Here is a 338795-nt window from a genome sequence, read left to right on the forward strand (position 1 = left end):
TCAGAATACCTTGGGTAGCAGAAGCCCAACTGGCGACACCTAAACAGAGAGCCATTCCGGGGATATAGCCGAGAACAGCCATCCAAAAAGCCTGTTCTAAAATCACAGAATAAAGCAGGCGATCGGGAGCGCCCATAGCCTTGAGAGTACCAAATTCTTTGATATGGTCAGCGACGGAAGCATAAAGAATTTGAGCTACCACAATCATACCGACCAAAATTCCGACCACAGCCCCTAAACTCAAAACGAAACCCACTCCGGTGCGTTTTTGCCAGTATTCTTGGATTTTTTCGGCGATTTCTTCTCTGGTATAAGCGCGTGTATTGGGGAGAGTAGCTTCTAATGCGGCTTGTAGTTCCTGTAAGTCTTGATTGGGTTTGGCTTTCACTAAAATATAAGTAATCGGGTCGGTTAATGTTAGGGGTCTAGGTTCAGGAGAAATATCGGTTTGGGTTTGGCGATCGCCAGAATCATCAAAAACATTAACACAGTTAAGATTGCCATTCTCCAAAGTGCATCGGGTCTGAGTTTGTAGAGGTACACTAACATAGGCGTTAGCATTTTTCAGGGAAGTAAAGACGAAAATACTATTAACAATGGGTTGAGTCCCTTGAGTTAATCCGACAATCTTGGCTTCTAAGCCAGAAATAGTAACCGTATCTCCCACGCCACTAACCCGTAGGGAGTTTAAATTACTCTCATCTACCATTACCCTATATGGTTGTTTGAGAGATGCCAAATCTCCTTCAATAATATTCCAGGGAGCAAACAGTTTCCCGTCAGGGTTAGAACCGACTAAATTAATCGCTTGAATTTGACCAGTCGGATCGCGCCAACGCGCACTTTGAAAAATTAGAGGTTCTGCTAGTTCTACACCGGGAACGTTTTGGGCTTTGGTGAGTTGTTCTAGGGCTAGTGGCATGGTCAGATTGAGATGCACCATGTCTTCGGAGGTAATCCAAATATCGGCGCTAGATCTATCAATCAGCATGGATGAGGATTGCACAAATCCGTTGAGAATGCCATTTTGAATGGTAACTAAACTCACCGCAAACATAATCCCAGCCTGAGCCGCTAGGAAGCGGGGAATATCTTCGATGAGGTTTTTGCGAGCAATGGAAGCCATAATTATTCAGTAACTACTATAACTGGTATTTTAGCTTGACAGAGATATCAACGACAATTCCGTTGAATATGGGTTAAATATCGGTTTTCTGAGTTAGCTGATGTACCAGTCTTGAGTGGGGACGAGAAAGTTATGAGGTCTATGGTGAGCGGCGACTCGTGTAACTGACTCACTTCCTTGGGGGGAGACAGAGACAGAAGCTACAGAAGCTAATTGAATTATAGTGCATCCCGGAGATTGGTTTTAACTAAAGTAGTTTTACTCCAATCAACATCTTCAATATGAGCGCGATTTATGGTGACTGAAAATAGAACGGAATTAGAGAAGTTTGCGCCGCGTAAATCTGCTTCGGTTAAGTCAGCGTATGCTAGTTTAGCGTAGCTTAAATTGGCACCGCGTAAATCTGCCCCTTTGAGATTGGTTTTGAACAATTTAGCTCTGGTCAAGTTGGCTTCTCTCAGGTCAGAATAAAGTAGTTTAGCATTGCTTAAATCGGTGTCGGACAAATTAGCTTTACAGAGGTTAGCAAATAGATGGGTGTTGCTAAGATTAGCGCGACGGAGATTAATGGATTTGAGGTTAGCCTGCCAGAGGAGTAATTCTTTTAAATTGGCTCCTTCGAGGTTTACCTCTTGTAGGTCTACGCCGATGAACCCTCGTTTACCACTAGCATAAAGCTGGAGTAGTTCGGCGGGGGTTAGGATTTTATGGGGTAATGGTTTGTCCCAGTAAGTCATGCCTGTAGTTCTTTTGCTCCCAATTATAAGGTCAATCAACCCCAATTGTGGTTAATTTTTGGGCGAATTTTTTAAAGGCGTGGTTGAGGGTCATCAATGGAGTTATCCCATCTAATTGGTTTGTTTAGATCGGGTGGCTGCTCAAATTCAATATTGGGAGATACTGACCTAGGCGGAGTAGGCTGTTGATTGGGAACCGGAGTCGGTGGGTTTAACCAAGATTGCCAATCGGAAATTTGAGCTTGAGCGGAATTATAAACGGTACTACCTGGGGGAATCATTTTTAGGGTTTCTATAGCCCCAGGTATATCATAAATCGCCTGATCTAATCCGCGAGTAAATAAGGTTTGACTCCAATCATTAATGAGCTGATCTGCACGCCAACGCCACGAACCAGAAGGAGAAACTCGGTCGGCTAATTGAATGCCACGAATTAACCCATCTATAGTGCCAGGAATGGCAGAAGTTTCGGCATTTTCTAAATTTTGGATATCCTGTAATTGCGATCGCCATTGGTTAATATCAGCCCTGGCTTTTTCGTACATCAATAAACCGGGTCTAATTTGTTCAGCCACAGCAATAGCATTAGCAAAATCACCCTGGGCGGCTAATTCTTGAGCGCGGTCGAGAACCGGTTGAAACTCTAGGCGCTCACTTCTGACACGCCACTCTTTAATCTGTTCTTGAGCCTCATCATATAATGCCCGACCACGACCAATTTGAGAAGCCCTTTCTACCGCCGCCTTGAGAGAATCAACATCCCCAAAACTCGCCAACTGTTCCGCGATATCCAATAATGGTCTATCTTCGATTTCCTCAATTTTCCGATTCCATTGGCTAATATTTTTCCGGGCTTCACTACCACGGGAATGAGAAACCGGGATTAGTTGCAATTTAGCGATCGCCGCCCTTAAATCCGGTATAGTTTGGCTACGGGCTAATCTTTCCGCCTCATTGAGAATTGTCAGATCAGCAATTTCCTGCTGCCAGCCCCGAATATATTGTTGTGCCTTCCAGTATAACGGCCGATTACGTTCAATAGCACCCGCTTGAGCGATCGCATCTGTCAGTCCTTCTGGGGTATCCAGCAGCGCCGGAACATGGGCGCGGGCTAAAACGATAAAATCCTTAACCTCCTCGGTCAGGTTAGCACTGGTGGGAATTTTATTCACCGTAGCGATCGCTTCTTGCCATTGACCCTGATTCAGGATATCTTCCGCTATAGTCATAATCGACTTACTCAAAGCCGAAACTTCTTTTTTCGCCTGATCTTGCAAATAGCTCTGATCAGAAATTTCCTCTAGCTTTTTAATTGCCAGTAATAGGTTATTAACCCCCCCTTGATTCCCCAAACTTCGGGCTTCTGCCAATTTCCGACTATCTTCCCTGGCTATCTGTAGCAAATCCGTTAATTTCTGATATCGCACCGTTTCCCAGTAATTATTCCCCACATTCAATAACTGGGTAGCTTCCCTAAATGCCAAATTCAACTCTTCTCGGCGCATCAAATCTTCAACCTTGCGGTAAATACCCTCAGCCTTTTTCCAAATTTCTTGCCACTGTTTAATCCGCTGTTCTACACTAGCTGATGCGGAAGTTTGCGGGGGAATCTTTTTCGCTATCCGAATTGCCTCAGATAATTCTCCGGCTTGAAACTGAGACTCTGCCAAATTCATAATACCGATCGACCATTTGTCAATGTGGCGGTTAATTTCCGGGCGGAGGGGATGGTCTTCTGGCAGGACACTCACCAACTCAAAGGCTAGGAGGAAATCATCTAAAGTGTTTTTACTGGCAGCCATTTCAGCGCAGTACAGACGCAGAGATGCCGAAGCCAGTGGCCAAAAAATCTTAGGACAGTTAGGTAAAGCAGGCGATCGCAACAGTAACGTACTAGCCACATAAGCCACCCCTGGGGGAGTCGCCAACACCAACAGCAACCCCAACAACGGCAGAGATGCCATAATGGGGTTATTTCTCTTTGGTGAAGGCGTTTCCGGTTCAACAGTTGGGGGAACCACTGTCACCAAAGCTGATGATACAGTAGGCTCTGGCTGCACGACTTCCGGTTCTGGCGGTGGTGAGGGTGGCTGATTCATGCTTTGCGACTCTAGCAGCATCCGCAGTTCTTTTAACCGTTCTTTACGGCTTTTACGTTGTGGCTGTATTTGTTCAGAACTTCCCCGCACCAATTTTGGTGGCGACCCTACTCTGTCAGATATCGCTGGTGGTGTCGCCACTTTTGGGGAACGCAATTCCAGCCAACGGTTTTGTTTCGGTTTCCTGTCAATCATAGGTTAAGCCATCCTCACGCTGCATTCACCCCCTACCAACTATCCACGGGGAAAAAGTAAGGTGCTGCTTGATTTTTATAGCACTGTTAGGAAAGCGATCGCAATCACCCCACCTAGGGAATTACAGCTTGTTCACCAGTCGCTTAATACATTACCCTCACCCTAAATCTGGATCCCAGAGACGGAGAGGGACTTTGAGAGGTGATCAGATGATTTCTGAACAGGTTGTATTTTAGCCTTGGCTTCTAATCCCCTAGGGAAGTTTCCTATAAAACCCTGCCAATCTTTTCGGACAACTGATCGTGATCCTGGTTCAAGTCTCGGATCAACTTATGGAGATCTTCCGTAGTGGCGTGATAAGTCTGGCCACAAAATTCACATTTAGCCTCTGCGCCGCTATCCTTTTCAATCATATCTTGTAGTTCAGCTTGTCCAAACATCTTGAGACCACCTAAAACTCGTTCAAAAGAACAGCCACAATGAAACTGTAGCAATTGGGTTTCCGGTAGAATATTTAACCCCAAATCTCCTAGCAATTGCTCAAAAATATGGGGGAGAGTTTGACAGGCGCGCAACAGAGGCGTAAAACCAGATAAGGCACCAATTCTCGATTCTAATAACTCTATCAGTGCTAAATCAGTGGCAGCTTTGGGGAGGATCTGTAATAACAGCCCCCCAGCCGCCTGTACGCCTTCTTTATCCACAAATACCCCTAACACTAAGGCTGATGGGGTTTGTTCTGATGATACCAGATAATGGGTCAGGTCGTCGCCGATTTCTCCTGACACCAGTTCAACTGTACTGGAGTAAGGATAACCATAGCCAACATCCCGCACTACATAAACATAACCATTTTTACCCACTGCCCTGCCAACGTCTAGTTTGTCATAAGCATTGGGCGCTAACTCGATTTCTGGGTTCCCAACATAACCCCGCACAGTGCCATCGAGTCCCGCATCGACTACAATACCTCCTAAGGGTCCGTCCCCTTGAATTTGAAGATTTATCCGTGACTCGGGACGCTTCATATTAGAAACCAGCAACAGACCCCCTGCCATTGTCCGTCCTAGGGCTGCTGTGGCTACATAGGATAGTTTATGCCGTTTTCTCGCTTCCTCCGTTAGACGAGTGGTAATTACCCCCACAGCGCGAATACCGCCGTCAGCCGCTGTAGCACGTATAAGTTGATCAGCCATAGTTTTTGGAAAGTTGATGATTGACAATTTACAATTTACAACTTACAATTATCCATAATCCATTATCCATTTAGTTCCCGCCTGCGCCCTATTCCTTGATAGCCGGAGGGGTGAAGCGGGTTTACTCATCATCACAAACAAATAATTAATTTCCCCTAACCCTAGATATCCCTTGTCTTGGGGTCATGGTGCTGGTTTTCCGGTTATGATGCACCGGATAGGCTACCATGGGTGAGGTGCGTCAGTTGGCGAGATGGGCGGTGATGATTGCCATTTTCTGGTTATGACGCACCCTACTAGAACTGCTATAATGGGGAGTGGTTTGTGATCCGACAAGTGCGATCGCTAACTGGTTTGATCATGGTGACTTATGCTGGGTAGTTTTCAAAAAAGCAGTCTAAGGATTGAGGTAGATGCCTCCGAGGCGACTATTCGCGAAAGTCTGTTGTATCCCCACCACGTTCAACAGTGGTTGTGGCCTGTGCAATTTTCATCAGGACTCCCCCAACAGTTTAATGTGGGTCTAAAGTTCACCAGTTCACTGGGTCCGGTGACCATTAAACATTATGTTGATGTGGCTGAGTCTAACTGTTTGCGGTTTCTCCTCAGTGGGGGGATTGATGGCTTTCATGAATGGTATTGGGGAGAGGGTTGGGTACAGTCCCGCTTAGAAGGTGTTTCTGTGTTACCTCTCAATTTAGGACAAACGGTTAATCTCACTCAGTTACGGGGATTTCTGTTAACTAAAAAGCCACAATCAGCCGATTAATTTTTAAGCACAGGGTAGCTATTTATGATCGCAGTTGAACCAGCTTTTAAACCTTTACTGGGGACATCTTTACCTGAACTGACTGATTGGGTTCAGCAACAGGGACAACCAGCTTATCGGGGAAAGCAATTATATCAGTGGATTTATCAGAAAGGGGCTAAATCCCTTGAGGAAATAACTGTGTTTCCCAAACAGTGGCGATCGCAATTAGCCACCATACCCGTTGGTCGTTCAACTATTCATTATCGCGCGGTTGCTAGTGATGGCACGATTAAGTATTTGCTGAAATTATCCGATGGTCAAATTATTGAAACTGTCGGCATTCCTACCCATGACCGCTTAACGGTTTGTGTTTCTTCTCAGGTGGGGTGTCCCATGGCTTGCGATTTTTGCGCGACCGGAAAGGGGGGGTTTTTCCGTAACTTGGAAACCCATGAAATTGTAGATCAAGTTCTCACGGTTCAGGAAGATTTCCAACGCCGTGTCAGCCATATTGTCTTTATGGGTATGGGGGAACCTTTACTTAATACTCAAAATGCGATCGCTGCTATTACCTGCTTAAATAGAGATATTGGTATCGGACAGCGAATGATTACTCTTTCCACCGTAGGCATTCCCAACCGCATCCGCCAATTAGCCGAATATCAGCTACAAATTACCCTGGCTGTTAGTTTACACGCTTCTAATCAAACTCTCCGAGAACAACTGATTCCCAGCGCCAAAACCTATCCCCTAGAATCCCTCATCTCTGAATGTCGAGATTATGTGAAATTGACCGGGCGGCGGGTAAGTTTTGAGTATGTGATGTTATCTGGAGTTAATGATTTACCTAGCCACGCCACCGAATTAGCCAGCCTTATGCGGGGCTTTCAAAGTCATGTTAATCTGATTCCCTATAACCCCATTAATGAGGTGGATTATCAGCGCCCTAGTCCCTCACAAATACAGGATTTTGTCAAGGAATTGGAACAGCGACGGGTAGCAGTCAGCGTTCGCTATTCTCGCGGTTTAGATGCTGATGCCGCCTGCGGTCAACTGCGGGCTTCTCAGACAATTAATAATTAATAATTAATAATTAATAATTAATAATTATCAGTTACCCCTTGGGTTCAAATATCCAGGGGAGTGGCTGACAATTCCAAGGCATAAATAGTTTCCCCCTGAAACTGAGAAACTCGCACAAAGTAGGTTCCCCGTTAATAATTAATAATTAATAATTAATAATTAACAGTTACCCCTTGGGTTCAAATATCCAGGGGAATGGCTGACAATTCCAAGGCATAAATAGTTTCCCCCTGAAACTGAGAAACTCGCACAAAGTAGGTTCCCCGTTAATAATTAATAATTAATAATTAATAATTAATAATTAACAGTTACCCCTTGGGTTCAAATATCCAGGGGAATGACAGTTACCCCTTGGGTTCAAATATCCAGGGGAATGGCTGACAATTCCAAGGCATAAATAGTTTCCCCCTGAAACTGAGAAACCCGCACAAAGTAGGTTCCCCGTTAATAATTAATAATTAATAATTAATAATTAATAATTAATAATTAACAGTTACCCCTTGGGTTCAAATATCCAGGGGAATGGCTGACAATTCCAAGGCATAAATAGTTTCCCCCTGAAACTGAGAAACTCGCACAAAGTAGGTTCCCCGTTAATAATTAATAATTAATAATTAATAATTAACAATTATCAGTTACCCCTTGGGTTCAAATATCCAGGGGAATGGCTGACAATTCCAAGGCATAAATAGTTTCCCCCTGAAACTGAGAAACTCGCACAAAGTAGGTTCCCCGTTAATAATTAATAATTAATAATTAATAATTAATAATTATCAGTTACCCCTTGGGTTCAAATATCCAGGGGAATGGCTGACAATTCCAAGGCATAAATAGTTTCCCCCTGAAACTGAGAAACCCGCACAAAGTAGGTTCCCCGTTAATAATTAATAATTAATAATTAATAATTAATAATTAACAGTTACCCCTTGGGTTCAAATATCCAGGGGAATGGCTGACAATTCCAAGGCATAAATAGTTTCCCCCTGAAACTGAGAAACCCGCACAAAGTAGGTTCCCCGTCGCAATAGGTCAATCTCAATAGATTCTGTAGCCAAAGCCGGGTTATTTGAAGAGGCGATAATATCATCAGGTTGAACCGCTTGATTTTGATTAAAATCTTGGATTAAATCCACATTAGCATCCGCTTTTAAACCGTGCAGAAATAGGCTAAACTCACTGCCATTATTGGGAATGATAAATTCATAAATATTGACCGGGTTATCATCCGTAACCGAGTTAACTATAGTCCGACTTCCCAAGAGAGTATCTAAAGCGATCGCATTACTGAGGTCATCGCCGAACTGTGGGGGTGCGCCCAACCTCCCCAACGGCGAACCAAACCGAAAAAAATGCTCAAAAAGGCTGCCAATTATCTCTTCTTCTATACCCTGAACAGCATCAAAATTGCGATCGCGATAAAACTCCGTATCAAAGGACTCGCTAGGGTTCAACCCCTGAAATTGTCCGATTTTGAAAAAATGCTCAAATGCCGTAAATTCCCCGTTAGCTACTCCCTGAGCGACTGAAGGATTTTGTTGTAGATAAAAAACCGGGTCAAAAAAGGGATTAGGGCTGAGGTTGTCCGTTTGTCCAATATTAACAAAATGAGCCGCTGCAGTGGTAATTCCCGCCTCTACTTCCGACTGAATATCGGGATTTTGTGCCAGATAAAATTCCCCATCAAAAATCGGGTTAGGTGTTCGTCCTTCAAATTGTCCATAGCGAGAAAAATGCTCAAAGGCGGTCTCAAAAACCCCGTTAGCGATCGCATCTTTAACGTCCTGATTTTGTGCCAAATAAAACCCTTCATCAAATAAAGTTTCAAGGGTAAGCATAAAAAGCCTTTTCCCAGCAGAGGATTAATGTTCACCACTAGATTATCGCCAATTAGTCGTCAATTGTCCATTCCCATTGTAGGTTAGGCGAATATGTAGGTTGGGTGAAGCGCAGCGAAACCCAACTTTCCGAGGTATGTAGGTTAGGCGAGTATGTAGGTGAGGTGAAGCGCAGCGAAACCCAACTTCCCCATTGTAGGTTGGGTGAAGCGCAGCGAAACCCAACTTCCCCAGTGTACCATTGTAGGTTGGGTGAAGCGCAGCGAAACCCAACTTCCCCAGTGTACCATTGTAGGTTGGGTGAAGCGCAGCGAAACCCAACTTCCCAGCCAGCCGTGATAAATCAGGTGTCTGTGAAAAAGCCGGTTAATTTTCCGCATTTATGGTAATGTAGAATCAGGTATCAATAACCATCCTGATTATGAGCCAATGTCTGAACCCAGACTGCCTCCACAGCAACCCCGAAGGTTCCCAGTTTTGCCAAAAATGTGGCAGTAAACTCCGACTGGCAGAACGCTACTATGCTAAAAGCATCCTCGGACAAGGCGGGTTCGGACGCACATTTCTGGCAGTGGATGACTTCAAACCTTCTCAACCTCCCTGTGTGATTAAACAATTCCTTCCCCAGGCGCAAGGAACCGCTACCCTAGAAAAAGCCGCCCAATTATTCGACCAAGAAGCCCAACGTTTAGAACTCCTCGGCAAACATTCCCAAATCCCGGAACTTTTGGCTTATTTTACCGCTGATAACCGTCAATATTTAATTCAGGAATTTATCGAAGGAGACACCCTACAACAGCAGTTAGATAATCAAGGCGCTTTTACCGAGAATCAAATCATTTCGCTGCTAGAGGATTTATTGCCAGTTTTGGATTTCGTCCACCAAAATCAAGTAATTCACCGGGATATTAAACCCGAAAACATCATTAGACGCGCCAGTGATAACAAGTTAGTCCTAGTGGATTTTGGAGCGGCTAAACAGGTGCATAGCACATCTCTTAGCGTCACGGGAACGGTTATCGGTTCGGCGGCATATTGCGCCCCGGAACAAGCTATGGGAAAACCTCAATATGGGAGTGATTTATATAGTTTAGGGGTGACTTGTTTATACCTGCTAACCCAAGTGAGTCCGTCGAATTTATATGACCCCTTAGAATTACAATGGGTGTGGCGTGAGCATTTAAATGACAATCAGTTGAGTGAGAAACTAGGCAAAATCTTAGACCGTTTGGTTGAGACAGTGTTTAACAAACGCTATCAATCTGTAGCCCAAGTTTGGGCAGATTTACAGCCATCTGATGATAGTCCAAAACCCCCAACCCAGAAGTTTAAATTTGACATCGTTACGGTCAATTCAATGGGTCGAGAAATTAACCGTCGTCCCGGTCAGGCTGAATGTATTATCGAAGACCTGGGAAATAGTGTAACTCTGGAGATGGTGCTAATTCCGGGAGGAACCTTTATTATGGGTGCGTCGAGTGGTGAACCTAGAAGTTCTAATGCTGAAAGACCCCAACACCAAGTCACGATTAAACCCTTCCTAATGGGGAAATATCCGGTTACCCAAGCACAATGGCGACAAGTGGCTAGTTTCCCCAAACTCCAACGAAACCTGAGCCTAGACCCCTCAAGATTTAAAGGATTCAATCTTCCCGTTGAAAAAGTTTCATGGTATGATGTGGTGGAATGGTGCGATCGCCTCTCAAAAGTAATCAGCAAACCCTGCCGATTACCGAGTGAAGCCGAGTGGGAATATGCAGCCCGCGCCGGAAGAACTAGCCCCTTTCATGTCGGTGATACCCTGACGACAGACCTCGCCAACTACGATGGCAACTACAGCTATAGCTCAGGACTCAAGGGAGTCTTCCGCAAAAAAACCACCCCCGTCGGTCGGTTTCAAAGCGCCAACGCCTTTGGCTTGTATGATATCCACGGGAACGTTTGGGAGTGGTGCGCTGACCCCTGGCGCGACAACTACAATGGTGCGCCTTCGGATGGTACGGTGTGGGATAGTCAGGATATAGATGTTGACAATTTAGTCAAACTTTTGGAAAGCAAAGACCGGAGAGTGCTGCGTGGCGGTTCATGGTCTAACCTTCCTGTATTCTGCCGTTGTGCCAGCCGCAACAGTGCCTACCCGGGCAACCTCCTCCACAACTTCGGTTTTCGGGTAGCCTGTGCGCTTTAGCGCTTTAGTAGGTTGGGTGAAGCGCAGGGAAACCCAACTTTCCCATTGTAGGTTGGGTGAAGCGCAGGGAAACCCAACTTCCCCATTGTAGGTTGGGTGAAGCGCAGCGAAACCCAACTTCCCAGCCAGCCGTGAGCCACCGGGTTTCTGTGAAAAAGCGGGTTAATTTTCGGCATTTATGGTAATGTAAAATCAGGTATCAATAACCACCCTGATTATGAGCCAATGTCTGAACCCAGACTGCCTCCACAGCAACCCCGAAGATTGCCAGTTTTGCCAAAAATGTGGCAGTGCGCTTTAGTAGGTTGGGTGAAGCGCAGCGAAACGCAACTTCCCAGCCAGCCGTGAGCCACCGGGTTTCTGTGAAAAAGCCGGTTAATTTTCCGCATTTATGGTAATGTAGAATCAGGTATCAATAACCATCCTGATTATGAGCCAATGTCTGAACCCAGACTGCCTCCACAGCAACCCCGAAGGTTCCCAGTTTTGCCAAAAATGTGGCAGTAAACTCCGACTGGCAGAACGCTACTATGCTAAAAGCATCCTCGGACAAGGCGGGTTCGGACGCACATTTCTGGCAGTGGATGACTTCAAACCTTCTCAACCTCCCTGTGTGATTAAACAATTCCTTCCCCAGGCGCAAGGAACCGCTACCCTAGAAAAAGCCGCCCAATTATTCGACCAAGAAGCCCAACGTTTAGAACTCCTCGGCAAACATTCCCAAATCCCGGAACTTTTGGCTTATTTTACCGCTGATAACCGTCAATATTTAGTTCAGGAATTTATCGAAGGAGACACCCTACAACAGCAGTTAGAAAATCAAGGAATTTTTACCGAGAATCAAATCATTTCGCTGCTCAAGGATTTATTGAAAGTTTTGTATTTTGTCCACAAACATCAAGTGATTCACCGGGATATTAAACCCGAAAACATCATTAGACGAGCCAGTGATAACAAGTTAGTCCTAGTGGATTTTGGAGCGGCTAAACAGGTGCATAGCACATCTCTTAGCGTCACGGGAACGGTTATCGGTTCGGCGGCATATTGCGCCCCGGAACAAGCTATGGGAAAACCTCAATATGGGAGTGATTTATATAGTTTAGGGGTGACTTGTTTATACCTGCTAACCCAAGCCAGTCCGTCAGATTTATATGACCCCTTAGAATCAAAATGGGTGTGGCGGGAGCATTTAAATGGCAATCAGGTGAGTGATAAATTAGGCAAAATCTTAGACCATTTGGTTGAGACAGTCTTTAAAAAACGCTATCAATCTGTAGAGGAAGTTTGGGAAGATTTACGGCGATATTATGGGAAACCGCCCACCCGCCAAACTCCCCAACCGGTAACCCAGAAGTTTAAATTTGACATCGTTACCGTCAATTCAAATGGACAAAAAATCAACCGCCGTCCCGGTCAGGCTGAATGTATTATCGAAGACCTGGGAAATGGTGTGATTCTGGAGATGGTAAAAATTCCGGGGGGAACCTTTATTATGGGTGCGCCGAGTAGTGAAGCGGGAAGTAATAATAATCAAAGACCCCTACACCGAGTCACTATTGAACCCTTCCTAATGGGGAAATATCCGGCTACCCAAGCACAATGGCGACAAGTGGCTAGTTTCCCCAAACTCAAATGGAACCTTTACCCAGAGCCATCAAATTTTAAAGGATTAAATCTTCCGGTTGAAAGAGTTTCATGGTATGATGCGATCGAGTGGTGTGCCCGACTCTCGAAAAGAATGGGCAAACCCTACCGATTGCCCAGTGAAGCCGAGTGGGAATATGCAGCCCGCGCCGGAACCAATAGCCCCTTTCATGTCGGTGATACCCTAACGACGGACATCGCCAACTACAATGGCAACTGCATATATAGCTCAGAACCGAAGGGAGTCTACCACCAAAAAACCACCCCCGTCGGTCAGTTTCAACACGCCAACGCCTTTGGCTTGTATGATATCCACGGGAATATTTGGGAATGGTGCGCTGACCCCTGGCACGAAGGCTATGGTGGCGCTCCCTCGGACGGGCGAGTGTGGGATGGTCAGCATATATATGTTGGTGATTTAGTAAACGTTTTGATAAGCAAAGACACCAAGGTGCTGCGCGGCGGTTCGTGGTATGGTAATCCTGACTACTGCCGTTCTGGCTACCGCTTCAGTGGCGGTTCGGGCGATCTCAACGTCAGCTACGGTTTCCGGGTAGCCTGTGCGCTTAGTATGTAGTATGTAGGTTGGGTGGAGCGCAGCGAAACCCAACTTCCCCCGGCGAAACCGGGTTTCTGTGGAAAAGCCGGTTAATTTTCGGCATTTATGGTAACGTACAATCAGGTATCAATAACCATCCTGATTATGAGCCAATGTCTGAACCCAGACTGCCTCCACAGCAACCCCAAAGGTTGCCAGTTTTGCCAAAAATGTGGTAGTAAACTCCGACTGGTAGAACGCTACTATGCTAAAAGCATCCTTGGACAAGGTGGCTTAGGACGCACATTTCTCGCCGTCGATGACTTCAAACCTTCTAAACCTCCCTGTGTGATTAAGCAATTCCTTCCCCAGGCGCAAGGAACCGCTACCCTACAAAAAGCCGCCCAATTATTCGACCAAGAAGCCCAACGTTTAGAACTCCTCGGCAAACATCCGCAAATCCCGGAACTTTTGGCTTATTTTACCGCTGATAGCCGTCAATATTTAGTTCAGGAATTTATCGCCGGAAACACCCTACAACAGGAGTTAGATAATCAAGGCGCTTTTACCGAAAATCAAATCATTTCGCTGCTAGAGGATTTATTGCCAGTTTTGGATTTCGTCCACCAAAATCAAGTAATTCACCGGGATATTAAACCCGAAAACATCATTAGACGCGCCAGTGATAACAAGTTAGTCCTAGTGGATTTTGGAGCATCTAAACAGGTGCAGCGCACATCTCTTAGCGTCACCGGAACGGTTATCGGTTCGGCGGCATATTGCGCCCCGGAACAAGCTATGGGAAAAGCTCAATATGGGAGTGATTTATATAGTTTAGGGGTGACTTGTTTATACCTGCTAACCCAAGTGAGTCCGTCAGATTTATATGACCCCTTAGAAGCACAATGGGTGTGGCGTGAGCATTTAAATGACAATCAGGTGAGTGATAAATTAGGCAAAATCTTAGACCGTTTGGTTGAGACAGTCTTTAAAAAACGCTATCAATCTGTAGCCGAAGTTTGGGCAGATTTACAGCCATCTTCTGATGGTCAAAAAAACCCAACCCAGAAGTTTGAATTTGACATCGTTACCGTCAACTCAAATGGCCGAAAAATTAACCGCAGTCGCGGTCAGGCTGAATGTATTATCGAAGACCTGGGAAACGGTGTAACCCTGGAGATGGTGCTAATTCCGGGGGGAACCTTTATCATGGGTGCGCCGAGTGGTGAAGCTGGAAGTTCTAATACTGAAAGACCCCAACATCGAGTCACGATTAAACCCTTCCTCATGGGGAAATATCCGGTTACCCAAGAACAATGGCGACAAGTGGCTAGTTTCCCCAAACTCCAACGGGACCTGAGCCTAGACCCCTCAAGATTTAAAGGATTAAATCTTCCCGTTGAAAGAGTTTCATGGTATTATGTAATCGAGTGGTGCGCCCGCCTCTCGAAAAGAATCGGCAAACCCTACCGATTGCCCAGTGAAGCCGAGTGGGAATATGCAGCCCGCGCCGGAACCACTAGCCCCTTTCACGTCGGTGATACGCTGACGACGGGTCTCGCCAACTACAATGGCAACTACACCTATAGCTCGGGACCGAAGGGAGCCTACCGCGAACAAACCACCCCCGTCGGCAAATTTCGACACGCCAACGCCTTTGGCTTGTATGGTATCCACGGGAATGTTTGGGAGTGGTGTGCTGACCCCTGGCACGACAGCTACAATGGTGCGCCCTCGGATGGTGGTGTGTGGGATGGTAACGATAATCCTTCTCAAAACCCTGTTGAACGTTTAGTCAATCTTTTGAAAAACGAAGAAAGGCGCGTGCTGCGCGGCGGTTCGTGGAGCAGCCATCCCGGAAACTGCCGTTGTGCCTTCCGCCACTGGCTCGTCCCGGACTTCCTCGGCAGCAACTACGGTTTTCGGGTGGCTTGTGCCCCCCCAGACTCTTAGCTCTTAGCGCTTTTGCGGTTTTGCCCTTTACCCTGCTAGCCATTTAGCCTTTTAAGCGATCGCAGCGAGCCATTTTTTATATTGCCCCAATTTTACACCATAAATCTGGATTTGTGTGTAAAGAAATGTTAAATTTAAATTGCCCGAGTGTAAACAACAACGATGTCCAGCCCCGAATTACCGATTATTCAGAATGTAGGTTGGGTGAAGCGCAGCGAAACCAAACTTCCCCCGGCGAAACCGGGTTTCTGTGAAAAAGCGGGTTAATTTTCGTCATTTATAGTAATGTAGTATGTAGGTTGGGTGAAGCGCAGCGAAACCAAACTTCCCCCGGCGAAACCGGGTTTCTGTGAAAAAGCGGGTTAATTTTCGGCATTTATGGTAATGTAGTATGTAGGTTGGGTGAAGCGCAGCGAAACCAAACTTCCCCCGGCGAAACCGGGTTTCTGTGAAAAAGCCGGTTAATTTTCGGCATTTATGGTAATGTAGAATCAGGTATCAATAACCATCCTGATTATGAGCCAATGTCTGAACCCAGACTGCCTCCACAGCAACCCCAAAGGTTGCCAGTTTTGCCAAAAATGTGGTAGTAAACTCCGACTGGTAGAACGCTACTATGCTAAAAGCATCCTTGGACAAGGTGGCTTAGGACGCACATTTATCGCCGTCGATGACTTCAAACCTTCTAAAACCTCCCTGTGTGATTAAGCAATTCCTTCCCCAGGCGCAAGGAACCGCTACCCTAGAAAAAGCCGCCCAATTATTCGACCAAGAAGCCCAACGTTTAGAACTCCTCGGCAAACATTCCCAAATCCCGGGACTTTTGGCTTATTTTACCGCTGATAGCCGTCAATATTTAGTTCAGGAATTTATCGCCGGAAACACCCTAAAACAGGAGTTAGATAATCAAGGCGCTTTTACCGAAAATCTAATCATTTCGCTGCTAGAGGATTTATTGCCAGTTGTGGATTTCGTTCACCAAAATCAAGTAATTTACCGGGATATTAAACCCGAAAACATCATTAGACGCGCCAGTGATAACAAGTTAGTCCTAGTGGATTTTGGAGCATCTAAACAGGTGCAGCGCACATCTCTTAGCGTCACGGGAACGGTTATCGGTTCGGCGGCATATTGCGCCCCGGAACAAGCTATGGGAAAAGCTCAATATGGGAGTGATTTATATAGTTTAGGGGTGACTTGTTTATACCTGCTAACCCAAGTGAGTCCGTCGAATTTATATGACCCCTTAGAAGCACAATGGGTGTGGCGTGAGCATTTAAATGGCAATCAGGTGAGTGATAAATTAGGTAAAATATTAGACCGTTTGGTTGAGACAGTCTTTAAAAAACGCTATCAATCTGTAGCCGAAGTTTTGGAAGATTTACAGCCATCTTCTGATGGTCAAAAACCCCCAACCCAGAAGTTTGAATTTGACATCGTTACGGTCAATTCAAAGGGACAAGAAATTAACCGCAGTCGCGGTCAGGCTGAATGTATTATCGAAGACCTGGGAAATGGGGTGACTCTGGAGATGGTAAAAATTCCGGGGGGAACCTTTAAAATGGGTGCGCCGAGTGGTGAAGCTGGAAGTTCACTAAATAAGGAAAGACCCCAACACCAAGTCACGATTAAACCCTTCCTCATGGGGAAATATCCCGTTACCCAAGCACAATGGCGACAAGTGGCTAGTTTCCCCAAACTCCAACGGGACCTGAACCCAGACCCCTCAGCTTTTAAAGGATTAAATCTTCCCGTTGAATCGGTTGCATGGTATGATGTAATGGAGTGGTGCGATCGCCTCTCGAAGAGAATCGGCAAACCCTACCGATTACCCAGTGAAGCGGAGTGGGAATATGCAGCCCGCGCCGGAACCACTAGCCCCTTTCACGTCGGTGATACCCTGACGACGGACCTCGCCAACTACGATGGCAACCACACCTATAGCTCAGGACCCCTGGGAGCCTACCGCGGACAAACCACCCCCGTCGGTCAGTTTCAAAACGCCAACGCCTTTGGCTTGTATGATATCCACGGAAATGTTTCGGAATGGTGCGCTGACCCCTGGCATGATAGCTACAATGGTGCGCCTTCGGATGGTGGTGTGTGGGATTATGACAACGATATTCGTTATCAAAAACCTATTGAATATTTAGTCAACTTTTTGGAAAGCCAAGAAAGAAGGGTGCTGCGTGGCGGTTCGTGGCTCTTCAATCCAGTAGTCTGCCGTTGTGCCAACCGCGACAGGGGCGGCTCAGACCTCCTCTACTTCAGCTGCGGTTTTCGGGTTGCCTGTGCGCTTTAGTAGGTTGGGTGAAGCGCAGCGCAACCCAACTTCCCCCAGTATGTAGGTTGGGTGAAGCGCAGCGTAACCCAACTTCCCCCAGCCAAACCGGGTTTCTTTCCCAATGCGGAACCCGGGACTTGAAGTCATCAGGATAGATTAGGGGTCGAGAATGAAGTCACCTCCATCCCCTCCCATTCAAAACCGTACGTGATAGTTTCCCATCATACGGCTCCTAGTCTGATTGCTCCATTGTTAGGGATACAGCGTTGGCGTTGTCTAACGCCGTCTTATCATCGTGACAGTGGCGGTGCAGTAGTTGAAGATTCTTATATTCATCCTTTCCACCGTGGTTTCGAGGTATAATGTGGTCTACTTCAACTAAGTCTGATGGGGTAAAGTATTGTCCACACCAGGCGCATTTGCCTTTTTGTTTTTTGAGTAGTTTAGCTACCCTTGTTGGCGTGTCGATTGCTTGTCCTTTCCTGGTTGCCCAGTAAGTCCAGTTTCCGTCGTATGGTGTCGCGTCGGGGCGCACTAGGGTGTGTCTGACAATCAGGGTCCAGCTATGTTTCCATAGTTGAAATCCATCTTTTGCTTTGAATAGCCAAGTTTCATGCCGTTCTTTCCCATTGCTAAGTTTAACCGTTCCCTTGTGGAAGTAGTTTCTTAACTTTTCATGACTTGCCTTTCCGCATCTTGAAACTGTCCATGCCCGTAACATTAACCAGATTGTCTTATCTAGTTTAACGAATGTCTCTGTTGAGACTACCCTTGAATAGTAGTTCGACCATCCCCTTATGATTGGGTTTAGTTTGCTAATCAGGGCTGATTGGGGTGCGGTTTTATGTTGTTTGATTACACCCTTAATCACTTCTGTATGGGCTTTAACTGCTTTGCTGCTGGGTTTAATGTGGGTTTTATGACCGATTAATCGGCTTGCTGCCCCACCTGTTTTTCCAGATTTATATCTTCCTGCCGGATATTGCCTGATATTGAATCACAGAAAATCGAACCCGGGCTCTTCTGTTTTACCATCATACTCAATAGGCTTGAGCGTATGGCAGATTCGAGTCTTTTCAGGTTTAATCTCTAATCCTACAGGTTTTAACCATTCGGAGATTGCAGTTTTGCACTGTTCAATGATTTCTAGTGATGGAGATCTTACTACAAAATCATCGGCGTATCTGATTATTGTGGCTTGAGCCACGTTTTTCTTTTTAGGATACATTGTTTCAATTAACCTAACCATGCCATCCAGTGCGATGTTGGCTAGGAGTGGACTTATGACCCCTCCTTGGGGTGTCCCTGCTTCTGTATCCTCGAATACACCGTTATCTAGCACGCCCGCTTTGAGCCATTGTTTCAGGTCTCTCTTTAGACTGCTTGGACAATGAATTTGGGTCAGTAGGTATTCATGGTTCACGGTAAGAGCATTTTGCTATGTCTGCATCTAACACGTAATATTCACTTTTGTTGATACCCTGGTAAATTCGTGTTATTGCGTCGTGGGCTGACCTGCCCGGTCTAAACCCGTAGCTTGTGCTTTCAAATCTCGATTCCCATTCAGGTTCGAGTGCCGACTTAACCAAGGCTTGCCTGGCTCTATCTTGGATTGTGGGTATTCCTAGAGGGCGTTTTTCATCCCTACCAGGTTTTGGAATCCACACCCGTCGCAGTGGTTTTGCTTTGAAATTTCCCTTAATGCTCTCAACAATTTCAAACCTTTGCCTTGGTGAGATTGCTCTCATTCCATCAACACCGGCTGTTTTCTTGCCTTGATTGTCTTGGGTTACTCGCCGCACTGCTAGGAGCCGGGCATAATATGATTTCACCAATAGACGTTGCCACCTTCTAACCTTTGCATTTTGTCCCGACTTAGCTGCTTGAAATATCCTCTTTTGGAGCTTGAAAACTTTTCTCTGAACTTTTGCCCAGGGAATTTGTTTCCATACAAACGCACGTCTTGATTGGCTTTGATTTCTCAAAACCTTTCTTTGAACTCGCTTTCGTCATAGTAACTCCTACTAGACTCTATTCTTTACAATCAAACCGTGACCCGTCTGCATATCCTTATCATTACAATAAGGCGTTGGCTTCTGGTCACATCTCACATCCTCTAAGACTTGCGGTTACACTTATTCCTACTAATATCTCGACCAGATAATTAGAGTCTAGGAGGACTTAAAACGTTCCGTTTATATGGGCATTCCATCTTTAGACTTGTCCTCTCCACCGGGGTACTTTAAAGGTCTGTGTAGATGTCATATAGAAGACTCTACTTTTCCCCTTGCTCTTTTGAGCGCAGCGTATCAACCTATTTCGCTACTGTATAATTACGATGGTTCAAGCCAGACATTCGGTTTCCCTAGTCATGGATGGTTGGCAGTGGTCGCATTTGGTAGTAGGTTCTACTTCACGCCTTCCGTTCCCCGCTTCAATCCCAAGGTTGTGTATCCTGAAACTGGGGGTGGCTATCACCTTTACTCTCTACTCCCTGATTTCTCAGTTTGTTTATGACCTTGAGTCCCCTGCCTTGCTCAGATTTCTCCAAGCATCGGGACATATAAACAGTTATGGGATGGTCAGGGATGTGAATCCCTTATATTCCACCAAGGGATGGAAGTCCCACTAGGAGGCTATTTCGGGCATTGCATCCCTATTTCACTCCTAAACGTCTCGCACCTATAACCCCTATTCTACCGTCATTCTAATGCACTCAAAAGCGATCGCACATTTAGGAGTGAGTGCCAAATGAAGGCACCTAAGTATTTAGCCTAGAGGGTATTGTGTTGTCGATTTATTGAGGGTTAATCATCAAGCTGATATATTACCCTAAGAATTGCCTTAATCTCTGGCAAGTCTGGATTGATACCATGATTGGTTAGTGCTTGCTTTGCCATATCTAGCGGTAATGGCTGCTTTTGATGTCGTGTCAGGATACCTAACTCTGTGGCAAGGTGGCGACGTTTTTTGTACTTGCTGTCATTAACCGTTACCGAGTGACCAAACGAACGCGCCCTGATTTCCTGTGGTATCCCGTTCATCTCTCCCAGTTGGTTGGCTAGATATCGGAAAGCTAATGCTTGGGTGAATCCCCAATTATGGTTAGTTAACCATTGTCTGTGGTTACGATTAAAGCCCGCTGGGTTCTTAGGTTCAGTAATAGGTAAACAGACGTTATGAATCCCTAGACGGTTAATCAAAGCCTTGTCTTTTGACATTGGTATTGCTAACCTTTGACCTGTTTTGGTGCTACTACCAAAGCAAGTAAACTCACCAATCACTAACACTAACTCAATGTTATTGGAGTCACTTATCGCGGGGAACGTTATGCCGTCAACCGTGATATCCTTGGTTAAGTTTTGTCCTGCTGCAATCTCTGATGGTCTCAATCCATATAAAGCACACATTGCTGACACCCAACACCAACCATCACGAGCATTATTGTCTGTCAACCGTCCATAATCAGTGTTACGTTCCTTGTCTAGCAAGCCTAGCAAGGTATCCAAGTCTATACTTTGGGATTCAGCAAATACTGTCTGGGTAGGGTCAATCTTTTCCATCTTCTCTAGTGCTTTCTTGCATCGAGCACGTTCCGCTACCTGTCTGAGTCGGTAGTATCTGTCTTTGAATATTTTATGACCTACCGGACTACTGCCATCTTGTAACGGGCTATATAACGCTTCTTTTATACCCTCCCAGCTCACATAAACATCCCAGTCTGTGACTTTGTTAAACACAGTAAGAAAACAGCGTTTAAATGAACTTTGGTCACTAGCCAGATCACGGGAACGTTTCCGCTTAGTGTTCTTGTGTACCCCATTAAAGTAATCATCCTCCATTTCTTTAAACACTTGACGATAGGTGATTAAGTCGTTTTCCATGGGAACTTTGGATTCATCAAGGATAGTAGCCTTGTACCAGTCCAGCCATTCAGATACTGACTGAAATTGTCCATCAAGGGATTTATGGACTAACCAAGCCTTGTCTACAGCCTTGCGGATACCCTCTGGAGTAAATTGGCAATTACAGCCCCGTTGCTTACGTCCCCCAGTTTCTGGGTCGTTTGTGATGTCTAGTTGGATTGTCCCCCGATTGCGCTTAATCCTGACACCCTTGGGACATTGTTGGCGGGATAAGTTGAAAAACTCAAGGATATCTTGAAAACCTTGATATATACCGCTGTGCGTACTGTTTGTACTTGTACTCATTTTACACTCACTCCTAATAATGCGATCGCTTTCGAGTGCATCAGTGTGACGGTAGAGTAAGGGTTATAGCTTTTATGGTGGGTTCGACCCCCCTATTCTCCACTAAAAGCCTCTTCTGGCTAAGGTTAACCGGAAATAGTGAAATAGTTTTTAAAAATGCGATAACCGGGTTAAGTTTTTCCCGGTTATCGCAGTCAGGATAAAATTTTACTGAAAATGGAGCATATGGGAATCGAACCTGATATATAGCCTATAACCCCTATTCTACCGTCACTCAGACATTACTCAAAACCGTAGTAGAGTAACAAGTGAGTAAAAAATGAGTAACGCCACTAACATCCCTACCGTAGGGGGAAAGGGCAACTATGACGAGAGTTACGATAGATTCCTGAAAGCCTATCAAGACTTTAAGGGGGAGTGTCCCAAAGGGGTGACACTCAAGTTGCAAAAGTCCGGGACTAGGTATAATTTGCTATTGCAGTTTAAGCAGCCACCTACCGGAAAACGGCTACCCAAAACAGCCAATCTTGAGTGTACTCCCCAAGGGGTGATAGACGGAGTTAAAAAAGCTAAGTTAGTGGCGGAGGCTCTGGGAACTATCAGTAACGCTAGTGAATTTTGGGACTGGTATGATACGACTATCCTAGGAAAAAATCAGATTGAGGATAATCTGATAACCTACCGAGAGATATTCCAACAACTGGAAGATGAGTATTTTGCCGGGTACAACCGCAATACAGGACGGAAACGTTCTCGCGACATTGTTAGTGATTTATCGTCATACCATCGGACCAAACAGATATTTTTTGAACAGTTCCCCAATTGGGATGATTATCCTATCCTACTTGGGAGAGTTTCAAGGTTATGCTGTACACTCCCTTACAGAATGGAGAGGAGCTGATAGGGTCCAGTCCAAAACATTCAAAGAACGTTACTATACTACATCCTGAAAGCCATTGCCAAAAAATCACCCAATAAGGACCACCTACTAAAGCAATTAGAGCCTATTAACCCCAAACAAACACGATTTACGGTTAAGCAGCGTATAGGTATCGATGCCTTTAAAGATTGGTGGTATAGTGCCAAACAGGAAGCCTACACCATTAAAAGCCATAGAATAAGCGAAGTCCGTCACAGTTGGCTATGGGTTGCCGGTATGGCGGTAATGTATGGATTAAGACCTACCGAGATAGCGGCTGCAGTTAACTTAACCAAACCCTATACAACAGAAGATGGTGTAACCATCAAAGCGCTATCAGACCCGGATAATCAGGATAATTACTTAGTATTGGGTGATTATACTTACTTTACTGATACAGAGGGAAGGAAAGTAAGTATTAAGACTGGGGGACGGGTTATAGCGCCAATCCCTAGTCCCGAAATGTTTAATTTTCTGGAATTAAAGCGACCAATATTACCAGAATATACCCCGAAGGAGGGAAGCCAGCCTAGGACTGTAGCTGCGGGTTTTAATGTAGCATTCAGTAAACATATTAAAGCTATGGGATGTCCGGTAACTCAAAAATATGCTTTTCGTAGGCTGTACAACCTGTTGGGTGAAAAATATGGAGTACCAGTAGAGTTACGCGCTAGAATGATGGGGCATAGCGCAATCGTCAATGAGAGTAAATACAAAACGGAGGGGATTGACGCTACCTTAGAAGTCTTAAAAGGAGTAGCTAAATTACCCGTGCCGTTAAATGTAGCACTGGAAAGGTTAACTGCCTTGGGGGTTGACATTGACAGCCCTGAAGCTAAATTATTCCTTAGGGTAATTTATCAGATAGATTAATTTACCCACTACAATCTCACAAGTTAATACCCCTAGATTAAACTCCTAGGGGTTATTTTATGGCTACAAATTGATAGATCCTACTACGGTTTTGAGTAACACCTAAGTAACGGTAGAATAGGGGTTATAGGCTATGTATCAGGTTCGATTCCCATATGCTCCATTTTCAGTAAACCCTAGTCTAGTCTAGTAGCTATCGCGCGACATTACTCGATACGATAGCTACACCCAATTACTCAAATATTACTCACAATCCATTCCTAGCACAGGATAATAATTCTGTCAACAGGATGATTACTCAGTCAACAAGCACAACTTAGTCAATCTGTCAAATATCCATACCTCCCCCCAACCAGACACCGATAGGTTAACTCCCTTGTGATACCCGTCAATGGCAAGCCTATCGGTTCGTACCTCACCATTGACTGCTATCACGTCGGTCGTTTCCCCAAAGAGTGTTTGTTCCGGTTGGGGGGAGGATATGTTTCAAAATCAACCACGACAACAGCAGAAGATAATTCCCCAAGCTATCAATGTACAAAGATATCAGACCGCCTTTCCGTGGACTAGACCTATAGGTAAACCTATGAGCGATCGCCTATCCGGTTATCTATGGGTCTGATTCATAATCTCCGGTGAGGGGAAACTATGGGCTATCATCTACCGGAACCAACCCGATATCCCTAAACAGCTTTTCAACCGGAGGTAATTACCGAGATGAGAGCGACTATCCACATAATCCTTAGCAAGTCTCTAGTCTTTGGTGGTAATCACCCCGTGCGGAAACCGATACCAACATAATCAGTTCACCCCCAAAATCTTAGTCGTAGGTTGTAGGTAAAGCTATCTGTTGGGGGTAACTTAGTTCTGGGTAATATCTGGACATGATAGGGTAGGCATTCATATTTTAGAAGTTACATAATGTAAATACATTATGTAAATGAGAAAATACATAGACACCCCCTACAGTCAGAAACCATAGGGGGTCATTAAGTTATTGGGGTAGCTGAGCTGTTAGGCGTTAGGGCTTACGCCAGTTTGGGGTTGCACCGATAAAACATAGCTATAGCAGCCTGTTGAATCTTCTCATTGGTAGTCTGGTCAGATTTTCCGATATAGATATGGTGGTTGATTTTACCGTCCCAACCTTTCAGATTCCAGTATGCAAAGCCATTGATTGACGTTTTTTTGCAAGCTGTAAACCTTTTGCCGTTTAACTCAACAGAGAAGGACTTGTTTTTTCTCAGATAGTCAAACCATTCGGGTGTATCTAGTTCTACACAAGTTCCACCGGGGCCCTGTAGAAAATTGCTGAAATTTCCAGTATGTAGGCTGATTACTGGCAATAACTTAGGCATTGAAGTCACCCCCCATAAAGATATCGCTACTGTAACCATTGCCACTAAAGTCGGGCATAAATGATGCTGGCTGAATAACTGTCTCTTGAGACGATACCCACTTTTCTTGTACCGCCATAAAATCAACAGCGGCGTTATGGGCGATTTCGGCTAATTTCACCCTGGTATCTTGGTTAGCGTAGGGGATATCTCGTGATATCATTTGGGCGTAAATATCACGTGCTAATTCCGCGATAACCATCAACCTTGCTTGTTCTTCGTTCATGATATGGTTTTATCCTCTTAGTGTGTTGTTTGCCGTAGTTTACCGTCATTGCGGACGAATATTTATTGAACTTTATCCATTAAGTGTTTCGTGTAATTCAGCTCCTTAATCAGCAATTGTCTTTTGAGTTCAGTGATGGTTAATTCTGTTTCACAGTCGTCTAGTATTGACTTTAATGTTGCCAAACCCTCTTCTTTGTTGCTGTTGTAAACTAGACTATCTAATCTACCATAGTCTTAAACTTTACAAACATTTGATTATTGATATCTGTCATCATTTTTGTTCTCCTAGGTTAATGAACTAATTGGAAGTCAAATGATTTGCTTCCACAGGTTTTTACCGTTAACATTAATCATGTTATAACCTCTGTTTTTCATTAAATTGGTTAATTCATTTACAGTAACCCGTGAATCTAAATAACCATCATTTTTAGCGGTTTCTATGGCTATTTTTAGCATTTTAGGGTCAATATCTGTCACCGTTTCAATTAATTCAGGACAACCTGCCTTTATCGCTTGCTCATTTTGTTTAGTCCTACTCTCAATACTTTGAGTGATAAAGCTATCTAAAAATTGTTCTGTACCGCTAGATACTGTAAATATTTTATCTTCTGCTAACTCCCAGTAATGGTTAAATACTTTGATTGAATTATCCATTGATGATTTATATATCATTGAATGTGTAGCAATTACATCAATGGATAATCTGTAGTTAGCTATATCTTGTTTCCTTTTTTGTAGTCCTCTTTTGGTTTGAGCGTAATTAGTGCAATTATTCATATCTCTCCAAAACATTTCTAAGCGAGATGATATCTTACCAAGATTTATATCCTCAATATCCGAAATTTCTGACAATTCAAATTGATTACCTGCATATTCTTCACTTGTCATTGATTGTCTATTTTTAAACCACATAGGAAACATCCTTATTTTAAGTTCGTTAAGTTCCCAAAACGTCCATAAAGGATGTATTGAGTTAATTACTTTTAAAGCGAAAGCATTCAAAATCATGTTGTGACCGGGTGTTTGGCTGCTAATTGTTATTCGACTATTTTTCCTGTTGAAGACTTTAAACAGTGAAAGCATATTTTCATTTTCAATTAATAAATTAGGGGTAATATCCTCCCAAACCAATAAAAAATTACGTTCAAACTCACTCCGTAATGGGTCGTAATATCTTTCTTGTTGTATCTTGTTTCTCAGTGAAGCAAATGTGCTGTTAGCTAACACTGTGTCAGCGTTATATTATATAGTGAAGCCGCAATAGTAGCTATCTGGCTTTTACCCGTTCCACTAGACCCCCAAAGAAACAGACACCCAGCGGTTTACATTAGCGTGACAGGTGAGCAAATAAAGCTAGTAATAATTGGGAATTGAACATCCGGATAGGGTAGGATAGCACAAGCCCTACATATTGACTCAACTTGTGTCCCTAATGTACCGTCAACAATTATTTCCTCTAACTAATCTGCCATTGAATCGCGTATTAGTCTATAATCAACATAGTCCTCAGACATGGTAGTAACCTCTTAGTGTGTTGGCTTGCTGTATGGTAGTTATCCCCCCAAGATTGGGGGGATATTTTATGTTAATTAGCTGAGTTTCATCAGCTCAATTAACGCGATTAGGGTATCAGCATCTAATTTTTGAACCTTGTTGTATAAGCTGTCAAAATCAGGTTCATAGTCTAGGATTTTAGCAGTAAAATATACTCGTTATTCCCAGGTTTTGGATTTGGGTTTACCACCCAAGCCACCATTTTTTTGCCAGACTTTAACTCAACAAAATCAATGGCTTCTTGTAGTAGCCAGAAATAGTAGATTCAAAGGTATCTAACGCTGTACTTTATTCAAGAATAAATTCCGCTAAATCGTGCTTATTCTTGGCTGAATCAAAATCATTTGAATCAGTGGTATTATCTAATTCAAGGAGTCGCTCGGCTACCCGTGTGGCTGATTGTCCTAGATTTACAGTTCCGGTAAACATCATTTTACCGTTGGTTAGTAGTTTATCGGCATTGACTAAACTGAGTAGTGCTAACTCTACAGCGGTTGGCTTATATTCCCGTTTTTTGCCTTGATACTCACTAGAGTATTCAGCAATACAGAAGCGAACAGCTATCAACTGTTCTTCAAACTTCCACGACCTATCATTGAAGTTCTGGAAGTCACCGGACAGCCCATAACCGATAAGCCATAAGTGGGGAGGCTTGGCTTGACAACGAATATAGCGCTCGTGATTTCTAAAAACGTTCCAGATTCTCCAGGTTTAACTGCACTGCAAAACGCGAATTTATCGTCATCTCTTTTACCGTAATATCCAATACTCATGATTACTCTTCCTCAGTTAATTGTTGATTGTTGATTGTGTTAGGTGATTCGATTCTGGCTGCAATTTGGCGACAAGCAGCCCAAAACAGTGGATTGCCAGATAAATAGACTCGAAGTCTTGACTCCTTAACAAGTTTAACTAAGTGAGTTTGCTTGATAAGTCTAATAATTGCAGAGCCTTGATAATCACCACGTGGTCTGTAACTACCCATTACCTGATAGGTAATATTCTTTACTTCAGGTGTTTTGTGTTCCTCAATATGTGTCAGAATTTGATAAGCCACAATGATTGTAGTTTGATCGAATTCATGCCGATTGTAGTGAGTTTGCACAAGTTCACCATTGAGGCTAAATATGCCGTTATAGTGTAGATTTCTCACGGTTGCTGTTCTCCTATTAACTTAAATTCTTGTGCTTTAAGATGTCGTTGGAACTCATCGATATTCATTAAATAAATACCTTGCCAGCGATAAGACCTTTTCCGAGTGACAAACCAAATATCTTCAATCATTCCGGGATTAAGGTAATGAAGCAATTGCATCTTGAGTTTAAAATCAGGTGTTAGCACTCCCTTTACTTCGATGTATTGGTTGAAAACTGGACTATAAAAGTCTGGCTTCCATGTAATTGGCTTCCAATCATTACAGTTATCAACCAAAGTTAATCGGGGGTGTATTGATAGGTTGTCATCATACTTTTTGAGTAGGTGATAAACCTTGCTCTCTAGCGTTGATGCAAAGTAATGCTCGTCATCATATTGTCCTTGGGCGTGATACTTGTTAATCATCATTATTTACCGCCTCTTTATCGCCACCAAATGCAGCTTAATAAATCCTCCATTATTCCCGGCAATATTCAAGTGCTTTATTGAGAATTGCCTCAATTTTATCTGGGTGTAATGGGATTAATGTGTTAATCATTTCTCCCACATAATAAGCCAGAAATTTATGGTCAAATTTAACGGCTGTTAATTGCCATTGAAGTTGTCCTCTTCCTGCATAGTTAGGAACCTTTATAGCAAACGACATTCCCACATACATCAACGGGTCAAGTTTAATATTCCTGAGATTTAACCGCACTTCTTTCCAGTGCTTTGATATCATGGTGATAGTCCTCGATGTTTGGTGTATTGGCTACCTTTTTACGGGTAGCCTTTTCTATTTCCCAATTAGACTGCTGTAATTAGACTGTTAGGGATTAACCTTGAAGCCCGGCTGAAAATGGGTCAGGGTCAGGCAATGATTCGGGCATATCAGGGTCAACATGATTATCGGAGAGATTCAAAAAGTGACCCTCCAAGGCAGCGATATCGTCAGCAATAGCACCAGAAACTTTACGTGGTATCTTGACACCACCACCAAGTTTAATCAGAGTTAGAATAGCTTTAATGCTATTCTTTAACGCGATAATCTCAGAGTAGGTTAATTCCAGATTAAAGTCCTTTTCGTCCGTTACAGATGCAAACACCAACTTTTCTTTTAATGTGTAGATAGGTGATGTTTTGGGATATGGCAGATAAGGAACTACCTGGTCAAGAAATCCGGCAAAGTTGCTGAACCTTTTTAAGATTGCCAGATATTCACTAGGTGAGAGTCCATGTGTATCCTTGGTTTTTACGCTGTCTTTGTCAAGCTGGTAAATAGCGGTATTTTGGTCTACTAATGTATTTTGGTTTTTACGCATCTGTCAGTGATTTTCAACTCATGGACAAAATCATTTTTCCAAAATACGATTGAGTTATTGAGTTGGAAATCACTGTTTTTGATATTTTTTGTTGTTGATGATGATTATTTTTAATCTAATTAATACTTATAAATACATAAGAAACATATAAGCCCAAAAAAATAAAAGAATTATTGACTTGATACCATAATTGTGAAATGTTTAAATTATCGCCACATACAACTCAAACAAAAGACCACTATTTTTTTATATAGTGGTCAATTCTCTTTGTCTACTTTTTGATGCTGATTTATTTTTTCACACTCTTATTGCCTTCGCTGCTAACAGGAGCATCAGCGAAAAGTTCACCCTGTACTTGGTTTGGTGCTTCACTTCTCTCAACAGTTAATTCACCCAGGTTAGCTAGGGCAAGCCCATCGCTGCTAGGAATTCTGAACATACTGTTATAGGTTCTTAATGATGCTGGCTTGATAGTAAAATAGTGAGCAAATACATATAACAAGCCACTAACAGAAACGATAGGAGGTGCTTTAATACTGATAAATCTCAGTATTTTTTCGCCTACCCGTGTTTGGGTGTATTTGCGCCAATAGCCAGGATTAACCGGAGCCTCAACAAAGAAGCGGGTGTATTCAGACTTCTTGTATGCTCTTACTCGAGTTCCTCTTAGGACATTACGTCTGTTAGCATTAGGCGTGGAAGTATTGCTAACAGGTGGTCTCCAAATGGTTAATTCCCTAACATTGGCTGGCTCATTAGTTACTGAACTTCCACTTAAAATGTGGAGTAAAAGCATAGGCATAGGTACGCCTATTTTTGAAGTTGCATCCACTGGAACTTCAACTACTAAACTTCTGCCTAGGTGTGGACCCTTGGCTGTTGCTAACTTTGCTATCCAATCATCTTTGTATTGGTTCCATGCGTCAGCTAAAGGCATGATATTAGTTTCCTTTTTTCTAAATTGTCTAAATCAGGGTAGGTAAAACGATGATATTAGCGCCTACCCGATATCCATTAATCAACAAATAGCTCTGTAGCCATTACATCAATACTGCCGTCAGTAGGGTCTAAAACATCGTCTGTTGGAATTGACAATGAAACAGTTACGAGACCTGTAGCCATATTTCGGGTATAAGCAGTGACTACGGTTGCACCATCAGGATTATTACTTGCACTAGATTGCATCCGTTGGGTTTGCTCAATAATTTCAAGTAATTGGTTTTCCAGTGTCGCAGCACCTAGCGTTTTCTTAGTAGCCATAATCTCACCTTGATTTTATTCAATTCAATACCTAGACTATAGCAGTGTATTTGCTGATTGTGGCTGCTATGGTTCTTTCAACAGAAGCTACATATATGTAGCAGCTTTTGAGTTAAACGCGACGGTACGCTACCAATACCAACATTACGCTAACTACCAGTTTAACCATGTCTAAGTATGTTGGTAATCTCTTTCATCGTGGATGATAGTTAGTGACTGATATGACTCAATGATTAGGTTGTAGTTGGGGGTTGATTTCCGGTTTTTAATTCTAACGATGTCCTCGTGGCTTTCCGTATGGCATTATCAACCCAACTAGGTTTTCTCTCAAAATGTAGAGGGATTTTGACTTGGGCTTTCCTAGGGTCTTGATACATTGCTAAAACACTAGCTTCCCCTAAGTCGATTTTAGCTTGTTCAAATTTATCAATTAATTCCCAGTTAAGTATTTTCACTTCACTGATATACATTTTACTCTCTGTAATTCTTTTCGCATTTTGTCTACTACCAAAACCTTTTCTTTCCTCAAAAGTAATAGGGTAAACTATCCTAGCGTCAGTTAAATCAACTAACTCTTTGCATAGAGCTTCAGCTTCGTTTTTGCTTGATTCATTAACAAAAAACGAGAATCTTCTGCCATTGCTCATAGTACAAGTAACCTTAATATTCCCTTTAGTAAAGGCTGATTTACTGGGTTGAGTAAATATCCTTTGTCACCTATCCCATGTAATTTTATCCCTACTAACCGACGGTAACTCTATTTGAGTTTTTTGTAGTTTTGAACGCCTATCTTTAGTCCAGTACGGTGGTTTTTCGTAGTTGTACAAAACAAAGGTTAACTGTATTTTAAGATTAGCTGATGTACTGATTTCCTGAAAATCACCTGACCCTACAAATTGACCTATATCCCTATTCCCTAGTATTTCAGTTTGAGCCAATGTACTCGCAACATTTTCCGGCAAATTTCTCAAAGATGACACAAGTATGAATCTTTCTCTACCAGCTTATACTACAGCATTAACTAATTGTTGTTATCTATTTTCTTCTATTCTTTGCAGTGCCATATATTCATCTAAACCTTGAGCGACTAAGATGATAGCTTCTTTACAGTTCTCGCTAAACTAATCCCCGAATTCCTCGGAACTGTCTTGGTTCCAAATAGTGTTTATATTTCCATCATATTTTTCTGGTAATTTCTCCCTAGCTTCCCTTCTCTGTTTTCCCAAAGACCATTCTTCACCTTTTTCTTCACCCCATTTTTCAATCGTTCCTTTACCACCAGGAACCATTTAAACAATAGACCTTGCTAGTGTTGTTGGGCTTTTTGTTAAAAACATTTTAACAACCCGTCTACCGTGTTTAAATAACGTCCATGCTATTGCTTTCATAGCCATATTAAATGACTGTTTAACGTATGAGCCGAATGCTGTAGATACCTCCATAAGCATTTCAGGTCCCTTGCTTAATGCTACGTGCATAGCAGCCGCTTTATTGATAAAAGCGAGACCTGCTACTGGTAAAACACCGCATACTAATTTCCCAGCCATATTACCTAAAAACCCAGCCGTAGTGGTTATAAATTGTCCGGCAATATTTTGGATGTTTTTATCAATATCGCTATCGCTAATATTCCAATTAAAATTCCAGAAAGAATCCCAATTAGAGGTAATAAATCTCGCTACTTTCTCAAAGCTAAAGTTAGATAAAAACTTAGTAATTCCTTCCCATAGCCACCCACCAAAACTTTTGCCCCATTCGACAACTTTACCGGTAACTTTAGCCCATAATTTGCCAAACCAACCCATTTCCTGGGTAGATGTTCTTTGTGCTAAATTAACTTGTCTAACGCCATTTCTACCTATACTGCTACGGGTTTGGCGGCTAGACAAGCTACGAGTACTCCTTAGCATTCTTGCACTTCTGGCAACCATTACAAAGTCCCTCTTAGTGGGTTATCGCCATCTATCAATTCGGTTTCTATTTTGATATCAGGAAAGTCTTTTTTCAGCAATTCTTGTACTTTTCTGGTTTCCTCTTCTCTGATATCATCCTGTTTTTTCATTGAATCATATAACCGCGTTAAATCGGCTAATATGTCTTTTGCCGGGTCGTTACTGTTTACCTGTAAAGTGCCTTGAGCACGTACAATAGCAAATATTTCTTTGATTTGATTTAATGTTGTTTGTAATGTTTCTTTTGCATCCTTCTGGTTGGTAATCTTAATTTTGCTTTCATTGGGTTCCAGTAGCTCCTCAAAATTATCAGCCTCCGGGGTAAATGCTGTTTTAATTGTTTCATATTTTTCCTCGGTAGCAAAGCCCAAATAGTCGATTATCTCCGACACTTCTCTACCTGCTTTAAACGCCGCCGCGTGAGCTAAACCTGCTTCGTGTAATGCTGTTCAAACAGCATTTTGGGTAACTTGGTGACTAATAGCAATTTCCATTACCATACCAAATATTTCAGCAATTGATTCAGCTAAGTTAGGTAATTTGATTTCGGCTTTTTCTTCGGCTTTGGTCATGAGATTGACATCATCAATCTCTACTTTAACTTCAAATTCACCCCATCTTTCGTCATCGATGTCAAACCTGTACATCAGCCATTCTGGTCTGGTAATGTGTTTATTCGTTTAATTCTATTTTCTGGATTCTCGGCATTAACTGTTATTTTTTCTGGCATTTCAGCAGGAAAGGATTCAGGGTCTAAAAACTCATAAATCCTTCTAATCATTCCGCAACATTCTTCATTCATGTCTGGTATCCAAATTCTTCTAATCTTACGCGGAATAATCTCTTCCCAATTGCAGGTTTCAGTAGGATTCCGGTAGATATATCTATAGGAGGACGTACTCGTATCTATTGATATTGGATGGATTCCTAGATTTTTGAATATATACCTAAACCCTAATGGATAGCCATGCAAATAATGCGTAGCTGCCCAACTTCTACCATAACTCTGTATTACATCAGATGCAAACCTGGCTGGACCTGTCCTTCTTATTGGGTTAGACCAATTACCGGAGTATCGTTGTTCATAATATACGGTACGGTTTCTAAGATTTTTAGCTATACCGACAAACGATTTTATGTTATTCCCCATAGCTTGAATCCCATAGATTTCCCCCCTCCTCGCGCCATCTTGGCTAAGAACAAATTTATTAAATGAACAAATGTGTTCCCCCCCTTCTGATTCATAAATCGAGATAGTATATTCAGACCACCAGCTTCTTGGAAATAATCGTGTTGTCCCTTCTGTGATGTTTCCATTTCTGTTGACAATATATTCTAAATTTCTGCGACTAGGAAATTCATCCGGTGTTACTAAGTCAAAACTGTGATTATATGTAACAGGATTACTTGTCCCCATCCCCCCCGTCCCGTCCGGGTAGTGCATATACACCATAAATAGCCTGCAATCCCACGAATATTCTCTAAACTCAAGAGCCCTCTCAAGTTCTTCGAGCCATTCACCACTACTATCGTCTGGTCGCCTTCCTTTATCATCATCTATTTTATCGCCTGAACCAGGACCCCCAAAGCTACGACCATTACCGCCTCCACCACTACTGCCTCCCTTGGGCTTTTTGCCCCCTTTTGGCTCGTCTCTTTTTGGTGGCTCCTTAACGGTTGCCTCTTTTTTGACATCACGTCGCCGATACTCCTCATCTATTCGCCTCGCATCATCCTCTCGTTTCCACCTGCCATGGTCTTCTGGATTAATTCCACGCGGTAGCCTAGTAATTGGGTCCCAAGGATTTACCAATCCTGGAATACCCGCTCTATCTCTTTCTCTTGCATACGGCAAACCCCTACCAAAGTCCATTGCTGAAGATGTCTGGTCGCCTAAATCTCCCGCTAAACCTGAACTTACGCCGCCAGACCTACCAACATTTTTAGACGTACTTGACCTGATACTATCTTTCACCATACCGAGTAACTACATGAGACTAATTAATAACTTAGAAATATTATATAATATTACAAGATAATTGAGGACTATTCATGAGAGGAATTAAAAATATTGCTACGGAAATTAATGCTAGTAACTGGAATAACGCTGTAGAGTTATTTAATGGCGCAATCTTAGAAGGCTTGATAACTGATAGATTTCGTTATGATATTACTGCTTATGCCTATGTTTCTAGTTTGAACGCTAGGTGTTATATCCCTAGTATCAATCAATCACAAATACCTAAAATTTACCCAGAAGATAGTTATTACCAAAGATGGGAAAAGAAACAAGATGTGTTACAAGGTTCTATAGACTTACAGATATTTTATTGGAACCTAGCCACAGAAAGCGGGTTAAATCTAGGTGTTATAAAACTCCCTTATTACGGGGGAATTCATACCGAAAATTTATTAATCGAATTGATTACCAATCAAACAGAAGGGTTAGCCATAGATTCACATTCTGTATTAAAAGCTAGGTGTCTGACTCAATTACACAACAATGATTCAATTAATATTTTTGGTATGGCAGAATACCAACTAGACACATTGCCAAAAACCCCATCACTGACCCAACCCGAAAATTTTGGGATTTCCGTAGGTAACACACCCACCCTAATTCGTGCTGCTAATACTCACAGATATCGCTTACACCTACAGAACACGGGTAGCGTTGGGGTTTGGTTTAGTCATGGACACATCAGCAATTGCATACCAGGTCAATGTTTATGGCTACCGCCTAACACTGCATGGGATGACGAGTTAAAATCTACTGCTAGTATCTACGGGATAACAGAGGATAGTGTTTCGCAGATTGTCGGGTTAGAGCAGACAATCACTTACTAACCGGCTACAATGGAATTATTTAGGAGGTAGGTGATTATGAGTTTTTCGGTTTATAGTAGCGCTCTAAATTTAGACACTCTCAATATTACTGCTAAGATACCGGGTACTCCCGTTACAACCGCTATTAGTTTAACGGCTAATACAGTTGCCGAATTAGTGGCAGTAAAAGCTAACACAAACGGGCGTAATGTATTTATCAAAAATCGGTCTAATGTACCCGTTCATTTAATCTTAGACCCCACAAAAAATACCGTAGCTAATGCCGCATTTTCTGTGAAGCCGGGTGATACTGTTATGCTCACTATTGGCGCTAGTAAACTACAAGCTATTGCCGAGTCTGTTGCAGATATTTCGGTAACTGTAGTTGAGTTTGTAACTGTTGATTAAATAGTTGGGGGATTATCCCCCTTTTTGAGGAATCTTTATTATGACTAATTTTAAGATTTACTCTAGTAGATTTGGGCAGTCAACCGATGACTTGCCAGAAGGTGAAGTCAATCTGTATTTAACCAATGAAAGGGTACAGGCAGTTATTGACTCAAATACTAATTTAGTCAAATTAACTGATTTATCCTGGAATAATATTACTAATAAACCTAGCGCTTTCCCCCCATCTACTCATTCCCATAGCTGGACTGAAATAACGAACAAACCGACTATCTTTGCAAGTGACTGGGCAAACGTGGCGGATAAACCAGCTACGGCAACCCGTTGGCCTACGTGGTCTGAAGTTACAAGCAAACCGACAACGTTCACGCCTTCAGCGCATACTCATGCTTGGGCTGACATTACGTCAGGTGTTCCAGCTACCGCTTCACGCTGGCCGTCTTGGGCTGAAGTGACTTCTAAACCTACTACGTTTACTCCTAGTGCTCACAACCATGCTTGGAGTGAGATAACATCTATCCCAGCGACTGCCACTAGGTGGCCTACGTGGAATGAGGTGACAGGCTCACCAACTACGTTCCCCCCAACACCGCATAATCATGATGCTTCTAATATTACATCTGGTATTATCGATGTTGCTAGACTCCCTGCTGCTGCGTTGATAGGGGATACCACATACTCAGCGGGTAGTGGTTTAACTCTTAGTGGTACTACTTTCAGTTTACCAGTAGCTACCTCTGGTAGCGGTACAGTACATTTGTAACCAGTATCACCCAAACCGCTAATGGTATCACCGCTAATCTGGGGACTCCCCCGAATACAACATATAGCGCAGGTACAGGTATATCGTTATCAGGTACAACCATTATTAACTCTGCGCCTCATCAATCCACTAACCTTTCTATTTCTGGTACAGGTGACACTCGAACAATTACAAGTTCTACTGGTACTGACGTAACTATACCTGTTGCTACAACTTCCACCGCTGGTTTAATGTCTTTGGGAGACAAGACTAAGTTAAATGGAATTGCTGCAAGCGCAAATAATTACGTTCACCCAACTACAGATGGTAATTTACACGTACCTGCCACTGGTACCACAAACAACGGTAAAGTACTAACTGCGGGTGCAACTGCTGGTAGTTTGAATTGGACAACATTGCCTACTGCTCCAGTCACTTCAGTTGCTGGTAAGACAGGCGCTGTAACTTTAATTAAGGGAGATGTTGGTCTAGGTAACGTAGATAATACTGCTGACTCAGTTAAAAGTGTATCAAGTTCAGCTACATTAACTACAGCTAGAACAATTGCATTATCTGGTGCGGCTACAGGTACAGCAACCAGTTTTAATGGCAGTGCTAATATTACTATTCCTGTTACCAGTTTAAATGCAGCTAATCTATCTGGTGCTGTACCAAATGCCAGTATATCTGGTAGCTATAGTGGTATGACTAATTTAACTGGGTCAGGTACAGTAGACTTTGCTAAATTTTTAGGTAATGCTTCAGATACTGTTAATTTACCTAGCTTTAGTTGGACTGGCGATTTAGATACAGGTATTTATCGACCTGTTGCTGACCAGTTAGCAATCACAACTGGTGGTGTACAACGAGCTTTATTTAGTAGCGCTGGTATAACTGGTAATTTAGTAGGTAACGCTTCAACTTCAACTACACTTCAAACAGCTAGAACTATTAATGGGACCTCATTTAATGGCAGCGCTAATATAACGATAACTGCAAATACTCCAAATACATTAACAAATGGTACAGGATTAACTGGAAATAATTTTAATGGTAGTGCTGCTACTACATGGGCTGTAGCGTATGGGACTACAGCGGGAACAGCTTGTCAAGGTAATGATAGTAGATTATCTGATGCTAGAACACCTACAACTCATACTCATTCAAACATTACATTAACCGCAGGAGATGGTTTAAGTGGTGGGGGAACATTAGCAGCTAATAGAACAATTAATGTAGATTCAACTGTATTAAGAACCTCTGGAAATCAAACAATAACCGGAATTAAAACATTTAACATAACAAATAATCCAGTAACTTTTACGACTGATGAAAGTTTCCCCGATGGAAATATGCTTATTAATTTTAATGTTTGGAGGGGGTTTGACATACGCCGAATAGGGTCTATTGCTAGTACGGCAAGTTTAGTACTAAATAGTAGAGTTGGAGGGAATAGCTGGGCGTTTTCTCATCAGGGAAGTTATTCTATGCGACTTGAAGCAGAGGCTAATCCTAGAGTATTTATATATCATGGTATTAATTTTCTTGAAAGTAATGTTTGGCGAGGTGCTCCTAGCGATAGATATCCAATACACGTATATAACAATCAAATGTATCTCATAAAAGACAACGGTCTAAGTTCGTCAAACATACATACTAGATTTCGACTAGGTGGCACAAATATTGCGTACATTAATGACAGCGGGGATTATGTCAAAGGGTCTTCGGATATCAGGTTTAGTTTAAAACTGTTTTAAATGAGAATGTTAATAGCTTAGATTTAATCAAAAAATTGAATGTAATTAAATTCAAATACAATAAATTAGCAGAGTTGCATGGCTTTTGTGACAAAGAAGCCAAAATAGGATTAATCGCACAAGAAGTTCAAGAATATTATCCAGAAGCGGTTGAAGTAGTTAAAAATGACCACACAGATAGCACTGAAGTTGACAACAACAAAATAGATTATCTGACGATTCTTTATGAAAAATTAGTTCCTTTATTGGTGGCAGGGATTCAAGAATTGTCAGCGAAAGTAGAGTCACTAGGTAAACCCACAGCATCTACAAATGGTAATATCAGTAATTTACCGACAAGCCCTATCGGTTTAAGTGTAGGTGATTTATGGTGTGACACGGATAACGATAATGTAATCAAGCAGGTGAGATAATGTCTAACAAATATGATATATCTGAAACTAATTGGTTTTTAGCTTACAACCAATATTTTATCAAAGAGGATGATACCTCACACGGAGGTAAACGATTGCCAGATATATCAGGTAGCAAATTTGTAAGGATATTATTTGATGCAGACCAAGTTTCTACTTACTGGAAAATGGCGGGTTGGTTAAAATTTTACGCATACAATGATGTCAAACAGAATATGATGGTTAAACGTGAGATTGTCTGGCTTAATGAATATCAAATAATTGAATCACCACCATATAGCAGCTTTTATGCGGTATTTGACCCGTTAGAACGGATTAAATGGTTTACCCTTTATTTTTGGAGATTAATGTAATGAATACAGTATCAATCTGTCAAAGATTCATAATTATTGAATTAGTTTTGATAATAATTGTGGTCTTGTGTTCAACGTATGCGATAGTCAAGGAGAATAAAATTATCGAATCAAAACTAGATTTAAATAATCATAAGTTAGGTATATTATTTGAGTTTTTACAAAAATCGTTAGAACAAATAATCTGTAAACAACAGTTAGAGAGCAAAAAACAATCACCTCATCTCCCAATCAACAGAGATGATATTGATGATGATGGTTGGCGTAAGCCCTAACAGCTAACAGCCTAACAGCTACCCCAATAACTTAATGGCCCCCTATGGTTTCTGACTGTAGGGGGTGTCTGCATATTTTTTTACTCTCATTATGAGAACTCATTATGAGAATTAGATTATATGAATGCTCACCCTATAATGTCCAGATATTACCCAGAACTAAGTTACCCCCAACAGATAGCTTTACCTACAACCTACGACTAAGATTTTGGGGGTGAACTGATTATGTTGGTATCGGTTTCCGCACGGGGTGATTACCACCAAAGACTAGAGACTTGCTAAGGATTATGTGGATAGTCGCTCTCATCTCGGTAATTACCTCCGGTTGAAAAGCTGTTTAGGGATATCGGGTTGGTTCCGGTAGATGATAGCCCATAGTTTCCCCTCACCGGAGATTATGAATCAGACCCATAGATAACCGGATAGGCGATCGCACATAGTTTCCCCTATAGGTCTAGTCCACGGAAAGGCGGTCTGATATCTTTGTACGTTGATTCCCTAGCGGGTTCCCCCCTACGGCTACCTACGGCTATCGTGGTTGATTTTGAAACATATCCTCCCCCCAACCGGAACAAACACTCTTTGGGGAAACGACCGACGTGATAGCAGTCAATGGTGAGGTACGAACCGATAGGCTTGCCATTGACGGGTATCACAAGGGAGTTAACCTATCGGTGTCTGGTTGGGGGGAGGTATGGATATTTGACAGATTGACTAAGTTGTGCTTGTTGACTGAGTAATCATCCTGTTGACAGAATTATTATCCTGTGCTAGGAATGGATTGTGAGTAATATTTGAGTAATTGGGTGTAGCTATCGTATCGAGTAATGTCGCGCGATAGCTACTAGACTAGGGTTTACTGAAAATGGAGCATATGGGAATCGAACCCATGTCCAAAACGACTATTTACGCCCTGCTCGTTCACAGACATAGCCCCTCTAATCCTTAGGGCGGGGCGGGAACCGTCACTTATCCCTGACGGTAGGATTCTCTAGTAGAGTCTTTTTCAGTTAAGCTACCAGAGAACGCTTAACCGAAGCATCCGTTGGGGTTTAACCCACAGTCCTTAACTTAACGGAGTCAAACCGTGAGTGCTCGAACCTATAGGAGGTATTCGTTATTAAGCAACAGCGGCTTTAACGCGAGCGAAAGGTACGACGTTGTTCGCACTTACATTTTTTTTGAACCTTTGATTTTCGAGAGGAGGCTCACTCTACTCTCGGCCTGAATCACAAGGTCGGTTTGATCGTCCTGTCGAAACCAGTAATGCCCCGTGTATACAAATAATGATAGATGATAAATCCCAGACTGTCAAGGGCTTTGGTGAAACTGTCTGTGGTCCGCAAGAGTTAAGGAAGGGGAGGGGTTTTGTCGGGGCGGGTACGTCATGGCACTACTAAGACCCGCCCCCGGCGGCTAAACAGCAGCAGTGGCCGCTAAAACCGCATCGGCTTTTTCAATACCTTCGCGAACCGATTGAGCGCAACTGTTGAGTGCTTCGCGTTCATTGTCTGTGAGGTTTAATTCCAGAACGCCCTCTACGCCTCGACATCCCAACCAACAGGGAACCCCTAGGAAAATATCCTTCATGCCATATTCTCCCTTGAGATAGGCAGAAGTTGGCAATAGACGACGACGGTTGAGTAAAATAGATTCTACCATAGTCCGCACGGAGGAAGCGGGAGCATAATAAGCGCCGCCAGTTTTCAGAAGTCCGACTATTTCCGCCCCCCCATTACGAGTGCGAGCAATGAGACGATTAATGGTTTCAGCATCCATTAACTCTGTAATGGGAATGCCATTAACTGTAGAATAACGGGGAAGGGGAACCATTAAATCGCCATGACTTCCCATAACGGTTGCATTAACATCGACAACGGAAACGTTTAATTCTGTGGCGATAAACGCTTGGAAGCGGGCTGAGTCTAACACTCCTGCCATTCCCATAATCCTAAAAGGTTCGATTTGGCTGACCTGCCAAGCTATATAAGTCATTACATCCAAAGGATTGGTAACTATGATAATGACTGCATTAGGGGAACTGGCGATCACATTAGTAACAGCACGAGCGACAATAGGGGCATTAGTTTCGATTAAATCATTACGATTCATGCCCGGAGTCCTAGGGCGACCGGCTGTAATTACGACAATATCTGATCCGGCAGTATCTGCATAATCATTAGTTCCGAGAATTTTGCGATCGTGACCTTCCACTGATCCAGCTTGCATCAAGTCCAGGGCGACCCCTTGGGGTAAACCCTCCACCACATCAAGTAATACGACATGGGCGACATTACTCTCTGCTATGCGCTGGGCTAGAGTACCACCTACTTTACCTGCCCCAATTATGGAAACCTGGGTAGGGTGACATGAAGGAGGAAAAAACATACTAGAAGCCATCTGCATATACCAATTATATTTTTATTAACGGTGTCTCTGCAATATGGGAAGTCATGGCGGGTTAAGCAGGGGTAGCCCTAATTTGAAGCCACCCCACCACCCGTAGGATTATGGGAATCATACCCTACCCTGCGGGTGTTAGTACCCTAGCCTAGTTATGTACGGATATTAGGGTTAACTGCGTAGTCCGATCGCGCCTCGAGTCGCACATGGCTATTTAGCGGGTTCCAATTGATCAATCCGCAACCATATAGCTGGTGTAGGGACTCGACCAAATTTGACAAAGGCATAATCTCCCTTGGTTTCCATGACTTCCCCTTTAGTTTCAAACAAATAGGGAGGTAAGCGGGAGTCGCTGGCGGTCACTTCTAGGCTATTTTCTAATTTTTCCCGAACGGCGTGAACAAAATCTCCGCGTTTAATAGTCATAGCGAGTAGGATAGCAAATGATAAATGAATCTATCCCAAATTTTAAGGGCTTGTGAGTTAATTTGATGTCAAGGATTCTGCGATCGTGGGCGAATCATAACAGACAAGGCATTCATTGCCTCTACTGATTCTGGCTTCCCTAACTGAGCACTGCAAATTATATTTTACCGTTACTGATGGTAGACGTAGCTTTATGAACATCTATCTTAACAATCGAGATCAGGAGAGATCAGAATCGAGTGAAGGTTGACACCTAGGGCAGAAATGGGTGCCGCGTCCCGATAGTTTAATTTTAGCGATGGGGGTTTGACAAACTCGACAAGGTTTCCCGCCGCGTTGATAAACCCAGGCGTGGCTACCGTAGTTCCCGTTAACGCCTTGGACGTTGAGGAAATTACGAATAGTTGTGCCACCGGAAGCGATCGCCTCTTGCAAAACCTCGACAATGTGGGTACACAGGCGATTAACTTGGTCTTCACTGAGACGACGGCTAGGAGTTGTGGGTTGAATTCCCGCTAAAAATAATGCCTCGTCCGCGTAAATATTACCCAAACCAGCCAATATAGCTTGGTCTAGTAAAGCCGTTTTAATCGGTCTTTGGCGGAGTCGCAGTTTGTTGGCTAAATACTCAGGGGAAAATTCATCGCTAAGGGGTTCTGGTCCCAATTCCCGTAAACCAGAAATCACATCCATCACCGCCATACCAGGGGGAACCCACCAGATTTTACCAAAAGTCCGCTGGTCAACAAATCTCAATTCTCGTTCCCCCTGCAAAAACAATCTCACCCTGGTATGTTTATGTAAAGGTTGATCAGAAGTCAGCCACAAAAGTTGTCCGGTCATCCGCAAATGCACACCCAGCCAGCCCCCGTCGCTTGTCTTAGTCTCGATTGGGTCTTTTGATGTGAAAATAGGATTTGATGGCTGTGATGGCGCTTGTAGTTGCGCTAACAGATATTTTCCCCGCCTATACCAATGGTTGATGGTAGTGTTGGTAAGTTGGGCGATAAATTCCACAGCAGTGGGGTGAGCGATCGCACTATCTAACAGGACATCCGCACCCACTATAGGCTGATTGAGGGTCATCTGATTTAGACCCTTTCTAACGGTTTCAACTTCAGGTAACTCTGGCACAGCAAAACAAGCAGATATAAAGTGACTGCGATTAAAACATTAACAGGCGGCAGGCACTCTATGGCACTGCCGCCAGGGGGATTAGCCGAGAGCCTAGTTTACTTCTTAGCTGCTTTAGCTGGTGCTTCTACTTCCACCAACTCAGCTTCAGCAAAGTTGTTAGTGTTAACGCCGCCATCAACACCGCAGTAGGCGTTGTAGTTGACCTTATCAAAACGAACAATCACAGGATAGCGAATCCCGCTTTTATCCACGGAAACAACTGTTCCCACTTCTTGGAACCAATAGGACTCTTTACGAAGAATGCGAACTTTAGAACCACGTTGAACCATTGGTTTATTTTCCTCTATGTCTAAAATGCGTTAATCTTCAGCCTACTACTGGATCAGCCATCTTATTCACTTCACTTTTTTAAGTTTTATTGCTAACCTACCCACAGGACTGGGGCTTCCGTGAGGGAGATTTCCCCAAAACTGCTGATTTGTGGTGACTTCGACCGTTCACTCTTGCCGTCTACCATCGCGGAAAGTACCGGGGAAACGTTGTCCGGCGGTGTTAATGAGAACACCTTGGCCGTGGGGGATACCGCCGCGCAGTTCCCCTTCATAGCGAAAACCGTTAGGGAAGGTACAATTCCCGCTTCCGTCGAGGGCCTGATTAAAAAATTCTCCTTGGCAGGTAGTCCCATCTGTGCGGGTTAAGGTTCCCTGTCCAAAGGGTCCCCCGGCAAAAAATCTTCCCTCAAAGCGATCGCCATTGCTATAAACAAACTGTCCGCTACCGTGGGGTTGGCTGCTGGTGTTACCGCTACCCACTTCCGTGACCAGTTGAAACTCACCAATATAGCGATCGCCATTGGCAAAAATCACCGTTCCGTTGGTAATCTGGCCATCTCTAAACACTCCCACTACACGGGAATCATCAGCAAAGATAAACACACCTTGACCATTAGGGAGACCATTGCGAAATTCTCCCTCAAAGCGATCGCGGTTAGCATAGACAAAGATACCGCGTCCTTCTGGGCGACCGTTGACAAAACTACCCGTAAAATTATCTCCCCCTTCGTAGTTGCACGTCACCTGACCAGTAGGTAGTTGTCCTTCACAGATGGGGGGGCGACCGCCTTCTGTTTGGGCATTAGCTGGCAGTGCAACTAACAAAGCCACAGAGCCACCAAGCGCCATTCTGCTGACCAGAGACTGCGTGAACCGTCCTAGGGTAACAAAGCCAAATTTTTCAACTAAATTCAACATAATACTCAACCCATGACATTGATAATTTCTGGGTTATCAAACCCAAGGGAGTTTTAGATCAACGACTGACCTCAACCACCGGGGATATAGATCCAAGCCAGGCAGAGTAGTCGCCTAAAACCCCCAATTAGTTAGGACTGATTACGAACAAAATTGTTGATAGTTTGTGGCATTACAATCGTGTTAGCCTCATCCCCAAAGGGTCCGCTAACCTCACCTACCATTCTAGCAACTTCAATGCCGTTCTGCTCAAAGATGACAATCGGAACGCCGTCTCCGCTCAACTTCACCCGCTTGATTAGAACTTCTCCCCCTGCTATGCGCTGACCAACACTCACATAACGACTCGTGGGTTCATTAGGAGCCTTAAGAATAATTCTCGTATCATCTCCCGTTCTCAGCACTCCGGTTACCTCTATTCCACGAGCTAAATCAGTCGAAGGGGGTGGTGGCGGCGCGGCTGGGGCGACGGGTGGAGGAGCATTAGGGTCAACCCATGCGGGTGGTCTGGAAGTGAGGGGGAGTTGAGGCAGATCTGGCACTCCAGCTACAGCTAGATCTGGTAATTCTGCTACTGGTTCAGCCAGTCCGGGTCGTCCGTTGGCTACTCCTGGCTGTCCGGTGGGAGTTCCGGGTCGTCCGTTGGCTACTCCTGGCTGTCCGGTGGGAGTTCCGGGTCGTCCGTTGGCTACTCCTGGCTGTCCGGTGGGGGTTCCGGGTCGTCCGTTGGCTACCCCTGGCTGTGCGGTGGGGGTTCCGGGTCGTCCGTTGGCTACCCCTGGCTGTCCGTTAGCTACCCCTGGCTGTGCGGTGGGGGCTCCTGGTTGTCCTGGTACCGTAGTAACAGCAACAGGAGTTCTCCATTGGGGTGGTTGCATAGCCACCGGAAGACTGGGTAGGTCCGGCACTTGTCTAGTGGGTAAGGCGATCGATTCACTGTCTGCTTGCACGTCTGGGGGTCTATCTGCAATAACCGGTGGAACCGGTCCAAAGGGGTCAAGTTGTTGACCAGGAATCGGAATAGTTGCCGGTGCAGCAGGTACTCCATTTCTGCCGGGCAGAAGCTGTCTCAATCGTTCCTCTGATTTGGTAGACTGAATCAAACCTGCTTCTGGCGGAGGAGTTTCAGTAACTAGAGGATCTTCAAATGGTGTTTCTGCTGTAGTTTCCTCTTCCGATGGGTCAACTGGGGTTGTTTCTTCTGTGGGAGTTGGAGTCAATGTAATTTCCTCCTCCGGTGGCTCCGAAGCACAACCCCCTAGCCAGAGTGATAAAACCCCCGCTACAATCACAAATAGAACTTTACGCATTGCCTATCCCCAATGATGCTCTAAATTTGACGCTCTCATGTCAAGGGTAGCTTGAAACGAACCACAATCATCATTTCTAGCTGCCATCTGTTTAAAATTATCGGCTGGTTGGTAATAACCCCAGGTTAACAAATTTACGAGGGTTTTTGGGACTTAAAGGGCGGGTAGTGTCAAACCTATATTAGCTTGCTGTTGCCTTTTCACCTAGCAAAGAGTTAACAGTTTCGTCAAGGGGTGATATCATGTCGATGGAATTCACTCGTCGCTAAAAGGTAAGTTGGCATGGCATCAGTGTCTGTATCTCCCGTTGTACTCATCATATTAGACGGTTGGGGCTATCGTGAACAAACGGACGGAAATGCCATTGCTGTTGGCAATACCCCTGTAATGGATAGCCTTTGGACTGCTTATCCTCGAACATTAATTCAGGCTTCTGGTCGCGCTGTCGGTTTGCCCGATGGTCAGATGGGCAACTCAGAAGTCGGTCACTTGAATTTAGGGGCGGGACGAGTGGTTCCCCAAGAGTTGGTGAGGATTTCTGATGCGGTTTCTGATGGCACTATTCAGAATAATCCCGCTTTGAGTAAAGTTTGTGAGGAAGTTCGTCAGCGAGAGGCTAAGTTACATTTGATAGGTTTATGCTCTGATGGGGGTGTGCATTCCCATGTTGACCATCTCCTGGGATTGCTGGATATGGCTAAGGCTAAGGGGTTGTCTAATGTCTGTATTCATGCCATTACTGATGGCCGTGATACTAACCCTAATGATGGAATTAAGGTTCTCCAACAAATTCAAGACTACACTGAAAAAATCGGGGTGGGCCATATCGCGACTATTAGCGGCCGTTACTATGCTATGGATCGCGATAATCGATGGGAAAGGGTAAAAAAAGCCTATTCGATTCTGACTACCGATGGACCACAGAGCGATCGCACTATAGCTGAGATCATGAGGGAATCCTACGGAGAGGGTATCACCGATGAGTTCATTAACCCCATGAGAGTAGCGCCAGGGGCGATCGAACCTGGAGATGGGGTGATTTTCTTTAATTTCCGACCAGATCGCGCTAGACAGCTTACGCAAGCCTTGGTTATGGAGGATTTTGATGGGTTTGAACGGGAACTGATCCAACCCCTGAGTTTTGCGACTTTTACCCAGTATGACCCCAACTATCCCGTCGATGTCGCTTTTGAACCCCAAGGACTCGATAATATCTTAGGACAAGTAATTGCTGATCATGGCTTGAAACAACTGCGGACCGCCGAAACCGAAAAATATGCCCATGTGACTTATTTCTTTAATGGTGGTTTAGAACATCCTTTTGAGGGGGAAGATCGAGAACTCATTCCCAGTCCCGCCGTGGCTACCTATGACCAAAAACCCGAAATGTCTGCGGAGGAAGTCACAGAAGTGGCTCTTGAGGGTATCGCTAAAGGGATTTATTCTCTGATTGTGATCAATTATGCTAACCCCGATATGGTCGGTCACACGGGGATAATGGATGCTGCGGTTAAGGCTATTGAAACGGTCGATCGCTGTTTGGGAGAATTGTTAGCAGGTATCTCTAAAGCCGGGGGAACAGCCATTATTATTGCTGATCATGGTAATGCTGAATATATGTCCGATGAACAGGGTAATCCCTGGACTGCTCACACTACTAACCCAGTTCCTTTTATTCTGGTTGAAGGGGAAGTCCGTAAAATTCCTGGTCATGGGACTGATGTACCTTTGAGAAGTGATGGCTGTTTGGCGGATATAGCTCCGACTATTTTGGAAATACTCCAGTTACCACAACCGCCAGAAATGACCGGAACTTCCATGATTGTTAAATCTGAGTTATCCCTGACAGAAAATCGTAGTCCGGTCAGGGTTAGACTTTGACCGGAAATTGGTTAAGGGAGCCGGGATAATTAATTATTAATTTTCCTGTTCCCGGTTGGGCTTAATTTCTCAAAAGATTGACAAGGGGTGGCAGATGGTGCTATGTTAGAGACTAACTTATAATTTTAATCTTGACGCAAAAAATAAAATTGTCAATATTCCCATTATCTAAAATAATAACACAAGTAACCCTCCTAAAGCAACCCCCCAGCGGAAGGAATTTTTTTTAACATTTCTTAACTTTTCTTTACAAAAGTTAACATAATCATCAGATGGTCCTAGTCTTCTGACTGGGTAAGGCTAGGCTGGGCGTTTTTGATGCGACGTTCTTGGGAGAGAATAATCAGTGTAGCTAAGGTTGACACGAACAACATCATGAGAGCAGCAACTGAGGCTTGGGTAAAGGCGACACTTTCTGCTGTGGCTTGCCAAATTTGGGTGGCTAAAGTACGAAAGCCAATGGGAGAGAGTAATAGAGTGGCTGGTAATTCCTTAATGGAGGTGAGGAAGATTAACATAGCGCCACTAATCACGCCAGGACGAACGAGTGGTAAGGTGACATGGCGTAGAGTTTCCCAGGGTGTGCGTCCCAAAATACGGGCAGATTCTTCTAGGTTTGGGGATACTTGAAGTAGTGAGCCGCGCAATGTTCCGACGGCTTGAGGAATGAATAAGACTAGATAAGCAAACAGCAACATGGGTAGTTGTTGATAAAGCCAGGGTACATAATTGGCTCCAAAGAAGACGAGGGAGAGTGATACGACAATTCCCGGCATTCCAAAACCGATGTAGGATGTGCGCTCTAAGATGGCTGTGAGGCGACTAGGAAAGCGGACGGCGAGAATGGCGATGGGGAGTGCAAACAGGGTGGAAATGATGGCAGCTAGACCTGAGCTATAGATGGAGTTGTAGGCGGCGGGTAACATCATTGTGATCAATTCTATGGGGTTTTGACCTACTCGCAGACCACGCCCTAACCAGAAGAATAAAACTCCGAGGGGCATTACTAGGGAAAATAGTGTAATCAGGATACAAAAACCGAGGGCTAACCAAGTCCAGCGACCTAGGGGAATCAAGGGTTGTTGATGTTGACTAGCTGAACCTCTACTATAATAGGCTGCTCGCGATCGCGCTCGATATTCTAGCAATAAAATCAACCCGACTAAGGCGATTAATACTAGGGATAAGGCGGCGGCCATACTACGGTCAAAACTGGTGCGATATTGCAAAAAAATGACGTAGGTAAAGGACTCAAACCGCATGAGTGCGGGAGTGCCAAAGTCTTGGAGCGCATAGAGTGAGACAAGTAGAGACCCGGCGGCGATCGCTGGCCGCAGTTGTGGTAAGGTGACTCGCCAGAAGGTTTGATAGGGAGTATATCCGAGAACCCGTGAGACTTCTTCCATGGCTGGGTCCATACCTTGTAAACTCGATCGCACTGTGAGCAATATGTAAGGGTAGGAAAATAGTGTGGTGGCGATAATTACTCCAGACCAGCCATAAATAGAGGGTAGCCGCTGGACTCCCAAGGGCTCGAGGAGAATTTGGAGCATACTGCCACGGGGTCCGACGAAGGCTAATAGGGCAAAACTGCCCACATAGGTGGGGATAGCTAGGGGTAAGGTGGTGACTACTGACCAAAAACGCCGCCCGGGTAAATTGGTGCGTACTATTAGAAATGCTAGGGGAATGGCAATCAAAGCAGATAGGAGTGTGACAGATAAGGCCATACCTATACTGTTGAAAAATACCTGAATGGTGCGGGGTCGGGATATAAGGGCGATGAAGGGGACTAATCCAATGCCCATGGCCCTAATTACTAGGTAAACCAGGGGTAATGCCATGCCTAAAGCGACTATGGCAGCCATGATGACTAAAAAAATGGGAGGATGCGATCGCTTGGTGGAGAAATAGCTATTTAAGGATAATGTTTTCTTTAGGTTAATAGTCATTTAATGAAGGGATAATAGGAAAAATTAGGGGGATATTATAAACGGAAGTACCTGAATAAGTCAGGCAAAAATCAGAAGCAATTATACCATAAATGGTAATAAACGTCTGTTTAAGGAGCAAGTTTTCTGAACAAATCAGGAAGAGGTCTAGTGCTTCCTGATTGATAGGATGGGGTTCCCTGGTTATAAAACTCCCGCTGCTCGCAGCAACTCTAGTGTTCCTTCCAAGTCTTCTAAGTTACTGAGATCGATATCTGGGGGATTAATCTGATCAATAGGAATCTGTCCATTTGGTGGTTCTATTCCATCAATTAAGGGATATTCACTATTCCCTTGGGCGAAGTGTTGCTGTGCTTCTGGAGTAAGCAGAAACTCGATAAAGACTTCTGCTACTTCGGGTTGGTCTGTGCTATCGATAATAGCGACTCCGGCTATATTGATCATGGAACCTACATCACCGGTGGCATAGTGATAGGATACGGGGAAATTGGGATCTTCGGCTATAAAGCGGAACAAGTAATAGTTATTTGTCAATCCCAGGGCTACTTCACCGCGCCCCAAGCCTTCGACAAGGGTTGTATTATTGCGATAGACCTGGGGGTTATTGGCTTGCATAGCTTCTACCCATTCTCTAGCGCGTTCTTCGCCTTCATGCTTTCGCAGAGCGGTCACAAAGGATTGGAAGGAGCCGTTAGTTGGAGCCCAGCCAATGCGTCCCGACCATTCGGGTTGTGTAAGTTCCCAAATGGAGTTAGGAACTTGATCGCTGCTGAGTAGATTTGTATTGTAGTTAAATACGCGCGCGCGTCCGGTAATACCAATCCATTGTCCTTCGCGAGAGCGGAACCTAGGGTCTACTTGATTGAGTAAGGTTTCTGGAATAGTACGGGTGCGCCCTTCTCTTTGCAGGGCGCCTAAAGCTCCTGCATCTTGAGCAAAATAAATATCGGCTGGGGAATTTTGACCTTCTTCTAAGATGGTGGCGGCTAATTCGGCTGTATCCCCATAACGGACATTGACTTGAATGCCAGTTTCAGCTTGAAATCGCTCAAACATTGGACTAATTAGGTCTTCTCCGCGACCAGAATAAACGACTAAGGTTGCACCTGTTGTACCATTGGTGGCGGTTGTATCGGTGGTTGGTTGTTGTTGACCACAAGCGATGGAGATGGCGCTGGTGGCTATTGCTAACCCAATTAAAGAGATAACTTTTCTTCGTTTCATGTCATTTTCTCAAGTTTAAAGGTGAGCTGATATTCATAATATTTCTCAATTGCTGAGATATGAATAGCCCTAGTAATCGATTTTTGCAACCGCAGGCAGGGTATGATATGGATATTGGTGCAATGGTTGGTTGATAGTCTGTTATAACCAGGACACAACCTGGGACTTTCCTAGACATGGGCTACCATTCTGGCTTTAGTCCCACCAGCTAATTCAAAATTATTATAGATTAGTCTGGACTTTAATAAGAATAGTTGTCAATGGTCTGTCTGTCAATATGGCAGATATAGGATTTTGGTTTAGGGTGAGGCTAGGGATATAGTTAAACAGGGGGGTCGCGTTTAACAGCAAATGAGTCTATTGTTGTATAAAGATTTATAAAGTTTTCGGAAACGCGGTCTGCGTTTCATATCTGTTTGAGGAGTCCCATGAAGCAACTTCTGATGCAAGAGCGATTTTTTTTGACCATCCATATCCTGTCCACCCTGTTTGGTCTAGCGGGACTGCTAATAGTTCTACCTAATCCAGAACTAATTATTAACCTACCCCCCATAGGACAAAGTTTCTTTCAACTGAGTATGGCAGGGGGAGGAGTAGCTTATATTGTGTTTGGAGCGATCGCAGTTAGCTTATACGCCTATCGCACCCTAGGGCTGGTTACAACCCTAGGATTTATGGTGCCATCTATTGTCCTATCGCTGAGTAGTGAACTCCTGGGGACTAGCACAGGTTTTCCTTTCGGTCATTACCAATATCTAAACGGTTTAGGCTATAAAATCGCGGATCTAGTTCCGTTTACGATTCCCCTATCCTGGTTTTATATGGGTTTAACCTGCTACCTACTAGCGAGGGGTGGCTTAAAAGTAACGCTGGCTTCGAGTTGGGTGCGTCATGTAGCAGCTTTAGCGGTGGCCGCGATTTTATTAACGGCTTGGGATTTAGTCCTAGACCCGGCTATGAGTCAAGCACCTTTTCCGTTTTGGCAATTCCAAGAGGTAGGGGAATTTTTCGGAATGCCCTATCGTAATCTTACGGGATGGATGGGGACAGGTTTGGTGTTTATGACGGTGGCCGCGGTTTTATGGAGAGGTAAGCCGATTGTTTTATCTCGACCTCTGTTGACTCTACCTTTACTGGTGTATTTGACTAACTTTGGCTTTGGGGCGGTAATTACAGTGGTGGCTTTAGATCCTAAGTTTCTACTACCGACTCTATTAAGTGTATTATTTGGTGTGGTTCCGGCGATCGCCTTATGGTGGACTGCACTCAGACCAGATATGCCTACGTTAGAACCCAATTCTAACTCGCCAGAGGTGGCTGATTCTCCAATGAATGCGATCGCCAAATAAGATGATGATTGTGGTCGGTGGCATTCCCCTGGAGGTGAATTTGATTTTATCCCCAAAATTTAGGATTAACCCCCGACCCATTTGGTGATTTACCCCTAAATATCCCCTAAATGGCTCTATCCGTTATTAGACAATGGTTAGAGCCATTTACTATGGTGGTTGGTGGGCATTATTGAATAATTAGTCAAGTTCATAGGCGCAGTAAACCGATAAAACCATAATAGGCGATCGGGTAGATTTGTCAACGCCCTAAATTAATCAAGAAGAGATGGGGGGCGGCGCAATGAATTAATAGAATAGTCCGTCCCCCCAGGCTGAGAAAATGAGCGGGAAACTGTTATTAGAAACGGAAAGTCGTTCGCAGAGTTCCTACGAAAATATTAGCATTGCGGCTATTGTGATCAGGGTTAGTGACGACAAAGAAGCCGGGAGTGATGGAAATGTAGTCATTGAAGGCATAGCGATAGAAGGCTTCAATATGGAAGGAAGTATCGCGATCTTCCAAAGCTCCCCGGTCGTGGGAGGTAACTTTCGGAGGCATTCCGATAATAATACCACCCAAATCCCCTTCGCTAAAGGCATCGGGGAAGCCCATAGTGACAGCCCAGTTAAGAATTGTAGCACTATCACTGCCATTTCTTTGTTGATGAGCCCAGGTAGCACCAAACCAACCGCCTAACTGGAATTTGTCAAGGACGCGCCAGTTAAATTGTAAACCTAAGTTATCGCTGGTGGTGGCATTGTTTCCAAAGGGACGCTCAGAAATCCAGCTTCCGGTGCCGCCAGCAATATTCACGTCTTCAGTGCTAAAATACTTGCGGGCGTACTCGACGGCAAAAGCGAGGTTTCGATTGGGTTGATAAACTAATTGAGCGCCAGCGCTATTACTGCCATTGAATAGGCCATTGCCTTCGGTAGCATCAGAAGCATTACCGGCTAAATAAGCTAGATTAAGTTTCAAGGGAGATCGACTACCAAAGGTAAAGTTAGCGCCAGCACCTGCACCACCGGGTCCTCGAAATACGGCGGGGTTCCGTCGTCCAAACCGAGAAATTGATCCGGTGGAGGCACTTTCAAGGGGTGAAAGGACATCAAGAATATTGTCTATTCCCAGAGCATTAGCGCCTACCCAGAAGCGAGCTTTACCATCAAAAGCCGGGAAACGGTAGTTTAGATCATCTAGTCGGAAACCATTACTCCTGCCATCAATGGAAGTGCGAGCCATTAATGTATTATTGAGACCAAAAGCTCTCAGGTTGGGAATGTCTACGGCTTCTAAACGAATTCTCAGCCTGTCTCGACCGCTAAAGCTGCTATCAAAGTTGAGACGGGCCCGGTAGCCGAGATAGGTTTCGGTGGGGTCATCACTGGCTCGGCCAAAGGGTCCCCCTGCTACATTATGACGAGAGCGCGCGCCAAAGCTATCTCCTGCCCAAAATACTACTTCCCCACTAAGTTTGGTAGTAGTGGAGAATTGGTTAGCTTCTAATTCGGCGGTTCTGGCTTCTAGGGCATATACGCGACCTCTTAAAGTGGCTAGTTCTGCTGCAAATTCTTCCTGAAGCCGTTGGATAACTGCTAGGTCATCACGAGTGACCAGATTAGCTACAGAAGCGGCAATTAGTTCGTTAACTCGCTCTAAACAGGCATTTAAACCAGCCGCAAACTCAAAACGAGTCATGGCTCGGTTTCCCCTAAAGGTTCCGTCGGGATAACCTGCGATACAGCCATAGCGCTCAACTAGGGACTGTAGGGCTTGGAATGCCCAGTCTGTGGGTTGCACGTCTGACAACTGGGAAACAGAAGTTACCTGTTCCATGGAGTCTTCTAAGCCACTGTATTGGTTGATTTGCTCGATACCTAAGATGCTGATTTCTGGCTCGGTTTCGGGCTGTATTTGAGCTAATTCTAAAGGTTGGCTTGGGGGTTCGGACATGAGGGCGATCGCCACATTAGACTCTGGGCTGATAGACTCTTCTATCTCTTCAGTAGTTACCGGGTCTACTTGAGATGTCATGTCAAATTTAGTGGCTATTTTTTCTGTGGCTAAGGCGGAACCTGCACTTAGCAGCAGGGCTGCACCCACCAAGCTGGGACTGTGGAGGGTCTTCCAAAGAATTTTGTTTGTCATTTCTAATCTCACACCAACGCTAAAACATCTGAAAATCGGTTAATGGCTCTAGTTCCTGGAACCACCATTAATTGAGAGTTTTTTCTCATGATTTGGGTTGTCTAATTACTTAGAAACCTTTTCCAGTAAACATTTGAACCCTTTAAATCCAGGATAGGGCTCTGGGTATGGCTCTGGACACCAATTGCAAATAACTCTCTTTAAAATGTTTATATCATGAAAGTTGATTTTTCACGCTAATGATTCTCAATTAGTTAGCAACCTAGGTCTGGCCCCGGCAAATTAGTTAAGTGTAGCTAATGTATGGCTGCCAATAGTTTTGATTTTCCAAAGATTGTTAAGAATTAATAAGGTTTTATGGCTAACTGTAGGGTCGGGTGCTAGGTCAGCCACGGGAAAAACGAGAGGACTGCCGCACCGACCCCCGGAGAAAATGCGATCGCCTAAAATGGGCATATTGACAAAAATAAGATTGTATGTATAGAGGTGGGATGTTTTCCGGGTGAGTGGGAGAGGGGATAATCAATAATCGTATGACCCCCCTCCGGTGTAATGGGATTAGAAGTCTAACTGCTGAAGCATCCAGAAGCCAGCAAAGGACTCGGAATTAGGGTCAGACTGAATAGCCAAAAAATGCACATTCTTAGCCGAGAGTTTGGCTTGTTCAAAATTCTTGGCTTCGGTCTGGGTTTTGGGGTCGGTGAGGTTAGCCAAAATCCAACTCTCATTTTCCCCTGTTTCCAAAATCAGGTTAGGGCGGGGAGTTTCCACGAGTCGCAGAAAGGCTAACTCCAACCCGGACATCCAAGCGGCTAGGGGTATGGCGCGTGTCGTGAAAATAATCAGACCCGGAACTGGTGTTTCTGGGGATAAGCCCATCATGGGTAAACTGAAGGCTTCGCCAAAGCCGATATCCCATTCTGGCATATCTTCAAAGGCGGCGGCTTCTAAGGAAACGATCGCCCACTGTTCCCCCTGAAGTGCATCTGGTAGCGGTTGAGGTTCGCCGGAGACAAACTGGACTGATGGGTTAGTTCCTTCCTGATAATTAGGATAAGTGGGATAAACTTTGTCGATGCGTTCTTGTAGCCACTGAAACAGGGTATAGGTGCGACGACTAGCTGATGCGGGGATATCTAATCCTTCAGCAGCTTTAGAGATCATATTCGCCATGGGACGGCGGAAAAAACGAATTTTTGATGGTGGTAATGGTGCTTGGGCGATCGCCTCTTGAATAGCTCCCTGCAACCAGATAGAGTTAACCTGGGTACTGGGACAAAATTGTGTATAGCGGAATAGAGACTCGGGGCGCGATCGCACATCTAGGGGGGTTTCACAGATAATCACCTCCCACACTTTTTTCCCGTCTTCGTCCCGCAGCGGACGACTATAAAAATCCAGTTCCCAAATCGTTCCCTTCATTGGATGCTAAAAACTCGCTATGTATACTAAACTCAATTTTTTATTGTCCCATTAAAATGATGGTAACAACAAGGTTGTTGAATTAACCCTGGTTCATGGTACAATGATAAGTCATGAGTAAAGACACTAACGGATACAAAATCCTCACCGATAACCGTAAAGCTCGCTATCTGTACGAGATCCTAGATACCTACGAAGCCGGAATTGAACTGAAAGGCACGGAGGTTAAGTCGATCCGGGCGGGTCGCTCTAATTTGCAGGATGGTTATGCCTTGCTGCGGGATGGAGAGGTGTGGCTGATTAATGTTCATATCTCCCCCTATGAGAATACGGGTAATTTCTTTAATCATGATCCGCGCCGTACCCGGAAGTTGTTGCTACATCGCAAGGAAATTAATAAGCTGATTGGACAGGTAGAACAAAAGGGCTTGACTCTGGTTCCTCTGAAAATGTATCTGAAACGGGGACGGGTTAAGGTGATGATTGGACTGGCGCGAGGTAAGAAGTTGCACGACAAGCGAGAGACGATCCGGCGCCGGGATGACGCGCGGTCTATGCAACGCGCACTCAAGCAGTTTTAATAGATAATGGACGGGGAACTTAGGGATGAATCAGGACATGGATGCCAATATGCGAGTTGAACGCGATAGCATGGGGGAAATTCAGGTCCCCGACGATCGCTATTGGGGAGCGCAAACTCAGCGATCGCTTCATTATTTTTCTATTGGTACTGATTTAATCCCCCCAGAGGTGATCGCCGCTTTTGGTATTCTCAAAAAGGCGGCGGCGTTGACTAATCAAGACTTGGGAAAACTGCCCCCAGAGCTGGCAGAATTGATTAGACAGGCCGCGCAACAGGTAATTGAGGGTAAGTTATCGGAACATTTCCCCCTGCGAGTGTGGATGACTGGAAGCGGTACCCAATGTAATATGAATGTAAATGAGGTGATTGCTAATTGGGCGATCGCTTCTGTGGGCGGAAAAATGGGCAGTAAAAACCCTATTCATCCCAATGACCATGTGAATATGTCTCAGTCGTCTAACGATACATTTCCGACGGCTATGCACATCGCAGCAGCTTTGGCGTTTCATCAGCGCCTAATTCCTAAAGTCCGAAAAATGCGAGATGCTCTGGCTCAGAAATCGGCAGAATTTAACCATATTGTCAAAATTGGTCGCACCCATTTACAAGATGCTGTTCCCCTGACTTTAGGACAGGAGTTTTCCGGCTATGTGGCGCAACTAGATGCCGACCTAAAACGCATTGAGATGGTTTTACCTGATTTGTATGAATTAGCTATTGGTGGAACCGCTGTAGGAACCGGCCTAAATGCGCCGCCTGGGTTTGCGGAAAGGGTGGCGGAACACATTGCCGAAATGACAGATTTACCCTTTGTTTCAGCACCCAATAAATTTGCCGCTATGGCGGCTCATGATGCCATAGTTATGGCAAGTGGTGCCTTAAAAACCTTAGCCTGTTCTTTGATGAAAATTGCTAATGATATTAGATTTTTAGGGAGTGGTCCGCGCTGTGGTTTGGGCGAATTAATTTTACCCGAAAATGAACCGGGTTCTTCAATTATGCCAGGAAAAGTCAACCCCACCCAATGCGAGGCTATGACTATGGTGGCGGCTCAGGTAATGGGGTATGATACTGCTATTAGTATAGCGGGTTCCCAGGGTCATTTCGAGTTAAATGTGTTTAAGCCAATGATGATTTTTAACCTGCTACAATCGGTTAATATCTTGGCAGATAGTTGTCATAACTTCACTGATTTTCTATTGGTTGGTTTACAGGTAAATCGCAGTAAAATTAACAGTTATTTAGAACAATCTTTAATGTTGGTAACTGCTTTAAGTCCTAAAATCGGCTATGACCGAGCCGCAGAAGTCGCTCATTTGGCTTTGGAGAAGGATTCCACCTTAAAGCAGATTTGTGTCGAATTAGGCTATATTTCGGCTGAAGAATTTGACCAAATTGTGGTTCCGAGCAAAATGGCACACCCTCATTAATTGATAGTTAACATCAACTAACTTTCTCAAATCTATGATTCCTCTAGCCGCTGACGTACCACCTCTACAGATAACCCCAATGCTACAGAAATTTGCTGTACTGTTAATCCCATATTGTCTAATTGAGCAATAGCCGCTAAACGAGCCTGACGTTCTTTTTGTGCTTCCAATTGAGCCTGCTGTGCTAACTCTTCCGCACTCAAATAACGTCTCCCCTCTTGGTCAAACCAAGACAGGATTTCTCGGTCAATACCACCTAATGTAGCTTGACTTCTCCCAATTCCTAAACCGATTTCTGGTAGCCAGTAGGGTTCTCCCGTTTGTAACTGGTATTTACCATCAATTTGTCGATAAATCTCGAAGGGTTGATGGCGATCGCGTTGGTAATATTCTGGGTTATAAATAACGTAGTATAGTACCCCCAACTTTTCATAAATCGCCATTTTGGACTCATACTCATTTCCCGGAGTCCAGGAAACCACCTCTAACACCAACTGAGGAACCATTCCCCCTTCTTCCCAGACCACATAACTTTTCCGAGATTTATTACCTGGTCGGCGGCGGTTCACTCCCACCGTCAGAAAACCATCAGGAATTACTGGGACTCTGGGGTTATCCCCGCTGGTGTGATAAATTCCCATATCTACACCGAAATACCAATCATTGCGGTCTTTCCAGATAATTGCTAGAAGAAATAATAGGTAATTGGGGAGAAAGTTTTGGTCTTCGTTATCCACAGGAGTATCATCAGAGTCGGGAAGTTCATCACTGGTGGGTAGATTTTTATAAAGGTCAATAGAAACCATAGGTCTAAACCAGTAGAAGACAGTTTTAAAAATTCGATATTTAAATTATAGCATATCTGCGATCGCGGGTTATTTATTAATGTTTAATCAAGTTTTTTTAAGAAAAAATAAGGGTGGGTTTATCATTCTTTTACTTTGTAGTAGCAAGCTGATATGATGAACCCAACCCTAGGTTATTTTCGGGGGAAGTGTTATTTTAATATGTTTGACACTTCAGCATGAATGAGGGCAATATTTGGGTCACGCTGAATGGCTTGATAATAACGCTTTTCTCGTTCGGTTCCCTGTTCATCTACTCGCAGTAGAAATTTAGCTTCTTCTAGTAGTTCGTTAACTTGGTCTAAGGTGACGGGTTCTTTTTCCTCTAGGGTTTCGTCAATTTTGACAATAAATTGGGAAAATGGTCGCAGCCAGCTAAACCAATCATCTCCAATTACTAGCCGGAAAAATTCTCCTTTAGAGGGGATACGTCCGTAACACTTCTCATAAGTAATGCGTTCGGACTCTAGGAGATTTTTATGTAAGTTAAGTAAGCCTGTCCGCAACTGACGCAGACGCTTAAATGGAAGATTGAGAGGAGATTGAGTTGAGGACATGAATACAAATACGATCGCTATTTTCTGAGTTATCTTATTATCCCATAGAATGGGTAATTTAATGATAACTTATTCCCAATCTTGGCTGGTGTCACAAATAAAATTATCGGTGATAATATCATCAAATTGGTAAGGACAAATATCGGGAAAAGTTCGCAAAGGCAGACCTGTCTCTCGGAGAGCCAAATCAACCCCAGCCTCGAAGCTGTCCTCCAAGGCTTGGGCGATTCGGGACTTTAAACTAGGATTTCGAGATAAATGTCGCCGGGTGGCGCGGCGCTGTTCTCGAATGGTCAAGAACCAACTCCTTGAGCGTTTATGGGGTTGATATTCCCACTTGAGTAAATGCCCTAACAAGACTGTTAGATGACTGACTAATTCTCGATATTCTTGTCTTCCTAAACTGTCAATTTCAGCTTGTAAATTTTGCCAATCTAGGTTATTAATATCCTGTTGGGCTAAGGCTTGTAACTGCCACTGAGTCCAACCGTAAAAGTCCTGTTGATATAAGGAAAGTTTCTGACTATCCATAATCAGGATGCCTATATGTTATAATGGTGCATGATATTTGAATTAATGATTATGGCATCTATTTCTAGGTCGGAAGTAAAACAACTGTTAGAACGTTTGATTTTTGTGGACGATCGCCCTCAAGATTGGGTAGAGGATGTGTGGGGCATGAGTCCGACTTTAGGGGAAACTGCCGCCCGCTTGGTTGATGCTTTTGAGGCTGTAATTGAATGTTGTTCGGAGGAAAAGTTAGAGAATCTGTTACAGTCTCTCTATAGCGATCGCCTCGATGAAGATATCTGATATCATAGCATTTGCGTAGCTCCTAAATACTTGGTAAGATAGGGGGAAAACACCTCATAAATCAAGGTTAAGGGCTTCCCGTGATGCCAGAAAAGATAATAACGACCCCAAAAAGGCCCCGGCTGTCCAAAGGCTAATTCTAAGGCTTTAGAATCGCCATAGTCAATACCTTGCACATCTCGATATAATTCAGTTCTCAGCCTGGCTAAACTTGCCCAAATTGGCAGAGATCTATTTTGTAAATACTCGTCAACGTGGCTATTTTCCCACCAGGAAGTAGCATAGGCTAAACGTTGTCCTGATGCAGTCCGTAACCAGACTTGACGGCGCAACCGAGGGCCGGGGACTGCCTGAATCAATGGCGGCGCACCATCTGGACTCATACCAATGGCAGACATATCAATCACATCGACCTCTGTAGGTTCCCCGGTGAGTAGTTGCAGGTGGCGGGTTGGCGATCCGTCTCCCAATAGCATAATTTGCCAGGCTGGGGATAATTTGCTGTGGGGGAGTCCTTGGCGGACTGTTTCCTGGTTTCCCTGCCAACGACACCGGAGGCGATGCCAGCCAGCAGGCTGTTGAATGGGGTTAGGGGAGTGAATGTGGGCAGTCAATGTTTTTTACAATTCTTAACGTTGGTTGTAATCATAGCGCATCTTTGTGATCATAAGTTTTAGTCCCCTAGGGGGGAATTTCCTGCCCGCCATAGAGTTTCTGAAGTTTCCCAGAAACCGCTATCAGGATTATGATTAACAGAATCAGTGAAAGTATCAAGTATTATGTCAGATCTTATGTCGGCCCCTAATGATATCACCTTAACGGTCACAGTTTCCCAGGAGTTAATGCAGGAAATTGAGCAAAAATCTCAAGCATCTGGACACAGCATCACGCAACTGGTGCAGGAAGCGATCAAGGAATATTTAAACCTCAATAATGCCACAGATATAGAACTTTTACGTCGTCAGATCATTGAACTCCAGCGACAATTATTAACTCTGGAAAAAATACCCCAAGATTTAACGGCGGTTGAAACTAGGGTGGCTATATTAGAAAGGCGCTTAGGTTCAGTAAGTATAACTAATCAACGATCATCTTTACCTACTGTGGCAGCAGATGATGAGGATTTTTATGATGAACCGGATGAAATACTCACAGATTTTTTGCCAGATTAATTAAGGGCAATTTTGGGTATCTAAAAACTTTAATTGCTGATATAACATCTGAATGCGAGGGAGATGCACTCCTCCGGCTGTAGCCATTTTTAAGGGATTGCCTAAAATGGCATCAATTTCTAGGGGGCGGCGCTGATCATAGTCAATTTTCATGCTGGTTTTATAGGGTGTCATGGTTTCGGTATGAGACAACATTTGATTAATTATTTCGCGCTCAAGAAAGCGATCGCAACCTTTAGCACCCTCTAAAACTTCCCCCATAATTTCCTCAACTAAAACCCGAGTTGCTGGATTTGACATCATTTGATCAGTGCGGGCATTTAAAACTACTGATAATCCATTATAGGGGATATTCCACACCAACTTTTCCCAACGAATTGAGAGTAAATCTTCGGCTATGTCTAGGGGGACACCAGCCTTTTTAAAGTCTTCACCAATTTGTTGGAGTCGGGGGGTAATGCCACCAGATTGGTAATTGTGGTTATATTCGGCTAGTTTCATCATACCATAGTCTAAATGGCGAATATAACCAGGTTTGATTTTATTAGAACAAATTACACAAATACCCCCTAAAACTCTGTGATTGCCGACTATTTCGGCTATTTCTGGCTCAATTCCTAACCCATTTTGTAAGACCAAAACCACGCCATCAGGTTTTAATACTGGGGGTAAAATTTGGGGTAGTAAATGATTTTCTGTGGATTTTATGGCGACAATTACTACATCACAGGGTGGCATTTTTTGGGGATTATTGTAGGCTGGGACTTGGGGGAGTTGAAAATCACCCCAAACGGATTCTATTTGTAAGCCATGCTGACTCACCCAATCGTAATCACTTCTGAGTAAAAAATGAACATCTAGTCCTGATTTCTGAAGTTTAGCGCCATAGAATCCACCTAATGCCCCGGTGCCAATAACTGCATAACTACGAGGATTGCTAAGTTGAGAAACCAAAGTCATATCATCTAATTAATTGATGGTCAAAAGCTGTTAATATTATGACACAAATCATTGTATTTGTCGAGGATTTAACCATTGTTGAATGGGAGGAGGAAGGGGTTGTCTTTGGCGGGTAGATGGGTTAATTGAGATATGCTTAGTTATACCTTGGGCGATTAATGATTGAGGCTGATCAGCAAGGCAGATTTGATATTCTATCTGAAAGGTATCTAGGCTTAGTTGTTGAGGTGAGAGGTTAATGACAATCCGATCGCCACAATAAATGGGTTGCCGATAGTCCATAGAAGCATGGACAATGGGAATGGCAAAATCGGGGTTATTGACAAAAGTTTTTAGGTCAATGCCTAGATTAATTAAAGCGGCTTCATAGGCTTGGTGACACATAGACATCATCTGGGCAAAATAGACAACGCCAGCGGCATCAGTTTCGCTAAAGTAGACAGTTCTAGTATATACCACAAAGGTGATGAATAAATGAGCAATTTCGGACTATTGTTCCCCTGAACTAGGGGAAATCAGGGGAATTTATGGGAATTGACTATCCTTGGTTTTTGATCATCATAACATCAATAATTTTGGTAGCCATTTCTTCTGATAAATCGAGGGAACTGTAGAGGTCATTAAGTAGGTCTTCTTCCTCTTTGGTAATTTCACCATCAGCGAGAGTGATATCTGTAGCAATGGCAAAGACTGTTTCCCGTAACTCTTTGGGTAAGACAGCGATCGCCGATTTTAATAAAGTATTGTAGCCGTGGGTTTTAATTTCCGTGAGTAGACGATCTAGCATTTCCCGTTTCTGAGTCGGGGAATAGTCGCTAAAAAGCTGCATTCGCGATAGACTACTATTGAGGATTTGAGACTCACTGGGGAGAACCAAACCATCAGCGGCTATGGCAATTAAAGCGATCGCCGCAAAGGCTTCCGGGGGTGAAAGTTTAATAGTAGCGTTGCTATCAGTAGATTCAGACATAGTTAATTTTTCCTGATTTGGGAGTATTTCCGATCTTGATTATGATGACACTGGATGCCGAATTTTTCCAATCTATTGATCAGCTAGGGCAATTTCCGCGGCCAGAAAATCGATAAACTGTCGCGCCGTCCGTCCCGATCGCCCATTATGTCTTGTTGCCCACTGGCGGGCGCGATAATCAAGATCTTCTGGATCGATAGTTATTCCGGCTTGAGTAGCCAGATGCTTAACTATGCTAAGATAAGTTTCCTGATCTGCTGGTTCAAAAGTCAGGGTTAAGCCAAAGCGATCGGCAAATGATAGCTTTTCCTGGACTGTATCCCAAGCCTGTACTTCATTTTGGTCTTGAGGGCGGGGACGTTCATCAAAAAACTCTCGGACTAAATGGCGGCGGTTTGAGGTGGCATATACCACCACATTTTCAGGTCGGGCGGTCATATTTCCTTCCAGGACAACTTTCAAGGCTTTAAAAGCATCATCATCTTCTTCAAAAGATAGGTCATCCACAAAGATAATAAACTTTTGGGGAACTCCCCGCAACTGTTCAATTACTTGGGGTAGGTCTCGCAGTTCAGATTTAGTTACTTCAATTAATCGCAAACCTCGATCGCTATATTGATGTAACAAGGCTTTAACTAGGGAAGATTTCCCTGACCCCCTACTGCCATATAACAGAACATTTAAGGCAGAATATCCCGCCAATAAAAACTCGGTATTTTTTAACAAGATTTCTCGCTGTGGTTCATATCCTACTAATTGGTTGAGGTGAATCGGATCAGGATTCGCGATCGCCATTAGTTCCCCATTCCGCCAACGAAATGCCTGGTTTTCGGCAAATTGACCAGTTCCATATTGTCGATAGTGGGCGGCGATCGCTTCAATGGCATCTCCCCAATTTTCCCCTTGGGCTAACTGATTACGCAGAGCCAGTTCTTCAATTTTATCAACTAAAATAGGTTCATCTTCCCAAACTATTGGCAATTCGGGAATTTGGGCGATCGCTTGTACCCATTGAGCCATTGTTATCCCCTGACATTTATAGAGGATATGTAAGATTCCTAAATCGTGACGGGTAGCCGCAATTAAAGAGGGATTTAATGCCGTTAGGTCGCACTGTTGGGCTTGACGGGAAAAGGGATTATCTGCCCTCAGAATTTGAGTGATTAAGTAATTTTGCCAGCTTTGGGATTGTTCGGCTTGGACTCGAAACCAGTAACTATAAGCCTGTAAAGTTTGATGGCTGTCTGCTTGTAACATATAGTCTAATAGGTTCATAAAGGCTTGACCTATTGGATCTCCCATTACTTCCTGATAAAGCAGCAGGGATAGCGCTTGACGTTGCAGAAATCGAATTTTAGCGATCGCTTCAGATAACGGTGAGGACATGGGCTAATTTGGCTGAAACTTACATCTAAACACAACCACGACACTCTCTGATTATATGGCATAGTGCCACCATCAAAAACGTTAATTTTTACAACATTTTCTGCGGAGTCTGTCTGATTCCTGATAAGTTGCTATTGATGGCAGTTTTTAATCAGTAGGAGTTGGGATTGATGAGTTTAGGTATGATCGCCACTCTCCTTTATGGAGTTTTGGCAATTGTTGGGGGAATTGTTGGATATAAGAAAGCCCAAAGTAAGATTTCTCTAATAGCGGGTGTCAGTAGTGGTATACTGTTATTGGTCGCAGCTTTTGGACAAGCCCAAGGCTGGGAATGGGCGTTAATTTTTGCCCTAGTTATTTCCGTGGTTTTAGTATTAGCTTTTGTGGGTCGATATGTGAAGACTCGAAAATTTATGCCGTCCGGTTTAATGGTAATTTTAGGAATGGTGGCGATCGCTGTGATGGTTGATCAAATTATTGGCGGTTTCAATACTGGGCTGATGGTTTAAAAGCCCAACTCCGACGCGGGCGGGTGATTTCGTCTAACCACTACCCGCCCTGTGTTAATCCCCTCAGTTAATGATGTTTAAAATCTCAGCTTTCAGGATGGCTTAAAAAAGGAACTGCTACCACTGTAGCCGTTGTGTCTCCTAGGGATACTTCCAAGCCTTCGCCCCCCGCTTTTGTGCGGATATAACCCAAGCCAAACCATCCCTCTTGAGTCTCGGTAATGCTGGTAAGTTTACCGACTTTTTCATCCTTGAGATTAATCACGGTTCCCGGTTCCACAAAACCCGAAAGACGCAAACCCCATAATCGTTGTTTAACTCCTTTATAAGTGTTGAGACGGGCGATGGTTTCCTGTCCGATATAACAACCTTTCTCAAAGGAAATATTACCCCATAATCCCGCTTCTAGGGGGTTATAATCTTCTGTTAGTTCCCGATCGGGTGTGGGGCGACCCTGGAGAATGCGGAGTTGTTCCCAAATGCGATCGCCCAAAGGAACAGCCCCAGCTTCCGTCAGAGATAGCCACAAATTCCCCGCCGCCTCTGTGGGAACTATCAGAGTGTATCCTTCCCTAGCCAAACCACTACCGATCGCCACACGAACGGAAATATTAGCCACCATGTCAACCCAGTGATTTCCCCGGGTCAGATTTTCAGCCATGGTAGCCCCCAGTTTTGTCAGTAGAGAGGAACTTTCCGGTCCAATGAGACTAAATACCGCCCACTGGTCGCTGATGTCTTTTATATTAACCCTATCCATGGGGAAAATATAGCGGTCTAGCCATTGTAGCAGGTGCTGACGGCGATTCGGCGAAACCAGTAATAACACCGCCTCCTCGGTCATGTAAGCCGTTGCTAGATCGATATTTCGGGCGGTGGAGGTGACAAATACTGTATCACATCCCTGTCCCGGTTGGCGATCGCTAATAGAATTGGTGCTTTGGTTGTGGAGGAAAGATAAACGATCTTCCCCAGAAAGTTCTAATAGTCCCCAATGGGAGCGATCGCATAACGCCACCGTCTCCTCGGAAGCATTCAACGCTTCAGTGTCATTATCAAAACTGAGGGGAACCTGACCAGCTTCATCATATATGGCTTTGGTATTCGCGTAAATCTCTGGGAGGGTTTTAGTCATTGTCCTGTTAAATTAGCAAAAACTTTCTCGATTAAGTCTTGAGTTTTGCGATCGAGTTTATCCCAATCTACATCTCCTGTATTATCCAGTAAACTGGTATCAATTTCCACCTCCTGGGGTTGGTCAGGTGTATGGGTGGGTTGATAGTCCTGGAAACAGACTTGATAACACAGATCCCAAACATCAATGTTTACTTGTTGGCCATTATGCTCTAATTTAAGTACATAACCCGGATAGGGGGTGGTATGGGTTTCATAACTTCCCTTCCATATAGATGTTTCCAGTTGCTTACGAATGTTATCTAGGACTCTGATTAAAGCTGGCTGCATAAGTATTTCAGCTTGCTGCCAAGCCAGTTGGTTTTTAATTTTGGGTTTCATGGATATTAGCCACGGAAGGGTCTATTGAGTTATGATTTACATCAAGGGAAACCATCAAATTTTAACATACAGTAACCTCAATTTACCATGAAAATTCTTTTAGTGGATGATGATCAATATTTGAATCAACAATTATCCAAATCTCTGAAAGCTCATAATTATGTAGTCGATATAGCGACCGACGGCGAATCGGGATGGAACTATATCGAAAGTTTTGAATATAGTTTGGTTATCCTAGATATTATGTTGCCGAAACTGAATGGGATTGCACTATGTCGAAAATTGCGATCGCATAATTATCAGATGCCAGTGCTATTATTAACAGCTCGTGATAGCTGCGAAGACAAGGTTTTAGGGCTAGACGCGGGGGCTGATGATTATCTAGTCAAACCGATTAGGGCTGAAGAATTAATCGCCAGAATGCGCGCCTTATTGCGTCGTGCGACCATTTCTTTACCGCCAGTCATCCATTGGAGAGACCTAACTTTAAACCCGGCAAAATGCGAGATTTCCTACCAAAAATCGGTCTTACCTCTCACCCCCAAAGAATATGGATTGATGGAATTATTTATTCGCAGTCCCTATCGTGTTTTCAGCTACGATAGCATCATCGAACATCTCTGGTCAATAGAAGAACCTGCAGCCGATAACACTGTCCGCGCCCATATTAAAAGTCTACGCAATAAGCTAAAAGACGCTGGCGGAGACCCCAAGTTAATTGAAAATGTCTATGGGATTGGATATCGGATTAAATCCCTAGATGACGGGAGTTTTAGTCATCAATATTCATCCTTGAACCGCCCCCCTTTGTCCGTAGATGAAACCGTTACGGAGATTTGGGAAAAAATCAAAGACAAAACCATAGCTAGAGTTGAGAGTATTCAAGCAATAGCTAAGGCTAATTCCGGGAATTTAAATAATGAAAATAACCCCCGTCAATATGCCTATATAGAGGCTCACAAACTAGCGGGTTCTTTGGGAACTTTTGGATATGGTCGCGGTTCCGAAATCGCCCGAAAAATCGAATACTTGTTAGCGGGAGAACAACCCCTAGACACCGACAAGCAAACACAAATTGAGCAATTAACTGAAGACCTCTTAAAGGAGCTGAAAAAAACGCCGACCCAACCCCAAACAAAAGAGATTAAAAAGCACCCCCAAACCACTGTGCAGTCATTGTTGATTGTTGATCATGATACCATCCTAGGGGAACAAATTATTAGGGAAGCCCATAGTCGTGGTTTAGAGGCTCGACTGGCTCCTGGTGTGGGGATAGCCAGAGCCATGATGGTTGAGTATCAGCCCAGTATAATTTTACTAGAATTGAACTTTCCCAAGCCGGAAGAAGATGGGTTAATGCTATTAGAAGATATCGCCTATCATCACCCAGAAATTCCGGTGGTCATATTCTCAAGGCGATCGAGTTTTATAGATAGGCTGACGGTGTGTCGTTTAGGGAGTCGGGCGTTTCTGCAAAAACCGATGTCTAGCCATCAAATTGTGGAGATAGTCACAGGAATTCTGAATAATAATACCATCACCGGAACCATTATAGCGATTAATGATGATCCGCAAATTTTGGAACTATTAGAAGCCCTGTTGTGTCCCTTGGGATTAGAGGTAAAAACCCTAAATACTCCGCGAAAATTCTGGCAAGTCTTAGAAATATCTAACCCGGATTTACTAATTATTGATGTAGAAATGCCCCATTATAATGGCATTGATTTATGTCAGGTAATTCGCAACGAACCCAGATGGCGTTATCTGCCGATTTTAGTATTAACCAACCACACAGACCCAGAAACTAGAGCGGAACTATTTAGAGCCGGTGCTGATGATTTTATTAGCAAACCGGTAGTCGGACCGGAATTAATAGCCCGTTTATTTAGTCGCTTGCATCGCAGTCGTCTGTGGCGTAATATAGCGGAGATAGACACCTTAACCGGAATCGAAAATCGCTATAAATCAACTGAAGATATAAACCGATTAATTCGGATTGCTGGTCGTCACAAACAACCCCTGTGCTTTGCCATTTTAGACCTGGACAATTTTAAAGATATTAATGACCAATATGGTCATGATACGGGGGACTGGGTTCTGCACCGATTTGGGGAAGTTCTCAAAAAAGCATTTCGACAGGAAGATATAGTAGGAAGATGGGGAGGAGAAGAATTTGCGGTAGCCATGTATGGTACTTATAAACAAGATGCCATGAAGCGACTGCAAAAAGTTTTAGAAGAGTGGCGTTTAGAGGTTCTAGTTCCAGAAGATCATATAGCTTTTTCGGTCACCTTTAGTGGGGGAGTAGCTCAATATCCAGAAGATGGGCATGATTTACAACTACTGTATCGAGTGGCAGATGCTAACTTAGATCAAGCTAAACAGGGCGGACGCAATCAAATTATCGGATAATTTACTACCATGATCAGCCAAACAGTTTTGATTATTGATGATGATGAGGATATTCTATTGGTGACGGAAAGCTGTTTACAACTGCAAGGGAAATGGCAGGTGCTAACAGCCGCATCAGGAACGGAAGGATTTACTATAGCGAAACAACAGCAACCGGATGTTATCCTACTGGATCTAGTTATGCCGGGTGTAGATGGAGAGGCTACCATAAAAATGCTCAAAAATGATATAATGACTGCGGAAATTCCGGTGATTTTGATGACAGCCAACAACTCACCTAAACAACGATCGCTCTATTTAGGATTAGGAGCGATCGCCATCATTAACAAACCCTTTGAACCCCTAGAAATTTCCGATCAAATCAGTAATGCTCTAGGTAACTAATCGTGTACTGGCCATCCTTAACCAATCAATTCCAGAGCCTCGCCAAATCCATAATTGGCGGTTCCCAAAGGCTGGCCATTTTAGAAGCCGGCTTAATCGGATTAATTTCAGGAATAGCCGCCTTTTTTCTGAGAACAGGAGCCGGGTGGTTAGGGTCTTGGCGAGTCCAAGGTTCCGCCCACTTTTCAGCTTGGCTATTTTTACCCATATTAGGCGTAGTCGGGGGGCTGTTGTCTGGTTTCCTAGTCGAACGCATAGCCCCAGAAGCAGCCGGAAGCGGTATCCCCCAAGTTAAAGCAGCCCTAGGGGGAATCAAAACCTCCCTAGATCTACGGGTAGCAGTAGTCAAACTGATCAGCACCATGATCACCATGGCTTCTGGATTCACCCTAGGACGACAGGGGCCAACAGTACAAATCGGAGCCGCCCTCGCCGCCTGGGTAAGTCGTTGGGTTCCCACTTCTCCCAACTATCGCAAACAACTAATCGCCTGTGGAGCCGCCGCCGGACTAGCCGCCGGGTTTAACGCTCCCATAGCCGGGGTTTTATTCGTAGTGGAAGACCTCCTACACGACATCTCAGGATTAACCCTCGGACCCGCCATTATCGCCTCATTTACTGGGGCGGTAGTATCCCGGCTATTAGGAAACAAAGCCATGGGACTACCTCCCACCATAGACATACCCCCAGAAGCCCTATATCAACAATGGTTAATTGAACCCCTAGAAATCCCCTTTTATATCCTGGTGGGTGTTCTCTCGGGAGTATTTGGGGTGTTATTCAGTCGGGGAATTATTACCTTTCAGAAATTTAACCGCCATACCCTCAAATTAGGACTACCCCTGAGTATGGCTGTGGCGGGTCTAATTTGTGGGATGGTTATTGCTGTGCTACCAGAGACTTTTCGAGATAATGCCGGTTTGCGAGAATATATCCTCAAAGGTAATATCCTCTGGACAACCACAGCCCTAGCTTTTGTAGTGCAGTTTTCCCTAACTACCATGGCGGCGGGTTCCGGTGCGCCGGGTGGATTATTTGCACCATCCCTAATTTTAGGCGCGGCTTTGGGGAATACTATTGGCTTATGGGAAGAGGCAACGATCGCCTTACAACCTCACACCACTTTTGCTTTTGCCGGAATGGGAGCCTTTTTCTGTGCCGTGTCTCGGACTCCCGTCACCGCCGTGGTGATTGTCTTTGAAATTACCACCGATTTTAACTTGGTTCTGCCACTGATGATCTGTTCTGTGGTCTCCTATTTGGTAGCCGAAAAGATAGAAAAACATTCCCTATGCGATCGCCTATTGGCTTTGAGTGGCATTGAATTGGAACCTGACCAAAATGCTGACCGGGTAGCCTTAAATATGTTGCACGCTAGGGATGTTATGCAGCGACAGGTAGAAACTCTCGAAGATCAGTTATCCCTAGAACAGGTTAGGTCCGCTTTTTCTCAATCCCATCATCGCGGCTTTCCCGTAGTCAACCAGGGTAAATTGGTCGGTATTATCAGCCAAACTGATATGGCAAAGATTAACCAACAAGACATATCAGAACAAACCCCCCTACATAAGCTGATGACTCCCCAACCTGTTACTATTTACCCTGATGCTCCCCTCAGTGAGGTTCTGTATCTGTTGGGACGGCAAAAACTCAGTCGCCTTCCCGTCGTCGAGGGGCGGCATTTGGTGGGAATTATTACCCGCAGCGATATTATTCGCGGTGAACTTGGATATATTAGCGGTAGTCACCAGGTGGGGCATCATGCCACCCCCTCCTATGTGGTTTATCAAACTCGCGGCCCCATGGTCGGTCATGGGCGACTATTGGTGGCTTTGAATAATCCCACTACCGCCCCGGCTTTGCTACATATTGCGGCGGCGATCGCTGCTGAACGTAATTATGAGCTAGAATGCTTGACTATTATTACCATTGCTCGCAATTTGTCCCCGGCGGAAACTCCGGTATCCATTACTAAATGTCGCCGTCTACTTCGCCAAGCTGAACGTATTGCCAAAAGCTGGCGGGTTCCTATTCATACTCAAATTAGGGTCAGTCATGATGTGTCTGGGGCGATTTTGGAGACCGTGCAAGAACGAAATATTGATTTGACTTTGATTGGGTGGCAAGGGGAAAGGTCCGCCACTAATCGGGTTTTTGGCACTGTGGTTGATACCATTATTCGACAAGTACCCGGTGAGGTGGTTTTGGTGAAGTGGGGAAAAGATGTTAACCCCATTTTTAGTGACCCCTCAGATCAGCGATCGCTCCAGTTTCCTGTTTGGCGACGTTGGTTAGTTCCTCTGCGAACTGGGGGACCTCCACCAGCCGCAATGGGCATTTTACCCGGTTTGGCTAGGTTGAGTTTGCGCCCCGATATCCGACTGTTAACTGTGGTTAAAAATGCTTTGTCTGAGGCGGAAATGGCAAAGCTAGACCACCTAGTTGAGGAGTTGAAAAGCCCCATTAATGGGGAGGTGGTCGCAACTGCTGTTTGTGCTAGGTCTGTGGTTGATGTACTTTTGGATATTGCTAATCATGATTACTGTGATGTGATTGTTTTGGGTGCTAGTGGCGAAAGTATGCTGCAACAGGCGATTAAGGGTAATATCCCCGAAGCGATCGCCCGTGGTTGTCCTTGTACTGTCATTTTGGTACGCCCACCTATTATGAATTGACCAGGTTTGGTTTTTGGTCAATAATTCTGCTATAATTTCGGCGGAATTGTCTGACTATTAACTGCCAACTTCATTGGAAATTATGACCGAACCCAAAAATCAACACCTGACCCACGCCTTAAATCAACTTATTGGTGATTATGGCATTCAAACCGTTTTGGATTGCCTCGCCGATCGCTGCTTGAAAGAAGCTGATTTTTTGAGGAGCGATCGTAGTACCGACTTGGCCGAAAATTGGGAAGAAATCGGCAAGGGTTTAAAACATATTTTAAGCCGATGGCAAGAATAAATTACCCCCAAAATATGGGCTGATATGCTTGACATTTTGGCTAATTTGTGCTTGTATCAGATAGGGTTATTGCTATTGATTAATTAACCATAAATCCCTTAATCTTAATGGATGTATTCAATGTTAGTTACCGCGCTGCTAATCCTAGGGATGTCCTAGAAATTGCACCACTCATCAGACTGGCTGCCGGGGAGATGATGGATTTTTTACTCCAGCCTCTTCATCAACAATTAACCGTTGAACAAATACTAGCCAGAATGATTCAGTCAGAAACTTCTGTTTTATCTTATCAAAACATTGAGGTTGCCTATAGTCATGGTCGCATTATTGGCATGGCGAACAGCTATCCGGCTAATGCCGATATCATCACAGAAGAGATGAAACAGTTATTTAAGCCTGACCGTTTGGCTATTATCGAGGCTTTTGATAACGCCAAAGTTGAGGGGAGTTGGTTTCTTAATATTTTGGCGGTTAAGTCACCATATCAACGGCAGGGTATTGGCACATCATTAATCTGGCGAACCAAGCAAAAAGCCTGGGAATCAGGATTTTCTACCTTGAGTTTAGTTACTCAATCGGATAACTTGACCGCCATTCGCTTATACCAAAAAAATGGGTTCCGAGAAGTTAAAACCCTGGTAATTCCTCCCCACCCAGAAATAAGCGATCGCCTCAGTTATATTTTAATGAGTTGTGACCTCACTATCTAAATAAATTAACCCCGAATTATGCGACTTCCTCAACCTTCTGAAGGTCTGGTTAATAGCTTATATCAGCGCCGCCAAAAATTAGCGCAACTGGTAGATTTTCCCGTCCTGTTGTGGTCTGGTGGTGTGCGATCGCGCAATTTTCCCGCTAATATTTATCCTTTCCGCGCCAGTAGCCATTTCTTATATTTTGCCGGTCTATCCTTAGTCGATACTGTCATCCATTTAGAAGGGGGAAAACTGACCCTATTTATGGATGACCCAGACCCAGATAGCGCCCTATGGCATGGGGACAGTCCCTCACGCGATCGCCTCGCTGAAATTATCGGTGCCAACTCCGCTTTTCCCAAATCGGAATTAACCCAAAAAAGCCATAATGCTGCCACCGTCAGAGTGCAAGACCCAGCCACCCTTGCCGAAATGGAACGCATTTTAAAGCGCCCTGTCATGGCTCCAGCCGCCGCCGTAGGTCAAGATTTAGCGTTAATCAAAGCCATAATTAACCTCCGTTTATGCCATGATGATGCCGCCCTGTCCGAACTCAAAAAAGCCGCCACCGTCACCGTCAAAGCACACCAATCCGGAATTTTAGCCACCCCCACAGCCAGCCACGAAAGTGATATTAGGGCAGCCATGGAAGCCGTCATCATCGCCTATAATATGACCTGTTCTTATAATAGTATAGTGACCACCGAGGGTCAGGTATTACATAACGAATTATACCATAATCCCCTGAAATCCGGTGATTTATTATTAGCAGATGTCGGCGCAGAAACCCCTGGGGGATGGGCTGGAGATGTCACCCGCACCTGGCCAGTTTCCGGCACTTTTTCCCCTACCCAAGCCGATATATATGATATAGTATTAGCCGCCCATGATGCTTGTATTGAGCAGGTCAAACCCGGTGTAGAATATAGGGATATTCATTTATTAGCGGCGGCGGTTATCACCGAGGGATTAGTAGATTTAGGGATTTTGCGAGGACAGGTAACCGAATTAGTAGAAAAGGATGCTCACGCCTTATTTTTCCCCCATGGTATCGGTCATTTACTAGGGTTAGACGTTCATGATATGGAAGACCTAGGAGACTTAGCCGGATATGCTCCTGGGCGCAAAAGAAGCGATCGCTTTGGTCTAGGTTTTCTGCGTTTAAATAGACCCCTAGCCCCCGGAATGCTAGTCACCATCGAACCTGGTTTTTATCAAGTTCCAGCCATTTTAAATCACCCACCCAATCGCGAAACCTATAGAGATATGGTAAATTGGGAACAACTCGAAAAATTTGCCGATGTGCGTGGCATTCGCATTGAGGATGATGTATTAGTCACCGACAGCGGCCGGGAAGTTTTAACCGCAGCCTTACCCAGTCAAAGACATCACCTGACAAAATAAGTGAGACTCTAAAGCCTCACTTAGCCACCGCTCAAAGGGGATAAATAATTTACAAACCTGGTAGGTTCAACCCACCAGTCAACTCTTCCATGCGTTCCCGCATAGTAGAGGTGGAGTTATTATAGGCTTCCTTCATGGCAGTTAAGATTAGATCAGAGACTACATCAGGTTCCTCTCCCAGCAAATCAGGGGATACTTCTACCCGGCGAGGTTGTTGGTTCCCACTCAGATAAACCTTCACCAGGCCACCACCCGCTTCTCCGAGGACTTCCAGTTCATCCAAATCTTCCTGAAGTTTTTTCGCCCCTTCCTGAACCGCCTGGGCTTTTTTAAAAGCCTCGGCTAGTTCCTTCATTTTACCAAGGCCGAAGCCATCACGACCGAATCCTTTTCCTTCTGGTGTCATAACTAATTTTCCCTTGCGTCATGGACGCTCTGAGTTTTCCATAAGACCTAGCTTAACCCCAAATTGTACCAGAAGTCTTGATCTAGGAACAATCATGGCGAATCAAACTGGCTTCACAGGGCCACAATTCTCAGCCTAACAGACTTTGAACTGTTTCTTTGACCCATGCAGGTAAGTCACTCTGCATCACTTCCGCAGCGTAACTTTAATTTGCTTAGTCGTTTACCACTCCGGGATAATGCAATTGCTTGGTTGTAGCAATACCGACAAGCAGCCAGCCATTTACGCCAGACTTTATTTAGCTCTGGGCTGGGGTAAATCCGGATCTTGTTTGACCTGAGTTTTGTATTTACGCAGTCCGTATAATCGGGAACTGAAGCAGTGGAGGATGGCGAGGATGTCCTCAACCATTTCTCGTTCTGGACTGAGACTTGTCTCGTTGAGAACCATGAGTTCGCACCTGTTTTGCTCACAGAGCCATCGAAACAAGTCCCATCCAAATCTGGCCAATCGGTCTTTGTGGGCAACAACAACCATGCGGACATCTCCTGACAAGACTTGTCCCAGTAAGGCCAGCATTTTCTTTCGCTTGAAGTTGAGCCCGCCTCCGATTTCGGAGACGACTTCTGCTTCGGGGTAGAGGTTGGACAGTGTGGCTACCTGTCGGTTGAGGTCGGACTGCTGGGCGCGGCTACTAACTCTGGCATAGATAACGACTTTGCGTTTGTCACTGCCTGATTTGGCAGTATATGACTCAACGTTATATCGTCGTTGCCCAGCGGGGGTTCTGATGGTCTCGATTGAGCCATTTTCGTCCCATCTGCGGAGTGTTCTTTCATGGACTCCAAGGATTTGGGCCGCTTCCTTGGGTTTGACATATCTGGCAATAGGTTGATCCTCAACTCTTCTCGCTTATTATACCGTATTGCCCTAAAATGTTAACCTAATTTGAGATTAAATCATGCTCTCCGAGGATTCTCACCTCTGGCTCTAACAAACAGGACCACTGATGCTGAACTCGCTCTTGAACATGGTGTATCAGTTGAAAGATATCACTAGCGGTAGCCGAGCCGCAATTCAAGATAAAGTTAGCATGGCGTTCAGCCACTTGAGCGCCACCAATTTTATAACCCTTTAATCCCGTTTGTTCAATCAACCAGCCGGCCTTATGGGGTCCAGGGTTACGAAAAACACTGCCACAACTAGGTAAATGGTAGGGTTGAGATAGCCTTCGCTGTTGGAAATGTTCTGTAGTCTCAGCCATAACCTGTTCTGGGTCATAACCGGGCTGTAACTGGAATGTAGCCTGAGTAACTAGGCGATCGCTTCCCTGTAGATTAGAAGTACGATAGCGGTAGCCCAATTTTTCCGGGGGTAAAACCTGGAGAGTTCCCGAACGTTCCAGGATATGGGTATTAACTAAAATATCTGCTGTACAAGAAATATGAGCGCCAGCATTCATAACTATTGCTCCTCCGACAGTTCCCGGAATTCCCACCGCCCATTCTAAGCCACGCCAACCCATACGAGCAGCTTTCCAAGCCAAACGGGGCAAAGAAGCACCCGAACCGACCGTAAGCTGTCCAGTTTCCTGGTCAAAGTGAGTATGTCGCAGATAACGAGTACCAATCACCAAACCGCGCAAACCTCGATCGCTCACCAAAAGATTAGAACCGCCCCCCAATAAAGTAATCGGTAGTTCTTCAGCATTAGCCCATTCCAAACAGGCTAGTAACTGATCTAATCTTTGCGGTGCAGTATACCAGTCGGCGGGGCCTCCCACCCGAAACGAGGTTAGAGAAGCTAGGGAAACTTTAGACCGGATCAAACAGTCATTACCCAGGAGGGTGATGGAGCGTTCCGGTTTTCCGTTCACTTGACCTAGGGAGCCAGAGGAAACAGTCATGACCATAATCAAATACTTCTTTAATGAGAAATGCCTGTAATTTAATCAGCACATTACATGAGTTAATATCCAGTTACGCAGTAACAGTGGGATTGATGCCAGAATTGTCATCGGATTGAAAGAATGCCATCACCTCTGGAATTACTCGGTTGAGGTTGCCAGCACCCAAAAACAGGACCAAATCTCCTGGTTTGAGCAGTTGACACAAGCGAGTTTTCACCGCCTCTAGGGAGGACTGGTAATCGACATGGGGATGATGTTCAGCAACGCGCGTGGCTAATTGTTGACCACTAATCCTGCCCGGATTGGCTTCTCCGGCGCTATAGATCTCGGTGAGCATAACTAAGTCTGCATCACCAAAGCACAGTGCGAAATCCTCCATAAGGGTTTCGGTGCGACTGTACCGGTGGGGCTGAAAAATGGCGACCACTCGTTTAATTTCCGAACCGGGATGAACAGGCGTGATGGCTGCTTCCGATAAGGTGGAGCTAAGACCACTGGAATTTTGAAGCCGCCCCCTAGCAGCAGCAAGTGTCACTCGAATTTCGCTAGGGTGGTGGGCATAATCATCAACAAATTGAATACCCCCATAATTCCCCCGATATTCAAAGCGTCGTTTAGTCCCAGGAAATTGTGCGATCGCCTGAGCAATCACAGAAAATTCCAAATTGAGTAACCGACCCACAGCCACGGCGGCCAAAGCATTACTGAGATTATGGGCTCCCAGCAATTGTAACTTTAGCAGACCGATCGCCTCACCTCGCTCATAAACCTGAGCCATGATGCCGTCAGCTAGATATTGAACAGCATCAACAGTATAGTCGGCATTAGACTGGGAGTTAATGCTGTAGCTAATGGTAGGTTTAAGGTAATCTCGAACCATTGTGCAGTCAATGCACCCCACAATAGTCTCACATTGATTGGCAAAAATCCTAAAGGTCGAGATCAATTGATCAAGAGTTTTGTAGTGGTCAGGATGATCAAGTTCAATATTAGTCACAACCCCTATATGGGATGCTAGTTTGACTAGGGAACCATCAGACTCATCAGCTTCGGCTACTAAATAAGGGCTATGTCCCACGCGGGCATTTCCTTCCCAAGCGTTCACCTCGCCACCCACCAGAATTGTCGGGTCCAAACCAGCTTTGAGCAATAGAAAAGCAATCAAGCTGCTGGTTGTAGTTTTACCATGAGTCCCGGCTACGGCAATACTTTGGTACTCAGCCATCAAAGCGGCTAGTAGGTCTGATCTATGAAAAATCGGACATCCTAACTCTCGGGCGACTTGATATTCGGGATTTTCGGGATGGATAGCTGTTGAACAAATAACTTGTGGCAGTTGCTGTTCTAACTGAGCGATCGAAGATGATTCTCTGGGTAAAGTGGCTTTCTCTGACGAGATTTTGCCTGATAGCCCAGAAGCCATTGACTCCCAATTATGCTTGGGGGTTTTAAAAATGTCAAAGTTGCTGGCATCTTGACTCCCAAAAATATGAGCCCCCATGGCTTCCAATCGTTCTGTGATATGGCTATTTTGCAGGTCTGAGCCAAAGACAGGCAAATTTCGCTGGGCTAAAATATAGGCAAGGGCTGACATTCCTATGCCACCAATGCCAATGAAATGAAATGGCCTGCCATTAAAATCGACAGTATTAGGCATTAACTATTCCTCAACACACCACACCACACCACACATCCAACAGGCGATTATCATATCAATAATTGCCGCTTGTTGGAAACTCAACCATAGCAAAGTATGGCAATTACAAGATTAAAAGGCGATCGCTCCGATGGAGGCAGAAGGCTGTATGGTATTTGTATACTACATACTCCCCAAAATCGGAAATAACCGGATGCTACCTGCGGAAAATTAGGTTTAGATCAAGGCCAACCGGGGCGGATGCCATATAAGACTCAACACCTGCCATAGCTTCACCCTAGGGCATTTGGGGTCATCATGTCCTCCTTAGATGTGATTACTGAGGCTTATTATCCTAAGTATGCGCCCCTAATCATAGCCGATCGCACCCGGAAGCAGAATCCCCCCTAACTATGAGGGAAGGCACAATAGCACACCCAGATCAGCAATTTTGTCTGTACCAGCGGGGATCTAGGGGAATGGACGATTTGCTGTTAACTGACCAGGGACATCAAACCAAAAGTTTCGATACCTAAACTTCAGAAGAGGTCAGCCTTTAGGGTATGATTGGGGTCAAGATAAACTCACGTTATAGAAGGCGCAGGCCTTAGTTGGGCAATACTATCGTTAGGAGAAACAAGGTGATGAAAGTCGCAATCAACGGTTTTGGCAGGATCGGACGTAACTTTCTGCGTTGTTGGCTGACCAGAGGGGAAAATACTAATCTGGAAGTTACGGCTATCAATGACACTTCCGACCCCAGGATCAATGCTCATTTGCTGAAGTATGACTCAATGTTGGGGACTTTGCATGATGCCGATATCAAGGCTGATGAGAACTCCCTGATTGTCAATGGTAAGACGATTAAGTGCGTTTCTGACCGTAATCCTCTTAACCTCCCTTGGAGTGAATGGGGTATCGATCTGATCATTGAAGCGACAGGGGTATTTGTTACCGAAGAGGGAGCATCAAAGCATTTATCTGCTGGTGCGAAAAGGGTTCTGATTACTGCCCCTGGGAAAGGTAGTAATATTGGAACCTATGTAGTTGGTGTCAATGACCATAACTATGATCCCAATGCCCATGTTATTGTCAGTAATGCTAGTTGTACTACTAACTGTTTAGCCCCTGTGGTCAAGGTGTTGCAAGATAATTTCGGGATCATCAAAGGAACGATGACCACTACCCACAGTTACACTGGCGACCAGCGTTTGTTAGATGCTAGTCACCGGGATGTCCGACGGGCGCGGGCTGCTGCTCTGAATATTGTTCCTACCTCTACTGGTGCGGCTCAGGCTGTGGCTTTGGTGATTCCTGAACTGAAAGGTAAGCTGAATGGGATTGCTATGCGGGTTCCCACGCCTAACGTTTCTGTGGTGGACTTTGTGGCTCAGGTGGAGAAAACCACTTTCACCGAAGAAGTGAATAAGGCTCTCCAAGAAGCGGCAGAAGGACCGATGAAGGGAATTCTGGCTTATAGCGATCTGCCTCTGGTTTCTAGTGACTATCGCGGAAATAATGCTTCTTCTATTGTTGATGCTAGTTTGACAATGGTTATGGGCGGCGACTTGGTTAAAGTTGTGGCCTGGTATGACAACGAGTGGGGATACAGCCAACGGGTTGTAGACTTGGCGGAGATTGTGGCTAAACACTGGTAAGGGGACTCAGGGGGATTTTGGTTCAGATCAAAAGTGCTGAAATCCCTGTTTTTGGGTCAGGATAATTTCTGAGTTAGAGTGGGTAGCTGTAAGTAGGATGGTTTGGGTCTCTGTTGTGGTAACACCAATGATGGCACTTCCTGGGATGTGTTTGATCAGTTGTTGGGCGCGATCGCATGGTAGACATAAAACTAACTCAAAATCCTCGCCGCCATAGAGTACCCAATCAAGGACGGTCTCTGCTGGGGCTAGTTGGAAAAGGGAGTTAGAATGGGGCAGTTTTTGGGCTTCGATTCTGGCTCCCACTCCACTGGCTTGGCTGATCTGCACGATCGCATCAGCTAAACCATCGCTGCTGTCCATACCAGCAATAATTAGGTGAGGATCGCTATCCCATAGCTTTTGTAGAGTTGGTAATATATCTAGTCGCGGTTGCGGATACTGATGATGGTGTTGAAGCGATCGCTTTTCGGTTTCTGATAGGGATGCACCCAAATTCTCATTTAGCAGCAATTCTAGTCCGGCTCGGGAGTGACCATGAGCGCCGCTGACGATGATCGCCCATTCTGGTTGTGCTGTCGATCGCTTAATAATTCGTTGGGGCGAAACTGTACCAATAGCAGTAATTGAGATGGTATTGATAGGGGAGCGACAAATATCGCCGCCGATAATTGGGGTTTGGAATTGGTCTAAACATTCAGCCATCCCCTCATATAACTGTTCAACCCAGTTAATAGGTGTTTCTCCTCTCAACCCCAAAGCTACGGTAATTCCTAGGGGAGAGGCTCCCATGGCTGCCAGATCCGACAAATTAGCCGATACTGATCTCCATCCTACTGCTATGGCGGGGGTAGTGCGATCGCTAAAATGACAGCCTTCGACTAACATATCAGTTGTCACCACCAGGGACTGATCAGCAAGGGGACTGAGGACAGCGGCATCATCTCCCACTACTTCTAGGGGACAAAACCTTTTAACCATTGCTAATAACCCCTGTTCACCCAGATCTCGAATTTCCATAATGAGCAGTTAATCCAGCGATTTTTGTGTTATACTAAACCCCTGAGCAGAGCTTGTAGTTTAAGTTGAATTTCGGCTAATTCTTGCTCAGGTTCGGAGCCAGCGACTATTCCCGCCCCAGCGAACAGTCTAGCTCGATCGCTATCTATCAAAGCGGAACGAATACCTACGATAAATTCCCCATTACCATGATAGTCTACCCAACCCAAAGGAGCCGCATATAAGGAGCGGTCAAAGGTTTCGTATTGCCTAATTTGAGCGATCGCTACTTCGCAGGGAGTCCCGGCGGCGGCGGGGGTCGGGTGTAGTTTCGCCAATATATCTAAGAGGTGGATATCGGCGGATATGGGGGAGGTTATGGGGGTCCACAGGTGTTGAATATTGGATAACTGCATTAGTCTGGGTTTTGGCGATCGCTCTGGGGTCAAGCCTAGATGCAATAGACGTTCGATGATAAAATCGACTACGGCTTGATGTTCCCGTAGGTTTTTGTCACTGGAGAGGAGGCGGTGGGCGATTTCTGTATCTTCTGCTTGGGTTTCCCCACGGGGGGCAGAACCTGCCAGCGCATCGGTGCTACAATTACCTTGATTGACTGTAATTAGACGCTCTGGACTAGCACCGATAAAGTTTTTACCTTGGCTGTTTCCCGTGGAAAAAATGTAGCAGTCGGGATAAAGCGATCGCAAATTTGCCAGGGAATTGATGAGCCGAAAAGGTGTATCTGAGCAAATATCAAAGGCTTGGGATAGCACAACTTTACTGAGTTTTCCAGTAGAAATTAACCGCAAATTCTCCGATACAGAATGATGAAATTCCCCCACTTGTGGATTGATCCAAATAGTTTGCGGGTGTAATTTATTGGTGATTTCCGACTGTATTCTGCCACTTTGCAGACCATTAACCTTGTCGATTTTCCCCCATATAGAGGCAGTTACAGCCTCAATGTCCGATTTTTTGTCAACCAAAACATTGATTAACAAAGTATAGCGATCGCCTTTTTGATACAGTAGAATAGCTGGCAAAAATACCGTGGCGGCGGGGAACACCGGGCGGGAATGATAGTTATCTACATCCGGGTAATTCCTCAAATAATAATGTTCGGAATTGGATTGATAATTGTCCTGAAAAAAGGTGAAACTACAACAAAAAGCGGGCGCGGCTAAATTAGACTCCGATCCAGCGATAATCGTTCGGCGAAACCAAGCATCGATAAACTCTTGAGATTTGGCGAATCTTTCCCCGTTGTTAATAGTTAATTTTACCGCAGCATCCCCGCCGACGATCGCCTGTTTTGACTGAGCTTTTTCAAAATAAAAATGTGGCTTATCTTCCGTTAAGAATGCTTCCAGAAACCGGAGAGGGTCAACCGCATCAATTTCCCGAACAATACTAATAATTTGAGGGTCAGAATTGACAAGGCAATTTTGCTGGCACTCACACAGAAAGCGATGCAGTTCCCGGCGGTCTTGCCAAAGCAATTGGGGAGGAGGTACAGCCAGCATAGAATAGAATAACAGATCAATATAGGGATGTTACCAAGAAAACAGCCTTTGCGCCCAGAAGGTCAGTTATGAGAGCAATATACAACACTGACTGATATTGGTTCAAGACTTGGGAGGCTTGACCTAGCCGACAATTGGGAAAAATCAGTTCGGGAATTATGCCACTAGGCTGTAGAAAAGGCAATATTAGCGATCGCCACTGGGTGGTCTGTGGTAATAAACCTTAACAAATCCGGCCCTAGGAGAGGGTCAGAGGGGGATAAGGCGGTGGTATTATGGATTGACCCACCACTGAATTGGCTGCATTCGACTATACTCATGAAACTGCCTGATGGCCCTAGATTAATGTCCCCCCTGCAAATTTTGCAGCTTGTTATTGATCCTCCCAAATACCTAGAAAACTGTGCCGATAAATATGGCGATCGCTTTACTCTGCGGGTTTTGGGTAACAACTCGCCGCCGGTGGTTTTTTTTAGTCATCCAGAGGCGATCGAGGCAATTTTTGCAGGTTCTGAGGGTCTGTGTCCGGCTGATCAACTAGAATTAGGACGCATTACCCATGTATTTGAACCCCTGACCGGGCCACAGTCTTTAATTGCTAAAGACGGGTCGGAACACCAACGTTTGAGACAGTTGTTAATGCCACCCCTACACGGGAAGCAACTACCCCGCTATGGTGAGGCGATCGCCAATATTGCCCACTCCGTGACTGAAAACTGGTCTGTTGGCGATTGTATCTCTATCCGCCAGTATACCGCCAGAATGTCCCTACAAACCATTTTGCAGGTAGTTTTGGGGTTGGGTCCCGGTTATTTGTATGACCAACTGCAACAGACCCTAGAAACCTATTTAGAATGGGTGAATTCCCCCCTCAACTCCCTACAGTTTTTTTGGCCGGCTTTACAGCAAGATCTGGGTGCGGCGAGTCCCTGGGGCAAATTTCTCCGACAGCGACAACAAATTGATGATCTGATTTATACTGTCATAGCCGATCGCCGCCGGGAAGCCACAGGGGAAGATGTCCTATCTTTGCTAATTTCCGCCAGGGACGAAAACGGCGAGGGTATGAGCGATCGCGAATTGCGTGATCAGATTATCACCCTATTGTTGCTAGGTTATGATACCACTGCCTCAGCCACCGCTTGGGTGTTTTATTTAATTCATCAATTCCCCCACATTAGAGATCAACTTGTCGCCGAATTGCAGACCCTCGGAAGTGATAGCGACCCGACGCAGGCGGTGCAACTTCCCTATTTAACAGCAGTTTGTCGGGAGGCTTTGCGTCTGCACCCTATTGCTTTAATTTCTCAGCCTCGTGTGGTGCGTGAGTCTGTGACTATTCGCGGCGATCGCTTTGAACCTGGTACTATCTTAGTGCCGTGTATTCACCTAGCACATATGCGATCGCCAACCTACCCAGAACCCAAAAAATTTCGACCAGAGAGATTTTTGGAACGTCGATTTTCCCCCTATGAATATTTCCCCTTTGGTGGAGGTTCTCGCAGTTGTATCGGCATGGCATTATCTCTATTTGAGATTAAAATCATCTTGGCGATCGTCCTCAGCCGTTGTCAATTTTCCCTCGCCGATTTGGGTCCCGTGCGTCCCGTGCGCCGAGGGATTACCATTGTGCCGTCGGATAACTTTAAACTAATTGTAGAAAATATCCGATCCTCCCCCATTCTCTCCCTGGTTTAAACTAGATTTTTGCCGACCATCTTCACTTAATAAATGATGACTACAAAACTGATTGCTGATTCCAATTCAAAACTTTGGTTGGCTGCCATTAAGCCACCCATGTACAGCGTCGCTATTATGCCTATTTGGGTCGGAACTGCCCTCGCCAAGTCACAGACTGGTTTAATAAATTGGGGCGTGTTTATGGCTTTCCTAACCGCCGCTATTTTAATCTTAGCTTGGGAAAACCTACTTAATGATGTCTTTGATTCCGAGACTGGCATCGATAAAAATAAACATCATTCTCTCGTGAATTTAACCGGGAATAAAGCCCTAATTTTAACCATTGGTAATCTGTGCCTGTTAGTGGCGATCGCCCAAATTATGTTAATCTGTTGGTGGCAGCAAGATTTAACCGTTTTGGGGTTAATCATCCTCTCCTGTTTTTTAGGGTATCTTTACCAGGGGCCGCCTTTCCGTCTCGGTTATCAAGGCTTGGGGGAATTTCTCTGCTTTTTTGCCTTCGGACCGGTAGGAATGTCCGCCGTTTATTATAGTCAAACCCAAACCTGGTCACTGCTGAATTTAGCCGTCTCCCTTATAGTCGGAATAGCCACCAGCTTAATATTATTTTGTTCCCATTTTCACCAAGTAGAAGATGATATCGCCGCCGGAAAGCGATCGCCTATTGTCCGCTTAGGGACCCAACGCGGCGCGCAAATTTTACCCTGGTTTTGTGGTAGTATTTTCGGATTAACCCTAATTGGAGTCCTCGGCGGATTTTTCCCAATTTGGACTTTGTTAAGTTTTGCCGGAGTTTTCCCAGCCATTCAATTATGTCGCCATGTCCGAGAATATCATCATCAACCCCAACAGGTTAGCAATTGCAAATTCATCGCCGTTTCCGTTCACTTTTGGACTTGCTTCTTATTAGGCTTTGGGTTTATAATTTAGGCATACAGAAACATTGTAGGGTGCGTTAGGCGCTTTGGAAAACGGGAATCCAACTCAAGCAATTTCATCAGCGCCGTAACGCACCAATTCCCTCCCGTAGGGTGCGTTAGGCGCTTTGGAAAACGGCAATTAAACTCAAGCAATTTCATCAGCGCCGTAACGCACCAATTCCCTCCCGTAGGGTGCGTTAGGCGCCTTGGAAAACGGCAATTAAACTCAAGCAATTTCATCAGCGCCGTAACGCACCAATTCCCTCCCGTAGGGTGCGTTAGGCGCTTTTTCCAATGGGAATCCAACTCAAGCAATTTCATCAGCGCCGTAACGCACCAATTCCCTCCCGTAGGGTGCGTTAGGCGCTTTTTCCAATGGGAATCCAACTCAAGCAATTTCATCAGCGCCGTAACGCACCAATTCCCTCCCGTAGGGTGCGTTAGGCGCTTTTTCCAATGGGAATCCAACTCAAGCAATTTCATCAGCGCCGTAACGCACCAATTCCCTCCCGTAGGGTGCGTTAGGCGCTTTTTCCAATGGGAATCCAACTCAAGCAATTTCATCAGCGCCGTAACGCACCAATTCCCTCCCGTAGGGTGCGTTAGGCGCTTTTTCCAATGGGAATCCAACTCAAGCAATTTCATCAGCGCCGTAACGCACCAATTCCCTCCCGTAGGGTGCGTTAGGCGCTTTTTCCAATGGGAATCCAACTCAAGCAATTTCATCAGCGCCGTAACGCACCAATTCCCTCCCGTAGGGTGCGTTAGGCGCTTTTTCCAATGGGAATCCAACTCAAGCAATTTCATCAGCGCCGTAACGCACCAATTCCCTCCCGTAGGGTGCGTTAGGCGCTTTTTCCAACGGGAATCCAACTCAAGCAATTTCATCAGCGCCGTAACGCACCAATTCCCTCCCGTAGGGTGCGTTAGGCGCTTTTTCCAACGGGAATCCAACTCAAGCAATTTCATCAGCGCCGTAACGCACCAATTCCCTCCCGTAGGGTGCGTTAGGCGCTTTTTCCAATGGGAATCCAACTCAAGCAATTTCATCAGCGCCGTAACGCACCAATTCCCTCCCGTAGGGTGCGTTAGGCGCTTTTTCCAACGGGAATCCAACTCAAGCAATTTCATCAGCGCCGTAACGCACCAATTCCCTCCCGTAGGGTGCGTTAGGCGCTTTTTCCAACGGGAATCCAACTCAAGCAATTTCATCAGCGCCGTAACGCACCAATTCCCTCCCGTAGGGTGTGTTAGGCGCTTTTTCCCATGAGAATTAAACTCAAGCAATTTCAGCAGCGCCGTAACGCACCAAAACCTTACTCTCCACCAATACCCTCCTTCATGACAATCTCCTCATTCTCCCCCCAATCAGAAGGATAAACCCCATGATGAATAAAACGGTGAATCGTCGACAACTGCCAATCTCGTGGCGATTTAGATAACCCATGTTTCACCGGATTATAATGAATATAATCACAATGGGATGCAAAATCTTGTTCATCTCGAATTAAATGCTCCCAAAACCGCCTTTGCCACAGATTACTTTCTAAGCGCTTTTGACGAGAAATTGAAACTCCTTGTTCAACAGAAATTTCTTGCTTATAATGTTTAGTAACGTAAGTTTTAATTAGTCGTAAACGCATTGAGAAATCATCCTCATTATCAGGCAAAGTTAAAATACAATGAAAATGTTCTGGGAGTAAAACAAAAGCATCAATGAAAAAGGGATGTTTTATACTGACATGAAGGATGGCTTCTCGCAATGCTTTCCTTCCCGCAGGGGTACAAAGCCAAGGGATTCTTTGATAGGTGACTTGTGTAATAAAATAAGTTGCACCTGCACATTGAGGTCTTCGATAATTGGGCATAACAATTATTAAAAAATATCCTGTAAGGTGCGTTAGTGGGGGACTAAATGAGAATTAAAACATTTAACTGTTATTCCTGCGTAACGCACCGAAATCCTCAATTTTTGGGGATGGTGTGTTACGGCACTTATCATATTGATGGGATTTGATTCAATATTCAATCTATGTGCCTAACGCACCCTACGGGAACTTATAATATACCCAAATCTGGGAATTGGTGCGTTACTACTTCATGGATACGCTCAACTCCCACGATGGTGCGTTACGGCACTTATCATATTGGTGGGATTTGATTCAATATTCAATCTATGTGCCTAACGCACCCTACGGGAACTTATAATATACCCAAATCTGGGAATTGGTGCGTTACTACTTCATGGATACGCTCAACTCCCACGATGGTGCGTTACGGCACTTATCATATTGGTGGGATTTGATTCAATATTCAATCTATGTGCCTAACGCACCCTACGGGAACTTATAATATACCCAAATCTGGGAATTGGTGCGTTACTACTTCATGGATACGCTCAACTCCCACGATGGTGCGTTACGGCACTTATCATATTGGTGGGATTTGATTCAATATTCAATCTATGTGCCTAACGCACCCTACCGGAACTGCCTAACGCACCGAAATCCTCAATTTGTGGGGATGGTGCGTTACGGCACTTATCATATTGGTGGGATTTGATTCAATATTCAATCTATGTGCCTAACGCACCCTACGGGAACTACTTCATGGATACGCTCAACTCCCACGATGGTGCGTTACGGCACTTATCATATTGGTGGGATTTGATTCAATATTCAATCTATGTGCCTAACGCACCCTACGGGAACTACTTCATGGATACGCTCAACTCCCACGATGGTGCGTTACGGCACTTATCATATTGGTGGGATTTGATTCAATATTCAATCTATGTGCCTAACGCACCCTACGGGAACTACTTCATGGATACGCTCAACTCCCACGATGGTGCGTTACGGCACTTATCATATTGGTGGGATTTGATTCAATATTCAATCTATGTGCCTAACGCACCCTACGGGAACTACTTCATGGATACGCTCAACTCCCACGATGGTGCGTTACGGCACTTATCATATTGGTGGGATTTGATTCAATATTCAATCTATGTGCCTAACGCACCCTACGGGAACTACTTCATGGATACGCTCAACTCCCACGATGGTGCGTTACGGCACTTATCATATTGGTGGGATTTGATTCAATATTCAATCTATGTGCCTAACGCACCCTACGGGAACTGCCTAACGCACCGAAATCCTCAATTTGTGGGGATGGTGCGTTACGGCACTTATCATATTGGTGGGATTTGATTCAATATTCAATCTATGTGCCTAACGCACCCTACGGGAACTACTTCATGGATACGCTCAACTCCCACGATGGTGCGTTACGGCACTTATCATATTGGTGGGATTTGATTCAATATTCAATCTATGTGCCTAACGCACCCTACGGGAACTACTTCATGGATACGCTCAACTCCCACGATGGTGCGTTACGGCACTTATCATATTGGTGGGATTTGATTCAATATTCAATCTATGTGCCTAACGCACCCTACGGGAACTACTTCATGGATACGCTCAACTCCCACGATGGTGCGTTACGGCACTTATCATATTGGTGGGATTTGATTCAATATTCAATCTATGTGCCTAACGCACCGAAATCCTCAATTTGTGGGGATGGTGCGTTACGGCACTTATCATATTGGTGGGATTTGATTCAATATTCAATCTATGTGCCTAACGCACCCTACGGGAACTGCCTAACGCACCGAAATCCTCAATTTGTGGGGATGGTGCGTTACGGCACTTATCATATTGGTGGGATTTGATTCAATATTCAATCTATGTGCCTAACGCACCCTACGGGAACTGCTGGATCACTTCTAAATCAGAATGCAATAATTATTCGATCCAAAAATTTTAGCCAGGAAACTCAATTTTTTTTGTATAATAGTTTAAAAAAGCCTGAATATATAAATCATATCGAGAAAATATTTAGAGGCAATGCAAATCAAGCAAATATAACCGTTAAAGAATTGCTGGAATTTACAGTTGCAATCCCACCCCTTGCGGAACAAAAAGCGATCGCCTCTGTCCTGTCATATATGGATAAAGAAATAGCAGCGTTAGAAAAACGTCGCGCCAAAACCGAATGGATAAAAAAGGGAATGATGCAGGAATTGTTAACCGGGAGAAAGCGGTTAATTGTTAATGATATATGATAAAATGTAGGTACTTGTTTGTAAATACCTGCACTTTATCACAAATTGCCTTGTATCTTAACTTAAAATGTCACCATCAAACCGCAAAATCGTGCTAAAAATAGCACTAAAAAAGGGAGTTATTTGCGCCAAAGACCTAGCCAAACAGGGAATTCATCGCCAATCGCTTAAACGACTGGAAGAACAAAGCCTTTTGATTCGCTCTGGACGCGGAATATATACTTATCCGAAAGCAGACATCACCGAAAACCATAGCCTTGTTGAAGCCACTCAGCGAGTCCCTAAAGGAACTATTTGCTTGTTGTCTGCGTTGAGTTTTCATAAAATCACCACCCAAAATCCCTGGGAAATTTGGTTAGCTATTCCTCAAAAATCACGTCATCCGCAAGAGAAACTTTTGCCACTGTGAATTGTTGATATGTCCGGTTCATCTCTAATCGAAGGAGTCGAAAATCATCAAATAGAAGGATGTAACGTCCCTATTTATAGCATGCCTAAAACAGTAGTAGATTGCTTTAAATTTCGCCATAAAATAGGCTTAGATATTGCCCTAGAAGCCTTGCGAGAATGTTGGCAACAACAACGCTGCTCAATGGATGAACTCTGGTATTATGCTAAAGTTTGCAGAATGCGGAATGTAATGCGACCTTACTTAGAAAGTTTGACATGAACCCAAATAAACCTCAATTTATTCGCGCTCAATTGCTGAATATATCCAAACGACAGCAACCCATAGCAGGAAATTATGGCAGATATAGCTAGTCCTAATGAGACGTGAACTCTGGGCTATTGTCCTATCTGGATTGTAGGCGAACATTTTTTGCACGGACTCAGGTAGGTTGGCTATATTTACTCAAAATTACCACCCAAGGACAAAATTATGATTAAAGTTGGACAACTGGAAAGACTCACCCAAAACCGAGTGATTAAACTGTTTCAAAATCACCTGGTTTATACCTATCTGGGAAACTGGAAAGACCGAGAAAATAACCGCAATATTGAAGCGGAATATTTAACCCAATGGCTCACCGGGCGAGGCGTTGAGGAAACCCTAATTAATAAAACTATCAGAGAACTGGATAAAGCCGCAGCCTTGGCAGAAAACCAAAACCTTTATGATGCTAATAAGGCCGTTTATCGCCTGCTGCGTTATGGGGTGAAGGTGAAACGGGGGGCGGGTGAACAAACTCAAACCGTGTGGCTGATTGATTGGGAAAATCCCCCAAAAAATCGCTTTTATGTGGTGGAAGAAGTGACCATAAAAGGCAACCATACCAAACGCCCGGATATCGTCCTCTATATTAATGGTATTGCTGTGGCGGTTTTAGAACTCAAACGTTCGACGGTTTCCGTGGCTGAAGGTATCCGCCAAAACCTGGATAATCAAAAAAGGGAATTTATCCGCCCGTTTTTGACGACGCTTCAGTTAATTATGGCGGGAAATGATAGCCAAGGACTGCGCTACGGGACTATCGAAACGCGGGAAAAATATTATCTGGAATGGAAAGAAGAGGAGGGGGAAGTTGATGGGTTTGACAGTCCCCTAGATTGGCATCTGAGCCTACTGTGTGCCAAAAGCCGCCTCCTGGAAATTATCCACGATTTTATCATATTTGATGCGGGGATTAAAAAAACCTGCCGCCATAACCAATATTTCGGGATTAAAGCCGCTCAGAAGTTTATCGGAGAGGGTCTGGGTGGCATTATCTGGCATACTCAAGGGTCGGGAAAAAGTCTAACTATGGTGTGGCTGGCAAAATGGATTCGCGAAAATCAAAGGGATGCTAGGGTTTTAATTATAAGCGATCGCACTGAACTCGACGAACAGATTAACAGCATTTTTAAAGGAGTAGATGAGGATATTGACCGCACGGAAAGCAGCGCCGACCTAATCGCCAAACTGAACGAAACCCAACCCTGGTTAATGTGTTCCCTAATTCACAAATTCGGCAACCATTCCCAAGATACGACTCAGGAATTTATCGACAGTCTCCAGCAACTCCCCAGCAACTTTTCCGCCAAGGGAAACATATTTGTATTTGTAGATGAATGTCACCGCACCCAGTCGGGAAAACTCCATAGCGCCATGAAGCAAATTATCCCGGATGGTTTATTTATTGGCTTTACGGGGACCCCCCTCCTCAAAGAAGATAAACAGCGCAGTATGGAAGTATTTGGGGACTATATCCACACCTACAAATTTAACGAAGCGGTGAGAGATGGGGTTGTGCTAGATTTACGTTATGAGGCGCGCGACATTGACCAAACTTTAACCAGTCCCCAGAAAATTGACCAGTGGTTTGAGGCGAAAACTCGCGGCTTATCGGAGTTGGCTAAAACTGAACTTAAAAAGAAATGAGGGACGATGCAAAAACTCCTCTCGAGTAGGTCTCGCCTGGAAGAAATTGTTAACGATATTCTCCTCGACATGGAAACGAAACCCCGGTTAATGGACGGACGGGGTAACGCGATGCTGGTCTGTAGTAGCATTTATCAAGCCTGTAAAACTTACGAACTTTTCAGCCAAACGGATTTTCAGGGTAAATGCGCGATTATCACCAGTTATAAACCTTCCCCGGCGGATATTAAAGGGGAGGAAACGGGGGAGGGACTGACGGAAAAACTCCACCAGTATGAGATTTATCGGCGAATGTTGGCGGACTATTTTAAGCAGTCGGAAGATGTGGCAATGTATCGGGTGGGGGAATTTGAACAGGAGGTTAAACGGCGCTTTATTACGGAACCGGGACAAATGCGCCTGTTAATTGTGGTGGATAAGCTGCTGACGGGATTTGATGCACCCCCGGCGACTTATCTCTATATTGATAAAACTATGCGAGATCATGGCTTATTTCAGGCTATTTGTCGGGTTAACCGCCTTGATGGAGAAGATTAAGGAATATGGCTATATTGTGGATTATAAGGACCTGTTTCGGCAACTACAGGGGGCCGTTACAGATTACACCAGTGGGGCGTTTGATGGCTATGAGGCGGCGGACGTGGCGGGGTTATTGTGCGATCGCCTTTCTAAAGGGTGCGATCGCCTAGAAACCACCTTAGAAGCTGTCCGCGCCCTCTGTGAACCCGTCCCGCGTCCCCGTGAGAGTGCCGACTATCGCCATTATTTTTGTACCCCAGACACCAGAGATCAAAAAGCGATCGCCGCTAATGAACCGAAACGGGTCGCCTTCTATCAAGCGGTTAACGCCCTCATTCGCGCCTACAGTAACCTGGCTAACGAAATGGAAGCCGCAGGCTACACCCCCCAGGAAGCGGAAACCATCAAAGCCGAAGTTAGACACTATAGCCAAATACGGGAGGAGGTAAAAATTGCCAGCGGGGACTATATCGATAGTAAAATCTATGAACCCGCCATGCGTCACCTCATGGATACCTATATCCGCGCTGAACCCAGTAACCTGGTGGCGGACTTTGAGGAGTTGGGACTGGTGCAGCTTATTGTTAATCAGGGTTTCCCGGTTTTGGAGAGTCTCCCGGAAGGCTTGAAACAAGATCATAAAGCGATCGCAGAGGCGATCGAGAATAATATCCGCAAAATTATCTTAGATGAGAGTCCGATCAACCCGAAATATTATGAGGAAATGTCGGAGTTATTGGATTCTTTGATTGAACAACGTCACCAGAAAGCCATCAGTTACCAAGAGTATTTGGAAGAGGTGAAACAACTCGCCAAACGAGTGACAGACCCCACCGGATCAGCCGTAGGAAATTATCCCCCTGCCCTCAATACCTCCGCCCTCCGTTCCCTCTACGATAACCTAGACAAAGATGAAGCCTTAGCCCTCAAGATTGATCAGGTCGTGATCACCACCAAAAAAGACAACTGGATTGGCAACCGTTTCAAAGAAATCGAGGTCAAAAATGCCCTTAATGCCGTCCTAGTTGATGCTAAAGTAGACCTACCCCTTAACCAACTCTTCGAGTTAATTAAACAGCAACATGACTACCAGTAAATCTCCCACAGATTACCAGATAACCATTGCTCAAATTCCCGTGCAAGTGATTCGCAAATCAATTAAAAATCTCCATATTGGAGTCTATCCCCCAGAGGGTCGGGTGCGGGTAGCTGCGCCGCTTCACTTCACTGATGATAATATCCGACTGGCGATTATCTCCCGTCTATCTTGGATTAAAAAACACCAGGCAAAATTCGCCGCCCAACCCCGTCAATCCCGGCGAGAAATGGTATCCGGCGAAACTCATTATATCTTCGGGAAACGCTACCGCTTAGAAGTCATAGAACGCCGAGGGAAACATGAACTTAAAATTCCCAATTCTCGGATAGTGCAATTATTCGTTAATCCCGGAACTTCTCGGGACAATCGCGCCCAAGTTTTAGCCGAATGGTATCGGCAACAACTCCAGGATATTATACCACAATTGCTGAATAAATGGCAACCCATTATCGGGGAAAATGTCACCGATTGGGGGATTAAGAAAATGCGGACTAAATGGGGGAGTTGTAATATCACTCAGCGTCGCATCTGGCTAAATTTAGAACTCGCAAAAAAGCCCATAGAGTGCTTGGAATATGTCGTAGTTCATGAGTTAGTGCATCTCTTGGAACGTTATCATAATGACCGTTTTCAGGCTTATATGGACGAGTATCTTCCCCCATGGCGACAATATCGAGATATTCTGAACCGGGAACCCTTAGAAGACTTCTAAATCTGCCGGAACCGGAGCATAATGACCATCAACGGTCAACTGAAAACCGTCATAGTTACCATCTTGATTAAAGTGCCACATAAAATCCGGGTCAAGACCGGGAGCATACCAGAGAATATCTGTTATTCCCGAACCATTAAAGTATCTGATGTTGACACTCCTCGTCCTGAAGTCCGAGGATTCTTGGGCTGAATCCTGCCTCCACTAACCTAAGTTAGTTTTGGTCTTACAGTTTCATGTCGTATCCGACTACACCTTTTACAGCAAGCACTCGCTATGGACTACTCCCACCGCGTAAATTCGGGTATGCCCTACCCTATTTAAGTTCTATTTTCACCCACAGAAGCCATATTCGTTGTTAGAGAGCAGTGAGGTATTGGGGCAACCTAATGGAAGGTTGGTGACACTAGCCTTTTGACAACGGTCAGTTCGCGTGCCACGACTACACATCTGATTTTCCGGTTATTTTAGTTTGAGCACAAAGTCGCCCTGAAGTGCAAGGTTTTAAACCCATTTCTCTGATAATGAGGCAACTGTTAAATTAAATAAGTAGTGCGAGACGTTTAGGAGTTAAATAAGGCTGCAATGCCTGAATTAACCTCCTAGTGGGACTTCCACCCCTTGGTGGAATATAAGGAACGCACTTCCTGACCATCCCCATAACTGTTTATATGTCCCAACAATTTGTATCATACGATACCAAATCCCGGCAGGGAACCCAAGGTCAACACAATCTGTAACAAACCGTAACAATTCCTAACATAACAGAAACGTTACGGAACAGAGATGAGGGTAACGGCGATAGCCACCCCCAGTTTTAGAAGTCATGACTCTAGGATTGAAGCGGGGAACGGAAGGCTCCAAGATACAACCTAGTATCGGAATCGAGTCCACTGCCAACCATCCATGATTAAGGAAACTGAATGTCCGGCGTGAACCACCGTAATTAATTAGTAGCGAAATAGGTTGATACGCTGCGCTCAAAAGAGCAAGGGGAAAAGTAGGAGGCTCCTACCACTACCTACAAAGACCTTTAAAGTACCCCGGTTCTGAGGACAAATCTAAAGATGGAAAGCCCATATAAACGGAACGTTTTAAGTCCTCCTGGACTCTGAGAGTATGGTCGATACCTCAGTAGTGATAAGTGTAAGCGCAAGTCCTAGAGGATGTGAGATGCGACCAGAAGCTAATGCCCTACTGTAACGGTCGGGATATGCCAACAGGTCACGGTTTGATTGCAAGAATAGAGTCAAGTAGGTGTATAAATGACGCAAGCGAGTTTAAAGAAAGGATTTGAGAAATCAAAGCCAATCAAGACTACGAATAACGTATGGAAAACTATCCCATGGCCTAAAGTTCAACGGAAAGTGTTTAAGCTCCAAAAGAGGATATTTCAAGCAGCTAAATCGGGACAGGACGCAAAAGCGAGAAGGTGGCAACGTCTATTGGTGAAGTCATATTACGCCCGGCTCTTAGCAGTGCGACTGTAGGGGCGGGTTCCACGGTCAGCCATGCTTCCCAACAGTCAGCTTAATGAACCCGCCCCTCTCAAGATAGTCAAGGAAAGAGGACGGCTGGAGTAGATGGAGTGATAGCAATATCCCCCAAACAAAGGTTAGACCTAACCGAGAAAATTCAAGGGAATCTCAAAGCAAAACCCTACATGGTCCGTTACCAGAAAGTTTTTCGTTTCTATGCCAAGTCTCTCAATGTAACGCACCCTACACGGGTTTGGATACCAAAACCTGGAAGGGATGAAAAAAGCTGGAATAGGAATACTCACAATCCAAGATAGAGCTAGGCAAGCCTTGGTTAAATCGGCACTTGAGCCTGAATGGGAATCAAGATTCGAAAGTACGAGCTATGGGTTCCGTCCAGGACGGTCTGCCCAAGATGCAATAGCGCGTATTTACCTAAGTATAAAACACGGAAGTTACTACGTTCTGGATGCGGATATAGCAAAATGCTCTTACCGTGAAGCATGATTACCTACTGTCAAAAATTCATTGTCCAAGTAGCCTAAAAAGAGACCTGAGAAAATGGCTCAAAGCGGGTGTACTAGATAACGGTGTATTTGAAGATACAGAAACCGGGACACCTCAAGGAGGGGTAATAAGTCCAATACTCGCCAACATCGCACTGGATGATATGGAAAGGCTAGTCAAAGAAATTTATCCTAATAAAGGGACGACTATTCAGGTCAACCTAATACGATATGTCGATGATTTTGTGGTCATCTCAAAAGACCTAGGAATCATCGAACAGTGCCAAACTGCTATTTCTGAATGGCTAAAACCTGTAGGATTATAAATTAAACCCGAAAAGACTCGTATCTGCCATACGCTCAATCACATTGAGTACAATGGAAAGATAGAGGAACCAGGGTTCGACTTTCTCGGTTTCAATATCAGGCAATACCCAACAGGAAAATATAAATCTGGAAAAACAGGAGGGGCAGCGAGCCGATTAATCGGACATCAAACCCACATTAAACCCAGTAAGAAAGCAGTTAAAGCCCACACAGAAGTGATTAAGGGTGTAATCAAACAATATAAAACCGCACCTCAATCATCCCTGATCAACAAACTAAACCCAATTATTCGGGGATGGTCAAATTACTACTCATGGGTAGTTTCAACTAAAACCTTCAATAAGCTAGACCAGACAGTCTGGCAAATGTTACGGGCATGAACAGGCTCAAGATGCGGAAAGGCAAGTTACGAAAAGCTCAGTAAATGTTTCAGACCGGGAACGGTCAAACTCAGTAACGGGAAAGAAAGGCATGAATCTTGGTTATTCAAAACCGAGGATGGATACCTACTATGGAAACATAACTGGACTCCAATTGTCCGACACACCCTAATACGCCCTGACGCAACACTTTATGACGGAAATTGGATTTACTGGGGAACCAAAAAAGGACAAGCAACCGACACGCCAAATAGGGTAGCAAAACTACTCAAAATGCCAAAAGGCAGGTGTGCCTGGCGTGGGTTATACTTTACCCCATCAGATTTAGTAGAAGTAGACCACATTGTACCTCAAAGCCTCGGCGGAAAGGACGTATACAAGAATCTTCAGCTATTACACCGCCACTGTCATCATGATCAAACGGCGCTAGACAACGCCAATGCTGCATCCTTAACAATGGAGCAATCTGCGCGTGCGTCACATCATGAAGTTTTTCGTGTCTATGCCAATTATCGGGATGTGGAAGCACCACTAGAGCCCTATGATGGGAAACTATCACCTACGGTTTTGAATGGGAGGGGGAAATGGTGACATCTCTCTCGACCCCTAATCCTAGAATACAGACATCAACTCAAAACTATATTAAATATGCCTAAGTCAAAAAGCGATCGCATTAATCCCAGAAATCTCGACCCAGAACTTTATGAGCGTCTGAAAGCAGAGTCCAAAGCACCCTATCGAGGACTGCGACAGTTTATATATGTATCCTTCGCCGCCTCTGGATTAATTGGGGCGGTAGTATTTTTGGCTCAACTCCTGTCAGGAAGGGATGTAGCGACCGCCTTACCCAACTTTGCGCTTCAGGTGGGGGTCGTAGCCTTAATGGTGTGGCTGTTTCGCCTGGAGCAGCGATCGCCCAAATCCAAGTAACAAAACTTCATGTCCCTAGACAAAAATACATATTGCGCAAACAACCGACAAAAAAATAAAGAAAATATTACGAAATTTGAAATTTGGTTATGATATCTGTAATAATAATAACATAAGCTCAATTGGGGTCAGCCCAAATAAAGGCCCTAAATATAAATACCCGTTTTCCTTCAATTGGGGTCAGCCATAGCAGGAACCAAGGACTAAAGCAGGTATTACCCCATAGTTGGGCTGCTGAGGCACTTGTTAACTCCTGTTTCTGATAAAGACCCTAAACATATTAAATCGATCGCCAGCTATCCAATTGGGTAGCTGGCTATTTTAAGGGGATAATTTAGGTTGAGGGCGAAAAGCTAGGGGGTGCTAATTAAATAGGGAGAGTTGATCGCCTGAACCTTCCCGGTGTTGACTAAAGCCTGATAGACAAATGCTGCTACATCGGCGCGGGTGGCCACACGATTGGGATTGAGTTGGCTTTGGTTAGGATAGTTAACCACCAAATTTCCGGTTGTGGCTCCCGCAACAGAGGGAAGCGCCCAAGCCGGGATCTCGCCTGCATCTTGATAGATGGAGAGGACATCGAGATTGTCCGACTGGTAGCCAAGTCCTTGAGCCAAACCCACAATGCTTTGAATGCGGGTAATGGGGTCATTGGGTCGAAACTGACCGTCAGGAAATCCGGAAATAAACCCACCTTGATAGGCGGATTGAATGGCTTGATAACCCCAGAAGGTGCTGGGAACATCAGGGAATTGAGATCCTGATTGTTGGGCGGCGGGGGTAAAAGCATTTTTGACGATCGCCGCAAACTGTACCCTGGTGACTGGCTCATCAGGACGGAAAGAACCATCATCAAATCCTGACATAATCCCCAGGCTAACTAATGCTTCCATATAGGACTGCGCCCAATGTCCTTGTAGGTCAGAAATAGTGCCAACTTCCAGACCCAAGTTAGGGGGGGTCACAGCCGCCAGTACATATTCAACGAGTCCATAAATGCGGCTTTCGTCGATTTGATTACCTACTGCAGAGATACTGTTACCTCGGGTGGCATTATATAAATCGTAGCGCTGGTTATTGCGGATCAGGTTTTGACCCGGATCCCCTGCTGTTCCTAGGTTGGGTTGTGCAGTAGCGATCGCCACAATACCATCACGCTGATTATTTTCGATCAAGTTATTGCGTAAAATCGGTTTAGCCGTATGGGAAATCATCACCCCGTCCCGGTTGTCCACAATCTGGTTTTCCACAATTTTCGGGGCGGAATCATCATTAATCGAAATACCAAAACCAGTATTTTGAAAGAGATTTCCCCTAATTAGTCCACCACCAGAACGAGCGACGGAAATACCATTACCATCATTTTGGGCAAAAATATTGTTAGTAATCGTGGCGTTACCTTCAGCACTGATAAAAACCCCATCCCGTTTGCTATTGACAAAAGTTGAGTTACTGATGGTCGGGTTAGACGATTCAACCCATATCCCAGTCCCTCTGGTGTTGGGGTTGGTAATGGTGACTCCCAAAATTTGAGGGTCTCCCAAGGTTCTGATAGTCGCATTTTGACGAGCCAGACTGGGACTGACAAAATTACCCCCACCAATAATCAGCACATTCCGACCATTATTAGACTGATCACCCAGTAGGATAACCCCTGGTTGGATGTTAATCGGAAATGCCTCCCCCGTGTCTGGGCTATAGGTTCCGGGAGCCAACTTAATAGTCGTGCCGGCGGTAGCCCTGGACATAGCATAAGTGATGGTACGGAAAGGAGCCGCTTGAGAACCGGTTACCGTGTCGTTATCCGTTCCCGTGGAGGAGTTAACGTAGATGATTTGGGCTTGTACTAGGTATTCTGGGGAAGTTTGGGAGGTTGGTAATTCATTGGCGATCGCTTTAGGAGTTATGGCTAAATCGGCGATCGCGCCTAAGATTAAGGGGGTAGCTAGTAAACTCATACCCCGCCGCCAAGACCATAGCCGGAACCCAAAAGCCTTTTGGCTCCATGTATGATAGCTGTCGGCCGCCTTGTTAGTGAGAAAATACTTATCTTTCATGTAATCGACTTAATATTGGGGTTTATATGCAACCATACCCAGGTAACTGGAATCGGAAAACCGATATAAAGTTCCATATACCTAGGCACTGGGGACAAGATTTTGAACATCTCTGAGAATTTTAGCTGATGCCGACAACAACTGAACCAAATCGGGAACTTTTATTTTCACTTCTTCAAAGCCGCTATCCCCCAACTGATAGGGGATTTAACCATTTTCTGGAGATTGATTGAGGCGATCGACTTCTTTGCGAAAAATTTTTTGGAACCTTCTGGCAACCCCGTCCGTCATTTTTGTAGATGTCAGCGCTCTACTTGGCCTGTTACTGCCAGTGCGATCCGAAACAAGCCCCAGGGCATAACTAACTTGCTTGCCTTGCTTAAACGGAGACAGTTGGCCATTCCCAGCACCCAAGCAATTACAAACCTCAAAAATGTAGTGTTTGTAACTGCTCGTGTATCGGGTGTTTAGAGGAGTTTCTTGTTAAAATTGGTTCAGCTATTGCCAGGGCAACGATTATCTGTTAAGCTAGTTGTGATTTTTTGCGATCTCCCTATAATGTTGGAGGAATTCTCTTAAATCATAGTTTGAGCGGTAATATCGGCAACAAACCCCATCTAGTTCTAACAGACTTTTCCCGTCTTTTCCTATCACAAATAGGGAAAGAGATTCCGGGTTTCGCTGGCATGGTTCAGGAATACTAAGTGTCAAAACTGGTTTGCCAAATCATCAAAAAAATGGGTAGAAACCCCGTCCTTCTAGGACCGCTTTACATTTACTTAGCTTTAGAATATAATCAAGTATGCCACTAAGACCTTAATTGTACGGTGAGACTCCCAGTGGTGGGACACCTGTTGAAAAGATGACTTACCGAAATGGTAGTCGGTGCAAATGCACTACAGACCCAGCCCCCACAAGCAAAGACGTTAAGCGAGTGAAAAGCATAAATCTAAAGTAAACTGAAAGCAAAAGCTAACAGTGTAGCGGCCATTGACACCGCCTTGTGGACTGCTGTTGTATTGGTACATAGGTACGGTACGGCCATGTGGTTGTTACGAGCAATGACTAACATTTGTTGGTTATCTCCTCTAAAGAATCCTCGTGGCTTTAGCCCGATGGAGTGTCAACAGCTTTAGCCAAATTACCGTAAAATTACCCTAAATTTATCGGCAAACCTACCGAATATCCAGACTGCTATTGTAGAATCCCAATTGTCGAAAATTATTCATTTGTCCAACATTTCGTGAGGAGCACTTATGTCACAGGTAGTTGACCCCACCGAGTTTCAAGTCGTTTTTACAGCTGAGGGAGCCGTTATAGTCGGTAATCCCAACCAATCTAACCGCATTCGGGGAACCGCAGATGCTATTCGCATGCAGGGTGGCGATCTCGCAGATACCCTAACCGCTGGTGACAACCCCAACATGGTTATCTACGGCTTCGGCGGTAATGACTCAATAATTGGTGGCGAAGGCGACAACGAACTATATGGTAACCAAGGAAACGACACCATCTATGGCATAGCAGGTAATAACCTAATCTATGGCGGTCAAGGTGATGACCTAATCTATGGTGGTGATGGTAATAACAGCCTATCCGGTGACAAAGGTAACGATACCCTAGTCGGCGGTACTGGTAATGACATCATACGTGGTGGTGATGGAGAAGATTTAATCTATGGTGGCGGTGGTAATAACCTACTATTTGGGGAAAAAGGCAACGACACCCTCCAAGGTGGTCCCGGCAACGATACCATGTATGGTGGTCAAGGTGATGACCTCATCCAGGGTGGCGATGGTAATGACTTCCTAGCCGGCGACAAAGGCAACGACACCCTAACAGGTGGTGCTGGTGCTGATACCTTTGCTATCACTGCTAATGCTAACCTAACCCGTGATGTCATTACCGACTTCAATAGTGCCGAGGGAGACATAATTGCCCTACGCGCTGGTGCCGGATATGACTTAAACTCCTTCCAGACTGTAGCCACTGCCGCACAGGCTAGTGGGTTAAGCGGTTTAGTGTACATCCAAAGCACAGGCGTTTTACTATTCAACGGCGAAGAAATAGCCGAATTCTTGGGTACTCCAGATATTACAGCTTCCGATTTCGAGCTATTCTAAGGTTAAAATCCTTGGCGTAGGAGTTAAGTCGTATTGCCTCCATTTTTGGAATAGCAGATTGCTCCTCGATTCTCAATAGTAATTTGTTTAACAGTAGGGTTAGTAATAACCCTACTTTTTTTATGGCATTAATCACACAGCCTATGGCCGAAGGTATCAGGCAATCAATAGCAAAACTATTCGACTGTTTTCCGGATGAATGGCTTCTCGCCTAGAGAATAGGAGTAGTTTGATCTAATGCTGAAAATTTCTAAACATGAGATTTAGGACATTACCTGATCAGATATTCTCAAGCCCGAGGCCATCTAGCCGTTAGTACCCTTTTCAGCCTTGTTAACACTATTACACTCAATGGATAGTTTGACCTAAGCCATGAGCCTTTGTAAAAGGAAAGTCCCTAACTATGTCACAGTTTATTGAAACCCCTCAAATTGAAGAATTGCCCGACGGAAGTTTAATCTTTCGAGGGGCTACGGAGCCGCAAAATTTCTTTGCTGGAGGGTCTGGTGATGATATCATTACCGGGGGGGATAGTGATGACACTTTGTATGGTGGCCCTGGCAATGACACTATTGATGGTCGTGGTGGTAATGACCTGATTTTGGGAGAAGAGGGACATGATTCCCTTATCGGTGGTTCTGGTGATGATACTATCTATGGTGGCGAAGGAAACGATACCATCGACGGTCAAGAAAGATCAGGAATAATGGATGATTATTATGTTTGATGTATGGCGGCGGGGGGAAAGTTGTTAATGATCATGATCATCTTTCGGGGGAACAGGATCATAGCCGCCTGGGTGAAGGGGATGACAGCGCAAAATACGAGCGATCGCCATCCATCCACCCCGAAAAATGCCAAAGCGATCTATTGCTTCCATAGCATATTCTGAACAAGTGGGATAAAAGCGACAAGCGGGAGGAAGCACCGGAGAAATCAATGACTTATAACCCTTAATCAAACCAATTAATATCTGTTTCATCTCAACTATCCAACATGACAACTTGGGGAGCTAATACCATAGTATCCTGTTCTTGAATAATGCGTCCAATACCGAGAAACTGACCGGATTGGTCATCTACCCGTAACACGGCATCGACATTTCCCGCGACGGGAACCCGCTGTCCGTGACACCAACGTTTTGCATCTTCGGAACCTAGGGCGATCGCCTGTAAATGAGTCAAAGCCACAGAGGGGTCAAGGGGTTTAAACTTTTCCCGCTTGACCAGATCTTCCAACTCTTCGATAGTCAAACTATTTGCCAAGCTAAACCCACTGGACTGTAGGCGAACTAAACCCGCGAGAGTCCCCCCAGTGTTCAGACGTTCCCCCAAATCCCTAGCAATAGAACGGATATAAGTTCCCGGACCACAGGCGATCGCCAATTCCACCTCTGGAAACTCCCCAGATCGCCAACTCAAAACATCCAACCCAAACACCTCCACCGTCCGGGTGGGAACTTCCACCACCTCACCCCGTCTGGCTCTCTCATATAAGCGCTTCCCCCCCACATGAATAGCACTATAATAGGGTGGCTTTTGCTCAATTTTACCGATAAATTCAGGCAACAGGGCGGCGATATGTTCCAGTTGCAAATGAGAAGCCGATCGCACCTGTAAAGTTTCCCCCTCCAGGTCATCGGTGGCGGTGGTAATTCCAAAGCGAATCACTCCCCGATAGGCTTTCTCAGAGGACAGAAATTGCAGCAGGCGGGTAGCCCTTCCCAATGCAATAGGTAGCACCCCAGTCGCGGCAGGATCAAGGGTGCCTGCGTGTCCTACCCGCTTTAGGTGTAACATACGCCGAACCCTTGCCACACAGTCATGGGAAGTCCACTCCTGTGGCTTATTCAAATTAAGGAACCCCTGAAAATCGGCCATCAATCTTAAATAGTGATCTGATCAATTGCGGTAAAATCGGCGGAAGTGAGATTATCCACACCAACCACAATAGCCACAAAAGCGCGATTAGGATCGAAACTTTGCCTAAGTCGGATCACGGTGCTATCTTCTAGTTCCCCTTCCAGTCCCACAGAAGTACCGGAGACAAACTCTAGGTTAGTAGATCGCAGACCACCCGTGAGCAAAATTTGATCGTCACTCCGAGTATAATCCATAATGACATCGGCTTCGCGAATGTTGACTCCCCCACTGAGGGAACTCACCACAAAGGAATCGCGACCCTCCCCACCAATGAGAGTATCAGCGCCAGTGTCTCCCGACAGCAGATCATTCCCGTCGCCACCATACAGGATATCATCGTTTTTACCACCGAAGAGGGTATCGTTTCCATCCCCTCCATACAGCCAGTCATTAGCTAAATTGCCAAACAACAGATCATCTCCGGCTTCACCATAGAGGGTATCTGCTTCTTGACCGCCATAGAGGGTATCATTACCATTGCCCCCATAAAGCAAATCCCGGCCTTGGTTGCCAAATAATAGGTCATTTCCGGCTTCTCCCAACAGGGTATCAGAACCGGCCTTACCATAGATGGTATCATTGTTGCTACCCCCCAATAAGGAGTCGGGTCCGTCACCTCCAATAATGCGATCGGCGGCACCAGTCCCCCTCACGGTTTCCCCGGCTGAGTCGGTGACAGTAATTTCATTAACTGAACCATTGCTACTCAGGGTTTCCCCAAAGTCGGAAGTTCCATTTCCCAAATTATCACCGGAATTATTAGTTTCTCCGTTGACGGAACCTTCTGGGGGGATAATCAGATCAGCGGGTAAGGTATCCACACCGAATAGCTCATCTAAAATCCGTGGATCGATTATAACTCCTACAGATGACATAATAACTCCTAATTTTTTTTAAGTGGGTTTTATTGACTGGAATAAATACCCCGTTCCCTTAATTGTTGCATAAAAAACTCTTCTAGGGAAAGGCGGGATAAATTCATCGATATCAGTTGAGCATTGATATCCTGTAGATGGGCGATAAATTCCTGGGGGTTGCCTTGCAGATTACCGCGCCAATAGTCTTGTTCGATTTCCAAGTTGGTTACCCATTCCTCCAGTTGTTGAGGATTACCACCTTTGCCACTCACGGAATAGGTTTCAGTGATTCCTAATAATTCATCCAAAGAACCGATGGAAATGAGTGCTCCTCGTGATAAAATGGCAACGCGATCGCATATTTTTTCGACATCTGACAGGACATGACTGTTAAAAAATATGGTTTTTCCTTGCTGTTTGAGTGATAAAATAATCTCTCGGATTTGATAACGACCCATCGGATCCAGACCGGACATTGGTTCATCTAAAAATACTATTTCCGGGTCATTAATTAAGGCTTGAGCCATGCCAATCCGTTGTAGCATTCCCTTAGAATACTGTCGCATCTGTTTTTTGATGGCGGCTGATTTTGCCAGTCCGACTAAATCCAATAATTCGGGAATCCTTTGGCGACTAACTGCTTTCGGGATTTGGAAAAGTTCCGCCGCCAACTCTAAAAATTCCCACCCGGTCAGATAGTCATAAAAATAGGGGTTTTCTGGCAAATAACCCACTCGCTGTTTGACTTGGCGATCGCCAATAGGTTTCCCCAATAAATAAGCTGCGCCAGAAGTGGGACGCACCAAACCTAGTAACACTTTAAATAAAGTCGTTTTCCCGGCTCCATTTTGTCCCAAAAGCCCAAAAGTTTCCCCCTGATATATACTCAGACTACAATTAATCAGGGATTCAATTTTTTGATTCATCCAAAATCCCGTCCGGTAAAATTTACCTAACTTCTCGGTGATCACTACCGCCGGGGGTAAAGATTTCGGTGATTGGGGGGGTATAGTTTCAGCCTGATTCATCGGTTTTTGCTTATATGAAGACGCTCGATCTCAATCTTAATACAAATGTTCATAGCTAGGTTTAACCCGGCATCTAAAGCCTTTTGACTGGCTTCTGGGTGGCTGATTCCCAACTGACCCCAGACGGTTTTCGCGCCAACGGCGATCGCCTCATCAACAATTTCTGGCAGATATTGCGAACCTCGAAAAACATTGACAATATCAATCGTTTCCGGGACCGCCTGCAAATTCGGATAACAAGGTTGACCGTTGACCTCTGTCAATAAAGGATTCACCGGATAGACCCGATAGCCCCGGTTTCGCAAAAATTCAGCCACCATGTAACTAGGGCGCGAGGGTTTGTCGGAATGACCATAAACGGCGATCGTCTGCGACTCCGCCAACACCTGAGCCATTGCGGTATCATCTTGGTTGAGATCAAGCATATTCTGCATATCCTCAGACTTTAGGGCCGATGATAACCCCATCGCGGCGTTTTCCGCATCTGGAAAAGGGAAGATCTTGATTGAATCTAGTTGCTACTGGGAGTCGATAACCTTGAACCGATTTACCGATAATCATACCGAGCATCATACCGAGCATCATACCGATAATAATTATGCCCCACCATCACCACCATACCTAGATGGTTGGTCCTTACATGGACGAGATCCTGAGTTTGTCCGATCGCTAATGCCAGTTTTGGGATGGTTTTACCAGCACTATTTTCGGGTCAAAATGGACGGCTGGCAGCATCTTCGAGACTCAGGGAGAATGTTAATTGTCGGTTCCCATAATGGTGGCTTGGCTGCACCAGATATGCACATGGGTTTATATGGCTGGGCCGATCGCTTTGGCTGCGATCGCCCTCTATATGGTTTAATGCACCCCAAAGTCTGGGAAATGTCCCCCACAGTTGCTACTCAAGCCGTGCGGTGTGGTGCTATTCGCGCCCATCCCCGAATGGCGATCGCCGCCTTACAAGCAGATTATCCCGTTTTGGTTTATCCAGGGGGGCCAGAAGATGTGTTTCGCCCCCACAATATGAGAAATCAGATTTATTTTGCTGGGCGGCGTGGGTTTATTAAATTGGCCTTACGCACCGGGTCCCCTATTGTTCCCCTCATTTCCCATGGAGCCCATGATACCCTCATTGTCCTCGCTGATTGTTATCAACAGGCTAAGATCCTCCATGATTTGGGGATGCCTTGGTTACTCGATATTGACCCGGAAGTGTTCCCCATTTATTTGGGACTCCCCTGGGGGTTAAGTATTGGTCCTTTGCCTAATATCCCTTTACCAGGGGAAATCTATATTCGCATCTGTGAACCTATTGTCTTTCAACGCTATGGTCGAGAGGCGGCGGGCGATCGTGATTATGTCGAGTCCTGTTACCAATTGGTCAAAACTCAGATGCAACACCAACTCGATCGCCTTGTCCTCCAGGTCGAGAAATCCTGAGTTTCCCTCTCTGGATAGTTATGCAAATCTTAAATCTTTATTAATTTGGAAAACTGCGATCGACAAAAATTCGCACCCAAAATTTAATCACAACAGCTATAATCCCCCAATTATCGCCCTTCTTCCCTCAACCCCATCCCTCAATCATCATGATTTACCGTTCGGGATCAAGGTATTCCTAATTAGTCGCTATTGCTACCCGGTTCAAATTCTGGCATAATTAGTCAGTAGCTCAATACAGTTATCCGTTCTTTCATTTTTTTTGCCTGCTACTAACCATCCGTTAAATATCTCCTCTTAATGTCGTGGTAATCTGGCTAAATAGTCAGGAATTACCCGACAAATTTTGGGGTTAATTAGCGCCAAATTTAAACCCAGTAAAAAAACCATTTTAAATGTCTACCAAACAAATCATCCGTTGTCCGAATTGCGGTTCTTACGCCGAACGCTATCGCAGCAATACAGTCATTAAAACCCAGTGTCACACCTGTGACTATTTAATGATTACCTGTTCTGAAACCGGAAAAGTCTTTGAAGCCTACGCCCCTGGCTTATATGCCAGTGTATTGCAAGCCGTCAGCTAATCTATAAACTGATTTATGGCCACCCTGTTCCCAGGGTGGTCTCGTTGACAAAGCCTAATTAACTCAATATATTAAGAAATATTAATCATCTCCCTAAGACATCTATGACTAATTCCATTGAAATCTATACTTGGAGTAGCTGTCCATTTTGTTTACGAGCTAAGGCTCTCCTCAAACGCAAAGGCTGGGAGTTTACCGAATATGTGATTGATGGAGATGAAGAATCTCGCGATCGCATGGCTGCTAAATCCAATGGACGGCGTTCTGTTCCCCAAGTCTTCATCAATGGTCGCCATATTGGTGGCTGTGATGACCTCCACGCCTTAGAAGCCCAAGGTCAGCTTGATTCCCTACTTAGCGCTTAGTTTAACAAAACCCCCAGCAGCAGTCTGGGGGTCGTCCTGATAACTTTTATTAATATCATTAATGAAATTTGCTTTTATTATTGACCCCATCGCTAATCTAAATCCCGCCCACGATAGCACTGTTGCTATCATGGAAGCCGCCCAAGTAATGGGTCATGAAATTTGGATTACTCAAAGCCATCAACTAAGTGTAATTGCTGGGAAAGCCTGGGGAACCCTCACCTCCCTTCATTTGACTCCTATTACTAGGCGAGATCAGACTTGGGTGGTCAACTCCCCCTGGTTTGAGTTGGGCGCTTCCACATTACAGCCCTTAGAAGCCATGGATGCAGTGTTTATGCGGGTTGACCCCCCCGTAACTGTTTCTTACCTATATACCACTTATATTCTCGACTATATCGACCCCACCAAAACTTTAACCGTTAATGCTCCCCAAGGGTTACGCGCTGCTAATGAAAAAATGTATGCCCTCCAGTTTGCTGATGTCATTCCTAAAACTATTGTTAGCCGCAAAAAAAAGGTGATTCGGGAATTTGTCGAACATGAGGGCGCAGCAGTTTTAAAACCTTTGGGTGGTAAGGCGGGTGAGGGTATTTTGTTTCTGGAACCAGACGATCGCAACTTTAATTCCCTCGTGGAAATTAGCACCCGCCAAGGTGTTGAACCTGTCATGATTCAAACCTACTTACCCGCCGCCAAAGATGGCGATAAACGCATTATCTTGTTAAATGGTGAACCTATTGGGGCTGTTAATCGCATTCCTACTGGTAAAGAGTTTCGGGGAAATATGGCCGTCGGCGGTCGCGTCGCTCAAACTAAAATAAGCGATCGAGAGTTGCATATTTGTCGCCGAGTTGCCCCCAAATTAATTGAATCCGGACTATATTTCGTCGGTCTTGATGTCATTGGTGGTTATCTCACAGAAGTTAATGTCACCAGTCCTACTGGGATTAGGGAAATCGATTTACTAGACCATGTAAGTTTGGGTTCTCAGGTGATTCAATGGGTAACCTCTCAAGTTACCCAAATGATTCATAATTCCTGATACATTACCCCGTCGGTTCCCTTTTTCTTAGGGGTTGTGGAGGATAAAAAATTCATATCCATACCATTCGTGATACTCGCGATATATTTCCACCTCCCGTTTTTCCATGTCTAAAATTTTCAACCCCTCCTGATTGTCTTGATAAATTCTATACAGATGATTAATCCTCTCCTCCAAGGGGTTATAGTAATTTAACCAACCCCTCTCTGGTAGCGTGAATTGGTTAATTATTTCATATCCGCAATTAGCAATAATCTCCGATAACTCCCATAGATTTTTCATGGCTGGATAATCAGCTTGCCAAAAATCATAAACCTCCGACGGTGGATTATCCCGTAACCACACTAACTCACTCACCATCATATAACCACCCGATTTGAGATAGGATTTTAATTGCTTTAATCCCGTCTCGAAACCCATAATATAGATGGAACCCTCAGCCCAAATAATATCAAAACTAGATGGCGGAAAATTTAGGGATGACATACTTTGATTTAAACAGGTTATCCTCTCCCCAAAACCTTCGGCGATCGCCTTTTGTTTAAGACTGTCTAAATAAGGTTGATGAATATCGATCGCCGTAATTTCTCCATCCGTTAATCTCGCTAATTCCAGAGTAGACGACCCCGGACCACAACCTATATCTAAAATCTTCCGTTTAGACAAACTTGGTAGCATCCTAAACCCTTGTCTAGTATACTCATCACCCCCCGGACTTTCCCTCAATAAATCCCTATGAATTTCCCAAAAAATCTCATTCATCATTAACTTTTCGCCTGAAAATCTTTAAAAATTGTCTGAAACCCGTACATCAATCTATGTACATTATTAACATCACCCGGAATTATACCACACTCCCATTTTCGCTTCCGACTCGCTAACAACTTCCCCGCTACTTCTGACACACTATTCGACACAAAATAACAATCTCCCGCTACCCGTAACTCCGAGGCTAAAGATAAAAACGCTTGGGCTACTTCTGGCTGTAATTGGGAGGCAGAATATTCACAATTAACCCCCAATAAAATCCGCGACGCGCGAGGTTCCCGCCCGTTATTTCGACAAGCATCCGCCTCCATTTTATATAATACGCAGATATCGCAATCATACAAAACTCGCAGCCGCCCGTGGACTTTCACCCCGATATGTATTTCTAAAGGTGGCTTATTGGCAAATTCAATAAGTCCGTGAGTATAGGGCTGTATTTGCTCATAGATTTTCCCCGGACGTTGACGAAATATTAACCTATCTGTAGCCTGTTTCGTCACATCCTTATAGCTGACTTTACCTCCCTCATTTTTTGCCCCTGTCACCAAGATATTAAATATGTAACAATTAAACAGGTTCCTCAGTTGTTGATATCTCCTGAGATTTGGGTTAACGATCGCCTCTAAATTTCCCTTAATTTCCGTCAACAATGATGGCGGATTTTTGGCGGAATTGACCCGCAACTTTCCTAGGGTTTTTCTGACCTGTTCAGCCGCGGCTAATCTTTCTAAAATTTCCGGCTGATAAAACTTGACAAATTCCCCCGTTTGTGCTAGGGTTGAATGCCAGCATATTTCTGATTTTAAATCTGTAGTCAGTCCTTGATTATCTAATAGAGCCGCTATTTCTTGCTCCATTTCCACCCCAGAAATCACAGTGCGATCGATAGCATCAATCAGCATTGATAACTGTTCCTGGGGGCTATAATACGCCAATTTGAGGTCAGGGGATTTTCTCCCCATAACCATTTCCTCAACCGTTTTTCCAGCCGTTAAAATCTCCTCTACCTGTTCAGCGATCCATCCCAATTCTAACTGATTAAGTATTTCGACCAGTTCATCATAAATAGTCCCGCAATTATGTTCGTCCATACTGTTTAAAAACATAACAACCCCACACCTCCACCAGCACTATGGGGGAGGCGACTAATCATATTGTAGCTGATCAATGGCAAAATATGACTTAAAAATCAACTTTTTTTGATCAAAACAGCCCCCAGGACCTGGAAAAGCCACCAGGGGTGAGGGTTTTGGTGGAAGTTAAAACTTAGGTTCAGCGGGTTGACTCTTGAGGAATTCGGTATTAACGCCGGACTCCCGTGTGAGGGCGATTTTACCAGTCCGAGAAATTTCGCGGATGCCAAATTTACTCAATACCTGAACGATCGCCACCATTTTACCAGGGTCTCCGACCACCTCAATAGTCAGGGAGTCATCCCCAATATCAACCACCCGCGCGCGAAAAATCTGAGCCAACTCAATAATCTCGGAACGAATAGCACTGCTAGGGGAGTTAACCTTCAATAACATCAACTCCCGTTCCACACAGGGAACCTCAGTAATATCAAGTACCTTGAGAACATTAATCAGCTTGTAGAGTTGCTTAGTCAACTGCTCAATAATGCGATCGTCCCCAGGGACCACCATCGTAATTCGGGAAACCCCAGATTTTTCAGCAGGTCCAACAGCCAGGCTTTCAATATTAAATCCACGACGAGCAAACAAACCAGCAATGCGCGTCAGAACACCCGCCTCATCTTCAACTAAAACAGAAAGGGTATGTTTCATAATTTTGTCCCCAGGTATGGATGGCCAGTTATATAACTCAAGCCGAACCCTATTCGTATTGCGTAAGTAATTGTATCCGACAACAGATAAATTTAAACCCGAAAAATCTGGCCATAGCCGGAAGTTTCTGAGTATGGCATCATCTGAAGTGAAGTAATCACGCCAGATTATGTGTCACTCATTGAGCCTTTAACAGTTAGGTTAAAAGCGCTATTGTTGAGCCCATTCTGGTGGCTTATTCAACTGCTTACTACAATATAGCTATAGTCAGCTACTTGATGCTTTGGCCAACCACCTTTCGCCATAGCGTAACTGATACATTTACGCGACATTTTTCCGGTTGTTCCCGGACAATGCGACGATAGCACTATTACCCGTTAAGGTAACAGAGGCGGTATCCCGCAAAGCTTTTAGAAAGATTCCAAAAGCACCGTTCCAGTCCCGTGGTAGAGTGAACCCGCACTCAGGACATCGGAACACTTTTGAGCCACCTAGCTGGGAATGGACATGACCACAGTGAGTACAGGTTTTGCTGGTGTATTCTTCGGTCACATCTACAACTGTGGTTCCAGTTATTTCCGCGCTTATGTCTCAGGGTTAGTTTGAATCGATAATGCGCCCATGTCAGCATGGCGCGGGCAGTCTTAGACCTGATTAGACGCTTCACCTGACTGGCCATATTGGAAGTCTCGAAGGTGGGCAAAAAAATCAGGCTGTGTTATGGGATGGCCATGGATGCGATCCAATCAACCAAGGGGTTGAAGTCCTCACCGGGTAGTCCCCACGCCCATTTCAGCTTTATTTCATACCCGAAGGTCTCGCACCATACTTGGTATTATACCGTATTGCCGTAAAATGTTAACCTAATTTGAGATTAAATCATGCTCTTTACCCATATAGATTACCATACAAAAATATTTCTCGAAATATCAGGTTCGGAACCAGTGAATCCCCCTCTAATCACCAACAGCCTAACTAGAAAAGAAAAAAAGCCCGGTTTTATCGAACCGAGCGATCAACATAAATTCAGAATATTTTAAGGATTGACTAATGAAGCTCCCTCACCCAAAGACAGCGAGGTGGGGGTGGGGTGTGGCGGGAACTTTTGCCCCCATACACCCCATGGTAGGATCATGCCACAATCTTGGCCATTGAACCCCCACCTGTTTCTATCGTGGCTGAGTGGGTCGCTATTTTAGTTCAAGCAGTAGTTTCCGGTTCCGTAGCCGTCGGTTCATCATCACGGAACACCACCCGCAACAAAGGCGGAGCCACAAAAGTAGTCAGAATCACCATCAAGATAATTGCGACATCCAGAGAAGGCGACAAAGCGCCACTGTCAGAGCCTACGGCTGCAAATACCAAACCGACCTCGCCCCGGGGAATCATACCGACCCCGATCGCCAATCGGTTGATATTCTCCACGCCAAAGACGCTAAACCCAGAGATAACTTTTCCGAAAATTGCCACAACAATCAGAAAAGAAGCAATCACGAGTCCCTGGCGGTTGTCAGGAACAGCAGGATTAAGAACCTCTAAATTAGTTTTCGCCCCAACGGTAACAAAAAATATCGGTACCAGCACATCAGAAATCGGTCTAGTAAGTTCTTCGAGTTCCTTTCCTGGGTCAGTTTCATCCAAGACTAACCCCGCAGCAAAAGCACCCAAAATCGCCTCTAAACCAATAGCGGCAGCGATATAGGACAGCAACAGCGCCAGAATAAAAGCCGGAATCACAATCCGACCACGGGTTTTGAACTGTTGAGCCAGAGTCACAAAAGTATCATTAAAGAACCTTCCCAATAAAATTGCACCCACCAGAAACACAGTGGCACTGATAATCAGGAAGATAATGTTAGTAACATCGATTTCTCCGGTTTTGGCTAAACTAGCCACCACCGCTAGGACAATAATTCCGAGGATGTCATCCATGACCGCCGCGCCGAGAATAATTTGACCTTCCTTAGAAGACAAGCGGCCAATTTCAGCTAACACACGGGAGGTAATCCCGATACTGGTAGCAGTCAAAGCGGCACCAGCGAAAATTGCAGCCACAGGCGGAACATTAAAGATGAGAATTAAGCCAATGGTTCCGGCGAAAAATGGAGCCACGACCCCCACAATTGCCACCACTAGGGATTGAACCCCTACTTCCAGCAGTTCACGAATATTGGATTCTAAGCCAATTTCAAATAGTAGGACGATCACACCAATTTCAGCGAGAACTGAGATCACCTCACTTTGAGCCTCAAAGGTGGCTCCAGCAGCACTGATATCTAACCCTGCTGTCGATGACAGTATTTGCATGATCACGGAGTCAGAAGCGCCGACACCACCTTCAGGAAATACGACTAAGTGCAGTGCTGAAATACCAATGACTACCCCGCCGACTAATTCTCCTAAAACTGGGGGAAATCCTAACCAGTTGAAGAACTCGCCACCAACTTTACTGGCTGTATAAATGGCAATTAGGCTGAGTAGTACCGCCAATAACACCATATTCCCATCAGCCTCGGGAGCTTCGCTAATTCCCTCGATGGTGTTTGCCAACAGTGGCACGGGATCAACTCCTAAAGATGAAAACATGGAAAATGGGGAGATTATCCCCAAAACTGATAGAACCATCCATTTTGTGAAAACTCGTTCCTGTCTACTGTAGCGAAAAGTGGGTTCGCATAGAGTTATAAAAAGGATAAATCAACTTTTGTATTAGTTATACATAGGTTACGAGTCTCAAATTATTTCCCAATCACCCAGTCTCATGGAGTGCGTCAGAACCCGCCTCGCCAATCAATACAGCCTGTTCATAAATCATCTGATCACCTCTCAAAGTCCCTCTCCCTCTCTGGGATCCAGATTTAGGGTGAGGGCAATGTATTAAGCGACTGGTGAACAATCAATAATCGGCAACTGACGCACCTTAGTGGCTGATGTGCTAAAATACCCGATGTTTCAGGGATGGCATTTGGCGACGGACCTGTTGGAGGCGGGTGGGTTCAATATCAGCTAAGGCGACTCCTGGCTGATCTCCCCCATCAGCTAGTATCATTCCCCAAGGATCAATAATCATGGCGTGACCGTGGGTGTGGCGGCGGCCATAGTGACAACCAGTTTGGGCGGGAGCAATCACATAACAAGTATTTTCGATCGCTCTAGCTTTTAGCAAAACTTCCCAGTGGTCTTTCCCGGTATAGGCGGTAAAGGCGGCGGGAACAAATAACACCTCGGCTCCCTGTTTAGATAAATGCCGATACAATTCTGGAAACCGCACGTCATAACATACAGATAAACCCAACTGACCCAATTCTGGGGAATTATAAACAGGTGGGAAATCGGTCCCGGCTTTCACGGTGGCGGACTCGCAGTAAGTATTTCCATCAGGTACATTGACATCAAAAAGATGCACTTTTTCATATCGTGCTAACTCCTGACCTGTGGGGTCTACTAACAAGGCGGTATTGCAGACTTTACCTTCTCCTTTGGGAACGGGAAACCCTCCACCCAAAAGGGTTACCTGAAAACGTTGGGCGGTAGTTTTCAAAAATTTTTCGGTTTCTTCGGCAATTTCTGAACCCTGCATAAGTTTATCTTCTTCCTCACCCATAAACGAGAAGTTTTCGGGTAAGCCAATTAATTCAGCGCCTTGACGAATAGCTAGTTCAATTAAATCGCGAGCTTCTGACAAATTTTTCTGCAAATCAGGCAGACTGGTCATTTGGATCGCGGCAGCAGTGTAGGATTTCATCGATACGGAATCAGAAAAATAAGTGATTTTTATTATGGTCAATAATCCCACTAGGGAGCAGGTAGACCAGGACAATATTATAGGGGCAATTTATCATCACCCCTATAAATATCAATCTCTTGTTAATGATGCGATCGCCACTTAGGGCAACCTGCCCATTTTTCCGGTTCTAATCCCTAGAGGGGATGAAACAGAAGGTCGGGGAAAAACCGATTAAATTCGATCAGAATACCAGCAGTAATTAACAGCCAAACCGCTGCCAAAACTGGCACAGTAGACAAATATTTCAAAAAGTCCTGCATGAATTGAGTCTCCTAATTGATCTGCCAAACATTCGATACAATTTGGGAAAAATTCCCTTAAACTAACCCGCAAAAGGCTTGAGCTACATCCGCGAATCTCTTAGCGAGGAGAAACGGTGATTTCATTATCCTTAGCAAACATTTCCCCGGTGGTCATTTCTTTGAGAGCAGCCAGAGGCCAGAGAAATCCACCCAGCATCAATTGCACAGCTTTGGGAACTTCGATAATGATTTCCTTTTCGGTGGGCTTTTTATCTTTCTGAGCATACTGGAGGTAAGAACGACCTACCCAACCAATCCATCCGGCGATATACAGGAATAGAACACTGGGGATTAAGAAATCGCCAGCGTGGGACAGGCTACCATCTGTAATCAGGTGAGGTAGGCCATCTTCGCCACAGAGTTCTTGGGAATAGCGCTCGAACCGAGCTTTAGCTTGGTCTGGGTTAGCACTGCGGGCGATAGAAGTTTGGGCCCGTTGCTGAAATGCAGCCGAATCGGAGCAGGGAGTTAGGTTATAAGCCTCGGCGGCTGCGCTACCACCGAACCAAAGACCGAGAGCGAGAACTAGAGCCAACAATCGTCGCATAGATTTGTTTCCTTTTGTTACAAAACAATAAGTTTTTTGTACAATCCCAACGGATTAAGGGCTTAGGAGCCATCTTACTTTGAATTCAGACTCTTGACACCCATTTAATCTCTTTCTGGGGATAAGCTACTAGATGTAACTCAATCTTATGATTAAATTTATCAGCCAATGGCAACAGTTTTAGCAATTGAAACAAGTTGTGACGAAACAGGGGTAGCAATTGTAAAGAATCGTAAAGTTTGCAGTAATGTGGTGGCTTCTCAAATCCCTATTCATCGCCCCTATGGGGGGGTAGTGCCAGAGGTGGCCTCCCGGCAACATTTGGAAATGGTCAACCCCCTAATTACCGAAGCACTAAGTTCAGCTAATCAGGACTGGACTGATATTGATGCGATCGCTACTACCTGCGCTCCGGGGTTAGTGGGAGCGCTATTAGTGGGAATCACAGCGGCGAAAAGTTTAGCGATGGTTCACCAGAAGCCATTTTTAGGAGTCCATCACCTAGAAGGTCACATTTATGCGTCCTACCTCAGTGAACCGGATTTAAAACCACCATTTCTCTGTTTATTAGTTTCTGGGGGCCACACCAGTTTAATTCGGGTGATCGGTTGTGGTCAGTATGAAACTTTGGGTCAAACCCGCGATGATGCGGCGGGAGAAGCCTTTGATAAGGTGGCTCGTTTACTCAACCTCGGTTATCCAGGCGGCCCGGTTATCGATCGCCTTGCAGCCAGTGGGAACCCCCAAGCCTTCCCTCTCCCAGAGGGTCGCATTTCCCTACCTGGGGGTGGCTATCATCCCTATGATTCCAGCTTTAGCGGCCTGAAAACGGCTGTCTTACGTTTGGTGGATAAATTAAACCAAAAAGGGGTCGAACTGCCCGTGGCAGACCTGGCAGCCAGCTTTCAGGATACAGTTGCCAGGGGGTTAACCAAACGAGCGATCGCCTGCGCCCTCAATTACCAATTGGATACTATTACGGTTGGGGGGGGAGTTGCTGCTAACAGTCGCCTCCGTCATTTGTTACAGGAAGCGGCTAAGGAAAACCATTTAAGGGTTTTGTTCCCTCCGATGAAATTCTGCACTGATAATGCGGCGATGATCGCCTGTGCGGCGGCGGATCACCTGGAACATGATCACACCTCCCCTCTGACTTTGGGGGCTTATTCTCGTATGGCGATCGCTGATGTGATGAACCTCTATGAGGCTATCTGAAACAATCAGGAAGTCAACAAAATTAGCACAAATGTCGGGGTGGGTTCCTAAATATCCACCACCGACAATATCAATCAACCCGTCCTCACCCAGGAGGGCTTAATCATAAGACATTCTGAGTGGCGATCGGTTGTACAAAACGATGGTTAGCCCGCACAAAACAATTACTCGCGGCCCCTTGTTCATCAGTACGTTCAACATACATCCAGGGTTGGTTTTCGTTATCATAAACAATACCAAATCCGGCCGGACCCAGATTAATCTCAAAATCCTGTCCTTGTTTGATCGTGCCAACTACTGGCCAGTTTTTGATATTCATAGTCACCTGACCCTGGTTAGCCAGAAGTTGGTTATAGCTGCTGAGATTATTAGCCATGCGACAGTTTAAACCGTTGGGGTCTCTGTCTGTCACTTCCCAGGTGGTATGAGTTGAACGGGTATAATCGCCATTATCTCTGGGTCTCGGTAAATTCATACCCCCCTGACCCGGTTGCGCCAGAGAAGGGGGATTTTGAGTTACTGTAGGCATAGGACCGGCTGGGGCGACCTGAATGGCATTATTTTGGGCTTGAGGGTTTTTCTGACAAGCGATCGCACTTACCCAAACCATCCCCAGCAGAGAGACAAAACCGATTGTTTTAAAAATTTTAGTATTCATAGGGTCACATATAACTCAATAGGTTCTCCGGTGAGGCTAAATGCCCGCACCTCTATAATCTTCACTTTCACCAGTTCACCTGAGAGTTCCGCCAAATTCCCTTTAAAAAACGTCAGACGATTACCACGGGTACGTCCCATCACCTGGCTGGGGTCTTTGGGGTTTGTGCCTTCGACTAATACCTCCTCAATGCGATCGCGGTATCTTTGGGATCTTTCCATAGCCTTCACATTCACCAGTCGGTTTAACCGTTGTAGGCGATCGGCTTTCACCTCCTCAGAAAGCTGATTTTCCCACAACGCCGCCCCAGTTCCCGGACGGGGGGAATAAGCCGCCGTGTTCAACAGGTCAAAACCAATATCATCAACCAGTTTTAGGGTATTCTCAAACTGCGCCTCTGTTTCTCCCGGAAACCCGACGATCGCATCAGCACTAATTGACGCATCGGGAATATACTCGCGAATAGTATTAATAATCCGACGATATTTTTCATGGGTGTATCCCCGCGCCATGGCCTTTAGCACATCATTATCCCCCGACTGAAACGGGATATGGAAATGTTCGCACACCTTGGGAAGTTCCGCACAGGCGCGAATTAACCTTTCTGTGAAATAGCGAGGATGACTGGTAGCGAAACGGATACGCTCAATACCGGGTATATCATGCACATAATAGAGCAGGTCTGTCAAAGTGTGTTGGTGACGACCGTCTGGGGTAGAACCGGGGAGGTCGCGACCATAGGCATCAATATTTTGTCCCAGCAGTGTAACTTCTTTATAACCCGCCCTGGCTAATTCTTCCATTTCCGCCCGGATAGCTTCCGGGGTGCGGGACTGTTCGGTTCCTCGGACGTTGGGAACTACGCAATAGGTACAGCGTTCGTTGCAACCATAAATTACATTCACCCAGGCGGTGATATTGCTATCTCGGCGAGGTTTGGTGATGTCTTCCACAATATTAATCGGTTCAGTCGCCACCACCTGGGAACCCTCAAATACTTGCTCTAATAGGTCTTGGAGACGGTTGGCGTGTTGCGGTCCCATGACCAAATCAAGTTCGGGAACCCGACGCAGGAGTGCTTCTCCTTCCTGTTGGGCGACGCATCCCGCTACAATTAGGGTCAGGTTCGGATTTTCCTGTTTCCGTTTCGCTTGTCTCCCCAGGTAGGAGTAGACTTTCTGTTCGGCGTTATCGCGAATGGTACAGGTGTTGTAAAGGACGATATCAGCTTGGTTTGGGTCTTCAACGAAGGTTAACCCCATTTCGTCTAAAATGCCTGCCATACGTTCGGAGTCGGCTTTGTTCATTTGACATCCGAAAGTGGTGATATGGTAATGGCGGGGTTTTGTGGTCATGGTTTGATATTAGGGATAACTTATCGATAATGGTCTATCAGTTGAATGACTATTATAATTGAATGGTTGGGTTTGTGATTTTTTATGTCTAGGCGAATTCAGGTTTTGATGGTTGGTGCGATCGCTTTGCTGTCCTTGGGGGTGGCGACTTGGTACACTCATTTGGAGTTATCCCTACTCACGGGTTTATTATTGGCGATCGCTTCTAAGGGTATGCGGCGGCGAGGCTATCCGACCAGGGATTATTCCTCGGAAGATTCCCCAGATCTTTGACTTCTGGGGCTTTATTATAGACTAATTAGCGCCACTTCCTAAGATATACAAACTTATTAAGGTGCCGCTATTCCATAAACTGTGTAATAACATAGGAGCCCAGAGATTACGCGATCGTGTATAGACAAATCCCAGGACAATTCCTAACACGAATAAAGGCAAAATTTCCGAGACATTCAAATGAGCCACAGCAAACAGCAACCCACTGGCTATAATTGCACCCCACAGGGAAAAATAGCGGGTAAGGGACGGTAACAGAAACCCCCTAAATAACACCTCCTCAAACCAAGGTGCTGCTATAGAAGCGGTAAAGAAAAATATCCCTAAAGCTACCGGATCTCGATTTTCTAAAGCTATGGGTAATATCGGATTACTTCCCCCTTGACCATCCCATAATCTTTGATTGACTAAGGAAGTTAAAATCACTAAGGGTAAAGCTACACAATAGCCACCGAAACCCCATAATAACCAACTATCCCATAATTTGAACCTAAACCAACCTTCCGGGAGAGGGAAAAATGATTTGATAGACAGATATAAAACCCCCAAGCCACCACCCACTAAAATCATATAAGTTATGAGGATATAAAAGGCTTGCAGTCTCACATCTCCCGCCGCCGGTCTTAAACCGAGGAGTTGGAAAATCAATGGGATTAATAACTGTCCAACTAGGAAAAAACCTAAAACAAACACTTGCACAATCGTTTCCGCAGTCCAAGGAACAGACCATTCAACATCAGCATTACGGTTGATAATTGCCTGTTCACGTTTCAGGAACCATTGCACTGCTAAAATGATGGATAGGATAATTCCCGACACCAACCCAAAGCCAGGAATAGCGGAAACAATGGCTAATTTATAGACGGCATTTTCTGACGTTTTCTGCTGTTGATTATTTAGTTGTTGTAAGACATCTTCACGGTTTTGTAAAGTGTAGAGTTGGGCTAAAGTTTGAAAACTGAACCAACCCTCTAAATTTGCCTGTAAAATATCTTCGGCATCAGCTACTATATCTGGTGGTTCTGTCCAGAGTCCTACTAATACTTCCGCTGTGTCACTGGTGGGATAGTTACCATTTTCAGAAATTAGCGATTCCCAAGTAGCGATCGCCTTTTGGGAGTCTCCCAGCACCGCTTGGATAATACCAATTCGCAATTCTAACTCACCTATGGTCTGTGCTAATTCTCCCCGCGAAAATTGTGAGGGTTGATTGGGTTGTAGTCGCTGTAAATTTTGGTAGTTAGACTCCTGTACATTTTGGTATTGTTTCAGGGCAGCATTAACCGGATCTTTCCCGATAATATTATCTCGTAGGGTGAGCAAATTCGCCCGGTCTTCCGTCTGTGGTTGCCACCCAGAAGCCTGGAGAATTAAATTAGTCTGATACAGTTCCAGACGGCTTTGAATTTGGGGCTGACTCCAACTGCCGAGCAGGCTTAAAGTCACATATACTATAGAGATGAAAGTCAGAATGCTTAAAATTATCTGTTTTAATTTCATATATTTTTATTGAAAGGAAATAATCGATTTTTAGGACTTGATTTTACCATTGGGGATGAGTTGCCAAAAGTTCAGCCATTTGAGTAGCTGGTAAAGGCCTAGAAAAGAAATATCCTTGTCCGCTATTACATTCTAGTTCTCGTAGTTGTGCAAGTTGTTCGGCGGTCTCTATTCCCTCAGCTACGGCTACCATATTTAAAGTTTTAGAAATACCAATGATGGCAGGAATTAGCCCCAGATTTTCGGGAGTTCCGTCTAAAAGACTGACAAAAGACTTATCAATTTTTATGGTATCTACCGGGAAGGCGTGTAAATAACTGAGGGAGGAGTAGCCTGTGCCAAAATCATCGAGACTTAAACCGATATGGCGATCGCGAAATTGGGTTAAAATAGTCCGGGCTGTTTGTGTATTTTCGACGATCGCACTTTCAGTCATTTCTAATCTCAGACATTTAGGATTTAAACCACTTTCAGCCAGGATATCATCAACCGTTGCAATTAGATCGGCTTGGGTAAACTGTCTGACAGAGAGATTCACACTCATACTAACAGATTCATCTACCAATTTCTGCTCCTGCCAATTTTTCAGTTGATGACAGGCTTCTACCAGCATCAAAGTTCCAATAGTAGTAATTATACCCATTTCCTCAGCCAAGGGGATAAACATACCAGGTGGGACCAAGCCCCGTTGGGGATGTTGCCAACGCACCAAGGCTTCCATACTCGAAATTTTACCAGTTTCTAAGTTAATAATTGGCTGATAATAAGGGATTAATTCTTGATTTTCAATAGCCCGTCTTAGGTCAGTTTCTAAACCCAATAAATCCAGGGCTTCTTTGTGCATAGCCGGGTCAAAGATATGATATTGTCCCCGTCCTAGGGCTTTGGCACGATACATAGCTGTATCTGCATCTCGCAATAAATGTTCTGGTTGTTCATAGTTGCTATTACTGAGAACCACACCGATACTCATATTAATAAAAATCTCTCGGCTATAGATTTGAAAAGGACAAGACATCACCTCCAGAATAGAATCAGCGAGATTCCTTACGGGTTCAATTTCATTAACATCATGTACAATAATGGCAAATTCATCTCCGCCCAAACGGGAGAGTAAATCATTATTTTTGAGTATTTTTTGAATGCGATCGCCAATAGCAATTAACAATTCATCTCCCACTGTATGCCCCAAGGAATCGTTCACCACCTTAAAGCGATCGCAATCCATAAACAGCACCGCAAAACCATGATTATTACCCTCTTTGACACTCTTAATTACTAAGGATATCTTGTCCATAAACAAGGCCCGGTTTGGCAGTTTAGTCAACGGGTCATGTAGAGCCATTTCCAACAATTTATAATTAGCAATTTGTAATTGTTGAGTGCGTTCTTTAACCCTGGCTTCTAACTCAGTATTCAACTCCAGAATTTTCTTTTCCGCCTCCTTCAGCATCAGGTGATTTTGCACCCTCACTAGAACCTCCTCCATTTGAAAAGGCTTAGTAATATAGTCTACACCCCCAGCACCAAAGGCTTTGACCTTATCAAAAACATCATTTAAAGCACTGAGAAATATTACCGGAACCTTAGCTAATGTTTGATTGTTTTTCAACTCTTTACAAACCTGATATCCATCCATTCCCGGCATCATAATATCCAGTAGAATCAAATCAGGCTGCACCGTCTTGACGGCCATCAAAGCCATTTTACCATTAACAGCCTTGCGGACATTGTATCCTTCTAGCATCAAAATTTCCGAGAGAAGGTGTAAATTTTCCGGCTTGTCATCGACGACTAAAATATCTGCTTTTGGTGTATCCACTGATTTTCACTCAATTCGGCATTTGTTGGATCTTAGGTGCTTCCGGTTTGGTTGTTTCTACCAATTCCAGAACTTTATCAAACTGAAAATTTCCCACCCATTCTGTCATTGTATTAGCCAGATTACTGTACGGAGCGGGAATTTCCTTAATCAGGTCTAATAGTAGTAAATCACTACCCTGAGCCGCAGCAGAATAGACCTGCTCCCGCCAATATTCTGGCATTTATCTGATTGCTTCTAAGTGAATTTTTGATGGTTATATATTGTCAGTTTCTTGGGAATAATTCCAATTTGAGGACATCTCCGGCTGTGTATTGTAAATATATTCCACACCCAGATATTGACTCAATTTACTGAGCAATTCTCCTCGCTGAAAAGGTTTTCGCAGCAAATCATTGCACCCCACCTTCATGATATCCTGTCTTTGTTCCTCAAAGGCACTAGCAGTCAGTGCAATAATGACGGTATCCCGACCACCAGGCTGAGAGCGAATTTGGCGGGTAGCCTCGTAACCATTGACGACAGGCATTCGCATATCCATCAAAATTAGGTCAGGGTTCCACTCTTGCCAAATAGCGATCGCCTCGGAGCCATTGTTAGCCGCTCTGACCGAAAACCCCAGGACACTCAGGAGTTCCACCAACAATAAACGATTGCTTTCTCGGTCTTCAACCACCAAAATGCGATAGAGCGCCTGCTTAGGAGCCAAACCGATGACCCTATCCATAATAGATGCGATCGCTGGGTTCGGCTTGTCCTCAGTCCTTTGTACTGGAATAGTAAACGAAAAAGTCGAACCCTGGTTAAGGCAACTACGGACAGTAATTTCACCACCCATTAGTGTGACAAATTGCTGTGCAATTGCCAACCCCAAACCGCTACCCTCGGAAGCATTTAAACCCGTTTCCGTTTGTGCAAAGGCTTCAAACAGTCCTTCACAGTCTTCGGGAGCAATTCCCAGCCCGGTATCTTCCACTTCAAATTTTAATATATCTGAGGTATCCTGGTTTTGGTGAGAAACCCGAACCGTCACACTACCTTCATCAGTAAACTTAATGGCATTTACCAATAAATTAATCAACACCTGACGCAACTTTTTATCATCGGCTTTAATATACCTAATCAAACCTTGAGGGCGCTCAAAAATCAGATGTAAATTTTTAGAGGTCGCCCGCAATTTAAAGAAATCCTCTAAACTTTTCAGAAAGTCATATAAATCAAAAGCATTCACCTGAAGAGTCGCCCCCCCTGCCTCAATCCGAGACATTTCCAAAATATCATTAATCAGACCGAGAAGATGCTCCCCCGACCGATTAATAATCTCAATATGTTGACGTTTTTCGGGAGCCAGATTCTGGTTAGTAGACATCAGTTGAGCAAACCCCAAAATCGCATTTAAAGGAGTTCTTAACTCATGGCTCATATTCGCCAAAAACTCACTTTTAGCTCGATTAGCCGCATCGGCGATTTCTTTAGCCTGTTGCAGTTGTCTAGCCTGTTCTTGGGTTTGTGCCAACAATTCCGCCTGTTGAACAGCCACCCCCAACTGAGAGCCAATTTGTGTGACTGTGTGAATTTCAGCAGTCGTCCAACTGCGGGGATGATAATTCTGATAGACTGCCAATAATCCCCAAAGTTGATAGCCGGAAAAAATCGGGGTAATAATATAAGCCCTAGCTTGAAACTGTTTTAATAATTCCAGATAACAACCATCGAAACCCATTTCATAAATATCATTAACACATCTATAAGTGACTCCTTGGCAATAAATACCACCTTGATTTTGTGGCAAATAGGTATCGGAAATCACACAGTGATGATTCATGACCCGAAAAGCACATTTTTCGTTTTCAGAGGTGTGGCGGTAAGTTGCACCCAACCTTCAGTCACGGACTCGGCCATAAATTCTCCACTCCAGTCTTCCCGGAAGCGATAAACCAAAACGCGATCGCAATTTAAAGCCTGTCTAAGTTCCCCAGTAGTAGCACTAAAAATCTGCTCTAGTTCCAAAGTTTTTCGCATTTGCTGAACCATTTGCAGAATAGAGCGTTCTTGTTCCGCCCCTTCCCGGAGAGCCTGTTCAGCCATTTTACGGTCTGTCACATCAGTATGAAATCCCACCATGCGATCGGGCTGGTTATGTTCATCCCAAAGAGCCACCCCCCTGGAGCGAATCCAGCGCCGTTCACCATTATCTAATTCGGTGCGATATTCCACATCAAAAGCGGGAATTTCCTTAGCCAAATACCGATTTAACATCCCTTCCACCCGCTGGCGGTCATCTGGATGAATAATTCTTAGCGCCGAGTCCAAATTAGAGAAACAATCTAAATCCGGTCCGCAGCCCAACATAATTTTTCCCCGGGGGGATAGATAAACCTCATCGGCAGAAATATCCCAATCCCAAATTCCATCATTAGCCCCCTCGACCGCGAGAGTAAATCGTTCTTGACTGCGCCTGAGAGCCTCTTCAGTCTGCTTTTGATTAGTAATATCACTAATAGTACATATAACCCGCGTCACGTCGTTTCCGGGCTGATGTAGTGTGGCATTCACCAATAACCACCGTCGCTGTTGGGTTTTTGGGTCATCAAACCCCATAACCACATGATGCACTGCTTCACCTGTAGCGATCGCTTTTTGTACAGGTAAATCTGACAAAGAAATCGGCGATCCATCCTCCACCACCAAATGCCAACCCTCTCCAAACACCTGAAGGCTATCTGGTTCAATATTTAGCCGTAAAAGATCCAATGCCGCCTGATTAAAAACCAAAATTTCTGCCTTAGCATTCAGCAATAACATTCCCACCTGCATTTGCTGAATCAAAGTCCTAAACTGCTGTTCATTGTCTTGGCAAACTTTTTCGCGCGCCAATTGGTTGACCAATTTGTGATCCCATAACTTAGTTAACACAATAAAAAATAGACAGATAACCGTGGCCAATACTACGGCGATCGCCAACCAAGAGGGACTCAAAGAGGGACTCACAGCTACACTCGATTTAATAGGGAGGATTAATTTGGGTATAAACCCAGTCGCCGTAAGTCCTATATAGTGCATTCCACCGATACCAAATCCCATAACCATTGCACTGATCACCTTTTGTCTAGTTTTTTCGACTACAGGGTTATCTTCAAGTCGAAAAGCCAGCCACAGAGAAATCAAAGCCACATCAATAGCGATCGCCACAGAAAACAGCACCAAATGTGCATCATAAACAATCTCAGCTTCCGTGGCTATGGCGCTAATTGCCAGATAGTCCATCAAAGCCAGTGTAGTGCCTATACAAATCCCACCTGTAATCAGGATAAACCGACTCGCCTGCTCTCTGAGTGCGAGCCCCAGAAACATCCCAGAAGCCATAATAGCCATCAACAAGGACAGCAAAACCATCGACAGGTTATAAGTAACATCTAGGGGAAGTTCTAGGGCGACTATAGTGGTAAAATCCATAGACCACAAACCAGTCCCCATAGCGATCGCCCCTATGCACAGCCAAAACCCCCACCGTTTCGCCGTCCATAGACCCTCACGGACTTGTACAGCCAAATCCATAGGGATATAAGAGGTAATCACAGCCATTGCCAAAGACAAAGCCATCAAACCCCAATGGTAATCGCCTGTAATCTGATTATTCATCATCAATTTCGCCCACGCCCTAAGCATTTCAACAGTCCCGTTAATCAGAATCCTATCTTGAGGATTTGCTGGGACAGACCCTTAACATCTCTTTACATCATAAATGAGTAGTAGGAAACTGCCCCAAACAAGTTAAAATGCTTCTGGCTTACCATCGAACTTAAAATTTTAAGATGACGACCCGTGTAATCCTTGTCCGTCACGGTCAGAGTACCTACAACGCCCAAAAACGAATTCAGGGCCGCCTGGATGATTCGGTTCTCACCGACCAGGGCCGCGTTGATGCCACCTGCGTCGCCCAAGCCCTCCAGGGTTTAAGGTTCGATGCTATTTATCACAGTCCTCTACAACGAGCGCAACAAACAGCCCAATTGATTAGCTCTGGACTGGATGCAGCCCCTCAGTTGCAACCGACAGACCTATTAATGGAAATTGATCTGCCTCTGTGGGCTGGACTCCCCCGCCAAGAAGTCCGCGATCGCTTTCCCGAAGATTATCAATGTTGGCAACAGAGCCCCCATGAGTTTTTCATGGTATTAGAATCTGGGCATAAACATTTCCCGGTGTTAGCCTTATTTGAGCAAGCCAAACAATTTTGGCGGCACGTCTCTATCCAGACCAACCAAACCATCCTAGTAGTGGCTCATAACGGCATCAATCGATCGCTGATCGCTACGGCTTTAGGAGTTCAACCCCAATTCTATCAAAGTATTCAACAGTCTAACTGCGGTATTAGCATTATCAATATTGGTGATGTCACCCCCGGAGAACTACCACTACCCGCAGCCGTACAATTAGAATCGATGAACCTCACTAGCCATGTGCGGGAGAAACTCCCCACCCTTCGCCCGGAACATCGTGGACCGAGACTGCTGTTAGTGCGCCATGGAGAAACTGAATGGAACCGAAAAGGACAGTTTCAAGGTCAGATTGATATTCCCCTGAATGATAACGGGCGATTACAAGCTCGCAAAGCTGCCGAATTTCTCCAGGATATTAAAATCGATTTTGCGGTCAGTAGCCCCATGGCACGCCCCCGAGAAACGGCAGAAATTATCCTGGAATATCACCGAGATATAGAACTACAATTTGAGGACAATTTCCGAGAGATTAGCCATGGTTTATGGGAGGGTAAATTTGAATCGGAAATTGAGGATGATTATCCGGGTTTATTAAATCAGTGGAAAACTGCACCGGAAACGGTACAGATGCCAGAAGGTGAAAACTTAAATCAGGTAGGAGAAAGGGTAGCCCTGGGATGGCAGAATATCATTAATAAATATGATTCCCAACCCCTGACGGGATTAGTGGTGGCTCATGATGCGGTAAATAAGGCTCTGTTGTGTCAATTATTGGGTTTATCACCAGAGCATTTCTGGAATTTTAAACAGGGTAATGGTTCGGTGACCGTAATTGACTATCCCCACGGTGCTAAAGGTAACCCGGTTTTAGAAACTATGAATATTACCACCCATTTATCGGGTAGTATTCTTGACCAAACCGCCGCCGGAGCCCTCTAGGACTGGTCTGTGAATATGAGTAGTGAACTCCTGAAACAGGTGCGGGTATTAGACCCGATGGATGGACGAGATCAAGTGGCAGATGTACTGATTATTGATGGGTATATTACTGCTATTGAATCCCAGATTTATGATTACCCAGAACATACTCAGATCATTGATTCCCACGGTATGATTTTGGGGCCGGGATTGGTGGATATGTATAGCCATACGGGAGAACCGGGCTTTGAAGAACGGGAAACTATTGCATCTTTAGAGGCGGCAGCTAGGGCGGGAGGTTATACCCGCCTGGGGATTTTACCGGATATGCTACCACCTGCTGATAATCTCTCCACGATTCAACATTGGCAAGGTTTAGCACCCCATGGCTTTTATGTCTGGGGGGCAGCCACGAGGGGTGCGGCGGGGGAAATGATGACGGAATTTGCAGAATTGGCGACTACTAATATTATTGGTTTTGCTGATGGATATGCTCATCGAAATCTTAATCTGTGGCGGCGAGTTTTGGAATATGTTAACCCGCTGAAAAAAACGATCGCTCTGTATTGTTGCGATCGCACTCTGGCGGACTCAGGAGTGATGCGGGAAGGTTACGCCTCTATCTATAGCGGTTTGACCGGGATTCCTGATTATGCCGAAACTGTGGCTATTTCCGCCGTCCTGGAATTGGTGGCGGCGATCGGAACTCCGGTTCATATCATGCGGGTTTCTACGGCTAGGGGTGTGCAACTAATTCGGGAAGCTAAACAGCGACATCTACCTATTACCGCTAGTACCACCTGGATGCACTTACTATTTGATACAGAAGCCATTACCGGGCGGCTTTCTGACTGTGGTTTAGGCTGGGCGCCGAATCCCTACGATCCGAATCTTAATGTTGACCCGCCTCTGGGTAATCCAGACGATCGCCAAGCCCTAATTCAGGCTATTGTAGACGGGACTATTGATGCGATCGCTGTTGACCACACCCCCTACACCTACGAAGAAAAAACCGTTGCTTTTGCTGATGCACCCCCAGGGGCGATCGGCTTAGAATTAGCCTTATCTCTACTGTGGAAAACCTTTGTCCAACAGCCAGATACCGTTTTTAATATTCAATGGTCGCCACTGCAACTGTGGCGAGTTTTAAGCACCCAACCCGCCCACTGTTTGGCTATTTCTCCCCCCACTGTTGCCGTCAACCGCGCCGCCGAATTAACCCTCTTTGACCCCGCACAGCCTTGGAGGGTCGATCACACCACCATCAAATCGCGATCGGCTAATACCCCCTGCTGGGGGCAGGAAATGACCGGAAAAGTCATGAAAACTTGGCGCGGTTGACAGCCAAAAAAGTCGGTTAAAAACTGCGATCGACCCCTCCCAGACGGTCTAAGGGCCAGAACCGGACCACAGCCCGACCGATGATATTCTCTCGGGGGACAAATCCCCAATAGTGACTATCAAAGCTATTGTTACGGTTATCCCCCAGGACTAAAAACTCGCCTTCGGGGATGGTTTCCGGCCCCCATTTGTATTGGGGTTCTTCGGCAATATAGTCCTCTTCAATGGGTTCGCCATTCACAAAAACCTGTCCGTCCCGAACCTCTAATGTTTCGCCGGGTAAGCCAATAATCCGCTTAATGAAAGCATCATTGTATTGTAGGCTCAGTTCCTCCGTGGGATTGAAAACTACCACATCTCCCCGTTGCGGTTCGCTGAAACGGTAGCTTAACTTATCAATAATCAGGCGATCGTTGATTTCCAGGGTGGGAAGCATTGACCCAGAGGGAATATAACGAGCCTCTGCGACAAAAGTTCGGATACCCAAAGCCAAAATTATACTTAGTCCAATAGTCTTAATGCCTTCAACCCAAGCATTCTCCTCGTTGTTTGATGCTGATGATGGTGAATTTTTGGGTTTTTGGTCTTGATTGGGGACACTGCTCATGATTTTACAGTCAAAGGACAGAATTAATACTGGCAGTAGGGTATACGCCTGGCTAGACAGACAATATCCCGCCTTGATGCACGGTGGCATCACCTGCCGATGGTGTTATATTCTTGATGATAGCTGACCATCAGCTTTTTTGGCAGGTTTTGAGAATATCCCTCAAACATGGTTGCGATCGCCACAGGATTAGCAATATAATACTGGGATTAAGGATACCTCGCTAAATCAATAACAGCCAGGGTCTCCGTCGGAATAATTACTTAGAAAACTGACGGTGATCAACGGAGTTTTAACTAAAAATGGTACAGGATCAAAAATCAACGGTTATAGTCACGGGTGCCTCTTCGGGGGTTGGTTTATACGCCGCCAAAGCCCTCGCCGATAGGGGCGCTCATGTGATCATGGCTTGTCGTAACTTGGAAAAGGCAGAAGCCGCCGCCCAAGAATTAGGGATTCCCGAAGACAGCCGCACTATCCTTCATATCGACCTCGGTTCCCTTGAGAGTGTCCGACGGTTTATCAACTCATTCCGGGCTACGGGTAGAACCTTGGAGGGGTTAGTCTGTAATGCGGCTATCTATATGCCCCTCATAAAAGAACCCCTTCGTAGTCCAGAAGGCTATGAGTTGACCATGACCACCAATCACCTAGGGCATTTCCTCCTCTGTAATGTGATGATGGAGGACATGAAACGCTCTCCCGCTGAGGATAAGCGTATGGTGATTTTGGGAACGGTTACCCATAACCCCGACGAACTCGGTGGCAAAATTCCACCCCGCCCCGATTTGGGAGACCTGGAAGGGTTTGCTAAGGGCTTCCGAGAACCGGTTTCTATGATTGACGGCAAAAAATTTGAACCCGTCAAAGCCTATAAAGATAGTAAGGTTTGCAATGTCCTAACTATGCGGGAATTGCACCGACGCTATCACGAGGAAACTGGTATCACTTTCACCTCTCTTTACCCAGGTTGCGTCGCGGATACGCCCCTGTTCCGCAATCACTATCCCCTGTTCCAGAAAATATTTCCTATATTCCAGAAATACATTACCAAGGGCTATGTGTCTCAGGAATTGGCTGGAGAACGAGTGGCTGCTGTGGTCCTTGATGAGGAATATCGCCAGTCTGGTGCTTACTGGAGTTGGGGAAATCGCCAGAAAAAAGGCCGACAGTCTTTTGTGCAACGGGTCTCGCCCCAAGCTAGAGATGAGGAAAGAGCTGAGAAAATGTGGAATCTCAGTCTCAAGTTGGTAGAACTGGCTTATTGATTTGTGTCTGAAAATTGACAACTTTCCGCCGGGTTTTCCCGGCTTTTTTGTCCTTAACCCACAAAAGCTGCTTGGGGTGAGCTGGAAACCGATTTTTTGCTAGAATCTATCCCAGCCACTACTTTGTTGCTAAACTAAGACATTTATACTAAACCAATATGCAAGCTCGTAGAACAGCCCGTGAACTCGCCCTTTTGGGGATGAGCCAACTGCCATCAACTCCCGAAAAGCTTGAGACTCAGCAAATGGAAGATGTGGTCCTCGCTGCTGTCCGTACCTTAACCACAGAAGGACAAGAATCCCTAGAGACGGCTATGGCCGAATTACAACGGGGTAACGATCGCCTTTTGAGTAGCCAAACTAGGGCGGCGGATTTGCACAGCGCCCGGACAATGGTTAGTGAGGCGATCGCATTGGCTCAATCAGCCATTAATCGTTTATCTACTGCTGTGGAATTGCCGGAATTGGTACAATTGGCAAGTCAGGAAGATGTCTACTCCTATGCTGTCAAAATTTTGGTCGAGCTTAACAAGCACCGGGAAGCTGTCGATAGTTCCCTAGAAGGGGCCATGGTTGATTGGCAATTATCCAGACTCCCCCGCATCGATCGCGATATTTTAAGGATTGCTGTCACTGAATTGTTATATCTGGGAGTTCAAGAACAAATTGCCGTTAATGAGGCGGTGGAGTTGGCTAAACGTTATAGCGACCAGGACAGCTACCGATTTATTAACGGGGTTCTCCGTCGTGTTGTTGATCACCTCAAAACTCAGTCTTCATCTGTCTAAATTTCGGTGATGCTGTGGGTCTGCTATTACAAATTCCCGCCTCACCAACACCTAAATCTGTTGTCAAATTTGAGTAATTAGTAAAATGGTTTTTAATTGGTTCCGCCGCCAGTTTAGCGATCGCCCCTCAGCAGAAGATACACAACAAGCTGAACCCTCAACAACTCCCGACGAACCCGAAAATAAACAACCGCCTCAGCCTACAACCGCTAATGAGGATTATTTACAGTGGGCTAAGGCTGCTTATCAAAATATTCAGCAACAACACCAGCCCACAGAAGCCCCCACAGAAGATGCTATTGATGATGTCTCCCCTCCCACAGAAGCCGAAACAAGTACCATCAAGGCTCAGGAAACCCCCGCAGAATTAACAGAAACGACTGAACCTGTGGAAGTGGCAGAGGAAGTCGCAGAGGAAGTCGCAGAGGAAGTCGCAGAGGAAGTCGCAGAGGAAGTCGCAGAGGAAGTCGCAGAGGAAGTCGCAGAGACGGCGGAAGTTAGAGAAACCGCTGAACCTGTAGCGATTGTTGAAGAGAGTATTGATGAGTCTTTGCCAATTTGGGCGAGAACCCAGGCGGAACGACAGGCGAGAATTGAGAGATTAAAAGAAACGGCTATTTCCGAACCGGAACCGGAAGGGGGGCAAACCACAGCCAGCGGTGAGGGAGAATCGACGGATCTAGTATTTGATGAGATGTTCCTGTGGTCGGCGGAAGTTTTGGCTAATCAGGGACGTAGACCAGAGGAAGTAGCAGTAGAGGAAATCACCTGGCTACAAAAGCTGTGGAAAGGTTTAGGGCGGACTCGCCGTAATTTGCTCAATCAATTAAAAGCGATCGTTGGTCAGGGACCCCTAAATCAGGCGGCGGTAGAAGAAATTGAGGCTTTATTGCTGCAAGCTGATGTGGGTGTAGAAGCTACTGACGTGATTATTGAGGCGCTACAAAACCGCCTGCTAGAGGATGCTTTACCCCCGGAAGATGCGATCGCCTATTTAAAACAACTTCTGCGAGATCTCCTGGAAAAACCCTATCAAAATGGCTATAGTCCCACATTTGCCCCCGAAAAAGAACAATTGAATATTTGGTTAATTACCGGGGTCAATGGAGCTGGAAAGACTACTACCATCGGGAAAATTGCCCATATTGCCCAAAAGTCAGACTACCGGACTTTAATTGCGGCTGGGGATACTTTCCGGGCGGCAGCAGTCGAACAAGTAAAGGTCTGGGGCGAACGTAGTGGCGTAGAGGTGATTGCTAATCCTGGAAAGAATACAGATCCGGCCGCCGTGGTTTATGATGCGATCGCTGCTGCTAAATCCCGCGAGACCGAATTGCTAGTTATTGATACTGCTGGTAGATTGCAGAACAAAAAGAACCTGATGGAGGAACTTAACAAAATTCGTCGCGTAATAGACAAACAAGCACCAGATGCTAAGGTAGAATCCCTCCTAGTCCTTGATTCAACTTTAGGTCAAAACGGACTACGCCAGGCCCAAGTATTTGCCGAAGTTGCTCAACTTAGCGGTGTGGTCTTGACAAAATTAGATGGAACTGCTAAAGGTGGTGTGGCTTTAGCTGTTGTACAACAGCTAGGTCTACCGATTCGTTTTATTGGTGTTGGGGAAAGTATCGAAGACCTGCGGCCTTTTTCAAGCTACGAGTTTATCGAAGCCCTGTTAAGTGGTTAAAGCTCTGTTAAAGTGCCAATATGGCTATTTAAGTGTCATCATGGGGAACAGTTAATCATTTTATAGAGCAGATTCCCACATATTGCCATCTTCAAAAACACCAGATAAGCGATCGCCTAGGGTAAATATTAGCCACTGGGGGAGGGTAGCTCATGATTACTGGTGGTAATTGCCGATTTTGTAGATGGCAGTACCCTGCAGTGTAGCCAGGGATAATCTGTCATGGATACTTGCCAGAAAACCAGACTTTTGGCAGAGAGACTTTCATTTTTTTGGACTTACTATTGCACTCTAACCTTCAAAAAATATATACTAATAATATGACTGCTGTGCCACTTCCAAGACGCTCAGAACAACCTTCAGACTCCCTTTCAAGTTCCTCAGATGCTGATGTGACATCAGCCTCTCACTTAAAGCAAATGGTGGCTAGACTCCATCGGGAACAGCAAAATATTAATGAGTTGCTGAGTTCCCTAAGTTTTGCCCTCCGTAGCTTTAATAATCTCAATCAGTTCTTAGAATTAACTCCCCTAGTTGCTAGTCGAGTGACAGATGCTGATGGGGGTGCTTTGGTGCTGTTTAAACCTAACGGTCAGGTGAGATTTCAACGCCTACACTGCCAAGATGGTCGTCAGTGTCAGGATATTCGCGCCATTTTAGAGGCGGCTACCAGACAGGTGATATCCCAGCCTAATGATACCATAACGGTGGGAGTGGTTCCCGAGAGTCTCGCGCCCCAATACGTGGCAAACCTAGACGATCAGGTGAGTAGTTGCTTGGGGCAGGATGTAAAACTTTTTAGCACGGAAATCCTGGTTAATAATGTATCACGGGGGCGGTTGTATGTGTTCAGCCATGCTCCTGATTACCTGTGGACACCAACCCGCCAGAAATTAATTAGACTGGTAGCTGATCAAACGGCTGTGGCGATCGCTAATGATGAACTATCAGTTTCATTACGGGAAAAAGAACGCCTAGACCGAGAATTAGAAATTGGTGCAGAAATTCAACTGCGCCTACTTCCGCGTAAATGTCCGAAAATTCCGGGTTTAGAAGTAGCCGCGCGCTGTCAAACCGCCAACCGAGTCGGGGGAGACTATTACGACTTTATCCCCTCAAATTTTGACAAACATGAACATGAAAATCATCCCGGTTCCGGAGAAGTTGGCTACGGTGACACATCATCGGAACATTGGAGTATTGTCATTGGTGATGTCATGGGAAAAGGAGTCCCAGCCGGGTTAATTATGACCATGACTCGGGGAATGTTGCGCGCAGAAGTTCTCAACCGCCATTCCCCCGCCCAGATTCTCCAACATCTTAACCGGGTGATGTATGCTGACTTAGAAAATTCTAATCGGTTTGTGACTCTGTTTTATTCGGAGTATGACCCGGAGACTAGAATTCTCTCCTATAGTAACGCCGCCCATAATCCCCCTTTATTATGGCAAGCACAAAGCCACAGTATTCGTCGGTTAGATACTTTGGGAATGTTGATCGGTCTTGATGCTGATACCCGTTACTACCAAGCCCAAGTGCAACTGCATCCGGGGGATACTGTGATTTACTATACTGATGGCTTTACTGATGCGGCGAATCAACGAGGCGATCGCTTTGATGAAGATAACCTACAGACAGCCTTTCAATGGGCTTGTCAAAACTCCCAGACTCCCAGTGGCATTGTAGATCATATATTTGCCGAAGTTCAGAAGTTTATCAGTCCGAGTAACAGTAATATTGATGACATGACTCTGGTTGTGCTACAGGTGCAACCCTCTTAAAGCGGGGAGAATGCCGATTATGTCCGTTGATGTTTTATCCATGTTTGTAGAAACTTGCAGCAACCCTGGGAGCCATATTCTCATTTTAACCCCTCACTGGTCATGGGGGTGGGGGGAAGTCGGCGCGACCCTACCAGTGCTATTCGGTCAACGGGTAAATATTGATTTATGGACTAACGTTACGAATACCTGGAATAATTTACTGGAAACCGGACAGCTTTGGGCTTTTTTGATTGGATTGGGGATGGGGTGGTGGGCGAAAAGCCTCTTACCCTAATCGGAAATATTTTCCCCAGTCAGTTGCTGCTCAGACATTTATAGCTAATTTAAAGATTATAGGACTATGACTGAAGCTAAAACCTGGAGCCAACGATTTGAAAAGGCTTTGCATCCAGCGATCGCCACTTTTAACGCCAGTATCGGCTTTGATATTGAGTTAATCGAGTATGATTTGACTGGCTCCGTCGCTCATGCCAAAATGTTGGTCAAAACCGGGATTATCTCCCCCGAAGAAGGACAAGCCTTAGTTGATGGCTTGGAGACTATTCGCCAAGAATACCGCCAGGGTCAATTTAACCCCGGTGTCGATGCTGAGGATATTCATTTCGCCGTTGAACGCCGACTTACCGAAATTGCCGGAGATGTCGGTAAAAAACTCCATACGGGGCGATCGCGTAATGACCAAGTGGGAACTGATACCCGCCTTTACCTGAAAGACCAAATTCAACAAATCCGCACCCAGATTCTTCATTTGCAAGGGGTTTTATTGGATCTGGCTACTAATCACGTCCATACTCTCATACCAGGATACACTCATCTACAACGGGCGCAACCTCTCAGTTTGGCTCATCACCTACTGGCTTATGTGGAAATGACCCACCGCGACTGGGAACGTCTGGGAGAGGTTTATCAACGGGTCAATACTTCCCCTCTGGGGTGCGGTGCTTTGGCGGGGACTACTTTTCCCATTGACCGACACTATAGCGCCGAATTATTGGGGTTTGACCGGGTTTATGCTAATAGTTTGGATGGGGTGAGCGATCGCGATTGGGCGATCGAGTTTCTCAGTGCTTCTAGTCTCATTTTGGTTCACCTCAGCCGCCTCTCCGAGGAGATTATCTTTTGGGCTTCCCAGGAGTTTGGTTTTGTCACCCTCACTGATAGCTGTTCCACTGGCTCTAGTATTATGCCCCAAAAGAAAAACCCCGATGTTCCTGAATTGGTGCGCGGTAAAACTGGCCGGGTTTTTGGACATCTACAAGGGCTATTAGTCCTGATGAAGGGTTTACCTTTGGCTTATAATAAAGACCTCCAGGAGGACAAGGAAGCCTTATTTGATGCGGTCAAAACTGTGAAAGGCTGTCTGGAGGCGATGACTATTTTGTTATCCCAAGGGATGGAGTTTCGCCCACAACGTCTCGCTGAAGCAGTGGCGGAAGATTTCTCGAATGCTACTGATGTCGCTGATTATCTCGCTACTAAGGGGGTTCCTTTCCGGGAAGCCTATAATTTGGTGGGTAAGGTGGTCAGAACTTGTCTGGAGTCCGGGAAACTTTTAAAAGACCTTACCCTCGATGAGTGGAAGTCTTTACACCCTGAATTTGATGTCGATATTTATGATGCGATCGCACCTTTACAAGTCGTCGCCGCCCGGAATAGCTACGGCGGCACCGGTTTTGAACAGGTTAAATTAGCCTTGCAAAATGCGCGCGATCGCTTGGTGGCTGCACAATCATAATTATCTCCTTAACCGGGTGTCTCTAACCCGGTTTCTTGGGGTTTGCTATAGTAGTATGGGAAGAACTTGGTCAATCGTTCATCGTCAACCTACTTGATTAATTAGGCTAAATATATGACTCCCACTTGGAATGATTCTTTGAAAATTGGCATCCCCTTGATTGATTTTCAACATCAGCAACTATTCGACCAGATGGATTTATTGATTGCTAACCTGGAACAAAACCGCAGCCCCCAGGAACTTCAATCAACTATCAAATTTCTGGAAATGTATATTAATAACCATTTCAAATATGAGGAGTCCTGCATGAATTTATATAAATGTCCCGTCGCCAAAAATAATCAGAACGCACATAAACGATTTGTGATCAGTTTTGAAATGATTAAAAGTCGCGTCGAACATCATGATAACTTTAACTCAATTGTTCTCAGCATCAAACAAGACTTGCGCGATTGGTTTATTGACCACATTAAAAGCATTGATACCCAACTGAAACCTTGCATCCCAACCCCAAATAATCGATAATGTAGGAGGGGGTTACTTGAGTTTCTCCCTGGGGGGCTAGAAGACTAATTAACCCGCCTTTTGTGGATCATGTAATTGATGGCTTTTTGAAAACTTGTCTATGTCCACTGCTAATCAAGCTGTAGTTTGTCTGAATTTGGGAAATGATTATGTTGGGTCTCAACAATGGGAACTGGCGGCGAATTGTTATCGACAGGCTATTGAGGCTGACCCTAACTTAGCCGCCGCCTATACCAGTTTAAGCAGCATTTGGCAACATTTGCAACAACCCCAAGCTGAGGCGGAAAAACTTTATCAGATAATTAGCGAAAATCCTGGTTCTGTTAACCCAAATTTTGGTTTGATTGTCGGTGAGAGTTTGGAGAAACACCAGGATAGCCAAGGCGCGATCGCTTGGTATAATTTGGCGATCGCTATTCATCCTCAATTGGCAGTCGCTCACTATAAACTCGCCCAGGCATATCATAACACAAATCAGGTCGATTTGGCAATAGCCAGTTATCAGAAAGCCATTGAATTGCAGCCCAATATATATATCTATTATGTCGGTTTGGGTCAAGCACTGACTAGCACCAAACTAGATGAACAAGCTATCACCGCCTATCAGAAAGCCATTGAACTCAAGCCAGACTTTTCTTGGTCTTATCACCATTTAGCAGTCATTTTAACTCGATTAGGGCGTATTGAGGAAGCCATAGACAACTATCGCCAGGAAATTGAATTAAACCCGGATTTCTATTGGTCTCACTTTCACTTGGGCGATTTACTCAGCCAGCAAAATCAGCCGGAAGAAGCGATCGCCGCCTACCGGAAAGCGATCGCCATTAACCCTCAACAACCAGAAGCACATCAACGGCTGACCGAGATTTTATCCCGAGACCAAAAAACTGGCGAAGATGCACTTTTAGGGGGGAGATATGAAGAAGCGATCGCCATTTATCGGGATATGGTCGCCGCTAAACCTGACTATTCCTGGGGATATTATGGTTGGGGTTTAGCATTACTAAACCTGCGCCAATGGTCAGAGGCGATTGAGGTATTTAATCAGGCAATTAATCTCAATCCCGATTGTTTTTGGTCTTATAATAATCTGGGATATTGTTTGTTTAAACAGGGAGAAATCCCCCAGGCGATTGATGCTTATCGAAAAGCGATCGCCATTGATCCAGAAATCCCAGAAGTCTATATTCGCCTGGGTGATACCCTCTTACAACAGCAAGATATTGATGGCGCAATTGCCGCTTATTTAGACGCTATTAAAGCCCAACCGGACGGGGAAATAGCATATATAAAACTGCGGCATTTACGCACCTATAGTTTTATCAAATTACAACCCGAGCAAATAGAGGCGATCGCCTCCGGTTATCAGCAGGCAATTTCCCAGGTTCCCCACTATCCCGAACCCTACATAAATTATGGTGATTTACTCACCGAAATAGGCGACATTTCCGCCGCCATTTCCACCTACAAACAGGGAGTCTTAGCCAAAACTAAAATCATTCGCCCCGAATTTTTTAGCAACCACTGGGAAACCGCATCAGTTCAAGGTCCGAATTTCCTAATTATTGGCGCTCAAAAAGGTGGCACAACCTCCCTTTATGAATACCTTTGTCATCATCCCCAGATAATTCCTAACCTCCATAAAGAAGTCGATTTTTTCATGTGGCAATATTACCGAGGCTTAGACTGGTATCTCGCCCATTTTCCCCCCATTCCCCCTGGCGGCGAATTTCTCACCGGAGAAGCCAGCCCTAGTTATATAGTCGATAGTAAAGTATGCGATCGCATTTCGCAAGCCTTCCCAGAAGTCAAGCTAATTGTCACCCTCAGAAATCCAGTAGATCGGGCTTTTTCGCAATATCAAGACCACCGAAATTGGATGGGTCAAGAAAAGCGGACTCTCGAGCAAGCCATGATAGATGAAATTGCCATTCTCGATACCATTGACGACCCCACCCAAGCCGAACGCAAATTTTGGGGATGTCAATATGGTTATCTACTGCGGGGAATGTATGTTTATTTTCTGGAAAAGTGGATGCAAAAATTCCCTCCCGAACAGCTTTTAATCCTCACCAGTGAAGAATTATATAACCACCCCCAGAACACCCTCAAACAGGTATTTGAGTTTTTAGGTCTTCCCGACCATCAACTCTCCGAATACCCCCGATATACCGCAGGTTCCTATAATCCCATACCAGAAACATTACGTCAGACCCTAGGCGACTTTTTCCGTCCCCACAACCACAAACTCGAGGAATTATTAGGCCGAAAATTCCATTGGTCGCCGTAGGTTAAGAAACCTGGCTTCTCTCCTGGAAGTTAAGAAACCCGGTTTCTCAAAGAAACCGGGTTTCTCGGTAACAGGGGGTTTCTCTCCTGAGTCAAGAAACCTGGCTTCTCTCCTGGAAGTTAAGAAACCCGGTTTCTCAAAGAAACCCGGTTTCTCGGTATTTCTCAAAGAAACCCGGTTTCTCGGTAACAGGGGGTTTCTCTCCTGGAAGTTAAGAAACCCGGTTTCTCAAAGAAACCGGGTTTCTCGGTCACAGGGGGTTTGTCTCCTGAGTCAAGAAACCTGGCTTCTCTCCTGGAAGTTAAGAAACCCGGTTTCTCAAAGAAACCGGGTTTCTCGGTCACAGGGGGTTTGTCTCCTGAGTCAAGAAACCTGGCTTCTCTCCTGGAAGTTAAGAAACCCGGTTTCTCAAAGAAACCGGGTTTCTCGGTAACAGGGGGTTTCTCTCCTGGAAGTTAAGAAACCCGGTTTCTCAAAGAAACCGGGTTTCTCGGTAACAGGGGGTTTCTCTCCTGGAAGTTAAGAAACCCGGTTTCTCAAAGAAACCGGGTTTCTCGGTATTTCTCAAAGAAACCGGGTTTCTCGGTCACAGGGGGTTTCTCTCCTGAGTCAAGAAACCTGGCTTCTCTCCTGGAAGTTAAGAAACCCGGTTTCTCAAAGAAACCGGGTTTCTCGGTATTTCTCAAAGAAACCGGGTTTCTCGGTCACAGGGGGTTTCTCTCCTGGAAGTTAAGAAACCCGGTTTCTCAAAGAAACCGGGTTTCTCGGTATTTCTCAAAGAAACCCGGTTTCTCGGTCACAGGGTCGCTACCCAATTAATAATTATTAATTATTAATTATTAATTATTAATTAATGGCAATAGTAGCCATTTTGATCCGGTCTTTGCTGTTGCTGACCAATGCGAGTCGCACCTATCAGCGTCGAAATGATGATACATCGCTTTTGACCTGGAACTTCAGGATGATGGATAGCAATGCGTCCCTTCGCAGCTAGAGAAGTTTGCGTGCATAAATTAGACGGGTTATAGACCGGACAGCCTTGGTAGTTGAATAAAACTCGGTACACCGTCCCCGCGTTTCGGACTTGGTTGGTGTCCGGGTCTACTCTTCGCAGGGTAGTTTCATATTTATTCCTGGTGTTCCTTTCCCGGTTGTCAATTTCTATCCCCGGTTCTAGGTTAGTCCATGAACCTTCTGGGAGTTGACCAGGGGGAGTCTTCGCGGGATGGACTGCTACCTGTACTCGTCCCCCATATTCCCTGATACTCGCTTGCCATGATGTACTAGATAGTATAGCCTCACTTTTGGCTGAGTGGATAGCCCAGTTGAGTCGCCGGATAGAGGTTTGCAGTTTCTGGTTATTCGCGAAACCTAACCAAGTCGGAACCGCTATCCCACCTAGTATTGATATAATCACCATCACCCCTAACACTTCTAACAAAGAAAACCCTGATTCTGTAGAGGATTTTCGCGATTTCGCACCCTGATAGTCACTGCTAACAGGTTTTTCAGGCACTAAATTAATAGCCTGTTTCTGAACCAGAAGCAAGTGCTTAATTAATGTATTTTCCATTATTTAACCTGGGTCACAAGGATAGATGTCGTGTAGGTCAGCTAACCGCAGCATACACAACTAATCTCACTCGTAAAAGGCCTCGTTACGGGTGATATCTTTGGTGGTGTATTCTAAACTATGTTTTCCGAAATTGGGGGTAAAGTTTTGTAAAATATTCAGTAGATAATTAATTTTTTGTGTTACAATTGGCTAGTTATAACTACTCAATCAGGGCAATCATCTCCTTCCCGTCTCTGCGTGGATAGTAGTCTAGTTCTGACAGCCACGCAATGTGTCACGCTATTATCAGCCGAAGATACAACTACCCAAAAAGAAAAAGGGTCACCCTCTTTTATAGTATTTAATACAACTCCTAGATGGTCAAACTCTAGTTCTTCTCGGCTATCCTGTTCTGGTGGAATAACTCGCAGTGTAATTTGTCCCTCGTTAATCTCGCCATTCACATCGAGAGTTTGCCAACCTGCGTTATTGTCGCTCGGTCGTCCCTTAGAGGTCAAATAAATTCGATATGCGGGTATACCTCCATGCTCACCAAATTCGAGGGAGTGACCTAAACTGGTTAATTGCGCTTGGCTTTGAGCGCGTTGTATGGCGTTAAAAACCCGGTCATTAACGGTGCGAACCTTTTGTCTATTGGCAAACATCAGCCATGTCGGAGCGGCGATCGCACTCAGAATGCCAATCATTAAAACTACCACCAACGTCTCAATGATGGTGAAGCCCGACTGGTTTTTGGTGCGCCTGGGATTCACCGATTTTGGGTTAATTAAAATACTCATTTTATAGGTTCCTTTTATTATAAATTCCCTGATTTTATCGGTTAATTGAAAACACCTAAGCCTTTAACCAAAAAGCTGGTCTCTGGAAAAAGCGATCGCCTATCCTCGTCGAATTCTGTAGCATTCGGATCAATGCGAATTGCCGCATTCATTCTCAGGTTAACTAAAGCTGCTGTATTACGGGAGTCTACACATACAAAAAAGCCATAGATAGGATTCCCCTCAGAATTCTTACCCACGGATAGTAAATCCTCACTATCATCATTACTGATGCCACGAGATTCACAATCTATATCACCTGTTAGTTCTGTTTTGTCTATGTAATCAATCAGAACTTCTCGTGATGCTTCAATCTGCTCGCCCTCTTTTGCTTCCCAAGCATTCATGCTTGTACGGCCAGGAGGTCGATCAAAACCTCGGTCTGGTTTGAATTCCTTATCACCCAGTTTGACATAACATGGTGGTTGGGTGCATTCATCTTCTGGATTCGGATCGATGACACCATCGTTGATTTGTAAGCGAGAAATACGCGCCTGATCAGACCAAGGACTATTAGGCTCTCTTTCTGTTTGTAAATAGTAAGCAACTAAAGATAAAACTTGGACATCATCGCAACGCCTCGTATCGCAATGATTAGCAGCAACTGGCCTGGGGACGTCACCGTGAGGAATCACACCTTCGCGAAACTCCTGTTTCCAGAACACCAATACCACATTATCGGAATCAGGAAGTTGGCTCCTAATCGCATTAACCCCTTCACCGTCGTAGATATAGATAGCCTGGGAGAGGTCGCGACGAATGAAATCTGCTGCCGCCTGTAACTCCTGTTCCGATCTGGCTGTGATTTCTTCCCGGGTATCGGTTCGTAAAACATCCACCACAAAGAATAGGATGGGCGTGATGATCATACTAGCCACAACAGCCGAAATCAATAACTCAATCATCGTGAAGCCTAAGTCATTCCCCTGGGTGGTTTTTGACCTAGATTTCAATACACAAATTAACCAAAACCGAACTAGGGACAGCATAACTACCTCTCTACCGGGATAATCTTACTTTTGCACTCCATGGGAACCATCACCAAACCTATTAATCCCCTTCATCGTCAGAACTGCATCCTGCTAAACGGTCACGTAAACTCCCAAAGGAACTGGTGCTAGTGGGGCTAATCTCGGTTCGCACCTGCACTAGGGGGTCTCTGGGGTTTCCTAAACCGACTCGGGAACTCGCTAAATTACTAGACCCGTCATCATTAGCCCCCTCTAGTTGTCCCGATTGGGCAAATGCGTCAGCACGATACACCCTGACAATCAACTGATAACCATTCTCTAGCTCGTCGCTACACTCATTTATGCCAATTCCCTGAACAATCATATCCGTGGGGCTATCGGTTTCACATCCCCCACTTCCGTCATTATCCACACAGAACAAGTTGGCTGGGGTGGTACAGGCTCGACCAGCCCCACAGTTCAAGCTACCAGTTGCAGTTGGTCCAGCGTTCCGGTCACTGGGATTGAACAGCACCAAGTTGGTATTGGTTGGGTCAGTACGGACAGCACTGATATAACTGTTAGCGGCTCTGCTGGCTAGTTCTATGCGCCGAGCCTGTACCCGTGTGGCGAAGGCAAAACCCAACACCGGAGAAATGCCGACCATCAGGATGCTGACCACCACCATAGCCATGATGGACTCAAGCAGGGTGTAGCCAGATTCACTGGACCGGGAGAACTTGGGGGATAGTTTGGGGTTGAACATGGTTCCGCTCAGAATGCAACATGATTAAATAGGGTGGTCAGTTATGGGCTACTCGGTTGGACTAGGTTCGACGGTTGAAGAACGTATCAGGGTTTAAAGGACATTGATCAGGGCGCAACCCATCAGGGAGAAAGTGTTGGTCGTCTTCTGTTTTGCCACACAGCAGGGTATGAACCCAGGGGTCATCCCGACTCACTTCTCGGAAGTATCTATTAGGGTCTTGAGACTCCGGACTAGAGTTCCTGACAGCAAACAGGTCAGGATCTTGGGGCAGCAGACCCACATCATAACCGTAGTCCCGGGTAGGGGGTCGGTAAAAGGGAGTTTGACCACTGTCAACCGGATTTAGGTAGGGGCGATCGCCCGTTGTTCGGCGTGGCCCGAACTTGGTTAAGCCGGGAGCCTCCTGATCCAAAACTGGCATCATTGGTCCAGTGGCGTATGCACTGCGTCTAACCTGGATGAATGAACCCTTGATCGTGGCAGTTTGGTTACGCCAGCTTTCCAAGAAGCGAGTAAAGTTGTGGAAACCACCGTTTAGCTCAGTGTTGTTACCTACTGTTTGTCGGATGGGAGAATCACCACTGGCAACAATTAGGTTAAAGGTTGTCGGAACGGCTGTCTGTATAGGATTACCCCAGGCGTTGTTAGTACCGGGTATCGTACTATTCACTTGCACCAAAGGTTCCCACAGAGGCTGTGCATAAAAATACTCATCAGGATGACTAGGACTGGGTTTCCAACGAATGTTGGGATAAGAGCCATCCATTTGGAACACCAAGGGTCGTGGTGCGTTAGTTTTGGCAGCTATGGCGCTAAAGCTATATGGTGTATCTGTCCCGGCTGGGCTAAAGTTACCATCATCGAGAGGGATGTTGATGTTTTCCCCGAAAGGTGCAGGCCTAACTTCATTGCCATTTACTGCCAAGGGAACCGGGTTGCCATTGCTATCTAGGAATAGTTTGTGATCATTTTGATAATCACGTAGGAAGGCAATCCGACGGGGGTAGATGCGGTCTTGTTCTCGTTTAACTCGCTGTGCTGTGGTTCCTGCGGGAGGATACAGGTTATTAGTTATGGTGCGGTTTAATGTCGGCCACTCGGACAGCTCTGAGGCATATTCAGGAAAATTAGTCTCCCCTGGTATATTGACTACCCAATCCTGTGGCTGACACATGGAAACTAGGGGTTGACGGCAAATCTCCATCAGATATTCAATGCCTGCCGCTCTGCCCTGAATTGGAGTGACATTGTTGTTGAGATAAGAACTTCTACTGACCCCATCACCATTTAACCTAAGGGCATTATTATCTCTCCAAGCCTCTTGAGTAGTCATGAAGTTGTTGTCATAGAAGCCGTTAATCCTACGCACAGCTTCCAGGGTTAGGTCAGCTTCCGAGACTATCTCATCTTGCATCTCTGTGATATCTTCCCCGTCCTCGTCCTGTCCGATGACTACCTCCCTTTGGGAAGTGCCGTTACCATTCAGGTCGAAGCCGAAGTGCCGTTCATTAAATCTTGGCTCGGAACTTATGTCACCACTGCCATCAACATCATAGCCGCCTTGCAGTTTAACCGGGTTCAAACCCTTTAGTTGCCTGTAGTCTTGGCTAAGAATCATGTTGTTGCGGAGGTTATAGTCACCTTCCCAGCGATATCCTTCCCTAAAGTCGCTAGAAAGTAGAGTCACCGCATCAGACAAAACCGTGGCAGGTCGCCAGGTATCTCCTTGGGTACATTTAGGTAGGCGAGGGTCTTTAGCACGGCAGGCAAAATTGGGATTCAGGTTGCTGCGCTCATAAAAAGCACTACCCTCGTCTATAAATTCATCCAAAGCAGTGCCACCAGGGGTTTGGTGGAGGTTGAAAGTTCCTTTCACATAGGCAGGCAAATTACTGACCAGGATTAACCCTTTTTCGTCTTCAAAATAATCAGTTCGGCGGTCTAACCGTTGACCATTAATCAACATGATGCCGTTGGGGCGGCGGGTTTCGTCTAACACAAAGTCCACCGGACTGGTTATGGTGTCGCCAGTGCTATCATCTCTCAGGGCATCATTACGGGTGGCGTAGATAATGCCACTGTTGGGCAATAAAAACTCATCGCTACCGGAGATCGCTTTTTGGCGTAACTTGTTTAAGTCAATCACCGTGGTGCGAATTTCCAGAGGTTGGCGGTCTTCCAGGGGGCGATCATAAGTGCCTTTACCATCAGCAAAGAAACCGTCATCATCCTCCAGGGCTTTCACCTGGCGGGCATCCAGCAAAGTTCCTTCAAAAATCGTACCATGGGGAATGGTAGTTTCTGTGGGAGACCCTGCCACTCCATTTAAGATAGTCATGGCGCAAACCGCGGCATCAATAGCCGACTGTTCCTCCAAGCTTCTGTCTGCGGGGGCTGCGGCTAATGCTTTCCGCAGAGGCTCGTTGACAAAGCGCCCATCCGGAAAAACTAGATTAGCCTGGTAGTAAATCTTCTCCAGCAGGCTACCAGATTCATTGGCAGCAGTAAACAAGCCATCAGCATTTTTGCTCTGTTGGGATACACTGAGTATCTGCGGTGCGTAGACAATGCCATTGTGGGACATACCCTCGCCAGTAGCCGTCGCCGCTTCCCAAGGCAGACCATGCCTATTTTTAGCCGTTTCCTGGGTGGTGGGGTCGTAGTAACTGCTGATACAGGCTATGGGATTTTGGCGATCGCCCCGCTTCGCCCAGGGAGTGGTTGTATAGTGATACAACACAGTAGCCCGCATTCTCAGGTCGCCGATTTGATCATCAGCCATTTGGGCTTTGCCATCGAAATTACTGTCCTCCCACATAGCCATGGTATCTGGCCACACCACATCAAAAGCTGATTCATTTTCCGGGGTGTCTGGGTTGTCCGCCGCCCGGGCTGGTCGAGGCAGAAATGAGCTACCAGGTAAGTAAATCCCTGCCCCGGTAACTATCCGCGCCCCCCCTACAAGGGGTTCTTCCTCTGTCGGAGCTCTGGCTGCTGCCCTTTCCCAGAAACCGTTACGACCCGTATTCCCCAGGTCTGGCATATCGAACATTCGAGTTCGGCGGAAGCGCTCCCCGTCACCTTCATGCCAGACAATATTTTGGATAAACTGTTCCGCCTGGGTGCTGAAACCCCCATTGTTATACCATCTGGCTGGTAAACCATTGCCCAGCAAAACGCGATCGCCAACCCTTGTTTCTTGTTGATTCTCTCTCACTATATCGGGATGAGTCGCTGGCAAACGCAACCTATTACCATCAGTCCACAGATTCAAACGGTTATTGCCAGTTGTCGTTGATATGGTGGCATTTCCTCCGTCAATCTGGTAAGGATAAATCCATTCATCCTTGGCTCTTAAAGTATTACCACTGTCATTCAGTGTGGCTGTATCACTACTGGGGTCAAAGTTGTCGTTTGCTGCTTCTAGGTTAGGAACCCGACGAGTTCTAGCTGTGAAATATATCTCCAGACTCCTCCTCCGTTCTTCCCCCTCGCGGACAGCATCTTGGACCTCTTCCGGGTCTGTAGCTGCCGCGTTTTCCATTTGGGCATCTACCAAGCCCTTAATTCTTTCTGCATACTCCAGGTCATTGTAAGACAAATCGTTGGGAGCGTAACGTGCAGGTAAATACTTCTCAGTCAATCCTTCTGAGGCGGGTCTGGCATTTGGTCTGAATAAGTCTACAGTCGCGTTAGCCCCTTCAATGGTACTGCTATCCGCCCTACCTGTACCAAAGTTGCCACCTATCAAAATCTTGCTGTTTTCTATTTCATAATAGCAAGATTCGGGGCTACTAACTTGACGAAATGTCACCAGACTACGGCGGATGAACATATTGCCATTGACCATAATCCGGCCGTTTAAATTGAGAGTCTCACCCGGAGTTATGTCAATATCACCTTCATAGACTACAGCATTATTCACAATAGGCACAGCTCGTCTATCTTCCTGCATTTCCACAGCCGCAAAACCCCTACCACTGATGGGTATACTGGCAGCGTAGATAAAAAACGGTTTAATCAGGCTAGTCTCTTGTCTAAACCAGCCACCACCACTCACCAAACTAGCACTGCTTCCCAAAGCCTCCGGACAATTTGGGTTGGTAGTGAAAGGTGAATCTATATTACGCACAGGATTACCCCTAGCTTCTATGGGAGTTCTGGGGCGGTTAAATACTAGACTTGTGGTGCTAGGACTGCGGAAGAAAATGCCATAAATATTGTATCTGTCTGGCGTGCCGTCATCATTCAAATCTTCTTCAAATCCCCAGGCAGTATTTATCCATTCTTTAACTTTTCCTTCTTCACTGCCATCATTTATAGTGCCATCTTTGCTTATATCAAACTCTAGGGTCAGTCGTTCTTCTCCCCCGAAAGTATAACCATCTCCCTCTAATATGGTCTCTATCTGACCTTCTTCAGGAGTTCCTGACCCTGACTGATTAAGCGCTTCAGTAAGTTTAGCATTGGCCCGTTCCAGGGCGGGTGTGGCCGCTAACAGCACTTCCTGGCTAACCCGCACATTTTGCGCTAACTGCGCCCGGTCTAAGGCTCGGAATGCGATCGCCACCGTTAACAGTACCACCACTAACATCACCATGGTTACTGTCGGCAACACAAAACCCTCTACTCGCTGGCGATCGCCCCTATTCATATTCAACCAATTTCCCAGGAGCGATCGCTTTAAGCCCCCGATAGCCCGGTTACCAAACTTCCGGATCTCTCCTAACCATAATCGAATAGGTAACTTAGGTTTTCTGTGATTATGCTGATTGTGCATAAGACGACTTCCTGACCTTAGAGTTTAACTGAATACACCGGCTGATAAATAATACGGCGAGATAAATATAAATACACTCATAGCTGTGGTATTATTACCCACAACTAGGCGACTAAGTACCCCGGTTATCCCCGCAAAGAGCAACTAGGGTACAGCTTTTTCTATGATCACAAATCGACTGAGTTAATGGTGAGTTAGCGATCGCCTTTCTCCTGTGCGATCGATCACATTCACAAACTCGGTTCGAGGGTTATAGGCTTATGGAGCATTAGTCCTCACCTACATATTAGCATTCCCAACTCAACCTAAAAAACGATCACCTTTTTCTTTTCTCCACCTACCTCTAATGTTAACTTTTGTAACTAAATGTTAACTTTTGTTGCGAAAAAAATTTTTTCTGGGGGGGTTGCTTGCTTTTTCCGCCACCCCCTGCTATACTTTTAGATAATGGGAATAGTAACAATTTTACAATTTAGGCACAGATTTATATTATGTAACTGTTCATATATTATCACAAATTCCCAGAGCTTGTCAACCCCCTACCTATGAGAGTTAAAAAGTGGATAGACTGCTAATTGTATCCCAATTCATCGATCGCATGAATAATTATTTAGGGCGGGTGGTTTCCTGGTTAGCCCTAGTCATGATCGGAGTAGGAACCTGGAATGTAATTGGTAGGTATGTGGGTAGGGCGATCGGGCAAAATTTAAGTTCTAATGCACTCTTAGAAACCCAGTGGTATATTTTTGATATCATCTTTTTATTAGGTGCAGCCTATACCCTCAAACATCATGATCATGTAAGGGTTGATGTCATTCAAAGTCGGTTAAATGTTAAGCAAAAAGCCCTAGTTGACTTATTGGGAACCGCCTTATTTTTAATTCCCTTTTCCGTGATGATTATTTTCTACTCCTGGGGGGCTGTCTCCAACTCCTGGCTAATTCGGGAAGTCTCCCCCGACCCCGGCGGCTTACCCCGCTACCCAATTAAGGCGTTAATTATAGTTAGTTTTGTGTTATTAATTATTCAGGGCATCTCGGAAATTATCAAAAACTTGGCAATTATCCGAAATAATTAATAATTAATAATTAATAATTAATAATTAATAATTGGGTTCTACCCTAGAAACCCGGTTTCTTTGAGTCTGGGGTTAGAAACCCGGTTTCTTTGAGAAACCCGGTTTCTTGAAGTCTGGGGGAGAAACCGGGCTATAATTGGTAATTGATAATATTGGGATGGGGAAATATGAGCGATCGCACTATCACCCTGAAAGTTAACGGAGAGGAGCAAACTTGCGCCCCAGATACTAGCCTACCTAAATTTTTGGAAGATTTGGGGTTAAATCCCCGTTTGGTGGCGGTGGAGTATAATGGGGAAATTCTCCACCGACAGTTTTGGGAAACTACGACTATGGAAATGGGTGATATCCTGGAAATTGTCACCATTGTGGGTGGTGGCTAAACAGGGAGATCTTCACGGGGATTAAAAGTTTCGATTTCTCGGAGTTTTTCGTATAATTCCCTCTCCTGGGTGGTGATCTGTTTGGGGGCGACAATTTGAATTTCCACTAACTGATCACCGCGATCGCCATTTTCGTTAGGATAGCCTTTATTAGCTAGTCTCAGACATTGACCGGAAACTACCCCCGCTGGGAGTTTAATTTTCACCCAACCGTCAAGAGTGGGAACCTCTATTTCTCCCCCTAGGGTGGCTTCGCTGGGAGTTACTGGAACCTCACAGATAATATTAGACTCTTCCAACCTGAAAAAGTCGTGAGGTTTTACCGTAATTTTCAGGTATAAATCCCCCCCTTGAATGCCCAAATTTTTGAGGCGAATACGTTGACCGGTAAACATTCCCGGCGGCATATTCACCTCAAGCGATCGCCCATCTTCTAGGCGGATACGTTCTGCTCCTCCAGTATAAGCCTTTTCCAGAGGTAAAGTCAAGCGCGCCTCAATATCCCGTCGATTTTCCCGAACCGGAACCCGGTGGATTACCCTAGTATTAGGGGATTTATAGGGGTCAGAAGAAGTGACGCGGGGTGTATCATTAGTAACGGTCCGCACTTCCCGCCGCCGTCCGATAAGTTGATCAATAAAACTATTAAAATCGGCATATTCCCCAAAATCGACCTCCGGTGTTTGAGTTTGGGTGCGACCATTAGCCACCCGACTTCCCCAGGTCTTAAAGCCGCTGACGGGGGATTTTTTGGCACTAGAAAAACCCTTTTGTTTCCAAAATTTGCTGTACTCATCATACTGCGATCGCTTTTCCGGGTCCGACAGAATATGATAAGCCTCACCAATATCCTTAAACTTCTCTTCTGCTTCCTTATCCCCCGGATTTAGGTCGGGATGATATTGTCTAGCCAAACGGCGATAGACCTTTTTTATCTCATCAGTAGAAGCATTTCTGGAAACCCCTAAAATCTGATAATAATTCCGAAAATTTTGCATAGTTTAATCACAATATCAACTAATCAGTCACAGAATCCCATAAAAGGGAGGAGGGAACCCCACCCCACAGCCTCCCCTGATTACTTACAGCCAGTCGTCATCATCATCATCCCAATTATTACTTTGGGGATAATATCTTTGACCAGGGCGACCAGTTCCCGTTCCCATGTTATTATCGTAACGGGGATAGCCGCGGCCAGCAGCGGGAGGCATATCATAGGGGTCACGGATACGGCGATCGCCACCGCCAAAAGTGCGACGAATCGATCCAAACAGATCATCATCATCATCTTGGGTAGCAAACACAGACACCTCGCGACTCAAATCATATAGCGCATCTTGCAGATCCGCCCCAATTTGATCAATACCGCGATCGTCATTTCTTTCCAGACTATCCCGCAGCGCCCTAATTAAAGTCTCAATACGACCCCGTTGACGTTGAGCAAACTGCATCCCATAATCTAGGGCAATCTCCCTTAACTGTCTTTCCGCTTGATAAGTCAAAGCCTGGGCGCGATTGCGTTTTTCCACCCTTTCCCGCAGTAGACGGTCTTGGTCTGCAAACTCTTCCGCTTCCCGAATCATCTGATTAACTTCTTCCTGAGACAGAGTAGAAGCACCCTGAATAGTAATGCTTTGTTCGCGACCAGTGGTTTTATCCAAAGCCGTCACCAGGAGGATACCATTAGCATCAACATCAAAAGCCACCTGTATTTGAGGGATACCCCTAGGGGCGGGTGGAATACCGGTCAGCTTAAACCGTCCCAAAGACTTATTATCCTTGGCTAACTCCCTTTCCCCCTGGAGGATATGAATTTCCACCAGAGTTTGATTATTCTCAGAGGTCGAGAAAATATCCGATCGCCTCACCGGGATAGTAGTATTGCGGGGTATGAGTTTTTTCATCACCCCCCCAATAGTTTCCAATCCCACCGATAGGGGTGTAACATCCAATAGCAGGATATCGCGCACTTCACCCCCCAAAATACCCGCTTGAATAGCAGCCCCCACGGCGACCACCTCATCAGGATTAACCCCCTGATTTGGTTCACGGTCAATCAGACTACGCACCAACTGCTGTACAATAGGCATCCGGCTGGCCCCTCCCACCAATACCACCTCATCGATTTGGGTAGGTGAAATTTGGGCATCCACCAAAGCCTGTTTAACCGGGCGGCGTAACCTTTGAATCAGATCAGCACATAATCCCTCAAACTCTCCCCGAGAAAGTCGAGTTTCTAGGTGTTTCGGTCCGTCTGCGTCCGCCGCAATAAACGGTAAATTGATATCAGTTACCCCCACCCCAGATAGTTCTATTTTAGCCTTCTCCGCTGCTTCTGTGAGGCGCTGAAGGGCTTGGCGATCGCGTCTGAGATCCATTCCCTGTTCTTCCAGAAACTTCTCAGCTAACCAATCGACAATTTTTTGGTCAAAATCATTCCCCCCCAGTTGGGTATCCCCGCTAGTGGATTTAACCTCAAATACCCCATCTCCTACTTCCAGGACCGACACATCAAAAGTTCCCCCCCCTAGGTCAAACACCAGAATAGTGCCAAAATCCTGCTTTTGCAGTCCATAGGCGAGGGAAGCCGCCGTCGGTTCATTGAGAATCCGTTTTACCTCTAATCCGGCAATTTTCCCAGCGTCGCGGGTCGCCTGTCTTTGAGAATCATTAAAATAGGCGGGTACAGTAATTACCGCCCCAGTCACCTCCTCCCCTAGATATCGGCTGGCTTCTTCTGCTAATTTCCGCAGTACCATGGAGGAAATCTCTTCCGGTGCGAAATCTCGCTTTAGTCGAGGACATTTGAGGCGGATATTACCATTTTCCTCTCGACGCATAGTATAGGGAACCCGTTTTGATGCCGGGGTTAGGTCTGCATATCTTGACCCAATCAGTCGCTTGACGTTATAAAAGGTATTCTGAGGATTCAAAACAGCCTGCCGCCTAGCCATTTGTCCGACAATCCTTTCCCCCTCTTTAGTAAAGCCAACGACAGAGGGTGTTGTCCGCATCCCCTCAGAATTGGCAATCACGACGGGTTTACCGCCCTCCATGACCGCTACAACAGAGTTAGTTGTTCCCAGGTCAATGCCGACTACTCTACCCATTCGTTGGTGTTCTCCTTGTCTTGTTGGTGTGGCTAGTAGATCTTTTCTAATTTTATCGCTTCCCATCGTCGTCGCCCCAAATGGGGGAGATTCTAATTTTATCGACAGAATGTTACGAGATGTAACCTATAATGAGAACGAAATACAAGCAAGTGATTGAAAGGGTTGTCAATGCGAGTTGCGATCGCGGGAGCGGGTTTGGCTGGCCTAAGTTGTGCCAAATACCTAACCGATATGGGTTATACCCCCATTGTCTTGGAAAGACGAGATGTTCTCGGTGGCAAAGTGGCCGCTTGGAAAGATGAGGACGGGGATTGGTACGAAACTGGACTACATATCTTTTTTGGAGCCTATCCTAATATGCTCCAATTGTTCAAAGAGTTGGACATTGAGGATCGGTTGCAGTGGAAAGAACACACCATGATCTTTAACCAACCAGATCAGCCCGGAACCTACTCTCGGTTCGATTTTCCCGATATTCCAGCCCCCGTTAATGGCATAGTCGCTATTCTTCGCAATAATGATATGCTCACCTGGCCGGAAAAAATTAGGTTTGGCTTGGGACTAATTCCCGCCATGATTCAAGGCCAAAATTATGTCGAACAGATGGATAAATATTCCTTCTCGGAATGGCTTAAACAACAAAATGTTCCCCCAAGGGTGGAAACAGAGGTGTTTATTGCTATGTCTAAGGCTCTCAATTTTATCGGGCCAGAAGAAATATCCTCCACTGTCATTCTAACCGCCCTTAACCGCTTCCTCCAAGAAAAAAATGGCTCGAAAATGGCTTTTCTTGATGGGTCGCCAACGGAAAGATTGTGTCAGCCTCTGGTAGACTATATTACGGAACGAGGCGGACAGGTGCGATTAAATGCTCCGATTCAGGAGTTTTTAGTGGATGAGTCCGGCTGTGTTGAGGGGTTCCTGATTCCGGGGCGAAATGGTGCGCCGGAAGAAGTGCTAACCGCTGATGTCTATGTCTCGGCTATGCCTGTTGACCCGCTCAAGTTGATGTTGCCTAAACCTTGGCAGGAGCTTGATTATTTTAAGCAACTTCAGGGATTGGAAGGGGTTCCCGTGATTAATGTTCATTTGTGGTTCGATCGCAAGTTGACTGATATTGATCACCTGCTGTTTTCCCGATCACCTTTGCTCAGTGTCTATGCGGACATGAGCAATACCTGTAAGGAATATGCTAACCCCGATCGCTCAATGTTAGAGTTGGTTTTGGCTCCCGCTGCTGATTGGATTGGTAACTCAGATGCGGATATTGTGGCCGCTACTATGGCTGAACTGGAAAAGCTATTTCCTCAACATTTCCCATCACCTGCTAAGTTGCTCAAATATCATGTGGTGAAAACGCCGCGATCGGTTTATAAAGCTACTCCTGGCCGCCAGGCTTGCCGCCCAAGTCAAAAAACGCCTATCCCTAATTTTTATCTCAGCGGGGATTACACCATGCAACGCTATCTCGCTAGTATGGAAGGTGCTGTGCTTTCTGGTAAGCTGACAGCACAGGCTATTCAACAAGACTTGAGGACTAGCTAACGTCCCCCTAATCTCTGAAACGTCTCTAGGGTATTTCCCTGATGACGTTTTGCTAACTGCAAACGCCTATGGCTGATAGCTCAGGCCTGAAAAAAAAACGAATGCTGCAACTCTCTAAATCCCCCTGCATGAGAACTCCGGCAACCCGGTCAGATTCCTATGAACTCTGTCGCCAAATTACCGCACAGTATGCTAAGACGTTTTACTTGGGTACTCAATTGATGCCACAAGCCAAGCGTCAGGCTATTTGGGCTATTTATGTTTGGTGTCGCCGCACCGATGAATTGGTAGATGGTCCGATGGCAAGTTCTACTACTCTGGAAACTCTCGACCGCTGGGAAGAACAACTAGAATTGATTTTCGCTGGACATCCTATTGATCCGGTTGATGTGGCTTTGGTTGATACCCTCGGTCGCTTTTCCCTCGATATTCAACCCTTCCGAGATATGATCGCAGGTCAACGTATGGATCTGTCCCGGAATCGCTACAACACCTTTGATGACTTGAATTTGTATTGCTATCGGGTGGCGGGGACGGTGGGGTTGATGTCTTTAGCGGTTATGGGTACCGCTCAACCTGATCTCAGTGTTCCCTGGAATCGTGACCAGTCTATTTATTATCCTAAAGAAGAGGCGATCGCTCTCGGTATTGCTAACCAGCTTACTAATATTCTCCGAGATGTGGGGGAAGATGCTCGGCGAGGTCGGATTTATTTGCCTTTGGATGACCTGGCTCTGTTTAACTATACGGAAGCGGATTTATTTAATGGCATAGTAGATGAACGCTGGCGTGAGTTGATGCGCTTCCAAATACAGCGCGCTCGTAAGTTCTATACCCTCGCCGAAGAAGGTATCGCCGCCCTTCATCCTGATATCCGCTGGCCAGTTTGGACGGCCTTAATGCTCTATAGACAAATATTAGACGAAATTGAACGCAACGAATATGATGTCTTTAACCAACGTGCCTATGTCCCTACCTGGAAAAAAATGATGTGTCTCCCTGTGGCTCAGTTGAGGGCTAGGGTTCTTTGACCCCCCCCCTCCCCCTCCCCCCCCCGGCTCTCTCCCTCTGGGAAAGGGGGAGGGAGTTTAATTATCCATTGTCTATTGTCAATTTTCTATGATTGATTGAACCTAAAGAAAATAGGCAAATCACCAGGGACGACATTAAGGCGATCGTTACAATTAATGGTTCATTATCTTGAGCGATCGCGATCGCTATTAAAGCCCAAATTGTCACCAATAAATAGGCGGTTTCCTGGTGGCGAACCCTCATGATAATAGCAATAGTCGCAGCTACAATCATCATGATCGCCGTCCAGACTTGGGGAGGAATACCCCAGCCATTCCAGTTAATCGAAGTTAAGGCGATCGCTACATTTACTACCGTGGCTACACTAATCCAACTTAAATATACACTCAGCGGAATATTAATTAACCAAGATTCCCATTTGGGAACCCGCCGCCGACCTACATCTAATTTTACATAGGAATATATCAGCGATAATAAAATCGCTACCATGGCTAAAATTGACTGGGGAAATAACCCATATAAAAACAAGAATATCCAGATAATTTGTGCTATACTTGCGGAAACTAAACCGTAACCCATCTGGGCTAAACGGGGGTTATCTCGTTGGCTAGGGAGTAGCTGATAAATAGCCAACCCGAATAAACCTAAGTAGATTAACCCCCAAATAGAGAAGGCATAATTAGCCGGAATTATCTTGGTATTCACAAAAAAAGTATTGGAAATATCGCCGACAGTTAAACCATTAATCGGGGCAATATTAGTCCATATATTCACCCCAAAAGCCGCGATAATAGCCAGTAAAGTAGCCCAGCGCCGCCAGGTCTCACCCGCAGAAAATGCACCTTTTTTCATGTAATTAACCCTCAATATTTGCCCCCCAAATAGAGGGAGACGCGACCAGGCGATCGCATCTCCACATTAATTAAAGCCGATTGGGGAATTAGCCATCTAACTGTTGTTAGAAACAGAAGCTGGGCGGCGGCGTTTAACTAGCTTAGGTTTGTTGGAAACAGCATCGTCTTCATCGTCATAATCATCCCTTCCGATACTAGCCGGACGAGTTTGATCATAAGCAAGTTGCAAAGCTGCGGCTGCGATCGCATGGGGATCATATTCCTCGCTTAATTGAGAGACAATAGGCAAGAATGAAGCCATACGTTCCCCAGCCAAAGCATCCCGCACCCGGTCTTTGAGTCGGTCAATATAACGAGCCTCAATTTCCGCCCGTTTGGGGACTGACTGAATGCTTAAAGTTTGGCGCAGGTGACGTTCAATATTTCGCAACTTACGGCGATCGATAGACTGAATTAGAGTAATTGCCTTTCCTTCCCGACCGGCGCGACCTGTACGCCCAATGCGGTGAACATAACTCTCGACTTGATCAGGAAGATCATAGTTAATCACATGGGTAAGGTGATCCACATCCAGACCCCGGGCGGCGATATCAGTAGCCACAATCCAACGCACCTGACGGCGGCGCAGACGCATCAACAGTCGCTCCCGTTGAGACTGATTCAGATTACCATGATACTCATCAACACTATGACCTGCCGCCTGCAATTGATTAGTCAAATCAGCCGCAGATTGTTTGGTTCGCACAAAAATAATCGCCGATTCAGGATCTTCAAGTTCTAAAATCGGTTCCAGGGCGCGGGCTTTAGACCATCCACGAGGAACCATATAAACAGACTGTTCGATCCGTTTGGGGGTAGCCTTGGGAGTTTCCACCTTCACAGTCACAGGGGACTTGAGGTGTCGCCGCACCAACTTCGAGATGGAAGGGTCCATCGTTGCTGAGAAGAAAGCCGTCTGACGATGTTCAGAGTCGGCGGACTCTAAGATTTTTTCTACATCTTGGATAAAGCCCATACTCAGCATTTCGTCTGCTTCATCCAACACCAACCAACGCAGTAAATCTAGTTTCAGTTCACCTCGGTTGAGTAGGTCTAGGATACGCCCTGGGGTTCCCACTACAACCTGAACTCCCCGTCGCAGTCGCTGAATTTGTCGGTCAATGGACTGACCACCATAAACTGTCAGCACATACAGGGCATTATCATCACTAAAATTGCGGATAGCTTCCTTGACCTGCATCGCCAGTTCCCGCGTGGGAGTCAAAACCAGGGCTTGAATACCAGCGGCATGAACGTCAATCTGTTCGAGAATGGGCAGCGAAAAGGCAGCAGTCTTACCAGTTCCTGTCTGTGCCATACCCACAACATCCCGACCGGATAGCATTTCGGGTATAGCTTGGACTTGAACCGGGGTGGGTTCTGTGAAACCCAGTGTTTCTAAATGGCGAGCGCGTTGTTCGGAAATACCTAAGCTTTCAAAGGATTGACTCATCAAATCTCCAATATGATTGTTTTTCGCCCGGTTCCTTTGGCTGCCCAACTCCAACACAGATATGTCTTGACTCTAATCACTAAAATGAGTTTTAGTCCGGCGTTAAGCCTTTTTATGGGCATCTAGGAACCATAGCATGTAGGTAAGGTCTCCTAATGTTCCCAAATTTACCCTGGTTAACAACCGAGAGGTTGTCCAGCAAATTTGATTTTTTGAGACCATCTGTTCTATAGCATAGCGCTTAACAAACAGAAACATAACCTTAAATTCCTTAAAATTTCTCTCCCGTGGCAATTCACCTGGATTGTGAATGGCTGTATCTGCTGCTGTATAAGGGTTTGGGCTGATTTGAACCAAAATATAATTTTTTCGGGGAAATTTCATAAAAGACTCTGGAGACTATAAACTAGGGACTGAGGAATAGGGGATGGGGACTGGGTGCTGGGGACTAGGTAACAGATTAGGAATTGGGGGATTTGCTGACTGGTTGTGATTCATTTTGTGCCTCTGGGTTAGCCCTAACGATCACTTCGATACTGTTGGCGTTGATTGGCTTGACCTTTGTGGTAATGTCAAACTTGGGTTTTGGTTGACCGTTGAGTTGCTTCGATTCAACCTTGGCGGGGATAACTGGCGATCGCCCCCTTTCTCTACTAGAAGACATAGTGCGATCGTCTATTGGCAACTTAGGTTTCATGCCTCTAGTTTGCTCCATACCCATATCATGAGGTGTACCCGCCTGGCGAGCCAGTCGCTTCAGAAACGCCTGCATTTTTTGGGCATCTAAATATTTACCCTGACCCCGAATACTAATAATGTAAGCAAAGCTATCTCCAATGGTGACAGCCCGTACAAGTTTGACCACTTCCAGAGCAAATTTAACTCGCACATCTTCCAGTTTATTGCTCACCGCTGTTTTTTCAGGATTCTGATTGATAATCGCCTTGATCGCCTCAACTACATTACTGATCAATGTCGGCGACAATTGCACCTCTTCCATCACTTCGGGATTATCTATATTTTTACCCTTTTTCTTTTTCGGCTTTTTCTTCGTCTTTTTATCGGTAATAATTACAGTCATTTTCAACTTAGTATTTTTCACCTTAGATTTAATTTTGACCTTTTTCTTCTTGTCTTTCTTCGCCTGAATTGTCGGAATTTTCGTGGGACTCATCTGAACCACCGGAATCACTTCTCGACTGTAGGTATCTGATGCAAAGAAACGGTGAATATCAGGCTTTTCTCCCGACTGTTGCACCACATGGGTCAGTTCATGGGCTAGGAGTTTTTGGCCCTCATAACTATGGGGAGCATAAGTATCTTGACGGAAGAAAATATTTCTTCCTGTGGTAAACGCTTTAGCATTCAAAGAACGACTCAGGCGATCGCTTTCCGTATCCCGGTGAATGCGAACTCGCCCCAAATTCAGCCCAAAAGCAGATTCCATCGGTTCCCGAACCCCAGTTGATAGAGGTTCTCCTTGGTTTTGCTGTTCTTCTAAAGCCCTTTCCATTCCCGGCGTTATTGTCTGATTTTCAACATTTCCTGATGCCTCTTTTTTCTGAACTTTACCATTCTTATTATTGGTATTTTTCGCAACACCAACAATCAGATATTTCCTCACTTTTTTAGTCTTTTTATTCTTGGTCATTTTCAGGGATTTAAGTTTATATTTCTTCTTAAATTGTTTCAGCACCTTTTTAACCCGACGGGCTTTCGGGTTTTTCTTGATTTGCCTTGTTAATTTTTTCGCCACTTTCTTCAGGACTTGGGAAGGTTTCTTCTTTTTGCCCTTATTTTTTTTCCGTTTCTTCTTATCCTTTTTCTTAGCTTTGGACTTTTGGCGTTTATCCTTATTTTTTTTCCGTTTCTTCTTATCCTTTTTCTTAGCTTTGGACTTTTGGCGTTTATCCTTATTTTTTTTCCGTTTCTTTTTATCCTTTTTCTTAGCTTTGGTTTTGCTTTTTTTGGTTTTCCGTTTTTTTGACTTGTTTTTATTAGATTTTTTCTTTTTTTTGTTATTTGATTTTTTCTTATTAGATCCTTTATCCTCCAAAGCACCCATCATAAAAGATGTCGGATCCAGCAGACTCAAAACTGTGCCTACCGACGAAAAAACACCGCCGACAACCTGATCAACCGGAGATTTTAATTTAGTAATCACTTTCTGGATCTTCTTAGGAATACCTCCTAAACCCAAAACACTAGCTAACAACCCCAAAACCAAGGGCAGAATGTCCGCCAATGCCGCTTCAACAGCCTGAGAAATTTGGCTCACAATTTTAGATATAATCGCATCCATCACCTCACCCAGTGCTTCTAAGACATCCCTGATCATCTGCATATTATTTATAAAAAATATCAGCAGATTAACAATGGCTTTAGCAATTTTAATCACTCCAGAAGCAGGGTTAGTCAAACTCAAAACCCATTGAATCCCCGCTATCACAATTTGAGGAATCACCACCTCAAACATGATGCCATTCATAAACAGCTCTTTCATCGTGGATAAACCGGATTTAATGAAGTCCCACAACACCATCACCCCTTTACTGGGGAACTCCACGATCGCCTTAAAAAAGCTCAACGCCAAAGGCGGTAAATCCTCCGGTATCGATGCCAAATACTCTTTTAACGCCCCCGGACCCTTTTCAATCAGAGTCGTTAAAATATCGCTCGCCCAATCTGGTAACTCCCCAGATGCCAGTTCCAAAATATAATCTTTACTCAAGCCCAAAACTTGCAGGATAATATCCAGAATTCCCCGCAAATCAAACTTATCGGGAAACTTGATCGGCATATCCATTCCCAATAGCCAATCAAAGAAAGCATTTTTCAGGTGAGTTACAATATTTTTACCAAAGTTTTTAAATCCATCACCCACCCCACTAAATAGAGCATCCATAATGCCACTGGGGTCGTCAACAAGCGCATCCAAAAAATCCCCCGCTCGATTTCCCACCCCCGGAATCATCTTAATGACTGGCTCCACAATTCGCAAAACCTGCCGCAGAATCCACGCCGCCAGCTTCACAATAAAAGCTAGGGCTTTAGAAATCAAACTTTTATTTTTGTCTTTTAACTCTTTAATACGTTTATCAATTTCCTGAATACTCGCTTCATATTTCTTAGTTAAATCATCAACCAGTTGATTTTGTCGATCACTAATACTGCTTTCCAAACTATCAAATTGTGCCTGCACATTCTCCGCCGCTTCCGTGCCAACTGCTTTCAAACTGTCCGGCAAATTAGCCACATAATCATTGACGCGATCGCGCCCTTCTTGCACCGCATTTTTCGCATTCGTCAATTCTTCTTCAACAATATCCGCAATCCGATATATCCCCGCTTTCTGTTCCTCAATAAATACTTCCCGAGCCACTGCATAAATATTATTCACTTCGCCCGGGAGTCCCGTAAAAATTTTATTGATCGCCCACAGCGGGCTATTAAAAAATCTTTTCAGATAAAAGCGAACTCTCACATAAGCCCAACCCGTTTTAATCTCTATCCAAGGTAACCACAGCGGGTTTCTCCTATAATAATAATCATGTTTCCACTGGGCAAATAATTCTTGTTGTTTCGCTTCAAATGCTGCCCTAGCTTTCTTATTGGTGGCTTCAAATTCAGCATTAACCCTAGCATCCATCCGTTCCAGAATGCCATTAACATTCACTTGAGTTGTGTCGTAAATTGCCTGAATTTCTTGGGTAACTCTCGCCCGTTCCTTTTCGTCCTTATGTTGGGATTCAGCTTGGGTATTAGCGACATTAATAAATTCCTGCGATCGGCTATCAAACATTTGTTCTTGAGAGTCAAGAACCGACCCCGCCTGCACATCAAGAGTTTCTTCCTGAATCCCCTCTTCTTTTTCTCTAAATTTTTTCCCCGTTTCCTCAACATTTTCTTCGGCTTTTTCCACCGCACCCGAAACATTTATTCCCGATTCCGATTCATACAATTCCACCCGATTTTTATCAAGAAGTACCTGCCCTTCTTGAGTCGGTTTTTCCGCCGTAAATCCTTCTTCTTTCCGTTGAATTGTCCGTGGGGATTGCACCATCCCCGTATTCACCGGAACCCCCTCAGTTTCCCCTTCTATCTCCTCCTCTTCTGGCGATTCAGTTGCCCCCTCTGGCATCTTCATCACCACTTCCGCCATGCGATCGGCTTCCTGTTCGTATTGATCACCCGCTGCGCCAACAATTAACTTCTTCTGTAGCTTCTCGGGAATTAATTCACTTAACGCCTGCTGAGTTTCCTCCAAAGGCTTTTCAACATCTTCTTCTGACTGAGATTTCGGAACAGTCGCCTCCGCATCTATCGCTTCTGGAATCGGCGCTTCTCCGGTTTCTTCCATTGGATCTGGCGTGGGAATTGAAATCTTAGGTTCCTCCAGTTCCGGTGCTGGCTCCCGTGTCGCTGACTCTTCCAGTTCACCCCCTGAGTCGTCCTTACTGTGTTCAATCTCTTCTAGGATATCTTCCGTAGCTTCAGATGCACCTTTTCCCCCTTCCACATCTTTCTGGCTTTCCGGCTTATTTTGCTCTAAAATAGCCAGAAGATTACTGATAAATTCTTCTTTATTAAACGCTTGTACTTCTTTATGGGAAGCCTCTTCCGACTGCGAGGCTTCGGCTTCTCGCATTTGCTGCTCAGTATCTACCGAGGCATCTTGTGCCTCTCTCGCTTTATCCTGGGCTGGTTTGTGGCGACTCTGTTCCGCTGCTAGATGTTCCGTTTGTGTCACTGCCGCTTGAAATGCCGGATCAGCATTAGGCGATCGCGGCGCAGGTTTACCACTCAAATCTGGCGCTTTCACAACACCAGGATCCCGTAATCCTTCCTGAGTTCCCAACGTTTCTAAAAAGCCATCTTCCGGACTATTTTCTTTCTGTTGTTTTTCCGCTTCTCCCTCAGCTTTCTCTTCCGCTTCTCCCTCCGCTTGAGCAGCTTCAGCATCCCCTTGTGCTTTGATTTTTTTCGCCTCTTCTAAATCTTTATTTTGAGTCGCTTCTTCTTTATTTTCTTCTTGACCCGCTTTTTGCTGTTCTGATTCAGTCGTTTTATCCGACTCTTTTTCTAAATTTTCTCCTTGACTTTTCGCTGCTTCTTCATCCTCAGCGTCCAGCAGTTGTTTGGTTTTATCTGCTTGTTTTTCCGTGTTTTGCTGGGTCTTGTGAGCTTCCGAAAAATCTCCGCCCTCTTTTTTCTTACTGTCTATTTCCTTTGCCCATTTGTCACTGACACCTTTTTTGTCTTTTTCTAATTTCTCCTTTTCCTTTTTGCCTTTATCATCTTGCTCCTCATCTTGACTCTCATCTTTCTCCTCATTTTTACCTTCATCTTTACTTTCATCTTGATTCTCGTCTTTACCCTCATTTTTTTCTGGGGAATTTTCTTTTTTCTTCTGTTGAACTATCGTCTGATTATTCACATCTTCATCTGGTGAATAATTATTATTTCGAGATGAATTTTTAGGCTTTTTATTAATTTTTTTAAGAGGTTTTTTGCTCTGGTTTTGATCTTGATTTTCTTCCGGTTTTTTGTCGGCATTTTCTGCCTCTACATCCTCACTTTTTTCTGCTTTCTCTTTCTCTTTCTCCGCTTCGTATTTTTTTTGTTCTTCTTCTCGTTCTTTCTTGATTTTTTGCTCCAGCTTGGATTTTAAACCCATCCCAAAAAAATCGGGTTTCCGCTGAAGTTTTGGTGTTTTTTCCCGAAGTTCTTGCCTCGATTTAGACTTCGCTTTCGGCTTAGTTTGTTGTATAGTATGAGTCAGTTCATGGGCTAATAATTTTTTCCCACTCTCCGAGTCCGGCTGATACTCCCCTGTATTGAAATAAATATCTTGACCGTGAGTAAATGCTTTAGCTTCCAGGTTTTGATTCATCTCGGCCGCTTCCCCATCAGTATGAATTCGCACTTCTGAGAAATCCTGACCAAACCGCGATTCCATAAACTCTTGCGTTTCCTCTGGTAGAGGATTGCCGCTTCCTTTTTTGGATTTTAGCTTATTTTCAATATCTTGACTCGCTGCAAATGCACCCGGCACACCGCGTTTGTTCTTCGGTTTGAATCGACGATTATTTTTAGTCTTTTTAGATTTTAGCGTAATATTAACATTTTGTTCATCCTCACTTTCTTCCGTAGAATGAAGAAGGCTATAGGGAACAGCCGCACGCCGACGGGGACGGTGGCTATTGATGCGTTGAATAGTCGGAGAAACTACCGATTTTGTCTCCTCTTCCTCCCGTTGAATCGGTGGGGATATAGCAGGTAAATTCATCGACATTACCAGATCAGCCATGTGATCTGCTTCTCGTTCGTATTTGTCTCCAGGAGCGCCAACTATCAGTTGAGGTTGAAAAGATAACCCCCCAGAATTGGCAGAAAAGGCTTTTAAATTAATACTAACATTCTCTTCATCCGAACGCTGAATTGGAGAACTACCCAGAGAGGATATTGTCGCCGATAGCGGTTTTAAATTAATACTAACATTCTCTTCATCCGAACGCTGAATTGGAGAACTACCCAGAGAGGATATTGTCGCCGATAGCGGTTTTAAATTAATACTAACATTCTCTTCATCCGAACGCTGAATTGGAGAACTACCCAGAGAGGATATTGTCGCCGATAGCGGTTTTAAATTAATACTAACATTCTCTTCATCCGAACGCTGAACTCTGCCGATCGCCTTCCGTTGCATTCGGTTAATTTTTCGAGGGCGATCGCCTTTATATTTCCGTTGAACTCTCGCCCCTGTTTGCTGAATTGTATGGGTTAATTCATGGGCTAATAACCGCCTTCCTCCCACCGAATTCGGGTTATATTGTCCCGCGTTAAAATAGATATCATTTTCGTGAGTAAATGCTTTCGCCCTCAAATTATGACTTAGTTGAACCGCCTCGCTATCCGTGTGAAGACGAACCCCACTGAAATCATTTTCAAACCGAGACTCCATAAACTCGCGGGCCGGGTCTGGAAGTGGAATGCCGCGACCTTTGCGGCGTATAATCCGATTGGCGATCTGAGAAGAAGCCACAAAAGAACCGCCTCCTTTTGGCTGACGTTGTAGTTGCGTGTCCGGCGGTTTGGGTGGGTTTTCCTCCGGTGGGGGGGCGGACGGCGGCGCGAGTTCGTCCATTTCCGCTATCTCTTCTCCACCGATATCGGTTTCTGCTTCCCTGTCTTCCTCTTCTGGGGGAGTTATCAGCCGTTTGGGTTGCAGTTTGGCTGGCGTGTACTCCAGGATCGAAACCCGGTTAAATTGGTAGCCAGAAACCGGATAAGATTGGGGTTGAATTTCTGGTGGCGTTGGGGGAGAAAAAAACGGCGATCGCCCTTCGGTCAAGGTTTCGCTGGTGGCGGTTTCAGTTTCAGAGGTAAATGATGATCGCCCACGCGGTAAAGTCTTCTTGGTCTGGACTCGGTTGGTTGTGGGTGATAGTTGTGGCGCTTTGGTTCTAATTTTCGACATTTTTACCCCCTTAACCCTGATTAGTCAACCCTTTAGGGGTTTGCCACTTCAAGACACAATCGACGATATCATGGCTTTTAGCCCTAATCATTATAAGGTTTTCCAGATATAGGCTGCATAAATGTTAACTAAAATTCACAATTTTTACGGAAAATTAGCATTGATATATTACCCAAAGTTGATGGTCAATGGGTATTTTAACTACAAAAACAGATCGATTCTATCAGTTGAGTTAGCAAAATGCGGGCGTAACCAGAAGAAATCCCAGGGCTATTGTCTAACTCAAGGACCAGTTCACCAAAATCTTGAGTTAGGGTAGCTTCTAATTCTTTGATGGTGATATTATATCCAGCGGATGTTGCAATTTTGAGCAAGTCTTGAATGTGGTCAGCCGCCATGATTTTTTCCTGCCATTCTGGATGATTGGCGATCGCTTCTATAAATGCTCGCATATTTATAATTTTACTCCCCAAGATTTGGTATTTATCCAGCCAGGTTGAACCCCTAAATACGCCTTAAATTCTAAAGGTATTCCGGGGCGATAAGTTAGTTTTACATAAGCTAATCTCCGAAATAAGACACTTTCCCAATCCCTACCCAGAAGTTGAGATCGCCGCCGTAAAGTTTCCGGCCACTTTTCCGGGGAATCTCTCTCATGGGTCAAGCCACCAAAACTCAGGATTGCGTCTCGTTTTTCAGGTAGACAAAATCCTGTTTTCACTAAACCATCGAGAAATGTTTGCCAGGCTTTTCGGTTTTCTAAATAGCATTCCACCGCTATTTGATGACTGAGACTATTCCCATCTATTTCTAGCTGTAAATTAGTTTTATTTATTCCCAAAGATAGCATAGATAAAATGGCTCCGATACTATAGCGATCGCCTAACCATCCAAGTTTGTCAAGATACGGATATATTTGTGTAGGATAAATATCAGCTATATAAAATCTTATAGCCTGGGAATTTCGACTTAATAAAACCCCACTTTGAAATAATTTTGCCGTTGGAGGTAAAGCCTGGAAAGTCTGATGAATAATTTGTCTTTGTGCAGAAGTTAACCGACTGTCTAGCCACCAATTGAGATGATTTTCTAAATCCGCCACCTGTTCCGAACCCCAAAATACACTGGGAACCGGAATTGCTCTATCCGTAGTGAAATCACCAGTTAAATCCCCCGTTAAATCAAATTCTAACCATAAATCATTCACAGTCCGATAAAAGGATGTATCAGGGTTAGACCATTCCCGGCAAAATCGGCTAATTTTTCGCCATACTGGATGGTCAATTAACCGAGAAGACAGCGAGGGAATTGTGGCATAACCCGCCAACAAATGATATAATTTCGGAAGCGTTTCCACGGCTTCGCTACCAGCGAGGATGTCGCGACCTCCGGTTTCTGGAACCACCCGCAAAAACAGATCAGCTTGGGGTTTAGGGTCTGCTAGGCGACATTCAAACCCCACCAAAGAGGCGATCGCACTAGGGAAATGTCGCCCCACCGCCGCCAAACGGCTCAGGGATTCTGGCGAAATTAAATCCGGGGAAATAGAAGGGGCGATCGCCTCCCAATAATCAGTCAGACTTGCCATAGGAAAATATTGAAATTACATTCAAAAATGAGGCTTGGCTTTCCTAAGTTTGATAATCAGGCATTCGTGAAAATTGCCACTCCCAAACCATGAATGGGGCATTGGTGAGCATTTTAGCAAAAGTTGGGAGTCGGAATTTCCTAGATCCGGTGAGGGTGTATCAGCATTGACACTCCCCGCTCTGAAGAGACGGGGATTCTTGGCTCACCGAGACCACTTAAACTAGATTCCTGGCGTCGTCTAGCCCAGAGGTGGGACTCTCCCCAAGCGTTACTTTCGGTATGCCCTACCGTAGTTGCATTTCTGCCAATCCTGTTTAGATTGAAGCAAATATACCTCAAAAACTGATTTGTCTAGTTCCTGTGAATCTTTTACCTGCTCGAAGGAGGAAGCTAGAACAATGCAGCAAAACCGCATAGATCCAATTGTCAAGGTTCAGTGTACGCCTTGAGGCAACAAGGTTTTTTAAGTGGTTGGTTACCTTGATGCACGCTCAATCTGTGTAGCATTTATCTAGTAAGCGTGTCAAGTCAAACAGCGATGTTGTTCGAGAGTTGATCAGGTCTTGGGCTGACGGGCACTAAAGTACCCGTGTCGCCTTTCATCCTTGCTCTCTTGAGACAAGGTTTTCATGCTCCAGTGCTGTTCGTATAATAACTAAAGTGCGAGACGTTTAGGAGTGAAATAAGGCTGCAATGCCTGAAATAACCTCCTAGAGGGAGTTAAACTAGTCAATCCGGCTGCTACTATAACTAGATTATTAGTTTACCCCTTAAATATATATATGTCCCGACGCTTAGTGAGTTATGACACTAAGCAAGGCAGGGAACTCAGGGTCAATCCCATTCTAAGAAATCGCAATGTTCCATCCAAGTATACTACAAGGAGGAGTATTTAACCCACTTGGGGCGATTATGGGAAAGAGTAAAGGCGGTAGCCACCCCCAGTTTCAGAAATCACAAATCTGGGATTGAAGCGGGGAACGGAAGGCGTGATGTAGAACCTACTACTATAGGCGACCACTGCCAACCATCCATGATTAGGGAAACCGAATGTCCGGCTTGAACCATCGTCATTATACAGCAGCGAAATAGGTTGATACGCTGCGTTCAAAAGAGCAAGGGGAAAAGTAGGGTAATTTTAGCATCACCTACACAGACCTTTAAATGTACCCCGGTGGATAGGACAAATCTAAAGATGGAATGCCCATATATATGGAACGTTTAAACCCCTGTTGGGCTCTCTACGAGTACATCTTGTAGAGTAGTGAAAAGTGTAAGCGTATGCCCATAAGGGGAAAGGATGTGACTGAAAGCCAATGCCTAACTGTAATGGTTGGGATATGCCCACTAGTCACGGTGTGGACATAGAGACTGCGATGATGTAAGAGTGCTTATGACCGAGAGCGAGTTTAAAGACTACGTGGTGTATATAGCTCCTAAAGTTGAAGTCACAAAGCAGGGGGTCGTAACCCTGTTCCTACTGACAATAGGGTGTCTACATCAGGAGCCGTGTGATGTGAAAGTATCAAGCACGGTTTTGAATGGGAGTTGGGAAAGGTGACTTTCCTTTCGACCCCTACCAAACCCGGCTTGGGTAGAAGCCGGGTCAATGTTCATCATCGATTAGCAGGCCAGATATTCCCGCATTTGGGCTTTACGACGACGCAGGTGGTTCAAAGCCTGGTTTTCCAACTGGCGCACCCGTTCACGACTGATGTTCATGTGTACTCCCACTTTGGATAAGGACATTTCCTTACCGTCATTGAGACCGTAGCGCAAAGTCAACACTTCCCGCTGCTGGGGAGTCAGATCCGCCATCAGGTCTTTGAGATCCTGCCGCAACAGTTGTTGGGTAACATAGTTATCAGCAGAAGCCGATTCATCTTCCAGTAGATCTTGCAGTTCCGTATCCTGGTTATCACCAACTCGCAGGTCAAGGGAAACCGGATGACGGGAAGCTAACAAATAATCCCGAATCTGAGACGGTTCCAAATCTAATGCTTTCGCAATTTCCGTGGGAGTAGCATTGCGACCATACTGCTGGAACAATTCCCGCTGAACTTTTTTAATTTTGTTCAGTTTTTCTGTAATATGGATCGGCAGACGGATAGTCCGAGAGTTTTGGGCGATCGCACGGGTAATGGCTTGGCGAATCCACCAGTAAGCATAGGTTGAGAATTTATACCCGCGCATAGGATCGAATTTCTCAACACCCCTTTCCAGACCCAGAGTTCCCTCTTGGATTAAATCCAAGAATTCCATATTCCGTTTCTGGTACTTCTTGGCGATAGATACCACCAGTCGCAAATTCGCCTCGATCATTTTCTGCTTCGCACGACGACCGCGATTCATGATCTCAGTCATTTCCGACTCACTCAATCCCGCCTTCGCTGACCATTCCGCCGCCGTAGGATCGCGATCGAGTTCTTTGGTTAACTCATCGCGCATTTCCAACAGACTCATCATCTGCTGTACTTTTTTACCGTAGATGATTTCTTCTTCTCTGGTCAAAAGTGGAACTCGACCAATTTCGTGCAAATAAGTCCGCACTGCATCCATGGAAGCACCAGAGCGGGGGTTCCGCGATGTTAATTCAGTTTGTGTGGTTTTAGCAGTTGCCATAGTCAATTTTACCCTCCCTAAACAGCTAATAAACTGGCAGCGACCCCCTAGCAAGGAGTGAGATAGACAGTCAGGATAGTCAATATGTCCTCCGTTATATATATGATCGGTTCCTTGAAAGCCTTGCCTTCTGGTAGATATGTTTTCCTGATGTTCTGAAGCTAAATTCCTTTTACTTATCGCCACGAGGTTTTTAGTGTCTTATTTGGACGCCGGGACCCCAAGATACTGAGATCCATAGACTCACTTGCAAATTTAGTAACTGCGATCGCTCACAACCTTCCCCAATGTGACAGCCTTAGTCATCCTCTCTAAGGACAGTCGAGATGCTTATTTTAAACTTAGCTAGGTTTAGTTATGGTCGAAAGGGAAGTCACCTTCCCTAACTCCAATTCAAAACCGTGCTTGATATTTTCACATCACACGGCTCCTGATGTGGATACCCTATTGTCAGTAGGAACAAGGTTACGACCCCTCGCTTTATGACTTCAACTTTAGGAGCTTTATGCCACACGTAGTCTTTAAACTCGTTTTCGCCACTATACTCCTATTTATTGCAGTCTCTATATCCACACCGTGACTAGTGGGCATATCCCAACCATTACAGTTAGGCATTGGCTTTCAGTCACATCCTTTCCCCTTATGGGCATTCGCTTACACTTTTCACTACTTTACGAGATGTACTCGCAGAGAGCCCAATAGGGGTTTAAACGTTCCGTATATATGGGTATTCCATCTTTAGATTTGTCCTTTCCACCGGGGTAAAATTAAAGGTCTGTGTAGGTAGTGTGAAGAAACTCCTACTTTTCCCCTTGCTCTTTTGAGCGCAGCGTGTCAACCTATTTCGCTACTTAATGTTGACGATGGTTCAGGCCAGACATTCGGTTTCCCTAATCATGGATGGTTGGCAGTGGTCGGATTTTGGGAATAGGTTTTCCCTCACGCCTTCCGTTCCCCGCTTAAATCCCAGATTTGTGATTTCTGAAACTTGGGGTGGCTATCGCCGTTACTCTTTCCCATAATCGCTCCAAGTAAGTTATAATACTCCTCCTAGGTAATACTTGGACGGTGTATTGCGATTTCTTAAAATGGGATTGACCATGAGTTCCCTACCTTGCTTAGAATCACACCTTCCTAAGCGTTGGGACATATATACAGTTAAGGGGTAAACTGGTTGACAGTTTATCTCCCTCTAGGAGGTTATTTCAGGCATTGCAGCCTTATTTCACTCCTAAACGTCTCGCACCATCTCTTCACATTATGTCATACTATTCAGTCTAGGTCAAGTCCCCAATGGTAAATCTGTGATTATACCAATTTATAAGGACTCTTTACTATAATGCCCTAAAATTCCTCATATTTGACACCCCAGCAGTTCCGAGATACCCGAACCATTTTTCCCGGTTTTCACCCATTTAACCAGTAGTCCACACCCCTCGATAATTTCAGCCCGACCGGGGGTGACCCCTACTAGGCTGTAGCAAACAGATCTAAAGGGAAATGGCCATAAGTACCGTTCACCCCATTTTCCTCCGAAGACTGACAGGAAACCAGTACCCCACGATACTTTTCTAAGTAGGGGCTAATATGGTAGGAGAGCTTCCCAACTCTGGTATGGGTTTGTGCTAAACAAAGACCAATTCTAGAGGATACGGTGTGGGGATGTAACTATGAAACTTAAAAGTCTGATTCCGGTGTCTATTTGGGTTATAGGTTCGCTGTTTTTGACTGTTCAGACGATCGCCATCTCCGGTCCCCCCCATAGCAATATACCCGGTTCCTGCGATGACATCAGTTGTGATCAATTGTTCCACGCTTTATCAGAAACTTGGCCGGAGTTTAATCTAACTTGTGAAGGCGATCGCATTTTATCTTTACAGGTGTACGAACATCGTAATGGGGGGCGGCGGGTGGTGCTGGCTTGTTGGAATCGGGAAGTTGACGACAACGGCGCACGAGAAGGAAGTTCCCTCATTACCCTGCCTTTTCCCGGAGAAGAAAATCGCTTTCTTAGCAGTTGGCCAGATGATCAACCATCTGCCCAAGAATTGTTAAATACCTATCCCGAAGAAATTAAAAATGTCCGGTTTCATTGTGCGATCGAAAGTGGGGATATCAATATTTTGGTTTCGGAAGAACGACAGGAAGCCGACCTGCAATGTTACTTCCAGGCTGGTGTAATTTTAGTAGACATAGATGGGGATTATGTGTCGGACGGGGAAAACAGTCGGGGGACAGGGGTTGATCGCATTTTAGGGACTTTTCCACTGCCTTAATTATCTGCAATTTGCCGACATATTTGGAGAGTTTAGTCAAAGGTTAAATGCTGAATTTTATGTTCAGGAACCCCTAAACCCCGCAGCAGAATATAGGTCATAATTTGATGTCCGGCGTGGTTAGGGTGGATACCGTCACGGGTGAGAATATTTTGCGATCGCCCTCCATAGCGCTGATAAGTCATGATAATATGGCGGAAGGGGGTATGTAGGTCAAGAAACTGTACTTGATGTTGAGCAGCCACATCTCGCATAGCATTAATATATTCAACCATACGGATATTTTCGCGGCTGTTTAAGTCTTCATAAATAATCGTAGGTGACAGGAGCAAAACTCGAATATTTCTGGCTCTAGCCGCCTTGACCATAGCGCTTAATTTTTGGCGATAGACTTCTAAAGGAGAGGGTTCTGTTTCGGATTCCGAAGATTTATGAAAACTTTGCATCACATCGTTAACTCCCACATTAATCACCACTAAATTGGGTCGGTGTAAGAGTACATCTTGATTAAATCTAGCTTCTACATCAGTTGATTTATTTCCCGAAACTCCCGAAGGAATAATCTCAATAGACTCTCCCGGATACAGAGTGTTAATGTAGCGTCTGAACAACCAGACATAACCCCCATACTGTCCCCCCGCTTGGGTAATGCTATCTCCGACCACCACAATTTTATTAGTGCCGCTGAAGGGACTTTGCTGTTGTTCATAATCAGGTTTTATCGGCTCAGGAATAGCCACAGAAGTCTCTAAACCTATAATCGTAACTACCATGAAAAATGGTAATGCAGAATACCGTTTGAGCCAGTTTAAAGGTGAGAGAGTGCAAATAGACAGCCTAGGCATTATTTTAATCACAGCACAAAAAACTATCCCCTATTCTATAATAAGGGTGTGATATTTGCATGGGGTGGTAAACCCATGGGATTGCTATCGTCAATTTTTAACAATTCACAACTGGGAGACTCAACCATAACAGTACAGTTCCGACCGTGATTTTTAGCTTGATAGAGAGCCTCGTCAGCCTGAGCGATTCAACTATCTACGCATAACTCAGAATGAGCAATTTGGCAAGCGACACCCAGACTGACGGTAACATAATTACTACTTTTAGAACTGGGGTGAGGAATACGGAGATTTTCCACTTGCTTACGGATACGTTCAGCCACTTTCATCGCACCGTTGATGGGTGTATTCGGCAGAATAATAGCACAAATTCTTCGCCACCATAACGAGCCACCAAATCTACTGAACGGTTGAATAGCGCCAGAAATTGCTCTGGCTATTTTGTGTAAACAATCATCTCCGGCTTGATGTCCGAAGGTATCATTATAGGGTTGAAAATAATCTACATCACAGAGAATTAAAGCTATCGGTTCTTGTTCCCTAGCGCAACGATGCCAATTATAGGCTAAATATTCATTAAAACGGCGACGGTTAGCTACTTGAGTTAAGTCGTCATCAAGGGCGAGGCGTTGTAATTCTTGGTTGGTTTTTTTGAGGGCAATTCTTGACCTTTCTAGGGCTTCTTCGGATTTTTTGCGCTCGGTGACATCAGTTTGAATACCAATAAAATTAGTTAATTCTCCCGGTTCATTCCTGACTGGAGAAATAAACAATTCATTCCAGAAAATTGTACCATCTCGGCGATAGTTTTTGAGAATGACGCGACATTCTTCGGCTTCCGCGATCGCCCGTCGAATATCATCTAGGGCGGGTTGATCTCGTTGGTTTACCTGAAGAAATCTACAGTTAGAACCGATGACTTCATTAGCTGCATAACCCGTGAGTCTTTCCCAGCCAGCATTCACATAAATAATAGGATTATCTGGTTGATTAGGGTCAGTAATCACCACGCCATTTTGGGTAGCGGCGATCGCTTTTTCTAAGAGTTTTCGCCGTGCTTCTGCTACCTGGCGATCGTGTAAATATATCTGACTGAGGCGGATCTGTTCTTGGAGGGATTGATTTTGCAGTTCCAGTTGTTTTTGCAGTTGATAAAGTCGCAGTTGTGTATTAACTCGGATCAGGACTTCTGAGTTATGAAAAGGCTTGGTAATATAATCTACACCGCCCACTTGAAAACCCGCCATAATCGAGTCAATATCATTAAGGGCGCTCAAAAAAATAATCGGGACTTTGCTAGTATTTTCACTATTTTTTAAATGGCGACATAACTCATAGCCACTCATCCCAGGTATGCGGACATCAAGCAATATTAAATCTGGCAATTTAGCCTGAACAGAAGTCAGAGCCATCTCGGCATTAAGAGACTGTCTAACATTATAACCAACCTGTCGAAGCAAAGAAGACAAAAGATGCAGATTTTCCGGCTGATCATCAACCACCAAAATATCTGCTTTCAAGGTTTGCTCTGAAATACTACCCATCATATTTAGAGAGTGAAGTCAGCTAGTTCATCCATAATGGAGAACACCCACGCTACGGCTAATTTGATGCCTCCAACCCTAATTTCATCCATAGTTCATCCTTAATACGGCCCAAAATAGAGGCTTGATCCAATGATAACAGAATCCGCCTCACTACTGCTTTAGGCTTATCGTCTCCCCAGGAAGCACCGTTAGCGAGATAGGTAGTTGTGACCTGACCAATACCATAAGTAGAGGCCCCCGCCACCGCCGCCTGAGTCACAGCAACAGACAAATAGGGAGCGAGGGTTGCGCCCCCGGTAGCAGGCGCTGTAACTCCCAGCAAACCTTTAAGGGAACTCAGGCCCAAATTAGTAATCAACTCACTGGCTCCAATGCCGCCCATGCTGAGGGCAATTTTCTGGAGTAAATCTAAAGCTCCCCGTTGGGTCATAGGGATGCCGTAGAGCTTGGATAAGGTTAAAATCAGGGTGATATCAATAGCCACCCCACTAAGCAAATCAATAGCGGTGAGGGGATTAATAGCGATCGCCACTGCCTTAGTAATGGTAGCATTCCAGATCACACTACGGGCTTGATCGGCGCGAATTTCGAGTTTGCGCTGCACCACCTGCTCATTAACATCTTCCGCATAGAGCATAGTATTAAGGGCGATTAAAGATTTACCCTCCCGGTGTAAGATATCGAGAATCTTTAATTTGAGGTCATTAATTTGAGGCTCCCCTCGGTTCAATTGAGTTTGAAAACTACCATCAGGGCGGCGCACCGCCGAAGCCACCAAGGGAGAAGCGGCTACCATGACAATTTCATCAGGAGAGAGTAATTCCCGCACTCTCTCATCCCTAATTTTTTCATAAATAGCTTGGCGATCGCCAGGGGGATATTGATCAATCTTATTAAATACCAAAAGCATTGGTTTTCCGGCATCTCGGAGCCAGGAGAGGGCTTGATATTCCACCTGGGTGATATCGCCGGCAATCACAAATAATAATAAGTCAGCTTTTTCCGCCACCTGACGCGCCATTTGTTCGCGGGTCTGACCGTCAACCTCATCAATACCGGGTGTATCAATAAGTTCCACCTGAGAGATACGATAAGACATTGCGCCGGTAGGGTTTTCTCCTTCCACCTGCCAGGGTTTAGCCTCTGTAGTGCGAGTAATACCATGGGTGGGACCCGTAGCAAATACTGTTTGACCCAATAAGGCATTCAAAATCGAAGATTTACCACGCCCCACCATACCAAAAACAGCAATTTGTATAGAGGTATGCTCTAGTTTATCAAGCATCTGTTGTAAACCACTGAGATCAGATTCGAGTCCCTGACGTTCTGAGGAGGTCAAGTCGAGATTTTTCACCAAGTCCCGCAGGACATCTTGAGCATGACGCAGGTTTAACTCAGCCTCAATATCAGCAAAAGTCGAAATAGTATTGTCTAGTTCTTGATCTATGCTCATCGGAAACAATGGGTAGAGAAACCCAGGGTTGACAACAGTTGAGGGATAAAGTAAACGGGTTCTGCTAACTCCGCAAAACCCGTCTCTCTATTATTGTGGCTTATCTTTACTAATAATCCCGCTTAAAACCTCCGCGCTGTTTATTGTTTTCTCTCGGTCTGGCTTTATTGACTTTTAGAGAACGACCCATCCATTCCGCCCCGTCGAGGGCCTCTATGGCTTTAGTTTCCTCATCTTCGTTAACCATTTCCACAAAGCCAAAGCCCCTTGATCGCCCAGTTTCTCGGTCTGTAGGGATCATTGACCGTTTAACTGTTCCGTATTGAGCAAAAACTTCGCTTAAATCATCTGGGGTAACGTCATAGGACAGGTTACCGACGTATATCGACATGGAATGACTCCAACATTAACACGCTTGACATAACTCAGTTTCGGAGCAATACCTGCCGACACAGAATAGGCAGAATCTGTAACTAGATCTGTAACCGATTGGGAAGTACAGAACCGAAGCTGACTCACGCCGACAATTCTATCACAAAATTTCTGATCGACAACAATGATTTTGATCACTATGCGATCGCCTTTTCTTCCCCCTGTTCTTTGGTTTCCCTAGCGAATAAAGGACAGGTCAACTTTGCCAAAATTGGTAGTCAAAGCCACATTCAAGTTTTCCAGAACCTTCACCAGCCACTGTAGCCCTTGGGTAGAGGATGATTCATAATGGTTGAATAGCACTGCGAACCGTTTTTCTAGGGAAGGCTTCACCTGACGACACAGCAGCACAATTTTCAGTAACAAGCTGACCATAAGGGTCGGACCAATATTGGCAATCAGATCGATAAATACAAAATGCTGAGGTTTTTGGGGGCTTTCCACCACCAGGTAGTTTAACAGTTGAGAGCAGGTTCTTAACATTAAGAACTCACTAAAAGGTTGATCATCACTTTGGGGGATAGTATTTTGTAACTGCTTATACAGTTTTTCGTAAAATTGTCTGTTCAGGTAACTTGACTTAAAAGAGTTATCACGGAGGTATTCATATAAATCGGATTTAAACTCCCTAAAGGTTTGGTTATAATTGCTATGGGAGATCAAACTATGGGCTAGGTCTCGATAGGTATTTGACCCTTGAACTTTACCGACAAATTGTTGCAGAGCCAAAAATAGCTCCTTGTCGCTCAGGAGTGTCGGGTTAGTCGCAGCCATGGTGGCGGTAGTGGTCTGTTCTTGTCCTTTAGCAGAGCGCGCGTTTTGTCTGATTTGATACAAGGCATATTTAGACAATTCCAGTTCAAATTTTTTCTGTTTCTGTAGCTTAATTGTCTGAATCATTTGTTGATGTTCGTAGGGACTATCATCGCTAATTAGACAATATCGGTATAAGTATGGATAACGGGGAATTAGGGTTCTCAGGGGTTGAGTCTCAATTAAATTGGGGCTAGACTGTAATGGCTCGCACAAAACCTCAGCAAACCGTTTCATAGTTTGATACTGGGGGCTGGTTCGGAAGTTGTTAACTAAATAAGATAGTTGCTGAATGTATCGGGACTTGATAGCAGAAGGCGCAGCAGAAACGGACTTTTGGCTATCAAAGAGATGAACTAAGCGATAAATAGCTGCTCGGCGTTCTGGGTTGGTGTGCCATCTGTTGCTCAGAATGTAGCAACATCGGTTGATGATAAAATTAAAGTCACCCTCAATGTGTTTCGCCCGTAACAACTTCCGCATCACTTGCGCTATGTGATGATCGGGGTAGCCTGTTCCTTGAATAAAAAGCAACCGAAAGCGCTCAACCAGGATATCTGTACTTTCGGTTTCCACCTGCTCTAGCCAGTGATTATATAGTTGCTGTTCTTCGGGGGATATCGGTCGATTATGACGATCGCCTGCTATATTATTCATTGAACTCAGGGTTATATAGTTGCTATGGCAAACTTAGACTGCACGACCAAGTTGATAATTGGGGATAATAGGAATCCACAGATTATCATGACTTTCGGGCTAAATGCAACCATGGTAATCTTGACTATAACCTCTGGGTGATTGCCAAAATTATCTTTGGTTACTTATTCCTATTGATGCGAGTAGATGCGATAAATTATGTCTGAGCTGTTTACCCTGACCCAACTGTTGCAGATTTTAACAGTAAATGGGGAAGTATCCTGTGATGTGTCTAATAACTTTCCTGTGATTGGTATCACAACTGATACTCGTACCCTCCAACGGGGAGAGGTATTTGTGGCATTGCAGGGCGATCGCTTTGATGGACATGATTTTGTCGTGGCGGCGATCGCTAAAGGGGCCCTTTGTGCGGTGGTTAATCGGGAATTTGCTGTCTCTCACCCGGAATTTCCCTTAATTCCAGTGGCTGATACTTTACGCGCTTATCAGACCCTCGCACGCAGTTGGCGCGATCGCTTTTCTATTCCTATAATTGGCGTGACGGGTTCCGTGGGAAAAACTACTACTAAAGAACTCATTTCCGCTGTACTTTCTCATCATGGTAAGGTTCACAAAACCTTCGGGAATTACAACAACGAAATAGGAGTCCCGAAAACTCTCCTAGAATTGCGCTCGGATCATGATTTTGCTGTCATTGAAATGGCTATGCGCGGACCGGGAGAAATTGCTGACTTGACTCGCATAGCCCGTCCTACGGTGGGGGTAATTGTCAATGTGGGAACTGCTCATATCGGCCGTTTGGGTTCGGAAGATGCGATCGCTCGTGCTAAGTGTGAATTGCTGGCGGAAATGCCGGATACATCAATCGCTGTGCTTAATCATGATAACCGCCGCCTCATGTCAACCGCGACTCAAGTTTGGTCGGGAACAACTATTACCTATGGTTTGGAAGGGGGGAGTTTACATGGTGAATTATTAGGACATGAAACTATCCGCGTCGAGGGAATTGATTTGCCTTTACCTCTACCGGGTTCCCATAATGCCTCTAATTTTTTGGCGGCTTTGGCTGTGCTTAGGGCGATCGCTGGTTGGGAAACTTCCGCCGAAGAACTTTATGCACCCCTCAGCACCGGCTTATCCCTACAAATGCCACAGGGACGGGCTAAACGTTACCACCTGGCTCAGGATATTCTGTTGTTAGATGAAACTTATAATGCGGGTTTAGAATCAACTTTGGCGGCGTTAAAATTGTTGGCGGAAACTCCCGGTAATCGACATATTGCGGTATTGGGGACTATGAAGGAGTTGGGTGAGCGATCGCTTGAATTTCATCAGCAAGTTGGGGCGGAAACTCAAAGGCTCAATTTAGACGGTTTATTTATTTTGGCTGATTTGGCTGAGGCTCAAGCTATGGCTGAGGGCGCTATGGGAATCGATTTTATTGATATTCAAGACCTCGGTTCTCCTCAAGCTCATCAACTGATGATTGACAAGGTTCTCGCATTCCTTAAACCGGGCGATCGCGTTCTGTTTAAAGCCTCTAATTCTGTCGGAATGAACCGCGTTGTAGAAGGGGTGCGATCGCAATTAATCATCAACCATTGAAGATTACCTTATACAGCCCTCCCAGTCCCCTTTTACCCCTTTCGGTTTGCCTACCATGCACAAAATGTCGCTTTTGTCAAGAGGGGTCAAAAAAGGCGATCGCCTCTCTCCGAAAAACTCGTGCATCGTGATTTTTTATTTTTGCTGGGAGAATAACTTTTCGCGCCACCGAATGCGGGTTGTAGCCGATATTTTGGCGAGTAGACATAGTAACCCCTTGGGTGCGATTTATTTGATGGTAGCACAACCCCCATAATCTCGTCAACTTTTTGACAGCTATTCGCGATAAAATCGTAACAATTCTTAATAATCTTGAGAAGATTAAATTTATCTGGCGGGATGAATTAGCAAAAGTTATGTAATTAGCAGACCAGCGGAGCCAGAGATGAGTCAAAATAACTACGGAGGCGCGATCGCTATGATGGGATTGATGGTTCCCACCTGTCTGGAGAACTGCTACCATAATAACTGTGGTAATTTTCGACATTTCCCAACCCGCGATGAACCCTAAAGTCATTGATGTAAGCGACCTCACGCCTCAACAAATTACAGCGATCGAAGAAATTGTGGCGGCGTTCAGATTGGTAGCCCGACAAAAGGACGCATTCTCCTCCCATTTAATTCACCCCCAAGATATCCCCAGAGGAGAATTGCCAGAAATAGAACGAGAATTTGATTGGTTGGTAGCCGATATTGGCGCAAAAGACGCGATCGCCAGAAGTGATATCTATGGTATCAACTGAGCAAACCATATACATTTAATGCAGATGATTTTAATTGGCAGACTGAAATCAAAGTCATCATACCCAGTGCTTAAATATGATAAATTCCGGCGGCTTTTAACTGTTTCGCCCGACTGGATAGTTCAGCCTGAGAAGTTTTCTAAAACACTCTGGGGGGGAAAGCTCAACCCGAAGGTACGCGCTAGAGTGAAGGGGTGAACAGGGCGATCGCAATTAATCATCAACCATTGAAGATTACCCTAGACAGCCCTCCCAGTCCCCTTTTCGCCCTTTCGGTTCCCCTGCTATGCACAAAATGTCGCTTTTGTCAAGAGGGATCAAAAAAGGCGATCGCCTCTCCACCCAAAACTCGTGCATCGTGATTTTTTATTTTTGCTGGGAGAATAACTTTTCGCGCGACGGAATAGGGGTTTTAGCCGATATTTTGGCGAGTAGACATAGTAACCCCTTGGGTGCGATTTATTTGATGGTAGCACAACCCCCATAATCTCGTCAACTTTTTGACACCTATTCGCGATAAAATCGTAACAATTCTTAATAATCTTTGGAAGATTAAATTTATCTGGCGGGATGAATTAGCAAAAGTTATGTAATAGCCGACCAGACATCTTTGGGGGGATAATTGTTGATTAGAGATTATCCCACTCTTGAGAAACTGCAGTTTTTTGAGATTGTAAAACCTCAGTAAATTCAGCCCAATTGACTTGTTCTACTGGCAGGTCATCAACTAACTCTCCCTGGTGAAGATACCAAACCCTAGTGGCGAACTGACGCGCAAAATCAGGGTTATGAGTAGCGACGATCGCCATATTTTCCCCCTGGTAAAAATCGGTTAAAATTTGTGCCAAACACTGTTGCTGTTGTGGGTTAAGGTTAGCTGTAGGTTCATCTAATAACAGGATATCCGGTTGAATAACTAAACCCCTAGCCAGAGATATCCATTGTTGCTGTCGGCTGGAAAGTTGCACCTCAGTTAGGGCTAGAATATCGGGGGGAATGGCTAACCTTTCCACCCAGAGATTAACCCGTGTGGTCAGTTCATCTTCGGACATTTTTCGCAACCGTAAGGGATAAGCGATCGCTTCCGAAACCCTCATCCCCAAAAGTCTGGGTTCTGGTAAAACCAAGGTGATTTTTTGGCGTAACCAAACCGGGTCAATATTTTGATAATTACTCTCCCCGAAATACAGGCAACCACTACAGGGAGAGATTAGCCGATTAATTAATCGCAGCAACAGACTTTTCCCGGACCCAGCAACTCCCATTAAAGCAATGCGATCGCCTGGTTGAACACAGGCAGAAATATCGAGCAACAGAGGTTTGAGGATAATTGGAGATTTGACAGAGACCTGCTGAAGTTTTAACATCAATTCCCACGGGTTAACTCATGGACTCGCCGCCACTGTTCATCTGTGACCTTAAAATTGGTACTGTTGGGGGCGCGAATCACCAACAGGGTTTGGAGGATGGGATCTTGTTTACAGTCAGACCGCAGTAGGGGGTTATCTAATAGCTTGGTAGTGAATTTGATTTGCGCGCAGGGTTTATAACCTAAGCGAGTTTGATCAATCCAGTAGTTGCGATCGGGAACTTCTTGGAGAGGTTCTGCGGGTGCGATTACTTCCGCAATGGCATATACTCCGGCGGCGGTTCCGGCTTTCCAAATTAATACACCATCCCCCACGCTGATATCTTTACGGTAGCGGGTGACTAACCAGGGCATTTCCTGGAAATCACGGATACCATCAAGCACCCGATAATATTTGGGATTACCTTGGAATAGCCAGTATGCCATTAAATTCCGCTCTCTCTGTTCATTCAACACTCCCACCCGACAATATTGCCATGGGGGATGATCTGATCATACATCTGATCAGCGTTGGGGAAGGTGAGAATTTAACCTAAGCGTTAAAGACGTTGGCAATTGTCCAAATATCGACTAGGATTAACAGGAGGGTACAACAGAACAGAATTAAATACATCCAGGGCTGAGATAAAGGTCGCACGTCAGTAGTATCAATTCCGGTTTGTTGTTGCGCGATCGCCACTAACTTCGCAAAGCCAGCAATTCGCATGGGTAGCAAATAACCTTCCCCGGACTCACTCACGAAATAATAAACTAATCCCCCTTGTCCGGTGGTCCTCGGACGTAGCGATCGCACCTCTGACCAACTTAAACACCAACCCCGCCGCCAAAACACTCGCACCCACCTCGGATAGGTGACTTCAATAGTGCGATCGTTCACCACTACTCGCTCACTCAGCGCCCCGTAGACAGCCACACCCCCTAAAACAATACCCCCCCACAACACCTGGGGAGAAATAGGTGTATCGGCGACGATAGCCAGGAATGGTAGCGGAATCATCAACGCACCATACAAACTTAGCAAGGTGATTCGCACAATTGGGGAAATACGAAAAACCACATTTTCTGATAATGCTATCTCTTCGACATCCATCATTTTTTTAATACCCAATCAGCCAGCAGACATTTATATGGTGCATCAATTTTTCCTACTCTGGTGCGTTGAAATACAGCCCTCACCCCAAACCCCTCTCCCAATACGGGAGAGGGGCTTTGAAAAGTACCTCATCCGTCCGGGAACTGCTATACTCTGGTCATGATTCCGATTATCTGCCGATGATGGGGATTATCTGGTGCGTTGAAATACAGCCCTCACCCCAAACCCCTCTCCCAATACGGGAGAGGGGCTTTGAAAAGTACCTCATCCGTCCGGGAACTGCTATACTCTGGTGGTGATTCCGATTATCTGCCGATGATGGGGATTATCTGGTGCGTTGAAATACAGCCCTCACCCCAAACCCCTCTCCCAATACGGGAGAGGGGCTTTGAAAAGTACCTCATCCGTCCGGGAACTGCTATACTCTGGTCATGATTCCGATTATCTGCCGATGATGGGGATTATCTGGTGCGTTGAAATACAGCCCTCACCCCAAACCCCTCTCCCAATACGGGAGAGGGGCTTTGAAAAGTACCTCATCCGTCCGGGAACTGCTATACTCTGGTGATGATTACGATTATCTACCTCTGACGCACTCTAGGGGTTAATCAACAGAACTCAAAGCCGGAGTTGTCAAAACTGAGGGCTTTCCTTCAGAACTGCGACCTGTGATCCGTTCGTGGTAAGCTAGGGCAGCGGCACTGGGGTGGACTTCATCAATAGGTGGGAGTTCTTGGTCAATTTGCAGACGATCGCAGGGAATCTTATCGGATAGAATGGCACTAGCCATTTTTCCTGTGTGAATCTCTAACAGGGCTTCTGGTATAGCTTCAAACACCAAACGCTGACCGGGAAATACCACCCGTTCAAAATACCAATTTGGGACATTGCTAATTCTGGCAATCTGAATATTGCTAGTAGCGTTAACGTAGCAGCAGAGAACTCGGCCAGGACTGTTATAGGGTAGGGGATCAAGAATTTGAGCCATGTTAAGGAGTATTGCAATATGAGTTTTGTATACAGCCAAACTAACATTTTGCGATCGCTATTGGCTGTAATCGCGACTACCAATCGATCATGATTTTTGCCTGTAACCTACCGACTATCATATATTCGACGATCCCCCCATCTGGCTCAAGTGAAGCGATCGCAGCCCATTAACCCGCCCTCGCCATTGATTGTAAGATGAAAACAGCCAGCTATATTGTTAAGTTATATTAATAAGCAACCCATTCACTCATTTAAAATCATGGACCAAAAAATCCTATACGTTCGCCTCCCCTGCAACCCCATCTTCCCCATAGGGGTAGTTTACCTAGCAGACCATGTACATAAGCTATTTGGGTCTGTAGACCAGCGAATCTTTGACCTAGGGACTGTCCCCCCCCTAGACTATCGTTTAGCCCTCAATAACTGCATTGACGAGTTCCAGCCGACACTGTTAGTATTTTCGTGGCGGGATATCCAAATTTATGCTCCCGTGGGCGGACGGGGCGGAAATCCTTTGCAAAATGCCTTTGAGTTTTACTATGCCAAAAACCCCCTAGTTAAGTTGCGGGGTGCTTTCGGAGGATTACGGTTAGCAGCATCCTACTATAATGAACTGTGGCGTAATACCAGTTTAGTGCGGCAGGGACTCAACCGAGCCAGACGCTATCAACCCCAAGCACGCGCGGTAGTAGGTGGCGGCGCGGTCAGTGTGTTTTATGAACAATTGGGGGGGAGTCTCCCTGATGGCACAATTATTTCTGTAGGGGAAGGAGAGGCTTTATTAGAAAAATTATTGAGGGGTGAAGACTTCAGCAATGAACGCTGTTATGTGGTCGGACAAACTCAACCACGCGATCGCATGATTCATGAAAAACCGACTAATATTGAGAAAACCGCCTGTAACTATGATTATATCAGCCAAGTGTGGCCGGAGTTTGACTACTATTTTCAGGATGGGGATTTTTATATCGGTGTTCAGACTAAGCGTGGTTGTCCTCACAACTGCTGTTATTGTGTCTATACCGTAATTGAAGGTAAACAGGTGCGGATTAATCCCGCTGATGAAGTAGTCGCAGAAATGCAGCAACTTTACCATCGTGGAATCCGTAACTTTTGGTTTACCGATGCTCAATTTATCCCCGCCCGTCGATTTATTGATGATGCCGTAGAACTGCTACAAAAAATCCTTGATGCTGGCATGAATGATATAAATTGGGCGGCGTATATTCGGGCGGATAACCTCACCCCCCAATTGTGTGAACTGATGGTTAAAACCGGAATGAATTACTTTGAAATCGGTATCACCAGCGGTTCCCAGGAATTGGTCAGAAAAATGAGGATGGGCTATAATCTGCGTGTAGTATTAGAAAACTGCCGAGATTTAAAAGCAGCCGGATTTAATGATTTGGTGTCTGTCAACTATTCGTTTAATGTGATTGATGAAACCTTTGACACTATCCGTCAGACCATTGCTTATCATCGGGAATTGGAGGCGATTTTTGGGGCGGAAAAGGTGGAACCTGCCATCTTTTTTATTGGCTTACAACCCCACACCCATTTAGAAGAATATGCCTTTAACAACGGTATACTCGATCGCAATTATAATCCCATGAGTTTGATGCCTTGGACAGCCCGGAAACTTCTATGGAACCCGGAACCCTTGGGGTCTTTCTTTGGGGAGGTCTGTTTAGAAGCCTGGAAACGGAACCCTAATGATTTTGGACGGGGAGTGATGGATATCCTAGAAGAACGTCTGGGGAAATCATCCCTAGAAGAGGCTTTGAGTGCGCCTGTCCAAAGCGATCGCCCTGCTGACAAACAACTGGTCAAGGCAGGTTAAAATCATTCACAGTGTCGGAGAGTGGGCGATTTTGCCCACTTTCTTCGTAGAATAGCAACCATAAACCCTAATTTCTGATTATGCAACTCAAACGCTTAGGCCATGTAGCCATCTGTGTCCAAGATATTCAGACCGCCGCCAGTTTTTACCAAAATTTGGGTATGGAATTAGTATGGCAAGATAGCGATTGGGCTTATTTGAAGGCGGGAGATGATGGACTTGCCTTGCTGGGTCCAGGTTACAACCAAGCCAGATCCCATTTTGGGTTTGTGTTTAGCGATCGCACGGAAATAGAAACAGCCTATCAGCAATTACAACAACAAGGGGCAGAAATTACCCCCATTCACGAACACCGAGACGGTACCGCCTCCTTTTACGGTCGCGACCCGGACGGTAACGCCTTTGAGTATCTCTATGAACCCATCAAAAAAGGTGATAATTGAGTGATTTAATCATCCCTGTTTCCGTGGGTAGGTTAAGAGTTAAACAGTTCAGCCAAAAATTATATGTTTTTCAGAGCCAGATTAAAAAGTTATAGGCGATCGCCCCTAGCAGCTTGGGCAGAAGTAGACTGGTTATTATTAGTCGCCTGTGTCGCCCTCACCGGATTAGGCGGCATCATGATCCGTAGTGTAGAAGTTACCCAAGGACTGACAGACTGGTGGCAACACTGGATCACCGGAGGTGTAGGGTTAATCCTGGCGATGATAATTGCCAAGAGTAACTACCAAACACTAATCAATTGGAAATGGATAGTTTATATTATCGTTAACCTCTCCCTGATTGCCGTTCAATTAATCGGAACCACAGCCCTAGGAGCCCAACGCTGGATTAATATTGGTGGTTTTCACGTCCAGCCCTCCGAATTTGCCAAGGTGGGGATAATTATTGTTTTGGCAGCACTTCTGCACGAGGTCAAGATACCCAGCATTCCAGACACCATCAAAATGCTGATTATCGCGGCTGTTCCCTGGGGGTTAGTATTAATTGAACCCAACCTAGGAACCTCCCTAGTCTTTGGTATGATTACCCTGGGAATGTTGTATTGGGGCAATGTCCATCCCGGTTGGTTAATCCTGTTATTGTCCCCGATTATATCAGCTATTTTAACAACAGTCTATCAACCTGCTGGCATCATTTGGGCTGTAGCCATGGGGTTTGTAGGCTGGTGGAGTTTACCTTGGCGGTATGTGACCGGACCTCTCGCCTTGGGTATGAATTTGGGGGCCGGAAAATTAGGAGATATTTTCTGGGGGTTTCTGCAAGATTATCAAAAGCAGCGACTGATTGGCTTTTTAAACCCAGAGCAAGACCCCCTAGGAGCAGGATATCACTTAATTCAATCTCGCATTGCCATTGGTTCGGGACAGTTATATGGCCGAGGTTTGTATCAGGGAACCCAAACTCAGCTAGATTTTATTCCCGAACAGCATACCGACTTCATCTTTTCTGCCATTGGGGAAGAATTGGGGTTTATCGGTTGTATTATTGTTTTGGCAGTGTTCTGGATAATTTGCCTGCGATTGGTGATTATTGCCCAAACTGCTAAGGATAGTTTTGGTTCCTTAATTGCGATCGGGGTATTGTCAATGTTGATGTTCCAAGTATTTGTAAATATTGGCATGAATATTGGACTAGCACCAGTTACAGGCATCCCTTTACCATTTCTCAGCTATGGGCGATCGGCACTCCTAAGTAATTTTCTAGCCATGGGATTAGTAGAATCTGTTGCTAACCACCGACAGCGAAAACGCATTTTCTAGGCTTACCAATTCCTGGGGGGTTCTTTGTCGGGTTCAGTCAGCCAGTCCCCCTAACCCCTTTGGCGTAAGCAGTCGCCATTTTCACAAACCCATCATTTTAGTCAACAGGAGAGTGAACGCCTCGTGTTCCAAAACCTCAAACATGATTTAAAAAATGATTTGATTGCCGGGTTGCTGGTGGTAATTCCCCTGGCGACTACTATCTGGCTTAGTATTACCGTGGCTACAGCGGTGATTAAATTTCTGACCCGCATTCCTAAACAAGTTAACCCTTTTGATGGCCTCAATCCCATTCTGGTCAATCTACTTAATATTTTGGTGGGGTTAGCTGTTCCATTAATGGGTATTCTGTTCATTGGTCTGATGGCTAGAAATATCGCTGGTCAGTGGTTACTTAACCTCAGTGAACAGATTTTACAAGGCATTCCCTTGGCGGGGTCAGTTTACAAAACCCTCAAACAACTTCTGGAAACTCTCCTCAGAGACTCAAATGATAAGTTTCGGCGGGTGGTTCTGATAGAATATCCTCGGCGGGGAGTTTGGACTCTGGCTTTCGTCACCGGATCAGCAGATGCAACCATTCAATCTCACCTGTCGGAAGATATGATTGGTGTTTTTGTGCCGACTACTCCTAACCCTACCAGTGGCTGGTATGCTATTGTTCCCCGCCATGAAGCGATCGACTTATCCCTATCGGTAGAAGAAGCATTTAAAATTATCGTCTCCGGTGGTATTGTTAATGCTTCCACTTCTCTAAAGCCTAGCGCTAGTCCTCCTGTGGAAACTCCCCTAGACCCTATTATCTCTAAGAAAAATGCGGAACAACCTGTCACCCTGGAAGAACAACAATTTGCTCCTTAGGTTTACACGACGGAATAATCAGCCTATAGATTTTCCGGATTCATGACACCACTTTTGAAAAATAAAAGGTAGGTCATTGGATAGGATAACTATGGCTGGTGAATCTCCGTTTACCCCTCACAATCAATATATTTCTGATAAACCGCAGCGGCATCAGTCTTACCGTGGCCGTCTGCATCGTGGTATTATCCTGCTGTTATTGATTACTGCCGGGTTTTGTTTGTACACTGTTCAACTCGCTAATTTACAATTGATTCAAGGAGCTATCAATTGGGACAGAGCGGAAAATAACCGACTTCGCCTAGTTCCTATTCCGGCAAAACGAGGCGAAATTTTCGATCGCCATAATCAAAGACTCACCCGCAGTCGTTTGGCGCGATCAGTTTATATTTGGCCTAGGGAACAGTCACCCCAACAGTGGCAGGAAATTGCTACCCAACTGGGTCCGATTCTTGATATCACTCCACAAGAAATTATTAATCTTATCGAAAATAAGGGCTATAATTCCCATCTTTTTGTGCTAATTAAACAGGATATTACCCCAGGAATGTTTATTGCTCTCGCCGAACGTTCTGAGTATTTTAAAGGGGTAGAAGTTCGCGGGGAGTCTCAACGTTATTATCCACACAATCATCTGGCTTCCCATATTTTAGGATATATTGGCGCTGCTAGTTTACAGGAATTAAAGGCTAATCCTCAATACCCTATGGGAATGCTAACGGGGAAAATGGGGATAGAACGTATAGCTAACTCTTCCCTTGAGGGAGTGTGGGGAAATCGATTAATTGAGGTCAATTCTCGGGGAGAGGAAATTCAAGAGCTAGGTATTCAACAACCACAACCCGGTCAGCCGCTTCAGTTAACTTTAGATTTGGAACTACAAAAAACCGCCGAAACTGCTTTAGGCGATCGCTCTGGTGCTGTAGTAGTATTAGATGTGAAAACTGGCGCGATTTTGGCTATGGTTAGTCATCCTAGCTTTAATCCTAATATATTCTCTGGTCCGATGACTGCACAACAATGGCAACAATTACAAAGCGGCGAGAATCCTATGTTAAATAGGGCTGTACAGGGCTACCCTTCTGGTAGTACATTTAAAATTGTTACGGCGATCGCCGGTATAGAATCGGGTAAATTTTCCCCTAATTCAACTGTACCCACTGCGGGGGCTATTACCATTGGCGGCGTGAGTTTTCATGAGCATAGTAATAGTGGTTATGGTACTATTGGATTTAGAAAGGCACTTGCTGTTAGTAGTAATACCTTTTTTTATCAGGTGGGAATGGCGGCGGGACCTCATCAAATTTCTAAATGGGGGAAAGAATTAGGGATTGGTGGTAGTATTAATTTGGATTTATTGGGACTTGATGGTGCTAATCATGGTCAAATCCCTACCCCAGAAGAAAAACAAGCATGGTATGGTGAGCCTTGGTATGTGGGGGATACTGTCACTATGGCGATCGGTCAGGGGTTGGTTTTAGCTACTCCCTTGGAATTGGCGGTTATGACCAGTACCGTCGCTAATGGCGGCTATCGAGTACAACCTCACCTCTTGGCTTCCCAAACTAATACCGATGAAACTAAACCTATTAAAACTTCCATTTCGGCGGGTAGTTTAAATGTGGTCCGACAGGGATTAATTGATACTGTCAAGGAGGGAACTGCTAGAATTTTGAATGATGGTTCTATTCCTTTAACCGGAGGGAAAACTGGGACTGTAGAAATTCCCGGACACCCCAACAATTCTATGTATGTGGCTTTTGGACCTGCGGATAAACCAGAAATTGCGATCGCAGTTTTGGTCGAAAGAGGTGGTTATGGTTCTGTGTCCGCCGCACCTATTGCTAAGGCGGTTTTTCAGACCTATTTCAATGGGAGAAAATAGCATCAGCAGCGATCGCTCCTATTTGACCCCCACCAGACACCGAGAAACCCGGTTTCTTTAGGGTTTCTTTCCCCCCACCAGACACCGAGAAACCCGGTTTCTTAGGTAAAATCTTGATTGAGAAACAGAGAGACTGGTAGAAACCGGGTTTCTTTAGGGTTTCTTTCCCCCCACCAGACACCGAGAAACCCGGTTTCTTAGGTAAAATCTTGATTGAGAAACAGAGAGACTGGTAGAAACCGGGTTTCTTTAGAGTTTCTTTCCCCCCACCAGACACCGAGAAACCCGGTTTCTTAGGTAAAATCTTGATTGAGAAACAGAGAGACTGGTAGAAACCGGGTTTCTTTAGGGTTTCTTTTCCCCCACCAGACACCGAGAAACCCGGTTTCTTAGGTAAAATCTTGATTGAGAAACAGAGAGACTGGTAGAAACCCGGTTTCTTTAGGGTTTCTTTCCCCCCACCAGACACCGAGAAACCCGGTTTCTTAGGTAAAATCTTGATTGAGAAACAGAGAGACTGGTAGAAACCGGGTTTCTTTCCCCCCACCACCTAACGAAAAGGAAACCCTTTCCGACGACTCAACCAGATGAGAAATTTAGTCCCACCCCACCCCACAATAGCACCCGCAACACTGGCGAAAAGAGCGATCGCAAAAGGATGGGAAATTCCCCCGCCATTTTCTGGTAGGGGAAAAATCCTCGGTTCCTCAAACATTAACCCCGAAGTAGAGGCGATAATGGCTCCCGTCCCAATGGCTACACCCCAAGCCTGAATTTCGTCTTGGAGTTTTTGGTTTTGTTGTTCTCGGGTGCGATCGCGTTGGGTTTGTTCAATCTCCACTATACCACGAATTGAGGCGATCGCTTTATCCGCTAAACTCGATCCTTCCACAAAGTAGTTGAGTTCGTCACTAATGCGGGTTTGGAAATAGGGAGAAGTGCGATCGCTAAACTCCCTGAAAACATCCATTTCCTGCTGTTGTAAATCATAACCCTTCTTTCTCAGCCTGTCAAAAATATCCGTCAATGTTACCTGATAGTTTTTCGTATTGATGCTAATCGTATTGCGACAATGCTTATAGTTTCGCAACAGTCGCGCATATTCCAAATCTAACGCCGCCAATTCCTTTAACACCTTTTTCAGGTCTTCCAGTTGCGTCTCAGTCAACGCTAGACGGGTTTCATTTTGGGTTAATTCTTGCTTAAAAGACTTGACTTTATGCTCTAACTGTGTATAGGCGATGTAGGTTTTGCGGTACAGTGTCCGCGTTTCCCGGTAGGCGGAAAGCACCTTATTTCGATAGTAAAATAGATTGATAAATTGGCGATAAGCATCCACCAACTTACCACTGGCTAAATCGTCCCGAAACAGGAAGATGATGATATGGGGTTGCACCTGCGCTTCCCCCTCTAAATTCCCGTCAACAACTTGACCGCCAAACTCAAAAAACGGGCTACCAAACAACTCCCCCATTTTGTGCAAAGGTGGACGTTTAACCTTACGGGAAGGCATTACCTGCGCCAAGCAACTGTGCGCTAAATCTGCCAAATCTTCCGGCTTTTTTGTGCGTTCATTTACTGGCAAAAATGCCGTTAATAGCAATGTTTGTTCCAGAGAGCTTTGGATGAAATCTGGCAGAAAAACCAGGCTTTCTGTGTTTAAATTGCGCCAAAACGAAATATCGACCTCTGGGGTTTTGTTGCCATTTTCCGATTCTGGGCGACATAAATTAACCGTTAAGCTATAACTATCATTCAGTCGGTGGGTGTAGATATTCCCCGTTATTTTTAAGTCCGAATTAGGCAGAGTTCCCGTGAGGTGGAGACGGTTCTTAGGATTCAGGTTAACTTCCAAGCCGACGGGTTCTGGGGAGTTGTCTGGGTAGCCGTGAATGTCGAGGCGTTCCGTAAAACCCAGCGCCTCTAAAATATCATCTCCCCTTTCCCATAACTGTTTCGGGTGCGGCGCAAGGGAATCCGTTTCCCCCGTCAATCCCCGCCACAGATGAAACGCGAAAAGGTGCAAATTGGGAGCATAAACCGTGTGGGTAATTATTTTTTTTGAATCCATTGACTCAAACTTTCCCGAACATAGATAAACAAGGATATTTGGGGGGAATTAGGAGTCGGAGTAATAATCACCCTGGTTTCCATTTCTTCGATGATTTGGAAGTTGGGAATTGTGTATTGTATTTCACCGGGAGAATCTTCTTCGAGTTCGTCGGCTTGTTTGCGGGTTTCGTTGGCTTCCTTGCGGGTTCTTTGTCGTCGCGCTTTTTCCAAGTGATTTTGGGCTTGCGGAAATCGTGCCATCCAGTCTATAATCAGATCTGATGCCTGATTGATATCGGCTTCAGATAGATTCTGCAAGTTGGCTGCCAATTCCTTAGCGGGTTCCAAAGCATCTGGCGGTAGGATTGGCGGTTCAGCTTCCAGAAGTTCGGCGAACATCAGCAGAGTTTCGGTTGAGTCTTTCATGGTTGTCTGGTTGATTTATCTTCCTATTGTCCAATCTTCTATGACCAATCCTGTCACTTTGCTAAAATCTCGATGATTACGGGTTAATAAAATCATAGACCTCGACAGTGCGATCGCTGCAATTCTAGCATCCATCCGAGCCAGTTGAATCCGTTGTGTGTTTAATCGATCTAAAGTTTGGGCAGCGATCGCATCAAAAGGGAGAATCGATAATCGTTGAAAGTCAGCGACTAGCCGTATCATGATATCATATCCCTTAACCAGTTCAGTGGGATGACGAGCGCGGTTAATATAAGCATGACAACCTAGCATTTGTTCCTGAATCGTGATCACCGAAATGGCAAAATCCGATGGGGGATATTGAGCCATTCGTGCTGCTAGATTGTTGTAATCTGCCCCGGATTGGCGTTGAATAATGCTCAGGTGATCAGTATCCAGTAAATATCTCATTCCTGTTCCGGTGCATCCAATACAGACTCATCCCCTCGACGAATGGCTTGTCCTAGTGCTAGGATTTCCTCAAAAGCCGGTTCATCCTTGAAAGACCCGGTGATTTCTCGTAACCCATTCATCGATTGAGTAGGGGCAATCTGTTCTCGAATTTGGGTGATGGCTGCTTCGACGGCGGCTAGGCGTTCTTCTAATGAACTGTTGCTGGTCATGGATTTTCCAAGGTGGGTCGAGTCTCTAACTATACATCATTCGTCGGGAGATTGGAGGGTGTGGGGTTGCGCTCAATTCATTATTAATTATTAATTATTAATTATTAATTATTGACTCAATTCATTATTAATTATTAATTATTAATTATTAATTATTGACTAAACTCCGATCGCACAAAATGCCCCCCAATGGATAGGATGTTTATAGGGTCGGTAATCGGCGCGTTTAAGACCTAACCCCAAGTTATCTCGGAGTTTCGCCTTGGGATAAGGGTTTCCCGCCGAGTCCTGCTCATTCAGCCACGCCGTTAACTCCTGCTTCGTGACTGCTCTCATCCACTCTTGAGCCTGTTTCAAGGCTAACGCCACCGAGGGCTGGGTCTGCATTTCCTCATACAATTTTACCATCAAAATCGCCGTCGAGACATCATTCACCGCCCAAAGACTGCAAATCACGTTCGCCGCCCCCGCATACAGAAACCCTAGCCCCAAACTGATATACTCTTCCAAGTTGGGGGAAAAGTCTGTTAACCCCGTTTCACAAGCGGAGAGAATCACTAGGCGACAGGCGGGTAAATCCAGTTCAAACAATTCTCCCAGGGTGTAACATTTGCTCAAGTCAATCTGGGTGCCTTTGCGCCAAGGGAGAAAACGAGTCTCGGCGGGTTCAGAGGGGGTGGTTTCCTCGGAGAGGGTTCGCCCTTGTGAGTCACTGACGGAGACTTTCGCCCCGGCTAAGACGAGGGGAGAGAGGAGGGGACTGTTGAAATTGAACGCCCCATGTCCGGCAAAATGGAGATAGTCCGCCCCTTGGAAGGCTTGGCGGTGGGGGTTTTGATTGAGGCTGGTTTTGCTGGCTTGCTGGCGGGCGAGATAGCGGGCGTTGGTGGAGAAGTTGGCTAAAATGGCTTCAACCTCTAAGTCGGCATAGTCTAGGTCTTCGGTGGGATTTTGGATGGCAAAGAAGCGCTGGCGGTTGCTGGTTTTGCGCTGGCGTTGGGAGACTTCCAGGAATTGACAACTGGGGCTATAGGTGACTCCGAGGGGGAATCTATCCGCGAGATAGTCCGGTTCATCGCCATCCCCCAGGGGTAAGGCGTGGAGGGGGAACAGATGCAACTCCCGATAGGGGACGACAATTAGGCGGCGGTAGGTGGGGGGAATTTGGGGGAGGAGTTGGGGTAATTCCAGGATATCCCGGAGACGGCGCAGGAAGTGGTCGAGATTGGTTTCCCAGTCGTCGGAGTGGTGGCGTTGATAGGTTTGGAGATAGGTTTCGCGCAACTCCTGTAATTGCTTCAGGTGTTCTGGGGGGGAAAGATGCACGGAAATTTCCCCGGTTTCGCCCCTGACGATAAAGGTATAAATTCCTTGGGGGCTGAGATACCATTCCATCAACAGGGTATCTTTATCCAATAACTCCTGAATTTTCGAGAATTGGATGTGTGGGACTCGTTGGGTGAGGCTGAAGTTGGGGTCGTAGGTGTTGATGGTTTCCAGGAGTTGGCTTAAGTCCTTTTGCGCCTGTTCGTACTCTTGACGCAGGCTGTTCATGACTTCCGGGGTGAAGTTGGCGGCACTGCTGCCCCGTTGTCCCAGTCCGCCGATGTCCTGATTATCGGGGTTGGTGGGGGTTTCGAGGGTTTCGATAAGTCGCTGTTTGGCGGTGACTTCCCGACGGAGGCGGTCGAGTTGTTTCAGGAGTTCTGGGGGAATGTCGCCTTTGGGGTAAAGGTCGCGGTTGCTGAGGAGTTCGATGAGGTTGCGGGATTTGCTGCGTTCGACGCTGGCTAGGGCTTTCCCGATATCTTCGGCGTTGATGCAGGCTTGCACGAGTTGGGGATAGAGGTCTACGGCGGCTTCCCGGCGTTGTTGTTTCTCGCTGTAGGAGTCGGTGAAAGTGCAACGGGTTTCGACGGCTTCAATGGCCGCCTCATAGCCATAGATGGCGGTGTCCCAGTCTTGAATCTCAAAGGCAGCATCGCCTAAATTGCGACCGATATCCAAGGCTTCTAGGGGGAATCGGTCGGGGGGACAAATGGTTAACCCTTCTTTCCAGGCGGCAAGGGCTTCGGGAATTCGGTTTAAGTGTTGATGGACAAAGGCGAGAACATTGTAAACATCAGCCATCCCGGCGCGATCGCCCAATTCAGTCATCACTTCCAAACATTGCTGATACAGACGCTCGGCCTCGTCCCAGTTGCCCCGAAATCGCTGGATATCTCCCAACACTCCCCAAACGGCTGCCATCCAGGAGCGATCGCCCAATTCGGTTCTCAATGCCAAAGATTGCTGATACAGACGCTCCGCCTCCTCCCAGTTGCCGCGAAGGTTCTGGATATCTCCCAACACTCCCCAAACGGCTGCCATCCCCGCGCGATCGCCCAATTCGGTTCTCAATGCCAAAGATTGCTGATACAGACGCTCCGCCTCCTCCCAGTTGCCGCGAAGGTTCTGGATATCTCCCAACACTCCCCAAACGGCTGCCATCCCCGCGCGATCGCCCAATTCGGTTCTCAATGCCAAAGATTGCTGATACAGACGCTCCGCCTCCTCCCAGTTGCCGCGATTGCGCTGGATATCTCCCAAACTTCCCCAAGTGGTAGCCATCCCCTTGCGATCGCCCAATTCGGTTCTCAAAGCCAAAGATTGCTGATACAGACGCTCGGCCTCCTCCCAGTTGCCCCGAAGTTGCTGGATACCTCCCAACTGTCCCCAAGAGGTTGCCATCCCGGCGCGATCGCCCAATTCGGTACTCAATGCCAAAGATTGCTGATACAGACGCTCCGCCTCCTCCCAGTTGCCCCGATTGCGCTGGATATCTCCCAACACTCCCCAAGAGGTAGCCATCCCAGCGCGATCGCCCAATTCGGTTTCAATTGCCAAACATTGCTGATACAGACGCTCCGCCTCCTCCCAGTTGCCCCGATTTCGCTGGATATCTCCCAACACTCCCCAAGAGGTTGCCATCCCGGCGCGATCGCCCAATTCGGTTCTCAATGCCAAAGATTGCTGATACAGACCCTCCGCCTCGTCCCAGTTGCCCCGATTGCGCTGGATATCTCCCAACACTCCCCAAGAGGTAGCCATCCCTTTGCGATCGCCCAATTCGGTTCTCAATGCCAAAGATTGCTGATACAGACGCTCGGCCTCCTCCCAGTTGCCCCGATTTCGCTGGATATCTCCCAACACTCCCCAAGAGGTTGCCATCCCGGAGCGATCGCCCAATTCGGTTCTCAATGCCAAAGATTGCTGATACAGACGCTCCGCCTCCTCCCAGTTGCCCCGATTTCGCTGGATATCTCCCAACTGTCCCCAAGAGGTAGCCATCCCTTTGCGATCGCCCAATTCGGTTCTCAATGCCAAAGATTGCTGATACAGACGCTCCGCCTCGTCCCAGTTGCCGCGATTGCGCTGGATATCTCCCAACACTCCCCAAGAGGATGCCATCCCGGCGCGATCGCCCAATTCGGTACTCAATGCCAAAGATTGCTGATACAGACCCTCCGCCTCGTCCCAGTTGCCCCGATTGCGCTGGATATCTCCCAACACTCCCCAAGAGGTAGCCATCCCGGCGCGATCGCCCAATTCGGTTCTCAATGCCAAAGATTGCTGATACAGACCCTCCGCCTCCTCCCAGTTGCCCCGGTCGCGCTCAATACAACCTAACTGTCCCCAACATAAAGCGATGTTAGCCTTATCCCCGATGTCTTCATACAAGGCGAGAGACTGTTGCAAAGATTCCCAGGCTTGGGAATATTGACTCTGTTGATACTGTTGAAATCCTTGATCCAACAGAGCATCGGCTGTCGATTTAGTTTCTAGCCGAGGCAACTCATAGTTAACCGCTTCGATTGTATCGGCAAAATCCCGCAACCAGCCTACATTCCCCCGCCCCTGTTGCGCCCTCTTTTCGGCTTCGTCGCGCATCACCTGCACCAATCCCTCATCCACCAGTTCCGGGTGGTTGCTCAATATCGCCGCTTCCTCCCCACTGCGACAGGTGAGCAGTTCTTGAATCAGGGAGAGATAGGCTTGCAGTTGTTGTTCATCCATGGCCACGCACCGGATAGGGATACCACCACAATTTTACCCCATGCGGCTAGAATCCACCACAGACAATATCCCGTCGGGGGAGTCGTCAATTGGTCTGAAATCGGTAATACTAGGAGTGAGCATCAATATGGGGTAAAATAGCCATGACCGAATTACTCGCAAGTGCGATCGCCCGGTTACAAACTTTGTCTGAGAGTGAGCAAAATGCGATTTTGGGGTCCTGCAATTCATTATTCATTATTAATTATTAATTATTAATTATTGACCAGGTAGCCATGACCGAATTACTCGCAAGTGCGATCGCGCGATTACAAACCTTGTCTGAGAGTCAGCAAAATGCGATCGCTGCAATCATCCTAGAAGAAATTGAGCAGGAGTGTCGTTGGGATGAATCATTCTCACGTTCTCCAGATATTCTGGCTCAACTCGCGGCTTCAGCAATGGCTGAATATCATGCTGGTAAAACCCACCCACTTCACCCAGAGAAACTGACATCATGACTCACAAAATCAGCCTCGAAATTCCCGATGATTTGAGCCAACGCCACTATCTAGGAGAAAATCCGTCATTCCTCACCCCGCGTTAAATTCAGGATCTCATCAGTGGTCATCTCCCCTGTAGCTTTTCCCCGCAAATTGGCGATTAAAGTTGCTCCTTTGGGTGAGGTTTTTTGATACCGCCAAGCTAAAAAGTCTAAGAATATTTTAGCTTCTTCTAGGGCGGGTTGGGGGAGGTTACGCAAAATCCCTAAGATTTCAGTTTCGGTGGTTACCATGATCCAACAGCTTCAGGATAGTATCCCCATTTTACCCCATCCCCAGACTTTCAGAAACCCCGTTTCTTAGGGAAATCTTTTGTGACTGCCCAGCTTTGGCTACCAAGGGAGTTATAATTGCCAGATGGATAAATTGCCTAATATATCGATTATAGCTGCCCAGATTCTGGAGATTGTCTACAGAATTATCTTTGTGGAAGTGGGGGGGATACCCTTAATTGTGGTCTGGTTTATGGCGGGTGGTCTGGTTTTCACCCTGTGGATGAGATTTGTTAATCTTAGGGGTTTCACACACGCTATTAAAGTGGTTTTGGGAGTCTATGATAACCCGGAAGATGAGGGGGAAGTTTCCCACTTTCAAGCATTGGCTACCGCTTTATCGGCTACTGTGGGATTAGGAAATATTGCGGGAGTGGCGATCGCTATTGGTTTGGGAGGTCCGGGGGCTGTGGTTTGGATGACTCTCGCCGGTTTTCTGGGAATGAGTAGTAAATTTGTGGAATGTACCCTCGCTCAAAAATACCGCCTCGTTAACCCAGATGGTACGATCGCCGGGGGTCCTATGTATTATCTATCGGCGGGTTTACAGGACTTGGGACAAAAAAACTTGGGTCGGGTTTTGGCCGCTATGTTTGCTGTTTTGGCGATCGCCGCTGCCTTGGGGAGTTCCAGCATCTTTCAAGCTAATCAGTCTAAGGTGGCGATCGCACGAGTTTTTCCCGTATTCGCCTCTCAGGGGTGGCTCTATGGCTCGGTTTTGGTGCTTTTGGTCGGATTGGTCATTATTGGGGGTATTCGCCGTATAGCTCAAATTACGGCGGTTCTGGTTCCCTTCATGTGTGCTATATATGTAATGGCCGCGCTGTGGGTTCTGCTGGTCAATTGGGCAAAAATTCCTGATGCGATCGCTACTATTTTCGCCTCGGCTTTTGACGCTCAAGCTGTCGTGGGGGGAGGTTTGGCAGCCTTAATTCAAGGGTTTAGAAGGGCGGCTTTTTCTAATGAGGCGGGCTTGGGAATTGCGGCGATCGCTCATGCTGCCGCTCGCACAGATGAACCTATCCGAGAGGGAATAGTCGCCACCCTGGAACCATTAATTGATACGGTCATTATCTGCAATATGACCGCCTTAGTTATCATTATTACCGGAGCCTATAATAACCCCGCCTGGGCGAATTTAGGAGGCGCAGAAATCACATCCGCCGCCTTTGGTTCCGTGATTCATTGGTTCCCTTATGTGTTGGCTGCGGCTTTATTTTGCTTTGCTTTCTCCACGATGATAGCCTGGGGATATTATGGGGAATTGTGTTGGCAATATTTATTAGGACAACGCTGGGCGATTATTTATAAACTCCTATTTTTAACCGCCATATTTTTAGGGGCGATCGTCAATCCTCAAGCGGTGATTAAATTCAGTGATGCCATGTATCTAACCATGTCAATTCCTAATCTATTGGGACTATATTTTCTAGCCCCCACAGTCGCGCGAGATTTGACTGACTATTGGCAAAAATTAACAACATCTAATCAGGTCGCCCAAAACAGTTAAACTAGAAAAGGAATTTTTTGCCCCATAATCGAGGAGTTGCTATGCTTGCTAAACGCATTTTACCATGTTTAGATGTTAGAGCCGGTCGGGTGGTCAAGGGTGTCAATTTTGTTAATCTCCAAGACGCTGGCGACCCGGTGGAATTGGCTGCCGCCTATAATGACGCGGGGGCTGATGAATTGGTGTTTCTGGACATTACCGCTACCCATGAAGACCGCGATATCATTATTGATGTGGTCTATCGTACCGCTGAACAGGTGTTTATCCCTTTGACCGTCGGGGGGGGTATCCAAAACTTAGAAATGATTAAAAATTTGTTAAGGGCGGGGGCTGATAAGGTCAGCATTAACTCGGCGGCGGTCCGTGACCCAGATTTAATCAATAAAGCCAGCGATCGCTTTGGTGTTCAGTGTATTGTAGTCGCTATTGATGCCCGTCGGCGCACTGACCCAAATAATCCCGGTTGGGATGTTTTTGTCCGTGGTGGTCGCGAAAATACCGGACTTGATGCGATCGCTTGGGCGAAAGAATTGGCGCAACGAGGCGCGGGAGAACTTCTGGTCACCAGTATGGACGCAGACGGCACACAAGCAGGCTATGACCTGGAATTAACCCGGACTATCGCTGAAAGTGTCGAAATTCCCGTGATTGCCTCTGGGGGCGCGGGAACCTCTCAGCATATCTACGAAGCCTTAACCGAGGGACGCGCGGAGGCGGCTTTATTGGCTTCTCTGTTACATTACGGACAGTTAAGCGTCGCTGAAATCAAATCCTATCTCGCCACTCGCCATATTCCCGTCCGTCCCCACGCACTCCCCCACGTCTAATGGTTTCCCCACGGGAGTTTTACCTAAACAAAAGATTAAATTTTCCGCATTACCGGCTCAGTTACGAAACTCCTGTTAGAATAGAAGAAATGTTACAAAACGTAACTTATGCTGATTCCTATTCTAATAATTGATATAGCTCTGGTGGCTTGGTCTGTACATCTGATGCAGCAAGCCGCTCGATATCGAGAGTCTTCCTTTGTCCTCGCTGGTATATTAGTGGCTATTTCCGCCGTCGCTATGGTTGTGGTTTATTTTCTCATGGGTTCGTGTATCGACCACCTTACCCAAATGTCTCATCATGCTTACTCCTATATGTGATCTGGTGCGATCGCCTACAGTCCCACCTTTAGACCCCGTGGGGCGACCATTACCAGTGGGGGGCGATCGATTTTCCTGCCTCTGGGCGAGGCTATCAAAAAATTTTTGCCAAAATCATTGACTTAACCAATCATCCTGTGGTACATTAAAAGATGTCTTGTCCGGGGTTATAGCTCAGTTGGTAGAGCACTGCAATGGCATTGCAGGGGTCAGCGGTTCGAGTCCGCTTAGCTCCATTTCAGTTGAACCCTTATCCTAACGGCGATAACCGGGAAACACTCAACCCGATAGTCGTACCTGATTACTCAGATATTACTCACAATCTAGTCCTAGCACAGGAAAATAATTCTGTCAATAGGATGATTACTCAGTCAACAAGCACAACTTAATTAATCTGTCAAACACTCATACCACCCCCCAACCAAACACCGATAGGGTAACTCCCTTGTGATACCCGTCAATGGCAAGCCTATCGGTTCGTTCCTCACCATTGACTGCTATCACGTCGGTCGCACCCCCAAGAGTGCTTGTTCTGGTTGGGGGGGGAGGTATGTTTCAAAGTCAACATGATAGCCGTAGGTAGCCATAGAAAGGGACTTATTAATTTATCAATGTACAAAGATATTAGGCTGTCTTTCTATGGACTAGACCTATAGGTAAACCTATGTGCGATCGCAAAACCTGAACTATCATCTACCGGAACCAACCCGATACCCCTAAACAACTTTTCAACTGGTGACAATTACCGAGCAGAAACCGATACCAACATAATCAGTTCACCCCTATGTTATTGCCTATCAATAAATGCCAAAATCAACAATAACAGTTATCAATAACATCACCTCTAGTATGATTATACTCATTGCATTAATCTCCAAAAATAAAGGGTAAACCATTTAATCCTCTCCAAGGGTTCAAAGATTGCGTAAAAATTACTATATGGTGGTGATTCAATTATTTGATATTCATTTAGCCAAATAGTTTCACGTTTAACCATCATATTCTGCTTCATATCATTGTATGTGTAAAATTTTAACCATCCTGCCATTTTCCCATAAATAGAAACTTGGTCTGCATCAAATAATATCCTCACAAATTTGCTACCTGATATATCTGGCAATCGTTTACTTCCGTGTGCTGTATCATCCTCTTTGAGTAAGTATTGGTTGTAAGCTAAAAACCAATTAGTTTCAGATATATCATATTTGTTAGACATGATCTCACCTGCTTGATTACATTATCGTTATCCGTGTCACACCATAAATCACCTACACTTAAACCGATAGGGCTTGTCGGTAAATTACTGATCTTACCATTTGTAGATGCTGTGGGTTTACCTAGTGCGTCTAATTTTTGAGATAATTCTTGAATCCCTGCCACTAATAAAGGAACTAATTTTTCATAAAGAATCGTCAGATAATCTATTTTTTTGTCGTCAACTTCAGGGCTATCTGTGTGGTCATTTTGAACCACTTAAACTGCATCGGGGTAGTGCTCTTGAACTTCTTGTGCGATTAAACCGATTTTAGTTTATTGTGTAGAAAATCCATGGCTGCTAACTCATTATATTTAAATTTAATTAAATATAATTTTTGAAGTCCATCTAAGCTATTAATACTCTCATTAACAACTGTTGTAAATCTCATATCCGAAGAACCTTTAACATAATCTCCACTATCGTTAATCAAAGATACGTTTGTGCCTCCTACTCTAAATCTAGTATGTACTCCAGATGATGAAAGAGTTGAGTGCTTCATAAAATATGTCTGCCCGTTATATAAGTGTATTGCATATCTATCGCTAGGAGCACCTCGCCAAACATTACTTTCAAGAAAATTAATACCATGATATATAAATACTCTAGGATTAGCCTCTGCTTCAAGTCGCATAGAATAATTTCCCTGATGAGAAAACGCCCAGCTATTTCCTCCAACTCTACTATTTAGTACTAAACTTGCCGAACCAGCAGTAGACCCTATCCGGCGTATGTCAAACCCCCTCCAAACATGAAAATTAATAAGCATATTTTTATCAAAACAACTTTCATTATTTAAAAAATATACTGGATTATTTATTATGTTAAATGTTTTAATTCCTGTGAAAGTGTGATTGCCTGTAGTTCTTACTACAGTTGAATCTACATTAATTGTTCTATTAGCTGCTAATGTTCCTCCTCCTGATAAACCATCTCCTGCGGTTAATGTAATGTTTGAATGTGTATGCTCTGATGGAGTAAACGTTGTCGGTTTACTTGTAACTTCAGACCAAGTAGGCCACCTGGTTGCGGTAGCAGGCGCACTACTGATGTCGCCCCATATATGACCGTGACCGGATGGCGCGAAATTAGTATTTGAGTCAATAACTGCTTGTATCCGTTCATTAGTTAAATACAGATTAACTTCAGCTTCTGGCAAGTCATCGGTTGATTGCCCAAATTTACTAGAGTAAATATTGAAATTAGTCATAATAAAGATTCCGAAAAAAGGGGGATTATCCCCCAACTATTTAATCTACAGTGACCAGCTCAACCAAGGTCACTGAAATATCAGCAACTGATTCGGCAATAGCTTGTAGTTTACTAGCGCCAATAGTGAGCATAACAGTATCACCCGGCTTCACAGAAAATGCGGCATTAGCTACGGTATTTTTTGTGGGTTCTAAGATTAAATGAACGGGTACATTAGACCGATTTTTGATAAATACATTACGCCCGTTTGTGTTAGCATTTACTGCCACTAATTCGGCAACTGTATTAGCCGTTAAACTAATAGCGGTTGTAACGGGAGTACCCGGTATCTTAGCAGTAATATTGAGAGTGTCTAAATTTAGAGCGCTACTATAAACCGAAAAACTCATAATCACCTACCTCCTAAATAATTCCATTGTAGCCGGTTAGTAAGTGATTGTCTGCTCTAACCCGACAATCTGCGAAACACTATCCTCTGTTATCCCGTAGATACTAGCAGTAGATTTTAACTCGTCATCCCATGCAGTGTTAGGCGGTAGCCATAAACATTGACCTGGTATGCAATTGCTGATGTGTCCATGACTAAACCAAACCCCAACGCTACCCGTGTTCTGTAGGTGTAAGCGATATCTCTAAGTATTGGCTGCGCGGATAAGTGTAGGGGTATTACCTACGGAAATCCCAAAATTTTCGGGTTGAGTTAATGATGGTGTTTTGGGTAAGGTATCAAGTTGGTATTCTGCCATACCAAAAATATTAATTGAATCATTATTGTGTAATTGATTTAAACATCTAGCTTGTCATACAGAATGTGAATCTATAGCTAATCCTTCTGTCTGATTGGTAATCAATTCGATTAATAAATTTTCGGTATGGATTCCCCCATAATAAGGGAGTTTTATGATACCTAGATTTAACCCGTTTTCTGTGGCTAGGTTCCCATCAAATATCTGTAAGTCTATAGAACCTTGTAACACATCTTGTTTCTTAAACGAATAAACACATTGCCAGAATGGCTAATGTACAGATTTGACATAGATGACGAAAGATGGGGTGAATTTGAAGTTAAAGTAGAGATTGATGATGTCAATCTCATGACCAAAGCCGAAGAAAAAGCCGAAATCAAATTACCTAACTTAGCTGAATCAATTGCTGAAATATTTGGTATGGTAATGGAAATTGCTATCTCTCATCAGGTTACAAAAAACGCTGTTTTAACGGCGTTACATGAAGCAGGTTTGGCTCATGCTGCCGCTTTTAAAGCTGGTAGGAAAGTATCTGAAATAATTGATGATTTGGGATTCGCTACCGAGGAAAAATATGAAACACTTAAAACAGCATTTACCCCGGAGGCTGATAATTTTGAGGAACTACTGGAACCCAATGAAAGCAAAATTAAGATTACCAACCAGAAGGATGCAAAAGAAACATTACAAACAACATTAAATCAAATTCAATAAATATTTGCTTACGCGCTCAAGGTACTTTACAGGTGAACAGTAATGACCCAGCAAAAGACATATTAGCCGATTTAACGCGGTTATATGATTCAATGAAAAAACAGGATGATATCAGAGAAGAGGAAACCGAAAAAGTACAAGAATTACTGAAAAAAGACTTTCCTGATATCAAGATAGAAACCGAATTGATTGATGGCGATAACCCACTAAGAGGGACTTTGTAATGGTTGCCAGAAGTGCAAGAATGCTAAGGAGTACTCGTAGCTTGTCTAGCCATCAAACCCGTAGCAGTATAGGTAGAAATGGCGTTAGACAAGTTAATTTAACCCAAAGAACATCTACCCAGGAAATGGGTTGGTTTGGCAAATTATGAGCCAAATTTACTGGTAAAGTTGTTGAATGGGGCAAAAGTTTTGGAGGTTGGCTATGGGAAGGAATTACTAAGTTTTTATCTAACTTTAGCTTTGAGAAAGTAGCGAGATTTATTACCTCTAATTGGGACAGCTTTGGGAATTTTAATGGGAATATTAGCGATAGTGATATTGATAGAAACATCCCAAATATTGCCGGACAATTTATAACCACCACGGCTGGGTTTTTAGGTAATATGGCTGGGAAATTAGTATGTGGTGTTTTACCAGTAGCAGGTCTTGCATTTATCAATAAAGCGGCTGCTATGCACGTAGCATTAAGCAAGGGACCTGAAATGCTTATGGAAGTATCTACAGCATTCGGTTCATGCGTTAAACAGTCATTTAACATGGCTATGAAAGCAATAGCATGGACGTTATTTAAACACGGTAGACGGGTTGTTAAAATGTTTTTAACAAAAAGCCCAACAACACTAGCAAGGTCTATTGTTTAAATGGTTCCTGGTGGTAAAGGAACGATTGAAAAATGGGGTGAAGAAAAAGGTGAAGAATGGTCTTTGGGAAAACAGAGAAGGGAAGCTAGGGAGAAATTACCAGAAAAATATGATGGAAATATAAACACTATTTGGAACCAAGACAGTTCCGAGGAATTCGGGGATGAGTTTAGCGAGAACTGTAAAGAAGCTATCATCTTAGTCGCTCAAGGTTTAGATGAATATATGGCACTGCAAAGAATAGAAGAAAATAGATAACAACAATTAGTTAATGCTGTAGTATAAGCTGGTGGAGAAAGATTCAGACTTGTGTCATCTTTGAGAAATTTGCCGGAAAATGTTGCGAGTACATTGGCTCAAACTGAAATACTAGGGAATAGGGATATAGGTCAATTTATGGGGTCAGGTGATTTTCGGGAAATCAGTACGTCAGCTAATCTTAAAATACAGTTAACTTTGGTTTTGTACAACTACGAAAAACCACCATACTGGACTAAAGATAGGCGGTCAACACTGCCAAAAACTCAAATAGAGTTACCGTCGGTTAGTAGGGATAAAATTACATGGGATAGGTGACAAAGGATATTTACTCAACCCAGTAAATCAGCATTTACTAAAGGGAATATTAAGGTTACTTGTACTATGAGTAATGGCAGAAGATTTGCGTTTTTTATGAATGAATCTAGTCAAAATGAGGCAGAAAATATCTGTAAACAATTAGTTGATTTAACTGACGCTAAAATCGTGTATCCTATTACCTTCGAGGAAAGAAAAGGTTTTGGCGGTAGGGAAAATGCGAAAAGAATTAAAGAGAGCAAAATGTATATCAGTGAAGTGAAAATACTTAACTGGGAATTAATTGATAAATTTGAACAAGCTAAAATCGACTTAGGTGAAGGTAGTGTCTTGGCGATGTATCAGGACCCTAGAAAAACCAAAGTCAAAATTCCTCTACATTTCCAGAGAAAACCTAGTTGGGTTGATAATGTCATACGGAAAGCTACGAGGACATCGTTAGAGTGAAAAACTGGAAATCAACCCCCAACTACAACCTAATCATTGAGTCATATCAGTCACTAACTATCATCCACGATGAAAGAGATTACCAACATACTTAGACATGGTTAAACTGGTAGTTAGCGTAATGTTGGTATTGGTAGCGTACCGTCGCGTTTAACTCAAAAGCTGCTACATATATGTAGCTTCTGTTGAAAGAACCATAGCAGCCACAATCAGCAAATACACTGCTATAGTCTAGGTATTGAATAAAATCAAGGTGAGATTATGGCTACTAAGAAAACGCTAGGCGCTGCGACACTGGAAAACCAATTACTTGAAATTATTGAGCCAACCCAACGAATGCAATCTACTGCAAGTAATAATCCTGATGGTGCAACCGTAGTCACTGCTTATACCCGAAATATGGCTACAGGTCTCGTAACTGTTTCATTGTCAATTCCAACAGACGATGTTTTAGACCCTACTGACGGCAGTATTGATGTAATAGCTACAGAGCTATTTGTTGATTAATGGATATCGGGTAGGCGCTAATATCATCGTTTTACCTACCCTGATTTAGACAATTTAGAAAAAAGGAAACTGATATCATGCCTTTAGCTGACGCATGGAACAAATACAAAGATGATTGGATAGCAAACTTAGCAACAGCCAAGGGTCCACACCTAGGCAGAAGTTTAGTAGTTGAAGTTCCAGTGGATGCAACTTCAAAAATAGGCGTACCTATGCCTATGCTTTTACTCCACATTTTAAGTGGAAGTTCAGTAACTAATGAGCCAGCCAATGTTAGGGAATTAACCATTTGGAGACCACCTGTTAGCAATACTTCCACGCCTAATGCTAACAGACGTAATATCCTAAGAGGAACTCGAGTAAGAGCATACAAGAAGTCTGAATACACCCGCTTCTTTGTTGAGGCTCCGGTTAATCCTGGCTAGTGGCGTAAATACACCCAAACACGGGTAGGCGAAAAAATACTGAGATTTATCAGTATTAAAGCACCTCCTATCGTTTCTGTTAGTGGCTTGTTATATGTATTTGCTCACTATTTTACTATCAAGCCAGCATCATTAAGAACCTATAACAGTATGTTCAGAATTCCTAGCAGCGATGGGCTTGCCCTAGCTAACCTGGGTGAATTAACTGTTGAGAGAAGTGAAGCACCAAACCAAGTACAGGGTGAACTTTTCGCTGATGCTCCTGTTAGCAGCGAAGGCAATAAGAGTGTGAAAAAATAAATCAGCATCAAAAAGTAGACAAAGAGAATTGACCACTATATAAAAAAATAGTGGTCTTTTGTTTGAGTTGTATGTGGCGATAATTTAAACATTTCACAATTATGGTATCAAGTCAATAATTCTTTTATTTTTTTGGGCTTATATGTTTCTTATGTATTTATAAGTATTAATTAGATTAAAAATAATCATCATCAACAACAAAAAATATCAAAAACAGTGATTTCCAACTCAATAACTCAATCGTATTTTGGAAAAATGATTTTGTCCATGAGTTGAAAATCACTGACAGATGCGTAAAAACCAAAATACATTAGTAGACCAAAATACCGCTATTTACCAGCTTGACAAAGACAGCGTAAAAACCAAGGATACACATGGACTCTCACCTAGTGAATATCTGGCAATCTTAAAAAGGTTCAGCAACTTTGCCGGATTTCTTGACCAGGTAGTTACTTATCTGCCATATCCCAAAACATCACCTATCTACACATTAAAAGAAAAGTTGGTGTTTGCATCTGTAACGGACGAAAAGGACTTTAATCTGGAATTAACCTACTCTGAGATTATCGCGTTAAAGAATAGCATTAAAGCTATTCTAACTCTGATTAAACTTGGTGGTGGTGTCAAGATACCACGTAAAGTTTCTGGTGCTATTGCTGACGATATCGCTGCCTTGGAGGGTCACTTTTTGAATCTCTCCGATAATCATGTTGACCCTGATATGCCCGAATCATTGCCTGACCCTGACCCATTTTCAGCCGGGCTTCAAGGTTAATCCCTAACAGTCTAATTACAGCAGTCTAATTGGGAAATAGAAAAGGCTACCCGTAAAAAGGTAGCCAATACACCAAACATCGAGGACTATCACCATGATATCAAAGCACTGGAAAGAAGTGCGGTTAAATCTCAGGAATATTAAACTTGACCCGTTGATGTATGTGGGAATGTCGTTTGCTATAAAGGTTCCTAACTATGCAGGAAGAGGACAACTTCAATGGCAATTAACAGCCGTTAAATTTGACCATAAATTTCTGGCTTATTATGTGGGAGAAATGATTAACACATTAATCCCATTACACCCAGATAAAATTGAGGCAATTCTCAATAAAGCACTTGAATATTGCCGGGAATAATGGAGGATTTATTAAGCTGCATTTGGTGGCGATAAAGAGGCGGTAAATAATGATGATTAACAAGTATCACGCCCAAGGACAATATGATGACGAGCATTACTTTGCATCAACGCTAGAGAGCAAGGTTTATCACCTACTCAAAAAGTATGATGACAACCTATCAATACACCCCCGATTAACTTTGGTTGATAACTGTAATGATTGGAAGCCAATTACATGGAAGCCAGACTTTTATAGTCCAGTTTTCAACCAATACATCGAAGTAAAGGGAGTGCTAACACCTGATTTTAAACTCAAGATGCAATTGCTTCATTACCTTAATCCCGGAATGATTGAAGATATTTGGTTTGTCACTCGGAAAAGGTCTTATCGCTGGCAAGGTATTTATTTAATGAATATCGATGAGTTCCAACGACATCTTAAAGCACAAGAATTTAAGTTAATAGGAGAACAGCAACCGTGAGAAATCTACACTATAACGGCATATTTAGCCTCAATGGTGAACTTGTGCAAACTCACTACAATCGGCATGAATTCGATCAAACTACAATCATTGTGGCTTATCAAATTCTGACACATATTGAGGAACACAAAACACCTGAAGTAAAGAATATTACCTATCAGGTAATGGGTAGTTACAGACCACGTGGTGATTATCAAGGCTCTGCAATTATTAGACTTATCAAGCAAACTCACTTAGTTAAACTTGTTAAGGAGTCAAGACTTCGAGTCTATTTATCTGGCAATCCACTGTTTTGGGCTGCTTGTCGCCAAATTGCAGCCAGAATCGAATCACCTAACACAATCAACAATCAACAATTAACTGAGGAAGAGTAATCATGAGTATTGGATATTACGGTAAAAGAGATGACGATAAATTCGCGTTTTGCAGTGCAGTTAAACCTGGAGAATCTGGAACGTTTTTAGAAATCACGAGCGCTATATTCGTTGTCAAGCCTCCCCACTTATGGCTTATCGGTTATGGGCTGTCCGGTGACTTCCAGAACTTCAATGATAGGTCGTGGAAGTTTGAAGAACAGTTGATAGCTGTTCGCTTCTGTATTGCTGAATACTCTAGTGAGTATCAAGGCAAAAAACGGGAATATAAGCCAACCGCTGTAGAGTTAGCACTACTCAGTTTAGTCAATGCCGATAAACTACTAACCAACGGTAAAATGATGTTTACCGGAACTGTAAATCTAGGACAATCAGCCACACGGGTAGCCGAGCGACTCCTTGAATTAGATAATACCACTGATTCAAATGATTTTGATTCAGCCAAGAATAAGCATGATTTAGCACGATTTATCCTCGAATACAGCACAGGATTAGATACCTTTGAGTCCACTGTTGCCGGGTACACTGTACAAGAAGCTATTGATTTTGTTGAATCAAAAACTAGTAAAAAAAATGGTAGCTTTGGCGGTAAGGCTAAATATAAAACCTGGGAAGAACGGGTTGAGTCTACAGCAAAAATTCTTGATTGTGAGCCTGATTTTGATAGCCTATACAGCAAGGTTAAAAAATTGGACGCTGATACCCTAATCGCGTTACTTGAGTTAATGAAACTCAGCTAATTACCACAAAAATCCCCCCCAATATTGGGGGGGATGACTACCATACAGCAAGCCAATATATTAAGAGGTCACTACCATGTCTGAGGACTATTTAGATTATAGGCTAATACGCGACTCATTGGCAGATGAATTAGAGGAAATAATCGTTGATGGTGCATTGGGTGAACAAATAGAGTCAATATGTAGAGCTTGTGCTATCCTACCCTATCCGGATGTTCAATTCCCAATTATTACTAGCTTTATTTGCTCACCTGTCACGCTAATGTCAACCGCTGGGTGTCTGTTTCTTTGGGGGTCTAGTGGAACGGGTAAAAGCCAGATAGCTACTATTGCCGCTTCACTATATAACGCCGACACAGTGTTAGCTAACAGCACATTTGCTTCATTGAGAAACAAGATACAACAAGAGAGATATTACGACCCATTACGGAGTGAGTTTGAACGTAATTTTTTATTGGTCTGGGAAGATATCACCCCCAATTTATTAATTGAAAATGAAAATATGCTCTCACTGTTTAAAGTCTTCAACAGGAAAAATAGCCGAATAACAATTAGTAGTCAAACACCCGGTCAAAACATGATTTTTAATGCTTTCGCTTTAAAAGTAATTAATTCAATACATCCTTTATGGACGTTTTGGGAACTTAATGAATTAAAACGCCGTATGTTTCCTATGTGGTTTAAAAAACGACAATCAATGACAAGTGAAGAATATGCAGGTAATCAATTTGAATTGTCAGAACTTTCGGATATTGAGGATATAAATCTTGGTAAGATATCATCTCGCTTAGAAATGTTTTGGAGAGATATGAATAATTGCACTAATTATGCTCAAACCAAAAGAGGACTACAAAAAAGGAAACAAGATATAGCTAACTACAGATTATCCATTGATGTAATCGCTACACATTCAATGATATACAAAACATCAATAGATAATTCAATCAAAGCATTTAACCGTTACTGGGAGTTAGCAGAAGATAAAATATTTACAGTATCTAGCGGTACAGAACAATTTTTAGATAGCTTTATCACTCAAAGTATTGAGAATAAAACTAAACAAAATGAGCAAGCGATAAAGGCGGGTTGTCCTGAGTTAATTGAAGCGGTGACAGATATTGACCCTAAAATGCTAAAAATAGCCATAGAAACCGCTAAAAATGATGGTTATTTAGATTCACGGGTTACTGTAAATGAATTAACCAATTTAATGAAAAACAGAGGTTTATAACATGATGAATGTTAACGGTAAAAACCTGTGGAAGCAAATCATTTAACTTCCAATTAGTTCATTGACCTAGGAGAACAAAAATGATGACAGATATCAATAATCAAATGTTTGTAAAGTTTAAGACTATGGTAGATAGTCTAGTTTACAACAGCAACAAAGAAGAGGGTTTGGCAACATTAAAGTCAATACTAGACGACTGTGAAACAGAATTAACCATTACTGAACTTAAAAAGCAATTGCTGATTAAGGAGCTGAATTACACGAAACACTTAATGGATAAAGTTCAATAAATATTCGTCCGCAATGACGGTAAACTACGGCAAACAACACACTAAGAGGATAAAGCCATATCATGAACGAAGAACAAGCAAGGTTGATGGTTGTCGCGGAATTAGCACGTGATATTTACGCCCAAATGATGTCACGAGATATCCCCTACGCTAACCAAGATACCAGGGTGAAATTAGCCGAAATCGCCCATAACGCCGCTGTTGATTTTATGGCGGTACAAGAAAAGTGGGTATCGTCTCAAGAGACAGTTATTCAGCCAGCATCATTTATGCCCGACTTTAGTGGCAATGGTTACAGTAGCGATATCTTTATGGGGGGTGACTTCAATGCCTAAGTTATTGCCAGTAATCAGCCTACATACTGGAAATTTCAGCAATTTTCTACAGGGCCCCGGTGGAACTTGTGTAGAACTAGATACGCCCGAGTGGTTTGACTACCTGAGAAAAAACAAGTCATTCTCTGTTGAGTTAAACGGCAAAAGGTTTACGGCTTGCAAAAAAACATCTATCAACAATTTCGCGTACTGGAACCTGAAGGGCTGGGACGGTAAAATCAACCACCATATCTATATCGGAAAATCTGACCAGACTACCAATGAGAAGATTCAACAGGCTGCTATAGCTATGTTTTATCGGTGCAACCCCAAGTTGGCGTAAGCCCTAACAGCTAACAGCCTAACAGCTACTCCAATAACTTAATAGCCCCCTATGGTTTCTAACTGTAGGGGGTGTCTATGTATTTTCTCATTTACATAATGTATTTACATTATGTAACTTCTAAAATATGAATGCCTACCCTATCATGTCCAGATATTACCCAGAACTAAGTTACCCCCAACAGATAGCTTTACCTACAACCTACGGCTAAGATTTTGGGGGTGAACTGATTATGTTGGTATCGGTTTCTGCTCGGTAATTGTCACCAGTTGAAAAGTTGTTTAGGGGTATCGGGTTGGTTCCGGTAGGAGATAGTTTAGATTAGGCGATCGCACTTTTCATATCAGCCAGATGATAGCCCATAGTTTCCCCTCACCGAGGATTATGAATCAGACCCATAGATAACCGGATAGGCGATCGCTCATAGGTTTACCTATAGGTCTAGTCCATGGAAAGGCGGTCTGATATCTTTGTACATTGATAGGTGTATCTTTGTACATTGATAGCTTGGGGAATTATCTTCTGCTGTTGTCGTGGTTGATTTTGAAACATATCCTCCCCCCAACCGGAACAAACACTCTTGGGGGTGCGACCGACGTGATAGCAGTCAATGGTGAGGAACGAACCGATAGGCTTGCCATTGACGGGTATCACAAGGGAGTTACCCTATCGGTGTTTGGTTGGGGGGTGGTATGGGTATTTGACAGATTGATTAAGTTGTGCTTGTTGACTGAGTAATCATCCTATTGACAGAATTATTTTCCTGTGCTAGGACTAGATTGTGAGTAATATCTGAGTAACTAGGTATAGTTATCGGGTTAAGTAAATCCCGGTTATTCCTACCAGCATTAGGTCAGTTAATAGTGGGCAGAGTCGGACTCGAACCGACATGACCGAAGTCGCCACATTTTGAGTGTGGTGCGTCTACCAATTTCGCCATCCGCCCGAATTGGTTACTTTGTTATTATACACGATTTTTCCAGATTGCAACAAAAAATTATAATCTGGGCTACTGGCCCAGCGATAGATTTCTCTGGCCCTTAGTACAGGTAGAGGATGGGTGAGTTGAGCGGTTTGGGCTTGTTTAAGTAACTCTCCCAACTCATCACTACTCATTTGATCATAGGCGATCGCTTGTTCAAGAAAAGCATCCAAATTAAGTTGAGGGGCTAAAGTTGGGGAACCCCCGGACAACTTCATCAAAACCGACATCACCACTCTAGGGTCTTGGGTAGCCAACAATGCAGCGCGATCGCAAGTAAACTCAGCACAGCGGACCCATTCAAGAATCTGAGTTTGTAGGGACTGAACCAAAAGCGCACCCAAAGTAGAGAATTGACCCGCCGCCAAAATAATCAAATTCGCCAAAGTCAGATAAACACCATGCTCACACTTGAGATGTCCCAACTCATGACCAATCACGGCTTGAATTTCTTCAGGAGTCAACAAATCCACTAAAGAGGTATGTAGGACAATAAAAGGCTGTTTTCCCCGCATAGCCAAAGTGTAAGCATTAGGGACTGGGGAAGACCTAACATAAAGCTGTGGCGGTTCCAAGTCCAAAGTCTGACAAGCGGACAACAAGAGATTATGGAGATATGGAAGCTGTTTTTCACCGACGAGAACACTCGAAGCAATATTTTCCAAATAGAAAAACTGCTCACCGACGGAACCGAGCAACTGACGGACGATCACATCTAAACCGGGAATTTGCTTTAAAGCATTAGTGGCTTGTAAATCAAGGGGATGGCGGAAATGATCTGCTTTCAGACCAATGAGAGGATTAGGAGACAAAGCCATAGTATTCAATCAAACATTGGGGAAATACAACAAGGGGCGGGTTAGCAACACCTAGGGAGTACCTTGAGGTTAGCTATAATGCCCCTATAGTTAATTATTAGCCTAGTTTACTTATCTTTGGCAGAAGAATTTTCCGATTCCGGTAGTGGCTCTATACGTTCTATCCGAGCGCCTAAATCTTTCAACTTGAGATCGATGCGTTCATAACCGCGATCGAGATGTTGTAAATCGGAAATAGTAGTTTCACCCTCAGCGGCTAAAGCAGCCAATACTAAGGCGGCTCCGGCTCTTAGGTCTGTAGCCCTGACTGGCGCACCAGATAAAATAGGAACACCACTAACGATCGCCGTATTACCCTTCATGCGGATATCAGCGCCCATGCGAATCAATTCCGCCACATGGTGTAGACGGTTTTCAAAAACAGTTTCAGTAATCAGACTATTACCCTTGCTCAGAGTTAGCAAAGACATAAAAGGGGCCTGCATATCCGTAGGGAAACCAGGATAGGGTAGGGTTTCAATATCTGTGGGTAGGATTTCCTGACCGGGAATAATCCGAATCACTTGATTATCTTCGGCGACAATAGTTGAGCCAGTTTTCCGTAACTTAGCAATCACGGCGGTGAGATGATCTGGAATAACCGGAGCCAGGGTTAGTTCAGAGCCAGTAATGGCTGCGGCCAATAAAAAAGTCCCCGCCTCAATGCGATCGGGGATGATAGAATAATCCACCGAGTGCAGATGGCTAACTCCAGAGATGACTAATTTCTTAGTTCCCGCGCCCTCAATTTTCGCGCCCATAGCCCGGCAGAAATTAGCCAGATCAATAACTTCGGGTTCTTGAGCCGCGTTATCAATAATGGTTTCCCCGTCTGCTAACACTGCAGCCATCATCAGGGTTTCGGTGGCTCCCACACTGGGATAATCCAGATAAATCTTAGCGCCTTTGAGACGGCGATCGCTCCCAGTCACGTATGCTTCAACGATCCCATGATCAATTTGCACATGAGCGCCCATCGCCCGTAGTCCCTGAACATGGAGATCCACAGGTCTAGCACCGATAGCGCATCCCCCCGGTAAGGGAACCTTAGCTATCCCTAATCGCGCCAAAAGCGGTCCGATAATAAAGAAACTAGCTCGAAGCTGACTAACTAACTCATAGGGTGCTTCAGAGTGAGTAAGTTCTCTAGCATTGATATCAATAACACTACCATCTCGTTTGAGGTCTACCCCCACAGCCGATAGAATTTGCCCCATAGTGCCGACATCAACCAATGACGGAACATTCCGTAGCCGACAGTCTTCCGAACACAGTAGAGCGCCAGCCATGATGACTAGCGCCGCATTTTTAGCACCGCTAATAGCTACCTGTCCTTTCAGGGAAGAGCGGCCCGCTATTTTGATAATAGGCTGATCGGCATCAGAGGCCGTAGAAACGTTAGACGAATTGAGAGTGAGTGTAATGGGTCTACCCTCCAAAATTGGGTTTTGACTGTGCATTGGTGGTTAATTTTTTTGTTCTGATTCTACCCGAAAGATTCTAAATGTCTAGGGGTAAAACAGGAAACGCCGGATCGGTATGGGGTGAAACCCCTATCAGAAAAGGATTTGAGACCATAAGGAAAACAGTATTTAAGTGGGGTGCCAATTTACCGCCACCCTACAGACCAGGTAAAGATATCCCGGCGCGGGAGAGTTGATCTATTGGGTGATTCGGTAGGCGATCGCAGTCTGATGATTATGGTTCCTGTTTGGTGGTGCGGGAAATGATACCCTAGATGGTGGAGAGCGTTTGCGGTTCAGCCATTATCACAAAATTAAGGTTCAGGTAAGATGCAAATTGGTGTCCCCAAAGAAGTTAAAGATCAGGAATTTCGGGTGGGATTAAGCCCCAGTAGTGTCCGAGTCTGTTGTGAAAAAGGCCATCAGGTTTTTGTAGAAACAGAAGCCGGGGTGGGGGCGGGATTTTCTGACCAGGACTATCTCGAAGCAGGCGCTGAGGTGGTTTCCTCACCCACAGAAGCCTGGAATCGTGAATTGGTGGTCAAGGTCAAAGAACCCCTACCCTCAGAATATCCCTTTATTCAGAAGGGACAACTTCTATTCACTTATTTACATCTGGCGGCGACTAGGGAATTGACGGAACACCTTATTAATAGTGGGGTGAATGCGATCGCCTACGAATCAGTAGAATTATCAGACCGACGCTTACCACTACTCACTCCCATGAGTATCATTGCGGGTCGCCTTTCCGTACAGTTTGGAGCCAGATATCTGGAACGCCAACAAGGGGGGCGCGGCGTTCTCCTGGGTGGTTTCCCCGGTGTCAAATCCGGTCACGTCGTGATTTTGGGTGGTGGTATCGTCGGCACCGAAGCCGCCCGCATTGCCGTGGGTATGGGCGCTATGGTCACAATTATTGATATTAATGTCGATCGCCTCTCCTATTTGGAAACTTTGTTTGGTTCCCGGGTAGAATTGCTTTACAGTAATTCAGCCCACATTGAGGCTACTGTTCCCCAGGCTGATTTACTCATTGGTGCGGTCTTGGTTCCAGGTTTTCGGACCCCGATTTTAGTTTCCCGTGAATTGGTCGCTAAAATGCGCCCCGGTTCTGTATTAGTTGACGTGGCGGTTGACCAAGGCGGTTGTATTGAAACTCTCCGACCTACTTCTCACAGTCAACCCACTTATATTGAGTATGGCGTGGTTCATTATGGCGTTCCCAATATGCCGGGGGCTGTACCCAGTACCGCTACCCAAGCCTTAAATAATAGCACCTTGCCTTATGTTCTCAAATTAGGCGATCGAGGACTTCGCGCTTTAGCTGAAGATGCCGCTTTAGCTAAGGGGTTAAATGTCGAAAATCACCAACTTGTTCATCCTGCTGTTAGGGAAGTTTTCCCGGATTTGGCTTAGGCGTGCCATTCTCCATGTACCGACCCGCTAGGGTCGGCTTCCCAGAATCACTGTTGATTTTTTATTCAAAAAAAATTTGTTCGGCCCATCCTGCGCGGAGGGTTGACAACAGCCGGGAACTTGTGGTAGGATACTGACATACAGTTTAATAATGAGAATATATACTTAAATTTGAAAAAAGTCACTATTACCATTATATAAAGTATAGCCGGGAGCGCCACCAAAAGCAACCCCTCCCCCCGAAAAAAAAATTTTTTGCAACATTTCTTAATTTTTTGTAACAAAAGTTAACACAAAGTTATTGACGCATATTGCGCTTGAGTTGTTCGAGTTCCTCATCCATTTCCCACTGACGAAACTGCTGTTCGAGGGGGTCAGGGGTAGCTTGAAAGCGAGTGTAATCATTTCCTTGGTTCCATCCCTGTGTTTCCCAAGATTTAGTTTGGGTAGCTTTAGCACTGTTGATTTTTTATTCAAAAAAAAAATTTGTTCGGCCCCTCCTGCGCCGAGGGTTGACAACAGCCGGGAACTTGTGGTAGGATATTGACATACAGTTTAATAATGAGAATATATACTTAAATTTGAAAAAAGTCACTATTACCATTATATAAAGTATAGCCGGGAGCGCCACCAAAAGCAACCCCTCCCCCCGAAAAAAAAATTTTTTGCAACATTTCTTAATTTTTTGTAACAAAAGTTAACACAAAGTTATTGACGCATATTGCGCTTGAGTTGTTCGAGTTCCTCATCCATTTCCCACTGACGAAACTGCTGTTCGAGGGGGTCAGGGGTAGCTTGAAAGCGAGTGTAATCATTTCCTTGGTTCCATCCCTGTGTTTCCCAAGATTTAGTTTGGGTAGCTTTAGCGCGGTTAGCAGCTAATTCCTGCTGTTTAATTTTAACCTCTTTGCGTCGCTGTTGAATCTGGCGATAGAGTTCCTTAGACTTTTCGATGCGGTTTTTAACGCCCTGCATTTGTCCCCAGCGCTGATTTCCCTGTCGCAATAGGGCGGCTTCTCTTTCTTGGGCGGCTTCAGCGAGGTCAGGGCGGTTGGCGGCTTGTGCTTTAGCGACCCATTTATGCCATTTTTGGATATCTTGTGCGATCGCCAAAATTTCTTCAGTGCATTTCTTTTCCTCACGCTGGAGGTCAGCAATTAATCGGAGGGTGTCTTCTTCCTGTTGACGCAATTGTTCCTCAATGGCTTGCAATTCCAAATCAGGATGATCTCGCAAAAATTCCTCTAGGCGGGTTTCCAGAAAGCGGCTGAAATCTTCAAATAAGCCCATAATGATTGTCGGTGATGGCTATGATGGCTAATTAGATTTTAGCCCAATCTAGGGATATCTCAACCAAAAGGAATAAGTTATTGGTAGGGTTGTCAGTACCTAGCCCATAGATGATAGTGAACGAGGGGAAGATTTAGGGGAAGCTGTGGTAGCTAATGCGACCACTCCAGCTACTTTAATTTTTCTCAACTTGAAGGCTTGAATAGCAGCATTAACCGTAGCCCCAGTGGTATAAATATCATCAATAATCAACACAGAACTGCGAGGGGGAAGGGGGTCTTTTCCGACTCGTAAAGCCCCCTGCAAATTCTGATATCGTTCTGGGCGGGACAAGCCGTGCAGGGCTTCGGTATTTTTGAGCCTTTGTAAACCATGGGGTTTCATAGATAAACCGGTGATTTCACAGAAGCCGCGCCCCAATAATTCGGCCTGATTAAAACCCCGTTGTTTGAGTTTAGCGGGGTGTAGGGGAATAGGAACTACAACTAAATTCTGGGGAACGCGCTTCACAGTATCGAGCCAGCCCTCGGCTAGACAATAGCCTAACATTTTGGCGATCTGTGGGTTCCCATCATATTTTAAAGCCGCGATCGCTTGTTTAAGGACTCCCCCATAACGACCCCAAACAAAAATCGGCACCTCGCCGGGGAACATTCCTCCGTGGGTAAATTGACATTCTAACAATTGTTGTTCGCAATAGCGGCAGAACTCCTGATCCGTAGGTCTGGCACAGATGGGACATTCTGGCTTTAAAAAGAGATTAAGGACAGATTGAAGAATAGAATTAGTCATGGCGAGTTAAAAAAACAGAGAATCAGACAATTGCTGTGTTCGGCAGTTTTGGTGGATAATCATAGATTAAACCAAGGTTAACTGGGACTGTGCAGATTAAACAAGTCATCATTGCTCATAAATCTAGGGATAGGCTGAGTCAGCGTTGGGCGCAACAGTACGCCAAACAATTTGAACAGCGGGGATGTCAGGTTCTGATGGGACCGAGTGGGGCGAAAGATAACCCCTATCCGGTGTTTCTAGCTTCTAGTAGTAGTCCTATTGATTTGGCGGTGGTATTAGGGGGGGATGGAACAGCTTTAGCGGCGGCGCGACATTTAGCGGAAGTAGGTATCCCCATTTTAGCGGCGAATGTGGGGGGGCATTTAGGATTTTTAACAGAGTCCTTTGAGGATATAGAGGATACGGAAACGGTTATAGATCGTTTATTTGAGGATCGCTACGCTATCGGACAGCGGATGATGTTACAGGCGGCGGTTTTTGAAGGTTCCCGCCATAACCTGGAACCGTTAAGCGATCGCTTTTTAGCCCTTAATGAGATGTGCGTAAAGCCTGCTTCTGCGTATCGAATGCCTACTTCTATCTTAGAAATGGAAGTTGACGGGGAAGTAATTGATCAATATCAAGGGGATGGCTTAATTGTGGGAACCCCCACGGGATCTACCTGCTATAATGCGTCTGCAGGCGGTCCGATTGTGCATCCGGGGATGGATGCGATCACTGTTAGTCCCATTTGTCCCCTCAGCTTTTCCAGTCGTCCTGTGGTAATTCCTTCGGGGTCAGTGGTCAGTATTTGGCCCCTAGCTGACCTCGAACATGATACTAAATTATGGACTGATGGGGTATTGGCCACATCGATTTGGCCGGGACAGCGGGTTGATGTGAGGAAAGCAGACTGTCAGGCTCAATTTATCATTCTGCGGGAGGACTATTCGTTTTATCAAACCCTGCGGGAAAAATTGCAATGGGCGGGGGCGAGAGTTAGACATATTAATAATCACCGGAATTAATCCAATTAGACTAGGGTGATCCAGGTTTTCCAACTTCCACATTTTGATAAATGGTGACGGGATGATCAATGCCTTTAAAGGTGTAGTCTCCCATTAGAGCAAATTGCTCAGGCGATCGCAACATTTGATAAGTCGCCTGACTAATGACACACTTTCCTGGGGGACAAATCGGCTCCATTCTCGCCGCCAAATTAATTGTTCCCCCCAATACGGTATAATCTACTCGTTGGGAGCTACCGACATCCCCAACTACTGCCCTACCGCTATTAATAGCAATTCGCAGTTGTAGTGGTTCGGATAACTTGCCTTTAGCGTTGAGTTGTTCCAGGCGTTCTAACATTCCCAAAGAGGCATTAACAGCGCGTTCTGCGTGGTCTGCTTGGGGTTCGGGCGCGCCAAAAAACGCCATAATACAATCACCAATAAACTTATCTAAAGTTCCTCCCAGGGCAAAAACTTCCTGCAACATTTCCTCAAAAAAAGCATTAAGTAATGTAGCTAATTCATTAGCAGGTAAGCGTTCCGAAAGGGCTGTAAAACCGACAATATCAGCAAATAAGATACTAATTTCAGCATCTGTGGAAGGCAAACGTCCATTGTCTAAAGCGCCCACATTGATTAAATGCTGTACGACCGCCGGGGTGTGGTAGCGTTCAAGACGTTGACGGATAGTGCCTTCCTGCTGCAATTTTTGAGTAAGTAACCAACGTTGAATACTAGCAGCAACTAAATTTCCCAAAGCTGAGAAAAAGCTCAAATCTTCATCACCGCCACGAGTCCAGTATTCAAAGGAAAAATGAGCATCTCCATATAAAACACCCACCACATTATCCTCATCCCACAGGGGAACTGCAATGCAAGATCTGATATCTTTAACCAGGATACTGGGTTCACTTTCAAAGCGTGTATCCTGTTGGGCATCAGCGGTTTTAATGGCGATTTTGTCACGAAAAACTCGCTTACAAATACTGCGACTAATCCAACTTCCATCATTATAGATATCTAGGCTGTGACTGGATTTTTTGGAGGCAACTTTGACGAGTTCTAGTTGTCCGTCGCCATTGAGGTCAACCAGTAAAGCCAAGCGTTCAATAATGGGGATATCATGAAAAATCACGGACTGAGTTTGTGAGAAAATGGCATCAATAGACTCAGCACTATTCAAACATTTAGCAATTTCTACTAGGTCTTGTAGGCGGGCTACAGAGCGACGATAATTATTAATGTCCTCATCAAATTGGGTGTTACTTTGAATCCATTGTTGTTTCAGATCCTGAACCCGACCAATTAAATTAGTTCCTTCCACCAGAGTCCCAATTTTGCGCCCGCCATTTTTCTTGGTATCTGGTGGTAGGATATCTAAGCGGATCTGATCAATTCGCAACTGGTCGTTAACTTTGAGGGGGTGAGGCTGGGCTAAGGATATATCATTTAGACAAGTGCCGTTTTTACTACCTAAATCTTCCACCCACCAACCACCATCAGTCCCTTTATAAATGCGGGTATGACGGCGCGATACTTCAATAAAAGGCAGTTGCAAGTTACACTCAGGCGATCGCCCAATAATAAATTCATTGCGATCGACTGGAATTAGCCTTTCGGGTTGGTTTTCAAGAATCAGTCGCAGCCTCAGTTCATCCATGAAAAATGATTAAAATAAGAATGTGGTACGCAAAACACCGATTACAACTGTGTCATTATTAGCATTATGTTCTGGATTGGTAACCATAAATACACCCGGTGTCACCCAGATATAATCACTGACACGGAAACGGTAGAAAGTCTCGAAGTGTAAGGAGGTATCGCGATCTTCTCCCAAGGGCAAATTACGGCCGGCTACCAGTTTAGGCGGTTGACCAAAGATAAAGGCAAATAGGTCGCCATTACGGCCGAAGGGTTCAGACCAACCCAGAGAAAGGCTGTAGGTAGTAGTGTTGGCATAGGCGTTGCTGGTGGTTGATTCCCCAAAGGTCACGCCCCCAAAGGCTGCGAGGGTGATATTAGACTTGATACGCCACTGGAATGACCCCCCTACTGCATTAAAGTTCATAGGTTCATCGAGTAAACCGGAGGTATCGGCGCTAAAACTTCCGGTGAGGGTGTCTAAGCGACCATTGGCAGAGTAGGCATTAATATAGGTTAAACCTGCCAAGGTGTTAGCACTGGGCTTGAGTAACAATTGTACTCCTAAAGCACTATGATCGGAATGACTAATGCCGAGTCTGGCATCGGAGCTGCCGCGAGTCCCATAGGCTACCTGTAGTCGCACCCTATCGGCAACTAACCAATCGAACCCAGCGCCTCCATCTAAAGCGCCGATTTTAAATAGGGGGCTACCCTCGCCAAAGCGGGAAATAGCACCCCGACCGCTATCAAAAAAGGGTGAGTTAGCAGTGAGGACGTTGCTGAGACTAAATCCTACGGGGCGGACGGTGAAGACTACCCGGTTATTAAAGGCGGGAAATCTATATTCTAGGTAATCGAGGAATAGTTGATCATTGGTATCAGTTTGGTATGACAGCAGAGCCATATCTCCAAACCCTGGATTTTCGACGGTTCCGGCTAATCCTCTGTTTTCAAAGTTACCGGAAACGAAGCCTATGCGGAGACGGTCCAGACCACTAAAGGAAGATACGGTTCCGAGACGCAGGAGATAGTGGAGGGTAGCTTGATGGTTGTCTCCGGTGCCGGGAGGGTCTCCGCCTACAGCACCCGCAAAGCCGAAGATGGCTTCACCACCGAATATGGTGGTAGTGGAAAATTGGTTAGCTTCTAATTCTGCGGTTCTGGCTTCAAGGGCGAAGATACGACCTCCCAAGGTGGCGAGTTCGGCGGCAAATTCCTCCTGGAGACGTTGGAGGACGGCGAGATCTTCACGGGTGACTTTATCAACTACGGAGGCGGCGATCAGTTCGTTAATTCTTTCTAAACAGGCGTTGAGTCCGGCGGCGAATTCGTAGCGGGTCATCGCGCGGTTGCCTCTATAGGTTCCGTCGGGATATCCTGCTATGCAGCCATAGCGTTCAACTAGGGATTGTAGGGCTTGAAATGCCCAGTCTGTGGGTTGAACGTCTGAGAGTTGGGAAACGGAGGTAACTTGTCCCTGAACTTCTACTAGGTCATCGCTGCTAATGATGTCTTCGGAGAGTTGGGCGATCGCTGTATTGGTATGGATAATAGAAGCGATCGCACTGGTAAGGGGAAGAATCATTGCTACTTTTGACCAGAAACTATAGCCCCATAATTTGCTCATAGAACAACACTCCTCAGAATTAACACCTGCCAACATATTAAGCCGTATGCGACAGCTACGCCAACCTCGGCTATGAAAGAGGGTTGCTGGTACTCAAGGCGCAGAGGTTGAACATTAGCGCTCAGGGACAATAGTTTCTCGGTGAAAATATAGCCGGCTGTTTAGTCAATGGTAATTGATTGAGGCCCATTACTCGAGCCATTATTGTCTCGGTCAGAGGTTGAGGAAGAGACTGGGGTTCCGGTTTCCTTTTCTAACCAGCTTTTCACTGGGTCTTCTGATAAGTTGAGTCGCAGGACGCTAGAGACAAAGCCACCCAAAAACGAGATCGGATCTTGGGTAAATTCTTTGAAGATGGGTGTCAGTTCATCCATGATTAGAGAAAGCTCCTGTAAAGAGATTTATTGTTATTCTGACTGAATTTTAGCTGAATCGGCAAAAATCAGTAAACCGGCCTGCCTACGCACAGGGAGTGGTTAGTAGTAATAGCCATCATTTCCATAGTCGCTGGAGTTATTAATATGTTTGTGGTAGTCGTCATCATCAGGACGAATGGCGGCCGGTCCAGTTTGTACCCATTTAGGTTGATGGGGTTTAGCTTTAATGCTTCCCCGGTGGCTGTCGAGGTCGGGAAGTTCCGGAAACTCCTCAACGGGTAAATCCTCAACTACTCGTTTCATAAACTCACGCCAATTAAAGGCGGCGGTACTACTAGCGCCCCAAGTGCGATCATTGTTGTCGTTTCCTAGCCATACTCCCGCCACCAGTTGCGGAATATAACCAATAAACCAGAGATCCCTAGCTTGTTCAGAAGTGCCAGTTTTACCTGCGACATCGCGATCGGCAAGGTAAGCGGCCCCACCTGTGCCGTTGCGTACCACACCAGTTAGCATCCAGGTAGTAATAGCGGCGCTGTCGGGGTCAAGAACTTGTTTAGGTGTAAACTGAGCCTGATAGATAGTTTCGCCTTTCTGGTTGATGACTCGGCGGATACCATGAGCGGGGATATATTGGCCTTGGGCGGCGAGGGTTCCGTAGGCGTTGGTTAGTTCCAAAAGATTAACTTCATAGGCTCCCAAGGCGAGGGAATAGGTGGGTTTGAGTTCAGATTTGATACCCATGCTCGTACCGAGAGAAATAACGGGTTCAAAGCCGACATCAATTAGGACTCTAACGGCAATAACATTAGTGGAATTACTGAGGGCGTTAAGCATCGATCGCCAACCACCGTAACGGTTTCCATAGTTTTGGGGGCGATATCCATCGACTCGATAGGGTTCATCATTGTAGCTATCATAGGGGGAGAAACCTGCTGCGATCGCCGCCGCATAGACCAACCCTTTAAAAGTCGATCCGGGCTGTCGTTGAGCTTGGGTCACGCGATTAAACTGACTTTCCCCGTAATTTGCACCCCCTACCATAGCTTGAACTTCTCCGGTAGTAGGGTCGATCGCCACTAATGCGGCTTGGTCAAACCCAGCGGCGCGCCCGTCTATTTTTACGGCTTCTCTAACAACCTGCTCGGCTATTTCCTGCCATTGCAGATTTAAACTCGTTTCCACCACCAAGCCCCCAATTTCTAGGGCTTCTTTTGATACAAATAATGGTAGTTCCTTTTGAATAAAATTAGCGAAATAGGGAGCCTTAACCTGTAGACGTTTATGGGGGCTAGGATTTACAACTAGGTCACTTTGAATCAGTGAATTGGCGCGACCCTCAGAAATCATGCCCATTTCCTGCATTCGGCGCAGTACAACATTCCGGCGTTCGGTAGCTAGGTCTAAATTCACCAGGGGCGAATATTGACTAGGAGCGGGAGGCAAACCCGCCAAGGTAGCCATTTCCGAGAGGGTGAGTTGTTCTACGGGTTTGCTGAAATAGACCCAAGCTGCATCAGCTACCCCATAAGCTCCCGAACCCAAATAGACTAAATTAAGATAGCGTTCGAGGATTTCTTCTTTGGTGAGAGTTTTCTCAAGTTTTTGAGCGAGGATAGCTTCCCTAAGTTTACGAGTCAGGCTGCGTTCATGGTCTAAAAACACCATCCGAGCCAATTGTTGAGTGATGGTGCTACCTCCCTGGACTACACCTGTAGCCATGACATTAGCGGATAAAGCTCTGATAATACCTTGGTAGTCAATGCCACGATGTTCATAGAAGCGTCGGTCTTCTATGGCAATAAATGCCTGGACTAACTCCTCTGGGATCTGGTCGAGAGATACCTGCTCCCTGGTAGATGGTCCGGTTTGCATGATAATGGTACCATCTGCGGCTTGAATGGTTAGGGTTCCATCTCGGTTGTAGGCTGATAGGTCAGAAATCTCGGGTAAACTTTGTTCAAGGCGATGGAACTGATAAGCTCCTAATGCGATCGCACTTCCGACTATAGTAATGATACCAACGCCTATCCACAATCTAGGGCGAGGTTTCCATTGCCAACGCCTAATTGGACGGCGACGGGGTCCTACCCCCAGGGGGGTTTCGGCAGGGGGAGGCGGGGCTGGAGCCTCGGAGTCTTGGTGCAAAACGGAGGTAGGGGGCATAGTATTTTGACTATCCCTAGATTCGTCGGTAATTTTTGGGGAAAATTCTGTCACGTAAACCTCCTTATGTGGGAAGCCCCTTGCTAAAAGGGGAGGAAAAACGACTGGTGGCAATTGCCCAGATATAATCTTGAAAAGCGTTATTGATAAGCTGGTAGGGTGCGTCGGAGAAATCCATGAGATAGGTCAAGGCAAAATCTGGTTCATCTGACGCACCAATTGCTCCCCCACTAAACTGCATGACCTAGGGCTAAACCCACAACCAACATTCCTAGGACAAGGAAAGGTTGAGCGCTTGCCTGATATTTAACATCATTTTCCAGGGGATTGCGAATAAAATACATATCCTGGAAGGTAATTTGTGGAATCACGAGTAATAACAAGATGGTGGCATAAAGGTTTTGCTTAATGCTGATCAAGTATAGGGCAACTCCGGCTTGAAAAATGTCAATCATTAATACACAGATCCAGGCGGCGGTGGTTACGCCAAACATAACGGGGAGGGATTGTAAGCCAAGTTGGCGATCGCCTTCGACACTCTTAAAGTCGTTAACAATGGCAATACCTAGCCCCGCCAAGCTGTAGAATAGGGTGAGTACCACAATAGTGGGGTTGAGTTCTCCGAATAGGGCATGACCCGCCCACCAGGGAAGGGCAATATAACTGGCTCCGAGAGCATAGTTACCTAACCAGCCGTTTTTCTTGAGTTTTAGGGGAGGCGCAGAGTAGATATAGGAAACGAAAGCGCCGCCAATACAGAGAACTGTGACCATGGGGAACTCATGACCTGCCCAGACATCTAGGATATAGGCAAGACCGATACCTGCAGCCAGGAGAATCAGAATCTGGGATACGACTTGAGGGATGGAAATTGCACCGGAGGGAATAGGGCGATATGGCTCGTTAATGGCATCTAGGTCGCGATCGTAGAAGTCGTTGAGGGTTTGGGTATACCCTGCCATTAAAGGACCCGACAGCAGCATACAGGCGGCTGCTTTAAGGATATCTTCTAGTGTCCAGCTATAGCCTCCAGAGGAAGCCGCACCACAGACTACACCCCAAATTAGGGGAATCCAGGTGATTGGTTTCATCAGTTGCAGGCGAATTTTCCAGATGGATGTTTCTCCGGGGGCGGCCCCTTTCATCCCTAGTAACTGGCGGGTTTTTGACCCGGAGTTAGGGATAGCTTCTGAAGAGGTTTCGGGGGTTGGGGAATCAGACATAGTATTTTTTTAGCTATTATTTCGGGGTTATCGCTATGGTTTTTGATAAGGCCTGCCTGATCCCAATAAACCAGTGTCGGGATTGATTGGCAAGGCACAGATTGACAATTACGAAAAAACCCGAAGAGAATTTTAGCGCATTATCGCCGGGTGCGTCAGACACATCAATAATATGGGGAAACGGAGAATCTGGCTGCTGATACATTTACGCGACATTTATCCGGCTATTGCCTGACAATGCGACGATAGCACTATTACCCGTTAAGGTAACAGAGGCGGTATCCCGCAAAGCTTTTAGAAAGATTCCAAAAGCACCGTTCCAGTCCCTGGGTAGAGTGAACCCGCACTCCGGACATCGGAACACTTTTGAGCCACCTAGCTGGGAATGCACATGACCACAGTGAGTACAGGTTTTGCTGGTGTATTCTTCCGTCACATCTACAACTGTGGTTCCAGTTATCTCGGCTTGATGTCTCAGGGTTAGTTTGAATCGATAATGCGCCCATGTCAGCATGGCGCGGGCAGTCTTAGACCTGATTAGACGCTTCACCTTGGCAACCATATCGGAAGTCTCAAAGGTGGGCAAAAAAATTAGGCTGTAGTTGTGAGTCAAGTAGTGAGCAATTTGTTTGTGGGCCTCATCCACTAAATTCCGGATTTTAGTTCTCATTCGTTGAGCCGCTTGCCTCATCCGTCGCCTCCTTGAACGACAGGGTTCCTTGGCGATTCGGCTCATCAAATCATCCAAATGTTGACATAGCCTAGTAATGCGTCCTATATCCCCGGAGCCCAATTCCAGAAACCGAGAGCCATCAAACCCAGTTATGAAAGTTCGCACACCCGGGTCTAATGCAATTACGCCATTCGCTTCAGTTGGGGTAACGGCAACTGGTTCAGGGAAAATCGCCAACCATCGACCTTTGGTAAACACCAACTGAGTCCCTTGCCCGCAAGTTTTAGGGATAGCTTCGGAAACCATGAAAGTTAATCCTTTCGTGAGTCTTGGATACCAACTCCCTGAAGAGAAATTAGTATTATTGAACTTAATCCCTTGAGAGCTGTCACGACAACTTCTAAACCTGGCATCAGGACTGGCGCTCAAAGCCTGATAGGCATCAAAGATGGCATTTTGCCGAATGTGGCAGGGTGTTTCTTTGACCCATTCGGGTAAGTCGCTCTGCATCACTTTATTGCGTAACTTTAACTTGCTTAGTCGTTTACCACTCCGGGATAATGCAATTGCTTGGTTGTAGCAATACCGACAAGCAGCCAGCCATTTACGCCAGACTTGATTTAGCTCGGGGCTGGGGTAAATCCGGATCTTCTTTGACCTGAGTTTTGTATTTACTCCGTCGGTATAATCGGGAACTGAAGCAGTGGAAGAGGGCGAGGATGTCCTCAACCATTTCTGGTTCTGGACTGAGACTTGTCTCGTTGAGAACCATGAGTGAGCACCTGTTTTGCTCACAGAGCCATCGAAACAAGTCAAATCCCCATATTGCCAATCGGTCTGGGTGGGCAACGACAACCATGCGGACATCTCCTGACAAATGATGTCCCAGTCAGACCAGCATTTTCTTTCCCTTGAAGTTGAGCCCGCCTCCGATTTCTGAGACGACTTCTGCTTCGGGGTAGAGGTTGGACAGTGCGGCCACCTGTCGGTTGAGGTCGGACTGCTGGGCGCGGCTACTAACTCTGGCATAGATAACGACTTTGCGTTTGTCACTGCCTGATATGGAATCAGAATATGACTCAACGTTGTATCGTCGTTGCCCAGCGGGGGTTCTGATGGTCTCGATTGAGCCATTTTTGTCCCATCTGCGGAGTATTCTTTCATGGACTCCAAGGATTTGAGCCGCTTCCTTGGGTTTGACATATCTGGCAATAGGTTTATCCTCAACTCTTCTCGCTTCTTATACCATATTGCCCTAAAATATTAACCTAATTTGAGATTAAATCATGCTCCTAAGAGAGCACCAGAGCCAATGGATTAATCTAACAATTGGCGAATGCGGGTTTTGTTGTCTGGGGAGGCTTGAGATTGGGTTTCTAACCATGCGATCGCTTCATCTCTCCCGAATTGGGCCACCAAAATGAGAGCGCCCCAGGCTTGCAAATCTGGTTCTTCTGGGTTTTCCAGCAGCGCTGCTTGAATGCGGTTTTTGATTCTTCCCCCGTCAGCCTGTAGGAGGTTTAACAGTTCGGTTTGGTTAAGGCTCGCGCTTTGAACCACATTTAGGGCTTCACTCCAACGACCATCAATAAGTCCCGCGAGTACCTTTTGAGTCGGACTTGCCCAAGCTGCTGTAGCCTGAGCATCTGTAATGCTGGCATGGAACTGAATTAATTGCAGTTGTGCCTCCGCTAATGCTGGCCATTTTTGGGGATAATCGCCACCGGTGCCGGAATTGTTCTTGAGGGGTTGCATCAGACTTAAAGCCGGAGACCACAAACCGCTGCGAGCTAGTCTAATAGCTCTTCGATAAGCATAGTGGTCAACAACTTCTTGATCTAGGGAGATGCTAACTAACTCAATGGGGTTAGGAACAAAGCGGCGGGGTCGGACTTGATAAATGCTGAATTGTGGCTCAAGTCCCATGGTTTGTTCAACTAATAATTCTGGGTAAGGTCCCCCGGTGACGTTTTCCCATATAGGATGCTGTCCCGCAGCACTTTTCCACTCCAACATCGAACTGAGGTGATAATGTTTGGGGTTGTAATGAATTATATGTCCGTAGGGAACTCGGGTATCCCCCACCAGACGGGTTCCATATAAGTTAAACCATACTCCCGATTCAGGAACCCTATTTTTAAACGTCGTGATATCAGTTAGGGGTAGTGGTCTATTACCGCCCTGCTGATTAGCACGAGTTCCAATCAAAGATGCCAGTACAAAAGACTCTGCTGGTCCGTTGACGGGTAGTTCATAAACTAGGCGATATAACTCAGGAGTCCCCACCGCTTGATAGGGAGTTTGTACTGATTTATAAACTCGCAGTTCCACAATTTCTTTACAACCAGTGGGACAGGGGATGGTTGTACTAGATTCGCGGGTCTGCATTACTGGAATTAACAGATCTACGGGTGTTTGAACGAGGGATTCATGGGGGAGTAGGAATGAGCGCCAGGGTTTGAGGTAGGGATTTTGGGCGAATAACCTTTCCTCTAGCCTAGCTGTACTGACACTATTGCTCATATCCCCTAAAACTTCTCGATTAGGAAGGGGTAGGGGTTCAGCAAAAAAACGACCTTGGGCTTTGAGTTCTTCTCGGATTTGCTCCAGGCTATAAAGATAATCGTTGGGTTTTAGGGGAATTTGGGTACTCGCGGGTAGAAATTGATTAAGCCAAATTCCTACGTCAGGATTGAGAATCAGTTGGTAACTAAACCAAGCGCTGACGCTGAATAGGGCTGAACCACCAAATAGTAGGCTAAAGGCTAGACTATCGGCTAACCACTTTTTTAGTGCTACTGATAGGGGGCTTGGGGACTGGCGAGTTCTGACAGTTGGCTTGTGTTTATGGTGGCCGATATTGCCCCCGCCCTGACCCGCCACGTTGGGCTTTTGGGCTAAGGGGCGGGAAGGGGGCTGCTGTGATAATGGTTGTTTCTGGCGGCTGGGTGAAACAGCTTGGCGTTTCTGATTAGTCCCCCTGGATTTCTTGTCTATGGGTCGATTAAATCGGACTTGTCTATTGTTCATATTTGGCAACTGACTCCCCTAACTTTATGGTGATGACCTTCAACCGATGAGGACTTGTTCATAGCGCTGACCTGCTCGTTCCCAAGTATATTCAGTTTCGATGAGCGATCGCGCTTTTTGAGAAAGTTCTTGTCTGAGATCTGGGTTTTCAAACAGCCTGGCTATCTGTTGGACATATTCCTCAACTGTGTTAGCTCGTAAAGCCCGCAGTTCGACTCCTTCACCATCGACGGCTAAACCTTCTAAACCGCGATCGCTCGCTACCAAGGGAACTCCGGCAGCCATAGTCTCTAGGGTTTTATTTTTGATGCCGAACCCGGTTCGCATTGGGATTACACAGACTGTGGCTTTATGTAAATATTCTGCCATTGAAGGTACACGACCCGTTACGTTTACCCCTGGACAATAGGCTAGTTCTAACACTTCTGGTACGGGTCTGGCTCCTACGATAGTAATGGTGGTATCTGAAGCGCGTTTTTGGATCTGGGGTAATATCTCTAGGGCGAGAAATCTAGCCGCGTCAATGTTGGCTATGTTGTCCATGGCTCCGACAAAGATGAGTTGATGTCCACCTGGGTCGAAAGTTCGATAGGGAAACTGCTCAAAGTTTACGCCATTTGGGATAATTTCCACCTTCGCTATGGGGTTAAAGTGTTGCATCTGTTCCCCGTCTTCGGGAGTGGTGGCAACAATGGAGGAAAATTTGGTACAATATTGTTGCTCATAACGATAAAGTAGGGGAAGGTTAAGGCGATCGCGTAGGGGTTTCTCTGCCGTTTGAGTCTCTAGCTGCTGCCGACAGGTTGCATAAACTGAACTGTGGACATTAACGACTGTTTTTAAGCGGTCTTTCCATTCGGGGCGCACATAACTCTCATTAATGCTATGTTCGCAGGTGATGACATCATAGCCTTCGTCTTCAACTACTTGATCAATCCACTCCTGCATATCCACCGAGTAGGTTGCTCTAACATTGGGAGGAGTGCCACTGAGTAGGAATTGGCCAAATCGAGAGATTTTGCCGAAAATGCCCCAGTTTGCTTCTGCGGGTTCACTTCTGGGAAACACCTGGAGCCGATCTACGCACTGACTGAGTTCTTCAATGTCATCATCAGTGACATCAGAGGTGCGTTGTGTTACAAGAGTAATAGGGTGTGTCTGGCTCAAAAATTTGAGTAGGTTAAAGGTACGGACTTGGGTTCCACCTTTGGTAGGAGGATAGGGGAATGTGGAAGAAATCATTAAAATTTTCATCGGCATTTAAGTTGATGGGAAAGTCTCAGTAATTAACTGGGTAATTGTTAATTCAAATTAGATCTGATTAAGGAGTTGACCCCATGGCATCTTGTGGTATATACACTTTAGCAAATGATGTGGTTTTCGATCAACTGGTAGCTTTTTTAAATAGCGTAGAGGTTAATGTGAGTCCAGATATACCTATTTGTATTATTCCCTATGATGACCGTATGGAGCAGGTAAAAAAGGAAATTGGCGATCGCCCTAATGTTAGCATTTATGAAGATCAGCAAGAGATCCAGCGCTGGCAGGATTTTGCTAAAGAAGTGTGGATTAACCATCCCCTAGCATTTCAGAAAAGTAATGCTCGCCTCATTGAATCAAGAATGCGTTTTCAGAGAAAAATGGCGGCTTTTCAAGGAGACTTTGACAAGTTTGTATTTTATGATGCTGATACTTTAGCGATGAAACCAGTAGATGATATATTCCTGAAACTAGATACCTATGATTTGGTATTTGATGATTGGGAACACGCCAAAACTAGATTGACCGCTCTTGATATCCCTCGGATTGAGGCGACAGGAGAGTTTACCGAATCCCAGATTAGACCTAAGTTGCACTGTTCCAGTTTTTTTGCTTCTAAAAAGGGTTTATTTTCTACAGAAAAGGTGAATCAACTAAAAAACCGTTTAATTGAGGATAGAGAAATTGAGTGGATCAATGGTATATCAGATGCTTTTTTATTTAGCTATTTAACACTGCGAAACCACTCTATTTTTAACTATACACTCAGTCCCAACGGTGAATATAGAACCGGAAACTGTGCTGATGCTGATCCGTTTGTGAACAAGGATAATGTTTTGTATAATGAGCAAGGCTTAAAGCCTATACATCGCATCCACTACATGAATTTTTCCTCCGCAGATTTTGCCAGAGTTAGTAGAGGAGAAGATGTTAATATTCCCCATCGTGATGTATTTCTACACTATCGTTTTCTGAAACAACCTAACGCCAAACCCAGTAATTTTGCCGAACCAGATTTATTGACCAAAATCGGACGTTTCAAAGATAAAGCCATCAAAAAAATACAACGTACCATCACTTACTTAGTTAACTGCTAAAGGGTGGTAATTTGTTGATTGTTGAAAATCCCAAAAAAGAGGTTGATCGTTGATGTTGGGTTTTTTCATACCGATTAAAAGTCGTAAGATATCTAAATCTTGGGATAATCTTTCTCTCCTACTGGAAAGAACTGCTAGGTCAATGTGTAATCAGACTCATCCTGATTTTCGGATAATTGTAGTCTGTCAATAAAAACCTAATATTAAGTTTCAACATCCGAATTTACACTACCTGACGGTGGATTTGAGTTTACCTGTACCGATAGTATTATTAGGAGTGATTTATATGATACCTCAGAGGAAACTTTAGCAAGAATTCCTGAGTCGATCACATCCCCTAGTCAAATTCCTAAAGATATTCATCATTTCTACTATTGTCATAATTATTTTACGAGGGGTGTAGAGTCGAAAGGATCCCACCTTGAGCGACTTCCTTTTGTGGGGTCTATTTATATTTTAGGAAATAGTGAAAATCTATCTTCGGAAGATTTCGTTAATATTGAAAAACGGAAAAATATGTCTCTGAAAGTTAGACTGCTAAACCTGAAAGCTAGTCTATTCGATTACCGAAAATTAACCCCGAAGATTCGAGAAGAATTTGGTCTTTATGATATTGAACTAATCAATCCCTGGTAGAAAAGACGAGGACATATTAAACTTGATCATGTCGAGTGAAAGTTAAGCTGATTCTGTGGCTAAAATTACCGTTTGTATTCCTACTTATAACCGGGTTAAGCTGTTACCGATCGCCATCGCCAGTGTTCTGGAACAAACCGAACAAGATTTCGAGTTAATTGTCTGTGATGACGGTTCGACTGATGGAACCGTGGAGATTATGTCTCGCTATGAAGACCCGCGATTGCGCTATATTCGCCATCAAAAAAATATTGGCAAAAGTAATAATATGCGATCGGGTTTTGATGCGGCTACGGGGGAATATTTTATTAAATTTGATGATGACGATCGCCTGACTCCAGAATTTCTCGAAAAAACCAGTGCCATTTTAGAGCAAAACCCTACCGTTGATTTTGTAGGGACTGACCACTGGATAATTGATATTAACAATAACCGAGACCAAACCGCCACAGATATTAACTCGGTCAAATGGGGACGCAGCCAACTCCCAGAAGGTATAGTTGAAAATCTCCTAGAAGTAGTATTTATTCAGCAAAGTTTTCAAATAGGAGCTACCCTCTGTCGTCGCCAAGCCTTAATTGATGTGGGGTATATGCGCCCGAATATTCAAAACTGCGAAGATAATGATTTATTAGTGCGTCTCGCCTTAGCCGGAAAGCAGGGATATTATATTCCCCAAAGGTTGATGGAATATCGGGTTCATGCTGAACAACAAGGGTTAAACCGGGCTATTCCTTATTTACGCGATCAAATCACTTATTTAGAAAATTTCCAATTCCCATCAGAAAAGCTGGAAACAATTAGGCGATCGCGCCTGGCTGAATCTCAACTTTTATTAGGGTTGCGAATGGTAGAAACTGGCGATACACAAGCCGGACGAGTCTTAATTGTAGCCGGACAATCAGCATCTCTCCCCAAAGCCTGGACAGGGTTGGCTATTTCTGTGCTTCCTCAACCTGTACGGAAACAAATCTTTACTCTTCTGCGGCGGGCTAAAAGCTAAAATCCTGCCTAGGAGTTGAGGCTGTGATGGGTTTTGGGTAAATCTACGCCACCAGCCCAAACCCAACAGCTATAAGAGATGGTATGGTTATAATTAAAGTGTTACGGCCCCAAAAAGCGTGGCTGATAACCTAAGCAGGAGTCAGTACGTTGCCATGGAGTTAGGGGGCTTCAGGCCTTTTTTCTGTGGCAGCATAGATATCGATCGCCATTTTAACTATTTGACTATTCATAAAACCATAAAAATCGAGAAACAACAGAAGCATTAAGGTTATGAATATTATTGCCAACTTACCCGGTTATAAAATCACAGAAGAGTTATACACAGGGAGTAGAACCCTAGTTTATCGAGGCATTCGTAGCAGTGACCAGCAACCTGTAGTTATCAAAATTTTACGACACGAATACCCTAGTTTTAACGAACTTGTCCAATTTCGCCATCAATATACTATTGCCAAAAATCTCGACTTTCCCAATATTGTTAAACCCTTGAGTTTAGAAGTATATGGTAATAGCTATGCTTTAATTATGGAAGATTGTGGGGGAGTTGCCCTATACCAATATTTAGAATCAGCCAGAAATAAACATACCAAATATCACTATTTTCATGTGGAAGATTTTCTAAAAATTGCCATTCAAATTGCCGACACTCTACATTATCTTCACCAAAACAGGGTAATTCACAAAGATATTAAACCTGCCAACCTTTTGATTAATCCTGATCATCAACAAGTTAAATTAATTGATTTTAGTATTTCATCCTTACTACCACGGGAAGCACCAGAAGTTAAAAATCCTCATATTTTAGAGGGGACATTATGCTATATTTCTCCAGAACAAACAGGTCGAATGAATCGAGGGATAGATTATCGAAGCGATTTCTATTCCCTGGGAGTTACCTGCTATGAATTGCTGACCGGAAAACTACCGTTTCAATCGTCAGATGTGATGGAGTTGGTACATTGTCATCTCGCCAAACAGCCCCCACCAATTCACGAAATTAACCCGAATATTCCTATAGTGATATCAGAAATTGTTAGTAAACTGATGGCGAAAAATGCCGAAGATCGCTATCAGAGTGCCTTGGGAATTAAATATGATTTAGAGGAATGTTTACATCAATTACAAGAAACCGGTAATATTGATAGCTTTGCGATCGCACAACAAGACATAAGCGATCGCTTTATGATTCCCGAAAAACTCTATGGTCGAGAAGCCGAAGTTCAGCAACTATTAGCCGCCTTTGATAGAGTCAATATGAATCAAACCGAAATGATGCTAGTGGCGGGTTTTTCCGGAATTGGTAAAACTGCAGTTATCAATGAAGTTCATAAACCCATAGTCCGACAAAGAGGCTATTTTATTAAAGGTAAATATGACCAATTTAATCGTCATATACCTTGGGCTGCCTTCGTGCAAGCATTCCGGGATTTAATGGGTCAAATTTTATCAGAATCTGATGCTAAAATTCAAACATGGAAAACCGAGATTCTGGAAGCAGTGGGAGAGAATGGTCAAGTTTTGATTGATGTTATCCCCGAGTTAGAAAAGATTATTGGTCCGCAACCACCAGCGGTAGAATTATCAGGTAATGCTGCTCAAAATCGCTTTAATCTACTGTTTCAAAAATTCCTGCAAGTTTTCACCAGCCAAGAACATCCCCTGGTGATATTTTTAGATGATTGGCAATGGTCAGATTCAGCATCATTAAACTTACTCCAACTATTGATGCAAGAGACTCAAGGATATTTGTTAATCTTAGGAGCCTATCGAGATCATGAAGTTTCACCAGTACATCCGTTTATTTTAACCGTTGATGAGATAATCCAAAGCGGAGCCACAGTTAATACAATTACCTTGTCACCTCTGCCAGAATTAGATATAAATCAGTTAGTAGCAGATACCCTGAATTGTCAATTATCTATGGCTAAATCCTTGGCTAAGTTAGTTTACCAAAAAACCCATGGTAATCCTTTTTTTGCCACCCAGTTACTCAAGGCTTTACATGATGAAAAATTAATTGTATTTGAGCAAAAAAAATCTTCATTTAAACCAGGATTCAGTCAAGGGGGATGGCAATGTGATATGGCGAAAGTGCAAGCCTTAACCCTTAGTGATGATGTGGTAGAGTTCATGGCATTACCATTGCAGAAATTGCCTAAAGATACTCAAGATCTTTTAAAGTTGGCTGCTTGTATTGGGTCGGATTTTGATTTAAATACTTTAGCAATTGTGAGTCAGAAGCCAACCCATGTAACGGCTGTAGCTTTATGGAAAGCATTACAAGAAGGCTTAATTATTCCGACCACTAAAATTTATAAATTTTTCACTCAATCCGAAAATCAAGAACTGTTTAATAGTGCAGCAAATCCCACTTATAGATTTTTGCACGATCGCATTCAACAAGCCAGTTATTCTTTAATTCCTGACCACCAAAAACAAGCCACTCATCTGCAAATTGGACAATTGCTACAGCACAACTTATCACCGACAGAAGTAGAAGAAAAATTGTTTGATATTGTGGGTCATTTGAATTTAGGTCATGGTTTAATAACTGATACCCAAGAACGAGAAACTTTAGCCCAACTCAACTTATCAGCAGCACAAAAAGCCAGAAATTCTACAGCTTATGTGGCGGCGAGAAATTTGGTGGAAACTGGACTAGAGTTGCTGGCGGATGACTGCTGGGAAAGTCAGTATCAACTGGCTTTAAATATGTATGTTACTGCGACAGAAACTGCCTACTTAAATGCTGATTTTGACACCATGGAAACCCTATCAAGTTTGGTGCAAAAATCATCTAAAAATATCCTTGATAAAGTCAAAATTTACGAGATTCAAATAAATGCCCTAACTGCTCAGAGTCGGATGTTAGAAGCGATCGCTGTAGCCGAAAATGCACTTAAAGAACTAGGAGTTGAGTTTTCGTCCCAACCAGATGAAGCCTTGACCGCGAAAACATTAGAAACTATTTCTCAGCAACTAGAAGGCAAAAAAATTGAGGATTTAGTGAACTTTCCAGTTATGGAAGATCCAGAAACCTTGGCGGCTATGGAACTATTAGGGATTTTGTTTGCTCCTATTTTTCTAGGAAATCCTACTATACTACCTCTGTTGGGGTTCACTATGGTTAGTTTATCTCTGAGGTTTGGTAATGCACCTACATCAACCATTGGTTATGCAATTTATGGTATGGTACTTTCTGCCTTTTTAGGAGAGGTTAAAAAAGGTTATAAATTTGGGCGAGTCGCCTTGATTTTACTGGATAAGTTTAATGTCCGAAAACTAAAATCTCTGACATTACTGCTATTTGGTACTTTTCTTCAGCATCGTCAAGAACCATTAAGATCCGCCATTCCCACCCTCAAAAATGGTTATATGGCAGCCATAGAAACTGGTCAAATTCTCTATGCTGGTTATAACATTTTTAACTACTTTTATGATAATTTCTTCGCGGGAGTGCGGCTAGATGATTGGGAAGCAGAAATTGACAATTACTGTGTAGTTTTAGAGAAAGCCAAACAAGATTCTCCCCTAACCTACCTGAAGATTAAAAAGCAGATGGTGTATAATTTTCGGGAAATTGTCGATTCACCATATTTATTGAAGGGGAACGACTACAATGAAATAGTGATGATTCCTAAGCATCATCATGATAATGAATTAACTGCTCTGGCTGTGGTCTATATCTATAAATTGATTCTTGCTTATCTATTTGGTGAATATCATCATGCTGGGGAATATATTGCCAAAGCTGATCAATATTTGATGGCAGTGGGAGGAACAATTTATATTCCGGTTTTCCATTTCTATGCTGGTTTAACCTATTTAGCTTTATGCTCCACGTCAAAAATTGACCAAGATTATAGTCTGGATATGGTTAAAAGTCATCAGAAAAAATTAGCGGAATGGGCAGAGTCTTCCCCCAATAATCATCAGCATAAAGTTGATTTGTTAGCGGCTGAAAAATGTCGATTCTTTGGAGAAAAAGCAGAGGCTATTGATTTATACGATCGCGCTATTACCGGAGCCAAAGACAACAAATATATCCAAGAAGAAGCCTTAGCTAATGAACTAGCGGCTAAATTTTACCTAAATTGGGGTAAAGCTAAAGTTGCCGCTGGGTATATGCAAGATGCCTATTATGGTTATGCTAAATGGGGTGCAAAAGCTAAGGTGGCGGATTTAGAAAAACGCTATCCTAAACTGCTGAACCCGATTTTACAACGACCTCGTGCTACTAATTTATTCAAGGAAACTATTGCCAGGGGTATGATGACTTCTACTCATACTTCTAGTAGCATTTCCGAAATCCTGGATTTAACAACTTTGCTGCAAGCATCTCAAGCTATTTCTAGTGAAATTGAATTAGACAAGCTGATTAGTAACTTGTTAAAAATAGTGATTAATAATGCGGGAGCTAATAAGTGTATATTGGTGCTAAAACAAGATGATAAATTTAATGTGGTTGCCATATTAGAACAAGGAAAATCACCGGAGATATTACCATCAATTCCCCTAGAAGCTAGTCAAGATTTGCCGATTAGTGTAGTTAATAATGTTCGCCGTACTGGCAAGTATTTAGTGCTGGCAGATGCCAGAATAAATCCCAGGTTTTATGCTGATACTTATATCCAAAATAACCATCCTAAAAGTGTTATCTGTATCCCGATTATCAACCAAGGTCAGTTGATGGGTATTTTATATTTGGAAAATAATTTAACTATAGGAGCCTTTACGAGCGATCGCGTTGAGTTGCTCAAATTTCTCTGTTCTCAAGCTGCCATTTCTCTGGAAAACGGGCGACTTTATGAGGAATCACAGACTTATAATCACAAACTAAAACAATATGTAGAAAAACTAGAATTAAGTGAAGCACGTTATCGTTATTTAGCCACTGCTACATCTCAAATTATTTGGCTGGCTAGTCCTGAAGGAGAAAACCTAGATACAGTTCATTGGATTGCATATACTGGACAAACCCTAGAAGAAGTCAAGGGAAGGGGATGGCTAAATGCCTTGCATCCTGATGATCTCCCTCACACTACTAAAGTTTGGCAAAAAGCAGTGGAAACTAAGAGTTTATATAAGACCGAATACCGCATTCGTGGCGCTGATGGTATTTACCGTTATTTTGCTGTTCAAGGAGTCCCTATTTTCGCCAAAGATGGTAGTGTGAAAGAATGGATTGGCACTTGCACTGATATTGATGCGCGCAGACGTGCTGAAAATAAACTGCGTGAAAAATCTCAGCAGTTGGAGCAAACTTTACAGGAACTGCAAACTATGCAACTGCAACTGGTGCAGAATGAAAAAATGTCAGCTTTAGGAAATTTAGTGGCAGGTGTTGCCCATGAAATTAACAATCCCGTGGGCTGTATTAAGTGCAATATTCCCCCGGTGATTAATTATATTAAAGACTTGTTGGGTTTGATTGATTTATACCAAGAAAAATATTCTGTGACTGATGATGAGATTCAAGATAAAATAGAATCCATAGAACTGGATTATATCCGAGAAGATTTGCCCAAATTAATTAGAGCAATGCGGGAGGCAGTCGGACGCATTCAAGATCTAAGTGTAAGTTTAAGAACTTTCTCCCGCGCCGATACTGATCGCCCGGTTGCTTGCCATATTCACGATGGCATTGATAGTACATTGATGATTCTGAAGCATCGCCTAAAAGCTAACCAGATGCGCCCAGAAATTCAAGTAATTAAGGAATACGGTAATCTACCCCATATTAAGTGTTATGCTGGACAGTTAAATCAGGTATTTATGAATATTTTAAGTAATGCTATTGATGCTTTAGATGAATCAAATAAAGGGCGAGATTATGGGGAAATTAATAATCATATTTTGGTAAAAACTGAGTTATCTGGTGACGGCAACTATGCCAGGATTCGGATTAAAGATAATGGCGTGGGTATCAGTGATGATGTCAAATTTAAAATATTTGAGCATTTATTTACTACCAAAAATGTGGGTAAAGGTACGGGTTTAGGATTAGCGATCGCTAGACAAATTGTGGTTGATAAACACTCAGGTATGCTAGAAGTAAATTCAACTTTAGGTGAGGGTACAGAATTTGTGATTTCTATTCCTTGTTAATCGTGTCAGATGGTTAATGATTGCCAATATTAGGTTCCTATATCAGACATATTTTCCCATGAAATTAAAGCAAAAAATCGCGGCTACCTATATTGCCACCCTAGGAATTGCTATCACCGGAACTACTATCGGTTTACTGGTAGGTAATTACTATGAAAAACCGGCTATAATCAACCGGGATGCTGTAGTTAACCAATACGCACTGCTCAACCATTTACAAGTTAAGATATTATACAACCGACCTAGTAAACAACTATCTCCATATCTGTCCGAACCAGAGGGTTTTCGGCAATCTGTTAATGCCTTTATGCAAAGGTTAGATGAAATTGATGATCTGCTAACAGAATATGAACAACTTGATCAAGATAAAAAAACGCCTGAACTGCAATTACTATTTTCTGAATATCAGGAAACTGTGGGGATTTTTGCCGAAAGATTAAACAGATTTGCTACAGCAGTAGAAGGATTAAATTTTGCCGATGACCAAATACAAGCTGCACAGCAAGAGTTAATTGCACTTATCCAAAGCCCAGAATTTGCTAATTTTATCGAATTACCCGACCAGCTAACTGAGGTAACCAATCGTACTAGAAAACAGCTAAAACTGGCAGAATTAGAGTTAGCAAAAGCCCAAAAAATGCGGAATTATATTGCTACCAATAGCCTGCTATTATCAGTGGCGATCGCATCCCTAGCCGGAATGCTTCTCAGTCGAGCGATCGCCCGTCAGGAAATAGCTAACCAAGCTGAACGCGAACGACTACAATTAGCTTTAGAATCTGCAAATATTGCCACTTGGGAATGGAACCCACAAACCCAACAAGTATATTTTGATAGTCGTTGGAAAACCATATTAGGCTACCAAAGTGATGAAATTAAGGATTCCCTAGAATCATGGGAAAGTCGTGTACATCCAGAGGATATAGAGTTAGTTCATGAACAAATCCAAAAACACATCCGAGGTGAAATACCAATTTATGAAAATGAACATCGCCTGCGCTGCAAAGATGGTTCCTATAGATGGAATTTTGCCAGGGGTAAAGTGGTAGAGTGGGATCAACAAGGAAAACCCATCAGGTTTATTGGCATTAATTATGATATTTCCGATCGCCAAGAAGCTGAAAATAAATTGCGTGAGAGTGAGGGAATTTGGCGCACTCTATGTGATGTGACTCCCGCTGCGATCGCCATGTTTGATACCCAGATGCGATACCTAGTCGCTAACCGGGCTTGGTATCAACAATATGGCTTAGAAAATCAAGAAATTATCGGGCGATCGCACTATGAAATTTTCCCCGATATTCCCCAACGTTGGAAAGATATTCATAGCCGTTGTTTAACAGGAGTAACCGAGAAATCAGAAGCCGATTTATGGATGCGTGATGATGGAGGTTCAGACTGGGTATGTTGGGAAATTCGTCCTTGGATTGATGGGAATGGTAACATTGGTGGCTTACTGATGTATACAGAAGTAATTACCGAACGCAAAGCCAATGAAATCACCCTTTCCGAACTTAGTAAACAATTAAAAAAAGCCCAAGAAGTTGCCCATTTAGGTTACTGGTCTTTTGATATTACCACCCAAAAAATTAGTTGGTCGGAAGAAGTTTTTCACATTTTTGGCTTAGACCCCGACCAAGGAGAGCCAAATTTTGAGCAAAATCTCCAACTTTATCACCCCGAAGATCGTGACTTCTTTTTACAGAGAGTTGGTGAAGCTAACCAAGGTATTCCTCAAAACTTTGATGCGCGTATTATCCGTCCTAATGGAGAAATTCGCTATATTAATAGTCGCATTGAATTAGAGTTTAGAGATGGTCAACTGGTGCGGATGTTTGGCATTGTCATAGATATAACCGATCGCCAAACAGAAGAAGCCTTACGTTCTCTACTCACCCGCACTCAACTGTTAAGTCATATTAGCACAGAAATTCGCAATTCCCTCGACTTAGATACAATTTTACAAAATGCAGTTAATGCAATTTTTGCGGAACTCAAAGTAGATATTTGTAGCTTTGGTTGGTATAACCATCATGATGATTCCGGTATATGGGAAGTAGTGACAGAGCAGAAAAAGCCAGGATTTACCAGTTGGCTTGGTCCTTATCAATTGAATGATTTTCCCCGGTTATTTGAAAAAATATTTAGGGAAGAATTTTATAGTTTGGATATTAGGACATCAGAAGACCAAAAAGAAGTAGATTTTTTTCAGGGAATGGGGATTACACTTTATTTAGCCTTACCCATTCATACAGAAAGCAAAATTGGGGCTTTTGAATTAGGTCGTAGCCAGGGAGATGCACCTTGGCAAGATGATGAAATTGACCTCTTAAAAAACATTGCTAATCAAGTGGCGATCGCTATTCAACAAGCCCAACTTTATCAAGAATCCCAAGCCAAAAGCCAAGAAATTGAACGTGCTTACCGAGAACTCCAAGACACCCAAATGCAGTTAATCCAATCAGAAAAAATGTCAAGTTTGGGTCAATTAGTTGCCGGGGTTGCCCATGAAATTAACAACCCGGTTAGTTTTATTTATGGTAACTTAAGCCACACATCCCAATATACGGAAGATTTATTATACCTACTCCAATTATATCAACAATCCTATCCAGAAACTCCCGCCAATATTGCCGATTTTATCGAAGAGATTGATTTAGATTTTATGAAAGAAGATTTACCCCAAATCATTAATTCAATGAAAACCGGAGCCGAGCGCATTCGTGATATTGTCAAATCCCTGCGAACCTTCTCGCGCTTAGACGAAGCCAAATTAAAAGCAGTAGACCTCCATGAAAATTTAGAAAGCACCCTAGTCATTTTACAAAATCGGTTAAATGGTAGAGCCGGAAATCCCCCCATAGAAGTGATTAAAGATTATGGTGATTTGCCAGATTATGAGTGTTATATTGGCTTGTTAAATCAGGTATTTTTGAATGTATTAGCCAATGCCATACAGGCTATTGAGGAGCGACACAATCATCAAACAGACGCTGACTATAGTGGTAAAATCACCATTACTACATCTTTAGATTCACTGGCTATATTCATTGCCATTAAAGATAATGGCATCGGTATGAGTCCAGAAGTTCAAGGCAAAATTTTTAACCCATTTTTCACCACTAAACCCATTGGTCAAGGCACAGGTATGGGATTACCCACCAGCTATCAAATTATCACCCAAAATCACCGAGGCGAGTTAAATTTTACCTCAGTGTTGGGGGAAGGAAGCGAATTTATGATTAAGCTACCCCTGAGTTGAGATAGCCTCTATCAAAAGTCTCAGATCCCCTTAATCCCCCTCAATCCCCCAGTGAAGACTCTATACTAATCACCATTGCTTATGGAGTTTTCCCTTGAATATCCTATTTATAATTAAAACCCGACAGCGACGCAGCCTGCTGATGCTGTTTATAGCGGGTCTATGTTTCTGGTCTGCCATTACTACATTGCTACCGACCCTCCCCCTGTATATTGCCTATCTGGGGGGGACTAAGCAACAAATAGGCTTAGTTATGGGGGCTTTTGCCCTAGGACTGCTACCCTCCCGCGTCTTCCTGGGTCCCCTAGCAGATAAACGAGGCAGAAAGCTAGTATTGCTGATCGGGACAATAGTCGCGACCGTAGCACCCCTTGGCTATTTATTCGCTGATTCGATGCCGTTAATGGCTTTATTAAGGGCTTTTCATGGCATCAGCATAGCAGCCTTTACCATTGGCTACACAGCCCTAGTCACAGATTTAGCCCCAGAAAACCGTCGCGGGGAAATAGTCGGTTATATGAGTCTGGTAGCCCCCATTGGTATGGCTATTGGTCCAGCTTTAGGCGGTTTTATCCAGGCGGGAATGGGTTATGGTCCTCTGTTTATCAGTGGTACTGTTTTTGGGCTATTATCACTTTTGGCAATTTCTCAGGTATTAGAAGCCTCAAGAAACCCAGAAACCAGCGACCAGTCACAAACAAAGGGATCACCCATAGCTAATTATCTCCAGCGTCTGGGAAGTCCAGCATTGAAAATCCCAGCCTTAGTTCTGTTGATGGTGGGGCTAATTTTCGGCACTTTAGTAACTTTTATCCCCCTATATATCCAAGATTCTGGGCTAAATCTCAATCCGGGGCTATTTTATAGCATGAAAGCGATCGCCAGTTTTGCCGTCCGTCTACCCATGGGTCGCGCCTCTGACCGCTATGGTCGGGGTATTTTTATCACCACAGGTCTGATATGTTATCTAGTTTCGATGTTCATCCTAGCGATCGCCAATAACAATTTTGATGTCTTGCTGGCTGGTTTATTTGAAGGTACAGCCGCAGGAATTACGATTCCGATGATGTTAACCCTAATCGCCGATCGCTGTTTACCCCAGGAAAGAGGCCAATTTTTCTCAATTTGTTTAGGGGGATTTGATTTAGGATTAGCCCTCGCCGGACCGATTTTCGGTTCCATCGCCGATGTGGTAGGATATCGTAACCTATTCACCATCAACACAGGTTTAGCCGCCGTCGCCCTACTATTATTTATCACCCAGTCTAGTCGCAACCTGCGCGAATCTTTCCGATTTGCTGTTGGTCGTGGTAAAGATAGTTATGCCATTAACTGATACTTCCTCAATAGCGAACCCCTGATATAATTATTACGATCAAGGATGAAAACATTGGCAATTTGAGTCACCGTGGAAGACAAACCTCCCATCACCACAGAACCACTACTACCAAAACAGCGCTGGTATATTTTCCCAGAACGCCCCGAAATTGCCCAGAGTCTATCTGAAACCACCGGGGTTCACCCTATTATTGCCCAAATCCTGATCAACCGGGGAATCGAAACCAAAGAACAAGCCGAAGCCTTCCTTAACCCCCAATCCCAAACTCTCCCGGAACCTATGGAGGAGTTCCCCGACTTACCCAAAACTGTCCAATTGCTGCAAAATGCCATTGATAATCAACAAAAAATTGCCATCTGTGGGGACTATGATGCTGATGGGATGACCAGTACAGCGTTATTAATTAGAGCCATTTCTCAATTAGGCGCAGATATTACATCAGCAATTCCTAGTCGGATGCAAGAAGGCTATGGTATCAATAATCGCATTGTCGAGGAATTTCACGATCAGGGTATCTCCATAATTATCACTGTGGATAATGGTATTTCGGCGATCGCTCCGGTGGCTAGGGCGAAAGAATTGGGGCTAACTGTGATTATCACCGACCACCATGATCTGCCTCCCCAACTCCCTAACGCTGATGCTATTCTCAATCCCAAATTACTGCCCAAAACTTCCCCCTATTATGGCTTGGCTGGAGTTGGTGTCGCTTATATATTAGCCCTATCCTTAGCGAAACTTAGAGGAGAATGGGAGAGTTTGCGCTGGCAGTTATTGGAACTATTTACCCTAGGGACTATAGCTGATATGGCTCCCTTAAATGGAGTGAATCGCCGTTGGGTTAAACGGGGGTTAAAAATTCTTCCGGAGTCTAAAATTGCGGGAGTCCAAGCATTAATTCAAATAGCAGGATTGGCTAACCAACAGCCTAATTTAACTAATTCTACTACTTCGATGAAACCAGAAGATATCGGCTTTCGCCTCGGACCTCGGATTAATGCGATCGGACGCATTGGACATCCCCAGGTGGTGATTGAACTGTTAACTACTGACCACATGGGAACCGCGTTAGAACAGGCGAAAGAGTGCGAAGAAACTAACCTACTACGGAAACAGCTTTGTGCGGATATTGAACAGGAAGCTATTGCTTGGTATGAAAATAGTAATATTAACCTTGAACAAGAACGGGTTTTAGTTCCCTGTCAAAAAAAATGGCATCATGGAGTTATTGGAATTGTGGCTTCCCGACTGGTGGAACGCTACGGAGTTCCGGTATTTATTTGTACTTATGAAGACGAGGAAAATCTGCGGGGTTCGGCGCGGGGGATTCCAGAATTTCATGTGTTTGAAGCACTGCAATTTTGTCAAGATCTCCTCGGTAAATTTGGCGGACATAAAGCGGCTGGTGGCTTTTCTTTACCGGCGGCTAATTTGCCTAAGTTTAAACAGCGCTTGAGTGAATTTGCTCATCAATGTCTGCAAGTAGAACATCTCCGACCTTTAATTAATGTTGATGTGAGCATAAATTTGAGAGATATTAACTATAAATTATATGACCAAATTGATAAAATACAACCCTGTGGGATTGCCAATAGTGAGCCAGTTTTTTGGACTCCTAAGCTGCGAATTGTCCATCAAAAAATAGTCGGCAAAAGTCATATTAAACTAACTTTATCTCAAGATTTACCACCGGAAATCACCATGGCTGTTTTACCTACTATATCTGCGATCGCCTGGCGGTGGGCTGATTATTTCCCCCTCCCTTCCCCCCTGGATTTTGCTTATAAATTACGGAAAAATACCTGGAATAATCAAACGGCGATCGAGTTAGAAATTGTGGGTGTGCGACTTCCAGAAACCTTTGTTCCTCTACATCGCCGCCTAGCTGAATTTAATTATTGCGATCGGACTTACAAGTGTAATATTACTCCTATTGGAGACAACTGGGAATTAAGAATTCGTAACCAAAAGGGAGAGGTTCTAGCTATTCAACCTGGACAAAAAACCGGGTTATTAGGAATTAGTCGATCCGAAGCCAAAACTGTTGATATTTCTCACCCCTTTTTTATGAAATTAATCGAAGCCGCCCAAGCCGCCCTGGGTGTAAAATTACCCTTTTTGAACAATTAACCACCTCAAATCAAGGAATCCTGTAGGGTCGGGTTCCACTGTCAATTAAATTCACCACCACCAACATTACTCAACTCGCCCCACCCAACCAGATAGTTAATTATCAGTTGATAACTATTCAAGCAGAGATTATATTATTATGCTATACCAAAAGTAGCGATAGCATTGATGTCAATTGATGAATCATAACACTATGACCCAGAATCCACTTTTAATCGGAAAAGGACTTCCCCCCTTTGCAGATATTACTACAGATAATGTAGTCCCAGGAATCACCCAACTTTTAGAGGAACTAGAAACCACCCTTAGTAAATTAGAAGAAAACGCCGAACCCACCTGGTCAGGATTAGTTGAACCTCTCCAGGAACTCCAAGAACGTCTGGTTTGGAGTTGGGGTATAATTAATCATCTGATGGGTGTTAAAAATAGCCCAGAACTGCGAGAAGCCCATCAAACAGTACAGCCCCAAGTGGTTCAATTTATCAACCGTCTGAACCAAAGCCAACCCCTATACAAGGCATTTAAAGCGTTAGCAGATTCACCCGATTGGGAATCCCTAGAACCTGCTCAAAAACGGATTGTAGAAGCCACCATTAGAGATGCGGAATTATCTGGGGTAGGATTAACCGGAGAAATATGCGATCGCTTTAACGCTATTCAACTAGAATTAGCCGAACTAGCTACCCAATTTTCTAACCAAGTTCTTGACGCAACCAAAGCCTTTAGCCTCACCCTAACCACCCCAGAAGAAATAGACGGCTTACCCCCCAGCTTACTCAGTCTAGCAGCCCAAGCAGCCAGAGAAGCCGGAGAAGAAAACGCCACCCCAGAAAACGGACCCTGGCGAATTACCCTAGACTTTCCCAGTGTTGGACCGTTTCTTAAATATAGCACCCGCCGAGATTTACGCGAAACCGTATATCGCGCTTATATCAGTCGCGCCTCCGAGGGAGAACTCAACAATTTTCCCTTAATTGAACGCATTTTAAAACTGCGTAAAGAGAAAGCAGAAATTCTCGGTTTTTCCAGTTACGCAGAACTGAGTTTAGCCAGTAAAATGGCTCCCGATGTCGCCGCCGTTGAACAACTCCTAGAAGAACTGCGAACAGTTAGCTATGACGCAGGAGTTCAGGAATTTGAAGAACTCAAAGTCTATGCTAAATCCCAAGGGGAAACAGGCGACCTGAAACATTGGGATATTAGCTTTTGGTCGGAACGCCAAAGGTCAGACAAATTTTCCTATACAGATGAAGAACTGCGCCCCTATTTTCCCCTAAATCAAGTTCTGGATGGCTTGTTTGGACTGGTGCAGCGTATCTTTAATATTACCATTACGCCCGCTGATGGTTTGGCCCCAATTTGGCATCCTGATGTCCGCTATTTTCAAGTAGCTGATGAACATAAAAATGCGATCGCCTATTTTTACCTAGACCCCTACAGTCGTCCCGCCGAAAAACGAGGCGGCGCTTGGATGGCTGACTGCATTAACCGCGCCAAAATCATCGAAGATGGTATCACTAAAATTCGCCTTCCCGTCGCCTATTTACAATGCAATCAGACCCCACCTGTAGACGGAAAACCGAGTTTAATGACCTTCTCCGAGGTAGAAACCCTATTCCACGAATTTGGTCATGGTTTACAACATATGCTGACCACCGTGGATTATCCTGGCGCATCTGGTATTAATAATGTAGAGTGGGATGCTGTGGAATTACCCAGCCAATTTATGGAAAACTGGTGTTATGATCGCTCTACATTATTTGGGATGGCTAAACATTACGAAACCGGGGAAACTCTCCCAGAACACTATTACCAAAAAATACTTGCCTCCCGCAATTATATGAGTGGTACAGCCATGTTACGACAAATTCATTTTTCCTTGGTCGATTTGGAATTACACCACCGTTACCAACCCGGAGGTAAAGAAACTGTCAATGATGTGCGTCAACGTCTTGCTGCTGAAACCACCGTTTTACCACCTCTTTCAGAAGACGCATTTTTATGTAGTTTCGGTCATATTTTTGCCGGAGGATATGCCGCCGGATATTACAGCTACAAATGGGCGGAAGTTCTCAGCGCCGACGCTTTTGCCGCCTTTGAGGAAGCTGGATTAGATAATGATTCCGCCGTGGTTTCTATTGGGGAAAAATTCCGCCATACCGTATTAGCCCTAGGCGGCAGTTTGCACCCTATGGAGGTGTTTAAATCTTTCCGAGGACGAGAACCTAGTACCAAACCATTACTGATTCATTCGGGGTTAGTTCCAGCTCTTAGAGCTTAGTCTCAGGGAAAATTGGTGCGTCAGATACCTATGACGCACCTCCCGAACAACTGAACACTAACAATATCTATAGGGCTGTATTTTCCTGGTAAATAGACCCATCTGGCATAATTGTCCCCTCTAAAATAACACCCCGCACATTAGCATTAACTAAATTAGCCCCTTCCAAGTTAGCATGACTCAGATTAGTAGGTTTTTGAAATTCTCGGAAAGAAAAACTATGCAGGTCAGCTTCCCTCAAATTACTATCAGCTAAGTTAGCATATTCTAAGTTAGCACTTTGTAAACTAGCCTGCTGTAAATCAGCACCAATTAGGTTAGCACCCCAGAGTATAGCTTCGATTAAATTAGCACTTTGTAGATAAGCGCCCTGTAAATTAGCTAAGGTTAAATTAGCTTTTAATAGTTCCGAATCATTGAGATTAGCACTCATCAAATTAGCATGATTTAGGTCAGCTTCAAAAAGTTTGGCTCCCTGTAAATTAGCTCCCTGTAATTTGGCTCCACCTAGTCGCGCTTTCTGTAATATAGCATTTTGTAAATTGGCTCCTTGTAAATTTGCCCTAGTTAGGTTAGCGCCAGTTAGATCAAGTTCTCGGAGATCAGCACCCTGTAGATCACACACTTTCCACAAAAATGAGACACAGATATTTTGTTTAAGTAAGCGATCGCGATCGGATAAATTGGCAGCATTAACCGGGGTCATCAATCCCCAGCCAAGTGCAATACAGAGTACAATCGATATTGCCAATTTGAGCATTTTAATTAATTATCCTTCCCATTAAATAGCTCATCACATTTTATGATAACCTTTATATGTATAACATAACCGGAAGTGCGATCGCCAGAATTATCATAATTATTAATAAACTCAGAGGGGTTATGATTAAGGAAAGCTAAATTTCAGGTGTCTATACTAATGTCAAACCAAACATCCCCTAGTTCCAACTCTTCAAACTCCTTTGAATCCGAGGTTTCCCCATGGTTAACCCCCCTAACTTACTGGCTGATGGGTCGAATTTTCATGCCTCTATATTTTCAACAAATTGAAGTAGAGGGTCAAGAGTATATTCCACGGGAAGGACCGGTAATTTTAGCCCCCACCCACCGTTCGCGATGGGACCCCCTGATCTTAGGCTACGTTGCTGGAAGGTCAGTTACGGGGAGGGATTTGCGATACATGGTTTTATGGGAACAAACCCAAGGACTCCAGGGGTGGTTTGTCAAAAAGTTGGGAGGATTTCCCGTTAATCGCGAAAATCCAGGAACCGCCAGCATTAGATATAGTGTCGAACTTCTCCAAAATCAGGAAATGTTGGTACTGTTTCCAGAGGGACATATTTTTCAAGATAATCAAATTCACCCGATTAAATCAGGTGTAGCCAGAATTGCACTACAAGCGATCGCCAATCAACCCGATTTCAAGTTACCAATTATTCCCATCGCCATTTGTTATGATCGACAACCTCCCATTTCTAAAGGAACGCGGGTTAAGGTAAACATTGGCGCTCCCATTCCGGTTGACACAGAAGATGGTGAGTCAAAAAAAACAGCCACCAAAAGGATTACAGCTAATTTAGAACAGGCTTTAAAAATACTCTTTTCTGACTCCTTACAGACTCCCCACAACCGCCCGTAGATTGGGGTATAATACTAATATGTTTGACAATGTTTGCAAGTTCCTGGCTGAGACGTTTCCGGCGGATTTAGCCCAGTGGTTATTGGGAGAACCCATTCCCCTGACTGAACTCAGCCCGTCGGAACTTTCCCTAGAGCCAATTCGGGCTGATAGTCTCATCTTGCTGAAATCAGAGGGAGTCATCCTGCATCTGGAATTTCAGACCCAACCGGACCCAACTATTCCGTTTAGGATGTTAGATTATTGGGTGCGGGTCTATCGTCGGTTCCCAGAATGCTCCATGCAGCAAGTGGTAATTTATTTAAGGGAAAGTTCCTCAGATTTAGTCTACCAAACCCAGCTAGAAATAGCTCAAACTCGCCATCAATTTCAGGTAATTAGACTCTGGGAAGAATCCGTAGATACGTTTATAAATGTGCCGGGATTATTACCTTTTGCGGTACTAGCTCAAACGGGCGATCGCCAAAAGTTATTAGAGCAGGTAGCAGCTAAAATTGATGCGATCGCAGACCGGAGAACCCAAAATAACGTGGCAGCATCCACAGCGATTCTGGCGGGTTTGGTCTTAGACAAAGTGTTGATTAAACGATTGTTGAGGCAAGAAATTATGCAAGAATCAGTAATTTATCAAGACATTTGGGAAGAAGCCCTTGAAAAAGGATTACAACAAGGTTTAGAAGAAGGATTACAACAGGGATTACAACAGGGATTACAACAGGGATTACAACAGGGATTACAACAGGGATTACAACAAGGGGTAACTGAAGGTGAAAAGACCTTAATTGTCCGGCTGCTCAATAGGAGATTAGGCAGTTTGCCAGAAACGGTCATCGGTCAAATCAATCAGTTACCATTACCCGCATTAGAGGAGTTAGGAGAAGCATTACTAGACTTTTCTGAGATCAATGATTTGCGGGTATGGCTAGTCTCCAACTCGCCATCAATTTCAGGTAATTAGACTCTGGGAAGAATCCGTAGATACGTTTATAAATGTGCCGGGATTATTACCTTTTGCGGTACTAGCTCAAACGGGCGATCGCCAAAAGTTATTAGAGCAGGTAGCAGCTAAAATTGATGCGATCGCAGACCGGAGAACCCAAAATAACGTGGCAGCATCCACAGCGATTCTGGCGGGTTTGGTCTTAGACAAAGTGTTGATTAAACGATTGTTGAGGCAAGAAATTATGCAAGAATCAGTAATTTATCAAGACATTTGGGAAGAAGCCCTTGAAAAAGGATTACAACAGGGATTACAACAGGGGGTAACTGAAGGTGAAAAGACCTTAATTTTCCGGCTGCTCAATAGGAGATTAGGCAGTTTACCAGAAACGGTCATCGGTCAAATCAATCAGTTACCATTACCCGCATTAGAGGAGTTAGGAGAAGCATTACTAGACTTTTCGGAGATAGATGATTTGTTGGGATGGCTAGAAAGCCATCAGCCCGAATAAATATCAACCGGAATTTCCGCCTAGGGGTAATTTACTAATTACCCCAACATTATCAGGATTACAGCTAATTGAGAACAGGCTTTAAAAATACTCTTTTCTGACTCCTTACAGACTCCCCACAACCGCCCGTAGATTGGGGTATAATACTAATATGTTTGACAATGTTTGCAAGTTCCTGGCTGAGACGTTTCCGGCGGATTTAGCCCAGTGGTTATTGGGAGAACCCATTCCCCTGACTGAACTCAGCCCGTCGGAACTTTCCCTAGAGCCAATTCGGGCTGATAGTCTCATCTTGCTGAAATCAGAGGGAGTCATCCTGCATCTGGAATTTCAGACCCAACCGGACCCAACTATTCCGTTTAGGATGTTAGATTATTGGGTGCGGGTCTATCGTCGGTTCCCAGAATGCTCCATGCAGCAAGTGGTAATTTATTTAAGGGAAAGTTCCTCAGATTTAGTCTACCAAACCCAGCTAGAAATAGCTCAAACTCGCCATCAATTTCAGGTAATTAGACTCTGGGAAGAATCCGTAGATACGTTTATAAATGTGCCGGGATTATTACCTTTTGCGGTACTAGCTCAAACGGGCGATCGCCAAAAGTTATTAGAGCAGGTAGCAGCTAAAATTGATGCGATCGCAGACCGGAGAACCCAAAATAACGTGGCAGCATCCACAGCGATTCTGGCGGGTTTGGTCTTAGACAAAGTGTTGATTAAACGATTGTTGAGGCAAGAAATTATGCAAGAATCAGTAATTTATCAAGACATTTGGGAAGAAGCCCTTGAAAAAGGATTACAACAAGGTTTAGAAGAAGGATTACAACAGGGATTACAACAGGGATTACAACAGGGATTACAACAGGGATTACAACAGGGATTACAACAGGGATTACAACAAGGGGTAACTGAAGGTGAAAAGACCTTAATTGTCCGGCTGCTCAATAGGAGATTAGGCAGTTTGCCAGAAACGGTCATCGGTCAAATCAATCAGTTACCATTACCCGCATTAGAGGAGTTAGGAGAAGCATTACTAGACTTTTCTGAGATCAATGATTTGCGGGTATGGCTAGTCTCCAACTCGCCATCAATTTCAGGTAATTAGACTCTGGGAAGAATCCGTAGATACGTTTATAAATGTGCCGGGATTATTACCTTTTGCGGTACTAGCCAAAACGGGCGATCGCCAAAAGTTATTAGAGCAGGTAGCAGCTAAAATTGATGCGATCGCTGACCGGAGAACCCAAAATAACGTGGCAGCATCCACAGCGATTCTGGCGGGTTTGGTCTTAGAAAAAGTGTTGATTAAACGATTGTTGAGGCAAGAAATTATGCAAGAATCAGTAATTTATCAAGACATTTGGGAAGAAGCCCTTGAAAAAGGATTACAACAAGGTTTAGAAGAAGGATTACAACAGGGATTACAACAGGGGGTAACTGAAGGTGAAAAAAACTTAATTTTCCGGCTGCTCAATAGGAGATTAGGTAGTTTGCCAGAAACGGTCATCGGTCAAATCAATCAGTTACCATTACCCGCATTAGAGGATTTAGGAGAAGCATTACTAGACTTTTCGGAGATAGATGATTTGCTGGGATGGCTAGAAAGCCATCAGCCCGAATAAATATCAACCGGAATTTCCGCCTAGGGGTAATTTACTAATTACCCCAACATGATCAGGATTACAGCTAATTTAGAACAGGCTTTAAAAATACTCTTTTCTGACTCCTTACAGACTCCCCACAACCGCCCGTAGATTGGGGTATAATACTAATATGTTTGACAATGTTTGCAAGTTCCTGGCTGAAACGTTTCCGGCGGATTTAGCCCAGTGGTTATTGGGAGAACCCATTCCCCTGACTGAACTCAGCCCGTCGGAACTTTCCCTAGAGCCAATTCGGGCTGATAGTCTCATCTTGCTGAAATCAGAGGGAGTCATCCTGCATCTGGAATTTCAGACCCAACCGGACCCAACTATTCCGTTTAGGATGTTAGATTATTGGGTGCGGGTCTATCGTCGGTTCCCAGAATGCTCCATGCAGCAAGTGGTAATTTATTTAAGGGAAAGTTCCTCAGATTTAGTCTACCAAACCCAGCTAGAAATAGCTCAAACTCGCCATCAATTTCAGGTAATTAGACTCTGGGAAGAATCCGTAGATACGTTTATAAATGTGCCGGGATTATTACCTTTTGCGGTACTAGCTCAAACGGGCGATCGCCAAAAGTTATTAGAGCAGGTAGCAGCTAAAATTGATGCGATCGCAGACCGGAGAACCCAAAATAACGTGGCAGCATCCACAGCGATTCTGGCGGGTTTGGTCTTAGACAAAGTGTTGATTAAACGATTGTTGAGGCAAGAAATTATGCAAGAATCAGTAATTTATCAAGACATTTGGGAAGAAGCCCTTGAAAAAGGATTACAACAAGGTTTAGAAGAAGGATTACAACAGGGATTACAACAGGGATTACAACAAGGGGTAACTGAAGGTGAAAAGACCTTAATTGTCCGGCTGCTCAATAGGAGATTAGGCAGTTTGCCAGAAACGGTCATCGGTCAAATCAATCAGTTACCATTACCCGCATTAGAGGAGTTAGGAGAAGCATTACTAGACTTTTCTGAGATCAATGATTTGCGGGTATGGCTAGTCTCCAACTCGCCATCAATTTCAGGTAATTAGACTCTGGGAAGAATCCGTAGATACGTTTATAAATGTGCCGGGATTATTACCTTTTGCGGTACTAGCCAAAACGGGCGATCGCCAAAAGTTATTAGAGCAGGTAGCAGCTAAAATTGATGCGATCGCTGACCGGAGAACCCAAAATAACGTGGCAGCATCCACAGCGATTCTGGCGGGTTTGGTCTTAGACAAAGTGTTGATTAAACGATTGTTGAGGCAAGAAATTATGCAAGAATCAGTAATTTATCAAGACATTTGGGAAGAAGCCCTTGAAAAAGGATTACAACAGGGATTACAACAAGGATTACAACAAGGGGCAACTGAAGGTGAAAAGACCTTAATTGTCCGGCTGCTCAATAGGAGATTAGGCAGTTTACCAGAAACGGTCATCGGTCAAATCAATCAGTTACCATTACCCGCATTAGAGGAGTTAGGAGAAGCATTACTAGACTTTTCGGAGATAGATGATTTGCTGGGATGGCTACAAAGCCATCAGCACGAATAAATATCAACCAGAATTTACGCCTTGGGGTAATTTACTAATTACCCCAATATGATGCGGATTACTTAGTTTTAGCCTCTAAGTTTTCTAGGCGACTTCGTAGTTCTTGATTTTCCTTTTTGATTTTGTCCAGTTCCTCCCGTAACTGCTTAATAGCTTTGTCTGAACCCAGATTTTTTTGGACTTTTTGCACAGCCTCTTCCGCCCTGCGCCTGACCCGTCCATCCATGGTCTGTTCTGCTAGGTCATTCAAAACAGCGATCGCCTTGGGAGTTTCCATTTGGCTTAAAGCCATTACCACAGATATTTGAGTTAAGAAGAAATCTTCTTTAGCTAGTTCTTGAATCCGTTGCATAATACGTTCAAGATTGATGTTATTTTGACCTGTGGAAATGCGACCTAGACTAGAAATAGCATTTAAACGCAGGGCTTGAGGAACACCATTAGCGGTATATTTCAAAATCAGATTTAAAGCCATTTCCGAAGTTTTCATTTGACTCAAACCCAAAATCGCCCCAGACCGGACTACCTCATTCCAACCAGCCCTTTCTTGTAACACCATTTCTAACAAAGCGATCGCCTCAGCTTCTGTAGGTTCATCCTCGGTATTTCCCGCTGCTATTTTGGCGATCGCCTGTATAGCACTAGCCTCCACATAATAACTCGGATCACCATTTTCCACCAGAGGTTTAATCGCCTGATAACTTGCAGCCGTGTGAATTTCTGCCAAAGCATTAACCACCGCCCGCCGCACTCGTGGATTTTCATCTTTCAAGCCAGCCACCAAGCCATCAAAAGACTGATCCAGTTTAACCTTTACCAACTGTTTCGCCACTTCAACCCGGACTCCCCAGAAAGGTTCAGAAACCATCGCCTCACCCAAGGCTTTAGCCGATGCCAAATTCCCTTTTTTAGCCAAGGCTTGGGCGGCATAAATCCGGGAAATCGGGTCTGGGTCAAACTGAAGCTGTGCTTTTAACTCAGCTACTGGATAATCTAAAGTCACAGTTTTGAGCAAATTATTACCCACATCAAAACTGATAAAGTTAGGTTTCTCTTCCAAAGGAAAGTAAAAACTCTGTTCGCGATCGCTAACTTGTACAGTCACCGTTTTCAACTCCACTGGAGTCGATTTCTTTTTGGATTTACCCTTAGATTTTTTCGTGTAGCCAAAACCTATAGGTATTTTCAGATTAAACAAATTAGCCTCACTGAGTTTATCACTGTCTTTCGCCTGGGTTTGTTTAATAGTCACCTTCGCAATTTTGCTATCATTATCCCAGGAATAGGAAACCTTATATTTAGGATGTCCCCCACGATAGACATATTGATCAAACAAAAACAGCAAATTCCGTCCCGTTGCCTTTTCGATCGCCCTCAATAAATCCACCGTTTCCACAGTTTTATGGGCGTTATCCTGCACAAAAGTATGAATAGCTTTGGCAAATAACTCATCTCCCAATTCGGCGCGAATCATGTGATAAACACAAGCGCCTTTTTCATAAAGATGGCGATCATAAAGTTCAATCGCTTCTCGGTAAACGTGAGTTACAATCGGACGACTATAGCGGGAAGAATCCTCCGAAAAATAGCTACGGGCTTCATTTAATCGGTAATAAGCTGCCTCGTCCGCCCCATATTCATGTTCAGTCCAGAGTACCTCAGAATAAGTCGCCATTCCCTCCTTAATCCAAGCATGAGACCAATGGGCAATTACCACCAAATCACCAAACCATTGATGGGCGAGTTCATGGACTACCAAGCTTTCTGTATTGCGGTTATCTAGGGTAGCGCGTTCGTCCAACAAACAGCGATCGGTTAACAGAGTTGTCGAGGTATTTTCCATACCTCCAAAAATGAAATCATCAACACAGACTTGAGCATATTTCGGATAGGGATAATCATAGCCAAAAGTTTGAGAGAGAAACTCAATCATAGCTGGAGTTTTTCCCATACTCCGTAGAGCATCTTCCTGGCGATTTTTTTCGACATAATAAACCACCGGAATCTGATTATACTCCTCTTTGATTTCGGCAAATTTACCCACCGCTAACGCTATCAAATAACTGGGGTGAACCTGCTTTTGTAACCAATGATAAATTTGCTGATCGCCCTTAGTTTTGGTGGCGATTAATTCACCATTAGCGATCGCCAAAAAATCCTGGGGAACCCGGACTTTAATTTCTGAGGTGGCTAACTGTCCCGGATAGTCAAAGCAGGGAAACCAGAAACGGGAATCTTCATCTTCCCCTTGAGTCCAAACTTGAATCGGTTTATCAGGATAATCTGAATTTGGTCCGATAAAATATAGACCTCGTTGAGGATGATCAACAGTATAGTCGATCGCTATTTTCAGGGTTTGATTAACCTCTGTGGGTTGGTTCAGATGAACGTATAATTGCTGACCATCATGGTCAAAATCTACCTCATGCTTACCAATTTTAACTTGATTAATTTCCAGATCTACCGCATCGAGGGTGAGGGTATTAATACCACTGCGGATCGGATTTAGGGTAATAGTACAAGTTCCCTGAAAACTTTGGGCGGGAATATCCAAAACTAGGTCGAGAAAAATATGCTCAACCTGACCAGGGCGATCGGGGTTATAGTGAGGGCGTGCCCCTGGTAACTCGAAGGATTTAGAATCGTTGGTGTCTGAATCGAAATAGGAATACAACATTAATGAATCTATAGCTCGGAAGTCTAACATTTGATGGTTTACCTTTTTTGAGATCATGTCAACCGGACTTTATGCGATGACAGACTTATGGAACAATGAGACCTAGATTTTCAGCGCAACTGTAGTTCACATAGTTGACAAATAACGGGATCTGTGATAATAAACCCTGAATCAAATGAAAAAATGTCATCATTGCCCAACAATTAGGGTTGCAGACATTCATCACCCGCCGTAGAATCTCTAGTTTAAGACTACTAAAAAGAGTAATTTGATATGAAGCTGGCAGCCCGTGTAGAACAGGTTCCCCAATCTGTCACCCTAGCGATATCAGCCAAGGCCAAGGCCATGAAAGCCGAGGGACTCGACGTTCTCAACTTCAGCGTTGGTGAACCGGACTTTGACACACCCCAACACATAGTCGCTGCGGCTAAAAAGGCACTCGATGAAGGAAAGACACGGTACGGTCCAGCAGCGGGAGAGCCCAAACTGAGGGAATTAATCGCTCGCAGTCTGACTCAAGAGGTGGGTGTTAATTATAGCGCGGAAAATATAAATTATAGCGCCGAAAATATCATTGTCACCAATGGCGGGAAACATTCCCTGTCCGGGTTGATGATGGCGATCATCGAGGCTGGGGATGAAGTGATTATACCTTCCCCCTACTGGTTAAGCTACCCAGAAATGGTCAAACTAGCTGATGGCACTCCGGTCATTGTCCCCACCGATGCGACTACCGAGTATAAGATTACCCCAGAATTACTGCGACAAGCGATTACCCCGAAAACTAAACTATTTGTCCTTAACTCGCCGTCAAACCCGACGGGGATGGTTTACACCCCGGATGAACTGAAAGCGTTAGCGGAAGTGGTGGTGGAGTCGGGGATTCTGGTAGTCTCTGATGAGATTTACTCCCAAATTCTCTATGATGGGGCGCAACATCTGAGTATAGCGGCCGCTCACCCAGAAGTCCATAAACAGACGCTGATTAGTAGCGGTTTCGCTAAGTCCTTTGCTATGACTGGATGGCGTTTAGGTTATCTGGCTGGGGATAAAACTATTATTGGGGCGATGACCCGGATTCAAAGCCATAGTACATCTAATGTCTGCACGTTTGCTCAATATGGAGCGATCGCCGCTCTGGAAGGTTCCCTCGACTGTGTAGAAACAATGCGACAAGCCTTTGCAGAACGCCGACAGGTGATGTATGAACTACTGAACGCTATTCCCGGAATTAGCTGTGTTAAACCCTACGGCGCATTTTATATGTACGTCAATATCGGGAAAATCGGCTTAGGGTCGGTAGACTTCTGCAATGCCTTGTTAGAAGAAAAGCAAATGGCTACAGTTCCTGGCTTGGCTTTTGGAACAGATGATCACATTCGCCTATCCTACGCCACGAGTTTAAAAAATATTGAAACTGGACTCAAGCGCCTAGAAGCATTTGTTGAAAGTAGGATCTAATTTGATCTAGACCGCGCTAGGGATGATTTCGAGGCTAATGGTAGAGAATATCAAAGCTGTAGAGTCCTTCGGCTCGCTGATACTCTACCTTAACCTGTGTAGCTTGAGCGGAGGGAGGTCCTTGGTAACACCATTTAATCATGGCCTCGATTTGGGCTTGACTACCCTCAAAAACCGCCTCGACCCGACCATCGGGCAAATTTTTCACCCAGCCGTTAACTCCCTTTTGGGTGGCAACTTGGCGAGTATAGTATCGATAACCGACACCTTGCACCCGTCCAGAGATGAGTAAATGGGCGCGAAGGAGGTCGGGTTTTTCATGAGTTGTGTTAGACACGATTATAATCTGGTAACGTATTTAGATACTCTGGGGACACAGAGTTATTAGAAACTGGGTTGATTAGATGATTGCTCTATAACTTTACCAAAAATTGGGAGATTACCTATGGACCTGATTAGTTTACTGATTATGTTAATTATTGGCAGTTTGGCTGGGTTGGGGGTCAGCTATACTGTGTTGGAGCGTCGCCTGACCGAGCAGAGAGAAGAATATGAGCGACAAATTCGCCTCTCGGCTGAGGAATTAGAAAAAGCCCATCAAGTCAGGATTCAGGAAATGGTCCAGTCCCTAAGAGATGATTACGATCGCCAACTGCGAGAGATGACAGAAACGCTCAAACAAGAACAGGAAGCTGAATTGACAAAAAGCAATGAATCCTTAACTCAATATTATCAGTCCCATATTGAGCAGCTTACCAACCAGGTACAAAGCCGTGAGGAGGAACTCCAGGAAGCTGACCAGCAGTTGAGAGGGTATCAGCAAGAGTTGGGAAATTTGATGGAGGAATTACATAGCCGTGAACGCCAGGTTGAGGAATTGAATGAGTTTTTGACTTCATATCAGACTCAATTAGAAGAGGTCAATCAAGACTTACAAGCCAGCCAAAGTCGCATCAATGAAATGGGTGAGTCTTTAACAGGCTATGAAACTCAACTTCATGATATGGATGGGGATATTAGCGAAAGTCAAGACCGCACTCAGCAGATGGCAGAATATATCGCGGGCTATGAGAACCAACTGCAACAACTTGAGCAAGACAACTATACTACCAGAGAGGAAATTCGCGAAACCATCGAAAATATCCGACAGCACAGTGAACAAGAAATTCAGAAGCTACGCGCTGATCTTGAACAAGATCAGGAGACTCGGATTCAAAATGCTATTGATAACCTGGAAGAACAATATAATGATGAAATTCGCGCGGGTACTGAACAACTGGTGCGAGCTATGCAGTCTCAAACTGAGCAGATGATAAAGTCGCTGCATGAGCGTTTGGAATTTTTGCCTGAGTTGTTGGCAGAAAGTGAAGCGGAAGCAGCTAGAGAAGCGGCTACAGAAGAAGAGACACTAGAAGAGACGGAAGTCGCGGAAGTGGCGGCAGAGGTGGCGGAAGTGTCGGAAGAGGTAGAAGAATCAGTGATGGCTGATGGTTTAATGGTCTCGGAGATACCGACAGAAGCGGCTACAGAAGAAGAGACACCAGAAGAAACGGAAGTGGCGGCGGAAGTTTCTGAAGAGGTAGAAGAATCAGTGATGGCTGATGGTTTAATGGTCTCGGAGATACCGGCAGAAGCTGCTACACCAGAAGAGACACCAGAAGAGACGGAAGTGGCGGCGGAAGTGGCGGAAGAGTTAGAAGAATCAGTGATGGCTGATGGTTTAATGGTCTCGGAGATACCGACAGAAGCGGCTACAGAAGAAGAGACACTAGAAGAGACGGAAGTGGCGGCGGAAGTGTCGGAAGTGTCGGAAGAGTTAGAAGAATCAGTGATGGCTAATGGTTTAATGGCAGTAGATTCGGTTAAGCCTCCTCTCAATCTGAAAGTTACTGGACATAGCAGCCATGAGAAGGAAGACTTGCTGATAGCGATCGCTAAAGTAGGAGAGTCACAAAACCTCTCAGCTATTGCTAACCTGGTTGGCTATACTCGACACGCAGATACAGAAATACGCACTCAATTGGCCGCGACTCTGGGTAGACTAGCAAGCACCCATGGCTTACGTCCAGAAATCCAACAAGCGATTCCTACTTTAACTCAACTCAGCCAAGATAGTAGCGCTCAAGTGCGTCAAGAGGCAATTTATGCTCTGGGTATGATTAAAAGCGATCGCGTGATTCCCATACTTAAACAGGGTTTGCGAGACCCCGATCCGTCTGTAGTGCAAGCGGCTAGTATGGCTATGGAGAAATTTAAGTTTTATCCCCAAACGGATAAGCAAGCCAAACCGATCGCGTCTGTTTTTCAGAAACCGGAGGATGGCTCGAAAGGTTGATAGTTCCCGATACATGGGAGGTTGACTCAAAGGCTGTACAGACAAGGCTTGCCTTGCCTGTACACTCTCAGAGGGTTAAATTTCTGGAGCATCGGCTATCAAAAGCTCATATTTAACCATCTTTTATGGGTGTGATATCAATGATTATCAAGGGATGGCTAGATACACCAGAATGTAGAAGGCAATTTGATGGGAAGCCTAATTAGCTACAGTTTCTGGCATTAAGGATGAATGGTGATGATCAATTAACCATTCACCATCCTTATAGACATAAACATAGGAAAAGCGGGCTACTGCTTCGGTGGTTTGTCCTTGGTCATCTGTAAATGTAAAGGTATAAACTCCCACGTCATGAGCCTTGTTACAACCAATGGCAATAGTCCTGCTGTTAATCACTCCTTGGGGGTTATTTGGCAGAAAGTCCACAAAATATTCTCTAATACTTTCATGGTCGGTGCGGGGAGTGTTGGAAATGGTTGGCAGTAATACGGCTGTGGGGGTATAGTTAGCTACTACTTGATCAGGATCTAGGGTGGCGAGGGAACTATTCCAGCGATCGAACAATGCTGCAATTTCGGCTTCGGTGACTTCAGCGCAGGCAACTTCCCCGGTTTCAGCCACTGGAGCGCAACCTGACATGGTAGCTGCTAAAAAACTAGCAGACAGGGTGGAACAAAAAAGTTTTTTTATCATCGGTTAATCACCAGATATCTTAAAGAAAGATAACAATAAACTAATTGATGATAACACAAAATTACTGATTTGGAATAAAAAACCAAATTTTTTATGACAAGCTATTTTACGGCTAATTTCATCTGGTTTTCCTCAAAATAGGGTAAGGTGCCCCCGACCCTAATTTTAGAATAAGGGTGATTTTGGGGGTACATGAGCATTTTTATAACAGACGTATCCCAAAAGTTAGTCCCATTAATGCAATAGTGGGAACTTCTGGGAGGGATGGAATCCAGATAAAAATCAATGGTTTTGATTTTATCATAGATTTGGAGATTGGGGAAAATTTGATGACTCAGGCGGGGGTTTGGGACTGATTTAGTGGCGATCGCATGATTCGCATGATTCGCATGATTCGCATGAGTAAGGGTGACTATGGCGGTGTGGGTAGAGAGGCGCTGAATTGGTGAGAAACCTTAGCTTAATCAGGGTTGGGCGATTTGGGGCGGATGTCAAACGGCAGATTTAAATGGAGTTAAGAGGGGGAGGGGTTGGGGAATCTCTCAGTCGCCCCAAACCAGGGATAAAGGCGGGTGAATGGTGGCTCCTGATTCATGATAAAATTAGTGGGCAGAGGGGGGATTTTACGAAAAATGGGGGAAGATCATGAAGATTTTGGCGGCGCTTCTCGCCCTAGGAGTTGAGGCTCGGCTAGACCCCAGAAGATTAAATCTGTCCCTTTGGGGGTAGATCGCCGTAACCCAAATCGTGAGGTTTGGGAGTCCCCGTCCGTTTGAGGGCGGGTCTGATATCAATGTTCACCATTTCTGATACTCAATAACCTGTGGTTGCACAACTATCTAATAATACCTACGAACCCAAAACCCAAGAAATCGCCCGAGAACTTCTAGCGGCGACCCAACAGAAAAAACAATCTCTGTTTGGTAAAATCCAGGACCAGATGCGTATTGATGACAAAATCCTGGACTGGGCGATGTCTAACCCCGGTTTGCGGGTGCAATTGTTTCATTTTATCGACTGTTTACCGGCGCTGCGGAGTAAACCGGAAATTGCGGCTCACCTTCAGGAATACCTGACGGCGGAAGAGGTGGAACTCCCGGACTCGCTGAAAAAGCTGCTTAATTTTGCTAACGCTGACTCGGTAGCTGGGAAAATGGCAGCTACGACAGTAGCCCCTGCTGTAGAAACGCTGGCTCAGAAATATATCGCGGGGGCGGATATTCCGCAAATTATCAAAACTCTGGAAAGGTTGCGTAAAGATAAACTAGGTTTTACTGTAGACCTGCTAGGAGAGGCGGTGATTACGGAAACGGAAGCGGAATCGTATCTGAATAGTTACTTGGAATTAATGGAAAAACTGTCGGCGGCGGCGCAGCGGTGGTCAACAGTTCCCCAAATTGATGAAGCGGACGGAAACCCTATTCCTAGAGTACAGGTTTCGGTGAAATTGACGGCTTTTTATTCGCAGTTTGACCCGCTTGATGCTAAGGGAAGTGAGGAGAAAGTAAGCGATCGCATCCGCACTTTATTAAGACGGGCGAAAGAAGTTGGGGCGGCGGTGCATTTTGATATGGAACAATACGCCTATAAGGACCTAACTTTAAGCATCCTCAAAAATCTGTTAATGGAAGAGGAATTCCGCGATCGCACTGATATCGGTGTCACGGTTCAAGCCTACCTACGCGATAGCGCCAAAGACCTAGAAGGCATTATTGAATGGGCAAAATTGCGGGGATATCCGGTGACGGTTAGACTGGTAAAAGGTGCTTATTGGGACCAGGAAACTATCAAGGCGATGCAAAATGACTGGCCGCAACCAGTATTTAATGATAAGGCTGCGACTGATGCTAATTACGAAAGGCTGACCCAATTAATGTTGGAAAATCACGCCTATATTTATTCTGCTATCGGTAGCCATAACGTCCGTTCCCAGGCGAAAGCGATCGCTATAGCGGAAACCTTAAAAGTACCCCAACGCGCCTTTGAGATGCAAGTTCTCTATGGTATGGGAGACCAACTTGCCAAACAATTGGCGGCTAAAGGTTATCGAGTGCGGATGTATTGTCCCTATGGTGAACTACTACCAGGGATGTCTTATCTAATTCGGCGACTGTTAGAAAATACGGCTAATTCCTCTTTTATTCGCCAAAGTTCAGAACAGCGACCTTTAGAAGAACTATTAGCGCCTCCTGTTGGTGATAATGATAGCACAATTCACCAGACTTGGAAACCTGTATTTCCTAATGCGGCGGATAGTGATTATGCGGATGCAATTATTCGCGATCGCGCTTTGGCTGCCTTGGGAAATGTGCGATCGCAGTTGGGTAAAACCTACTTACCTCTGATTAATGGTAAATGGGAAAATACAGAGAATTTTGTGGATTCCGTTAACCCGGCTCAACCTACGGAAATAGTCGGCAAAATTGGTTTGGCTAATATTGAACAAGCGGAAAAAGCGATCGCTGCTGCTAAAGCTACATTTCCTAGCTGGAAAAAGACCCCCGTTAGCCGACGCGCGGCTGTATTACGGAAGGCGGCAGAATTGCTAGAACAACGTCGCCATGAATTATGCGCCTGGATGGTGTTTGAGGTGGGGAAAGCCCTATCTCAGTGTGATGCGGAAGTGTCGGAAGCTATTGATTTTTGCCTTTTTTATGCGGCGGAAATGGAACGGCTAGACCAGGGTTATATTTATGATACAGCCGGGGAAAGCGATCGCTATTCCTATCAACCTCGTGGTATCTCCTTAGTCATTTCTCCCTGGAATTTCCCCCTAGCTATTCCGGTGGGGATGACTGTCGCTTCCTTAGTCACGGGAAATTGTACCCTGTTAAAACCTGCGGAAACTTCTGCTATTATTGGTGCGAAAATTGCCCAGATTTTGGTGGAAGCTGGGGTTCCTGATGGCGTGTTTCAATTTATCCCTAGTAAGGGTTCAACCGTGGGGGCTCATTTAGTTAAACATCCTGATGTTCAGATGATTACCTTTACAGGTTCTCAGGAAGTGGGTTGTTGGATATATGCAGAGGCGGCGATTTTGCGACCAGGACAAAAACACCTTAAACGAGTAGTGGCGGAAATGGGTGGCAAAAATGCCATTATTGTTGATGAAAGTGCAGACCTTGATCAAGCGGTCGGGGGAGTTGTTTATTCCGCTTTTGGTTATACGGGTCAAAAATGTTCTGCTTGTTCGCGGGTGGTGGTTTTAGAACCTGTTTATGATGTGTTTGTGTCGCGGTTAGTGGAAGCGGTGCGATCGCTTAATGTGGGTGATCCGGCTGATCCTAGTACCTTTGTGGGTCCGGTGATTGATCATAACGCCCAAACCAAGATTAAAGAATACATTGAGATGGGTAAACAAGAAGCAGAAATTGCGATCGCATTAGATGCACCATCTACCGGGTATTTTGTCGGTCCGACCGTGTTTGTTAATGTTTCTCCTACTGCGAAAATTGCCCAAGAGGAGATTTTTGGTCCGGTTTTGGCGGTGATTAAAGCCTCAAATTTTGATGAGGCGATCGATATTGCTAACGGGACTAATTATGCTTTGACTGGGGGTTTGTATTCTCGCACCCCTTCTCATATTCAGAAGGCTAAGGCTGATTTTGAAGTGGGAAATCTCTATATTAACCGGGGAATTACCGGGGCGATCGTTTCCCGTCAACCCTTCGGTGGCTTTAAACTCTCTGGTGTCGGTTCCAAGGCGGGGGGACCTGATTATCTCCTGCAATTCTTGGAACCTCGCACTATTACGGAGAACATCCAGCGACAAGGTTTTGCACCTATTCAAGGGGTGGATTAATTACCTTGACAAATGGGGCATTATGCCCCATAATTAAACCATTGGTATGGGTGGTTATAAACTGTTGGCGATCGCTTCTAATTTCTGGGCTACCATCCCTTGAGTTAGTAACTCCTGCGCGTGTTTCAGACCTGTTTCTATGTCCGCACAAACTCCCGCACACCACAGATAAAAACCCCCATTCCAAATGGCAGCCTGCATTAACTCTCCCGGTTCCCCCTCCAAGACAGCCTTGATATTATTAATCAGTTCATCTAGGGAATTAAGAGGAACTTCTTTCCCCCCATAACCATAATCATGGGGATGCAATAACAGACGTTCAAAAGTCGAGGTTTCCGGGTTGTCTATACTGGGGCGGTTGATGCCGATAATACAGGTGCGATCGCGGGGTAAATCGCAACTACCTTCTAATCCCTTAACCGTGATAAATTGCCGCTGATTTCGCAATTCTAGGGCGGTTCGGAACATTGATTCCGTGGGGGGGTGAACATAGCCACAGGCGATAGTTGCATCTCCTAAATAGGGAGACCACATTAACTCTAATGTAGCAATAGGCGGACGTTTCCCAATTTCTCGGCGGGGTCCAACTAGGTTCATGGCTAGGGGAAAATGGGTGGGAAGATGAATAAATCCTAAATCTGTCGTCTGGAAGATTTCCTGCATTCTAATTAGGCTAATTCCTTCCCAATTTATGCCTAATTGTTGCCAAATTTCATGTAAACAAATACCCTCTTTGGTCGGCATTCGATCGCCTCCATGTAAAATGGTTGGGACTCCGGTGGCGCTGAGAATTAACCCGGTGAGAATGGTCATGGGAACAGTACGCGATCGCCCATCATAGGGATGAGTTAAAATCATCGGAGGACGCACAGCATTAGTTAAATGAGGTCCTAATTCTGCATAAACATCTAGCATTCCCGCCAATTCTTCTCCCGTGGGTCGCCGAATGCGGTGGGCGATTAAAAAAGCCCCTACCTGTACGGGTGTTGCTTCTTGCTGTAACATCATGCGTAAGGCTTCGGCGGCTTCTTCGCGAGTTAGGGCTGCGCTGGTGTGGGTTCCGCTTCCCACTTTTTTCAGTAATGTTCTAAAGCGATCGCTCATTTAAGTTGCTGTTGTGGTAGTGAACAGAAGAGAAAACCAGTATAATCGAAAGCGGATACCTTTAGGAATTGTTAGCTATTTGATGTTAACCAATTAAGCATTTTATCCCCAATTCTTCCAACTCTGAGTCTACCTCTGGGGGGATTAATTCGTGTACCAATTTCCAGAAATATTGTATGGGGGGAATTTGCAGGCGATCGCGACTGGTGACAATGGCAACCTCCCGAGTCCAACCCAAGTCAGATCCACCACTATAAAAGGAACCTGATTTAGTATTTATAGTCCCTTCAAAAGGTGCGATCGTTCTAATCGCTAAACTGCTATCCGTCGCCGCTTCTACTAATGCTGAACGTGGTAACAGTGCAATTACTTCTCCCTGACGGACTACACCCCGAAAAGCATCCAGTGTATTTAACTCTAAAACCGCCTTGAGAGTAGCGCCAGCTTGAGCAAATCTTTCCTGTACTAAACGCTGCATTCCATAGCCATCTTTAAATACCACTTGAGGATAGATAATTAACTCCTTCCAAGGAACATGATTATATCGCGCCAGGGGGTGATTTTTTGCCATTAATACTTGTATCGGTTCTTTATAGAGAATATCCACCAATAAATCGGAACTAGCCGTAAAAGCCCGATTATTCATGACAAGTGCCACATCAACCAATCCATCTTTTAGCACTTTTAAAGCGCGATCGCTTCCTAATGATGTTACCCGCAATTGTACATCAGGATAAGCATAGCAAAACTTTTGCAAAACTGGGGGGAGATAAGACGCACAAAGGGAGTGAATAGCCGCCACGCATAATTCCGCCTGCTGTCCCGCTAATAATGACGCTAATTCCTGTTGGGCATTTTCCCAAGCCTGACAAATTTTCCGCGCATAGGGCCAAAACCTTTCACCTCCTACCGTCAATTTAGCTTGGTTGCTACGGTGAAATAGGGGTAAACCCAGTTCCGTTTCTAGTCCCTGTACCTGGCGACTAATCGTTGATTGCGTCACGTTGCACTGGACTGCTGCTTTTTGAAAACTTCCGGTTTCGGCAACAGATAAAAAGGCTTGAAGTTGCTCTAAACGCATAGAAATTGGGGTTTTAATATGGCAACGATAGCATGGGTTTCATCTTAACCAATTTCTCGATATAATTTGGTAAAAATTGCTACAACTTTTGATTTGGTATGGTGTTTTTATGCTGCACTTTCAATACTCGTCCCTAATTAACGCCCCCGTTGATGTGGTTTGGAATTTTCACGGCCGATCTGATATCCTGGAGTTGCTGACCCCACCTTGGCAACCTGTGGAAATTATCCGCCGGGAAGGGGGTTTACAGGTGGGGGCTAGATCGGAATTTCTGCTATCTCTTGGTCCAGTTTCGGTGCCATGGGTGGCGGTGCATACTGAGTGCATTCCTTACCAACTGTTTACTGATGAACAGCAACAGGGTCCCATGGCTATTTGGGTACACCGACACCAATTTTCGGAGGTGAATAATCGCACTCGGTTAACTGATGCGATCGCTTTTAGTTTACCAGGTGGCTCCGTGTTTGACAATACCTTGAGTTGGTGGGTTTATTCCCGTCTTCAAGATATGTTCCGCTATCGCCACGATGTTACTAAACTTGAGTGTGAAAATTATGCAAAATACCGCTGAATTTACCTGCGCCTATTGTGGCGAAAGTAATGTCACATTTATCGATTTTAGTGCGGGAGGTCAACAGTCTTATATTGAAGATTGCCAGGTTTGTTGTCGCCCGAATCTTCTTTATATCAGCATAGACGAAGATACATTAGAGATAGAAATTTTCACCGAATACGACGGCTAAAACCTCCATGATATTTCGCGGATTTTGTCCGCCAATTCTTGGTGCAATTCTTGATTTTGTTTGCGGTTAGTCTGCACTTCAATAATCGCCGAAGTTTGGGAGGCGATCGCCTGTTGATAATCTTTCACAAATTCCTCTGGTGTTGGGGGTGAGAAATAGTTGAGATTAAATAATTTGGCAGCCTGGTCAAATTGGAGATTGTGGGGAGTGGCGAAGTAGTTTTCAAATACATCATTAAATTTAGCAATGGGTAAAAATGAAAATATCCCGCCCCCATTATTATTAATCACTATAATCCACAGGGGATGATTCAGGGAATTAACCATAGATAAAGAGTTGAGGTCATGGAGGAATGCCAAATCGCCAATTAGCAGAGTTGTGGGAGTATTTAAACCCTGACAAAACCCAGCAGCAGAGGCGATAATTCCATCAATGCCGCTAGTCCCTCGGTTGGCTGCTATTCTGACTGAATTTCCCCCATAAATTCCATATTCATCCATATCTCTAATCGGCATACTATTGGCTAAAAATAAGCCACTGTCGGCGGGGATATGCTGGGAGACTAAATGGGCGATCGCCATTTCATTTAAGGTGGAATCTTTAGTTAAATAGCTGTCAATAGTTGCGCGAATTTTCGCGGACTTTAGCCATAATTTATCCTGCCAATTTTGGCAAATATTCGGATCTAAAAGAGGTGATAATGACTCACATAATTGTTCGATCTTACTTTCAATGCGATGGGAAACAATATGGGCCGGGTCGTGGCGGCTGGGTGAGTCCGTTATCATAATATAGTAACGGGGTGGGTGGGTTTCTAAATACTCTAAAAACCGTTTTGATAAAATGCGATCGCCTATTTGTATCACCGTCTCTAGGCGATCGTCACTCAGCCCTATATCCGTTAAAAATAACTGATTATCAATAGTGTTTCCCAACCTTAAACCTGAACGAATATCCGCAAAAATAGGGAATTGTAGCCTTTTTGCGAATTGTGCAACTGCTTTAATTTCCGACATAGAGTTTAATCTACCAATGGCTAAAACTCCCCTTGTCGTATTATTTAAAATCTTGAATATTTCATTAATAATATGGGCGGATTGTGTGACCATAGGAGTAGGGTAATCCGTCCAAGCCCTACCACTATTTAACCAAGGTTTGAGGGGGAGAGTATAACCCAATGTAATCGCTGAATTAGTCGGGGCGAGGGGTTCGCGGAACATACAATTAAGGTGAACAGGTCCGTGCGATCGCTTGGCACGATAAACAGCTTGATCAATAGTCGTTAAAACAAACGTCGGCGAAATCTTTTCATCAGGACAGGGTATATCAAATTTCCAACGTACATAATCACCATAAAGATTGACCTGATCAATAGTTTGATTAGCCCCCGTTTTTCGCAATTCTGGGGGGCGGTCAGCCGAGATAATAATCATCGGCAAATTATCCGTAGCCGCCTCAATCACAGCCGGGAAATAGTTAGCAGCAGCCGACCCAGAAGTAGAGACCAAAACCGCTGGCTTTCCTGTCGCCCTCGCGTAGCCGATCGCATGAAACGCCGCACCCCTTTCGTCTAAAAAAACTCGCCGTTGCGCTTGGGAATAACGAGCGATCGCCACAGTTAAAGGAGTGGATCTGGAACCAGGAGATACAATAAAATAACTCGCCCCATTGCGAATTAACTCCTCGACAATTAGGTTTCCCCAAAGTATATTAATATTGGGTGCGTCAAACAAATTCAATGGTCAAACCTCAGTAAATTGTCAAAGTGATCATAAAATCCGTTATCTGGGACAAGTGTTATAGCCGACTGGTAGCAAGTTGGGACACCTGTAGACTAACAAATATAGCTGATGCCGGGAGTTGATGCCACAACCGCCGTTATAATACTTTCATCCTACAGTATATTTTACATATCGCTGCCTATAATCTTCTATGCAAAACACTCGTTTAAACAGATTTACTGATGCGATCGCCCAGCAAACCTTGCAATGGTTTCGTAACCCCTGGCGGCGGATATCCGTATTATTGATTAGCCTACTTTTTGGCTTCTTCCTGGGAGTGGCGATCGCCACAATAGTTGGACAAGCCGGAAGTTGGGATGTCACCGTCGCATTTATCACCCTCCTAGTCACCGAATGGATTAGTTGGTTATCTTACCGCAAAGTCCCTCGCAGTGAAATCAATTCTTTATGGCTGGATCTCCTCAACAGTCTGAAAATTGGCATGACTTATAGTTTATTTTTGCTGGCATTTTTACTGGGTTCTTAGAGATTATTCAATCATGATAGAAATTTTACAATCTTTGGCAACTGGTAGCGAACCGCCCCCCGAACATTGGCAACAACTGCTGAGACACGAATTAAATAATCCCGCACACATGGCGGCTTTTGGTATCACTCACGAACAGCTAGAAACTACAATTAAACAACGTTATCAATTAGGGCGATCGCTCCTTAAACATAATCAGGATTTACCGATTCTCTGGGAACAGCTACCCACATTGTGGGAATTTTGGCTACCATTAGCCATGCAATTGTCTCAGTTAAGACAAATTCTTAATCGTCCTTTAGTACAGGGAATCTTAGGCGGACAGGGAACCGGAAAAACTACCACTACAACCGTCATTTCTCGGATTCTCAATCTACTTAACTATCAAGCCATTAGTATTTCTATTGATGATTTATATAAGACTTATGCCGATCGTCAAAGGCTGCGAGAACAAGATCCCCGTTTAATCTGGCGAGGTCCCCCCGGCACTCATGATATTGACATCGGAATACAACTTCTTGACCAACTCCGAAACCCTACACCCGGACAAAAAATAACTATTCCCCGGTTTGATAAGTCTCTCTGGAATGGAGAAGGCGATCGCATAGAACCCCAACAGATAGAAGCACCTGATATCATCTTATTTGAGGGCTGGTTTGTGGGATGTCAACCCGTAGAAGACCAGGCGTTTAATCATCCACCACCCCCTATTAGTACTGATAGCGATCGCCAATTTGCGCGAGAAATTAACCACCAATTAAAAGAGTATTTACCCCTCTGGGAACGTTTGGATAGATTAATAGTTCTCAACCCCGTTGATTATCGCTTATCCAAACAGTGGCGCGCACAAGCTGAACAGGAGATGAAAGCATCGGGGAAGTCGGGAATGACCGACACAGAAATCAATCAATTTGTCGAATACTTTTGGAAGTCCTTACATCCCGAATTGTTTATTAATCCTCTACTAACAGATAGCGATCGTGTCCATTTAGTAGTCGATATTCAGCCAGATCATTCCGTCGGGAGAGTTTATAAACCTGTCCCCAGATAATGGTGATATTTTTACAGCCATCTGTGCTATAGTGAAATTTAGCTAAACTGAGTGCATCTTAGTAGTCGCTAATTTAACTCAAATCCTCGGAAATCAACCCCAATTAATAAGTATAAATACTCACCCTCTAACCATTGATTGATTGATTGAGATAACTTATGAGAGTGACAAGTAATTCTTACCTCAAACCATTGCTTTTTCACTATCCATAATGTGATAATGATTCAAAAGATATCAACCCGATGTGTTAGGAGGGTGTGTTAATGGATAATTATATTGCTTACGGACTTTTGTTAGCTTTGGTAAACGGTGCTATCTGTATCTCCATCCCCGCGTTGATATCTTACACCAAGCGCAAAAGCCATCCCCAAGCCACCCCAGATGATGTCGCCGCCACAATCAACCTGAAAGAACTATTGTCTCAGGAAGCCAACTAGGAGAGCAAGAATTTAATCCAAGATTTGCTTTATATCTTAGGACAATAAGGTACAATACCCCAAAAGATTCGCAACTCAATAATGAGTATACGGTCAAACCCCAGACCATGCCAAATTTCCCTGACGACATACTCATCAAGTTGGATTCTTCATGGTAAAATCCAATCATGCCTTACAAAGCTTTCCGGACAAAACTAAAACTCAATGACCGTCAAGCCACCTTGATGGCCAAACACGCGGGGTATGCTCGATTTGTGTTCAATTGGGGATTACACTTATGGATGTCAGCTTATCAACAGGGACTCAAGCCTAACGTCAACTCCATCAAAAAGGTTTTTACGAATTATGTGAAACCTCAATATCCTTGGATGTCCGAATTGTCTTCTAGAGTTTATCAATATGCCTTCATTAATCTAGGGGATGCCTTTAAGCGCTTCTTCAAAGGAATAAGCAGTTATCCTAAATTTAAGAAGAAAGGCCACCATGATAGCTTTACCCTTGACAATTGCGGCAAACCATTCAAGTTGTCAGGAACTCGCCATAAGCTGCCTTTTGTGGGCTGGGTTTCTACATTTGAGGCACAACCCGAAAGTTGGGTTAAGAAAGTCACCCTAACGCGCCAAGCAGGTGACTGGTATATTAGCTTTTTCGTAGAAATCACGCCAGAAATTACACCGAAATTCCGAGAGAGAATCGGGGTAGACCTAGGAATTAACAATTTGGCGACTTGCTCCGATGGGACCCAATTCTCTAATCCCAAGGCTTATAAAGCAACGACCAAAAAACTAGCTCGATTACAACGTCATTTAAGTCGCAAAGTCAAAGGCTCGAAAAATTGGGCTAAATGTCTCTTAAAAGTTCAAAAGCTACATCAAAGAGTAGCAAACATTCGGCGGGACACCATTCATAAAATAACTACTTTCTTGGCTAAAAACCACAGCCAAGTAGTCATTGAAGATTTGAATGTGTCTGGAATGTTGAAAAATCATGGTTTGGCGGGTTCTATCGCGGACGCCTCATTTTATGAGTTCCGTCGTCAACTAGGTTACAAGGCAGAACGTTATGGTTCAAAGTTGATTATTGCCGATAGATTTTATCCATCCAGTCAACTGTGTTCTAATTGCGGTTATCGTCAAAAAATGCCCCTAGTCCGTCGGACTTTTGAATGTCCAAACTGCGGTCTGGCGATAGATCGTGACTTGAATGCCAGTATAAACCTAGAGTGCGAGACGTTTAGGAGTGAAATAAGGCTGCAATGCCTGAAATAACCTCCTAGAGGGAGTTAAACTAGTCAATCCGGCTGCTACTATAACTAGATTATTAGTTTACCCCTTAAATATATATATGTCCCGACGCTTAGTGAGTTATGACACTAAGCAAGGCAGGGAACTCAGGGTCAATCCCATTCTAAGAAATCGCAATGTTCCATCCAAGTATACTACAAGGAGGAGTATTTAACCCACTTGGGGCGATTATGGGAAAGAGTAAAGGCGGTAGCCACCCCCAGTTTCAGAAATCACAAATCTGGGATTGAAGCGGGGAACGGAAGGCGTGATGTAGAACCTACTACTATAGGCGACCACTGCCAACCATCCATGATTAGGGAAACCGAATGTCCGGCTTGAACCATCGTCATTATACAGCAGCGAAATAGGTTGATACGCTGCGTTCAAAAGAGCAAGGGGAAAAGTAGGGTAATTTTAGCATCACCTACACAGACCTTTAAATGTACCCCGGTGGATAGGACAAATCTAAAGATGGAATGCCCATATATATGGAACGTTTAAACCCCTGTTGGGCTCTCTACGAGTACATCTTGTAGAGTAGTGAAAAGTGTAAGCGTATGCCCATAAGGGGAAAGGATGTGACTGAAAGCCAATGCCTAACTGTAATGGTTGGGATATGCCCACTAGTCACGGTGTGGACATAGAGACTGCGATGATGTAAGAGTGCTTATGACCGAGAGCGAGTTTAAAGACTACGTGGTGTATATAGCTCCTAAAGTTGAAGTCACAAAGCAGGGGGTCGTAACCCTGTTCCTACTGACAATAGGGTGTCTACATCAGGAGCCGTGTGATGTGAAAGTATCAAGCACGGTTTTGAATGGGAGTTGGGAAAGGTGACTTTCCTTTCGACCCCTACCAAAATCGCCGGGTTCCGACGATTACACTTGTGGACGGGGTGCTGCCGACAGTCCCGGACGAAGCAAGAAATAAACATCAAGATCCGGCTATGTCCGGTTTTGTTTAAGTTTTATAGAGCAGAGTTTAATTTAATCGCAGTAGAGAGTCTCGCGGGTATCGCGTCCCGTGACTGGATTTGTACCGTCCGCCACTTCACAAAGCAGTTGTTGCTGATCTCGACGCAACATGACATCAGTAAAATCAGCCCCAGTAATAATCGCCCCACGGAAATCCGCATTGTAGGCGTAGGCTTCCTCCAGCAAAGCATTAGTGAGATTAGCCCTAACTAACCGCGCCGTGTCTAGGGTAGCAAGACGTAAATCAGCAGACTCTAGGTTAATATCCTGCATTTTCGCCCCAAATAGGCTAACTCCCCGTAGGTCGGTATGACTGAAATTGCTACCCTGTAGGTTAGCAAAATCAAACTCGGAGTCCTTGAGGTCCTGTCCTGAGAAGTCCACGCCTATCAGATTGCGTTTTTCGTAGTTTTCCGCGATCGCCACAGTAGGTATGGTAATAGTAGCTATTATTGCCCAACCCATCCCTAAAATTAAAGCGATCGCTGCTATACGCGAGAGAATTGTCCTATTGATTATCCTGGGAAACGAGAAACCCATACCTTTTGATCTATCTATCCAAAAATCTATAATTGAGTTTACTGTAATGTCGCGTCATATAGGAACATTGGGAGAACAACTGGTCGCGCAATGGTTACAACAAACAGGCTGGCGGATTTCATACCATCAATATCATTGTCGTTGGGGAGAAATCGACCTGATTGGTCATCGAGAAACCACCATAATTTTTGTAGAAGTCAAAACCCGCAGTCGCGGAAACTGGGACGCAAACGGTGCTTTAGCCATTACTGTCACCAAACAAGCCAAACTGATCCGAACTGCAGAACACTTTTTAAGCACCCATCCCCATTTCAGCAATCATCCTTGTCGATTCGATGTCGCCCTAGTGAGATGTCAACACCAGAACCCAGCAGCAAAGAACCCGATTAAACCATCATCTCAAATTGTGACACCCGGTAAACCCATCGACATAGAAGCCTATCAGCTTACCCTAGAAGACTATATCGAATCAGCTTTTCCCTGAGCGAAATCGGCGCAACTTCCAGCCCAAAAATCAAGTTAAAGATCAGGCTAAAGCCTCTGGACAATACCCCAGACCCCTAACAAACTGAGTGCGGAATGTTTCAATATCCTCTCGGTTTGGGCTACCATGAGAAACCACCGCCACCTGGTAGCGACGCATCACACTCAAGGGAGATTGTCCCGTTTCCAAGGCCCACAAAGCCATCTGAATGCGAATGTCGGGTTCATAGGGAATCCCCAATTCGTACATAAAAGCCCTAAAATCACCGTGTTGGTGGGGCGTTAAATATTCACTCATCTTAACTTTGACGATCCAGCCGTCAATTTGATGAATCACGGTCATAAACTTGACCGGAAGCTGAGTTTCACCCCTAAGAAAATCAACAACTCTCAGTGTTAAACTCGTATTGGCAAGGTAATATAGATATTCCATTCCGTTTTTCTCCCGCGTCTTGCTGTCTCCCCCACCCGCTTGCAACTCCTCAATGGTCAAGGACTTGTTACCCACTGCTGCGACAGTGCAATAGTTATTAGGGTATCGGTTACTAGGTTTCGAGTGTCGGGTGTTAGGTCTCAGCCAGAGGCTTTCAGAAAAATTCCTTACTCCCCGTTCTGGTGTTCCCTATTCCCTGTTCTGTATTTCCTGTTTTGACAAGGCTATACTTATATCATTGCGGGATCTTACCCCTTTTAATAGGGGGAAAACACCCAATCTGATCTGGGGGATTCTACCCAAGTTTACCCCAGATCAGCGATTTTAGTGTTGGGATTGACAGAAGTAGTGGACAAATTAGATAGAACTTTGCAGGGGTATGACTATGAATTACCTCCCGATCGCATCGCCCAAAATCCAGTAATCCCTAGGGACTCATCCCGCCTGTTAGTGGTGGATTCGCCGCCGTCCCATCAACACCGTTTATTTCGGGATTTACCCGATTTATTGCAACCAGAGGATTTACTGATTCTCAATAATACCCGTGTACTCCCCGCCCGTCTCTACGGTCGCAAGAGTACCTCGGCGGCGATCGAGATTTTATTGCTACAGGAACAAGCCCCAAACTGTTGGTTAGCTTTGGTCAAGCCCGGAAAACGGTTTAAGATAGGCGATCGCCTAGAGTTTCCCTCCAAATCTGGCCGCGAAATACTCTATGCTACTGTTATTGATACCAACCCCGGTACGGGCGGAAGGTTGCTCAAGTTTGAGGTTCCCCAAGGTCAATCTTTGGTTTCCATTTTAGATCAATTTGGCGAAATCCCTTTTCCTCCCTATGTTACTGATTCTCAGGCTGTGGCGGAACAGTATCAAACTATTTATGGGACGCGCCCTGGGGCGGTAGCTGCACCCACCGCCGGGTTACACTTTACAGAAGAACTATTCCAACGACTTTCAGACCACCACATTGATCATGCTTTCCTCACCCTTCATGTGGGGTTAGGGACTTTTCGCCCCGTAGAAGTTGAGGATATTACCACCCACCAAATGCACGCCGAATGGGTGGAATTGCGCCCGGAAACCGTCGATAAAATTAATCAAACCCGCGCCCGTGGTGGTCGCATCATTGCCGTGGGAACTACGGTAGTGCGGACTTTGGAAGGCATAGCAGCCGCCCAAAATTCTCTCGATGGCTGCATTCAACCCTACTGCGGGGAAATTAACCTATTTATTTATCCTGGCTATCGGTGGCGGGTCATTGATGGACTGATTACTAATTTTCACCTACCGCGATCGAGTTTACTGATGTTGGTATCGGCTTTAATTGGTCGCGAAAGACTGATGAAATTATATCAGGATGCCTTAGAACAACCGCCCAATGATTTCGGGAACCGATATCGCTTTTACTCTTTTGGTGATGCTATGTTGATTCTGCCATCAGCCGTTCAAAAATAACCCCAAAGCCGGACATCAACACAAACTGACATCCGGCTTTTGAACCAACATCCCGGGGTTATTCCTCGTCGCCCTCCTCATCATCTGTCGGATAGACGAAACTTGCGGATCGACCTGTAAGGACCGATTTACCTAGGGATAAGGCTTTTTCGGCTTGGACTCTAGCTTTGCGCTTCCAAGTCGCTTTTCGCATATTCCGCTTTGATTTAGAGGTTCGTTTCTTTGGAACAGCCATGACCAGATTAAACTCAAATTTAACAAGACAAACTCTGATTGTATCATATTCGGCGACAATATGGCATCGGCTACCCGGAACCCCCAACCCCAACCCGTCAGCTAAACCCCAATACCCAATTCATTGATAACTATTATGATTGAATGCCCTTAATGACGCGATCGGCAATCATTCCTAGGGAGTTTCCTAGCTGCTTTTTCAGCCGCCATTTGGCAAAGTCTTTATCGTATGCTTCTCCCTGAGTTTGATAGGCTTTCCAGGCTTGCAAACTCAATCCTAGACCCCATAGTAAAGCGATCGTTAAAGCAAAAGCCATACCCTGGGTAGTCACCAGATTTAATAAAATCAGGAAAGAGTTAACGATCGCATATTTAACAGCATCTTGCCGTAATTTTTGCCGACGTTCCTGATTAAATACCTGTTTTTCGGTTAACTCGACTTTCCGAGTCTGCCATTCCAATTCCGCCGCCTGTAAATTTTCGGGGCTAATTCCCAACTCTATTGCCATTTCCTCCAACTGGGTGCGGGTGAGTTCCCCAGTTTCTTGACCGCGTGCCATGGCAATTTGTAAAATTTCCTGGGCATCTTCTTGTTGAATATAAGTGGGACTGATGTTGGTATTTAGATTATTTTCCATAGCCAATGTCTGTATAACTGTTCTCATAACTGCGATTTTAGCAAGTTTTGACTAAACTTGAGCAGTCGCCACCGTCTCCGATTATCCAATCACCGCAGATATATTCAGTTATACTATAGCCAAAATTAAGGTAATTTACATGATCATATCACACATAATCCTGAAAAATTGGCGCAACTTTCGCGCGGTTGAGGTGGACTTATGCGATCGCATATTTATAGTAGGTCCAAATGCCTGTGGTAAGTCTAACTTTCTCGATGCTTTCAGATTTTTAAGGGATTTAGCCAAACCCGGCGGCGGTCTGCAAAAAGCGGTAAGCGATCGAGGTGGAGTTTCTCAAATTCGGAGTCTTTCCGCCCGTCGTTATCCTCATGTAGAAATCGAAATCCATCTATCCCCAGCCAATGGGACAGCACCCCTTTGGAAATACGCCATAGGATTTAAACAGAGGAAAGGTGGGAAAAATGAACCCATTATTGCTTATGAAAAAGTCTGGCATCACCACCAACAAATTATCAACCGACCTGATCAAGATGATCAACGAGATGAGTTAAGACTTACCCAAACATATTTAGAGCAAATTAATGCCAATGCCCAATTTAGAGACATTGCCAAATTTTTAGAATCGATTTTATACCTACATATAATTCCCCAATTAGTTCGCCACCCCGAAGCATTTGCTACCCCCGGACTTTCCGAAGATCCCTTTGGCAGAAATTTTTTAGAAAGGGTAGCCAAGACACCCGAAAAAACTCGCAGATCACGACTCAAAAAAATTGAAGAAGCCCTCAAGTTAGCTGTCCCCCAGTTAAAAAATTTAACTGATACTAAAGATGAAATGGGTGTCCCTCATTTAGAGGCGATTTATGAACATTGGCAACCCCAAGCCGGAAAACAAAGGGAAGACCAATTTTCTGATGGTACATTAAGACTAATTGGACTACTCTGGTCTTTGTTAGAATCGGATTCCTTATTATTACTAGAGGAGCCAGAATTATCATTAAATTCGGGAATTATCAACCAGCTACCTGCCCTAATATATCGACTACAAAGGTCTAAAAAACGGCAAGTTATTATTACTACCCATAGTGCCGATTTACTTTCAGACCAGGGTATTGGTGGCGAAGAAGTTATCTTAATGATACCTAAGCCGGAGGGAACCGAAGTTAAAATTGCTTCTCATGATGACAACATTAGACTGTTATTAGAAGGAGGTTTAACTATAGCAGATGCTGCATTACCTCAGACCGTCCCCCCTCAAATTCAACAACTAAGTTTATTCTCATGATTAAGTTTGTGCAAAAATAATGGCAAATAGAAGGGGCTAAGGTTAATTCTCCTAGTCTAAGGCGGGCTATGGATGTAATCATAGCGTTTCAGCCTACATGGACTTAATACAAACCCATCACTGGGGTGAGCAAATTTTACCAAAACTTTACATATTAAATAAGCACTGGGATAAAGCCAACATAATGGTTATGCTATAATCACAGCAAATCATCACAGAACCCTCAATCCTTAATCAATTCATATAATTATGTTAAACCACCCTCGCCCAAATAAACCAAACTCCCAGTTGACCCCCAAAGGTTCTCTAAGTCAAAAAACCTTATTTCAGATTACTGTATGTACAGCTTTAATCGTGACAGTTAGTGCGATCGCTAATTATATGCAAGCGATATCAGCATTGAGAAATCAGAAATTAACGCAACTAGAAGAGTCTGTGGTGGAAAGAGTAGCCAGAGAACAGCAAATCTTTGATTTAGCGGCGGATAATCATGCTATCCTGAAATCGGAAATTCTGAGGAAATTTGCACAACCAGCCCCCGCCAATTTAGAAGAGGAATTTAATAATTTATTGATCCGATACCCGGACGGCGTTATCCGTAACAACCCCGCCAATTTTGATGGTCAACGACAGGCGGGAGTGTATATTGATAAATCCTTAGAAATCACCCCAGAAATTCGTCGTAAAGTCATTGATTTACAAAGGTTAATCGAATCCTACGGTAGTGCGTGGCATAATCGTTTTGATAGTACCTTCATTATGACCCCGGAGAATATTACTATTGTTTATTGGCCGCAAGTTCCTAATTATGTTCAAGAAGCTGATGCTAACTTTTATATGCCCCAAAAACCAGAGTATTTAGTCGCCACTCCTGAGAATAATCCTCAAAGAAAAACCGTTTGGACTACACCCTATTATGAACCAGTCAGTCAGCTTTGGTTAGTCACGGCTTCAACCCCCGTTGATTATAATGGTCAAACCATAGGAACTCTTGGTCATGACATCACCCTAAATCAGTTAATCGAAAGAACAGTTAATAATCATATTGAAGGAGGATATAACCTAATTTTTAGAGGAGATGGTCAGTTAATCGCTCATCCCGACCTCATAGATAAAATTCAAGATAGCACTACTACAGTTAAGATCCAAAACTTGCAGGATAGTAACTTAATGAATATATTTAAATTAGTGAAAAATGCTCCCCCAAATCAATTTATCATACCTAATTATCAAGATGATCAATACCTAGTTTTTCGCCAAATGCCTGGTCTTAACTGGTATTTTGTTACGGTTTTTCCTCGGTCTATTTTAAGAAAACAATCCCTAAATTTTGTGCTGACAAATATCCTGATTGAAGTGATTTTACTATTATCATTAATGGTCTTAGTTTGGGTGGTTTTAAAACGACAAGTATCGGCACCATTGCAACAACTAATTAATGCGACTCAGAAAATTTCCGCAGGTGATTATAATGTGTCTCTTGCAGATGATAGAGAGGATGAACTAGGTTTTTTGGCTCACTCTTTTAACTTAATGGCTGCGGAGATATCTAATAGAAACAAAGAATTACAAGGAACATTACAAAATCAAAAAATGTTAGTGCATGAAGTCACGATAACTATGAATGAGTTAAACAGTTCAGCTAGGGGTTCGGCTGAACAGGCTTCTAAGGCAGCAGTAGCAGCTAAACAGGTATTATATTTGATTAAAGGTGATCACGAATATGCGGATAGTTATTACCATGATTGTTTACAAGAAACGGTGAATAAACTTGCCGATAAAATCTCGGATTTAAACAATAAGATTGTCCAAATTGGCTTAATATCTACTATGGTCAGTAATTTCGCGAATCAAACTAATATATTGGCTTTAAATGCTGCGGTTGAGGCGGTACAAGCTGACCATAATAGTGGACAAGGATTTAATGTAATCGCGAATGAGATTCGTAAACTGGCTGATCAAAGTAAATCCTCAGCGGCAGAAATTAACAATTTAGTACATGATCTTAAAAAAGCGATGAGTTCTACAGTCCGAGTCACAGAGGAAAGTCAAACCGGATTTAATGAGGTGGTTAATGGGATTAACAGTATAGTAGAAAATTCTCAGACTATTTCTCTCAATATTAATCAGCAATCAGTAGCTATTGAACAGGTTTTAGAGATGATGAATGATTTAAATGTCAATTATGAAATTCCCAGATAAATCGGGTTAAATTGATGGGGCGATCGCTTTTAGACCCATGATAGATAAAATTGTTTTACAGACTTTCCAAAAATTTCTTGATGGTTTCCTGATAGCGATCGCCTCCCATTTCTTTGACATGATTGTGATCAGCATCAGGAATCATCAGCAATTGTTTGGGTTCAGGACAAGCCTGGTATAACTTCTCACTCATACTGGCGGGAACCAACTCATCAGCGGTCCCGTGTGTGAATAAAATCGGCATTTTCAATTCCCGAACTTTCGCAATAGAATCAAATTTTTGATGCAATAACCAATTAATTGGAAAAATTCCATATTGTTTCTTTACCTTGACCATATCGAGGATAGAAGTAAAGGAACTTTCGATAATCAATCCGGCAATTTCTGGGTGTTTGGTCGCCAATTCAATAGCGATCGCACCTCCCAAAGAATGCCCAAATACGACAATTTTATTGGGGGAAATTTGCCGCTCATTAACCAAATAATTAAAAGCTAACTCGGCATCTTCATAAACTTGTTTTTCACAGGGAAAGCGATCGCTACTACAACCATAACCTCGATAATCTATCAACCACACGGAAAATCCCAGATTATGAAATTGTTTGGCATAGCCTAAATTACCACCAATATTACTACTGTTTCCATGCAAATCAAAAATCACCATGTCGGAATCGCCAGGAATCCACCAACCATTAATCTGTTCACTTTCTGATGTGGAATCGGGGAATTTTAACCAAACCTCTTGATATGGCATACCTAACAAATCGGGAGTTTTTTCAATGGTCTTAGATGGGAAAAAAATCAACCGATTTTGAAACCAAAGTAACCCAACACAGATAACGAGATAGCTAACTATAGTCAGGACAGTGATAATTAAGATAGCTTTAGGGAACAATGAAATCATAGAATTAAATCTGATGTCTATTTTCGGAAATTAATGCCGATCTGTAGATCATGGCTAGTATATCTAAACTAGATCTACTGTCTTGCATCTGGTGAGACCCTGTTTTAAGATCACTAATGGCAAGTTGAGAGCCAAAACTAGGCGCTTATGGATGAGATAATTCCAACCACCCGACCCTACACTACTGTTATTTTAGCCATGAGTGCGGATGGCAAAATTGCTGATCCGATGCGATCGCCTGCCAGATTTGGCTCTAATGCCGATATAATTCACCTAGAACGACAAATTGCCCAAGCCGACGCTGTACTGTTCGGAAACGGCACTCTCGCCGCCTATGGAACAGTTTTAAGGGTGTCTTCAACAGAATTGTTAGGCGCGCGGGAAAAAAACGGAAAACCCCCCCAACCAGCTCAAATAGTCTGTTCCGCATCAGGAAAAATTAACCCAACCCTCAAATTTTTTCAACAGCCTGTTCCCAAATGGTTACTGACCACATTCTTAGGGGGTCAGCCTTGGAAACGATTTTCCGACCACTTCGACGAAGTGATCGTCGCTGACGACTCCAATGGAGTGATCACCTGGTCAGAAGCGTTACAGCAACTGAGAGACCGAGGTATACAGAAACTAGCGGTCTTAGGTGGTGGTCAGCTAGTGGCATCTTTAATGGCTTACCATGCGATCGATGAGTTTCAACTCACAGTCTGTCCCCTAATTTTGGGGGGAACCACATCACCCACTCCGGTGGACGGAGAAGGATTTTTATCTCGCTTCGCACCCCATTTACAATTGTTGAGTGTCCAACAGGTAGATGATGAGGTATTTCTGCACTATCGGGTTAAATCTGCTCTATAAAACTTAAACAAAACCGGACATAGCCCGATATTGATGTTTATTTCTTGCTTCGTCCGGGACTGTCGGCAGCACCCCGTCCACAAGTGTAATCGTCGGAACCAGGCGATTTTTCTAAATTTATACTGGCGTTCAAATCTCTATCAATCTTCAGGCCACAGTTTGGACATTCAAAAGTCCGACGGACTAGGGGCATTTGTTGACGATGGCCACAGTTAGAACAAAGTTGACTGGATGGATAAAATCTATCGGCAATAATCAACTTTGAACCATAACGTTCTGCCTTGTAACCTAGTTGACGACGGAACTCATAAAATGAAGCATCAGCGATAGAACCCGCCAAACAATGATTTTTCAGCATTCCAGACACATTCAAATCTTCAATGACTACTTGGCTGTGGTTTTTAGCCAAAAAAGTAGTTATTTTATGAATCGTGTCACGGCGAATATTAGCTACTCTTTGATGTAGCTTTTGAACTTTTAAGAGACATTTAGCCCAATTTTTTGAGCCTTTGACTTTGCGACTTAAATGGCGTTGTAATCTGGCTAGTTTTTGGGTCGCTGCTTTATAAGCCTTGGGATTAGAGAATTTTGTCCCATCGGAGCAAGTCGCCAAATTGTTAATTCCTAGGTCTACCCCGATTCTCTCTCGGAATTTCGGTGTGATTTCTGGTGTGGTTTCTACAAAAAAGCTCATATACCAGTCACCTGCTTGGCGCGTTATAGTGACTTTCTTAACTAGACTGGGTGGTTGTGCCTCAAATGTAGAAACCCAGCCCACAAAAGGCAGCTTATGGCGAGTTCCTGACAGATTGAATGGCTTTCCGGAATTGTCAAGGGTAAAGCTATCATGGTAGCCTTTCTTCTTAAATTTAGGATAACTACTTATTCCCTTGAAGAAGCGCTTAAAGGCATCCCCTAGATTAATGAAGGCATATTGATAAACTTTAGAAGACAATTCGGACATCCAAGGATATTCAGGTTTCACATAATTCGTAAAAACCTTTTTAATGGAGTTGATATTAGGCTTGAGTCCCTCTTCATAAGCTGACCTCCATAAGTGTAATCCCCAATTAAACACGAACCGAGCATAACCCGCGTGTTTGGCCATCAAGGTGGCTTGACGGTCATTGAGTTTTAGTTTTGTCCGGAAAGCTTTGTAAGGGTTATGGTCGAAAGGGAAGTCGCCTTCCCCAACTCCAATTCAAAACCGTGCTTGATACTTTCACATCACACGGCTCCTGATGTGGATACCCCTTTTGACATCGGGAACAGGGTAACGACTCCCTGCTTTTGTGATTTCAACTTTTGGAGCTAAATACAACATCGTAGTGTTTAAACTCGCTTTCGTCGTAAACACTCCTAATTGTCGCAGTCTCTATATCCACACCGTGACTAGTGGGCATATCCTAACCATTACAGTTAGGCATTGGCTTTCAGTCACATCCTTTCCCCTTAAAGGTATACGCTTACACTTTCACTACTCCGCAGGTACATCCTGCCACTTGAGAGCCTAAAAGGGGTTTAAACGTTCCGTTTATACGGGCATTCCATCTTTAGATTTGTCCTCTCCACCGGGGTACTTTTAAAAGTCTGTGTAGGTGATGTCATGATTACCCTACTTTTCCCCTTGCTCTTTTGAACGCAGCGTATCAACCTGTTTCGCTGCTAAATCATTACGATGGTTCAAGCCGGACATTCGGTTTCCCTAATCATGGATGGTTGGCAGTGGTCGCATTTGGTAGTAGGTTCTACTTCACGCCTTCCGTTCCCCGCTTCAATCCTGGGGTTATGATTCCCAAAACTGGGGGTGGCTATCGCCGTTACTCTCAACGCAATTGTTAAGGAATCATTAATATTTCCAGTTGGGCGTTTTGACCTTGAGTTCCCTGCCTTGTTTTGTATATTTCTATACCAAACGTTGGGACATATAAACAGTTATGGGATGGTCAGGGTACGAGTCCCTTATATTTCACCAAGGGGTGAAAGTCCCACTAGGAGGTTATTTCAGGCATTGCAGCCTTATTTTACTCCTAAACGTCTCGCACCATGATTGGATTTTACCATGAAGAATCCAACTTGATGAGTATGTCGTCAGGGAAATTTGGCATGGTCTGGGGTTTGACCGTATATTCATTATTGAGTTGCGAATCTTTTGGGGTATTGTACCTTATTGTCCTAAGATGTAAAGCAAATCTTGGATTAAATTCTTGCTCCCGATTAAAATCGCTAGAATATCATAGCGCTTTTAATTTTCAGCATGAATACCTTACACTCAAATCAATCGCCGTATTCGGTAGCTTGGATTAGTCAAATTTCGGAAGTCCCTCAGTCGGAGTGGGATCAACTCGCCCAACCCCTGAAAACTCCCTTTTTTGAATGGGACTGGCTGCATAATTTGGAGGCTTCTGGTAGTGCCACGGGACAGGCGGGTTGGCTGCCCAATCATCTGACAGTGTGGCGAGATTCTCAATTAGTCGCGGCCGCACCATTATATCTCAAAGGTCACAGTCGCGGTGAATTTGTTTTTGACCACCAATGGGCTGATTTGGCTTATCAATTGGGGATTGAATACTATCCCAAAATGTTGGGGATGTCACCTTTTACACCAGCAGAAGGCTATCGATTTTTAATTGCACCCTCGGAGGATGAGGAGGAAATTACTGGGTTAATGGTGCATGAAATAGATCGCTTTTGTATTAACCATAAAATTTCGGGCTGCCATTTTCTTTATGTAGATCGTCAATGGCAGTCTACTCTGGAAAAACAGGGATTTACCCCTTGGTTGCATCATAGTTATATCTGGCAAAATCAAGGATATAATAGTTTTGATGATTACTTAAAAATATTTAATGCTAATCAACGCCGTAATATCAAACGAGAACGAAAAGCCTTAGACAAAGTGGGGCTGGAAATGCGGATTTTGACGGGTGATGATATCCCTAAATCTATGTTTTCGCTGATGTATGATTTTTATGCGAGTACCTGCGATAAATTTGGCTGGTGGGGAAGTAAATATCTGACTCGGAAATTTTTTGAACAGTTACACCATGATTATCGTCACCGGGTGGTTTTTGTAGCTGCATATACTGAATTAGACGATCGCCAACCTATGGGGATGTCATTCTGTTTGACTAAAGGCGATCGCCTATATGGTCGCTATTGGGGAAGTTTACAAGATGTCGATTGTTTACACTTTAATGCTTGTTATTATTCCCCTATTGAATGGGGGATTAATCATGGGATTAAATCCTTTGACCCCGGGGCGGGAGGACGACATAAACAGCGTCGCGGTTTTCCAGCCAGACCTAACTACAGTCTCCATCGTTTTTATGATGGTCGTCTCTCTCAAATTCTCCGCAACTATATTCACCGCATTAATGACATGGAAAAACAGGAAATTAACTACCTTAATCAAGATTTACCATTCACCGATAACAGCTTAACTGATTTTTAGATATAGCCACGAGTTCCCAGACTGGCTGTGGTCATGGTCTTAACCCGCCATAGCCTAGTCTTCATAGTTAGTTAGAAAATATCCCCCCACAGATAGATAATAATTCAGATACAATTTGCTATAATTGAGACGGTGTGCAAATATATATACAATAATTATGTCAAATTCCCCCAGATTACAAGGAACTGATCTAGTAGATTGTGCCAAATCCAGTGCGAAACAGGGACTAGAGGAAGCCGCCCGCAATTGTGGATATGGAGAAGATATAGAAGCCTTTACTAGCAGCTTAAAAAAGGCTTGTCATGATATGGGAATCAAGAATGTTGAAACCCTCAGCGATCTAATTACCGATCGCCAAAAGATAGTACAGCAAGGAGGCGTTGAAATTGCCCCCGACAGTGCGAGTTCCCTATAACTGCTAACTCAACCGGATCAATCCGAAATCCTCAGAAGTAAGGAATGGGATAGGTTCAGACTCCTACCCAGTCAATACTTCCATAGGTGCGCCATGAGTCTAGTTAAAAATTGTTTGCGTCCGGTGCAAGCTATCATAGCAGCCGGAGTAATCACCCTGTTATCTGTCAGTAATGCGATCGCCCTAATGGCGGAAGAAATCGATCGCATCAGTGAAAAAATTACCGTCTCCATCAACGGTATCAACCCCGGTTCAGGAGTAATTATCGCCCGTGAGGGAGACCTGTATTATGTACTGACAGCTAACCATGTTGTCCGTAGTCCCGATGAATACATAATTATCACCCATGACGGCGAAAAATACCCCCTAGACTACGATCGCGTCATTAGACTACCGGGAATCGACTTAGCAGTTTTAGCCTTTAGTAGCGATCGCACCTACCCTCTGGCGCAAATTGCCGATTATGATTATGATGCTGAATCCAGACATATTTTCATTTCCGGCTGGCCAGAATTTCAGCCCCGCCTATTTACCGCCGGGTTACTAATTAGCCAAGCCTACAAACTCGCCTTTGTCAAAGAACCCACCACCCGTGGTTATGACCTATTTTATACCAATTTCACCCAGGTAGGTATGAGTGGGGGGCCGATTTTAGACACCCAAGGTCAGGTAATTGGTATTCATGGAATGTCAGAAGGTCAAATCCTCATAGACCAGATCACCGGAACCAGCAATCGAGTTACAGTAGGCTACAGTGCAGGTATTCCCGTCAACCGATTTTTGCAATCAGGGATTCCCCTTAACCTCAATATCAGCGATCGCCAACCAGACCCCCCTACCCCCCGCGAATTACAATCTATTTCGGCTTATATGCAGGTTCCCCAAGTTAGCGATCGCTTTAGCGCCATCGACTGGACCAATCGCGGAAATCAGCTTTATCGCCACGAAAGATGGCGAGACTCCTTAGAAGCCTTTGAAAGGGCGATTAACATACAGTCTAATTTTTATCCGGCTTGGTATGGTCGCGCCAATGCGTTATCCTCCCTGAGTCAATACGATGAGGCGATCGCATCCTATGATCGCGCTACCCAACTCCAACCTAATTTTCATCCCGCATGGCGCGATCGTGGGGCGCTATTAATGTCTCTCGGTCGCCACGAGGAAGCCTTACAAGCCTTTGACCGCCTCCTACAAATTCAACCTGATGATTATGGGATTTGGTATTTACGCGGCAATATTTTAATGAATCACCTAGATGACTACCCAGAGGCGGCGAGATCTTATGCTCGCGTGATCAATATCAAACCTGATTTTACCCCCGCTTTCACCGCTAAAGCCCAAGCCCTATTTCGCCTGGGAGACTATGGAGAGGCGATCGCATGGCTAGATGAGTCTCTCCATCAAAATTCTCACCAAAGGGAAGCCTGGGTTTTAAGGGGTCAAATCTTTATGGCAATTCAACGTTACGCACAAGCCCTTAATGCCTATAATCGCGCTGTTAATCTTGATAGTAACCACTCTCAAAGTTGGTTAGGTAAGGCGATCGCATATCTGCGACTCAACCGCGACCAAGAGGCTAAAGATGCAGCCCAAAGGGCATTAGAAATTAATCCTGGCGACCTAGAAATTAAACAATTTCTGCAAACACTCCCCTAAAAATCAGTAGGGGCAGCTTTCCGCCGCCCCTAAGATCCAACTACATTGATGTACCTACACTTTCGCGATCGCCATTTCCCCCAATTGATTTCAACTTTCCGAAAAATCAGTCTCCTCAATCAACTGACGGAGTTTCTTCCATTCTGGTAACCACTCCCAAACCCCATCTGTGCGTTCAATTCTAGTCACAACTCTTTCAATGAATACTTCCTCTGGGTGCTTTTTATTTGAACTATCTTCAAATCCCCAATCACCGAGTTTGTCTCTCATGGCGTAGAGTAAATCCTTCCCCGCAAAATAATGGAGATAATTTTGAAAACGAGATCCTGCTGATTTGAATTTAGGAAGTAAATCCCTGAATTTCCCTTGCACATCTTTCTCTGACACAATTCTCTCGCCCTTATATTTTCTAACAATTTCAGCTATCCTTACTTCGCAGTAATCTTCGCCGAGTTTGGGCGGGAATGAATGTCCTTGTCGAACTTTGTCACCCCACAAATTCTTGAATTTTTCGCAAGCCAAAGCAGTTCTTGCCGCCGAATATGCAGCAATTTTCTGGGCTGCTTGGTCTAAAGCATTCTGATACTCAGAGTCTGATGGTGCTTTCTTTCCTAATGCCTCTCGGACGACTACCGGATCGATTAAATAGTTTTCAATCTCTTTTCTCTCCCACGCCCAACCGACCCATATTTGGTCATATACACATCGAATGGGTTCATTGGTTATTTGCCAATCTCGACAATCGAAATCATGATCGACCAAACAAGCTAAATTTGGTTGTCGGTCACGGTCGGCGATAATACTACTCAGAAAGCTGGAAGTTTTGCCACCGAGAGGGTGAATTTCACATTTGGGTAATAACTGACGAATGACTCGAATATCAATGCTTTTAGGACCTCCTTCGCAGTAGAGATTGGTTACAGACACAGCGTTCCTCCCGGTAAACGGTAGGTTTCACTTTCTCCAACAACATTGCTCACCGAGTCAGAGTGAGTGGTAATAATAAATTGACAGGTCGGTTCAATTTTCATCAGTTGGGATACAAAATATTGAGCAGCCGGAGGATGTAAGTTCAAATCTATTTCATCGATTAATACCACCGAATAAGCAATTTGTTGCCTGACAAATTCATATAACAAAGGAAAAACAGACTGTTCTCCGGCTGACATTTCTTGAACGTCATAGGTTCGATATCCATCATTCAGCAGAAAATAAGTTTCTGAACCTGTTGGATCATTTTGAGTGGGCAGTTTTTCTATCCCAGCAAATGAGCGATCGGGAAAAACTTTTTTATAAAGTCTTTCTATCTGCAATAAATAACTATTTGAATAATCGCCAATTCCTGATTCTTGGTTTCTGTGCCAATCAATCAGGTATTGTCGTAAAATGCCGACTCCCACATCAAAGGATGCTTGACTACTACTTTCGTTGAGATTGTCTCTGCTACTGTCTGGCTTGGAATGGGAACCTAAGTTCCTGAACTGGTCAAACCAAAAAACTCCGGGAAGTTTGGCAAAATAATGTCGGACAGATTGTTCTCTCCTATTGATAAACCATTGAGCATAATATCTTCCTCTAAATTGGGCGCGTTCTGCGGGAGTATCTCCAGCTTTCCAAAAATCACCGTTTAACAGAAGACTCACTCTCCGGCTATCTCCCGGTTCGACAAATTCCCGCATTTCTTTGAATTCGTCAGGTTGAGCATCGTACCATTTTTTTGCCAGTTCAGAAGTGGTTTTTAATTCTTCCTCCTCAAATAAAATCTGCATCTCAATCTTTGGCGATCCCCACCTAAAATGGCGACCGGGAAGGAAACCGATCCAGTTAAAATCTGCTACATCTCGAATCCGACCAGTTGCTAAGGCTAAAGGAAGGGCGATCGCCTGTAAGAGGGTCGTTTTACCTGTTCCGTTATCGCCGAGGATCAGATAGCGATCGCTCACCTCGTCCAGAATATTATTCTTGAATGAAATTTCTAGGTCCTGAAATCGTTTGAAGTTTTCGATTTTAATCGATTCTACTTTCATATAATTAAATTTTTTCTGTGCGTGCATCCTAGATCGGTATCTCGGAGATGGCTACCCCCTTCTCCCGTCACCAATTTTAACCGGAACAGATCGCCTATGTGGATCTCCCAAATTTGAGGCGGCGATCGCTTATACTGGCGCGATCAATATCAAACCTGATTTTATCCCCGCTTTGACCGCTAAAGCCCAAGCCCTATTTCACCTGGGAGACTATGGAGAGGCGATCGCATATCTGCGACTCAACCGCGACCAAGAGGCTAAAGATGCAGCCCAAAGGGCATTAGAAATTAATCCTGGCGACCTAGAAATTAAACAATTTCTGCAAACACTCCCCTAAAAATCAGTAGGGGCAGCTTTCCGCCGCCCCTAAGACCAAACTACATTGATGTACCTACACTTTCGCGATCGCCATCCTCATTCGTGCCTTCATAACCACTTTGAACAACTAGACCGTGGTTGTTGAAGCTTTTCCAGGCAGGCGAATTAGGCGAGGAGGTGGCAGCTACATCAGAAACCAAAGCAAAGCCCCCACCCGTCGAAGCCACTAGCCCGAGTAACACAATTATTCTCTTCATTTTTTGATGCACCCTGATTCTCTACTTACCCAGTGCGACTTGGCTGGGCAGCCCAAAGTGGGTTATAGCTATCTCCCACCCGACAGCAAAATTAATCAACTCATAACCCTGGACAGAGGCAGTCCTCTCACCAGAGACTTGTTAACTAATTACTGCTTCGATCCTAGGTTTACATTGTCTTACAAACCTATAGGTTTGGGTAGTGGGCAGTAACCCATCAGGGGGATAACCACTGATCATCTCAATTCTCAATTACTATAAACTTATACCTAGTTAGCGCTATGGTCGGCGGGAGTAACTATCAAAATTGGCAGTTTTTCTGAAGAGGCAAAAAACTTGATGGGAGCCAATTCTACTGACTCCCCAGACCTGCTAAATTTTTCTGGTTAACTGTAAATATTAGAAACGGATTTTTCAAACTCCATGCGCTGTTTAGCTTTGTTGAGAAAATATCCATTCATCATCGCAGAAGCTAGAAGGCGACCAAGATTTTCACGGCTAGTAGTAATTGTGACATCAAAATGCCCAGAAGGCAATCCACCAAGTATTTGCAGTAGATTATGTTCCATCAATTGGGCTACATCGGGATCAGGTTGGGAGAGTTGGGCTATTGTTTCCGGGGGCATTGATTTCACATATTGCCACAATCCATTACTGCCGGAAAGGCGATCGCCACAAAACTCAGGAACTCCATTTGACTTGTTATTCATTTGCCAGATCCTGTAATAATCTATCTTTAACTATACTATAGCCATATCACTAGCACCATCGACAGTGATTAAAACCGAACCTCAGCAGACGGCTACCGTAACTAATTTCCCGCCTGATAACGTTCCACTAGGATAATTGCCACGATATCATCAATGGGTCTAGGGGGAACCCGCATCCCCTGGGGTAACAGACGAGAAAGACCCTGGGGGGGATACATTTCCCAATAGCGATCGCGTGCTTCCAAAGAACTATAACGCTCATCAACTTCGGCTATGTGAATAGACTTGGGAAGAACCGCACGCATTTGTTGTTTCCAGGTCTGGGAAGTGGTTTGATTTCCCATCACCACCATTTGCACCGAAAACTGACTACAGAGTGATTTTACCGTAGCGATCGCATCATTCGCCGCCACTACCTGATGATAATAAACTTGTTGATTGTCCCCTACCACCGCCACCCCGCATTTATCCCGACCCGGGTCAAAACCCAAAATCACCATCGCCAAACCTCCGCCCAATCAATATCATCCAGTTTTCGGGTCGGTTGACGAGTGCTAATCAACACTTCCCCATTATGACGCGCAAACAAATCCAAGCGCAGGGGACCGATAGTATAAATATCTTCCGCCGCCACCGCTTGTAGTTCCAGGGTTTGATTATACCCCTCCAACTGCTGAATAAAATAAATCAGAGTATCTATGCGATCGTCACTCATTTCTATAGAACCATTTACCACCCCCACAAAACGAGCCCTAAAACTCGAAGCATCTAAAAGCTGTTCTAATTGCTGTTGCAGTCTTTCCGAACTCATCGTAGCCGGATTTAAAGAAGTTCCTGCCACTACTTCACCGCTGCTAAATAACAATCGATTCGGTTCCGCCCTGGTATAAACCGCCACCCGTTTTTCACCCACCAAATAATTAGCAGCCGCGATTATTTGCACCACATACTCTCCACCATTATTAATTTCCTCAATCAGTTCTTCCACCTCCGCTTTAGTAATCATCACCACCATATCTTGGTTAGCACTTTGATTACCCATTTGCACAAATTTTAGGGCCTTGCTGTTCGCTTCTTGTAGCAGTCTATTTACCGTTTCTATCGAACTATTTTTATCGCTAATTCTCACCAATCCACTCGCCAAAATCTCACCCCTTTTTAGAGCCACACTACCCTCTCGCAGCATTTGAAAACCCCGTTGGGCATTAGCTTTTTGTTGTTCCAATTGCTGTTGAGCTATTTCCAATTCCGCTAGGCGTTCTTCCCGTTCAGCAATCACCATATCTTGGTCAGCAATTTGGCGATCGCGCTCTTCTATCTGAGCCGAAACCCTCTCCCGCTGCTCGATTAAATCTTGACGTTCTACTTGCAGTTGATCTATTTCAGTTTCTAGATCTTGTTTTTGCTGAGATACTTGACTTAATTGATCTTCTATGCTATCAAGTTCCTCCTCAATCTCTGTTTTAGCCGCTTCCATTTGGCTGAGTTGATTCTGAAGTTGATGCAATTCACTCTCCGTATTTTGCCGGCGACTTTGAGCCCTTTTCAATTCTTGCTCACGTTCCAAAACTTCTACCTTAGCATTATTAAGAGAAGAATTAATTTCGTTTAAGTAATCAACCGCTGCTTGTAGTTCATTTTGAGCCTGTATTAACTCTGATTCTACCCGATGTTTTTCCACCTGAGCATGGGTCAAATCCCTCCGAGCTTGGTTAAGTCTATCCTGAATTTGGTCAATAGTAAACACACCCCGGCGCAGAGGTTTGCTGGTCGCGAATAAAATCACTAGAGTCAAGGCGGAAAGCATAGTTCCCGTAGCCATAGTCACCACCGCCGCCGTTTTTTTGGGGCGCATTTTAAATAAACTCAGGCGAGCCTTACCCACCTTAGTCCCGAGGCGATCGCTCACCACCGCGATCACCCCTCCGAGAGTTAGAATAGCAATAACAAAAATAACAGCAGCGGTCATATCAATTTCCAGGCGACTAGATCAATGCTCGTTCACGAGCCCCCACTTGATGGCGGGAAGTGGTAGTATCTTCAAATTACAAGGATTTATCCTAGGCTAGTGGCGGCAGCCGTCGCGGAACACCCAGAACCTTTACCGGAGTTAGTCCCCATTTCGGGGCTGTTAACGAAGACAAGCTTTTACCTAGAGTCCGACGGATATCAACCCACTGCGGAGGATTTTACAGGTTTTTATTTGGGGTTGAGAGGTTCTGCCCAAATTGGGGGAGGAATTTTTGTCCACCCCTTGCCATACCGCCAAACCCAACCCAATTCTAGCACAAAAATCAGGTTTCCCTACCGAATATTGGCTAAATCTGACCCCTACCTCCAGGCTAAAAAAAACAGCAAGCCTGGGGACTACCGAATCGATATCATCCCCAAAACCTCCCGGTATGCGATTGTGTTTGAGTTCAAGGCGGGAGCAACTGCTGGTCAGTCTGTGACCGCCAGACTCACGCTCGGAATTTTTCAAGTAAATTGTTGGCTGAGGGTAACAGGATTATGAACAGTAATTTTCTTTTTATAAATGGAGATCATATTTTTCTCTCGTAAGTCTCCCAAAAGTCGAGTTACAGTCACTCGCGTTGAGCCAATAGCTTCAGCGATCGCCTGATGGGACAATTTGAGATCAATACGAATCCCATCTCGACCGGGAACCCCAAAATCTCGACACAAAATCAATAAAAAACTGACCAATCGCGATCCCATATCCCGATGCGCCAAAGTTTCGATCATCATCTCCGTTTGCAGAATGCGAGACGACAGACCCCGCAACATCACCATAGACAATTCGGGATCACTTTTCAGAGCCTTTTCCACCTGTTCAATGGGAACAGAAAGCAATTCCACCTGGGTAAAAGCCACCGCATGGTAAAACCGATCAGACTTATGACCCGTAATCAGCGAGAGGACACCAAAGACACTATTTTCCCTAAGTAGAGCCACAGTGATTTCCTCTCCCGCCTCATAAACCCGAGACAGCTTCACGGCTCCCTTAATTAAGACATAAACCCGCTCGGCTGGATCACCGGGGAAAAATATAGTTTTACCACGGTCAAAACTCTCCACCACAGGGGGAAACGCTCCGCCACCAATTTGACGGAACACTGATGCTAACGGTCTATCATACGTCACTGACCCGATTCCTTCCACTTAACCACTGCGCTAGTTTGACTCTGACTTTATCCGACTTCAAATGTTCACCGACTCCCTCGTTAAGCGAAAGATTATAACGGGAGATCCCCTAACACTCACCTAGAGTGATTCCCTGGCACAAAGGTTTTTACCCTGACCTGGAATCAAAATTGTGAGTATCTCAGGAAGTCCATTTATACAGGTCATTGGTTTCATGTCTACCCAGAGTATATCTAAGCCAACGGAGTTTGTGTCGAAAAAACGACTAAATTGCCATATTTTGGCGATGGGAAAGATTTTGACCTGAAATTAGCAACCTGCGATCGTGAACTGGGTGCATACTATGCCCGCCTGCTCCTGAGTCATCTAGGCACGCCAAAGGGATTTTACCACCCAATGTCTTTTTTTCAACCCCCAATTGTGGGAGTTTGATCGTCCCCTTTTCAAATACAATAATCTACTATGTTGGATTTAAACGGAAAAAACGCACTGGTCACTGGCATTGCTAACGAGCGATCCATCGCTTGGGGTATTGCCCAACAACTCCACTCCTGCGGTGCTAACCTAGGAGTCACCTATCTACCCGATGACAAGGGACGGTTTGAAAAAAAGGTTCGCAGTCTAGTTGAACCACTTAATCCCAGTATCATCATGCCCTGTAATGTTCAGGATGATGCACTGGTAACATCCCTATTTGATACCATCCGAGACCAATGGGGGAAACTCGATATCCTCATCCACTGTCTGGCTTTTGCTGGTAAGGAGGAACTATCGGGAGACTTTAGCACCGTTTCCCGTGAGGGTTTTACTCGCGCCTTGGATATTAGTTCCTACTCCCTGGTACAGTTGAGTGGGGCTGCTAAACCCTTGATGACCTCTGGTGGTAGTATTGTCACTCTCACCTATTTAGGGGGAGTCAGGGTGGTTCCCAATTATAATGTCATGGGAATTGCTAAAGCTGCCCTAGAAATGAATGTCCGTTATTTGGCTGCTGAATTGGGCCCCTTGGGGATTAGGGTTAATGGTATCTCCTCTGGACCGATTCGGACTTTGGCTTCCTCAGCGGTTGGTGGCATTTTAGATATGATTCATCATGTGGAGGAAATTGCCCCCCTCAAGCGGACTGTAACTCAGACTGAAGTGGGAAATACGGCTGCTTTCCTATGCAGTGATCTCTCTAGTGGGATTACTGGCCAGATAATTTATGTCGATTCTGGTTACTGCATCATGGGAATGTAACCACAAATATATCGACAGCCCACAATATCTATCATGGGACTCGGGGAGCGGTGAAATTAACTGTTCCCTGTTCCCTGTTCCCTGTTCCCTGTTAAGAGCATGATTTAATCTCAAATCTAGGTTAACATTTTACGGCAATACGGTATAATACCAAGTATGGTGCGAGACCTTCGGGTATGAAATAGAGCTGAAATGGGCGAAATAACTACCCGGTGAGGACTTCAACCTCTTGGTTGATTGGGTCGCATCCCCGACCATCCCATAACACAGCCTGATTTTTTTGCCCCCCTTCGAGACTTCCAATATGGTTGCCAAGGTGAAGCGTCTAATCAGGTCTAAGACTGCCCGCTCCATGCTGACATGGGCGCATTATCGATTCAAACTAACCCTGAGACATAAGCGCGGAAATAACTGAACAGTTGTAGATGTGACCGAAGAATACACCAGCAAAACCTGTACTCACTGTGGTCATGTCCATTCCCAGCTAGGTGGCTCAAAAGTGTTCCGATGTCCTGAGTGCGGGTTCACTCTACCACGGGACTGGAACGGTGCTTTTGGAATCTTTCTAAAAGCTTTGCGGGATACCGCCTCTGTTACCTTAACGGGTAATAGTGTTATCGTCGCATTGTCCGGGAACAACCGGAAAAATGTCGCGTAAATGTATCAGTTCCCTAATTATTGACTATGCAAACTCGCGATCGCACTTCAACTTCCACCACCGCAACTAACCCTAATATCACCGATAACCGCATTGCTACTGTCAAGCGTACTACCGGGGAAACTGATGTTTCTGTGACGGTGAATTTGGACGGTACAGGTAGCTGTGATGTGGCTACCGGAGTGCCTTTTTTAGACCATATGTTGCACCAAATTGCCTCCCACGGTTTATTAGATTTGGAGATTAAAGCCGTCGGAGATACTCATATTGACGATCATCATACTAATGAGGATGTGGGGATTACTTTGGGTCAGGCTTTGGCTAAGGCTACAGGCGATCGCAAAGGAATTGTCCGGTTTGGTCATTTTGTCGCCCCCCTTGATGAAGCCTTAGTCCAAGTATCCCTAGATTTTTCCGGTCGTCCTCACCTCAGTTATGGCTTGGAAATCCCCACTCTCCGGGTAGGAAACTATGATACCCAGTTAGTGCGCGAATTTTTTGTGGCTGTGGCTAATAACAGTTTGATGACCCTTCATATTCGCCAGTTGGACGGGATTAATTCTCACCATATTATTGAAGCCGCATTTAAAGCCTTTGCGCGATCGCTCAGAATGGCCCTAGAAATCGATCCACGTCGTGCGGGTACTATTCCCAGTTCCAAAGGCGTTTTATAACTCATCGAAAACTTGGGGTGGGAAGGCGACCCACCCTACACCGGGGAGAGACGGCTATCAAAAAAGAAGGTGCGTCCCCAGTCTACTTATCTCTTTTTCCGTTAGTTATGGGAAGGTGACGCACTCTACACCAGGGAGAGACAGAAGGTCTACATTTGATACCTCAATAAATCAACGGCTTCTTGATATTGGGGGTCGGCTTCTGTTGCTAATTGCGATCGCATTAAATTAGGGCTTTTTACAATGCGATCGGGCTGAATTCCCTGTTTGTTAATATCAGTATGGTTAGGGGTTTCATAATGGGCGACTGTCACCGCTAACCCCGAACCATCAGACAAATCAAATAGGGATTGAATTAAGCCTTTCCCGAACGTTTTTTCACCCACTAATAAAGCGCGGTGGTTGTCCTGAAGCGCACCCGCTAGAATTTCGCTGGCGCTGGCTGTACCACCATTAACTAATACCACCAACGGCGCATCAGTTAAAGCCGATTCCGTAGAATCAAAACCTCCTAAAGACCCTCGCCTATCTACAGTATACACGATCGCACCTTGATTTAACCACAACCGAGCAATTTCCACCCCCGACTGTAGCAGTCCACCGGGGTTATTTCGCAAATCCAAAATAAAACCCTTCGCCCCAGCATTGATCAGGTTATTAATCCCATTAGTCACCTCACTGGTCGCATTCGCGCTAAACTGTCGCAGGCGCAGATAACCAAAAGCCAGATTATCCTCAGTTTTTCTCAGTTCGTAAAAAACCGGATTTAGTGTAATGTAATCTCTTAGTAAGGTGAAATCCTTAGTTAACTGATTTTCGGCGGATTTTACAGTTAAAATTACCTCGGTTCCGGGGTTGCCTCGCATCTTCGCCGCCGCCTCATCCAAGGTCATATTATCAGTAGATAAACCATCAATTTTCAGAATGCGATCGCGCGGCTTAATCCCAGCATCATCAGCCGGAGAGGCATCCAGGGGAGTCACCACCACCAGCGCCCCCGTCTCAGCCTCCTTAGCAATTTGTAACCCCACTCCCGTCAATTCTCCAGAGGTACTAACTCGAAGACTGCGATATTGTTCCGGCCTCAATAATCGTGTAAACGGATCATCAAGACTCGCCAACATTTCCTCAATAGCCAGATAAGTTTCCTCCCGATTTCTGAGAGGTTTCTTAATTTGTTTTTCCCGCAATAACCACCAATTTTGATGATTAAAACTCTCATCAACATAGGCGCGGTTCACAATACCCCAACTCTCGCTCAGGAGTTTCTGTTCATCCGTCAGCGCCCAGGCGGGTCGCACAACTACTCCCCAGACTAGGATAATCGGTAGGAAGGCGGCGAGGACACAAGAAACCAGTCGTCTCGGCATAATAGCAAATTTTATGTTCTTTTCCAACATTGATGATGAGATGTTATCAATTTGATCAAATATAAATGATCCGAAACTCCGCCATATATGGCTATAATTGTTTCAGGCTGGGTAAGCTCACCCCCCCATGGAGGAACTGAAATTGACTGTAACTTCTCTTGAAAATCAAAACAAGTCCCCGTTCCAGTTTACCTTTCGATGGGCGGGGAGGAAGCCCTGGATATCATTATTGCTCCTGGGGGGATACTTAACCTTAATACCCCTACCCGTCCTAGCACAACAGCAACGCTACGGGGTCTATGTTTCAGGGGATAACCCCTTACTCCTGGAAATAGTCCAACAGGTACAACCAGGAGCCATAATTAAAAGATATGGCGATCGCATTGTAATTGATGCTGGCATTTATTTCAATCAGACCCAAGCCCAACAACTGGTATCCAGTCTCAGACAATGGGGAATTCAAGCCCAAATTACCGATTTCCGAAATACTCCCGAATTTCAGAACTCCATAAATGTCAGCCCCCTGGTAGTCCCCCCCCAGCGACGGTTAACCGCACCCATTCAAACCAATATTAGACCAAATCTTATTCGCCCCACCACTGACCTAGGACTTTATCAAGTTTACGTCAGACCTGGGGCAGCATCCCTAGACCAAGTGCGACAGGTATCTCCCAATGCACAAATTGTTCAATATCAGGGTGTCCCCGTAATTCAAGCCGGTAGTTTTGTCAACCTGTCCAACGCTGAACAACTGCTGAGTCAACTAATTCTCAGACGCATTCGAGGAGAAGTCATAGCCTCTCGCACACAATTGGAAATGTTACTCGGTTTACCTATTCATACCCCAACTCCTCTTCCTGCAGCGTCAGGTATTAACCTGGGACTAAGTGATACTGATGGCTATTTTGTATTAATTCCCACACCCGCCGCCGAACTGTCTAGGACTGCTGAAAATGCCATAGCTTTAGGTGTACCTCAAAATAGCATTATCATTCGCGACCACTTCGCTGACCCCTTGGTAGCCGTTGGACCTTTTGCCAATTTGGGACTCGCCCAAGAATGGGAAAATTATCTCACAGATTCGGGAATTGGCTCGGCTCAAATATATTTTGGCAGATAGTCCCTAAACCCTTAGCATGATTAATAATGGCAGGCACTCCTAATCGTTTCCAACTTATTCAACAGTTTGCTGTGACCGCTGCCCAAATGCAAGCCATAGAAACTCGCATTTTTGACGCGGGAATGCCTGTGGCAGCTTTAATGGAAAAGGTCGCCCTCAATATTACTCGCCACCTATTGTCGATTTTACACTCTGAGTATACCAGCACACCAGTAAACTTAATTGGGGTTTTGGTGGGACCGGGGCATAATGGGGGTGATGCGTTGGTGGTGGCGCGGGAATTATTATATCGCGGTTATCGCGTCCTGCTATATTCCCCCTTTAGCAAACACAAGCCACTCACCGCAGACCATTTTCGATATGCTGCTAGTTTGGGTATTGAAATTGTAGAGGCGATCGCACAATTAGCAGATTGTGATCTAATTATTGATGGGATGTTTGGCTTTGGCTTAGAACGTCCCATTCAGGGAGACTTAGCACAAATAGTCGAAACTGTCAATAGCTGGTGGAATAAGCCCGTTTTTAGCATTGATATCCCATCAGGTATCCATACTGACACAGGATTAGTGCTGGGAACAGCTATTAGAGCAACCAAAACTTTCTGTTTGGGGTTATGGAAATTAGCCTTTTTGCGGGAAGAAGCCTTACCATGGTTGGGAACTTCCGAGTTAATTGATTTTGATATCCCTGTAACTGATATTCATGCTGTCCTGGGGGTGTCTCCCGACCTAAGGCGACTAACTCCGGAATTGGCGAGATCTCATTTACCTATCCCCCTCCCTCAGAATACCCATAAGTATAAACAGGGGCATTTATTAATTATTGCCGGATCGCGTCGTTATACCGGGGCGGCGCTATTATCAGGTCTGGGGGCGCGGGCTAGTGGAGTGGGAATGCTATCAATAGCTGTCCCAGAGTCGATCAAACCCTTATTGAGTTTTCCACTACCGGAAGCCTTGATTATTGGTTGTCCAGAAACGGATAACGGTGCGATCGCCTCTATTGCTGACCATATAAACTTGGATAGTTATGATGCGATCGCCTGTGGTCCCGGTTTAACCGCTGACAATGTATCCGTCATTCAGACAGTATTAAATAGCCATAGACCCCTAGTTTTAGACGCTGATGGCCTGAACCTGTTAGCCAAACTAGACCCCGTGACTACCCTATCTAACCGTCAGGCTGCAACCATTCTCACCCCCCACCGTCGAGAGTTTAAACGCCTGTTTCCCCAGTTAAATCATGAATCACATACCTCTATCGAGGGGAGTAGGGAAGCAGCCCGTTTAACTGGCGCTGTCGTCATTTTAAAGGGCGCAAGAACCTGTATTGCTACCGCTGAGTCAGTAATCATTAACCCAGAAAGTACCCCAGCCCTAGCCCGTGGAGGCAGTGGCGACGTTCTCACTGGCTTGTTAGGGGGGATACTCGCTATTCAGTCTCTACGGTCACAGCCCCCAGAATTAAGCGCCCAAGTCGCTGTTTGGTGGCACTCACTCGCTGGTATAGTGGCAGCAAGCGATCGCACTGAATTGGGAGTTGATGCTTTCACCTTAACTCAGTATCTCAATTTAAAGCAGTTGTTAAGCCATTTCCCCCAGTTTACTCCTAATGGCAATATACCCAGATACAACAACTAACAAGTTAATTCGGGTTTGCCCCCCTACTCCCTATCTTTCCCTGTCTCCATAGGGCTATATAATTAGTTCCTTAACTTAAACTTAGCCAAATACGGGATAACTAATCATGAAAATTATCATACAACAGAACACCGTCTTAAAACAGAAACCTGTGCAAGCCCATGAACTAACTTCCGCCGATAAAATTTCTATCTATTCTGGCAACCAATACGAAATTACCGACTATAAAGCAGCCGGATATGGACACTTAGAAATTAAATTTAGACCTCCCCATCCTGGACAACGGGAAACCTGGTATATATTCGCCCCTCACGTTCAAATTATAGATGATAAAATAGGCAGCATTAATCAGCCGGTAAATATTAATACTCCCGCAGATATTAACAGCCCAGCCAGCAGTCCCAAACCAGCATCTACTGTTTCCAGTAGTTGGAAATGGCCGATGCGCGGCACTAGCATGGGACCCAGAACTGAGTTTGGTTATGCGAGGGGAAGACTTCATGCTGGGGTTGATATTGGCGGATATACTCCTGATGAATGTTATGCTGCTAGTAATGGGGTGGTGGAGTATGTTAAAAATAATACCAGCGGCGCAGATGGTCGGTCTATTCATATTCGCCGCCCTGATGGTTGGGAACACCGATATTTGCATTTACGGTCAATTAGAGTCAAGGTAAATGATAACGTTTCCCAAGGACAATTAATCGGTATTAGAGGCGGTTCTGGTTTTGGGTACGAAGGACGAGAAATTGATGGCGGCGGCTATTCTATCCATCTCCATTTTGAAATTCGCCGACCTGACGGAACTCCGGTAGACCCCCGCCTATTTCTTCCTAATGATGGTAGTGTCCCTATTGTCGGATGATCTACAAAGTGGCGGCGCGCGATCGCCATATTTCCTGTGGAAATTGGCCATTGACACCGTGCTTAGGCCTGAAGAAAATCTAGTAAAATTAGGCGGTGGGGTTCGCCGATCGCTTTCAACATTCCCGCTTGCTTAGAATAGGCTTGTCCGGCTATAATATCCGCACGGGTTACCAGTTCCATATCCCACCCCTCCCCTAAAATCAGTTGCTCAAGACCTACTTCTAAGGGTCCGTGAAATACATGGCGCACTACCTCTTCTGTCGCATAAGTGCCAAACTCATATAGGGAGGTCGGGACATAGCCAATTTCTTCGAGTAATTCCCTTTTCATGGTTTCTAGGGGGGTTTCCATTGGTTCTATATGACCGCCAAACATCCCCCAAACCCCAGGATAAACTATGGTGGGGATATCGTCCCTTAGCTGTAGGAGAATTTTGTCAGACTGGTACAAAATGGCGATCGCTACTTCTCGAGTAGATTTGTTCATAATCCGGTCCCCATGGCTTCTATGGTGTTTGGAGATTTTAGCCACTAGGCGGTCAAAGTACCAGTTAAGTCCCGGTGATACCAAGCTGTGAAGGCGGTTCAGTAGCGTCATTTCCATTCCCGGAGTGATTGCAAACTCCCCCTTTTCCAGACCTCGCACAATAGCCTCGGCGACATCTTCTGGTTTCCAAATTCCAGCCGTCGCGGTTATCTGTTGCGTTTCTGGCGGTTTAGTCAAGTTTTCTGTCCTCAGTTGTGGCGTATCTGTGTCGGGTGGGTATACTACCGCTATCTTTATCCCCAATGGCTTTAATTCGCCCCGTAAAGCCTCGGCTAACCCCCGTAAGGCAAATTTACTAGGAGAGTAGGCGGCATAGCCATACAGCCCGATTAAACCCGCCCCGGAGGAGATCAGAACTACTGTCCCTTTCCCCCGTTTCACCATCAGCGGAACTATTGCCTTTACTGAGTATAGCGCCCCAAAATAGTTCACTGACATTGTTTGTTCAAAGACTGTTATCGGTATTTCTAGGAAATAACCAGGATAAGCTATGCCCGCTGATGTCACCAATATATCCGGTGTACCTAGCCGATCGCATGAGTTCATCATAGCAGCTTCTATCTCCAGGCGATCGCTCACGTCCGCCGCCAAGGTTAACACCTCTCGCTCAGGGCACAACTTCTCTAGTTCCCTCGCCGCCTTTTCTAATTTTTCACCATCACGCGCAATTAGGGTAATATTCGCCCCTGTCTGAATCAGCAGTTTCGCTATCTCTAAGCCTATCCCACTAGAACCACCCGTGATTATCCCATGTTCTGCTTTCATCTTGAATCTATCCACAGAGGCGATCGCCAATTGACAACTCTCGGCAACTCATGGTAATATATAAGTATAAAGTTTACAATTGAAATCTATGCTTTTTTACAATTATAGTCAATATTTCCATTATCACATAGACTATCACGGGCGCGACCGAAAAGCAACCCCTCCCCCCAAAAAAAGGGATTTTTTTGACAAAACTTAACAAAACTTAACACAATGAGATTGATGGAAGGTGCGTCAGTCAGTCAGTGGCTGGGTGTTGATGTGGTGGTGTCCGAATGACACACCCTACCCTCTGGTTGGGGAATTTTTGGGGTTATAGGCGATCGCCTGACACACCCTACCCTCTGAAGCATTGAAGGTGCGTCAGTCAGTCAGTGGCTGGGTGTTGATGTGGTGGTGTCCGAATGACACACCCTACCCTCTGGTTGGGGAATTTTTGGGGTTATAGGCGATCGCCTGACACACCCTACCCTCTGAAGCATTGAAGGTGCGTCAGTCAGTCAGTGGCTGGGTGTTGATGTGGTGGTGTCCGAATGACACACCCTACCCTCTGGTTGGGGAATTTTTGGGGTTATAGGCGATCGCCAATTGACAAGTCTCGGCAACTCATGGTAATATATAAGTATAAAGTTTATAATTGGAATTTATGCTTTTTTGAAATTATAGTCAATATCTCAATTATGATATAGACTATCACGGACGCGACCGAAAAGCAACCCCTCCCCCCAAAAAAAGGGATTTTTTTGACAAAACTTAACAAAACTTAACACAATGAGATTGATGGAAGGTGCGTCAGTCAGTGGCTGGGTGTTGATGTGGTGGTGTCCGAATGACACACCCTACCCTCTGGTTGGGGAATTTTTGGGGTTATAGGCGATCGCCTGACACACCCTACCCTCTGAAGCATTGAAGGTGCGTCAGTCAGTCAGTGGCTGGGTGTTGATGTGGTGGTGTCCGAATGACACACCCTACCCTCTGGTTGGGGAATTTTTGGGGTTATAGGCGATCGCCTGACACACCCTACCCTCTGAAGCATTGAAGGTGCGTCAGTCAGTCAGTGGCTGGGTGTTGATGTGGTGGTGTCCGAATGACACACCCTACCCTCTGGTTGGGGAATTTTTGGGGTTATAGGCGATCGCCTGACACACCCTACCCTCTGAAGCATTGAAGGTGCGTCAGTCAGTCAGTGGCTGGGTGTTGATGTGGTGGTGTCCGAATGACACACCCTACCCTCTGGTTGGGGAATTTTTGGGGTTATAGGCGATCGCCAATTGACAAGTCTCGGCAACTCATGGTAATATATAAGTATAAAGTTTATAATTGGAATTTATGCTTTTTTGAAATTATAGTCAATATCTCCATTATGATATAGACTATCACGGACGCGACCGAAAAGCAACCCCTCCCCCCAAAAAAAGGGATTTTTTTGACAAAACTTAACAAAACTTAACATTTTGGCGAAATAAGTGGGAGTGTTGCGGGTGATAAAGGCTAGACCTGGCGGTAGGGTTAGCACCCAATGCGGGAGTTATGAGATAGAGTGTGGTGCGTGTCAAATTTTCTTGTTGAGTAACTTCAGCCATTTGATGTAGGGGAACTACCCTAATTTTCTCATCAAGCCATCCCAGACGATAACAAATAGCGACCTGTGTTTGGGGGGGATAATGTGCGATTAACTTATCTTGGGCGGTAGCGACATGACGCGCACTGAGATAGAGACATAAACTAGCTTGATGGGCTGCTAAACTCGCCAACTCTTCTGAGGGAGGAACACCCGTAGCACGTCCACTGACGCGGGTTAAAATGATAGTCTGGACTAACTCAGGAATAGTTAACTCCAGCTTGAGTTTAGCGGCGGCATCTTGAAAAGCACTAATACCGGGGACTATTTCCAAATCAATACCCATCTCTAAGAGTTGGCGTATCTGTTCATAAATAGCCCCATATAGGCTAGGGTCTCCCGAATGTAGACGGACAACCGATCGCCCTTTTTGGACTCTATCTATCATAACAGGTAGGATATCCTCAAGGGTCAGATTAGCCGTGGGGATAATTTCTGCATCCTGACGCACACCGACTAACATTTGCGGGGGTATCAAGGAATCAGCAAACAGAATCACATCAGCTTGAGTCAAAAGTTTTTGGGCTTTAACTGTGAGTAATTCTGGGTCGCCTGGTCCTGCCCCTACAATATACACCATTGGTGGCAATGATTCTCGGGTTGTGCCATTCATAGCAAAAATTTTTGCCGTCCCAGTAATTTCATTCCGGATTATATCAGAGTTAGGTGGTAACTAGGTATGGTAGATGCACCCTGGTTGATGCCCTGGAGAGAAACAAACTCCGGGGCCTTTTTTATCTTCTATCATTCTGGGAGATTGTTGTCAACCAATGGCAACCAATGGCAACCAATGGCAACCAATGGCAACCAATGGCAACCTAGGGGACTTTGGTTGGGGTGGGTTGATGGCTAGAAATCAGATTTGACGACATCAGGTAAATGGCGTTGGAAAACATATAACCATAGTAGACCTGCCATTCCCAATAGGATACCGCCGAAGCTAATCAATTGGGCTATTCTAAAGGGTCCTAACATAAGGCTATCAGTTCGGAGTGCTTCAATCCAAATTCGTCCAGAACTGTAGGCGATCGCATAAACTAAAAAAATGCTGCCTAACTTGAGGGGAGGCTTTTGTTGGAGGTCTCGGAAAAACAGGGTTAGCAGTAAGCCAAAGACGAGGAAATTCCAGATTGACTCATAGAGGAAAGTGGGATGAAAATACTGATAGTCCTGATAACCGAGAAGTCGGTAGGGGGGAGATATGTATAACTTCCAGGGTAAGTCTGTCGGACCGCCAAAGGCTTCGGAGTTAAAGAAATTTCCCCAGCGTCCGATAGCTTGACCTAAAATCAAGGCAGGTGCGACCAAATCAGCTAACAGCCAAAAGGAGACCTGATTAATTTTGGCAAAAATGAGCGCCGCGAGGATACCCCCGATAATTGCGCCATGAATAGCGATGCCACCTTTCCAAATGGCAATAATACTAGCGGGGTCGTTAGCATAATTCTGCCATTGAAAGGCAACATAGTAAAGTCGGGCGGCGGGAATTGCACCAATTATCAACCAAATCACCAAATCCCCCATTAACTCTGGGTTGACATGGCGGCGACTGGCGAGATATTGACAGAGGGTGACACCAATTAACACCGCCGAAGCAATTAGTAAACCATACCAGCGAATTGATATGGGACCGACTTCTAAGATGGTCGGTCCGGGAGAGGTAAATTGAAACCCGACAGGGAGATATTGAATGAGCATGGATTATTCGGGTAGTCCTGTACCATCAGTTTCCACAGCCTCGGTTTCTGTGGTAGCTTCGGGGGAAGTTTCCATAGTTGGGGAAGTGGGTGTCATTCCTGCCTGTAGTTTAATTTGATCTCTAAAGCCGGCGGGGGCTAAGTCTATGGCTTCCGCAAATAGTAACTCGGCATCTTCAGGATTACCCTGTTGTCTGAGTATGATAGCTTTAGCTAGGACGGGGCGGAAGTCTGACTCGCTATTTTTGATGGCTTCATCATAAACGGCGATCGCTTCTTGGTAACGTTGCTGTTCGGCGTAAACCTGCCCTAAGATTAGTTGGATGGAGATTTCGTCAATACTTCCGGCTTGGGCTTGATTAATCTGTGGTGCTGATTTGAGGGTGTCTTCCAATAAGCCAATGGCGGCTTCGGGGCGGTTTTGGGAAATCAGGAGGCTAACGAGTCCCTGTAGGGCTTGAACTTCTCCGGGTCGCTGTTCTAAAATTTTTCGATAACTTTGAGCCGCACCTTCCGGATTGCCTGTATACTCTTGAGCTTGAGCTAATAGAATCCCATATTCTGGAGTTTCCGGGTGTAATTGCGCGAGTCGCTGTAAAGGTTCAACAACATCTGCGACCTGTCCTTGACCTTGACTGATTAACTCAAATTTAGCTTGCAGAAATCCCCGTAAGGCTGTCTCGTTATCGGGTTCTCTTTGTAAAACCAATTGATAGCCCCTGGCTTGGTCTTGGAGGTCTTGGAGTTGAGCGCCGCTAATATTGGAAACGGCGGTCTGATTCCCGGCGGACTCGGATGAATCGTTTCTGAACAGTCCTCCCAGCAAGGGGGCCATGGAAAATCCCACAAATGCGATTAGGGATAGCACTAAAATTACCCCAACCACGCCACGACGTTTATCTACCATAACTTCTAAATTCCTGCTTTCTCCCAGCTAATACCACTGCTAATCACATGGTAGCAGAATGGATCACCGGAATGGGTTACGGATTTCGCTTTTGTCTAATGGGATTTAGTACAATAAGCATATCGGCGTAATTGCTGTTAAATAGGCGATCGCCATAGTTCTACCTGATGAGTTCTGATCTATCCTAGCCACCGATAGGTCTAGTTCTGTGGATGTGGAGTCGGTTTCTCGGGGTATTATCCACCCTAATATCTGACTTGATTAACGCAGAGGAGATTCTGATGGTAGTGTATCACCTAGAAAATCATGCCGTTTTCGGTATGGTATGTTTCTTCCACTTTGAGGTTTTATGAGTCCTTCTCCGAATAAATTTCCCCAAGTCCCCGCTTCCCCCCCTATCCCACCTCAACCAGGTGTTGAGCAACCAGAGGTGGAAAGTTCTCAAGTTCAACAGATAGATGATGCCACAGCGCCTAAGTTGTCTGAAAATACGCCGTTACCTACCCCCGATAATGATGTTAAACAGCTATCAGATGATAGCGATCGCTTAGTTCACCCTATACCTCCCCCTAGTGAGCCTCGCCAATATAGGGCGATCGGTTTGGTGCGCGGGTGTTATCATGCTTCGGGTGAACAGTTTACCCAAGGTGTTCTTCGCACTGTCGAGGGGGCGGAAATTGATGCGGTTCTGTTGGGACGGGTCATGAGTTTAGTTAAAAAACATATTGACCTGGAGGCTGAACATCTTTGGGTGGTTTATCCTCGCACTCGCCAGAAGCAAGATGATCTGCACGTGCAAATTATGGGAGTTTGGGAGCCTCAAACTTTGACTCAATCTGATGATGACTCTACGGAGATAGATAACATATCCCTCGATATTTCCCCGCAGTCTCAGGCTTTACCGGATATCGAACATGGTTATTTCTCCATTCGAGGTGAGATTGTTTATCAGTCTCAGGATGAACCTCAATATGCGATCGTCAAAATCCGACAATCCTCTCGCCATGAAAACGAAAAACCCAAGTTCTTTAAATTAAAATTACTGGGGATGGTCGGTCTCCGACCTGTCGGACATTTTATAGACCTTCATGCCCGTCTGATGGGTAATGATTTAGTGGTTGAGGAAAGCCACGATATCGGGGCTTTACCTATTAAGGGTAAAAGACCTTTTAAACCCGGTAAACCCAGGGACAGTTTCCCGCGATCGCCTCGTCCTGATACTAAGCCCCGCCGCACTCCCACGCCAAAACCTATTCCCCGAAAACCTCCTAAAACTCAAGATTAGTTAGACCCGCTAACCCCTTAGCACTCACAGTTAACAGTCCTCTCGGTCTGTCTAACATACTCAGGGACAATTCCTTGATTGTCCCTGATGCACATTTTGGTAATTTTGTCAACCCCCCCTCAAAACGCCGAAAAAAAACTCGTGCATCGCCAGCAAATTCACGAATCAGAGTGAGGGTTATGGGTGGGGTAGGTGAAGCGAGAAAATGCAGGTTTGAGGCGATCGCTTTCTACCGGAAATCCGCTACAGAGTCCCTATAGATACAACAAAGGTATTTTCACATATAACCTCATGTTATCAGAAGCCCAAAACGGTGTCAAGTGCCGATTCTCTCGTGACGCAAATGATGACTATTTACCCGGAAATTTGTGGTGACTGATTCAATGTTTAAAATTGTCTCCCGAAATAAATAAGTCACGGCTATGGCAACTGGCGGTTATGCACATTTTGGTAATTTTGTCAACCCCCCCTCAAAACGCCGAAAAAAAACTCGTGCATCGCCAGCAAATTCACGAATCAGAGTGAGGGTTATGGGTGGGGTAGGTGAAGCGAGAAAATGCAGGTTTGAGGCGATCGCTTTCTACCGGAAATCGGCTACAGAGTCCCTATAGATACAACAAAGGTATTTTCACATATAACCTCATGTTATCAGAAGCCCAAAACGGTGTCAAGTGCCGATTCTCTCGTGACGCAAATGATGACTATTTACCCGGAAATTTGTGGTGACTGATTCAATGTTTAAAATTGTCTCCCGAAATAAATAAGTCACGGCTATGGCAACTGGCGGTTATGCACATTTTGGTAATTTTGTCAACCCCCCCTCAAAACGCCGAAAAAAAACTCGTGCATCGCCAGCAAATTCACGAATCAGAGTGAGGGTTATGGGTGGGGTAGGTGAAGCGAGAAAATGCAGGTTTGAGGCGATCGCTTTCTACCGGAAATCCGCTACAGAGTCCCTATAGATACAACAAAGGTATTTTCACATATAACCTCATGTTATCAGAACCCCAAAACCCTGTCAAGTGCCGATTCTCTCGTGGCGAAAATGATGACTATTTTCACGGAAATTTGTGGTGACTGATTCAATGTTTAAAATTGTCTCCCGAAATCGATAAGTCACGGCTATGGCAACTGGCGGTTATGCACATTTTGGTAATTTTGTCAACCCCCCCTCAAAACGCCGAAAAAAAACTCGTGCATCGCCAGCAAATTCACGAATCAGAGTGAGGGTTATGGGTGGGGTAGGTGAAGCGAGAAAATGCAGGTTTGAGGCGATCGCTTTCTACCGGAAATCCGCTACAGAGTCCCTATAGATACAACAAAGGTATTTTCACATACAGCCTGTTCAGAAATCATCTGATCACCTCTCAAAGTCCCTCTCCCTCTCTGGGAGAGGGATTTAGGGTGAGGGCAATGTATTAAGCGACTGGTGAACAAGCTGTATAACCATTAGTTATCATAAACCCAAAACCCTGTCAAGTGCCGATTCTCTCGTGGCGAAAATGATGACTATTTTCACGGAAATTTGTGGTGACTGATTCAATGTTTAAAATTGTCTGCCTAAATTGATAAGTCATGGCTATTGTCGGAGTAGGGGATAAAATCAATCTAAACGTATTTGAGAACCCCAAATATCTTGGGGGATAAAAGACCTGTCCATAGGGATAGGAGCGACAGGTTCAGTGAGGGTAAAATTGCCAGACTCTATCCATTCCTTGAGTTCCTCCGCGACCTGTCGAGAGCGGGAAATACTGGCGAGGGGGGCGGTGCGGACGGTTTTACCCTCAATTTGGATACGACCGCTTTTGAGTTGAGCGTATGTTACCAAACCGAAGGTCGGGCGAACCCGGCGGGGGATAGCAAAATCGACGACTGGCGCAACAATATCCTCATCAGCAATAGCAGCGCGCAAAACCACTTCTTCATTAAGCACAGGTAAAGGAATGCCAATGCCTAACATGAGAGAGGGTCCGTGTTGTTTAAAATAGCAGCCTCGCACCCAATAGGGGTTCATTTTTTTAGCATCACCGATAACGGCTAGGGTGGCGGCGGGTCCTATGGGTGTGCGGTTAGGTAATTTTTTTTGGATGGGGAAATGTTGGGTTCCTTCCCAGGTGATATAACCAATTCCTCCCCCTAAAAAAATGCGAGTTCCTATGCCGATTAATTGTAGGTCGGGGTCATTGAATAGGGGAGATATCGCGCCAGAGTTGGAGTAAACTGCATTACCTAAAAATGGTTGTAGGGGTCCGAGGTAGGTAAATAAAGGCCGATCGCCACCATTAACGCCAATGATAAAATTCTGGTATAAATTGCGGGGATTAAATAGATAAAACTGGTTAATTGTATCTTTGTTAATCGAGGTTTCTAGGGAACTACGGGGGTAGCAGTCGGAGGGAGTCCCAACAGCTTGAAGATGGACGGTTTTTCCAGCGATTAAATCTTCGATTACATGACCGCCACCGCGATCGCTTGGTTCATCTCCTTCTTTCACCATTTGGGTAGCGCCAATATATATATCTACTGCGCCAAAACCACTGTAGGCGGGTACACCGTTAAGCCAGCAGGTGCGAATATTGATGGGGGGGTCTGTATGTCCGAGGTTGATAATTGCCCCGGAAGATTCCATGGGTTCAAAGGTTCCGGTGGTGATGACATCGACTTCTTCGGCGACTTGGCTGATGCTGGTTTCTTTGACTCTGGCTTTGAGTTCTTCGATGGTGCAGACAATGGCTTGCTGCTGATTGATTTTGTGGTTGATTTCGGCTATGGTTTTCACTGGTGATTATTCCTGGGATTATGCTCTGGGAGGGTTTCACTGGTTAAAAGTGAGGGTTGGTCGGCGACGGGTTTAAGGGGAGGGGGATTATCCCAAATATCTAGGATATCTCGGATCAGGATTTCTTTGATCAAAACTTGACCGACTACCGCGAGGGGAAAGGCTAACACGAGTCCGCCAAATCCGAAGAAGGTTAGGAAAAATCCTTGGGCGAGAAGGGTGATGGCTGGTAGTAGGGAGACTTGGTAAGCCATTAACGAGGGCATGATTACGGCGGTTTCGATTTGCTGGATGATGATATATAACATCACTACTAATGTGGCTTTCCAGGGAGAGTCTAAAAGGGCGATCGCCATTGGGGGAATGACGCTAACAGCAGGACCTATATTGGGAATTAGGTTCAGCAGTCCCGCGAGAATGGCATTGGCGAAAATTAAGGGGACTCTCAGTATCCACAAGCCGATTACTGTTAGCAGGGTGACACAAATCATGTTGAGTAGCGCACCGATTAGCCAACGACCTAGGGCTATTTCGCAAGTGTCTAGTATGTGGTTCATTCGCCTTCGGTAAAAGGCGGGAATTAGCTGTAAGCTACTGCGACGGTAGGCTTGGGGGTCGGCTAAAAGCATCATGGTCAGGACGAGGATTAATAATATGCTGACTAATCCTTCTACTGTGGTTCCCACCACGACACCAAAACCGCCGATTAGTTGATTACTCAGGGCTTGGGCTTGTTGGATAATTTGTTCGATGCGGATCTGTCTCAGGTCGCGACTGACTTCTGATAGATATTCCCGCAGGGGTCCGTTGAGGTCGGTGCGTAAATAGTCAATTAACAGGTTCAGCAGCTTTAGACCTTGTTCGAGACCAGCGGGGACCTGTTTGGCTAGTTGTTCTAATTGGTTGATTAGGGGGGGGACGACCAATAAAAAGCCGATGATAATCCCTAAGAAGAATAGACTAATCGACAGAAAAACGGCAAGCGATCGCGGTAGTTTCAGACGCTGGAATTGGCGGGTGAGACGGTTTAAGGCGGTGGCTAGGACGACGGCGGCGAAAATCATCAGCAGGGCTTGTTTAATCCGCCACAGGATATATATAGCGATTAAGAAAGCTGTGAAGCCTATCCATGTACCTAGGGTCATTCGACTGTTCAGGGTGAGAGAATTTGCTTTTCTACAGGCGATCGCCTATAGAATAGTGATCTATGATATTAGATTATGTAGTGCGATTCCACTAAAGCCAGCCCGCCACCGATGACCAAACCCAGATATGATGAACAGGAAGATATATCTCGCCACGCAGCGGTAGATGAAGGATGCTGCGAAGATATGGAACGAAAATATGGGTGGAATCTTGTGCGAATTGAGGTAACCTCAGATCCTATCCTTGAGGTTGATTGCGTATTTCTGGGGAAAACGGAGTTTCCTCGGCGTTATAATGAAACTGAGAAGGAGGAAGATTGATGCGAAAATACATCATTTTTCGGGCTGATAAGGGTGAACCTGGTTGGAAAGAACGTAAACTCCAACATACCCAGGGTTTAACTAGAATTTTGGCTGAACATTTCGACTCTTCTGATCAACCTATTCCTGAGTTGGGATATCGACCGAGGGAGTTTGTTCGTATTGATGGGTTGCATAATCCCACTGAACATGGCTACAGCACCCATTATCGCCAGGGGGACTGGGAAGTAACTAGGGTGGAAAGTTACACTCCTGATGTCTCTACGGCTGAGTTTGATATGATCGTGATCTGCTTTTGCAAGTATAGCCCTGTTAATGGTCCTGTGCAACCTATGCCAGAGCGTCGAGTCTCTATAGATAGTTTCGCTGGGGATGAGAAAGGGCTGGAGCAATGGCACGAGTCCCAAAAGAAACCGACTGAGGTTTAGCACCTCTCGGATCTGCTTATCTGTCTAGCCACATTCGCCACGAAAACAGAACCGCCAGCAGGGAAGAGGGGAAGAGAACCGCGAAAAGAGCGATCGCATTGGTTTCGGGAATGGCTAAATTTGGCCCGACATATTTGATCAGTAAGGATAGCCCTAGGGATAGGATCAGGATTTTGGTCACAAATAACAGTTTGTTGTCCATTTATATATAGAATGCCATGGGATGCGATCGCCTATATTTTACCAATTGGTGGCCGCCTTACACCCGAAGGCCATAGAGTCTGACACCCAGCCGCCCTAACCGCCTTAGTCGGTATTCCCCACTGGGAGGGCGATACACGATTTTCCGGAAGAAATTAAAAAAAATTTTGCGGCAGGTGATATGATTTGCGATCGAGGTGGGTAAGTTAGAACTACAGAAAACAAATAACCTCTTTCACCCCGAGGAGAACGAATTATGAAGACTGAACTTAAAGCCAAATTCCTGCAACATATCTCTCAGAAAAAAAGAGACGGTGGTTTCACCTTAATCGAACTGTTAGTTGTAATTATCATTATCGGTATTTTGTCGGCGATCGCTCTGCCTTCCTTCTTAAACCAAGCTAACAAAGCTAGGGAGTCCGAAGCCAGAACATACGTTGGTTCCATCAACCGGGCTCAACAAGCGTTTTACATGGAAAATAGTAACGTGTTTGCTAACTCAATAGCTCAATTGGGTCTGGGTATCAACAGCGCTACAGAAAACTACACTTATAATTTAGCAGCTAATACTGGAGGTGCGGTGGTTAATGCCAAGGGTGCTGCTAATCTCCGGGACTTTGGTGGCCTGGTCTGGGTAGGTGAAACCCTAGGAAACGAAAGTACCACTTTGGCTAAACTGTGCGAAGCGAACAATGCAAACTTTACTGCAAACTTTGCTGCGGGTGCTAATTCCTGTGGAACTGATTTTAGAGCAATTTAATAGATAATCCAGCAGTTTAGGTTTCAGATGGAGTCAGCTAGGTTCTTCAACCCCATTGTCAACTATAGCATTTAGCGATGGCATACGGTGGGACTGTTGAAGCAATAACTATATTGCCCTTGTTGATGATGAAATCAGAAACTGACACAACTTGAAATCATGAAAAATAGGTAGTACATTAGTGCTACCTATTTTGTTTTATAATAGTTAATTGAGTTTATGGCTGGGACTATGATTGATAATCAGATATTGGAAAAGCAGATGAGTTTATCAGCAGAAGCTGATATTTGCTTGCAGAAAAGGGATTATCAACAAGCAGCCATTTTATATGAACAAGCCATCAATCTAAATCCAGACTACAAATATAATTACTGGAAACTGGGGCTAACCCTACTGCTACAGGAGCGGGAGGAAGAAGCCCAGACCACCTGGCTGGTAGCCATGAGCGATGGAGAACCAGAACAGATTGACCTGTGGACGATAGATTTACTCCAGGTGCTATCATCAGAAGCCGACGCACGAACCGCCGCCGAAGACCATTTCGTGGCTTGGGGGATTCGCCAACACATCCAGCAAATAAATCCCGATGATATTAATAATATATTACAGTTAATTGATTTATCAATTACCCTGAAAACCTATACCGGAAATGAGATCGCAGAATATGGACTGGTTTCCTTACTGCAACAGGAGTCCATCAATGTCAATCCAGATTTACTACTGCACCTGTGGAAAAAACTCTTAGTTGTAGATGCAATTAATCCCCTATCTCTGGAATTGGGACAGGCGGTGATTAACCATGTTGGTGAGCAACCGGAGTTTGTCACTAGCCTAATCCCTAAATTATACGATATTGCCTATTCCTTTGCGAAAACAAGTATAGCCAAGGGCTATGGAGAGTTATTGTTGAACCTGGCACCGAATCATCAAGAGTTGCTGAGGGCTTTGGCTCAATTTTGTATTCAATTAACCGAGTATGACGATGGCATTGAATATGCCAGACGTTCCTATCATCTCACTGAATCCCCAGATCAGCAAGCCCTGGATAGCAATTTTATGATCAGTGGTCTGATGTCTCAGGGGGGATGCACAAAGCAAGTGCGAGAGGTGGTAAAACATCAGGAATCATTGCTGGATGCTATGCTGAAAGACCCGCCCCTAAACTTGGGGACTGGGGTTATGCAGTTATATAATACCAACTTTTTCTTTCCTTATGTGAGAGATTGCCCTGCCGTAAACTCACAAACAAAGACTCAAGTTGCTCAAATTTGCCAAGCCAACTTAGAAACTGCTCTGGCAGAAAATATCGCCACATATCAAGCCCGGAATTTACAGAAACGCCATCAAGGAGCCACCAATAAAACCCTAAAGATTGGTTATATATCTTATTGTTTCCGGCGGCATTCTGTGGGTTGGATATCTCGCTGGTTATTTCAACATCACGATCGCCATCAATTTGAAATTTATGCCTATATGATTGGGGCAGAAAATCGACAAGATGCTCTGCAAAACTGGTATGCAGAACAAGCCACCAAGTCTTATCAATATGGAATCGTCAGTACAGAAGTTGCCGAGCAAATTTCTGAAGACCAGATTGATATTCTCGTTGATTTAGATAGCCTGACATTAACCAATACCTGCGCCATTATGGCACTGAAACCCGCACCAGTACAAGTCACCTGGTTGGGATGGGATGCCTCTGCTATACCCACCGTTGACTATTTTATTGCCGACCCCTATGTTTTGCCAGAAAATGCCCAGGATTATTACTCAGAAACTATCTGGCGACTGCCTCAAACCTATGTGGCGGTCGGTGGCTTCGAGGTCGGCATTCCCAGTTTGCGAAGACAGGATATCAATATTCCCGAAAATGCCATTGTTTATTTTACCGCCCAAAGGGGGCCGAAATACAACCCAGAACTCGCCCAACTGCAAATGCAAATTCTGAAACAAGTACCCAATAGTTATCTGATAATTAAGGGATTCGATAAAGAGCAATCCATCGCTGGTCTGTTTTTTGAGTTAGCAGAAGAACAGGGAGTTAGTCGAGAACAGTTGCGACTGACAGGTTCAGTATTGCTGGAGCAAACCCATCGCGCCAATTTAGCTATTGCAGATGTGGTGCTGGATAGCTACCCCTACAACGGCGCAACCACCACCCTGGAAACCCTGTGGATGGGTATTCCTCTCGTGACTAGGGTAGGGGAACAGTTTGCAGCCCGCAATAGTTATACAATGATGATGAATGCTGGTATCACGGAGGGTATTGCTTGGACTGATGAGGAATATGTGGAGTGGGGGGTTCGTCTGGGAACCGATGAAAGGCTGCGCCAGGATATCTCCTGGAAATTACGCAAGTCTAGGCGGACTGCTCCTTTGTGGAATAGTAAACAGTTCACGCGGGAGATGGAAAAAGCCTATCAGGAAATGTGGACAATATATACTAGCGGACAATCATAAATTATCAATTTTTCATGGGCTAATGACTCCCAGGAGTTGATGAGCCAGCATCAATTGAATTCAAGGATAATAGGTATTGTGAAAATGACCAGTGATTTAGTAGCCGAGATTCGTCAGCAAGCCGAAAAGTATCTCCATAATTGCCAATACCAGCAGGCGATTAGATATTATGAAGCAGCTATTGAGGCAGAACCTAATAATAAGTATTATTATTTTTATCTGGGTTTGATGTTGCTGCTAGAAGGTCAAGAGGAAGAAGCCCAAATCACCTGGTTGTTAGCTATCAATGAGGAAGATATAGAACCGGTTGAGTATTGGAGTAATGAATTAAGTAATATTCTCTACCAAGAAGCTAATCGGCAAGCCCAATTAGAAAATCATCAATTAGCCTGGGTGATTCGCCAACATCTTAGAGAACTGAATCCCACAGACATTCATAATTTGCTGGCTTTAATTGATTTGTCAATTGCCATTAATGCCTATACCCCAGATATCATCAAAGACTATGGAATTATTGACATCTTACAAAATAGCTCCTTGAGTGCAAATATTAATCAGGAGTTATTAATCAGAGTTACCGAAAAAGTCTTGCAGGTTGCCACCCTAGAACCCTCATCTTTAGAGTTGCTAACAGCGATGATACCTTATGTTACTAGTGAGGAAAAATTTATCAGAGTCATTATAGATATGACCTTTGATTTAGCCCGTACCGCACATCAACATTTAAAAGCCATAGAGTTATGCCAGATAGGTTTACAGTTAGCACCAAGAAGTAGAGAATTACTGAATTCTCTTGCTGCACTATTTACTGATATAGGGGACTATCCCCAAGGCATAGAATATGCTAAACGTGCCTATTCAGTGGTGGAAACTATACCGGAAAAACTGTGCCAAAGTTTCACCATTCTCAAAGCCCTACTCACTGCGGGTGGATACTGGGATGAACTGTGGGATGTTGTTGAACAACACAAGTTATTAATTGACCAATTGATTGTTGAACATCCTAAGAATCTGGGAACTTCATCAATGGGGGTTGGTCTTTATATAACGTCTTTTTATTTTGCCTATATAGTCGATAATCCTCGGGAAAATATCACCATCAGAAAACAAATTTCTCAGGTGTGTCAATCTAACATGGAAATAGCCTTTCCGCAGCTAATTACCAAATTTCGGGGTCGCCATACCAGTTTGCGGCAGGGGGTACAACCATCCCCAAGGAAACTAAAGATTGGGTATGTTTCATCTTGTTTGAGGAGGCACTCGGTGGGTTGGCTGGCTCGTAGTTTATTTCAATATGGCGATCGCCATAACTTTGAAATTTACACTTACATGACCGAATACAGAGTTTTTTACGATCCGATTCAAGAATGGTATATTGCTAACTCTGACCACATACATAAATATAGTTCTGTCAAGATAGACTTAGCCGAGCAAATTTATGCTGATCAAATAGATATCCTAGTGGATATGGATAGCTTGACCACTTCCAATATGAGTGCGATAATGGCACTTAAACCAGCTCCCATACAAGTGACTTGGCTCGGTTGGGATGCTTCAGCAGTGCCAACAGTTGATTATTTTATTGCTGATCCCTATGTGTTGCCAGAAAATGCTCAAGAATATTATCAGGAAACTATCTGGAGGCTACCTCAAACCTATTTAGCTGTGGATGGTTTTGAAGTATCTGTACCCACCATGACCCGTGCTGATTTAGAAATTCCTGATGATGCAATAGTTTATCTAGGGTTGCAAAGAGGCCCTAAGTACAATCCCCACATCGCCAAGTTGCAATTGGAGATTTTAAGGGAAGTTCCCAATAGTTATTTTCTGGTCAAGGGATTTGGTCAACAAGATTCTTTAAATCAGTTCTTTTTTGACATCGCCAATCAACAAGGAATAACTAGGGAGAGAATTAAATTTATTACGCCCGTAAAATTGGAAGAAGAACATCGTGCTAATTTACTTATAGCAGATGTGGTGCTGGATACCTACCCCTACAACGGCGCAACCACCACCATGGAAACCCTGTGGATGGGTATTCCTCTGGTGACTAGGGTAGGGGAACAGTTTGCAGCCCGCAATAGTTATACCATGATGATGAATGCTGGTATCACCGAGGGTATTGCTTGGACTGATGAGGAATATGTGGAGTGGGGGGTTCGTCTGGGAACCGATGAAAGGTTGCGCCAAGATATCTCCTGGAAACTACACAAGTCTAGGCGGACTGCTCCTTTGTGGAATGGCAAGCAGTTTACCCGCGACATGGAAAAAGCCTATCAGGAAATGTGGCAGCGGTATATTGACGGTGGCAGTTGTTAGCATATACGCTATTATAGCTCTCTGTTAAATTATATGGAGATTCAATCCGAATGTCAACCATAAATGAATCGGACCTACAACGGAAAATTCGCGAGCAGTTCGACTTTACCCTGTATCCTAGAATCCCTATAGAGACATCCCCCAAGACTGATTATGAACGCCTTTATATTCATAACTTGCTGACTCCCTATTATCTGAGAAACCAACAGGTTATTCAAACCGAAGGTAAAGTTATTTTAGATGCTGGCTGTGGTAGTGGATATAAGGCGTTGGCATTAGCATTAGCTAATCCTGGTGCTAAAATCGTGGGTATTGACATCTCCGAAAAGTCCGTAGAAGCCTCCCGCGATAGATTGAAATATCATGGCATAGAAAATGCCGAATTTCATGCTATGTATATTGAGGAACTACCCAGCTTGGGTTGGGAGTTTGACTATATCAATAACGATGAAGTTCTCTACTTACTACCGGATATCGTAGAAGGGTTGCAAGCCATGAAATCGGTGCTGAAACCCGATGGTATTATTAGAACCAATCTACACAGTGCTTTCCAACGCCAAAACTTTTTTAAATCCCAGGAATTTTTTAAAATGATTGGGTTAATGGATGAACAACCCGGAGAAATGCAGATGGAAATGGCGCGAGAAACCATGAAATCTCTGAAAGACCAGGTATTGCTTAAACAACAAACCTGGAATACAAAAAATGCTGAATTAGAAGAGTATCTTTTAAGTAATCATCTATTGCTGGGTGATAAAGGTTTCACTATCCCGGATGTTTTTGCGGCTTTGAAAGCTGCTGATTTAGAGTTTATCAGTATGTTAAATTGGCGACATTGGGAAATTATGGATTTGTTTAAGGATGAAGATGATTTACCTGTTTTTCTCGGGTTGGGTTTAGCGGAAATGTCTACGGAAGACAGGTTACATTTATTTGAACTCCTGCAACCCATGCACCGTTTATTAGATTTTTGGTGTGGTCATCCTCACCAGGGTAAAGATTTTATCCCGGTGTCGGAATGGAGTGATTCCGACTGGAAAACCGCCAGAGTCAGCCTACATCCTCAGTTAGCTAACCCCCAGTCCCGGGAAGATTTAATTAATTGCATTACCAACCACAAACCCTTTGAAATTAGCAAGTATATCAGGTTACCTGTTTTTCTACCAATTCATCTGGATAGTGGCATAGCAGCTTGTTTATTGCCACTGTGGGAGAGGGTTTGCACTATTGAGGAGTTAGTGCAGCGGTGGCAGCAAATTCGACCCATAGACCCCATTACCCTAGAACCTGTTAGCCAGGAAAAAGCCAGGGATGAAATTAAGGAGTTATTAGACACCCTAGACCCATTTTTATATGTGCTGTTAGAACGTTGTGGCTAAACTCTTACAAACCGTAGGTTGGGTGAAACGCAGTGAAACCCAACATCATATCAACTGGTAAAGAAACCGGGTTTCTCAGCCGAAACGGTGGGGCGGGTTTATGAATATAGTCGTCGGGAATTGATAATTGACAGCAGAACCCGCCCCTTTCTCCCCCAGAGGTCAAGAAACCCGGTTTCTCAGCCGAAACGGTAGGGCGGGTTTATGAATATAGTCGTCGGGAATTGATAATTGACAGCAGAACCCGCCCCTTTCTCCCCCAGAGGTCAAGAAACCCGGTTTCTCAAAGAAACCGGGTTTCTCAGCCGAAACGGTAGGGCGGGTTTATGAATATGGTCGTCGGGAATTGATAATTGACGGCAGAACCCGCCCCTACAATTAATTATTAATTATTCATTATTAATTATTACACATATCGTAGACGCACCGCTTTCTCCCCCAGAGGTCAAGAAACCCGGTTTCTCAAAGAAACCGGGTTTCTCAGCCAAACGGTAGGGCGGGTTTATGAATATGGTCGTGGGGAATTGATAATTGACGGCAGAACCCGCCCCTACAATTAATTATTAATTATTCATTATTAATTATTACACATATCGTAGACGCACCGCTTTCTCCCCCAGAGGTCAAGAAACCCGGTTTCTCAAAGAAACCGGGTTTCTCAGCCAAACGGTAGGGCGGGTTTATGAATATGGTCGTGGGGAATTGATAATTGACGGCAGAACCCGCCCCTACAATATAAACGGTAGGGCGGGTTTATTAATATAGTCGTGGGGAATTGATAATTGACGGCAGAACCCGCCCCTACAATTAATTATTAATTATTAATTATTAATTATTACACATATCGTAGACGCACCGCTTTCTCCCCCAGAGGTCAAGAAACCCGGTTTCTCAAAGAAACCGGGTTTCTCAGCCAAACGGTAGGGCGGGTTTATGAATATGGTCGTGGGGAATTGATAATTGACGGCAGAACCCGCCCCTACAATATAAACGGTGGGGCGGGTTTATGAATATAGTCGTGGGGAATTGATAATTGACGGCAGAACCCGCCCCTACAATTAATTATTAATTATTAATTATTAATTATTAATTATTAATTATTATCCGGTTCAACTACCGGAATAATATCAGCCTTGAGGTTATTAATTACTTCCTGATTTTCATGGTCTAATTTAATCCGACCCTGTAACTTAGACATTAAAGCCGACCACTGCATGGGACTCAACTCGCCAATTAACAAAATTTCTGGCCCGCCATCAAATTCTATTTCCTCCTCCATTAACAAGTTCATAGCCACACTAGATAACACTAAATCAGCCTCTTCTGGGGTAATGTTGCTGTTATCTATCAATAGGGTCATCTCGGCTTTATCGGGATGATTAACCAGGGTTTTAATCACCGCTTGTAATTCTAATCCGACAGTTTCTTCTGGTTGTGACCAGTCGGGGAAAATGATAAAATTCAGATTACTAAGTTTGAAGAGTTCCCAAGTACCATTCTCTAGCTCAACTGCTTGACAATGTTTAATATAATCAATTTGGAACTCTTGGATACCTTCTAGTGAAACTTGTTGAGTTATTTCTTTATTCTCAGACTCCAGCGTGATTTTAGCATCCAAACAATTTATCAAAGATACCCACTGCGTTTTAGTTAACTTTCCTAACAATTGAATCTCTGGTCCCCCTTCAACCTGTAAATCTTCCTCCATAAGAAGACCCATAATTATGCTAGATAGGGCTATATCTGCCTGCTCATCGGAAATGTTGCTATTGTCTATCAAAAGACACATCTGACTTTTATCTGGATGAGTGGCGATCGCCTTAATGACTTGAGCCAAATCTTCCGCCACAGAATCTTCTGGTTGATTCCAATCTGGAAAGACAATTAAGTTAATATCTTTAAGATTGAGGTGATCAAGTGCCTGAGATTGCTCTGATATAGCAGCTTCTATGCCTTGCAGCATTTGTTGGGCAGGTGCAAAATCGGGTGCAAAATTTAAGACATCAAATAAAGCGCGTTGGGCTAAATCCAGAGCGTCTATTTTGGCTGCTACCTGTGCTAAATACCAAAACACACGCCAATGATTGCATCCGTTCTCAATAGCTGCCGCAAATTCTGAAATTGCCTGTTGATTGAGACTAAGAGCGTGCATAACTAATCCGCGCCATAATCTTAAATAACCATCTTCTGGGTAATGATCTGCATATTGAGAAAAACTCCCCTCACCTCTGGAAAGCAATGTTGAAGATTGGGCAATATTTTTTTCTGCCTTAAATAGCCTTTGAATGTTTTGTGATGTCATACTGATGCTAAAATCAGTAACTATTTCATCAATAGATTCGACAAATAATTGGGACCCTAAAAACTTCTGGTCAACTCCCACTACATCTAAAATAGAAACAGGTTTATCCAGAAAACTATATTCTCTGGGAAACCCCCACTGCCTAGTTTGCTTAGGTAATTCCATTAGTTTTTCGTAAATGGGATTGAGTTCCTTGGCAGCATTTTCAGCACCAAAAATTTGCTTGGCATACTCTCTGGCGTTATCTCCCAATCTAGATCGTTCTTCTGGATGATGATATAAATATTCAAGTGCTTGGCTATATTCTAATTCGCTATCAACCACTAAACCTGTATAATTATTCATGACCAAACTTCTGATGCCACCATGAGGAAATACTACAGGTGGCACTCCCCCATACATTACTTCCTGCAAATTTAATTCAGCCGCTGCATAAGTATCTTCGCAAAGAGGATACCCATAAACATCAAACTTTTCTATTTCTGATTTGATATCTTCAACAAAGCCACGGAAATTAAATTTTTCCGAAGCACCGAGTTGCTCCGCTTCTTGTTTCAAGAAGTTGTGAATACCTCCGCCACATACTACAAACTTCACATGAGGAATGTTAGCAGCCGCACTCATTGAGACATAATTGCGGTGCATTTTGCTAAAACTGACACTACCTATGTAGCCAACATTAAAGGTATCGTGTGGTTTGGGCTGCACGTCAGCAACTCTAGCAAAATCGGCAGCATCATAAACCATACCCACTTTTTTTAATTTCACTTCGGGGGGTAAGTTCTCGAATACTGGCAGTTTGCGCGAGTAGGGATTGCAAGGTATGGCAAAATCTGCATAATCTACTAAATCCCTAGTAATAACTTGCGGTGGGTGTTCTCCGGCAATATGAAACCAAATTAATAAGCGCGTTGCGGGCAATTCCGAGCGCAGAAACTCGCACATTTGGGGATTATTCCAATAATGAATATGTACGATATCTGCTTTTTCCATTTCCGAACAAATTTCTTCTCGCTTGGTTGTATTGACCACACTTAGCCCTTCTTTTATAGCCATGTCAGCCATAAATGGATCGGCTTCAGTTAGAGAAGCTACACTGTGTTGAAAATTAGCTAGTTTCAAGGAATATTTAGCCGTTGCAATAGTGGCGCGAGAAGCACCACCATTGCATAGCCAGGGAATGATATGAAGGACTTTAATAGGTTCCATACTTTGAAAATTTAATTATAAGGTTTGCGATAGACTTTGACTGTCGAAAATACTCGTGGAATAATCGGCAAATAAGCTTGACTTTGGGTTGGGTCTGTCGGATATAATAATGGAATTTCAATCTTTTCGCAACCATATTCATCTTCCATTAATTCCTGACAGGCTTGCCTGATGCCCGGTTCCTTGCCGCCATGATGAAACAAGATAGCCTCACGATTTTCCTCATTAAGAGGGGGTAAATAGTCGTGAAAAACCATGATTCCACCTGGTGCTAGGATGGTAAAGTAATTGGCAATATCTTGTCGTACTCCTTCATAAGTATGATCGCCATCTACAAAGATAAAAGGCGGAAAATTACCATCTATCTCGCACAGTTGTCTCAGTTGATCTACAGCTTGGTGAGAAAACATCCGTAGGTGAGTAACTTCATTTTGCAACTGTTGGAGAACTTGTTGCAACTGTGGATGTAGTCCCGGCTCGATCGCAAAACCTTGTATTTCAGTATGAGACCGCTTCAATGCCCTGTAATTTAAAAATAAGGAACTGCCAGCAAAAGACCCAATTTCAATAAACCGTAAAGGAGATGACGTTTCTGGCAGCAGTTGGCGTAGGGAATAGTACAGTTGAAAGCGCTCGTTGCGCGACATTTGACTTTGAATTCCATATACCACCGGATCGTCTTCCTTAAACTCTTCCACCAACAAAGGTTGAAATACTGGATTGACCGGGTACTTGTTGGGACACTGGAACCAAACCCCTGTACCATCAATTGGGTTAATGTTAAACTTAAGTTGGCGATCGCTTTCAAATTCATGGAATGCCTGGCGGCAACCTTCCCAGTGACCGTAGTCATCTACTTGGATGAACCCATTATCAGAAACGCGATCGTATAAGTTATGGAGAATTGCTTTTGTCGATTCGTACCAATCACCATCCATGTGCAAAAGAGCAAGCATACCGACTCTGTTTCGCATAATGGGCAGAGTATCTTGGAAATACCCTTTCACAGTTTGTACAAGATTTCCCACCCCCAGTTTAGAACAAATTTCTCGCGTACTAGCTTCTGGAGCCGCACAAGTTCCTGTTCCCCAACCCGTTAACTCAGCAGACACGCCATAAGACTTATCTTCTGCTGTGGGGCTAGGCATCCCTTCAAAAGAATCAAAAGCATATAACCAACGGGGTTGTTTGGTATATCGTTTGATAACTGCAGCCATTAATGCAGTGGAACCTCCAGCCGCCACGCCACATTCGGCAAAGTTACCCGGAATGTTTTCTAAGCATACACGCTTTGTTAAACAGAACAAAGAATATAAGCGTGCTTCGCTTAACATAGTGTAGGGACGGATTAATCCCAATAATTCCTGAAATTCTGTATCTCCTACCCGGCTTGAAAGGATTTGCGGGTATTGTTCCTGAATTTGGTTGCGAAGATTTTGAGCTTCAGTATTATTTGGGAAATATCGTAGTTCTTCATATAAAGATTGCCACGCTGCTGCTGGTTGATTCATTTTGATGAAGCAGGTAGCCCGTAAATAATCTAGTCCTACTGTTGGTTGCTTTAATGATTTTGCTTGGTTCAATAAATTAAAAGCTAGAACCACTTCATCATTATTGATCGCCTGAACCGCTTGTTGCATTAAATCTCCCACTTTTCCAGGTCTAATTTCTTGGAGTAACAATTTAGCTTTTCTGTGGTCAGGTATGACAGCTAACAAACGTTCCAGGATGCCGACGGCTTGATTAGGTTGTCCTAGTTTAGCTAGAGCAACTGCTTTCCCATAGTTAATATACAACCTGTCTGGAAAACTAACGATCGCTTCTTCAAACAACATCAAAGCCTGTTGATTGTTGTTAGCATTTAATTCTTTAACAGCTTCTTCTATTAAAATTTCTTTAGATTCTTGCGGTTTTTGCTGAGAAGCTTTACCACCGAAAATAGTTTTTTCGGTAAAATTATCTGCTTTAGTATTGCGGATTATAAATGGAGGATGTTTGAGAGGAAAATTCATGGCTTCTGTGGGCATATTCGCCAATTTACTTCCTACGTCTCTGGTATGGGAAGCATCAGAAGTAAAGCCAATATTAGAAACTAAGTTAGCATTTGGAAGAATGCTTAGACCATTATTAACTAAGCAAGTAAATTGCCAAACATAATCCCAAGTGTTAAATCCTTCGTAAACCTGTTGAAAAATATTAGACCAAAATCTTTGGGCATCATTATCTTGTAAAATGTTAGAAAGCAAATCAGCATTTTTTACCTGTGGCCACAAGCTCATTTCACTATCATACTTCTGCCACGCCCGTCGCCAACTTGCCCAACCCCAACAATGGGCATAGTAAGAAAAATAGTAACTATATTCAGTTTGATTTTGTCCAAACTGAAAATTGTCACCCGAAATAAACATTACTCGCTCGTCGTCGCGATATCGTTCTAACAATTCCTGACAAAAGCGAAAGAAGGTGGGGTGGGGTAAACAATCATCTTCTAAAACAATGGCTTCCTCTACATTGTTAAATAGCCATGTCAAACCGCTCGATATTCGTTTCCTTACCCCTAAATTCACCGTAGAATAGTTAGTGAAAACTTCGCAATCCCAGTCAACGCGATTAATGATAGCCCTCGCTGCCGCACATTTCTCAGCTTCCCCAGTTTTTTCTGGACGCGGGCCATCGGCAATAACAAATAACTTAGGAGGTTTAACCTCCCGTATTGCTTCAAAGACTTTCTCTGTGGTCTCCGGTCTATTGAATAGGATTAAGCACACTGGTCTATTTAACTGCCATTTCTTATCCATACTTGTATAATTATTTTTAGGTCTAGGATGAGTCACTTGAAAACAGGCAGGTCCCAAACAAGACTCCTTCTCGCTAGGTAATTCTCCTCTCTCTAATAACTGAGTATCTTTAAAAAATACTGAAGTACAGTTTTTGTAAGTGTAGCCCGCGATGGTGCCGTAGAAATCTATTCTTTTATATCCATTAAATGCCAAGAACTCGATTCCTCGATCGTAGCTGTAATCATCAGTATTGTCAAAAATAATAAACCCCGTATCTTTCAGCTTGCTTAAGCTTAATTCTACACATTTATTTCTATTCTTACCATCTATAATAATTACGTCAAAGTAGTTATTTGAATATCTACTGATTTCGGCTGCGTATTCTTCTTCTTGAGCGCTGAGACTTAATTCTACATTTTTAGGCATTTTTTCTTGAATATAAGAAAACCAATTGCGATCGCTTTCAACCGAAATTACCTTTAATACTCTTTCAGCCCACCACAATGTTGATTGCCCGCTGCCGTATTCAAAAACTTTAAAATCTGATGAAATCTTGTTTTCTATAAACTCTATCGCCGGATAGGTGTACCAAGGAATAGGTTGCGAATCAAAATTGATAGGAACGCCAGTCGCTAAAGACTTGAGCCAGCCTGATGATTCTAAATAATTTATACCTGAAGGTAAGTTTTTTGAAACTTCAGACCAATCTACAGACAAAATAATACTATGGGCTAGGTTAATACCCATTCCACTCTTGAGTAAATCAGAGTGATTAGTAATTAATTCTTTATATAATTGCGCTGCTTCTTTAAATTTGCCTTGCTTAAATAATTCTTGAGCTTTTTCTAATTCACCTAATACTCGATCCTCTGACATTTTTGATTCCTCAGAATAATTCATAATTTTTTGTTCCTGTTTACTTTGATGTTGCTGTGATGAGGAATAATTGTTCCTTTATGAGATAGTCCTCCAGCTTCCTTTAGGGACTTTTCGTAATCTGGAGTTTCTATGGCTGACCAAGATTTAACACCTAGATAATTAAACACAAACTCTTCTGGTAAGCTCCCTCCCACTTCCAGAACATCTTTACCTTCAAAACCAACTATATTTTGGCATATGTGAGCAAAAGAAACGTGATAACTAAGATTAAACTTAGCTTGACATTCAGCAATGTTAGATTCAGTTAATTTATGGATCATTTGTTACATTTTATGATTCTACATAAACTGGTTATAGTCTTTCTTTATGATATAGCTAGTCAGAATAGCTGTTACAAATTATACCACGAAAATTATTCCTCCTTAACTATGACTGCTTTCACTACCTTGAGTAGCTAAAATCACATACCTGGCTATTCTACCACACCATGGCAAAAAAGCGATCGCCTTCCCGCCACTGAAACAACACTTAACATTCCTCCAACCTTTCCGCCAACTCTCGTAACCCCTGGACAAACTGCCGCACTTCCGACTCGAAACAATGCCAGACTTGAGAATAGCCTTGCACAAGATCTTCCACCCGTTCCGTCTCCAGTTCAAAACCGTAGATATTGCGGACGATATGACGAAAACCGAGATACTCCCGGAGACTCTGCACCGTTTCCGAACTCAGAACTGGGGGGAGTCCTTCTCGTTCCACACTCATGCGGTTGAGGAGTCGCTTGTGCCAATCAAAACTCGAAGGTAACGCGCCATTGAGTTCAGAAACAATCAATTGAAAAATCCTCTCGCAGCCTGTATAAAAATTATGCAATTTCAGTGCTAAACTCTCATAAAAAACCCCCGATAGTGTCGGATAGCGATCGATTTCCTGGCGCACTTGAACGATCGCATTTTCCAACTCTCCCAAACGCGCTAACTCCAGTTCAATATCCGTCGCTAACTCCTGTAACTCACTGGGACTAACCTGCCTCATAAACACATTCCCCTGTTTGCAATACTCGATCGCGAAAATGTGGCTCTAAATCCTCAAAAGGTTTCAAATCCACCCATCGCCGCGTTAAGTCATTCGCCTCCGCCACCGCCAAAAAATAATCTTTTTTTCTCAACCCTTCCACCGCCAAATCAATATCAGAAGTTTCCCTAAACCTCCCCCTAACTAACGACCCGAATAGGATAACCCGCCTCACTCCAAACTGACTCACCAGCATTTCTACAATTGTATCCACATCCGATCGCGCCTGGTTGACTAATTTTTGATTTTGCGCCGCCTGCTGGGTCATTCGTTGTTTCCAATAGGCTAGGCGATCGCTATTCACAAATTCCTGATTCATCATCTTTCCCCCACAATTCTACCCTAATATCCTTGATTTACGGAAACCAATTTTCATCTAACACCTCGTCTAAGTTGGCGATCGGAGTCGTGGGAAAATCGCTCACCGATAAACCCGAAATCTCAGAAACCAACTCTCGCGCATCTTCGTAGATATCAACTAATTCCTGGGATAGGTAATTTTCGAGGCTGGGACTATCCCTTAAATGTCGCTTAATCTGTTTCCTGAAATTACGGATTTCTCGCCGCCAGTGATTTTGATTATTGTCTGTTTCAGAATGCCAATATTTGAGTTTGAGTAAATGCTCAAATAAAAGAGTCAACAGACTGGCTAACTTTCTTTTATCCCTTTTACTCAAGTCTAGCACCTCTTCGATCAGGTTCTCTAAATCCACCGCCTCAAAATCACCTTTTTTTAGGTGTTTAACCGTTTCCAGAACCCAGAGATTATAATCCGTATCATATAGACTTTTCCGTGATTCGCTTAACTGTTGCATCGTTAAGTTATGCCTCCATTATATCAGCCTTTAATCACTACTTACTCACCCGAGGAAACCAATTTTCATCTAATACCTGGTCTAAGTTGGCGATCGCCTTTTCCGGGAAAGTCTCTAGGGGAAGTTGCGAATGTCTACTCGCCAATTTACAACCATCTTGATAACATTGGCTGAGTTGCTCATCTAGGTAATTTCTCAGGCTAGGACTATCTTCTAACAGTCTGACGATCTGCAATCTAAAATTAGTTATTTCTCTTTCCCAATGTCCTCGATTTCTTTCCGTTTCCGCCTCCCAGTATTGCCACATTAGCAAATGCTCAAATAAAAGAGTCAACAGACTGGCTAACTTTCTTTTATCCCTTTTACTCAAGTCTAGCACCTCTTCGATCAGGTTCTCTAAATCCACCGCCTCAAAATCACCTTTTTTTAGGTGTTTAACCGTTTCCAGAACCCAGAGATTATAATCCGTATCATATAGACTTTTCAGTGATTCGCTTAACTGTTGCATCGTTAAGTTATGCCTCCATTATATCAGCCTTTAATCACTACTTACTCACCCGAGGAAACCAATTTTCATCTAATACCTGGTCTAAGTTGGCGATCGCCTTTTCCGGGAAAGTCTCTAGGGGAAGTTGCGATCGCATTGAGGCAATTTCCCGACCATCTTGATAACACTGCTCAAATATTTGTTGTAAATAAGGTTTCAGACTCGGACTATCTTCTAATTCATCTTTAATCTGCTTGCGAAAATTAGTAACTTCTCCCCGCCAATGTCCGTAATTATTAGACCTTTCCGCCTCCCCGTATTGCCACATTAGCAAATGCTCAAATGACAGCCTTAAAAGATTCCTTAACTCTCTTTTCTCCATCGCAGCCCAGCCTAGAATTTCCGCGATTAAGTTCTCCAAATCCAGAGCCTCGAAATCGCTTGTTTCTAGATGTTTAACCGTTTCCAGAACCCAGAGATGATAATCCCTATCATATAAGCTCGCTTCCTCGCTGAGTTGATTCATGAGTAGCCAGATATTAACTAATCTTCAACCGCTGTCTGTGTATCAGCTTTTAACTGTTTCAAGAGATTTTGATAATCCTCAATATCGGGATATAAACTCACCAACTTTTCCAAAGGTGCGATCGCCTCTTCCAGTTTATTTTGTTGTAAGCGAACCATCACCAACCCTTCCAAAGCTGTTTGATTTTCCGGTTCCCGTTGCAAAACCGACTGATAACCCTGTTCTTGGCGTTCTAACTGTGATACAATTGTGGCAACCTCCTCCGCTTGGTTTACCTCCGAGGATTGGGAATTACTGCGAAACATTGCACCCAAACCCGAAGACATCATCCCCAGAAAAGCTGCCGTCGAAATGAACATTATAACCTTCTGTAGTTTTTTGCGACGTTCCATGCGGCGAGCGATCGCCTCTCCGTAGTGTTTTCTCAGAGAATCGGAATTTTCGACAGTTCCCATTTGATCAATACCTCCCTAAACCAGGTCACATCAACCCATATAACTATTTTACCCAACTTGACCGCTATTGCGATCAGGTCGGTGTAATTTAGCGATCGCAATTGAACTCAATCTCTGCTAAGGTAGAATAGGACGCTTTATCTGGCGTTGAGGGAGTATCTCGTTCTACTAATACCCCCGCTATTCCCGCTGATTTTGCCCCCTCATAGTCCGCTGTCAAACTGTCCCCAATATGCAAAACTTCTCCTGGCTGAAAATCGTATTTTTCTAGTGCGACCGCAAAAATTTTCGGGTCAGGTTTCGCCGCACCCACTTCTGTGGAAATCGTCACCGTCGAGAAAAATCCCCCTAAATCCAAAACTTCTAACACTGGATATAACCGGGAATCAAAGTTAGATAAAACTCCTAATTCTATACCACAATTTCGCCACTTTGTCAACGTGGGAATTACATCAGGATAAACCACCCAAGGTTCAGCCGTCGCAAATTCTTGGTAAAGGTGATCAAAAAACTTGGGGAAGTCCGAAAACTCCTGAAAAACCCCGACAGCCTTAAAACTTTCGGCGGCAATATCGCGCCACCAGGCTAGTTCTAATTGGGGAATTTCCGCCATATCTGCGCCGGGAAAAGCCATGGGTGTAGCCGCGCTAAAACTCTTATAAAATGCCTGATTTAGGGTTTTAGGACAGACATTAACTCCCCATTTTTGGGCGATTTTGCTATAAATATCGCCCACACTTTCTCGGACACCAAAGAGGGTTCCCACCGCATCTAGTAAGATTAATTTAGGCGGCAGAATGTTATCATTTATCATCATGGGCATTTATTTATTGATCATCAACTCTTGAATGGGGCGACTTATCCAGTTAAATGCTACCCGCATTTGATGTTCTAAGGTGGGTAAACGATACAGATAAATGAGGCGGCGGGCGACATGGGCTAACTGTCCATCGAGTTTAATTCCTAAACCTGTGAGAGTCGCGTTATCTTTCCCTAAAGTCATCATTTCTCCTAGGGCTTGATAATGGAAAGATAGCAGGGGTCTCCCGGTTAAAGATGCCCACAGATTCCAGCCCGCATAATCGGCTTGTTGAAAGGCAGCTTGGGCGGTTTTGGGAACTTTTTTACCTTCGGCATCATGACAGTCGGCGAGGTCTCCCAGGGCGAATATTTCCGGGTGTTCAATGACTTGTAATTGGGGATTAATGATGATTTGATGTTCGGTGTTTTGTTTCAGGGGAAGCGATCGCACTAAATCCGGGGTCTGGGTTCCCACCGTCCACATAACAATATCAACCGGTAAAGTATCTACCTGGTCGCGATATTCGAGGGTAATACTTTCGGCATCTAGGGATTGAACAGTAGTTTCTAAATCCAGCCAAACCTGTCGTTCTGATAGGGCTTTTTGGGCAGCTTCCCGGTTAAAGTCGGGGGCAGATTTGAGGATTTTTTCCCCTCTTTCCACTAGGCGCAAACGACCGCGTTTTCCGAGTCTTTCCGCTAATTTACAGGCTAATTCTACCCCACTATAACCGCCGCCAATGATGGCTACTCTAATTTTTTCCGCGTCCGAGGCTTCCAGGATACGCAAACGTTCTTGTAAACGATAAGCATCCTCCACCCGACGAAAAGGTATGGCGTATTGTTGGGAACCTGGTACTATATCAAGGGGGGTTTCTCCTCCCATGGCTAAAACTAGGCGATCGTAATCGAGAAATTGACCATCTTGTAATTGCACCTGTTGGGCGGTAATATCAATATCGGCAACAGTTCCCTGAATAAACCGGATGGGTGTTTCTTCCAGGAGTTGTTCAAAGGGTGGCGCAATTTCCCAGGCTTGTAGTTCTCCGGTCACCAGTTCATAAAGTAGGGGCGCAAATACAAAGCGGTCTCTGGAGTCAACTATAGTAATTTCCGGGGTTTGTGTGGGTAGCCACGGTAACTGGGTTAAACGTAGGGCGGTATATAGCCCCCCGAAACCACCACCGAGAATACAAATGCGAGTTGGTTGTTCTGTCATAGGTTTGGGAGCATGATTTAATCTCAAATTAGGTTAACATTTTACGGCAATACGGTATAATACCAAGTATGGTGCGAGACCTTCGGGTATGAAATAGAGCTGAAATGGGCGAAATAACTACCCGGTGAGGAGTTCAACCCCTTGGTTGATTGGGTAGCATCCCTGGCCATCCCATCATAACACAGCCTGATTTTTTTGCCCACCTTCGAGACTTCCAATATGGCCAGTCAGGTGAAGCGTCTAATCAGGTCTAAGACTGCCCGCGTCACGCTGAAATGGGCGCATTATCGATATATTCAACCAAGGGGTTGAATTCCCCACCAGGCGGTTATTTCGGGCATTTCAGCCTTATTTCATGCCTGAACGTCTCGCACTATCAATTATTAAGATAGCAAGGCGATCGCTATTTCGGCAGTGGCTGGGACAATGGCTGCTGATAATCTCCTGATTTTCCCCCCGTTTTACTCAACAGACGAATTGACCCAATTTCCATGGATTTATCTAGGGCTTTAGCCATGTCATAGAGGGTTAAGGCGGCGATGGAAACAGCGGTTAGGGCTTCCATTTCTACCCCCGTTTCCGCGATGGTTATGGCTTCCGCGCGGATCTGATAACCTGGGAGTTGGGGGTCGGCGGTGAATGTAACATCTATTTTAGCCAGGGGGAGTGGATGACACAGGGGGATTAATTGGGCCGTTTGTTTGGCGGCCATAATTCCGGCAATTTTGGCGGTTCCCAGAACATCTCCTTTGGGTGCGTTTCCCAATGCGATCGCTTTTAGGGTTTCTGGAAGCATTTTCACCGATCCCATGGCGATCGCCACCCGCCGAGTTTTGGGCTTCTCTGACACATCCACCATCTGCGCTTCTCCCTTAGAATCAAGGTGGGTTAAAGATTGGGGAGAATTTTCTAAATAATTGCTTGTCATTTTCGGAAAGTGTGTTATTATCTTAAATGGCGGTAAAACAAGTCTAAGTTTAACGCCAACGGGGGCTTGTAGCTCAGTGGACTAGAGCACGTGGCTACGGACCACGGTGTCGGGGGTTCGAATCCCTCCTAGCCCGTTTTGTATAAACTCTGATTATAACAGCGATTATCGGGAAACACTCAACCCGATAGTCGTACCGTTACACTCTAAATGCACTCCATTCAGTCTTAGCACACGGGACGATTAGTGCATATCCCTTAGCAACAAAACTTAATTATTGACGGGTTAATCAATAAGCACAACTTAATCAATCTGTCAAATAGCTACATCACCCCCCAACCAGACACCGATAGGTTAACTCCCTTGTGATACCCGTCAATGGCAAGCCTATCGGTTCGTACCTCACCATTGACTGCTATCACGTCGGTCGTTTCCCCAAAGAGTGTTTGTTCCGGTTGGGGGGAGGATATGTTTCAAAATCAACCACGATAGCCGTAGGTAGCCGTAGGGGGGAACCCGCTAGGGAATCAACGTACAAAGATATCAGACCGCCTTTCCGTGGACTAGACCTATAGGGGAAACTATGTGCGATTGCAAAACCTAAATCATCTCCTACCGGATCCAACCCGATACCCACCAACTTCTAATCAACCGGGAAATATCTGGGATGAGAGCGACTACCCCCATAATCCTTAACAAGTCTCCTATCTTTGATGGTAATCCACCCCGTGGGGGAAACCGAATACCAAACATAGTTAATTTCACCTCCAAAACTCTTAGCCGGTAAGTTTGCAAGGAATTGCTATTCTGTTTGGGGGGGAAACCTAATTTTGGGGGTAATTTTCTGGGCATGTGAAGGGTAGGGCATCTTTTACAATCTTCCACTCACCCCGTGTTGTCACAGGCCCTGTTTGGGGGAAATGGCTTAAATTGTTTTTTTTATCTTTTTTTTCAACTTTCAACACCGCCTTGCTTGGCAACAAGGGCCTGTTGTGGGGGAAAAAATCCAAAAACACCCCCCCCTTTCAGGCCAGAAAAACAAATAGAGGGGGGCCAATTTTGATTTTATTGGGGGTAGAGTTTTTTTTTGGGCGCGCCTGGTTTGTTTTAAACCATTTTTTTGGGGCCTTATAAACCCCCAAACCCCTTTCCTCCCCTTTCAAATTTATTTTTGTTCCCCTCTGAGTTATAGTATTTGAGGGGGAGAAGGTGGGGGGGGGGTTAGTGATTTGGTCTCTTTTTTTTTTTTTCCCCCCCCCCTCTTCTTAATATTTAGTTGTTGGTGTGGTTTTTGTTTTATT

294 protein-coding genes, 3 tRNA genes, 1 other RNA gene and 14 pseudogenes (1 of these 312 only partly in view) are annotated in these 338795 nt (G+C 44.6%); 148 read left to right on the top strand and 164 right to left on the bottom strand.

What is annotated here, in order from left to right; translation table 11 throughout:
• From XZ46_RS12655 to hslO, 4 genes are all read right to left on the bottom strand, one after another.
• Positions 1–1126: the 5' portion of an ABC transporter permease gene (locus XZ46_RS12655; RefSeq protein WP_006625579.1), read on the bottom strand. Its footprint begins 125 nt before the window's first position; the window shows 1126 of its 1251 coding nt (coding positions 1–1126); its start codon is at positions 1124–1126; the stop codon falls past the left edge of the window.
• Positions 1127–1344: 218 nt separating this feature from the next.
• The gene (locus tag XZ46_RS12660; RefSeq protein WP_006625578.1) at positions 1345–1863 is read right to left on the bottom strand and encodes a pentapeptide repeat-containing protein; all 519 of its coding nucleotides are present in this window, start codon (positions 1861–1863) and stop codon (positions 1345–1347) included.
• A 71-nt stretch (positions 1864–1934) separates the two neighbouring features.
• The gene (locus XZ46_RS12665) at positions 1935–4157 is read right to left on the bottom strand and encodes an AAA family ATPase (RefSeq protein ID WP_006625577.1); all 2223 of its coding nucleotides are present in this window, start codon (positions 4155–4157) and stop codon (positions 1935–1937) included.
• A gap of 266 nt (positions 4158–4423) precedes the next feature.
• Entirely contained in the window at positions 4424–5353 is a 930-nt protein-coding gene (gene hslO, locus XZ46_RS12670; RefSeq protein ID WP_008050894.1) for an Hsp33 family molecular chaperone HslO, read from the bottom strand.
• A 370-nt stretch (positions 5354–5723) separates the two neighbouring features.
• Here hslO and XZ46_RS12675 point away from each other — a divergent pair, with 370 nt between their 5' ends.
• Complete coding sequence (locus tag XZ46_RS12675) at positions 5724–6122, top strand: hypothetical protein (RefSeq protein WP_006625575.1); 399 nt, start codon at positions 5724–5726, stop codon at positions 6120–6122.
• Between the two features lie 24 nt (positions 6123–6146).
• Positions 6147–7187 (top strand): dual-specificity RNA methyltransferase RlmN, encoded by a 1041-nt coding sequence (gene rlmN / locus XZ46_RS12680; RefSeq protein WP_006625574.1) that lies wholly within the window; start codon positions 6147–6149, stop codon positions 7185–7187.
• 932 nt (positions 7188–8119) lie between these two features.
• On the opposite strand, the gene XZ46_RS12685 is transcribed toward rlmN, so the two are convergent.
• The gene (locus tag XZ46_RS12685) at positions 8120–9022 is read right to left on the bottom strand and encodes a pre-peptidase C-terminal domain-containing protein (RefSeq protein WP_008050897.1); all 903 of its coding nucleotides are present in this window, start codon (positions 9020–9022) and stop codon (positions 8120–8122) included.
• Positions 9023–9443: 421 nt separating this feature from the next.
• Between XZ46_RS12685 and XZ46_RS12690 the strand changes: the two genes are divergently transcribed.
• From XZ46_RS12690 to XZ46_RS12705, 5 genes and pseudogenes are all read left to right on the top strand, one after another.
• Positions 9444–11210 carry a bifunctional serine/threonine-protein kinase/formylglycine-generating enzyme family protein gene (locus tag XZ46_RS12690; protein WP_008050900.1) on the top strand — a complete coding sequence of 589 codons (1767 nt, stop codon included), beginning with the start codon at positions 9444–9446 and terminating at the stop codon, positions 11208–11210.
• Positions 11211–11427: 217 nt separating this feature from the next.
• A pseudogene (locus XZ46_RS37835) lies at positions 11428–11508 on the top strand (4-Cys prefix domain-containing protein); the annotation flags it as partial.
• Between the two features lie 132 nt (positions 11509–11640).
• Positions 11641–13431: a bifunctional serine/threonine-protein kinase/formylglycine-generating enzyme family protein gene (locus tag XZ46_RS12695; protein WP_008050902.1), complete on the top strand. Its 1791-nt coding sequence runs from the start codon at positions 11641–11643 to the stop codon at positions 13429–13431.
• 126 nt (positions 13432–13557) lie between these two features.
• Positions 13558–15345, top strand: coding sequence for a bifunctional serine/threonine-protein kinase/formylglycine-generating enzyme family protein (locus XZ46_RS12700; protein ID WP_008050905.1), 1788 nt, complete (start codon positions 13558–13560; stop codon positions 15343–15345).
• 516 nt (positions 15346–15861) lie between these two features.
• Positions 15862–17647: pseudogene (locus XZ46_RS12705) on the top strand (bifunctional serine/threonine-protein kinase/formylglycine-generating enzyme family protein).
• Between the two features lie 214 nt (positions 17648–17861).
• Here the strand turns inward: XZ46_RS12705 and ltrA are convergent.
• Together ltrA and XZ46_RS12720 are read right to left on the bottom strand one after the other, a co-directional pair.
• Positions 17862–19642, bottom strand: a pseudogene (ltrA, locus tag XZ46_RS37840) (group II intron reverse transcriptase/maturase).
• Between the two features lie 794 nt (positions 19643–20436).
• Positions 20437–21840, bottom strand: a complete 1404-nt coding sequence (locus XZ46_RS12720; RefSeq protein WP_006625554.1) for a site-specific integrase — start codon at positions 21838–21840, stop codon at positions 20437–20439.
• Positions 21841–22159: 319 nt separating this feature from the next.
• Here XZ46_RS12720 and XZ46_RS38295 point away from each other — a divergent pair.
• Positions 22160–23632: pseudogene (locus XZ46_RS38295) on the top strand (recombinase).
• Positions 23633–24113: 481 nt separating this feature from the next.
• The gene (locus XZ46_RS35385; protein ID WP_164468732.1) at positions 24114–24254 is read left to right on the top strand and encodes a hypothetical protein; all 141 of its coding nucleotides are present in this window, start codon (positions 24114–24116) and stop codon (positions 24252–24254) included.
• A 406-nt stretch (positions 24255–24660) separates the two neighbouring features.
• Here XZ46_RS35385 and XZ46_RS12730 read toward each other — a convergent pair whose 3' ends face one another.
• The 14 genes and pseudogenes from XZ46_RS12730 to XZ46_RS36710 form a co-directional block, all read right to left on the bottom strand.
• A complete protein-coding gene (locus XZ46_RS12730; RefSeq protein WP_006669906.1) occupies positions 24661–24990 on the bottom strand; it encodes a hypothetical protein in 330 nt (109 codons plus the stop codon).
• The gene (locus tag XZ46_RS12735; protein ID WP_008050913.1) at positions 24983–25255 is read right to left on the bottom strand and encodes a hypothetical protein; all 273 of its coding nucleotides are present in this window, start codon (positions 25253–25255) and stop codon (positions 24983–24985) included. The genes XZ46_RS12730 and XZ46_RS12735 overlap by 8 nt, the downstream gene beginning before the upstream one ends.
• 311 nt (positions 25256–25566) lie before the next feature.
• Complete coding sequence (locus tag XZ46_RS36700) at positions 25567–26484, bottom strand: hypothetical protein (protein ID WP_228116550.1); 918 nt, start codon at positions 26482–26484, stop codon at positions 25567–25569.
• A gap of 615 nt (positions 26485–27099) precedes the next feature.
• A complete protein-coding gene (locus XZ46_RS36705; protein WP_228116551.1) occupies positions 27100–27378 on the bottom strand; it encodes a hypothetical protein in 279 nt (92 codons plus the stop codon).
• 208 nt (positions 27379–27586) lie between these two features.
• Positions 27587–27964, bottom strand: a complete 378-nt coding sequence (locus tag XZ46_RS12755; protein WP_006625344.1) for a hypothetical protein — start codon at positions 27962–27964, stop codon at positions 27587–27589.
• Positions 27961–28374, bottom strand: a complete 414-nt coding sequence (locus XZ46_RS12760; protein ID WP_048895073.1) for a hypothetical protein — start codon at positions 28372–28374, stop codon at positions 27961–27963. Before XZ46_RS12760 ends, XZ46_RS12755 begins: the two co-directional genes overlap by 4 nt.
• 52 nt (positions 28375–28426) lie before the next feature.
• A pseudogene (locus tag XZ46_RS12765) lies at positions 28427–28687 on the bottom strand (hypothetical protein); the annotation flags it as partial.
• A 94-nt stretch (positions 28688–28781) separates the two neighbouring features.
• Positions 28782–29267 carry a hypothetical protein gene (locus XZ46_RS12770; protein WP_006622124.1) on the bottom strand — a complete coding sequence of 162 codons (486 nt, stop codon included), beginning with the start codon at positions 29265–29267 and terminating at the stop codon, positions 28782–28784.
• A 289-nt stretch (positions 29268–29556) separates the two neighbouring features.
• Positions 29557–30204 carry a hypothetical protein gene (locus tag XZ46_RS32555; protein WP_082113532.1) on the bottom strand — a complete coding sequence of 216 codons (648 nt, stop codon included), beginning with the start codon at positions 30202–30204 and terminating at the stop codon, positions 29557–29559.
• A 77-nt stretch (positions 30205–30281) separates the two neighbouring features.
• On the bottom strand, positions 30282–30527 hold the full coding sequence (locus XZ46_RS12780) for a hypothetical protein (RefSeq protein ID WP_008053841.1): 246 nt from the start codon (positions 30525–30527) through the stop codon (positions 30282–30284).
• A 233-nt stretch (positions 30528–30760) separates the two neighbouring features.
• A complete protein-coding gene (locus tag XZ46_RS12785) occupies positions 30761–31174 on the bottom strand; it encodes a hypothetical protein (RefSeq protein WP_008053869.1) in 414 nt (137 codons plus the stop codon).
• Between the two features lie 474 nt (positions 31175–31648).
• Complete coding sequence (locus XZ46_RS12795; protein ID WP_008052553.1) at positions 31649–31816, bottom strand: hypothetical protein; 168 nt, start codon at positions 31814–31816, stop codon at positions 31649–31651.
• The gene (locus XZ46_RS32560; protein WP_162198537.1) at positions 31817–32416 is read right to left on the bottom strand and encodes a hypothetical protein; all 600 of its coding nucleotides are present in this window, start codon (positions 32414–32416) and stop codon (positions 31817–31819) included.
• Positions 32417–32457: 41 nt separating this feature from the next.
• Positions 32458–34457: pseudogene (locus XZ46_RS36710) on the bottom strand (hypothetical protein).
• Positions 34458–34531: 74 nt separating this feature from the next.
• Here XZ46_RS36710 and XZ46_RS12815 point away from each other — a divergent pair.
• The 4 genes and pseudogenes from XZ46_RS12815 (at position 34532) to XZ46_RS12840 (ending at position 38978) form a co-directional block, all read left to right on the top strand.
• On the top strand, positions 34532–35326 hold the full coding sequence (locus XZ46_RS12815) for a hypothetical protein (protein WP_048894878.1): 795 nt from the start codon (positions 34532–34534) through the stop codon (positions 35324–35326).
• 36 nt (positions 35327–35362) lie between these two features.
• A complete protein-coding gene (locus tag XZ46_RS12820; protein ID WP_006668643.1) occupies positions 35363–35713 on the top strand; it encodes a hypothetical protein in 351 nt (116 codons plus the stop codon).
• 40 nt (positions 35714–35753) lie between these two features.
• Positions 35754–38625, top strand: a pseudogene (locus tag XZ46_RS35855) (tail fiber domain-containing protein).
• The gene (locus XZ46_RS12840; RefSeq protein WP_008050921.1) at positions 38625–38978 is read left to right on the top strand and encodes a hypothetical protein; all 354 of its coding nucleotides are present in this window, start codon (positions 38625–38627) and stop codon (positions 38976–38978) included. Before XZ46_RS35855 ends, XZ46_RS12840 begins: the two are co-directional and overlap by 1 nt.
• A gap of 1138 nt (positions 38979–40116) precedes the next feature.
• Here XZ46_RS12840 and ssrA read toward each other — a convergent pair.
• From ssrA to XZ46_RS12875, 7 genes are all read right to left on the bottom strand, one after another.
• Positions 40117–40526, bottom strand: a transfer-messenger RNA (tmRNA) gene (gene ssrA / locus XZ46_RS29430).
• 143 nt (positions 40527–40669) lie between these two features.
• Positions 40670–41653: a malate dehydrogenase gene (mdh, locus tag XZ46_RS12850; protein ID WP_006625539.1), complete on the bottom strand. Its 984-nt coding sequence runs from the start codon at positions 41651–41653 to the stop codon at positions 40670–40672.
• 213 nt (positions 41654–41866) lie between these two features.
• The gene (locus XZ46_RS12855; RefSeq protein WP_006625538.1) at positions 41867–42082 is read right to left on the bottom strand and encodes an NAD(P)H-quinone oxidoreductase subunit O; all 216 of its coding nucleotides are present in this window, start codon (positions 42080–42082) and stop codon (positions 41867–41869) included.
• A gap of 219 nt (positions 42083–42301) precedes the next feature.
• Positions 42302–43216 carry a DNA-formamidopyrimidine glycosylase gene (locus XZ46_RS12860; RefSeq protein ID WP_006625537.1) on the bottom strand — a complete coding sequence of 305 codons (915 nt, stop codon included), beginning with the start codon at positions 43214–43216 and terminating at the stop codon, positions 42302–42304.
• Between the two features lie 98 nt (positions 43217–43314).
• A complete protein-coding gene (locus tag XZ46_RS12865) occupies positions 43315–43548 on the bottom strand; it encodes a photosystem I reaction center subunit IV (RefSeq protein ID WP_006625536.1) in 234 nt (77 codons plus the stop codon).
• 168 nt (positions 43549–43716) lie between these two features.
• Positions 43717–44469 (bottom strand): MORN repeat-containing protein, encoded by a 753-nt coding sequence (locus XZ46_RS12870; RefSeq protein WP_006669957.1) that lies wholly within the window; start codon positions 44467–44469, stop codon positions 43717–43719.
• 131 nt (positions 44470–44600) lie between these two features.
• Complete coding sequence (locus XZ46_RS12875; protein WP_006625534.1) at positions 44601–45779, bottom strand: hypothetical protein; 1179 nt, start codon at positions 45777–45779, stop codon at positions 44601–44603.
• A gap of 282 nt (positions 45780–46061) precedes the next feature.
• On the opposite strand from XZ46_RS12875, the gene gpmI reads away from it, so the two are divergent.
• Positions 46062–47660, top strand: a complete 1599-nt coding sequence (gene gpmI, locus XZ46_RS12880; protein WP_008050928.1) for a 2,3-bisphosphoglycerate-independent phosphoglycerate mutase — start codon at positions 46062–46064, stop codon at positions 47658–47660.
• 278 nt (positions 47661–47938) lie between these two features.
• Here the strand turns inward: gpmI and XZ46_RS12885 are convergent, their stop codons facing one another.
• The gene (locus tag XZ46_RS12885) at positions 47939–49612 is read right to left on the bottom strand and encodes an ABC transporter permease (RefSeq protein WP_006625528.1); all 1674 of its coding nucleotides are present in this window, start codon (positions 49610–49612) and stop codon (positions 47939–47941) included.
• A 183-nt stretch (positions 49613–49795) separates the two neighbouring features.
• The gene (locus XZ46_RS12890) at positions 49796–50836 is read right to left on the bottom strand and encodes an iron ABC transporter substrate-binding protein (RefSeq protein ID WP_006669961.1); all 1041 of its coding nucleotides are present in this window, start codon (positions 50834–50836) and stop codon (positions 49796–49798) included.
• A gap of 428 nt (positions 50837–51264) precedes the next feature.
• Here XZ46_RS12890 and cruF point away from each other — a divergent pair, with 428 nt between their 5' ends.
• On the top strand, positions 51265–52185 hold the full coding sequence (cruF, locus tag XZ46_RS12895) for a gamma-carotene 1'-hydroxylase CruF (protein WP_006625526.1): 921 nt from the start codon (positions 51265–51267) through the stop codon (positions 52183–52185).
• Positions 52186–52525: 340 nt separating this feature from the next.
• On the opposite strand, the gene XZ46_RS12900 is transcribed toward cruF, so the two are convergent.
• Positions 52526–54316, bottom strand: a complete 1791-nt coding sequence (locus tag XZ46_RS12900; protein ID WP_048895076.1) for an iron uptake porin — start codon at positions 54314–54316, stop codon at positions 52526–52528.
• 558 nt (positions 54317–54874) lie between these two features.
• Positions 54875–55738, bottom strand: coding sequence for a Tab2/Atab2 family RNA-binding protein (locus XZ46_RS12905; protein ID WP_006625522.1), 864 nt, complete (start codon positions 55736–55738; stop codon positions 54875–54877).
• A 113-nt stretch (positions 55739–55851) separates the two neighbouring features.
• Between XZ46_RS12905 and smpB the strand changes: the two genes are divergently transcribed.
• Positions 55852–56319: an SsrA-binding protein SmpB gene (gene smpB, locus XZ46_RS12910; RefSeq protein ID WP_006625521.1), complete on the top strand. Its 468-nt coding sequence runs from the start codon at positions 55852–55854 to the stop codon at positions 56317–56319.
• Between the two features lie 25 nt (positions 56320–56344).
• A complete protein-coding gene (gene fumC, locus XZ46_RS12915) occupies positions 56345–57751 on the top strand; it encodes a class II fumarate hydratase (RefSeq protein ID WP_008050938.1) in 1407 nt (468 codons plus the stop codon).
• Positions 57752–57783: 32 nt separating this feature from the next.
• Here the strand turns inward: fumC and XZ46_RS12920 are convergent, their stop codons facing one another.
• The 3 genes from XZ46_RS12920 to XZ46_RS12930 form a co-directional block, all read right to left on the bottom strand.
• Positions 57784–58557 (bottom strand): Uma2 family endonuclease, encoded by a 774-nt coding sequence (locus XZ46_RS12920; protein ID WP_008050940.1) that lies wholly within the window; start codon positions 58555–58557, stop codon positions 57784–57786.
• A 191-nt stretch (positions 58558–58748) separates the two neighbouring features.
• The gene (locus XZ46_RS12925; RefSeq protein WP_006625513.1) at positions 58749–59153 is read right to left on the bottom strand and encodes a hypothetical protein; all 405 of its coding nucleotides are present in this window, start codon (positions 59151–59153) and stop codon (positions 58749–58751) included.
• Positions 59154–59222: 69 nt separating this feature from the next.
• Positions 59223–59684: a DUF29 domain-containing protein gene (locus XZ46_RS12930; protein ID WP_006625512.1), complete on the bottom strand. Its 462-nt coding sequence runs from the start codon at positions 59682–59684 to the stop codon at positions 59223–59225.
• Positions 59685–59729: 45 nt separating this feature from the next.
• Between XZ46_RS12930 and XZ46_RS12935 the strand changes: the two genes are divergently transcribed.
• Complete coding sequence (locus XZ46_RS12935; RefSeq protein WP_006625511.1) at positions 59730–59966, top strand: hypothetical protein; 237 nt, start codon at positions 59730–59732, stop codon at positions 59964–59966.
• A 2-nt stretch (positions 59967–59968) separates the two neighbouring features.
• Here XZ46_RS12935 and XZ46_RS12940 read toward each other — a convergent pair whose 3' ends face one another.
• Positions 59969–60580 carry a chorismate lyase gene (locus XZ46_RS12940; RefSeq protein ID WP_006625510.1) on the bottom strand — a complete coding sequence of 204 codons (612 nt, stop codon included), beginning with the start codon at positions 60578–60580 and terminating at the stop codon, positions 59969–59971.
• Between the two features lie 177 nt (positions 60581–60757).
• Here XZ46_RS12940 and XZ46_RS12945 point away from each other — a divergent pair, with 177 nt between their 5' ends.
• Entirely contained in the window at positions 60758–61138 is a 381-nt protein-coding gene (locus XZ46_RS12945; protein WP_228116552.1) for a ribbon-helix-helix protein, CopG family, read from the top strand.
• On the opposite strand, the gene XZ46_RS12950 is transcribed toward XZ46_RS12945, so the two are convergent.
• The 4 genes from XZ46_RS12950 to XZ46_RS12965 form a co-directional block, all read right to left on the bottom strand.
• Positions 61139–62098, bottom strand: a complete 960-nt coding sequence (locus XZ46_RS12950; protein WP_006669586.1) for a putative 2-dehydropantoate 2-reductase — start codon at positions 62096–62098, stop codon at positions 61139–61141.
• 48 nt (positions 62099–62146) lie between these two features.
• On the bottom strand, positions 62147–62557 hold the full coding sequence (locus tag XZ46_RS12955) for an acyl-CoA thioesterase (RefSeq protein WP_006625507.1): 411 nt from the start codon (positions 62555–62557) through the stop codon (positions 62147–62149).
• A 79-nt stretch (positions 62558–62636) separates the two neighbouring features.
• The gene (locus XZ46_RS12960; protein ID WP_006625506.1) at positions 62637–63068 is read right to left on the bottom strand and encodes a tellurite resistance TerB family protein; all 432 of its coding nucleotides are present in this window, start codon (positions 63066–63068) and stop codon (positions 62637–62639) included.
• A 72-nt stretch (positions 63069–63140) separates the two neighbouring features.
• A complete protein-coding gene (locus XZ46_RS12965; RefSeq protein ID WP_006669585.1) occupies positions 63141–64454 on the bottom strand; it encodes an ATP-binding protein in 1314 nt (437 codons plus the stop codon).
• Between the two features lie 170 nt (positions 64455–64624).
• Between XZ46_RS12965 and XZ46_RS12970 the strand changes: the two genes are divergently transcribed.
• Positions 64625–64963, top strand: a complete 339-nt coding sequence (locus XZ46_RS12970) for a TMEM14 family protein (RefSeq protein WP_008050946.1) — start codon at positions 64625–64627, stop codon at positions 64961–64963.
• A gap of 85 nt (positions 64964–65048) precedes the next feature.
• On the opposite strand, the gene ygfZ is transcribed toward XZ46_RS12970, so the two are convergent.
• Together ygfZ and XZ46_RS12980 are read right to left on the bottom strand one after the other, a co-directional pair.
• The gene (gene ygfZ / locus XZ46_RS12975; protein WP_006625503.1) at positions 65049–66098 is read right to left on the bottom strand and encodes a CAF17-like 4Fe-4S cluster assembly/insertion protein YgfZ; all 1050 of its coding nucleotides are present in this window, start codon (positions 66096–66098) and stop codon (positions 65049–65051) included.
• Positions 66095–66478, bottom strand: a complete 384-nt coding sequence (locus XZ46_RS12980; protein ID WP_006625502.1) for a hypothetical protein — start codon at positions 66476–66478, stop codon at positions 66095–66097. Before XZ46_RS12980 ends, ygfZ begins: the two co-directional genes overlap by 4 nt.
• Positions 66479–66565: 87 nt before the next feature.
• Between XZ46_RS12980 and XZ46_RS12985 the strand changes: the two genes are divergently transcribed.
• The 6 genes from XZ46_RS12985 to XZ46_RS13010 all read left to right on the top strand — a co-directional run bounded on the left by XZ46_RS12985 (position 66566) and on the right by XZ46_RS13010 (position 74337).
• A complete protein-coding gene (locus XZ46_RS12985; protein WP_008050947.1) occupies positions 66566–68890 on the top strand; it encodes a response regulator in 2325 nt (774 codons plus the stop codon).
• 9 nt (positions 68891–68899) lie between these two features.
• Entirely contained in the window at positions 68900–69274 is a 375-nt protein-coding gene (locus tag XZ46_RS12990) for a response regulator (RefSeq protein ID WP_008050948.1), read from the top strand.
• Between the two features lie 2 nt (positions 69275–69276).
• Positions 69277–71949, top strand: coding sequence for a chloride channel protein (locus XZ46_RS12995; protein WP_008050949.1), 2673 nt, complete (start codon positions 69277–69279; stop codon positions 71947–71949).
• An 82-nt stretch (positions 71950–72031) separates the two neighbouring features.
• The gene (locus XZ46_RS13000) at positions 72032–72238 is read left to right on the top strand and encodes a hypothetical protein (protein WP_008050950.1); all 207 of its coding nucleotides are present in this window, start codon (positions 72032–72034) and stop codon (positions 72236–72238) included.
• Positions 72239–72345: 107 nt separating this feature from the next.
• On the top strand, positions 72346–72948 hold the full coding sequence (locus tag XZ46_RS13005; RefSeq protein WP_008050951.1) for a GNAT family N-acetyltransferase: 603 nt from the start codon (positions 72346–72348) through the stop codon (positions 72946–72948).
• 18 nt (positions 72949–72966) lie between these two features.
• Positions 72967–74337 (top strand): aminopeptidase P family protein, encoded by a 1371-nt coding sequence (locus XZ46_RS13010; RefSeq protein WP_008050952.1) that lies wholly within the window; start codon positions 72967–72969, stop codon positions 74335–74337.
• A gap of 49 nt (positions 74338–74386) precedes the next feature.
• Here XZ46_RS13010 and XZ46_RS13015 read toward each other — a convergent pair whose 3' ends face one another.
• From XZ46_RS13015 to murC, 5 genes are all read right to left on the bottom strand, one after another.
• Positions 74387–74743: a YbaB/EbfC family nucleoid-associated protein gene (locus tag XZ46_RS13015; protein ID WP_006625495.1), complete on the bottom strand. Its 357-nt coding sequence runs from the start codon at positions 74741–74743 to the stop codon at positions 74387–74389.
• Positions 74744–74919: 176 nt separating this feature from the next.
• Entirely contained in the window at positions 74920–75150 is a 231-nt protein-coding gene (locus tag XZ46_RS38035; RefSeq protein ID WP_071533599.1) for a helix-turn-helix domain-containing protein, read from the bottom strand.
• Positions 75038–75631, bottom strand: coding sequence for an IS607 family transposase (locus XZ46_RS13020; protein ID WP_048895077.1), 594 nt, complete (start codon positions 75629–75631; stop codon positions 75038–75040). Before XZ46_RS13020 ends, XZ46_RS38035 begins: the two co-directional genes overlap by 113 nt.
• A gap of 55 nt (positions 75632–75686) precedes the next feature.
• Entirely contained in the window at positions 75687–76655 is a 969-nt protein-coding gene (murB, locus tag XZ46_RS13025) for a UDP-N-acetylmuramate dehydrogenase (RefSeq protein WP_006625493.1), read from the bottom strand.
• Positions 76656–76722: 67 nt separating this feature from the next.
• Positions 76723–78309, bottom strand: coding sequence for a UDP-N-acetylmuramate--L-alanine ligase (gene murC / locus XZ46_RS13030; RefSeq protein ID WP_008050954.1), 1587 nt, complete (start codon positions 78307–78309; stop codon positions 76723–76725).
• A 623-nt stretch (positions 78310–78932) separates the two neighbouring features.
• Between murC and XZ46_RS13035 the strand changes: the two genes are divergently transcribed.
• Entirely contained in the window at positions 78933–79946 is a 1014-nt protein-coding gene (locus XZ46_RS13035; protein ID WP_008050956.1) for a type I glyceraldehyde-3-phosphate dehydrogenase, read from the top strand.
• A gap of 27 nt (positions 79947–79973) precedes the next feature.
• Here the strand turns inward: XZ46_RS13035 and thiL are convergent, their stop codons facing one another.
• The 3 genes from thiL to XZ46_RS35395 all read right to left on the bottom strand — a co-directional run bounded on the left by thiL (position 79974) and on the right by XZ46_RS35395 (position 82791).
• Positions 79974–80966 (bottom strand): thiamine-phosphate kinase, encoded by a 993-nt coding sequence (gene thiL / locus XZ46_RS13040; protein ID WP_008050957.1) that lies wholly within the window; start codon positions 80964–80966, stop codon positions 79974–79976.
• Positions 80967–80995: 29 nt separating this feature from the next.
• Positions 80996–82471 carry an isochorismate synthase gene (locus tag XZ46_RS13045; protein WP_006669574.1) on the bottom strand — a complete coding sequence of 492 codons (1476 nt, stop codon included), beginning with the start codon at positions 82469–82471 and terminating at the stop codon, positions 80996–80998.
• 164 nt (positions 82472–82635) lie between these two features.
• Positions 82636–82791, bottom strand: coding sequence for a hypothetical protein (locus tag XZ46_RS35395; protein WP_006625487.1), 156 nt, complete (start codon positions 82789–82791; stop codon positions 82636–82638).
• Between XZ46_RS35395 and XZ46_RS13050 the strand changes: the two genes are divergently transcribed.
• Together XZ46_RS13050 and menA are read left to right on the top strand one after the other, a co-directional pair.
• Positions 82790–84169, top strand: a complete 1380-nt coding sequence (locus XZ46_RS13050) for a cytochrome P450 (RefSeq protein WP_008050961.1) — start codon at positions 82790–82792, stop codon at positions 84167–84169. The genes XZ46_RS35395 and XZ46_RS13050 overlap by 2 nt on opposite strands.
• A gap of 36 nt (positions 84170–84205) precedes the next feature.
• Positions 84206–85102: a 2-carboxy-1,4-naphthoquinone phytyltransferase gene (gene menA / locus XZ46_RS13055; protein WP_048895422.1), complete on the top strand. Its 897-nt coding sequence runs from the start codon at positions 84206–84208 to the stop codon at positions 85100–85102.
• 1306 nt (positions 85103–86408) lie between these two features.
• On the opposite strand, the gene XZ46_RS13065 is transcribed toward menA, so the two are convergent.
• Positions 86409–86960: an REP-associated tyrosine transposase gene (locus XZ46_RS13065; RefSeq protein ID WP_008054460.1), complete on the bottom strand. Its 552-nt coding sequence runs from the start codon at positions 86958–86960 to the stop codon at positions 86409–86411.
• Positions 86961–88849: 1889 nt separating this feature from the next.
• Here XZ46_RS13065 and XZ46_RS13070 point away from each other — a divergent pair.
• From XZ46_RS13070 to XZ46_RS13125, 13 genes and pseudogenes are all read left to right on the top strand, one after another.
• The gene (locus XZ46_RS13070) at positions 88850–89227 is read left to right on the top strand and encodes a restriction endonuclease subunit S (RefSeq protein ID WP_006625473.1); all 378 of its coding nucleotides are present in this window, start codon (positions 88850–88852) and stop codon (positions 89225–89227) included.
• 67 nt (positions 89228–89294) lie between these two features.
• Positions 89295–89636 (top strand): type IV toxin-antitoxin system AbiEi family antitoxin domain-containing protein, encoded by a 342-nt coding sequence (locus XZ46_RS13075; RefSeq protein ID WP_006669569.1) that lies wholly within the window; start codon positions 89295–89297, stop codon positions 89634–89636.
• A gap of 9 nt (positions 89637–89645) precedes the next feature.
• Positions 89646–89897, top strand: a complete 252-nt coding sequence (locus XZ46_RS13080; RefSeq protein WP_008052894.1) for a type IV toxin-antitoxin system AbiEi family antitoxin domain-containing protein — start codon at positions 89646–89648, stop codon at positions 89895–89897.
• 210 nt (positions 89898–90107) lie between these two features.
• Positions 90108–91586: a type I restriction endonuclease subunit R gene (locus XZ46_RS36040; protein WP_008050970.1), complete on the top strand. Its 1479-nt coding sequence runs from the start codon at positions 90108–90110 to the stop codon at positions 91584–91586.
• A 6-nt stretch (positions 91587–91592) separates the two neighbouring features.
• Positions 91593–92123: a type I restriction enzyme subunit R domain-containing protein gene (locus XZ46_RS36045; RefSeq protein WP_006625468.1), complete on the top strand. Its 531-nt coding sequence runs from the start codon at positions 91593–91595 to the stop codon at positions 92121–92123.
• Positions 92071–93201 (top strand): HsdR family type I site-specific deoxyribonuclease, encoded by a 1131-nt coding sequence (locus tag XZ46_RS36050; RefSeq protein WP_048895080.1) that lies wholly within the window; start codon positions 92071–92073, stop codon positions 93199–93201. Before XZ46_RS36045 ends, XZ46_RS36050 begins: the two co-directional genes overlap by 53 nt.
• Entirely contained in the window at positions 93188–93916 is a 729-nt protein-coding gene (locus XZ46_RS13100; RefSeq protein ID WP_006625466.1) for a M48 family metallopeptidase, read from the top strand. The genes XZ46_RS36050 and XZ46_RS13100 overlap by 14 nt, the downstream gene beginning before the upstream one ends.
• 1265 nt (positions 93917–95181) lie before the next feature.
• Complete coding sequence (locus XZ46_RS38555) at positions 95182–95406, top strand: reverse transcriptase N-terminal domain-containing protein (RefSeq protein ID WP_006669564.1); 225 nt, start codon at positions 95182–95184, stop codon at positions 95404–95406.
• A gap of 21 nt (positions 95407–95427) precedes the next feature.
• A pseudogene (locus tag XZ46_RS38560) lies at positions 95428–95711 on the top strand (hypothetical protein).
• Between the two features lie 179 nt (positions 95712–95890).
• Positions 95891–96226 (top strand): reverse transcriptase/maturase family protein, encoded by a 336-nt coding sequence (locus XZ46_RS38565; RefSeq protein WP_006625465.1) that lies wholly within the window; start codon positions 95891–95893, stop codon positions 96224–96226.
• 216 nt (positions 96227–96442) lie between these two features.
• Positions 96443–96607 carry a group II intron maturase-specific domain-containing protein gene (locus XZ46_RS38570; RefSeq protein WP_006625463.1) on the top strand — a complete coding sequence of 55 codons (165 nt, stop codon included), beginning with the start codon at positions 96443–96445 and terminating at the stop codon, positions 96605–96607.
• Positions 96608–96880: 273 nt separating this feature from the next.
• Positions 96881–97198 (top strand): HNH endonuclease, encoded by a 318-nt coding sequence (locus XZ46_RS38575; protein ID WP_006669562.1) that lies wholly within the window; start codon positions 96881–96883, stop codon positions 97196–97198.
• Positions 97199–97255: 57 nt separating this feature from the next.
• Positions 97256–97537, top strand: coding sequence for a DUF3493 domain-containing protein (locus XZ46_RS13125; RefSeq protein WP_006625462.1), 282 nt, complete (start codon positions 97256–97258; stop codon positions 97535–97537).
• Between the two features lie 353 nt (positions 97538–97890).
• Here the strand turns inward: XZ46_RS13125 and XZ46_RS13130 are convergent, their stop codons facing one another.
• Positions 97891–99594 (bottom strand): DUF1565 domain-containing protein, encoded by a 1704-nt coding sequence (locus tag XZ46_RS13130; protein ID WP_008050972.1) that lies wholly within the window; start codon positions 99592–99594, stop codon positions 97891–97893.
• A 1256-nt stretch (positions 99595–100850) separates the two neighbouring features.
• Between XZ46_RS13130 and XZ46_RS13135 the strand changes: the two genes are divergently transcribed.
• Positions 100851–101717, top strand: a complete 867-nt coding sequence (locus tag XZ46_RS13135; RefSeq protein WP_008050973.1) for a calcium-binding protein — start codon at positions 100851–100853, stop codon at positions 101715–101717.
• A 403-nt stretch (positions 101718–102120) separates the two neighbouring features.
• The gene (locus tag XZ46_RS13140) at positions 102121–102444 is read left to right on the top strand and encodes a calcium-binding protein (RefSeq protein ID WP_006625456.1); all 324 of its coding nucleotides are present in this window, start codon (positions 102121–102123) and stop codon (positions 102442–102444) included.
• 24 nt (positions 102445–102468) lie between these two features.
• On the opposite strand, the gene yidD is transcribed toward XZ46_RS13140, so the two are convergent.
• From yidD to XZ46_RS13165, 5 genes are read right to left on the bottom strand one after another with little or no spacing between them, the layout of a single operon-like run.
• The gene (gene yidD, locus XZ46_RS13145) at positions 102469–102699 is read right to left on the bottom strand and encodes a membrane protein insertion efficiency factor YidD (protein ID WP_006625455.1); all 231 of its coding nucleotides are present in this window, start codon (positions 102697–102699) and stop codon (positions 102469–102471) included.
• A 1-nt stretch (position 102700) separates the two neighbouring features.
• Entirely contained in the window at positions 102701–103597 is an 897-nt protein-coding gene (gene truB, locus XZ46_RS13150; RefSeq protein ID WP_008050975.1) for a tRNA pseudouridine(55) synthase TruB, read from the bottom strand.
• Between the two features lie 5 nt (positions 103598–103602).
• Entirely contained in the window at positions 103603–104514 is a 912-nt protein-coding gene (locus XZ46_RS13155) for a calcium-binding protein (RefSeq protein WP_006669557.1), read from the bottom strand.
• A 29-nt stretch (positions 104515–104543) separates the two neighbouring features.
• Positions 104544–105524 (bottom strand): ABC transporter ATP-binding protein, encoded by a 981-nt coding sequence (locus tag XZ46_RS13160; RefSeq protein ID WP_006669556.1) that lies wholly within the window; start codon positions 105522–105524, stop codon positions 104544–104546.
• Positions 105521–105991 carry a CoA-binding protein gene (locus XZ46_RS13165; protein WP_228116553.1) on the bottom strand — a complete coding sequence of 157 codons (471 nt, stop codon included), beginning with the start codon at positions 105989–105991 and terminating at the stop codon, positions 105521–105523. Before XZ46_RS13165 ends, XZ46_RS13160 begins: the two co-directional genes overlap by 4 nt.
• 70 nt (positions 105992–106061) lie before the next feature.
• Here XZ46_RS13165 and XZ46_RS13170 point away from each other — a divergent pair, with 70 nt between their 5' ends.
• The 4 genes from XZ46_RS13170 (at position 106062) to gshB (ending at position 108958) form a co-directional block, all read left to right on the top strand.
• Complete coding sequence (locus XZ46_RS13170; RefSeq protein WP_008050977.1) at positions 106062–106964, top strand: lysophospholipid acyltransferase family protein; 903 nt, start codon at positions 106062–106064, stop codon at positions 106962–106964.
• A gap of 395 nt (positions 106965–107359) precedes the next feature.
• The gene (locus tag XZ46_RS13175; RefSeq protein ID WP_006625446.1) at positions 107360–107548 is read left to right on the top strand and encodes a hypothetical protein; all 189 of its coding nucleotides are present in this window, start codon (positions 107360–107362) and stop codon (positions 107546–107548) included.
• A 104-nt stretch (positions 107549–107652) separates the two neighbouring features.
• Positions 107653–107913, top strand: a complete 261-nt coding sequence (grxC, locus tag XZ46_RS13180) for a glutaredoxin 3 (protein WP_006625445.1) — start codon at positions 107653–107655, stop codon at positions 107911–107913.
• Between the two features lie 61 nt (positions 107914–107974).
• Positions 107975–108958 carry a glutathione synthase gene (gshB, locus tag XZ46_RS13185; RefSeq protein ID WP_006625444.1) on the top strand — a complete coding sequence of 328 codons (984 nt, stop codon included), beginning with the start codon at positions 107975–107977 and terminating at the stop codon, positions 108956–108958.
• Positions 108959–108985: 27 nt separating this feature from the next.
• On the opposite strand, the gene XZ46_RS13190 is transcribed toward gshB, so the two are convergent.
• The 8 genes and pseudogenes from XZ46_RS13190 to XZ46_RS13220 form a co-directional block, all read right to left on the bottom strand.
• Positions 108986–109723, bottom strand: coding sequence for a class I SAM-dependent methyltransferase (locus XZ46_RS13190; RefSeq protein WP_228116554.1), 738 nt, complete (start codon positions 109721–109723; stop codon positions 108986–108988).
• Complete coding sequence (locus tag XZ46_RS13195) at positions 109723–110832, bottom strand: hypothetical protein (RefSeq protein ID WP_048895081.1); 1110 nt, start codon at positions 110830–110832, stop codon at positions 109723–109725. The genes XZ46_RS13190 and XZ46_RS13195 overlap by 1 nt, the downstream gene beginning before the upstream one ends.
• 153 nt (positions 110833–110985) lie before the next feature.
• The gene (gene ilvN, locus XZ46_RS13200) at positions 110986–111513 is read right to left on the bottom strand and encodes an acetolactate synthase small subunit (RefSeq protein ID WP_006625441.1); all 528 of its coding nucleotides are present in this window, start codon (positions 111511–111513) and stop codon (positions 110986–110988) included.
• Positions 111514–111834: 321 nt separating this feature from the next.
• Positions 111835–112231: pseudogene (locus XZ46_RS29465) on the bottom strand (zinc ribbon domain-containing protein); the annotation flags it as partial.
• A 482-nt stretch (positions 112232–112713) separates the two neighbouring features.
• A complete protein-coding gene (locus XZ46_RS13205) occupies positions 112714–114099 on the bottom strand; it encodes a cation:proton antiporter (RefSeq protein WP_006618437.1) in 1386 nt (461 codons plus the stop codon).
• A gap of 349 nt (positions 114100–114448) precedes the next feature.
• Positions 114449–115258, bottom strand: coding sequence for a carbon-nitrogen hydrolase family protein (locus XZ46_RS13210; protein ID WP_006619224.1), 810 nt, complete (start codon positions 115256–115258; stop codon positions 114449–114451).
• 176 nt (positions 115259–115434) lie between these two features.
• Positions 115435–115560, bottom strand: a complete 126-nt coding sequence (psaJ, locus tag XZ46_RS13215) for a photosystem I reaction center subunit IX (RefSeq protein ID WP_006619223.1) — start codon at positions 115558–115560, stop codon at positions 115435–115437.
• A 100-nt stretch (positions 115561–115660) separates the two neighbouring features.
• A complete protein-coding gene (locus XZ46_RS13220; RefSeq protein ID WP_006619222.1) occupies positions 115661–116149 on the bottom strand; it encodes a photosystem I PsaF protein (subunit III) in 489 nt (162 codons plus the stop codon).
• Between the two features lie 168 nt (positions 116150–116317).
• Between XZ46_RS13220 and tsaD the strand changes: the two genes are divergently transcribed.
• Positions 116318–117364 carry a tRNA (adenosine(37)-N6)-threonylcarbamoyltransferase complex transferase subunit TsaD gene (gene tsaD / locus XZ46_RS13225; RefSeq protein ID WP_008050984.1) on the top strand — a complete coding sequence of 349 codons (1047 nt, stop codon included), beginning with the start codon at positions 116318–116320 and terminating at the stop codon, positions 117362–117364.
• 103 nt (positions 117365–117467) lie between these two features.
• Here the strand turns inward: tsaD and XZ46_RS13230 are convergent, their stop codons facing one another.
• Together XZ46_RS13230 and miaB are read right to left on the bottom strand one after the other, a co-directional pair.
• Positions 117468–118022, bottom strand: a complete 555-nt coding sequence (locus XZ46_RS13230; protein ID WP_006619220.1) for a hypothetical protein — start codon at positions 118020–118022, stop codon at positions 117468–117470.
• Positions 118019–119377, bottom strand: a complete 1359-nt coding sequence (gene miaB / locus XZ46_RS13235) for a tRNA (N6-isopentenyl adenosine(37)-C2)-methylthiotransferase MiaB (RefSeq protein WP_006625435.1) — start codon at positions 119375–119377, stop codon at positions 118019–118021. Before miaB ends, XZ46_RS13230 begins: the two co-directional genes overlap by 4 nt.
• Positions 119378–119461: 84 nt before the next feature.
• On the opposite strand from miaB, the gene XZ46_RS13240 reads away from it, so the two are divergent.
• Complete coding sequence (locus XZ46_RS13240; protein WP_006619218.1) at positions 119462–119650, top strand: hypothetical protein; 189 nt, start codon at positions 119462–119464, stop codon at positions 119648–119650.
• A gap of 21 nt (positions 119651–119671) precedes the next feature.
• Here XZ46_RS13240 and XZ46_RS13245 read toward each other — a convergent pair whose 3' ends face one another.
• Genes XZ46_RS13245 through XZ46_RS13265 form a run of 5 tightly spaced genes read right to left on the bottom strand, consistent with a single transcriptional unit; the run spans position 119672 to position 126617 of the window.
• Positions 119672–121150, bottom strand: coding sequence for a CPBP family intramembrane glutamic endopeptidase (locus XZ46_RS13245; protein WP_008050985.1), 1479 nt, complete (start codon positions 121148–121150; stop codon positions 119672–119674).
• 43 nt (positions 121151–121193) lie between these two features.
• Positions 121194–122972 carry a two-component system response regulator gene (locus XZ46_RS13250; RefSeq protein WP_008050986.1) on the bottom strand — a complete coding sequence of 593 codons (1779 nt, stop codon included), beginning with the start codon at positions 122970–122972 and terminating at the stop codon, positions 121194–121196.
• A gap of 10 nt (positions 122973–122982) precedes the next feature.
• Positions 122983–123195 carry a hypothetical protein gene (locus tag XZ46_RS13255; protein ID WP_006625431.1) on the bottom strand — a complete coding sequence of 71 codons (213 nt, stop codon included), beginning with the start codon at positions 123193–123195 and terminating at the stop codon, positions 122983–122985.
• A 33-nt stretch (positions 123196–123228) separates the two neighbouring features.
• Positions 123229–124797 carry an ATP-binding protein gene (locus XZ46_RS13260; RefSeq protein WP_006669552.1) on the bottom strand — a complete coding sequence of 523 codons (1569 nt, stop codon included), beginning with the start codon at positions 124795–124797 and terminating at the stop codon, positions 123229–123231.
• Positions 124794–126617, bottom strand: a complete 1824-nt coding sequence (locus XZ46_RS13265; RefSeq protein ID WP_228116555.1) for an MHYT domain-containing protein — start codon at positions 126615–126617, stop codon at positions 124794–124796. The genes XZ46_RS13260 and XZ46_RS13265 overlap by 4 nt, the downstream gene beginning before the upstream one ends.
• A gap of 170 nt (positions 126618–126787) precedes the next feature.
• Between XZ46_RS13265 and XZ46_RS13270 the strand changes: the two genes are divergently transcribed.
• On the top strand, positions 126788–128134 hold the full coding sequence (locus XZ46_RS13270; RefSeq protein ID WP_006625428.1) for a histidine phosphatase family protein: 1347 nt from the start codon (positions 126788–126790) through the stop codon (positions 128132–128134).
• Between the two features lie 15 nt (positions 128135–128149).
• A complete protein-coding gene (locus tag XZ46_RS13275; RefSeq protein WP_008050989.1) occupies positions 128150–129454 on the top strand; it encodes a dihydroorotase in 1305 nt (434 codons plus the stop codon).
• A gap of 16 nt (positions 129455–129470) precedes the next feature.
• On the opposite strand, the gene lepB is transcribed toward XZ46_RS13275, so the two are convergent.
• Entirely contained in the window at positions 129471–130061 is a 591-nt protein-coding gene (gene lepB / locus XZ46_RS13280) for a signal peptidase I (RefSeq protein ID WP_008050990.1), read from the bottom strand.
• On the opposite strand from lepB, the gene XZ46_RS37555 reads away from it, so the two are divergent.
• The 9 genes from XZ46_RS37555 to XZ46_RS13320 all read left to right on the top strand — a co-directional run bounded on the left by XZ46_RS37555 (position 130060) and on the right by XZ46_RS13320 (position 140141).
• Complete coding sequence (locus tag XZ46_RS37555) at positions 130060–130188, top strand: hypothetical protein (protein ID WP_257720194.1); 129 nt, start codon at positions 130060–130062, stop codon at positions 130186–130188. The genes lepB and XZ46_RS37555 overlap by 2 nt on opposite strands.
• Before the next feature lie 175 nt (positions 130189–130363).
• Positions 130364–131329 carry a protochlorophyllide reductase gene (locus XZ46_RS13285; RefSeq protein WP_006625425.1) on the top strand — a complete coding sequence of 322 codons (966 nt, stop codon included), beginning with the start codon at positions 130364–130366 and terminating at the stop codon, positions 131327–131329.
• Positions 131330–131487: 158 nt separating this feature from the next.
• Entirely contained in the window at positions 131488–132117 is a 630-nt protein-coding gene (gene nusB, locus XZ46_RS13290; RefSeq protein WP_008050992.1) for a transcription antitermination factor NusB, read from the top strand.
• An 85-nt stretch (positions 132118–132202) separates the two neighbouring features.
• Positions 132203–133807, top strand: coding sequence for a signal recognition particle-docking protein FtsY (ftsY, locus tag XZ46_RS13295; RefSeq protein ID WP_008050994.1), 1605 nt, complete (start codon positions 132203–132205; stop codon positions 133805–133807).
• Between the two features lie 320 nt (positions 133808–134127).
• Positions 134128–135588 (top strand): PP2C family protein-serine/threonine phosphatase, encoded by a 1461-nt coding sequence (locus XZ46_RS13300; RefSeq protein ID WP_008050996.1) that lies wholly within the window; start codon positions 134128–134130, stop codon positions 135586–135588.
• Between the two features lie 19 nt (positions 135589–135607).
• Positions 135608–135865 (top strand): hypothetical protein, encoded by a 258-nt coding sequence (locus XZ46_RS13305; protein WP_006625421.1) that lies wholly within the window; start codon positions 135608–135610, stop codon positions 135863–135865.
• 66 nt (positions 135866–135931) lie between these two features.
• Positions 135932–137326: an argininosuccinate lyase gene (argH, locus tag XZ46_RS13310; protein ID WP_008050997.1), complete on the top strand. Its 1395-nt coding sequence runs from the start codon at positions 135932–135934 to the stop codon at positions 137324–137326.
• Positions 137327–137440: 114 nt separating this feature from the next.
• Complete coding sequence (locus tag XZ46_RS13315; protein ID WP_006625418.1) at positions 137441–137851, top strand: bacteriohemerythrin; 411 nt, start codon at positions 137441–137443, stop codon at positions 137849–137851.
• Between the two features lie 100 nt (positions 137852–137951).
• Positions 137952–140141 (top strand): tetratricopeptide repeat protein, encoded by a 2190-nt coding sequence (locus tag XZ46_RS13320; protein ID WP_008051000.1) that lies wholly within the window; start codon positions 137952–137954, stop codon positions 140139–140141.
• Positions 140142–140991: 850 nt separating this feature from the next.
• On the opposite strand, the gene XZ46_RS13325 is transcribed toward XZ46_RS13320, so the two are convergent.
• The 5 genes from XZ46_RS13325 to hpsA all read right to left on the bottom strand — a co-directional run bounded on the left by XZ46_RS13325 (position 140992) and on the right by hpsA (position 149034).
• A complete protein-coding gene (locus XZ46_RS13325; RefSeq protein WP_008051002.1) occupies positions 140992–141714 on the bottom strand; it encodes a pilus assembly FimT family protein in 723 nt (240 codons plus the stop codon).
• A 206-nt stretch (positions 141715–141920) separates the two neighbouring features.
• On the bottom strand, positions 141921–142496 hold the full coding sequence (locus tag XZ46_RS13330; RefSeq protein ID WP_048895083.1) for a pilus assembly FimT family protein: 576 nt from the start codon (positions 142494–142496) through the stop codon (positions 141921–141923).
• A 41-nt stretch (positions 142497–142537) separates the two neighbouring features.
• The gene (hpsC, locus tag XZ46_RS13335) at positions 142538–143524 is read right to left on the bottom strand and encodes a hormogonium polysaccharide secretion pseudopilin HpsC (protein ID WP_048895084.1); all 987 of its coding nucleotides are present in this window, start codon (positions 143522–143524) and stop codon (positions 142538–142540) included.
• Positions 143525–143585: 61 nt separating this feature from the next.
• Positions 143586–144251: a hormogonium polysaccharide secretion pseudopilin HpsB gene (hpsB, locus tag XZ46_RS13340; RefSeq protein ID WP_048895085.1), complete on the bottom strand. Its 666-nt coding sequence runs from the start codon at positions 144249–144251 to the stop codon at positions 143586–143588.
• 61 nt (positions 144252–144312) lie between these two features.
• Positions 144313–149034, bottom strand: a complete 4722-nt coding sequence (hpsA, locus tag XZ46_RS13345; RefSeq protein ID WP_008051010.1) for a hormogonium polysaccharide biosynthesis protein HpsA — start codon at positions 149032–149034, stop codon at positions 144313–144315.
• Positions 149035–149593: 559 nt separating this feature from the next.
• Between hpsA and XZ46_RS13350 the strand changes: the two genes are divergently transcribed.
• Together XZ46_RS13350 and thiS are read left to right on the top strand one after the other, a co-directional pair.
• The gene (locus tag XZ46_RS13350; RefSeq protein ID WP_006625409.1) at positions 149594–150112 is read left to right on the top strand and encodes a TRAP transporter small permease subunit; all 519 of its coding nucleotides are present in this window, start codon (positions 149594–149596) and stop codon (positions 150110–150112) included.
• 167 nt (positions 150113–150279) lie between these two features.
• Positions 150280–150495: a sulfur carrier protein ThiS gene (thiS, locus tag XZ46_RS13355; protein WP_008051014.1), complete on the top strand. Its 216-nt coding sequence runs from the start codon at positions 150280–150282 to the stop codon at positions 150493–150495.
• Here the strand turns inward: thiS and XZ46_RS13360 are convergent.
• Together XZ46_RS13360 and dnaK are read right to left on the bottom strand one after the other, a co-directional pair.
• The gene (locus XZ46_RS13360) at positions 150492–151493 is read right to left on the bottom strand and encodes a DnaJ C-terminal domain-containing protein (RefSeq protein ID WP_008051015.1); all 1002 of its coding nucleotides are present in this window, start codon (positions 151491–151493) and stop codon (positions 150492–150494) included. The genes thiS and XZ46_RS13360 overlap by 4 nt on opposite strands.
• A gap of 84 nt (positions 151494–151577) precedes the next feature.
• Complete coding sequence (gene dnaK / locus XZ46_RS13365; protein WP_048895086.1) at positions 151578–153605, bottom strand: molecular chaperone DnaK; 2028 nt, start codon at positions 153603–153605, stop codon at positions 151578–151580.
• Positions 153606–153776: 171 nt separating this feature from the next.
• On the opposite strand from dnaK, the gene pds reads away from it, so the two are divergent.
• Positions 153777–155153 carry a 15-cis-phytoene desaturase gene (gene pds / locus XZ46_RS13370; protein WP_008051018.1) on the top strand — a complete coding sequence of 459 codons (1377 nt, stop codon included), beginning with the start codon at positions 153777–153779 and terminating at the stop codon, positions 155151–155153.
• Positions 155154–155254: 101 nt separating this feature from the next.
• Entirely contained in the window at positions 155255–156184 is a 930-nt protein-coding gene (gene crtB / locus XZ46_RS13375; protein ID WP_006625401.1) for a 15-cis-phytoene synthase CrtB, read from the top strand.
• 61 nt (positions 156185–156245) lie between these two features.
• Here crtB and XZ46_RS13380 read toward each other — a convergent pair whose 3' ends face one another.
• From XZ46_RS13380 to XZ46_RS29485, 7 genes are all read right to left on the bottom strand, one after another.
• Positions 156246–157037: a TspO-related membrane protein gene (locus XZ46_RS13380; RefSeq protein WP_006625399.1), complete on the bottom strand. Its 792-nt coding sequence runs from the start codon at positions 157035–157037 to the stop codon at positions 156246–156248.
• A gap of 96 nt (positions 157038–157133) precedes the next feature.
• Positions 157134–158531 (bottom strand): DEAD/DEAH box helicase, encoded by a 1398-nt coding sequence (locus XZ46_RS13385; protein WP_006670629.1) that lies wholly within the window; start codon positions 158529–158531, stop codon positions 157134–157136.
• Positions 158532–158991: 460 nt separating this feature from the next.
• Positions 158992–166011: an eCIS core domain-containing protein gene (locus tag XZ46_RS13395; RefSeq protein ID WP_008051028.1), complete on the bottom strand. Its 7020-nt coding sequence runs from the start codon at positions 166009–166011 to the stop codon at positions 158992–158994.
• Between the two features lie 197 nt (positions 166012–166208).
• On the bottom strand, positions 166209–166463 hold the full coding sequence (locus XZ46_RS13400; protein ID WP_006625393.1) for a Nif11-like leader peptide family RiPP precursor: 255 nt from the start codon (positions 166461–166463) through the stop codon (positions 166209–166211).
• A 2-nt stretch (positions 166464–166465) separates the two neighbouring features.
• Positions 166466–167599, bottom strand: coding sequence for a hypothetical protein (locus XZ46_RS13405; protein WP_008051029.1), 1134 nt, complete (start codon positions 167597–167599; stop codon positions 166466–166468).
• Between the two features lie 1625 nt (positions 167600–169224).
• The gene (locus XZ46_RS13410) at positions 169225–170223 is read right to left on the bottom strand and encodes an RNA polymerase sigma factor, RpoD/SigA family (RefSeq protein ID WP_008051030.1); all 999 of its coding nucleotides are present in this window, start codon (positions 170221–170223) and stop codon (positions 169225–169227) included.
• Positions 170224–171693: 1470 nt separating this feature from the next.
• Entirely contained in the window at positions 171694–171864 is a 171-nt protein-coding gene (locus tag XZ46_RS29485) for a DUF1824 family protein (RefSeq protein ID WP_318286283.1), read from the bottom strand.
• Between the two features lie 29 nt (positions 171865–171893).
• Between XZ46_RS29485 and XZ46_RS13415 the strand changes: the two genes are divergently transcribed.
• The gene (locus tag XZ46_RS13415; RefSeq protein ID WP_008051189.1) at positions 171894–172499 is read left to right on the top strand and encodes a hypothetical protein; all 606 of its coding nucleotides are present in this window, start codon (positions 171894–171896) and stop codon (positions 172497–172499) included.
• Positions 172500–172531: 32 nt separating this feature from the next.
• On the opposite strand, the gene XZ46_RS13420 is transcribed toward XZ46_RS13415, so the two are convergent.
• The 5 genes from XZ46_RS13420 to XZ46_RS13440 form a co-directional block, all read right to left on the bottom strand.
• Complete coding sequence (locus tag XZ46_RS13420; protein WP_228116556.1) at positions 172532–173344, bottom strand: SGNH/GDSL hydrolase family protein; 813 nt, start codon at positions 173342–173344, stop codon at positions 172532–172534.
• A gap of 188 nt (positions 173345–173532) precedes the next feature.
• Positions 173533–174891, bottom strand: coding sequence for a diguanylate cyclase (locus XZ46_RS13425; protein WP_008051195.1), 1359 nt, complete (start codon positions 174889–174891; stop codon positions 173533–173535).
• Between the two features lie 55 nt (positions 174892–174946).
• On the bottom strand, positions 174947–176344 hold the full coding sequence (locus XZ46_RS13430) for a GTP-binding protein (RefSeq protein WP_008051197.1): 1398 nt from the start codon (positions 176342–176344) through the stop codon (positions 174947–174949).
• A 109-nt stretch (positions 176345–176453) separates the two neighbouring features.
• Positions 176454–176735, bottom strand: coding sequence for an RNA-binding regulator (rbp, locus tag XZ46_RS13435; protein WP_006670338.1), 282 nt, complete (start codon positions 176733–176735; stop codon positions 176454–176456).
• A 218-nt stretch (positions 176736–176953) separates the two neighbouring features.
• Positions 176954–178246 (bottom strand): Sll1247 family protein, encoded by a 1293-nt coding sequence (locus XZ46_RS13440; protein ID WP_006625384.1) that lies wholly within the window; start codon positions 178244–178246, stop codon positions 176954–176956.
• A gap of 198 nt (positions 178247–178444) precedes the next feature.
• On the opposite strand from XZ46_RS13440, the gene XZ46_RS13445 reads away from it, so the two are divergent.
• Entirely contained in the window at positions 178445–179851 is a 1407-nt protein-coding gene (locus XZ46_RS13445) for a UDP-N-acetylmuramoyl-tripeptide--D-alanyl-D-alanine ligase (RefSeq protein WP_008051201.1), read from the top strand.
• A 76-nt stretch (positions 179852–179927) separates the two neighbouring features.
• Here XZ46_RS13445 and XZ46_RS35865 read toward each other — a convergent pair whose 3' ends face one another.
• On the bottom strand, positions 179928–180338 hold the full coding sequence (locus tag XZ46_RS35865; protein ID WP_174447141.1) for a hypothetical protein: 411 nt from the start codon (positions 180336–180338) through the stop codon (positions 179928–179930).
• Positions 180339–180351: 13 nt separating this feature from the next.
• On the opposite strand from XZ46_RS35865, the gene XZ46_RS13455 reads away from it, so the two are divergent.
• Positions 180352–180594: a hypothetical protein gene (locus tag XZ46_RS13455; RefSeq protein WP_006625381.1), complete on the top strand. Its 243-nt coding sequence runs from the start codon at positions 180352–180354 to the stop codon at positions 180592–180594.
• Positions 180595–181223: 629 nt separating this feature from the next.
• Here XZ46_RS13455 and XZ46_RS13465 read toward each other — a convergent pair.
• From XZ46_RS13465 to XZ46_RS13480, 4 genes are all read right to left on the bottom strand, one after another.
• Positions 181224–181961 carry an ABC transporter ATP-binding protein gene (locus XZ46_RS13465; protein ID WP_008051204.1) on the bottom strand — a complete coding sequence of 246 codons (738 nt, stop codon included), beginning with the start codon at positions 181959–181961 and terminating at the stop codon, positions 181224–181226.
• Complete coding sequence (locus XZ46_RS13470; protein ID WP_006625378.1) at positions 181961–182389, bottom strand: EVE domain-containing protein; 429 nt, start codon at positions 182387–182389, stop codon at positions 181961–181963. Before XZ46_RS13470 ends, XZ46_RS13465 begins: the two co-directional genes overlap by 1 nt.
• A 106-nt stretch (positions 182390–182495) precedes the next feature.
• The gene (locus tag XZ46_RS13475; protein WP_006670329.1) at positions 182496–183056 is read right to left on the bottom strand and encodes a hypothetical protein; all 561 of its coding nucleotides are present in this window, start codon (positions 183054–183056) and stop codon (positions 182496–182498) included.
• A gap of 604 nt (positions 183057–183660) precedes the next feature.
• Positions 183661–184044 carry a DUF1830 domain-containing protein gene (locus tag XZ46_RS13480; RefSeq protein WP_008051205.1) on the bottom strand — a complete coding sequence of 128 codons (384 nt, stop codon included), beginning with the start codon at positions 184042–184044 and terminating at the stop codon, positions 183661–183663.
• 261 nt (positions 184045–184305) lie between these two features.
• Between XZ46_RS13480 and XZ46_RS13485 the strand changes: the two genes are divergently transcribed.
• The 5 genes from XZ46_RS13485 to mrdA all read left to right on the top strand — a co-directional run bounded on the left by XZ46_RS13485 (position 184306) and on the right by mrdA (position 190395).
• Complete coding sequence (locus XZ46_RS13485) at positions 184306–185886, top strand: photosystem II high light acclimation radical SAM protein (protein WP_008051206.1); 1581 nt, start codon at positions 184306–184308, stop codon at positions 185884–185886.
• Between the two features lie 80 nt (positions 185887–185966).
• Positions 185967–186329: a VOC family protein gene (locus tag XZ46_RS13490; protein ID WP_006625373.1), complete on the top strand. Its 363-nt coding sequence runs from the start codon at positions 185967–185969 to the stop codon at positions 186327–186329.
• 63 nt (positions 186330–186392) lie between these two features.
• Positions 186393–187649 (top strand): rod shape-determining protein RodA, encoded by a 1257-nt coding sequence (rodA, locus tag XZ46_RS13495; protein ID WP_006670328.1) that lies wholly within the window; start codon positions 186393–186395, stop codon positions 187647–187649.
• 123 nt (positions 187650–187772) lie between these two features.
• Complete coding sequence (locus tag XZ46_RS13500) at positions 187773–188510, top strand: DUF502 domain-containing protein (RefSeq protein WP_006625371.1); 738 nt, start codon at positions 187773–187775, stop codon at positions 188508–188510.
• Positions 188511–188601: 91 nt separating this feature from the next.
• Entirely contained in the window at positions 188602–190395 is a 1794-nt protein-coding gene (gene mrdA, locus XZ46_RS13505; protein ID WP_008051207.1) for a penicillin-binding protein 2, read from the top strand.
• Here the strand turns inward: mrdA and XZ46_RS13510 are convergent.
• The 6 genes from XZ46_RS13510 to XZ46_RS13535 form a co-directional block, all read right to left on the bottom strand.
• Positions 190379–190942, bottom strand: coding sequence for a hypothetical protein (locus XZ46_RS13510; protein ID WP_157234396.1), 564 nt, complete (start codon positions 190940–190942; stop codon positions 190379–190381). The two genes, mrdA and XZ46_RS13510, sit on opposite strands and share 17 nt — an antisense overlap.
• A 3-nt stretch (positions 190943–190945) precedes the next feature.
• Complete coding sequence (locus XZ46_RS13515; RefSeq protein ID WP_048895088.1) at positions 190946–192466, bottom strand: hypothetical protein; 1521 nt, start codon at positions 192464–192466, stop codon at positions 190946–190948.
• Positions 192448–192873 carry a hypothetical protein gene (locus XZ46_RS13520; RefSeq protein ID WP_008051209.1) on the bottom strand — a complete coding sequence of 142 codons (426 nt, stop codon included), beginning with the start codon at positions 192871–192873 and terminating at the stop codon, positions 192448–192450. Before XZ46_RS13520 ends, XZ46_RS13515 begins: the two co-directional genes overlap by 19 nt.
• Before the next feature lie 15 nt (positions 192874–192888).
• Positions 192889–193323, bottom strand: a complete 435-nt coding sequence (locus tag XZ46_RS13525; protein ID WP_008051211.1) for a type II toxin-antitoxin system VapC family toxin — start codon at positions 193321–193323, stop codon at positions 192889–192891.
• Positions 193320–193535, bottom strand: coding sequence for a hypothetical protein (locus XZ46_RS13530; RefSeq protein ID WP_008051213.1), 216 nt, complete (start codon positions 193533–193535; stop codon positions 193320–193322). Before XZ46_RS13530 ends, XZ46_RS13525 begins: the two co-directional genes overlap by 4 nt.
• A gap of 159 nt (positions 193536–193694) precedes the next feature.
• Complete coding sequence (locus tag XZ46_RS13535; protein WP_008051215.1) at positions 193695–197591, bottom strand: CHAT domain-containing protein; 3897 nt, start codon at positions 197589–197591, stop codon at positions 193695–193697.
• Positions 197592–197866: 275 nt separating this feature from the next.
• Between XZ46_RS13535 and XZ46_RS13540 the strand changes: the two genes are divergently transcribed.
• Entirely contained in the window at positions 197867–198091 is a 225-nt protein-coding gene (locus XZ46_RS13540; RefSeq protein WP_008051217.1) for a hypothetical protein, read from the top strand.
• Between the two features lie 65 nt (positions 198092–198156).
• Here XZ46_RS13540 and XZ46_RS13545 read toward each other — a convergent pair whose 3' ends face one another.
• Entirely contained in the window at positions 198157–198366 is a 210-nt protein-coding gene (locus XZ46_RS13545; protein ID WP_006625362.1) for a hypothetical protein, read from the bottom strand.
• Between the two features lie 124 nt (positions 198367–198490).
• On the opposite strand from XZ46_RS13545, the gene XZ46_RS13550 reads away from it, so the two are divergent.
• The 4 genes from XZ46_RS13550 to XZ46_RS13565 all read left to right on the top strand — a co-directional run bounded on the left by XZ46_RS13550 (position 198491) and on the right by XZ46_RS13565 (position 201299).
• Positions 198491–199915 (top strand): alanine/glycine:cation symporter family protein, encoded by a 1425-nt coding sequence (locus XZ46_RS13550; RefSeq protein WP_008051220.1) that lies wholly within the window; start codon positions 198491–198493, stop codon positions 199913–199915.
• 41 nt (positions 199916–199956) lie between these two features.
• Positions 199957–200742, top strand: a complete 786-nt coding sequence (gene hisF, locus XZ46_RS13555; protein ID WP_006616338.1) for an imidazole glycerol phosphate synthase subunit HisF — start codon at positions 199957–199959, stop codon at positions 200740–200742.
• 108 nt (positions 200743–200850) lie between these two features.
• Entirely contained in the window at positions 200851–201063 is a 213-nt protein-coding gene (locus XZ46_RS13560; RefSeq protein ID WP_006625359.1) for a hypothetical protein, read from the top strand.
• Positions 201064–201226: 163 nt separating this feature from the next.
• Positions 201227–201299: transfer RNA gene (locus XZ46_RS13565), tRNA-Ala, on the top strand.
• A gap of 623 nt (positions 201300–201922) precedes the next feature.
• Here XZ46_RS13565 and XZ46_RS13570 read toward each other — a convergent pair.
• The 5 genes from XZ46_RS13570 to XZ46_RS13580 are packed head-to-tail and all read right to left on the bottom strand — an operon-like array spanning position 201923 to position 203919.
• Positions 201923–202279 carry a hypothetical protein gene (locus XZ46_RS13570; protein ID WP_006625357.1) on the bottom strand — a complete coding sequence of 119 codons (357 nt, stop codon included), beginning with the start codon at positions 202277–202279 and terminating at the stop codon, positions 201923–201925.
• Positions 202237–202536 carry a hypothetical protein gene (locus XZ46_RS29500; RefSeq protein WP_006625356.1) on the bottom strand — a complete coding sequence of 100 codons (300 nt, stop codon included), beginning with the start codon at positions 202534–202536 and terminating at the stop codon, positions 202237–202239. Before XZ46_RS29500 ends, XZ46_RS13570 begins: the two co-directional genes overlap by 43 nt.
• On the bottom strand, positions 202537–202587 hold the full coding sequence (locus tag XZ46_RS38300; protein WP_396442620.1) for a tail fiber domain-containing protein: 51 nt from the start codon (positions 202585–202587) through the stop codon (positions 202537–202539).
• A complete protein-coding gene (locus XZ46_RS13575; protein ID WP_048895089.1) occupies positions 202578–203528 on the bottom strand; it encodes a hypothetical protein in 951 nt (316 codons plus the stop codon). The genes XZ46_RS38300 and XZ46_RS13575 overlap by 10 nt, the downstream gene beginning before the upstream one ends.
• 40 nt (positions 203529–203568) lie before the next feature.
• Positions 203569–203919 carry a hypothetical protein gene (locus XZ46_RS13580; protein ID WP_048895090.1) on the bottom strand — a complete coding sequence of 117 codons (351 nt, stop codon included), beginning with the start codon at positions 203917–203919 and terminating at the stop codon, positions 203569–203571.
• 597 nt (positions 203920–204516) lie between these two features.
• Here XZ46_RS13580 and XZ46_RS13590 point away from each other — a divergent pair.
• The 16 genes and pseudogenes from XZ46_RS13590 to XZ46_RS13670 form a co-directional block, all read left to right on the top strand.
• Positions 204517–205214: pseudogene (locus XZ46_RS13590) on the top strand (hypothetical protein); the annotation flags it as partial.
• Between the two features lie 20 nt (positions 205215–205234).
• Complete coding sequence (locus tag XZ46_RS37560; protein ID WP_257720165.1) at positions 205235–205363, top strand: hypothetical protein; 129 nt, start codon at positions 205235–205237, stop codon at positions 205361–205363.
• Between the two features lie 234 nt (positions 205364–205597).
• Complete coding sequence (locus XZ46_RS13600; protein ID WP_035759536.1) at positions 205598–205855, top strand: hypothetical protein; 258 nt, start codon at positions 205598–205600, stop codon at positions 205853–205855.
• On the top strand, positions 205856–206113 hold the full coding sequence (locus XZ46_RS13605; RefSeq protein ID WP_006625347.1) for a hypothetical protein: 258 nt from the start codon (positions 205856–205858) through the stop codon (positions 206111–206113).
• A gap of 414 nt (positions 206114–206527) precedes the next feature.
• Entirely contained in the window at positions 206528–206878 is a 351-nt protein-coding gene (locus tag XZ46_RS13615) for a hypothetical protein (protein ID WP_228116336.1), read from the top strand.
• Positions 206879–207139: 261 nt separating this feature from the next.
• Positions 207140–207385 (top strand): hypothetical protein, encoded by a 246-nt coding sequence (locus XZ46_RS13620; protein ID WP_006622122.1) that lies wholly within the window; start codon positions 207140–207142, stop codon positions 207383–207385.
• A 77-nt stretch (positions 207386–207462) separates the two neighbouring features.
• Entirely contained in the window at positions 207463–207810 is a 348-nt protein-coding gene (locus tag XZ46_RS36725) for a hypothetical protein (protein WP_006668232.1), read from the top strand.
• Positions 207811–208399: 589 nt separating this feature from the next.
• Positions 208400–208885: a hypothetical protein gene (locus XZ46_RS13630; RefSeq protein WP_048895092.1), complete on the top strand. Its 486-nt coding sequence runs from the start codon at positions 208400–208402 to the stop codon at positions 208883–208885.
• Between the two features lie 94 nt (positions 208886–208979).
• Positions 208980–209240: pseudogene (locus tag XZ46_RS13635) on the top strand (hypothetical protein); the annotation flags it as partial.
• Between the two features lie 52 nt (positions 209241–209292).
• Positions 209293–209706 carry a hypothetical protein gene (locus XZ46_RS13640; protein ID WP_048895073.1) on the top strand — a complete coding sequence of 138 codons (414 nt, stop codon included), beginning with the start codon at positions 209293–209295 and terminating at the stop codon, positions 209704–209706.
• Positions 209703–210080 (top strand): hypothetical protein, encoded by a 378-nt coding sequence (locus tag XZ46_RS13645; protein WP_006625344.1) that lies wholly within the window; start codon positions 209703–209705, stop codon positions 210078–210080. Before XZ46_RS13640 ends, XZ46_RS13645 begins: the two co-directional genes overlap by 4 nt.
• A gap of 2 nt (positions 210081–210082) precedes the next feature.
• Positions 210083–210820 carry a hypothetical protein gene (locus XZ46_RS32625; protein WP_006668237.1) on the top strand — a complete coding sequence of 246 codons (738 nt, stop codon included), beginning with the start codon at positions 210083–210085 and terminating at the stop codon, positions 210818–210820.
• A 76-nt stretch (positions 210821–210896) separates the two neighbouring features.
• Positions 210897–212097, top strand: a pseudogene (locus tag XZ46_RS13655) (hypothetical protein).
• Positions 212098–212131: 34 nt separating this feature from the next.
• Entirely contained in the window at positions 212132–212341 is a 210-nt protein-coding gene (locus XZ46_RS13660; protein WP_006670878.1) for a hypothetical protein, read from the top strand.
• A 62-nt stretch (positions 212342–212403) separates the two neighbouring features.
• A complete protein-coding gene (locus XZ46_RS13665) occupies positions 212404–212676 on the top strand; it encodes a hypothetical protein (RefSeq protein WP_006625542.1) in 273 nt (90 codons plus the stop codon).
• Positions 212669–212998, top strand: a complete 330-nt coding sequence (locus XZ46_RS13670) for a hypothetical protein (RefSeq protein WP_006668239.1) — start codon at positions 212669–212671, stop codon at positions 212996–212998. The genes XZ46_RS13665 and XZ46_RS13670 overlap by 8 nt, the downstream gene beginning before the upstream one ends.
• Positions 212999–213862: 864 nt before the next feature.
• Here XZ46_RS13670 and XZ46_RS13680 read toward each other — a convergent pair.
• The 3 genes from XZ46_RS13680 to murA form a co-directional block, all read right to left on the bottom strand.
• A tRNA-Leu gene (locus XZ46_RS13680) sits at positions 213863–213944 on the bottom strand.
• Positions 213923–214798 (bottom strand): M48 family metallopeptidase, encoded by an 876-nt coding sequence (locus tag XZ46_RS29520; protein ID WP_006625340.1) that lies wholly within the window; start codon positions 214796–214798, stop codon positions 213923–213925. Before XZ46_RS29520 ends, XZ46_RS13680 begins: the two co-directional genes overlap by 22 nt.
• Before the next feature lie 107 nt (positions 214799–214905).
• Entirely contained in the window at positions 214906–216297 is a 1392-nt protein-coding gene (gene murA / locus XZ46_RS13685) for a UDP-N-acetylglucosamine 1-carboxyvinyltransferase (protein ID WP_006625339.1), read from the bottom strand.
• A gap of 333 nt (positions 216298–216630) precedes the next feature.
• Between murA and ald the strand changes: the two genes are divergently transcribed.
• A complete protein-coding gene (gene ald / locus XZ46_RS13690) occupies positions 216631–217716 on the top strand; it encodes an alanine dehydrogenase (RefSeq protein ID WP_006625337.1) in 1086 nt (361 codons plus the stop codon).
• A gap of 298 nt (positions 217717–218014) precedes the next feature.
• Here the strand turns inward: ald and XZ46_RS38580 are convergent, their stop codons facing one another.
• From XZ46_RS38580 to XZ46_RS13700, 3 genes are all read right to left on the bottom strand, one after another.
• Positions 218015–218182 (bottom strand): hypothetical protein, encoded by a 168-nt coding sequence (locus XZ46_RS38580; RefSeq protein WP_488193805.1) that lies wholly within the window; start codon positions 218180–218182, stop codon positions 218015–218017.
• 242 nt (positions 218183–218424) lie between these two features.
• A complete protein-coding gene (locus XZ46_RS13695; RefSeq protein WP_008051236.1) occupies positions 218425–219006 on the bottom strand; it encodes a TIGR04376 family protein in 582 nt (193 codons plus the stop codon).
• Between the two features lie 99 nt (positions 219007–219105).
• On the bottom strand, positions 219106–219798 hold the full coding sequence (locus tag XZ46_RS13700) for a ComF family protein (RefSeq protein WP_006625335.1): 693 nt from the start codon (positions 219796–219798) through the stop codon (positions 219106–219108).
• Positions 219799–219887: 89 nt separating this feature from the next.
• Between XZ46_RS13700 and XZ46_RS13705 the strand changes: the two genes are divergently transcribed.
• The gene (locus tag XZ46_RS13705) at positions 219888–220808 is read left to right on the top strand and encodes an NAD(+) kinase (RefSeq protein ID WP_006625334.1); all 921 of its coding nucleotides are present in this window, start codon (positions 219888–219890) and stop codon (positions 220806–220808) included.
• A gap of 10 nt (positions 220809–220818) precedes the next feature.
• Here XZ46_RS13705 and XZ46_RS13710 read toward each other — a convergent pair whose 3' ends face one another.
• From XZ46_RS13710 to XZ46_RS13750, 10 genes and pseudogenes are all read right to left on the bottom strand, one after another.
• A complete protein-coding gene (locus XZ46_RS13710) occupies positions 220819–222450 on the bottom strand; it encodes an adenylate/guanylate cyclase domain-containing protein (protein ID WP_006625333.1) in 1632 nt (543 codons plus the stop codon).
• A gap of 9 nt (positions 222451–222459) precedes the next feature.
• Positions 222460–224061, bottom strand: coding sequence for an iron uptake porin (locus XZ46_RS13715; protein WP_006625332.1), 1602 nt, complete (start codon positions 224059–224061; stop codon positions 222460–222462).
• Positions 224062–224222: 161 nt separating this feature from the next.
• Positions 224223–224435: a ssl0294 family protein gene (locus tag XZ46_RS13720; protein ID WP_006619291.1), complete on the bottom strand. Its 213-nt coding sequence runs from the start codon at positions 224433–224435 to the stop codon at positions 224223–224225.
• Positions 224436–224537: 102 nt separating this feature from the next.
• The gene (locus XZ46_RS13725) at positions 224538–226658 is read right to left on the bottom strand and encodes a transglycosylase domain-containing protein (RefSeq protein WP_008051241.1); all 2121 of its coding nucleotides are present in this window, start codon (positions 226656–226658) and stop codon (positions 224538–224540) included.
• A 10-nt stretch (positions 226659–226668) separates the two neighbouring features.
• A complete protein-coding gene (locus XZ46_RS35415; RefSeq protein WP_006625330.1) occupies positions 226669–226845 on the bottom strand; it encodes a hypothetical protein in 177 nt (58 codons plus the stop codon).
• Positions 226835–227827: a chlorophyll synthase ChlG gene (gene chlG, locus XZ46_RS13730; RefSeq protein ID WP_006625329.1), complete on the bottom strand. Its 993-nt coding sequence runs from the start codon at positions 227825–227827 to the stop codon at positions 226835–226837. Before chlG ends, XZ46_RS35415 begins: the two co-directional genes overlap by 11 nt.
• A gap of 205 nt (positions 227828–228032) precedes the next feature.
• On the bottom strand, positions 228033–229664 hold the full coding sequence (locus XZ46_RS13740; protein ID WP_438829467.1) for an RNA-guided endonuclease InsQ/TnpB family protein: 1632 nt from the start codon (positions 229662–229664) through the stop codon (positions 228033–228035).
• A pseudogene (locus XZ46_RS38305) lies at positions 229636–229713 on the bottom strand (IS607 family transposase); the annotation flags it as partial. The gene XZ46_RS13740 and the pseudogene XZ46_RS38305, both read right to left, overlap by 29 nt.
• 104 nt (positions 229714–229817) lie before the next feature.
• Entirely contained in the window at positions 229818–231530 is a 1713-nt protein-coding gene (locus XZ46_RS13745; RefSeq protein WP_006625327.1) for a hypothetical protein, read from the bottom strand.
• A 39-nt stretch (positions 231531–231569) separates the two neighbouring features.
• A complete protein-coding gene (locus XZ46_RS13750; RefSeq protein WP_006670207.1) occupies positions 231570–232784 on the bottom strand; it encodes a glycosyltransferase family 4 protein in 1215 nt (404 codons plus the stop codon).
• A gap of 83 nt (positions 232785–232867) precedes the next feature.
• Here XZ46_RS13750 and XZ46_RS13755 point away from each other — a divergent pair, with 83 nt between their 5' ends.
• From XZ46_RS13755 to XZ46_RS13790, 8 genes are all read left to right on the top strand, one after another.
• On the top strand, positions 232868–233887 hold the full coding sequence (locus XZ46_RS13755) for an Npun_R2821/Npun_R2822 family protein (RefSeq protein ID WP_006625324.1): 1020 nt from the start codon (positions 232868–232870) through the stop codon (positions 233885–233887).
• Between the two features lie 438 nt (positions 233888–234325).
• A complete protein-coding gene (locus XZ46_RS13760) occupies positions 234326–234523 on the top strand; it encodes a hypothetical protein (RefSeq protein WP_006625323.1) in 198 nt (65 codons plus the stop codon).
• A 55-nt stretch (positions 234524–234578) separates the two neighbouring features.
• Positions 234579–235526, top strand: coding sequence for a glycosyltransferase family 2 protein (locus tag XZ46_RS13765; protein WP_006625322.1), 948 nt, complete (start codon positions 234579–234581; stop codon positions 235524–235526).
• Positions 235527–235798: 272 nt separating this feature from the next.
• A complete protein-coding gene (locus XZ46_RS13770; RefSeq protein ID WP_008051253.1) occupies positions 235799–241636 on the top strand; it encodes an AAA family ATPase in 5838 nt (1945 codons plus the stop codon).
• Positions 241637–241694: 58 nt separating this feature from the next.
• Positions 241695–244898, top strand: coding sequence for a PAS domain S-box protein (locus XZ46_RS13775; RefSeq protein WP_008051254.1), 3204 nt, complete (start codon positions 241695–241697; stop codon positions 244896–244898).
• A gap of 94 nt (positions 244899–244992) precedes the next feature.
• On the top strand, positions 244993–246234 hold the full coding sequence (locus tag XZ46_RS13780) for an MFS transporter (RefSeq protein ID WP_006625318.1): 1242 nt from the start codon (positions 244993–244995) through the stop codon (positions 246232–246234).
• Positions 246235–246306: 72 nt separating this feature from the next.
• A complete protein-coding gene (gene recJ / locus XZ46_RS13785) occupies positions 246307–248367 on the top strand; it encodes a single-stranded-DNA-specific exonuclease RecJ (protein ID WP_008051256.1) in 2061 nt (686 codons plus the stop codon).
• 178 nt (positions 248368–248545) lie between these two features.
• On the top strand, positions 248546–250648 hold the full coding sequence (locus tag XZ46_RS13790) for a M3 family metallopeptidase (protein WP_008051257.1): 2103 nt from the start codon (positions 248546–248548) through the stop codon (positions 250646–250648).
• A gap of 67 nt (positions 250649–250715) precedes the next feature.
• Here the strand turns inward: XZ46_RS13790 and XZ46_RS13795 are convergent, their stop codons facing one another.
• Positions 250716–251354 (bottom strand): pentapeptide repeat-containing protein, encoded by a 639-nt coding sequence (locus tag XZ46_RS13795; protein WP_008051258.1) that lies wholly within the window; start codon positions 251352–251354, stop codon positions 250716–250718.
• Positions 251355–251672: 318 nt separating this feature from the next.
• On the opposite strand from XZ46_RS13795, the gene XZ46_RS13800 reads away from it, so the two are divergent.
• From XZ46_RS13800 to XZ46_RS13830, 7 genes are all read left to right on the top strand, one after another.
• Entirely contained in the window at positions 251673–252287 is a 615-nt protein-coding gene (locus tag XZ46_RS13800) for a lysophospholipid acyltransferase family protein (RefSeq protein ID WP_008051259.1), read from the top strand.
• A 19-nt stretch (positions 252288–252306) separates the two neighbouring features.
• On the top strand, positions 252307–253245 hold the full coding sequence (locus XZ46_RS13805; RefSeq protein ID WP_006670195.1) for an Rpn family recombination-promoting nuclease/putative transposase: 939 nt from the start codon (positions 252307–252309) through the stop codon (positions 253243–253245).
• Positions 253246–253279: 34 nt separating this feature from the next.
• Positions 253280–253738 (top strand): DUF4351 domain-containing protein, encoded by a 459-nt coding sequence (locus tag XZ46_RS13810; RefSeq protein WP_008051260.1) that lies wholly within the window; start codon positions 253280–253282, stop codon positions 253736–253738.
• Positions 253739–253889: 151 nt separating this feature from the next.
• Entirely contained in the window at positions 253890–254840 is a 951-nt protein-coding gene (locus XZ46_RS13815) for an Rpn family recombination-promoting nuclease/putative transposase (protein ID WP_008051261.1), read from the top strand.
• 34 nt (positions 254841–254874) lie between these two features.
• On the top strand, positions 254875–255357 hold the full coding sequence (locus tag XZ46_RS13820) for a DUF4351 domain-containing protein (protein WP_008051262.1): 483 nt from the start codon (positions 254875–254877) through the stop codon (positions 255355–255357).
• Positions 255358–255508: 151 nt separating this feature from the next.
• On the top strand, positions 255509–256411 hold the full coding sequence (locus XZ46_RS13825; RefSeq protein WP_008051264.1) for an Rpn family recombination-promoting nuclease/putative transposase: 903 nt from the start codon (positions 255509–255511) through the stop codon (positions 256409–256411).
• A gap of 34 nt (positions 256412–256445) precedes the next feature.
• On the top strand, positions 256446–256916 hold the full coding sequence (locus XZ46_RS13830) for a DUF4351 domain-containing protein (RefSeq protein ID WP_008051266.1): 471 nt from the start codon (positions 256446–256448) through the stop codon (positions 256914–256916).
• A gap of 58 nt (positions 256917–256974) precedes the next feature.
• Here the strand turns inward: XZ46_RS13830 and XZ46_RS13835 are convergent, their stop codons facing one another.
• Complete coding sequence (locus tag XZ46_RS13835; protein ID WP_035760173.1) at positions 256975–259593, bottom strand: M1 family metallopeptidase; 2619 nt, start codon at positions 259591–259593, stop codon at positions 256975–256977.
• A gap of 273 nt (positions 259594–259866) precedes the next feature.
• Between XZ46_RS13835 and XZ46_RS13840 the strand changes: the two genes are divergently transcribed.
• On the top strand, positions 259867–261054 hold the full coding sequence (locus XZ46_RS13840; RefSeq protein WP_006625311.1) for a pyridoxal phosphate-dependent aminotransferase: 1188 nt from the start codon (positions 259867–259869) through the stop codon (positions 261052–261054).
• Positions 261055–261088: 34 nt separating this feature from the next.
• Here the strand turns inward: XZ46_RS13840 and XZ46_RS13845 are convergent, their stop codons facing one another.
• Positions 261089–261391: an acylphosphatase gene (locus XZ46_RS13845; RefSeq protein ID WP_006625310.1), complete on the bottom strand. Its 303-nt coding sequence runs from the start codon at positions 261389–261391 to the stop codon at positions 261089–261091.
• A 108-nt stretch (positions 261392–261499) separates the two neighbouring features.
• Between XZ46_RS13845 and XZ46_RS13850 the strand changes: the two genes are divergently transcribed.
• On the top strand, positions 261500–263389 hold the full coding sequence (locus XZ46_RS13850; RefSeq protein WP_008051269.1) for a HEAT repeat domain-containing protein: 1890 nt from the start codon (positions 261500–261502) through the stop codon (positions 263387–263389).
• 198 nt (positions 263390–263587) lie between these two features.
• Here XZ46_RS13850 and XZ46_RS13855 read toward each other — a convergent pair whose 3' ends face one another.
• Positions 263588–264082, bottom strand: a complete 495-nt coding sequence (locus XZ46_RS13855; protein ID WP_008051271.1) for an SgcJ/EcaC family oxidoreductase — start codon at positions 264080–264082, stop codon at positions 263588–263590.
• Between the two features lie 823 nt (positions 264083–264905).
• On the opposite strand from XZ46_RS13855, the gene pruA reads away from it, so the two are divergent.
• Positions 264906–267884 (top strand): L-glutamate gamma-semialdehyde dehydrogenase, encoded by a 2979-nt coding sequence (gene pruA, locus XZ46_RS13865; RefSeq protein WP_008051273.1) that lies wholly within the window; start codon positions 264906–264908, stop codon positions 267882–267884.
• A gap of 54 nt (positions 267885–267938) precedes the next feature.
• Here pruA and XZ46_RS13870 read toward each other — a convergent pair whose 3' ends face one another.
• Both XZ46_RS13870 and XZ46_RS13875 read right to left on the bottom strand, forming a co-directional pair.
• Positions 267939–268988 carry an anthranilate phosphoribosyltransferase family protein gene (locus XZ46_RS13870; RefSeq protein WP_008051274.1) on the bottom strand — a complete coding sequence of 350 codons (1050 nt, stop codon included), beginning with the start codon at positions 268986–268988 and terminating at the stop codon, positions 267939–267941.
• Between the two features lie 85 nt (positions 268989–269073).
• A complete protein-coding gene (locus tag XZ46_RS13875) occupies positions 269074–270069 on the bottom strand; it encodes a LysR family transcriptional regulator (RefSeq protein WP_008051275.1) in 996 nt (331 codons plus the stop codon).
• Between the two features lie 109 nt (positions 270070–270178).
• Here XZ46_RS13875 and XZ46_RS13880 point away from each other — a divergent pair, with 109 nt between their 5' ends.
• Positions 270179–270640 carry an SRPBCC family protein gene (locus XZ46_RS13880; RefSeq protein WP_006670478.1) on the top strand — a complete coding sequence of 154 codons (462 nt, stop codon included), beginning with the start codon at positions 270179–270181 and terminating at the stop codon, positions 270638–270640.
• Complete coding sequence (locus XZ46_RS13885; RefSeq protein WP_035759523.1) at positions 270624–270812, top strand: CPXCG motif-containing cysteine-rich protein; 189 nt, start codon at positions 270624–270626, stop codon at positions 270810–270812. The genes XZ46_RS13880 and XZ46_RS13885 overlap by 17 nt, the downstream gene beginning before the upstream one ends.
• Here XZ46_RS13885 and menD read toward each other — a convergent pair.
• Positions 270809–272551: a 2-succinyl-5-enolpyruvyl-6-hydroxy-3-cyclohexene-1-carboxylic-acid synthase gene (gene menD, locus XZ46_RS13890; RefSeq protein WP_048895095.1), complete on the bottom strand. Its 1743-nt coding sequence runs from the start codon at positions 272549–272551 to the stop codon at positions 270809–270811. The two genes, XZ46_RS13885 and menD, sit on opposite strands and share 4 nt — an antisense overlap.
• Before the next feature lie 193 nt (positions 272552–272744).
• Between menD and XZ46_RS13895 the strand changes: the two genes are divergently transcribed.
• From XZ46_RS13895 to XZ46_RS13905, 4 genes are all read left to right on the top strand, one after another.
• Positions 272745–273080, top strand: a complete 336-nt coding sequence (locus XZ46_RS13895) for a DUF565 domain-containing protein (protein ID WP_006625300.1) — start codon at positions 272745–272747, stop codon at positions 273078–273080.
• A 13-nt stretch (positions 273081–273093) separates the two neighbouring features.
• A complete protein-coding gene (locus tag XZ46_RS13900; protein WP_008051278.1) occupies positions 273094–274131 on the top strand; it encodes a hypothetical protein in 1038 nt (345 codons plus the stop codon).
• A 263-nt stretch (positions 274132–274394) separates the two neighbouring features.
• A complete protein-coding gene (locus XZ46_RS35420) occupies positions 274395–274568 on the top strand; it encodes a hypothetical protein (RefSeq protein WP_008051279.1) in 174 nt (57 codons plus the stop codon).
• A 167-nt stretch (positions 274569–274735) separates the two neighbouring features.
• Entirely contained in the window at positions 274736–275836 is a 1101-nt protein-coding gene (locus XZ46_RS13905; RefSeq protein ID WP_008051281.1) for an RNA-guided endonuclease InsQ/TnpB family protein, read from the top strand.
• Positions 275837–276840: 1004 nt separating this feature from the next.
• On the opposite strand, the gene XZ46_RS13910 is transcribed toward XZ46_RS13905, so the two are convergent.
• The gene (locus XZ46_RS13910) at positions 276841–277293 is read right to left on the bottom strand and encodes a pentapeptide repeat-containing protein (RefSeq protein ID WP_199325023.1); all 453 of its coding nucleotides are present in this window, start codon (positions 277291–277293) and stop codon (positions 276841–276843) included.
• Here XZ46_RS13910 and XZ46_RS13915 point away from each other — a divergent pair.
• Positions 277262–277852, top strand: a complete 591-nt coding sequence (locus XZ46_RS13915) for a YraN family protein (RefSeq protein WP_008051284.1) — start codon at positions 277262–277264, stop codon at positions 277850–277852. The genes XZ46_RS13910 and XZ46_RS13915 overlap by 32 nt on opposite strands.
• A gap of 42 nt (positions 277853–277894) precedes the next feature.
• Here the strand turns inward: XZ46_RS13915 and XZ46_RS13920 are convergent, their stop codons facing one another.
• Positions 277895–278284, bottom strand: a complete 390-nt coding sequence (locus XZ46_RS13920) for a hypothetical protein (RefSeq protein WP_006670471.1) — start codon at positions 278282–278284, stop codon at positions 277895–277897.
• A 327-nt stretch (positions 278285–278611) separates the two neighbouring features.
• Between XZ46_RS13920 and queA the strand changes: the two genes are divergently transcribed.
• Positions 278612–279739 carry a tRNA preQ1(34) S-adenosylmethionine ribosyltransferase-isomerase QueA gene (gene queA / locus XZ46_RS13925; protein ID WP_006625292.1) on the top strand — a complete coding sequence of 376 codons (1128 nt, stop codon included), beginning with the start codon at positions 278612–278614 and terminating at the stop codon, positions 279737–279739.
• Between the two features lie 58 nt (positions 279740–279797).
• On the opposite strand, the gene rpmF is transcribed toward queA, so the two are convergent.
• Positions 279798–279974, bottom strand: a complete 177-nt coding sequence (rpmF, locus tag XZ46_RS13930) for a 50S ribosomal protein L32 (RefSeq protein WP_006618712.1) — start codon at positions 279972–279974, stop codon at positions 279798–279800.
• Positions 279975–280107: 133 nt separating this feature from the next.
• Positions 280108–280611: a 2TM domain-containing protein gene (locus XZ46_RS13935; RefSeq protein WP_008051289.1), complete on the bottom strand. Its 504-nt coding sequence runs from the start codon at positions 280609–280611 to the stop codon at positions 280108–280110.
• 139 nt (positions 280612–280750) lie between these two features.
• On the opposite strand from XZ46_RS13935, the gene XZ46_RS13940 reads away from it, so the two are divergent.
• Together XZ46_RS13940 and XZ46_RS13945 are read left to right on the top strand one after the other, a co-directional pair.
• On the top strand, positions 280751–281899 hold the full coding sequence (locus tag XZ46_RS13940) for an AAA family ATPase (RefSeq protein WP_006625289.1): 1149 nt from the start codon (positions 280751–280753) through the stop codon (positions 281897–281899).
• 288 nt (positions 281900–282187) lie between these two features.
• Positions 282188–284101, top strand: coding sequence for a methyl-accepting chemotaxis protein (locus tag XZ46_RS13945; RefSeq protein WP_228116339.1), 1914 nt, complete (start codon positions 282188–282190; stop codon positions 284099–284101).
• 55 nt (positions 284102–284156) lie between these two features.
• On the opposite strand, the gene XZ46_RS13950 is transcribed toward XZ46_RS13945, so the two are convergent.
• The gene (locus XZ46_RS13950) at positions 284157–285005 is read right to left on the bottom strand and encodes an alpha/beta hydrolase (protein ID WP_006670466.1); all 849 of its coding nucleotides are present in this window, start codon (positions 285003–285005) and stop codon (positions 284157–284159) included.
• Between the two features lie 147 nt (positions 285006–285152).
• On the opposite strand from XZ46_RS13950, the gene XZ46_RS13955 reads away from it, so the two are divergent.
• The gene (locus XZ46_RS13955; RefSeq protein WP_006625286.1) at positions 285153–285857 is read left to right on the top strand and encodes a RibD family protein; all 705 of its coding nucleotides are present in this window, start codon (positions 285153–285155) and stop codon (positions 285855–285857) included.
• A gap of 37 nt (positions 285858–285894) precedes the next feature.
• Here XZ46_RS13955 and XZ46_RS13960 read toward each other — a convergent pair whose 3' ends face one another.
• Positions 285895–286965 (bottom strand): RNA-guided endonuclease InsQ/TnpB family protein, encoded by a 1071-nt coding sequence (locus XZ46_RS13960; protein ID WP_008051293.1) that lies wholly within the window; start codon positions 286963–286965, stop codon positions 285895–285897.
• A 1149-nt stretch (positions 286966–288114) separates the two neighbouring features.
• On the opposite strand from XZ46_RS13960, the gene XZ46_RS13965 reads away from it, so the two are divergent.
• The 3 genes from XZ46_RS13965 to XZ46_RS13975 all read left to right on the top strand — a co-directional run bounded on the left by XZ46_RS13965 (position 288115) and on the right by XZ46_RS13975 (position 291382).
• Positions 288115–289311: a GNAT family N-acetyltransferase gene (locus XZ46_RS13965; protein ID WP_006625284.1), complete on the top strand. Its 1197-nt coding sequence runs from the start codon at positions 288115–288117 to the stop codon at positions 289309–289311.
• 157 nt (positions 289312–289468) lie between these two features.
• Positions 289469–289726, top strand: a complete 258-nt coding sequence (locus XZ46_RS13970) for a hypothetical protein (RefSeq protein ID WP_008051295.1) — start codon at positions 289469–289471, stop codon at positions 289724–289726.
• Positions 289727–289819: 93 nt separating this feature from the next.
• Positions 289820–291382, top strand: a complete 1563-nt coding sequence (locus XZ46_RS13975; RefSeq protein WP_008051297.1) for a tetratricopeptide repeat-containing S1 family peptidase — start codon at positions 289820–289822, stop codon at positions 291380–291382.
• Between the two features lie 90 nt (positions 291383–291472).
• Here XZ46_RS13975 and XZ46_RS13980 read toward each other — a convergent pair whose 3' ends face one another.
• Positions 291473–292309, bottom strand: coding sequence for a hypothetical protein (locus XZ46_RS13980; protein ID WP_008051300.1), 837 nt, complete (start codon positions 292307–292309; stop codon positions 291473–291475).
• Complete coding sequence (locus XZ46_RS13985; protein WP_008051302.1) at positions 292300–293409, bottom strand: AAA family ATPase; 1110 nt, start codon at positions 293407–293409, stop codon at positions 292300–292302. Before XZ46_RS13985 ends, XZ46_RS13980 begins: the two co-directional genes overlap by 10 nt.
• Positions 293410–293581: 172 nt before the next feature.
• Between XZ46_RS13985 and XZ46_RS36730 the strand changes: the two genes are divergently transcribed.
• A complete protein-coding gene (locus tag XZ46_RS36730; protein ID WP_008051303.1) occupies positions 293582–293746 on the top strand; it encodes a tetratricopeptide repeat protein in 165 nt (54 codons plus the stop codon).
• 624 nt (positions 293747–294370) lie between these two features.
• Here XZ46_RS36730 and XZ46_RS14000 read toward each other — a convergent pair.
• The 4 genes from XZ46_RS14000 to ntcA form a co-directional block, all read right to left on the bottom strand.
• Positions 294371–294694 (bottom strand): DUF760 domain-containing protein, encoded by a 324-nt coding sequence (locus XZ46_RS14000; protein ID WP_006625277.1) that lies wholly within the window; start codon positions 294692–294694, stop codon positions 294371–294373.
• A gap of 101 nt (positions 294695–294795) precedes the next feature.
• Positions 294796–295194, bottom strand: a complete 399-nt coding sequence (locus XZ46_RS14005) for a pre-16S rRNA-processing nuclease YqgF (RefSeq protein WP_008051305.1) — start codon at positions 295192–295194, stop codon at positions 294796–294798.
• The gene (locus tag XZ46_RS14010) at positions 295188–296663 is read right to left on the bottom strand and encodes a DUF3084 family protein (RefSeq protein ID WP_008051306.1); all 1476 of its coding nucleotides are present in this window, start codon (positions 296661–296663) and stop codon (positions 295188–295190) included. Before XZ46_RS14010 ends, XZ46_RS14005 begins: the two co-directional genes overlap by 7 nt.
• Before the next feature lie 509 nt (positions 296664–297172).
• Positions 297173–297838 (bottom strand): global nitrogen regulator NtcA, encoded by a 666-nt coding sequence (gene ntcA / locus XZ46_RS14020; RefSeq protein WP_006670397.1) that lies wholly within the window; start codon positions 297836–297838, stop codon positions 297173–297175.
• Positions 297839–298300: 462 nt separating this feature from the next.
• Here ntcA and fabI point away from each other — a divergent pair, with 462 nt between their 5' ends.
• The 3 genes and pseudogenes from fabI (at position 298301) to hisB (ending at position 300409) form a co-directional block, all read left to right on the top strand.
• A complete protein-coding gene (gene fabI / locus XZ46_RS14025) occupies positions 298301–299077 on the top strand; it encodes an enoyl-ACP reductase FabI (RefSeq protein WP_006670396.1) in 777 nt (258 codons plus the stop codon).
• A gap of 265 nt (positions 299078–299342) precedes the next feature.
• Positions 299343–299735, top strand: a pseudogene (locus XZ46_RS29550) (zinc ribbon domain-containing protein); the annotation flags it as partial.
• A gap of 26 nt (positions 299736–299761) precedes the next feature.
• Entirely contained in the window at positions 299762–300409 is a 648-nt protein-coding gene (gene hisB / locus XZ46_RS14030) for an imidazoleglycerol-phosphate dehydratase HisB (RefSeq protein ID WP_006625270.1), read from the top strand.
• Positions 300410–300558: 149 nt separating this feature from the next.
• On the opposite strand, the gene ctpA is transcribed toward hisB, so the two are convergent.
• Positions 300559–301779: a carboxyl-terminal processing protease CtpA gene (ctpA, locus tag XZ46_RS14035; protein ID WP_008051315.1), complete on the bottom strand. Its 1221-nt coding sequence runs from the start codon at positions 301777–301779 to the stop codon at positions 300559–300561.
• 142 nt (positions 301780–301921) lie between these two features.
• Here ctpA and XZ46_RS14040 point away from each other — a divergent pair, with 142 nt between their 5' ends.
• The 3 genes from XZ46_RS14040 (at position 301922) to XZ46_RS14050 (ending at position 305404) form a co-directional block, all read left to right on the top strand.
• Positions 301922–302899: a hypothetical protein gene (locus XZ46_RS14040; protein ID WP_228116340.1), complete on the top strand. Its 978-nt coding sequence runs from the start codon at positions 301922–301924 to the stop codon at positions 302897–302899.
• 26 nt (positions 302900–302925) lie between these two features.
• Positions 302926–304539 (top strand): bifunctional ADP-dependent NAD(P)H-hydrate dehydratase/NAD(P)H-hydrate epimerase, encoded by a 1614-nt coding sequence (locus XZ46_RS14045; protein ID WP_008051319.1) that lies wholly within the window; start codon positions 302926–302928, stop codon positions 304537–304539.
• Positions 304540–304645: 106 nt separating this feature from the next.
• Complete coding sequence (locus tag XZ46_RS14050; RefSeq protein ID WP_006625266.1) at positions 304646–305404, top strand: M23 family metallopeptidase; 759 nt, start codon at positions 304646–304648, stop codon at positions 305402–305404.
• A 62-nt stretch (positions 305405–305466) separates the two neighbouring features.
• On the opposite strand, the gene XZ46_RS37850 is transcribed toward XZ46_RS14050, so the two are convergent.
• A complete protein-coding gene (locus XZ46_RS37850) occupies positions 305467–306747 on the bottom strand; it encodes an SDR family NAD(P)-dependent oxidoreductase (protein ID WP_315644978.1) in 1281 nt (426 codons plus the stop codon).
• Positions 306748–307933: 1186 nt separating this feature from the next.
• Here XZ46_RS37850 and XZ46_RS35025 point away from each other — a divergent pair.
• On the top strand, positions 307934–308089 hold the full coding sequence (locus tag XZ46_RS35025; protein WP_162198556.1) for a hypothetical protein: 156 nt from the start codon (positions 307934–307936) through the stop codon (positions 308087–308089).
• 64 nt (positions 308090–308153) lie between these two features.
• Here XZ46_RS35025 and cobM read toward each other — a convergent pair whose 3' ends face one another.
• The 3 genes from cobM to XZ46_RS14070 all read right to left on the bottom strand — a co-directional run bounded on the left by cobM (position 308154) and on the right by XZ46_RS14070 (position 310942).
• Positions 308154–308951 carry a precorrin-4 C(11)-methyltransferase gene (cobM, locus tag XZ46_RS14060; RefSeq protein WP_008051322.1) on the bottom strand — a complete coding sequence of 266 codons (798 nt, stop codon included), beginning with the start codon at positions 308949–308951 and terminating at the stop codon, positions 308154–308156.
• 236 nt (positions 308952–309187) lie between these two features.
• Positions 309188–310036, bottom strand: coding sequence for a prolipoprotein diacylglyceryl transferase (lgt, locus tag XZ46_RS14065; RefSeq protein WP_006625257.1), 849 nt, complete (start codon positions 310034–310036; stop codon positions 309188–309190).
• Between the two features lie 3 nt (positions 310037–310039).
• On the bottom strand, positions 310040–310942 hold the full coding sequence (locus XZ46_RS14070; RefSeq protein ID WP_008051324.1) for a tetratricopeptide repeat protein: 903 nt from the start codon (positions 310940–310942) through the stop codon (positions 310040–310042).
• A 349-nt stretch (positions 310943–311291) separates the two neighbouring features.
• Here XZ46_RS14070 and patR point away from each other — a divergent pair, with 349 nt between their 5' ends.
• From patR to XZ46_RS29570, 4 genes are all read left to right on the top strand, one after another.
• Entirely contained in the window at positions 311292–312227 is a 936-nt protein-coding gene (patR, locus tag XZ46_RS14075) for a heterocyst master regulator PatR (protein WP_006625255.1), read from the top strand.
• Between the two features lie 192 nt (positions 312228–312419).
• Positions 312420–312602, top strand: coding sequence for a hypothetical protein (locus XZ46_RS29560; protein ID WP_008051329.1), 183 nt, complete (start codon positions 312420–312422; stop codon positions 312600–312602).
• A 168-nt stretch (positions 312603–312770) separates the two neighbouring features.
• Positions 312771–312953 carry a hypothetical protein gene (locus XZ46_RS29565; protein WP_008051331.1) on the top strand — a complete coding sequence of 61 codons (183 nt, stop codon included), beginning with the start codon at positions 312771–312773 and terminating at the stop codon, positions 312951–312953.
• A 168-nt stretch (positions 312954–313121) separates the two neighbouring features.
• Positions 313122–313304, top strand: coding sequence for a hypothetical protein (locus XZ46_RS29570; RefSeq protein ID WP_071829348.1), 183 nt, complete (start codon positions 313122–313124; stop codon positions 313302–313304).
• A gap of 526 nt (positions 313305–313830) precedes the next feature.
• Here XZ46_RS29570 and XZ46_RS14080 read toward each other — a convergent pair.
• Both XZ46_RS14080 and XZ46_RS14085 read right to left on the bottom strand, forming a co-directional pair.
• Positions 313831–315006 carry a homocysteine biosynthesis protein gene (locus XZ46_RS14080; protein WP_008051334.1) on the bottom strand — a complete coding sequence of 392 codons (1176 nt, stop codon included), beginning with the start codon at positions 315004–315006 and terminating at the stop codon, positions 313831–313833.
• On the bottom strand, positions 315003–316151 hold the full coding sequence (locus XZ46_RS14085) for an AI-2E family transporter (protein WP_006625250.1): 1149 nt from the start codon (positions 316149–316151) through the stop codon (positions 315003–315005). The genes XZ46_RS14080 and XZ46_RS14085 overlap by 4 nt, the downstream gene beginning before the upstream one ends.
• A 111-nt stretch (positions 316152–316262) precedes the next feature.
• Between XZ46_RS14085 and XZ46_RS14090 the strand changes: the two genes are divergently transcribed.
• The gene (locus XZ46_RS14090) at positions 316263–316472 is read left to right on the top strand and encodes a hypothetical protein (protein WP_006625248.1); all 210 of its coding nucleotides are present in this window, start codon (positions 316263–316265) and stop codon (positions 316470–316472) included.
• Entirely contained in the window at positions 316472–316900 is a 429-nt protein-coding gene (locus XZ46_RS14095) for a hypothetical protein (protein ID WP_006670389.1), read from the top strand. Before XZ46_RS14090 ends, XZ46_RS14095 begins: the two co-directional genes overlap by 1 nt.
• A 16-nt stretch (positions 316901–316916) precedes the next feature.
• Here XZ46_RS14095 and XZ46_RS14100 read toward each other — a convergent pair whose 3' ends face one another.
• Entirely contained in the window at positions 316917–317102 is a 186-nt protein-coding gene (locus XZ46_RS14100; protein ID WP_006670388.1) for a hypothetical protein, read from the bottom strand.
• Positions 317103–317357: 255 nt separating this feature from the next.
• On the opposite strand from XZ46_RS14100, the gene XZ46_RS14105 reads away from it, so the two are divergent.
• From XZ46_RS14105 to XZ46_RS14120, 4 genes are all read left to right on the top strand, one after another.
• Positions 317358–317861, top strand: a complete 504-nt coding sequence (locus tag XZ46_RS14105; RefSeq protein ID WP_008051338.1) for a type IV pilin-like G/H family protein — start codon at positions 317358–317360, stop codon at positions 317859–317861.
• A gap of 231 nt (positions 317862–318092) precedes the next feature.
• Positions 318093–320321, top strand: coding sequence for an O-linked N-acetylglucosamine transferase, SPINDLY family protein (locus tag XZ46_RS14110; protein WP_048895425.1), 2229 nt, complete (start codon positions 318093–318095; stop codon positions 320319–320321).
• A gap of 84 nt (positions 320322–320405) precedes the next feature.
• Positions 320406–322640 carry an O-linked N-acetylglucosamine transferase, SPINDLY family protein gene (locus XZ46_RS14115; protein WP_008051341.1) on the top strand — a complete coding sequence of 745 codons (2235 nt, stop codon included), beginning with the start codon at positions 320406–320408 and terminating at the stop codon, positions 322638–322640.
• A 50-nt stretch (positions 322641–322690) separates the two neighbouring features.
• On the top strand, positions 322691–324019 hold the full coding sequence (locus XZ46_RS14120) for a class I SAM-dependent methyltransferase (protein WP_008051343.1): 1329 nt from the start codon (positions 322691–322693) through the stop codon (positions 324017–324019).
• 1093 nt (positions 324020–325112) lie between these two features.
• On the opposite strand, the gene XZ46_RS32640 is transcribed toward XZ46_RS14120, so the two are convergent.
• The 12 genes from XZ46_RS32640 to moaC all read right to left on the bottom strand — a co-directional run bounded on the left by XZ46_RS32640 (position 325113) and on the right by moaC (position 337494).
• The gene (locus XZ46_RS32640) at positions 325113–327530 is read right to left on the bottom strand and encodes a glycosyltransferase family 4 protein (RefSeq protein ID WP_008051345.1); all 2418 of its coding nucleotides are present in this window, start codon (positions 327528–327530) and stop codon (positions 325113–325115) included.
• An 11-nt stretch (positions 327531–327541) separates the two neighbouring features.
• Positions 327542–331210, bottom strand: a complete 3669-nt coding sequence (locus XZ46_RS35870) for a TylF/MycF/NovP-related O-methyltransferase (RefSeq protein WP_008051347.1) — start codon at positions 331208–331210, stop codon at positions 327542–327544.
• Positions 331207–331509: a hypothetical protein gene (locus XZ46_RS14135; protein ID WP_008051350.1), complete on the bottom strand. Its 303-nt coding sequence runs from the start codon at positions 331507–331509 to the stop codon at positions 331207–331209. Before XZ46_RS14135 ends, XZ46_RS35870 begins: the two co-directional genes overlap by 4 nt.
• A 208-nt stretch (positions 331510–331717) precedes the next feature.
• Complete coding sequence (locus XZ46_RS14140; RefSeq protein ID WP_006625239.1) at positions 331718–332224, bottom strand: ribonuclease toxin HepT-like protein; 507 nt, start codon at positions 332222–332224, stop codon at positions 331718–331720.
• Positions 332211–332585 carry a nucleotidyltransferase family protein gene (locus XZ46_RS14145; RefSeq protein ID WP_228116341.1) on the bottom strand — a complete coding sequence of 125 codons (375 nt, stop codon included), beginning with the start codon at positions 332583–332585 and terminating at the stop codon, positions 332211–332213. The genes XZ46_RS14140 and XZ46_RS14145 overlap by 14 nt, the downstream gene beginning before the upstream one ends.
• Positions 332586–332619: 34 nt before the next feature.
• Positions 332620–333078, bottom strand: coding sequence for a DUF29 domain-containing protein (locus tag XZ46_RS14150; protein ID WP_006625237.1), 459 nt, complete (start codon positions 333076–333078; stop codon positions 332620–332622).
• Positions 333079–333115: 37 nt separating this feature from the next.
• Entirely contained in the window at positions 333116–333586 is a 471-nt protein-coding gene (locus tag XZ46_RS14155) for a DUF29 domain-containing protein (protein WP_006625236.1), read from the bottom strand.
• Between the two features lie 37 nt (positions 333587–333623).
• Positions 333624–334091 (bottom strand): DUF29 domain-containing protein, encoded by a 468-nt coding sequence (locus tag XZ46_RS14160; RefSeq protein ID WP_008051355.1) that lies wholly within the window; start codon positions 334089–334091, stop codon positions 333624–333626.
• Positions 334092–334108: 17 nt separating this feature from the next.
• The gene (locus XZ46_RS14165; RefSeq protein WP_006625234.1) at positions 334109–334546 is read right to left on the bottom strand and encodes a tetratricopeptide repeat protein; all 438 of its coding nucleotides are present in this window, start codon (positions 334544–334546) and stop codon (positions 334109–334111) included.
• Between the two features lie 88 nt (positions 334547–334634).
• A complete protein-coding gene (locus XZ46_RS14170) occupies positions 334635–335369 on the bottom strand; it encodes an HAD-IA family hydrolase (RefSeq protein WP_008051356.1) in 735 nt (244 codons plus the stop codon).
• Complete coding sequence (locus tag XZ46_RS14175; protein WP_008051357.1) at positions 335370–336566, bottom strand: NAD(P)/FAD-dependent oxidoreductase; 1197 nt, start codon at positions 336564–336566, stop codon at positions 335370–335372. It lies immediately after the preceding gene.
• Between the two features lie 403 nt (positions 336567–336969).
• On the bottom strand, positions 336970–337494 hold the full coding sequence (moaC, locus tag XZ46_RS14180; RefSeq protein WP_006625231.1) for a cyclic pyranopterin monophosphate synthase MoaC: 525 nt from the start codon (positions 337492–337494) through the stop codon (positions 336970–336972).
• Between the two features lie 62 nt (positions 337495–337556).
• Here moaC and XZ46_RS14185 point away from each other — a divergent pair.
• Positions 337557–337630 (top strand) — tRNA-Arg (locus tag XZ46_RS14185).
• A 794-nt stretch (positions 337631–338424) separates the two neighbouring features.
• On the top strand, positions 338425–338628 hold the full coding sequence (locus XZ46_RS35030) for a hypothetical protein (protein WP_048895099.1): 204 nt from the start codon (positions 338425–338427) through the stop codon (positions 338626–338628).
• Positions 338629–338795: the final 167 nt, after the last annotated feature.

This window comes from Limnospira indica PCC 8005, from assembly GCF_000973065.1.
GTDB classification, from domain to species: Bacteria; Cyanobacteriota; Cyanobacteriia; order Cyanobacteriales; family Microcoleaceae; genus Limnospira; species Limnospira fusiformis.

Excerpts from the sequence above, each read along its gene's own strand:
- XZ46_RS13330 (WP_048895083.1), bottom strand. The coding sequence starts at position 142,496 with ATGAGTATTTTAATTAACCCAAAATCGGTGAATCCCAGGCGCACCAAA.
- XZ46_RS13480 (WP_008051205.1), bottom strand. The coding sequence starts at position 184,044 with ATGGCTCAAATTCTTGATCCCCTACCCTATAACAGTCCTGGCCGAGTT.
- XZ46_RS12700 (WP_008050905.1), top strand. The coding sequence starts at position 13,558 with ATGAGCCAATGTCTGAACCCAGACTGCCTCCACAGCAACCCCAAAGGT.
- XZ46_RS13825 (WP_008051264.1), top strand. The coding sequence starts at position 255,509 with ATGTTTGACAATGTTTGCAAGTTCCTGGCTGAAACGTTTCCGGCGGAT.
- rodA (WP_006670328.1), top strand. The coding sequence starts at position 186,393 with ATGTTTTTCAGAGCCAGATTAAAAAGTTATAGGCGATCGCCCCTAGCA.
- XZ46_RS14010 (WP_008051306.1), bottom strand. The coding sequence starts at position 296,663 with ATGACCGCTGCTGTTATTTTTGTTATTGCTATTCTAACTCTCGGAGGG.
- XZ46_RS12695 (WP_008050902.1), top strand. The coding sequence starts at position 11,641 with ATGAGCCAATGTCTGAACCCAGACTGCCTCCACAGCAACCCCGAAGGT.
- XZ46_RS12820 (WP_006668643.1), top strand. The coding sequence starts at position 35,363 with ATGAGTTTTTCGGTTTATAGTAGCGCTCTAAATTTAGACACTCTCAAT.
- XZ46_RS13425 (WP_008051195.1), bottom strand. The coding sequence starts at position 174,891 with ATGATGGGTAGTATTTCAGAGCAAACCTTGAAAGCAGATATTTTGGTG.
- XZ46_RS13950 (WP_006670466.1), bottom strand. The coding sequence starts at position 285,005 with ATGATTTCATTGTTCCCTAAAGCTATCTTAATTATCACTGTCCTGACT.
- fumC (WP_008050938.1), top strand. The coding sequence starts at position 56,345 with ATGAATCAGGACATGGATGCCAATATGCGAGTTGAACGCGATAGCATG.
- XZ46_RS12945 (WP_228116552.1), top strand. The coding sequence starts at position 60,758 with ATGTCGGCCCCTAATGATATCACCTTAACGGTCACAGTTTCCCAGGAG.
- XZ46_RS12900 (WP_048895076.1), bottom strand. The coding sequence starts at position 54,316 with ATGACAAACAAAATTCTTTGGAAGACCCTCCACAGTCCCAGCTTGGTG.
- XZ46_RS12840 (WP_008050921.1), top strand. The coding sequence starts at position 38,625 with ATGTCTAACAAATATGATATATCTGAAACTAATTGGTTTTTAGCTTAC.
- XZ46_RS14105 (WP_008051338.1), top strand. The coding sequence starts at position 317,358 with ATGAAGACTGAACTTAAAGCCAAATTCCTGCAACATATCTCTCAGAAA.
- XZ46_RS13600 (WP_035759536.1), top strand. The coding sequence starts at position 205,598 with ATGGCTGGGAAATTAGTATGTGGTGTTTTACCAGTAGCAGGTCTTGCA.
- XZ46_RS13775 (WP_008051254.1), top strand. The coding sequence starts at position 241,695 with ATGAAATTAAAGCAAAAAATCGCGGCTACCTATATTGCCACCCTAGGA.
- murB (WP_006625493.1), bottom strand. The coding sequence starts at position 76,655 with ATGGTCATGACTGTTTCCTCTGGCTCCCTAGGTCAAGTGAACGGAAAA.
- XZ46_RS13015 (WP_006625495.1), bottom strand. The coding sequence starts at position 74,743 with ATGACACCAGAAGGAAAAGGATTCGGTCGTGATGGCTTCGGCCTTGGT.
- smpB (WP_006625521.1), top strand. The coding sequence starts at position 55,852 with ATGAGTAAAGACACTAACGGATACAAAATCCTCACCGATAACCGTAAA.
- XZ46_RS13905 (WP_008051281.1), top strand. The coding sequence starts at position 274,736 with ATGCCTTACAAAGCTTTCCGGACAAAACTAAAACTCAATGACCGTCAA.
- XZ46_RS35025 (WP_162198556.1), top strand. The coding sequence starts at position 307,934 with ATGACACACCCTACCCTCTGGTTGGGGAATTTTTGGGGTTATAGGCGA.
- XZ46_RS13010 (WP_008050952.1), top strand. The coding sequence starts at position 72,967 with ATGCGACTTCCTCAACCTTCTGAAGGTCTGGTTAATAGCTTATATCAG.
- crtB (WP_006625401.1), top strand. The coding sequence starts at position 155,255 with ATGCTGCAACTCTCTAAATCCCCCTGCATGAGAACTCCGGCAACCCGG.
- XZ46_RS13965 (WP_006625284.1), top strand. The coding sequence starts at position 288,115 with ATGAATACCTTACACTCAAATCAATCGCCGTATTCGGTAGCTTGGATT.
- XZ46_RS13385 (WP_006670629.1), bottom strand. The coding sequence starts at position 158,531 with ATGAGTCAATCCTTTGAAAGCTTAGGTATTTCCGAACAACGCGCTCGC.
- XZ46_RS12780 (WP_008053841.1), bottom strand. The coding sequence starts at position 30,527 with ATGGCTACTAAGAAAACGCTAGGTGCTGCGACACTGGAAAACCAATTA.
- XZ46_RS13320 (WP_008051000.1), top strand. The coding sequence starts at position 137,952 with ATGTCCACTGCTAATCAAGCTGTAGTTTGTCTGAATTTGGGAAATGAT.
- XZ46_RS13545 (WP_006625362.1), bottom strand. The coding sequence starts at position 198,366 with ATGGTAACCACCGAAACTGAAATCTTAGGGATTTTGCGTAACCTCCCC.
- XZ46_RS13265 (WP_228116555.1), bottom strand. The coding sequence starts at position 126,617 with ATGATGAATAATCAGATTACAGGCGATTACCATTGGGGTTTGATGGCT.
- psaJ (WP_006619223.1), bottom strand. The coding sequence starts at position 115,560 with ATGCAGGACTTTTTGAAATATTTGTCTACTGTGCCAGTTTTGGCAGCG.
- XZ46_RS13175 (WP_006625446.1), top strand. The coding sequence starts at position 107,360 with ATGTCTACCAAACAAATCATCCGTTGTCCGAATTGCGGTTCTTACGCC.
- XZ46_RS12985 (WP_008050947.1), top strand. The coding sequence starts at position 66,566 with ATGAAAATTCTTTTAGTGGATGATGATCAATATTTGAATCAACAATTA.
- XZ46_RS12960 (WP_006625506.1), bottom strand. The coding sequence starts at position 63,068 with ATGTCTGAATCTACTGATAGCAACGCTACTATTAAACTTTCACCCCCG.
- fabI (WP_006670396.1), top strand. The coding sequence starts at position 298,301 with ATGTTGGATTTAAACGGAAAAAACGCACTGGTCACTGGCATTGCTAAC.
- tsaD (WP_008050984.1), top strand. The coding sequence starts at position 116,318 with ATGGCAACAGTTTTAGCAATTGAAACAAGTTGTGACGAAACAGGGGTA.
- XZ46_RS13485 (WP_008051206.1), top strand. The coding sequence starts at position 184,306 with ATGGACCAAAAAATCCTATACGTTCGCCTCCCCTGCAACCCCATCTTC.
- mdh (WP_006625539.1), bottom strand. The coding sequence starts at position 41,653 with ATGGCTTCTAGTATGTTTTTTCCTCCTTCATGTCACCCTACCCAGGTT.
- XZ46_RS13205 (WP_006618437.1), bottom strand. The coding sequence starts at position 114,099 with ATGTTTTCATCTTTAGGAGTTGATCCCGTGCCACTGTTGGCAAACACC.
- XZ46_RS13940 (WP_006625289.1), top strand. The coding sequence starts at position 280,751 with ATGATCATATCACACATAATCCTGAAAAATTGGCGCAACTTTCGCGCG.
- XZ46_RS13615 (WP_228116336.1), top strand. The coding sequence starts at position 206,528 with ATGAATGAATCTAGTCAAAATGAGGCAGAAAATATCTGTAAACAATTA.
- XZ46_RS13000 (WP_008050950.1), top strand. The coding sequence starts at position 72,032 with ATGACCGAACCCAAAAATCAACACCTGACCCACGCCTTAAATCAACTT.
- XZ46_RS37555 (WP_257720194.1), top strand. The coding sequence starts at position 130,060 with ATGATTTTACAGTCAAAGGACAGAATTAATACTGGCAGTAGGGTATAC.
- XZ46_RS13575 (WP_048895089.1), bottom strand. The coding sequence starts at position 203,528 with ATGACTAATTTCAATATTTACTCTAGTAAATTTGGGCAATCAACCGAT.
- XZ46_RS13855 (WP_008051271.1), bottom strand. The coding sequence starts at position 264,082 with ATGATAAAAAAACTTTTTTGTTCCACCCTGTCTGCTAGTTTTTTAGCA.
- XZ46_RS13755 (WP_006625324.1), top strand. The coding sequence starts at position 232,868 with ATGGCATCTTGTGGTATATACACTTTAGCAAATGATGTGGTTTTCGAT.
- XZ46_RS13900 (WP_008051278.1), top strand. The coding sequence starts at position 273,094 with ATGATAGAAATTTTACAATCTTTGGCAACTGGTAGCGAACCGCCCCCC.
- XZ46_RS13530 (WP_008051213.1), bottom strand. The coding sequence starts at position 193,535 with ATGACCAGCAACAGTTCATTAGAAGAACGCCTAGCCGCCGTCGAAGCA.
- XZ46_RS35395 (WP_006625487.1), bottom strand. The coding sequence starts at position 82,791 with ATGAGTATAGTCGAATGCAGCCAATTCAGTGGTGGGTCAATCCATAAT.
- XZ46_RS13075 (WP_006669569.1), top strand. The coding sequence starts at position 89,295 with ATGTCACCATCAAACCGCAAAATCGTGCTAAAAATAGCACTAAAAAAG.
- XZ46_RS13230 (WP_006619220.1), bottom strand. The coding sequence starts at position 118,022 with ATGAATACTAAAATTTTTAAAACAATCGGTTTTGTCTCTCTGCTGGGG.
- XZ46_RS13130 (WP_008050972.1), bottom strand. The coding sequence starts at position 99,594 with ATGAAAGATAAGTATTTTCTCACTAACAAGGCGGCCGACAGCTATCAT.
- XZ46_RS14085 (WP_006625250.1), bottom strand. The coding sequence starts at position 316,151 with ATGACCCTAGGTACATGGATAGGCTTCACAGCTTTCTTAATCGCTATA.
- XZ46_RS13800 (WP_008051259.1), top strand. The coding sequence starts at position 251,673 with ATGCCTCTATATTTTCAACAAATTGAAGTAGAGGGTCAAGAGTATATT.
- XZ46_RS14110 (WP_048895425.1), top strand. The coding sequence starts at position 318,093 with ATGATTGATAATCAGATATTGGAAAAGCAGATGAGTTTATCAGCAGAA.
- hpsC (WP_048895084.1), bottom strand. The coding sequence starts at position 143,524 with ATGCTGTCCCTAGTTCGGTTTTGGTTAATTTGTGTATTGAAATCTAGG.
- XZ46_RS36725 (WP_006668232.1), top strand. The coding sequence starts at position 207,463 with ATGCCTTTAGCTGACGCATGGAACAAATACAAAGATGATTGGATAGCA.
- XZ46_RS12720 (WP_006625554.1), bottom strand. The coding sequence starts at position 21,840 with ATGAGTACAAGTACAAACAGTACGCACAGCGGTATATATCAAGGTTTT.
- moaC (WP_006625231.1), bottom strand. The coding sequence starts at position 337,494 with ATGACAAGCAATTATTTAGAAAATTCTCCCCAATCTTTAACCCACCTT.
- rlmN (WP_006625574.1), top strand. The coding sequence starts at position 6,147 with ATGATCGCAGTTGAACCAGCTTTTAAACCTTTACTGGGGACATCTTTA.
- XZ46_RS13920 (WP_006670471.1), bottom strand. The coding sequence starts at position 278,284 with ATGGAATATCTATATTACCTTGCCAATACGAGTTTAACACTGAGAGTT.
- XZ46_RS13630 (WP_048895092.1), top strand. The coding sequence starts at position 208,400 with ATGCGTAAAAACCAAAATACATTAGTAGACCAAAATACCGCTATTTAC.
- nusB (WP_008050992.1), top strand. The coding sequence starts at position 131,488 with ATGCAAGCTCGTAGAACAGCCCGTGAACTCGCCCTTTTGGGGATGAGC.
- XZ46_RS13665 (WP_006625542.1), top strand. The coding sequence starts at position 212,404 with ATGAACGAAGAACAAGCAAGGTTGATGGTTGTCGCGGAATTAGCACGT.
- XZ46_RS35420 (WP_008051279.1), top strand. The coding sequence starts at position 274,395 with ATGGATAATTATATTGCTTACGGACTTTTGTTAGCTTTGGTAAACGGT.
- XZ46_RS13515 (WP_048895088.1), bottom strand. The coding sequence starts at position 192,466 with ATGGATTCAAAAAAAATAATTACCCACACGGTTTATGCTCCCAATTTG.
- XZ46_RS13620 (WP_006622122.1), top strand. The coding sequence starts at position 207,140 with ATGGCTACTAAGAAAACGCTAGGCGCTGCGACACTGGAAAACCAATTA.
- XZ46_RS13750 (WP_006670207.1), bottom strand. The coding sequence starts at position 232,784 with ATGAAAATTTTAATGATTTCTTCCACATTCCCCTATCCTCCTACCAAA.
- XZ46_RS14095 (WP_006670389.1), top strand. The coding sequence starts at position 316,472 with ATGCGAAAATACATCATTTTTCGGGCTGATAAGGGTGAACCTGGTTGG.
- XZ46_RS13985 (WP_008051302.1), bottom strand. The coding sequence starts at position 293,409 with ATGAAAGTAGAATCGATTAAAATCGAAAACTTCAAACGATTTCAGGAC.
- pds (WP_008051018.1), top strand. The coding sequence starts at position 153,777 with ATGCGAGTTGCGATCGCGGGAGCGGGTTTGGCTGGCCTAAGTTGTGCC.
- XZ46_RS13745 (WP_006625327.1), bottom strand. The coding sequence starts at position 231,530 with ATGAACAATAGACAAGTCCGATTTAATCGACCCATAGACAAGAAATCC.
- XZ46_RS13140 (WP_006625456.1), top strand. The coding sequence starts at position 102,121 with ATGTCACAGTTTATTGAAACCCCTCAAATTGAAGAATTGCCCGACGGA.
- XZ46_RS13875 (WP_008051275.1), bottom strand. The coding sequence starts at position 270,069 with ATGCGTTTAGAGCAACTTCAAGCCTTTTTATCTGTTGCCGAAACCGGA.
- XZ46_RS13960 (WP_008051293.1), bottom strand. The coding sequence starts at position 286,965 with ATGGCCAAACACGCGGGTTATGCTCGGTTCGTGTTTAATTGGGGATTA.
- XZ46_RS13125 (WP_006625462.1), top strand. The coding sequence starts at position 97,256 with ATGCCTAAGTCAAAAAGCGATCGCATTAATCCCAGAAATCTCGACCCA.
- XZ46_RS14100 (WP_006670388.1), bottom strand. The coding sequence starts at position 317,102 with ATGGACAACAAACTGTTATTTGTGACCAAAATCCTGATCCTATCCCTA.
- XZ46_RS13275 (WP_008050989.1), top strand. The coding sequence starts at position 128,150 with ATGAGTAGTGAACTCCTGAAACAGGTGCGGGTATTAGACCCGATGGAT.
- XZ46_RS13005 (WP_008050951.1), top strand. The coding sequence starts at position 72,346 with ATGGATGTATTCAATGTTAGTTACCGCGCTGCTAATCCTAGGGATGTC.
- XZ46_RS13840 (WP_006625311.1), top strand. The coding sequence starts at position 259,867 with ATGAAGCTGGCAGCCCGTGTAGAACAGGTTCCCCAATCTGTCACCCTA.
- XZ46_RS13970 (WP_008051295.1), top strand. The coding sequence starts at position 289,469 with ATGTCAAATTCCCCCAGATTACAAGGAACTGATCTAGTAGATTGTGCC.
- XZ46_RS13835 (WP_035760173.1), bottom strand. The coding sequence starts at position 259,593 with ATGTTGTATTCCTATTTCGATTCAGACACCAACGATTCTAAATCCTTC.
- XZ46_RS13475 (WP_006670329.1), bottom strand. The coding sequence starts at position 183,056 with ATGATGGATGTCGAAGAGATAGCATTATCAGAAAATGTGGTTTTTCGT.
- XZ46_RS13660 (WP_006670878.1), top strand. The coding sequence starts at position 212,132 with ATGATGACAGATATCAATAATCAAATGTTTGTAAAGTTTAAGACTATG.
- XZ46_RS12660 (WP_006625578.1), bottom strand. The coding sequence starts at position 1,863 with ATGACTTACTGGGACAAACCATTACCCCATAAAATCCTAACCCCCGCC.
- XZ46_RS13155 (WP_006669557.1), bottom strand. The coding sequence starts at position 104,514 with ATGTCATCTGTAGGAGTTATAATCGATCCACGGATTTTAGATGAGCTA.
- XZ46_RS38555 (WP_006669564.1), top strand. The coding sequence starts at position 95,182 with ATGACGCAAGCGAGTTTAAAGAAAGGATTTGAGAAATCAAAGCCAATC.
- rpmF (WP_006618712.1), bottom strand. The coding sequence starts at position 279,974 with ATGGCTGTTCCAAAGAAACGAACCTCTAAATCAAAGCGGAATATGCGA.
- XZ46_RS13070 (WP_006625473.1), top strand. The coding sequence starts at position 88,850 with ATGTGCCTAACGCACCCTACGGGAACTGCTGGATCACTTCTAAATCAG.
- XZ46_RS13525 (WP_008051211.1), bottom strand. The coding sequence starts at position 193,323 with ATGAGATATTTACTGGATACTGATCACCTGAGCATTATTCAACGCCAA.
- ftsY (WP_008050994.1), top strand. The coding sequence starts at position 132,203 with ATGGTTTTTAATTGGTTCCGCCGCCAGTTTAGCGATCGCCCCTCAGCA.
- XZ46_RS13305 (WP_006625421.1), top strand. The coding sequence starts at position 135,608 with ATGTCCGTTGATGTTTTATCCATGTTTGTAGAAACTTGCAGCAACCCT.
- XZ46_RS13895 (WP_006625300.1), top strand. The coding sequence starts at position 272,745 with ATGCAAAACACTCGTTTAAACAGATTTACTGATGCGATCGCCCAGCAA.
- thiL (WP_008050957.1), bottom strand. The coding sequence starts at position 80,966 with ATGGAAATTCGAGATCTGGGTGAACAGGGGTTATTAGCAATGGTTAAA.
- XZ46_RS13535 (WP_008051215.1), bottom strand. The coding sequence starts at position 197,591 with ATGGATGAACAACAACTGCAAGCCTATCTCTCCCTGATTCAAGAACTG.
- XZ46_RS12930 (WP_006625512.1), bottom strand. The coding sequence starts at position 59,684 with ATGGATAGTCAGAAACTTTCCTTATATCAACAGGACTTTTACGGTTGG.
- XZ46_RS13455 (WP_006625381.1), top strand. The coding sequence starts at position 180,352 with ATGAACCCTAAAGTCATTGATGTAAGCGACCTCACGCCTCAACAAATT.
- ygfZ (WP_006625503.1), bottom strand. The coding sequence starts at position 66,098 with ATGACTAAAACCCTCCCAGAGATTTACGCGAATACCAAAGCCATATAT.
- XZ46_RS32625 (WP_006668237.1), top strand. The coding sequence starts at position 210,083 with ATGAGTATTGGATATTACGGTAAAAGAGATGACGATAAATTCGCGTTT.
- lepB (WP_008050990.1), bottom strand. The coding sequence starts at position 130,061 with ATGAGCAGTGTCCCCAATCAAGACCAAAAACCCAAAAATTCACCATCA.
- XZ46_RS14115 (WP_008051341.1), top strand. The coding sequence starts at position 320,406 with ATGACCAGTGATTTAGTAGCCGAGATTCGTCAGCAAGCCGAAAAGTAT.
- XZ46_RS13255 (WP_006625431.1), bottom strand. The coding sequence starts at position 123,195 with ATGCCAGAATATTGGCGGGAGCAGGTCTATTCTGCTGCGGCTCAGGGT.
- XZ46_RS12865 (WP_006625536.1), bottom strand. The coding sequence starts at position 43,548 with ATGGTTCAACGTGGTTCTAAAGTTCGCATTCTTCGTAAAGAGTCCTAT.
- XZ46_RS13380 (WP_006625399.1), bottom strand. The coding sequence starts at position 157,037 with ATGAAAAAAGGTGCATTTTCTGCGGGTGAGACCTGGCGGCGCTGGGCT.
- XZ46_RS13465 (WP_008051204.1), bottom strand. The coding sequence starts at position 181,961 with ATGTTAAAACTTCAGCAGGTCTCTGTCAAATCTCCAATTATCCTCAAA.
- miaB (WP_006625435.1), bottom strand. The coding sequence starts at position 119,377 with ATGACCACAAAACCCCGCCATTACCATATCACCACTTTCGGATGTCAA.
- XZ46_RS35385 (WP_164468732.1), top strand. The coding sequence starts at position 24,114 with ATGTTTCAAAATCAACCACGACAACAGCAGAAGATAATTCCCCAAGCT.
- ilvN (WP_006625441.1), bottom strand. The coding sequence starts at position 111,513 with ATGAAACATACCCTTTCTGTTTTAGTTGAAGATGAGGCGGGTGTTCTG.
- XZ46_RS13445 (WP_008051201.1), top strand. The coding sequence starts at position 178,445 with ATGTCTGAGCTGTTTACCCTGACCCAACTGTTGCAGATTTTAACAGTA.
- XZ46_RS13470 (WP_006625378.1), bottom strand. The coding sequence starts at position 182,389 with ATGGCATACTGGCTATTCCAAGGTAATCCCAAATATTATCGGGTGCTT.
- XZ46_RS13795 (WP_008051258.1), bottom strand. The coding sequence starts at position 251,354 with ATGACCCCGGTTAATGCTGCCAATTTATCCGATCGCGATCGCTTACTT.
- XZ46_RS14005 (WP_008051305.1), bottom strand. The coding sequence starts at position 295,194 with ATGGTGATTTTGGGTTTTGACCCGGGTCGGGATAAATGCGGGGTGGCG.
- gpmI (WP_008050928.1), top strand. The coding sequence starts at position 46,062 with ATGGCATCAGTGTCTGTATCTCCCGTTGTACTCATCATATTAGACGGT.
- truB (WP_008050975.1), bottom strand. The coding sequence starts at position 103,597 with ATGGCCGATTTTCAGGGGTTCCTTAATTTGAATAAGCCACAGGAGTGG.
- XZ46_RS12980 (WP_006625502.1), bottom strand. The coding sequence starts at position 66,478 with ATGAAACCCAAAATTAAAAACCAACTGGCTTGGCAGCAAGCTGAAATA.
- XZ46_RS13550 (WP_008051220.1), top strand. The coding sequence starts at position 198,491 with ATGGATAAATTGCCTAATATATCGATTATAGCTGCCCAGATTCTGGAG.
- XZ46_RS13270 (WP_006625428.1), top strand. The coding sequence starts at position 126,788 with ATGACGACCCGTGTAATCCTTGTCCGTCACGGTCAGAGTACCTACAAC.
- XZ46_RS37560 (WP_257720165.1), top strand. The coding sequence starts at position 205,235 with ATGCTAAGGAGTACTCGTAGCTTGTCTAGCCATCAAACCCGTAGCAGT.
- hisB (WP_006625270.1), top strand. The coding sequence starts at position 299,762 with ATGCAAACTCGCGATCGCACTTCAACTTCCACCACCGCAACTAACCCT.
- XZ46_RS13715 (WP_006625332.1), bottom strand. The coding sequence starts at position 224,061 with ATGAGCAAATTATGGGGCTATAGTTTCTGGTCAAAAGTAGCAATGATT.
- XZ46_RS12685 (WP_008050897.1), bottom strand. The coding sequence starts at position 9,022 with ATGCTTACCCTTGAAACTTTATTTGATGAAGGGTTTTATTTGGCACAA.
- XZ46_RS12920 (WP_008050940.1), bottom strand. The coding sequence starts at position 58,557 with ATGGTTTCTATTGACCTTTATAAAAATCTACCCACCAGTGATGAACTT.
- XZ46_RS36040 (WP_008050970.1), top strand. The coding sequence starts at position 90,108 with ATGATTAAAGTTGGACAACTGGAAAGACTCACCCAAAACCGAGTGATT.
- XZ46_RS13400 (WP_006625393.1), bottom strand. The coding sequence starts at position 166,463 with ATGCGAGCATTTATAGAAGCGATCGCCAATCATCCAGAATGGCAGGAA.
- XZ46_RS13300 (WP_008050996.1), top strand. The coding sequence starts at position 134,128 with ATGACTGCTGTGCCACTTCCAAGACGCTCAGAACAACCTTCAGACTCC.
- XZ46_RS13720 (WP_006619291.1), bottom strand. The coding sequence starts at position 224,435 with ATGGATGAACTGACACCCATCTTCAAAGAATTTACCCAAGATCCGATC.
- XZ46_RS13570 (WP_006625357.1), bottom strand. The coding sequence starts at position 202,279 with ATGTCTAACAAATATGATATATCTGAAACTAATTGGTTTTTAGCTTAC.
- XZ46_RS13315 (WP_006625418.1), top strand. The coding sequence starts at position 137,441 with ATGACTCCCACTTGGAATGATTCTTTGAAAATTGGCATCCCCTTGATT.
- yidD (WP_006625455.1), bottom strand. The coding sequence starts at position 102,699 with ATGAAACAGATATTAATTGGTTTGATTAAGGGTTATAAGTCATTGATT.
- XZ46_RS12690 (WP_008050900.1), top strand. The coding sequence starts at position 9,444 with ATGAGCCAATGTCTGAACCCAGACTGCCTCCACAGCAACCCCGAAGGT.
- ctpA (WP_008051315.1), bottom strand. The coding sequence starts at position 301,779 with ATGCCGAGACGACTGGTTTCTTGTGTCCTCGCCGCCTTCCTACCGATT.
- XZ46_RS29520 (WP_006625340.1), bottom strand. The coding sequence starts at position 214,798 with ATGGCTTTGTCTCCTAATCCTCTCATTGGTCTGAAAGCAGATCATTTC.
- XZ46_RS13880 (WP_006670478.1), top strand. The coding sequence starts at position 270,179 with ATGCTGCACTTTCAATACTCGTCCCTAATTAACGCCCCCGTTGATGTG.
- XZ46_RS13740 (WP_438829467.1), bottom strand. The coding sequence starts at position 229,664 with ATGAAAGAATACTCCGCAGATGGGACAAAAATGGCTCAATCGAGACCA.
- XZ46_RS12970 (WP_008050946.1), top strand. The coding sequence starts at position 64,625 with ATGAGTTTAGGTATGATCGCCACTCTCCTTTATGGAGTTTTGGCAATT.
- XZ46_RS14000 (WP_006625277.1), bottom strand. The coding sequence starts at position 294,694 with ATGAATAACAAGTCAAATGGAGTTCCTGAGTTTTGTGGCGATCGCCTT.
- XZ46_RS13955 (WP_006625286.1), top strand. The coding sequence starts at position 285,153 with ATGGATGAGATAATTCCAACCACCCGACCCTACACTACTGTTATTTTA.
- XZ46_RS12935 (WP_006625511.1), top strand. The coding sequence starts at position 59,730 with ATGATTATGGCATCTATTTCTAGGTCGGAAGTAAAACAACTGTTAGAA.
- XZ46_RS14170 (WP_008051356.1), bottom strand. The coding sequence starts at position 335,369 with ATGCCCATGATGATAAATGATAACATTCTGCCGCCTAAATTAATCTTA.
- ald (WP_006625337.1), top strand. The coding sequence starts at position 216,631 with ATGCAAATTGGTGTCCCCAAAGAAGTTAAAGATCAGGAATTTCGGGTG.
- XZ46_RS13065 (WP_008054460.1), bottom strand. The coding sequence starts at position 86,960 with ATGCCCAATTATCGAAGACCTCAATGTGCAGGTGCAACTTATTTTATT.
- XZ46_RS13700 (WP_006625335.1), bottom strand. The coding sequence starts at position 219,798 with ATGACTAATTCTATTCTTCAATCTGTCCTTAATCTCTTTTTAAAGCCA.
- XZ46_RS12965 (WP_006669585.1), bottom strand. The coding sequence starts at position 64,454 with ATGTCCTCACCGTTATCTGAAGCGATCGCTAAAATTCGATTTCTGCAA.
- XZ46_RS14155 (WP_006625236.1), bottom strand. The coding sequence starts at position 333,586 with ATGCAACAGTTAAGCGAATCACTGAAAAGTCTATATGATACGGATTAT.
- gshB (WP_006625444.1), top strand. The coding sequence starts at position 107,975 with ATGAAATTTGCTTTTATTATTGACCCCATCGCTAATCTAAATCCCGCC.
- patR (WP_006625255.1), top strand. The coding sequence starts at position 311,292 with ATGAGTCCTTCTCCGAATAAATTTCCCCAAGTCCCCGCTTCCCCCCCT.
- XZ46_RS13935 (WP_008051289.1), bottom strand. The coding sequence starts at position 280,611 with ATGGAAAATAATCTAAATACCAACATCAGTCCCACTTATATTCAACAA.
- menA (WP_048895422.1), top strand. The coding sequence starts at position 84,206 with ATGACTACAAAACTGATTGCTGATTCCAATTCAAAACTTTGGTTGGCT.
- XZ46_RS14045 (WP_008051319.1), top strand. The coding sequence starts at position 302,926 with ATGGCAGGCACTCCTAATCGTTTCCAACTTATTCAACAGTTTGCTGTG.
- XZ46_RS13160 (WP_006669556.1), bottom strand. The coding sequence starts at position 105,524 with ATGAATCAGGCTGAAACTATACCCCCCCAATCACCGAAATCTTTACCC.
- XZ46_RS13420 (WP_228116556.1), bottom strand. The coding sequence starts at position 173,344 with ATGCCTAGGCTGTCTATTTGCACTCTCTCACCTTTAAACTGGCTCAAA.
- XZ46_RS13885 (WP_035759523.1), top strand. The coding sequence starts at position 270,624 with ATGCAAAATACCGCTGAATTTACCTGCGCCTATTGTGGCGAAAGTAAT.
- XZ46_RS12870 (WP_006669957.1), bottom strand. The coding sequence starts at position 44,469 with ATGTTGAATTTAGTTGAAAAATTTGGCTTTGTTACCCTAGGACGGTTC.
- XZ46_RS14120 (WP_008051343.1), top strand. The coding sequence starts at position 322,691 with ATGTCAACCATAAATGAATCGGACCTACAACGGAAAATTCGCGAGCAG.
- XZ46_RS13220 (WP_006619222.1), bottom strand. The coding sequence starts at position 116,149 with ATGCGACGATTGTTGGCTCTAGTTCTCGCTCTCGGTCTTTGGTTCGGT.
- XZ46_RS14175 (WP_008051357.1), bottom strand. The coding sequence starts at position 336,566 with ATGACAGAACAACCAACTCGCATTTGTATTCTCGGTGGTGGTTTCGGG.
- XZ46_RS13245 (WP_008050985.1), bottom strand. The coding sequence starts at position 121,150 with ATGAAATTAAAACAGATAATTTTAAGCATTCTGACTTTCATCTCTATA.
- XZ46_RS13850 (WP_008051269.1), top strand. The coding sequence starts at position 261,500 with ATGGACCTGATTAGTTTACTGATTATGTTAATTATTGGCAGTTTGGCT.
- XZ46_RS13405 (WP_008051029.1), bottom strand. The coding sequence starts at position 167,599 with ATGGCAAGTCTGACTGATTATTGGGAGGCGATCGCCCCTTCTATTTCC.
- XZ46_RS36050 (WP_048895080.1), top strand. The coding sequence starts at position 92,071 with ATGGCTTATTTCAGGCTATTTGTCGGGTTAACCGCCTTGATGGAGAAG.
- XZ46_RS13135 (WP_008050973.1), top strand. The coding sequence starts at position 100,851 with ATGTCACAGGTAGTTGACCCCACCGAGTTTCAAGTCGTTTTTACAGCT.
- XZ46_RS13100 (WP_006625466.1), top strand. The coding sequence starts at position 93,188 with ATGACTACCAGTAAATCTCCCACAGATTACCAGATAACCATTGCTCAA.
- XZ46_RS13870 (WP_008051274.1), bottom strand. The coding sequence starts at position 268,988 with ATGAGCGATCGCTTTAGAACATTACTGAAAAAAGTGGGAAGCGGAACC.
- XZ46_RS12785 (WP_008053869.1), bottom strand. The coding sequence starts at position 31,174 with ATGAGCAATGGCAGAAGATTCTCGTTTTTTGTTAATGAATCAAGCAAA.
- XZ46_RS35870 (WP_008051347.1), bottom strand. The coding sequence starts at position 331,210 with ATGAATTATTCTGAGGAATCAAAAATGTCAGAGGATCGAGTATTAGGT.
- XZ46_RS13520 (WP_008051209.1), bottom strand. The coding sequence starts at position 192,873 with ATGAAAGACTCAACCGAAACTCTGCTGATGTTCGCCGAACTTCTGGAA.
- hpsB (WP_048895085.1), bottom strand. The coding sequence starts at position 144,251 with ATGTTCAACCCCAAACTATCCCCCAAGTTCTCCCGGTCCAGTGAATCT.
- XZ46_RS13045 (WP_006669574.1), bottom strand. The coding sequence starts at position 82,471 with ATGCTGGCTGTACCTCCTCCCCAATTGCTTTGGCAAGACCGCCGGGAA.
- XZ46_RS12885 (WP_006625528.1), bottom strand. The coding sequence starts at position 49,612 with ATGACTATTAACCTAAAGAAAACATTATCCTTAAATAGCTATTTCTCC.
- XZ46_RS12925 (WP_006625513.1), bottom strand. The coding sequence starts at position 59,153 with ATGTCCTCAACTCAATCTCCTCTCAATCTTCCATTTAAGCGTCTGCGT.
- XZ46_RS12760 (WP_048895073.1), bottom strand. The coding sequence starts at position 28,374 with ATGATGATTAACAAGTATCACGCCCAAGGACAATATGATGACGAGCAT.
- XZ46_RS13975 (WP_008051297.1), top strand. The coding sequence starts at position 289,820 with ATGAGTCTAGTTAAAAATTGTTTGCGTCCGGTGCAAGCTATCATAGCA.
- murA (WP_006625339.1), bottom strand. The coding sequence starts at position 216,297 with ATGCACAGTCAAAACCCAATTTTGGAGGGTAGACCCATTACACTCACT.
- XZ46_RS36045 (WP_006625468.1), top strand. The coding sequence starts at position 91,593 with ATGCAAAAACTCCTCTCGAGTAGGTCTCGCCTGGAAGAAATTGTTAAC.
- XZ46_RS14150 (WP_006625237.1), bottom strand. The coding sequence starts at position 333,078 with ATGCAACAGTTAAGCGAATCACGGAAAAGTCTATATGATACGGATTAT.
- XZ46_RS13805 (WP_006670195.1), top strand. The coding sequence starts at position 252,307 with ATGTTTGACAATGTTTGCAAGTTCCTGGCTGAGACGTTTCCGGCGGAT.
- XZ46_RS13430 (WP_008051197.1), bottom strand. The coding sequence starts at position 176,344 with ATGAGCATAGATCAAGAACTAGACAATACTATTTCGACTTTTGCTGAT.
- XZ46_RS13190 (WP_228116554.1), bottom strand. The coding sequence starts at position 109,723 with ATGATGAATGAGATTTTTTGGGAAATTCATAGGGATTTATTGAGGGAA.
- XZ46_RS13910 (WP_199325023.1), bottom strand. The coding sequence starts at position 277,293 with ATGGGTTGGGCAATAATAGCTACTATTACCATACCTACTGTGGCGATC.
- XZ46_RS13410 (WP_008051030.1), bottom strand. The coding sequence starts at position 170,223 with ATGGCAACTGCTAAAACCACACAAACTGAATTAACATCGCGGAACCCC.
- XZ46_RS13670 (WP_006668239.1), top strand. The coding sequence starts at position 212,669 with ATGCCTAAGTTATTGCCAGTAATCAGCCTACATACTGGAAATTTCAGC.
- XZ46_RS13440 (WP_006625384.1), bottom strand. The coding sequence starts at position 178,246 with ATGAATAATATAGCAGGCGATCGTCATAATCGACCGATATCCCCCGAA.
- XZ46_RS13080 (WP_008052894.1), top strand. The coding sequence starts at position 89,646 with ATGTCCGGTTCATCTCTAATCGAAGGAGTCGAAAATCATCAAATAGAA.
- mrdA (WP_008051207.1), top strand. The coding sequence starts at position 188,602 with ATGGCTGGTGAATCTCCGTTTACCCCTCACAATCAATATATTTCTGAT.
- XZ46_RS13695 (WP_008051236.1), bottom strand. The coding sequence starts at position 219,006 with ATGGGCTTATTTGAAGATTTCAGCCGCTTTCTGGAAACCCGCCTAGAG.
- XZ46_RS14160 (WP_008051355.1), bottom strand. The coding sequence starts at position 334,091 with ATGAATCAACTCAGCGAGGAAGCGAGCTTATATGATAGGGATTATCAT.
- XZ46_RS13210 (WP_006619224.1), bottom strand. The coding sequence starts at position 115,258 with ATGAAATCCTACACTGCTGCCGCGATCCAAATGACCAGTCTGCCTGAT.
- argH (WP_008050997.1), top strand. The coding sequence starts at position 135,932 with ATGACTGAAGCTAAAACCTGGAGCCAACGATTTGAAAAGGCTTTGCAT.
- XZ46_RS13415 (WP_008051189.1), top strand. The coding sequence starts at position 171,894 with ATGAAACTTAAAAGTCTGATTCCGGTGTCTATTTGGGTTATAGGTTCG.
- XZ46_RS13260 (WP_006669552.1), bottom strand. The coding sequence starts at position 124,797 with ATGAATCATCACTGTGTGATTTCCGATACCTATTTGCCACAAAATCAA.
- XZ46_RS13640 (WP_048895073.1), top strand. The coding sequence starts at position 209,293 with ATGATGATTAACAAGTATCACGCCCAAGGACAATATGATGACGAGCAT.
- XZ46_RS13580 (WP_048895090.1), bottom strand. The coding sequence starts at position 203,919 with ATGAGTTTTTCGGTTTATAGTAGCGCTCTAAATTTAGACACTCTCAAT.
- XZ46_RS12905 (WP_006625522.1), bottom strand. The coding sequence starts at position 55,738 with ATGAAGGGAACGATTTGGGAACTGGATTTTTATAGTCGTCCGCTGCGG.
- XZ46_RS13325 (WP_008051002.1), bottom strand. The coding sequence starts at position 141,714 with ATGGAAAATACATTAATTAAGCACTTGCTTCTGGTTCAGAAACAGGCT.
- thiS (WP_008051014.1), top strand. The coding sequence starts at position 150,280 with ATGAGCGATCGCACTATCACCCTGAAAGTTAACGGAGAGGAGCAAACT.
- XZ46_RS13815 (WP_008051261.1), top strand. The coding sequence starts at position 253,890 with ATGTTTGACAATGTTTGCAAGTTCCTGGCTGAGACGTTTCCGGCGGAT.
- XZ46_RS13540 (WP_008051217.1), top strand. The coding sequence starts at position 197,867 with ATGACCGAATTACTCGCAAGTGCGATCGCGCGATTACAAACCTTGTCT.
- XZ46_RS13770 (WP_008051253.1), top strand. The coding sequence starts at position 235,799 with ATGAATATTATTGCCAACTTACCCGGTTATAAAATCACAGAAGAGTTA.
- XZ46_RS13165 (WP_228116553.1), bottom strand. The coding sequence starts at position 105,991 with ATGGGGTTATCATCGGCCCTAAAGTCTGAGGATATGCAGAATATGCTT.
- XZ46_RS13240 (WP_006619218.1), top strand. The coding sequence starts at position 119,462 with ATGTCTAGGCGAATTCAGGTTTTGATGGTTGGTGCGATCGCTTTGCTG.
- XZ46_RS13360 (WP_008051015.1), bottom strand. The coding sequence starts at position 151,493 with ATGCAAAATTTTCGGAATTATTATCAGATTTTAGGGGTTTCCAGAAAT.
- XZ46_RS32640 (WP_008051345.1), bottom strand. The coding sequence starts at position 327,530 with ATGGAACCTATTAAAGTCCTTCATATCATTCCCTGGCTATGCAATGGT.
- XZ46_RS13790 (WP_008051257.1), top strand. The coding sequence starts at position 248,546 with ATGAATCATAACACTATGACCCAGAATCCACTTTTAATCGGAAAAGGA.
- cruF (WP_006625526.1), top strand. The coding sequence starts at position 51,265 with ATGAAGCAACTTCTGATGCAAGAGCGATTTTTTTTGACCATCCATATC.
- XZ46_RS14165 (WP_006625234.1), bottom strand. The coding sequence starts at position 334,546 with ATGGGAACTGTCGAAAATTCCGATTCTCTGAGAAAACACTACGGAGAG.
- dnaK (WP_048895086.1), bottom strand. The coding sequence starts at position 153,605 with ATGGGTAGAGTAGTCGGCATTGACCTGGGAACAACTAACTCTGTTGTA.
- murC (WP_008050954.1), bottom strand. The coding sequence starts at position 78,309 with ATGCCTAATACTGTCGATTTTAATGGCAGGCCATTTCATTTCATTGGC.
- XZ46_RS38575 (WP_006669562.1), top strand. The coding sequence starts at position 96,881 with ATGCCAAAAGGCAGGTGTGCCTGGCGTGGGTTATACTTTACCCCATCA.
- XZ46_RS12875 (WP_006625534.1), bottom strand. The coding sequence starts at position 45,779 with ATGCGTAAAGTTCTATTTGTGATTGTAGCGGGGGTTTTATCACTCTGG.
- XZ46_RS13560 (WP_006625359.1), top strand. The coding sequence starts at position 200,851 with ATGCTGATTCCTATTCTAATAATTGATATAGCTCTGGTGGCTTGGTCT.
- hisF (WP_006616338.1), top strand. The coding sequence starts at position 199,957 with ATGCTTGCTAAACGCATTTTACCATGTTTAGATGTTAGAGCCGGTCGG.
- XZ46_RS14140 (WP_006625239.1), bottom strand. The coding sequence starts at position 332,224 with ATGAGGCAGGTTAGTCCCAGTGAGTTACAGGAGTTAGCGACGGATATT.
- cobM (WP_008051322.1), bottom strand. The coding sequence starts at position 308,951 with ATGAATGGCACAACCCGAGAATCATTGCCACCAATGGTGTATATTGTA.
- XZ46_RS12855 (WP_006625538.1), bottom strand. The coding sequence starts at position 42,082 with ATGACTATTAAACGCGGAGATTTTGTTCACGCCGTTCGGGAAAAATTA.
- XZ46_RS12990 (WP_008050948.1), top strand. The coding sequence starts at position 68,900 with ATGATCAGCCAAACAGTTTTGATTATTGATGATGATGAGGATATTCTA.
- XZ46_RS12735 (WP_008050913.1), bottom strand. The coding sequence starts at position 25,255 with ATGAACGAAGAACAAGCAAGGTTGATGGTTATCGCGGAATTAGCACGT.
- XZ46_RS14050 (WP_006625266.1), top strand. The coding sequence starts at position 304,646 with ATGAAAATTATCATACAACAGAACACCGTCTTAAAACAGAAACCTGTG.
- chlG (WP_006625329.1), bottom strand. The coding sequence starts at position 227,827 with ATGTCTGATTCCCCAACCCCCGAAACCTCTTCAGAAGCTATCCCTAAC.
- grxC (WP_006625445.1), top strand. The coding sequence starts at position 107,653 with ATGACTAATTCCATTGAAATCTATACTTGGAGTAGCTGTCCATTTTGT.
- XZ46_RS14145 (WP_228116341.1), bottom strand. The coding sequence starts at position 332,585 with ATGATGAATCAGGAATTTGTGAATAGCGATCGCCTAGCCTATTGGAAA.
- XZ46_RS32555 (WP_082113532.1), bottom strand. The coding sequence starts at position 30,204 with ATGCCTTTAGCTGACGCATGGAACCAATACAAAGATGATTGGATAGCA.
- XZ46_RS12730 (WP_006669906.1), bottom strand. The coding sequence starts at position 24,990 with ATGCCTAAGTTATTGCCAGTAATCAGCCTACATACTGGAAATTTCAGC.
- hpsA (WP_008051010.1), bottom strand. The coding sequence starts at position 149,034 with ATGCACAATCAGCATAATCACAGAAAACCTAAGTTACCTATTCGATTA.
- hslO (WP_008050894.1), bottom strand. The coding sequence starts at position 5,353 with ATGGCTGATCAACTTATACGTGCTACAGCGGCTGACGGCGGTATTCGC.
- XZ46_RS12675 (WP_006625575.1), top strand. The coding sequence starts at position 5,724 with ATGCTGGGTAGTTTTCAAAAAAGCAGTCTAAGGATTGAGGTAGATGCC.
- XZ46_RS12770 (WP_006622124.1), bottom strand. The coding sequence starts at position 29,267 with ATGCGTAAAAACCAAAATACATTAGTAGACCAAAATACCGCTATTTAC.
- XZ46_RS12795 (WP_008052553.1), bottom strand. The coding sequence starts at position 31,816 with ATGGTTCCTGGTGGTAAAGGAACGATTGAAAAATGGGGTGAAGAAAAA.
- XZ46_RS13195 (WP_048895081.1), bottom strand. The coding sequence starts at position 110,832 with ATGTTTTTAAACAGTATGGACGAACATAATTGCGGGACTATTTATGAT.
- XZ46_RS14070 (WP_008051324.1), bottom strand. The coding sequence starts at position 310,942 with ATGGTAGATAAACGTCGTGGCGTGGTTGGGGTAATTTTAGTGCTATCC.
- XZ46_RS12665 (WP_006625577.1), bottom strand. The coding sequence starts at position 4,157 with ATGATTGACAGGAAACCGAAACAAAACCGTTGGCTGGAATTGCGTTCC.
- XZ46_RS35415 (WP_006625330.1), bottom strand. The coding sequence starts at position 226,845 with ATGCAGTTTAGTGGGGGAGCAATTGGTGCGTCAGATGAACCAGATTTT.
- XZ46_RS13490 (WP_006625373.1), top strand. The coding sequence starts at position 185,967 with ATGCAACTCAAACGCTTAGGCCATGTAGCCATCTGTGTCCAAGATATT.
- XZ46_RS35865 (WP_174447141.1), bottom strand. The coding sequence starts at position 180,338 with ATGTCGAAAATTACCACAGTTATTATGGTAGCAGTTCTCCAGACAGGT.
- XZ46_RS13915 (WP_008051284.1), top strand. The coding sequence starts at position 277,262 with ATGGTAATAGTAGCTATTATTGCCCAACCCATCCCTAAAATTAAAGCG.
- XZ46_RS12890 (WP_006669961.1), bottom strand. The coding sequence starts at position 50,836 with ATGAAACGAAGAAAAGTTATCTCTTTAATTGGGTTAGCAATAGCCACC.
- XZ46_RS12950 (WP_006669586.1), bottom strand. The coding sequence starts at position 62,098 with ATGACTTTGGTTTCTCAACTTAGCAATCCTCGTAGTTATGCAGTTATT.
- rbp (WP_006670338.1), bottom strand. The coding sequence starts at position 176,735 with ATGTCGATATACGTCGGTAACCTGTCCTATGACGTTACCCCAGATGAT.
- XZ46_RS13710 (WP_006625333.1), bottom strand. The coding sequence starts at position 222,450 with ATGGATGAACTGAGGCTGCGACTGATTCTTGAAAACCAACCCGAAAGG.
- lgt (WP_006625257.1), bottom strand. The coding sequence starts at position 310,036 with ATGCTCATTCAATATCTCCCTGTCGGGTTTCAATTTACCTCTCCCGGA.
- XZ46_RS13605 (WP_006625347.1), top strand. The coding sequence starts at position 205,856 with ATGGTTCCTGGTGGTAAAGGAACGATTGAAAAATGGGGTGAAGAAAAA.
- XZ46_RS13050 (WP_008050961.1), top strand. The coding sequence starts at position 82,790 with ATGAAACTGCCTGATGGCCCTAGATTAATGTCCCCCCTGCAAATTTTG.
- XZ46_RS14135 (WP_008051350.1), bottom strand. The coding sequence starts at position 331,509 with ATGATCCATAAATTAACTGAATCTAACATTGCTGAATGTCAAGCTAAG.
- XZ46_RS14090 (WP_006625248.1), top strand. The coding sequence starts at position 316,263 with ATGACCAAACCCAGATATGATGAACAGGAAGATATATCTCGCCACGCA.
- XZ46_RS13035 (WP_008050956.1), top strand. The coding sequence starts at position 78,933 with ATGAAAGTCGCAATCAACGGTTTTGGCAGGATCGGACGTAACTTTCTG.
- XZ46_RS13395 (WP_008051028.1), bottom strand. The coding sequence starts at position 166,011 with ATGTCGAAAATTAGAACCAAAGCGCCACAACTATCACCCACAACCAAC.
- XZ46_RS13285 (WP_006625425.1), top strand. The coding sequence starts at position 130,364 with ATGGTACAGGATCAAAAATCAACGGTTATAGTCACGGGTGCCTCTTCG.
- XZ46_RS12815 (WP_048894878.1), top strand. The coding sequence starts at position 34,532 with ATGAGAGGAATTAAAAATATTGCTACGGAAATTAATGCTAGTAACTGG.